General features: G+C 67.5%; 407 protein-coding genes, 2 tRNA genes, 5 pseudogenes and 3 riboswitches (2 of these 417 running past the window's edge). Of the genes and pseudogenes, 208 read left to right on the top strand and 206 right to left on the bottom strand.

Annotated features, from left to right (window positions below):
• The 16 genes from RS901_RS05325 to RS901_RS05400 form a co-directional block, all read right to left on the bottom strand.
• A protein-coding gene (locus RS901_RS05325) for a TlpA disulfide reductase family protein (protein WP_316151813.1) crosses the window boundary here: on the bottom strand, positions 1–283 show its 5' portion. It extends 212 nt beyond the left edge of the window; only the first 283 of its 495 coding nucleotides appear in the window; its start codon is at positions 281–283; its stop codon lies off the left edge, out of view.
• 5 nt (positions 284–288) lie between these two features.
• The gene (gene soxX, locus RS901_RS05330; RefSeq protein ID WP_316151814.1) at positions 289–951 is read right to left on the bottom strand and encodes a sulfur oxidation c-type cytochrome SoxX; all 663 of its coding nucleotides are present in this window, start codon (positions 949–951) and stop codon (positions 289–291) included.
• Between the two features lie 19 nt (positions 952–970).
• Positions 971–1798 carry a sulfur oxidation c-type cytochrome SoxA gene (gene soxA, locus RS901_RS05335; protein ID WP_316151815.1) on the bottom strand — a complete coding sequence of 276 codons (828 nt, stop codon included), beginning with the start codon at positions 1796–1798 and terminating at the stop codon, positions 971–973.
• Positions 1799–1864: 66 nt separating this feature from the next.
• A complete protein-coding gene (locus RS901_RS05340; RefSeq protein WP_316151816.1) occupies positions 1865–2317 on the bottom strand; it encodes a DsrE family protein in 453 nt (150 codons plus the stop codon).
• An 85-nt stretch (positions 2318–2402) separates the two neighbouring features.
• Positions 2403–2714 (bottom strand): thiosulfate oxidation carrier complex protein SoxZ, encoded by a 312-nt coding sequence (gene soxZ, locus RS901_RS05345; RefSeq protein WP_018006135.1) that lies wholly within the window; start codon positions 2712–2714, stop codon positions 2403–2405.
• A gap of 46 nt (positions 2715–2760) precedes the next feature.
• Complete coding sequence (gene soxY, locus RS901_RS05350; RefSeq protein WP_013958319.1) at positions 2761–3216, bottom strand: thiosulfate oxidation carrier protein SoxY; 456 nt, start codon at positions 3214–3216, stop codon at positions 2761–2763.
• A gap of 155 nt (positions 3217–3371) precedes the next feature.
• Positions 3372–3698, bottom strand: a complete 327-nt coding sequence (locus RS901_RS05355) for a c-type cytochrome (RefSeq protein ID WP_316151817.1) — start codon at positions 3696–3698, stop codon at positions 3372–3374.
• Between the two features lie 117 nt (positions 3699–3815).
• The gene (locus RS901_RS05360; protein WP_316151818.1) at positions 3816–4853 is read right to left on the bottom strand and encodes a c-type cytochrome; all 1038 of its coding nucleotides are present in this window, start codon (positions 4851–4853) and stop codon (positions 3816–3818) included.
• Positions 4837–6186 carry a sulfite dehydrogenase gene (gene soxC / locus RS901_RS05365; protein ID WP_316151819.1) on the bottom strand — a complete coding sequence of 450 codons (1350 nt, stop codon included), beginning with the start codon at positions 6184–6186 and terminating at the stop codon, positions 4837–4839. Before soxC ends, RS901_RS05360 begins: the two co-directional genes overlap by 17 nt.
• 116 nt (positions 6187–6302) lie before the next feature.
• Positions 6303–6722 carry a metalloregulator ArsR/SmtB family transcription factor gene (locus RS901_RS05370; protein ID WP_316151820.1) on the bottom strand — a complete coding sequence of 140 codons (420 nt, stop codon included), beginning with the start codon at positions 6720–6722 and terminating at the stop codon, positions 6303–6305.
• Between the two features lie 48 nt (positions 6723–6770).
• Positions 6771–7661 (bottom strand): EamA family transporter, encoded by an 891-nt coding sequence (locus RS901_RS05375; RefSeq protein WP_316151821.1) that lies wholly within the window; start codon positions 7659–7661, stop codon positions 6771–6773.
• Between the two features lie 114 nt (positions 7662–7775).
• Positions 7776–9041, bottom strand: a complete 1266-nt coding sequence (locus tag RS901_RS05380) for an NAD(P)/FAD-dependent oxidoreductase (RefSeq protein ID WP_316151822.1) — start codon at positions 9039–9041, stop codon at positions 7776–7778.
• A gap of 15 nt (positions 9042–9056) precedes the next feature.
• Positions 9057–9407, bottom strand: coding sequence for a c-type cytochrome (locus tag RS901_RS05385; RefSeq protein WP_316151823.1), 351 nt, complete (start codon positions 9405–9407; stop codon positions 9057–9059).
• Positions 9408–9574: 167 nt separating this feature from the next.
• Positions 9575–10435: a BON domain-containing protein gene (locus RS901_RS05390; RefSeq protein WP_316151824.1), complete on the bottom strand. Its 861-nt coding sequence runs from the start codon at positions 10433–10435 to the stop codon at positions 9575–9577.
• Between the two features lie 47 nt (positions 10436–10482).
• Complete coding sequence (locus RS901_RS05395; RefSeq protein WP_316151825.1) at positions 10483–11070, bottom strand: phosphoheptose isomerase; 588 nt, start codon at positions 11068–11070, stop codon at positions 10483–10485.
• Positions 11071–11133: 63 nt separating this feature from the next.
• A complete protein-coding gene (locus tag RS901_RS05400; RefSeq protein WP_316151826.1) occupies positions 11134–11529 on the bottom strand; it encodes a YraN family protein in 396 nt (131 codons plus the stop codon).
• 18 nt (positions 11530–11547) lie between these two features.
• Between RS901_RS05400 and rsmI the strand changes: the two genes are divergently transcribed.
• Positions 11548–12456: a 16S rRNA (cytidine(1402)-2'-O)-methyltransferase gene (gene rsmI, locus RS901_RS05405; RefSeq protein ID WP_316151827.1), complete on the top strand. Its 909-nt coding sequence runs from the start codon at positions 11548–11550 to the stop codon at positions 12454–12456.
• 87 nt (positions 12457–12543) lie between these two features.
• Here rsmI and RS901_RS05410 read toward each other — a convergent pair whose 3' ends face one another.
• Positions 12544–13311 carry a septal ring lytic transglycosylase RlpA family protein gene (locus RS901_RS05410; protein WP_316151828.1) on the bottom strand — a complete coding sequence of 256 codons (768 nt, stop codon included), beginning with the start codon at positions 13309–13311 and terminating at the stop codon, positions 12544–12546.
• Positions 13312–13593: 282 nt separating this feature from the next.
• Between RS901_RS05410 and RS901_RS05415 the strand changes: the two genes are divergently transcribed.
• The 3 genes from RS901_RS05415 to RS901_RS05425 all read left to right on the top strand — a co-directional run bounded on the left by RS901_RS05415 (position 13594) and on the right by RS901_RS05425 (position 15338).
• On the top strand, positions 13594–14244 hold the full coding sequence (locus RS901_RS05415) for an MBL fold metallo-hydrolase (protein ID WP_316151829.1): 651 nt from the start codon (positions 13594–13596) through the stop codon (positions 14242–14244).
• A gap of 4 nt (positions 14245–14248) precedes the next feature.
• Positions 14249–14905, top strand: coding sequence for an exonuclease (locus RS901_RS05420; RefSeq protein ID WP_316151830.1), 657 nt, complete (start codon positions 14249–14251; stop codon positions 14903–14905).
• Positions 14906–15110: 205 nt separating this feature from the next.
• On the top strand, positions 15111–15338 hold the full coding sequence (locus RS901_RS05425) for a hypothetical protein (RefSeq protein WP_115213306.1): 228 nt from the start codon (positions 15111–15113) through the stop codon (positions 15336–15338).
• Between the two features lie 88 nt (positions 15339–15426).
• Here the strand turns inward: RS901_RS05425 and arsC are convergent, their stop codons facing one another.
• Positions 15427–15786, bottom strand: coding sequence for an arsenate reductase (glutaredoxin) (gene arsC, locus RS901_RS05430; protein ID WP_316151831.1), 360 nt, complete (start codon positions 15784–15786; stop codon positions 15427–15429).
• A gap of 174 nt (positions 15787–15960) precedes the next feature.
• Here arsC and RS901_RS05435 point away from each other — a divergent pair, with 174 nt between their 5' ends.
• Positions 15961–16542, top strand: coding sequence for an N-acetyltransferase family protein (locus RS901_RS05435; RefSeq protein WP_316151832.1), 582 nt, complete (start codon positions 15961–15963; stop codon positions 16540–16542).
• Between the two features lie 107 nt (positions 16543–16649).
• Here RS901_RS05435 and RS901_RS05440 read toward each other — a convergent pair whose 3' ends face one another.
• Complete coding sequence (locus RS901_RS05440; protein ID WP_316151833.1) at positions 16650–17918, bottom strand: M20/M25/M40 family metallo-hydrolase; 1269 nt, start codon at positions 17916–17918, stop codon at positions 16650–16652.
• 59 nt (positions 17919–17977) lie between these two features.
• Positions 17978–19234: an allantoate amidohydrolase gene (locus RS901_RS05445; protein WP_316151834.1), complete on the bottom strand. Its 1257-nt coding sequence runs from the start codon at positions 19232–19234 to the stop codon at positions 17978–17980.
• 426 nt (positions 19235–19660) lie between these two features.
• On the opposite strand from RS901_RS05445, the gene RS901_RS05450 reads away from it, so the two are divergent.
• From RS901_RS05450 to RS901_RS05470, 5 genes are all read left to right on the top strand, one after another.
• The gene (locus tag RS901_RS05450; protein ID WP_041228234.1) at positions 19661–21061 is read left to right on the top strand and encodes a C4-dicarboxylate transporter DctA; all 1401 of its coding nucleotides are present in this window, start codon (positions 19661–19663) and stop codon (positions 21059–21061) included.
• A gap of 47 nt (positions 21062–21108) precedes the next feature.
• Entirely contained in the window at positions 21109–21801 is a 693-nt protein-coding gene (locus RS901_RS05455) for a GntR family transcriptional regulator (RefSeq protein ID WP_316151835.1), read from the top strand.
• 592 nt (positions 21802–22393) lie between these two features.
• Positions 22394–23197, top strand: a complete 804-nt coding sequence (locus RS901_RS05460) for an SDR family oxidoreductase (protein WP_316151836.1) — start codon at positions 22394–22396, stop codon at positions 23195–23197.
• A gap of 41 nt (positions 23198–23238) precedes the next feature.
• The gene (locus RS901_RS05465) at positions 23239–24018 is read left to right on the top strand and encodes an enoyl-CoA hydratase-related protein (RefSeq protein WP_316151837.1); all 780 of its coding nucleotides are present in this window, start codon (positions 23239–23241) and stop codon (positions 24016–24018) included.
• Between the two features lie 25 nt (positions 24019–24043).
• Positions 24044–24880, top strand: a complete 837-nt coding sequence (locus RS901_RS05470; protein WP_316151838.1) for a crotonase/enoyl-CoA hydratase family protein — start codon at positions 24044–24046, stop codon at positions 24878–24880.
• Between the two features lie 10 nt (positions 24881–24890).
• Here RS901_RS05470 and RS901_RS05475 read toward each other — a convergent pair whose 3' ends face one another.
• The 3 genes from RS901_RS05475 to RS901_RS05485 form a co-directional block, all read right to left on the bottom strand.
• Positions 24891–25259, bottom strand: coding sequence for a DUF2784 domain-containing protein (locus tag RS901_RS05475; RefSeq protein ID WP_316151839.1), 369 nt, complete (start codon positions 25257–25259; stop codon positions 24891–24893).
• A 17-nt stretch (positions 25260–25276) separates the two neighbouring features.
• Positions 25277–26197, bottom strand: coding sequence for a LysR family transcriptional regulator (locus tag RS901_RS05480; RefSeq protein ID WP_010812145.1), 921 nt, complete (start codon positions 26195–26197; stop codon positions 25277–25279).
• 148 nt (positions 26198–26345) lie between these two features.
• Entirely contained in the window at positions 26346–27041 is a 696-nt protein-coding gene (locus RS901_RS05485) for a hypothetical protein (protein WP_316151840.1), read from the bottom strand.
• A gap of 283 nt (positions 27042–27324) precedes the next feature.
• On the opposite strand from RS901_RS05485, the gene gcl reads away from it, so the two are divergent.
• The 7 genes from gcl to RS901_RS05520 all read left to right on the top strand — a co-directional run bounded on the left by gcl (position 27325) and on the right by RS901_RS05520 (position 38614).
• On the top strand, positions 27325–29109 hold the full coding sequence (gene gcl / locus RS901_RS05490) for a glyoxylate carboligase (protein ID WP_013958346.1): 1785 nt from the start codon (positions 27325–27327) through the stop codon (positions 29107–29109).
• Between the two features lie 111 nt (positions 29110–29220).
• Complete coding sequence (gene hyi, locus RS901_RS05495; protein ID WP_316151841.1) at positions 29221–30003, top strand: hydroxypyruvate isomerase; 783 nt, start codon at positions 29221–29223, stop codon at positions 30001–30003.
• A 57-nt stretch (positions 30004–30060) separates the two neighbouring features.
• A complete protein-coding gene (glxR, locus tag RS901_RS05500) occupies positions 30061–30975 on the top strand; it encodes a 2-hydroxy-3-oxopropionate reductase (RefSeq protein WP_010812149.1) in 915 nt (304 codons plus the stop codon).
• Between the two features lie 66 nt (positions 30976–31041).
• Positions 31042–32364: a glycerate kinase gene (locus RS901_RS05505; protein WP_316151842.1), complete on the top strand. Its 1323-nt coding sequence runs from the start codon at positions 31042–31044 to the stop codon at positions 32362–32364.
• 108 nt (positions 32365–32472) lie between these two features.
• On the top strand, positions 32473–33936 hold the full coding sequence (pyk, locus tag RS901_RS05510; RefSeq protein ID WP_013958349.1) for a pyruvate kinase: 1464 nt from the start codon (positions 32473–32475) through the stop codon (positions 33934–33936).
• Between the two features lie 234 nt (positions 33937–34170).
• Positions 34171–35064: a KPN_02809 family neutral zinc metallopeptidase gene (gene ypfJ, locus RS901_RS05515; RefSeq protein ID WP_316151843.1), complete on the top strand. Its 894-nt coding sequence runs from the start codon at positions 34171–34173 to the stop codon at positions 35062–35064.
• A gap of 403 nt (positions 35065–35467) precedes the next feature.
• On the top strand, positions 35468–38614 hold the full coding sequence (locus RS901_RS05520) for an efflux RND transporter permease subunit (protein ID WP_316151844.1): 3147 nt from the start codon (positions 35468–35470) through the stop codon (positions 38612–38614).
• Positions 38615–38772: 158 nt separating this feature from the next.
• Here RS901_RS05520 and RS901_RS05525 read toward each other — a convergent pair whose 3' ends face one another.
• The 4 genes from RS901_RS05525 to RS901_RS05540 form a co-directional block, all read right to left on the bottom strand.
• The gene (locus tag RS901_RS05525) at positions 38773–39186 is read right to left on the bottom strand and encodes a hypothetical protein (RefSeq protein WP_013958352.1); all 414 of its coding nucleotides are present in this window, start codon (positions 39184–39186) and stop codon (positions 38773–38775) included.
• Between the two features lie 269 nt (positions 39187–39455).
• Positions 39456–39875 (bottom strand): nucleoside diphosphate kinase regulator, encoded by a 420-nt coding sequence (gene rnk / locus RS901_RS05530; RefSeq protein WP_316151845.1) that lies wholly within the window; start codon positions 39873–39875, stop codon positions 39456–39458.
• A gap of 197 nt (positions 39876–40072) precedes the next feature.
• Entirely contained in the window at positions 40073–40249 is a 177-nt protein-coding gene (locus RS901_RS05535) for a hypothetical protein (protein ID WP_316151846.1), read from the bottom strand.
• Between the two features lie 163 nt (positions 40250–40412).
• Positions 40413–40868 (bottom strand): Cd(II)/Pb(II)-responsive transcriptional regulator, encoded by a 456-nt coding sequence (locus RS901_RS05540; protein ID WP_013958354.1) that lies wholly within the window; start codon positions 40866–40868, stop codon positions 40413–40415.
• A gap of 233 nt (positions 40869–41101) precedes the next feature.
• On the opposite strand from RS901_RS05540, the gene RS901_RS05545 reads away from it, so the two are divergent.
• Together RS901_RS05545 and htpX (RS901_RS05550) are read left to right on the top strand one after the other, a co-directional pair.
• On the top strand, positions 41102–41425 hold the full coding sequence (locus RS901_RS05545) for a hypothetical protein (RefSeq protein WP_316151847.1): 324 nt from the start codon (positions 41102–41104) through the stop codon (positions 41423–41425).
• A gap of 125 nt (positions 41426–41550) precedes the next feature.
• The gene (htpX, locus tag RS901_RS05550) at positions 41551–42429 is read left to right on the top strand and encodes a protease HtpX (protein ID WP_316151848.1); all 879 of its coding nucleotides are present in this window, start codon (positions 41551–41553) and stop codon (positions 42427–42429) included.
• A gap of 9 nt (positions 42430–42438) precedes the next feature.
• Here htpX (RS901_RS05550) and arfB read toward each other — a convergent pair whose 3' ends face one another.
• A complete protein-coding gene (gene arfB, locus RS901_RS05555; RefSeq protein WP_316151849.1) occupies positions 42439–42843 on the bottom strand; it encodes an alternative ribosome rescue aminoacyl-tRNA hydrolase ArfB in 405 nt (134 codons plus the stop codon).
• A gap of 205 nt (positions 42844–43048) precedes the next feature.
• Between arfB and RS901_RS05560 the strand changes: the two genes are divergently transcribed.
• Complete coding sequence (locus RS901_RS05560; RefSeq protein ID WP_316151850.1) at positions 43049–43186, top strand: hypothetical protein; 138 nt, start codon at positions 43049–43051, stop codon at positions 43184–43186.
• 61 nt (positions 43187–43247) lie between these two features.
• Complete coding sequence (locus tag RS901_RS05565; protein ID WP_316151851.1) at positions 43248–43823, top strand: cold shock and DUF1294 domain-containing protein; 576 nt, start codon at positions 43248–43250, stop codon at positions 43821–43823.
• A 70-nt stretch (positions 43824–43893) separates the two neighbouring features.
• Here the strand turns inward: RS901_RS05565 and RS901_RS05570 are convergent.
• Positions 43894–43969 (bottom strand) — tRNA-Arg (locus RS901_RS05570).
• 460 nt (positions 43970–44429) lie between these two features.
• Between RS901_RS05570 and RS901_RS05575 the strand changes: the two genes are divergently transcribed.
• Positions 44430–45308, top strand: a complete 879-nt coding sequence (locus RS901_RS05575) for a c-type cytochrome (protein WP_316151852.1) — start codon at positions 44430–44432, stop codon at positions 45306–45308.
• Positions 45309–45381: 73 nt separating this feature from the next.
• On the opposite strand, the gene hemN is transcribed toward RS901_RS05575, so the two are convergent.
• On the bottom strand, positions 45382–46866 hold the full coding sequence (gene hemN, locus RS901_RS05580) for an oxygen-independent coproporphyrinogen III oxidase (protein WP_316151853.1): 1485 nt from the start codon (positions 46864–46866) through the stop codon (positions 45382–45384).
• 179 nt (positions 46867–47045) lie between these two features.
• On the opposite strand from hemN, the gene RS901_RS05585 reads away from it, so the two are divergent.
• A complete protein-coding gene (locus tag RS901_RS05585; protein ID WP_316151854.1) occupies positions 47046–48185 on the top strand; it encodes an ABC transporter substrate-binding protein in 1140 nt (379 codons plus the stop codon).
• Here RS901_RS05585 and RS901_RS05595 read toward each other — a convergent pair.
• Positions 48171–49291 (bottom strand): annotated as a pseudogene (locus tag RS901_RS05595) (sensor histidine kinase). The gene RS901_RS05585 and the pseudogene RS901_RS05595 overlap by 15 nt on opposite strands.
• Before the next feature lie 5 nt (positions 49292–49296).
• Positions 49297–50034 carry a response regulator transcription factor gene (locus RS901_RS05600; RefSeq protein ID WP_316151857.1) on the bottom strand — a complete coding sequence of 246 codons (738 nt, stop codon included), beginning with the start codon at positions 50032–50034 and terminating at the stop codon, positions 49297–49299.
• A 284-nt stretch (positions 50035–50318) separates the two neighbouring features.
• On the opposite strand from RS901_RS05600, the gene RS901_RS05605 reads away from it, so the two are divergent.
• A complete protein-coding gene (locus RS901_RS05605; protein ID WP_316151858.1) occupies positions 50319–50816 on the top strand; it encodes a hypothetical protein in 498 nt (165 codons plus the stop codon).
• Between the two features lie 227 nt (positions 50817–51043).
• On the opposite strand, the gene RS901_RS05610 is transcribed toward RS901_RS05605, so the two are convergent.
• Complete coding sequence (locus tag RS901_RS05610) at positions 51044–53140, bottom strand: UvrD-helicase domain-containing protein (protein WP_316151859.1); 2097 nt, start codon at positions 53138–53140, stop codon at positions 51044–51046.
• A gap of 284 nt (positions 53141–53424) precedes the next feature.
• On the opposite strand from RS901_RS05610, the gene RS901_RS05615 reads away from it, so the two are divergent.
• From RS901_RS05615 to RS901_RS05655, 9 genes are all read left to right on the top strand, one after another.
• Positions 53425–53655 (top strand): glycine zipper 2TM domain-containing protein, encoded by a 231-nt coding sequence (locus RS901_RS05615; RefSeq protein ID WP_316151860.1) that lies wholly within the window; start codon positions 53425–53427, stop codon positions 53653–53655.
• Positions 53656–53751: 96 nt separating this feature from the next.
• Positions 53752–53839: riboswitch (glycine riboswitch) on the top strand.
• Positions 53840–53860: 21 nt separating this feature from the next.
• A riboswitch (glycine riboswitch) is annotated at positions 53861–53986 on the top strand.
• Between the two features lie 98 nt (positions 53987–54084).
• The gene (gene gcvT / locus RS901_RS05620; RefSeq protein ID WP_316151861.1) at positions 54085–55212 is read left to right on the top strand and encodes a glycine cleavage system aminomethyltransferase GcvT; all 1128 of its coding nucleotides are present in this window, start codon (positions 54085–54087) and stop codon (positions 55210–55212) included.
• A gap of 90 nt (positions 55213–55302) precedes the next feature.
• Positions 55303–55683 (top strand): glycine cleavage system protein GcvH, encoded by a 381-nt coding sequence (gene gcvH / locus RS901_RS05625; protein ID WP_010812169.1) that lies wholly within the window; start codon positions 55303–55305, stop codon positions 55681–55683.
• 117 nt (positions 55684–55800) lie between these two features.
• Positions 55801–58731 (top strand): aminomethyl-transferring glycine dehydrogenase, encoded by a 2931-nt coding sequence (gene gcvP, locus RS901_RS05630; RefSeq protein WP_316151863.1) that lies wholly within the window; start codon positions 55801–55803, stop codon positions 58729–58731.
• 147 nt (positions 58732–58878) lie between these two features.
• Positions 58879–60255: an L-serine ammonia-lyase gene (locus RS901_RS05635; protein ID WP_316151864.1), complete on the top strand. Its 1377-nt coding sequence runs from the start codon at positions 58879–58881 to the stop codon at positions 60253–60255.
• Positions 60256–60472: 217 nt separating this feature from the next.
• The gene (locus RS901_RS05640) at positions 60473–61210 is read left to right on the top strand and encodes an MBL fold metallo-hydrolase (RefSeq protein ID WP_316151865.1); all 738 of its coding nucleotides are present in this window, start codon (positions 60473–60475) and stop codon (positions 61208–61210) included.
• A gap of 27 nt (positions 61211–61237) precedes the next feature.
• Entirely contained in the window at positions 61238–61711 is a 474-nt protein-coding gene (locus tag RS901_RS05645) for an OsmC family protein (RefSeq protein ID WP_316151866.1), read from the top strand.
• Positions 61712–61721: 10 nt separating this feature from the next.
• On the top strand, positions 61722–62585 hold the full coding sequence (locus tag RS901_RS05650; protein WP_316151867.1) for an alpha/beta hydrolase: 864 nt from the start codon (positions 61722–61724) through the stop codon (positions 62583–62585).
• 136 nt (positions 62586–62721) lie between these two features.
• Positions 62722–63225: a YMGG-like glycine zipper-containing protein gene (locus RS901_RS05655; RefSeq protein ID WP_010812175.1), complete on the top strand. Its 504-nt coding sequence runs from the start codon at positions 62722–62724 to the stop codon at positions 63223–63225.
• 24 nt (positions 63226–63249) lie between these two features.
• Here the strand turns inward: RS901_RS05655 and RS901_RS05660 are convergent, their stop codons facing one another.
• The 24 genes from RS901_RS05660 to RS901_RS05775 all read right to left on the bottom strand — a co-directional run bounded on the left by RS901_RS05660 (position 63250) and on the right by RS901_RS05775 (position 93963).
• Positions 63250–64365, bottom strand: a complete 1116-nt coding sequence (locus tag RS901_RS05660; protein ID WP_035821488.1) for a YbdK family carboxylate-amine ligase — start codon at positions 64363–64365, stop codon at positions 63250–63252.
• Positions 64365–65591, bottom strand: coding sequence for a cation:proton antiporter (locus tag RS901_RS05665; RefSeq protein ID WP_114131718.1), 1227 nt, complete (start codon positions 65589–65591; stop codon positions 64365–64367). Before RS901_RS05665 ends, RS901_RS05660 begins: the two co-directional genes overlap by 1 nt.
• A gap of 166 nt (positions 65592–65757) precedes the next feature.
• Positions 65758–67722, bottom strand: a complete 1965-nt coding sequence (locus RS901_RS05670; RefSeq protein WP_316151868.1) for a tetratricopeptide repeat protein — start codon at positions 67720–67722, stop codon at positions 65758–65760.
• Positions 67723–67886: 164 nt separating this feature from the next.
• Positions 67887–69038 (bottom strand): branched-chain amino acid ABC transporter substrate-binding protein, encoded by a 1152-nt coding sequence (locus RS901_RS05675; RefSeq protein ID WP_013958377.1) that lies wholly within the window; start codon positions 69036–69038, stop codon positions 67887–67889.
• Between the two features lie 156 nt (positions 69039–69194).
• Positions 69195–73160: a trifunctional transcriptional regulator/proline dehydrogenase/L-glutamate gamma-semialdehyde dehydrogenase gene (putA, locus tag RS901_RS05680; protein ID WP_316151869.1), complete on the bottom strand. Its 3966-nt coding sequence runs from the start codon at positions 73158–73160 to the stop codon at positions 69195–69197.
• A 194-nt stretch (positions 73161–73354) separates the two neighbouring features.
• Positions 73355–75676: a primosomal protein N' gene (locus RS901_RS05685; RefSeq protein ID WP_316151870.1), complete on the bottom strand. Its 2322-nt coding sequence runs from the start codon at positions 75674–75676 to the stop codon at positions 73355–73357.
• Positions 75677–76200: 524 nt separating this feature from the next.
• Positions 76201–77292 carry a uroporphyrinogen decarboxylase gene (hemE, locus tag RS901_RS05690; RefSeq protein WP_316151871.1) on the bottom strand — a complete coding sequence of 364 codons (1092 nt, stop codon included), beginning with the start codon at positions 77290–77292 and terminating at the stop codon, positions 76201–76203.
• A gap of 52 nt (positions 77293–77344) precedes the next feature.
• Entirely contained in the window at positions 77345–78295 is a 951-nt protein-coding gene (locus tag RS901_RS05695) for an alpha/beta hydrolase (RefSeq protein WP_316151872.1), read from the bottom strand.
• A gap of 50 nt (positions 78296–78345) precedes the next feature.
• Positions 78346–78786 (bottom strand): CoA-binding protein, encoded by a 441-nt coding sequence (locus RS901_RS05700; protein WP_316151873.1) that lies wholly within the window; start codon positions 78784–78786, stop codon positions 78346–78348.
• A 696-nt stretch (positions 78787–79482) separates the two neighbouring features.
• Entirely contained in the window at positions 79483–79899 is a 417-nt protein-coding gene (locus tag RS901_RS05705) for a F0F1 ATP synthase subunit epsilon (protein WP_114131723.1), read from the bottom strand.
• Between the two features lie 142 nt (positions 79900–80041).
• Positions 80042–81445, bottom strand: coding sequence for a F0F1 ATP synthase subunit beta (atpD, locus tag RS901_RS05710; RefSeq protein WP_316151874.1), 1404 nt, complete (start codon positions 81443–81445; stop codon positions 80042–80044).
• 33 nt (positions 81446–81478) lie between these two features.
• Positions 81479–82354: a F0F1 ATP synthase subunit gamma gene (gene atpG / locus RS901_RS05715; RefSeq protein ID WP_316151875.1), complete on the bottom strand. Its 876-nt coding sequence runs from the start codon at positions 82352–82354 to the stop codon at positions 81479–81481.
• A 74-nt stretch (positions 82355–82428) separates the two neighbouring features.
• Positions 82429–83970 (bottom strand): F0F1 ATP synthase subunit alpha, encoded by a 1542-nt coding sequence (atpA, locus tag RS901_RS05720; protein ID WP_316151876.1) that lies wholly within the window; start codon positions 83968–83970, stop codon positions 82429–82431.
• A 39-nt stretch (positions 83971–84009) separates the two neighbouring features.
• Entirely contained in the window at positions 84010–84552 is a 543-nt protein-coding gene (locus RS901_RS05725; protein ID WP_316151877.1) for a F0F1 ATP synthase subunit delta, read from the bottom strand.
• Positions 84553–84554: 2 nt separating this feature from the next.
• Positions 84555–85025 carry a F0F1 ATP synthase subunit B gene (locus tag RS901_RS05730; RefSeq protein ID WP_316151878.1) on the bottom strand — a complete coding sequence of 157 codons (471 nt, stop codon included), beginning with the start codon at positions 85023–85025 and terminating at the stop codon, positions 84555–84557.
• A 98-nt stretch (positions 85026–85123) separates the two neighbouring features.
• Positions 85124–85390: a F0F1 ATP synthase subunit C gene (atpE, locus tag RS901_RS05735; RefSeq protein ID WP_013958389.1), complete on the bottom strand. Its 267-nt coding sequence runs from the start codon at positions 85388–85390 to the stop codon at positions 85124–85126.
• 61 nt (positions 85391–85451) lie between these two features.
• Positions 85452–86318 (bottom strand): F0F1 ATP synthase subunit A, encoded by an 867-nt coding sequence (gene atpB, locus RS901_RS05740; RefSeq protein ID WP_035825623.1) that lies wholly within the window; start codon positions 86316–86318, stop codon positions 85452–85454.
• Between the two features lie 244 nt (positions 86319–86562).
• Complete coding sequence (locus RS901_RS05745) at positions 86563–87066, bottom strand: ATP synthase subunit I (protein ID WP_316151879.1); 504 nt, start codon at positions 87064–87066, stop codon at positions 86563–86565.
• A 357-nt stretch (positions 87067–87423) separates the two neighbouring features.
• Positions 87424–88326 (bottom strand): ParB/RepB/Spo0J family partition protein, encoded by a 903-nt coding sequence (locus tag RS901_RS05750; protein ID WP_316151880.1) that lies wholly within the window; start codon positions 88324–88326, stop codon positions 87424–87426.
• Between the two features lie 14 nt (positions 88327–88340).
• Positions 88341–89114, bottom strand: a complete 774-nt coding sequence (locus RS901_RS05755) for a ParA family protein (RefSeq protein ID WP_316151881.1) — start codon at positions 89112–89114, stop codon at positions 88341–88343.
• 84 nt (positions 89115–89198) lie between these two features.
• The gene (rsmG, locus tag RS901_RS05760; protein WP_316151882.1) at positions 89199–89900 is read right to left on the bottom strand and encodes a 16S rRNA (guanine(527)-N(7))-methyltransferase RsmG; all 702 of its coding nucleotides are present in this window, start codon (positions 89898–89900) and stop codon (positions 89199–89201) included.
• 21 nt (positions 89901–89921) lie between these two features.
• On the bottom strand, positions 89922–91880 hold the full coding sequence (gene mnmG / locus RS901_RS05765; RefSeq protein WP_316151883.1) for a tRNA uridine-5-carboxymethylaminomethyl(34) synthesis enzyme MnmG: 1959 nt from the start codon (positions 91878–91880) through the stop codon (positions 89922–89924).
• A gap of 211 nt (positions 91881–92091) precedes the next feature.
• Complete coding sequence (locus RS901_RS05770; RefSeq protein ID WP_316151884.1) at positions 92092–92964, bottom strand: N-formylglutamate amidohydrolase; 873 nt, start codon at positions 92962–92964, stop codon at positions 92092–92094.
• Between the two features lie 3 nt (positions 92965–92967).
• A complete protein-coding gene (locus tag RS901_RS05775; RefSeq protein ID WP_316151885.1) occupies positions 92968–93963 on the bottom strand; it encodes a tripartite tricarboxylate transporter substrate binding protein BugE in 996 nt (331 codons plus the stop codon).
• 158 nt (positions 93964–94121) lie between these two features.
• Here RS901_RS05775 and RS901_RS05780 point away from each other — a divergent pair, with 158 nt between their 5' ends.
• Positions 94122–95057, top strand: coding sequence for a LysR substrate-binding domain-containing protein (locus tag RS901_RS05780; protein ID WP_316151886.1), 936 nt, complete (start codon positions 94122–94124; stop codon positions 95055–95057).
• Between the two features lie 259 nt (positions 95058–95316).
• Here the strand turns inward: RS901_RS05780 and RS901_RS05785 are convergent, their stop codons facing one another.
• The 13 genes from RS901_RS05785 to RS901_RS05845 form a co-directional block, all read right to left on the bottom strand.
• A complete protein-coding gene (locus RS901_RS05785; RefSeq protein WP_316151887.1) occupies positions 95317–96060 on the bottom strand; it encodes an ABC transporter ATP-binding protein in 744 nt (247 codons plus the stop codon).
• Positions 96061–96069: 9 nt separating this feature from the next.
• On the bottom strand, positions 96070–97911 hold the full coding sequence (locus RS901_RS05790) for a branched-chain amino acid ABC transporter ATP-binding protein/permease (RefSeq protein ID WP_316151888.1): 1842 nt from the start codon (positions 97909–97911) through the stop codon (positions 96070–96072).
• 3 nt (positions 97912–97914) lie between these two features.
• The gene (locus tag RS901_RS05795; RefSeq protein ID WP_316151889.1) at positions 97915–98967 is read right to left on the bottom strand and encodes a branched-chain amino acid ABC transporter permease; all 1053 of its coding nucleotides are present in this window, start codon (positions 98965–98967) and stop codon (positions 97915–97917) included.
• 839 nt (positions 98968–99806) lie between these two features.
• Positions 99807–100958 carry an ABC transporter substrate-binding protein gene (locus RS901_RS05800; protein WP_316151890.1) on the bottom strand — a complete coding sequence of 384 codons (1152 nt, stop codon included), beginning with the start codon at positions 100956–100958 and terminating at the stop codon, positions 99807–99809.
• Between the two features lie 453 nt (positions 100959–101411).
• On the bottom strand, positions 101412–102173 hold the full coding sequence (locus tag RS901_RS05805; protein WP_316151891.1) for a sulfite exporter TauE/SafE family protein: 762 nt from the start codon (positions 102171–102173) through the stop codon (positions 101412–101414).
• Positions 102174–102254: 81 nt separating this feature from the next.
• A complete protein-coding gene (locus RS901_RS05810; protein WP_410054156.1) occupies positions 102255–102791 on the bottom strand; it encodes a hypothetical protein in 537 nt (178 codons plus the stop codon).
• A gap of 329 nt (positions 102792–103120) precedes the next feature.
• On the bottom strand, positions 103121–104176 hold the full coding sequence (locus tag RS901_RS05815) for a branched-chain amino acid ABC transporter permease (protein ID WP_316151893.1): 1056 nt from the start codon (positions 104174–104176) through the stop codon (positions 103121–103123).
• Complete coding sequence (locus RS901_RS05820; protein WP_010811285.1) at positions 104176–105060, bottom strand: branched-chain amino acid ABC transporter permease; 885 nt, start codon at positions 105058–105060, stop codon at positions 104176–104178. Before RS901_RS05820 ends, RS901_RS05815 begins: the two co-directional genes overlap by 1 nt.
• 164 nt (positions 105061–105224) lie before the next feature.
• Positions 105225–106433 (bottom strand): ABC transporter substrate-binding protein, encoded by a 1209-nt coding sequence (locus RS901_RS05825; protein ID WP_316151894.1) that lies wholly within the window; start codon positions 106431–106433, stop codon positions 105225–105227.
• Between the two features lie 74 nt (positions 106434–106507).
• On the bottom strand, positions 106508–107233 hold the full coding sequence (locus RS901_RS05830; protein ID WP_316151895.1) for an ABC transporter ATP-binding protein: 726 nt from the start codon (positions 107231–107233) through the stop codon (positions 106508–106510).
• A gap of 17 nt (positions 107234–107250) precedes the next feature.
• Entirely contained in the window at positions 107251–108027 is a 777-nt protein-coding gene (locus tag RS901_RS05835; protein WP_013958408.1) for an ABC transporter ATP-binding protein, read from the bottom strand.
• Between the two features lie 353 nt (positions 108028–108380).
• Positions 108381–110048: a GMC family oxidoreductase gene (locus tag RS901_RS05840; RefSeq protein WP_316153395.1), complete on the bottom strand. Its 1668-nt coding sequence runs from the start codon at positions 110046–110048 to the stop codon at positions 108381–108383.
• A 27-nt stretch (positions 110049–110075) separates the two neighbouring features.
• Positions 110076–111635 (bottom strand): CoA-acylating methylmalonate-semialdehyde dehydrogenase, encoded by a 1560-nt coding sequence (locus tag RS901_RS05845; protein ID WP_316151896.1) that lies wholly within the window; start codon positions 111633–111635, stop codon positions 110076–110078.
• A 230-nt stretch (positions 111636–111865) separates the two neighbouring features.
• Between RS901_RS05845 and RS901_RS05850 the strand changes: the two genes are divergently transcribed.
• The gene (locus RS901_RS05850; protein WP_316151897.1) at positions 111866–112753 is read left to right on the top strand and encodes a LysR family transcriptional regulator; all 888 of its coding nucleotides are present in this window, start codon (positions 111866–111868) and stop codon (positions 112751–112753) included.
• Positions 112754–112925: 172 nt separating this feature from the next.
• Here RS901_RS05850 and RS901_RS05855 read toward each other — a convergent pair whose 3' ends face one another.
• Both RS901_RS05855 and cueR read right to left on the bottom strand, forming a co-directional pair.
• Positions 112926–113849, bottom strand: a complete 924-nt coding sequence (locus RS901_RS05855) for a lysophospholipase (protein WP_316151898.1) — start codon at positions 113847–113849, stop codon at positions 112926–112928.
• Between the two features lie 171 nt (positions 113850–114020).
• A complete protein-coding gene (cueR, locus tag RS901_RS05860) occupies positions 114021–114440 on the bottom strand; it encodes a Cu(I)-responsive transcriptional regulator (RefSeq protein ID WP_316151900.1) in 420 nt (139 codons plus the stop codon).
• Positions 114441–114529: 89 nt separating this feature from the next.
• On the opposite strand from cueR, the gene RS901_RS05865 reads away from it, so the two are divergent.
• The gene (locus tag RS901_RS05865) at positions 114530–115582 is read left to right on the top strand and encodes a transposase (RefSeq protein ID WP_316151901.1); all 1053 of its coding nucleotides are present in this window, start codon (positions 114530–114532) and stop codon (positions 115580–115582) included.
• Between the two features lie 13 nt (positions 115583–115595).
• On the opposite strand, the gene RS901_RS05870 is transcribed toward RS901_RS05865, so the two are convergent.
• Positions 115596–118073, bottom strand: coding sequence for a heavy metal translocating P-type ATPase (locus tag RS901_RS05870; protein WP_316151902.1), 2478 nt, complete (start codon positions 118071–118073; stop codon positions 115596–115598).
• Positions 118074–118271: 198 nt separating this feature from the next.
• On the opposite strand from RS901_RS05870, the gene RS901_RS05875 reads away from it, so the two are divergent.
• A complete protein-coding gene (locus tag RS901_RS05875) occupies positions 118272–118472 on the top strand; it encodes a heavy-metal-associated domain-containing protein (protein ID WP_041228245.1) in 201 nt (66 codons plus the stop codon).
• A 71-nt stretch (positions 118473–118543) separates the two neighbouring features.
• On the opposite strand, the gene RS901_RS05880 is transcribed toward RS901_RS05875, so the two are convergent.
• Together RS901_RS05880 and RS901_RS05885 are read right to left on the bottom strand one after the other, a co-directional pair.
• Entirely contained in the window at positions 118544–119266 is a 723-nt protein-coding gene (locus RS901_RS05880) for an OmpW family protein (RefSeq protein WP_316151903.1), read from the bottom strand.
• A gap of 270 nt (positions 119267–119536) precedes the next feature.
• Positions 119537–121525: an alkyl/aryl-sulfatase gene (locus tag RS901_RS05885; protein WP_316151904.1), complete on the bottom strand. Its 1989-nt coding sequence runs from the start codon at positions 121523–121525 to the stop codon at positions 119537–119539.
• Between the two features lie 180 nt (positions 121526–121705).
• Here RS901_RS05885 and RS901_RS05890 point away from each other — a divergent pair, with 180 nt between their 5' ends.
• A complete protein-coding gene (locus tag RS901_RS05890) occupies positions 121706–122338 on the top strand; it encodes a TetR/AcrR family transcriptional regulator (protein WP_316151905.1) in 633 nt (210 codons plus the stop codon).
• Here the strand turns inward: RS901_RS05890 and RS901_RS05895 are convergent, their stop codons facing one another.
• Both RS901_RS05895 and RS901_RS05900 read right to left on the bottom strand, forming a co-directional pair.
• Positions 122339–123292, bottom strand: a complete 954-nt coding sequence (locus tag RS901_RS05895) for a delta(1)-pyrroline-2-carboxylate reductase family protein (protein WP_316151906.1) — start codon at positions 123290–123292, stop codon at positions 122339–122341. It lies immediately after the preceding gene.
• Between the two features lie 59 nt (positions 123293–123351).
• Complete coding sequence (locus RS901_RS05900) at positions 123352–124365, bottom strand: aldo/keto reductase (RefSeq protein WP_316151908.1); 1014 nt, start codon at positions 124363–124365, stop codon at positions 123352–123354.
• Between the two features lie 100 nt (positions 124366–124465).
• Here RS901_RS05900 and RS901_RS05905 point away from each other — a divergent pair, with 100 nt between their 5' ends.
• Positions 124466–125389 (top strand): LysR family transcriptional regulator, encoded by a 924-nt coding sequence (locus tag RS901_RS05905; RefSeq protein WP_316151909.1) that lies wholly within the window; start codon positions 124466–124468, stop codon positions 125387–125389.
• Here the strand turns inward: RS901_RS05905 and pbpC are convergent.
• From pbpC to RS901_RS05925, 4 genes are all read right to left on the bottom strand, one after another.
• Positions 125379–127604: a penicillin-binding protein 1C gene (gene pbpC / locus RS901_RS05910; protein WP_316151910.1), complete on the bottom strand. Its 2226-nt coding sequence runs from the start codon at positions 127602–127604 to the stop codon at positions 125379–125381. The genes RS901_RS05905 and pbpC overlap by 11 nt on opposite strands.
• Positions 127601–128305, bottom strand: a complete 705-nt coding sequence (locus tag RS901_RS05915; protein ID WP_316151911.1) for a lysoplasmalogenase — start codon at positions 128303–128305, stop codon at positions 127601–127603. The genes pbpC and RS901_RS05915 overlap by 4 nt, the downstream gene beginning before the upstream one ends.
• Positions 128302–134373: an alpha-2-macroglobulin family protein gene (locus tag RS901_RS05920; RefSeq protein WP_316151912.1), complete on the bottom strand. Its 6072-nt coding sequence runs from the start codon at positions 134371–134373 to the stop codon at positions 128302–128304. Before RS901_RS05920 ends, RS901_RS05915 begins: the two co-directional genes overlap by 4 nt.
• A 109-nt stretch (positions 134374–134482) precedes the next feature.
• On the bottom strand, positions 134483–134968 hold the full coding sequence (locus RS901_RS05925; protein WP_316151913.1) for an Lrp/AsnC family transcriptional regulator: 486 nt from the start codon (positions 134966–134968) through the stop codon (positions 134483–134485).
• A 169-nt stretch (positions 134969–135137) separates the two neighbouring features.
• On the opposite strand from RS901_RS05925, the gene phhA reads away from it, so the two are divergent.
• The 4 genes from phhA to RS901_RS05945 all read left to right on the top strand — a co-directional run bounded on the left by phhA (position 135138) and on the right by RS901_RS05945 (position 139133).
• Positions 135138–136067, top strand: coding sequence for a phenylalanine 4-monooxygenase (gene phhA, locus RS901_RS05930; RefSeq protein WP_316151914.1), 930 nt, complete (start codon positions 135138–135140; stop codon positions 136065–136067).
• Positions 136068–136216: 149 nt separating this feature from the next.
• Entirely contained in the window at positions 136217–136516 is a 300-nt protein-coding gene (locus tag RS901_RS05935) for a 4a-hydroxytetrahydrobiopterin dehydratase (protein WP_010811305.1), read from the top strand.
• 155 nt (positions 136517–136671) lie between these two features.
• Positions 136672–137376, top strand: a complete 705-nt coding sequence (locus RS901_RS05940) for a response regulator transcription factor (RefSeq protein ID WP_316151916.1) — start codon at positions 136672–136674, stop codon at positions 137374–137376.
• Positions 137377–137504: 128 nt separating this feature from the next.
• Positions 137505–139133, top strand: coding sequence for a sensor histidine kinase N-terminal domain-containing protein (locus tag RS901_RS05945; RefSeq protein WP_410054157.1), 1629 nt, complete (start codon positions 137505–137507; stop codon positions 139131–139133).
• A gap of 43 nt (positions 139134–139176) precedes the next feature.
• Here the strand turns inward: RS901_RS05945 and RS901_RS05950 are convergent, their stop codons facing one another.
• Positions 139177–139692, bottom strand: a complete 516-nt coding sequence (locus RS901_RS05950; RefSeq protein WP_410054158.1) for an SET domain-containing protein — start codon at positions 139690–139692, stop codon at positions 139177–139179.
• Between the two features lie 1178 nt (positions 139693–140870).
• Here RS901_RS05950 and RS901_RS05955 point away from each other — a divergent pair.
• Both RS901_RS05955 and RS901_RS05960 read left to right on the top strand, forming a co-directional pair.
• The gene (locus tag RS901_RS05955; protein ID WP_012354324.1) at positions 140871–141149 is read left to right on the top strand and encodes an HU family DNA-binding protein; all 279 of its coding nucleotides are present in this window, start codon (positions 140871–140873) and stop codon (positions 141147–141149) included.
• A gap of 239 nt (positions 141150–141388) precedes the next feature.
• Entirely contained in the window at positions 141389–142405 is a 1017-nt protein-coding gene (locus RS901_RS05960) for a DUF2272 domain-containing protein (RefSeq protein WP_316151937.1), read from the top strand.
• 50 nt (positions 142406–142455) lie between these two features.
• Here the strand turns inward: RS901_RS05960 and dinB are convergent, their stop codons facing one another.
• From dinB to RS901_RS05975, 3 genes are all read right to left on the bottom strand, one after another.
• Positions 142456–143559, bottom strand: coding sequence for a DNA polymerase IV (gene dinB, locus RS901_RS05965; RefSeq protein ID WP_316151939.1), 1104 nt, complete (start codon positions 143557–143559; stop codon positions 142456–142458).
• A gap of 53 nt (positions 143560–143612) precedes the next feature.
• The gene (gene rarD, locus RS901_RS05970; protein WP_316151941.1) at positions 143613–144518 is read right to left on the bottom strand and encodes an EamA family transporter RarD; all 906 of its coding nucleotides are present in this window, start codon (positions 144516–144518) and stop codon (positions 143613–143615) included.
• Between the two features lie 153 nt (positions 144519–144671).
• Positions 144672–145808, bottom strand: a complete 1137-nt coding sequence (locus RS901_RS05975; RefSeq protein ID WP_316151943.1) for a TRAP transporter substrate-binding protein — start codon at positions 145806–145808, stop codon at positions 144672–144674.
• A 349-nt stretch (positions 145809–146157) separates the two neighbouring features.
• On the opposite strand from RS901_RS05975, the gene RS901_RS05980 reads away from it, so the two are divergent.
• Complete coding sequence (locus tag RS901_RS05980; protein ID WP_316151945.1) at positions 146158–147975, top strand: carbohydrate porin; 1818 nt, start codon at positions 146158–146160, stop codon at positions 147973–147975.
• Here RS901_RS05980 and RS901_RS05985 read toward each other — a convergent pair.
• The 11 genes from RS901_RS05985 to def all read right to left on the bottom strand — a co-directional run bounded on the left by RS901_RS05985 (position 147959) and on the right by def (position 158972).
• Complete coding sequence (locus RS901_RS05985) at positions 147959–148684, bottom strand: MIP/aquaporin family protein (protein ID WP_316151947.1); 726 nt, start codon at positions 148682–148684, stop codon at positions 147959–147961. The genes RS901_RS05980 and RS901_RS05985 overlap by 17 nt on opposite strands.
• A 287-nt stretch (positions 148685–148971) precedes the next feature.
• Complete coding sequence (locus RS901_RS05990) at positions 148972–149592, bottom strand: LysE family translocator (RefSeq protein ID WP_316151948.1); 621 nt, start codon at positions 149590–149592, stop codon at positions 148972–148974.
• A gap of 104 nt (positions 149593–149696) precedes the next feature.
• The gene (locus RS901_RS05995) at positions 149697–150188 is read right to left on the bottom strand and encodes a hypothetical protein (protein ID WP_316151950.1); all 492 of its coding nucleotides are present in this window, start codon (positions 150186–150188) and stop codon (positions 149697–149699) included.
• Positions 150189–150482: 294 nt separating this feature from the next.
• Positions 150483–150558 (bottom strand) — tRNA-Phe (locus RS901_RS06000).
• Positions 150559–150618: 60 nt separating this feature from the next.
• Positions 150619–151329, bottom strand: coding sequence for a response regulator (locus RS901_RS06005; RefSeq protein ID WP_316151952.1), 711 nt, complete (start codon positions 151327–151329; stop codon positions 150619–150621).
• Positions 151330–151381: 52 nt separating this feature from the next.
• The gene (locus RS901_RS06010) at positions 151382–153814 is read right to left on the bottom strand and encodes a PAS domain-containing sensor histidine kinase (protein ID WP_316151954.1); all 2433 of its coding nucleotides are present in this window, start codon (positions 153812–153814) and stop codon (positions 151382–151384) included.
• Complete coding sequence (locus RS901_RS06015; protein ID WP_316151957.1) at positions 153811–154686, bottom strand: DUF4390 domain-containing protein; 876 nt, start codon at positions 154684–154686, stop codon at positions 153811–153813. The genes RS901_RS06010 and RS901_RS06015 overlap by 4 nt, the downstream gene beginning before the upstream one ends.
• 9 nt (positions 154687–154695) lie before the next feature.
• A complete protein-coding gene (rsmB, locus tag RS901_RS06020; protein WP_316151959.1) occupies positions 154696–156117 on the bottom strand; it encodes a 16S rRNA (cytosine(967)-C(5))-methyltransferase RsmB in 1422 nt (473 codons plus the stop codon).
• Between the two features lie 132 nt (positions 156118–156249).
• A complete protein-coding gene (htpX, locus tag RS901_RS06025) occupies positions 156250–157110 on the bottom strand; it encodes a zinc metalloprotease HtpX (protein ID WP_316151960.1) in 861 nt (286 codons plus the stop codon).
• 189 nt (positions 157111–157299) lie between these two features.
• On the bottom strand, positions 157300–158313 hold the full coding sequence (gene fmt / locus RS901_RS06030; RefSeq protein WP_316151962.1) for a methionyl-tRNA formyltransferase: 1014 nt from the start codon (positions 158311–158313) through the stop codon (positions 157300–157302).
• Positions 158314–158465: 152 nt separating this feature from the next.
• A complete protein-coding gene (gene def, locus RS901_RS06035) occupies positions 158466–158972 on the bottom strand; it encodes a peptide deformylase (RefSeq protein WP_316151964.1) in 507 nt (168 codons plus the stop codon).
• A 160-nt stretch (positions 158973–159132) separates the two neighbouring features.
• Between def and RS901_RS06040 the strand changes: the two genes are divergently transcribed.
• The 4 genes from RS901_RS06040 to RS901_RS06055 all read left to right on the top strand — a co-directional run bounded on the left by RS901_RS06040 (position 159133) and on the right by RS901_RS06055 (position 164844).
• A complete protein-coding gene (locus RS901_RS06040; protein ID WP_316151967.1) occupies positions 159133–160314 on the top strand; it encodes a LysM peptidoglycan-binding domain-containing protein in 1182 nt (393 codons plus the stop codon).
• A gap of 7 nt (positions 160315–160321) precedes the next feature.
• Positions 160322–161521 carry a DNA-processing protein DprA gene (dprA, locus tag RS901_RS06045; protein ID WP_316151970.1) on the top strand — a complete coding sequence of 400 codons (1200 nt, stop codon included), beginning with the start codon at positions 160322–160324 and terminating at the stop codon, positions 161519–161521.
• A gap of 68 nt (positions 161522–161589) precedes the next feature.
• A complete protein-coding gene (locus tag RS901_RS06050) occupies positions 161590–161994 on the top strand; it encodes a thioredoxin domain-containing protein (RefSeq protein ID WP_316151972.1) in 405 nt (134 codons plus the stop codon).
• A gap of 147 nt (positions 161995–162141) precedes the next feature.
• The gene (locus tag RS901_RS06055; RefSeq protein WP_316151974.1) at positions 162142–164844 is read left to right on the top strand and encodes a DNA topoisomerase III; all 2703 of its coding nucleotides are present in this window, start codon (positions 162142–162144) and stop codon (positions 164842–164844) included.
• A 74-nt stretch (positions 164845–164918) separates the two neighbouring features.
• On the opposite strand, the gene RS901_RS06060 is transcribed toward RS901_RS06055, so the two are convergent.
• Positions 164919–165866 (bottom strand): LysR family transcriptional regulator, encoded by a 948-nt coding sequence (locus RS901_RS06060; protein ID WP_316151976.1) that lies wholly within the window; start codon positions 165864–165866, stop codon positions 164919–164921.
• A 200-nt stretch (positions 165867–166066) separates the two neighbouring features.
• On the opposite strand from RS901_RS06060, the gene RS901_RS06065 reads away from it, so the two are divergent.
• Positions 166067–166321: a hypothetical protein gene (locus RS901_RS06065; RefSeq protein WP_316151978.1), complete on the top strand. Its 255-nt coding sequence runs from the start codon at positions 166067–166069 to the stop codon at positions 166319–166321.
• 294 nt (positions 166322–166615) lie between these two features.
• On the opposite strand, the gene RS901_RS06070 is transcribed toward RS901_RS06065, so the two are convergent.
• The 3 genes from RS901_RS06070 to RS901_RS06080 form a co-directional block, all read right to left on the bottom strand.
• The gene (locus RS901_RS06070) at positions 166616–167065 is read right to left on the bottom strand and encodes a hypothetical protein (protein ID WP_013958451.1); all 450 of its coding nucleotides are present in this window, start codon (positions 167063–167065) and stop codon (positions 166616–166618) included.
• Positions 167066–167289: 224 nt separating this feature from the next.
• Complete coding sequence (locus RS901_RS06075; protein ID WP_013958452.1) at positions 167290–167484, bottom strand: YbdD/YjiX family protein; 195 nt, start codon at positions 167482–167484, stop codon at positions 167290–167292.
• 23 nt (positions 167485–167507) lie between these two features.
• The gene (locus RS901_RS06080; RefSeq protein ID WP_316151986.1) at positions 167508–169577 is read right to left on the bottom strand and encodes a carbon starvation CstA family protein; all 2070 of its coding nucleotides are present in this window, start codon (positions 169575–169577) and stop codon (positions 167508–167510) included.
• 408 nt (positions 169578–169985) lie between these two features.
• On the opposite strand from RS901_RS06080, the gene RS901_RS06085 reads away from it, so the two are divergent.
• Positions 169986–171392, top strand: a complete 1407-nt coding sequence (locus RS901_RS06085; protein ID WP_316151988.1) for a cache domain-containing protein — start codon at positions 169986–169988, stop codon at positions 171390–171392.
• Positions 171389–172063, top strand: a complete 675-nt coding sequence (locus RS901_RS06090; RefSeq protein WP_316151990.1) for a response regulator transcription factor — start codon at positions 171389–171391, stop codon at positions 172061–172063. Before RS901_RS06085 ends, RS901_RS06090 begins: the two co-directional genes overlap by 4 nt.
• 62 nt (positions 172064–172125) lie before the next feature.
• On the opposite strand, the gene RS901_RS06095 is transcribed toward RS901_RS06090, so the two are convergent.
• Positions 172126–173982: a phosphoenolpyruvate carboxykinase (GTP) gene (locus RS901_RS06095; RefSeq protein ID WP_316151993.1), complete on the bottom strand. Its 1857-nt coding sequence runs from the start codon at positions 173980–173982 to the stop codon at positions 172126–172128.
• 457 nt (positions 173983–174439) lie between these two features.
• On the opposite strand from RS901_RS06095, the gene RS901_RS06100 reads away from it, so the two are divergent.
• The 17 genes from RS901_RS06100 (at position 174440) to RS901_RS06180 (ending at position 198436) form a co-directional block, all read left to right on the top strand.
• Positions 174440–175465, top strand: a complete 1026-nt coding sequence (locus RS901_RS06100) for a D-2-hydroxyacid dehydrogenase family protein (RefSeq protein WP_316151995.1) — start codon at positions 174440–174442, stop codon at positions 175463–175465.
• Positions 175466–175690: 225 nt separating this feature from the next.
• The gene (locus RS901_RS06105; RefSeq protein WP_316151997.1) at positions 175691–176863 is read left to right on the top strand and encodes an MFS transporter; all 1173 of its coding nucleotides are present in this window, start codon (positions 175691–175693) and stop codon (positions 176861–176863) included.
• A gap of 165 nt (positions 176864–177028) precedes the next feature.
• Entirely contained in the window at positions 177029–177667 is a 639-nt protein-coding gene (locus tag RS901_RS06110; RefSeq protein ID WP_114135530.1) for an MOSC domain-containing protein, read from the top strand.
• Between the two features lie 259 nt (positions 177668–177926).
• A complete protein-coding gene (locus tag RS901_RS06115; protein WP_316152000.1) occupies positions 177927–179165 on the top strand; it encodes an efflux RND transporter periplasmic adaptor subunit in 1239 nt (412 codons plus the stop codon).
• A gap of 3 nt (positions 179166–179168) precedes the next feature.
• On the top strand, positions 179169–182366 hold the full coding sequence (locus RS901_RS06120; RefSeq protein WP_316152002.1) for an efflux RND transporter permease subunit: 3198 nt from the start codon (positions 179169–179171) through the stop codon (positions 182364–182366).
• A gap of 281 nt (positions 182367–182647) precedes the next feature.
• On the top strand, positions 182648–184927 hold the full coding sequence (locus RS901_RS06125; protein ID WP_316152004.1) for a TonB-dependent hemoglobin/transferrin/lactoferrin family receptor: 2280 nt from the start codon (positions 182648–182650) through the stop codon (positions 184925–184927).
• 34 nt (positions 184928–184961) lie between these two features.
• On the top strand, positions 184962–188996 hold the full coding sequence (gene cobN / locus RS901_RS06130) for a cobaltochelatase subunit CobN (protein WP_316152006.1): 4035 nt from the start codon (positions 184962–184964) through the stop codon (positions 188994–188996).
• Positions 188993–189502 (top strand): MotA/TolQ/ExbB proton channel family protein, encoded by a 510-nt coding sequence (locus RS901_RS06135; protein ID WP_316152008.1) that lies wholly within the window; start codon positions 188993–188995, stop codon positions 189500–189502. The genes cobN and RS901_RS06135 overlap by 4 nt, the downstream gene beginning before the upstream one ends.
• Positions 189499–189861, top strand: coding sequence for a DUF2149 domain-containing protein (locus RS901_RS06140; RefSeq protein WP_316152011.1), 363 nt, complete (start codon positions 189499–189501; stop codon positions 189859–189861). The genes RS901_RS06135 and RS901_RS06140 overlap by 4 nt, the downstream gene beginning before the upstream one ends.
• 16 nt (positions 189862–189877) lie before the next feature.
• Complete coding sequence (locus tag RS901_RS06145; RefSeq protein WP_316152012.1) at positions 189878–190714, top strand: ChaN family lipoprotein; 837 nt, start codon at positions 189878–189880, stop codon at positions 190712–190714.
• Positions 190715–191094: 380 nt separating this feature from the next.
• Positions 191095–192063 carry a tripartite tricarboxylate transporter substrate binding protein gene (locus tag RS901_RS06150; RefSeq protein WP_316152015.1) on the top strand — a complete coding sequence of 323 codons (969 nt, stop codon included), beginning with the start codon at positions 191095–191097 and terminating at the stop codon, positions 192061–192063.
• 231 nt (positions 192064–192294) lie between these two features.
• The gene (locus RS901_RS06155) at positions 192295–192768 is read left to right on the top strand and encodes a tripartite tricarboxylate transporter TctB family protein (RefSeq protein WP_114135487.1); all 474 of its coding nucleotides are present in this window, start codon (positions 192295–192297) and stop codon (positions 192766–192768) included.
• Positions 192769–192800: 32 nt separating this feature from the next.
• Complete coding sequence (locus RS901_RS06160; RefSeq protein WP_316152021.1) at positions 192801–194315, top strand: tripartite tricarboxylate transporter permease; 1515 nt, start codon at positions 192801–192803, stop codon at positions 194313–194315.
• A gap of 124 nt (positions 194316–194439) precedes the next feature.
• Positions 194440–195498: an AbrB family transcriptional regulator gene (locus tag RS901_RS06165; RefSeq protein WP_013958467.1), complete on the top strand. Its 1059-nt coding sequence runs from the start codon at positions 194440–194442 to the stop codon at positions 195496–195498.
• A 50-nt stretch (positions 195499–195548) separates the two neighbouring features.
• The gene (locus tag RS901_RS06170; protein WP_010811348.1) at positions 195549–195971 is read left to right on the top strand and encodes a PaaI family thioesterase; all 423 of its coding nucleotides are present in this window, start codon (positions 195549–195551) and stop codon (positions 195969–195971) included.
• A 22-nt stretch (positions 195972–195993) separates the two neighbouring features.
• Positions 195994–196890: a patatin-like phospholipase family protein gene (locus tag RS901_RS06175; RefSeq protein WP_316152024.1), complete on the top strand. Its 897-nt coding sequence runs from the start codon at positions 195994–195996 to the stop codon at positions 196888–196890.
• Between the two features lie 67 nt (positions 196891–196957).
• Positions 196958–198436, top strand: coding sequence for a dihydrolipoyl dehydrogenase family protein (locus tag RS901_RS06180; protein ID WP_316152026.1), 1479 nt, complete (start codon positions 196958–196960; stop codon positions 198434–198436).
• 3 nt (positions 198437–198439) lie between these two features.
• Here the strand turns inward: RS901_RS06180 and RS901_RS06185 are convergent, their stop codons facing one another.
• Together RS901_RS06185 and RS901_RS06190 are read right to left on the bottom strand one after the other, a co-directional pair.
• Positions 198440–199906 (bottom strand): sensor histidine kinase, encoded by a 1467-nt coding sequence (locus tag RS901_RS06185; protein ID WP_316152027.1) that lies wholly within the window; start codon positions 199904–199906, stop codon positions 198440–198442.
• Positions 199907–200174: 268 nt separating this feature from the next.
• Positions 200175–200849: a response regulator gene (locus tag RS901_RS06190; RefSeq protein ID WP_013958472.1), complete on the bottom strand. Its 675-nt coding sequence runs from the start codon at positions 200847–200849 to the stop codon at positions 200175–200177.
• 296 nt (positions 200850–201145) lie between these two features.
• Between RS901_RS06190 and RS901_RS06195 the strand changes: the two genes are divergently transcribed.
• Positions 201146–202240, top strand: coding sequence for an ABC transporter substrate-binding protein (locus RS901_RS06195; RefSeq protein ID WP_316153399.1), 1095 nt, complete (start codon positions 201146–201148; stop codon positions 202238–202240).
• 9 nt (positions 202241–202249) lie between these two features.
• Here RS901_RS06195 and RS901_RS06200 read toward each other — a convergent pair whose 3' ends face one another.
• Positions 202250–202993, bottom strand: a complete 744-nt coding sequence (locus RS901_RS06200; protein ID WP_316152031.1) for a TetR family transcriptional regulator — start codon at positions 202991–202993, stop codon at positions 202250–202252.
• Between the two features lie 615 nt (positions 202994–203608).
• Between RS901_RS06200 and RS901_RS06205 the strand changes: the two genes are divergently transcribed.
• The 3 genes from RS901_RS06205 to RS901_RS06215 are packed head-to-tail and all read left to right on the top strand — an operon-like array spanning position 203609 to position 209555.
• Positions 203609–204853: an efflux RND transporter periplasmic adaptor subunit gene (locus tag RS901_RS06205; protein ID WP_316152033.1), complete on the top strand. Its 1245-nt coding sequence runs from the start codon at positions 203609–203611 to the stop codon at positions 204851–204853.
• A gap of 59 nt (positions 204854–204912) precedes the next feature.
• Entirely contained in the window at positions 204913–208065 is a 3153-nt protein-coding gene (locus tag RS901_RS06210) for an efflux RND transporter permease subunit (protein WP_316152034.1), read from the top strand.
• 2 nt (positions 208066–208067) lie between these two features.
• The gene (locus RS901_RS06215) at positions 208068–209555 is read left to right on the top strand and encodes an efflux transporter outer membrane subunit (RefSeq protein WP_316152036.1); all 1488 of its coding nucleotides are present in this window, start codon (positions 208068–208070) and stop codon (positions 209553–209555) included.
• 65 nt (positions 209556–209620) lie between these two features.
• On the opposite strand, the gene RS901_RS06220 is transcribed toward RS901_RS06215, so the two are convergent.
• The 7 genes from RS901_RS06220 to RS901_RS06250 form a co-directional block, all read right to left on the bottom strand.
• Positions 209621–210460, bottom strand: a complete 840-nt coding sequence (locus RS901_RS06220) for an OmpW/AlkL family protein (protein ID WP_316152039.1) — start codon at positions 210458–210460, stop codon at positions 209621–209623.
• A gap of 87 nt (positions 210461–210547) precedes the next feature.
• A complete protein-coding gene (locus tag RS901_RS06225; protein WP_316152041.1) occupies positions 210548–211831 on the bottom strand; it encodes a DUF2957 domain-containing protein in 1284 nt (427 codons plus the stop codon).
• 37 nt (positions 211832–211868) lie between these two features.
• Complete coding sequence (locus tag RS901_RS06230; protein ID WP_316152042.1) at positions 211869–213224, bottom strand: DUF2957 domain-containing protein; 1356 nt, start codon at positions 213222–213224, stop codon at positions 211869–211871.
• Positions 213225–213474: 250 nt separating this feature from the next.
• On the bottom strand, positions 213475–214371 hold the full coding sequence (locus RS901_RS06235; protein ID WP_316152043.1) for a DUF1571 domain-containing protein: 897 nt from the start codon (positions 214369–214371) through the stop codon (positions 213475–213477).
• A gap of 206 nt (positions 214372–214577) precedes the next feature.
• Complete coding sequence (locus tag RS901_RS06240; RefSeq protein ID WP_316152044.1) at positions 214578–215552, bottom strand: TetR/AcrR family transcriptional regulator; 975 nt, start codon at positions 215550–215552, stop codon at positions 214578–214580.
• Between the two features lie 268 nt (positions 215553–215820).
• The gene (locus RS901_RS06245) at positions 215821–217416 is read right to left on the bottom strand and encodes a GMC family oxidoreductase (RefSeq protein WP_316152046.1); all 1596 of its coding nucleotides are present in this window, start codon (positions 217414–217416) and stop codon (positions 215821–215823) included.
• A gap of 8 nt (positions 217417–217424) precedes the next feature.
• On the bottom strand, positions 217425–218030 hold the full coding sequence (locus tag RS901_RS06250) for a hypothetical protein (protein WP_316152047.1): 606 nt from the start codon (positions 218028–218030) through the stop codon (positions 217425–217427).
• A gap of 115 nt (positions 218031–218145) precedes the next feature.
• Here RS901_RS06250 and RS901_RS06255 point away from each other — a divergent pair, with 115 nt between their 5' ends.
• The 6 genes from RS901_RS06255 to RS901_RS06280 all read left to right on the top strand — a co-directional run bounded on the left by RS901_RS06255 (position 218146) and on the right by RS901_RS06280 (position 224209).
• Complete coding sequence (locus tag RS901_RS06255; protein WP_316152049.1) at positions 218146–219219, top strand: AraC family transcriptional regulator; 1074 nt, start codon at positions 218146–218148, stop codon at positions 219217–219219.
• A 420-nt stretch (positions 219220–219639) separates the two neighbouring features.
• Entirely contained in the window at positions 219640–221214 is a 1575-nt protein-coding gene (locus tag RS901_RS06260; RefSeq protein ID WP_316152051.1) for an NAD(P)/FAD-dependent oxidoreductase, read from the top strand.
• A gap of 61 nt (positions 221215–221275) precedes the next feature.
• Positions 221276–222166 (top strand): SDR family NAD(P)-dependent oxidoreductase, encoded by an 891-nt coding sequence (locus tag RS901_RS06265; protein WP_316152053.1) that lies wholly within the window; start codon positions 221276–221278, stop codon positions 222164–222166.
• Positions 222163–223125 carry an alpha/beta fold hydrolase gene (locus RS901_RS06270; RefSeq protein ID WP_316152054.1) on the top strand — a complete coding sequence of 321 codons (963 nt, stop codon included), beginning with the start codon at positions 222163–222165 and terminating at the stop codon, positions 223123–223125. Before RS901_RS06265 ends, RS901_RS06270 begins: the two co-directional genes overlap by 4 nt.
• A gap of 47 nt (positions 223126–223172) precedes the next feature.
• Positions 223173–224048, top strand: a complete 876-nt coding sequence (locus RS901_RS06275; protein WP_018314048.1) for a metal-dependent hydrolase — start codon at positions 223173–223175, stop codon at positions 224046–224048.
• Positions 224045–224209 (top strand): rubredoxin, encoded by a 165-nt coding sequence (locus RS901_RS06280; RefSeq protein WP_035817912.1) that lies wholly within the window; start codon positions 224045–224047, stop codon positions 224207–224209. Before RS901_RS06275 ends, RS901_RS06280 begins: the two co-directional genes overlap by 4 nt.
• A 278-nt stretch (positions 224210–224487) precedes the next feature.
• Here the strand turns inward: RS901_RS06280 and yidC are convergent, their stop codons facing one another.
• From yidC to rpmH, 4 genes are all read right to left on the bottom strand, one after another.
• Positions 224488–226155, bottom strand: coding sequence for a membrane protein insertase YidC (yidC, locus tag RS901_RS06285; RefSeq protein ID WP_316152059.1), 1668 nt, complete (start codon positions 226153–226155; stop codon positions 224488–224490).
• A gap of 21 nt (positions 226156–226176) precedes the next feature.
• Complete coding sequence (gene yidD, locus RS901_RS06290) at positions 226177–226488, bottom strand: membrane protein insertion efficiency factor YidD (RefSeq protein ID WP_316152061.1); 312 nt, start codon at positions 226486–226488, stop codon at positions 226177–226179.
• A gap of 10 nt (positions 226489–226498) precedes the next feature.
• Positions 226499–226963 (bottom strand): ribonuclease P protein component, encoded by a 465-nt coding sequence (gene rnpA / locus RS901_RS06295; RefSeq protein WP_085959671.1) that lies wholly within the window; start codon positions 226961–226963, stop codon positions 226499–226501.
• 173 nt (positions 226964–227136) lie between these two features.
• Positions 227137–227271, bottom strand: coding sequence for a 50S ribosomal protein L34 (gene rpmH, locus RS901_RS06300; RefSeq protein ID WP_008650850.1), 135 nt, complete (start codon positions 227269–227271; stop codon positions 227137–227139).
• Between the two features lie 815 nt (positions 227272–228086).
• Between rpmH and dnaA the strand changes: the two genes are divergently transcribed.
• The 3 genes from dnaA to gyrB all read left to right on the top strand — a co-directional run bounded on the left by dnaA (position 228087) and on the right by gyrB (position 234070).
• Complete coding sequence (dnaA, locus tag RS901_RS06305) at positions 228087–229844, top strand: chromosomal replication initiator protein DnaA (RefSeq protein WP_316152091.1); 1758 nt, start codon at positions 228087–228089, stop codon at positions 229842–229844.
• 368 nt (positions 229845–230212) lie between these two features.
• Positions 230213–231328 carry a DNA polymerase III subunit beta gene (gene dnaN / locus RS901_RS06310; RefSeq protein WP_316152093.1) on the top strand — a complete coding sequence of 372 codons (1116 nt, stop codon included), beginning with the start codon at positions 230213–230215 and terminating at the stop codon, positions 231326–231328.
• Between the two features lie 216 nt (positions 231329–231544).
• Positions 231545–234070, top strand: coding sequence for a DNA topoisomerase (ATP-hydrolyzing) subunit B (gene gyrB / locus RS901_RS06315; RefSeq protein ID WP_316152095.1), 2526 nt, complete (start codon positions 231545–231547; stop codon positions 234068–234070).
• A gap of 213 nt (positions 234071–234283) precedes the next feature.
• On the opposite strand, the gene istB is transcribed toward gyrB, so the two are convergent.
• Together istB and istA are read right to left on the bottom strand one after the other, a co-directional pair.
• The gene (gene istB / locus RS901_RS06320) at positions 234284–235093 is read right to left on the bottom strand and encodes an IS21-like element helper ATPase IstB (protein ID WP_316152097.1); all 810 of its coding nucleotides are present in this window, start codon (positions 235091–235093) and stop codon (positions 234284–234286) included.
• On the bottom strand, positions 235083–236630 hold the full coding sequence (istA, locus tag RS901_RS06325) for an IS21 family transposase (protein ID WP_316152099.1): 1548 nt from the start codon (positions 236628–236630) through the stop codon (positions 235083–235085). The genes istB and istA overlap by 11 nt, the downstream gene beginning before the upstream one ends.
• Positions 236631–236851: 221 nt before the next feature.
• Between istA and RS901_RS06330 the strand changes: the two genes are divergently transcribed.
• A complete protein-coding gene (locus tag RS901_RS06330) occupies positions 236852–237634 on the top strand; it encodes a GntR family transcriptional regulator (protein WP_316152100.1) in 783 nt (260 codons plus the stop codon).
• A 151-nt stretch (positions 237635–237785) separates the two neighbouring features.
• Here RS901_RS06330 and RS901_RS06335 read toward each other — a convergent pair whose 3' ends face one another.
• From RS901_RS06335 to RS901_RS06345, 3 genes are all read right to left on the bottom strand, one after another.
• Entirely contained in the window at positions 237786–237992 is a 207-nt protein-coding gene (locus RS901_RS06335) for a hypothetical protein (protein WP_316152102.1), read from the bottom strand.
• 162 nt (positions 237993–238154) lie between these two features.
• Positions 238155–238496, bottom strand: coding sequence for a hypothetical protein (locus tag RS901_RS06340; protein WP_316152104.1), 342 nt, complete (start codon positions 238494–238496; stop codon positions 238155–238157).
• Between the two features lie 200 nt (positions 238497–238696).
• A complete protein-coding gene (locus RS901_RS06345; protein ID WP_316152106.1) occupies positions 238697–239005 on the bottom strand; it encodes a hypothetical protein in 309 nt (102 codons plus the stop codon).
• 276 nt (positions 239006–239281) lie between these two features.
• Here RS901_RS06345 and RS901_RS06350 point away from each other — a divergent pair, with 276 nt between their 5' ends.
• From RS901_RS06350 to RS901_RS06365, 4 genes are all read left to right on the top strand, one after another.
• Positions 239282–240292, top strand: coding sequence for a hypothetical protein (locus RS901_RS06350; protein ID WP_316152108.1), 1011 nt, complete (start codon positions 239282–239284; stop codon positions 240290–240292).
• Positions 240289–240930, top strand: a complete 642-nt coding sequence (locus tag RS901_RS06355) for a hypothetical protein (RefSeq protein ID WP_316152110.1) — start codon at positions 240289–240291, stop codon at positions 240928–240930. The genes RS901_RS06350 and RS901_RS06355 overlap by 4 nt, the downstream gene beginning before the upstream one ends.
• A 526-nt stretch (positions 240931–241456) precedes the next feature.
• A complete protein-coding gene (locus RS901_RS06360; RefSeq protein ID WP_316152112.1) occupies positions 241457–241867 on the top strand; it encodes a hypothetical protein in 411 nt (136 codons plus the stop codon).
• Positions 241864–242322, top strand: a complete 459-nt coding sequence (locus RS901_RS06365) for a DUF2846 domain-containing protein (RefSeq protein ID WP_316152113.1) — start codon at positions 241864–241866, stop codon at positions 242320–242322. Before RS901_RS06360 ends, RS901_RS06365 begins: the two co-directional genes overlap by 4 nt.
• A 92-nt stretch (positions 242323–242414) precedes the next feature.
• On the opposite strand, the gene RS901_RS06370 is transcribed toward RS901_RS06365, so the two are convergent.
• From RS901_RS06370 to RS901_RS06390, 5 genes are all read right to left on the bottom strand, one after another.
• Entirely contained in the window at positions 242415–242813 is a 399-nt protein-coding gene (locus tag RS901_RS06370; protein WP_316152115.1) for a DUF350 domain-containing protein, read from the bottom strand.
• Positions 242814–242876: 63 nt separating this feature from the next.
• Positions 242877–243602, bottom strand: a complete 726-nt coding sequence (locus tag RS901_RS06375) for a hypothetical protein (protein ID WP_316152117.1) — start codon at positions 243600–243602, stop codon at positions 242877–242879.
• 6 nt (positions 243603–243608) lie between these two features.
• Positions 243609–244784, bottom strand: coding sequence for a glutathionylspermidine synthase family protein (locus RS901_RS06380; protein WP_316152118.1), 1176 nt, complete (start codon positions 244782–244784; stop codon positions 243609–243611).
• Complete coding sequence (locus RS901_RS06385) at positions 244784–246271, bottom strand: saccharopine dehydrogenase NADP-binding domain-containing protein (protein ID WP_316152120.1); 1488 nt, start codon at positions 246269–246271, stop codon at positions 244784–244786. Before RS901_RS06385 ends, RS901_RS06380 begins: the two co-directional genes overlap by 1 nt.
• 137 nt (positions 246272–246408) lie before the next feature.
• Positions 246409–247527, bottom strand: a complete 1119-nt coding sequence (locus tag RS901_RS06390; RefSeq protein ID WP_316152122.1) for a helix-turn-helix transcriptional regulator — start codon at positions 247525–247527, stop codon at positions 246409–246411.
• 393 nt (positions 247528–247920) lie between these two features.
• Between RS901_RS06390 and RS901_RS06395 the strand changes: the two genes are divergently transcribed.
• A complete protein-coding gene (locus RS901_RS06395) occupies positions 247921–250026 on the top strand; it encodes a hypothetical protein (RefSeq protein ID WP_316152125.1) in 2106 nt (701 codons plus the stop codon).
• A gap of 227 nt (positions 250027–250253) precedes the next feature.
• On the opposite strand, the gene hutG is transcribed toward RS901_RS06395, so the two are convergent.
• The 8 genes and pseudogenes from hutG to RS901_RS06435 all read right to left on the bottom strand — a co-directional run bounded on the left by hutG (position 250254) and on the right by RS901_RS06435 (position 256683).
• Positions 250254–251198: a formimidoylglutamase gene (gene hutG, locus RS901_RS06400; RefSeq protein WP_316152126.1), complete on the bottom strand. Its 945-nt coding sequence runs from the start codon at positions 251196–251198 to the stop codon at positions 250254–250256.
• 2 nt (positions 251199–251200) lie between these two features.
• A complete protein-coding gene (locus RS901_RS06405; RefSeq protein ID WP_114136146.1) occupies positions 251201–251962 on the bottom strand; it encodes an amino acid ABC transporter ATP-binding protein in 762 nt (253 codons plus the stop codon).
• Positions 251959–252180, bottom strand: a pseudogene (locus RS901_RS06410) (ABC transporter permease); the annotation flags it as partial. The gene RS901_RS06405 and the pseudogene RS901_RS06410, both read right to left, overlap by 4 nt.
• Before the next feature lie 162 nt (positions 252181–252342).
• Positions 252343–253702: pseudogene (locus tag RS901_RS06415) on the bottom strand (IS1182 family transposase).
• Between the two features lie 77 nt (positions 253703–253779).
• Positions 253780–254232, bottom strand: a pseudogene (locus tag RS901_RS06420) (amino acid ABC transporter permease); the annotation flags it as partial.
• Between the two features lie 18 nt (positions 254233–254250).
• Positions 254251–255006 (bottom strand): transporter substrate-binding domain-containing protein, encoded by a 756-nt coding sequence (locus tag RS901_RS06425; RefSeq protein WP_316152129.1) that lies wholly within the window; start codon positions 255004–255006, stop codon positions 254251–254253.
• 88 nt (positions 255007–255094) lie between these two features.
• Positions 255095–255889: an IclR family transcriptional regulator gene (locus tag RS901_RS06430; protein WP_316153401.1), complete on the bottom strand. Its 795-nt coding sequence runs from the start codon at positions 255887–255889 to the stop codon at positions 255095–255097.
• A 134-nt stretch (positions 255890–256023) separates the two neighbouring features.
• A complete protein-coding gene (locus RS901_RS06435; protein WP_316152131.1) occupies positions 256024–256683 on the bottom strand; it encodes an isoprenylcysteine carboxylmethyltransferase family protein in 660 nt (219 codons plus the stop codon).
• A gap of 145 nt (positions 256684–256828) precedes the next feature.
• Here RS901_RS06435 and RS901_RS06440 point away from each other — a divergent pair, with 145 nt between their 5' ends.
• On the top strand, positions 256829–257152 hold the full coding sequence (locus RS901_RS06440) for a nucleotide pyrophosphohydrolase (protein WP_013955146.1): 324 nt from the start codon (positions 256829–256831) through the stop codon (positions 257150–257152).
• Between the two features lie 22 nt (positions 257153–257174).
• Here the strand turns inward: RS901_RS06440 and RS901_RS06445 are convergent, their stop codons facing one another.
• Positions 257175–258029, bottom strand: coding sequence for a hypothetical protein (locus tag RS901_RS06445; RefSeq protein WP_316152133.1), 855 nt, complete (start codon positions 258027–258029; stop codon positions 257175–257177).
• Positions 258030–258306: 277 nt separating this feature from the next.
• Between RS901_RS06445 and RS901_RS06450 the strand changes: the two genes are divergently transcribed.
• Entirely contained in the window at positions 258307–259200 is an 894-nt protein-coding gene (locus tag RS901_RS06450; protein WP_316153406.1) for a restriction endonuclease, read from the top strand.
• 45 nt (positions 259201–259245) lie between these two features.
• Here the strand turns inward: RS901_RS06450 and RS901_RS06455 are convergent, their stop codons facing one another.
• Together RS901_RS06455 and RS901_RS06460 are read right to left on the bottom strand one after the other, a co-directional pair.
• The gene (locus RS901_RS06455; protein WP_316152134.1) at positions 259246–259749 is read right to left on the bottom strand and encodes a DUF2938 domain-containing protein; all 504 of its coding nucleotides are present in this window, start codon (positions 259747–259749) and stop codon (positions 259246–259248) included.
• Positions 259742–260632, bottom strand: coding sequence for a class I SAM-dependent methyltransferase (locus RS901_RS06460; RefSeq protein ID WP_316152136.1), 891 nt, complete (start codon positions 260630–260632; stop codon positions 259742–259744). Before RS901_RS06460 ends, RS901_RS06455 begins: the two co-directional genes overlap by 8 nt.
• Before the next feature lie 74 nt (positions 260633–260706).
• On the opposite strand from RS901_RS06460, the gene RS901_RS06465 reads away from it, so the two are divergent.
• Positions 260707–261141, top strand: a complete 435-nt coding sequence (locus RS901_RS06465) for a helix-turn-helix domain-containing protein (RefSeq protein ID WP_316152137.1) — start codon at positions 260707–260709, stop codon at positions 261139–261141.
• 111 nt (positions 261142–261252) lie between these two features.
• Here the strand turns inward: RS901_RS06465 and RS901_RS06470 are convergent, their stop codons facing one another.
• Complete coding sequence (locus tag RS901_RS06470; RefSeq protein WP_316152139.1) at positions 261253–263052, bottom strand: methyl-accepting chemotaxis protein; 1800 nt, start codon at positions 263050–263052, stop codon at positions 261253–261255.
• Between the two features lie 533 nt (positions 263053–263585).
• Between RS901_RS06470 and RS901_RS06475 the strand changes: the two genes are divergently transcribed.
• From RS901_RS06475 to dbpA, 3 genes are all read left to right on the top strand, one after another.
• Positions 263586–264791: a DUF4382 domain-containing protein gene (locus RS901_RS06475; protein ID WP_316152140.1), complete on the top strand. Its 1206-nt coding sequence runs from the start codon at positions 263586–263588 to the stop codon at positions 264789–264791.
• Between the two features lie 145 nt (positions 264792–264936).
• Positions 264937–265842 carry a DUF72 domain-containing protein gene (locus RS901_RS06480; protein WP_316152141.1) on the top strand — a complete coding sequence of 302 codons (906 nt, stop codon included), beginning with the start codon at positions 264937–264939 and terminating at the stop codon, positions 265840–265842.
• A 33-nt stretch (positions 265843–265875) separates the two neighbouring features.
• Positions 265876–267285 (top strand): ATP-dependent RNA helicase DbpA, encoded by a 1410-nt coding sequence (dbpA, locus tag RS901_RS06485; protein ID WP_316152142.1) that lies wholly within the window; start codon positions 265876–265878, stop codon positions 267283–267285.
• A gap of 32 nt (positions 267286–267317) precedes the next feature.
• Here the strand turns inward: dbpA and RS901_RS06490 are convergent, their stop codons facing one another.
• Positions 267318–268433 carry a DUF2855 family protein gene (locus RS901_RS06490; protein ID WP_316152144.1) on the bottom strand — a complete coding sequence of 372 codons (1116 nt, stop codon included), beginning with the start codon at positions 268431–268433 and terminating at the stop codon, positions 267318–267320.
• A gap of 38 nt (positions 268434–268471) precedes the next feature.
• On the opposite strand from RS901_RS06490, the gene RS901_RS06495 reads away from it, so the two are divergent.
• Positions 268472–269263 carry a TetR/AcrR family transcriptional regulator gene (locus RS901_RS06495; protein WP_316152146.1) on the top strand — a complete coding sequence of 264 codons (792 nt, stop codon included), beginning with the start codon at positions 268472–268474 and terminating at the stop codon, positions 269261–269263.
• A gap of 102 nt (positions 269264–269365) precedes the next feature.
• Complete coding sequence (locus RS901_RS06500) at positions 269366–269806, top strand: CBS domain-containing protein (protein ID WP_316152148.1); 441 nt, start codon at positions 269366–269368, stop codon at positions 269804–269806.
• A 92-nt stretch (positions 269807–269898) separates the two neighbouring features.
• Here RS901_RS06500 and RS901_RS06505 read toward each other — a convergent pair whose 3' ends face one another.
• On the bottom strand, positions 269899–270042 hold the full coding sequence (locus RS901_RS06505) for a hypothetical protein (RefSeq protein ID WP_316152149.1): 144 nt from the start codon (positions 270040–270042) through the stop codon (positions 269899–269901).
• 339 nt (positions 270043–270381) lie between these two features.
• Here RS901_RS06505 and RS901_RS06510 point away from each other — a divergent pair, with 339 nt between their 5' ends.
• From RS901_RS06510 to RS901_RS06535, 6 genes are all read left to right on the top strand, one after another.
• Positions 270382–272991, top strand: coding sequence for a type VI secretion system Vgr family protein (locus RS901_RS06510; RefSeq protein WP_316152151.1), 2610 nt, complete (start codon positions 270382–270384; stop codon positions 272989–272991).
• Positions 272981–274816 carry a lipase family alpha/beta hydrolase gene (locus RS901_RS06515; protein WP_316152152.1) on the top strand — a complete coding sequence of 612 codons (1836 nt, stop codon included), beginning with the start codon at positions 272981–272983 and terminating at the stop codon, positions 274814–274816. Before RS901_RS06510 ends, RS901_RS06515 begins: the two co-directional genes overlap by 11 nt.
• Positions 274813–276027, top strand: coding sequence for a T6SS immunity protein Tli4 family protein (locus tag RS901_RS06520; protein WP_316152153.1), 1215 nt, complete (start codon positions 274813–274815; stop codon positions 276025–276027). Before RS901_RS06515 ends, RS901_RS06520 begins: the two co-directional genes overlap by 4 nt.
• Positions 276024–276299, top strand: coding sequence for a PAAR domain-containing protein (locus RS901_RS06525; RefSeq protein WP_316152154.1), 276 nt, complete (start codon positions 276024–276026; stop codon positions 276297–276299). The genes RS901_RS06520 and RS901_RS06525 overlap by 4 nt, the downstream gene beginning before the upstream one ends.
• Before the next feature lie 228 nt (positions 276300–276527).
• Complete coding sequence (locus RS901_RS06530; protein ID WP_410054159.1) at positions 276528–278093, top strand: MDR family MFS transporter; 1566 nt, start codon at positions 276528–276530, stop codon at positions 278091–278093.
• An 82-nt stretch (positions 278094–278175) separates the two neighbouring features.
• Entirely contained in the window at positions 278176–278784 is a 609-nt protein-coding gene (locus RS901_RS06535) for a glutathione peroxidase (RefSeq protein ID WP_316152155.1), read from the top strand.
• A 26-nt stretch (positions 278785–278810) separates the two neighbouring features.
• On the opposite strand, the gene gstA is transcribed toward RS901_RS06535, so the two are convergent.
• From gstA to RS901_RS06565, 6 genes are all read right to left on the bottom strand, one after another.
• A complete protein-coding gene (gene gstA, locus RS901_RS06540; protein ID WP_316152157.1) occupies positions 278811–279437 on the bottom strand; it encodes a glutathione transferase GstA in 627 nt (208 codons plus the stop codon).
• A gap of 145 nt (positions 279438–279582) precedes the next feature.
• Positions 279583–280320: an aspartate/glutamate racemase family protein gene (locus RS901_RS06545; protein ID WP_316152160.1), complete on the bottom strand. Its 738-nt coding sequence runs from the start codon at positions 280318–280320 to the stop codon at positions 279583–279585.
• A 31-nt stretch (positions 280321–280351) separates the two neighbouring features.
• Positions 280352–281773, bottom strand: coding sequence for a dihydropyrimidinase (hydA, locus tag RS901_RS06550; RefSeq protein ID WP_316152162.1), 1422 nt, complete (start codon positions 281771–281773; stop codon positions 280352–280354).
• A gap of 4 nt (positions 281774–281777) precedes the next feature.
• Complete coding sequence (locus tag RS901_RS06555) at positions 281778–282506, bottom strand: maleate cis-trans isomerase family protein (RefSeq protein ID WP_316152164.1); 729 nt, start codon at positions 282504–282506, stop codon at positions 281778–281780.
• A 70-nt stretch (positions 282507–282576) separates the two neighbouring features.
• A complete protein-coding gene (locus RS901_RS06560) occupies positions 282577–283773 on the bottom strand; it encodes a serine hydrolase (protein WP_316152166.1) in 1197 nt (398 codons plus the stop codon).
• A gap of 104 nt (positions 283774–283877) precedes the next feature.
• Entirely contained in the window at positions 283878–285176 is a 1299-nt protein-coding gene (locus RS901_RS06565; RefSeq protein WP_316152167.1) for an MFS transporter, read from the bottom strand.
• 200 nt (positions 285177–285376) lie between these two features.
• Here RS901_RS06565 and RS901_RS06570 point away from each other — a divergent pair, with 200 nt between their 5' ends.
• The 3 genes from RS901_RS06570 to RS901_RS06580 all read left to right on the top strand — a co-directional run bounded on the left by RS901_RS06570 (position 285377) and on the right by RS901_RS06580 (position 288493).
• A complete protein-coding gene (locus RS901_RS06570; RefSeq protein ID WP_316152169.1) occupies positions 285377–286102 on the top strand; it encodes a GntR family transcriptional regulator in 726 nt (241 codons plus the stop codon).
• A gap of 22 nt (positions 286103–286124) precedes the next feature.
• Entirely contained in the window at positions 286125–286976 is an 852-nt protein-coding gene (locus tag RS901_RS06575) for a fumarylacetoacetate hydrolase family protein (RefSeq protein ID WP_316152171.1), read from the top strand.
• 269 nt (positions 286977–287245) lie between these two features.
• A complete protein-coding gene (locus tag RS901_RS06580; protein WP_316152173.1) occupies positions 287246–288493 on the top strand; it encodes a M20 aminoacylase family protein in 1248 nt (415 codons plus the stop codon).
• Positions 288494–288511: 18 nt separating this feature from the next.
• Here RS901_RS06580 and RS901_RS06585 read toward each other — a convergent pair whose 3' ends face one another.
• Positions 288512–289390: a helix-turn-helix transcriptional regulator gene (locus RS901_RS06585; protein ID WP_316152175.1), complete on the bottom strand. Its 879-nt coding sequence runs from the start codon at positions 289388–289390 to the stop codon at positions 288512–288514.
• Positions 289391–289517: 127 nt separating this feature from the next.
• On the opposite strand from RS901_RS06585, the gene RS901_RS06590 reads away from it, so the two are divergent.
• A complete protein-coding gene (locus RS901_RS06590) occupies positions 289518–290753 on the top strand; it encodes an MFS transporter (protein ID WP_316152177.1) in 1236 nt (411 codons plus the stop codon).
• A 3-nt stretch (positions 290754–290756) separates the two neighbouring features.
• On the opposite strand, the gene RS901_RS06595 is transcribed toward RS901_RS06590, so the two are convergent.
• Entirely contained in the window at positions 290757–291308 is a 552-nt protein-coding gene (locus RS901_RS06595) for a MarR family transcriptional regulator (protein ID WP_316152179.1), read from the bottom strand.
• Positions 291309–291414: 106 nt separating this feature from the next.
• Between RS901_RS06595 and RS901_RS06600 the strand changes: the two genes are divergently transcribed.
• The 3 genes from RS901_RS06600 to RS901_RS06610 all read left to right on the top strand — a co-directional run bounded on the left by RS901_RS06600 (position 291415) and on the right by RS901_RS06610 (position 293772).
• Positions 291415–292329, top strand: a complete 915-nt coding sequence (locus RS901_RS06600; protein ID WP_316152181.1) for an EamA family transporter — start codon at positions 291415–291417, stop codon at positions 292327–292329.
• A gap of 45 nt (positions 292330–292374) precedes the next feature.
• Positions 292375–292683: a hypothetical protein gene (locus tag RS901_RS06605; protein WP_316152183.1), complete on the top strand. Its 309-nt coding sequence runs from the start codon at positions 292375–292377 to the stop codon at positions 292681–292683.
• 105 nt (positions 292684–292788) lie between these two features.
• Complete coding sequence (locus tag RS901_RS06610; protein ID WP_316152184.1) at positions 292789–293772, top strand: tripartite tricarboxylate transporter substrate binding protein; 984 nt, start codon at positions 292789–292791, stop codon at positions 293770–293772.
• Here the strand turns inward: RS901_RS06610 and RS901_RS06615 are convergent.
• The gene (locus tag RS901_RS06615; RefSeq protein ID WP_316152186.1) at positions 293769–294449 is read right to left on the bottom strand and encodes a response regulator transcription factor; all 681 of its coding nucleotides are present in this window, start codon (positions 294447–294449) and stop codon (positions 293769–293771) included. The two genes, RS901_RS06610 and RS901_RS06615, sit on opposite strands and share 4 nt — an antisense overlap.
• Positions 294450–294670: 221 nt before the next feature.
• Between RS901_RS06615 and RS901_RS06620 the strand changes: the two genes are divergently transcribed.
• The gene (locus RS901_RS06620; RefSeq protein WP_316152189.1) at positions 294671–295408 is read left to right on the top strand and encodes a response regulator transcription factor; all 738 of its coding nucleotides are present in this window, start codon (positions 294671–294673) and stop codon (positions 295406–295408) included.
• The gene (locus tag RS901_RS06625) at positions 295405–296157 is read left to right on the top strand and encodes a sensor histidine kinase (RefSeq protein ID WP_316152191.1); all 753 of its coding nucleotides are present in this window, start codon (positions 295405–295407) and stop codon (positions 296155–296157) included. The genes RS901_RS06620 and RS901_RS06625 overlap by 4 nt, the downstream gene beginning before the upstream one ends.
• A 49-nt stretch (positions 296158–296206) precedes the next feature.
• Here the strand turns inward: RS901_RS06625 and RS901_RS06630 are convergent, their stop codons facing one another.
• The 4 genes from RS901_RS06630 to minC form a co-directional block, all read right to left on the bottom strand.
• Positions 296207–297310 (bottom strand): porin, encoded by a 1104-nt coding sequence (locus RS901_RS06630; protein ID WP_316152193.1) that lies wholly within the window; start codon positions 297308–297310, stop codon positions 296207–296209.
• Positions 297311–297676: 366 nt separating this feature from the next.
• Positions 297677–297931 carry a cell division topological specificity factor MinE gene (minE, locus tag RS901_RS06635; protein WP_010811451.1) on the bottom strand — a complete coding sequence of 85 codons (255 nt, stop codon included), beginning with the start codon at positions 297929–297931 and terminating at the stop codon, positions 297677–297679.
• A 21-nt stretch (positions 297932–297952) separates the two neighbouring features.
• On the bottom strand, positions 297953–298768 hold the full coding sequence (gene minD, locus RS901_RS06640) for a septum site-determining protein MinD (RefSeq protein WP_010811452.1): 816 nt from the start codon (positions 298766–298768) through the stop codon (positions 297953–297955).
• Between the two features lie 67 nt (positions 298769–298835).
• Positions 298836–299648: a septum site-determining protein MinC gene (minC, locus tag RS901_RS06645; RefSeq protein WP_316152200.1), complete on the bottom strand. Its 813-nt coding sequence runs from the start codon at positions 299646–299648 to the stop codon at positions 298836–298838.
• A gap of 229 nt (positions 299649–299877) precedes the next feature.
• Between minC and RS901_RS06650 the strand changes: the two genes are divergently transcribed.
• Together RS901_RS06650 and RS901_RS06655 are read left to right on the top strand one after the other, a co-directional pair.
• A complete protein-coding gene (locus tag RS901_RS06650; protein WP_316152203.1) occupies positions 299878–300849 on the top strand; it encodes a magnesium and cobalt transport protein CorA in 972 nt (323 codons plus the stop codon).
• 154 nt (positions 300850–301003) lie between these two features.
• Positions 301004–301708 (top strand): tetratricopeptide repeat protein, encoded by a 705-nt coding sequence (locus RS901_RS06655; RefSeq protein ID WP_316152205.1) that lies wholly within the window; start codon positions 301004–301006, stop codon positions 301706–301708.
• Positions 301709–301759: 51 nt separating this feature from the next.
• Here RS901_RS06655 and RS901_RS06660 read toward each other — a convergent pair whose 3' ends face one another.
• Positions 301760–302590, bottom strand: coding sequence for a MerR family transcriptional regulator (locus RS901_RS06660; RefSeq protein ID WP_114135775.1), 831 nt, complete (start codon positions 302588–302590; stop codon positions 301760–301762).
• 98 nt (positions 302591–302688) lie between these two features.
• Between RS901_RS06660 and RS901_RS06665 the strand changes: the two genes are divergently transcribed.
• From RS901_RS06665 to RS901_RS06675, 3 genes are all read left to right on the top strand, one after another.
• The gene (locus RS901_RS06665; protein ID WP_316152209.1) at positions 302689–303633 is read left to right on the top strand and encodes a LysR family transcriptional regulator; all 945 of its coding nucleotides are present in this window, start codon (positions 302689–302691) and stop codon (positions 303631–303633) included.
• 122 nt (positions 303634–303755) lie between these two features.
• On the top strand, positions 303756–304724 hold the full coding sequence (locus RS901_RS06670; protein ID WP_153954986.1) for a Bug family tripartite tricarboxylate transporter substrate binding protein: 969 nt from the start codon (positions 303756–303758) through the stop codon (positions 304722–304724).
• A gap of 110 nt (positions 304725–304834) precedes the next feature.
• Positions 304835–305809 (top strand): M14 family metallopeptidase, encoded by a 975-nt coding sequence (locus tag RS901_RS06675; protein WP_316152210.1) that lies wholly within the window; start codon positions 304835–304837, stop codon positions 305807–305809.
• A 250-nt stretch (positions 305810–306059) separates the two neighbouring features.
• Here RS901_RS06675 and RS901_RS06680 read toward each other — a convergent pair whose 3' ends face one another.
• From RS901_RS06680 to RS901_RS06700, 5 genes are all read right to left on the bottom strand, one after another.
• The gene (locus RS901_RS06680) at positions 306060–306602 is read right to left on the bottom strand and encodes an Sbal_3080 family lipoprotein (RefSeq protein ID WP_316152212.1); all 543 of its coding nucleotides are present in this window, start codon (positions 306600–306602) and stop codon (positions 306060–306062) included.
• A gap of 149 nt (positions 306603–306751) precedes the next feature.
• Positions 306752–306952 carry a hypothetical protein gene (locus RS901_RS06685; protein WP_316152213.1) on the bottom strand — a complete coding sequence of 67 codons (201 nt, stop codon included), beginning with the start codon at positions 306950–306952 and terminating at the stop codon, positions 306752–306754.
• Positions 306953–306982: 30 nt separating this feature from the next.
• Entirely contained in the window at positions 306983–307564 is a 582-nt protein-coding gene (locus tag RS901_RS06690) for an OB-fold putative lipoprotein (protein WP_316152214.1), read from the bottom strand.
• A 41-nt stretch (positions 307565–307605) separates the two neighbouring features.
• Positions 307606–308850, bottom strand: coding sequence for a glycosyltransferase (locus tag RS901_RS06695; protein ID WP_316152216.1), 1245 nt, complete (start codon positions 308848–308850; stop codon positions 307606–307608).
• 99 nt (positions 308851–308949) lie between these two features.
• Positions 308950–309909, bottom strand: coding sequence for a LysR family transcriptional regulator (locus RS901_RS06700; RefSeq protein WP_316152217.1), 960 nt, complete (start codon positions 309907–309909; stop codon positions 308950–308952).
• 182 nt (positions 309910–310091) lie between these two features.
• On the opposite strand from RS901_RS06700, the gene RS901_RS06705 reads away from it, so the two are divergent.
• The 5 genes from RS901_RS06705 to RS901_RS06725 all read left to right on the top strand — a co-directional run bounded on the left by RS901_RS06705 (position 310092) and on the right by RS901_RS06725 (position 316595).
• Entirely contained in the window at positions 310092–311066 is a 975-nt protein-coding gene (locus RS901_RS06705) for a tripartite tricarboxylate transporter substrate binding protein (protein WP_316152219.1), read from the top strand.
• Between the two features lie 46 nt (positions 311067–311112).
• Entirely contained in the window at positions 311113–312315 is a 1203-nt protein-coding gene (locus RS901_RS06710; RefSeq protein WP_316152220.1) for a CaiB/BaiF CoA-transferase family protein, read from the top strand.
• Positions 312316–312382: 67 nt separating this feature from the next.
• Positions 312383–313156, top strand: a complete 774-nt coding sequence (locus RS901_RS06715; RefSeq protein WP_316152221.1) for an enoyl-CoA hydratase/isomerase family protein — start codon at positions 312383–312385, stop codon at positions 313154–313156.
• A 55-nt stretch (positions 313157–313211) separates the two neighbouring features.
• Positions 313212–315566, top strand: a complete 2355-nt coding sequence (locus tag RS901_RS06720; protein WP_316152222.1) for an acyl-CoA dehydrogenase family protein — start codon at positions 313212–313214, stop codon at positions 315564–315566.
• 33 nt (positions 315567–315599) lie between these two features.
• Positions 315600–316595, top strand: a complete 996-nt coding sequence (locus RS901_RS06725; RefSeq protein WP_316152223.1) for a tripartite tricarboxylate transporter substrate binding protein — start codon at positions 315600–315602, stop codon at positions 316593–316595.
• Between the two features lie 42 nt (positions 316596–316637).
• Here RS901_RS06725 and mnmE read toward each other — a convergent pair whose 3' ends face one another.
• Together mnmE and RS901_RS06735 are read right to left on the bottom strand one after the other, a co-directional pair.
• Positions 316638–318065: a tRNA uridine-5-carboxymethylaminomethyl(34) synthesis GTPase MnmE gene (mnmE, locus tag RS901_RS06730; RefSeq protein WP_316152224.1), complete on the bottom strand. Its 1428-nt coding sequence runs from the start codon at positions 318063–318065 to the stop codon at positions 316638–316640.
• Between the two features lie 72 nt (positions 318066–318137).
• Positions 318138–318956: a CHAD domain-containing protein gene (locus RS901_RS06735; protein ID WP_316152225.1), complete on the bottom strand. Its 819-nt coding sequence runs from the start codon at positions 318954–318956 to the stop codon at positions 318138–318140.
• A 174-nt stretch (positions 318957–319130) separates the two neighbouring features.
• Between RS901_RS06735 and RS901_RS06740 the strand changes: the two genes are divergently transcribed.
• Together RS901_RS06740 and RS901_RS06745 are read left to right on the top strand one after the other, a co-directional pair.
• A complete protein-coding gene (locus tag RS901_RS06740; protein ID WP_114136042.1) occupies positions 319131–319568 on the top strand; it encodes a PaaI family thioesterase in 438 nt (145 codons plus the stop codon).
• Between the two features lie 31 nt (positions 319569–319599).
• On the top strand, positions 319600–319986 hold the full coding sequence (locus RS901_RS06745) for a VOC family protein (protein WP_114136041.1): 387 nt from the start codon (positions 319600–319602) through the stop codon (positions 319984–319986).
• A 4-nt stretch (positions 319987–319990) separates the two neighbouring features.
• On the opposite strand, the gene tam is transcribed toward RS901_RS06745, so the two are convergent.
• The 6 genes from tam to gatC all read right to left on the bottom strand — a co-directional run bounded on the left by tam (position 319991) and on the right by gatC (position 325869).
• Positions 319991–320761, bottom strand: a complete 771-nt coding sequence (gene tam / locus RS901_RS06750; protein WP_316152229.1) for a trans-aconitate 2-methyltransferase — start codon at positions 320759–320761, stop codon at positions 319991–319993.
• 81 nt (positions 320762–320842) lie between these two features.
• On the bottom strand, positions 320843–322300 hold the full coding sequence (gene gatB / locus RS901_RS06755; protein WP_316152231.1) for an Asp-tRNA(Asn)/Glu-tRNA(Gln) amidotransferase subunit GatB: 1458 nt from the start codon (positions 322298–322300) through the stop codon (positions 320843–320845).
• 90 nt (positions 322301–322390) lie between these two features.
• Complete coding sequence (locus RS901_RS06760) at positions 322391–323473, bottom strand: dienelactone hydrolase family protein (RefSeq protein WP_316152232.1); 1083 nt, start codon at positions 323471–323473, stop codon at positions 322391–322393.
• Positions 323474–323490: 17 nt separating this feature from the next.
• Positions 323491–323976, bottom strand: a complete 486-nt coding sequence (locus tag RS901_RS06765) for a hypothetical protein (protein ID WP_013955199.1) — start codon at positions 323974–323976, stop codon at positions 323491–323493.
• Positions 323973–325478: an Asp-tRNA(Asn)/Glu-tRNA(Gln) amidotransferase subunit GatA gene (gene gatA, locus RS901_RS06770; RefSeq protein WP_316152237.1), complete on the bottom strand. Its 1506-nt coding sequence runs from the start codon at positions 325476–325478 to the stop codon at positions 323973–323975. Before gatA ends, RS901_RS06765 begins: the two co-directional genes overlap by 4 nt.
• 91 nt (positions 325479–325569) lie before the next feature.
• A complete protein-coding gene (gatC, locus tag RS901_RS06775; RefSeq protein ID WP_035819367.1) occupies positions 325570–325869 on the bottom strand; it encodes an Asp-tRNA(Asn)/Glu-tRNA(Gln) amidotransferase subunit GatC in 300 nt (99 codons plus the stop codon).
• A 603-nt stretch (positions 325870–326472) separates the two neighbouring features.
• On the opposite strand from gatC, the gene RS901_RS06780 reads away from it, so the two are divergent.
• From RS901_RS06780 to RS901_RS06810, 7 genes are all read left to right on the top strand, one after another.
• Positions 326473–327516 (top strand): rod shape-determining protein, encoded by a 1044-nt coding sequence (locus RS901_RS06780; RefSeq protein WP_008648066.1) that lies wholly within the window; start codon positions 326473–326475, stop codon positions 327514–327516.
• A gap of 196 nt (positions 327517–327712) precedes the next feature.
• Positions 327713–328678 (top strand): rod shape-determining protein MreC, encoded by a 966-nt coding sequence (gene mreC, locus RS901_RS06785; protein ID WP_316152258.1) that lies wholly within the window; start codon positions 327713–327715, stop codon positions 328676–328678.
• Positions 328675–329187 (top strand): rod shape-determining protein MreD, encoded by a 513-nt coding sequence (gene mreD / locus RS901_RS06790; RefSeq protein WP_316152260.1) that lies wholly within the window; start codon positions 328675–328677, stop codon positions 329185–329187. Before mreC ends, mreD begins: the two co-directional genes overlap by 4 nt.
• A gap of 53 nt (positions 329188–329240) precedes the next feature.
• Positions 329241–331547, top strand: coding sequence for a penicillin-binding protein 2 (gene mrdA, locus RS901_RS06795; protein WP_316152262.1), 2307 nt, complete (start codon positions 329241–329243; stop codon positions 331545–331547).
• Positions 331548–331558: 11 nt separating this feature from the next.
• Positions 331559–332701, top strand: coding sequence for a rod shape-determining protein RodA (gene rodA, locus RS901_RS06800; protein WP_316152264.1), 1143 nt, complete (start codon positions 331559–331561; stop codon positions 332699–332701).
• Positions 332702–332790: 89 nt separating this feature from the next.
• Positions 332791–333477 (top strand): DUF484 family protein, encoded by a 687-nt coding sequence (locus RS901_RS06805; protein WP_010811484.1) that lies wholly within the window; start codon positions 332791–332793, stop codon positions 333475–333477.
• Positions 333478–333502: 25 nt separating this feature from the next.
• Entirely contained in the window at positions 333503–334576 is a 1074-nt protein-coding gene (locus RS901_RS06810) for a tyrosine recombinase XerC (protein WP_316152266.1), read from the top strand.
• A 1-nt stretch (position 334577) separates the two neighbouring features.
• Here RS901_RS06810 and RS901_RS06815 read toward each other — a convergent pair whose 3' ends face one another.
• On the bottom strand, positions 334578–335534 hold the full coding sequence (locus tag RS901_RS06815; protein WP_013955207.1) for a transcriptional regulator GcvA: 957 nt from the start codon (positions 335532–335534) through the stop codon (positions 334578–334580).
• A gap of 248 nt (positions 335535–335782) precedes the next feature.
• Between RS901_RS06815 and RS901_RS06820 the strand changes: the two genes are divergently transcribed.
• From RS901_RS06820 to pcp, 9 genes are all read left to right on the top strand, one after another.
• The gene (locus RS901_RS06820) at positions 335783–336151 is read left to right on the top strand and encodes a DUF2917 domain-containing protein (protein ID WP_316152269.1); all 369 of its coding nucleotides are present in this window, start codon (positions 335783–335785) and stop codon (positions 336149–336151) included.
• 170 nt (positions 336152–336321) lie between these two features.
• Positions 336322–337077 carry a lipoyl(octanoyl) transferase LipB gene (lipB, locus tag RS901_RS06825; RefSeq protein WP_316152271.1) on the top strand — a complete coding sequence of 252 codons (756 nt, stop codon included), beginning with the start codon at positions 336322–336324 and terminating at the stop codon, positions 337075–337077.
• A gap of 40 nt (positions 337078–337117) precedes the next feature.
• Positions 337118–338113: a lipoyl synthase gene (gene lipA / locus RS901_RS06830; protein WP_316152273.1), complete on the top strand. Its 996-nt coding sequence runs from the start codon at positions 337118–337120 to the stop codon at positions 338111–338113.
• A gap of 241 nt (positions 338114–338354) precedes the next feature.
• On the top strand, positions 338355–339002 hold the full coding sequence (gene pxpB / locus RS901_RS06835) for a 5-oxoprolinase subunit PxpB (protein WP_316152275.1): 648 nt from the start codon (positions 338355–338357) through the stop codon (positions 339000–339002).
• A complete protein-coding gene (locus RS901_RS06840; protein WP_316152277.1) occupies positions 338999–340018 on the top strand; it encodes a biotin-dependent carboxyltransferase family protein in 1020 nt (339 codons plus the stop codon). The genes pxpB and RS901_RS06840 overlap by 4 nt, the downstream gene beginning before the upstream one ends.
• Before the next feature lie 55 nt (positions 340019–340073).
• Positions 340074–340814, top strand: a complete 741-nt coding sequence (gene pxpA / locus RS901_RS06845) for a 5-oxoprolinase subunit PxpA (RefSeq protein ID WP_316152279.1) — start codon at positions 340074–340076, stop codon at positions 340812–340814.
• 100 nt (positions 340815–340914) lie between these two features.
• Positions 340915–341643, top strand: a complete 729-nt coding sequence (locus RS901_RS06850; RefSeq protein ID WP_316152280.1) for a DUF969 domain-containing protein — start codon at positions 340915–340917, stop codon at positions 341641–341643.
• A gap of 10 nt (positions 341644–341653) precedes the next feature.
• A complete protein-coding gene (locus RS901_RS06855; RefSeq protein WP_013955215.1) occupies positions 341654–342604 on the top strand; it encodes a DUF979 domain-containing protein in 951 nt (316 codons plus the stop codon).
• A gap of 15 nt (positions 342605–342619) precedes the next feature.
• Complete coding sequence (gene pcp, locus RS901_RS06860; protein WP_316152283.1) at positions 342620–343270, top strand: pyroglutamyl-peptidase I; 651 nt, start codon at positions 342620–342622, stop codon at positions 343268–343270.
• 11 nt (positions 343271–343281) lie between these two features.
• Here pcp and RS901_RS06865 read toward each other — a convergent pair whose 3' ends face one another.
• From RS901_RS06865 to RS901_RS06885, 5 genes are read right to left on the bottom strand one after another with little or no spacing between them, the layout of a single operon-like run.
• A complete protein-coding gene (locus RS901_RS06865; protein WP_316152285.1) occupies positions 343282–344532 on the bottom strand; it encodes a VanZ family protein in 1251 nt (416 codons plus the stop codon).
• 19 nt (positions 344533–344551) lie between these two features.
• Positions 344552–345199, bottom strand: a complete 648-nt coding sequence (locus tag RS901_RS06870) for an ABC-type transport auxiliary lipoprotein family protein (protein ID WP_410054160.1) — start codon at positions 345197–345199, stop codon at positions 344552–344554.
• 52 nt (positions 345200–345251) lie between these two features.
• The gene (locus RS901_RS06875; RefSeq protein ID WP_316152287.1) at positions 345252–346190 is read right to left on the bottom strand and encodes an MlaD family protein; all 939 of its coding nucleotides are present in this window, start codon (positions 346188–346190) and stop codon (positions 345252–345254) included.
• Positions 346187–347041 carry an ABC transporter ATP-binding protein gene (locus RS901_RS06880; protein WP_316152290.1) on the bottom strand — a complete coding sequence of 285 codons (855 nt, stop codon included), beginning with the start codon at positions 347039–347041 and terminating at the stop codon, positions 346187–346189. Before RS901_RS06880 ends, RS901_RS06875 begins: the two co-directional genes overlap by 4 nt.
• Positions 347038–348174: an ABC transporter permease gene (locus RS901_RS06885; protein WP_316152292.1), complete on the bottom strand. Its 1137-nt coding sequence runs from the start codon at positions 348172–348174 to the stop codon at positions 347038–347040. Before RS901_RS06885 ends, RS901_RS06880 begins: the two co-directional genes overlap by 4 nt.
• A 172-nt stretch (positions 348175–348346) precedes the next feature.
• On the opposite strand from RS901_RS06885, the gene RS901_RS06890 reads away from it, so the two are divergent.
• The 3 genes from RS901_RS06890 to RS901_RS06900 are packed head-to-tail and all read left to right on the top strand — an operon-like array spanning position 348347 to position 350834.
• Entirely contained in the window at positions 348347–349228 is an 882-nt protein-coding gene (locus RS901_RS06890) for a biotin--[acetyl-CoA-carboxylase] ligase (protein WP_316152294.1), read from the top strand.
• Positions 349225–350067 carry a type III pantothenate kinase gene (locus RS901_RS06895; RefSeq protein WP_316152295.1) on the top strand — a complete coding sequence of 281 codons (843 nt, stop codon included), beginning with the start codon at positions 349225–349227 and terminating at the stop codon, positions 350065–350067. The genes RS901_RS06890 and RS901_RS06895 overlap by 4 nt, the downstream gene beginning before the upstream one ends.
• Before the next feature lie 41 nt (positions 350068–350108).
• Positions 350109–350834, top strand: a complete 726-nt coding sequence (locus RS901_RS06900) for an SPOR domain-containing protein (RefSeq protein WP_316152296.1) — start codon at positions 350109–350111, stop codon at positions 350832–350834.
• 15 nt (positions 350835–350849) lie between these two features.
• Here RS901_RS06900 and rfaE2 read toward each other — a convergent pair whose 3' ends face one another.
• From rfaE2 to RS901_RS06945, 9 genes are all read right to left on the bottom strand, one after another.
• Complete coding sequence (gene rfaE2, locus RS901_RS06905; RefSeq protein ID WP_316152297.1) at positions 350850–351344, bottom strand: D-glycero-beta-D-manno-heptose 1-phosphate adenylyltransferase; 495 nt, start codon at positions 351342–351344, stop codon at positions 350850–350852.
• A 101-nt stretch (positions 351345–351445) separates the two neighbouring features.
• Positions 351446–352141, bottom strand: coding sequence for a hypothetical protein (locus RS901_RS06910; RefSeq protein WP_316152299.1), 696 nt, complete (start codon positions 352139–352141; stop codon positions 351446–351448).
• Between the two features lie 78 nt (positions 352142–352219).
• Positions 352220–352453, bottom strand: coding sequence for a LysR family transcriptional regulator (locus RS901_RS06915; RefSeq protein ID WP_316152300.1), 234 nt, complete (start codon positions 352451–352453; stop codon positions 352220–352222).
• A gap of 624 nt (positions 352454–353077) precedes the next feature.
• Positions 353078–353941, bottom strand: a complete 864-nt coding sequence (locus tag RS901_RS06920) for a ferritin (protein ID WP_013955226.1) — start codon at positions 353939–353941, stop codon at positions 353078–353080.
• 200 nt (positions 353942–354141) lie between these two features.
• Positions 354142–355332 carry a patatin-like phospholipase family protein gene (locus RS901_RS06925; RefSeq protein ID WP_316152302.1) on the bottom strand — a complete coding sequence of 397 codons (1191 nt, stop codon included), beginning with the start codon at positions 355330–355332 and terminating at the stop codon, positions 354142–354144.
• Between the two features lie 110 nt (positions 355333–355442).
• Positions 355443–356240, bottom strand: a complete 798-nt coding sequence (gene phaM, locus RS901_RS06930; protein ID WP_316152304.1) for a polyhydroxybutyrate granule multifunctional regulator PhaM — start codon at positions 356238–356240, stop codon at positions 355443–355445.
• Positions 356241–356314: 74 nt separating this feature from the next.
• The gene (locus tag RS901_RS06935) at positions 356315–357148 is read right to left on the bottom strand and encodes an enoyl-CoA hydratase/isomerase family protein (RefSeq protein ID WP_316152306.1); all 834 of its coding nucleotides are present in this window, start codon (positions 357146–357148) and stop codon (positions 356315–356317) included.
• A 119-nt stretch (positions 357149–357267) separates the two neighbouring features.
• Complete coding sequence (locus RS901_RS06940; RefSeq protein ID WP_316152308.1) at positions 357268–358248, bottom strand: fumarylacetoacetate hydrolase family protein; 981 nt, start codon at positions 358246–358248, stop codon at positions 357268–357270.
• Between the two features lie 80 nt (positions 358249–358328).
• Positions 358329–359327 carry a tripartite tricarboxylate transporter substrate binding protein gene (locus tag RS901_RS06945; RefSeq protein ID WP_316152310.1) on the bottom strand — a complete coding sequence of 333 codons (999 nt, stop codon included), beginning with the start codon at positions 359325–359327 and terminating at the stop codon, positions 358329–358331.
• A 180-nt stretch (positions 359328–359507) separates the two neighbouring features.
• Between RS901_RS06945 and RS901_RS06950 the strand changes: the two genes are divergently transcribed.
• The 4 genes from RS901_RS06950 (at position 359508) to RS901_RS06965 (ending at position 362766) form a co-directional block, all read left to right on the top strand.
• Positions 359508–360341, top strand: coding sequence for an IclR family transcriptional regulator (locus tag RS901_RS06950; protein ID WP_316152312.1), 834 nt, complete (start codon positions 359508–359510; stop codon positions 360339–360341).
• Between the two features lie 58 nt (positions 360342–360399).
• Complete coding sequence (locus RS901_RS06955) at positions 360400–361389, top strand: DUF3108 domain-containing protein (protein WP_316152315.1); 990 nt, start codon at positions 360400–360402, stop codon at positions 361387–361389.
• Between the two features lie 51 nt (positions 361390–361440).
• Positions 361441–362283 carry an alpha/beta fold hydrolase gene (locus RS901_RS06960; RefSeq protein WP_316152317.1) on the top strand — a complete coding sequence of 281 codons (843 nt, stop codon included), beginning with the start codon at positions 361441–361443 and terminating at the stop codon, positions 362281–362283.
• 225 nt (positions 362284–362508) lie between these two features.
• Positions 362509–362766 (top strand): BTH_I0359 family protein, encoded by a 258-nt coding sequence (locus tag RS901_RS06965; protein WP_010812891.1) that lies wholly within the window; start codon positions 362509–362511, stop codon positions 362764–362766.
• 72 nt (positions 362767–362838) lie between these two features.
• On the opposite strand, the gene RS901_RS06970 is transcribed toward RS901_RS06965, so the two are convergent.
• Positions 362839–363231, bottom strand: a complete 393-nt coding sequence (locus tag RS901_RS06970; RefSeq protein ID WP_010812890.1) for a rhodanese-like domain-containing protein — start codon at positions 363229–363231, stop codon at positions 362839–362841.
• A 229-nt stretch (positions 363232–363460) separates the two neighbouring features.
• On the opposite strand from RS901_RS06970, the gene RS901_RS06975 reads away from it, so the two are divergent.
• The 5 genes from RS901_RS06975 to RS901_RS06995 all read left to right on the top strand — a co-directional run bounded on the left by RS901_RS06975 (position 363461) and on the right by RS901_RS06995 (position 369409).
• Positions 363461–364522, top strand: a complete 1062-nt coding sequence (locus tag RS901_RS06975; RefSeq protein WP_316152324.1) for a homocysteine S-methyltransferase family protein — start codon at positions 363461–363463, stop codon at positions 364520–364522.
• 16 nt (positions 364523–364538) lie between these two features.
• Positions 364539–367286, top strand: a complete 2748-nt coding sequence (metH, locus tag RS901_RS06980) for a methionine synthase (RefSeq protein WP_316152326.1) — start codon at positions 364539–364541, stop codon at positions 367284–367286.
• Between the two features lie 263 nt (positions 367287–367549).
• Positions 367550–368011, top strand: coding sequence for a hypothetical protein (locus RS901_RS06985; RefSeq protein ID WP_316152327.1), 462 nt, complete (start codon positions 367550–367552; stop codon positions 368009–368011).
• Between the two features lie 312 nt (positions 368012–368323).
• Positions 368324–368956 (top strand): response regulator transcription factor, encoded by a 633-nt coding sequence (locus RS901_RS06990; protein ID WP_316152328.1) that lies wholly within the window; start codon positions 368324–368326, stop codon positions 368954–368956.
• A gap of 45 nt (positions 368957–369001) precedes the next feature.
• Complete coding sequence (locus RS901_RS06995; protein ID WP_316152329.1) at positions 369002–369409, top strand: response regulator; 408 nt, start codon at positions 369002–369004, stop codon at positions 369407–369409.
• Positions 369410–369459: 50 nt separating this feature from the next.
• Here the strand turns inward: RS901_RS06995 and RS901_RS07000 are convergent, their stop codons facing one another.
• Entirely contained in the window at positions 369460–370863 is a 1404-nt protein-coding gene (locus RS901_RS07000; protein WP_316152330.1) for a CHASE3 domain-containing protein, read from the bottom strand.
• Between the two features lie 283 nt (positions 370864–371146).
• Between RS901_RS07000 and RS901_RS07005 the strand changes: the two genes are divergently transcribed.
• Both RS901_RS07005 and RS901_RS07010 read left to right on the top strand, forming a co-directional pair.
• Positions 371147–371314: a DUF1328 domain-containing protein gene (locus RS901_RS07005; RefSeq protein WP_010812883.1), complete on the top strand. Its 168-nt coding sequence runs from the start codon at positions 371147–371149 to the stop codon at positions 371312–371314.
• 52 nt (positions 371315–371366) lie between these two features.
• The gene (locus RS901_RS07010) at positions 371367–371795 is read left to right on the top strand and encodes a DUF883 family protein (protein ID WP_316152336.1); all 429 of its coding nucleotides are present in this window, start codon (positions 371367–371369) and stop codon (positions 371793–371795) included.
• Between the two features lie 169 nt (positions 371796–371964).
• On the opposite strand, the gene RS901_RS07015 is transcribed toward RS901_RS07010, so the two are convergent.
• Positions 371965–372285 carry a DUF1840 domain-containing protein gene (locus tag RS901_RS07015; protein ID WP_013955243.1) on the bottom strand — a complete coding sequence of 107 codons (321 nt, stop codon included), beginning with the start codon at positions 372283–372285 and terminating at the stop codon, positions 371965–371967.
• A gap of 255 nt (positions 372286–372540) precedes the next feature.
• Between RS901_RS07015 and argS the strand changes: the two genes are divergently transcribed.
• The 5 genes from argS to RS901_RS07040 all read left to right on the top strand — a co-directional run bounded on the left by argS (position 372541) and on the right by RS901_RS07040 (position 377737).
• The gene (gene argS, locus RS901_RS07020; RefSeq protein WP_316152337.1) at positions 372541–374337 is read left to right on the top strand and encodes an arginine--tRNA ligase; all 1797 of its coding nucleotides are present in this window, start codon (positions 372541–372543) and stop codon (positions 374335–374337) included.
• A gap of 117 nt (positions 374338–374454) precedes the next feature.
• A complete protein-coding gene (locus tag RS901_RS07025; RefSeq protein ID WP_316152339.1) occupies positions 374455–375171 on the top strand; it encodes an SPOR domain-containing protein in 717 nt (238 codons plus the stop codon).
• A gap of 180 nt (positions 375172–375351) precedes the next feature.
• On the top strand, positions 375352–375987 hold the full coding sequence (locus RS901_RS07030; protein WP_316152341.1) for a thiol:disulfide interchange protein DsbA/DsbL: 636 nt from the start codon (positions 375352–375354) through the stop codon (positions 375985–375987).
• Positions 375988–376094: 107 nt separating this feature from the next.
• Positions 376095–376901 (top strand): SDR family oxidoreductase, encoded by an 807-nt coding sequence (locus RS901_RS07035; RefSeq protein ID WP_018314397.1) that lies wholly within the window; start codon positions 376095–376097, stop codon positions 376899–376901.
• A 2-nt stretch (positions 376902–376903) separates the two neighbouring features.
• The gene (locus RS901_RS07040; protein WP_316152343.1) at positions 376904–377737 is read left to right on the top strand and encodes a helical backbone metal receptor; all 834 of its coding nucleotides are present in this window, start codon (positions 376904–376906) and stop codon (positions 377735–377737) included.
• 5 nt (positions 377738–377742) lie between these two features.
• On the opposite strand, the gene RS901_RS07045 is transcribed toward RS901_RS07040, so the two are convergent.
• Positions 377743–378819, bottom strand: coding sequence for an MBL fold metallo-hydrolase (locus RS901_RS07045; RefSeq protein WP_316152345.1), 1077 nt, complete (start codon positions 378817–378819; stop codon positions 377743–377745).
• Between the two features lie 208 nt (positions 378820–379027).
• Between RS901_RS07045 and RS901_RS07050 the strand changes: the two genes are divergently transcribed.
• From RS901_RS07050 to RS901_RS07175, 26 genes are all read left to right on the top strand, one after another.
• Positions 379028–379492 carry a MerR family DNA-binding transcriptional regulator gene (locus RS901_RS07050; protein WP_316152348.1) on the top strand — a complete coding sequence of 155 codons (465 nt, stop codon included), beginning with the start codon at positions 379028–379030 and terminating at the stop codon, positions 379490–379492.
• A gap of 128 nt (positions 379493–379620) precedes the next feature.
• Positions 379621–380097 carry a PaaI family thioesterase gene (locus RS901_RS07055; RefSeq protein ID WP_316152350.1) on the top strand — a complete coding sequence of 159 codons (477 nt, stop codon included), beginning with the start codon at positions 379621–379623 and terminating at the stop codon, positions 380095–380097.
• Between the two features lie 64 nt (positions 380098–380161).
• On the top strand, positions 380162–381343 hold the full coding sequence (locus RS901_RS07060; RefSeq protein WP_316152351.1) for an isovaleryl-CoA dehydrogenase: 1182 nt from the start codon (positions 380162–380164) through the stop codon (positions 381341–381343).
• 108 nt (positions 381344–381451) lie between these two features.
• Positions 381452–383293: a bifunctional isocitrate dehydrogenase kinase/phosphatase gene (gene aceK, locus RS901_RS07065; RefSeq protein WP_316152353.1), complete on the top strand. Its 1842-nt coding sequence runs from the start codon at positions 381452–381454 to the stop codon at positions 383291–383293.
• Entirely contained in the window at positions 383290–383961 is a 672-nt protein-coding gene (can, locus tag RS901_RS07070) for a carbonate dehydratase (protein ID WP_316152355.1), read from the top strand. Before aceK ends, can begins: the two co-directional genes overlap by 4 nt.
• Positions 383962–384011: 50 nt before the next feature.
• Positions 384012–385190, top strand: coding sequence for an acetyl-CoA C-acetyltransferase (locus tag RS901_RS07075; RefSeq protein ID WP_316152357.1), 1179 nt, complete (start codon positions 384012–384014; stop codon positions 385188–385190).
• A 94-nt stretch (positions 385191–385284) separates the two neighbouring features.
• On the top strand, positions 385285–385965 hold the full coding sequence (locus RS901_RS07080; protein ID WP_013955256.1) for an SDR family oxidoreductase: 681 nt from the start codon (positions 385285–385287) through the stop codon (positions 385963–385965).
• Between the two features lie 30 nt (positions 385966–385995).
• Entirely contained in the window at positions 385996–387126 is a 1131-nt protein-coding gene (locus tag RS901_RS07085) for an acyl-CoA dehydrogenase family protein (protein ID WP_316152360.1), read from the top strand.
• Positions 387127–387203: 77 nt separating this feature from the next.
• Positions 387204–387860 carry a 2-hydroxychromene-2-carboxylate isomerase gene (locus RS901_RS07090; protein ID WP_018314407.1) on the top strand — a complete coding sequence of 219 codons (657 nt, stop codon included), beginning with the start codon at positions 387204–387206 and terminating at the stop codon, positions 387858–387860.
• Positions 387857–388543, top strand: a complete 687-nt coding sequence (locus RS901_RS07095; protein ID WP_316152363.1) for an HAD family phosphatase — start codon at positions 387857–387859, stop codon at positions 388541–388543. The genes RS901_RS07090 and RS901_RS07095 overlap by 4 nt, the downstream gene beginning before the upstream one ends.
• Positions 388540–388980, top strand: coding sequence for a YchJ family protein (locus tag RS901_RS07100; protein ID WP_316152364.1), 441 nt, complete (start codon positions 388540–388542; stop codon positions 388978–388980). Before RS901_RS07095 ends, RS901_RS07100 begins: the two co-directional genes overlap by 4 nt.
• Complete coding sequence (locus RS901_RS07105) at positions 388977–389654, top strand: glutathione S-transferase (RefSeq protein ID WP_316152365.1); 678 nt, start codon at positions 388977–388979, stop codon at positions 389652–389654. Before RS901_RS07100 ends, RS901_RS07105 begins: the two co-directional genes overlap by 4 nt.
• Before the next feature lie 53 nt (positions 389655–389707).
• On the top strand, positions 389708–391315 hold the full coding sequence (locus tag RS901_RS07110; RefSeq protein WP_316152366.1) for a carboxyl transferase domain-containing protein: 1608 nt from the start codon (positions 389708–389710) through the stop codon (positions 391313–391315).
• A gap of 42 nt (positions 391316–391357) precedes the next feature.
• Entirely contained in the window at positions 391358–392254 is an 897-nt protein-coding gene (locus tag RS901_RS07115; protein ID WP_316152367.1) for a dienelactone hydrolase family protein, read from the top strand.
• A 37-nt stretch (positions 392255–392291) separates the two neighbouring features.
• Entirely contained in the window at positions 392292–393080 is a 789-nt protein-coding gene (locus tag RS901_RS07120) for an enoyl-CoA hydratase/isomerase family protein (RefSeq protein ID WP_316152369.1), read from the top strand.
• 265 nt (positions 393081–393345) lie between these two features.
• The gene (bioA, locus tag RS901_RS07125; protein WP_316152371.1) at positions 393346–394758 is read left to right on the top strand and encodes an adenosylmethionine--8-amino-7-oxononanoate transaminase; all 1413 of its coding nucleotides are present in this window, start codon (positions 393346–393348) and stop codon (positions 394756–394758) included.
• Positions 394748–395962, top strand: coding sequence for an 8-amino-7-oxononanoate synthase (gene bioF, locus RS901_RS07130; protein ID WP_316152372.1), 1215 nt, complete (start codon positions 394748–394750; stop codon positions 395960–395962). Before bioA ends, bioF begins: the two co-directional genes overlap by 11 nt.
• Positions 395959–396696 (top strand): dethiobiotin synthase, encoded by a 738-nt coding sequence (gene bioD, locus RS901_RS07135; protein ID WP_013955267.1) that lies wholly within the window; start codon positions 395959–395961, stop codon positions 396694–396696. The genes bioF and bioD overlap by 4 nt, the downstream gene beginning before the upstream one ends.
• Before the next feature lie 19 nt (positions 396697–396715).
• Positions 396716–397747 carry a biotin synthase BioB gene (gene bioB, locus RS901_RS07140; RefSeq protein ID WP_013955268.1) on the top strand — a complete coding sequence of 344 codons (1032 nt, stop codon included), beginning with the start codon at positions 396716–396718 and terminating at the stop codon, positions 397745–397747.
• A gap of 64 nt (positions 397748–397811) precedes the next feature.
• Complete coding sequence (locus RS901_RS07145) at positions 397812–399839, top strand: acetyl/propionyl/methylcrotonyl-CoA carboxylase subunit alpha (RefSeq protein WP_316152377.1); 2028 nt, start codon at positions 397812–397814, stop codon at positions 399837–399839.
• A 116-nt stretch (positions 399840–399955) separates the two neighbouring features.
• Positions 399956–400897 (top strand): glyoxylate/hydroxypyruvate reductase A, encoded by a 942-nt coding sequence (locus RS901_RS07150; RefSeq protein WP_316152379.1) that lies wholly within the window; start codon positions 399956–399958, stop codon positions 400895–400897.
• A 38-nt stretch (positions 400898–400935) separates the two neighbouring features.
• Complete coding sequence (locus tag RS901_RS07155) at positions 400936–401871, top strand: hydroxymethylglutaryl-CoA lyase (protein ID WP_316152381.1); 936 nt, start codon at positions 400936–400938, stop codon at positions 401869–401871.
• Between the two features lie 41 nt (positions 401872–401912).
• Positions 401913–402413: a YbaK/EbsC family protein gene (locus tag RS901_RS07160; RefSeq protein WP_010813275.1), complete on the top strand. Its 501-nt coding sequence runs from the start codon at positions 401913–401915 to the stop codon at positions 402411–402413.
• Positions 402410–402838: a thioesterase family protein gene (locus tag RS901_RS07165; RefSeq protein ID WP_316152385.1), complete on the top strand. Its 429-nt coding sequence runs from the start codon at positions 402410–402412 to the stop codon at positions 402836–402838. The genes RS901_RS07160 and RS901_RS07165 overlap by 4 nt, the downstream gene beginning before the upstream one ends.
• Before the next feature lie 21 nt (positions 402839–402859).
• Positions 402860–403132 (top strand): DUF1289 domain-containing protein, encoded by a 273-nt coding sequence (locus RS901_RS07170; RefSeq protein WP_085959674.1) that lies wholly within the window; start codon positions 402860–402862, stop codon positions 403130–403132.
• Positions 403102–404058: an MBL fold metallo-hydrolase gene (locus RS901_RS07175; RefSeq protein WP_316152388.1), complete on the top strand. Its 957-nt coding sequence runs from the start codon at positions 403102–403104 to the stop codon at positions 404056–404058. Before RS901_RS07170 ends, RS901_RS07175 begins: the two co-directional genes overlap by 31 nt.
• A 22-nt stretch (positions 404059–404080) precedes the next feature.
• Here the strand turns inward: RS901_RS07175 and RS901_RS07180 are convergent, their stop codons facing one another.
• The 6 genes from RS901_RS07180 to RS901_RS07205 all read right to left on the bottom strand — a co-directional run bounded on the left by RS901_RS07180 (position 404081) and on the right by RS901_RS07205 (position 411006).
• On the bottom strand, positions 404081–406267 hold the full coding sequence (locus RS901_RS07180) for a TonB-dependent receptor (protein WP_316152390.1): 2187 nt from the start codon (positions 406265–406267) through the stop codon (positions 404081–404083).
• Between the two features lie 159 nt (positions 406268–406426).
• Positions 406427–406894 carry a hypothetical protein gene (locus RS901_RS07185; RefSeq protein ID WP_410054161.1) on the bottom strand — a complete coding sequence of 156 codons (468 nt, stop codon included), beginning with the start codon at positions 406892–406894 and terminating at the stop codon, positions 406427–406429.
• A complete protein-coding gene (locus tag RS901_RS07190) occupies positions 406818–408101 on the bottom strand; it encodes a GTP-binding protein (RefSeq protein ID WP_316152392.1) in 1284 nt (427 codons plus the stop codon). The genes RS901_RS07185 and RS901_RS07190 overlap by 77 nt, the downstream gene beginning before the upstream one ends.
• Before the next feature lie 232 nt (positions 408102–408333).
• Positions 408334–408753: an RNA polymerase-binding protein DksA gene (gene dksA, locus RS901_RS07195; RefSeq protein WP_010813282.1), complete on the bottom strand. Its 420-nt coding sequence runs from the start codon at positions 408751–408753 to the stop codon at positions 408334–408336.
• 612 nt (positions 408754–409365) lie between these two features.
• Entirely contained in the window at positions 409366–410439 is a 1074-nt protein-coding gene (locus tag RS901_RS07200) for a GTP-binding protein (protein ID WP_316152403.1), read from the bottom strand.
• Positions 410440–410469: 30 nt separating this feature from the next.
• On the bottom strand, positions 410470–411006 hold the full coding sequence (locus RS901_RS07205) for a Fur family transcriptional regulator (RefSeq protein ID WP_316152405.1): 537 nt from the start codon (positions 411004–411006) through the stop codon (positions 410470–410472).
• A 163-nt stretch (positions 411007–411169) separates the two neighbouring features.
• Between RS901_RS07205 and RS901_RS07210 the strand changes: the two genes are divergently transcribed.
• The 5 genes from RS901_RS07210 (at position 411170) to RS901_RS07230 (ending at position 416235) form a co-directional block, all read left to right on the top strand.
• Positions 411170–412069 (top strand): alpha/beta hydrolase, encoded by a 900-nt coding sequence (locus RS901_RS07210; protein WP_316152407.1) that lies wholly within the window; start codon positions 411170–411172, stop codon positions 412067–412069.
• Between the two features lie 295 nt (positions 412070–412364).
• A complete protein-coding gene (locus RS901_RS07215; RefSeq protein WP_316152409.1) occupies positions 412365–413351 on the top strand; it encodes a tripartite tricarboxylate transporter substrate-binding protein in 987 nt (328 codons plus the stop codon).
• Positions 413352–413580: 229 nt separating this feature from the next.
• Complete coding sequence (gene hslV, locus RS901_RS07220) at positions 413581–414117, top strand: ATP-dependent protease subunit HslV (protein WP_010813287.1); 537 nt, start codon at positions 413581–413583, stop codon at positions 414115–414117.
• Between the two features lie 64 nt (positions 414118–414181).
• Positions 414182–415513 carry an ATP-dependent protease ATPase subunit HslU gene (gene hslU, locus RS901_RS07225; RefSeq protein WP_114131080.1) on the top strand — a complete coding sequence of 444 codons (1332 nt, stop codon included), beginning with the start codon at positions 414182–414184 and terminating at the stop codon, positions 415511–415513.
• Between the two features lie 428 nt (positions 415514–415941).
• Positions 415942–416235 carry a hypothetical protein gene (locus RS901_RS07230; RefSeq protein ID WP_316152413.1) on the top strand — a complete coding sequence of 98 codons (294 nt, stop codon included), beginning with the start codon at positions 415942–415944 and terminating at the stop codon, positions 416233–416235.
• Between the two features lie 74 nt (positions 416236–416309).
• Here RS901_RS07230 and RS901_RS07235 read toward each other — a convergent pair whose 3' ends face one another.
• Together RS901_RS07235 and RS901_RS07240 are read right to left on the bottom strand one after the other, a co-directional pair.
• Positions 416310–416921, bottom strand: a complete 612-nt coding sequence (locus RS901_RS07235; RefSeq protein ID WP_018313710.1) for a response regulator transcription factor — start codon at positions 416919–416921, stop codon at positions 416310–416312.
• A complete protein-coding gene (locus RS901_RS07240; protein WP_316152416.1) occupies positions 416918–418312 on the bottom strand; it encodes an ATP-binding protein in 1395 nt (464 codons plus the stop codon). The genes RS901_RS07235 and RS901_RS07240 overlap by 4 nt, the downstream gene beginning before the upstream one ends.
• Positions 418313–418488: 176 nt before the next feature.
• Here RS901_RS07240 and RS901_RS07245 point away from each other — a divergent pair, with 176 nt between their 5' ends.
• Positions 418489–418977, top strand: a complete 489-nt coding sequence (locus RS901_RS07245) for a copper chaperone PCu(A)C (RefSeq protein WP_316152418.1) — start codon at positions 418489–418491, stop codon at positions 418975–418977.
• A 183-nt stretch (positions 418978–419160) separates the two neighbouring features.
• On the opposite strand, the gene RS901_RS07250 is transcribed toward RS901_RS07245, so the two are convergent.
• Positions 419161–420096 (bottom strand): LysR family transcriptional regulator, encoded by a 936-nt coding sequence (locus RS901_RS07250; RefSeq protein WP_114131084.1) that lies wholly within the window; start codon positions 420094–420096, stop codon positions 419161–419163.
• 93 nt (positions 420097–420189) lie between these two features.
• Here RS901_RS07250 and RS901_RS07255 point away from each other — a divergent pair, with 93 nt between their 5' ends.
• A complete protein-coding gene (locus tag RS901_RS07255) occupies positions 420190–420720 on the top strand; it encodes a DMT family transporter (RefSeq protein WP_316152420.1) in 531 nt (176 codons plus the stop codon).
• Here the strand turns inward: RS901_RS07255 and RS901_RS07260 are convergent.
• Entirely contained in the window at positions 420693–420935 is a 243-nt protein-coding gene (locus RS901_RS07260; protein ID WP_316152422.1) for a cysteine-rich CWC family protein, read from the bottom strand. The genes RS901_RS07255 and RS901_RS07260 overlap by 28 nt on opposite strands.
• 354 nt (positions 420936–421289) lie before the next feature.
• Between RS901_RS07260 and argB the strand changes: the two genes are divergently transcribed.
• From argB to metW, 5 genes are all read left to right on the top strand, one after another.
• The gene (argB, locus tag RS901_RS07265) at positions 421290–422207 is read left to right on the top strand and encodes an acetylglutamate kinase (protein ID WP_010813296.1); all 918 of its coding nucleotides are present in this window, start codon (positions 421290–421292) and stop codon (positions 422205–422207) included.
• A 71-nt stretch (positions 422208–422278) separates the two neighbouring features.
• Positions 422279–423217, top strand: coding sequence for a pyrimidine 5'-nucleotidase (locus RS901_RS07270; protein ID WP_316152424.1), 939 nt, complete (start codon positions 422279–422281; stop codon positions 423215–423217).
• Positions 423214–423885: a nucleoid occlusion factor SlmA gene (gene slmA, locus RS901_RS07275; RefSeq protein ID WP_316152426.1), complete on the top strand. Its 672-nt coding sequence runs from the start codon at positions 423214–423216 to the stop codon at positions 423883–423885. The genes RS901_RS07270 and slmA overlap by 4 nt, the downstream gene beginning before the upstream one ends.
• A gap of 274 nt (positions 423886–424159) precedes the next feature.
• Positions 424160–425341 (top strand): homoserine O-succinyltransferase MetX, encoded by a 1182-nt coding sequence (gene metX / locus RS901_RS07280; RefSeq protein ID WP_316152428.1) that lies wholly within the window; start codon positions 424160–424162, stop codon positions 425339–425341.
• A complete protein-coding gene (gene metW, locus RS901_RS07285) occupies positions 425338–425949 on the top strand; it encodes a methionine biosynthesis protein MetW (RefSeq protein WP_010813300.1) in 612 nt (203 codons plus the stop codon). Before metX ends, metW begins: the two co-directional genes overlap by 4 nt.
• A gap of 10 nt (positions 425950–425959) precedes the next feature.
• On the opposite strand, the gene RS901_RS07290 is transcribed toward metW, so the two are convergent.
• A complete protein-coding gene (locus tag RS901_RS07290; protein ID WP_316152430.1) occupies positions 425960–426388 on the bottom strand; it encodes a VOC family protein in 429 nt (142 codons plus the stop codon).
• Positions 426389–426454: 66 nt separating this feature from the next.
• On the opposite strand from RS901_RS07290, the gene RS901_RS07295 reads away from it, so the two are divergent.
• Positions 426455–427045 carry a TetR/AcrR family transcriptional regulator gene (locus tag RS901_RS07295; protein ID WP_316152431.1) on the top strand — a complete coding sequence of 197 codons (591 nt, stop codon included), beginning with the start codon at positions 426455–426457 and terminating at the stop codon, positions 427043–427045.
• On the opposite strand, the gene RS901_RS07300 is transcribed toward RS901_RS07295, so the two are convergent.
• Positions 427046–427960: a LysR family transcriptional regulator gene (locus RS901_RS07300; RefSeq protein ID WP_316152432.1), complete on the bottom strand. Its 915-nt coding sequence runs from the start codon at positions 427958–427960 to the stop codon at positions 427046–427048. It abuts the gene before it with no gap.
• 110 nt (positions 427961–428070) lie between these two features.
• Here RS901_RS07300 and RS901_RS07305 point away from each other — a divergent pair, with 110 nt between their 5' ends.
• Entirely contained in the window at positions 428071–428958 is an 888-nt protein-coding gene (locus RS901_RS07305; RefSeq protein ID WP_316152434.1) for a DMT family transporter, read from the top strand.
• A gap of 124 nt (positions 428959–429082) precedes the next feature.
• The gene (locus tag RS901_RS07310) at positions 429083–429931 is read left to right on the top strand and encodes a thioesterase family protein (RefSeq protein ID WP_316152435.1); all 849 of its coding nucleotides are present in this window, start codon (positions 429083–429085) and stop codon (positions 429929–429931) included.
• A gap of 7 nt (positions 429932–429938) precedes the next feature.
• Here RS901_RS07310 and RS901_RS07315 read toward each other — a convergent pair whose 3' ends face one another.
• The gene (locus RS901_RS07315) at positions 429939–431195 is read right to left on the bottom strand and encodes a muropeptide transporter (RefSeq protein ID WP_316152437.1); all 1257 of its coding nucleotides are present in this window, start codon (positions 431193–431195) and stop codon (positions 429939–429941) included.
• A 147-nt stretch (positions 431196–431342) separates the two neighbouring features.
• Here RS901_RS07315 and RS901_RS07320 point away from each other — a divergent pair, with 147 nt between their 5' ends.
• The gene (locus tag RS901_RS07320; protein ID WP_316152438.1) at positions 431343–432305 is read left to right on the top strand and encodes a M48 family metallopeptidase; all 963 of its coding nucleotides are present in this window, start codon (positions 431343–431345) and stop codon (positions 432303–432305) included.
• Between the two features lie 70 nt (positions 432306–432375).
• Here RS901_RS07320 and argC read toward each other — a convergent pair whose 3' ends face one another.
• A complete protein-coding gene (argC, locus tag RS901_RS07325) occupies positions 432376–433323 on the bottom strand; it encodes an N-acetyl-gamma-glutamyl-phosphate reductase (RefSeq protein WP_114131095.1) in 948 nt (315 codons plus the stop codon).
• Between the two features lie 99 nt (positions 433324–433422).
• Here argC and RS901_RS07330 point away from each other — a divergent pair.
• Positions 433423–433539: pseudogene (locus tag RS901_RS07330) on the top strand (type II toxin-antitoxin system MqsA family antitoxin); the annotation flags it as partial.
• A 9-nt stretch (positions 433540–433548) separates the two neighbouring features.
• Here the strand turns inward: RS901_RS07330 and RS901_RS07335 are convergent.
• The gene (locus RS901_RS07335; RefSeq protein WP_316152440.1) at positions 433549–434325 is read right to left on the bottom strand and encodes an exodeoxyribonuclease III; all 777 of its coding nucleotides are present in this window, start codon (positions 434323–434325) and stop codon (positions 433549–433551) included.
• Between the two features lie 27 nt (positions 434326–434352).
• On the opposite strand from RS901_RS07335, the gene pyrE reads away from it, so the two are divergent.
• Together pyrE and RS901_RS07345 are read left to right on the top strand one after the other, a co-directional pair.
• Positions 434353–435039, top strand: coding sequence for an orotate phosphoribosyltransferase (gene pyrE, locus RS901_RS07340; protein ID WP_013955303.1), 687 nt, complete (start codon positions 434353–434355; stop codon positions 435037–435039).
• A 102-nt stretch (positions 435040–435141) separates the two neighbouring features.
• Positions 435142–436449: a patatin-like phospholipase family protein gene (locus RS901_RS07345; protein WP_316152444.1), complete on the top strand. Its 1308-nt coding sequence runs from the start codon at positions 435142–435144 to the stop codon at positions 436447–436449.
• Positions 436450–436463: 14 nt separating this feature from the next.
• Here RS901_RS07345 and RS901_RS07350 read toward each other — a convergent pair whose 3' ends face one another.
• The 4 genes from RS901_RS07350 to RS901_RS07365 form a co-directional block, all read right to left on the bottom strand.
• Entirely contained in the window at positions 436464–437273 is an 810-nt protein-coding gene (locus RS901_RS07350) for a polyphosphate kinase 2 family protein (protein WP_316152446.1), read from the bottom strand.
• A 107-nt stretch (positions 437274–437380) separates the two neighbouring features.
• The gene (gene dapF, locus RS901_RS07355) at positions 437381–438247 is read right to left on the bottom strand and encodes a diaminopimelate epimerase (RefSeq protein WP_316152448.1); all 867 of its coding nucleotides are present in this window, start codon (positions 438245–438247) and stop codon (positions 437381–437383) included.
• Between the two features lie 42 nt (positions 438248–438289).
• Positions 438290–439183 (bottom strand): lipid A biosynthesis lauroyl acyltransferase, encoded by an 894-nt coding sequence (locus tag RS901_RS07360; RefSeq protein ID WP_316152450.1) that lies wholly within the window; start codon positions 439181–439183, stop codon positions 438290–438292.
• The gene (locus RS901_RS07365) at positions 439180–440085 is read right to left on the bottom strand and encodes a lysophospholipid acyltransferase family protein (protein ID WP_316153413.1); all 906 of its coding nucleotides are present in this window, start codon (positions 440083–440085) and stop codon (positions 439180–439182) included. Before RS901_RS07365 ends, RS901_RS07360 begins: the two co-directional genes overlap by 4 nt.
• A 330-nt stretch (positions 440086–440415) precedes the next feature.
• Between RS901_RS07365 and metK the strand changes: the two genes are divergently transcribed.
• Positions 440416–441579 carry a methionine adenosyltransferase gene (gene metK, locus RS901_RS07370; RefSeq protein ID WP_114131137.1) on the top strand — a complete coding sequence of 388 codons (1164 nt, stop codon included), beginning with the start codon at positions 440416–440418 and terminating at the stop codon, positions 441577–441579.
• Positions 441580–441781: 202 nt separating this feature from the next.
• Positions 441782–442726, top strand: a complete 945-nt coding sequence (locus RS901_RS07375; protein ID WP_316152453.1) for a Kdo hydroxylase family protein — start codon at positions 441782–441784, stop codon at positions 442724–442726.
• Here the strand turns inward: RS901_RS07375 and RS901_RS07380 are convergent, their stop codons facing one another.
• Positions 442727–444130 (bottom strand): coniferyl aldehyde dehydrogenase, encoded by a 1404-nt coding sequence (locus RS901_RS07380; protein ID WP_316152455.1) that lies wholly within the window; start codon positions 444128–444130, stop codon positions 442727–442729.
• Between the two features lie 315 nt (positions 444131–444445).
• On the opposite strand from RS901_RS07380, the gene RS901_RS07385 reads away from it, so the two are divergent.
• Positions 444446–446125: a GMC family oxidoreductase gene (locus RS901_RS07385; protein ID WP_316152457.1), complete on the top strand. Its 1680-nt coding sequence runs from the start codon at positions 444446–444448 to the stop codon at positions 446123–446125.
• 4 nt (positions 446126–446129) lie between these two features.
• On the opposite strand, the gene RS901_RS07390 is transcribed toward RS901_RS07385, so the two are convergent.
• Entirely contained in the window at positions 446130–447791 is a 1662-nt protein-coding gene (locus RS901_RS07390; protein ID WP_316152459.1) for an acyl-CoA dehydrogenase family protein, read from the bottom strand.
• Between the two features lie 198 nt (positions 447792–447989).
• Positions 447990–448091, top strand: a riboswitch (TPP riboswitch).
• Positions 448092–448192: 101 nt separating this feature from the next.
• Here RS901_RS07390 and thiC point away from each other — a divergent pair.
• Positions 448193–449711: the 5' portion of a phosphomethylpyrimidine synthase ThiC gene (thiC, locus tag RS901_RS07395; protein WP_316152462.1), read on the top strand. The gene runs 362 nt beyond the window's last position; the window shows 1519 of its 1881 coding nt (coding positions 1–1519); the start codon lies at positions 448193–448195; the stop codon falls past the right edge of the window.

Raw genomic sequence — 449711 nt, forward strand, 5'->3', positions numbered from 1 at the left:
TGTCGATGCTGATGGCCAGCACCTGCAGCGGCGTGCCGCGCGTGCGTTCATGGAGCTTCTGCAGGCGCGGGTTCTGCATCGCGCAGAACGGGCACCACGAGGCCCAGTACTCGACCACCAGCGGCTTGCCGGCCAGCGCGGCGGCGCTGAGGGTGCGGCCGTCGAGGGTGCGCACTTCGGGCAGGCGCACCGTGTCGCCTACCTCCAGCGCTGCAGCGCCGGCTGCAGCGCCTACCAGGCTGAAGGCCAGCAGCCAGCGCAGCAACACGGCATGCGCGCGCATCGGCCTTACTGGTTGACCGGCGAGGCCGGGTCGAGCAGCAGCGCCATCACGTCGCGGATCTGGGCCTCGGTCAGGATGCCCTTGTGGCCGAAGCGCGGCATGTTGGAGCAGGCGGCGTAGGCGCTGGAGTCCCAGATCTTGCCCCAGGTGTACTTGATGACGTCCTGCGAGTTGCCGCGCAGCTTGCCGTACTGGTACAGCGACGGGCCGATATTGCCGAACGAGATCTCGGCCTTGGTCATCTGGTGGCAGGCGTAGCAATTGCCGCCGTTGGTGCCGCCGACCTGGTCGGTAAACTGCATGCCGCGGCCGTTCTGGGCGACCTTTTCGCCTTCCTTCCAGTCGCCCAGCCATTTGTCTTCGGCGGGGTATTTGACCTGCTTGAGCTCGGCGGCTTCGATCTTCTTGGCAAGCTTCGCCGGCACCTTGGTGCGGTCCGGGTACTGGCTGCAGGCCTGCTGCATGCCGTCCTGGTTGAGCACGCCCTCGACCGTGACCGGGCCACGCGACGAGAACGAGTCCTCGATCAGGTGCTTCATGTCGGCGCCGCTGACGGCGGCGGGCTTGCCCTTGGGCGTGCGGGCCTTGGTGCTGTCCTGCGCGTGGGCGCCGGTTGCCAGCAGGGTGGCCAGGGCCGCGATGGCCAGTGCCTGGTGTTGTCGTTGCATGTTGTCTCTCCCGTACTGGTCAGCGCTTCATCGCCGGGCCGTCGTAGGTCCCGCCGTTGGCGTTCTTCGCCAGGAACATGGTCAGCGCGGTGATCACGTCCGAGCCATAGGCGGGTTCGGGAAAGCGCTGCTGGCGCAGGCAGTCGTACAGGCGGTGCTGCATGGTGCGGACCTCGCCCTGCGAGACGCGGTAGGCGGGCCAGGTGGTGTAGGCCGCCTGCGCGCCCTTGTCAGTCAGCAGGTTGGGCAGGTCCTGCAGGCGGATGCGCTGGCCGTCCACCGCATGGCAGGTGGCGCAGGCAAAGTCATAGGCGCCGCCGCGGTAGAAGAACATCTTCTCGCCCAGCGCATAGGTGCGCTTTTCTTCGGGATGGCTGAGCTGCACGTTCATCTTCACGCCGCGCGACTCGCCGGTCAGGTAGGCCACCAGGCGCTCGATCTCGGACGGCTTGCCCGACGACGAGAACGGGTTCTTCGTTGCCTCTTCCTTGGTCAGCCCCTGCAGCGTCATGCGGCAGTAAGCCAGCCGCTGCTCCAGGTCCATCACCTTGCTGGCGTCCTTGAAGTAGCGCGGCAGCTCGGCGTAGGCGCCCTTGGTCACGCCCGGGCCCTTGCCCAGGTCGCACTGCTCCAGCGAGGCGTTCTTCGGGCCGGCCGGCTTCTTCCACAGCTCTTCGCCGGCGGCTTCCCACAACTCGGCGGGATTGCCTTCGGCCAGCATCTGGCGGTACTTGGCGATTTCTTCGGCGGTGCTGCCCTGCGCATGCACGGCGGCGGCAGAGGCCACCGCAGCGGCGGCCGCCGCGGCCAGCGCGGCGCGCCGGGCCAGGCTTCGGATGGTGTTCATGGGGCTTCTCCTCGCGGCCTCGCACCGTGGCGGGCCGTTCTCTCTCTTGTTGCTACGCCGCCCGGCTCAGGGCTTGATATAGGCGTAGCCTTCTTCGGCCTGCAGGCGCGCAATTTCGACCACGCCGGCCGGTACCACCTTGGCTTCCATCAACAGGCTCGATTCCGGGATCTTGCGCGCCGTCAGCGTATTGCGGCACACGCGGAACTCCACCCCGGCCGAAGCCAGCGCGCCCACCGGGCCGTCAAAGGTGTTGCCGCGCCCATCCTTGGCGCCTTCGACCAGGAAATCGATGCCGTAGCCGAACGCCACCACCACGATCCTGGTCCCCGGCGCGCCGTTCAGGTGGTTGCGCAGGTTGCCCATCGCGCGCACGGCCTGGTCGATGCCTTCGGACAACTGGTACACCACCTTCACGCGCCCGCCCTTGCCGGCGGCCGGGGCAGCCTGCGCCGCCGCCCTGGCGCTCAGGCCGATGGCGGCCAGTGCCGCCGATGCTCGAATAAATGCTCGCCGCATGTTGTTCCTTCCCGCCGGGCCAGTCCCGGCATCCGTCCCGAACCTTAGCAGAGGACGGCATGGCCTGCCGGCCGCGGAACGGCTGTCAGGCGATGGTCGCTTCGTCGGTGCGCTTGTCGCCCTTGTTGTCGATCCAGGTCACGGCGACCTTGTCGCCCTTGGCGCCGCCCTTGAACTTGAAGTTCAGGAACGGGTCCTTCGACACCGCCGGGCCGAACTGGGCGCGGAACACTTCCTTGCCCTTGCACTGGGCGGTCACGGTCTGGATATGCCAGGCCGGCACGACCTTGCCGGACGCGTCCTTGCGCTGGCCGGTTTCCATGTCGTGCTTCATCAGAATCTTGACGTCAACCACGCCGCCGTTTTCGGTGGCGCGTACGCGCATCGGGTCTGCCATGTGTTTCTCCTGTTGCAGTTTGGGAATCTCGATCCGGGGCGCGGCGTCAGCCGCCGCAGCCGCCCAGCGTGACCTTGATTTCCTTCGATGCCACGTACCACTTGCCGCCGGCCTTGACCGCGGCATGCACGACCGAGGTCTGGCCCATCTTCACGCGCGTGGAGACGAACGGCTCGGTGCCGGCCGGGATGACGAAGTCGGCGGCCAGCGTGTTGGGGTTCTTTTCCACCAGGATCGCGATCTGCTCGGTATCCGGGATGGTGCTGGTCACGGCCACCGGCACCACGGCGCCGTTCTCGGCGATATCGGGGGCGGTGAAGGTGATGGCGGTGCTTTTCTCGGTGCCGCTGCCGCCGAGCGCCTTGATCACGTCGGCAACGCTCTTGCCGTCAAAGGCGTTCTTGTTCCACTCGGCCGCCTGCGCTTCGCTGATCAGGCCGGTGGCGGCCATCAGCGACAGAACAGCGGTGACCCGCAGCACTTCTCGTCGTTTGGAATTCATTCCTTGTTCTCCGGCTACTCCGTTCCAGTCGGTCGATGACCGCTTCGGGGATCTTCATGCGGCCGGTACATGGCCGGCCGCTGGTTGTCCCAAGCCGCGCGGCATTCACCGCCCGGCCTGGTGCATCGGCGGACTGCCCGCCTGGTCGGTCAGGCTTACTTGGCGGGGGAGCCAGCCAGCACCCACTCGACCACGGTCTTCAGGTCGGCGTCGCTGACCGCCGCGTTGGCGGGCATCGGCACCGGGCCCCAGACGCCCGAGCCACCGCTCTTGACCTTCTTGGTCAGGGTCGCCAGGGCGTTCTTGTCGCCCTTGTACTTGGCGGCCACTTCCTTGTAGGAAGGACCGACCAGCTTCTTGTCGACCTGGTGGCAACCCATGCAGGCGTTCTTGTTGGCGATCTCCTGTGCCTTGGCGGCATCGACCGCGTGGGCCGATGCGGCGGCGCCGAGCATCAGCGCTGCGATGACAAACTGCTTCATTGTTAAGCTCTCCAAACTCTGTAAAGCCGTGGGGACGGCAAAGGCCGCTGGGTCGTACTGCAATGGCTTCGCGGCACACACTGGCCGCCGCCTGGGGGCACTGCGGTGGCCAGTCCGCTATTTTGCCTCAAGAATCCAGCCCACCATGGCCTGCACGTCCGAATCCGGGATCTGCGGCTGCGGCGGCATCGGCACGCTGCCCCATGCGCCCTGCCCGCCCGCCTTGACCTTGCGCGCCAGCGCGGCATGCGCGTCCTGGCCCTTGTACTTGCCGGCAATGTCGACAAAGGACGGCCCCACCAGCTTGCGGTCCATCGCGTGGCAGGCCATGCACTGGTACTGGCCGGTGAGGCGCGCTCCCGGCGCGGCCGGCTCCGAAGACGCTGATGCAGCACTTTTTGGTGCGGCATTGCCCGCGGTCACACCGCGCACCGGGCCGAAGGCCCGCTGCTGCTGCGCCAGCTCGCCATGGGCATCGCGGGCATAGTCCGGTATCGACGAGGCAATCACCACCTTGCCGGCGCAGTCCTTCATGCAGGCCGTATTGCGCGTGTCCGGCCGGCCGCGCCCCGGCCATAGTCCGTGGCCGGTGGTCATGCCGTCGCGGTTGGGCATGCGCCGCTGGACCTCGGCGATATTGGCGTCAGACAGCGTGAAGTCGGCCGGGACGATCTCGCCCAGATGCAGCATATAGGCGGTGACCGCGTAGACGTCGCTCACGCTCAGGCTCTTGGGCGCGTTCCACGGCATGGCGCGGTGGATGTAGTCCCACAGCGTGCTGACGGTGCTGACCTTCATCAGCGTGGTGCGGTACGGCTGGTTGCCGGTCATGCCGTCCACGCGGCCGCGCCTGATGTCTTCGGCGGTGGTGCCGCCGACCAGCGGCGAGAACACCTCGTTGGATTCGCCGAAGTCGCCGTGGCACGACGCGCACTTGCCGTCCCAGACCCTCTGCCCCTGCGCCACCGTGCCGCTGCCTCTGGGCAGGCCCTGGAAGTCCGGGCGCACGTCGATGTCCCACGCGGCGACTTCGGCGGGCGTGGCGGTACGGCCAAGTGCCGCGCGCGCGTCAGCCGTGCCTGCCCAGGCCGGGGCGGCGCTGACGGCTGCCAGCACCAGGGCGGCGGCGGTCCTGAGTTCAGCCCACATGGACATTGGACACCTCGCCGCCTGCCGCCACCTGCCAGCTCTGGATCGCGTTGTTGTGGTAAATCGAGCGCGTGCCGCGCACCGCGCGCAGCTGCCCCAGCTTCGGCTGCACATAGCCGGTGTCGTCGATGGCGCGGCTTTGCAGGATGGCGGGGCCGCCGTCCCAGACCCAGTCCAGGTTGAAGCGCGTCAGGCACTTGGACAGCACCGGCGCCTCCAGCCGCGCGGTGCGCCAGTTGCGCCCGCCGTCGGTCGAGACATCGACACGCTTGATGCGCCCGCGCCCCGACCACGCCAGCCCGCTGATGTTGTAGAAGCCCTTGCCCACCAGCTGCTGCCCGCCCGAAGGCGTGGTGATGACCGACTTGCACTCCTGGATCGAGGTGTACTGGCGCAGCTTGCCGTCCGGCATCATGTCCACGTAGTGGATGGTCTCGTCCTTGGCGTTCCAGGGCTGGTCGCCCAGCTCCAGCCGGCGCAGCCACTTGACCCACGACACCCCCTGCACGCCCGGCACCACCAGCCGCAGCGGATAGCCGTTCTCGGGGCGCAGCATTTCGCCGTTCATGCCCCAGGCGACGATGATCTCGTCGGCCAGCTCCATCGGGATGGTGCGCGTCATCGACGAGCCATCGCCGCCTTCGGCCAGCAGGTAGCGGCCGCGGCGCAGGTCGGCGCCGGCATCGTCCAGCAGCACCCGCAGCGGCACACCGGTGAACTCGCAGCACGACAGCATGCCGTGGGTGTACTGGACCGTGGGCACGGCCACATTGCCCCATTCCATGCCGGTATTGGCGCCGCATTCGATGAAATGCATGCGCGATACCGCCGGCAGGCGCATCAGGTCGTCCATGGTGTAGACGCGCGGCGTGCGCACCAGGCCGTTGAGCATCAGCCGGTGATGGGCCGGGTCGATATCGTGCCAGCCCTGGTGGTGGCGCTCGAAATGCAGGCCGTTGGGCGTGATGATGCCGAAGAAGCCCTGCAGCGGCGCGAAGGCCACCGAAGCGGCGGAGACGCGCGTCAGGCCCGGCGACTCGCGCCGCACCAGGTTATTCTCATGCACGGAGGGCTGCCCGTACGGGCGTGCCGCCACCGGCTGGCCGAGCGAGGTGGCCCAGGGCTGCGGCTGCAGGATGGCGGGATCGCCGTCGGCCGCCAGCGCCTGGCGGCCCGCCGTGGCGGCGGCAATCCCCGCGGCGGCGCCGAGGAAGCTCTTGCGCAGGAAGTCGCGCCGCGGCGCGTCCAGGCCGTGCCGGCCGATGTCCTGCTGCAGCGATGCGCTGACGAAGTGCTCGGGCGCGGGCGCAATGCGCCCGGGCCGGTTCCGTTCCTGCAAATCAGTCTCCTCCGGCGCGCTCGCGACGATCGGGGACCGGTCGGCGTGCCTGTTATACGGGGCGCTGCAACGGGTACAGCAGCGATCCGTTTCCTGCCGGAAGAGTGGTAGCGCGGCTAGCTGGCCGTGCGGCGCTTGCGCGCTGACGGCTCTGGTGCCGGCTGTGCCATGAAGCGGTCGACCACGCCGGAGGACAAGGCGCTGTCCTCCAGCCGGCTCGCCACCTGCACGCAGACCGTGCGGCACAGCTCGATCACGCTTTCGTCCGCAATGGCGTAGAACACCAGGTTCGCCTCCTTGCGGCGCGACAGCACGCCCGAGCGGTACATCGCGTTGAGATGCCGCGACACATTGGTCTGCGACGAACCCACCGTCTCGACCACCGTGCTGACTGGCTTCTCGCCATCGCACAAGGCGTGCAGGATCTTCAGCCGCGTCGGCTCCGCCAACAGGCTGAAGTAGCCCGATACCTTTTCGAATACGCGATCCAGCTCTTCCATGGCACCTAATATATTCGTATATGCGTGAATGCGCATATAGTGTTTACCCACTGATGCGGCACAGCATAATCGTGGCGGCGAGGATCAGCGGCGCGCCAGCGCCCTGCCCGCCCACAGGCGCTGGCCGAACACATTGAGCAGCAGCCCGGCCATCACCACGGCCGCGCCCGCCCACTGCGCGCTGGACAGGTCCTCGCCCAGCAGCACATGCGCCGACACCAGTCCCACCACCGGCACCAGCAGCGTCAGCGGCGCCACCTGGCTGGCCGGGTAGCGCGTCAGCAGGCGGCCCCACATGGTGTAGCCGAACACCGTCGCCGCAAAGGCCAGGTAGGCCACGGCGAACACGGCCATGCCCGACACATGGGTGACGCTCTGCACGATGCGCGCCGGGCCCTCGACCCACAGCGACAGCAGCGCGAACGGCACAATCGGGATCAGCGCGCCCCAGATCACCAGCCCCAGCAGGTCGACCGGGCCGATCTTCTTGCTGACGATATTGCCGCTGGCCCAGCAGAACGCCGCGCACAGCGTCAGCACGAAGCCCGCCACGCTCATGCCGCCGGCGCTGCCGGCACCGGCACCGATCAAGGCCAGCCCGCCCGCCGCCACCGCCATGCCTGCAATGTTGTGCCAGCGCACCGGCTCGCCCAGCCACAGCGCCGCAATGGCCAGCGTGAAGAAGGCCTGCGACTGCAGCACCAGCGAGGCCAGTCCGGCCGGCATGCCGACCGCCATGGCGTAGAACAGGAAGGCGAACTGGCCCAGGCTGATGGTGACGCCGTAGGCCAGCAGCAGCCGCCACGGCACGCGCGGGCGCGGCACGAAGAAGATCGCCGGGAACGCCACCAGCAGGAAGCGCAGCGCACCCAGCAGCATCGGCGGCACGCCCGCCAGGCCGACCTTGATGACGACGAAGTTGACGCCCCAGACGCAGACAATGGCGAGGGCGAGGAGACGGTCTCTGGCTTGCATGGGGGGCTGGGGGTGCGGCCCGGCGGAGCGCCGGACAAAACCCGTAGGGTAGCAGCCCGCGGCCTTCGGGGCATGGCTCACGCCTGCCGAGCGGCAGGGCGAGCCGTCCTGTCCCTACCCCAGCATCTCCGCCCAGATGCCCTTTGCCCACGCCAGCGCGTAGTCGCCTTCGAGCTGGTTCGGCGCCTCCGACAACCCGCCCGATCCGGGCACCGTGACCATGGTCTTCTGCGCCGCGTCATAGCGATGCACGCTGGCCACGTGCACCGCCTCGCGGTCGGAGGTGAAGCTGTAGCAGGTGTTGTTGTAAAGCGGCTGCGGGTCGGGTGCCCGGTCCGACAGCAGCGCCACTATGGCCGCCGCCGCGACCTTGCCGTGCTGGTTGGCCATATGGCCCGACTTGGGCATCAGCGGCGCGATCTGGATGGCATCGCCGATCACGTGGATATTGGCCGCGGCGCGCGACTCGAAGGTGACGAAGTCCACCTCGCACCACTTACCATTGGCGGTGGCCAGCCCCGCCGACACCGCGATCGCGCCGGCGCGCTGGGGCGGCAGCACGTTGAGCACATCGACACGCTCGTCGTCCTGCACGTCGAACTTGAGCGTGCGCGTGGCGGGGTCCACATCCACCGCGTTGAACTGCGGCCGGTATTCCACCAGGCCCGGGTACTGCGACGCCCACACCTTGCGGAACAGCCCGGCCTTGGAGGTGATGTCCGGGTTGGCATCGAGGATCAGCACCTTGCTGCGCGGCTTGTGTTGCCTGAAGTAGTACGCCACCTGGCAGGCGCGCTCGTACGGTCCCGGCGGGCAGCGGTACGGCGCCAGCGGGATGCTGATGGCATAGGTGCCGCCGTCCGGCATGGCCTCCAGCTGGCGGCGCAGCGCCACGGTCTGCGGGCCGGCCTTCCACGCGTGCAGGACCTGGTCGCCGCCGGGCTGCTTCAGCCCGGGCAGCGCATCGCTCATCATGTCGACGCCCGGCGACAGCAGCAGGCGGTCGTACGGCAGCGTGGCGCCGCCCGCGAGGCGCACGGTCCGCTTGGCCGGGTCGATGGCCACGGCGGTATCGCGCACCAGCCGCACGCCGTGGCGGCGCACCAGCGCGTCGTACGGCAAGGTCAGGTCCGCCAGCTGCCGGCTGCCGCCGAGCACCAGGTTCGACAGCGGGCAGGAGACAAAGGCCGGATTGGGTTCGACCAGCGTGACCTCGATCGCCTGCCCGCTCCACTCGCGCAGGTAGCGGGCAGCGGTGGCGCCGCCGTAGCCGCCACCCACCACCACCACCTTGGCCGGCGCCGCGGCGCGTGCCGCCCCGACCCCGACCGAACCCAGTACTGCGGCGCCCGCGGCGCCCAGGAAGCTTCGTCTTTGCATGGTAGTCCCCCGCTGTCAGCGCACCGCGGCGAACCACGCCGTGATGGCCGCGATCTGGTCGTCGCTGTAGCCCTTGGCAATCTGGTGCATCACCGTGGCCGGCCGCGTGCCGGCCTTGAAGGCCTGCATCTGCGCGGCCAGTTCCGCCTGCGGGCGGCCCGCCAGCGGCGGGATCGTGCTGCCCGCCGGCGCGCGCCCGGCGGGGCCGTGGCAGCTGGTGCAGGCGGCGGCCTGGCTGCGCGCACGCAGCGCGGCATCGGTGGCAGGGGCGGCACTGTCTGCCGGCAGCGCCGACCGGGCGCCGCAAAGCGCCGCGGCCAGCAGCGCCAGCCGCAGCAACACAGCGGGCCGGGGGAAGATTGTCATGGTCTCGCTCCGTGTGGGGGCCGGCGCTGGGTTCCGCTGGGGGCGGCCGGCGTGGCAACCGTAGCACATCGGGCGGGACGGTGTGCGGTGAAAACCGCAGAAGGACAAACGGCGTCCGCATGAGCGGACGCCGTTGAGATCGGCCCCGGAAGCTGGACCGGGCGCGCTCAGGGCAGGTTGCGGCCCGGCGGCAGCGTCACCGGCGAAGTCACCGGTGCGGCGACCGGGCTGGTGGTCGCCGTGGTGCCAGCGGCGGCACCGGCCGGCGCATCGATCGGACCGCCCACGCCCGGCACCGACTGCACCGGCGCCGGCGTGCCGACGTTGCCGTCGAACGACGGGTTCTGCGAGGTGGAAGCTGCGTCCAGGCGCGCGCGCTCGGTGTCGTTGACGAAGTCGAAGGCCTTGACCACCTTGGTCACGCCCGAGGCATTGCGCGCCACGTCGGTGGCACGGTCGCCCTCGGCCGCGGTCACCACGCCCAGCAGGTAGACCACGCTCTTCTCGGTGGTGATCTTGATCGAGTTGGACGGCACGCCCTCGGCGGTCATCATCAGCGTCTTGACCTTGCTGGTCAGGTAGGCGTCCTGGCTCTGGGTCATGAAGCCGGGCGAGTTGACGATCTCAAGCTCGTTGATCACCACGCGCGCATTGGGCAGGCCGCGCACGTACTGTTCGATCTGCTGCTTGACGTTGTCGTTGCTGGCCTCGCCGGTCAGCAGCACCTTGCGGTTGAACACGGTCACGTTGACGCGTGCCTGGCCGCTGTAGCGCGAGTTGATGGTGTTCTCGGCCTCGAGCTGCAGGCCGCGGTCCACGGTCTGGGTGGCGGCCGGGCGGCGGTCGGTGGCCATGGCCACGCCGGTCCCCATGGCGCCGGCGATCACGGGGAAGCAGCCGGCGAGCTGGGTGGCGCAGACCAGCACGGCCGCCGCGGCCAGGCTGGCGCGGCCAAGGCCGGAGGTGCGGGAAGGATGGCGCGCGCCGGCGCCGTTCCGGGGGGCTTGCGTAGTGGGCAGGTTCGTCATGCGGTCCTTGCTGTGGCTGGATGTTGGGAATGGGAGGAAGGGCAGCATCAGGCTTCCCCGAGCAGTGCCTCGTCGATGCCGTCGCACAGGCAATGCAGGGTCAGCAGGTGCACTTCCTGGATGCGCGCGGTGCGCTCGCTCGGCACGCACAGGTGGATATCGAATTCATCGAGCAGGCCGGCGATGGTGCCGCCGCCCTTGCCGGTCAGCGCGATCACGGCCATCTCGCGCTGGCGCGCGGCTTCGATGGCGGCGATCACATTGGCCGAATTGCCCGAGGTGGAAAGCGCCAGCAAGATGTCGCCGGGCTGGCCCAACGCCTCGACCTGCTTGGAAAACACCTTGCTGAAGTCATAGTCGTTGCCGATCGCGGTCAGGATCGAGCTGTCGGTGGTCAGTGCGATCGCGGCCAGGCCCGGGCGCTCGCGCTCGAAGCGCCCGACCAGTTCGGCGGCAAAGTGCTGCGCATCGGCTGCGGAGCCGCCGTTGCCGCAGGCCAGGATCTTGTTGCCGCTGGTCAGCGCGCCGACCATCCGCTCCACGGCGGCGTTGATATAGGGGGCCATCTCCGCCGCGGCATGTCGCTTGGTCTCGGCGCTGTCTAGAAACTGTTGCTGGATACTGTCGATACTCATGGCTCTGGGGGCCTTGTTGTTGCCATTGCGATCCGCGGATCGTACCTTAGGGTCTGCCGCGCATTATGAACCAGCCCCGGCGGCATCCTGGTCAAAGGCATGCTGCAGCCAGTCCAGCCGGCCCGGTTCCAGGGCCACCACGTCGAAGCGGCACGGCGGCACCTGCGCCAGTGTGGCCAGGTAGTGCGCGGCCGCCAGCAGCACGCGGCGCTGCTTGGCCGGCGTGACGCTGGCCGCCGCGCCGCCGAAGCCCCGGCCGCTGCGCTGGCGCACCTCCACGAACACCAGCGTGCCGTCCGGCGCGCGCATGACCAGGTCGATCTCGCCGCCTTTGCAGCGATAATTGCGAACCACGGGCTCCAGGCCCTGGCGCCGCAGGTGTGCCAGGGCCCGGTCCTCTGCCTGCGCACCGCGTCGCTGTGTGGTTTGCAACTGCGTGGTGGATTTGAATGATCGCATCAACGGAAGTTCTCAAGCATGAGTGACTGGATCTCCCTGGCGGCCAGCCAGTCCTACCCGGCCGGCACCCTTTATGTCGTGGCCACGCCCATCGGCAACGTCGCCGACCTGTCGCTGCGCGCGCTGCATGTGCTCGGCCTGGCCGACGCCGTGGCCTGCGAAGACACCCGCAATACCGGCCAGCTGCTGTCGCGCGTGGGCCTGCAGCGGCCGCTGGTGGCCGTGCACGAGCACAACGAGCGCGAGGCCGCGGGCCGCATCGCGGCGCGCCTGGCAGCCGGCGAGCGCATCGCCTACGTCTCGGATGCCGGTACGCCGGGCATCTCCGACCCGGGTGCGCGCCTGGTCGAGGCGGTGCGCGCCGCCGGCCATCCGGTGGTGCCGCTGCCCGGGCCCAGTGCCGCGGTGGCCGCGCTGTCGGTGGCGGGCGACATGCTCGATGCCGGTGAGGGCCGCTTCACCTTTGTCGGCTTCCTGCCCAGCAAGCCCAAGGCGCGCACCGAGGCCATCGCCCGGCTGGCGGCGCTGGACCACGCCTGGGTCTGCTACGAGGCGCCGCACCGCATTGCCGACACGCTGGCCGCGCTGGCCGCGGGCCTGCCAGGCGAGCGCCGGCTGCTGGTCGGGCGTGAACTGACCAAGCTGTTCGAGGACATCGCGGTGCTGCCGGTGGCGCAGGCGCCGGCCTGGCTGGCCGCCGACCCGAACCGGGCCAAGGGGGAATTTGTGCTGGTGGTGCAAGGCGCTGGCGCCGCAACTGCTGCGGACGGCTTGCCGGATGCCGAAGCCCAGCGCGTGCTGGCGCTGCTGCTGGCGGAACTGCCGGCCAAGCGCGCCGCCAAGCTGGCGGCCGCCATCACCGGCGCCGGCACCGATGCGCTCTACCAGCTGGCGCTGGCGCAGCGCGCGGGACAGGCAGAGGACTGACGCGGCCCGCGCGTGGTCCCGGGATGGGGAGGAGGAAAGTAAAGCGGAGGTGTCAGCGCGCGGCGGCATGCGGCGGCGCTGCCCTGGTCAGCGCCGTGTGCGCCTGACGGTCTTGCCGCTGGCCCTGGTCGACTTGCGCGCCTTGGCAGGCGCCAGCGAGTTGGCCAGTTCCGGCACGGATACGTCGTCGTCGCCGCTGCCGTCGCCGGCCTCGGTGCCGCCGGCATCGACCTGCGGACCCAACGCGGCCACTTCGGTGCGCGTCAGGCGGCGGATTTCGACGTTCGTCGCGCCGCGTTCGACAAAGCCAAGGCGGCGTGCGGCTCCGAAGGACACGTCCAGTACGCGGTTGCCGTGGTACGGCCCGCGGTCATTGATGCGCAGCACTGCTACCTTGTTATTGCGCAGGTTGCGCACCAGCACCCAGCTGTCGAGCGGCAGCGAAGGATGGGCGGCGGTCATGGCGCGCATGTCGAAGCGTTCGCCGTTGGCGGTCTTGCGGCCGTGGAAGCCCTTGCCGTACCAGGACGCGACGCCGCGCTGCTCGAACGTGCCGATGTCGGCGCGCAGGCCTTCCAGAGAGCTGCCGCTGCGGCCTTCGTCCGCGTCATAGCCGAACAGGTTCCAGCTGCCGCTGTCCGACGCACGCGCGGACTTGTCGGCGTCGGTGCGATCGGTCTTGCCGGCCTTACCGTTCTTTGCCGCGCGCGTGGGCACGGCGCCAGCGTTGTCGTTGCTTGCGTTGCCGCCTTCAGGGGGCGTGGCACAGGCGGCCAGCACCACGGCGCATGCGGTGCATGCGCCGAGCCTGGCCAGCCGTTGCCAGCGCTTGATGAGAGCGGAGATCCGTAACATGGGCGGCATGTCTAACATTGACTCTTTACGACTATCTCTTTCAATTTGTTACGAAGTCTGTGCGATTTCGCACCATCGTGGCCCATCTACCCGGAATCCCGCTTGTAGCAAGGGATTTCCGCCCGAGAGCGGCTTCCGCGACGGGTAACGCATAAAGCACGCGACTTGCATCGGGGGCGGTGAATCGCCGCCCGGCGCTACAATGCTGGGCACCGCCCGCCGTCCGTGCAGGCCAGTCCGTGGCGCCCGGCCAGAAGGCGTCCGGCGCACAAGAAATCGTCCATGAAAGCCCTGCTCATTCCCGTCACGCCCTTCCAGCAAAACTGTTCGCTGCTGATCGATGAAAGCACCGGCCGCGCCGCGGTCTGCGATCCCGGCGGCGACCTGGATCGCATCCGCGCGGCGGTCAAGGAGCAAGGCGTCACGCTGGAAAAGATCTTCCTGACGCATGGCCATGTCGATCACTGCGCCGGCGCCCCGGCGCTCGCGCGCGAGCTGGGCATCCCGATCGAAGGCCCGCAGCAGGACGAGCGCTTCTGGATCGAGCAGCTGCCCGAGCAGACGCGCCGCTTCGGCTTCGGCCAGGCCGAGAGCTTCGAGCCAGACCGCTGGCTGGAGAACGGCGACACCGTGCAGTTCGGCAACGAGACGCTGGAGGTCTACCACTGCCCCGGCCACACGCCCGGCCACGTGGTGTTCTTCTCACGCGCCAACCGGCTGGCAGTGGTGGGCGACGTGCTGTTCGCCGGCTCGATCGGCCGCACCGACTTTCCGCGCGGCAACCACGCCGACCTGATCCGCTCGATCCGCACGCGGCTGTGGCCGCTGGGCGAGGACGTGACCTTCATCCCCGGGCACGGCCCGGTCTCCACATTCGGCGAGGAACGCCGCAACAACCCGTTCGTGGCCGATCACCTGATCGACGTGGGCTGAGGCCGTGGCCAAGCGACAGGCGCCCGACACCCGCCCGGAGATCTACGTCAGCACCGACGTGGAGGCCGACGGCCCGATCCCGGGCCCGCATTCGATGCTGTCGTTCGCGTCCGCGGCGATGCTGGCGGACAAGACCGTGGTGGGCACCTTCTCCGCCAACCTCGAGACCCTGCCCGGCGCCGCCGGCCACCCGGTGCAGATGCAGTGGTGGCAGACCCAGCCCGAGGCCTGGAGCGCCTGCCGGCGCGACCTGCAGCGGCCCGAGGACGCCATGGTCCGCTATGTCGAATGGGTCGAGAGCCTGCCCGGCAAGCCGGTCTTCGTGGCCTTCCCGGCCGGCTTCGATTTCACCTGGATGTTCTGGTACATGATGCGGTTCGCCGGGCGCTCGCCCTTTGGCTGGGCCGCCCTCGACATCAAGACGCTGGGCTTTGCGCTGACCGGGCGCCCCTATCGCAAGACCGTCAAGGCGGCCTTCCCCGCCGCCTGGATGGATCCGCTGCCGCACACCCATGTGGCTCTGGACGATGCGCTCGAACAGGGTGCGCTGTTCTGCAACATGCTGGCTACGCTGCGTGAGCGCGAGGCTGCACTGGCCAGCTTGGTACCCGATGCGGAAACGGACGGTAGCGAGCCCTCACCTTCGCCCGAGCAACCCTGAACCGGTTGCTGCGCCGCGGCAGCCCCGGCGGCACGCCCCTTGCAGGCTTGCGTTCGCATCTGACGCCAGCGCGCCTATAGTAGAAGCGGATATGGCGTACCGGGCGAAACGAGCCACAGAGTATCCGGCGCACTTGCGCAGCCACGCCATGCCGTTTGAGCCATGTTGCCCGGACCGCGCCGCGCCTGCCGAGGAGGTGTCGATCATGCGTTTTCCTACCGACCTGCACTTGAGAGACCTGGCCGGCCGGATCCATTGGCCGCATGCCACGCGGGGCGCCACGCCCATTACCCATCGCCACACCTCGGATGAGGACGCCGAAGTCGCCAAGGCCACGCTATACATCAGCACAGTGACGCTGGTGGTGCTGCTGGTCGTGCTGGCGGCCATCGCTTTCGGTCAGGAGGCCATGCACTGGCTGGGTGTTCATTAGACGACCCGCCTGAAGCTGTTTGCCTCAAGCACCGGCCGGCCCCCACAACGTGGGGGCCGGTTTTATTCGGGGCCGTGCATTGGCTGGCTCAGGCCAGCAGCGGCGCCACGTTCTCGGGCGGCCGGCCGATCGCGGCGCGGCGGTTGCGCACCACCACCGGACGCTGCATCAGGATCGGGTTGTCGGCCACGGCGGCCAGCAGCTCGGCCTCGGTCAGGCCGGGATCGGCCAGGCCCAGCTCGGCATACGGCGCTTCGTTGTCGCGCAGCATCTCGCGCACCGGCACGCCCAGCATGGTGTGCAACCAACGCAGCGTGGCCAGCGACGGCGGCTCTTTCAGGTATTCCACGATTTCCACCGGTTCGCCCAGCCGCTCGATGGCGGCCTGGACCAGGGCGAGCGTTTCGCGCGACTTGGAGCAGCGGGGGTTGTGGTAGATGGTGATCATGGCAGGGTCCTTTCTTGTCGTTGCCGTGCCCCGCCCCGGGGCGTTGGCACTAATGCGGTGCAAATCAATCCGCACTATATACAAGACACCGGCCCTCGCGCAGCATCACGCTGGTGCATGTGCCCGGCACGCATCCTGCGTTGCCCCAAGTCCTTGCATAGGGCGCCATTCCCGATGACTTCCACTACCCTTTCCGCCACGACGCCGTCCGCCGGCACGCGCAAACCCTTCACCCTGCGCGACGCCACGCCCGCCGACGTCTCCGCCATCCACGCCATCTACGCGCACCATGTGCTGCACGGCCGCGCCTCGTTCGAGGAAGCGCCGCCGAGCCTGGACGAGATGCAGCAGCGTTTTGCCGAAGTGCAGCGCAAGGGCCTGCCCTACCTGGTCGCCGTGCGCGACGGCGAGGTGCTGGGCTATGCCTATGCCTCGTCCTACCGCGCGCGCAGCGCCTATCGCTTTGCCATCGAGGACTCGATCTATGTCGACCACCGCCGCGTCGGCGAGGGCCTGGGCCAGGCCCTGCTGGCCGAACTGGTCGCCCGCTGCGAGACCGGGCCCTGGCGCCAGATGGTCGCCGTGATCGCGTGCACCGCAGGCGGCGAAGGCACGGGTTCGCTGGCCGTGCATGAACGGCTGGGCTTCCGCACCGTCGGCCGGCTGGAGGCGGTGGGGTTCAAGCACGGGCAATGGATCGATACGGTGCTGATGCAGCGGGTGCTGGGGGTGGGGGCGACGACGCTGCCGGAGTAGGCGGATCGACCTGGACGGCTTCAGCCAAGTCCTAAAAAACAAAAACGCCACGGATTCCTCCGTGGCATCTTGCGCAGCAAAGCCCGGCGCCTGCCGGCGCCCAAGCCTTACTTCATCAGGTCCGACAGCGCCAGCGCCACCACCTTGGTCGCACGGTTCAGGTCGTTCAGGCGCAGGTTCTCGTCCGAGTTATGGCCACGGGCTTCCATCAGCGTGCGCGGGCCGGCGCCGTACAGCACGGTCGGGATGCCGCGCTTGGTGTAGTGGCGCGCGTCGGTGTAGAGCGGCACGCCTTGCACCGGGATCTCCACGCCGAACACGGACTCGGCACGGCTCTTCAGGGCGCCGATCAGCTTTTCCACGCCCGGCAGTTCCGACAGCGGCTCGGCCAGGATGATGCGCTCGACCTTCACTTCGATGCCCGGACGGTCCTTGGCGGCCTTTTCCACCACGGCGCGGATCTCGCCTTCGGCGTTGAAGCCGATTTCCTCGGGGATCATGCGGCGGTCGACGCGGAAAGTCACCAGGTCAGGCACCACGTTGGTGTTGATGCCGCCCTTGATCAGGCCCACGTTCAGCGTGGCGGTGTCGATGCCCGGCACCTTCGACTTGCGCGTGGCCAGCTCGGCACGCAGGCCGTAGATGGCTTGCAGGATGTGGGTGGCGGCTTCGATCGCGTCCACGCCGGTATGCGGCATGGCGGCGTGGCCCTGCTTGCCCTTGACCGTCACTTCGACGTGCAGGCAGCCGTTGTGCGACGAGGTGATGCCGTACGAGAAGCCGGCCGAGATGGCGTAGTCGGCCTTGCTCAGGTTGTTGTCGAGCAGGAACTTGGGACCGATGTCGCCGCCGGTTTCCTCGTCATAGGTGAACTGCAGCTCGACCGCGCCGTTGATCTTCGCGCCCTGCTTCTCGGCTTCCATCAGCGCCAGCACGGCGTAGGTGTAGGTGGCGAAGTCCGACTTGGACACCGCCACGCCGCGGCCGTACATGACCGGGCCGTGCTCGCTGTCGGCCACTTCGCCGCCGTACGGGTCCTTGGTCCAGCCCAGGCCCGGGGGCACCACGTCGCCGTGGGCGTTCATGGCGATGGTCGGGCCGCCCGTGCCGAACTGCTTGCGCACGATCAGGTTGGTGGCGCTGATCATGCCGGCTGCCTTCACCAGCTCGTCCGGCACCTTGTGCGCCTCCACCGTGAAACCCAGGCCCTCCAGCAGTTCCTTGGCGCGCTTGCCATGGGCTTCGCAGTCGCCTGCGGGGTTGTCCGAGGGCACCTTGACCAGTTCGGCCAGGAAGGCTTCCTGTTCCGGACGGTGCTGGTCGATGAATTGCGTCAGCGTGGTTTCAGTGGGGTTCATATTGTCTCGTGCGGTCATGACTTGTTCTCTCAACTACGGAGGAGGGTTCGGGTGGGTTCCGGGGAATCTGCGCTGGCTTACTGCGGCAGGCAGAAGTGCTCGACGAAATCGCTGAACACGCGCGCGGACAGGGCTGCATCCTCGGCGGTCATGGTTTCGGTGGGATGGTGGCTGATGCCGCCGTTGCCGCAGCGCACAAACAGCATGGCGACGTCGGCGATGGCGGCAATGGCCATGGCGTCGTGGCCGGCGCCCGACGGCAGGTGGCGCACCGGCACGCCCTGGCGGGCAATCGCGGCGGCCCATTGCTCTTGCAGCCACGGGGCGCAGGGGACGCTCTTCGCCTCATGAGTCCTGCGGACCTGCGGGCGCACGTTGCGGCGCGCGCACACGCGCTCGATCTCGGCCAGCACGTCGTTGACGGCGGCCTCGCGCTCGGCGTCAGCGCCCGAGCGGATGTCGATGGAGAACACCGCGTGGCCGGGCACCACGTTGGCGGCGCCGTTGGGCACGTTGAACTGGCCGACCGTGCCGACCAGGCCCGGCTTGCCGCCGCAGCGCTTCTCGATATACAGGCCGATCTCGGCCCCGGCCATGGCGGCGTCGCGGCGCATGTCCATCGGCACCGTGCCGGCGTGTCCGGCCAGGCCTTCGAGCTCGACGATAAAGCGGGTGGCGCCAGAGATGGCGGTCACCACGCCCACCGGCAGGTTTTCATTGAGCAGCACCGGGCCTTGTTCGATATGGACTTCGATGAAGGCCGCGACCTTGCTGCTGTCATGCTTGGCGGCGGGCAAGGCAGCGGCGTCGAAACCGGCCTCACGCATCACTTCACGCATGGTCTTGCCGGAGTCGTCGACGTTGTCGAGCACGTTGTTGTCGAAGGTCCCTGCGATGGCGCGGCTGCCCAGCAGGGTGGCCTTGAAGCGCACGCCCTCTTCCTCGGCAAAGCCGACCACCTCGATCGCAAATGGGAAGCGCTTGCCCTGGCGGTTCCATTCGGCCACGCACGCGGTCGGCAGGATCACGCCCAGGTTGCCGTCATAGCGGCCGCCGTCGCGCACGGTGTCGAAGTGCGAACCGGTCAGCAGCGCGGGCGCGTCGGGTGTGGTGCCCTCATAGCGGCCGATCACGTTGCCGGCGGCGTCGCGCCGCACCGTCATGCCGGCCTGCTGCATCCATTCGGTCAGCTGCGCGGCGGCGCCGTGGTGGGCCTCGGTCAGGTAGGTACGGGTGAGCATGCCGGGCTGCTCGGTGTGGACGGCCAGGGCGTCGGCCCAGGCCATGATGCGCGTGCCAGTCTCTGCGGCGGACGGCGACGGATTTGCTGCCATGCGTTGTCTCCTGCTGGAAGTGCGTGAACGCCGCGGCGGGTGGTCCGGCAAGGCCCGCCGGCGTCTGCCGCAAGGCCTGCCGGCGCGGGCGGGGCGCCCGGGCCGAAGCTCTATTCTGTGCGATTCATGGTAGCACAGTGAATTCAAAAATTGCATACAAAAATGATATGCACTATATTCGCTTCCACGTTCAGACAATTTGCCGCGGACAATCCGGTCCGGACAGGCGATTGCGTGGATTCCGCCTCAACAGGGGGGCTGTCCGCGAGGTGGCGCGCTCCCGACCCGGAAGCCCCGCACGGAACGTAAGGCCGGCAGCCACCCGCCAGTAGAGCAGTACGGGGCCGCCGGTGATTCCTGGATCAGATGGGCCAGCCAGCACCAGCCAATGCACAGGCGCCGGACCGGCCCGGTACGGAGACAACCATGCAGCATGCAGTTCCCTCGCAGCCCCGCCCCGGCACCCCCCAGCCCCGTTTGCATACCCGCTTCACCCGTTCGCTGTTTGGCCAGGTGCTGATTGCCCTGGTGATTGGCACGGCACTCGGCCTGGCCTTCCCCGAGTTCGCCGCCAAGCTCAAGCCGCTTGGCGATGCCTTTATCAAGCTGATCAAGATGCTGATCGGCCCGATCGTGTTCTGCGTGGTGGTGGCCGGCATCTGCGGTGCGGGCGAGCTGAAGAAGGTCGGCCGCGTCGGCATCAAGGCGGTGGTGTACTTCGAGATCGTCACCACCATCGCGCTGGCGCTGGGCATCCTGCTGGCCTATGTGTTCCAGCCCGGCGTCGGCATGAATGTCGACCCGCGCTCACTCGACGCGTCGGCCATCGCCGGCTATATCGACAATGCCACCAAGGTGAAGGACCAGGGCACCGTCGATTTCCTGCTCAAGCTGATCCCCAATACCGTGTTCGGTGCCTTTGCCAATGGAGACGTGCTGCAGGTACTGGTGGTATCGATCCTGTTCGGCTGCGCGCTGTCGCTGGTGGGTGAGCCGGGCCGGCCGCTGGTCAGGCTGATCGATACCTTCTCGCACACGCTGTTCAAGATGATGGGCTTCATCATCAAGCTGGCGCCGCTGGGCGTGCTGGGCGCGGTGGCCTTTACCGTGGGCAAGTACGGTATCGGCTCGCTCAAGCAGCTCGGCTTCCTGGTGTTCCTGTTCTACGGCGCGGTGGCCATCTTCGTGCTGGTGGTGCTGGGCACGATCATGCGCGTGTGCGGTTTCTCGGTGATCAAGCTGATCCGCTACCTGCGCGCCGAGCTGCTGGTGGTGCTCGGCACGGCCTCGTCCGACAGCGTGCTGCCGCAGGTGATGAAGAAGCTGGAGTTCATGGGCATCAAGAAGTCGGTGGTGGGCCTGGTGATCCCGACCGGCTACTCGTTCAACCTGGATGCGTTCTCGATCTACCTGACGCTGGCCGCGGTCTTTATCGCGCAGGCGACCAACACGCCGCTGGCGCTGGGCGACCTGCTCGGCATCCTGGCGGTGGCGCTGGTCACCTCCAAGGGCGCGCACGGCATCCCCGGCTCGGCCATCGTGATCCTGGCGGCGACGCTGTCGGCGCACCCGGCGATTCCCGCCATCGGACTGGTGCTGGTGTTGTCGGTGGACTGGTTCATCGGCATTGCCCGCGCGCTCGGCAACCTGATCGGCAACTGCGTGGCGACCGTGGTGGTGGCCGCCTGGGAGAAGGATATCGACCGCGAACGGGCCCATGGCGTGCTCAACGGCACCATTGAAGCGACCGACCTGGATGCGGGTCTGGCCGCGATGGCGGAGGACGGCGTGGACGCCGGATCTCCGGTCGCCGTGCCAGGGCGATAGAATCACGCATCTCCCCAACCGCGCAGCCTCTGCGCAAGTGCGCTGCCATGCCCGAGCATATCGATCCTGACATGACCGCCGAGGCGATCGCCGAAGACATTGTCGCGGCCATCGTTTCGCACCGCCTGCCGCCCGGCACCAAGCTGCGCGAGGAGGCCCTGGCCAGTGTCTACCGCGTCAGCCGCACCAAGGTGCGCGCGGCGCTGCTGATGCTGTCCAAGGACAAGGTCATCCAGATCGTGCCGGACAAGGGCGCCTTCGTGGCCAAGCCCAGCGCCGAGGAGGCGCGCGAGGTCTTCGCGGTGCGCCGCATCCTGGAAGCGGCGCTGGCGCGCGAGTTCGTCGCCAAGGCGACCCCGGCCGACTACAAGCGCATCGACAAGCACCTGGCATCCGAACGCAAGGCGCTGACTGGCAACGATGCGCAGGTGCGCACCCGGCTGCTGGGCGACTTCCATATCGTGCTGGCCGAGGTGGTCGGCAACGGCGTGCTGACCGAGATGATGCGCGAGCTGTCGACGCGCAGCGCGGTCATCACCATGCTGTACCAGTCGCGCCGCGACGCGGCCTGCTCGTCCGACGAGCACCGCGAATTCATCGAGGCCGCCCGCGCCGGCGATGTCGAGCGGGCCGTCGCGCTGATGGTGGACCACCTGGGCCACGTGGAAGGTGCGCTGCATTTCGAGGAAACCGCGCCGGTGTCGCGCGGCAAGGACCTGGTGACCGCGCTGCTGGCCTAGCCTGCATGCGCGTTCGCGGCCCCGCTTGACGTGAGTCAAGGTGTTATCCGCCGCCCGCGCGCACACTTGACCCCGCCATGAAGACGCGGGGGCGCACTTCATGAGCACTCCGCCTTCCGGCACCTCATCGTCGGGAGGCTGCCCGCACGCTGCAACGGTGTGCGGGCTTTCTTTTTTCTGAGGACTGGGTTTTGCGCTGCGGAATGGCGCCCTGTCCCGCCGCTTGGCCGCCACGCGGTCCCGCACCCGTTTTTCCCTTTCCCGCCAGCTAGTTGCAGCGCCCGGACGGCGTTCCCGGCGCTCCAATTGTTGCGTCCGGGGCGGCCAGCATTGCCGGCAATACGCGAAATCGAATTCCGGCTTCGGGTTAGGATGCCGGAGGCCCGAGCCAGAGGCCGGCGCCGCCCTCGCAGCACCCGGGGCGGACGTACGCCAGAACAGATACATGGAGACCGTCATGCGCCATCGCGCGATACCTGCCGTGCAGCCACGCCGCCGGCGCTAGCACTCCCCTGCATTTCGCCCCGCCACGGTCCTGCCCGACGCCGGATCGCGGCCCGCATCGCCTGACCATCGATCGAGAGGACTTCCCATGCCCAGTGCCTTCCGCCCCGACGCCTTTGCCGGCAAGACTGTATTCGTCGCCGGCGCCTCCTCCGGCATCAACCTCGGCATCGCGCACGGCTTCGCGCGCGCCGGGGCGAAGCTGGCGTTGATCAGCCGCACCGCCGAGCGCATCCAGGCCGCCGCCGAAACCATCACCGCAGCCGGCGGCACCGCCATCGGCATGGCCGCCGACGTGCGCGACTATGCCGCCGTGGAAGCGGCCTTCGCACGCGCCCAGGATGAACTGGGGCCGATCGACGTGGTGATCTCCGGCGCCGCGGGCAACTTCCTCGCGCCCGTGGTGGGCATGTCGGCCAATGCCTTCAAGACCGTGGTCGATATCGACCTGCTCGGCACCTTCAACGTGTTCCGCGCCAGCTTCGACCACCTGGCCAAGCCGGGTGCGTCGCTGATCGCGATCACCGCGCCGCAGGCGGTCAACGCCATGATGTTCCAGGCCCATGCCTGCGCCGCCAAGGCCGGCATCAACATGCTGATCAAGTGCCTGGCGATGGAATGGGGCCCGGCCGGCGTGCGCGTGAACGGCATCTCGCCCGGCCCGATCGCCGACACCGAAGGCATGGCGCGGCTGGCGCCCACGCCCGAGGTCGAGGCTCGCTACAAGGCGCGCCTGGCGCTGCGCGACTACGGCACCAAGGACGATATTGCCGATGCCGCGATGTACCTGAGCAGCGACAACGCGCACTACGTCACCGGCACCATCCTCGACTGCGACGGCGGCAGCAAGCTGGGCGACGCCTCGGCCGATGCGCTGAAGAAGCCGCAGTAATCACCGTACCGAATACCGACCACGAGACCAGGAGACCCCCCATGACGGCATCCGTCCTCTATCAAGCCAGCGAAGGCGTGGCCACGCTGACCCTGAACCGCCCGGACGTGCTCAACGCGATGAACGGCGACCTGATGCGCGAGCTGCGCGAGGGCGTAGAGCGCGCCGCCGGCGACGCCGCGGTGCGCGCCGTGCTGATCACCGGCGCGGGCCGCGGCTTCTGCGCCGGCGCCGACCTGGCCGCGCGCGGCAAGGATGGCATCACCGATTCCGGCACGCTGCTGCGCGAGCGCTACCACCCGATCATCATGACGCTGCGCCAGATGCCCAAGCCGGTCGTCACCGCGGTCAACGGCGTGGCCGCCGGTGCCGGCATGAGCCTGGCGCTGGCGGGCGACGTAGTGCTGGCGGCTCGCTCGGCCAGCTTCCTGCAGGCCTTCTCCAAGATCGGCCTGGTCCCGGACGCTGGCAGCACCTACTTCGTGCCGCGCTATGCCGGCGAGATGCGCGCCCGCGCGCTGGCCATCCTGGCCGAGAAGATCGATGCCGAGGAAGCCCAGCGCATCGGCCTGGTGTGGAAGGTCCACGCCGACGACGCGCTGCAGGACGAGGCCGGCAAGCTGGCCCGCCACCTGGCCACCATGCCGACCATGGCCTACGGCATGATCAAGGAAGCCCTCAACCAGAGCTTCGACAACGACCTGGCCACGCAGCTCGAAGTCGAAGCCACGCTGCAGTCGCGTGCCAGCCGCAGCGATGACTGCAAGGAAGGCGTGGCCGCCTTCATGGAGAAGCGCAAGCCGCAGTACAAGGGCCGTTGAGAACCCCATTCCAAGGAGCCAGCGCATGAGCGCCAGCAGCAACGAACGTATCCTCGTCACCATCGAAGACGGCGTCGCCGACGTCCGCCTGAACCGCCCCGACAAGATGAACGCGCTCGACCAGGCCATGTTCGACGCGCTGATCGAGACCGGCGAGCAACTCGCGCGCATGCCCGACCTGCGCGCCGTGGTCCTGTCCGGCGAAGGCCGCGCCTTCTGCGCGGGGCTGGACATGGGCCGCATGGCGGGCATGTTGTCGGACGGTGGCGGCGAATCCCACAACGACAGCATCGGCGCGGGCCGCCTCGGCAAGCGCACCAACGGCATGTCCAATCGCCCGCAGTACGCGTGCATGGTCTGGCGCGAACTGCCGGTGCCGGTCTTCGCGGCGGTCCACGGCGTGGCTTTCGGCGGCGGGCTGCAGGTGGCGCTGGGGGCGGACGTACGCTACGTCGCGCCCGATACCAGGCTGTCGGTCATGGAAATGAAATGGGGGCTGGTGCCCGACATGGCCGGCATGGTGCTCACGCGCGGACTGGTGCGCCCCGACGTGCTGCGCGAGCTGATCTACAGCGCGCGCGTGCTGAGCGGCACCGAAGCCTGCGAACTGGGCCTTGGCACCTACCTGGCCGACGACCCGCGCGCCGCGGCGCTGGAAGCCGCGCGCCAGGTGGCACAGAAGAACCCGGATGCGATCCGCGCGGCCAAGCGCCTGATGGCCGTGGTGGAGCGCGGCGACAATGCCGCCATCCTGCAGGCCGAGTCCGATGAGCAGGACCGGCTGGTCGGCTCGCCCAACCAGGTCGAGGCAGTGCTGGCCAATATGCAGAAGCGCGCGCCGCGCTTCGAGCCGGCGGGCTGAAGCAACGCGCTCAGTGGTGGCGCCGTCGGCGCCACCACAGCGCATAGACCGCCAGGTTGACCGCAAGCACCACCGCGCCGAGCCACAGTTGCACCGCCGGCGTAAGCCCGGCCGGATAGATCAGCGGCAACAGGTAGCGCTCGACAAAACCGCCGCTGTAGCCCGCCTGCCCGGCAGCCTGGCGCAGCGTGTTTTCCAGCGGCGTCAGCGGGCAGATCCAGCCGGACCATTCGATCAGCACGCCCCATGCCGCCGCGGGCAGGTGCAGCCATGCGACACGCGGCCAGCGCAATACCAGCAGGCCGCCCGCCACCACGAACAGGATAAACAGCCCGTGCACGATGACCACCAGGTCGGCCAGCCAGGCTGTGATCGGCATCGCGCTCGGCGGCGGCCTCAGTTGCCGCCCGCCGTGTCCATCCAGTAGCCCGGGCGCGCGAACTGCGCCTTCAGGTGCTCGATGAAGAAACGGATCTTGGCCGGCACCGGGCGCTGCTGCGGGTACACGGCAAGGATGTCGTAGGCCGGCAGCGCGTATTCGTCCAGCACCGTGATCAGCTCGCCGCTCTCCAGCTGCGGCAGGATCTCCCAGGTCGAGCGCCAGCCCAGGCCCAGGCCCTCGCCGGTCCAGCGGTGCAGCAGCTCGCCGTCGTTGCAGTCCAGGTTGCCGTTGACGCGCACGGTCACGGTCTTGCCGTTCTGGCTGAAGTACCAGCCGCGCTGCTGGCCGCCCTGCAGGTTGAACGCCAGGCAGTTGTGCTGGGCCAGGTCGTCCAGCGTCTGCGGCACGCCGTACCTGGCAAAGTACGCCGGCGTGCCGCACACCACGCGCTTGTTCGACGCCAGCTTGATCGCGACAAAGTTCGGGTCGATGGCGCCGCCGATGCGGATGCCGACGTCATAGCCTTCGCGCACCAGGTCGACCACGCGGTCGGTCAGGTTGAATGAGATCTGCACTTCCGGGTTGGCCGAGAGAAACGCCGGCGCGTGCGGTGCCACGTGCTTGCGCCCGAACGCCGCCGGTGCCGAAACGATCAGGTGGCCGGTGGCCTTGTGCTTGCCTTCGGCAATCAGCATCTCGGCGCGGTCCAGGTCGGCCAGCGCCTTTTTGCACTGCTCCATGAACACCGCGCCCTGCTCGGTCACGGCGATGCGGCGCGTGGACCGGTGCAGCAGCTTGACGCCGATGCGGGCTTCCAGCGCGTTGATGCGGCGGCCGATCATCACCGGCGTCACGTTCTGCGTGAGCGCCGCGGCCGCCATGCTGCCGTGCTCCACCACGGCGATAAAGGCTTCGATTTGCTTGAGTTTGTCCATCGGATATTCGTCTCCCGGGCGCCATTGTGCGGCATCCCCGGGGATGTGGCATCCCTGCGCGGCTGATGGGCAGGATCGCGGCATCCGCATACGGCGGCGTCAGGGCCGCTGCCAGGGGCAGGCCGCGTCACCCCGCGCCGGTGCGGTATCAACCGCCCGGAGCCGCCCGCGCCCTGACCTGCGCGTTCATCTCGGCCGCTTCGCCCAGCACATGGGCCAGCCGCCGCAGCGGCCGGCTGCATTGCACGTGCAGGTACAGGTAGCAGGCCGCGCCGGTCACCACCATCACGCCGTAGAGCCACAGCAGCGCCCCGGCCATGGCCTGCTGACGCGGCAGTGCGGCCACCACGGCCGCGGCCGGCGCCAGTGCCAGGAGCATTGCCAGGGTGCGCGCAGCACCTTCCCACAACCGCAGTTGCAACACCACGCGCCGCTGGCGCGCCTGCAGCTGCGGCGGCGGGATGCGCGCCAGCCGGCGCAGCAGCGCATCCTCGGCCGCGCTGTGGCGGTCCATCTCGGCGGCCTGCCAGCGCAGCGGATGGCGCAGCCTGGCCAGTACGGTGCCGGCGCGCGTGAGTCCGGCGCCGACATAGCAGGCGGCCGACAGGGCCAGCAGCGCCTCGAAGGTCCGCAGCGACCACGGCGGCACCGGGTGCTTCAGCCACAGCCGCCAGGCGGCCAGGGCCGCGCCGCTCAGGATGGTCGCGACCAGCGCCGCGATAAAGCCCACCCACAGTGCGCGCCCGAGGCGGCCGCCCGGCGCCGGAGGGTCGGCAGCCGGCCCGGGCGGGGCGGCGGCAAGCGCTTCAAGCAGTTCGTAGGTAGACGGCAGCCTGGAATACATGGTCGGCCCGGATGGCGAGGAATCCCGCCATTTTGCCGCACTGCGCTGCGGCGGCCCGCCGGCGCCGGCCCGTACCCACCGCTGCGCTGCGTGCCCGTACCGTCACACCACATATCCAATTGCCTACCCCGGCGTACGCTCGCCGACCGTCCAATCGGGCTTCCAAGGCGATATTGCGTACCCCAGGTATCGAATCAACTGATCTCCCTTCTGTTTATCCCACCCCACCTGCGGGAATAGGATCGACTCCAACGGAATTCACACCATCACTGGAGACAAGATCATGGCAAAGATGAGAGCAATCGACGCGGCAATCGCCGTGCTGGAGAAGGAAGGCGTGACCACGGCATTCGGCGTGCCGGGCGCGGCCATCAACCCGTTCTACTCGGCAATGCGCAAGTCGGGCAACATCAACCACGTGCTGGCCCGCCACGTCGAGGGCGCCTCGCACATGGCCGAAGGCTACACCCGTGCCGAGCCGGGCAACATCGGCGTGTGCGTCGGCACCTCGGGCCCCGCCGGCACCGACATGATCACCGGCCTGTACTCGGCCTGGGCCGATTCGATCCCCATCCTCTGCATTACCGGCCAGGCCCCGCGCGCCCGCCTGTACAAGGAAGACTTCCAGGCCGTCGATATCGAATCGATCGCCAAGCCCGTGACCAAGTGGGCCGTGACCGTGCGCGAGCCGGCCCTGGTGCCGCAAGTGTTCCAGCAAGCCTTCCACATCATGCGTTCGGGCCGCCCGGGTCCGGTGCTGATCGACCTGCCGTTCGATGTGCAGGTGGCTGAGATCGAATTCGATGTCGACACCTACCAGTCGCTGCAGCCGTACAAGCCGGCTGCCTCGCGCGCCCAGATCGAGAAGGCCATCTCGATGCTGAACGCGGCCGAGCGCCCGCTGATCGTGTGCGGCGGCGGCGTGATCAACGCTGACGCGGCGGAACTGCTGGTCGAGTTCGCCGAACTGGTCAACGTGCCGGTGGTGCCGACCCTGATGGGCTGGGGCGTGCTGGCCGACGACCACCCGCTGCAAGCCGGCATGGTCGGCCTGCAGACCTCGCACCGCTATGGCAACGCCACGCTGCTCGCATCGGACTTCGTGATGGGCATCGGCAACCGCTGGGCCAACCGCCACACCGGCAGCGTCGACGTCTACACCAAGGGCCGCAAGTTCGTGCACGTCGATATCGAGCCCACCCAGATCGGCCGCGTGTTCGGCCCGGACCTGGGCATCGTGTCGGACGCCAAGGCCGCGCTGGAACTGTTCGTTGAAGTTGCCCGCGAAATGAAGATGGCCGGCCGCCTGCCGTGCCGCAAGTCGTGGGTGGCCGACGTGCAGAAGCGCCGCCGTACCATGCAACGCAAGAGCGATTTCGACAACGTGCCGGTCAAGCCGCAGCGCGTGTACCGCGAGATGAACCAGTACTTCCCGCGCGACGTGCGCTACGTCAGCACCATCGGCCTGTCGCAGATCGCCGCGGCGCAGTTCCTGTCGGTCAACGAGCCGCGCCACTGGATCAACTGCGGCCAGGCTGGCCCGCTGGGCTGGACCATCCCGGCCGCGATCGGCGTGAAGACCGCCTCGCCGGATTCGGATGTGGTGGCGATCTCGGGCGACTATGACTTCCAGTTCATGATCGAAGAGCTGGCCGTGGCTGCGCAGTTCAAGGTGCCGTACATCCACGTGGTGGTGAACAACTCCTACCTCGGCCTGATCCGCCAGGCGCAGCGCAACTTCGAGATGGACTACTGCGTGCAGCTGGCCTTCGACAACGTCAACTCGCCTGAACTGAACGGCTACGGCGTGGACCACGTCAAGGTGGTCGAAGGCCTGGGCTGCAAGGCGATCCGCGTGTTCAAGCCGGAAGACATCGCCCCGGCCTTTGCCGAAGCGCGTGACCTGATGGCCGAGTTCTCGGTGCCGGTGGTGGTCGAGGTGATCCTGGAGCGCGTGACCAATATCGCGATGGGCACCGAGATCGACAACGTCAACGAGTTCGAGCCGATCGAAGACCTCGAGGACATCGAGGAAGCGATCCTGAAGGAAGAAGTGGAAACGGCGTAAGCAGCACCATTCCAACATGGAAGCGCGGGCTACGGCCCGCGCAAATCCAGCGCCCCTGTATCACCGGTTCTGCACCGGCAGAACGACAACACAACTAAACCGGAGAGACTCATGACTAAACTTGCGGCCAACCTCACCATGCTGTTCAACGAAGTGGGGTTTCTCGACCGCTTCGAAGCCGCCGCGCGCGCGGGCTTCCGCGGTGTGGAATTCCTCTTCCCCTATGCCTTCCACGCGGACCAGATCGCTGACCGCCTGAACCGCTTCCAGCTGGACCTGGTGCTGCACAACCTGCCCGCCGGCAAGTGGGAAGCGGGCGAGCGCGGCATTGCCTGCCACCCGGACCGCGTCGGCGAGTTCCAGGACGGCGTGGGCGAGGCCATCAAGTACGCCAAGGTGCTGGGCGTGCGCCAGCTGAACTGCCTGGTCGGCATCCAGCCGCAGAACGTCAAGCGCGAGCAGGCCCAGGAAACGCTGGTGGAAAACCTGCGCTTCGCCGCCAGCGCGCTCGCCGCCGAGCATATCGACCTGCTCATCGAGCCGATCAACACCTTCGACATTCCCGGCTTCTTCCTGTCGCGCACGCAGCAGGCGGTGGACCTGATCAACCAGGTCAATGCGCCCAACCTGTATGTGCAGTACGACATCTACCACATGCAGCGGATGGAAGGCGAGATCGCCAACACCATCAAGGCCAACCTGCCGAAGATCAAGCACGTGCAGCTGGCCGACAACCCGGGCCGCAATGAACCGGGGACCGGCGAGCTGAACTACCACTTCCTGTTCAAGTTCCTGGACGAGATCGGCTACAACGGCTGGATCGGCTGCGAGTACAAGCCGAAGACCACCACCGAAGCCGGCCTGGGCTGGCGCGCCGAGCACGGCGTGCAGTAACGGGTTACCACCTACGCCAACCAAGACAGACTTAATCTCATTCAAGGAGACATCAACATGGCAAACCAACGCAACGTCGGCTTCATCGGCCTGGGCATCATGGGCGCACCGATGGCGGGCCACCTGCGCGCCGCCGGCCACACGCTGTTCGTGCATGACGTCAACCCGGCCCCGCAAGCGCTGGTCGATGCAGGCGTGACCGTCTGCACCAGCGCCGAGGAAGTCGCCAAGCGTGCCGACATCATCGTCATCATGGTGCCGGACACCCCGCACGTGGAAGCCGTGCTGTTCAGCGAAAAGGGCGTGGCCGCCGCGTTCAAGGCCGCCGGCAAGGAAGCCAGCCACAGCAAGATCGTGGTCGACATGAGCTCGATCTCGCCGATCGCGACCAAGGACTTCGCCGCGCGCATCAACAAGCTGGGCGCCTCGTACCTGGACGCGCCGGTGTCGGGCGGTGAAGTGGGCGCCAAGGCGGCTTCGCTGACGATCATGGTCGGCGGCCCGCAGGAAGCCTATGACCAGGTCAAGCCGCTGTTCGACCTGATGGGCAAGAACGTCACGCTGGTCGGTGGCAACGGTGACGGCCAGACCACCAAGGTGGCCAACCAGATCATCGTGGCGCTGAACATCCAGGCCGTGTCCGAAGCCCTGCTGTTCGCCTCCAAGGCCGGCGCCGATCCGGCCAAGGTGCGCCAGGCGCTGATGGGTGGCTTTGCGGCCTCGCGCATCCTGGAAGTGCACGGCGAGCGCATGGTCAAGCGCACCTTCGACCCGGGCTTCCGCATCGAGCTGCACCAGAAGGACCTGAACCTGGCCCTGCAGGGTGCCAAGGCCCTGGGCGTGGCACTGCCCAACACCGCTACCGCGCAGGAGCTGTTCAACACCTGCGCCGCCAACGGCCTGGGCAAGCAGGACCATTCGGCCCTGTGCCGCGCGATCGAGATCATGTCTAACCACCAGATCGCCAAGTAAGCAGCAACCACGTCGTCCCCGCCCAGCGGGGACGACTAGCTTTCCCCGTCAGCACCAGGACTTTTCATGCTCGCCACCGAACCTCAAGCCGCCCTGCTCTCGCCCCAGCGCGCCGCAGCGCATCCCGGACAGTCCGACGCGCGCGCGTTGCTGCGCGACCTGTTCGACACCGCGGTCGCTTCCGTCAGCGCCAGCCACTGCCTGCCGCCGCACCTGCCCACGCCGCCCAAGGGCCGCACGGTAGTGATCGGCGCCGGCAAGGCCGCTGCCGCGATGGCGCAGGCGGTCGAGGCGAACTGGCAAGGCGAGCTGTCGGGCCTGGTGGTGACGCGCTATGGTCATGGCGCCGAGTGCCAACGGATTGAAGTTGTCGAAGCCGCTCACCCCGTTCCCGATGAAGCCGGTGCGCGCGCCGCGCAGCGCATGGTGGAACTGGTGCAAGGCCTCACCGCCGACGACCTGGTGCTGTGCCTGATCTCCGGCGGCGGCTCTGCGCTGCTGGCCGCGCCCGCGCCAGGCCTGACGCTGGCCGACAAGCAGGCCGTCAACAAGGCGCTGCTGCGCAGCGGCGCCAGCATCGGCGAGATGAACTGCGTGCGCAAGCACCTGTCGGCCCTCAAGGGCGGCCGGCTCGCGCTGCACTGCGCCCCGGCACGCGTCGAAACGCTGCTGATTTCCGATATCCCCGGCGATGACCCGACCCTGATCGCCAGCGGCCCGACGCTGCCCGACGCGACCACCTGCGCCGACGCGCTGGCCGTCATCGCCAAGTACGGCATTGAAGTCCCCGCCAACGTGCGCGCCCACCTGGAAAGCGGCGCCGGCGAAACGCCCAAGCCCGGCGATGCCCGCTTCAAAGGCCACCGCAACGTGACGCTGGCCACCGCGCAGCAATCGCTGGAAGCCGCGGCCGCGCGCGCGCGTGAACTCGGCTACGAGGCCCACATCCTGTCCGACTGCATCGAAGGCGAAGCCCGCGAAGTTGCCGAGGTGCACGCCGCCATCGCGCGCCAGGTCGCGCAGCGCGGCCAGCCGTTCAGCAGGCCCTGCGTGATCCTGTCCGGCGGCGAGACCACCGTGACCGTGCGCGGCAAGGGCCGCGGCGGGCGCAATGCCGAGTTCCTGCTGGCGCTGGCGGTGGCGCTCGACGGCCTGGCCGGCGTGCACGCGATTGCCGGCGACACCGACGGCATCGACGGCTCCGAGGACAACGCCGGCGCGCTGCTGTCGCCCGACACCCTGACCCGCGCCGCCGCGCGCGGGCTGTCGGCGCGCGCGCACCTGGACAACAACGACGGCTACGGCTTCTTTGCCGGCGTGGACGACCTGATCGTCACCGGCCCGACCCGCACCAACGTGAATGACTTCCGCGCCATCCTGATTGTGTAGGCCTGCGGTCGTCAGCGCAGTACCGCGGTACCGAAGCAGTCGTTCACCTGAACAGCATTACCCGGCGCGCCACGTGGCGCGCCGTCCGAGAATGGAAGAGGAGACATCATGAGACGCCAGCGCAAAGCGAAGATCGTTGCCACGCTTGGACCCGCAAGCACCGACATCGCGGTGATCCGAGAACTGTTCGAGGCGGGCGCCGACGTGTTCCGGCTGAACTTCAGCCACGGCACCCACGAAGACCACCGCGCGCGCTACGACGCCGTGCGCAAGATCGAGGCAGAGACCGGCCGCCCGATCGCGATCCTGGCCGACCTGCAGGGCCCGAAGCTGCGCATCGGCACCTTCGCCGCCGGCAAGGTCGCGGTGCGCGCGGGCGATGTGTTCGTGCTCGACAGCGATCCTACCCCGGGCGACGGCACCCGCGTCTACCTGCCGCACCCCGAACTGTTCGCCGCCGCGCAGCCGGGCCAGTCGCTGCTGATCGACGACGGCAAGGTACGCCTGTCGATCGAAGCCGTGACCACCGGCACCATCACCACGCGCGTGGTCAACAACGGCACGCTGTCCGACCGCAAAGGCGTGAACGTGCCGGACGCCGTGATCCCCATCCCCGCGCTGACCGAGAAGGACCGCAAGGACCTGGACTTCGCGCTGGCGCTGGGCGCGGACTGGATCGGCCTGTCGTTCGTGCAGCGCCCGTCCGACATCGTCGAAGCGCGCGAGATCGTCGGCACCCGTGCCGGCATCCTGTCCAAGATCGAGAAGCCGGCCGCGCTGCAGCAGCTAGAAGAGATCGTGCGCGTGTCCGATTCCGTGATGGTGGCGCGCGGCGACCTCGGCGTGGAACTGCCGCCCGAGCGCGTCCCCGGCGTGCAGAAGCGCATCCTGCGCGTGTGCCGCCAGCTGGGCAAGCCGGTGGTGATCGCCACGCAGATGCTGGAATCGATGATCGACTCGCCGGTGCCGACCCGCGCCGAAGCGTCGGACGTGGCCAGCGCCATCTATGAAGGCGCCGACGCGGTGATGCTGTCGGCCGAGTCGGCCAACGGCCGCTACCCGGTGCCGGCGGTGTCGATGATGAACCGCATCGTCACCGAGGTGGAACGCGACCCGCTGTACCGCAACCTGCTCGACGCCCAGCACGAGACCCCGCTGAACACGCGCCAGGATGCAATCTGCGCGGCGCTGCGCGAAGTCACGCAGATCATCGGCGCCGCCGCGACCGTGACCTACACGTCCTCGGGCGCCACCGCGCTGCGCGCCGCGCGCGAGCGGCCGTGCGCGCCGATCGTCAGCATCACGCCGAACCTGGAAATCGCGCGCCGCCTGGCCATTGCCTGGGGCGTCCACTCCACCGTGAGCCCGGATGTGCAGAGCGTGGATGAAATGGTCGAAGCCGCCACGCGCGCGGCGGTGGCCGAAGGCTATGCCGTGCCGGGTGACCAGATCACCATCGCCGCGGGGATGCCGTTCGGGCAAGGCGGGACTACCAACCTGCTGCGCGTGGCTGAAGTTGGCGCCAGCGCAGTGGCAACTGCACCGGCTGCGCGTGAGGCTGCCTTGGCCTGACAGCGCTGCTTGCGTTCCCGTCCCGGAACGTTCAGGTCATGACGAAACCGGGTGCAAACCCGGTTTCTTTGTTTTGCCGCACACCGCCTGCGTTGCCCGTCAGGGTGAGTGGGTGGTGTTTTTTTTGTTGTGCGCCTGGATGCGGCTGGCTGATGGCGGAAGCAGCACCCACTCCCCGGATTGCTATACTGATTGCCCCCCTCCAACTCAAACACCCCCAATCCCGGAGCCCCCATGCGCCTAGATGACGAAGCCGAAAGCCAGAACGTTGAAGACCGCCGCGGCGGATTCGGCGGCGGATTCGGCGGCGGGTTCGGCGCCGGGCCGAAGACCATTGGCATCGGCACGATCGTCATCGCACTGGCAGCGTCCTATTTCTTTGGCATCGACCCGATGCTGATCATGCAGGGCGCCTCGGTGCTGCAAGGTTCCGGCCCGCAGCAGCAGCAACAGCATCAGGTGAACCGCCCGCCGGCAACGGATCAGATGACGGTGTTCACGCGCAAGGTGCTGGGCAATACCGAGCGCACCTGGCAACACATCTTTGAAACCCAGCTGAACCGCCGCTATGCGCCCCCCACGCTGGTGCTGTTCTCCGGCGCCACGCCCACGGCCTGCGGCACCGGCCAGTCGGCGATGGGCCCGTTCTACTGCCCCGGCGACCAGAAGGTCTATATCGACCTGGCCTTCTATGACGAGCTGCGCCAGCGCTTCGGCGCCAGCGGCGACTTTGCCCAGGCCTATGTGATCGCGCATGAGATCGGCCACCATGTGCAGAACCTGCTGGGCGTATCGGACAAGGTCGACAGCGCGCGCCGCCGCATGGGCGAGGCGCAGGCCAACCAGCTGTCGGTGCGCATGGAGCTGCAGGCCGATTGCCTGGCGGGTGTCTGGGCCGCCACCGCGCAGCGCGCCAACCAGCAGCTGCTGGAGCCCGGCGATGTCGAAGAAGGCCTGAAGGCCGCCGCCGCGATCGGCGACGACCGGCTGCAGCGCCAGTCGCAGGGCTATGTCGTGCCGGAGGCCTTTACCCATGGCTCCAGCGAGCAGCGTGTGCGCTGGCTGCGCCGCGGCATTGAGTCCGGCGATCTCCGCAAGTGCGATACCTTCGCCTCGCGCGACCTGTAAGCGCGGGCTCCGCCCCCGACGTCTGAGGGGTGCCGGCAATGTGACGTTTGCGTTGCCCGGCCTCCGTTCCCTGTCTATAATCGCCGGCAAGGCCGCATTACGACGGCCAGTCGCCGGCGTCGATCCTCACCGATCCTTCCTGCCGCAGCGCCGGGTTCTCCCCACAGGACCCCTGCACGCGCCGCGGTGCACGCCGGCCCCGGTCGACGGGCCACGCGCCCCCTGACCGACAGGCGACCCGACACGCGGCCCCGCCGGCAACATCGGCCCAGCTTTGCCGCGGCTTGCCGCCTCTTGCCGCTGAGCCTTGCGGCGTCTCCACACCCAAGCCGTTCCGTTCCAACCGCACCGGAGCCACGGCCGATCTTCACTTGCCGTGCGCCAGTGCCAGCCCTGACCTGACATGGCGTCATTTTTCCTGAAGCGCCCGGCGTTTGCCTGGGTGCTGGCCATCCTGACCGTGGTAGCGGGCCTGGTGGCCCTGAACCGGATTCCCATCGCCCAGTACCCGGCGGTGGCGCCGCCCACGGTGATCATCTATGCCGATTACCCGGGTGCGTCCGCGCGCACGGTGGAGGACCGCGTCACCGCGGTGCTGGAGCAGCAGATGCACGGCATCCCCGGCCTGCTCTACCTGGATTCCAGCAGCGAGGGCGGCACCGCCACGGTGACGCTGGGGTTCCGCCAGGGCACCGACCCGCAGCTGGCGCAGGTCAACGTGCGCAACCGCGTGGCGCAGGCCGAGCCCTTGCTGCCCGAGGCGGTGCGCCGCGGCGGCGTCTATGTCGACCAGGCCAGCAGCAGCGCCTTCATGTACGTGTCGCTGGTGTCCGACAGCGGGCAGCTGGACGAGACCGCGCTGGGCGACTTTGCCGCCGGCTCGGTGCTGCCGCTGCTGCGCCGCCTGCCCGGCATCGGCAAGGCCGAACCGTATGGCGCCGAATACGCGCTGCGGATCTGGTTCGATCCCGACAAGCTGCATGCCTTCAACCTGACCACGGCCGAGGTCGAGGCCGCCATCCGCGCGCGCAACGGCAACGTGACGCCGGGCCAGCTGGGCGCCGCGCCGGCAGTGCCGGGCCAGCCGTTCCAGGCCATCGTGCGCCCGCCCGCGCCGATGAGCGATGCGCAGGCGTTCGGGCGCATCGTGGTGCGCGCGGCCACCGACGGCTCGGCCGTGCTGCTGCGCGACGTGGCGCGGGTGGAGCTGGCCGCCAGCGACTACCGCTACGGCTCCACGCTCAACACGCGCAATGCCGCGTCGATCGGGCTGAAGTTGGCCGACGGTGCCAACGTGCTGCAGACCTCGCGCACCGTGCGCGCGGCGCTCGATGCCGCCAGCAAGGGCTTTCCGGGCGACGTTCGCTATGAGATCTCGTATGACGGCGCCACCTTCGTGCAGGCGTCGATCTCGCGCGTGGTGCTGACGCTGGTCGAAGCCACGGTGCTGGTGTTTCTGATCCTGTACCTGTTCCTGGGCAACCTGCGCGCGACGCTGATCCCGTGCATCGTGGTGCCGGTGTCGCTGCTGGGCACGGTCGCCTGCCTGTACGCGCTGGGGCTGTCGCTAAACGTGATCACGCTGTTCGGCGTGGTGCTGGCGATCGGCATCCTGGTGGACGATGCCATCGTGGTGGTCGAGAACGTCGAGCGCATCATGCGCACCGACGGCGTGGGCGCGATGGAGGCCGCGTCGCGCTCGATGCGCGAGGTCTCGGGCGCGCTGGTGGCGGTGACTCTGGTGCTGTGCGCGGTGTTCGTGCCGATGGCGTGCTTCGGCAGCGCGGTGGGCGTGATCTACCGGCACTTCGCGGTGACGCTGGCGGTGTCGATCGCGTTCTCGCTGTTCTTCGCCCTGACGCTGGCGCCGGCCATGTGCGCCAGCCTACTGCGCCACAGCGCGGCGCCGGCGCGCGGGCCGCTGGCCTGGTTCGATGCACGCTTTGCCGTCTTCACCGGGCGCTATGCCGGCTGGGTGCAGGCGCTGCAGCGCAGGCGGCTGCGCTGGCTGGCGGTCTACCTTGCGTTGACGCTGGCATGCGGCTACGCCTTGTGGAAGATGCCCAGCGGCTTCCTGCCGGAAGAGGATACCGGCGAGATCGTGGTCGATATCGAGCTGCCCGCCGGCAGCACGCAGGCCGACACCCGCCGGCTGGTGGCCGGGCTGGAACAGTGGATGCGCGACGAGCACTACCCGGTGCATTCGAGCTTTGCCGTGCTGGGCTGGTCCAGCGGCGGCAGCGGCGAGCAGCGCGCCAGCCTGTTTATCGGCCTGACCGACTGGAAGGCGCGCGGGCGCAAGCACACGGCCCAGGCCGTGCTGGAGCGGCTGTCGGCCGGGCTGGAAACCTGGCCCGGACGCGGCGCGGCGCAGCTGTTTGCGTACAACAGCTCGGCGCTGCCCGAACTGGGCAGCATCGGTGGCCTGGACATGCGCCTGGTCGCGCGCCAGCCGGTGGGACGCGAGGCGCTCTTCGCCGCGCGCGACAAGCTGCTTGAGCGCGCCAGGCAAGACCCGGTGCTGGGCGAGGTGCGCGCCACCACCGGCCAGCCGGTGCCCGCGCTGGACCTGAAGATCGACTATCGCAAGGCCGAAGCCTTCGGCGTCGATGCCGATACCGTGCACCACACGCTGTCGGCCACGCTGGGCTCGCGCTATATCGACGAAGTCGCGCGCGAGGGCCGCGTGCGGCGCGTGATCCTGCAGGCCGACGCGCCCTTCCGCATGCGGCCGGATCAGCTCGCGCGCGTGCACGTGCGCAACGCACAGGGCGCGATGGTGTCGCTGGCCGCATTCGCCTCGCTGGAATGGGGGCGCGGCGAGGTCACGCTCGAGCGCTTCGACGGCTTCAGCTCGGTGCGCATCAATGCCGAGGTGGCGCCGGGCTACACCACCGGCGCGGCCATGACGCGGCTGGCCGAACTGGTGCGCGAACTCGGACCGGAATACGACGTGCGCTGGACCGGGCGCGCCTTCGAGCAGGAGCAGACCGGCACGCAGGCGCCGTGGCTGTTCGCGTTGTCGCTGCTGTTTATCTTCCTGTGCCTGGTGGCGCTGTATGAAAGCTGGACCCTGCCGCTGGCGGTGATTGCGATCGTGCCGACCGGCCTGATGGGCGCGGCTGCGGCGATCTGGCTGCGCGGCATGCCCAACGACGTCTACTTCAAGGTGGGCGTGGTGGTGATCATGGGGCTGGCGGCCAAGAACGCGATCCTGATCGTCGAATATGCCGAGCAGTTGCGGCGCAGCGGTGCGGGCACCATGGGCGCGGTGGAGGCCGCCACGCGCGCGGCGCGCCAGCGGCTGCGGCCGGTGGTGATGACCTCGCTGGCCTTTGTGCTGGGCGTGGTGCCGCTGGCGATCAGCACCGGCCCGGGCGCGGGTGCGCAGCAGGCGGTCGGCACCGGCGTGCTGGGCGGCATACTGGGTGCGACGGTGCTGGGTACGCTGGCGGTGCCGCTGCTCTATGCAGCGATCGCGCGCAGATTGCCGCGCGCGCAGCCGGAACCCGGACACGACGCGACCGCCACGCAGCCGCCTTCGGCATGAGGGGCATGCCTGCGCGCTGACGCGGTCACGAGCCGACGGAAGAGAAAAGCGCCTGCCTGGCGAAGAGAGAAGGAGGAGGAGGTCAGCCGGGCAGGCGGGAGAGAAAACTTGCGGCCACCGCAGTGGCCGCACCAGGTCTTTGGGAAGACCTGCGAGGATCAGACGCGATAGCCGTACAGGGAACCGTCACCCGAGCGGGAATTGTCGAGCGCTCGATCGGCAATATCACCGGTGAAGGTGTGCGTACCTTCGCTGAAGGTATCGAACTTGCCTTGCTTGGAGATCTCGCCGCTGAAGCTATGCGAGCCTTCGGTGAAGCTGTCGAACTTGCCGTCGCGGCGCGAGCCTTCCGAGTACGGGTCGAAGCGGCCAGTGCGGGCGCCGTCCGTGTAGGTATCGAACTTGCCTTGCTTGGCGCCGTCCGTATACACATCGTACTTGCCGGCCTTCAGCGCATCGGCATACACATCAAATTTGCCAACCTTGCTGGCAGCGGGGGCAGCCAACGCCACAGCGGACGCGGCGACAGCCGCGAACACGAGCGCGCCGCCAAGGATACGTCTGGCGATCATTTGGGACTCCTTCAACTGATTTCGTCGTTCTTTCTTGTATGGACCGGGATAAGACTCCGGCCGCTCTGCAATCTATGTTGCGATGCGAGCACGGACTGAAGATTAGTCACAGTCCACGCAAGCAGAAATACCGCTGCGACGAATGGTGCGTTGCGAGTCGTGAAACGACTGGCTTGCCGATGAATGGTGTCGATGGATCGCCAGGCACACGCGGCGCAGGACGCGCCCGCGTGAACCCGGCAGCACGCCTCAGGTGGCCGGGATGCGGCTCAAAGCGTGTACTGGCCGCTGGCTTCCGGCTGGAACGCGATCCCGGCGACACTCACCTGCTGCTCGCGGCCGTCAGGCAGCCGGTAGTTGACGGTCTGCCCGGCGCGCGCGCCCAGCAGCGCCTGGCCCACCGGCGACAGCACTGACAGCCGGCCGGCATCAAAGTCGGCCGAGTCGGGGTACACCAGCGTCCAGTTGCGCGGGGCCTGCTCGCCCGGCAGGTTGCAGACCAGGCGCGTGTTCATGGTGACCACGTCGGTCGGGATCTCTTCGGGCGCGACGATGGTGGCGCGCGCCAGCAGGCTGTCGAGCATGTCCTCAAGCTGCGCCGAGCCGGCGCGGCTGGCGATGCGCTCCAGGCGGGTCACGTCGAGTTCGGTCAGGTACAGGGTGGCGGTATTCGTTTTGGTGGCCGTCATGGCGGGTCCTCCGGCAGTCAGGTGGTTGGCGCGGCCCGGCCAGCATGGCAGGCGGCGGCGGTCAGGTCTGGCAGGTCTGGCGTTTGCGCAGCAGCGCGGACATCAACGAATCCGGCGCGGGCCTTGCGGCAGTGGCCGGAAAAACTGAAAACGCTGGCTCGGGCCCGGTTCGGCCCGGGCCCCGCTATGGAGACGAATCAGGCTGGGAACCGGGCGGAATCAGGCGGTGCGCTGATCCGGCGGGGAGAGACCGCGCGCGTGGCGCGCTGGGGCAGGATGTTGGCCGTGGCGATCGCAAACGCCTGCGCGCGGCCGGTCCGCATCAGGCGGACAGGCGCATCGGGCATCGGCGTCAGGCGATCAGTCATGGTCATGCGGAAGGTTTGATAAGGGGCAGCGGATAGTGCTCTGACCAGGCGAGCCGCGTAAGTCGTTGCTCGCTACGTCGCTCACTGGCTGCGCCGCCGCCGGGCCCGTGCACCGCAGTGGTGCGATCACGGGAACAGCCATCGTAGCATAGCGACGCGCCTGCGCGCGTCACCCGTTGGCAGCATGCCCGGCCTCGTGCGCGCCCGCATGGCATTCGCAGGCCGCGCCGGCGGCGGCCTGCTGCAGGTTCTGCAGGATGCCGCATTCACTGGCAGGCTGGTGGTGGTGGCAGGTCTCGCGCAGCGCGCGCAACTGCCCTTCCAGTGCCTCCAGCGCCACCCGCTGCGCATGGATCTGCGCGATCTGGCGGTCCAGCAGCGTATTGATGTCGTCGCAGTCCTGCGACGGATTGCGCTCGAACTCACGCAGCCGCCGCACATCCGACAGGCCCATGCCGAGTGAGCGGCAGTGGCGCACGAAATTCAGCTGGACCAGGTGACCGTCGTCATAGCGGCGATAGCCGTTGGCCTCGCGCCGCGGCGCGTCGAGCAGGCCTTCGCGTTCGTAATAGCGGATGGTCTCGACATCGCAGCCGCTGGTACGGGAGAGTTCGCCGATGCGCATGATCCATGGTCCTCGCTTTATACCCTGTAACTACTACAGGGTTATCGATAGTGTAGGCCAGTCCGGCGGGTCTTGCCAGGGTGCCAGATGCAGCACTTATTGAATGGGGGGCGCCGGCGTGCGACGGGCCCCGCGGGCGGCGCCTGCGCCATGCCGCATCCTGTAGAATTCCTTCCACATCTACCGATAATCCGTCCCCCTTCGTGCGCTCCCTCCGGCTACTCCTGCTGGTCATGATGCTGGCCTTCCTGCCCCTGCCGGGCTGGGCGGCAGCGTTCGCGCACACCGTGGTGGTCACCGGCGAAATGTCGGCCGCGCCAGCGGCCGGCATCGGCAACGACGACGCTGCCGGAACCGCCGCAACGGGCGAGCCGTCACCCGCTTCCGAAGCCGCCGAGCCGCAGTGGCAGCCCGGCGCCGACCTTGCCGAGCAACTGCTGCCGGCATCTCCATTGCGCCTGGCCGCCTGGGACGGCCGCGCCGGACCGCCGCGCTATGCCGGCGCCCCGCTGCCCGAACCCGACCTGCCGCGGCTGCCGCGTCCGCCGAGCGCCTGAGTCCCACCGGCGCGGCCTGGCCGTGCCCGCCTGTTCCTGCGTGCCGCGCCTGAACGTGCGGCGCGCGTCTGCGGCCCGTCCGCATCCTGGCTGTACCGCCCTACACACCACTGCTCCACACACACATGAAACGCGTATTGCTTTTCCTGGCGACCAACCTCGCCGTCATGCTTGTCCTCAGCATCACCGCCAGCGTGCTGGGGGTGAACCGGTTCCTGACCGCCAACGGCCTGAACCTGGGCACGCTGCTGGCGTTCGCCGCCCTGATGGGCTTCGGTGGCGCCTTTATCTCGCTGCTGATGTCCAAGACCATCGCCAAATGGTCGACCGGCGCGCAGGTCATCACCCATCCCAGTACCAGCACCGAGCTGTGGCTGGTGCAGACCGTCGAAAAGCTGGCGCAGCGCGCCGGCCTGCCGATGCCGGAAGTCGCCATCTACGATGGCGAACCCAATGCCTTCGCCACCGGCGCGACCAGGAACAGCTCGCTGGTAGCGGTGTCCACCGGCCTGCTGCAATCGATGTCCCATGAAGAAGTCGAAGCCGTGCTCGCGCATGAGGTCGCACACGTGGCCAACGGCGACATGGTCACGCTGACGCTGATCCAGGGCGTGGTCAACACGTTTGTGATCTTCCTGGCGCGCGTGGTCGGCTACTTTGTCGATTCGATGCTGCGCAAGAACGATGAGGAATCGAGCGGCCCGGGCATCGGCTACATGGTCACGGTGATCGTCTGCGAAATCGTGTTTGGCATCCTGGCCAGCATCATCGTGGCCTGGTTCTCGCGCCGCCGCGAGTTCCGTGCCGATGCGGGCGCGGCCGGCATGATGGGCACGCCCGCGCCGATGGTGGCGGCATTGCGTCGCCTGGGAGGCCTGGAGCCGGATGGCCTGCCGCAGAACATGCAGGCGATGGGCATTGCCGGCGGCAAGTCGTGGATGGCGTTGTTCTCCAGCCACCCGCCGATCGAGCAGCGGATTGCCGCGCTGCAATCGGCGCGCTGATACCAGACACTATTCGAACACCCGGCCGCGCAGCGACTTGACCTGGCCGCGCTGGCTCTTGCTGTCCAGCCGGCGCCGGCGCGAGGCCAGCGTCGGCCGCGTGGGCCGGCGCACGCGCGGCGGCGTGGCCACGCTGCGCACCAGTTCGTGCAGCCGCCGCACCGCTTCGTCGCGGTTCTGGTCGAGGCTGCGGAACTGCTGCGCCTTGATCACCACCACGCCGTCGCGCGTGATGCGGTGGTCGTGCAGCGCCAGCAGGCGCTCCTTGTGGTCGGGCGCGAGCGAGGAGGCATGCACGTCGTAGCGCAGGTGCACGGCATTGGACACCTTGTTGATGTTCTGGCCGCCCGCACCCTGCGCCCGGATCGCCGTAATCAGGTATTCGTGATGGGGGATGACGATGTCGTCGGTCATGGCCGCATCATAGCAAGCGCCTCTGCGCCCGCTGCGCGCTAACGCCACGCGTAACCGATGCCGACGCCATAAGTGACCTGGTTGCGCGTGCCGCGCTGGGTCACGATGGGACTGTCGGCGGCATCGACGGTCAGGCGCTGGCCGTACCGCCGACGCGACCGGCAAGGGCAATATCCAGTTCACGGTATCGATCGGCGTGTCCGGCATGGGCGACACCATGCAGCAAATCGCGGACCGCCGGCTATACGCGGCCAAGGCGGCCGGCCGCAACCGGGTGGTCGGCGACGATCGCGTGCCGGAGCCCGCGCCGGGAAGCGCCCCGGCTCCCGCCGGAACGAACTGACAGTGGCCGGCCGCAGGTCTTCGCCTACACTTGCTGCCTCATACCAACACGCGGCAAAGATATGCGAAAAGCGGGTCGGATCAAATCGTGGCATCCCGAGAAGGGCTTCGGCTTCATCAACGTCCACGCGGACACGAAAGATGTCTTCTTCCACATCACGGCACTGCAAACGCGCGCCGTGACGCCCAAGCCCGGCGACCGAGTCAGCTTCGAACTCGCTAGGGGGAAGGATGGCCGGATACAGGCGCTTGACGTTGCCATGGCCGGCGCGCCCAGGCACACCGAAGAGGCAAGCTGGCTGCCAGCGCTGGCCGGCCTCGCGGCTCTGGTGGTCATCACCGCCTGCGCCCTCGGTGGCTATCTGCCCCGGCAGGTCGGCATCGCCAGCCTCGTCGCCAGCATCATCGCGTTCCTGGCCTACAAGGAGGACAAGGCGCGCGCCCGCCGCGACGCATGGCGCATCCCTGAAGCCCATTTGCACCTGCTCGCGCTCTGCGGCGGCTGGCCAGGCGCGCTGGCCGCCCAACATCTGCTTCGGCACAAGAACCGCAAGGCGGCGTTCCAGGCAATTTTCTGGGGAACCGTCGGGCTGAACATCGGCGCGATGGTGCTATGGAAGACCGCGCTGGCTGCATGACGGTATCGGGCTTCGGCCCGGCACGCGTGTCCGCGACCAGCATCATCGCACTACATATCGGGAAGAAATTTGGCGCGCCCGGCTGGGATCGAACCAGCAACCCCTGCCTTCGGAGGGCAGTACTCTATCCATTGAGCTACGGGCGCACAGGACGGTTTTGCAACCGGTTTGTGGGTACAGCGGTTGCGGCGAGCGAGTGCCGCCGCAGGAAAGTCGCATAGGATACCGCTTTTGCCCCGTGCCGTCCATGCGGGCCCGCCAGAGGCTTCAGGGAACGTCTCGCAACCGCCGCTTTTTGGCACTGGCGGGGGGCCTTTGGCGCTATAATCGCCAGCTATTTGCGTCAAATCGTGCCCGCCACACCGCCGATGCAATGAGTCGACCGGGGTCAAGGCCGCGCGGCTTGTTGTCGGCGACAATCAGGCCCGGTCCGGGAGACAGTCCGCAGCGCGCAAATAGCGACAGACCCAAGTCAGGCAAGGGCCGCAGGCAGCACGGGCGGTCCGGATGGGGCCGGACAGCGGTCAGTGAATGACCAGACCGGGCCAGAATAAGCAAGCCGAGCGTAAGCGGCCAGAAGGTTTCCTGCAAAACTGAGAGTTCTGTATGAGCGACGTCCACAACGAACACCACGAACACGAGTCTCCCATCAAAACCCCGAAGCAGCTGATCGCAGTCGTGATCGCGGCTTTCCTGGTGCCGATCATCGTGATCATTCTGCTGGTCAACTTTGTCGGACACGGCTCGACGGAAAGCGCCGGAGCTGCCACCACGGCGGAAGCCGTCAACGACCGCATCAAGCCGGTCGCCTCGCTCGAAATCAAGGATCCCAACGCGCCGCGCGTCTTCAAGACGGGCGAGCAGGTCTACAAGGAAATCTGCGCCGCGTGCCACGCTACCGGCGCCGCGGGCGCACCCAAGTACGCCAACGCCGGCGACTGGGCCGCGCGCATCGGCCAGGGCTTTGACGGCCTGATGAAGTCGGTGATGAACGGCAAGGGCGCGATGGTCGCGCGCGCCGGCACCACGCCGGACGACTACGCCGACTACGAACTGGCCCGTGCCGTGGTCTACATGGCCGACGCCGGCGGCGCCAAGTTCCCGGAGCCGGCTGCCCCGGCAGCCGCCGCTCCGGCGACCGGCGCGGCCCCTGAAGCTGCCGCCGCTCCGGCCGCCGCTGCCGCGCCTGCACCGGCAGCTCCCGCAGCTGCTGCCGCCGCACCCGCTGCTGCGCCGGCCGCTTCGGCCGACGTGGGCAAGAAAGTCTACGAGCAGGTGTGCGCCGCCTGCCACGCCGCCGGCGTGGCAGGTGCGCCCAAGTTTGGCGACAAGGCCGCCTGGGCGCCGCGCCTGAAGGAAGGCATGGACGCGGTCCACAACTTTGCGCTCAAGGGCAAGGGCGTGATGCCGCCCAAGGGTGGCTACGCCGGCCCGGACGCGGACGTGATCGCCGCCTCTGACTATATGGCCAGCGCCGCCAAGTAAGTCCGCCCGCAGCAAACGAAAAGCCCGCGCACATTGCGCGGGCTTTTTTTCGTCCGTACCGCCTGCGCGGCCGCTACACCACGCGCGAGTACCGCGCCCGCGGCACGAAGCGCACCGGCTGCGCGCCATCGTTGGCGGCAGCGGCCTGGGCACCAGTATCCGCGGGCCGCACCGCATCCTCGCGCAGGTAGCGGTCGAACACCATCGCCACGCGCCGCACCAGCAGCCGGCCCAGCGGCGTCACGATGATGCGTTCCGGCGCGCATTGCACCAGCCCGTCCGCGCCCAGTGCGGCGAGGTCGGCCAGCTCCGGCGCAAAGGCCGTGCTGAAGCGGATGCCGTGGCGCGCTTCCAGCATCGGGATATCGAGCACCCCATTGCACATCAGGTCGCCGATGATCTCGCGCCGCAGGTGGTCGTCGGCGTTCATCGCCACGCCGCGCGCCAGCGGCAGACGGCCGTGGTCGAGCGCGCCGTAGTACTCGTCCAGCGTGCGCGCGTTCTGCACGTAGCGCCCCGCGATCGCGCCGATCGCGGAAATGCCGAGGCCGACCTGGTCGTAGCCGGCGTGCGTGGAATAGCCCTGGAAGTTGCGCTGCAGCCGCCCTTCGCGCTGGGCCACGGCGAGGTCGTCGTCGGGCAGCGCGAAATGGTCCATGCCGATATAGACGTAGCCCTCGGCGGTCAGCCGCTCGATGGTGGAGACCAGGATGTCGAGCTTCTCGCCGGCGGGCGGCAAGGCGTTTTCGTCGATGCGGCGTTGCGGCTTGAACACATGCGGCAGGTGCGCGTAGCTATAGACCGAGAGCCGGTCGGGACGCAGCGCCAGCACCTGCTCGATGGTGCGGCCAAAGCGCGCCGCGGTCTGGTGCGGCAGGCCGTAGATCAGGTCCAGGCTGACCGAGCGGAAACCCAGCGTGCGCGCGGCATCCACCACGGCGCGGGTCTCTTCGAAGGGCTGGATGCGATGGATGGCCTGCTGGACCTCGGGATCGAAGTCCTGCACGCCCAGGCTGACGCGGTTGAAGCCCAGCTCGGCCAGCAGCGCCATGCGGGCGTGGTCGACGCGGCGCGGATCGATCTCGATCGAATGCTCGCCCTCGGCCGCCAGCTCGAAATGCTCATGCAGCAACGCCATCACGCGGCGCATCTCGTCGGGGTCGAGGAAGGTCGGCGTGCCCCCGCCCCAGTGCGACTGCAGCACCTGGCGGCGCGGCCCGAGCCGCTCTGCCACCAGCGCCATCTCGCGGCCCAGGTAGTTGACGTAGCGGGCGCTGCGGCCATGGTCGCGCGTGATGATCTTGTTGCAGCCGCAGTAGTAGCAGATGTTCTCGCAGAACGGGATATGCAGGTACAGCGACAGCGGCGCAGGCGCGTCGGCCCGGCAGGCGGCCAGTGCGTCATGGTACAGCGACAGGTCGGGGCCGTTGCGGAAGCGGTCGGCCGTCGGGTACGAGGTATAGCGCGGGCCGTTGCCGTCGATGCGGCCGGCCAGCGCGCGGAAGTCGGACAGCGCGCGGCGGTCGGGCGCAGGGGAAGTCATGGCAGACGGGGTCATGGGGGCGCGGGGGTATGGGTGTGTGACGGCCCATCGTAGGGCTGCACCGCCGCTGGCGCGTTGACCGCCGTCAAGCGAGGCCCTGGACCTGCGGGCGGCGGGCGTCACATTGGTGTCATGTGTGGCGGATACGCTGCGCGCCACCGCCGCCCCGCGCGTCACCTGCCCCTGCCCCTGCAATGCCAACTCCCAACCAGACTCCGATGTTTCCGCCGTACCCACCGCTGCGCAGCCACCTGGCAGCACCGGCCAGGCGACGGCGTCGCCTGCTTGCCGCCGGCGCGGCACTTGCCCTGCCCGCCTGGCCAGCGCTGTCGCAGACGCAGACGCAGACGCGCCGCACGGTCGTGGTCGGCCACCTGCTGGACCGCGGCGGCGCGCAAGCCGACCTTGCGCGCGACTACCTGGCCGGGGCCAAGGTCATGTTCGACGCCGTCAACGCCGGCAACGGTCCGGTGCGCATCGCGCACGTGGTCCGCGATGCCGATCCCGACCCGCGCCGCGCGCTGGCGCAGGCGGTGTCGCTGGCCGAAAGCGACCGCGCCGAGTTGCTGTTCGGCCCGGGCGACCGGCTGTTGCCGGAGCTGGCCGCATCGGCCGAGCTGGGCCGGCGCGGCGTGCAGATCGTGGCGCCGCTGTCAGGCCTTGGGCTGACGGCCGACAACGTCTGGTTCACCCGCGCCGACTACCAGGCCGAACTGGACGCGGCGGTACGCCAACTGCGCAGCTATGGCCTGACCAGCATCGCGCTGGCCCTGGCGCCGGACTTCGCTGCCCCGTCGCTGGCCCGGCTGGAGGCGCAGACCGGGACGCGCGCGGTGCCGCTCGACGCCAATCCCGATGCCGCCGCCCGGCGCATCGCCGCCACCCGCCCGGGCGCGGTGATCGTGGCGGGCGATACCCTTGCCTACGCCGGGCTGGGCCGCGCGCTGGCGGTGCATGGCTGGTACGGTTTCCTGGTCGGGCTGTCGTCGGTCAGTGCCACCGCCGCGCGCGAGATCCTGGGCGCTGGCTACAACGGGGGCATGGTGCTGACCCAGGTCGCGCCCGGGCCGCAACAGGCCACGCTGCGGGTGGTGAAGGAACACGTGGCGCGCATGAAGCAATACCTGGATGAGCCGCCGTCGCCGGCCACGCTGGCCGGCTATATCGGCGCGGCGTGGCTGGCGCGCGCGCTGGCCGGCCTGCGCGGCAGCGGCGCGGCCGAGATGCGGCGGGCGCTGCAGGGGCGCGTGGACGTGGGCGACTTTGCGCTCGACTTCACGCACGGGCAGCGCGGCTCGCAGTACGTCACGCTGGCGGCGTCAGCCGCGCGGTAAGGACAGGCGCGCGCGCAGGCCGCCTTCGGGGCGGTTGCTCAGGGTCAGCTCGCCGCCATGGCGCGCGGCAATGTCGGCCGCGATCGACAACCCCATGCCGACCCCGCCGGTGGCGCGGCTGCGCGAGGATTCGACGCGGTAGAACGGCTCGAGCACGCGTGGCAGCTCGTCGGGCGGGATGCCGGGACCGTTGTCGCAGATGTCGATCAGCACGCGCTGCGGCTGTCGCTCAGCACGATGCTGGCCGCGCCGGCGTAGCGCCGCGCATTTTCCACCAGGTTCACCACCGCGCGCCGCAGCTCGGATGGGCACGCCAGCAGCGGCTGCGCCTGGCCGCTGAGCGCGACCTCGTGGCCGGTCTCGGCGGCATCGTCGACCACCGCCTGCAGCAGCGCCAGCACATCCACGCGCTGGCGCGGGCCGCCGGCTTCGTCGCGGTCGCGCAGGTAGTACAGCGTGGCATCGATCAGGCCGTTCATCTCGGCCAGGTCCTGGCGCAGCCGGTAGCGCACGTCACGGACATCCGCGCTGTCCATGCGCTCGATGCGCAGGCTCATGCGCGTAAGCGGCGTGCGCAGGTCGTGCGACACCGCCGCCAGGAAACGCGATTGCTGTGCCAGCTGCGTGCGGATGCGCTGCTGCATATGGTTCAGCGCCTGCGCCGCGGCACGCGCTTCGGCCGGGCCCGCGCGCTCGTCCAGCGGCGCGGCGTGCACGTCCTGCGCCAGCCGGCCGGCACCGCTGGCCAGCTCCTGCACCGGGCGCGCCAGCAGGCGCGCGCCGGCCCACGAAGCGGCCACGATCGCCGCCACCTGGAACAGCAGGCCCAGGTGCGGCGGCCAGGGCCAGCGCGGCGGCGGCGGCCGGTGCGGCATGGGTTCGCCGGACACCCCGGCGGGCGCGCCTTCCGTCCGCGCCCCGGGCGGCCACGCCTCGGGCGGAGGCGGCGGCCCGCCGGGGCGGTCGCGCAGCACGCGCTCGCTGCCCGGCCGCGGGAACAGGCTCTCGATCACGGTCATGCCGAGCAGGTGCATGGCCAGCATGATGGCAGCCATCACCACGAACAGCCGTACGAACATCGAATCATGGCGCGCCAGCCGGCCCATCGCGTTCATCCTTCCTGCGTGCCGGTAAAGACATAGCCCACGCCGCGCACGGTGCGGATCAGCGTGGGGTCGCGCGGATCGTCGCGCAGCTTCTGGCGCAGCCGTGACACCAGCAAGTCGATGCTGCGGTCGAATACATCGAGGCCGCGGCCGCGCGCCTGGTTGATCAGCAGTTCACGGTCGAGCACGCGGTTGGGCTGTTCGACAAAGGCCAGCAGCAGGCGGAATTCGGCATTGGACAGCGGCACCACCACCTCGTCGCGGTCGACCAGCTGGCGCAGCGTGGTGTTCAGACGCCAGTCGCCGAAGCGCACCTCATGCCCGGAAGGCGCCGCGCCCTGGCGCGCGTCGGCGCCGTGGCCACGGATACGGCGCAGCACGGTGTGGATGCGCGCCACCAGTTCGCGCATCTCGAAGGGCTTGGTAACGTAGTCGTCGGCACCAACTTCCAGCCCGACCACGCGGTCGGCCAACTCAGCGCGCGCGGTCAGCATGATGACCGCGACTTCGGTGCGCGCGCGCAGTTCGCGACACAGCGCCAGGCCGTTTTCGCCGGGCAGCGACAGGTCAAGGATCACCAGGTCGTAGCGCGCGGCGGCCATCGCCTGCCGCATCTCGGCACCGCCCTCGACGCCATCGGCCTGCATGCCGAAGGTGGACAGGTAGTCGGCCAGCATGGCGCGGATCTGGGGATCGTCGTCGACGATCAGCAGGCGGATGGGAAGCGTGGGGGTGAATTCCATAAGCGAAGGGATCGGCATATGCCGGCAGCAAGGGCCGGTGCCGGGGGCATGCGGTGCCCAACTTTACCAGCCCGCGATACCCCCACTATGCCGGCTTTGTATCAGCCCTGATACGCAGTCTTGCCGGCCAGCCGTCCTTTGTACGGGATTGCAGTACGGGCCTGACCAAGTGCTCATGCATTGGCATGCGGCCTTCCCTAGCATGGACCGGCATTGACCCGAGCCAACCGCGGGCATCGCGCGGCACGTTGCCACGACGGTGTCTGCCATCACAGGAGAACGCCATGCCATTTCCCCCTTCCCGCCCGCGCACCGCCGCTTCCCTGCTGGCGCTGTGCACCGCGTGCCTGCTGGCCACGCCGGCCAGCGCGCTGCAATCCGGCCCGCCGCCGACAGGGGCGATGGCGCCACCGCCCGCCGCGCCGGCATCCGCCGAGTCGCTGGGACTCAGTGCCGCGCAGGCCAGGCTCTGGAAGGCCGCACGCAGCGCCACGCGCGAAGCCGAGGCCCATGCACTGGAACTGCACGCGCGCCTGCTGCGCGAGACTGCCGACGAAACCCCCGACGCGCCGCTGCGGCCGCGCGCGCAGGCCATGGACCGACTGCACGATGCGCTGGAGCAGGACCGCCGCGCGGTGCGCGAACGCTGGCTGGCGCTGGACGACAGCCTGGACCCGGCCCAGCGCCGGCGCCTGCGCGCCGCGCCCGAAGCCGCGCGCTGGCTGGGCCTGCCGCCCGCGGGTGCGATGATGATGCCGCCGCCGGGCGGACCGCAGCGGTAGGTTCGCAGCCGCCGTAAAAAAAAAACGCCCCCGTACGCTTCACGCGCCGGGGGCCGAATAACAGGGAAGTTCCGAACCAGAGGTCCGGCGCAGCAGGCAGACCGGGCGGGCCTGCCGCGGCGCCACCCGCGCAGACGGCGCGAGCAGCACAGCCGCCATACTAGGGACGCCTGCGCCCGGCGTCTTGTCAGCCTGGTAGGCCTTTGTATCGGGACTGTAGCGCCCGTTCAGCCCGGGGCCGTCTTGCCGCCGGTTCCCAGCAGTGCCTTGAGCGCGCCGAGCCGGTCCTTGGGGCTCATCGCCGGGGTTTCATCGACCGGCGCAGGCGCTTCCTCCAGCTTCATCTCGCCGATAAAGCGCGAAGGCTGGCACGAGTAGGTCTCGCGCGCGCGCTTGCGCTTCTTGCACCAGCTGACATGCAGGCTGCGCTGGGCGCGGGTGATGCCGACATACATCAGCCGCCGCTCTTCCTCGATCTTCTCGTCGCTCATGTCCTCGTCTTCGCGGCAGTGCGGCAGGATGCCCTCTTCCACGCCGACCAGGAACACGTGCGGATATTCCAGCCCCTTGGACGCGTGCAGCGTGGACAGCCGCACCGCGTCGGGATCTTCCTCGCGGCCTTCCAGCATGCTCATCAGCGCCACGGTCTGGGTCAGCTCGAGCAGGTTCTTGCCTTCGCTGCCGAAGCCGTCGGCATTGTCGAAGCCGGTGGCTTCCTCGCCTTCCGCGCCTTCGGGCTTGGTGCCCTTGCGCTTGAGCCAGTCCAGGAATTCCAGCGTGTTGGTCCAGCGCGACTGCGCCTGCCGTTCGTCGAAGCTGTCGTACAGGTAGGCCTCGTAGTGGATGCCTTCCATCAGGTCGTCCAGCACCACGGTGGCCGGATCCTTGGCCGCGCGGTCGGCCAGCCGCACCATCGATTCGCAGAACACGCGCAACGGCTCCAGCTGGCGCGGCTGCAGCCTGCCTTCGATGCCGCCCATCATCGCGGCCTCGAACAGCGACACTTTGGCCTGGCCAGCAAAGGTGCCCAGCGCTTCCAGCGTGGTGTTGCCCACGCCGCGGCGCGGCGTGGTGATGGCGCGGATAAAGGCGGGATCGTCGTCGGGGTTGGCGATCAGGCGCAGGTAGGCGCAGATGTCCTTGATCTCGGCCTTGTCGAAGAAGCTCTGTCCGCCCGACAGCACATAGGGAATCCGTTCGCGCCGCAGGATCTGCTCAAACAGCCGCGCCTGGTGGTTGCCGCGATACAGGATGGCGTAGTCGCGGAACTGCGCGCGGCGCTCGAACTTGTGCGCGGACAGGCGGAACACCACCGACTCGGCCTCGTGCTCCTCGTCGTTCATCGGGTGGATGGCGATGGGGTCGCCCATGCCGTGCTCGCTCCACAGCTTCTTGTCGAACAGCTTGGGGTTGTTGGCGATGACCGCGTTGGCCGCTTCCAGGATGCGCACGGTGGAGCGGTAGTTCTGCTCCAGCTTGATCACCTTCAGGCCCGGAAAATCGGTCTGCAGCCCGCGCAGGTTGTCCAGCGTGGCGCCCCGCCAGCCATAGATGGCCTGGTCGTCGTCGCCCACCGCGGTAAAGGCCGGCGCGCGCAGGTGCGAGCCGCCCGCCAGCAGTTTCAGCAACTGGTACTGGCAGGCGTTGGTGTCCTGGTATTCGTCGACCAGGAAGTAGCGCAGGCGGTTCTGCCACTTGAGCTGCACCGCTTCATTGCGCGCGAACAGCTCGGCCGGCAGGCGGATCAGGTCGTCGAAATCCACCGCCTGGTAGGCGTGCAGCGTGGCCACGTAGTTGCGGTAGACCAGCGCGGCCTGGTGCTCGTCGGCATTGGTGGCCTGCGCGATCGCTGCCTCCGGGTCGACCATGCCGTTCTTCCACAGCGAGATCGTGCCCTGCACGCCGCGGATCAGCTTCTTGTCGGTGGTGCCCAGCTGCTCCTGGATCAGGCCGAAGCAGTCGTCCGAATCCATGATCGAAAACTGCGGCTTCAGGCCCACGTGCTCGGCCTCCATGCGCAGGATCTGCACCCCGAGCGAGTGGAAGGTACAGACCGTCAGCTGCTTGAGCGGGATGCGCTTGCCCTCGCGCGTGGTCTTGCCCTCCATCAGCTTGCCGATACGCTCCTGCATCTCCTTGGCGGCCTTGTTGGTAAAGGTGACGGCGGCGATATGGCGCGGCTCGAAGCCCTTGTCCTCGATCAGATGCGCGATCTTCTGCGTGATCACCCGGGTCTTGCCGGAGCCCGCCCCGGCCAGCACCAGGCAAGGGCCGTCCAGGTAGCGGACGGCTTCGGATTGGGCGGAGTTCAGGCCATGGGTCATGCGAGGGATGCGGTTGGAGGCAGGGAAATCAGCAGGAACAGCGGAAGGCCAGGCGGGACACGCCGGCACCCCAAAAAACGGGGGCACGGCGGCAAAGCTGACGATGTTAACACGCTGGCCGCGGCAGGTCAGTCAGCGCAAACCGCGTTGACAGGGCCGGTTGTGTCACTGGCGTAACACTTCGTAAAGGCCGGAGCCAATCGCGCAACGCAACGCTCTAACTGTATGTCCCTCGGCCTGCGCGGCGGGGTTGACATGCTTTAATCATCACATCGGAGCCAATAATGAAAACCCTGCAGACTTTGACCAAGGTGACCCTGATCGGCGCGACCGTCGCGGCCTTTGCCGGTTGCGCGGACATGACCCCGAAGCAGCGTAATACCGCGATTGGCGCGGGCGCGGGCGCCGTGGGCGGCGCCATCCTCACCGAAGGCAGTGCGCTGGGTACGCTGGGTGGCGCGGCCGTGGGCGGCGTGATCGGTAACGTTGTCACCGACGACAAGAAGCACAAGTAATGCGCACCCCGGCGGCGGGGCGCAGGAACGGGTACAGCCGCCGGGTCAGGCCTTCCGGCCCGGTTTGACAAAGGCCGGGGCCTCCCGTACATTGCGCGCATCCGACCGGGAGAGCGCGCATCGCCTGCGCCGCCGAAGGGGTATCACCCGAAAACTCTCAGGCACCACGGACCGATCGGATCGGCATGCAATATGCACACGATGCATGCCGCACTCTGGAGAGCGGCACCCGCCATTCGTGGCGAGCGTGCCCACCGAAGGGGCGCACGAGGTCGGGGTCCGGCAGGATCCGCCTTGTAATCTCTCAGGTATCGAGGACAGAGGGGTCATCCGCCGCAGCGGATTGCTACGCCACATTCAGGCGGGGCGAGCGTTGCGGCGGATGGCCCTTTTTTGTTTTCGCCAACCGAGATTTCCCCCGAGGATTCCATGACGCTCCAGGCCACGCCCCTCAACGCCATCCACCGCGCCCTCGGCGCCCGCATGGTTGATTTCGGCGGTTGGGACATGCCGGTCAACTACGGCTCCCAGATCGAAGAACACAATGCCGTGCGCACCGACGCCGGCATGTTCGATGTGTCGCACATGTGCGTGGTCGACCTCACCGGCGCCAATACCCGCAGCTTCCTGCGCGGCCTGCTGGCCAACAATGTCGACAAGCTGCAGACCCCGGGCAAGGCGCTCTACTCCTGCATGCTGGATGAGAAAGGCGGCGTGATCGACGACCTGATCGTCTACTTCTTTGCCGAGGACCGCTTCCGCCTGGTCGTCAATGCCAGCACCGCGCTGGGTGACATCGAATGGATCCGCGCGCGCAATGCCGCCACCGGCAGCGATGTGACCATCACGCCGCGCCGTGAGGATGTTGCGCCTGCGGGCGTGCAGCCTCTGGCCATCGTCGCCGTGCAGGGGCCCAACGCCCGCACCAAGGTGTGGAGCACCTTCCCCTCGACCCAGCCTTCGGATGCGCTCAAGCCCTTCAACGCCGCCGTGGTCCAGGACCCGGCCATCGGCGAGATCATGGTGGCGCGCACCGGCTACACCGGCGAAGACGGCTTCGAACTGGTGGTGCCGGCCGAGAACGTTGCCGCCGTCTGGGAAAAGCTGAACGCCGCCGGCGTGCGCCCGGCAGGCCTGGGCGCGCGCGACACCCTGCGCCTGGAAGCCGGCATGAACCTGTATGGCCAGGACATGGATATCAACACCTCGCCGCTGGATGCGGGCCTGGCCTGGACGGTGGACCTGCAAAGCGAGCGCGACTTCACCGGCAAGCCGGCGCTGGCCGCGGCCGGTTCGCGCCAGCAATTCCTCGGCCTGATCCTGCGTGACAAAGGCGGCGTCCTGCGCGCCCACCAGAAAGTGACCACCCCGGCCGGTGACGGTGAAATCACCAGCGGCACCTTCAGCCCGTCGCTGTCGCAGTCCATCGCCTTTGCCCGCCTGCCGAAGGACGTCGCCGTGGGCGATACCGTGCAGGTGGAGATCCGCGACCGCAAACTCAACGCGACTGTGGTTAAACTGCCGTTTGTGCGTAATGGCAAGGCACTCGTGAGCTGAGGCTCATACCAACGGTCGCCCTCGCCTGCCGGCAGCTTCGCCGGGCAGGCATCACCCAACAAGAAACAGATCTGAATCCGGAGAACCTCCATGAATTTCCCCGCTGACCTCAAGTACACCGAGTCGCATGAGTGGGTACGCGTCGAAGCCGACGGCACGCTCACCATCGGCATCACCGACCACGCGCAGGACGCGCTGGGCGACATCGTCTTCCTGGAACTGCCCGAAGTGGGCAAGTCGGTCGGTGCCGGCGACGCGCTGGCAGTGGTGGAATCGGTAAAGGCCGCTTCCGACATCTACGCCCCGGTGGCCGGCGAAGTGATCGCCGTCAACGAGGCCGCCACGGCCGCGCCGGAAAGCGTCAATGCCGACGCCTTCGACGCGTGGCTGTTCAAGCTCAAGCCGGCCAACGGCGACGACGTCAACGGCCTGATGTCGGCCGACGCCTACAAGGCCAGCGTCGGCGCCTGACGCCGGCGGCGCCGGTCCCTGCCGCCTATGGGCGGACTGGCGGACCGGCCCCTGCAGACAGACGCGCGCCGACCCGGCTGACCACCGGCCGGCGCGCACCCCACGAGGTTCTTGCCCATGAACGCCCCGCTTCCCATGAACGCCGCCCAAGGGAACCGGCCCACGCTGGCCGAACTGGAGGCGCGCGACGCCTTCGCCGCCCGCCATATCGGCCCCGATACCCCCGAACAGCAGCACATGCTGAAGGTGCTCGGCTATGACAGCCGCGCCGCGCTGATCGACGCCGTCATCCCCGCCGCCATCCGCCGCCGCGACGGCATGCCGATGGGCGAGTTCACCGAGCCGCTGAGCGAGGAAGCCGCGCTGGCAAAGCTGCGCGGCCTGGCCGGCAAGAACAGGGTGCTGAAGAGCTTTATCGGCCAGGGCTACTACAACACCGTCACGCCCGGCGTCATCCTGCGCAATATCTTCGAGAACCCGGCCTGGTACACCGCCTACACGCCTTATCAGCCGGAAATCTCGCAGGGCCGCCTGGAAGCGATGCTGAACTTCCAGCAGATGGTCACCGACCTGACCGGGCTGGATATCGCCAATGCGTCGATGCTGGATGAAGGCACTGCCGCGGCCGAAGCCATGACGCTGCTGCAGCGCGTGAACAAGCACGACTCGAACACCTTCTACGTGGCCGACGACGTGCTGCCGCAGACGCTGGAAGTGGTACGCACGCGCGCGCTGCCGATGGGCATCGAAGTCAAGGTCGGCCCCGCCGCCGATGCCGCCGCGGCCAACGCCTTCGGCGTGCTGCTGCAGTACCCGGGCGTGAACGGCGACGTGAACGACTACCGCGCCATCGCCGATGCCGTGCACGCCGCCGGCGGCCTGGTGGTGGCTGCCGCCGACCTGCTGGCGCTGACGCTGATCGCCGCACCCGGCGAATGGGGTGCCGACGTGGCCGTGGGCAACTCGCAGCGCTTCGGCGTGCCGCTGGGCTTCGGCGGTCCGCACGCCGGCTATATGGCGGTGAAGGACGCCTTCAAGCGCTCGATGCCGGGCCGCCTGGTGGGCGTGACCATCGATGCGCAGGGCAACAAGGCCTATCGCCTGGCCCTGCAGACGCGCGAGCAGCATATCCGCCGCGAGAAGGCCACCTCCAATATCTGCACCGCGCAGGTGCTGCTGGCGGTGATGGCGTCGATGTACGCCGTGTACCACGGCCCGCAAGGCCTGAAGCGCATCGCCCAGCGCGTGCATCGGCTGGCCGCGACGCTGGCCGCCGGCCTGGAAGCGCTCGGCTTCGCCCGCACCAACGCCACCTTCTTCGACACTCTGACGGTGGAAACCGGCTTCAACACCGAGGCCATCCACGCCGCCGCCACCGCGCGCGGCATCAACCTGCGCCACGTCAGCGCCACGCGCGTCGGCATCTCGCTGGACGAGACCGCCAACCGCGCCGACGTGGTCGCGCTGTGGGAAGTGTTCATGCAAGGCAAGCCGCTGCCGGCCAGCGTGGACTTCGACAAGATCGAAGCCGCCACGCTGGACGCGTTCCCGGCCGAACTCGCACGCACCAGCGCCTACCTGACCCACCCGGTCTTCAACACGCACCACGCCGAGCACGAAATGCTGCGTTACCTGCGCATGCTGGCCGACAAGGACCTGGCGCTGGACCGCACCATGATCCCGCTGGGCTCGTGCACGATGAAGCTGAACGCCACCAGCGAGATGATCCCGGTGACGTGGCCCGAGTTCAGCCAGATCCACCCGTTCGCGCCGCTGGACCAGACCGTTGGCTACCGCGAGATGATCGACCAGCTCGAGGCCATGCTGTGCGCCGCTACTGGCTACGCCGCGGTCAGCCTGCAGCCCAACGCCGGCTCGCAGGGCGAGTACGCGGGCCTGCTGATCATCCACGCCTACCACGCCAGCCGTGGCGAGAGCCATCGCGACATCTGCCTGATCCCGTCGTCGGCCCACGGCACCAACCCGGCATCGGCGCAGATGGCCGGCATGAAGGTGGTGGTGGTGGCCTGCGACGAGGACGGCAACGTCGACCTGCAAGACCTGGCGAAGAAGGCCGAGCAGCACAGCAAGAACCTGGCGGCGATCATGATCACCTACCCGTCCACGCACGGCGTGTTCGAGCAGGGCGTGCAGCAGATCTGTGAGATCGTGCACCAGCACGGCGGCCAGGTTTATGTCGACGGCGCCAACATGAACGCGATGGTCGGCACCGCAGCGCCGGGCCAGTTCGGTGGCGACGTGTCGCACCTGAACCTGCACAAGACTTTCTGCATCCCGCACGGCGGCGGCGGCCCGGGCGTGGGCCCGGTCGCGGTCGGCGCGCACCTCGCTGACTTCCTGCCCAACCAGGACAGCGTCGGCTATCGCCGTGACGACCGCGGTATTGGCGGCGTGTCGGCGGCGCCGTTCGGCTCGGCCAGCATCCTGCCGATCTCGTGGATGTATATCGCAATGATGGGTTCGGCCGGCCTGACCGCCGCCACCGAGAACGCGATCCTGGCGGCCAACTACGTGGCCAAGCGCCTGGCACCGTACTACCCGGTGCTGTATACCGGCCAGCACGACCTGGTCGCGCACGAGTGCATCCTGGACCTGCGCCCGCTGCAGAAGGACACCGGCATCAGCAATGAAGACGTGGCCAAGCGCCTGATGGACTACGGCTTCCACGCCCCGACCATGAGCTTCCCGGTGCCGGGGACGCTGATGATCGAGCCGACCGAGAGCGAGGCCCTGCACGAGCTGGACCGCTTTATCGACGCGATGATCGCGATCCGCCAGGAAATCGGCCGCGTTGCCGACGGCACCTTCGACCGCGACGACAACCCGCTCAAGCACGCGCCGCACACCGCCGCGGTCGTGACCGCCGACGAGTGGACCCACAAGTACACGCGCGAGGAAGCCGCGTACCCGGTGGCGTCGCTGCGCACGCAGAAGTACTGGCCGCCGGTCGGCCGTGCCGACAACGTGTACGGTGACCGCAACCTGTTCTGCGCCTGCGTGCCGGTGAGCGACTACGTGGTCGACTGAGCTCCGGACGGGCCGCCGCGACACCGGGCGCCCGCCAAAGCACTATGCTCGATATAAAGGGCGCCGCGCCGTGCGGCGTCCGTTCTGAGCGAAGGCTGCAAAACGACAAGAGCCCTGCGCGGGCCATCGACATCCTGGAGACTTCCCGTGGCAGTCAGCGTTTTCGATCTGTTCAAGGTGGGCATCGGCCCGTCGAGCTCGCATACCGTGGGCCCGATGCGCGCGGCCCTGATGTTTGCGCAGGGGCTTGAGCGCGATGGCCTGCTACCGCAGGTGGCCAGCGTGCGCGTGGAGTTATACGGCTCGCTGGGTGCCACCGGCAAGGGCCACGGCACCGACAAGGGCGTGATCCTCGGCCTGATGGGCGAGGCCCCGGACACCATCGACCCCGATTCGATCGACACGCGCCTGGCCGCGCTGCGCGCGCGCCGCGAGCTGTCCTTGCTGGGCCAGCATATCGTGCCCTTCGTCGAGAAGGAACACATCGCCTTCTACCGGCGCGAGGCCATGGCCGAGCATCCCAACGGCATGAAATTCCATGCCTTCGACGCCAGCGGCGCATCGCTGCGCGAGGCGCGCTACCTGTCGGTCGGCGGCGGCTTCGTGGTCACCGCGGGGGCACCAAATACGCAGGTGCTCAACGCCGCGCAACAATTGCCGCACCCCTTCCGCAGCGGCAAGGACATGCTCGAGATGGCCAGCGCCAGCGGCAAGAGCATCGCGCGGCTGATGATGGAAAACGAGCTGACCTGGCGCAGCGAGGAAGAAGTCACCAGCGGCCTGCTGCATATCTGGGATGTGATGCAGGCGTGCGTGGCGCGCGGCTGCCGCACCGATGGCGAGTTGCCGGGCCCGTTCAGGGTCAAGCGGCGCGCGCCCGAGCTGTTCCGCAGCCTGACCGAGCGCGCCGAGCGCACGCTGTCGGACCCGCTCTCGGTGATGGACTGGGTCAACCTGTACGCCATTGCCGTCAATGAAGAGAATGCCGCCGGCGGGCGCGTAGTCACGGCACCTACCAACGGCGCGGCCGGCATCATCCCCGCAGTGCTGCACTACTACGACCGCTTCGTGCCCGGCGCCAACAAGCAAGGCGTGGTCGACTTCCTGCTGACCGCGGGTGCGATCGGGCTGCTGTACAAGCTCAATGCGTCGATCTCCGGCGCCGAGGTCGGCTGCCAGGGCGAAGTCGGCGTGGCCTGCTCGATGGCCGCCGGCGCGCTGGCGGCGGTGCAGGGCGGCAGCCCGGCGCAGGTCGAGAACGCTGCCGAGATCGGCATGGAGCACAACCTTGGGCTGACCTGCGACCCGGTCGGCGGGCTGGTGCAGATCCCGTGTATCGAGCGCAACGCAATGGCCTCGGTCAAGGCGGTCAACGCGGCGCGCATGGCCTTGCGCGGCGACGGCACGCACTACGTGTCGCTCGATTCGGTGATCAAGACCATGCGCGAGACCGGCGCCGACATGAAGACCAAGTACAAGGAGACGGCGCGCGGCGGGCTGGCGGTGAATATCGTGGAATGCTAGTCCACTGAATCACTGAAATGGGAGGTGAAGGACATGTCATGCGGGATGCAGCGCTAGACGCAAAGCGCAGCAATAGCACCGCTATTGCGAGCATTTGCAACGACGCGATGCGCCCGCATGACATGGCAGGCACCGACCAATTTCAGTGATTCAGTGGACCAGGCGCGGCGCGGCGTATCATTGCGGCGTTCCCAGAGCAAAAAACAAGAGGACAGCCATGCAGACCTTCCACCAGCTGTTCGACGAGACCTCGTCCACCTTCACCTACCTGCTGATCGACGCCGCCACCGGGGACGCGCTGCTGATCGATCCGGTCGACCACCAGCTGGAACGCGACCTGGCGCTGCTGAAGTCCACCGGCGCGCGGCTGGCGTGGGTCATCGAGACCCATGCCCATGCCGACCACATCACCTCGGCCGGCCACCTTGCGCTGCAGACCGGCGCGCACACCGCGGCGCCGTCCGGCTGCGATATCAAGCCCGCCCAGAAGCAGCTGATCGACGGCGATACTGTCGCCTTCGGCAAGCAGGTGCTGCGCGCCATCCATACGCCCGGGCATACCGCCGGCAGCATGAGCTACCTGTGGGAAGAGCCCACGCCCGACGGCATCGTACGCCGCGTCTTCACCGGCGATGCCCTGCTGATCGACGGCTGCGGCCGCACCGACTTCCAGTCGGGCGACGCCGGCACGCTCTACGACAGCCTGACCAGAAAGCTCTTTGCGCTGCCCGACGACACGCAGGTCTACCCGGCCCACGACTACAAGGGCCGTACCTCGTCCACCATCGGCCAGGAGCGCGCCCACAACAGCCGAGTCGCCGGCCGCACGCGCGAAGAGTTCATCGAGATGATGCGCAACCTGAATCTGCCGCGCCCGAAGCTGATCGATGTCGCCGTGCCGGCCAACCAGCGCCTGGGCCTGCGCGACGGCGAAAGCGTGCCGCACGGCGCCTGAGATTTTCCCAACGCTAGGAGTCTTTGCATGTCCACATACACCGCAGAGGTCCTGTGGCAACGCGACGGGCAGGATTTCGCCGGCAACCGCTACAGCCGCAGGCATGTGCTGCGCTTTGACGGCGGCGCGGAAGTCCCGGGATCGTCGTCGCCCCATGTGGTGCCATTGCCGATGTCGGATGCGAGCGCGGTCGATCCCGAGGAGATGTTCATCGCCTCGCTGTCCAGCTGCCACATGCTGTGGTTCCTGTCGCTGGCGGCGAAGCAACGCTTCGTCGTCGACCGCTACCTCGATGCGGCCACCGGTGTGATGGCAAGGAACGCGGACGGGCAGATGGCGATGACCGTGGTGACGCTGCGCCCGCAGGTGACGTTTGGCACCGAGCGCGAGCCCACGCGCGAAGAGCTCGATGCCCTGCACCACGCCGCGCATGACGCCTGCTTTATCGCCAACTCGGTCAGGACCGAGGTGCGCTGCGAACCGGTGTTCGCCGGCGCCTGAGCGCGTTGCCATGCCCGCCTTCGTCCCGGCACCGGCGCCAGCGCTGCGGGTGTCGCCGCGGACTGGATCGGCTCGCCGCAGGGTGCTGCGCTGGCTTGGCGCGGGACTAGTCCTGCTTGCCGGAATCAGCATGCTGCAGGATCACTTCCTCTACTTCCCGGACAAGGCGTCGGTCGATGACATGGTCTCGCCCGGGCTGCGCGCCTGGCCGGGGCCGCAGGACTTTCGCGGACTGGTCGCCGAGCCGGCCGGCCCGGCGCGCGCCACCGCCATGGTCTTTCATGGCAATGCCGGGCACGCCGGGCATCGCGACTACTACGCCAGCGCGCTGACGAAGCTGGGCCTTCGCGTGATTTTGGCCGAGTACCCGGCCTACGGCCCGCGCACCGGCGCGCTGGGTGAGCGCAGCTTCGTGGCAGACGCGGAACAATCCATTGCGCTGGCCCGGCGCCAGTTCGGCGGCCCGCTGCTGCTGATCGGCGAGTCGCTGGGCGCGGGCGTGGCCGCAGCGGCCGCGGCGCGCCAGCGCGAGAGCGTCGCCGGCGTACTGCTGATCACGCCGTGGGACAAGCTTGCGCATATTGCCTCGCATCACTATCCCTGGCTGCCGGCCGGCTGGGTGCTGCGCGACCGCTACGACAGCGCGGCCAGCCTGGAAGGCTTCGGCCGCCCGGTGATGGTCGCGGTCGCCGAACGCGACACCATCGTACCGGCTCGCTTCGGCCAGGCGCTCTATGCGTCGCTGGGCGAACCCCGGCGCCTGGCGGTGATCGGCGGAGCCGGGCATAACGACTGGACCGGGCATGTCGATACGGCCTGGTGGCAGGAAGCGGTCGCGTTCCTGCTGTCCCCGCCACCCACCACAAACAAATAACATCAGGCCGTCAAAACGCTGATTTGACTTACCCCTGAGGGCCGCAAATACTGGCCTTCACAGAACGGCTCACCACTTGCGCACCGGTCGGTGCATCCAGCGTCGCGTAGCCGACACCCGTTGGGGGAACATCATCATGAAGCAATGCCCGCATCGCAAGCTGTACCGTGGCCTCGGCGTACTGGCCGCGGCCATCGCGCTGACCCCGGCGCTGATCCCGGCCCAGGCCATGGCGCAGAACAAGCCTATGGCCTATCCGGCCAAAGGCCAGAGCCAGCAACAGCAAGCCAGCGACGACGGCGCCTGCTACAGCTGGGCCAAGCAGCAGACCGGGGTGGATCCGGCACAGGCCGCCAACGCCCCGCCGCCGGCCCAGGCGCAGAGCGGCCAGCGGGTGCGGGGTGCCGCGGGCGGCGCCGCGGCGGGTGCTGTAGTGGGCGCGATGGCTGGCGATGCCGGCAAGGGTGCGGCGGTCGGCGCTGCAGCGGGTACGGTGGGGGGCGGCGTGGCGCACCGGCAGTCGCGCCGCCAGGCGAACGCGGCCAACCAGCAGGCGGCGGCCAATACCAGCCAGGCGATGGGCTCGTACTACCAGGCCTGGGGCGCCTGCATGCAGGGGCGCGGCTACAGCGTCAAATAAGACAGGGGGCAGCCCGGCGCAGGCTCAGGAAGCCCACCGGTCACACGCCTTGCGCACCGTTTCACGCTGGCTGCGCGCATCGGCATCGACCTGGCGCAGCCACTCGGCATCGCCGTCCCGGCGCTCGGCCAGCGCGCGGATATTGGCCAGCGCCTCCAGCGAGCCGAGTGCCTCGGCGTGCGGCACCAGCGCGTCGCAGATCGACAGGATATGGTCGGCGATCGGCATGCGCGTCAGTTCGTTGGGATGCACGTACTCCCCCTCCAGCCCGAAACGGCAGGCCTGGAAGCGGTTGAAGGTGTACACCAGGTAATCGTCTTCCTGCGGCATGAAGGGGCGCGACAGCAGCAGGTAGCGCGCCAGCATCTGGATATAGGCGGCGATATCGCAGGCACGCTGCACCGTCAGCGGCGTGTCCATCACGCGGACCTCGATGGTGCCGAACTCCGGCTTGGGCCGGATATCCCAGTAGAAGTCCTTCATGCTCTCGATCACGCCGGTATTGCGCATCTTCTCGAAATACGCGGTGAAGGCGTCCCACGTCAGCAGGAACGGCGCACGCCCGCTCATCGGGAAGGCCGCGACCGAATTCAGCCGCGCCGAGGCAAAGCCGGTATCCACGCCCTGCACATAGGGCGAGGATGCAGCCAGCGCCACAAAGTGCGGCACGTAGCGGCCGATGGCGTGCAGCAGGAACAGCGATTCGTCGGCGCTGGGGCAGCCGATATGCACATGCTGGCCGAACACGGTGAACTGCTTGGCCAGGTAGCCGTACAGTTCAGAGATGTACTGGTAGCGCGGCGAATCCGAGATGGTGCGGTCGGCCCACTGCTGGAACGGGTGGGTGCCGCCGCCGGCAATGCCCAGGTTCAGCGAGCGCGAGGCCGCCACCATCAGGTCGCGCATCACGGTCAGTTCTTCCAGCGCCTGCTGGTAGCTGTGGCAGATCCCCGTGCTGATCTCGATCATCGACGGGCTGATCTCCGGCTTGATGTCGCCGGCATGCTCGGCGCCCTTGAGCGCGCGCAGCAGGTCGGGCGCGAACGGGGCCAGGTCATAGTCATGACGGTTGACCAGCTGCAGCTCCAGCTCCACGCCGAAGGTCAGCGCCTCGGAATGCTTGAACGGTTCGAGCGACATCAGCGCCCTCCTCCATTGGCCCGGATGTCGACGCGGACTTCGCCTGCGTAGCGCAGCGCCCAGGCCGCGATCACCGGACCGAAAAGTTGTTCGATGGCCAGCGCGCACAGGATGATGGCCGCCAGCGGCTGGCCGGTACCGGGGTAGAGGCGCGCCACGTCATGCATCAGCAGGAAGGCCAGGCCCGACATCGGCGCCAGCGCCAGCCCCAGCGCCATGCACTGGCGCAGGCTCAGGCCCGAGAACGAGCCCAGCGACACCACTCCCGCCAGCTTGGCCACATGGCGCAGCACCACCAGCGCGATGGCGTAGACGCCGCCCACGGCCCAGTCCTGTGCCGTCAGCGGCAGGCCCAGCGACACCACCATGACGATGATCAGCAGGCTGCCCGCGCTGCCAAAATGCGGCGGCCACACATGCGGCTGGTTGTCCTGGTGCTTGAACACGACACCGGCCAGCATCAGCGTCAGCGGCATGGACAATTTTAGTACCCGGGTCAGCGCCAGCGTGAACAGCACCAGGCCCACCAGCACCAGGAAGCTGTAGTGGTCATCGGCCGACATGCGGTCATAGATGGCATGGCCGAGCTTGCCCACCACCCACGCCAGCAGGCACGAGCCCACCAGCAGGTACAGCGGATGCAGCAGCGCCGCGCCCAGGTTGCCGTATTCCGAATGCAGCCAGCCGGTGGCGACCTGCACGATGGCGGCGGCGTAGATGCTGTTGAGCGCAGCCATCGCCATCAGGCGCTCGGTGACCTGGCCGTCGGCGCGCAGCTCATTCTTGAGCTGCAGCACGATGGTGGGCGAGGTGCTGACCGCGATGCCGCCGGCCAGGATCGCCACGCCGGGCGAGGCGCCGATCCATTGCAGCACCGCCGCCACCAGGCCCCAGGTCAGCAGGCTTTCAAAGGCACTGGTCAGCAGCAGCCAGCGGTTGGCGCGCAGCCAGGTCAGCGAGAGGCGATGCCCGAGTTCGAACAAGGCCAGCGCCAGCGCCATATCGATCAGGATACGGGTCTGGTTGATCATGTTCTCGTCGACGATGCCGCGCCCCAGCATGCCGGCGCAAAGCCCCGCCGCGGCATACCCGACGATGCGCGGGCAGCGCAGCCAGCGCCGGCTCAGCTCACCGGCCAGGCCGGCGCCGACCAGCGCCAGCCCGACCCAGAACAGGCCGCCGGGCGCGAGCGGGAGGCTTGGAAAAAGTTGGCTCAGTCCATTCATGGCGACATGGTAATGTAAGCACTTCACAATCCATGTCAGTGATTGTCCGACACCGCACAAAACACGCGCACAACTTCTGCCATCTGCATGCAAAAAACGCCATCTCCAGATGGCGTTTTTTACATCCCTTACATATCCGGACCGTTCACGGGTCTGGAGCGACGTTTCAGACGCCCCAGACTTTCCACATCGGCCGGGTTGCTTTCAGGGCGGCCTCCACCTGTGCGTATAAAGTGCGCGTCGAGCCCTGCGCGGCCCCGCGGGCACGGGCCTTCTCGAAATACCCCAGCGCGGTTTCACGCTGGTCCAGGCCAAGCGCCGACTGCACCGCACGCAGATACACCTCGGCATCCCAGTCGTCACGCACGGCGAAGGCGGCGACAAAGTCGGCCAGCGCGGCATCGTGGCGCCGCGCTGCGTTGTGGACCAGTCCGCGCTGCACGCGCGGGCCGGCCTGGTCCAGCGGATCGCCCTCGGTCAGTGCCACGGCCTGCTCGAACAGCGGCAGCGCGCGCTCGGGCTCGCCCACGTCGCGCCAGACCTGGCCGAAGCGGTTGTACAGCCAGGCGTCCTCCACCAGCAGCGCGCGGCGTTGCTGGGCCTCGATCTCGGCCAGGGCATCGGTGCGGTCGTGCTCGTCCATGCCGGCCACCTGCGCCTGCAGCAGCGCGGCAAAGTGCGCGCGCGCATGCGCCATCGGGTGCGCGGCCTCGCTGCGGGCTTCCACCGGCAGCGCGTCCAGTCGGGCATCCATATGCATCATCGCGGCGCGCGCGGCCTCGGTCGGCTCGGCGCCGCCCATGGCCTTCCAGGCCGCGATCATGCGGCTGAAGGCCCAGGTCACGTCGGCCGGATTGCGCTCCAGCGGGTAGCGGTTGAGCACCTCGCCGGCCAGCTCGGCCACCTTCTGGTGCTGGCCCGCGTCGGCGTGGCAGTCGAGCAGGTCGATCCAGTGGTCGATGAACTCGCTGGCGGCCATGCCCTGCTGGTGCAGCGCGATGCGCTCGTCCACGTGCGCGGCGTCGGCCGGCAGGCTGCGCGACAGCAGCCGGCACAGCAGCGAATAGACATGCGGGTCGGCATTGCCGCCGTGCCCCGCGGCATCGCCCTGGCCGGTGGCGAAGTACTGGTCGAAGCGCGCCACGCCGGCACGGCCGGCCTGCACCAGCACCGGCCGCAACGCGGCCTCGGCGGCCGGCACTTCGTCGATGAACTCGCCCAGCGCCATGGCGGCGCGGTAGTAGCCGGCACCGTCGTCGGACTGGTCGGTCAGCGTGAAGCGCAGCCACGGCTCGCGATCGGCCGGCTGGGTGCTGTCGGCGCGCTGCGCCAACTGGTGGCGCCAGGCCAGTTCGCGTACCTGGCTCTGCGGGTCGGGCACCTGGCGCAGGTAGACCGCCAGGTCGTCCAGTGACCCTTGCACGTCGCCCACGCCGTGGCGCAGCGGTGCACGCAGGCGGCGCGCCTCGGGGTGGTCAGGGTGCTCGGCCAGCACACGGGCGGCCTGGTCGGCGGCTACGCTGTCACCGGCGGCGGGATCAAGCGCCAGCAGATGCGGGTTGTCCAGCGCCACGCGGCCCAGGCAGACGCGCATCAGCGGCTCCACCGGGACGCCGGCGGCCTCGGCCCGGGCGATGTAGTCCGTCACCAGCGGTGCGATGTCGTCGGCGCCCAGGTCGGGATTGCGGACCATCAGGTCATGCCAGTAACGCGCCGCGGCGGCCATGTCGCCCAAGCGGAGGGCGGCCAGGCCGGCGTGGAAATGCGCGGCCCATTCGCCCGTCAGCAGGCCGCTGCGTTGCGCGGCCTCATGCAGCCACGGGAGCGCCTCGGCATCGCGGCCCAGGCTCATCAGCATGGCGCCGTAGCGGTGCGCAATCACCCCGCGCGAGGCCCAGCGGTGCGGCGGCTGCAGCGGCTGCGTGTCAAGCCGCGCCAGCGCCTCGTCCAGCACCGCCAGCGCGGCGTTGACGTCACCGTTGTCAAAGTGCAGCCGCGCCCGCAGCGTGACGAAATCAACCACCTCGGGGCGGGCCTGCGACAGCTGGTCGGCAATCTGCAGGGCTTCGGTGAAGCGCCCCTGGTTGGCTAGCCCGATGGCGTGGTCGTAGCTGGCTTCCTGCTCGGACACGTACTGCTCCTATGGATTGAAAAAATGTGCGAGTGCGGGATTATGCGCCAATGGGGGAGCTACGGAATTGTTTGGGGGCTTGGCGCCATGGCGCCAGGCCCCCAAATGGAAAAACGCCACCCAAAAGGCGGCGTCTCCCATAACCAGCAACAACAGCCAGCAGCTTACTTCCCGCCAACCGTCTCCAGCACCGTCCACTTGCCGCCAACCACCTTATAGACAGTGATACCACCATCCTTCAGGTCGCCACGCGCGTCATACGCCAGCATCTTGGTGGTCACGCCCTGCATATTGGTAGCGGCCAGCACCGGCAGGTAACGCACCGGATCGGTCGACCCGGCCTTGACCATGGCGGACATCATCGCGGTGGCGCCGTCATAGGCGTACGGCGAGTAGGTCTGCACCTTCGAGCCGAAGCGCTTCTCGTACTTCTTCTCATACGTGGAGCCGCCAGGCATCTGGTCCAGCGGCAGGCCGGCCAGCGACACCACCGTGCCTTCTGCAGCCGGGCCGGCGAGCTTCAGGAAGTTGTCGGTCTTGGACATTTCGCCCGACACCAGCGGGGCCTTCATGCCCAGTTCCTTGACCTGCTTGGCCATCGGCGCGGACTGGGTCTCGGCGCCGCCGTAGAAGATGATGTCCGGGTTGCTGCGCTTGATGTTGGTCAGCACGGCCTTGAAGTCCACCGCCTTGTCGTTGGTGAACTCGCGGCGCACGATCTTGCCGCCGGCGGCCTTGGCGGCCTTCTCGAACTCGTCGGCCAGGCCCTGGCCGTAGGCGGTGCGGTCATCGACGATGGCAATGTTCTTCGCGCCCAGCTTCTTCACCACGAAGGCGCCGATCACCGAACCCTGCTGGGTGTCGGAGGTCATCATGCGGAAGGTGGTCTTGAAGCCCTGCTTGGTGTATTCCGGCGCGGTCGCCATGGCGATCTGCGGAATGCCGGCGCGGTTGTAGACCATCGACGCCGGGATGGTGGTGCCCGAGTTGAAATGGCCCAGCATGCCCTGAATGCCGTTATCCACCAGCTTCTGCGCCACCACCGAACCGGTCTTCGGGTCGGCCTGGTCATCTTCGGAGACCAGCACGAACTTGACTTCCTTGCCGCCGATCTTGGGCTTGGTGGCGTTCATGTCCTCGATCGCGAGGACGATGCCGTTCTGCATGTCCTTGCCGTACTGCGCCTGGCCGCCGGTCATCGGGCCGGCAAAGCCCAGCTTGATTTCCTGCGCCTGCGCGAACGCGGCGGAGGCGGCGGTCAGGCCGGCCAGGGTCAGGGCAACGGTCATTGCCGTCTTGTGGAATGTCGAGTTCATCAGATCTCCTTGGGTCCCAAATGGTGCCGATGTGGTGCCGTTGCCGGCAGTTATATTGGCGCGGCCTGGCAGTGCCGCGCCTTGCTTCCTGTGCGCAACGGGGCGGGATCGCCGCCACCGCCGCGCGCTTCGACATGACGACGTCCGAGGGTTGCCTCAGCCGATCGTCATCAAACTGGCATTGCCGCCCGCGGCCGCGGTGTTGACCGAGAGCGAGCGCTCGATCAGCAAACGGTCGAGCGCGATATTCGGTTCACCTTGCGCCAGGCCCTGCACGCCGATGATCGGACCGGGGCGCACGGCCACCTGTTCGCACACCGTGCGCAGCTGGTCGGAATCGCCGTGATGCAGCACCGCATCGATAGCGTTGTCCGCCGCGGTCCAGTCGGCCACCATGCGGACGCGCGATTGTACGCCCTTAGGCAGGCGCGCAAACAGCCCCCGGCTGACAGGGTTTTCCGGCCATACCGCGTCGGCGCCGATGGTCAGCACGGCGCCCAGCTGCAGGGCCAGGTCGGCCTCTTGCGTGGCCAGGCACAGCACGCGCTCGCGCGGCAGCAGGGTGTAGGTGTTGCGCTCGCCGGTGGGGCCGGGCAGCGTCACGGTCAGGCCCGAGGGCGACGCCTCGGCCAGGCGCTCGCAGGCGGCGGCTACAGCCGGCAGCTCGGCGCCGGCCCAGGCCTGGAAGGCCGCTGCGGCCTCGTCACGCGGCGTGGCCGCAGCGGCGCCGCCGCCCGCGTCCGACGCGCGCACGCTGCGTACCACCGCATCCTGCGGGCAGACCGACAGCAGGCGGTGCAGGTACAGCGGGCCGCCCGCCTTCGGGCCGGTGCCCGACAGGCCTTCGCCGCCGAAGGGCTGCACGCCCACCACGGCGCCGACGATATTGCGGTTGACATACAGGTTGCCGACGTGGGCACGGCTAACGATATGCGAGATGGTCTCGTCGATGCGGGTATGGATGCCCAGCGTCAGGCCATAGCCGGTGGCATTGATCTGGCTGACCATGGTGTCCAGCGCCGCGCGCGGGAAGCGCACCACGTGCAGCACCGGGCCGAATACCTCGCGCTTGAGTTCCTCGATGCTGTCCAGTTCGATCAGCGTCGGCGGCACGAAGGTGCCGTTGCGGCAGCTGGCGCCCTGCGCGGCGTTGGGGTCGGCCTGGTGGACGCGGCGGCCCTTGGCACGCATGGCGTCGACGTGGCGCACGATATTGCCGCGCGCTTCTTCGTCGATCACCGGGCCGACGTCGGTCGACAGCCGGTCGGGGTTGGCCATGTTCAGTTCCTGCATGGCGCCCTTGAGCATTTCCAGCACGCGGTCGGCCACGTCTTCCTGCAGGCACAGCACGCGCAGCGCCGAGCAGCGCTGGCCGGCCGAATCGAAAGCGGAGCTGAGGACATCGCCCACCACCTGTTCAGCCAGCGCCGACGAGTCGACGATCATCGCGTTCTGCCCGCCGGTCTCCGCGATCAGCGGGATCGGGCGGCCGGCGGCGTCCAGGCGGCCGGCGACGTTGCGTTGCAGGATGCGCGCGACTTCGGTCGAGCCGGTGAACATTACACCCTTGACGCGGGCATCGCCCACCAGCGCGGCGCCCACGGTCTCGCCGCGGCCCGGCAGCAGCTGGACCGCGCCGGCCGGCACGCCGGCTTCGCGCAGCAGGCGCACGGCGGCGGCGGCAATCAGCGGGGTCTGCTCGGCGGGCTTGGCCAGTACCGGGTTGCCGGCGGCCAGCGCCGCGGCCACCTGGCCGGTAAAGATCGCCAGCGGGAAGTTCCACGGGCTGATGCAGACCACCGGGCCCAGCGGGCGATGCGTCTCGTTGTCGAAGCTGCGGCGGATCTCGGCGGCGTAGTAGCGCAGGAAGTCGACGGCCTCGCGCACTTCGGCGATGGCGTTGGAGAAGGTCTTGCCGGCCTCGCGCATGATGATGCCCATCAGCGACTGCATCTGGGCTTCCATCAGGTCGGCGGCCCGTTCCAGCGCGGCCGCGCGCACGTCCGGCGGCGTCGCCTGCCAGATCGGCGCGGCATTGACGGCGGCCTGCAGCGCGGCGTCGACGTCGGCCGGGCTGGCCTCGGTGACATGGCCCACCACGTCGCGGTGGTCGGCCGGGTTCAGCACCGGTGCGGTGATGGCGTCGGCTGCGCGCGGCACCTCGGCGCCCAGCAGCGGCTCGGCCACGGCGCGTTCGCTGGTGCCGGCGAGCAGCGCCGACGACAGCGAGGCCAGGCGGTGCTCATTCGCGAGATCGATGCCGGCCGAATTTGGACGGCTCTTGCCGTACAGCGTGCGCGGCGACGGGATGCGCGGGTGCGGCAGGCCCAGCACGCCTTCGTCGCGGTGCATGGCCTCGACCACGGCGACCGGGTCGGCCACCAGCTCGTCCAGCGAGATGGTGTCGTCGGCGATGCGGTTCACGAACGAGGTATTGGCGCCGTTCTCGAGCAGGCGGCGCACCAGGTATGCCAGCAGCGTCTCATGCGTGCCGACCGGCGCGTAGATGCGGCACGGGCGGTTGAACTTGCCGTCCGCGGTGGCGCCAACCACCTGGTCGTAGAGCGGCTCGCCCATGCCGTGCAGGCACTGGAACTCATACTGGCCGGGGTAGTAGCTGTGGCCGGCGATCTGGTAGATAGCCGACAGCGTATGCGCATTGTGCGTGGCGAACTGCGGATAGATCGCGTCCGGCACCGACAGCAGCTTGCGCGCGCAGGCGATGTACGACACGTCGGTGTAGACCTTGCGCGTGTAGACCGGGTAGCCCTCCAGGCCGTCGACCTGGCCGCGCTTGATCTCGCTGTCCCAGTACGCGCCCTTGACCAGGCGGATCATCAGGCGGTGGCGGCTGCGGCGGGCCAGGTCGATCAGGTAGTCGATCACGAACGGGCAGCGCTTCTGGTAGCCCTGCACCACGAACCCGATGCCGTTCCAGCCGGCCAGTTCGGGCTCGAAGCACAGGCGTTCCAGCAGGTCCAACGAGATCTCGAGGCGGTCGGCTTCCTCGGCGTCGATATTGATGCCGATGTCGTACTGGCGTGCCAGCAGCGTCAGCGACTTCAGGCGCTCGTACAGCTCGCCCACCACGCGCTCATGCTGCGCGCGGCTGTAGCGCGGGTGCAGCGCCGACAGCTTGATCGAGATGCCCGGGCCTTCATAGATGCCGCGCCCGCGCGAAGCCTGGCCGATGGCGTGGATGGCCTGCTCGTAAGAGGCCAGGTAGCGTTGCGCGTCGGCCTCGGTCATGGCGGCCTCGCCCAGCATGTCGTAGGAATAGCGGAAGCCTTCGGCCTCGTACTTGCGCGCGTTGGCCAGCGCCTCGGAGATGGTCTCGCCGGTGACGAACTGCTCGCCCATCAGGCGCATGGCCATGTCCACGCCCTTGCGGATCAGCGGCTCGCCGCCCTTGCCGATGATGCGCGTGAGGGCCTTGGTCAGGCCCGATTCGGTGTGGGTGGCGACCAGCTTGCCGGTCAGCAGCAGGCCCCAGGTGGCGGCGTTGACGAACAGCGACGGGCTCTGGCCCAAGTGCGACTGCCAGTTGGCGCCGCTGATCTTGTCGCGGATCAGCGCGTCGCGGGTGGCCTTGTCGGGGATGCGCAGCAGCGCCTCGGCCAGGCACATCAGCGCCACGCCTTCCTGCGACGACAGCGAGAATTCCTGGATCAGGCCCTGCACCAGGCCTTCCCGGCCGGTGCCGACCTTCTGCTCGCGCAGCCGCGTGGCCAGGGTCTTGGCCATCTTGATGGCGGCCTCGGCTTGCTGCAGCGGCAGGCGCGCCTGCTCCAGCAGCACCGGCACGCAATCGGTTTCTGGACGACGATAGGCAGAGGTAATGGCGGCACGCAGCACCGATTGCGGCTGGATGCTCTGGGCGAACTCCAGGAACGGCTGCGGCGCATCGCCATGGACCAGCTCGGCTCCGTCGGCGCCATCCGCGTCGGTGCTACCGGCGGCGCCGGTTTCATGCGGCAGGTGGCCGCGCTCGATCTGCTCGAGATAGGTGAAAATGGCCTGCTTGATCAGCCAGTGCGGCGTGCGGTCGATGGATTGGGCAACGCGCTTGAGGCGGTCGCGCGAGGCGTCGTCGAGCTTGACGCCGAGAGTGGTGGTGGCCATGCGGGCAATTCTCCGAAAGACTGGAGCCGCCGCCGGTGCTACCTCGTCCATGCCGGCAGGCACGGGCGCGCGACCGGCCGCAGCCTGTGAGCTGGCGCGATCTTACTCCCGAAAATCACCAAGGTGCAACCTGGTGCAACCCTATCGAAAACCCCAATACCAGGGTTGCACCTTTCTTCGCCACGCCAGCCGGCTCAGATCCGCAACGGATCGATCTCAAGCTGCCAGCGCACCCCTTTTGCCTCCGTCCCCACATCTGCGAAAGTCTGTACCCACTCAGCCACGAAGCGTTGCAGCACCGGCCGCGATGTGGCCTCCACCAGCATCTGCGCACGCTCCCGGTTGAAGATGCGCACCATCGACATCGGCACCGGGTCGTGCAGTTGCACCTCGGCCGCCAGCGCGCAGGTTTCGGCATGCCGGCGCGCCACTTCCAGGAACTGCAGCGCCCGTTCCAGCTGGCCATGCTCGGCGGTTACGAGCACCTGGTAGCAGAACGGGGGCAACCCGGCCTGGCGCCGCTCGCGCAACTGGCTGGCCGCGAATCCATCATAGTCGTGGCGCGTCAGCGCCTGCAATGCCGGGGTGTCCGGGTAGCGCGTCTGGATCAGCACCTCGCCCGGCAGGCCGGCCCGCCCTGCCCGCCCGGCCACCTGCATCAGCGAGGCGAACAGGTGCTCGGCGGCGCGGAAGTCGTGGCTGAACATGGCCGCGTCCGGATGGACGATGCCGACCAGGGTCACGCGCTGGAAGTCGTGCCCCTTGGCCACCATCTGCGTACCCACCAGGATGTCGACTTCGCCGGCATGGACCTCGTCGAACATGGCCTGCGCGCTGCCCTTGCGGCGCGTGGAATCTGCGTCGATGCGGGCGATGCGGGCCTGCGGGAAGCGCGCCGCCAATGCCTCTTCGATCCGCTGCGTGCCGCGCCCCAGCGGCGCGATGTCGACATTGCCGCAGTCCGGGCAGTGGTGCGGCACCGGCGCCTCCAGGCCACAGTGGTGGCATCGCAGGCGCCGCTCGGGGCGGTGCAGCACCAGGTACGCCGAGCAGCGCGGGCAGCCCGACAGCCAGCCGCAGCTGTCGCAGGCAATCACCGGCGCGTAGCCGCGGCGGTTCAGGAACAGCAGGCTCTGCTCGCCGCGCGCCAGGCGCGCGTCGATGGCTTCCAGCAGCGGCACCGACAAACCTTCGAACAGCGCACGCTGGCGCTGGCGCTCGTGGTTCAGGTCGACCAGGCGCACCGTCGGCAGGGTCGCTTCGGCCTGGGCGCGCTCGCGCAGCACCAGCTTGCGGTAAGTGCCCTGCCCGGCGCGCCACCAGGTCTCCATCGAGGGCGTGGCCGAACCCAGCACCACGGCAATGCCGCGCTGCTTGGCGCGCCACACCGCCAGGTCGCGCGCGGAGTAGCGCAGCCCTTCCTGCTGCTTGTAGGAAGTGTCGTGTTCCTCGTCGACCACGATCAGCGCCAGCGCCGGCAGCGACGCCATCACCGCCATGCGCGTGCCCAGCACGATGCGGGCCTCGCCGCGGTGCGCGGCCAGCCACTGCAGGCTGCGCTCCTGGTCGGCCAGGCCGCTATGCAGCACCGCCAGCGGCAGGTGCGGGAAGCGCGCGGCGATGCGGGCCTGCAACTGCGGGGTCAGGTTGATTTCGGGCACCAGCATCAGCACCTGGGCCTTGGGGTCGCGTTCTAGCACCGCCTGCATCGCATGCAGGTAGACCTCGGTCTTGCCGCTGCCGGTCACCCCGTGCAGCAGGAACGGCGCAAAGCCCTCGGCCTCGGCAACGGCCTGCACCGCGGCGCGCTGCTCGTCGTGCAGCGGCGGCGCGGCCGACGGCGGCTGCGCGGGGTCGGTCAGCAGCAGGGTGCGCGCGGTGCGGCTCGCCTCGACCCAGCCGGCGGCCTGCCATTCGGCCAGGCGCGCCGGTGCCGCCGCGCACAGCACGCGGGCGTCGGCCAGCGTCAGCGGCTCGGCCGCGGCGGCGCGCTCTGCCAGCGCCTGCGCCAGGGCACGCACGCTGCGTGCGCGTGGCGGCACGGCAGCCAGCAAGGCCTCTGCATGCCCGGGCAACAGGCGGTATTCGTCGGTGCGGGCACGCTGGGCCAGGCCTGGCCAGCTCTCGGCCTCACGCAAGGCCGGCGGCAAGGCCGGTAACATCACTTCGCCCAGGCGGCGCTGGTAGTAGCGCGCGGCAAAGGCGGCCAGCTCAATCCAGTCGGGCTGCAGCGGCGCCATCCAGTCCAGGCGCTGCGCCACCGGGCGCAGCCGGTCGGCGGGCACATCGGAGTGGTCGGCGTACGCCACCGCCACGCCAACCATGCTGCGGCGGCCGAATGGCACCACCACCAGGTCGCCCGGGGCGACCTCGGGCGTGGCGAGATAGTCGAAGCAGTCGTCGGCGGGGGTGTCCAGCGCAACCCGGATGACCGGCTGGGCCGCGGCGGACGGGATCACGGCGTTCGCCGCCGTGCCGTCCTCAGCCAGAGGGAGCGCGCCGCTAGTTGGCGCCATGCGGCCCTTCCTGGTGCACCGCCTTTGCGCAACCTTTGTGCAACGGGCGGCAGGCGCACTGAGGGTGGAAATCTAGTGTGCGGCGCAACATCAACTTAAAGTAAAACTTCAAATGTGGCCCTAAGTCGATGATAGATGACTGGTTTTCCACTAATTCCAGCGCCCCTGTGGATAACTTTGTTGAAAAGTCGCACTGGCTGGCCGGGAAGCCCCGAGAAACAAGGGATCCACCGGCATCGGGCCTACCTTTGCAATTCTTCCAAATCCTTAAAAATCAAGGGCTTGCAAACATCCCCCGGATAGGTTAGGGAGTAACCCTGTCCCGCACTGCGGCAAACCTATCGGTGTGCATAAGTCAAGTGCCGCCAGTCAAGTCCGAGCACCTTTTTGGCGAATGCTGGCGAAAAAGTTAACTTGACAGGGTCTGGCGGCGCGGCTCTCGCAGCACTGGGTACGCTGACGCGCCGGCGCGCTGCAGCGCAGGGCGCCGCAGCAGCCGCCAGGCCAGCCGCATATTGTCACCGTCACTTCCGCGCAGCGCGCAGCTGGCGGCTGTGGCGATGCACTTCGTCCACCAGCACCGAGACATTCTCCGGCGGAGTGAACTGCGAAATGCCGTGGCCCAGGTTGAATACGTGACCATCACTGCCCCCGGCGGCGGCATAGCTGTCCAGCACGCCGCGCACCTGCTCGCGGATCGCGGCCTCGGGGGCGAACAGCACGGTCGGGTCGATATTGCCCTGCAGCGCCACGCGCCCGCCGGTGCGCCGGCGCGCTTCGGCCAGGTTGACAGTCCAGTCCAGCCCGATCGCTTCGGCGCCGGTGTCAGCCAGCGCCTCGAGCCACAGGCCGCCGCCCTTGGTAAAGACGATCGCGGGCACCTGCTGGCCATCGTGCTCGCGCTTCAGACCGGCCAGCACCCGGCGCATATAGGCCAGCGAGAACGCCTGGTACATGCCATCGGCGAGCGCACCACCCCAGGTGTCGAAAATCATCACGGCCTGCGCGCCGGCTTCGATCTGGGCATTCAGGTATGCCGTCACCGCCTGGGCGTTGATCTCGAGAATGCGGTGCATCAGGTCCGGGCGGCCGTACATCATCGCCTTGACCGTGCGGAAGTCGTCCGAGCCGCCGCCTTCGACCATGTAGCACGCCAGCGTCCAGGGGCTGCCGGAAAAGCCGATCAGCGGCACGCGCTGGCGGCCGTCCTGGACCAGTGCGCGGCGGATCTCGCTCACCGCGTCAAAGACATACTGCAGCGACGCCATGTCCGGCACCGCCAGTTTCTGCACGTCGGCTTCGGTGCGCAGCGGATGCGCAAAGCGCGGACCCTCGCCCTGCGCGAACGACAGGCCCAGGCCCATTGCGTCGGGCACGGTCAGGATGTCGGAAAAGAGAATCGCCGCGTCCAGCGGATAGCGGTCCAGCGGCTGCAGTGTCACTTCCGTGGCGTAGGCCGGGTTCTTGGCCAGCCCGAGGAAGCTGCCGGCGCGAGCGCGCGTGGCGTTGTACTCGGGCAGGTAGCGGCCCGCCTGGCGCATCAGCCACAGCGGCGTGTGTTCGGTCGGCTGGCGGCGCAGCGCGCGCAGGAAGGTATCGTTCTGCAGTGCGGTCATGGTCATCCTCGTAAGACCGCCATTCTAAGGGATGGCTGCGGGTGGATGCCGCTCAGACGTCGTCGATCATCCCGGCGAAGGCCGCTGCGGCACGACGCATCCATTCGCGCGCGCGTTCGGCATCAGGCTGCAGCCGCGCGAAGCCGTGGGTCATGCCGCCGGCCTCGATGGTAATCACCGGGGCGTCGTGGCGCACCAGGAAGTCGGCATAGGCCAGGCCGTCGTCGCGCAGCACATCGTGCGCGGCCACCATCAGCACGGTGGCGGGCGGGCGCACCGGCGGCGCGGCCATCAGGTGCACACGGGGGTCGGGGTGGGCGGCGCCCTGCGCCAGGGCCTCGGCGCCGATGAACTGGGTCCAGAACCAGGCCATCTCGTCACGCGTCAGGCCAGGACCGTCGGCAAAGGCGCGGTAGCTCTCGGTGCTGAGCACCGGTGCCGTCACCGGATAGATCAGCAGCTGCGCGTCGACCCGCACCAAGCCGCCACCGTTGAGCTGCTGCGCTGCCTGTGCCGCCAGGTGGCCTCCGGCGCTGTCACCCGCCACGGCGAGGAAGTCGGTCGCCAGCCCGAGTGACTGGCGTTGCCCGGCGAACCACTTCACAGCCTCGGCGGCGTCGTCGCAGGGAGCCGGGAACGCGTGCTCGGGGGCAAGGCGGTAGTCGACACTGGCCACCGCGCAGCCCGTGTCGGCCGCCAGCAAGGCGGCAACCGTGTGGTGCGTCTGCGCCGAGCCGATCACCCAGCCGCCACCGTGGAAGTAGACCACCAGCCGTGGCGCGGTCTCGCCGGCCGGGCGGAACAGCCTGGCACCCAGCGTGCGGCCGGCGAGCGCAAGCTCCAGGTCCTGCACCGTGATGCCGGCCGGATCCGGCAACAGCGACGCGGCCGCGATCTCGGCAAAACGGGCCCGCTGCGCGGGAATGTCGGCCGGCGCGGGCGCATTGGCGTAGCGCTCCGCCAGGCGGCGGTAATAGGCAAGCAGTTGCGGATCGATGGCCATGGTTGGCGGCTGATGGGAAAGCGGAAAGTGAAAGCGGTGCCGGGCGGGATTCAGTCCAGCCCGAGCTGGTGCGTCAGCTCGACCTTGCTGCAGCAATCCTGCACCGCCAGCAGGCCGGCATCAGAAGCGCGGCGCACGGCGTGGTCGTTGACGATGCCCAGCTGCAGCCAGACACCCTGTGCGCCAATGGCGATGGCCTCATCGACCACGCCGGGCGTTTCCTCGGCACGGCGGAAGATGTCGACCCACGCGATGGGGCTGCCTGCTGCCGCGGCAGCGTCGGCGGCTTCGCGCAGCGTGGCGTGGCAGGTCTCGCCCAGAATGCGTTCGCCGGCATGGCGCGGATTGACCGGCACGATCCGGAAGCCGTGGTCCTGCAGGAACTCCGCAACCTCATGGCTGGGACGCTCCGGGCGGTCGGACAGGCCGACCACGGCCACGGTCTTCATTGCCAGCATGGCTTGTATGGCTTGCTGCATCTCAGGGCGCATCGCGTCTCCGGGTGGACAAGGGCGGGCCCGCGGACATGCAAAAACGCAACGCGAAGGCCACAGGCGCCCTGAATCGTAACCGGAATTGTCACGAAGAGATTGGTGGGGGAGCGAACACGGAAATCACGTCGTTAAAGATAAGACAACGGCACGTTTCTGCGACTAACGTGACGTGAACGCGTGAAAATATGCCGAACACGCCAGGTCCCGGCACCTCGGGCTTTCAACTTCTTGCAAAACGATACATTTTGTTACTGCCATGCCGGGGAGTTTCCCCCACAATGCATTGACACACCCGCTGTCCGCGGCGTGTTGCGCCCCAGTGAATAAGGCTGTGCAGACTTAAAGGGGCGTGGTGAAGAAAGCCTTTTTGAAGCAGTAACCCGATTTTCCGATCCAGCAGATCGCCGCTGGACCGGAGCACCAGGTAGACCGTTGCAGCGCGTGGCCTTTGCGGCCTCTGGTCGGATATTGGTTATCCGTTGCGCCTTGATTGTCGGCCTGGACCGAACCCGTTCCTTCGAATTGACCCCTCGAAGGGATTTTCCCGTCCGCGCGGAGCCTCCCCGGCCCGCGCGCTTTTTTTTGTCCAGGCAGGACAAAAGCATATCGCCACGCCCAAAAAAAAGGCAGCCATGGGCTGCCTTTTTTCATTGTCGCGCCAGAAAAACAACAGCGCGACAACCGACTAATTGCTTACTTCTTACGACGCAGGCGGGCGATGGCAGCCAGTTGGGCAGCCGCCACGGCGAGCTCGCTCTGAGCGCGTGCCAGATCCAGATCGCTGCTCTGGTTCTGCATCAGCTCTTCGGCAGCACGCTTGGCTTCCTGCGCCTTGGCTTCGTCCAGGTCGCCACCGCGGATAGCGGTGTCGGCCAGCACGGTGACGTGCTTGGGCTGGACTTCGAGAATGCCGCCGGCAACGAATACGAACTCTTCGCTGCCGTCTTCCTTCTCGATCCGCACGGCACCCGGCTGGATGCGCGTGATCAGCGGCGTGTGACCCGGCAGAATGCCCAGCTCACCCGACTCGCCCGGCAGCGCCACGAACTTCGCCTGGCCGGAGAAGATCGACGTTTCCGCGCTGACGACGTCTACAAGAATGGTTGCCATATCAGATCCTTTCTCCTGAAAGCTTTGGCTTCCCGTTTCCGGGAAGCAAGTATTTCGCCTTCGTGCCAGGCGCGGCCGCCGCAGACAGTAGATTAACTACGGCAAGGCAGCGGCAACGACGCATGAAGGCGAAAGACGCCGCTTACTGGAGCTTCTTGGCCTTTTCGAAGGCTTCGTCGATCGAGCCGACCATGTAGAACGCCTGCTCGGGCAGGTGATCGCACTCGCCATCCACCAGCATCTTGAAACCACGGATGGTTTCCTTCAGCGGCACGTACTTGCCCGGCGAACCCGTGAACACTTCGGCCACGTGGAACGGCTGCGACAGGAAACGCTGGATCTTACGAGCGCGGTTCACTGCCATCTTGTCTTCCGGCGACAGTTCGTCCATGCCCAGAATCGCGATGATGTCGCGCAGTTCCTTGTAGCGCTGCAGGGTCTGCTGTACGGCGCGCGCAACGTTGTAGTGCTCCTGGCCAACCACTTGCGGGTCCATCTGACGCGAGGTCGAGTCGAGCGGGTCCACTGCGGGGTAGATACCGAGAGCGGCAATGTCACGCGACAGCACCAGGGTCGAGTCCAGGTGCAGGAAGGTGGTAGCCGGCGACGGGTCGGTCAAGTCATCCGCAGGCACGTACACGGCCTGGATCGACGTAATCGAACCGGTCTTGGTCGACGTAATACGCTCCTGCAGCTTGCCCATTTCTTCAGCCAGCGTCGGCTGGTAGCCCACAGCGGAAGGCATACGGCCCAGCAGTGCCGACACTTCGGTACCGGCCAGCGTGTAGCGGTAGATGTTGTCGACGAAGAACAGGATGTCACGGCCCTCGTCGCGGAACTTCTCGGCCATGGTCAGGCCGGAAAGTGCCACGCGCAGACGGTTGCCCGGCGGCTCGTTCATCTGGCCGAACACCATGGCCACCTTGTCGAGCACGTTGGAGTCCTTCATTTCGTGGTAGAAGTCGTTCCCTTCACGGGTACGCTCGCCCACGCCGGCAAACACCGACAGACCGCTGTGCTGCTTGGCGATGTTGTTGATGAGCTCCATCATGTTGACGGTCTTGCCCACGCCTGCGCCACCAAACAGGCCCACCTTGCCGCCCTTAGCAAACGGGCAGATCAGGTCGATCACCTTGATGCCGGTTTCCAGCAGGTCGGTGGAAGGCGACAGTTCGTCGAACTTCGGTGCCTTCTGGTGAATCGCGCGGCGCTCGTCCGAAGCGATCGGGCCAGCTTCGTCAATGGGGCGACCCAGCACGTCCATGATGCGGCCCAGCGTGCCTTGACCCACCGGCACCGAGATCGGCGCGCCGGTGTTCTTCACGGGCATGCCGCGGCGCAGGCCGTCCGACGAACCGAGGGCAATGGTACGCACCACGCCGTCACCCAGCTGCTGCTGAACTTCGAACGTCAGGCCCTTTTCGGCGAACGACGTTTCGCCGCTGTCTTCCAGCACCAGCGCGTCATACACCTTCGGCATTGCGTCGCGCGGGAACTCGATGTCCACCACGGCGCCAATGCACTGCACAATATTTCCGATACTCATTTCGTATCTCCGATAGCTTGAATTCTTGACGCCTCAGACCGCTGCTGCACCGCTGACGATCTCTGACAATTCCTTGGTAATCGCTGCCTGCCGGGTCTTGTTGTAGTCCAGCTGCAATTCGCCGATCACGTTCTTGGCATTGTCGGATGCCGCCTTCATGGCCACCATGCGCGCCGACTGCTCGGACGCCATGTTCTCGGCCACGGCCTGGTACACCAGCGCCTCGACGTAGCGGACCAACAGCTCTTCCACCACGGTCTGCGCGTCAGGTTCGTAGATGTAGTCCCACGAGTAGGCGCGCTTCTCTTCTTCCGTCTGCGACAGCTTGTCGGCGGCGAGCGGCAGCAGCTGCTCAACCATCGGTTCCTGCTTCATCGTGTTGATGAACTTGGTGTACGCCAGGTACACCGCGTCGACTTCACCATTGATGAATGCGTCGAGCTGGACCTTGATCGCGCCGATCAGCTTTTCCAGGTGCGGGGTGTCGCCGAGCTGCACCACATTCGAGGCCACCTTGGCGCCGATACGGCTCAGGAACTGCAGGCCCTTGCCGCCGATGGCAGTGGCTTGCACATCCACGCCGCGGCCTTGCAGGCTCTTCAGTTCGTTGGTCACCGCACGCAACACGTTCGTGTTCAGACCGCCGCACAGCCCCTTGTCGGTCGTGACCACGATCATGCCGACGCGCTTGACTTCGCGCTCCTGCATGAACGGGTGCTTGAACTCGGGGTTGGCCGAAGCCAGGTGCGCCGCGATGTTACGCACTTTCTCGGCATAGGGACGGGCATTGCGCATCCGTTCCTGCGCCTTGCGCATCTTGGATGCGGCGACCATCTCCATCGCCTTGGTGATCTTGCGCGTGTTTTGCACGCTCTTGATCTTGGTTCGAATTTCTTTCGTTCCGGCCATATCTTCCTCTCCGTCCGAACCGCCGCCGCGCCGGCGTTAGCCAGGCGCGGCGGCGGTATCGGGGAATTGCGCGGTTAGAACGCGGCGGACTTCCTGAAATCCTCGATCGCGGCACGCAGGGCGGGCTCATCTTCCTTCGAGAGCACCTTGGTGTCTTCGATACGGTTGATGAGGTCGGCGTACTTGGTCTTCAGATGGTCGTGCAGGCCCTTCTCGAACGGCAGAATGTCCTTCACTTCCACGTTGTCGAGGAAGCCGTTGTTGGCTGCGAACAGCGACGCGGCCAGCTGCCACACTTGTTGCGGCTGGTATTGCGCCTGCTTCAGCAGTTCGGTCACGCGGCGGCCGCGCTCCAGCTGCTTGCGGGTGGCGTCGTCCAGGTCCGAAGCAAACTGCGCAAACGCCGCCAGTTCACGGTACTGGGCCAGGTCGGTACGGATACCGCCGGACAGGTTCTTCACCACCTTGGTCTGAGCAGCACCACCCACGCGCGACACCGAGATACCGGCGTTAATGGCGGGACGGACACCGGCGTTGAACAGGTCGGTTTCCAGGAAGATCTGACCGTCGGTAATCGAGATCACGTTGGTCGGCACGAACGCTGACACGTCGCCGGCCTGAGTTTCGATAATCGGCAGCGCGGTCAGCGAACCGGTCTTGCCCTTGACGGCGCCGTCGGTGAACTTCTCGACGTAGTCTTCGTTCACGCGTGCAGCACGCTCCAGCAGGCGCGAGTGCAGGTAGAACACGTCGCCCGGGTAGGCTTCGCGGCCCGGCGGACGGCGCAGCAGCAGCGACACCTGGCGGTAGGCCCAGGCTTGCTTGGTCAGGTCGTCATAGACGATCAGCGCGTCTTCGCCGCGGTCACGGAAGTACTCGCCCATGGTGCAGCCGGCGTAGGCAGCCAGGTACTGCATGGCGGCCGAGTCCGAAGCTGCGGCGGCCACGACGACGGTGTACTCCATCGCGCCGTGCTCTTCCAGCTTGCGCACCACGTTGGCGATCGTCGAAGCCTTCTGGCCAATGGCGACGTACACGCAGTACATGCCCTTGCCCTTCTGGTTGATGATCGCGTCGACAGCCACGGCGGTCTTGCCGGTCTGGCGGTCGCCAATGATCAGCTCACGCTGGCCACGGCCGATCGGCACCATCGAGTCGATCGACTTCAGGCCGGTCTGCACCGGCTGGCTCACCGACTGACGCGCGATCACGCCCGGGGCGACCTTCTCGATCACGTCCGTTTCCTTGGCGTTGATCGGGCCCTTGCCGTCGATCGGCTGGCCCAGCGTGTTGACCACGCGGCCCAGCAGTTCCTTGCCCACCGGCACTTCTAGAATGCGGCCGGTGCACTTGACCGTGTCGCCTTCGGAAATGTGTTCATAGTCACCCAGCACCACGGCGCCGACCGAGTCGCGCTCGAGGTTCAGCGCGAGGCCGAAGGTGTTGCCGGGGAATTCCAGCATCTCGCCCTGCATCACGCCAGACAGGCCGTGCACGCGGCAGATGCCATCGGTCACGGAAATCACCGTGCCGGTGTTGCGCACTTCAGCTTCAGCGCCAAGGCCCGAGATGCGGGTCTTGATCAGCTCGCTGATTTCTGAGGGGTTCAGTTGCATCACAATGCTCCTAATTCTTCAATCCGTCGGCCGGTGCGGTCAGGCGGTCAGCGTGGCTTGCATGGCAGCCAGGCGCGAACGCACGGAGGTGTCGAGCACTTCGTCGCCGACCTTGACGCTCACGCCGCCGATCAGGGACGGGTCCACCGCCACCTTCGCGTACAGCTTGCGGCCGAACTTGCGTTCGAGTGCAGCGACCAGGTCGTTCAACTGCGGACCTTCCAGCGGGAATGCGCTGGTGATCTCGACATCCGACGACCCTTCGCGGGCGTTCTTGAGCACATGGAACTGCTCGGCGATTTCCGGCATCACCGTCAGGCGGCCGTTATCCACCAGCAGCCTGACGAAGCGGCGAGCCTCGTCATTCAGCGGGGACTTCAGCACCGACAGGAACAGTTCGGCCAGCTTCTCGCCGGGAACGTTCGGATCGCCGGCGAGCGCCTTCATGTCGGGATTGGCGGCAACCTGCCCCATCTCCGACACCAGCTCGGACCATGCACCCAGATTGCCTGCGCTCGATTGGCTGGCGACGCGGAACAGCGCCTCAGCGTAGGGACGGGCAATGGTTGCGGTTTCAGCCATGATTAGAGCTCAGCCTTGAGTTGATTGAGCAGGTCGGTGTGGACCTGCGCGTTCACTTCACGCTTGAGGATCTGCTCGGCACCCTTGACGGCCAGCACGGCAACCTGGTCACGCAGTTCTTCGCGTGCGCGGGTAACCTGCTGCTCTGCTTCGGCCTTGGCCTGGGCAATGATGCGTGCGGCTTCTGCCTGGGCGTTTTGCTTGATCTCGTCCGCCGTCAGCTGGGCGCGCTTCTCGGCGTCAGCGACGCGTTGTGCACCCTCGGTGCGGGCTTCGGCCATAGCCTGGTCCACACGCTTGTTGGCAAGTTCGAGCTCGGCCTTGCCCTTCTCGGCAGCGGCGAGGCCATCGGCGATCTTCGTTGCGCGTTCGTCGAGCGCCTTCACCAGCGGCGGCCAAATGAATTTGGCAACAACCCACCACAGGATGAAGAACACGACCATCTGCGCAAAAAACGTTGCGTTCAGATTCATGGTGTGTTCCTTTCGGTAATCAAACTACAGATAAATGCGCAAGGGCGGCCAGGCTAGTGGCCCGCGCCGCCCGTCAGCATCATGCAGACCGAAAAGAATTACTTGATGACAGCCAGCAGCGGGTTGGCGAAGGCGAACAGCATTGCAACACCCACGCCGATCAGGAATGCAGCGTCGATCAGGCCAGCCAGCAGGAACATCTTGGTTTGCAGCGGGTTCATCAGCTCAGGCTGACGTGCGCAGGCTTCGATGTACTTGCCACCCATCAGGGCGATACCCAGGCAGGCGCCGATAGCGCCCAGGCCGATGATGATGCCGATACCGATGGCGGTCAGACCCTGGATGTTGGCGAGAAATGCTTGCATGATGACTCCTTTAATTTAGAGAGACTTAGAACCAAAAAACCAAAAAACCAAAAACCGGAAATCAGTGGTGATCGTGAGCCTGGCCGATGTACACCAGCGTCAGCATCATGAAAATGAAGGCCTGGAGCAGAACGATCAGGATGTGGAAGATCGCCCATACCGTGCCAGCCACCACGTGGCCGACAAAGCCCAGCGCGGACAGGTCGGCGCTGAACGTCCAGATGGAACCCAGCAGCGCGATCAGCAGGAACACGAGTTCGCCGGCGTACATGTTGCCGAACAACCGCATGCCGAGCGAAACCGCCTTGGCCAGGAATTCGATCAGGTTCAGGACCAGGTTGAACGGGGCCAGGTACCACTTGGCGCCAAACGGGGCCGAGAACAGTTCGTGCATGAAGCCGCCCGTGCCCTTGATCTTGAAGCTGTAGTAGATCATCAGGACCAGCACCGAGCACGACATGCCCAGCGTGCCGTTCAGGTCGGCCGTGGCCACTGCACGGTGGTGGGGAAGGTGAATGTGGAAGACGCCCAGCAGGCTGTTCAGGCCGGTGACCCAGTCGACCGGAATCAGGTCGATCGCGTTCATCATGGTGATCCAGCAGAACACCATCAGCGCCAGCGGCGCAATCCACGAACGGTCGCCGTGGATGATGCCCTTGGCCTGGTCGTCGACCATCTCGACGATCATCTCGACAAAGGCCTGGAAGCGGCCCGGCACGCCGGCAGTGACGCGGCGCGCGGCGGCGTACAGGAACAGCACGGCGATGGCGCCGCACAGCACAGACCAGAACACCGTGTCGTAGTTGAGCACGGAGAAATCGACCACCGACGCTTGCTTGCCGCCGACCGAGTTCAAGTTCTGCAAGTGTTCGGCGATATAGCCGGAGGGTGTCAGCGCGTGTTCGGCGCCTTGGGTAGCATCAGACATGTCGATACGAACGGTATATTGCGAAATCTTCAGGCCGCGCGCCGCCACTGTCTGGCAAACGCCCGGTACGCGTCTTGCATTGCCTTCGGCGGATTCGCCGGTCACCGCGATGCAAGCGGGGTCCAACCTTGGCCGTGTCCGGTGTCACTGCGATGAAACCCGCGTTGAAACCGTCACGGAAAACACTTGATATTCCGTTTCGGTGCCCCACCTCCGGATGAAGCACCGTTTTCGAGCGGCTGGCCTAGCGCATTGCCAGGGCCACCACCCAATATGTCTTTAGCGCCAGCAGGAACGTGACCAGCATCGGCACCCAGCGCAGATCCCGGTACAGCACCACGACCAGCACCAGCAGTGCCACGGTGCCGAAGACCTTGATCGCCTCGCCCAGCACCAACCCGCCGACCGAAGCCCGGTCGCGCGCCAGCCACAGGCGCAAGGCGAAGAATCCGCTCGGCACGAAGCACACCATGCCGCCGAACAGCGCCGACCACCCATACGGCCCCGCCTCTTTCGCAAACAGCGCCCAGCACAGTGCCGACAGCAGGGAAACCACCACCTGCGCCAGGACAACCTTGCCCGGGGTCATGCGCGAAGGGCGCAACGCGCGCTCGCCAAACAGCGTCACCGCCTCGGCGTGCGACAGCGGATCGACAGCCTCTTCCTCACGTTCTGCGCCTTCTTTCCAGTCGTCCCAGTCATCTTTCTGACGGGACCCGGCGCCTCGCTGCTGACGGTCTTGAACCACTACCTGCCTGCCTCATTCAAGGCCGGAACTTTTCGGCCCGACCAGAATTCAAACCGCACGATTTTAAGGGGAACTACTGATTCGCGTCAATCCGCTTACATTTACCTTGCAGTGCGTTGCGCACAACGGTTGCCATCACGATTGCATGATGGCCGCGCAAAAATTGCGCAGCAATGATGTTTGACGTAATTGGATTGCGCAGCGAACCCTACGCATGATGAGGGATTACCGGGCACGCCATACGTATACCTGCCCTTGGAACGGCCACTGCAGCGTACACGCAACAGTCATCGCCGCAATGTCCGTTAATCGCACCGAATTGCGCACGCGAAGTTACGTGCGCCTTCGCATCTTGCCTCAGGCGACCTTCTGCTTTTCAGTGGATTCGCGCAGGCGCACGAGCACGTCTTCAAGCGCGTCGTTGTCGCTGAAGTGGATGGTGAGCTGACCCTTGCCGCGCGCGCCCAGCTTGATCTGTACCGCCAGGCCCAGCGCATCGGACAATTCTTCTTCCAGCCGTGCCACGTCGCGCACGTTGTTGGCGCCCTTCTGCTTGAGCGACTTCAGGTCGAACGGCTTGAGCGTGGACGCCACCAGCTTCTCGGTCTCGCGCACCGACAGCCGCTTGTTCACGATCTGGTTGGCCAGCGTGATCTGGTTGGCGCCGTCCACCGCCAGCAGCGCGCGCGCGTGGCCCATGTCGAGGTCGCCCGCCATCAGCATGGTCTGCACCGGCGCGGCCAGGTTCAGCAGGCGCAGCAGGTTCGACACCGCGCTGCGCGAACGGCCGACCGACTCGGCCGCCTGCTCATGCGTGAAACTGAACTCGCGGATCAGGCGCATGATGCCCTGCGCCTCTTCCAGCGGGTTCAGGTCTTCGCGCTGGATGTTCTCGATCAGCGCCATCGCGGCCGCGGCTTCATCGGCCACGTCCTTCACCAGCACCGGCACCTTGTCCAGGCCGGCGAGCTTGGACGCACGGAAGCGCCGCTCGCCCGCGATGATTTCATAGCGGTCCGGCTCGGCCACGCGGCGCACCAGGATCGGCTGCATCAGGCCCTGCGCGCGGATGCTGGCGGCCAGCTCCTGCAGCGCGCCTTCATCCATGCGCGTGCGCGGCTGGTACTTGCCCGGCTGCAACTGGGTCAGGCGCAGCACGGTGGGCGCACCCTCCTGCTTCGCCGATTCAACGATTTCGGCCGGCCCGCCCAGCAGCGCTTCGAGACCGCGGCCCAGGCCCTTTTTCTTTGCAGTGCTCATGCTTGCCCTCTCCTTCAGCCCAGCTGCCTGACGCGCGCGATCATCTCGGCGCCGAAATCCAGGTACGCTTTTGCGCCCTTTGATGACGGATCGAACGCCACGCCCGGCATGCCATAGGACGGTGCCTCGGCCAGCCGCACATTGCGCGGGATCAGAGTCTTGAAGACCTTCTCGCCGAAGTGCGATTCCAGCTGCGCCGACACCTGCTGCTGCAGTGTGACGCGCGGATCGAACATGACGCGCAGCAGGCCGATCACCTGCAGGTCGCGGTTCAGGTTGGCGTGCACCTGCTTGATGGTGTTGACCAGGTCCGACAGCCCTTCCAGCGCGAAGTACTCGCACTGCATCGGCACGATCACGCCGTGCGCGGCGCACAGGCCGTTCAGCGTCAGCAGCGACAGCGACGGCGGGCAGTCGATCAGCACGAAGTCATATTCGTCATTGACCTCTTCGATGGCATGCCTGAGGCGGCGCTCGCGCTGGTCCAGCTCGACCAGCTCCACTTCCGCGCCGGCCAGTTCGCGGTTGGCGGGCAGCACGTCGTACCTGCCGGTCTCGGAACGCTGGCGCGCCTGCTTGATGCTGGCCAGGCCGACCAGCACCTGGTACACGCTGTGCTCCAGCGCCTGCTTGTCGATGCCCGAACCCATCGAGGCATTGCCCTGCGGGTCCAGGTCGACCAGCAGCACGCGCTGGTCCTGCGCGGCCAGGCCGGCGGCGAGGTTCACCGTGGTGGTGGTCTTGCCTACCCCGCCCTTCTGGTTTGCGATCACGAATACCTTGGCCATAAGCTACTGAGGCTCCTGCTTCAATTCATCCGGCCAGCGCGGGGCTGGCAGTTCGCGGCGCTGCACGCAGCGCCACGGCGTATGTCATGCGTGTGCGCTTGCGCGCCGCGACAGCACCACCAGGTGGCGCTCGGCATCCAGCCCGGGCACGGTGATGCGGGGCACCGCATCGACCTGCCATTGCGCCATCAGCCCGGCAGCTTCCATGCGGTCCAGCTCGGCCTGTGGATAAACACCCTTCATGGCGATCAGCTTGCCGTGCGGTGCGAGGAGCTGGCCCGACAGGTTCACGAAGTCGGTCAGCTCGGCAAACGCGCGCGAGGTGATCACGGCAAAGCCATCGTCATCGCCCAGCTTCTCCACCGGCCCCCAATGCGCCGCGACATTGGAAAGCCCCAGTTGCGCGCGGCACTGGGTCAGGAAGGCGGTCTTCTTCTGCACGATGTCCACCATCAGCACCGACACGTCGGGACAGGCGATGGCCAGCGGCAGGCCGGGCATGCCGCCGCCCGAGCCCACGTCCAATACCCTGCCCCGCGCCGGCGTGCCTACCTCTGCGGCGCGCGCGGCTTCGGCCAGCGCCGGCACGGCGGCAAGCGAGTCCAGCATGTGATGCGTAAGCATCTCATCGGGGTGGCGGATTGCGGTCAGGTTGTAGACGCCGTTCCACTTGCGCAGCAGCGCCAGGTAGGCAAACAAGGTGTCGATCTGGGCCGGCTCCAGCGCCAGCCCGATCTCAACCAGACCGGCTTCAAGGCGACGACGCTGCGTGGCGTCGTCGGTCATGGTGTGTCGCGGACCGGGCACTCAGGCGGCCTCTTCGGAGTTGCCGGAAGGTGCGCCCGACTCAGCGCGCGTGCGCCCCAGGCCCTTCTTCTTCAGATGCACCAGCAGCAGCGAGATCGCGGCCGGCGTCACGCCGGAAATGCGCGAGGCCTGGCCCAGCGTTTCCGGACGATGTTGGTTCAGCTTCTGGCTGACCTCGAAGCCCAGGCCACGCACTTCGGTGTAGTCCAGCCCTTCCGGCAGGCGGGTCGACTCATTGGCTTCCAGCTTGTCGACCTCGGCCGCCTGGCGGGCGATATAGCCGTGGTACTTGATGCCAATCTCGATCTGCTCGCGGATCTGCTCCGCCAGCATCGGCTCGGCGTCCAGCGGCGTTTCCGGGGCATGGCGGCCGCCCTGCAGCGCCATCAGTGCTTCATAGCGGACTTCGGGCCGGCGCAGCAGGTCGGCCAGGCTGTACTCGCGCTCGATCGGCTTGCCCAGCAGCGGCATGGCGTCTTCGGCCTGCAGCATGGCCGGGTTGACCCATGTGCACTTCAGGCGCTCTGTTTCACGTGAAACAGCGTCACGCTTGCGGTTGAAGGCATCCCAGCGCGCATCGTCGACCACGCCCAGTTCACGGCCGGCCTCAGTCAGGCGCATATCGGCATTGTCTTCCCGCAGGCTCAGGCGGAATTCCGCGCGGCTGGTGAACATGCGGTACGGCTCAGTCACACCGCGGGTAATCAGGTCGTCGACCAGCACGCCCAGGTAGGCCTGGTCGCGGCGCGGCGTCCACGCATCGCGTTCGCGCACATAGCAGCCAGCGTTGATGCCGGCCAGCAGGCCCTGCGCGGCGGCTTCTTCATAGCCGGTGGTGCCATTGATCTGTCCCGCAAAGAACAGGCCGCGGATGGCCTTGCTCTCCAGCGATGCCTTCAGCCCGCGCGGATCGAAGTAGTCATACTCGATCGCATAACCGGGGCGCAGGATATGCGCGTTCTCCATCCCGCGGATCGAGTGCACCAGTTCCAGCTGCACATCGAACGGCAGGCTGGTCGAGATCCCGTTGGGGTAGAACTCGTTGGTGGTCAGGCCTTCGGGCTCCAGGAAGATCTGGTGGCTTTCCTTGCTGGCAAAGCGATGGATCTTGTCCTCGATGCTGGGGCAGTAGCGCGGCCCTACGCCTTCGATCACGCCGGTGTACATCGGCGAGCGGTCCAGCCCGCCTCGGATGATGTCGTGGGTACGGCTGTTGGTATGTGTGATCCAGCACGGCAGCTGTTGCGGGTGCTGCTCCGGACGGCCCAGGAAGGAGAACACCGGTACCGGATCCAGGTCACCAGGCTGCTCTTCCATCACCGAAAAGTCGATGGTGCGGCCGTCGATGCGCGGCGGCGTGCCGGTCTTCAGGCGGCCTTGCGGCAGCTTCAGGTCCTTCAGGCGCGCCGACAGCGACACTGCTGCCGGGTCGCCGGCGCGGCCGCCGGTGTAGTTATCCAGCCCGACGTGGATCTTGCCGTCCAGGAAGGTGCCGGCGGTCAGCACCACCGCGCGGGCGCGGAAGGCGATGCCGACCTGCGTCATGGCGCCGACTACGCGGTCGCCCTCCACCATCAGGTCGTCCACGGCCTGCTGGAACAGCATCAGGTTCGGCTGGTTCTCCAGCCGGGTACGGATAGCCTTGCGGTACAGCACGCGGTCCGCCTGGGCGCGCGTGGCGCGCACCGCCGGGCCCTTGCTGGAGTTGAGGATGCGGAACTGGATGCCGGACTCGTCCGTGGCGGCGGCCATGGCACCGCCCATGGCGTCCACTTCCTTGACCAGGTGCCCCTTGCCGATGCCCCCGATGGACGGGTTGCAGCTCATCTGGCCCAGCGTCTCGATGTTGTGAGTCAGCAGCAGCGTCTGGCAGCCCATACGGGCCGCGGCGAGTGCAGCTTCAGTGCCGGCATGGCCACCGCCGACGACGATGACATCGAATTCTTTTGGGTAAAGCATGGGACACCTCCTCCGGGAGGCTGGCGGGAAAATACGGGAATGCGAAATTATAGCGGCAATCGACTAGCCGCTTTCCGAAGGTAACCATGTTTCACGTGAAACATGGCGTTGGCGATACCCGGCGAGTCGCTCGAAAGCGACGTTATGTTCCACGTGAAACAAAAAGGCCGGGCACATGGCCCGGCCGGATGTTTCACGTGGAACAAGCGCCTCAGAGTTGCGCGTGGATATAGCCCGCAACCTGCTCGGTCAGCTTGCCAAGATCGCGCTGCAAGGTTGCGAACCCGGCATTGCGCTCGCGTGTCACCTCGTCCATATACAGCGGCCGTCGGATCTCGATCTGCAGGCTATTGCGCCGCTCGGCCGGCCGGCCGATCTGCGCGATCAGCTGCACGCCCTTGTACGGGTCGTTGCGCGCCACCGTGTAGCCCATGCCGCGCAGTTCCCGTTCGACCAGGTCGACCAGCCCCGGCTCGCAGGTGGTGCCGTCCCGGTCGCCCAGCACAAAGTCCGCCAGCGGGTGCAGGCTGGCGATCTTGAGCCGCTCGTAGGCATTGTTGGGCATGGAGTGCAGGTTCAGATGCCAGAGCGCGCCAAAGCGCTCGTGAGCACCCTCCACGGCCCCGGCCAGCGCCAGATGGTACGGCCGGTAGTAGCGATCGATACGGGCCTGCACTTCCGCCACGGACAGGCGGCGGTCGTAGATCGGCGTGCTGGCGTCGACCCGGCTCCAGATCAGGCCGTAGCCCAGCTGCGTCTTCGGCCCCGGGGCCAGCTCCGTCGGCCAGGTGCCGTCGAGCTGGGCCGGGTCGATATCGTCTGGCATCCGGTTCGGGTCGATATAGACCCGCGGGAAGGTGGCCGCCAGCAGCGTACCGCCTGCTGCGGGCACGGCCTCCCACAAGGCATCGACGTGGGTATCCTCGCCGCCACGCAGGCGCGCGGCCGGGATTGCCGCACCGAAGTCAGCCGGGTACACGGTGCCGCTGTGCGGCGAATCGCATACCAGCGGCAGCGCCTCCCCTTCCGGCAGGCGCACGATCACCGGCGGTAATGCAGCGGTCTGGTTGATTGCTTCGGCCATGCCTCAGTCCAGCTTGATATCGGCAGCCTTGGCCACGCGGACGTAGCGCGCCATTGCCTGCTGGATCTGCGCCTTGAACTGCTCCGGCGTAGTCGGCACCAGCGTGCCGCCGGATTCTTCCACCTTGCGCTTGAACTCGGGATTCAGCATGGCCTTGTGGATCGCCTGGTTGAGCCTGGCGACGATGGCGGGCGGCGTATTCGCAGGCGCGACAATGCCGAACCAGCCGCCATCGCCCATGTCCTTGAAGCCCAGTTCGGCATAGGTCGGCACGTTGGGCAACTGCGCCGAGCGCCCCGCGCCCAGCACCGCCAGCGCGCGCAGCCTGCCCGCTTTCACGTGGGGCAGCGTCGACGACAGGTTGTCGGTGATGGCATTGACCTGCCCTGCCACGGCGTCGTTCAGCGCCAGCCCGGCGCCCTTGTACGGCACGTGCAGCAGGTCGATCTTGGCCAGCATCATGAAGTTCTCGATGTTGACATGGCCCAGCGACCCGGCCCCCGGCGAAGCAAAGCTGTACTTGCCCGGGTTGGCCCTGGCTAGCGCGATGAACTCCTGCATGGTCTTGGCCGGCACGCTGGGGTGCACCGCGAACACGCTGGGAATCGCCACCACATTGGTAACCGGCGAAAAGTCCTTGATCGGGTCGTACTTGAGCTTGGGGTATACGGCGGGGTTGGACCCGTGCGTGCTGACCGTGGCCATGCCGATGGTGTAGCCATCCGGCGCGGCGTTGGCCACCTGCTCCATGCCCAGCGAGCCGCCGGCACCGCCTTTGTTCTCGACCACGATCGACTGGCCCAGCTCGCGCCCTGCAAACTCTGCCACCAGGCGCGCCGACAGGTCAGTGGACCCGCCCGCCGCGAACGGCACGATCAGGCGGATCGGGCGCGTCGGGTAGCTGGCTTGCGCGAAAGCGCTGCCGGCAAAGGCCAGCGTGGCAGCGGCGGCGGTACCGGACAGCAGCAGCTGGCGGCGGGATATCCTGGCTCGGACCATGGGGTTTCTCCTATTGGTTTTGTGCATGAACCGGACGAGTGTCAGCCGTTTACCGGGCGGGCACAAACGACTATATTGCACGTTTGCATTACCAAAGATCATCCTGCAGCGGCCGCTCCGGCAGCCGCCCCGCTCTTCCTCCTTCCCCCTCCACCGCCATGCGGCTGCATTCCCCATCGATGTCCGAGTTGCACGCCTTTGCCACCGCGGCACGGCTGGGCAGCTTTACCCGCGCAGCGGACGAATTGTGCGTGACGCAGGGGGCCATCAGCCGCGCCATCGCGCGACTGGAAGCGCATTTCGGGCAGCCGCTGCTACAGCGCAATGCCCACCGGCTGCTGCTGACCGATGCCGGCCGGCAATTGCTTGACGCCGTGGCCGAGCCGCTGGCCACGATCGAGCACGCCAGCGCCGCCCTCCGCGCCGGCGACCGCCGGCACCACCTGACGCTGTCCGTCGTGCCCACGCTGGCCAGCGTCTGGCTGGTGCCGCGCCTGCCGGACTTCCATCGCCGCCATCCGGAAATCCGGCTGGACTTCGTCCCGTACCAGCGCGACGAGGACCTCTCCAGCCCCTCCCCCGACGCCGCCATCCTGGCGGGTGAAGCCGGCAAGTGGCCCGGCCTGCAGGCCGACTATGTGGTGGGACGTGAAATGGTGCCGGTCTGTCATCCGGACCGCGCCCGGGCACGGCGCGAGGCCGGCCGCTGGCGGTCTCCCGCGGAGCTGCTGGACGAGCCCCTGCTCTACCACACCACCGCGCCGGCGAACTGGCAAAACTGGCTGCAGGCGGCAGGCGTACCCAACGCTGCGCCGAGGTTATCCACAGCGTTCGACCAGGTCTCGATCCTGATCCAGGCGGTGCGCGCCGACATGGGCGTCGCCGTGCTGCAGCGCTGCCTGGTGCGCGACGAAATTGCCGCCGGACGCGTAATGGCGCCGTTTGACATGCCAATTACCCTGCAACGGGGCTATTTCCTGTGTGCGCCGAAGGAACGGCGCGATCATCCGGCGCTGACCTGCTTCCGGGATTGGCTGCTGGAGACCGCAGCGAAGGATACAGGCAGCAGCACCAACACTTTATTCACTGGATAACTTACAGAACAAAAATTATGCAGAAATACATTCATCGCACAGATAATATTCTGCAAATTATTATCGGTATGGATGTTATTCTGTAAATTGGATCGGCAAAAATCACTCCAATAGATATTGGCGTACCTACATCAGCGCACCGGTGCCGACATCCGTACTAAGTGCCTCTGAATTGGGTTATCCCCAAAGTTATTCACACCACCAATAGAAAAGGGCCTGCTTCCGCAGGCCCTCATTCCTCTGGCGAAAACCGGGCGGATCAAGCCGCCTTTTTTGCCAGGCCAAGATAGGTTTCAATCACCTTCGGATTCGCCGCCAGCTCGTCGGCCGGCCCTTCCATCGCCATATCGCCGGTCTCGATCACATAGCCGTAGTCCGCCACCTGCAGCGCGGCGCGCGCGTTCTGCTCGATCAGCAGCGTGGCCACGCCGGTCCGGCGCAGATTGCTGATGATGTGGAAGATCTCCTTCACGATCAGCGGCGCCAGGCCAAGGCTGGGCTCGTCCAGCATCAGCAGCTGCGGCTTGGCCATCAGCGCGCGGCCCACCGCCAGCATCTGGCGCTCGCCCCCGGAGAGCGTGCCGGCGTCCTGGCGGGCGCGCTCGCGCAGGCGCGGGAACAGATCGTAGACCACGTCCATCTGGTCCAGGTAGTTCTTCTCGCCGGCGCGCTTGCGGCGGAAGGCGCCCAGCTGCAGGTTGTCCTCTACCGTCATCGACGCAAACAGCTCGCGCTTCTCCGGCACCAGGCACATGCCGCGCGCAACGCGCCCCTCCACCGGAATGCCGGCCATGTCGTGGCCGAGGTAGCCCACCGAACCGCTTGACGACCCCGTCACCGGCAGCGCACCCATGATCGCATTGAGCATGGTCGACTTGCCGGCGCCGTTGGGGCCGATCACCGTAACGATCTTGCCGGCCTCCACCTTCAGGTTGGCGCCGTGCACCGCTTCCACCTTGCCGTAGCGGACGTGGAGGTCCTTCACTTCGAGTATCAGGCTCATGTCCGGTCCTTACTCCACGCCACCCAGGTAGGCTTCCAGCACCGCCGGGTTCTTCTGCACTTCCTCGGGCACGCCCTCGGCAATGCGCGTGCCGAATTCCATCACCACCAGCCGGTCGGTCAGGTTCATCACGAAGTCCATGTCGTGCTCGACCAGCAGCACGCTCATGCCCTCGCCCTTGAGCTTGCGCAGCAGCTCGGCCAGCGCCTGCTTCTCCTTGTAGCGCAGGCCCGCTGCCGGCTCGTCGAGCAACAGCAGCGCCGGGTCGCAGCACAGTGCGCGCGCGATTTCAAGGATCCGCTGCTGGCCCAGCGCGAGGCTGCCGGCTTCCATGTACATGCAATCGGCCAGGCCCACGCGTTCAAGCTGGCGCTTCGCTTCGAACAGCAGCTTCTCTTCCTCGGCCTTGTTCATGCGCAGGATCGCGGCCGAGACGCCGCCCTGGGCGCGGAAATCGCCGCGCAGGTGCGCGCCGATGGCCACGTTCTCCAGCACCGTCATGGTCGGCAGCAGGTGCACGTGCTGGAAGGTGCGGCCGATGCCACGCTTGACGATCTCGCGCGACGGCAGGCCCGAGATCACTTCACCGCGGTAACGCACCTCCCCGCGCGTGACCGGCAGCACGCCCGTCACCAGGTTGAAGGTGGTGGACTTGCCGGCACCATTGGGACCGATCAGCCCGATGATCTCGCCCGCACGCACCTGGAAGCTGACATCGTTCACCGCCACCAGCCCGCCGAACTCCTTGCGCGCGGCGCGCACATCCAGGATCAGGTCGCCGGCCTCGGGCTTCTGGCGCACGGCCAGGGCCTCGGCCTGCGCCGGCGCCAGTACCGGCGGACCCGAAGGAACCAGACGCCGCAGGAACGGCCAGATGCCATCGCGCGCATATTGCAGCAGCAATACCAGCAGCACGCCGAAGACGATGATCTCGAAGTTGCCGTTGGCACCGAGCAGCTTGGGCAACAGGCCCTGCAGCACATCCTTCAGGATGGTCAGGATGCCCGCGCCCAGCACCGCGCCCCACACATGGCCCACGCCGCCGACCACGGCCATGAACAGGTACTCGATGCCGTAGTTCAGGCCAAACGGCGTCGGATTCACCGCGCGCTGCAGGTGCGCGTACAGGAAGCCCGACACGCACGCCAGGACCGCCGCCACCACGAAGATCACCACCTTCATCCACGCGGTGTTCACACCCATGGCCTCGGCCATCACGCCGCCGCCCTTGAGCGCGCGGATGGCCCGGCCCGGGCGCGAGTTCAGCAGGTTCTGCATCGCCAGCACGGCCAGCAGCACCACCGCCCAGATCAGGTAGAACATCGAGCGGCCCGACTGCAGTTCGATGCCGAAGAACGACAGCACCGGGATCCCGTTCAGGCCGTCATACTTGCCCAGGAACTCCAGGTTGCCGAACAGGAAGAACAGCGACAGGCCCCAGGCAATGGTCGCCAGCGGCAGGTAGTGGCCGGACATGCGCATTGTGATCAGCCCGATCACATAGGCCGATGCCATCGTGATCACCAGCCCCACCAGCAACCCAAACCAGGGCGACAACCCGAACTGCGTGGTCAGGTACGCAGTGCTGTACGCGCCCAGCCCCACGAACGCGGCCTGCCCGAACGAGGTCATGCCGCCCACCCCGGTCAGCAGCACCAGCCCGATCGCCACGATGCTGTACAGGCCGATGTAATTGCCCAGAGTGATCCAGAATTCCGGCGTCGGCAGCGCCGGCAGCAACACCAGCGCCACTATGAAAGCCAGCACCAATACCCGGTTGCGGTTCAGCCGCGCACGGCTGCCTGCCTCGGCACTGGTCACCGCCGCCTGCTTGTCGGTCAGCATGGTCATGGCTTATTCCTCCTCCTCGACATGCTTGCTCGTCAGCGAGCGCCACAGCAGCACCGGAATGATCAGTGTGAAGACGATGACCTCCTTGAACGCGCTGGCCCAGAAGGACGAATAGGATTCGAGCAGCCCCACCAGCAGCGCACCCAGCGCCGCCACGGGGTAGCTCACCAGCCCGCCGACGATGGCGCCGACAAAGCCCTTCAGGCCCACCAGGAAGCCCGACTCGTAGTACACGGTGGTCAGCGGCGCGATCAGGATGCCGCACAGCGCGCCCATCGCCGCGGCCAGCGTGAACGACAGGCGCCCCGCCTGCGTGGTGCCGATGCCGACCAGGCGCGCACCCAGCCGGTTCACCGCGGTCGCACGCAACGCCTTGCCCTGCAGCGTGCGCTCGAAATAGAAGTACAGCGCGCCAATCAGCAGCGCCGACACGCCCACGATCCACAGGCTCTGGCCCGAGATGCTGAGCGCCCCCACGTCGAAGCGCGCATCCGAGAACGCGTTGGTGCGCGAGCCCTCCGCGCCGAACATCACCAGGCCCAGCCCCACCAGCGCAAAGTGCACGCCGACCGAGACGATCAGCAGCACCAGCGTGCTGGCTTCGGCCAGCGGCTGGTAGGCGAGCCGATACAGCATCGGGCCGAGCGGGATGATGATCAGCAGCGTCAGCGCGATCTGCGCCAGCATCGGCAGCGGCTGCGCGCCGTACTGCTGCGCCAGCCAGTGCACCGCGAGCGGGAATACCAGGTACTTGCCGGCCAGCACTGCCAGCCGCTGGCCCAGCGTGCGGCGCAACTCGGCGCTGCGCAGCACCGTGACGGTTTCATAGAGGAAAGTCAGCGCCCCCATTGCCAGCAGCAGCCAGCTCGTCTGCGGCGCGTGCCCGGCCTGCATCGCCGCGAGCGTCAGCGCGCCGTAGGCAACAAACTCCCCTTGCGGGATGAAGATGACCCGGGTCACCGAGAACACCAGCACCAGGGCCAGCGCCAGCAGCGCGTAGATCGCGCCCGAGGTGATGCCGTCCTGGGCCAGGATGGCGGCGATTGATAAGTCCATTGTCTCCCCGTCTTTTGGAAATACCTGCCTGCATCATATGGGGGCCGACAGGGTGCTGTGTGCTTCGGGATTACGGAATAGTAAACGGATTGCCTAATGTGGAAATACAGGCAAGCCCTAAGAGGTGTGCATGGGGACGTGGGCGTTTCGCATTGTTGCTATGCGGTTGGATGTCGCGCTTGAGTAGCATGGGCTGTTTCGCCGGCGTAGCCGGCGAGTCACTTCTTGTCCAAGCGACAAGAAGTAACCAAGAAACGCGTCGCCTATGCGGCTGGCAATCCATTACGCGGCGTAGGTCATATGGGCGGCGGTGCTTGCCGTTTGGATGTGGTCGCGGTTCGACCCTGCTAACGCCATGTGAGTGTGAGCCTGTGCCTGCGATAACCGGCTTTTGAACAATCCCCAAGTCGGGCGGTGGCCCGCGCTCTCGAGCGATATCGCATCAACGCCTTCGGCTGCGCTCCGCGCAAGCGCCCAATGACCGTCAGCGCATTTTGGGCCCGCGCAGCAGCCGTAGGCGTCCCCGCGATGCCGTTTGCAGCAGGCGGCCTACGCCCTGCATGGGGATCGTTCAATAGTGGGTTAACGCAGGCACGGGCACACACTCACATGGCGTAGCAGGGTCGAACGGGCAACCACGCCAGAACGGCAAGCACCACCGTACGAACCACCAACGCCGTGAAATTGATTGCCAGCCGCATAGGCGACGCGTTTTTTGGTTACTTTTTGTCGCTCGGACAAAAAGTGACTCGCCGGCTACGCCGGCGAAACAGCCCACGCCAGTCAAGCGCGACATCCAACCACATAGCCGCCACGCCGCCGCCCCCCACCCCCACCCCTCACTTAGTCAACAACTTCCACTTCCCATCAACAATCTGCACCATCACCCGCGCCCGCTGATCGAAGCCCAGATGGTCCGTGGCACTCATGTTCATAATCCCGTGCGACACCGGCAGATTCCTGGTCTGCTCCATTGCCTCCCGCAACGCCTTGCGGAATTCCTTGCTACCCGGCTGGCCCTTCTTCAGCGCCTCGGGAATGGCATGCTGCAAGATCAGCCCCGCATCCCAGGCATGGCCGCCGAAAGTCGACACCTGCCCGCCGAACGCCTTCTCATAAGCGGTCTTGTAGCTCATGGCCGGCTTCTTCACCGGATTGCTGTCCGGCAGCTGCTCAGCCACCAGCAGCGGTCCAGCCGGCAGGAAGGTGCCTTCGCAATCCTTTCCGCACACGCGCAGGAAGTCGGCATTGGCCACGCCGTGGGTCTGGTAGATCTTGCCCTTGAAGCCACGCTCCTTGAGCGTCTTGGCCGGCAGCGCTGCGGGCGTACCCGAGCCTGCGATCAGCACGGCGTCGGCGTTGGCACTCATCATCTTCAGCACCTGGCCGGTGACCGAGGTATCGGTACGGGCAAAGCGCTCGTTGGCGACCACCTTGATCTTGCGCAGTTCCGCCACCTTGGCGAATTCCTGCGCCCAACTGTCGCCATAGGCGTCCGCGAAGCCGATAAAGGCCACCGTCTTCACGTTGTTGTTGGTCATGTGCTCGGCAATGGCGGTCGCCATGTGCGAGTCATTCTGCGGCGTCTTGAAGACCCAGGCGCGCTTGGCGTCCATCGGCTCGATGATGCGGGCCGACGCGGCCATGGTGATCATCGGCGTCTCGTTCTCGGCCACCACGTCCACCATCGCCAGCGAGTTCGGCGTCACGGTGGAACCCACCACTACGTCGACCTTGTCTTCGCTGATCAGCTTGCGGGTGTTCTTGACCGCGGTGGTGGTGTCGGAGGCATCGTCCAGCACGATGTACTCGATCTTCTTGCCCGCGATTTCCTTGGGCATCAGCGTGAAGGTGTTCTTCTCCGGAATACCCAGCGATGCCGCCGGACCCGTCGCCGACACCGTCACCCCGACCTTGACCTGTGCCTGGGCTGCACCGGCAACCAGGCTCGCCGCAGCGATTGCCAGCAGGCTGGCGCGCTTGAAATCCATCTTGTCTCCTTCGGTTCCTGAAACGGAAAGGCATCCGTCCGGCGTCCACCGGCGGATGCCCTGGTCCACTGAACTGGATGAATCGCACCCGCGGGGCTGCGCAGCAAGGTCGTAGGCTAGGCGCAAAGCGCAGCAATAGCACGGCTATTGCGAGCATTTGCAACGACGCATACGGCCTTGAGGCGCAGCCCCGCGGGTGCGCATTCCATCCGGTTCAGTGGGCCTTGATCGACCCCTCGGGTCTGACGCAGGCACATCGCCGGCACCTGCGCTACAGCCAGGAACGACGCGAGGCCGCTCCCCGATTTCCCCGTCCGCACCATTTCCCCGGAGCGGCGCGCTCCGGCCATTCACCGACCGCTCGGTCGGGAATGCGGATCGAGTCTAGCACAGCGACCTGGTGCGAAAAGGGAGGATTAACCCGCATCGCGCGCCCCGCCTGGGGCCTTGCCGTCAGCGCAGGAACGCGTCCCAGGCGGTCTTCAGGATCAGCGCGCTCACCACCACGATAAACACCTTGCGCACGAAGGCGCTGCCGTGGCGCAGGGCCAGCTTGCTGCCCACCTGGCTGCCGGCGATGTTGGCCACCGCCATCACCAGCCCGAGCTGCCACCAGATATGGCCCTTGCTGGCCAGCAAGAGCAATGCCGCCAGGTTGGTGGCAAGGTTGACCACCTTGGTCGAAGCCGCCGCGTGCAGGAAGTCATAGCCGAACACCCGCACGAACGCGATCATCAGGAAGCTGCCGGTGCCCGGACCGAACACGCCGTCATAGAAGCCGATGGCGGCACCGGCCAGCAGCGCCGCGACGCGCTCGCGCGACCCCGACAGCGTCGGCGCGTGTTCCGTGCCCAGGTCCTTCCTGGCCACGGTGTAGACCAGCAACACCACCAGCACGAACGGCAGCGCCTTGCGCAGCGGCTCGGCCGGGATCATGGTCAGCGCCCAGGCGCCGGCCATCGAGAAGATAAAGGCCGCCACCACCGCGGGCGCGGTCGCGCCCCAGTAGATGCGCACGCTGCGGCCGTAGCGCAGCGCCGCGTTGGCGGTGCCCGCGATCGAGCCCATCTTGTTGGTGCCCAGCAGCGTGGCCGGCGCGATATTCGGATAGGCCGAGAACATCGCCGGGATCTGTACCAGGCCGCCGCCGCCGGCGACCGCGTCGATCAGGCCGGCGAGAAAGGCGGCAACCGCCAGGAATGCGAATTCCGTCATTGCAGGAAGCAGGGAAGCGAAAAGGGAAAGATCGGAGGAGATCGGTACGGGCAGGCCGGCGCGCTGCCGGGCGGCGGCGGTTCAGCCCAGCACCTTGGCCGCCGGCACCAGGCTGCGGTGCCACATGCCGTTGCCATGCGGGCTGAAGCCCGGCGGCGCGCCGCCTAGCCCTGCCACCAGCCCCGGCGCCAGCAGCGCATGGCGGATTCCGTGCGCGCGGCCCCAGTCGGCCAGCGTGGCGCAGCAGGCCTCAAGGCAGGCACGGCGGGACCCGGCGTCCAGCCCGGCCCGTACCCACCACTCAATGCTGCAGGCAGCCAGGCCGGCAAGCTCCAGGCTCGGGAGCAGCGCCACCGGCAGGCATGCCAGCAGATCGTGCGGAGCCTGCGCGTCGTCCACCAGCAGGCAGATGCCGCGACCGGACTGGGCCAGCAGGTCGTCCAGCATCAGCCGGCGCGCGCGGGCGGCGGGCACCGGCAGTGGCTGCACCGTATCCAGCCAGGCCTCCAGCATGGCTGCGTCGGCACCCAGCCCGAGGCGTACCAAGCCCTGCGGCACGGGTGCGTCAGGACGATCCGGAACGGCTGGGGAGTCGGGGGAATCAGGGGCGGCAGGCATGGCGGGCAATGAGAGCGCCCGCATTGTCGCATGTGGAGGATAGCCAGGTGACGCCGATGCGGCCTGGATGCCCCATGATGGGGCGAAAGCGCCACAGGAGGGGTTGGGAAGCCCAAATGAAAAAAGCGTTGCCGAGGATCACCCGGCAACGCCCTTTATTTATAACGCTGCTACCCGACACCGGGTGCGCGCCTGTCGTCTCCTCGCTTCCGCCTCCATTTAACCTGCGAAAACCGTATATGGAATGTAACGAAGCGGTGCATCGAGGACAAGCTAGAAAAAACCCTAGCCCCAGAATCGGGCATGTCGACCCGCAGTCACTCCTGCGTTTATTCCCGCTTGCCCGAGTGGCCCCCGAAGCGCGCCAGCAGCTCGCCCATGATGCCACGGCGGAAAGTCAGCACGCAGATCACGAAGATCACGCCGGTCACCATCGTCACCGACTCGCCCAGCGTGCCGAACCAGGAGATGCCGGTGACTGACGCCAGGAAGTTGCCGATGTCGCCCAGCTTGTTCTCCAGCGCGACCACCACGAAGGCACCGACAATCGGGCCCGACAAGGTGCCCAGGCCGCCGACCAGCGTCATCAGGATGACCGAGCCCGACATCGACCAGTGCACGTCGGTCAGCGTCTCGAAGCCCAGCACCAGCGCCTTGATCGAGCCGGCCAGCCCCGACAGCGCCGCCGACAGCACGAAGGCGGTCAGCTTGAAGCGGTCGACGTCATAGCCCAGCGAGATTGCGCGCGGCTCGTTCTCCTTGATCGCCTTCAGGATCTGGCCGAACGGCGAATGCACCGTGCGCACGATCAGCGCAAAGGCGGCGACGATGATCGCCAGCGCCACATAGTACAGCGTCAGGTCGTCCGACAGCGGCAGCACCCCGAACAGCTTGCCGCGCGGGATGCCCTGCAGGCCGTCCTCGCCGCCGGTGAACGGCGCCTGCAGGCAGATAAAGAACAGCATCTGCGCCAGCGCCAGCGTGATCATCGAGAAGTAGATGCCCTGCCGGCGGATGGCCAGCGAGCCCACCACGTAGCCGATCAGCGCGCCCGCACCGGTGCCCAGGATCAGGCCGATTTCCGGGGTCACGCCCCAGACCTTCATGGCATGGCCAGCGGTATAGCCTGCGCCGCCGAAGAAGGCCGCATGGCCGAACGACAGCAGCCCGGTATAGCCGATCAGCAGGTTGAAGGCGCACGCAAACAGCGCGAAGCACAGCACCTTGAGCACGAACACCGGATACGCACCGGCCAGCGGCGCGGCAACCAGTGCCAGCAGCAGCAATCCGTACAACAGTTTCTTCTGCACGCCTTGCCCCTTTCCTGCGTTGCCCGCATTGGCCGCCACCGTGGATGGCGTCGATGATGTGGAGGGTGCGCTCATCACTTCTCCTTCCCGAACAGCCCGGCCGGGCGCAGCAGCAGCACGATCACCATGATGAAGAACACCACGGTCGACGACGCTTCCGGATAGAACACCTTGGTCAGCCCCTCGACCACACCCAGCCCCAGGCCGGTCAGGATCGAGCCCATGATCGAACCCATGCCGCCGATCACCACCACCGCGAACACGATGATGATCAGGTTCTGCCCCATCAGCGGCGAGATCTGGATCACCGGCGCGGCCAGCACCCCGGCAAAGGCGGCCAGCGCCACGCCGAAGCCGTAGGTCAGCGTCACCATCAGCGGCACGTTGACGCCGAAGGCCTCGACCATCTTGGGGTTCTCGGTGCCGGCGCGCAGGTAGGCGCCCAGCTTGGTCTTCTCGATCACGTACCAGGTGGCGAAGCAAACCACCAGCGACGCCACCACGACCCACGCGCGGTAGTTGGGCAGGATCATGAAGCCCAGGTCGGTCGCGCCCTGCAGCGCGTCCGGCGTCGAGTACGGCAGCCCCGACACGCCGTAGATCGAGCGGAAGATGCCCTCGATCACCAGCGTGATGCCCAGCGTCAGCAGCAGGCCGTAGATATGGTCGAGCTTGTAGATCCAGCGCAGCATGGTCTTCTCGATCACCACGCCCAGCGCGGCGACGACCAGCGGCGACAGCAGCAGCATGATCCAGTAGTTCAGCCCGGCGTACTCCATGCCCATCCAGGCCAGCACCGCGCCCAGCATGAAGAGCGCGCCGTGCGCGAAATTGATGACGTTGAGCAGGCCGAAGATAACCGCCAGGCCCAGGCTCAGCATCGCATAGAAGGCGCCGTTGACCAGCCCCAGCAATAGCTGGGAAAGCATGGCCGGCAAGGGGATTCCGAAGATGTCCATCGCGGAGTGCCGTTGATACCGCCGTTGTATGGCGGGGATTGCTGCGGTTGGTGCCAGGTAATGCGAACGCTGCGGCGAACACCGTTGGCGAACACCGCAGCAAGGAACCGCGTCCGATGCCGGCGGCACGCAGGTGGCGCGCCGCCGGCAGATCTCACATCAGCTTATTTCTTCAGCATTGCGCACTTCGACTCGGCCACCGTGGTGAAGGCCTGGTCGCCCGGGATGGTCGCGACCACCTTCAGATAGTCCCACGGCTTCTTCGACTCTGCCGCGGACTTCACCTGCATCAGGTACATGTCGTGGATGCCACGGCCGTCCTGGCGGATATAGCCCTTGGTGTAGAAGTCGTTGATCTTCATCTTCTTGAGTTCGGCCATGACCTTGTCCGGATCGTCGGTCTTGGCTGCTTCCACCGCCTTCAGGTAGGTGCTGGCCGCCGAGTAGTCCGCCGCCTGCAGGCTGCTCGGCATCTTCTTCATCTTGCCGAAGAAGCGGTTGGCGAACTTGCGGGTGTCGTCGTTCATGTCCCAGTACCAGCTGTCGGTCATCAGCAGGCCTTCGGTGTTCTTCAGCCCGAGGCTGTGCACATCGTTGATGAACATCAGCAGGCCGGCGATCTTCATCGACTTGGTGATGCCGAATTCCTTGGCCGCCTTGATCGCGTTGATGGTGTCGCCGCCGGCGTTGGCCAGGCCCAGGATCTGCGCCTTGGACGACTGCGCCTGCAGCAGGAACGACGAGAAGTCCGAAGCCGACAGCGGATGGCGCACCTGGCCCGCCACCGTGCCGCCGTTGGCCTTGACCACGGCCGCGGTGTCGCTTTCCAGCGAATGGCCGAAGGCATAGTCGGCGGTCAGGAAGAACCACGACTTGCCGCCCTGCTTGACCACCGCGCTGCCGGTGCCCTTGGCCAGCGCCACCGTGTCATAGGCGTAGTGCACCGTGTACGGCGAGCACTCTTCGTTGGTCAGGCGCGCCGTGCCGGCGCCGATGTTGATGTAGACGCGTTTCTTCTCCGAGGCCACCTTGTTCATGGCCAGCGCGGTGCCGGAGTTGGTGCCGCCCAGCAGCATGTCCAGGCCCTGCTGGTCCATCCATTCGCGCGCCTTCGAGGCGGCGATGTCGGCCTTGTTCTGGTGGTCGGCGGAGACGATCTCGATGGGCTTGCCCAGCACCTTGCCGCCGTGGTCCTCGACCGCCATCTTGATAGCTTCCAGGCCACCGGGGCCGTCAATGTCGGCGTACAGGCCCGACATGTCGGTGATATAGCCGATCTTCACGGTGTCGCCCGACACCTGGGCAACGGCGCTGAAGGAAACCGCACCCATGGCAATGGCCGCCATCGCGGCCGCGAGCCGAGTCTTTTTCATCTCTATGTCTCCTGATTTGCGGCGGCGTGCGCGCCACCCGTTCCTGCCAAACATCAACCCATGATCCGTGCGGATCAGACCCCGAGCAGTTCATGCAGCACCGGCATCTTGGCCTGCAGCTCATTGGCCGCGAAGCGCTCGACGATGCTGCCGTGCTCCATCACGTAGAAGCGGTCCGCCAGCGGCGCGGCAAAGCGGAAGTTCTGCTCCACCATCACCACCGTGTACCCCTTCTGCTTGAGCATCAGGATCATGCGCGCTAGCGCCTGCACGATCACCGGTGCCAATCCTTCCGAGATTTCATCGAGCAGCAGCAGGTTCGCGCCGGTGCGCAGGATGCGCCCGACCGCCAGCATCTGCTGCTCGCCGCCGGAAAGACGCGTGCCCTGGCTCTGGCGGCGCTCCTTCAGGTTCGGGAACATCTCGTAGATATCGGTCTCGCTCATGCCCTTGCTGGTGTCGGCGCCCTTCAGCACCGGCGGCAGCATCAGGTTCTCTTCGCATGAGAGGCTGGAGAAGATCGCCCGCTCTTCGGGGCAATAGCCAATGCCGTAGTGCGCGATCTTGTGCGTGGGCAGGCTGATGGTCTCGTGGCCATTGACCTTGATCGAGCCCTTGCGCGCGCCGGTCAGTCCCATGATCGCGCGCAGCGTGGTGGTGCGGCCAGCGCCGTTGCGGCCCAGCAGCGTGACCACTTCGCCGCGGTTCACGGTCAGGTCCACGCCGTGCAGGATGTGCGATTCGCCGTACCAGGCGTGCAGGTCCCTGATCTCGAGCGCGGGTGTGTTGGATGTCGTCATATCGTTCCCCGGCCCTCTCAGTGCGCGCCCTGCAGTTCCGCGTCGACGGTGCCCATGTAGGCCTCCATCACGCGCGGATCCTTCGAGACTTCCGCATACGGCCCTTCGGCCAGGATCGCGCCACGCTGCAGCACGGTGATCTTGTCGGCGATCGACGAAACCACGCTCATGTTGTGCTCCACCATCAGGATGGTGCGGCCTGCCGAGACCTTCTTGATCAGTTGCGTGACGCGGTCCACGTCTTCGTGGCCCATGCCCTGCGTGGGTTCGTCGAGCAGCATCAGCTCGGGCTCCATCGCCAGCGTGGTGGCAATCTCCAGCGCGCGCTTGCGGCCGTACGGCAGGTTCACCGTCAGCGTCTGCGCGAACTCGGTCAGGCCGACCTGTTCGAGCAGCTCCATGGCGCGGTCATTGAGCACGTCCAGCGAGCGCTCGCTGCGCCAGAACTGGTACGCCGTGCCAAGTTGCCGCTGCAGCCCGATGCGCACGTTCTCCATCACCGTCAGGTGTGGAAATACCGCCGAGATCTGGAACGAACGGATCACGCCGCGCCGCGCGATCTGCGCGGGCTTTTCACGGGTGATGTCGATGCCGTTGAAAAGGATGGTGCCGGTGGTCGGCTCCAGGAACTTGGTGAGCAGGTTGAAGCAAGTAGTCTTGCCGGCGCCGTTGGGCCCGATCAAGGCATGGATCGACCCGCGGCGCACCCGCAGGTTGACGTCGCTCACCGCCGTGAACCCCTTGAACTCCTTGGTGAGGTTCCGCGTTTCCAGGATGGTTTCCTGCTGGTTCATGTCTCCTGCCCGCCCTCTTGCTGAACTGCCGGGGTGATGCCCGGCACTGACAATGGTCCGAACCGGCCTTGTAGGCCCTTGCTGCCGCTTGTTCCGTCAGGCTGGCCGTGGTTGCGGCCCTGCCTGCGGCTTTCTGTTTTGGTGCGGGGCGGCTCCCGCGCAGGTTGCGGCGATGGCTTCGATGTGCTGCCGACGCACCCTGTGAGGCGTCTATTGTGTGCGCCTGTTGCATCGCAAAACATCGGGGTTTGCACTATGAAACATGAACCAAGTGTCAGTTTTTTTGCAAGCGCACATGAGCAGGCTGCGCCACTTGGTCACGGCCCCGCCCGCGACCCCGTGGCGCGCTCATATCAGGCGCCTGCAGCCGCTGCCGCCAGCGTTGGTTGCACCAATACCTCCGCCGCAGTCAGGCCCTGCCGGCGGTCTTCGCGGATCAGGTCGCTGGCGCGCTCGGCGATCATGATGGTCGGCGAATTGGTGTTGCCTGACGTGATCAGCGGCATCACCGAGGCATCGACCACGCGCAGGCCGTCGATGCCCAGCACGCGCAGGCGATGGTCAACCACGGCCATCGGGTCGTCGGCGCGGCCCATCTTGCAGGTGCCCACCGGGTGGAAGATGGTGGTGCCGATATTGCCGGCCGCTTCGGCCAGCTGTTCGTCGGTCTGGAATGCCGGACCCGGCAGCCATTCCTCGGGTTGGTACGGCGCCAGCGCCGGCGACGCCACGATACGGCGTGTGAGCCGGATGGAGTCGGCCGCGACTTTCCGATCCTCGTCGGTCGCCAGGTAATTGGGCGCGATCACCGGCGCCTGGCGGAAATCCGCGCTGCCGACATGCACGCTGCCGCGCGATGTCGGCCGCAGGTTGCAGGCACTCGCGGTAAAGGCATTGAACGCATGCAGCGGGTCGCCGAACTTGTCCAGCGACAAGGGCTGCACGTGGTACTCCACATTCGGCCGCGCCTGCGACGGGTCCGAGCGCGCAAAGGCGCCCAGCTGCGACGGCGCCATGCTCATCGGCCCGCTCTGGTTGAAGGCATATTGCACGCCGATGCAGAACTTGCCCCACAGGCTCGCGGCGCGCGTGTTGAGCGTGCGCACGCCGCTGACCTTCACCACCGAGCGCAACTGCAGGTGGTCCTGCAGGTTCTCGCCCACGCCGGGCAGCGCATGGCGCACCGGGATGCCGAGCGCCTGCAGTCGTTCCGCCTGGCCGATGCCCGACAGCTCCAGCAGCTGCGGCGTATTGACCGCGCCCGCGGCCAGAATCACTTCCTGCGTGGCCGCCGCCGTCTGCGGCCGGCCGCCGCCGATATAGTTCACGCCGGTGCAGCGGCGCCCGTCGAAGGTCAGCCCGCTCACCTGCGCCCCGGTGACGATGGTCAGGTTGGGACGCTCCGACGCACGCCGCAGGAAGGCCTTGGCCGTGTTCCAGCGGATGCCGCGGCGCTGGTTCACTTCGAAATAGCCCACGCCGAAGTTGTCGCCGCGGTTGAAATCCTCCGTGCGCGGAATCCCCGCCTCTTCGGCGGCATCGGCAAAGCGCTCCAGGATGTCCCAGCGCAGCCGCTGGCCTTCCACGCGCCATTCGCCGCCGGCGCCATGGAATTCGCTCGGGCCGCGGTGGTGGTCCTCGCTGCGCTTGAACAGCGGCAGCACATTGTCCCAGCGCCAGCCATCGTCGCCGGTCAGCCGCGCCCACTCGTCATAATCCTCGCGCTGGCCACGCATATAGATCATGCCGTTGATCGACGAGCAACCGCCCAGCACGCGCCCGCGCGGATAGCCCAGCGAGCGGCCGTTCAGCCCCGCCTCGGCCTCGGTGCGATAGAGCCAGTCGGTGCGCGGGTTGCCGATGCAGTACAGGTAGCCCACCGGGATATGGATCCAGTGGTAGTCGTCCTTGCCGCCGGCCTCCAGCAGCAGCACGTTGACGTTCGCATCCTGCGTCAGGCGGTTGGCCAGGACACAGCCGGCCGAACCGGCCCCCACGATGATGTAGTCGAATGTCTCCATCGCTGTTCTTGTCGTCATCGTTGCGGCTTATTTCGCCACCGGCATGGTGAACTCAGCGCCCTTGGCAATCGAATCCGGCCAGCGCTGCATCACGCTCTTGTAGCGCGTGTAGAAGCGCACGCCCTCTTCGCCATAGGCGTGATGGTCGCCGAACAGCGATCGCTTCCAGCCACCGAACGAATGCCATGCCATCGGCACCGGAATGGGCACGTTGATGCCGACCATGCCGATCTGGATCTGCCGCGCGAACGCACGCGCGATGCCGCCGTCGCTGGTGTAGCACGATACGCCGTTGCCGTATTCATGCCCATTGATCAGCGCCACGGCCTCGGCAAAGTCATGCACGCGCACTACCGACAGCACCGGGCCGAAGATCTCTTCCTTGTAGATCGTCATGTCCGGCTTGACGTGGTCGAACAGCGTGCCGCCGACATAGAAGCCGTTCTCATGGCCGGGTACGGTATGACCGCGGCCATCGGTCACCAGCGTCGCGCCCTCTTCCACGCCCTTGGCGATATAGCCCTCCACCTTCGCCTTGTGCGCAGCGGTTACCAGCGGACCCATCTCGGCGTCGGACTCCATGCCGTTGCGGATCTTCAGCGAACGCGCGCGTTCCGCGAGACGCGGCACCAGCTTGTCAGCGACATCGCCCACCGCTACGGCTACCGAGATCGCCATGCAGCGCTCGCCAGCGGAGCCATAGGCCGCGCCAATCAGCGCATCGACCGCCTGATCAAGATCGGCATCGGGCATCACCACCAGGTGGTTCTTGGCGCCGCCCAATGCCTGCACGCGCTTGCCGTGCTTGGTCCCTTCCGTGTAGATGTATTGGGCGATCGGCGTCGAACCGACGAACGACAGCGCCTGCACATCCGGATGCGCCAGCAGTGCATCGACGGCTTCCTTGTCGCCCTGCACCACGTTGAACACGCCATCGGGCAAACCAGCCTGGCGCAGCAGGTCGGCAATCAGCAGGCTCGGCGACGGATCACGTTCCGACGGCTTCAGCACGAAGGTATTGCCGCAGGCGATCGCCACCGGGAACATCCACATCGGCACCATCACCGGGAAGTTGAACGGCGTGATGCCGGCCACCACGCCCAGCGGCTGGCGCAGGTTCCAGTTGTCGATGCCGCCGCCGATGTTGTCGGTGAAATCGGTCTTGAGCAGGTTGGGGATGCCGCAGGCGAATTCCACCACCTCGATGCCGCGCGTGACTTCGCCCTTGGCATCCGAGAACACCTTGCCGTGCTCGCGCGTGATCAGCGCGGCCAGGTCGTCGTGGTGCTGGTCGAGCAGTTCCTTGAACTTGAACAGGATGCGCGCGCGGCGCAGCGGCGGGGTGTCGGCCCAGGCCGGGAATGCGGCATGGGCGGCAGCGACGGCAGCGGCGACGTCCTGCGCGGTGCCAAGCGCCACGCGTGCTGCGACTTCGCCGGTGGCGGGGTTATAGATATCGGCCAGACGCTGCGATGCGCCGCGTGTCTGCCGGCCTGCGATGCTATGGCCGATGATGGTCTGCACCGCGCTGGCTTCTGCAAGGATGTCTTCCACTTCCGCTCCTGAATGCTGGGTCGCTGACGGCATGCGGCTTGCCAGATCTTTGCGTCTGGTGAAGACGCTGGCGCAAACATCTGCCAGCATCGCACTGGCATCGCTGCCGCGCGGCACAAGGCGTGCCGGGCCGTATTGAGCGCAAGCTTGGTGCAGTTGCGCGGCCCCGTCCAATGATTTATCGTCAATCGCAATATAAGCCGCGCAAAATATTGCGCCGCACCACGCCACGCTCCCGCGCCACCTTTCGCCCCGACACCGCCTTGGACCTCCACCACCTGCGCGCCTTCGTTGCCGTCGCGCGCGAGGGCAACCTGACCCGCGCCGCGCAGCGGCTGCACCTGACGCAGCCCGCAGTGAGCCTGCAGTTGAAGGCCCTGCAATCGGCGTGGCGCATCCGGCTGTTCGAGCGCACTGCCGCAGGCCTGACGCTGACCGCCGACGGCGCCGCATTGCTGCCACTGGCCGAGCGCATCCTGGATGGCGTGGGCGACCTGCAGCACACCGTCAGCGCGATGCATCACACCGTGCGCGGCCGGCTGGCGATCGGCACTATCCTCGACCCGGAATTCACGCGGCTGGGCCCGATGCTGCGCACGCTGGTGGAACGCCATCCACAGATCGGCACCGAGCTGCGCCACGGCATGTCGGGCTGGGTGCTGCAACAGGTACGCAGCGGCGCGCTCGACGTGGGCTTCTACCTGGGCCAGCCGCCCGACGCCGGCTTCCATGCGCTGACGCTGACGCCCTTCTCTTACTACGTGGTAGCACCCAAGGGCTGGAAAGAGCGCACCGCGCTGCGCTCATGGGCGCAGCTGGCAACGCTGCCGTGGATCTGGACGCCGCCGGAATCGGCGCACAACCGCCTCTTGTCCGCGCGCTTTGCCCAGGCCGGCGTCGATCCCGCCGGCGTGCCCAAGGTGGCGCATGTCGACCAGGAGGCGTCGATGCTGGACCTGGTGCGCTCCGGCGTGGGGCTGTCGCTGGTGCGCGACGCGATCGCGCTGCGCGAATCGCATGCGCACGGGCTGGTGATCGTGGAAGGAGTCTCGGTGCAGACGGAGCTGACGCTGGTATGCCTGGCCACGCGCCGCGACGACCCGGTCGTCGCAGCAGCGTTCGGCGTGGCCGAGTCGGTGTTCCGGACCTAGTGTCCTGTTCCGTAGATAACTTGCCAGAATGAAATCGCCCAGTTGGTCGTCAGGCTAGGCGGGAGGAGGCGCCATAGCCGTAGCTATGGCAACGACGAGCAACGACGCATGGCGGCCAACTGGGCGATTTCATGGCAAGGTATTTGCGGAACAGGACACTAACGCAACGTCCCTACTGCTGCAGGTGACGCTGCAGCCAGCCGGTCAGCGCCGCGAACACTTCGCCGCGCAGTGGCTGCGCTTCATTGAAGATCTCGTGGTAGCCATGCTCGAACCAGACCTCTTCGCGCAACTCCGGCGGCGCTTTGTCGAAGAAGCTGCGGCTGCCGGACGGATCCACCACGCGGTCGGCGCCGCCGACCAGCATCAGCGTGGGCGCCTCCAGCAGCGCGGCATCGGCCTGGGCCTGCGCCATGCCGCGGATAAAGCTCTCCAGTACGCTGGCGGTGATGGTGGTCTGCACCAGCGGATCCGAGCGGTAGGCGGCGACCACGGCGGGATCATGCGACAAGAGCCGCGCATCGATCGGATTGGGCACGCGCAGCCGCGGCGCCAGCGCCAGCAGCACGCGGTGTAGCGCCAGCATCGGACCCGACAGGCGCAGCGCCAGCGCGGGCGAGGACAGCACCAGCGCGCGCACCGGGCGCACGCGCGCGGTGGCAAAGCGCGCCGCGATCAGCCCGCCCATACTGTGGCCAAGCAGGATCGGCAGCTCGTTCCAGCCAGGCACCGCGGCATCGTAGATCTCGGCGAGGTCGTCCAGGTAGGCATCCTGATGGTCCGCCACCATGCGCGCGCCGCCGCTGGCGCCATGGCCGCGCAGGTCGTGCGCACGCACGCGCAGGCCCAGCCCGCACAGCACATCGGCCACATGCTGGTAGCGTCCGGCATGCTCGGCAAGGCCATGCACCAGCAGCACCGAGCCGAGCGGCTCGGCAAAGCGCGCCGGATCGGGCTGCCAGGTGCGCAGCAACAGCTCGGTGCCGTCGCGCATGCGCTGGCGGCTCTGTACCGGCGCGTGCGTGCCGGCAGGGGTATCGGCAGGCATGCCGGCAACACCGGCAATAGCAGGATCGTCCGTCATCAGTTGTTCCATTCGCGCAAGTCTCCTCCCGGCACGGACCGCCGGCAAAGCGCTGGCGCCGGCAGTCGTTGTTCTTTGTGGTGCTGCCTGCCTTGCCTTGCCTTGCCTTGCCTTGCCTTGCCTTGCCTTGCCTTGCCTTGCCTTGCCTTGCCTTGCCTTGCCTTGCCTTGCACTCTGTCCCGCTCAACCGTGGCAGGCAAGCCTGCCCTGCGCTTCCGGCTGCGCCATATCGGCCAGGATCGGGCAATCCGGCCGGTCATCGCCGCTGCAGTGCTGCGCCAGCTCGCGCAGCGTGTCGCGCATGGCGGCCAGTTCGGCGATGCGCAGCTCCAGGTCGGCCACATGCCGCAGCGTCAGCGCCTTGACGTCGGCGCTGGCGCGGCCGCGGTCATGCCATAGCGACAGCAGGTTGCGGATCTCGTCGAGCGAGAATCCCAGATTACGGGCGCGCCGCACGAAGCGCAAGGTATGCACCGCACGTTCGTCATAGCGGCGGTAGCCGCCCTCGGTACGCGGCGGTGCCGCCACCAGCCCGATCGATTCATAGTGCCGGATCATCTTGGCCGACACGCCCGACGCCTGCGCCGCTTCGCCGATATTCATCAGATTTGCTCCGAGAAACCTCGCCATTCATGGCGGGGAGTGAAAGGAGCGCCGCCGAGAGGCGGCATTCCCACGTTAGAATGTGCGGCATGATTCTTGTCTACCGCTACCGGGTGAAGTCGCTCAACGGCCTGCTTAACACGCAGAGCCGAGCGGTGAACTACGTCTGGAACTTCTGCAATGACACGCAGAAGCATGCGCTCAAATGGGGTAAGAAGTGGCCGAGCGGGTTCGATTTGAACGTGCTGACCACCGGCAGCAGCAAGGAACTCGGCATCCATTCCGGCACGGTCAACGCGACGTGCGAGCAATACGCAAAATCGCGCAGCCAGCATCGCCGTCCTTATCTGCGATACCGCGGCAGGAAATCCCTGGGATGGGTGCCGCTGAAGGGTCGCGAGCTGAAACGAGAGGGCGAGGCGTTTCGCTTTGCCGGGAATACCTTCCGTGTGTTCAACAGCCGCCTGTTGCCAGAAGGCAAGATCAAGGACGGCACGAACTTTGCGCAGGATGGGCGCGGGAACTGGTTTCTCAACATCGTGATAGAGGTTGCCGATGTGCCGGCACGCCCGATTCAGGCTGGCGTCGGTATCGACCTTGGTTTGAAGGACTTCGCCACGCTCTCGACCGGCGAGAAACTTCCCAATGACCGGTTTGGCCAGCATGCCGCCGAAAGGCTGGCGAAGGCGCAGCGTGCGCGAAAGCACAAGCGGCATATTGCCAAGCTGCATGCCAAGGTGGCGAATGCCCGCTCCGACTTCCAGCACAAGCTTGCGTTCGAGCTCGTCCGGCGCTTCGATTACATCGCGGTCGGCAACGTGTCGGCTTTGAAACTCGCCAAAACCAAGATGGCGAAGAGCGTCTACGACGCATCCTGGTCGTCCTTCCGGGACAAGCTCCGCTACAAAGCGATTGCGCACGGAGCCACGTTTGAGGAAGTGAACGAAAGCGGTTCTACCCAGTCCTGTTCGGCGTGCGGTTCGAAGGACAGCACGACGCGGCCGAAAGGTATCGCAGGACTGCGAATAAGAGAGTGGACCTGCAGTAGCTGTGGTGTCGTGCATGACCGTGATACCAATGCTGCGTTAAACATTCTCCGATGCGGACGTGCATCGCCAGCTGTGGGAATCCCCTGCCTTTAGGCAGGGCAGGACGTCAACACTCGCCTCCCTGTGCCGTGGCAGCCCCGGCCTGCGGACGCCAGCGGCGCAGCAGCAGCGCATTGCTGACCACGCTGACACTGGAGAACGCCATCGCCGCACCCGCCACCACCGGGTTCAGCAACCCGGCCGCGGCCAGCGGAATGCCCACCACGTTGTAGAAAAAAGCCCAGAACAGGTTCTGCCGGATCTTGCGCACGGTGCGGTGCGAGACCGCCAGCGCATCGGCCACCAGCGCCGGATCGCCGCGCATCAGCGTGATGCCGGCGGCGTGCATGGCCACGTCGGTGCCGGTCGACATGGCAATGCCCACGTCCGCCGCCGCCAGCGCCGGCGCATCGTTGATGCCGTCGCCCACCATCGCCACCACCGCGCCATCGCGCCCCAGGGCCTGCACGCGGGCAGCCTTGTCTTCGGGCAGCACCTCAGCCTGCACATCGTCCAGCCCCAGCGCCTGCGCCACGCGCGCCGCCGCGCCGGCGTTGTCGCCGGTCAGCATCACGGTGCGCACGCCGGCCGCGCGCAGCCGTGCGATCGCCGCCGGCGCGCCCGGCTTGATGGCATCGCCGAACGCGACCAGCCCGGCCACGCGCGGTGGCGTGGTTTCGACCAGCCACGACACGGTGCGGCCGTCCGCGCGCAACTGGTCCGCCAGCGTTGCCAGCGTACCCGCCGCTGCGCCCAGCGCTTCACGCAGGCGCTCGCTGCCCAGTTGCAGCGCGTGGCCGTCCACCACGCCGGCAATGCCGCGGCCCGGCAGGGCCTGCACCTCGGTGGCCTGCGGCACGGCAATGCCGCGCGCCTGCGCCGCGGCCAGCACCGCGCGGGCCAGCGGATGCTCGCTGCCGGCCTGCAGCGCGGCCAACCGCGCCATCAGCGCGCTAGCGTCGGCATCGGCGGGATCGGCCGCATGCAGCGCCACCACTTCCGGCTTGCCGACCGTGAGGGTGCCGGTCTTGTCGAATGCCACCACGCTGACGCGGTGCGCCACCTCCAGCGCCTCGGCGTCCTTGATCAGGATGCCGGCGCGCGCGCCGGCGCCGGTGCCGGCCATGATCGCCGTGGGCGTGGCCAGGCCCAGCGCGCACGGGCAGGCGATCACCAGCACCGCCACGGCGTTGAGCAATGCGCATTCCCAGTCGCCGGCATAGAGGCCCCAGCCCAGCACCGTCAGCAGCGCAATGCCCAGCACCACCGGCACGAACACCGCGCTGACCTGGTCGACCATGCGCTGGATCGGCGCCTTGGCCGCCTGAGCGTGCTCGACCATGCGGATGATGCGTGCCAGCACGGTCTCGGCGCCTACCGCCTCGGTGCGCGCAACCAGCAGCCCTTCGAAATTGATGGCGCCGCCGGTGATGCGGTCGCCGGGCTTCTTCGGCACCGGCACGCTTTCACCGGTCAGCATCGATTCGTCCGCGTGGCTGCTGCCTTCGATCACCTCGGCGTCCACCGGGATGCGCTCGCCGGGGCGCACCACCACCTCGTCGCCCACGCGCACCGCCGCCAGCGGCACGCTCTGCTCCACGCCGCCGCGGCGTACGCGGGCAGTGTCGGGACGCAGCGCCGTGAGCGCGCGGATGGCATCGGCAGTCTGGCGCTTGGCGCGGGTCTCCAGCCACTTGCCCAGGCGCACCAGCGTGATCACCACCGCCGCGCTTTCGAAGTACAGGTGCGGCATGGCGTCGGCCGGCGTGCGCCACATCAGCCACAGCGACAGCCCGTAGGCCGCCGTCGTGCCCAGCGCCACCAGCAGGTCCATATTGCCGGCGCCGGCGCGCACCGCCTTCCAGCCGGCTTTGTAGAAGCGCCAGCCGAACACGAACTGCACCGGCGTGGCCAGCAGCCACTGCACCCATGCCGGCAGCATCCAGTGCACGCCGAACCATTCCAGCACCATTGGCGCCACCAGCGGCAGCGACAGCGCCGCCGAGATCGCCACCGGCCAGGGGCCTTCCCAGAAGGCAGTGCCCTGCCCGGCCTGCGGCGCCTGCGATGCGGCATCGGCCACCGGCGTCGCGCCATAGCCGGCGCGCGCGACCGCGGCCACCAGCGCCGCGGTATCCGCCGCCCCGCGCAGCAGCGTGACGCTGGCGCGCTCGGTTGCCAGGTTGACTTGCGCGTCCATCACGCCCGGCACCGCGCGCAGCGCCTTTTCGACCCGGGTCACGCATGAGGCGCAGGTCATGTCGGCAATATTCAGTTCGACGGTGTCCTGCGGCACCGTGTAGCCGGCATCGGCCACGGCGCGGGCGGCGGCCGGCAGCACCGTGCCCGAGTCGGCACGCAGCGTTGCGGCTTCCGTCGCCAGGTTGACGGCCACATCGCGCACGCCCGGCACCCGGGCCAGCGCGTTCTCCACGCGGCGCACGCATGAGGCGCAAGTCATACCGTCTACCGGCAGGCGCCATTCGGGTACATCGTCAGCCGGCCGGACAGGTCGTGAAGCGAGCACAGCGCTGGAATTTGGCATGGTTCTGAATCATCCGCAGTGTCGATGTCAGCATCATGGACCTTACCATCATTGGAAGGTCAAGGCCGAATGGGCAGGGTGTTACCGTCACATTGGCGCCAACAAGATTCCCCTTGCGCTTCCCACCATGGGAAGGTTCAAACTATGTCTGTCGCGGCACCCTGCCGCCTTTTCCATCCTGTCCAGGAGAATCCCATCATGATCCAGTTCCAGGTCGAAGGCATGTCATGCAACCACTGCGTCGGCGCCATCACGCGTGCCGTGCAGGCGGTTGACCCGGCCGCACGTGTCAGCGCGGATGTGCCCGCCCAGGCCGTGCGCGTCGAGAGCGGCGCCGATGCCGAGGCCCTGCGCGATGCCATCGAAGAGGCTGGCTATCCGGTCAAGTCGGTGGCGTAAGCTGGCCACCGCGGCCGCGCCAATATGAAAGGGCACCCCCGGGTGCCCTTTCTGCTGTCCGTGTGCCGCGCTCAGAAGCGGTAACCCACGTTCAGGAAGGTCACTACCGGATCGATCTTGATCTTGGTGTGCGACTGGATCGTCACCGGGCCCGCCTGGGTGGTGAAGGACGCGCGGGTCGACAGCGGCACATACGATACCGACAGGCCGACAAACCAGTTGTCGTTGATGGCGTAGTTGGCGCCGATGTTGAAGACCGGGTTCCACGACGCCTTGGCGCTGGCGGTCATACGCGCACCCGGCGCGAACTCGCGGTTCACGAAGTTCTGATTGGAGATGGTTTCGTCGGTGAACCACGTGTAGTTCACGCCGATGCCGACATAGGGACGGAACTTGGTCTTGGCGTCGAAGAAGTGGTACTTGACCAGTATCGCCGGGCTCCACTGCCTGACCGAACCGAGCTTGCCATACTGCGCATAGTTGCCGGTGCCCTTGACGTCATGCTTGGGCGGAATGCCCGCGATGATTTCGCCGGAGATGTTGTCGGTGAAGTAGTGCGAGAAGGCCAGTCCCAGCGTGTCGGCGGACTCGATCTCCGCGCCGGTGTTCGGCCGGGTCATGCCGACCGGGCGGCCGTTGATGCTGTCGACGGTCAGCGGATCGGCGGAGCTGTTCGGCATCACGCGGAACCAGCCCAGGCTGACGATATTGCTGCCGGCGGATTGCGCGTGTGCGGCTCCGGCCAGCGCCATGACAGCGCCTGCCGCCAGCATCTTCTTATAGGTGAATTTCATAGTCCTCTTACTCCTCATTCGGTTACTGCCGTGTGCATTATCCGGCCAGCCTGCGCAGGACTGTTTCACCGATGACACTGATTCGTAGAGGACGCCCCCTAAAGGGAGGGTTAACCACTAAAAAACCCGACGGAAATGGCTCGCAAGACCCTTTGCCGCTGCATCGGCGCAACGGTTTATATTCACGCGCCGGAAGAAACCCTCGACTAAATGAGGTTTTATGGGGCCGGCGCGCAACAGAAGCCGCATGCCAGCCCCATCCCGGTGCCGTCAGGGCGTCACGATGGCGAAGTTCGGCTCGGACTTGTCCATCAGCGCCGTCCACGCCGCCAGCGCCTGCGGGTCGCCGTCTACGCGCGCGCGGCCCGCCTGGGTCTCGGCCTGCAGCGTGGTCTGGCCGGCCAGCACCCCCATCAGCACGGCGCGCGGCATGGTCAGCGTGGCCTGCGGGGACGCGTGCTGCGCGTCGGGCTTGTAGCCGAATACGCCATTTTCCACCGTCAGCGCAAAGCGCTTGCCGGTGTCCGGCTGTACCCAGTTCAGCGCCAGCGTCTTGCCCGCGGCGCGGTCGCCGTTCAGGCTGATCGCCAGGTAATCCAGGAACATGGTGTCGGTCATGGCGCGCAGCACGTCCGGGCTGCCGGCGCGGCGGCCGGCCTGGGGCGGGCCGCTACGCAGTTCGGCGGCACCGGTCAGGTAGGCATTGCGCCAGGTCGAGGATTCGGCCTGGTAGCCGAGCTGCTCCAGCGCGTCGGCTTCCAGCTGGCGGGCAGCCTGGTTGGACGGATCGGCAAAGACCACGTGCTTGACCACCTCGGCCACCCAGCGGTATTCGCCACGCGCGTACGCCGCGCGCGCCTGCTCCAGCACGCGCGCCGCGCCGCCCATGAATTCGACGTAGCGCTTGCCCGCCTCTTCCGGCGGCAGCGGGTTCAGGTTGGCAGGGTTGGCGTCATACCAGCCCAGGTAGCGCTGGTACACCGCCTTGGCGTTGTGGCTGACGGTGCCGTAGTAGTCGCGCAGATGCCATTCGGCGGCCAGCGACGGCGGCAGCTTCACGCGCTCGGCGATCTCGGCCGGCACGTAGCCCATGTTGGCCAGCCGCAGCGACTGGTCATGGATGTACTTGTAGCCGTCGCGCTGCTTGCCCAGGTAGGTGACGATGTCCTGGCGGCCCCAGGTAGGCCAGTGGTGCTGGGCGAACAGGACCTCGGTGCGGCTGCCGAAGCGGTCGATGGTCTCGTCCAGCGCGCGCCACCACTGGTTGGCGTCGCGCACCTGGGCGCCGCGGATGGTGTACAGGTTGTGCAGGTTGTGGGTGGCGTCCTCGGCGGCGCACAGTGCCTTCCACTGCGGGAAGTACATCAGCATCTCGGCCGGGGCCTCGGTGCCCGGCGCCATCAGGAATTCGATCTGCACGCCGTCGATGGTGCGCGTGTCGCCGGTCTTGTGGATCAGGTCTGTCGGCGGGATCAGCGTCACCGTGCCGTGCGCCACCCCCTTGCCCAGCCCCGCATCCACCTGCCCGGTGGCCGAGCGCGGCAGGTTGAAGCCATACATGTACTGCGCGCGGCGACTCATGGCGTTGCCGGCGAAGACGTTCTCGCTGACGGCCTCTTCCATGAAACCCTCCGGGGCCAGCACCTTGACCCGCCCGGCCTTGACGTCGTCTTCGCTGATGACGCCCTTGACCCCGCCGAAGTGGTCGCCATGGCTGTGCGTATAGATCACCGCGACCACGGGCTTCCTGGGCCGGTGCTTGAAGTACAGGTCGAGGCCGGCGCGCGAGGTCTCCATCGCGGTCAGCGGGTCGATCACGATCAGGCCGGTGTCGCCCTCGATGATCGTCATGTTGGCGATATCGAAGCCACGGATCTGGTAGATCCGATCCGTCACCTGGAACAGCCCGTTGTGCATGTTCAGCTGCGCCTGGCGCCACAGGCTGGGGTTCACGGTGGCCGGCGCCCGGTCTTGCCTGAGGAACCCATAGGGGTCCAGCGCCCACACCACATTGCCCTTGGCATCGCGGATCTCGGTGTTGTCCAGCGTGCCGATAAAGCCACGGCGCGCGGCCTCGAAGTCGCGCCGGTCCTGAAACGGCAGTTGTTGCAGCACGGCCGTATTGGCACGGGCGGTGGCATCGGTGGCGGGATTGCCCGCGGTGGCCGGGGCAGGTGCGGCGCCGGCGGTGCCGGCAAGGCTGATGGCGGCTGCAGCCAACGCGGCGGCGGCTGCGGCAATGGCAGTCGGGTACGACATCCTGGTCTCCTGGAAATCCTGGGCCGGATGTCCGTATCCGGCCTGCAACGCTTCTGTAATTGTGCTGAACGTTCAGTACAATACTGGAGTTTGCTGGCAGACCCCGGCCGCTGTCAAATTGGCATCCGGCCCGAATATTCCTGATTTGCCGCCAGCACCACCTGTCTACCGCCTCCGCCCATGCCTCCGACCCGCCCGGCCGCACATAAGCCTCCAGCCTCCGTCACCAAGAACCGCCGCGGCCTGGAAACCCGCGAACGCGTCATTGCCGTGACGCGCGGGCTGATCAGCGCGCACGGCTACGCCGAGGTCACCCTCGACCAGATTTCCGTCGAGGCCGGCGTGGCCAAGAGCAGCCTGCTGTGGCATTTCGGCAGCAAGGAAATGCTGCTGGCGGAGGCCGCAACCAGCCTGTTCCGGGACATCGGCGAGGGGCTGGGCGCAGAGCCGCACCGGGGCAAGACCGCGGCGCGGCGGCTGGAAAACGCCTTCGACCGGGTGGCCGACTATTTCACGGCCAATCCGGAAGCCAAGGGTGTCGTGCTGGCCCTGCTGTTCTCAGGCAGCGTGCCGCCCAGTGTGCGCGAGGAGATCCGCCGCAGCTGGGACGCGCATGTGCAGGACCTGGTCGACGCGCTGTCCGCACCCGGGCGCCCACTGCCCGCGCCGATGGCGCGCCTGATGGTGGCGACCATACACGGCTGCTACTGCCACTGGTATGCCAGCGACCGCAGCGAACCGATCGCCGGCTTCCTGGCACCGGCGCGCGAGCTTTTCAGCGACTGGCTGCGCGCCAGGGACGGCGGCGAGTAATCATCCGCGGCTGGCCAGCACGCAAGCGGCCAGGTCCCACAGCGCGTAGCCCACGCTCTTGAACACCAGCGGGCTGCCAGCCCGCGCACGGATGGCATCGGCCTGCAGGATCGCGGTCTCGAACGGCTGCACGTCGCCCCAATCGATGCCGGCCTGCAGCAGGTCGCCGGCCTCTTCCTCGATTCCGAACAGGGTATCGGCCAGCAGCCGGCCGCTATCCGCGGCCGCATGGCACAGCGCCGGCGGCAGCTCGCACATGTCAGGCCGGAACGCACCGACCGCGGCAATGAAGTGATCGTCGCGCCAGAGGCCGCTGTCCAGGTCCGGCAGCACCGGGCTGCGGCTGGACGTGACCGTGACCACCATCGATACGCGGGGCAATACCGCCGCTACCGACTCGGCCACCTGCGCTTCCACGCCCAGCGTGCGCGCGTGGGCGGCCAGTGCCTCGGCCTTGTCGCGCGTGCGCGAATGCAGCCACACCTTGCGCACGCCCAGCCCGGTCACGAAGGCCTCCAGGTGCGTCAACGCCTGCACCCCGGCACCGACGACCAGCAACTCGCCATCCTTGCGCGCGGCAAAACACTGCGCCGCCAGCAGCGACACGGCCGCGGTGCGCCGCCCCGTCACCGTGGGGCCGTCGAGCATGGCGATGCGCTCGCCGGTGTGCGCGTCGGCCACCACCACTTCGCCGAGGATATTGGGCAGCCCGCGCCGCGGGTTGCCGGGATGGACGGTGATGTTCTTGGTCATCACCAGGCTGCGGTTGCGCGCGGGCATCACCAGCAGCGTGCCTTCGCCACCTTGCGCATCGCCCACCGGCAGCGCAATGCGCGGCGGCGCCATGGCGGTGCCGTCGCGCAGCTCGGCCAGCATGCCGACGATGGCTTGCGCCAGTTCGGGATACGGCAGGCGCGCCGCCGTGCTGGCGGCATCGAGGGGGATGAAGGACATGCGCTGGCTCCGGCAAGACGTTGCGAAGCGCCATTATTGCGCATGCCCGGCCATGCGCTTCAGCGCGCCAGCAACGCCATCACCTGCGCGGCATAGCGCGTACCCGCCGCTGCGCCGGCCGGGAATACGGCGTCGACGGCGGCCAGGTCCTGCGCATCCAGCCGCACCTCCAGCGCTCCGAGGTTGTCGTCCAGGTTGGCGATGCGGCGCGTGCCCGGAATCGGCACCACCTGCGGCCCGCGCGCCAGCACCCAGGCCAGCGCCAGCTGCGCCGGCGTGCAGCCCTTGTCCGCGGCCAGCGCGCGCACCTTGTCGACCAGCGCCAGGTTGCGCGCGAAATTCTCGCCCATGAAGCGCGGGTTGGTGCGGCGGAAGTCGTCCTCGTCGAAATCCTCCGGGCTGCGGATCGCACCGGTCAGGAAGCCGCGGCCCAGCGGGCTGTATGGCACGAAGCCGATGCCCAGGCGCTCGCAGGCCGCAAGGATGCCGTCCTCGTCCGCGTCGCGTGTCCACAGCGAATATTCGCTCTGCAGCGCCGTGATCGGATGCACCTGGTGGGCGCGTTCGAGCGTGGCGGCACTGGCTTCGGACAATCCCAGCCAGCGTACCTTGCCGGCCTTCACCAGATCCGCCATGGCCCCCACGGTCTCTTCGACCGGCACTGCCGGATCCACGCGATGCTGGTAGTAGAGGTCGATATGGTCCGTGCCCAGCCGCTTCAGGCTGGCCTCGCAGCTGGCACGCACATAGTCGGGGCGGCCATTGACGCCGCGCGTGGCCGGGTTGGCCGGGTCGCGCACCAGGCCGAACTTGGTCGCCAGCATGACCTGGCCGCGCCGCCCGGCGATGGCGCGGCCCACCAGTGCCTCGTTGGTGTGCGGGCCATAGATATCGGCGGTGTCGAGCAGGTTGATGCCGCGTTCCAGCGCGTGATGAATGGTGCGGATCGACTCGGCGTCGTCATGCGCGCCATAGAAGTCGCTCATGCCCATGCAGCCGAGGCCGAGCGGATAGACGCTGGGACCGGTCTTGCCCAGCTGGCGGAATGGAGTGGAAATAGCGTTCGCGGTCATCGAGGGCTCCTGTTGGCCGGTCGGGCACCGGCGATGCATCGGATGGGGCAAGTATGGGCACTCGACCCGCGTGGAAACAGCGTGCTACGCTGCATGTATCATGAAGCCAGACTTCACAATCGATATCGATTCCCTGCCCGCGCTGGCCGCGTTCACGCGCGTGGCCCGGCTCGGCAGCTTTACCGCCGCCGCGGCTGCGCTGGCGGTCAGCCCCTCGGCGGTCTCGCAGACCATTCGCCAGCTGGAAGCGCGCCTGGGCGTGCGGCTGCTGCAGCGGACCACCCGCAGCGTCGGCCTGACCGAAGCCGGGGCCGCGTTGCTGGCGCGCGTGGAGCCGGCGCTGGCAGAGATCGGCGCCGCCACCGACGATATCCGCCAGCAGCGCGACATGCCCGCCGGCACGCTGCGGCTGACCACCCCGACCACCGCCGGCGCGCTGGTGCTGCGGCCGCTGCTGGCCGATTTCATGCGCGCCTGCCCCGCCATCACCGTCGACGTGATCACCGACGACCGTTTCGCCGACCTGGTGGCCGAAGGTTTTGACGCGGGGCTGCGCCTGGGCGAAGCCCTGCAGCGCGACATGGTCGCGATCCCCGTCACCGGCCCGCTGCGCATGGTGGTGGCCGCCTCGCCCGCTTACTTTGCCCGCCATGGCACGCCGCGCCATCCGCGCGACCTGCACGCGCATGCCGGCCTGCAGTACCGCTTTGGCCCGCACGGCAGCGTCTATCGCTGGGAGTTCGTCGAGGACGGCCGCAACGTTACCGTCGACACGCGCCCCGCGCTGATCGCCAACGACAAGACCCTGCTGCACCAGGCGGCGCTCGACGGCATGGGGCTGATCTACGAATTCCCGGTCCATATCCAGCCGGCGCTGGACAGCGGCCGGCTGGTCACGGTGCTCGACGCCTGGCTGCCGCCATTCGACGGCTTCTACCTGTACTACCCGGGCCGCGTGCTGATGCCGCCCAAGCTGCGCGTATTCGTCGATTTCCTGAAAGCGCGCGCCGGCCTCAGCGCTTAGCCGCAGGCACGGGCGCGCGCACTGATGCGCCGCGCACTTCGATGCCGATGCGGTCCACCACCTTGCCTGACGCATCGAGCAGCTCCACCTGGTGCCGCCCCGGCCACGGCAGCCATGCCACCTCGCCGCCGCGCCCGAGCGGCTTGCCGTCCATGCGCCAGCTGACCGTGCGCGCGGTCTGGCCGGCCACGCCCTCGGCATGGAACCAGACACGCTGCACCGCGGGCGGCATGTCGGGGTCCAGCGCAAACACGGTGCCGTCGGCAGGATTGGCGATCACGGGTGCGGTCGGACGCGCGGCGGGTGCGCTCACGCTGACCCGTCGGAACGCCGTGCCGGCCAGAAAGACTTCATCGCGCGCTGGCTCCAGCCCGTCGTCGAAGCTCAGCGCCACGCGCTGCACGCCGGCGGGCATGGCGGGCGCGTGGCTGGCGCGCGTGCGGTGCAGCGCTTCCATGATGTCGTGCCAGACCGGCGCTGCGCCCGATACGCCCGAGACCTCGTGCATGCTGGCGCCGCTGGCATTGCCGACCCACACCCCCACGGTGTAGTGCTGCGACCAGCCGATGCACCAGTTGTCGCGCATGTCCTTGCTGGTGCCGGTCTTCACCGCGGTCCAGAAGCGCGTGGTGAGCGGGCTGTCCAGGCCGAAGGTGCGCGCGCGCGCATGGCGGTCCGACAGGATGTCGGCGATCACGTAGCTCGCGCCTGGCTGCATCACCGCTGTCATCGATGCGGCCGCGGCCCCTTCCCGCAGCCGTGGCGGCGCGTAGCGCCCGCCATTGGCCAGTGCCCGGTACGCATTGGTCAGCGCCAGCAGCGACACGTCGGCGCTGCCCAGCGCCAGGCTGTAGCCGTAGTAGTCGCCGGCCTCGGTCAGCGGCAGCCCCAGCGCCACCAGCCGCTTGTGGAAGCGGTGCGGAGTCACCATCACCAGCGTGCGCACCGCGGGCACGTTCAGCGACGCAGCCAGCGCCGCGCGCAGGCTGACCCAGCCGGCATAGCGGTGATCGTAGTTCTGCGGCACGTAGAGCCCGCCGCCAACCGGCAGGTTCACCGGCCGGTCGTCCAGCAGCGAGGCCGCCGTCAGCCGCTTCTCTTCCAGCGCCTGCTCGTACAGCAAGGGCTTGAGCGTCGAGCCCGCCTGCCGCGGCGCAGCCGCGTGGTCCACCTGCGCGGCGCCTGACAGCATGCCCGACGAGCCCACATAGGCCAGCACGTCGCCGCTGGCATTGTCGATCACCACCACCGCGCCATCCTCGACATTGCGCCCGGCCAGTTCGCGCAGGTGCCGGTCCAGGCTGGTGGCAGCCGCGCGCTGCAAGCGGGCATCAAGCGTGGACGTGATGCGCGCAGGCATGGGTACGCCCGCAGCCAGCTGCGAGCGCGCCTCGCTGACCAGGCGCCGTGCCAGGTGCGGTGCCAGCTGCGGCGACGCCGCCGACGGCGTGGCAGCCGCGGCGCGCTGCGCCACCGGCCCGGTGCGCAGCAGCGCCAGTTGCGCAAAGCCTTCCAGGCCATCGCACTCGCTTGGCAGGCGCATCTCGCGCAGGATGCCGCAAGCGCGGCTTGCCACCTGAGCGGCTTTGGCATTGGGCGCGCGCACCAGCGCCACCGCCAGTGCCGATTCGCGCGCGTTGAGCCCTTCCGGGTACTTGCCGAACAGCACCTGCGACATCGCCGACAGGCCCACCAGCTCGCCGCGAAACGGCACCAGGTTCAGGTAGGCCTCCAGGATCTGGTCCTTGCTCCAGCTGCGCTCCAGCGCCGCCGCACCCGCGGCCTGCCCCAGCTTCTGCGTGAAGCTGCGGCCCTGCCCCGGCGCGCCCGGCCGGCGCAGGTCCTCTTCGAGCAGCCCCGCCAGCTGCATGGTCAGCGTCGAGGCGCCGCGCGTGCGCGTGTTCCACAGGTTGGCCCAGGCCGCGGCCGCCACGCCCTGCCAGTCGACCCCGCTGTGGGCATAGAAGCGCCGGTCCTCCGACAGCACGATGGCAGTGCGCAGCGCGGGCGAGGTATCGGCCAGCGCGACCCAGTCGCCGCGGCGCGCACGGAAGTCGTCGCGCACGCGGCCCACGGTGTCGCCGTGACGGTCCAGCACCACCACGTCGGCACTGCGCCAGTCGGTATGGACTTGCTCGAAGGACTGCAGGGCCATGGCCGGTGCTGACCAGGCCAGCGCCGTCACCAGCACCATGCGAATACAGCGCTGCTTCATGCCTGCCTGCGTCCCGCCACGATGCCCGCCACCAGCAGCACCTGGGCCGCGGCGTAGGTCCACCAGATGCCAAGCTGGAAGGATTCGAACGGCACCAGGAAGCGCGCGATGCCGATCATCATGTCCGAGGCGGCAAAGCACAGCGCCCCCAGCGCCGCCAGCGGCGTGGGCAGGCGCGCCACCAGCGCGCTGCAGGCCATCGCCGCAAGCACGCCCACGTATATCGCCACCGGCACCGTCAGCGGGCCCATATTGGGCCAGAAGCGGCCCAGCATGGTGCCCGCCACGCCCAGCATCGCGCCGCACGCAATCAGCCGGTGCGGGCGCGTGTCGCCCGCCAGCGGCACCAGCACGCGCAAGTAGGCCAGGTGCGCCAGCAGGAAGGCGCCAAGCCCGCTCATAAACGAAAACGTCAGCGCCGGCAGCGCCAGCAGGAGGTCGCCCAGGGCTGAGAACAGCAGCGCCGTGACCAGCCAGCGGCGCTCAACAAGCGGCCGGTGGAACCACGCGGCGCGTGCCAGCAGCAGCGCCATCGCGGTCTTCCATGCGGGCTGCATGGCGATATGCCCGGTCAGCGGCGCGCCGTCAGGCAGCTCGATCGCCACCTGCACCAGCAACGCGCCGTAGACGATGCCGGCCAGCGTGCCCGCGATCCACCACTCGCGCACGCGTGCCGGCATCATCATCGACAGCCAGCTCATGGGCGCGCTCCTACTGCCAGCCGCGCATTGGGCGCCACGCCGAACACATCGGGCGCGTACATCGCCTCCACGCGCGTGGGCGGCAGCGCGAAGTCGCCGGCGTTGTTCAGCCGCACCGTGTATTCGACCGATGCCGTGCCCTTGGGCAGGTAGCCGAAGTACTCGCGGTAGGCCTGCGGCGTGCGCTCGGTGTAGGCCGGCCAGGCCGCGCCCTTGCGCTTCTCGCCGCGCGCGGCGATCTCGGAGTCACGGCCCAGGCCGCTGCCGAGGATGGTGGCGCCGGCAGGCACCGGATCGCTGACCACCACCCAGGTCATGTCGGCCTGCACATCGATCTCCAGCTTGACGCGGTACACATCGCCGCGCGACCACTTGCCCTTCACCGCCTGCTCCTGCGGCGTCACGGTGCGCTTGATGCCGTAGCCCGCGGCCAGCGGCGCGGTCACCGGCACCGCCGCCAGCGCCCGCACCGTGGCCCACGGATGGCCGGCGCCGGCGTGCTCCAACTGCAGCGTGCCGCCGTCGGCACCGGTCGGCCACGGCAGGTCTACGCTGCCCTGGGCCACGCCGTCGGTGCGCTGCGCGCGCGCCCAGTCGAAACTGCGTGAGGCGTCGGCCGCATTGCTCACGCTCGCTCGCGTGGTGCCCGCCACTGGCGTCTTCTCGAACGCCTGCGAGAAGCGCGTCACCGCCAGCATGCCCCAGGCATTGGCAGTGGTGGTGCCCCAGGCACCATGCACCTGCCGGCCCAGCAGCCCGGTGGCCAGTTGCGGCGCATCTTCCTTCCAGCCCGGCAGTTCCGACGCCAGCGCCAGCAGGCGCGCGGCATTGGTGTCGCCGCCTGCCATCATCCACCACCAGTTGTCGCTGCGCTCGGTGGAGAACGCCAGGCGCGTGCCCTGCACCGTCAGGCGCGAGCGCAGCAACTGCTGCGCCTCGGCCAGGCGTTGCTCGCGCTGCGGGATGTCCTGCATGCGCGTAAGCAGCAGGGCCCAGTCCAGCAGCGCAGAGGTCGGCCACTGCGCCGGCAGGATCTGGATCGAGCCCAGCATGCGCGCCTGCGCATGGCCGGTGCGCGACAGGGCCTCGAGCGCGGCCAGCTTGCGCGCTTCCAGGTACTGCGTGCCGGCCACCGGCGCCCAGCTGTCGCGGCGGATGCGGCCTTCGACGAAGTCGGTCAGCCCGCGCTCCATCTGCGTGCGCTGCGCGTCGGGGATGCGCAGCGCCAGCCCGGCGCGCGCGGCCTCGTCGGTGACCGCCAGCAGGTAGGCGGTCAGCACTTCGCTGCCGAAGTCGCCATCGGCGTTCAACGGGAAGTACGAGGCCAGCCCGTTGGCATCGAGGTAGGACGGCAGCTGCGTCATCAACGCGTCCCACGCGGCGCTGTCGTTCAGGCCGATGGCCTTGGATGCTTTTTGCTCCAGGCAGGTGAACGGGTAGTTGCGGAACCACTCGCGCACGCCCGGCATGCCGCCCGCCAGCGACGACTGGAAGTTCACCTGCAGCCCGCCGCGCACCTTGCCCGCCGGATCCGCCAGCGCGCCCGGCGGCGCCATAATTGGCACCGACAGCGACGGCGACAGCTGCGCCAGCGTGGCCTGCTGCACCGTCACCGGCACCGCCGGCACGATCTGCTGCGACACCTTGATGCGGTCGGCCGCGCCCCCTGTGCCCTGCTCGCTCGCCTGCACTTCCCACGTCACCGTACCGCTGCGCGAGTACGCCAGCAGCGCGGGCGCGGTCACGTCCCAGCCGATCTCGCGCGCTTCGCCGACAGGGATCTGCACGGTCTGCGCCGGCAGGCTGGCCTCATTGCCGAGCAGCGTGCCGCGCGCGCTGGCCTGCACCGTCATCGTGCGCCTGGTGGTATTGCGCAGCGTGAACATGGCGCGGTAGCGGTCGGCCTCGCGCACCAGCAGCGGCAGACCGGAAATCACCTGCAGGTCCTGCGTGGCGGCGATGGTGGCGCTGCCCGTGCCGAAGCGGCCGAGGCCAAGGTCCGCCACCGCGACGATGCGGAAGCTGGTCAGCGAATCGTTGAGCGGCACCTCGATGCTGGCGCGGCCCTCGGCGTCGAGCTGCACGCGTGGGTTCCACACCAGCAGCGTGTCGAACAGTTCGCGCGTGGGGCTCTTGCCGCCGCCGCCGCCCGCCGGCACCGCCTTGCGCCCGTAGTGGCGGCGCCCGATGATCTCCATCTGCGCGGTCGACGTCTCCACGCCGTAGCCGCGCCGCTGCAGCATCGCATCGAGCAGGTCCCAGCTGGTGTTGGGCATCAGTTCCAGCAAGGCCTGGTCCACCGCGGCCAGCGCCACTTCGCCGTTGGCGGCGGGCTTGCCGTCTGGCAGCTTCACCTGGATCGCCACGCGCGCCTTGCCGCGCACCGGATAGCTGGCCTTGTCCGGCGTCACGGTAACGTCGAGCCGGTGGCCCGCATTGCCGACGCGGATCTCGGCCAGCCCCAGCCGGAAGGCCGGCTTGGACAGGTCCACCAGCGCCGTCGGCGCGGCATATTCGCGGCCTTCGCTGCGGAACGCGCGCCACCACGCGCCCGGCTGGCGCCAGCCCCAGGTGAAGAACGAATACCAGGGCACCTCATGCAGGCGCCCGCGCAAGGCCAGCACCGACACGTAGACGTTGGGCCCCCACTCGGGCTTCACCTGCACGCGCACGGTGGGATCGCTGCCATGCAGCTCGACCACCTGCGTCTGGTAGATGCCCTCGCGCTCCACCGCCACCAGCGCGGTGGCGTGGCGGAACGGCATGCGCACCTGGAACACCGCGGTGTCGCCCGGCGCGTAGGACTTCTTCTCCGGCAGCAGGTCGATGCGGTCATGGTTCTCGCCGCCGAACCACAGTTCGCCCTGGCGCGTGACCCAGACCGTCGAGGCCGCCTGCGCGGTGCGTCCGTCCTTGTCGCGCGCGCTTGCTACCAGTTCGATCTGGCCGGCCTGCTCCAGCGCCACGTCGCAGCGCGCGCGGCCCTGCGCATCGGTGCGGGTCTCGCACACGGTGCCGAGGTCGCGCGTCTCGGAGCGGTTGTCATAGCGGTAGAAGCCGCCCACCACGCGCTTGCGCGCCGAGGTGGTGATGCGCGCGCGCGCGCTGATCTTGACCGGCGCATCCGCCACCGGCTTGCCGTTGACGTCCAGCACCACGCCGTGCACGGCCAGCTTCTGCTTGACCGAGACCCAGCCATCGGTGCGGATGCCGGCCACCACCGCCGCCGGCCACAACGGCACGGTCTGGCGCAGCGTCTGGATCTCGCCGTTGGGGTCGGCAAAGCCGGCTTCGAGCAGCAGGTCGCGCGGGGCTTCGGTCTTGGGCAGCTTGCGCAGCGTGACGGTGCCGTTGCCGTTCTTGTCGAGCGTCACCGGCAGCTTGTCGGCGACCAGCTTCTGGCCGTCGGCACCGGCATCGCGCTGCTCGCCCTCATCCATCTCCTCGTCGCCGCTGGCGCTTTCGCGCTGCGCGCGCGGCGGGTTGAACGAGAACTCGTCATAGCCGGGGAAGCTGACGTATTTGTCGCGCAGCAGCGCGGACACGCGCACGGGCAGCCCGGCCGCACCGCCGCCGGAGAGGTAGTGGATCTCCACGCCGACCGGCAGTTCGGCAGGCGCGACCACGGCCCCCGCCTTGCCTGCCACCTGCAGCGTGCCGGCCAGCACCGGCAAGCGGAATGCCTCGACCCGGAAACTGCCGCTGGTGTAGCTGCGCGCGCCGCCTTCGTCCTGCGCGCCTTCGCCCTTCTGCGTTTCCAGCTCCACGCTGTAGACCCCCAGCTTGGCCGCCGGCGGCACCTGGAAGGTGCTTTCCGCGCTGCGCCCGCCGGTCGCGGTCTGGCGCCATTGCAGCGGCAGCTCGTAGGTCTGGCCGCTGCCTTCATGGCGGATCACCACGCGCGTGGGCAGCGGGCGGCTGGCCGGCGGCAGGGCAAAGCCCTGCGCGGTCTCGGCACGGATCAGGTGCTTCATCGACACGGTCTCGCCGGCGCGCAGCAGCGTGCGGTCGAAGATGGTGTGTGCGCGCACCGTGGGTGCGGTGCTGGTGTCGGTCGGCACATTGAAGCGCCAGGTCTCGATGCCGCGGTTCCAGTCCGACATCACGAAGGCCATGTCGGCCTTGCCGCGTGCCTGCGGGTGGCCGGCGGCGATGCGGGCAGAAACGAAATAGCCCGACAGCCCGTTCTGGTCACAGGCGCCCTCGGGCGCGGCAGCCAGCCTGGCAAAGCGCACCACGCCGCTGGCGTCGGTACGGCCTTCGCCCAGCAGGCGGCCGCTGCAGTCGCGCACCGCCACGGCGGCATCGGCAACCGGCTTGCCATCGTCCAGCGCAGTGACCCAGGCCAGCCCGCTGCGGCTGCCATCGTCTTCATTGCCGGCGCTGCGGCCCAGCTTGAAATGCACGCCCAGGTTGGTGACCAGCGCCGCGGTGCGCACGTACATCGGCGCGCGCTTGCCCAGCAGCGACTCGCCCAGCATCGGCGAGGCGATCTCCACCACATGGAAGCCCGGTTCCGGCAGCGGGATGCCCACCACCTCGAACGGCCGCGGCGCATCGCCCGAAGGCTTGGGCACGGCCAGCTTCTGCACGCCGGGGGCGCGCTCGAGCAGAGACACCGAGCGCGTCTCGATCGACACTGCATTGCGCGGGTTGTTGACGCGATACGGGGAGCGGCCCGCCAGCACGGCGTCGAGCTCGGCCCGGGTATAGCTGGCCTCATGCATGCGGCGCACCAGGCCAAACCATTGCATCACGGCCGTGTCGTCGTCCACGCGCAGCTTCATCACGGTGCCGGCCCTGGCCTGCACGCCGTGCACGGCGAGGTCAGCCTCGACGTTGCGCAGCGTCACCGGCAGCAGCGGCGGGTAGTCGGCCGGCGCCTTGCCGCGCGGCAGCTCGCCGAAGCGTTCCACCACGCCAAACGGCGCCGCGGCAAACTTGGCCAGCGGCGGCATCGATGCGGTCGCCACCTTGAGCGGGAACAGGTCGGCATTGGCCAGCGAGCGGCCGCTGTCGTCCTTCAGGTTGCGCGGCACTTCGATGGTGAACTGGGCCTTCTCCGCGAACGGCGCGGCAAAGGTCAGCGCGCTGACGCTGGCGTCCGGCGCCAGGTCGGGATCGAACTGTGGTGCGCGCGGGCCGGACGGCGTCTTCAGCACCACGCTCTCGGCCAGCTTGCGCGGCACCGGCGAGGAGAAGCTGACCGACATCGGCCGCAGCGGCGTGCACGGCGACTGCGCGTGTTCACGCTCGCAGCTGAAGCTGGCGGTGAAGGGCTCACGCACGGTGTAGTCAAAGCGGCGCTCTTCGCGCGTGGCCACGCCGGAGAGCGTGGCAATGCCCGCGCCCAGCACCAGCTGCACCCGCGCCGCGGCCGGCAGCCGCTGCTGGCAGGCAAGCAGGTGCACGGCATCGGGCGCCTGTCTGGCGATGCGCTCCCAGTGGATGGCGCCGAGCACGGCATCGCGCTCCTTGCCGGTGAGCAAGCGCACCGGGATGCGCTCGCCCAGCCCCTGCGCCTGGCACCAGGCGTGCTCGCGCACCGAGGCCGCGGTCGCGGCGCCATTGAAGCGCAGCGCAAAGACCTGGTCTTCCTCGATCTCGCCGCCCGCAGGCCGGCTGGACACGACCGTCGGGCCGCCGGTCTCGAACCGGTACTCCGGGCGGCCGGCATAGGCGGTGCCGGCCACGCTGCGCAGGCCGGTACGCATGCGCACGGTACAGCGCACGCCCGGCGGCAGGTCGCTGGCAAAGTCGTAGACCCAGTTCTTCGCATCGATCCAGCGGGCCTGCCCGCCGGTGCCGGCACCGGTGCAGGAAACCGCCGCGGGCGCGGCGGCCTGGACGTCGCCAATCGGCACCATGGCCTCGTCGAAGCGGATCGCCACCTGCCTGACCTGCCCGACCGTGCCTTCGGGGGAGAAGCGCGTCACCTGCGCGGCCTGTGCCGTGCCGGCTGCCAGGATTCCAAGCGTGGCCACCAGGGCCAGGACTGCGCGCGGCGCACGCGATTGCATTGGCAACCTGCCAAGACCCCGATCGGCTCGGGCGACGATTCCCTTCATCCTGCCTTCCTCCGTTCCCGCCACGTTTGCGGCACCCGGCGAGGGTGACACGCACGCCACAGGAGCGCAAGACCGGCACGCAAACCTGCAACGCGCCGCGGGAGAAGTTTTAGCGCAGGTGCGACAGCGGCAAGGGCCCGTCGCACTTGATGGCGGTCAGCACGATATTCGAACGCACGCTTTCCACGCCCGGCACGCGCATCAGCCGCTTCATGGTGAATTCGGCCAGCGTGGGCAGGTCGGGCACGACCACGCGGATCAGGTAGTCAGCCTCGCCGGCCACCGAATAGCACTCCTGTACCTCTTCCAGCAGCAGGATCTCTTCGCGGAAGCGTTCGATGATGGTGTCGGCATGGTGGGCCAGCTTGACGCTGATAAAGACCATCACCCCCAGGCCCAGCGCCTGCGAGGACAGGTTGACGCGGTAGCCGGTGATGACGCCGTCGGCTTCCAGCCGCGCCAGCCGGCGCCCGACCTGGCTGGGCGACAGGTGCACGCGTTCGGCCAGCTGCTGGTGGGTGGTGCGGCCGTCGGCCTGCAGGACGGCCAGCAGCGCGAGGTCGAAGGGGTCCAGGGAGACGCCGGGGGCAGTCATACACAAATCCCGCACTATTTATTCGAATGATGCACATTATATGCGCCACCGCAACAAAACAAGCGGATTTTGCGGCCTTTCTGCGCGCCTGGCTGTCTAAACTACGCAGTAAATCCGCATTCATGCTGCCGCCGATGCAGCAAGCACGCATTACAAGGAGACGCGCACCATGTCCATCGCCACGGCCACCGAAGCCCCCGGCGCCTTCCAGGGCACCCTGACCGACAAGCTCAAGGAACAGTTCGACGCCGGCCTGCTGTCCGGCCAGGAACTGCGCCCGGACTTCACCATCGCCCAGCCGGTGCACCGCTACACCAGCACCGACCACGCCATCTGGCGCAAGCTGTACGAGCGCCAGGCCGCGATGCTGCAGGGACGCGTCAGCGATGAGTTCCTGCAGGGCCTGGCCACGCTGGGCATGGAAAAGGACCGCGTCCCTGATTTCGACCAGCTCAACGAAACCTTGATGCGCGCCACCGGCTGGCAGGTCGTGGCCGTGCCCGGCCTGGTGCCGGACCAGGTGTTCTTCGAGCACCTGGCCAACCGCCGCTTCCCGGCCAGCTGGTGGATGCGCAAGCCCGAGCAGTTGGACTACCTGCAGGAGCCGGACTGCTTCCACGACGTGTTCGGCCATGTGCCGCTACTGATCAACCCGGTCTTTGCCGACTATATGGAGGCCTACGGCAAGGGCGGCCTGAAGGCGGCCGGGCTGGGCGCGCTGGACATGCTGTCGCGGCTGTACTGGTACACGGTTGAATTCGGCCTGATCCGCACCCCGCAAGGCCTGCGCATCTACGGCGCGGGCATCCTGTCGAGCCAGGGCGAGTCGATCTACAGCCTGGATTCGGCCAGCCCCAACCGGATCGGCTTCGATGTGCGCCGCATCATGCGCACGCGCTACCGCATCGACACCTTCCAGAAGACCTACTTCGTGATCGACAGCTTCGAACAGCTGTTCGACGCCACCCGGCCGGACTTTGCGCCGCTGTACGAAGAACTGCGCGCGCAGCCGACGCTGGGCGCGGGCGACGTAGCCCCGGACGACCAGGTGCTCAATGTCGGCACCCGCGAAGGCTGGGCCGACACCGAAGACATCTGATCCGGCCCTCGCCGGCAAACCCGGAGCGCCCTGCCCCGCTTCCCGCTTTGTGAAACAATGCCGGCATGTCCGCCGCCACGGCGCGGGCGGGCCGGCTGTCCGCATTGATTTGCGGCCTTCGTTTTCGTTACGACCAGATCGAGCCCCCTATGACCCCGCTTTCCCCGCAAGCCCGTGCCACGCTGCTGGCAGACCTGCCCGGCTGGACCACCGTCCCGGACCGCGATGCGATCTTCAAGCGCTTCACCTTCCATGACTTCAATGCCGCCTTCGGCTTCATGACGCGCGTGGCGATCCAGGCCGAGAAGGCCGACCACCACCCGGAATGGTTCAACGTCTACAACCGGGTCGACATCACGCTGTCCACGCACGATGCCAACGGCCTGACCCAGCGCGACATCGACCTGGCCCACTTCATCGAGCGCGCCGCCGACGCGGTGACGGACTAAGCCGGACGCGGCGGCAGCCGGATCGGGCAGCTGTAGGCAATCCGTAAGGAACCGGGGGCCTGCGCCTAGTACAATCTGCGGCAGGCCCGCACCTCCCGTGTGCGCCAAAAGGCCTTCCCTCCAGCCATGCCCAACTTCCTGCCCGAGCTGCCGCCATGCGTATCCTGCTGATCGAGGACGACCGCCAGATTGCCAGCGGCGTCGAAGCCGGCCTGTCCCGTGCCGGCCACCAGGTGCGCGTCGTCCACGACGGCGTCTATGCCACCGAACACCTGCTGCGCGAGCAGCACGACCTGGTCATCCTGGACCTGGGCCTGCCCGGCATCGACGGCATGACCCTGCTGGCGCGCTACCGCGCCAGCAACCGCACCACCCCGGTCATCATCCTGACCGCGCGCGACGAGCTGGAAGACAAGCTCTCGGGCCTGAACGCCGGCGCCGACGACTACCTGATCAAACCCTTCGCCCTGCCCGAGCTGGAAGCGCGCGTGCGCGTGCTGCTGCGCCGCAGCCAGCAGGGCGAGGCCGCACCCGAGCGCGACGTGCGCCTGGGGCGCCTGCGGCTGTCGGGCAACGACCGCCGCATGTTTATCGACGCCCGCCCGCTGGAGCTGTCGCCGCGCGAGTTCGCGGTGCTGGAACTGCTGCTGCAGCGCCAGGGCCGCGTGGTCAGCAAGGCGCAGCTGCAGGATCACCTGGCCACCTTTGCCCACCCCGCCGGCGAAGGCGGCGACACTGTGGGCGACACCGCGATCGAGGTCTATGTGCACCGCGTGCGCAAGAAGCTCGAGGACAGCGATGTCGAGATCGTCACCGTGCGCGGCTTCGGCTACCTGCTGCAGATCCGCGCCGGCCAATGAAACCGCTCCGGCCGCCGCGGTTATCCGAAACGCGGCCCTGTCCTTCGGCCTAGCCGGCAATGTGGCCTCGCTCCCGCACCTCTTCCCGGATTTCCTGGCGCACGGCCTCCCGCATCGCAACGCGGAACGTGCCCCCGTCTTCCGCCGCGGCTGACGCCGCGGGCGCCACCCCTGCGCCCGCGGCGACGCGCCAGGCCTCCCGCCCCGGCTCCAACATCAGCCTGCGCGCGCACCTGCTGCGCGCACTGGCCACGCCGCTGTTTGCGCTGGTGCTGACCAGCGGCTCGCTGTCGTACTGGTTGGCGGCGCACTACACCACGCAGGTGTTCGACCGCGCGCTGTATGGCGTGGCCAACAACATCGCCCAGCAGATCCGCATCGCCGGCCCGCGCCTGGGGCAGGACATCCCGATGATCGCGCAGACGCTGGTCGAGGCCGAGGGCACCGACCGCATCTACTGGCGCATCCACGGCCCCGACGGGCTGATCGGCGGCATGGACACCTGGCTGGGCTACGGCACTGGCCAGACCACGCTGCACGACGCGCGCCTGTTCTACGCGTGGTTCAGCGGCCGCCAGGTGCGCGCGGTGCGGCTGCCGGTGATGCTGCCCAGCGCCGCGGTGGACGAACTCGGCACCAGCGAGGCCGGCAAGGCCGCGCGCGGGCCCATCGTGGTGGAAGTGGCGGAGCTGCTGGACCGGCGCGAGACCGCCGCCAACGAGATCCTGCTGTCGGTGTCGGTGCCGCTGATCCTGCTGCTGCTGGTCGGCAGCCTGATCCTGTCGCACGTGCTCAAGGAAGAGCTGGTGCCGCTGCAGATCCTGGCCGACAAGCTCAACCGGCAGACTGCCCGTTCGCTCGCCGCGCTGGACGAGACCCAGGTGCCGGCCGAGGTGGCGCCGCTGATCCGCGGCCTCAATGCACTGCTGGCGCGGCTGCGCGACGCGCTCGACGCGCAGCGCAAGTTCATTGCCGATGCGGCGCACCAGCTGCGCACGCCGCTGACCGCGGTCAAGCTGCATGCCGACCGGGCCCAGGAAGCCGATTCGCTGGAAGTCGCCCGGCATGCGCTGCGCGAGGTGCAGACCGCCGCCGACCGCGCGGTGCGGCTGTCCAACCAGCTGCTGTCGCTGGCGCGCGCCGAGCCGGGGCTGTCGCTGGAGCGTCTCGGACCAGTGGAACATTTCGACCTGGCCGAGCTGGCCTTCGAGATCGGCGCCGAATGGGTGCCGCAGGCGCTCGCGCAACGCATCGACCTGGGCTTCGAGATCCTGCCCGGCCCCACCTTCACCGGCGGCGCGCCCGCCGTGGTGCGCGGTAACCGGCTGCTGATGCGCGAGGCCCTGTCCAACCTGATCGACAACGCAGTGAAGTACGTGCCCGCGGGCGGGCGCATCACGGTGCGCGCCGGCGGCGAGGCCATGGGTCACCGCGGCATGGCGGTGGTGATGGTGGAAGACAACGGCCCCGGCATCCCGCCGCAGCGGCGCGAGGAAGTCTTCAAGCGCTTCTTCCGCGGCGACCGCGCCCCCGAGCCGGGCGGCGGGCGGGCGGCCCACAGCGGCGGCGCCGGGCTGGGGCTGGCCATCGTCCATGAGATCGTGACGCTGCACCAGGGCACCATCCGCATCGAGGACGTGCCGCCGGTGCCGGGTGCGGCTGGCGATGCACCGGCCGCGGGCGGCGCGCCCGCACGGCGGCCGACCATGCGCTTCGTGATCCGGATCCCCTGCGAACCGCCAGGATCGGTGGCCTGAACCCGCTGCTGCGCTGGCGGCGGCGCGGGTCGAGACGCGCGCCTTACTTGTCCTTCTTCTTCTTTTCCTTCGGCGCCAGCATGGTGCCGCGGCATTGCGGGCTGCCGCAGCGGCACTCGAACTCTTTCTTCAGCTTGGCGGTATAGCGCGCGTCGATGACCAGGCCGTAGTCATAGAACAGCTCCTCGCCCAGGGCGATATCGCGCAGCGCGTGGATAAACACGCGGCCCTTCTTCTCACGCGCCTCGCAGTTGGGTTCGCAGGCATGGTTGATCCAGCGCGCGCGGTTGCCGCCGTACTTGGCGTCGATCACGCTGCCGTCGTCCAGGCTGAAGTAGAAAGTGTGGTTGGGATCGCTGGGATCGTGCGGATGACGCTCCAGCGCCTTCTTCCACGAAATGTGCTCGCCCTTGTACTCGATCACGCGTTCGCCTTCGGCAATCGGGCCGATCGCATAGACGCCCTTGCCGTGCACGCCTGACTGGCGCACCTCGATCCGGTCGCTCGCCGTCTTCTTCTTGCCCTCGCCTGCTGCCTTGCGCTTTGCCTTGTCCGCCATTTGCCTTTCCGTGCTCGTCGCCTGTTGTGCCTGAGTGGCCCGCTGTGCCGGCCGTTCCGGCGCGATCGGGGATGATACCGGTGCAACCGTGACACGTATACGTAACCGTAACGCCCTTTTTCCGGCACCCTCACCGTATACGCCTTTGGGTGCAGCCGACAGGTATACGGCACCCCGTTTACACCCAACCGCGACGCGCGTTTACCTGCGCGCATGTGGATAACCCCGCCCGGAACTGTGGACAAGCACGCGGATTGGATGTGGGCTGCCTGGGGCTGGCATGGGGATGCCTCAGGCATAAGTCGGAGGGGGTTCGGCACCGGCCTCGCCTATCGGGCTGAGTCATCCACCTCGGCCAACATTGGATACGACCACTTCTCGTTTACGTAAACCATTGAAGCGAAAGACGTTTACGCGGTTTTCCACAGCGGGGGCGGGTGTTTACCTACTACTACTATTTGTATACATGAAAGAAAAAGGTAAACCGAAAGAACGAGCCAGGCATGTCAGCGAAAGAAGGCCCCGAAAGGCTTCATCCAAATGGTCAGGGCCGTAAACGTCGCGACAGCGCGAGACTTGGTGGTTTTGGGTTTGATCGGGGACGTATACCTCGGGCGTATACGCCCAATCACACCAGCTTGGGCGTATACGCTGGCGACAGGATCTGGAGCCGGGCCGTAAACCCATCCGCAGGCGCCATGCATGCGCCGAATAGCCGAGCGGATCACCTGCAGGCCAGTGATCCGATGACATGCAACATAGTGCAGTTTGCGCATCCGAGGCTCCCAGAGCGCCTGCAAGCGCTCCTGGACGGCGCAGGCTCTCCTGCCCCGTCCAATACGCCCGGGCGTGCGCAGAGGGCCTCTGAGGGCCTCTGGCGAGGGATGGGTAAGGGCACATGCCCTCAATCGCGTTGCACGAACCCGGTGCCCTGCCCTGTCCCCTTAGGGCGCTTTCGTCACCTTCCGCCACTTGCCATGGCTGCACCCGGCTGCGTCGATTTGCCGCGAAGCCCGGCCTGGCGCGGCCCGGCGGAAACTGCCAGGTAACAATCTGTTCCCGGTGCGCCTTGTCCGACACGGTATCATGTGGCCCGCGGCGTCTTTGCCGGAGCGGTGCCAGCCAGGCCGCCCGGCATGCGGACGCCTGTGTTTTATCAACTCGATACGGAGTGAAGCATGACGAAAACCGAACTGATCGACGCTATCGCAGCCGGGGTGGACGGTCTGACCAAGGCCAAGGCAGAACAGGCACTGAACGTGACCCTGTCGGCCATCATGGACGCAGTGGCCAAGGGCGACACGCTGAGCCTCATCGGCTTTGGCACGTTCAGCAAGGGCGAGCGTGGCGAGCGCATGGCGCGCAACCCGCGTACCGGCGAAGAAATCAAGGTCGAAGCAGCCAAGACCGTGAAGTTCAAGGCTGGCCAGAAGTTCAAGGACGCTGTCAACCAGTGAGCCTGACGGGCTGCACTGCAGGGCCCGAATTGTCAGACCCCGCCATGCCGCCGCCCGGTGCCCGAGGGCGCAGGCGAGCGCCAGGCGGGGGACGTTATCCACAGCGGTAAGCTGATCTTCTGCAGTATCCGCCGCATCGCTGAATCCGCCATCGGGGCGATCGCGCGCGAAGTCTTCCAACAGGCGTCCAGCCGTGGCCATGACAGGCCGGACCGGGTGCCGTGCCACATGGGGCCTCCATGCTCGCCCGTCCGCCGCGCCGCAGTTCTCCACAGCGTTATGCACAGCGCTTTCCACAGCTGGTTCCACAGCTTTCTCCACAGGCTGCGGGCGCCATGCGCGCGGCTTGTGTTGCCGTGGCGCTGGCATTGCTGAGTGCGTGCACCACCGTCAGCGAGCCGGTGCGGCCGCAGGCGCGCGCCCTGCCCGACACCGAAAGGCCGGTGACACGCCTGGGCGCCACGCCGCGCGAACGCATCGTCGAGATCGCCACGCAGGAATGGACCCGCTGGGGCGGGCAGGTGGTGCGGCTGGGCCGGGACGACACGTCCTGCGTCACCTACAGCCCGGTGCCCGCGCCGGAGCTGCCTGCGCCACTGCCAGAGATCCAGGAGGCCCAGCCAGCGTCCCCCGCGGAGGCCGGGGCGCCCGCTGCCGCCACCACCGACACCGAATCCAAAACCAACGGCAATCCCCCGCCCGTGGCCAGCTGCCTGTCCTTTCCTGACGGCACCGGCATGGAAGCCACGCCCCTGGGCTGCTCGCTGGCGCGCCGCTACTGGGGCATGGTCGGCGAAGCGCCCAGCTGCCGGCAAGTGACGCAGGGGTCCTGGGCCTGGTCGGCGGTGTTTATCTCATGGGTGCTGCGCAAGGCGGGGCTGGACGAGCGCCAGTTCCTCACCGGGCAGTCGCACTCGATGTATGTGGTCGATGCCCGCGACGGCATCCTGCCCAGGCCGGCCTTCCATATCGAGCCCGTCCCCGCCATGCCCCGGCCCGGCGACATCATCTGCGCCGGGCGCGGGCGCGACCGCTATCTCGAGGACATCGCCGAAATCGGCTTCGGCACCACGCCCATGCACTGCGACATCGTGGTCGGCGTGGATCCGGCCACGCGCGTGGTGCGTGCCATCGGCGGCAATGTCCAGCAGTCGGTGTCGATGGAGGAGATCGAGCTGGGCGATTCGGGCCGGCTCGACGGCGTCACCAATTCGCATATGCCGTGGCTGCTGGTGATGCGCAACGACCTGCAATAGCTGGTTTATTGATGCTATTTATCAAGGCATCACAATTTCAGGTGGTTTGATTATTCGCTGGAATAATCCTGCGCCCAGTCGAACAGTTCCAGCTGCGACATATCCCGGTCGCTGGTCCCTACCCCCACCCCCAGCAGCCGTACCGGCAAGCCCCGGCGCGCATGGCCCTCGGCCAGCAGGCGCGCGTAGACGGCGCGGTCCGGCGCGTGGCCGCGGCATTCCACCGTGGTCTGGCGGAAGTCAGAGAAGCGCAGCTTCACGGTCAGCTTGTCGATGGTGTTGTGTGCCTGTGCCCGGTCAATGCGGGCCTCAAGCATGGCGATCAGCGGTTCCAGCTCGGCCACGCAGGCCTGCAGATCGGGCAGGTCGTCGGCATAGGTCTCTTCCACGCTGATGGACTTGCGCTCGCGCTCGGGCGTGACCTCGCGCTCGTCGACGCCGCGGCACAGCTTGTAGAGCCGCGCCCCGAAGACACCGAACTCGCGGTGCAGCCGGTCCGGCGACCACGGCCGCAGGTCGCCGCAGGTCTCGGCACCCAGGCGCCGCAGCTTGGCCGCGGTGACCTTGCCCACGCCGTGGATGCGCTCCACCGGCAGCGCGGCGACAAAGCCATCGACCGCCGCCGGCTTGACCACGAACAGCCCATCGGGCTTGTTCCAGTCGCTGGCGATCTTGGCCACGAACTTGCTCGGCCCCACCCCGGCCGATACCGTCACGCCCACTTCATCGCGCACACGCTGGCGGATTTCCTCGGCGATGCGGGTGGCGCTGCCGGCGTGGCGGGTGCACAGGCTCACGTCCAGGTAGGCCTCGTCCAGCGACAGCGGTTCGACCAGCGCGGTGTATTCGCGATAGATCGCGAAGATCTGGCGCGAAACCTCGCGGTACTTGTCCATCGCCGGGCGCACGATCAGCAGGTCCGGGCAACGCTTGAGCGCCTGTGCCGATGGCATCGCCGAACGCACGCCAAAGGCGCGCGCTTCATAGTTGCAGGTGGCAATCACCCCGCGCCGGTCGGGCGAGCCGCCCACGGCAATCGGTCGGCCGCGCAGCGACGGGTCGTCGCGCATCTCGACCGAGGCGTAGAAGCAGTCGCAGTCGCAATGGATGATCTTGCGCTGGACCGCGGGCGTGGCATCAGGCGAGGCAGACATGGTGGCCAGGCACCGTATCGGTTATCCGTGCGATGAATGAAATGGTTTGATTCTTAGTTGGTTTCATTGATCGATTGGATGATGGCGGGCTTCTGGCGCATATTCATCCATAGCCCCTCGGCCGCATACAAGGCCAGCGACAGCCAGATGAGCGCGTAGCCGACCTGCTTCTGCACCGGGAACGGTTCGTTCCACAGCCATACGCCCAGCAGCAGCTGCAGCGTCGGCCCGGTGTACTGCAGCAGGCCCAGCAGCGACAGCGGAATGCGCCGCGCGCCGGCCGCAAAGAACAGCAGTGGCACCGCCGTCACCGGCCCGGCCAGCAGCAGCAGCCACTGCGTACCCGGCGCTGCGTGGGTGAAGCTGTCCTGGCCGGTGGCGAACAGCCAGGCCAGCGCCGCCGCGGCCAGCGGGAACAGCAGTAGCGTCTCCAGCGACAGCCCTTCCAGCGCACCCAGCGCGCCGGTCTTGCGCAGCAGGCCATAGCCGCCGAAGCTGGCCGCCAGCCCCAGCGCGATCCACGGCAACTGGCCTGCCGCCACCGTCAGCCAGGCTACCCCGGCCGCGGCTACCGCGATCGACAGCCATTGCACCAGGCGCAGCCGCTCGTGCAGGAACACCACGCCCAGCAGCACGCTGAACAGCGGGTTGATGAAGTAGCCCAGGCTGGCATCGACCACGCGGTTGGCCGACACCGCCCAGATATAGAGGAACCAGTTGGCGCACAGCAGCGCCGCGCTGGCGGTGAACGACAGCAGCAGGCGCCGGTCCTTGAGCACCCGGCCGAGCCACGCCCACTGGTGCCGCCACGTCAGGATCAGGCCGAGGAATACCAGCGACCACACCATCCGGTGCAGCAGGATCTCCAGCGGCGCAATACCGGGCAGCGATTTGATATAGAGCGGGAGCAGCCCCCAGATGACGTAGGCCAGGAGGGCGTAGAGAATGCCGAGTTGCATAGGGATTTCCGGTAGATGCCGGCGATTCTACCGGCGTCGCGCGATCCCCGCCCGGCGGGCGCCCGCGTGCCGTGGCCAATAAAAAAACCCCATGCTCCCGAGGGAACATGGGGTTTGCGGCAGGCCCCGGGCGGCCCGGGGCGGGCGTACCGCTTACAGCTTGCGCGCGAAGCTGAACTGGGCGAAGGCCTGCTCGGCCACATTGAACCAGGCGGCCTCGTTGTTGCGGAACACGCGCCAGTCGTCGTAGATCTTCTTGAACGACGGGTTCTTGGCGGTTTCGTCGGCGAAGGCTTCCTGGGTCGCCTTGAAGCACGCTTCCATGATCTCCTTGGAGAACGGGCGCAGCTTGACGCCGTTTTCCAGCAGGCGGGCCAGCGCCTGCGGGTTGACCGTGTCGTACTTGGCCATCATGTTGGTGTGCGCCTCGATGGTGGCGGTTTCCAGCGCGCGCTTGTACAGCGCCGGCAGCTTCTCGTACTCGGTGGCCGAGGCGTAGAAGGACAGCTGCGCGCTGCCTTCCCACCAGCCCGGGTAGTAGTAGTACGGCGCCACCTTGTAGAAGCCCAGCTTCTCGTCATCGTACGGGCCCACCCACTCGGCCGCGTCGATGGTGCCCTTTTCCAGCGCAGGGTAGATGTCGCCGCCGGCGATCTGCTGCGGCACCACACCCAAGCGCGACAGCACCACGCCGGCAAAGCCGGCGATGCGGTACTTCAGGCCCTGCAGGTCGGCCACGGTCTTGATTTCCTTGCGGAACCAGCCGCCCATCTGCGCATTGGTGTTGCCGCCCAGGAAGTTGACGACGTTGTATTCCTTGAAGAACTCGCGCATCAGCTTCATGCCGTTGCCCTGCAGCATCCAGGCGTTCTGCTGGCGCGCGGTCAGGCCGAACGGGACGGTGGTGTCAAAGCACAGCGTCGGGTTCTTGCCGAAGTAGTAGTAGCCGGCGGTGTGGCCGATCTGCACGGTGTTGTTCTGCACCGCGTCCAGCACCTGCAGGCCCGGCACGACTTCACCGGCGGCAAAGACCTTGATGTTGAACTTGCCGTCGGTCAGTTCCTTGACACGGGCCGACAGCAGTTCGGCACCGCCGAAGATGGTGTCGAGCGACTTGGGGAAGCTCGAGGCCAGGCGCCATTCCACGGCCGGGTTGCTGCCGACCACGGCCGGTGCTGCCGGGCCGCTGGCGGCGGCAGGCGCTGCCTTCTCTTCACCCTTGCCGCACGCGGCCAGTGCCCCGGTGGCGGCTACGGCCGACGCTTTCAACAGAAAGGAACGACGTTCCATCTCCACTTCTCCTCTTATAGATATTGATTCGGATGCAGGCTCGCGGCTTGCATGATGCCGCGCGCCGGACCGTGACGCACCAGCCGCCGGGGTACGGCGGCCTGCGCAACGCTGTGCCTGTTGCGAACGGGCACGGCGGCGTGCCCCGCATGCCGGGCGCCGGACGCGGGCCACGGTAAAGGGCTGTCTTACCCGAAAGACAAGCCAGCCGATTATAGCGGTGGCTCTTTCGCCACGGGGTACCGTGCAAGTGCGGGTTTTCGCTAGTCAATCGCGCCATATCCGGGGGTTTTTCGCATTGTGAGACAGCGCACGGTGTGATGGATTTTGTAACCCGGCTTGCGGTCAAATGGGTCGGCTGATAAAAAACAGTCCCGCCGCCGGAGCCCTTGCCTGCTCCGGCCATCGTTGTTGCTTGCCTGAATTGCTGTCCGAATTGCCGCCAGTCTCGCGTCGAATTCCCGCCACACCGCCTTGTCCCGGCCCTGCCGGACGCGGCGGCCTGCCCCTGCGCCGCCTCGGTTTTGCCGTGCTGGCCGCGTGGGGCCTGGTCGCGTGCGCGCAGACCGGGGATGCGACCACCAGTGCCACCATGCCGCCGCCCCGCATCGAACCGCACCCGGCGGTGGCGCCGGTGGTGACCGCTGGACCGGCGCAAGCCGCCCGGCCTGCCACGCCGGCCACAGCAGGCACGGAGGACCCGCTGGCGGCGCTGATCGCCGGCGACGCGGCACCCGCGGCCAGCGTGACCGTGCCAGCGGCACCGGCGCCAGGCATCACGGGCGAGCCGGCGGCCCAGCCTGCCGTGCAGCCTGACGGCAGCGCGCCGGCAACCCTGGCCGGTACCGGCCCGGCTGCCGACCCCAACTTCGTCGGCCCGCCCGAACCGCCACTCCAGCCGCCGCCGCCACTGGTGCTGTTCCCGCCCCGGCTCGGCCAGTTCCAGGCCGATGCGCCCGCCCAGCCGGCGGACAGCGCCACCGGTGACACACCGCCGGATGCCCCGCCGGTACTGCACTCGCAGCTGCCCGCCGAGGACCCCGCCGGGGATTCCGTGTGGCGCCTCGGCTACAGCGGCCGCGCCGCGGCCGAGGAACGCCCGGCCACCATGCGCGCCTGCCCCGGCGGCGCGCTCTCCACCGGCATTGGCAACGGCCTGGCCTGCCGCAGCGCCGGCGAGGTCAAGATCCGCGAATCGGTGCTGGACCTGGACGGCGGCGCGCAGGTGATGCTGATCGCGCAGGCGCGCGGCACCGACGCCACCACGGTCAATGGCCGCCCCGCGGCGATCGACCCCTATGCCCTGGTGCCGCAGTTCTATACCGCCGTCAGCGGCCTGGCGGTGCTGGACGGCGCCACCATGTGGGCCGGCCGGCGCGACAATGCGCCGTTCCTGCTGTCGTCCGGCCTGCTGCCACCCAATTCCACGGCGATGCGCTTCGGCGTGGACAACGCCAAGGTGATCGGCGATATCGGCCTGAGCTACCAGTACACCGCGCGCGCTGACCAGAACGGCCAGAACCTGCCCAGCTACCACTCGCTGCGCACCGCGCCCATCAACACCAACGAACAGGGTTCGATCCAGCTCGGCTTCACGCGGGTGGAGGCGCAGCCGCTGGTGCAAGACCCCGGCGGTGCATGGTGGGCGTCTGCGTTGCACGAGCAGAAAGGCGTGCTGTTCGGCACCAACCGGCTCGGGGTGCAGTTCGGATCGGGATCGCGCAACGCCATGACCGGCTACACCGGCATGGGACCGGCGCTGTCGCGCACGAGGGTGGCGGAATCGATGGAATGGAAAGGTCGCTCAGGGCTGAGCGGTGCCGTGGAGCAAAGCCTGCAGTTCGACCGGTCGCCGGTCGGCACGCTGCAGTGGACCACCACGCGCTTGCGTCCTGCTTACATAGCGAGCAACCAGTTCCGCCTGAACTTCGAGGTCTCGCACGACCAGATCTCGTCCGGCTTCGGCGTCGGCGGCCAGCGCACCGCACTGACCGTGGCGCCCACGCTGACGCTGGGCAAGTCGGCCGGCAATGCCAACCTGCGCGCCTTCTACACTTATAGCCGTGCCAGCGACGTCGACGGCATCGGCTACACCGCGCCCGCCGACGCGTGGGCCTCGCAGGCGAGCGGCTCGATTTTCGGCGTGCAGCTCAATCGGCGCTGGTAGGGGCGCTGGCGGGCGCAGCGCGCCAGTCGGCCTGCGGCGTGGCGGCCGCAGCGGGCTTGCGGCACAGCCAGTGGAACAGCAGCGTGGCAGTCAGCCCGCCGCCGATCTGGGCCAGCACGAAGCCCGGCACGTCCTGCGGCCGGATCCCGGTAAAGGTATCGGTCAGCGCGCAGGCGATGGTCAGCGCCGGGTTGGCAAACGAGGTCGACGACGTGAACCAGTAGCCCGCGGTGATATAGCCTGCCACCACGAACGGCACCAGCTGCGGCCGGCTGCGCAGCGTGCCGATGCCCACGCCGACCAGGCCGAAGGTGGCCACGCACTCGCTCCACCACATCGCCGCGCCGGTGCGGCTCTGCGCCGACCAGGCCAGCGCCGGCTCGCCGAACATCGCATGGGCGGCCAGCACGCCGCAGACTCCGCCCGCCACCTGCACCAGCACATAGCGCAGCGCATCGCGCGGCGGCAGCGTGCCCTGCAGCAGCGCCGACAGACTGACCACCGGATTGAAATGCCCGCCCGAGACCGGGCCCAGCGACACCAGCAAGGCCACCAGCCCGGCACCGGTCGCCAGCGAATTGGCCAGCAGCGCCAGCGCGGTATCGCCGGCGGCGAGGCGTTCTGCACGGATGCCGGAGCCCACCACAATCGCCACCAGCAGCGCCGTGCCCAGGCCTTCGGCCACCAGGCGGCGTGCGAGCGTACTCATCGCTGTGCTCCGTTGATGGCGCGCAGCAGCGATGGAGCGGAGCAACGAACGGGATACGAGAGCGACCGCGAGATCGCGGCAAAGGCAGTAAGGAAAACGTGCAGCGGCAAGATGGACAACGTCGCCTGAGACGACGCCTCGAACGGTGGCGGTTCAGTAGCAAGCCCGCGCACACGTGGTGAGCGCGGACGCGACAGTGTTCCGTTCGCGCACGGAGCGCGTCAATGCGTGGACGCTTTGTTGTGTGCTGACGCGCGGTATCGAATCGCCGCGCAGGCCGCAGGCCGTTACCGGTTGCTGGCCGCCAGCCGCAGGCCGAAGCCGACCAGTGCGATCCCGGCCAGGCGCGTTGCCAGCGTGCGCGCGAACGGCAGCGCCCGCAGCCGGCTGGCCACCGCGTTACCCGCCAGCACCAGCGCCGCCTGGTAGGCAAGGCTGAGCACCGTGACGTGTGCCATCATCGCCGCCAGCGTGGCCGGCGACGCATCCGGGCGCAGGAACAGCGGGAAGAACGCGACAAAGAACAGCACCACCTTGGGGTTGGTCAGGCTCACCGTGAAGCCCTGGCGCAGGTATACGCGCGCGGACTTGCGCGGCTCGGGCACGCCGGCGTCCGCGGCAATGCGTGTACGCAGCAGCTGCACGCCCATCCAGCACAGGTACGCGGCGCCGAACCATTGCAAGCCGTGGAACAGCAGCGGATTGGCCTGCATCACCGCCGCCAGTCCCGCCACCGCGGCGAGCATGTACACGAGGTCGCCCAGCAGCGTGCCGCAGACCGCGCCCATGCCGGCCGCCACGCCATTGCGCGCGGTGGCGTTGAGAATGGCGATCGTGCCCGGGCCGGGGATCAGCTGGAACACCAGGATGGCGAGCACGAAGCTGGTGTAGTTCTGGATGTCGAACATGGTGGCCTGGCTTGTTGGATGCGAGCGCGGGATGCTTCGCTGCCGCCATGTTAGTGCAGCCTGGCCCATCGCGGCAAAGCGAATGGCCTCGGCCGCAGCGCGCCTCAGCGCAGCAGGAACGCGATGTCCTCGACGCGGATCTGTGCCACTGGAATGCCCTTGCGGCGCTGGAACAGGATGTGCTGCTGCACGCGGCTGCGCTGCTCGGCAAATGCCGCGGGATCGATCGGCGTGCCCAGGCGCATGTAGTGCTGCACCAGCAGCTTGTAGGCGCGGTGGCGCACCTGCATGGCCTCGGTCTCTGCGCGCAGCCGCCGGATCTCTGCCGGGCTGCGGTCGATTGCCTGGTGCAGCTCCTCGACCGTGCGCGCATGCAGCTCGCGGTAGACGTCGCGCTCGGCCCCCATCTGGTGCAGCTCGTCGCGCAGCGCGCGGATCTTGTGCTGCAGCTTCAGCGTCTGCGAGACCGCCTGCTGCACCCGCCCCGCCGCCCCCAGCGCGTGGCTGGCCGCGGCCATGGTGCTCTTCCACAACCCGCGCTCGTCGCCCGCAGTCTGCGGCGGCCAGCGGTTGTCTGTCCCGATCAACGTATCCATCAGACCCCCCGGTAAGAAAGTGATAGCCCTGGACCGGGTGTCCGCGTTATGGGTGCGGCTTGGCCGGCTCGGTCCGCGCCGCCGGGCGGCAGCGCATCAGGGCATCGTAGAGATACATATATCGGCTGCCAAGTAGAAGATATTTACTTCTGGGTTGGCTGTTGCGCGTTGCTGGCGTTGAGCCGGGAAGTGTTTCGCCGTTGCGGCGACAGCGCGGGGACCGGAGTCCGGGCGTTTATGACACTGCGCCCCAATGCAAAAAGCCCGGCTGCGGGAGCCGGGCTTTTCTTGTTCTGGTGGCCTGGGACGGAATCGAACCGCCGACACAAGGATTTTCAATCCTCTGCTCTACCGACTGAGCTACCGGGCCAAAGAAGCGAAACTATAACTGGACTTTTTTGGTCAGTCAAGCGTCATGTGCGTCACTGCCTCATTGCTCGGCCGGCTCGGGCTTGTTGCGGCCCAGTTCGACGCCGAGCTGCTTGAGCTTGCGGTACAGGTGGGTACGCTCCAGCCCGGTCTTCTCGGCCACGCGGGTCATGCTGCCGTGTTCGCGCAGCAGGTGGTATTCGAAGTAGGCGCGCTCGAACAGGTCGCGCGCTTCGCGCAGCGGCATATCGAAGGAGAACTGCATCTCGGCCTCGGGCACGCGCGCGGGGCTGCCGTTGGGGGCGGCCTCGGCGGTGGTCTCGGGCACGGCGTCGGCCGAACCGGGTTCGGCCGACGGTGCCGCGGCGGGCGCGGCGGTGGCGGCCGTGCTGCTGCGCGGGCGTTCGATGCCGCGGGCCAGGCCCTGCTCGACCGCGGACAGCAGCTTCTGCAGTGCGATCGGCTTCTCAAGGAAATTGAGCGCGCCGATCTTGGTTGCCTCGACCGCCGTGTCGATGGTGGCGTGGCCCGACATCATGATGACGGGCATCGTCAGCTGTCCCTGCGCGGACCATTCCTTGAGCAGGGTCACGCCATCGGTATCGGGCATCCAGATATCGAGCAGCACGAGGTCGGGCGTACCCGCCGCGCGGTATTCGCGCGCTTGCAGCGCGTTCTCCGCGAGTTCAACCACGTGGCCTTCGTCGCTGAGGATCTCCGAGAGCAGCTCCCGGATTCCCATTTCGTCATCGACTACGAGGATCGTTGCCATACTTCCCCTCTTAACCCCACCGCAGCGTTCCGGGACCGGACGCCATTGTTGACTATGTCAGTTTAACGAACAGGATCGAGATCTGTGCACCGACGATCTCCGCACCTTCCATGCGATTGCGCAACTCGATTCGCGCGCCGTGTTCGTCAATGATCTTCTTTACCATCGCGAGCCCCAGACCCGTGCCCTTGGCTTTCGTGGTCACGTAGGGCTCGAACGCACGGCTCAGGATTCGTGGTGCAAAACCGGGACCATTGTCCGCAATGGTGAGCTTGACGGCCTGGCGGTTTTCGCCGGCAGAATCTTTGTATTCTACAGTCTCGGTGTGCAGAGTGATATGGGGCGCCGCCCTACCGGCCGCGAGGTTCTCGGCGGCGGCATCCTGTGCGTTCTGCAGCAGGTTGTGGATGACCTGGCGCAACTGCGTCGGATCGCCCTTGATCTCGGGCTGCGCGGTGCCCAGCGTCGGATGGATCACCGGATGCTCGTGCACAGCGGGATCATCGATGCCGTACAGGTGCAGCACCTCCGCCACCAGGCTGTTGAGCTGCAGCGACTGCAGCACCGCGGGCGGCGTGCGCGCGTAGTCGCGGAAGTCATCGACCATGCGCTTCATCGCGGCCACCTGGTTGACGATGGTGGCGGCGCCACGCTTGAGCACATCGGCGTCGGTGCCTTCGAGCTTGGGCGAGAGCTTCATCTGCAGGCGCTCGGCCGAGAGCTGGATCGGCGTCAGCGGGTTCTTGATCTCGTGCGCAAGGCGCCGTGCCACCTCGCCCCAGGCCACCGAGCGTTGAGCGGAAATCACATCGGAGATATCGTCGAACACGATCACGTAGCCGGGCTCATCGCGCTCGCCGCCGGGCAGGCGTGCGCCGCGCACCAGCAGCGTAAGCGGCTGTTCCTCGCCCTGCGGCAGCTCGATCTGCTTCTGCCAGTGCTCGGCGCCGCCCAGCACCTCGCTGGTGTTCTGGTCCGAGAATGCCTGGCGCACGATCTCGCCGAACGGCCCCATGCCAGGGATCTGCTCAACCGGCAGGCCCAGCACCGCGCCGAGCGGCTGGCGGAAGATGCGCTCCGCGCCGGGATTGGCGGTAATCAGCACAAAACGGCGGTCGAACACCAGCACGCCGGCGGTCAGGTTCTGCAGCACGCTTTCCAGGTAGGCCTTCGATTGCTCCAGCGCGGTGCGGTTCTCTTCCACCGCCAGCCGCGCCTCGGCCAGCTGGCGCGTCATCTGGTTGAACTGCTGCGTGAGCATGCCGAGCTCGTCGCGGCTTTTCAGTTCGCGCTTGGGCGAGAGGTCGCCCTCGGCCACTTCCTTGGTCCCCTGCAGCAGCATCAGCAGCGGCCGCGCCAGTTGCCCGCCCAGCAGCAGCGCCAGCATCACCGCGATGAAGACGGCCAGGAACAGCGTCAGCGTCAGCGTGCCGATATACATCTTGCGCAGGCCGGTGCGGCCCAGCGCCTTCTCCTGGTATTCCTGATACGCGCGCTGGACCTCGTCGGCATTGCGCGCGAGCACCGCCGGCACCGGGTGCAGCACCTGCAGGTAGCGCTCTTCGCGCACGGTCTCGCCGACCAGCCCGAAGCCGCTCGACGGCGATTCCTCCGGGCGGCGCTCCACAGACAGGCCGGAGCCGGCCCAGCGCGGCGGCTTGGCCAGCGCGCGCGGGGCGCTGCCGCCTGCCGCGTCATTCTGTGCGCTGGTTGGGCTTGCGCCCAGTGGAATGATCACGCGCAGCCGGTACAGATGGCTGCTGTCGGCGCGCTCGGTGCTCGGGTTGCCGTCGCCCGACGGGTCAGTGCCGCCCTCCACCGCCGCGTAGCCACCGGCCAGCCGTGCCTGTTCGGCAAGCACGCCGGAAGGCAGGTCCGGCACCAGCGACGCATAGTTGCTGGACGCCGTGGCCAGCACGCGGCCGCTGCCGGTGAAGATGGCGGCTTCCTGGACGCCATACTGCTCGCGCAGGCGGTTCAGTTGCAGCGAGGTGGCCACGCCGGAGCCGCCGGCGAGCTGCTCGGCCATCAGGCGTGCCTTGACCTGCAGGTCGGCGAGCGAGCTGTCGATGGTGGCGCGGCCCAGGTTCAGCCCGGCCTCGAGCGCGGTTTCCACGCGCACGTCGAACCAGGACTCGATGCTGCGCGAGACGAACTGCAGCGAGACCAGGTAGATCAGCACGCCGGGCAGCACGCCCACCACGCCGAAGAACACGGCGAGCTTGGTCATCAGCCGCGTGCCGAACTTGCCGCGGCGATAACGCAGCCACAGCGTCAGCGCCAGCGCACCCACGATCAGCACCAGCAGGGCGCCGATCACCAGGTTCACCTTGAACAGCAGCGTGAAATAGCGATCGAAGAATTCGGTGTTGGCCGATGCCCCGGCCAGCAGGCCCACCAGCACCAGCGCCAGGAAGACGATGATCCCGGCCACGACGCGGTACAGCACGCGCCGGAACCGGCTGTCCCACAGCGAGTTGTTCATGGCTGGCTCGATGCGGGCTGCACCAGCAGTGCGGGCGACAGCCCGTACGACACCGCCTGCATGGTCAGGCCGCGTGAGTCAATGGCAGCGGCAGGCGCCGACGCAGGCGCGGGTACGGCGGGCGAGGCCGGCAGCGCCGGCGATGCGGGGCCTGGGGCCGGCGCGGGCGGCGGGGGTGGCGGCGGTGGGTTCAGGTCCGTCGGCACCATATAGACAAAGCGCCGCCAGTCGGAGGCCAGGTTCCATTCACGCGTGTTGACGGCGTTGATCTGGAACGGCTTGGGCAGTTGCGACAGGTCCAGCCGCATGCGCACTTCGGCGTGGTAGGTCTCGCCCGCCTTGACCGCATTGCGCTCGAACACGCGCCAGCCGCGCACGCGCTGGATGAACTGCAGCGCGCTCTTCAAGCGCGTGAACGGCAGCTGCAGGCCGCCGGTGGAGACACGGTACTGGCGCGTCAGCGGCTGGTACGACAGGCGCACGCTGCGGGTGGTGTTGACCGGCTTGTCGTCGAACCAGTACCAGCGCGAACGCGAGAGCTGGAAGTCGACCGCGAAATAGAGGGAGATGCCCTTGTGCAATGCGTCTTCCAGCACGGGCGGCAGGTCGAAGTCGAAGCTGGCGGCAAGCTCGAAGCCGCCGTCCTGGAATTCGATGCGCGCGTCGGTGGCCTCGATGACCTGCGCGCGCGCAGCGTGCGGCAACCACAGTAGCGAGGCGAGCGCCAGCACCAGTGCAAGCCACCACCGCGCCAGCAGGCCACGACTGCCCGCGCCGCCGGGGCGCAGATGCGGGCACGCCTGGTCCGCGGTAGTGTCCACGTTCGTGTCCACCATGACGCGGAAGTCTGACAGGCGCGGCGTGCTCAGCATCGGATCAGATCAGGCGCGTTTCTGGAAGCGGGCGTAGAAGAAGCCATCGTGATCCGACGGCAGGCTGGTGCCGGCAGTGGCGTCCTTTTCGCCATTGGCGCCGGCTGCTTGCGTGGTATGAGTGCCGGGCAGCAGCTGCCCCGGCGCCTGCAATCGTATCGCATCTGCCAGCTGTGCACCAAACCAGCGCGCCTGCTCCTCGCCTTCCGTTGGGAAAATAGAACAGGTGACATAGACCAGGATGCCGCCCGGTTTGAGCAGCGGCCACAGTTGCGAGACGATGCGGCGCTGCTCGGTGATGAGCTTGGCAATATCGGTTTCACGGCGCAGCCAGCGGATATCGGGATGACGCCGCACAATGCCCGAAGCCGAACACGGCACGTCGGCCAGGATGCGGTCAAAGAGCTGGCCGTCCCACCAGTCGGCGGGCCGGCTGGCATCGCCCACCACGATCCTGGCTTGCTTGCCCAGGCGCGCCAGGTTCTCGCCGATGCGGGTGGTGCGCTGCGGGTCGCTTTCCACCGCGGTGACATCGATATCGGCCAGTTCCAGCAGGTGCCCGGTCTTGCCGCCGGGCGCCGCGCAGGCATCCAGCACGCGCATGCCGTCAGCCACCTCGAGCAGCGGCGCGGCCAGCTGCGCGCCGGCATCCTGCACCGAGACCACGCCTTCGGCAAAGCCCGGCAACTGCGTCACCGGCACCGCGCGCACCAGGCGCACGGCCTGCGGGCCGACCACATGGCCAGCCAGGCCGGCGTTGGCAAGATCGGTCTGGTACTGCTGCACGGACACGCGCGCGGTGTTGACGCGCACCGTCATCGGCGGGCGCACGTTGGCGCTGGCGGCCAGGGCCATCCACTGGTCCGGGTAGGCCTCGCGCAGCATGCGCAGCCACCACGGCGGCAGGTTCCAGCGCGCCTGCTCGTCGCGGTTGACGTCGGCCAGCAGCGCCTTGCGTTCGCGCAGGAAACGGCGCAGCACCGCGTTGACCAGGCCGCGCGCATGCGCAGTCTTGGGTTCGGAGGCGGCGGCGCTGACCGCCTGGTCGACCACCGTAAAGGTGCTGTAGCCCGGGCGGCCGGCGTCCGCGTCCTGGCGCGCCTTGTCCGCGCTGTCCTGCTTGTCGCGCGGACCCGGCGCGTGCTCCAGCAGCAGCGCCAGCGCCACGGCCAGCAGCGAATCGACCTGCGCGCCGGGCGGGCGCGTGACCAGCTTCGTCACCAGTGCGCGTGCCGTGCCGAACTGGCGCATGGTGCGATAGGCGATGTCCTGCAGCGCACCGCGCGTGGCGGCATCGCGCACGCGGTCCAGCCGCAGCTGTGCGGCGGCGTCCTCGATCGCCTGGGGCAAGGCTGTGCCTTCGCTGACCGCGCGCACCGCGGTGGCGGCGCCAAGCATCTGGAAGGCAAGCGAATCGGGAGGCAGGCGCATATCGGTCGGGCGGCGGGTCAGGTATTGGAATCGGGAAGCGGGCCGGCACGGGCACAAAAAAAGCCCGCCGGTCCATGCGGAACAGCGGGCAGTTTACCCTGTGCGGGGGCCCTGCCCCGGATTTCCGGCCGCTCAGGTTGGATAGGTGCCGGTCTGGGCCATCTGCATCAGGCGCGCGATGCGCTCCTCGGTGGCCGGGTGGGTCGAGAACAGGTTGGCGATGGCGCCGCCAGAGAGCGGGTTCATGATCATCATCTGCGCCGTGGCCGGGTGTTCTTCGGCCGCCTGGAACGGGATGCCCTGGGCGTAGCGGTGGATCTTGTCCAGTGCGCTGGCCAGCGCCTGCGGGTCGCCGCTGATCTCGGCGCCGCCGCGATCGGCCTCGAACTCACGTGCGCGCGAGATCGCCATCTGGATCAGCGATGCTGCCAGCGGGGCCAGGATTGCCACGGCAATGCTGGCGATCGGGTTGCTGCGGTTGCCGTTCTCGTCGCGCCCGCCGAAGAACATCGCCATATTGGCCAGCGCCGAGATCGCACCGGCCATGGTGGCGGCGATGGTCGAGGTCAGGATGTCGCGGTGGCGCACGTGCGCCAGCTCATGCGCCATCACGCCGCGCAGTTCGCGCTCGGACAGCACCCGCAGGATGCCGGTGGTGGCCGCCACCGCGGCGTGCTCCGGGTTGCGGCCGGTGGCAAAGGCGTTGGGCGCGTCTTCATTGATCAGGTACACGCGCGGCATCGGCAGGCCGGCGCGCTGCGCCAGTTCCTGCACCATGCCGTAGAACTGCGGCGCGCTCCCGGCGTCGACTTCCTGCGCGTTGTACATGCGCAGGACCATCTTGTCCGAGAACCAGTAGGAGAAGAAGTTCATGCCCAGCGCAAGCAGCAGCGCCATCATCATGCCGCTGCGCCCGCCGATCATGCCGCCGATGACGATGAACAGCGCCGTGATGGCCGCCATCAGCATGAAGGTCTTGACCCAGTTGAACATTGCGGTGATCTCCGTGTAATCGTGAGCCGCGTCCCGGGGGAAAAGCGGACGCGATGACCGTTAGATAGGGGGTAATACCCGAAAATTCAACGGCTGTTCAACGGTTTCAAGGGGGAGCCGTGGCCGGTCGCGCCCGCCGGGCGGTTCCACCGGCACTTATGCCGCCATGTGCGGCAAGGGCCGGCCCGATCATGCCTGCGCCGCGCCGTCGCCGGGTACCGCGCAGCGCGTGCCCGGCGGCAGCGGCAGGCCCTGCAGGAACTGCTGCGCCGGCTGGCGGCGCCCGCCCGGCTTCTGCAGCTCGGTGACCTGCAGTGCGCTGCCCTCGCCGCAGGCGATGATGATGCCGGCAGCGTCGGCCGCCAGCACCGTGCCGGGCGGATGTGGCAGGCTGCTGGCGGCGGCCAGCGGCACGGCCTTCCAGCACTTGATCACGGTATCGCCGACCTGCACCGTCGCGCCCGGGAATGGGTTGAACGCGCGCACCTGGTTGGCCAGCGCCGCGGCCGGGCGGCGCAGGTCCAGCGGCGCCTCGTCCTTGGCGATCTTCTCGGCGTAGGTGACGCCTTCGGCCGGCTGCGGCGTGGCGGCCAGCGTGCGGCCGGCGGCCAGCGCCTGCAGCGCTGCCACGGTCATGCGCGCGCCCAGCGCGGCCAGGGTGTCGTGCAGCGTGCCGGTGGTGTCGTCCGGGCCGATCGGCACGGCCTCGCGCGTGAGCATGTCGCCGGTGTCCAGGCCTTCGTCCATCTGCATCAGCGTGATGCCGGTCTCGGCATCGCCCGCTTCGATGGCGCGGTGGATCGGCGCCGCGCCGCGCCAGCGCGGCAGCAGCGAGCCGTGGATATTCAGGCAGCCCAGGCGCGGCAGGGTCAGCACCTCGGCCGGCAGGATCAGGCCGTAGGCGGCCACCACCATCACGTCGGGGGCGGTGCCGGCGAGCGCGTCAATGGCCGCGGCGGCGTCTTCCGGGTACTTGCCCTGGCGGCGCAGCGAGCGCGGCTGCAGCACTGGCCCAAGGCCGCTGGCGGCGGCGAACTGCTTCACCGGGCTGGCCTGCAGCTGCATGCCGCGGCCGGCGGGGCGGTCAGGCTGCGTCAGCACCGCCACGACGGGAAAACCGGCGGCGTGGATGGCTTCCAGCGCGACGCGCGCGAACTCGGGCGTGCCGGCAAAGGCGACACGCAGGGGTCTGGCTTGGGACATGGCAGGTTCCGTGGCCTGAAGCAGAACCGGCCGCTATCGCGGCCGGTGCTTTTGTTCTTCGGAAGTCATAAAGATAACAGACCCCGCGCGGGTGCCGCGCGCTGGCGGCGGGATTCCGGGCGGGCTGTTACATCTTTGTGGCAGGGCGCCGCTTACATGCGGGTGCGCTCGCGCTTCTGCAGCTTGCTCTTGATGCGGTTGAGCTTGAGCGGCGACAGGTACTCGACAAAGACCTTGCCGCGCAGGTGGTCGATCTCGTGCTGGATGCAGACCGCCAGCAGGTCGTCGGCTTCGAGCTCGAAGCTTTCGCCCTTCTCGTTGAGCGCGCGCACGCGTACCCGGTCGGGGCGCTCGACGCGGTCATAGACCTCGGGCACCGACAGGCAGCCCTCTTCCCACACCTTGCGCTTGTCGCTGGCCCAGACGATCTCCGGGTTGATAAAGACCTGGAGCTGGTCGCGCGTTTCCGAGACGTCGATCACCACCACCTGCTCGTGCACGTTGACCTGCGTGGCGGCCAGCCCGATGCCGGGCGCTTCGTACATGGTTTCAGCCATGTCCTTCACCAGCTGGCGGATACGGTCGTCCACCGCCGCAACGGGTTTGGCAACGGTGTGCAGGCGGGGATCGGGGTAGGTCAGGATATCGAGTTTTGCCATGATGCTCAGGCGCAACGCCGGCTGCTGCCGGCAACCGGGCCGCGTTGCGGCGGCCGGTGTTTACATGCAGAATCGGGGCGCAAGTACAAAAATTCAAGGCGCGCCGCAACAGGCGCGCTCTCCCGGGTCAATCCGGCCGAACCACCGGCCGGTCAGGAAAATGCGCGATCTTACCAAAGAACACCAGGCGGCGTCGGGCCGCAGGCTGCACGCGTTCACCCCTAAGTTTGCTTGTGCGTGGTTGAGTGCCGCTGGCTTCACAGCCGCGGCCACGCTTCCGGCCCTGGCCGCGGACCTGACGGTCACGCCGGCACAGCAGGCCGAAGCCCAGCGCACGGCCCAACAGGGCATCCCCGTTTCAGACCTGGCTGCCAATGCGCCGTCGCAGTACACCGTGCGCATGGGTGACACGCTGTGGGGGATCTCGGGCCGCTTCCTGCGCCAGCCATGGCGCTGGCCTGAGCTATGGGGCATGAACCGGCAACAGATCCGCAACCCGCACCTGATCTATCCGGGACAGATCCTGTACCTGATCCAGCGCGACGGACGAGCCTGGCTGTCGACCACGCCGGGCGGCAGCGGCACGGTGCGCCTGTCGCCGCAGATGCGCGGCGGCGCCGCCGACGGCGCCGCCATCCAGAGCATCGCGGCCGCCGATATCGAGCCCTTCCTGATCCGCCCGCTGGTGGTCGACCAGGACACGCTGGCCACCTCAGCGCGCATCGTCGCCGTGTCCGAGTCGCGCGTCATCCTTGGCCGCGACGACACCGGCTACGCGCGCGGCATCCCCGCCGACGCGCCGCAAGGCGGCGACTGGCAGGCCTACCGCCCGGTCACCCCGGTGCGCGATCCCGTCACCAATGCCGTGCTCGGCTATGAGGCCGAATACGAAGGCAACGTGCGCCTGGCGCGCGGCGCGCAGGGCCCGGACGCGGTCTCGACCATGCAGGTCACGCAGGCCAGGCAGGAGATGGGCGTGGGCACGCTGCTGATGCCGCAGCCCGCGCGCGAAGCCCTGCGCTATGTGCCGCACGCGCCCGATACGCAGTTCGACGGCCGCGTGGCCAAGGTCTATGGCGGGGTCGAGTTCGGCGGCGCCAGGCAGGTGGTGGTGCTCAACCTTGGCAGCCAGGCCGGGGTGGAGCCCGGGCATGTGCTGGCGCTGTCGCGCACCGGCGAGACCGTGGTCGACAAGACTGACAGCAACCGCGCCATCCGCCTGCCCGACGAGCGCTACGGCCTGGCCTTTGTCTTCCGCGTGTTCCCGGGGGTGTCGTATGCGCTGGTCACCGACGCCTCCAACGTGATCGCGGTCGGCGACCGGGCGACCTCGCCGCGCTGAGCCGGACTTGGCGACATCGCAGGCGGCCCCGGCGGCCGCCGCTTCCCTTTGCCATGCCGGCGCTGCCGGGCAGGTCACCACGCGCGATCCCGATGAGCTGAAGGCGTGGCTGCAGCTCGCCTGTGCGCCCGGGGTCGGTCCGGTCACGGTGCGCCTGCTGCTGGCCGCATTCGGGCTGCCGCAGCAGATCCTGGCGCAGAGCGTGGCAGCGCTGTCTTCCGTCGTCCCCAAGAAACACGCCCGCGCGGTGCTGGCCAGGCCCGGCACCGGGCTGCCGGCACTGGTCGAACGCACCCTCGCCTGGCTCGGCACGCCCGGCAACCACGTGGTCACGTTCGGCGACGACACCTACCCTGCCCGCCTGTTCGACCTGCCCGACCCGCCGCCGCTGCTATATATCAAAGGCGATCCCGCGCTGCTGGCGCGTCCTTCGCTGGCCATCGTCGGCGCGCGCGGCGCCACCGAGCAGGGCAAGCGCGATGCGCAGGCCTTCGGGCGGGCGCTGTCCGAGTCGGGGCTGGCGGTGGTTTCGGGGCTGGCGCTGGGCGTCGATGCCGCCGCCCATGCCGGCGGACTGCAGGGCCGCGGCGGTACCGTCGCTGTTACGGGTACGGGGGCCGACCGGGTCTATCCGGCCGAGAACCTGGCGCTGGCGCACGAAGTGGCCGCGCGCGGCGCCATCGTCACCGAATTCCCGCTCGGCATGCCGGGCCTGCCAGCCAACTTCCCGCGCCGCAACCGCATCATCGCGGCCCTGGCGCGCGGGGTGCTGGTGGTGGAGGCCGCAGCGCGCTCGGGCTCGCTGATCACCGCACGGCTGGCGGCAGAGCTGGGGCGCGAGGTATTTGCGGTCCCGGGCTCGATCCACGCGCCGCTGTCAGCAGGCTGCCACCTGCTGATCCGCCAGGGCGCGAAGCTGGTGGAGAGCGTCGAGGACGTGCTGGAAGAGATCAACCTGCTGCCGGCACCAGCCCGCCCTGCTGCCAGGCGCGTTCCCGCGGCCGCGCCGGAGCAACCGGATCTTTCTGACTTTGCTGGCCACGCCGACCCCCTGCTGGCCGCTCTCGGCTACGATCCGGTTACGCTGGATGCGCTGTGCGAGCGCAGCGGCCAGCCGCCGGAAGCGGTCGCGGCGCGCTTGCTGGAACTGGAACTGGCCGGGCACGCGGAGCGTCTACCGGGAAACCTGTTCCGGCGGCTTGGGTGAGCCGCAGCGCAATACCGATACAATCGCCGGCAGCCCGCGTGCCGCGGGCGCCTCATGTTTCCGATGCCATGACCGTTTACTTTCCAGAACGTGACGCCGGCGCCATTGCCGGGTGCCTGGCGGCGCGGCCGCAGGGCCGCCTGGTGGCCTGCCTGTGCGCACAGTGGTGCGGCACGTGCCGGGACTACCTGGCGGCGCTGACGGCGCTGGCCGCGCGCCATCCGGAGGATTGCTTCGTCTGGATCGACATCGAGACGCATGCGGATGCGCTTGGCGATATCGATATTGAGAATTTCCCGACGCTGCTGGTGCAGCCTGCGTCGGGTGGCACGCCCCAGTTCTATGGCACCCTGCTGCCGCACATCGAGGTGCTGGAGCGCATGCTGAGCCGCGGTGCGGCGATGCCGGCGAGTGCCGAAGACGTGCCGCAGGTGCTGGACTGGTTGCTTGCCGGGGGGAGCAGCGCCGCCTAGGCGGCGCCAAGGGCGGCGGCGGAGCTTGCTTGCACCGCCGTTGAAACCGCGCTTATTATTGGCGCCTCATAGCCCCCCGGCGTTCTGATTACTTCGTTTGTAGTGCAATTCGCGGGTTGCCGGATGCAGCTCGCAAGGACCCTTCCCATGTCAAAAGCCCTCATCATCGCGGAAAAGCCGTCGGTCGCGGCGGATATCGCCCGTGCCCTCGGGGGGTTTACCAAGCACGACGAGTATTTCGAGAGCGACGACTACGTGCTGTCCTCCGCCGTCGGCCACCTGGTCGAGATCGCCGCGCCGGACGAATACGAGGTCAAGCGCGGCAAGTGGAGCTTCGCCAACCTGCCGGTGATCCCGCCGCATTTCGACCTGCGTCCGATCGCCAAGACCGAGTCGCGCCTGAAGGTGCTGAACCGGCTGATCAAGCGCAAGGACGTCACCGCCCTGATCAACGCCTGTGACGCGGGGCGCGAAGGTGAACTGATCTTCCGGCTGATCGCGCAACAGGCCAAGGCCAAGCAGCCGGTGCGCCGGCTGTGGCTGCAGTCGATGACGCAGCAGGCGATCCGCGATGGCTTCGCCAGCCTGCGCGAAGACGAAGACATGCTGCCGCTGGCCGACGCCGCGCGCTGCCGGTCGGAGGCCGACTGGCTGGTCGGCATCAATGGCACCCGCGCCATGACCGCCTTCAACAGCAAGGGCGGCGGCTTCTTCCTGACCACCGTGGGCCGCGTGCAGACGCCGACGCTGTCGATCGTGGTGGAGCGTGAAGAGAAGATCAAGCACTTCGTGCCGCGCGACTACTGGGAAGTGCGGGCCGAGTTCATCGCCGCCGCCGGCCTGTATGAAGGCCGCTGGTACGACCCCAAGTTCAAGAAGAGCGAGTTCGATCCCGAGGCGCGCGAATCGCGCCTGTGGAGCGAGGCCGAGGCCAAGAGCATCGTTGCCGCCTGCCGCGACAAGCCGGGCACCGTCACCGAGGAATCCAAGCCGTCGACGCAGCAGTCGCCTGCGCTGTTCGACCTGACCACGCTGCAGCGCGAGGCCAACTCGCGCTTCGGCTTCTCGGCCAAGAACACGCTGGGCCTGGCGCAGGCCCTGTATGAAAAGCACAAGGTCCTGACCTACCCGCGTACCGATGCGCGCGCGCTGCCCGAGGACTACCTGGACACGGTCAAGCAGACCATGGACATGCTGGCCGACAGTTCGCCCAACTACCTGCCGCACGCCAAGAAGATCCTGGCGCAGGGCTGGGTCAAGCCGAACAAGAAGATCTTCGACAACAGCAAGATCAGCGACCACTTCGCCATCATCCCGACGCTGCAGGCGCCCAAGAACCTGTCCGAGCCGGAGCAGAAGCTGTACGACCTGGTGGTGCGCCGCTTCCTGGCGGTGTTCTTCCCGGCGGCCGAGTTCCAGGTCACCACCCGCATCACGGAAGTTGCCGGCCACCACTTCAAGACCGAAGGCAAGGTGCTGGTCAACCCGGGCTGGCTGGTGATCTACGGCCGCGAGGCGCAGGGCGACAAGGACGCCGCCAACCTGGTGCCGGTGGCCAAGGACGAGAAGGTCAAGACCGACAAGGTCGAGAGCGTCGGCCTGACCACCAAGCCGCCCGCGCGCTACAACGAAGCCACGCTGCTGTCGGCCATGGAAGGCGCCGGCAAGCTGGTGGACGACGATGCGCTGCGCGAAGCCATGGCCGGCAAGGGCCTGGGCACGCCGGCGACGCGCGCGGCCATCATCGAAGGCCTGCTGACGGAAAAATACCTGGTGCGCGAAGGCCGCGAGCTGATCCCGACCGCCAAGGCGTTCCAGCTGATGACGCTGCTGCGCGGCCTGGGCGTGCTGGAACTGACGCAGGCCGAGCTGACCGGCGAATGGGAGCACAAGCTCTCGCAGATCGAGCGCGGGCGCATGAAGCGCGACGAATTCATGCTTGAGATCGCGCAGATGACGCAGCAGATCGTCAAGCGCGCCAAGGAATACGACAGCGACACCATCCCGGGCGACTACGCCACGCTGGACACGCCGTGCCCGCAATGCGGCGGGCAGGTCAAGGAGAACTACCGCCGCTTTGCCTGCACCGCGTGCGAGTTCTCGATCAGCAAGATCCCGGGCGGGCGCCAGTTCGAGATCGAAGAGGTCGAGGAGCTGCTGCTGAAGAAGGAAATCGGTCCGCTGCAGGGCTTCCGCAGCAAGATGGGCCGTCCGTTCGCCGCCATCCTCAAGCTGGGCAAGGACGACGAAGGCCATTACAAGATGGAATTCGACTTCGGCCAGAACGACGACGACAACGACGGCGAGCCGGTCGACTTCAGCGGCCAGGAGCCGGTGGGCACCTGCCCGAAGTGCGGCGGCTCGGTGTTCGAGCACGGCATGAAGTACGTCTGCGAGAACAGCACGACCAGCCCCAAGAGCTGCGACTTCACCACCGGCAAGATCATCCTGCAGCAGGAAATCAGCCGCGAGCAGATCGGCAAGCTGCTCACCGACGGCAAGACCGACCTGCTGACGGGGTTCAAGTCGTCGCGCACCGGCCGCAACTTCAAGGCCTTCCTGGTCAAGCAGCCGGACGGCAAGATCGGCTTCGAGTTCGAGGCGCGCGAGCCCAAGGCGGGCGCCAAGACGGCGGCGAAGACCACGGCCAAGGCAGCATCGAATGGCACGGCCGAGGCGGCGCCGGCAACCAAGACGGCAGCGAAGACCGCGGCCAAGACGCCAGCCACCAAGACGCCGGCCACCAAGGTGCCGGCCACCAAGGTGCCGGCCAAGAAGGCGGCGGCCAAGAAGGCCCCCGCGAAGACCGCCGCGGCCAAGAAGTCGCGCGCGGCAGCCGCCGGCCAGTAAGCGTCAGCGTGTTACGGCAAAACGCCCGGCATTGCCGGGCGTTTTGCTTTGGGTGGCTCGGCCAGGCAGCCCGCTCAGGTGCGCACGGCTTGCGCGCCGCGGCTGGCGGCTGGCGCCGGCTGCGTTTCCTTGCCCCGTACCTGCCCTTCTTCGAGCAGGAAGTCGATAAAGGCGCGCACCTTGGTTGGCAAGAACTTGCGGCTCGGGTAGACCACGCTGACATCGCGCCGCGGCAGCTGGTATTGCGGCAACACGTGCACCAGCTTGCCGGATTCGATATTGGGACGCGCCAGGTAGGACGACAGCATGGCCACGCCCATGTCGGCCAGCGCCGCCTGGTGGGCCAGCTCGGCATTGCTGCACAGCAAACCGGGGCGGATCGGCACGGTCACCTCGCCTTCCGGGCCCAGCAGCGTCCATTCGTGCTCGGCGCTGGGCAGGCGCATGGCAATGCAGCGGTGGTGGCTGAGTTCATGGGCATGGCGGATCGGCGCATGCGCCGCCACGTAGCCCGGCGACGCGCACAGGATCACCTCGGCCGACAGCAGCGGGCGCGCCACCAGGTGCGAGCCCAGGCCCAGGTCGGACAGCATCACGGCGACGTCGCGGCCTTCTTCGACGATATCGACGTTGCGGTCCGACAGGATCACGTCGAACACCACGTCCGGATACAGCTGCTGGAAGCGCGCCAGCAATTCCGGCAGCAGGTGCAGGCCGAACATCACCGGGGTGACCAGCCGCAGCGTGCCTGACAGCGACTGGCTGCGCGCCGTGACTACGCTTTCAGCTTCTTCCACGTCTTCCAGGATCTGCTGGCAGCGCTGCAGGTAGGTTTCGCCGGCGTCGGTCAGCGACAGGCTGCGGGTGGTGCGGTTGAGCAGGCGCGTGCCCAGATGGCTCTCCAGGTCGGCCACATAGCGCGTCACCACTGCGTTGGACATTTCCAGCTGCTGCGCTGCACGCGCGAAGCTTCCCAGTTCCACCACCTTGGAAAACACACGCATCGATTGCAGGCGATCCATGACACAGTCTCCCGGTTCCGCGCTGAATTCTTACGTAATCAGCCTATTTTATTGTTCGAATCAAAACTAATCATTGTGGATCCTGATATTTATTGATATGAGGGAAATGCCTAATATCTAGCCATCGGATGCCGCAACGCAACATAGTCTTTCGTCGAAGTGACGGTTCAGGCATCCATGCAATAGAGAAGGCCTGAATCATGAAAACCAACCGCTACGCCCTGATCGCTGTCGCCACCCTCGCCGCCGCCCTGTCGGCCGCACCGGCCTTTGCCAAGAACGGCAAGTTCGATGTGTTCATCGACGGCGCCAAGGTCGCCAAGTTCGATCCGTACACCGACGGTGCCCGCGCCGGCAAGTTCGACACGTTCTCCGAAGGCGCCCGCGCCGGCAAGTTCGACACCTACTCCGAAGGCGCCAAGTACGACACCACTACCGATCGCGCGCCGCTGTAAGGCCGCCTGGCCGCCTCAGGCCCGCCTCCCCGGGCGGCCTGGCAGCGCGATCCCGGGGCCGCTTCCTCCCCTTGTGCGGCCCCGCCTGCTTCAAACCTGGTCTCCACAGGTCCTTGGGGGAGCGCCTCGCAGCCTCTCCGCCTTTATTGGAGAAGAAGCCCGCACCGGTTCCGGTTGCGGGCTTCTTTGTTTCTGCATCCGGCGGGTTTGCAACCACTGGCGAATGATTATGCCAGACGCCGCAAATGAAAAACGGGCCATGACGGCCCGTTTTGCTGACCCACCTACGACTTCTTAGTCGTCGTAGTGGTGGTGATGCTTGTGCTTCTTGCGCTTGTAGTTGCTGTTGTAATAGCGGCGGTCATTGTCGTACGAGTTGCTGCGCGAGACGTTGCCGCCCAGCGCCGCACCCGCGCCGCCGCCCAGGCCGGCGCCGATCAGGCCACCGGTGCGGCCGCCCATGGCGTTGCCAGCGGCGGTGCCGGCACCGCCGCCCAGCGCGCCGCCGATGATGGCACCGGTGCGCTCGCGGCGGTTGGAGGTCACTGCGCCACCGGCGCCGCCGCCCACTGCACCACCGATCACTGCGCCGGTGCTGCCGCCCAGCGCGCCGCCCACTGCGGCACCGGCGACGCCGCCGAGTGCGCCGCCCAGGGCGTTGTTCATGTCGCTCGCGACGGCCGGCAGCGCGCAGGCCGCCAGGGCGAGGGCAATGGTCAGATTGCGAACGGGATGGCGAGTCATATCTTTTTTCCTCGAATTGCCATGATGTGTCGCAAGTGTAGAGAAGGAGCCGCACCCTTGCTGTAACCACCTGTAAAGCCCTGTAACCCGCTGCAGAAACGGTATCCGTGCATTACAAAAGCGCGGCAAACACGCAACACTTCACAAAAAAGACAGGCGATCATGTGATCGCCTGTCTGCTTTGTACGCCGTCGGCCCGCAGGACGGTGGCGTTCAGCGTGTGCTCAGCAGCACTTGCCCTGCCCGCCGCCGTAGCGTGCCTCCTGGCGCTCGCGGAAGAAGGCCTCGTAGCTCATCGGCTCGCGGTCCGGGTGGGTGCTTTCCATGTGGGCGACATAGGTCTGGTAGTCGGGCAGCCCGACCATCAGCCGCAGCGACTGCCCAAGGTAGCGTCCCATGGTTCCGAGTTGTTCCAGCATGGCGGGCTCCTGTGTTCCCCGGGTTACTGGGCCGAGGCGCCCGAAGGCAGCGGCTCGAACGGCGTTTCCTTGTCGGTCGGGCGGTTCACTGCGCGTGCCTGCATCGCAGTCTTGAAGCCGTAGAACACGATCGACAGCACCACCAGCATGAACAGCGCGCACAGGCCGGCGTCCAGGTAGTCGTTGAAGACGATTCGGTGCATCTGCTCCATCGACTTGGCCGGGGCCAGCACCTTGCCTTCGGCAATGGCGGCGCTGAACTTGGCGGCGTGGGTCAGGAAGCTGACCTTGGGGTCGGCGTGGAACAGCTTCTGCCAGCCGGCGGTCAGCGTGCAGACCAGCAGCCAGATGGTCGGCACCAGCGTCACCCAGGCGTACTGGCCGCGCTTCATCTTGACCAGCACGCAGGTGCCCAGCACCAGCGCCACCGCGGCCAGCATCTGGTTGGAGATGCCGAACAGCGGCCACAGCGTGTTGATGCCGCCCAGCGGATCGACCACGCCCTGGTACAGGAAGTAGCCCCAGGCCGCCACGCACAGCGCGGTGGCGGTCAGGTTGGCGACCAGCGAGTCGGTCTTGCGCATCGACGGGATAAAGCTGCCCAGCAGGTCCTGCAGCATGAAGCGGCCGGCGCGGGTGCCCGCGTCGACGGCGGTCAGGATGAACAGCGCCTCGAACAGGATGGCAAAGTGGTACCAGAACGCCATCATGGCCTGGCCGCCCACAACCTGGTGCAGGATGTGGGCGATGCCCACCGCCAGCGTGGGCGCGCCGCCGGCGCGCGAGATGATGGTGTTCTCGCCGACATCCCTGGCGGTCTGGATCAGCACGTCAGGGGTGATAACGAAGCCCCAGGTCGAGACCGCCTGCGCCACCGCTTCCGGTGTGGTGCCGATCACGGCGGCCGGGCTGTTCATGGCGAAGTACACGCCCGGCTCGATCACCGAGGCGGCCACCAGCGCCATAATGGCGACGAAGGACTCGGCCAGCATCGCGCCGTAGCCGATAAAGCGCGCGTGTGATTCATTCTCCAGCAGCTTGGGCGTGGTGCCCGACGAGATCAGCGCATGGAAGCCCGACACCGCGCCGCAGGCGATGGTGATGAACAGGAACGGGAACAGGTTGCCCGACCACACCGGCCCGCCGCCCTTGGCGAACTGCGTGAAGGCCGGCATCTTCAGCTCCGGCGCGACGATCAGGATGCCGACGGCCAGCGCGATGATGGTGCCGATTTTCAGGAAGGTCGACAGGTAGTCGCGCGGCGCCAGCAGCAGCCACACCGGCAGCACGGCGGCGATAAACCCGTAGATGATCAGCATCCAGGTCAGCGCCTTGCCGTCGTAGGTGAACAGCGGCGCCAGCGTGGCGCTCTCGTGCACGTACTGGCCGCCGATGATGGCCAGCATCAGCAGCACGAAGCCGATCACCGACACCTCGCCGATGCGGCCGGGGCGGATGTAGCGCGTGTAGATGCCCATGAACAGCGCGATCGGGATCGTCACCGCCACGGTGAAGGTGCCCCACGGCGAATCGGCCAGCGCCTTCACCACGATCAGCGCCAGCACCGCCAGGATGATGATCATGATCATGAAGCAGCCGAACAGCGCGATCAGGCCCGGCACCGTGCCCATCTCGGACTTGACCAGATCGCCCAGTGAGCGGCCGTCGCGGCGCGTGGAGATGAACAGCACCATGAAGTCCTGCACCGCGCCGGCGAACACCACGCCGGCCAGGATCCACAGCATGCCCGGCATATAGCCCATCTGCGCGGCCAGCACCGGGCCGACCAGCGGGCCGGCGCCGGCGATGGCGGCAAAGTGGTGGCCGAACAGCACCGCCTTGTTGGTCGGCACGTAGTCCAGGCCGTCGTTATGGCGCCAGGCCGGCGTCATCCGTTTGGGATCGAGCTGCATCACCTTGTCGGCGATAAAGCGGCTGTAGTAGCGGTAGGCGATCAGGTAGATGCAGAGCGCGGCAACCACGATCCACAGCGCGCTGACGGCCTCGCCGCGCGCCAGCGCGACAGTGCCGAAGGCAAACGCGCCGAGCACGGCGACGGCCAGCCACACCAGGTGTTCTCCGATGCGATTCATAGTGAAGGTCTCCTCAGACCGGGATGTCTTGGATAGCCTGCGGTGGCGAAGGACTGGTAACAGGCAACTGGCAGGATCGGCAGCGGGGGTGCGCCGAGGGCGGGCAGCGGGGGCAATCCGGCGGTGAGGGTGTCTCCTGGGATAGCTGCTGCGCGCCCGGTTGTGTCGTCGTTTCCGGATCTCGTCTTGCAGGCAGGCGGTGCACCGTCCGGGTGTGGACGGTGCACCAGCTGCGTCCGCGCATGCGCCCTGCTGGGGCGGCGGCGCGTCCGGCGTGTAGTATTGACACCCGCCAAACCCCGCACAAGCGCGTAACTACGCAGCACTTCTGCGTAGTACTACGCAAATCGACGGTGGCATGCCGCCTGCGCGGCATCGGTGTTTACCCCCAGGTCCTCCCGCTCCTGTATGAAACTCCGCCAGAAGATCCTGTTGCTAGCCGTGGCGCCACTTGCAGTCGCCATGCTGGGCATCGCGCTTGCCGTGCGCTTCCAGGCCACGCAGCTCGCGCAGCATGAACGCGCGCTGGTCGAGGCCGCCTACCTGCAGAGCAAGGAAACCGAGCTGCGCCACTACGTAGAACTGGCGCAGAGCGCGATCGCGCCGCTGGTGCGCTCCGGACGCAACGACGCCGCTACCCGGCAGGCTGCGATGGAGGCACTCGCGCGGCTGGACTACGGCCCCGACGGCTACTTCTTCCTGTACGACCTGCAGGGCCGCAACCTGATGCACCCGCGCCAGCCCGAACTGGTCGGCCAGGACCTGTGGACGCTGCGCGACCCGCAGGGTGCGCTGACCATCCAGCAGCTGATCGCCGCGGCCAAGGGCGGTGGCGGCGCGGTGCGCTACCTGTGGAGAAAGGCCTCGTCGCAGCAACTGGCGCCCAAGCTCGGCTATGTGGTGGCTGTGCCCGAATGGGGCTGGATGCTCGGCACCGGCATCTACCTGGATGACGTGGAAAGCACGCTGCGCCAGCTGGATGCGCGCGCCGAGACCGATATCCGCGCCACCATGGCCTGGATCGGCGTGATCGCCGGCATCAGCATCCTGCTGGTCGCCGCCAGCGGCCTGGCGCTGAACGTCAGTGAGCACCGCGAGGCCGACGCCAAGCTGCGCCAGCTGGCGCAGCGCGTGGTGCAGTCGCAGGAAGAAGAGCGCGCCCGGCTCTCGCGCGAGCTGCACGACGGCATCAGCCAGCTGCTGGTGTCGGTCAAGCTGGTGCTGGAAACCGCCACCAACCGCCTGCGCCTGGCCCCGGCCGAAGGCGCCGCGGTGGCGCCGGTGCTGGGCATGGCGCTGAACCGGCTCGATACCGTCTTCAATGAAGTGCGCCGCGTGGCGCGCAACCTGCGCCCCGCCCTGCTCGACGACCTGGGCCTGTACGCCGCGCTGCAGCACCTGGCGCGCGAGATGCAGGGCGGCAGCGGGCTGGAGATCGTGGTGACCCAGAGCGGCACCCCGCGCGAACTGCCCGACGAGCAGGCCACGGCGCTGTTCCGCATCGCCCAGGAAGCCTTGACCAACGTCGAGCGCCATGCGGGCGCGCGCCGTGTCGCGGTGGCGCTGGCCCTTGATGCCGATGCCACGCGCCTCACCGTGCGCGACGACGGGCATGGCTTCGACGTGGCGCGCATGCAGGAGGACCCGCAGCGCGGCATCGGGCTGCGCAACCTGCGCGAGCGCATCGCCGCACTGTGCGGGCAGTTCGACATCGTTTCGGGCATGGGCGGCACCCAGCTGGTCGCTTCACTGCCGCTGGCCAGGCCTGCGGCCATCGCGCACGATCCCGTTTCAGCAGGACCCTCGCCGTCATGACCCAGATTGCCGACTCCGCCGAAGTGCCCGCCCGCGTATTGCTGATCGACGACCACGCGCTGGTGCGCGACGGCATGCGCATGCACCTGGCGCTGCAGCCCGGCCTGCGCGTGGTGGGTGAAGCCGACGACGGCGAAGCCGCGCTGGCGTGGCTGGACCGCGCCGGTGCCGCCGAACTGCCCGACCTGGTCATCACCGATATCGGCATGCGCGGCATGGGCGGCATTGCCCTGGCCGCGGCGCTGCACGACCGCTATCCGGAACTGGCGGTGCTGATCGTGTCGATGCACGACAACCTGGAGTATGTGCGCCAGGCGGTGCGCGCCGGTGCGCGCGGCTATGTGCTCAAGGACGCGCCCGCCGACGAGCTGATGGCGGCGATCCAGTCGGTGCTGGCCGGACGGGTCTTCTACAGCGCCCGCATTGCACGCGGCATGGCCGAGCAGAGCCCCGCCGCAGGGCCGCTCGATGCGCTCACGCCGCGCGAGCGCGACATCCTGCGCGGTATCGGGCGGGGCCTGGCCAACAAGGAGATCGCCGCGCAGCTGGGGGTGTCCGTGCGCACGGTGGAGACGCACCGGCTGAACCTGAAGCGCAAGCTTGGGATCGAGGGGCGGGCGGGCCTGGTGAAGTATGCGGTGGAGACGCTGGGGGATAGCGAGAGGGAATAAAAAAACGCCCATCTCAGCAGAGACGGGCGTCCTTGTCGCGAACTGCGCGAACCGTGGCGCGATCAGCCGTCCAACCGCTTGCCCAGCGCCGCCCGCACTTCGGCCAGCGCCTGCGGCAGCCGATGCCGCAGCTTGGTGAACAGCTCGTCATGCAGCTCCAGCTCCTGCTGCCACGCATCGCGATCGATCGAGGTCACCTGCGTGAACTGCGCCGGCGTGAAGTCCACGCCATTCCAGTTCAGGTCCTCGTAGCGTGGGGAGGTGCCGAACACGTGCTCGGCGCCCTGCCCCTTGCCTTCCACGCGGTCGATCATCCACGACAGCACGCGCATGTTCTCGCCAAAGCCCGGCCACACGAAGTTGCCGTCGGCGTCCTTGCGGAACCAGTTGACGCAGTAGATCTTCGGCAGCTTCGCGCCCGCGGCTTCCAGCTTCTTGCCCAGTTCGAGCCAGTGGCCGAAGTAGTCGCTCATGTTGTAGCCGCAGAACGGCAGCATGGCGAACGGGTCGCGGCGGACCACGCCTTGCTGGCCGGCGGCCGCGGCGGTGGTTTCCGAGCCCATGGTGGCGGCCATGTAGACGCCTTCGGTCCAGTTGCGGGCCTCGGTCACCAGCGGCACGGTGGTGGAGCGGCGGCCGCCGAAGATGAACGCATCAATGGGTACGCCGGCCGGGTTGTCCCAGTTCTCGTCGATCGACGGGCACTGCGAAGCCGGCGCGGTGAAGCGGGCGTTCGGGTGCGCTGCCTTGGCGCCGGTAGCCCTGGCGATTTCCGGGGTCCAGTCCTTGCCTTGCCAGTCGACCAGGTGCGCTGGGGCTTCCTTGCTCATGCCTTCCCACCACACGTCGCCGTCGTCGGTCAGTGCCACGTTGGTGAAGATGACGTTTTCCTTGAGCGTCGCCATCGCGTTGAAGTTGGTCTTCTCGCTGGTGCCCGGGGCCACGCCGAAGTAGCCGGCTTCCGGGTTGATGGCGTACAGGCGGCCGTCCTGGCCCGGCTTGATCCAGGCGATGTCGTCGCCGATGGTGGTGACCTGCCAGCCCTCGAAGCCCTTGGGCGGGATCAGCATGGCGAAGTTGGTCTTGCCGCAGGCCGACGGGAAGGCCGCTGCCACGTGGTACTTCTTGCCCTCGGGCGAGGTCACGCCCAGGATCAGCATGTGCTCGGCCAGCCAGCCTTCATCGCGGCCCATGGTCGACGCAATGCGCAGCGCGAAGCACTTCTTGCCCAGCAGCGCGTTGCCGCCGTAGCCCGAGCCGAACGACCAGATCTCGCGCGTTTCCGGGAAATGGACGATGTACTTGGTCGGATTGCAGGGCCAGGCTACGTCCTGCTCGCCGGCGGCCAGCGGCTTGCCCACGGTGTGCACGCACGGCACGAACTCGCCGTTGGTGCCCAGGACGTCGTACACTGCGCGGCCCATGCGCGTCATGATGCGCATATTGACCGCGACGTACGGCGAATCGGACAGTTCCACGCCAATATGGGCGATCGGCGAGCCCAGCGGGCCCATCGAGAACGGCACCACGTACAGCGTGCGGCCGCGCATGCAGCCCTCGAACAGGCCGTTCAGCGTCTGGCGCATCTCGGCGGGCTCGGTCCAGTTGTTGGTGGGGCCGGCGTCTTCCTGCTTTTCGGAGCAGATGAAGGTGCGATCTTCCACCCGCGCCACGTCCGAGGGGTCCGACAGTGCCAGGAAGGAATTCTTGCGCTTGGCCGGGTTCAGCCGCTTCATGGTGCCGGCGGCGACCATCTGCTCGCACAGGCGGTCATACTCTTCCTGCGAGCCGTCGCACCAATAGATATGGTCGGGCTTGGTCAGGGCGGCGATTTCCGCGACCCAGGCCACCAGCTTGGGGTGCTTGACCCAGGCCGGCGCATTGACGGGCGCCGTACCTTGCATCGTGGGGTGGTTCATACTGCAGACTCCAGATTCGTAAAGGGAAGGGAAGGAATCCTTGCAAAGCCTGGCCAGCGGGCAGATGGGGCCGTCACACGCCCGGAGTGATGTCACACTCGGATCGACACATCCCGTTACAACTCCGCGGCGGCCCCGTTTATGCAAAAGGTCGCGGCGGTCCCTGCGGCTGCGCTACAGTTGCGCTTCGCGCGCGCAGGGGTGGCTGCGCGTGCTGGCCGGACTTTGTCCGGGTGCGATCGCGTGACGGGAGCAAGGCTCGACCGACAATCCGCGGCGGCACCGGAACGGGCAAGGATACCACTGGCGCACCCCCCTGTTTTTTGCCGTGCAACAATCGCTGCCACCGGCCGGCGTGGGGTTTTTCGATATTTCTCAACAATACTGTTGGCCGGCGCGCAGCTTGGTGGCCGCGCGCACCAACCGGCACAAGACCGTTAGACAACCAGAGTTGCCGATGAAGATTGCCGTACTCGATGATTACCAGGATGCCGTGCGCAAGCTGCCTTGCTTCAGCTTGCTGGAGGGGCACGACGTCAAGGTGTTCAACAACACCGTCAAGGGCGTGGGCCAGCTGGCCGCACGCCTGTCAGACGTCGAAGCCGTGGTGCTGATCCGCGAACGCACCCGCATCACCCGGCAACTGCTGGAAAAACTGCCCAAACTCAAGATCATCAGCCAGACCGGCCGTGTCGGCGCCGGCCCCGGCGGCCATATCGACCTGGACGCCTGCACCGACCGCGGCGTGGCCGTGCTCGAAGGCGTGGGTTCGCCGGTGGCGCCGGCCGAACTGACCTGGGCGCTGATCATGGCCGCCCAGCGCCGCATCCCCCAGTATGTCGCCAGCCTGAAGCACGGCGCCTGGCAGCAGTCGGGGCTGAAATCGACGACGATGCCGCCCAATTTCGGCCTGGGCCAGGTGCTGCGCGGCCAGACCCTGGGGATCTGGGGCTATGGCAAGATCGGCCGGCTGCTGGCCGGCTATGGCCGGGCCTTTGGCATGAAGGTGCTGGTCTGGGGCCGCGAGGCGTCGCTGGAAGGCGCCCGTGCCGACGGGCTGGGCGTGGCCGAATCGAAGGAGCAGTTGTTTGCCGACAGCGATGTGCTGTCGCTGCAGCTGCGCCTGAACGACGACACCCGCGGCATCGTCAAGCAGACCGACCTGACGCGGATGAAGCCCACGGCACTGTTCGTCAACACCAGCCGTGCCGAGCTGCTGGAAGAGAACGCGCTGGTCACCGCGCTGAACCGCGGCCGCCCCGGCATGGCGGCGATCGACGTGTTCGAGTCCGAGCCGATCCTGCAGGGCCACGCGCTTCTGCGCATGGAAAACTGCATCTGCACGCCGCACCTGGGCTATGTGGAGCGCGACAGCTACGAGCTGTACTTCCGCACCGCGTTCCAGAACATCCTGGACGTGCTGGCCGGCAACCATGACTGCATCGTCAACCCGAAGGCGCTGGCGCCGGTGCTGACGCGCTGAATCACCAGCGGCCGGATTCCCCCCGGACAGGCCGCCCAGACACCCCTGTTCCGCCATGCGGGACATGGGTGTTTCACATCTGGCCGGGCATTTCCCCTGGGAAACGCGAATTCCACGAAACCGCTACACTCCGGACTTCACTTACCGCCCGGCCTGCCACGGCCCGCGGCAGCCCAGACAACAACAAGGCGCCCTCCTGCGCCAATCCCTATTCCCAAGGCCGGCATGGACCCCAGGCTAGTGACGCTCTGCGTCGGCAATTTCGTCATTGGCACCGGTGCGATGATCGTTACCGGCATGTTGAACGACATTGCCGGCGATTTCGGGCTGGGCGCCGCCAGCGCCGGGCAGCTGATCTCGGTGTTTGCGCTGGCCACCTGCATCGGCGCACCGCTGTTTGCCACGCTGGGCTCGCGCATCGACCGCCGGCTGCTGCTAGCCGGGTCGCTGCTGGTCTATGGGGTGATGCACCTGGCGGCCGCGTTCGCGCCCAGCTTTGCGGCGCTGATGGCGATCCGCTTCCTGACCGCGATCGGCGCGGCCATCTATACGCCCCAGACCGCCGCCACGCTGCCGCTGCTGGTCAACGCGCAGACGCGCGGGCGCGCCATCAGCTTCGTGTTTCTTGGCTGGAGCATTGCCAGCGTGGTGGGCGTGCCGCTGGGCACGTGGATTTCCAGCACGCTGGGCTGGCGCGTCAGCATGGCGCTGGTCGGTGCCCTGGCGCTGCTGGTGTCGGCGGCGGTCTGGCGCGCGCTGCCGCGCGGGCTGACCGTGCCGCCGGCCGGGCGCGAGGCCTGGGGCGCGGTGCTGCGCCACAAGCCGATCATGCTGGTGGTGCTGACCACCATGATCTCGTCGGCGGGCATGTTCACCGTGTTTACCTATATCGCCCCGCTGATGCGCGACGTGTACGGCATCAGCGGCGGCGCGCTCAGCCTGATGTTCCTGGCCTACGGCGCCTGCGGCGTGTTCGGCAATGCGATGGCGGCGTCGCGCATGGACCGGGTCACGCCCAGCCGGATCGTGCAGGTCACGCTGCTGACCTCGATCACGGCCATGGTGTTGTGGCCGCTGGCCGGGCTGGGCAGCGTGGCGCTGGTGCTGCTGTTCATGCTGTGGGGCGTGGGCGGGTTTGCCACCAACAGCGCGCAGCAGGCGCGGCTGGTGCTGCTGGCGCCGGAGCGGGCATCGGTGTCGATCTCGCTGAATTCTTCGTCGATCTACCTGGGCCAGGCGGCCGGCGCCATGGCCGGGGCTGCCATCTATACGCTGACCGGCGCCGATACGCTGCACTGGGGCGCGGCGGCGCTGATGCTGGTGGCGCTGGCGGTATCGCAGCGCGCCCGGGCGCTGGGCTGCCAGTGGCAGCGGCCGCAGGCGGCGCAGCAGGCGTGATGCTGGGCTGAACCCCGAGGCGGCTCCCCGCCGCCGGGTTCCTTGTGAGGGACCGCACCAAGCACTTGTCCACAGTGTTATCCGCCCCGTTATCCTCAGGCATATCCGCAGCTTATCCACAGCCCTTTCCACAACCGGAAGCACAACCACGAAGCGGGGGCGCACGTGAGCGAATCCAGACCTCGGCCGGGCCTTGCGCGTGTGCTGGCGGTCAGCATGGCCAAGGCCATCCCGCTGGTGGTGGCCGGGGCGGGCACCGAGGCGGTGGTGCTGTCGGGCATTCGCAAGCACCCTGTCAGCACCCTGCTGCACCCGTTGCGGGTACAGGTGCAGCCGCTGGGCCTGGCCGGCGACGAACAGGGCGACCTGACCGTGCATGGCGGGCTGGACAAGGCGGTCTACGCCTATCCCTTCGAGCACTACCCGTGGTGGAACGCGCGCCGCCGCGCCTGCGGGCAGCCCGAGTCAGGCCCACCGTTGCCGTTTGGCGCAATCGGAGAGAACCTGACCCTGGAGGGGCTGCTTGAATCCCAACTCTGGATCGGCGACCTGGTGCGCGTGGGCACGGCCCTGCTGCGGGTGGAGTCGCCGCGCAAGCCCTGCTACAAGTTCAACGCCGCGCTGGGCTACCGCCATGCGGTGCGCGACATGATCCAGAGTGGTTACTCCGGGGTCTACCTCAGCGTGGTGCTCAAGGGAGAAGTGCGCGCCGGCGATGTCGTGGTTGTGCAGGCCGGGCCACGCGAACTGTCGGTGGACAGCGTCAATCAGTGGCGCCGCGATGGCCGGCGGCAGCTTTTCTGATAATGTTTGTCTAACCATACAAGCGCCCCGCTAAACACATCTCCGGCTTCCCCTGTGGCCCGGACGGCGTTTGCCGGCGCCGGGCATTACCAGACCCTTGCAACCCTGTAACGGACTGTAATACGCGGCGCTGGCTCGGGCGGGCGAAGCGCGGTACTAGTAGAGTCTTTGCGCGACGCGCACCGGCAACATCTGGACACAACCAGCCGGGCGATCACGGGGAGTGGCGCGAAGACGCGGTGCAGAGGGTCCACAAAATATGAAATCTGACAGGATCGACCAGCCCAAGGGCTTCGTCGACAGCAACTGGAGGGCGGCCACCGGAACCGGGCGCGGCCGCGTATCGCCGTGGGTGATGGTGGCCGTGGCGCTGGTCATTGCCGGGCTGGGCTGGTTTGCCTGGCGCACCTGGTTTGCGCCCAAGCCGGCGCCCAAGGCGCCGGCAGCTATGGTGGTGTCCACCGCGCGCGTGCAGCAGGGCGACGTGCCGCTGCAGGTCACGGCCAACGGCAATGTCACCGCGCTGTCCACGGTCGAGGTGCGCCCGCAGGTGTCCAGCACCGTGCGCACGGTCCATATCAAGGAAGGCCAGACGGTCAAGCCCGGCGACCTGCTGTTCTCGCTCGATACCCGCATGGACGAGGCCAACCTGGCCAAGGCGCAGGCCCAGCTGCTGCGCGACCAGGCTGACCTGGCCGATGCCCGGCGCACGCTCGCGCGCAGCCAGGAGCTGCTGCAGCGCAACTTCATCTCCAAGAGCGCGGTCGACACCGCCCAGGCCAAGGTGGATGGCTTTGCCGCCACCGTGCGCGCCGACCAGGCCGCCATCGACGCCAGCCGCGTGGCGGTCAGCTACGGCGCCATCCGCGCCACCATCAGCGGCCGCACCGGCGTGATCAACGCCTTCCCGGGTTCGCTGGTGCTGCCCAACAGCACCCAGCCGATGGTCATCATTGCCCAGGTGCAGCCCATCGCCGTCACCTTCAGCCTGCCCGAGCGGCAGCTGGGCGCGCTGCGCGAGGCGCTGCACGCCGGCCCGGTGCCGGTCACCGCGCTGCCCAACGACGGCAGCAAGACCCCGGTAACCGGCAGGATCACCTTTGTGGATAACACCGTCGATCCGCAGTACGGCACCATCCGCGTCAAGGCGCAGTTCGACAATGAAGAGCAGCGGCTGTGGCCGGGCACCTATGCCAACGTCAACGCCGTGGTGCAGACCCTGAAGGGTGCGCTGTCGGTGCCGCCGCAGGCGGTGGTGACCGGCCCCGAAGGCCGCTTCGTCTATGTGGTCCAGCCCGACAGCAAGGTCGCGCGCGTGCCGGTGCAGGTGGTGACCACTACTGCCGCCGCCGCCGTGATCGAGGGCGTGCAGCCCGGCGCCCGCGTAGTGGTGGAGGGCACGCAGAACCTGCGCCCCGGCGCGCTGGTGCGCGAGGCCCCGGCCGCCGGTGCCTCGGCCGCCGCCGCCCGCCCGGCCATGGCCACCGCGGGGCACTGAGCCATGACGCTGTCTGAACTCTGCATCCGCCGTCCGGTGATGACGGTGCTGCTGTGCCTGGCCGTGGTGGTCACCGGCATCGTGCTGTACCCGACCATCCCCATCGCCGCGCTGCCCAGCTTCAATTCGCCGGTGATCCAGGTCACCGCGACCCTGCCCGGGGCCAGCCCCGAGACCATGGCGGCATCGGTCGCCACGCAGCTGGAAAAGCAGTTTGCGACGATCCCGGGCGTGTCGGTGATCAGCTCGTCGAACACGCTCGGCAACTCCAGCATCACCATCGAATTCAACAACGACCGCGATATCGACGACGCGGCCGTAGACGTGCAGGCGGCGCTGTTCCGCGCCCAGCGTTCGCTGCCGATCGAGATGACGGTGCCGCCGTCGTACCGCAAGGTCAACCCGGCCGATGCGCCGGTGCTGCTGCTGGCGATCAACTCGCCGGCGATGAGCCTGGCGGACCTGAACGCCTTCGGCGACAACCTGATCTCGCCCACGCTGGCCACGCTGCCGGGCGTGGCGCAGGTGCAGATCTTCGGGCAGAAGCGCTTTGCGGTGCGCGTGCGCGCGCACCCGGATGCGCTGGCCGCGCGCGGGCTGACGCTGGACGAGCTGGCCACGGCGCTGAACCGTGCCAACGCCAACACCCCGGTGGGCACGCTCGACAGCGCGCGCCAGACCCTGACCATCCAGGCCAACCGGCAGCTGACCAGCGCCGACGCCTTCCGCAACATCATCGTCGCCAGCCAGCCCAACGGCGCACTGGTGCGGCTGTCTGACGTGGCCGAGATCGAGGACAGCGTCGAGACCATCAAGACCGGCAGCTGGCTCAACAACGAGCGCTCGATCGTGCTGGCGGTGCTGCGCCAGCCCGACGCCAACACCGTGGCGGTGGTCGATGCCATCAAGGCCGCCCTGCCCCGCCTGATCGCGCAGATGCCGGGCTCGGTCAATGTCGCGGTGGTCAATGACCGCTCGAACTCGATCCGCGAATCGATCCACGACGTGCAGTTCACGCTGGCGCTGACGGTGGCGCTGGTGGTGATGGTGATCTTCCTGTTCCTGCGCCGCGCCGCCGCCACGCTGATCCCCACAGTGTCGCTGCCGATCTCGCTGATCGGCACGGTGGCGCTGATGAAGGCCTTCGGCTACAGCCTGGACAACGTCTCGCTGCTGGCCATCACGCTCGCGGTGGGCCTGGTGGTGGACGACGCCATCGTCATGCTCGAGAACATCGTGCGCCATATCGAGGAAGGCGTGGCGCCGCTGAAGGCCGCGCTGGCGGGTTCGCGCGAGATGGGCTTCACCATCCTGTCGATCTCGATCTCGCTGGTGGCGGTGTTTATCCCGATCTTCTTCATGCCGGGCGTGATCGGGCTGTTGTTCCATGAATTTGCCGCGGTGGTGTCGCTGGCGATCCTGGTGTCGGCGCTGGTGTCGCTGACGCTGATCCCGATGCTGTGCGCGCGTTTCCTGTCGGCCGAGAACGTGCCGGTGGATGAATCGCACCATGCCTACGGCGACCACGCGCCAGCGCAGCCCGCCATCGCGCAGAAGCAGACCTTCGGCATGCGCTCCACGCAGTGGTTCGAGAACCTGTTCGAGTTCACGCTGCACCGCTATGCGCGCGGGCTGGACTGGTGCCTGGCGCATCGCCGCACCGTGCTGGCGGTCGCAGGCCTGACGTTCGTGCTGACCGCGGTGCTGTTCGTCACCATCCCCAAGGGCTTCTTCCCCGAGGAAGATATCGGCCAGATCCAGGTCAACGCCGAAGGCCCGCAAGATATCTCCTTCGATGCCATGGCCGCGCGCCTGCGCGACGCGGCCGAGCGCATGCGCGCCAACCCCGCGGTCAGGAGCGTGGTGGTTTCCATCGGCGGCGGCCCCTCGCCCGCGATCAACACCGGGCGCATGTTCATCGAGCTCAAGCCGCTCGGCGAGCGTGCCAAAATGCCCGCCGTGGTGGAGTCGCTGCGCAAGGATGTGTCCGGCATCCCGGGCCTGGCAGTGTACTTCTCGCCGGTGCAGAACCTGCGCCTGGGCGGGCGCCAGAGCAAGAGCCGCTACCAGTACACGCTACAGAGCGTGAAGGCCGGCCAGCTGCAGGACTCCTCCGACAAGCTGATGGCGAAGATGCGCGCCGACCCGATTTTCCGCGACGTCACCAGCGATTCGCAGCAGTCGGGTCTGGAGGCGCAGTTGTCGATCGATCGTGACAAGGCCAATGCGCTCGGCGTGCAGATGCAGGACGTGCGCACCGCGCTGTATTCCGCTTTCGGCGAGCGGCAGGTGTCGACCATCTACACGCCGATCGACAACTACTACGTGATCCTGCAGGCGGCCGATGTCGACCGCACCGACGAGAGCGCGTTCTCCAAGCTCTATGTGCGCAGCAAGACCGGCCAGATGGTGCCGATCTCCGCCTTCGCCACTACCGAGCGCCGGGTCGGGCCGATCGCCGTCAACCACCAGGGGCAGCTGCCTTCGGTGACGGTGTCGTTCAACCTGGCGCCGGGCGCGGCGCTGGGCGATGCTTCGGCGCGCATCGACCGCTACCGGCAGGAGATCGCCATGCCCAGCTCGATCTTCACCAGCTGGGGCGGCGACGCGGCGGTGTTCCAGTCGTCGCAGGCCACGCAGATCGTGCTGCTGGTGGCGGCCATCGCGGTGATCTACACGCTGCTGGGCGTGCTGTATGAAAGCTATATCCACCCGCTGACCATCCTGGCGGGCTTGCCCTCGGCGGCGGTGGGCGCGTTGCTGACGTTGTTTGTCTTCAACATGGAGCTGTCGCTGATCGCGGTGATCGGCGTGCTGATGCTGATCGGCATCGTCAAGAAGAACGCCATCATGATGATCGACTTCGCGCTGGCCGCGCAGCGTGAACAGGGCATGCCGCCGGCCAAGGCGATCCGGCAGGCGTGCCTGCTGCGCTTCCGGCCGATCATGATGACGACCTTCGCCGCGGTGATGGGCGCGCTGCCGCTGGCGCTGGGCCTTGGCGCGGGTGCCGAGTTGCGCCAGCCGCTGGGCTTGGCCGTGGTTGGCGGCCTGCTGTTCTCGCAGGTGATCACGCTGTTCATCACGCCGGTGATCTACCTGGCGCTGGACCGGTTCTCCGGGACGGGGCCGTTGCAGATCGACGCTGAAGGCAACAAGCTGCCGGACAAGGCGCCGGGCGAGACGGTGCACCAGCGCTGAGGCACCGGCAGACAAGAAGAGGCCGCAGCATTGCTGCGGCCTCTTTGCTTTTGAGGCGCCGGCCAGGGTCAGACATTAGCGACATGTGGCGCGATCGCCACATGACATGTCCGCTCGATATAAGTGCTTTACGAACCAGATTTAAATGATAATAATTCTTGTTAACTAAAAACGGCGTCACCCGCGACACCACATTTTCGCGGGCAGCGCCTTCACGCAAGCCAGCCATCCCGTTCAGGTTTTTGCCAGCCAGCGCGTCCGTTTTCTTCTGGGGAGAATCCATGAAACGTCGCTGCCTGGTGCGCCTGCGCGCCACTATCCGGGTCACGCCTGTCGCTGCCGTCTGCGCAGCGTTAGGTTCGCCAGCCATTGCCGACGAGGGCGATAGCAAGCGCACCACCCTCGCCGCCCTAAATGAAGTGGTGGTCACCGCCACCCGCACCGCGGAACGCGCCGACTCGGTCGCCTCCACCATCACCACCCGCGATGCGCGCCAGATCGAACGCGCCCAGCTTGTCGACGAGACCGGCCTGTTCGCCGACGAGCCCGATATCGACGTGCCGCGCGACCGCCGCCGCTTTGGCGCGGGCAGCATCAATATCCGCGGCATCGAAGACAACCGCGTGCTGCAGATGGTCGACGGGGTGCGGTTGCCTGACTTCTTCAATGGCGGCGGGCCGTCGAATATCTCCAGCGCCACGCGCGATGCGCCTGAGTTCTCGTTCCTCAAGCGCGTGGAAGTGCTACGCGGTCCGGCCTCCAGCCTGTACGGCTCGGACGCCATCGGCGGCGTAGTCGCGTATGCCACCAAGGACCCGTCCGACCTGATGCAGGGCCGCAAGGTTGGCGGTGAAATCGGCCTGAACTGGAACGGCATCGACAACGGCTTTGGCCAGACCGCCGGCGTGGCGGGCGGCAACGACACCATCCAGGGCCTGTTCATGTACGCGAACCGCAACGCGCATGAAATGAAGAACATGGGCGGCGACGACTCCAATTCGGTGAACCGCACCAGGCCCAACCCGCAGGATGTGCGCACCCAGGCCTGGCTGGGCAAGTTCCTGCTGAACGCCAGCCCCGAGCACAAGTTCAAGTTCACCTACGAGCACCGCGACGGCAATACCGATACCGACATCCTGCGCCTGTCGACCGCACTGCCGCGCGTGACTTCAGCCAATGGCACCGAAGACCTGAAGCGCGACCGCGTCAGCCTGGACTACGCGTGGAAGCCGGCCGGCGGCGTGCTCGACCAGCTGACCGCGCAGGTCTACTACCAGAAAGCGGATATCAGGACCATCACCAACCAGGTGCGCAGCAACACCAGCACCGGCTGCTCGGCGTCCACGCGCGGCACCAGCCTGTGCAATGTCGAACTCGGCTTTGCCTTCCGCCAGGAACAGACCGGCTTCAACCTGCAGGCCGACAAGTCCTTTGCCACCGGCAGTGTCGCGCACCGGCTGATCGGCGGCGTCGATTTCATGCGCACGCGCACCACTGAATCGCGCGACGGCATCGTGCGCAACCTGACCACCGGCACCACCAGCAAGTCTCTGGCCGGCGACAACTTCCCGATGCACGACTTCCCCACCGGCGAGACGCGGCAGACGGGCTTGTTCGTGCAGGATGAGCTGCGCTTCCTCGATGGCCGCTTCACGCTGACGCCGGGCCTGCGCTATGACCACTACTCGCTTTCGCCCGATGGCGACGACGCGGTCTACAACAAGGCCGCGGGCGGCCCCGCCGTCAGCAAGAGCGATTCGCACGTGTCGCCCAAGCTGTCGGCACTGTGGCAGGCGACGGACCGCGTCAACCTGTGGGCGCAATACGTCTTCGGCTATCGCTCGCCCAACTACCAGGAGGTCAACGGCAGCTTCCGCAACACCATCCAGGGCTATGGTGCGGCGCCAAATGCCGACCTGAACCCGGAGAAGAGCCGCTCGTTCGAGATCGGCGCGCGCTATACCGACGACAACGTGCAGACCAGCGTGGCCGTGTTCGACAACCGCTACCGCGATTTCATCGAACAAGTGCAGCTCACCTGCCCGTCCGACCCGGCCTGCCTGCCCGGCCTGCGCGCGACCTACCAGTACCGCAACCAGACCAGCGTGCGCATCTATGGCGCCGAGTGGCGCGGCTCGTGGCGCTTCCTGCCGCAATGGCGCGTCGACGGCGCGGTGGCCTATGCGCACGGCAACAACGAGCAGACCGGGCAACCGCTGAACAGCGTCTCGCCGCTGCGCGCCAGTGCCGGCCTGAGCTGGGAGCGCACGCCGGGCCAGGGCGCGGGCATTCGCTGGCGCGGGGCGCGCCCGGTCACGCGCACCGACGATACGTCATTCACCTACTTCAAGCCCGCCGGCTACGGCGTGGTCGACCTGCAGGCGTGGTGGCGCTTCAACCGCTATGTCAGCCTGGCGCTGTCGGTGAACAACCTGTTCGACAAGAAGTACTGGCTGTGGGGCGATGTGCGCCAGACCGGCGTGGCCGCCACCGAGCCCGGCGTGGACTTCTACACGCAGTCGGGCCGCACCTTCGCTGCCAGCCTGAAGCTGTCGTTCTGAGCGCGGGAGTCTTGCCATGTCCCTGCAAAACATAATGAGAAGCCGCTTCGTGTGGGCGCTGCTGTGGCTGCTGATGCTGGCCGGCGCAGCGCATGCAGGCGCGGTGCCACGCATCGCCATCCTGACCAGTTCGCCGGTCCCCGCCGGCAAGTTCGCGCCATTGCGCGAGATGGCGCAGGCGCAAGGCATGGCGCTGGAGGCGCGCTATCTCGAACGCATGCCGGTGCAGGAGATCACGCCCTTTATCAACGACGCCGACCTGTTGATCGTCGATGCGCCGCGCGATCATATCGTCACCGCGATGCTGCAGAAGCTGGGCCCACTGTGGACGCAGGCACGCGTGCCGCGCGTGCTGGTGGCGACCGACCGCTACGAGGCCCACGGCGTTGACGACAAGCTTGCCGCGCAGCTGCATGCGTACTACGTCAACGGCGGCCGTGCCAACTTCAGCGCGATGATGCGCACGCTTGCCGCGCAGCAGTTCCGCCTGCGCGCCGATGGCAGTATCCCGGCACCGGTCGCCTTCCCCAAGGCGGCGTACTACCATCCGAAGCTGGTCAACATCATTACCACCTCACCCGACGAAGTGCTTGCCGCGTCGGGCAGCAGCGGCCCGGTGATCGGCATCGCCATCCACCAGGCTTATGTCTCGGGGCTGGACAGCGCCTTTATCGACGACCTGATCCGCCGCCTGGAAGCCCGCCATGCGCGCGTGCTCACCTTCTACGGCCCGGTGATGGATGCCGACGGCATCCTGCGCATGGCCATGCCTGAAGGCAGGCGCCTGGTCGACGTGCTGATCAACGGCCAGATCATGCTGAACCCGCAGGGACGCAAGGCCGAGTTCGAAAAGCTCGACGTGCCCGTGATGCAGGTCATGCCCTACCGCAAGGGCGATGCGAAGGCGTGGCAGGACGATCCGCATGGCATCAGCCTGACCGATACGCCGTTCTACCTGGTGCAGCCCGAGCTGGCCGGCGTGATCGATCCCATCGTCGCGGCCGCTGCCGCGAAAGGCGACGGCACCATCGCCAGCCTGCCGGCGCAGCTCGATACCGTGGCCGACAAGGCGCTGGCACTGGCGCGGCTGCGGCACCTGCCCAATGCCGACAAGCGCGTGGCGATCCTCTACTACAACTACCCGGCCGGCGAGAAGAACCTGTCGGCTTCGTTCCTGAACCTGCCCAAGAGCCTGGCCAGCACGCTGGCCGCACTGCGCGCCGCTGGCTATACGACCGAGGCGGCCGACGAAGCACGGCTGCAACGCGACCTGGGCGCGCTGCTGGCACCGTTCTACCGCAGCGGCAAGCTCGAACCATTGCTCGATGCGGGACTGGCGGTGTGGATGCCGATGTCGCAATACCGGCGCTGGTACGACGCGCAGCCCGCCGCATTCCGCGCCTCGGTGGCACAGCGCTGGGGCAACCCCGAGCAATCGGCGATGGCCACCACGCGCAACGGCGAGGCCGGCTTTGTGATCCCGCGCCTGCAGCTCGGCAACGTGGCGCTGATGCCGGTGCCGCCGCGCGGCGAGCGCAATGAATCGGACGAGAAGGCGCTGTACCACTCCACCACCACGCCGCTGAACCACTTCTACATGGCCGCCTACCTGTGGGCACGCGAAGGGCGCGAGGCGCTGGTGCACTACGGCACGCACGGCACGCAGGAATGGACGCCGGGCAAGGAGCGCGGGCTGTCCGTTACCGACCAGCCCTACCTGGTGCTGGGCGGCGTGCCGGTGATCTACCCGTATATCGTCGACGATGTGGGCGAGGCCATCCAGGCCAAGCGCCGCGGCCGCGCGGTGATCGTCAGCCACCAGACGCCGCCGTTCCGCCCGGCGGGCCTGCATACCGAACTGGTGTCGCTGCACGACCAGTTGCACCAGTTCCTGCAGCAGGATGAAGGCGCGGTGAAGGACACGATCAGGCAGCAGATCCTGGCGCGCAGCGCCTCGATGCACCTGTTCGAGGACATGGGCTGGACCGCGGCGCGCGCGCGCACCGATTTCACCGGCTATCTCGATGCGCTGCATATCCACCTGCATGAACTCGGCGGCACGCTGCAGCCCTATGGCCTGCATACCTTCGGCCAGTCACAGGACGACGGGCTGCGGCTCTACACGACCATGGCGATGCTTGGCAAGGACTGGCTCAAGCGCGTGTTCCCGGAAGAGCCGGAAGAGCTGTTCGCGGTCGACTATGCACAGCTTGCGCAAACCGCTCCCTACGCGATGGTGCGCCGCTACGTCGCCGAAGGTGCATCACTGGACGAACTGCGCGATGCGCGCCAGCGCGAAGACATGCAGCGCGCGCGGCAGCTTTACGCCAGCCTCGACGCCGCGCCGGAGAACGCGGGATTACTGACAGCGCTGGCAGGCCGGCACCTGTTGCCAGGCACCGGCGGCGATCCGGTGCGCAACCCCGATACGCTGCCGACCGGACGCAACCTGTATGGCTTCGACCCGTCCAAGGTGCCCAGCCGCGAAGCCTGGAACGCCGGCCAGGCCGCGGCCGAGGCCATGATCGCCGAATGGCACAAGCGCCATGGCCGGTACCCCGACAAGCTGGCGTTCTCGCTGTGGAGCGTGGAGACCATGCGCCACCAGGGCATGCTGGAAGCGCAGGCCATGGCGGTGCTGGGCGTGCGGCCCAAGTGGGACGATGGCGGCCGCGTCGTCGGCGTGGAAGCGATTGCCGCGGCGGAACTCGGGCGCCCGCGCGTGGACGTGGTGCTGTCGGCCACGGGCCTGTATCGCGATCACTTCCCCAACCTGATGAAGTGGCTGGCCGAGGCGGTGAAGCTGGCCGCCGCGCAGCCGGAGGCCGACAACGTCGTCGCCGCCAACACGCGCGCGGTGCGCGAACGGCTGGCGAAGCTCAACGTCCCCGCCGACCGGCTCGACTCGCTGGCCGTGACCCGCATCTTCGCCAGCGAATCGGGCAACTACGGCACCGGCCTGAACGTTGCCGCGATGGCCACCGACACCTTCGGCAGCGGCCGCGAGGCCGACGCCAAGCTGGCCAGGCTGTACCTTGCCCGCATGCAGTACGCCTACGGCCCCGACGAGCAGCACTGGGGCGAGGCGCTGCCGCAGGTCAACCTGTATGCCGAGAACCTGAAGGGCGTGGATGGCGCGCTGCTGGCGCGCAGCTCCAACCTGTACGGCATGCTGACTACCGACGATCCGTTCCAGTACCTGGGCGGCATCGGCCTGGCGGTGCGGCACCTGACCGGCAAGGCGCCCGAGCTGCTGATCTCGAACCTGCGCGATGCCAGCAATGCGCGCACCGAGACCGCGGCGGGCTTCCTGGCCAGCGAGCTTCGCACGCGCTATTTCCATCCGGGCTGGATCGAGGGCATGAAGGCCGAGGGCTACAGCGGCGCACTGAACGTGCTCGACACCGTCAACAATTTCTGGGGCTGGACCGCGGTCTCGCCCGAGATCGTGCGCGACGACCAGTGGACCGAGTTCGCCGAGGTCTATGTCAACGACAAGCACAAGCTGGGGCTGAACGAGTGGTTCGAGAGGAACGCGCCACAGGCCCAGGCGCAGGTGATCGAGCGCATGCTGGAAGCCGCGCGCAAGGGCTACTGGAAGGCCGACAGCAAGTTGCTGGAGACGCTGGCGCAGCGCTATGAGGATCTCGCGCAGCGCCATGACATCGTCAGCAACAACCGCGCGTTCAACCAGTACCGCAAGCAGCAGGTACAGGCCGCGGCCGAAGGCTTCGGCATGCAGGCGCCGGCAGCGGTCCGCGCTGCCAAACCTGCAGCGCCTGCAAAGCCCGCTGCGGCCGAATCCGCACCGGTGCCGCCGCCAGCGCCGAGCCAGTCCCAACCCCAGCCCGTGCAAGGCATGCAACTGGTCGAGCGCCAGCCGCTAGCGGCCGCCATTGTGCCGGTGCTGTCGTGGCTGGCCGGCGGCATCGCGCTGGCCGCGGCCATCGTCGGCGGAGCCGTCAGTGCGCGGCGCCGCCAGGCGGCTGCCGGCGGCAGCTGGATACCGGGACCGCGCCGAGCCCCTGGCAGAAGCATCCATCGAATTCCTCAAAACGAGACACCATGACCCCTACCCTGCTTGAAACCCTGATGTACGACGTCGGCCAGCTGTTCCTGATCCCGACGCTGGCGCTGATCGCGCTGCTGTTCCTGTATGCCTTCTGGGCGCTGGGCGAGTTCGCCATGCAGGCCTGGCTGCGCGCGCGCCATCCGATCGAAAGCGGGCGCGGCTACGTGCTGGTGATGTGGGCGCGCCGGCACAAGGTGGCCAATGCCGACGCGCTCGACGTCGCCGCGCACCGCCTGCTGGAACGCCCGCGCATCGCCACCCGCGTGGCGCCGATGCTGGGGCTGGTGGCCACCATGATCCCGATGGGCCCGGCGCTCAAGGGCCTGTCCGGTGGCAACCTGGCCAATGTGGGCGAGAATCTCACCATTGCCTTCTCCGCGGTGATCCTGGCGCTGATCGCGGCCAGCATCACCTTCTGGGTGGTCAATGTGCGCCGGCGCTGGCTGGCCGAAGAGCTGGTGTGGCTGGGCCAGTCGCGGCCGCAATGGGAGGCCGGGGAATGAAGTTCCTGGAAGAGAGCGAAGCCGACGACCCGATCCTGTCGGTGGTCAACCTGATCGACGTGTTCCTGGTGGTGATCGCCGCCCTGCTGGTGGCGATCGCGCAGAATCCGGCCAACCCGTTCACGCATGACGACGTGACCATCATCACCAACCCGGGCAAGCCCAATATGGAGATCGTGTCGCGCCGGGGCGAGAAGGTGGTGCGCTACCAGGCCAGCGGGCAGGTGGGCTCGGGCGACGGCATCAAGGCTGGCGTAGCCTATCGGATGAAGGACGGGTCGATGGTGTATGTGCCGGAGCAGCAGGCCGGGCAACAAGCGGGAGCGCAGGCCGCCAACCCCGCCACCACAACGAGATAAGGAAAGGAACTGCGTGATGTCATTCCGTTTGCGCATTGCAGGCATGCTGGCCGCCGCTGTCGCTGTGCTCGCCACCGGCTGCGCGGCCACGCGCCCCGCGCCCGAGGCGGTCAGCGCCGCCTTCGCCGGCAAGTCCTACGTGCTGCTGGGCGAGGTTCACGACAACGCCGCCGCGCAGCAGCAGCGCCTGGCCGCGCTGACGAGCGCCGTCGAGCAAGGCTGGCGCCCGGCCATCGCCATGGAGCAGTTCGACCGCGAGCGCCAGGCGGATATCGAGCGCGCCCGCCGCGAGCGCCCGCGCGATGCCGACTACCTGATCGCCCAGGCCGGCGGCGGTGCCTGGCAATGGCCGCTGTACCGGCCGGTGGTGGCGCTGGCGCTGCAGTACGACCTGCCGCTGGTGGCTGCCAACCTGTCGCGCGCCGACGCCGGCAAGATCGTGCGCGGCGGACTGGACAGCCTGTTCCCGGCCGGCGAGCGCCAGCAGCTGGGCCTGTCCGGTGCGCTGCCCGACGACCTCGTGGCCGCGCAGACGGCAGTGCTCGACTTGGGCCACTGCGGCAATTTCCCCAAGGCCATGCTGCCCGGGATGCTGGCGGCGCAGGCCGCGCGCGATGCGGTGATGGCGCAGACGCTGCGCCCCTACGCGCAGCGCGGCGCGGTGCTGATCGCCGGCAACGGCCACGTGCGGCGCGACATCGGCGTGCCGCGCTGGCTGGGGGCCGGAGCGGGCCAGATCGTCAGCGTGGGCTATGTGGAAAACCAGCCCGCCGACGGCGAGTTCGATATGGCGGTGGTGGTGCCGGCGGTGGGGCGCAAGGACCCGTGCCTGCAGGCGAAGCCAGCGGGGTGAGGTGGTCTTGAGAGCCGGAGCTTCCACGAAGTACCGCTTGCGGGCATGCCACTCCCGTCCTCATGCTTCCTCCTTGTCCCGCCATCCACGTAAACCCCGACCCTTTCTCCGCCCAATTGACAGCCTTTTGACAGTTTCCGCCGCCTAGAATCCGCCCCATGACCGGTAATTCCGGTCTGACGTTCACCAAAAGTCCAAGAACAGTCCCGGCCACGCCCCGCCGCGCCGGACAGGAGACAAGCACCGGCACTGCGCCTTTCGCGCAGTCCCCCCGGCTACCTTCCCGTCCCCGCAACGCAGTGGCAGCCGGAACGCCCGGGTCGGATCGCGGCTGCCAGCAGGCTGGCACGGCGCATCCCCGGTACAACCAGGAGACCGCTATGCGCCGTACCTATTCCCGCCTGGCCCATGCCGTGATGGCATCGGCCGCCGTTGCCGCCACCTTCGCCGCCGCGCCGGCCTTTGCGCTGGACAGCGTCAAGGTGATGATCGGCGCCAACCCGGGCGGCGGCTTTGACCAGACCGGCCGCTCGCTGGGCGCCGCGATGATTTCCGCGGGCCAGGCCAAGACCGCCTCGTATGACAACAAGGGCGGCGCCGGCGGCACCATCGCGCTGACCCAGTTCGTCAATACCGACAAGGGCAACCCCAATGCGCTGATGGTGGTGGGCGCGGTGATGGTGGGCGCGATCGAGACCAACAAGCCGCCGGTCACGCTGAAGAACGCCACCCCGATCGCGCGCCTGTTCGCCGACACCATGGTCATCACCGTGCCGGCCAGCTCGCCGATCAAGTCGATCAAGGACCTGACCACGCAGCTCAAGGCCAACCCGGGCAGCGTCAGCTGGGGTGGCGGCTCCAAGGGTTCGATCGACCACATCCTGGCCGGCCTGATCGCCAAGGAATCGGGCGTCGATCCCAAGAAGATCAACTACGTGCCCTTCCAGGGCGGCGGCGAAGCCTCGGCCTCGATCATGGGCGGCCACGTGACGGTGGGCATTGCCGGCGTGTCGGAGTTCCTGCCCTTCATCAAGAGCGGCAAGATGCGCGCGCTGGCGGTGACCTCCAAGGACCGCACCGCCGATATCCCGACGCTCAAGGAGCAAGGCGTGAACGTCGAGATCTACAACTGGCGCGGCGTGTACGGCGCGCCCGGCATCAGCGCCGAGCAACGCAAGGCCATGATCGACGCCGTGGTCAAGGCCACCGAGAGCCAGTCCTGGAAGGACACGCTGCAGAAGAATGACTGGACCCCGTTCCTGCTGACCGGCGACGAGTTCGGCAAGTTCGTCGACAGCGAATCGGCCCGCCTGGGCGCCTCGCTGCGTGAACTGGGCGTGGCCAAGTAAGGGCTGCCCGCAGCACCGCAAACCACCAGTACCGCTTCAACCCGCTTTACCTGTCGTGCCTGCCAACACCGCCGGTGAACCCGGCGGCAGGAAAACGGCGCAGGGCCCGGTGTCCACCTGCGATACCAGACAAATAACCATATGTCGCCGGGCCCTGCCGCCGCGCGGGCAGCATCTGCCAGCGTCGCGGACGCCAGCGCCCCTGCTGGCGACAAAGGCCAAGGAGTCTCCATGAAACCCTCGCACCTCGCCATCGGCATTGCCGTGCTGGCGCTCTCGCTGTTCTTCTTCCTCGGGCTGTCCGGCATTTCCGGCGAAGAGGGTTATGCCGGCCTGTCGCCGCGCTTCGTGCCCACGCTGGTGGCCGTCGGACTGGCGGTGTGCGGCGCGCTGCTGACGTGGCAGGGCGTGCGCGGCGGCTTCCGCAACATGCCGGAAGAAGATGCGGAGCTGCCGGACGCGCCGCACAACTTCGGCGGCTTCCTGTGGGTGGCCGCGGGGCTGGTGCTGAACATGGCGCTGATCGGCACGCTTGGCTTCGTGTTCGCTTCCACGCTCCTGATGGTGTGCGTGGCGCGCGGCTACGGCAGCCGCCGCATCGTGCGCGACGCGCTGATCGGCCTGTGCATCACGGTGCCGATGTGGGCGCTGTTTGAATTCCTGCTCGGCATCAACCTGCCGCTGCTGCCCATCGCTGGCTTCTGAGCCCGCCCGCCCGACCAGCAAGGAGTCTTCGAATGGATACCCTGAACCTGCTGATGCACGGCTTTGCCGTCGCGATCACGCCAATCAACCTGATGTGGGCCCTGGTGGGCTGCTTCCTTGGCACCGCCATCGGCGTGCTGCCCGGCATCGGCCCCGCGCTGACGGTGGCGATGCTGCTGCCGCTGACCGCCAAGGTGGAACCGACCGCGGCGCTGATCATGTTCGCCGGCATCTACTATGGCGCGATGTACGGCGGCTCGACCACCTCGATCCTGATGAACACCCCGGGCGAGTCCTCCACCATGGTCACGGCCATGGAAGGCAACCTGATGGCCAAGAACGGGCGCGCCGGCCCGGCGCTGGCCACCGCGGCGATCGGCTCGTTCGTGGCCGGCACCATCGCCACCGTGCTGCTGTCGATGTTCGCGCCGGTGGCGGCGGACGTGGCGCTGCAGTTCGGCCCGGGCGAGTACTTCATGATCATGCTGCTGGCCTTCACCACGGTCTCCGCCGTGCTGGGCTCGTCGCTGCTGCGCGGCATGACCGCATTGTTCCTGGGCCTGGGCATCGGCCTGATCGGCATGGATTCGCTGTCGGGCCAGACCCGCTATTCGATGAACGTGCAGGAGCTGTACGACGGCATCGACATCGTGGTGGTGGCGGTGGGCCTGTTCGCCGTGGGCGAGGCGCTGTTCAACGCCTTCTTCCCGCAGCCGGCGGGCACGTTCAACAAGCTCAGCTCGGTCCACATGAACAAGTCGGACTGGAAGCGCTCGGTCCCGGCGTGGATTCGCGGCACCGTCATCGGCTTCCCGTTCGGGCTGATCCCCGCCGGCGGCGCCGAGATCCCGACCTTCCTGTCGTATGCCACCGAGAAGAAGCTGTCGGACCACAAGGAAGAGTTCGGCAAGGTCGGCGCGATCGAAGGCGTGGCCGGCCCCGAAGCGGCCAACAACGCCGCCGTCACGGCGACGCTGGCCCCGCTGCTGACGCTGGGCATCCCCACCTCCAACACCACCGCGATCCTGCTGGCCGCGTTCCAGAACTACAACCTGCAACCGGGCCCGATGCTGTTCCAGACCTCGGGCGACCTGGTGTGGGGCCTGCTGGCGTCGCTGTATATTGGCAACGTCATGCTGCTGGTGCTGAACCTGCCGGCGATCGGGCTGTGGGTGCGCATGCTGCGCGTGCCCACGCCGCTGCTGTACGGCGGCATCCTGATCTTCGCGGGGCTGGGCGCCTACGGCATCCGCCAGTCGTGGTTCGACCTGCTGCTGCTGTTCGTGGTCGGCCTGCTGGGCATGGTGATGCGCCGCTTCGACTTCCCCACCGCGCCGGTGATCGTGGGCATGATCCTGGGGCCGATGGCCGAGAAGCAGCTGCGCAATGCGCTGTCGATCGGCCAGGGCGACTGGGCCCTGTTCCTGCGCCAGCCGATCTCGGCCACCATCCTGGCGCTGACCGTGGCGGTGGTGGTGATCCCGCGCCTGTTGCGCTGGCACGCGACCCGCACCTCGGCGCACGCGCAGGCCGACAACGCGGCATGATGCGCGCGATCTTGCGGTAAGCTTTGCGAGGCCCGCACGCCAACGGCGTGCGGGCCTCTTGTCTTTCGTCGTCCGTCTTCCAGAACAACAAGCCGCCGGCGCCCCCGCGCCAGGCCGCTGCCACATGCGTCTCTTCTCCAACCCCTGGCTATCCGCGCTGCCCACGCTGGCACTCGGGCTGGCCGCCGCCCTGCTCTGCACCGCGCTGCATACCCCGCTGCCGTGGATGATCGGCCCGTTGCTGTCCGTGGCCGCCGCGCGCATGGCCGGGGCCGACCTGCGGGCGCCGTCGCAGGCCCGCAATGCGGGCCAGTGGGTGATCGGCGCGTCGCTCGGGCTCTACTTCACGCCGGACGTGGTGGCGCGGCTGGTGGAGTACCTGCCCTACATCATTGCCGGCTCGCTGTTCGCGCTGGTGCTGGGCGCGGGCGGCGCCATTCTGCTGCGGCGGACCACCGGCGTGGCCTTCAAGACCGCGTTCTTCTCCACCGCCATCGGCGGCGCCTCGGAGATGGCCAACCTGGCCGAGCGCAACGGCGCGCGCATCGACCAGGTGGCGGCCGCGCATTCGCTGCGGGTGCTGATGGTGGTGGTGACCGTGCCGGCGATCTTCCAGTACGGCGGCATCCACGGGCTCGACCCCTATATCCCCGGCCCGCGCGTGGTCAGCGCGCCGGGGCTGCTGGCGCTGATCGCCATCACGCTGGGCGTGGCGCTGCTGGTGAAGCGGCTGAACATGCCCAACCCGTTCGTGATCGGCACGCTGCTGGCCGCGGCGGTGCTGACCGCGTCCGGGATCGAGCTGTCGGCCATCCCCACCTGGATGAGCCGTGCCGGCCAGCTGCTGATCGGGGTCTCGCTGGGGGTGCGCTTCTCGCGCGAGTTCCTGCATACCGCGCCGCGCTTCCTGTCGGGCGTGGCGCTCTACACCGTGCTGGCGCTGGTGGTCTCGGCGCTGGTGGGCTGGGGGCTGTCGGCGCTGTCGGGCGCGCACCCGGCCACGGTGATCCTGGGCACCACGCCGGGCGGCATTGCCGAGATGTGCATCACCGCCAAGGTGCTGGAGGTGGGGGTGCCGCTGGTGACCGCGTTCCACGTGATCCGGATGGCCTTCGTGGTGCTGGCCACCGGCCCCCTGTATCATTGCCTCAAACATCGCGTCGCGCCGGAGGAGACAGAGTAGCGGTCCGCCACAGGACGGCTACGGTGCGGCCAGCCAGAACCAGGAGCGCCATGTCCGAAGCCGCACCGCAATTCAGCCTCACCGATATCGACGCCACGCTGGAGCGCGTGCTGGCGCCATGGGTGCGCCAGCTCGGCCTGCGCGCCGAGGCCGTCGATGCCCAGGGCGTCACGCTGCGCCTGCCGTTCAGCGAATCGTTCCGCCATGCGGGCGGCGTGGTCTGCGGCCAGGTGCTGATGTCCGCCGCCGATACCGCCATGATCGTCGCCGTGGCCAGCGCGCTGGGCGCCTTCCGCCCGATGACCACGGTCACGCTCACCACCAATTTCATGCGCCCGGTGATCGACGGCGACGTGCTGGTGCGCGCCAACGTGCTGCGCCTGGGCAAGACCGTGGTGTTCGGCGAGATCGAGCTGACCGGCACCGACGGCAAGCTGGCGGTGCAGGCCACCACCACCTACGCCCTGCTCTGATCCCCGCGCAACGCCAGCGTCCATGACTTCCGGCCACGCCAATCCCTTCGACCAGATCGTCTTTGCCGGCGGCGGCAACCGCTGCTGGTGGCAGGCGGGCTGGTGGGACACGGTCGCGCCGGAACTGCAGCTGCGCCCGCGCGTGATCGCCGCGATTTCGGCCGGCGCGGCGACGGCGTGCATGGTTTATGCGCATGACTCGCACCAGACCATGGACTACTACCGCGAGGTGCTGTCCAACAACCGCCGCAATGCCTACTGGGGCAACCTGCTGCGCAATGAGCGCGTGTTCCCGCATTACGGCATCTACCGCACCGCGTTGCTGACGATCTTCGCCGACGGGCGCCTCTCGCACCTGCAGCAGGCGCCGGAGATCCGCATCGGCGTGGCCCATATCCCGCGCTGGACCGGCCCGCGCCTGGCGGTGGCCGCGGGGCTGCTGGCGTACAACATCGACAAGCATGTGCTCAAGACGCTGCACCCGCGGCTGGGGCGCAAGCTGGGCTTCCGCCCGGAGTTCGTGCGCGCGCAGGACTGCGATTCGCCCGAGCAGCTGGCCGACCTGCTGCTGCAGTCGGCCTCCACGCCGCCGTTCACGCCGGTGCTGCGCCGCGGCGGCCGCCCGGTGCTGGACGGCGGGCTGGTCGACAATGTACCCGTGGACGCGCTCGATGCCACCCCGGGCAATGTGCTGGTGCTGGTGACAAGGCTGTATCCGCGCCCGCGCCGTTTCGTGCTTGAGCAAGGCGGCCAGCGCCGCCTGTACCTGCAGCCCTCGCAGCGCGTGCCGATCTCGAGCTGGGACTACACCCGGCCCGATGCCATGACGCACGCCTACGAGCTGGGCCGCCGCGACGGGGAAACTTTCCTGCGCGAGTGGCCGTCGATCCTGAATACCGAACTGCGGCCCGCTGCCTAGTGTTTCGTTTGCTGGCGCTGGCCTGATTGTTGTCGATGCGGCCCGCGTGCCGCGACAGGAGGCATGGATGACTAAGCGCCAGACAACCCTCTCCGGAACGCAGGGGGCCAAGGAACCGCGGCGCGCCCGCGAGGTCAGCGCGGCGCCGCCGGTGGAGCAGGTGCCGCGCGTGCGCAACGGCCGCACGCGGCGCAACGACAAGGTGCGCAAGGCAGACCTGGTGGTGATCGGCGGCGGCTCGGGCGGCGTGGCCTGCGCGCGGCGTGCCGCCGCGCACGGCGCACGCGTGATCCTGGTCGAGCGCGATGCCATTGGCGGCACCTGCGTCAACCGCGGCTGCGTGCCCAAGAAGATGCTGTCCTACGGCGCCACCTGGTCGGCCATCCTGTCGGGCTGCCTGTCGCACACCGGCGGGCATGAGGACTGGCGCGACGCCATCGTGCGCGTCAACGCCGAAGTGGCGCGGCTCAACGCGGGCTACACCCAGCGCCTGCATGAATCCGGCGTGGAAATACTGCGCGGCGACGCACTGGTCACCGGCCCGGACGAAGTGCGCGTCGGCGACGAGACCATCCATGCCCGCCGCATCCTGGTTGCCACCGGCGCGCGCCCGCGCGCGCTCGACGTGCCCGGCGGCGGCCTCGCCGCCAGCTCCGACGATGTCTTCACCTGGCAGAGCCTGCCGGGTTCGATCGCGGTCATCGGCGGCGGCTACATCGGCGTGGAGCAGGCCTCGATCCTGTCGCGCTACGGCGTCAAGGTAGACCTGATCGTTGCCGGCGACCGGCTGCTGCCCCACTTCGACCATGACATCTCCAGGTCACTGGCCGATGCACTGACCGCGCGCGGCGTGCGCCTGCACCTGAACGCCAGGGTGCACCTGCTGAGCCAGGCCAACGGCGCGGTGGAAGTCTGCTACCGCCCCACCGACCGCCCGGGCCAGACCGAGGCCGTGCGCGCGCAGGCCGCGCTGGCGGCAATCGGGCGCATTTCCAACGTGCAGGGCTTCGGGCTCGAGACGATTGGCGTGGACTTTGGCGACAAGGGCGGCATCCGCGTGGACCGCCAGTTCCGCAGCAACGTGCGCGGCATCTACGCGCTCGGCGACGCCATCGACGGCCTGCACCTGACACCGGTGGCCACCGCGCAGGGCCGCTGGCTGGCCGACCGCCTGTACGGGCGGCGCGGCGAACGCGCCGATTTCGACTTCGTGCCCACCGCGGTGTTCTGCGAGCCCGCCATCGGTGCCGTGGGCCTGACCGAGGCCCAGGCGATCGCAGCCGCCGGCAAGCCCGAACGCATCCGCACCGTGGTCAAGCACTTTGTCTCGCTGGAAAACCGCTTTGGCGGCACGGCCCACCAGTCGATGTTCAAGCTGGTGCTGAACGCGCGCAGCGGGCGCGTGCTGGGCGCGCACCTGATGGACGACGCTGCACCCGAGATCGTGCAGACGCTGGCAGTGGCATTGCGGCTGGGCGCGCGCGAATCGCACCTGCAGACCACGGTGCAGCTGCATCCTACGGTGGCGGAGGAATTGTTTGGCTAGGCGTTATTCGCCGATGGGCAGCTTCAGCACCGCGCGCACGCCGGTGCCCTGCAGCCCATCGCCAAGCTCCACCGTGCCGCCAAACCGCGCCGCCATCTCGCGCGAGATGGCCAGCCCCAGCCCGGAGCCCGGCTCCGCATTGCCCACACGCCGGTAGAAGCGCGCGAAGACCTTTTCGCGCTCTTCGGCCGGAATGCCCGGCCCATCGTCTTCCACCACCAGGCAGGCGGTCTGGTCGGCGCGCGTGGCCGACAGCGTAATGCGGCTGCCGCGCGGCGAGTACTGGATCGCGTTGTGGACCAGGTTGGCCAGCGCCTCGCGCAGCAGCGCGGGGTCGGCGCGCACCGGCAGCTTCAGCCCCGGCACCGGCTCCCAGCCGAAGTCCTGCTGCTTGCCGCGCGCCAGCGGCAGGTAGTCCAGCGCCACCTGCTCGGCCACGGTGACGGCGTCGATGATGTCGATGCCATCGGCTTCCTGGGCGGCTTCGCCGTGGTGCTGGCGTACCCGCGCCAGCGCCAGCAGCTGGTTGGTCAGGCGCGCGGCCTGCTCCAGCTGGGTGACGATGCCGCCCACGGCTTCACCGGCGGCCTGGCGCGCGGCCTCGGGGTCGGGCGCGCGCAGCTGGCGCTGGGCGTATTCGGCCTGGGTCTTCAGGATGGCCAGCGGCGTGCGCAGCTGGTGCGCGGCGTCGGCGATGAACTGGGCCTGCGACTGCGCCATCGCCGCGGAGCGCGACACATGCAGGTTGACCGCATCGACCAGCGGGCGCACCTCGGCGGGCACGCGCTCGAACGTGAGCGGTGCCAGGTCGTCCGGTGACCGCGCCTCCACGTCGTCGCGCACGCGTGCCAGCGGGCGCAGCACGTAGGTGACGCCGCCCACCAGGATGCCGGCGCTCAGCAGGATCAGCAGCAGGTCGCGCGCCAGCGCGCTGCGCCAGACCGTGCCGATCAGCGTGGTGCGCGGCTCGGCAGTCTCGGCCACCTGGATGATCACGCGCATGCGCGCGTCCGGCCGATACACCGGCCGCGCCATGGCGGCGATGCGCACTGCCTCGCCCCGGTATTCGGCGTCGTAGAAGCGCGGCTGGTTGTTGACGAGGCTGCCCGCAGGCAGCGGCAGGTCATCGTAGCCGGTGACGGTCTCGACCTGGCCGGCGCGCTCGGTCGACACGCGGTAGAACACATGGGTCTGCGCCGCGGTCTCGAACATCTCCATGGCGGCGTCGGGCAGGGTCAGCTGGACGCTGTCGCCGGCCATGCCGATGGCATTGTCTATGGCTCGGATCGAACCATAGAGCGAGCGGTCATAAGCCGTGTTGGCGGCGTCGCGCAGGGTGCCGTAGGTGAGCCAGGTGTCGATCGCCATCATCGCCGCCAGCGCCGGCACCAGCAGCAACAGCAGTTGCCGGCGCAGGCTGCCGCGGCGCCACAGCAGCACCGGATGGCGCGGACTTAGAACCCATTTCATGGTGAAGAAGGGGACGCGTTCAAGCCAGGCGCGGCGCAGGCCAGGCGCGGGCCGCCGGCCTTGGTGATTCCAAGGTCAAGGCCCGTAATGACGCATGCGCCGCGCCTGGCTTGAACCCGAAGGGAAGGCTGCTGCCGGGCCGCATGGCGTTGTTGCTGGATTGCGTGGAATAACCACGCCGCGTCGGCCACGCCTAGCCCTGCGGCCCGGCGGCAGCCTTCGCGCCCCTTCTTCACCATGAAATGGGGTCTTATCCGCAAGTGCATGATTAGCGCCCGGCCTCGGGCTCCAGCAGGTAGCCGAAGCCGCGCAGCGTGACGATGGTGACGCCGTGCCCGGCCAGCTTCTTGCGCAGCCGGTAGACCAGCACCTCGATCGCGTCGGGCGAGACATCGGCGTCGAGCGAGAACACCTTGTCGAGCAGCTGCGCCTTGGTCAGCGGCTGGCCGCTGCGTGCCAGCAGCGCGCCCAGCAGGGTCGATTCGCGCGGGGTCAGCGCCAGCGGCGCGCCGTCCAGCGTGAAGCTGCGGGTCTCGCCGTCGAACACCAGCGTGCCGCACTGCAGGCGCGGATGCGCGCGCCCGCGGCTGCGCCGGATCAGCGCCAGCAGCCGCGCTTCCAGCTCGGCAATGGCAAAAGGCTTGGGCAGGTAGTCGTCGGCGCCCAGGTTCAGGCCGCGCACGCGTTCGTCCAGCGTGTCCTGGGCGGTCAGGATCAGCACCGGGGTGCGGTCGTCGCGCCCGCGCATGGACTTGAGCACGGCCAGCCCGTCCTTGCCGGGCAGGCGCAGGTCGAGCAGCACCGCGTCGTACTCTTCCGCCTGCAGGCGGGCCTCGGCCTGCAGCCCGTCGGCGACGTGCTCGATCACAAAGCCGCCCTGCTCCAGCGCGCGGGCGACCCAGCGTGCCAGTTCGATTTCATCCTCCACCAGCAGGATGCGCATGCCGGTCTCCTCCTCTGCCGGTTTGGTCCATATTTCGGTTGCGGCGGCGGAAAACGTCCGCACAACAGGGGGCTGCACCGATGGAGCGCGCCCGCCGCGGGCGCCTATAATACCCCCGCCCCGCTGGTCCCGGCGCGTGTTGTCCGCGCGCCCGCGCCCTTCCACAGGCAGTTCTTCCGTTTCCGACCACCGTGCCCACGCGTCCACCCCCGCCGTCCCTGCCGTGCGCTTGCGAGCCGCCTGCCTCGGCGCAGCGCCGCCGCCTGCTTGGCGCATCGCTGCTGGCCGGCGCCGCCTTGCCGGCCGCATGGCCCCTTCATGCCCAGTCTAGGCCGCCGGCGCCACCGCCGGGGTATCCGTCCGGGTATGACGCAACCATCGCCGGCGCCATGCGCGAAGGCATGGTCACGGTCTATGCATCGACCGACCTGAAAGTGGCGCAGCCGCTGATCGCCGCGTTCGAGGCGCGCTACCCGGGCATCCGCGTGCACTACCAGGATCTCAACACGATCGAGCTGAACCAGCGCTTCCTGGCGGAGACCGCGGCGCTGGGCGGCAAGCGGCCCGCGCCCGATGCGGCCTTCGCCGACGTGCTGTGGAGCACGGCGATGGACCTGCAGATCAAGCTGGTCAATGACGGCCATGCGCAGCGCTATGCCTCGCCCGAGCGCGCCGGCCTGCCCGGCTGGGCGGTGTGGCGCGACGAGGCCTGGGGCACCACCTTCGAGCCCGCGGTGATCGTCTACAACCGCCACCACCTGGCCGGCATGCGCCCGCCGAGCAGCCGCAGCGGGCTGGCGCGGCTGCTGCAGGAACACGCGCCGCGCTGGCATGGCAAGGTGGTGACGTATGACGTGGAGCGCTCAGGCGTGGGCTACCTGCTGGCGCAGCAGGACGCGCGCATGGGCAGTGAGTTCTGGTACCTGGCGCAGGCGCTGGGGCGCGCCGGGGTGCAGCTGTCGGCGTCCACTGCCGAGATGATCGAGCGCATCGCCAGCGGCGAGCTGGTGATGGGCTACAACCTGCTGGGTTCGTACGCGCTGTCGCTGATGGAGCGCGGCGCGGCCATCGACGTGATCGCCCCGCGCGACTACACGCTGGTGATGTCGCGGGTGGCCTTTATTGCCCGGCGCGCGCCGCGGCCCAATGCGGCGCGGCTGTGGCTGGACTACCTGCTCTCGCGCGAGGGCCAGGAGCTGCTGGCCAAGTCCACCTCGCAGCTCTATACCATCCGCACCGATACCGACAGCGTGCACACCGCGGCAGCATTGTCGGAGCGGCTGGGCTACGCGCTCAAGCCGATCAGCGTCGGCCCGGGCCTGCTGGCCGCGCAGGACGCGATGCGCAAGCGCGCCTTCCTGGCGCGCTGGCGCGAGGCCATGCGCGGCTGAGCGCGCCGCTCAGGGGATCAGGTCGCCGGTTTCGAGCCCGCCCGGTTGGGCGTTCGGGCAGGCCTGCTGGCACAGCGTGGACAGCTCCCGGTCCAGCGCCGCCATCGGGCGCGGCACGTAGCCGTGGCGCAGCGCCGGTGAGAACTTCAGGGTATCGATAAAGGCGTCGGACATGCGCTCGGCGTTGGCGTCGAGGTCGAAGTCCTGGGGCGAGAACAGCCAGTGCGCCAGCACCCCGCCGATGGCGGCATGGAAGGCGTTGACGGCCAGGTCCAGGTCCAGGTCGGCGGGCAGCTGGCCGCGCTCCAGGGCCAGGCGCAGGTGCTCGCGCATCTTGACCAGGCCGTCCTGGTGCGACTGGCGCTGGCGCTCGAAGATGGCGCCGTTGTCCTGCACCATTTCACACTTGTGGAAGATGATCTCGAACACCCGGCGCCAGCGCGGGTTGACCACGGTCTGGCGCATCACATAGGCGCAGATGTCGCGGATGCCGCCCAGCGGGTCTTCCTGGCGCGCGAGCCGCTCGGGGTCGCACAGCGCTTCCACGGGCAGGTTGACGCGGTCGCACATGGCGGCGAACACATCGCTCTTGTTCTTGAAGTGCCAGTAGATCGCGCCGCGCGTGACACCCGCCGCCTCGGCGATGTCGGCCAGCGACGGGCGTGCCACGCCGCGGGCGTGGAACACGGCTTCGGCCGCGTCGAGAATCCGGTGGCGCGTTTCAAGCGCCTCTTCCTTGGTGCGTCTGACCATTTTTGTCTCTGGTGCCGGCGGCATGACGCAATAGAGGCGTCATGGCCAGCCTTGTTGGTTCTCCCTGGTGCGGCCGCTGAGGCAGCCGCACGGGCCGGCGCATGCGCCGGCGGGTCGTTGTCGTCACATGCCAATGTGCTTGCAGCCTGCGAGCCGACACGACGGCGCGCATCCTAACCCGAGCCGGCGGTTTGCGCCGTGATTCCGAACGGGTAGGACGCAATTCGGACCGATCGGTTGGGTTTGACCGGGCTCGGGATCCGCATTGCCGCGGCCCCGCGGCGCCGGTTGTGCGCCGAAAGGCCCTTCTGCAACATCAACTTAACATACATGCTTGAATGTATATATAATACGCGCTTGCCCGGCGTTCGGCCAGCCGCCATCTGTGACATACCCAGCACAGCTGGCAATCCCTGCCGCAGGCCAGCCGGGCATGAATCCAGTCGTTACATAAAAGCCACCGTTCGTCGCATTTGACATTGCGACGCCGCGATTTGTGGCTAGCATCACGCTTTTGTCCGCCGCGAACCATGCGGCGTGCTGTGTCGTTTCCGTTTGTCGGATGACAGGTCGGGACGATGCGGCAGATCTCAAATTGCCATCATGGGGTTATCGATGAGGAAGTCCCAACGTATCCGTTGCGTTGCAGCCTATGCACTAGCGGCGCTGTCTGCCGTGGCGCTTGTTGCCTGTGGCGACAAGAAGGCCGAAGGCGGCCCCCCGCCCCCGCCGGAAGTGGGTGTGGTGACCGTGACGCCGTCGCCGGTCGCCGTCGTCAATGAACTGCCGGGCCGCCTGGAAGGCATACGCACGGCCGAAGTGCGTGCTCGCGTCGAAGGCATCGTGCTGTCGCGCAACTACACCGAAGGCGGCGAAGTGAAGGCCGGCCAGGTGATGTTCCGCATCGACCCGGCGCCCTACCAGGCCACGCTGGCTTCGGCCCAGGCCGCGCTGCAGCGCGCCGAGGCCAACGCCGTGTCGGCGCGCCTGAAGGCCGAGCGCTACAAGCCCCTGGTGGCCGTCAACGCGGTCAGCAAGCAGGAGTACGACGACGCCGTGGCCTCCGCCGGCCAGGCCAACGCCGACGTGGCTTCGGCCAAGGCGGCGGTGCGCACCGCCCAGATCAACCTGGGCTACACCACCGTGACCGCGCCGATCAGCGGCCGTGCCGGCCGCGCGCTGGTGACCGAGGGCGCGCTGGTGGGCAAGGGCGAGGCGACCAAGCTGGCGCTGGTGGAGCAGGTCGACCCGATGTGGGTCACCTTCACCCAGCCGGCTTCGGAAGTCACGCGCCTGCGCCGCGCCATCGAGTCCGGCATGGTCAAGGGCATGAACGGCGGCGCCAAGGTGCACCTGTACGTCGAAGACGGCCGCGAGTACGAACAGACCGGCAAGCTGCTGTTCTCTGACATGACCGTGGACCCGACCACCGGCGCGATCACGCTGCGCGCGCAGTTCCCCAACCCGAAGCGCGAACTGCTCTCGGGCACCTTCGTGCGCGTGAAGATCGAGCAGGGCGTGGATGAGAACGCACTGACCGTGCCGCAGCGGGCGCTGATCCGCGGCGCGCAGGGTGCCAGCGTGATGGTGGTGGGCACGGACGGCAATGTCGCGGCGGTGCCGGTCAAGGCGCCGCAGGCCATTGGCGACAGCTGGGTGGTGACCGAAGGCCTGAAGGGCGGCGAGAAGGTGATCGTCGAGGGCCTGCAGAAGATCAAGGTCGGTGCGCCGGCCAGGGCCGTGCCGTTCAAGCCGGCCGGGGCCTCGGCCGCGGCGACGGCCTCGGCCCCGGCGGCGCCGGCCTCGGCCCCGAAGGCCGAGAGCCAGCAGCAAGCCAAGTCTGACGCCAGGCAAGGCTGAACCCTGCCGTACCAACGGCAAATACGGCTAGACCGCTAGACCAAGAGGGAGCCAGTTTTATGGCCAAGTTTTTTATCGACCGGCCGGTGTTCGCGTGGGTGCTCGCGCTGATCATCGTGCTGGGCGGCATATTGGCGATCCTGCAGTTGCCGATCGCGCAATATCCGAACATCGCCCCGCCGACGATCTCGGTCACCGCCACCTACCCGGGTGCGTCGGCCAAGACGCTGGAGGATTCCGTCACCTCGGTGATCGAGCAGGAGCTTAACGGCGCCCCTAACCTGCTCTACTACAACTCCACCAGCGAGTCGTCCGGCCTGGCGAGCATCACCATCGCCTTCGCGCCGGGTTCGAACGTCGACCTGAACTCGGTCGAAGTGCAGAACCGCCTCAAGCGCGTGGAAGCGCGCCTGCCGGCTGAAGTGCGCCAGCAGGGCGTGCGCGTGGACAAGGCCGGGAACAACTACATGATGTTCCTGACCGTGTCGTCCAAGTCCGGCACGGCTGACGCGATCCAGCTCGGCAACTATGTTTCGGCGCAGGTGATCGACTCGATCCGCCGCGTGCCGGGCGTGGGCCAGGCCGACCTGTTCGGCACCGAGTACGCCATGCGGATCTGGCTGGACCCGGCCAAGCTGACCGGCTACAACCTGACCCCGACCGACGTCACCGCCGCGGTGGGCGAGCAGAACATCCAGGTCGCCGTGGGCGAGCTGGGCGGCACGCCCTCGCCCAAGGGCACCGAGCTTAACGCCACCGTCACCACCGAAAGCCGCCTGACCACGCCGGAGCAGTTCGGCAACATCCTGCTGCGCACCAACCCGGACGGGTCTTCGGTGCGCATCAAGGACGTGGGCCGGGTGGAGCTGGGCGGTGCCGACTACTCGACGCTGGCCCGCACCAACGGCAAGCCGTCGGCGGCCATCGCCATCAAGCTGGCCCCGACCGGCAATGCGCTGGCCACGGCCACCGCGGTGCGCGCCAAGATGGAAGAGCTGTCCAAGACCTTCCCGGCGGACTACCAGTACTCGGTGCCTTACGACACCTCGGCCTTCGTCAAGATCTCGATCGAGGAAGTGATCAAGACGCTGCTGGAAGCCGTGGTGCTGGTGTTCCTGGTGATGTACCTGTTCCTGCAGAACTTCCGCGCCACGCTGATCCCGACGCTGGTGGTGCCGATCGCGCTGCTGGGCACGTTCGGCGCGCTGCTGGCGTTCGGCTTCTCGATCAATGTGCTGACCATGTTCGGCATGGTGCTGGCCATCGGTATCCTGGTGGACGATGCCATCGTGGTGGTCGAGAACGTCGAGCGGATCATGAGCGAGGAAGGACTCTCGCCACGTGAAGCCACGCGCAAGGCCATGGGCCAGATCACCGGCGCCATCATCGGCATCACGCTGGTGCTGACCGCGGTGTTCATCCCGATGGCGTTCTTCTCGGGCTCGGTGGGCAACATCTATCGCCAGTTCTCGCTGTCGCTGATCTCGTCGATGGCGTTCTCGGCGCTGCTGGCGCTGACGCTGACCCCGGCGCTGTGCGCGACGCTGCTCAAGCCCGTCGAAGCCGGCCACCATCATGAGAAGAAGGGCTTCTTCGGCTGGTTCAACCGCACCTTCGCGCGCGCGTCGACCAGCTACCAGGGCGTGGTGGCGCGCATCCTCAAGCGCACCGGCCGCTACCTGATCATCTACGCGGTCATCATCGTCGGCGTGGTGGTGCTGTTCAAGCGCCTGCCGTCGTCGTTCCTGCCCGACGAAGACCAGGGCTACATGATCACCGTGGTGCAGCTGCCCAACGGCGCCACGCAGGACCGTACCATCGGCGTGCTCAAGCAGATCGAGGACTACTACCTGCAGAAGGAAAGCAAGGTGGTGGACCAGATGATCACGGTGGCGGGCTTCTCCTTCTTCGGCCGCGGCCAGAACGGCGGTATCGCGTTCGTGCGCCTGAAGGACTGGAAGGAACGCACCGGCGCGGGCGAAACCGCGCAGGCGCTGGTCGGCCGTGCCTTCGGCGCACTGTCGTTCATCAAGGACGCGATCATCTTCCCGCTCAATCCGCCGGCGATTTCCGAGCTGGGCAACTCCTCGGGCTTTGACTTCCGCCTGCAGGACCGCACCGGCCAGGGCCACGCCAAGCTGATGGAAGCACGCAACATGATGCTGGGCATGGCGGCCAAGAGCCCGGTGCTGATGGGCGTGCGCCCGGAAGGCCAGGAAGACGCGCCGCAGCTGCAGATCGACATCGACCGCGAGAAGGCCAAGGCGCTCGGCGTCACCGTGGCCAGCATCAACTCGACGCTGTCGATTGCGTTCGGCTCGAACTACGTCAACGACTTCATCTATGAAGGTCGGGTGCGCAAGGTGATCGTCCAGGCAGAAGGCTCAGACCGCCGCCTGCCCGACGACCTGACCAAGCTGCGCGTGCGCAACAGCAACGGCGACATGGTGGCTTTTGCCGCGTTCGCGACCTCCAAGTGGGTGATGGGCTCGCCGCGCCTGGAGCGCTACAACGGCATGCCGGCGGTGAAGCTGGCGGGCCAGGCCGCACCGGGCCGCAGTACCGGTGAAGCCATGCGCGTGATGGAAGAGAACTTCGCCAAGCTGCCGCCGGGCTTCGGCTTCGAGTGGTCCGGCCAGTCTTATGAAGAACGCCTGGCCGGCTCGCAGGAACCGATCCTGTACACGCTGTCGCTGATCATCGTGTTCCTGTGCCTGGCCGCGCTGTATGAAAGCTGGTCGATCCCGTTCTCGGTGCTGCTGGTGGTGCCTCTGGGCGTGCTCGGTGCGCTGCTTGGCGTGACGCTGCGCGGCATGCCCAACGACGTGTACTTCAAGGTGGGCCTGATCGCGACGATCGGCTTGTCGGCGAAGAACGCCATCCTGATCGTGGAATTCGCCAAGGACCTGCAGGCGCAGGGCAAGGGCCTGATCGAAGCCACGCTGGAAGCCGTGCACCTGCGCTTCCGACCGATCCTGATGACGTCGATGGCGTTCATCCTGGGCGTGCTGCCGCTGGCGATTGCCACCGGCGCGGGCTCGGGCAGCCAGCGCGCCATCGGTACCGGCGTGATGGGCGGGATGATCACGGCCACGGTGCTGGCGATCTTCCTGGTGCCGGTCTTCTTCGTCGTGGTGCGCAAGCGCTTCAAGGGCAGTGCGCGCCAGCGCATGCTGGACCAGAAGTGGCACGAGCCGAAAGAGGAAATCTGAACATGACCAAGACACTGACCACACTGCTGCTGGTGGCCGGCGTTCTGACGGGGTGCACACTGGCGCCCCACTATGACCGCCCTGCCCCGCCGGTGGCAGACAGCTTCCCGGTGGCACCCGAGGGCTATGCCACCGCCGAGGCGAAGAGCGGCGAGACCCGCCGCGCTGTCGACATCGGCTGGCGCGAGTTCTTCCGCGACCCGCGCCTGCAGTCGCTGATCGCGACCTCGCTGGAAAACAACCGCGACCTGCGCACCGCCGCGCTGCGCATCGAGGAAGCGCGCGCGCAGTACCAGGTGCAGCGCGCCGACCTGCTGCCGACGGTGAACGCGAATGCTGGCTATACTCGTGCCAGCACCAACGCTGCCACGGGGGTATCGGTTCTGGGCCAGCCTGCGGTATCGCAAGTCTACTCGGCCAGCCTCGGCATCTCGTCCTACGAGCTGGACTTCTTCGGCCGCGTGCGCAGCCTGTCGAACGCGGCGCTGGCGCAGTACTTCTCTACCGAAGAGGCGCATCGTTCGGCGTATATCTCGCTGGTGTCGGAAGTGGCCAAGGCCTACCTGTCCGAGCGTTCCTTCGCCGAGCAATACGAGATAGCACGGGACACACTCAAGGCGCGCGAGAGCACCTATGGGCTCGCCAAGCAGCGCTTCGACGTCGGCGCCACGTCCGCCCTGGACCTGCGCGACAACGAGTCGCTGGTGGCCCAGGCGCGTGTCGCCGCCGCGCAGCTCGCACGCCAGCGCGCGCAGGCGCAGAACGCGCTCGAAGTGCTGGTGGGCAAGCCCATCGGCAGCATCGAGAACCTGCCCGAGCCGATGCGCCTGTCCGACGAACGCATCATCAGCGATATTCCCGTGGGCCTGCCTTCGGACCTGCTGGAGCAACGCCCGGACATCCGCCAGGCCGAACAGCAGTTGCTGTCGGCCAACGCGAATATCGGCGCGGCACGCGCGGCGTTCTTCCCGCGCATCACGCTGACCACCAGCATTGGCACTATCAGCCCGACGTTCTCCAACCTGTTCGATGCCGGCACTAAGGCGTGGTCGTTCGCGCCGCAACTGACGCTGCCGATCTTCGACTATGGCCGCAACAAGTCCAACCTGGACCTGGCCAATGTGCGCAAGAACATCCAGATCGCCAACTACGAGAAGACCATCCAGACGGCCTTCGCGGAAGTGGCGGATGCGCTGGTGGCGCGCGGCACGCTGGAAGACCAGGTGGCCGGCCAGGAAGAAGTGCGCAATGCCGAAGCCGCGCGCTACGAACTGGCGCGCGTACGCTTCCGCAGCGGGATTGCCAGCTACCTGGACGAGCTCGATGCGCAGCGCCAGCTGTTCACCGCCGAGCAGGCGCTGATCCAGGCGCGGCAGCTGCGGCTGAACAACGCGATCGATTTGTACCGGTCGCTGGGCGGTGGCTTGCAGGAGAGCGGTCCGGTGGCGCAGCAGGGGACGCCGGCGCAACAGGGGACGGTGACGCAGTAAGGGTTGCCGCTTGCCGTTGCCGCAATAAAAAACGACGCGCTCAGGCGCGTCGTTTTTTTTCAGCGTCAGAACTTGTACGAAGCCGCCAGAAAGAACACCAGCGGATTCGGCTCCAGCTTGGTCTTCGATGTCGACAGCACCGTCCCGTCGGACGCCTTGATCGTCATCGTCGACGTCGACTTCAGCGGGATATAAGTCACCGCCGCCGTCAGCCCCCAATGCTCGTCGAAGTTGTAGGTGCCGCCGACATTGAACACGGGCGCCCATGACGACGACGCATCCGCACTCACCGACGTCGGCCCCGGGATGCCCGCCCCCGCCGCCAGGATTGCGCCGAGGTTGTTGTTCACCGAACTCGCAAACGCCGGATTGACCTCGATGTTGGTAAAGAAGTTGTACGACACCCCCAGCCCCAGGAACGGTCGGAAACGCGTGCCCGGATCCAGGAAGTGGTACTGCACCATCGCCGCCGGGCTCCACTGCCGCGCCTTGGTGATGATGGGGTTCAGCGCGGGGTCGCCCAGGCTCTGGCGGCCGAGCGCGCCGGCCGGGCCCGGCGGAATCAGTTCGCCGTGGCCGTAGAGCTTGAACTCCGGCGGGATGCCGCCCACTGCGGTGACCGCGATATGGTCGGTGACGAAGTGGCTGAAGGTCAGCCCCAGCGTATTGGCATTGGACGACGACAGGCTGCTGCCCGGCGCGGTGAAGGTGGACGGCAGGCCCAGCGGGTAGTTGATCGGCACGTCCAGCAGCGACGTGGTCAGCGGACCGCTCTGGCCATGGGTCTGGATATAGAACCAGCCGGCGGATACCACGTTGTCGCCCTTCTTCTGGGCATGGGCAGGCAGGGCGAAGCTGGCCAGCGCGGCCAGCATCAGCGTGAGCGTGAGGCGTATGGTTTTCATCTTGTGTCCCCCGGCAGTGGATGTCTCTGTTTGGTCGAATCGTGGTGCAGTGGCCCGGGCTGCGATGGCCCGGGCCTTGTAGCGTGCTTACTGCACGAATGCGCCGACGGTGAAGTACGGGCCGCTGTCGCGCGCCTCCAGGAAGCCGAACACGCCGCCGGTGAACATCAGCTTGCCGGTCGGCGCCGAGCCCGCGGGCGCCTCGCGGCGCGAGGTGCGGACCACGCCCGGCACCTGCTGCGAGTAGTCCAGCCGGTAGGGAATCGCCAGCGACGCATCGGACGGCCGGAACGGATCCATCATGGTTGCGGCGGCTCCGACCAGCGCGGTCACGCGGTAGTTGAAGTTGCTGTCGACGCCGACGTATTCGCCGTTGACCGTGCCCTCGGTGACCGCCACCGCCGGCGCCATCATGCCGATGCCGATCTCGTCATCGGCGCCAAGCGGGCCGTTGGCGAGCGAGTCATTGGCATAGCCCACGCGGATCATGACCGGCACCAGCTGGCCGCGCAGCTTGCCCACGATCAGGTAGGCCTTGCCCAGCGTGTTGCCCAGCGTGGGCGGCTGGCTCTCGGCCTTGTAGTTGGTCGACAGCAGCGCGCCATTGGCCTGCGGCACGAAGTTGTTGCCCTTGCGCTCGCAAGTGTTGGTGGCGTTGTCGCAGACGGTGAATGAACCATCCGCGGCCAGCGCCATGCGGTAGTCCTGCGCCACCGTCTTGAACTGCTTGGACGGCACCTCATGGAAGCCCGTGCCGTTGTATTGCCCGGCGATCTTCGACAGGTCGGTCTCGGTCTGCGCGAAGCCGATGAACTGGAAATACGGGAAGGTGGTGTCCGGCACCGCGCCGGCGCCCAGCACGCCGTTGAACTGGATGCGCGCGCCGGGGATGGTGCCGCCCACCACGCCTTCGCCGACGAAGAGCTTGGCCGGGCGGTTCGGATCGAGGCTGGCCCCGCTCAGCTCGAACGCGCACTGGTTCAGCTTCTCGGTTGGCAACCCCGTCTCTGCCTTCAGCGTGCCGCGCATCACGTTCTGCCCGTTGGTGGGGTCGCTGCGCGTGGGCTGCACGGTGCCGGTCTGGCGCGGCACGGAAGAATCCAGGAAGGTCACCTGCCAGGTCTTCCTGGTGGTGTCGATCTGCACCTTCACCAGCTCGCCGGATCCGGTGCCGCCGGTGAAGGTGGTGGTGTAGTCGAGCGATGCCGGGCACAGCCGCGTCTGCACCGCGGCCGGCGTGGACGGCGCGTCATCGCCGCCGCCCCCGCCGCCGCAAGCGGCGAGCATGGCGGTGGCGGCCACGGCCAGCGCGCGCGCCGGCACCGTGGATGGGCGCGAGGCCCGCTGCAGGATCAGTCGATGGGGTTGCATGGCGTTGTCTCCTCGGTTTTGTGTCTTCTTGGTGGACTCAGGGTGCTGCCAGCACGCCGACGCGGAAGGTCGGGCTGGCGCTGCCGGTGCCGGACAAGTGGCTGAACACGCGGCCGCTGGCGATCAGCGCGCCGGTGGTGCCGCTGTTGTCGGTGGTGGCGATCATGCCCGGCGCGTTCTGCGTGAAGTCGAGCTGGAAGGCGCCGGTCTGGTTCATCGTCATCGGGTCCAGCAGCTCCACGCGCGCGCCCTTGACCAGCGAGGCGGTGTAAACAAAATCGCTGCCCGAGCCGATGTAGCCGCCGTCAAGCTGGCCGCTGGCCAGCGACTTCGCTGGCGCCATCAGTGCGAGCCCCGATTCGTCGTCGACATTCACCGTCAGCGGCAGCAGCGAGATCTGCGCGTAGCCGGTGCGCACCAGCAGCGGCACCAGCGCGCCGTTGAGCTTGCCCACCACCATCAGCCCCTTGGCGCGGCTGGCGTTGTTGTTGGTGATGGCCGCACTCTGGAAAGAGGGGTAACGGCGGCTGCCATCGGCATTGCCGCTTTCAAAGGCACCGTCGGCGCTGCGCAGCTTCCAGCTGTTGCCAGTGCTCAGGCAGCTGCCGGCCGCCACGGTGCAGCTGCCGTCGGCGTTCAGCGTCTCGGTGGTCTGCGCGGTCGCGGGCGTGAAGTGGCTCGACGAAGTCAGCGAGCCGCCGGACGGCACCTGGTGGTAGCCCAGCAGGTTGTAGCTGCCGGCCACCCTGGTGAAGTCGGTCTCGGTCTGCGCGAATGCCAGCACCGGGTAGAACGGGAACGTGGTGGCCGGGATCGCGCCCAGCCCGAGCACGCCCGGATAGGAGATGGTGGCACCCGGGATGCCGCCGCCGGCAACGCCATTGCCCAGGAAGATCACCGGCGGCCTGGCGCTGTCGATATTGGCCTGCGAGGTGCCGTCAGACGCCGTGGCCGTCTGCAGCGCGACTGCGCAGCGGTTCTGCTCGGCGGTCGGCAGCGAGGTCATGTTGGCAAAGGTGCCGGTAAAGGTCACGCCCGCGCGCGTCGGGCTGACGCTGCCGGGTTGCTTGGGCACCGGTGATTCGATGATCTCCAGCTGGTAGGTGCGGGCCGCGGTGTCGAAGCGCAGCTTCACCAGTTCGCCCGCGCCGGAGCCGCCGGTGAAGGTGGTGCTGTAGTCCAGTGCAGCCGGGCACAACGACCCCGGCGGGCCGCCGATGGTGACCGGCCCCTGCGTGGGGCACGTGCCCGTGTCCGCGCATTGCGGCGGCGCCTGCGTGGTGGCGCGCGGCGCCTCTTCATCGCCGCCGCCGCCACCGCAGCCGGCCAGCACCGCGGCAAGGCTCACCCCTGTCAAAACCAAAGTGCTGCGTCGAAGCATCGACATGGTCATTGCCTGTCTCCTGATTTTTTCTGGCGACCCCTGGTTCTGGATCTGGTGTCCGGCTCTGCGGCCGGATCCCTCCCGGGTGCGGCGACTCTCGCCGCTCGCGTGTTTTTGCGTCAATAGAGCGGCCGTTCCAAACAGGCGCGCCTGGCGTGCATGCCGCATGTGGCTGTCGATTGCGGGTGTTGCACGGACTGGGCGGCAGGCGGCGCGGGCCACCGATTCAAACGCACGGTGCGCGCCGCTTTGCCGCATTTCAGAAGCGATAGTCGAAATTGGCCGGATCAAACGCCGAGGCCTCGAAGGTCTTGCGCACCAGCTTGTCGAACACGATCTTCTCGACCATGTTGCCGTCGGCATCCCAGGCGGTTTCCACACGGATATAGGGATGCTTCAGGTCCAGCATCAGCTGCACCTTCTTGGCGTAGTACTGCGGCGCGCCGGCCGGCAGGTCCCAGGTCAGCGCCACCATGCGCACGCCCTGCTCCTGCACGATCTCGGCCTTGCTGTATTTCTCGGGCAGGCCGGCGGCACGCAGCGACTTCGCGTCGCGCTCCAGCATCGACAGCACGAACTGGAAGCCCAGGTCGCGCACAGTGTGGTTGGACTGCGAACGCGCCAGCGTGCCGTCCAGCCCGATCCACATCGAGGTGAAGCCCAGCACGCCGCCCAGGTGGCCGTACATCTCGTCCTTGCGGCGGGTTTCGTCGTAGATGATTTCCTGGCCCGACTGCGCGCCGCCGGGCAGCCACTTGGCATAGAGTTGGCGCGGCTGATGGCGGTAGCGGATCTGCATCTTCGCGGGCTGGTCCTGCCACTGGTTGTTGAGCCGCTCCTGGCGCGACATCCGGTACTCGTACTCGGGATAGCGGTTCATCTCGGCGCGGGCCCATTTCAGCAGCGCATCCGGCTGCAGCGCCTGGAACACGGCCAGCACCTGCTCATCGGACAGCCGCGCGAGTTCGCCGCTGGCGACCTGGCGCGAGAACAGTGCGGCTTGCTGAGCGGATGTTTGGCCGTCATAGCCCGTGCCCGCGGCGGCGGTGGTTGTGGCCGTCTGGGCTATGGCCACGGGGGGCATGGCCAGTGGCGCAGCCAGCAGTCCGATGACGGCACCGGCGACAGCGGCAAGGTAAAGCGGTTGGATCGACATGGCAGCTTCCTCCTCAAGATGTCCGCCAGGAGGCGGAGCGCGGGCAGCGCAGGGCGAACGGGGCCACCGCCGCGCCCTTGGAAAATCCGATAGGGCGCACGGGGTCCGCGGGGCCTGTGCGTGGCCTCGCTGGGTGGATCGACGGTTCAGGTTTTGCGTGAGGGCGGTGGCGCCGGCCCGGCGGTAACCGGGTGCGGCGCGCGCCGCTATGTCCTGGTGCGCATTCGCATCCAGTCATCCAGCGGGTTGCTGGGGAAGCTCACGGTTTGCTCGCGCGCGCGGACCGGCATGCTGGTCACGGCTGAGCGATTGGCGCCCTCATTGCGCACGGTGCGTGCGCTGATGCGAGCCTTGCCGAGGGCGGCGGCGGTCTGGCTGGCCGCATCGCCCATCGTTGCCGCCATTGCGGCGCAACTGGCACCCAGGTCATCGGCGGGCTGCGCAGCGGCCAGCCTGCTGGCGCGCTGCTCGGCCTGCTGCTGCTCGCCGAGCTCGAACACCGACTGCAGGGCCGAGAAGTCGTCCGCGCTGGGTTGCGCCACGTTCAGCACGGCTTCCACCATGGCGGTGAGCTGGGCCAGCACGTGCGCATCGCTCATCTGCCGGCCCTGCGTGAACACCGGCAGCAGGCTGGTGAGCTCTTCGCCGGCCAGCACGCCGGCCAGCGCCTTGAGCGCAAACTGCAGGCGCCAGCCGAGCTCATGCCGCGGCAGTCCCGGAATGGCGCGCGAGAAGGCGTCGAAGAAGCGCCCGTACACCGGGGCGTAGTGCTCCAGCAGGTATTGCTGGATAAAGGGCGAGGTGTCCGAATACACGCGCCCGAGCAGCCGCAGGAACGACGGCCCGCCCACCGACGGGTCGCGTGCCATCTGCAGCGCGGGCACGAACAGCGCACCCATCACGTGCTCGCAGCGGATGCTGTTGCCGGGCCAGCGGGCTTCGCACGCATCGAGCAGCGCCAGGCGCCGCGCGTTGAGCGGATCCAGCCGCCGGCTCAGCACGGCGTGCATCATGATGTCTTTGCTGCGGAAGTGGTAATTCACGGCGGCCAGGTTGACGATGGCGCGCGACGTGACCTGCCTGAGCGAGGTGGCTTCATAGCCGACCTCGGTAAACAACTTTTCCGTGGCGTCGAGAATCCGGGCCTTGGTGTCTCCTGCCGAGCTTTTGCCGGTCTTCATGGGGGCGTCTCTCTTCGTTGCTGCCGTAAACCCCTTAGCAATTTGCCACGCTGTTCCGCTCCCTGCTCTGACGGCATACGGATGCTTGAAACAGCTGTACGAAGCCTATCCACCGCTTCGAGCGTTTCACAAGACCTGAATTGGAGTGGACATTCTAATTGCGCCACTGGTGTGGGGAATCGCACAACAATGTCGCCCGCCGCCTGCATGGAGCAGGCATGCCGGATGCCTGCAACGCAGGACATTGCAGGCTTGCGCGGCCAATACCTCATGACGTGAGGCTCCGTGCCAGCGCGTCCGCATTCTGCGCCGTCAGCGCGAACACTGACAATTGGGGATTGGCCCCCACGCTGGTCGGGAACACCGAGCCGTCGAACACCGACAGGTTGGCCAGCTGGTGGTGGTTGCCATGGCTGTCCACCACGCCGCCGCGCGCATCGTCGCTCATGCCGCAGCCGCCCATCAGGTGCGCGGTGAACAGCGCGGTGCGGAACGGCTTGAGCGGCAGTTGCGCGATGGCGTCGCGCGCCTCGGGCCAGCTGCGGTACTCGGCCGCGTCCAGGTGGGCGGGCCGCACGCGCGCCGCGCCGGCGGCAAACTGCGCCTGCGCCATGCTCAGCCACGCGCGCCGCACGCCGTCCCAGGCGTAGTCGCTCATCTCATAGTCCAGCAGCGGGCTGCCGTCGGCCGCCAGCCGCACGCGCCCGCCCGTGCTCTCTGGCACAAAGCCGTCGCGCAGCAGTGCCAGCATGGCGTTGGTATGGGGCAGTTGCGCCATGTCGCGGCGCAGCGCCTCGCCCACGCCGTTGACCACGCCCGCGCTGATGCCGGGGAACAGCGGCGGCACCTCCAGCTTGTAGCCCATCGGCCCGGTCGCGCCGTCCTTCCACTGGAAGTGGTCGGAAGCGATCGACTGCGGTGCGCCATAATAGGGATCAATGCGCTCCGGCATTTTGGCGATGCTGATATTCACTGGATGGATAAATGTGCGCAATCCCAGCCGCTCATGCGGGTCCGGCACGCGCGAGCGCAGCAGCAGCGCCGGCGTGTTGATGGCGCCGCCGGCGGCGATGAAGTGTTTGGCCCGCACGATCACGCCGACGCCGGTGGGCGTATAGCCGTCCGCGCCCAGCGCCTCGCCGGTGACCGACTGCACGCGCTTGCCGTCATGGTCCAGCGTGCGCACGCGCACGCGGTGCACCAGCGTCGCGCCGCTGGCCAGTGCCGCCGGGATGGTCGATACCAGCATCGACTGCTTGGCATTGACCGGGCAGCCCAGCCCGCAGTAGCCGGAGTTCCAGCAGCCCTTCACGTTGCGCGGGATCACGTGCCATTCCCAGCCCAGCGTCGCGCAGCCGCGCTTGAGCACGTCGTTGTTGGGATTGGGTGCCATCGCCCAGGGCGCGATGCCAAGGCGCTCTTCCACTTTCCTGAACCACGGTGCCATGTCGGCCTCGCTGTGGCCGGTGACGGCGTGATGCGTGGCCCAGTGCGCCAGCGTCTGCGGCGGCGTGCGGAAGCTCGATGACCAGTTGACCGTGGTGCTGCCGCCGACGGAGCGGCCCTGCAGGATGGCGATGGCGCCGTCGGCCGTGGTGCGCGCCGCGGCCTCCTGGTACAGCTCGCGATAGGCGCGGTTCTCGTCCATGTCGCGGAAGCTGTCCGAGGTGCGCAGCGCGCCTTCTTCCAGCAGCACCACGCGCAGGCCCGCGCGGCTGAGCGCCTCGGCGCTGATGCCGCCGCCCGCGCCGCTGCCGACGATGACGACGTCGGCATCGAGCGTGCGCGTGGTGGTGAAGGTTGCAGCGTCCAGTACCTTCCAGCCGGCGGCGATGCCGGCGTCGTAGAGATTGTCGATGGCCATGTCGGGGATCAGGCGTGCAGCGCCTTGTAGACGGCCGCGTTGGGGCCGGGATAGCCGCTGCCCGCCCATGCGGCCGGCAACACGTAGTAGCCCACGCTGGTGAGCTTGACCAGCACCACCGCGCCGGCATTGAGCGTGGCCAGGCGGCTGGCGCGCCAGCGCGCCAGGAAGGACTGCACCTGCGTGGGCGTGGCCGCGCTCCAGTCCTGGCGGATGCCGGTCAGCGCCCAGCGCAGCGGCATGCTGGCAAGCAGGCCGAACAGCTTGCGCAACTCGGCTTGCGCGCCCGCGCCCATCGCGGCGCAGGTCGCGTCGATATTGCTCAGCGCGTCCTGCTCCAGGGCCGCGCGCCGTGGCGGCGGGGCTTCGGCCAGCTCGGTGACGATGGCCGGCAGCAGCGCGCGGAACATCGCCACGTCTTCCGGGCGCAGCCAGGTCATGCCGGCCTGCGGCGCGGGATCTGCCGACGAGCAGCCGGCCAGCGACGGCACCAGCGCGGTACAGGCCAGCGCGGCCGAGAAGCCGAGTCCGACCTTCAGGAAGCCGCGCCGCGTCAGCGCGTGCAGCGCCTCGGCATCGGCATCCGCACGACGGTGTGGATGATTGGGGGCCATGTTGTCTCCTTGCGTCGGTCTCTTGTATTCAGGCGCGGGCAGGCCCGCATTGACGCTACCCGGAGTTTGGATAAAGATCGGTGCCCGGTCTTGATCCCGCACGACAGGTGATTTGATGCCACGCGCCAACCGGCCCGACGGCGGTGCCAGTGGTACGCAAGCGGGCACCGCATTGGGCACCGTCTCGCTCGCCTACCTCCGCGCCGTGCTCGACCACGGCGCGCGCCAGGGCATTGCCCCGGCCGAACAGCTGCGCGCCGTCGGCGTGCCGCCCGAGCTGCTGCACGCCACCGGTGCGCAGACCGCCACGCGCATTCCCGGTGCCGCCTACCTGGCGCTGCTGGACTGGCTGGAGCAGGTTACCGGCGATCCCGATGTCGGCCTGCGCGCCGGCGCCGCGTTCGCGCCGCGCCACTATGCCGAGATGGGCTACGTGGTGCTGACCACGCCCACCGTGCGCGATGCCATCCTGCAAGGCATCCGCTATGAGGTGCTGGCCAACGATATCGGCGCCACCCGCCTGATTGAAACGCCGCAGGCCGCCTGCATGACCTGGGAGGCCCGGCATGGCCCGCTGTCGCGCCATGCGCATGAGCTGCACATGGCAACCTGGGTGGTGTTCGCGCGCTGGCTGATCGGTGAGCAGCACGTGGCCACCCAGGTGGAATTCCCGCATCCCGCGCCTGCCGATACCCGGCTGCACGCCGAGGTGTTCGGCTGCCCCGTGGTCTTCAACGCCGCGCGCCATGCCATGCACATCGAACGGGCCTTGCTGGACCTGCCGTCGCTGCAGGCCGACGCGGGCATGCAGGCGCAAATGACCCGCATCGCCGATACCCAGCTGCAGCAGATCGCGCCGGCCGGGGCCGACGCATTGGCGCAGGCGCGTGCCTATATCAGCGGGCGGCTGCCGCAGGGCGAACTGCCGATTGCCGACGTGGCCGCGCACCTGGGCATGCCCGTGCGCACCCTGCAGCGGCGGCTGCAGGCGCAGGGCATCAGTTATTCACAGCTTGTGGATAACGTGCGGCGCGCGTTGGCGGAGCAGTACCTTGCCGATCCCGGCATCAGCCTGGCGCAGTGCGCGATGCGGCTGGGCTATTCCGAGCAGAGTGCCTTCACCCACGCCTTCAAGCGCTGGACCGGTGAAACGCCGCACGGCTGGCGGCGCAAGGGACAGGCCGCTTAGTGTCCTGTTCCGCAAATACCTTGCCATGAAATCGCCCAGTTGGCCGCCATGCGTCGTTGCTCGTCGTTGCCATAGCTACGGCAATGGCGCCTCCTCGCGCCTAGCCTGACGACCAACTGGACGATTTCATTTTGGCAAGCCATCTGCGGAACAGGACACTGGTGCCCGAATGTTGCGGCCACGCCTTCGTGATCCGCGAAGCCTGAAAAAAACCTCCCGGTTTCAAACGCACGACTGCATCCCACAGCGCAAGCGCCTCCGGGGTGGCATCGCGTTGTTTCATGTGCGCCAAACGCCGCTGGAAATCCCAAAAAATTAGAACCATTCTTCAACTCACGGCATTGACCACCTGCCCTGCGCTTCCTACGATGACATCCATCAATGTCACAATAAACACTGTAATAACGGTGAGGAGCGCCCATGAATGCACCCGCGGAGCTGCCGCAGCAGGCATCCCCTGCCCTTGAGCACACAGACATTGCCATCATCGGCAGTGGCTTTGCCGGCCTCGGCATGGCGATACGGCTGCGCGAGCGCGGCGAGCGCAACTTCCTGATCTTCGAGAAGGCCGGCTCCGTCGGCGGCACCTGGCGCGACAACCATTACCCGGGCTGCGCCTGCGATGTGCAGTCGCACCTGTATTCCTTTTCATTCGCGCCCAACCCGGACTGGTCGCGCATGTTCTCCACCCAGCCGGAGATCCGCGCCTACCTGGAAGGCTGCACCGACCGCTTCGGCCTGCGCCCGCACCTGCGGCTGCACCATGAACTGCGCCACGCCGCCTGGGACGAGGCCGCGCAGGTGTGGCGGCTGGAGATGGCCGACGGCAAGGTGGTGCGGGCGCGCGTGCTGGTCTCCGGCATGGGCGGGCTGAGCCGGCCTTCCTACCCCAATATCCCGGGGCTGGACTCGTTCGAGGGCGAATGCTTTCACTCGCAGCACTGGAACCACGCCTATGCGCTCGCCGGCAAGCGCGTGGCCGTGATCGGCACCGGCGCCAGCGCGATCCAGTTCGTGCCGCAGATCGCGCCGCAGGTGGCGCAGCTGGACCTGTACCAGCGCACCCCGCCGTGGATCATGCCCAAGCCGGACCGCGAGGTCAGCGCGACCGAGCGCTGGCTGTTCCGCCGCCTGCCGTTCACGCAGACGCTGGTGCGCACCGGGATCTACTGGATGCTGGAATCGCGCGTGCTGGGTTTCGTGCTGAATCCGAAGATCATGAAGGTGGTGGAGCGCGTCGCGCGCCGCCATCTGGCCAGGCAGGTGCGCGACCCCGCCCTGCGCGCAACGCTGACGCCCGACTACACCATCGGCTGCAAGCGCGTGCTGATCTCCAACGACTACTACCCGGCGCTTGCGCGCGACAACGTGGACGTGGTCACCACCGGCATCGCCCGCGTGGAGCGCGACGCGGTGGTGCTGCGCGACGGCACCCGCCGGCCCGCGGACTGCATCATCCTGGGCACCGGCTTCCATGCCACCGACCCTATGCCGCGCGGCGTGATCTCCGGCCTTGACGGCGTGGACCTGGTCGATGCCTGGCGCGATGGCGCGCAGGCCTACCTGGGCACCACCGTAGCGGGCTTCCCCAATCTGTTCTTCGTGGTCGGCCCCAATACCGGCCTGGGCCACAGCTCGATGGTGTTCATGATCGAGTCGCAGGTGGCCTACATCGCGGACGCCCTGCAGCAGATGCGCCGCGAAGGCGTGCAGGCAGTGGACGTGCGCGAGCCGGTGCAGCGCCGCTTCAACGAACGGCTGCAGGGGCGGCTGGGCCATGCGATCTGGTCCGCCGGCGGCTGCGCCAGCTGGTACATCGACCCGCGCAGCGGCCGCAACACCACGCTGTGGCCGGGCTTCACCTGGCAGTTCCGCCGCGCCACGGCGAGCTTTCGCATGACCGACTACGACCTGTACCCGGTGCGGCGCGCGTTGCCGGACGAGGCCGCAATGCAGCCCGGGTCGGCCGATATTGCCACGGTCGCCGGTGCCTGACGCACACGCATTCCCCCCGATTCACACCCAAAAGAACGACATCACCGGAAGGAGACCGGACATGAAGGACTTCCGCAACAAGGTTGCCGCCATCACCGGCGCCGGCTCGGGCATCGGCCGCGCGCTGGCGCTGGCGCTGGCACGGCAGGGCTGCCACCTGGCGCTGTCAGACCGTAACGAGGCCGGGCTGGCGCAGACCGTGGCCCAGGCCATGGCCGCCGCGCCGCAGGCCCGCATCACACAACACACCGTGGATGTAGCCGACCGCGCCGCGGTCTACGCGTGGGCCGCCGCGGCCGCCGAGGCCCACGGCTGCATCAACCTGATCTTCAACAACGCCGGCGTGGCGCTGTCCAGCACCGTCGAGGGCATGAGCTACGACGACCTGGAATGGATCATGGGCATCAACTTCTGGGGCGTGGTGTACGGCACCAAGGCCTTCCTGCCATACCTGAAGGCCTGCGGCGACGGCCACGTGGTCAACACGTCGAGCATCTTCGGCATCTTCGCCCAGCCCGGCATGGGCGCCTACAACGCCAGCAAGTACGCGGTGCGCGGCTTCACCGAATCGCTGCGGCAGGAGCTGGACCTGATGGACTGTGGGGTGTCGGCCACCACCGTGCACCCGGGCGGCATCAAGACCAATATCGCCCAGGCCAGCCGCGTGTCATCCAGCGTCAACGGCTTCCTGGTGCGCGACGCGCAGCACGGCAAGGATGAGTTCGAGAAATTCTTCATCACCTCGCCCGACAAGGCCGCGCGCGTGATCCTGGAGGGCGTGCGCCGCAACCGCCGGCGCGTGCTGATCGGACCCGACGCCTATGCCGCCGATGCCATGGCGCGGCTGCTGCCGGCTGCCTACCAGTCGCTGGTGGTGCGCGAGACGCGCCGCAAGCGCGATCTGGGCCCCGCTGCGGCACCGGCCTCGATCGGCCAGGGAGAGCGCCCGTGAACCGGCTCGCGATCGAACAGGATGCTTCGTTGCTTGCACCACCGGGGGTACTGACGCGCTGGTTCGGGCAAGGCCGCGTAGGGCTGTTCAGCCTGTCGCGCGCCACGCTGGCGCAGCGCCATGCGCTGCCGGCCTCGCGCTGGGTGCGCGTGCTGGATGCGATGGTGCACTACACCGACGAAGGCCCCGCCGACGGCGAGACCCTGGTGCTGATCCACGGCTTTGGCGCTTCGCTGCATACGTGGCAAGGGATCGTGCCGGCGCTGGCGCAGCACTATCGCGTGCTGCGGCTGGACCTCGCCCCGTTCGGGCTGACCGGGCCGCTGCGCGATGCGCGCGGGCGCATCGAAACCATGGACGTGCACCGCTACCGCGACTTCATCGATGCCTTCCTGGCCGCGGTGAACGTGCGCCGCGCCAGCATCATCGGCAACTCGCTGGGCGGGCTGATCGCGTGGGATCTGGCGGTGCGCCGGCCCAGTGCGGTCGACAAGCTGGTGCTGATCGACGCCGCCGGCTTCCCGATGCGGCTGCCGATCTACATCGACCTGTTCCGCCATGCGCCGGTGCGCTGGTCGGCACCGTGGATGCTGCCGGAGTTCATCATCCGCGCCGCCACGCGCGACGTCTATGGCGATGCCTCGCGCGTGCCGGAGTCCACCTTTCGCCGCTACGTGGACTTCTTCTACGCCGAAGGCAGCCGCGAGGCCGTCGGCAAGATGGTGCCCAGGCTGGACTTTGCCCAGCTTGACACCCACCTGCTCGGCAGCGTGCGCGCGCCCACGCTGGTGCTGTGGGGCGAGCGCGACCGCTGGATCCCGCCCGCGCACGCGCAGGCCTTCACCGAGCGCATCCCCGGCGCGCAGCTGCGCCGCTACGCGGGGCTTGGCCACGTGCCGATGGAAGAAGACCCGCAACGCGTGGCGGCAGACCTGCTGCCGTTCCTCGCCGCCCAATGAATTCCCACCGGCGCAGCACGCGCCGGCCTTCACCCAAGGAGACCGCCATGATGCCAGTCCGCCGCGACGTGCATCCCCACCTGCCGCCAGAACGCATCAGCGACTGGCACGAACGGGGCCGTCACGTCACCCATTTCATCAACGCGCTGTCGATCTTCTTCCCCGCCGGGGAGCGCTTCTTCATGGACAGCGTGCGCAACTACCGCGACCAGGTGAAAGACCCCGAACTGAGCCGCGCCATCGCCGGCTTTATCGGCCAGGAAGCGATGCACACGCGCGAGCACATCCTCTACAACCGGCTGATGGAAGACGCCGGCCTGCCCGCCGCGGCGCTGGACCGCACGGTGTGGAAACTGCTGGACGTGCTGCGCAAGATCCTGCCCAAGTCCTGGCAGCTGGCCCACACCATCGCGCTTGAGCACTACACCGCGATGCTGGCCGGCGGCCTGCTGCAGGATCAGCGCCACATGGGCGCGGCCTCTGAGACCGGCTACCGGCAGGTGTGGACCTGGCACGCGCTGGAAGAAACCGAGCACAAGGCCGTGGCCTACGATGTCTGGAACACGGTGATGAAGCCCGGCCCCTACCGCTACTTCCTGCGCACCTTCACCATGCTGACCACCACCGTGACGTTCTGGGCCATGGTGTTCGTGTTTCACATCGCGCTGGTGATGGGCGACAAGGGGTGCCGCAACAAGCTGACCGGGTTTGGCAGCGTGCTGCGCTTTTTGTGGGCCTCGCCCGGCGTGCTGCCCAAGATGATCCCGGAATGGCTCAGCTACTTCCGCCCCGGCTTCCATCCGTGGGACGACGACAACCGCGCCGAGCTGGCGCGCATCGCCCCGCTGGTCGAAGAGATCGAAGACACCGCGCGCGCCGCCGGCGTCTCTACCCGTGCGCCCTCGCTGCGGGGGGCCGCATGACCATCTGGCAGTGCCGTATCTGTGGATTCGTTTATGAAGAAGCGCTCGGCATGCCCGAGCACGGGATCGCGCCCGGCACACCGTGGGGCGCGGTCCCGCTGGAGTGGAGCTGCCCGGACTGCGGCATGGCGAAAGCGGATTTCGACATGGTTGCGCTATAGGCGGAGTTTTGAGGTCGGCAAGGGCTGAGGTGACTTGCCAACCGAAGGCGAAACTCCCCTCTCCCGCTTGCGGGAGAGGGGTGGGGGAGAGGGCCGGAGTGTCCACGAAGTGAAGCGCGTCGGCATGCCAGCGCCTGCCCTCTCCCCCGGCCCCTCTCCCGCAGGCGGGAGAGGGGAGCAAACCGCTGGCATGGTGCAGGCTGTCAGCACCCTACCCCATCAAACAAAAAGCCCGGCATCACTGCCGGGCTTTTCGCTTACCGCATCCTGCAACAGCTTCAGCTCTTGGCCACCACCGCCGCCTTGCCCTTGCCGAGCATGCGGTTGATCTGCCATTGCTGGGCGATCGACAGGATGTTGTTCACCACCCAGTACAGCACCAGGCCGGCCGGGAAGAAGAAGAACATCACCGAGAACACCAGCGGCATGATCATCATGACCTTGGCCTGCACCGGGTCCGGCGGAGTCGGGTTCAGCTTGGTCTGCAGGAACATCGACACGGCCATCACGATCGGCAGGATGTAGAACGGATCCGGCACCGACAGGTCATGGATCCAGCCCAGCCACGGCGCGCCGCGCATTTCCACCGACGACAGCAGCACCCAGTACAGCGCAATGAACACCGGGATCTGGATCACGATGGGCAGGCAGCCGCCGAGCGGGTTGACCTTCTCGGTCTTGTACAGCCCCATCATCTCCTGGTTCATCTTCTGCGGGTCGTTCTTGTAACGCTCGCGGATCGACGTCATGCGCGGCTGCAGGTCCTTCATCTTGCCCATGGACTTGTAGCTTGCCGCCGACAGCGGGAAGAACACCAGCTTGATCAGCACCGTCAGCGCGATGATCGACCAGCCCCAGTTGCCCAGGAAGCCGTGCAGCTTCTCCAGCAGCCAGAACAGCGGCTTGGCCAGGATGGTCAGCCAGCCATAGTCCTTCACCAGCTCCAGGCCCGGGGCGATCTTCTCGAGCATGTGCTCTTCCTGCGGGCCGGCGAACAGGCGTGCATCGGTGGTCACCGTGGCGCCCGGGGCCAGTTCACCCAGCGGCTGCTGGACGCCCACGCGGTACAGGTTCGGGTCGATCTGCTGGACGTAGAAGCTGTGTTCCTTGCCGGTCTGCGGGATCCAGGCCGAGGCAAAGTAGTGCTGCACCATCGCCACCCAGCCATTGTTGGCTGCGGCCGGCACGCTGGCCTTGCCCTTGGCCACGTCTTCAAAGCTGATCTTGTGGTACTTGTCGGCGTCGGTGTAGATGGCCGGGCCGGTGAAGGTGCTGTAGAACTGCGACTGCTCGACCTTGCTGCCGTCGCGCGCCAGTTCCAGGTACAGCGTCGGCGAGACCGGCGCGGCGCCCGCGTTGGTCACCGCGAACTTGGTGTCGACCACATAGGTGCCCTTGTGGAACACATAGGTCTTGGTGAACTTCACGCCGCTCTTCTCGGCGGTCAGCGCCACTTCCAGCTGCTCGGCGCCGTCCAGCGTGCGCGGGCCCGGGGCGGCGGTGAACACCGTGGTGTGGTTGGGCAGGTCGCCGCCGATCAGGCCCGAGCGTGCCATGTAGGTGCGCACGTTGTCGCGCTCGAACAGCACCACCGGCTTGCCGTCCTTCTCATGCTCCTTGAGCAGCTCCAGGCGCGACACAATGCCGCCGGCGGTGTCGATCTCGGCGCGCACCGTGTCGGTGGTCACCACGATCTTCTCGCCGGCGGGCTGGGCCGCGGCCTGCGGCGCGGCCGGGGCAGCGGTACCCGCTGCGCCTGGCGCCACGTTGGCCTTGGGCACGTCGCCCTGGGCGACAGCGCCGCTGGCGGCGGGCGCCGAAGCGGCCTGTTGCGTCGTGCTCGGGAAGAACATCGACGCATGGCCTTGGGAGCGCTGCCAGTTGTCGTAGAGCAGCACGAGGGCCATCGAGAAGATGACCCAGAGGATGGTGCGTTTGATATCCATGTCTGGCTGTGGTCGGAGAAATCAGGGTCTGGGCAGACGGATCGCAACAGGCGCATGGCCTGCGGCGGCATGGACGGAACGGCCCGCGTGGGTGTCCGGCCTGGCAGTGTCGTCAGCTTCCGTGCCCGGCACGGGATCATACCCGCCTTGGGCGAAAGGATGGCAGCGGCACAGCCGGCAGGCGGCCATCCAGCTGCCGCGCGCGGCGCCGTGATGGATGACGGCGTCGCGGGCGTAGTCGGAACAGGTCGGCAGGAAGCGGCACTGCGAGCCCAGGTAGGGACTCAGGGCGATCTTGTAGATACGCAGCAGGGCTAGCAGGATTCGCTTCATGGCAGGCGGTTCAGGCCGGAAGGCCCGGTGGCTGGCTTTGCGAGGGGCTCGCCGGTGGCGCCGCGGGTGGCGGTGCCGAGGGCGAGGCAGGCGGTGCGGGTGGCGGCAGTGGCTTGGCCGCTACGTCGAGCAGGCTGGCGATTTCCGCCGCGCATGCCCTTCGGACCGCCGCGCGCGTCGCAAATTCCGCGCGCGGAAACTTGGCTTGCAGGCGCAGCAGCACGTCGCGCCCCGCCAGGTGCTCACGGCGCTGGCGGAACAGCTCACGCGCCATGCGCTTCACCAGGTTGCGCTCAGCCGCGCGCGGCGCGAACTTCTTGCCGACCACCACGCCAAGCCGGCCTTCCGGACGGTCATTGGCGCGCACGTAGAGCACGAAATGCGGGCTGCGCCGCCGGGGCCGCAAAGCAAAAACGGATGAAAACTCATCCGTCTTTGTTAGCCTCGCGGCTTTGGGGAAGGCATGGGCTGACACGCTGGGTGACACTGGTGAGCGCTGGCGAATACTACTGCTGGCGCAAAAGCGGCGCCCCGCGGCAAGCGGCCGGCCGACCTGAAGCCGAGGCGGTGGGCATTGACGGCCACGCGGCACGGCTGCGGTACGCTGCAGCCGGCGCCGGGCGCGCCGTCAGGCCAGTCGCCCGGGCCTCAGATGGCCAGGCGCTTGCGGCCCTTGGCGCGGCGTGCGTTGATGACGGCACGGCCGCCGCGGGTCTTCATGCGCACGCGGAAACCGTGGGTACGCTTGCGGCGGGTAACGGAAGGTTGGTAGGTACGTTTCATGTTGCACTCTCTGGTTGATCTTGGCTCGCCCGACTCCGGCCAGTGCCGGGGTGCCGTGGCCGCCGCGTATGGTTCGCATGGGGCTGCCGCTTGCAAGGAACTGCAGCGGCGTATCCGACGATTCTGGTTCTGTCTTGCTGCCAGCCGTGCTTACGCGTGTGCAGGTAGCTAACCTGTTAGCGCGGACGGCACGAACAGGCCAGACCGGCGATGCGCATACGTGATCCCCTGCCGCATCGCAGAACCCGCCATTTAAACGATTTTCTCCGGCGCTGTCAAGGCGCAAGTCTGTGTGCAAGGGCACAATTGCCACAGCGCCCTGTGGCCCGTGGTGCCCCATTGTCCACAACAGCCGGTGGGTAACTGCATGTGCCCCGAGGGCCACCTCTACCGCAGTCATCCACAGGCGAAGTCCCTGTTTTGCCTGGGATTTTGCCCGTTTCCACACCCCGCAAAGCCGCATCACAGCAAGGGTTGTGCACACAAATCCACTGCATTTGCACAAGTTATCCACAGACTTATCCTTTGTGGATAACTCAGCGGCGGGTATACAATCCGGGTCCAAACACAACACGGGCTGCGTGGCGCAGGCGCAACCCGGGCCCCCACTGCGGCAACGCATGACTGAACGCACGCCAGTGCGGCGAGCCTGAAGGCTCGCTGGCGGCTGCATGGCATGCCGCGGAGGCCTTGCCGAAGGGAATTAATTCCCAATACGGCTGGGTGGGCCCGGATCGCGCGACGACTACGCCGCTTGTGGCGGACCGGGGGAACCGCTGGTCAAGCGGCCGGGTACGTTTACCAAACAACAAACAATGCAAGATTTCTGGCAGGCGGCAGCTGCGCAACTCGAGCGCGAGCTGACGCCGCAACAGTTCAAAACGTGGATCAAGCCGCTGGCGCCCGTTGCGTTCGATGAAGAAACGCACGCGCTGCGCATTGCCGCGCCCAACCGTTTCAAGCTGGACTGGGTCAAGAGCCAGTTTTCGGGGCGCATCACCGCACTGGCCTGCGAGTACTGGGAAGCGCAGGTCAGCGTCCAGTTTGTGCTGGATCCCGCCGCGTCGGGCCGTGCCGCTGCCTATATGCAGCCGGCCCAGCCCGGCATGGGCCCGGGCGGCATGGACGGCCACGCAGCACCGGGTACAGGCATGGCCGGCTATCCCGGCGCCCAGCCGATGGGCGGACAGGCCCCGTTTGCCATGCCCGGCCAGCCTGGCTATGGCGAGTACCCCACCGCAGCCGCGTACGGCATGGGCCAGCCGCAGTACGGCAATCCGGCCGGCATGCCGTCCGCAGCCCCGGTCCCGGCCGGCGCGCGCGCCCAGGCCCCGGGCATGGGCGGCCAGCACCCCGGCCAGCACCACCCGCAGCACGGCGCCGACATGGGCGAGATCGACGTAGTCCACATGGACCCCGCCGAGGCCAGCGCCCGCTCCTACCGCATGCAGCCGCAGCAACCCCAGCAGCCGCACCCGTCCCATCAGCCCCACCCGCAGATGGCCGGCGCCACGCCGATGCCCGGCCACCAGCCCAGCGACACGGTGCATGAGCGCTCGCGCCTGAACCCGATCCTGACCTTTGACAACTTCGTCACTGGTAAAGCCAACCAGCTGGCGCGCGCCGCGGCCATCCAGGTGGCCAACAACCCGGGCAAGTCGTACAACCCGCTGTATCTCTATGGCGGCGTGGGCCTGGGCAAGACTCACCTGATCCACGCCATCGGCAATTACATGCTGCTGGAGAACCCGCGCGCACGCATCCGCTACATCCACGCCGAGCAGTACGTCTCTGACGTGGTCAAGGCGTACCAGCGCAAGGCGTTCGACGAGTTCAAGCGCTACTACCACTCGCTGGACCTGCTGCTGATCGACGATATCCAGTTCTTCTCCGGCAAGAACCGCACGCAGGAAGAGTTCTTCTATGCCTTCGAGGCCCTGATTGCCAACCGGGCGCAGGTGATCATCACCAGTGATACCTACCCGAAGGAAATCAGCGGCATCGACGACCGCCTGATCTCGCGCTTCGACTCGGGCCTGACCGTGGCCATCGAGCCGCCCGAGCTGGAAATGCGCGTGGCCATCCTGATGAAGAAGGCCGCCGCGGAAAGCGTCAACGTGCCCGAAGAGGTCGCGTTCTTCGTCGCCAAGCACCTGCGCTCAAACGTGCGCGAGCTGGAAGGCGCGCTGCGCAAGATCCTGGCGTTCAGCAATTTCCACGGCAAGGACATCACCATCGAGGTGACGCGCGAAGCGCTCAAGGACCTGCTGACCGTGCAGAACCGCCAGATCTCTGTGGAGAACATCCAGAAGACCTGCGCGGATTTCTACAACATCAAGGTCGCTGACATGTACTCGAAAAAGCGGCCTGCCAATATTGCACGGCCGCGCCAGATTGCGATGTACCTGGCCAAGGAGCTGACGCAGAAGAGCCTGCCCGAAATCGGCGAACTCTTTGGCGGCCGCGACCACACCACCGTGCTGCACGCCGTGCGCAAGATTGCCGACGAACGCAGCAAGGACGCGCAGCTCAACCATGAGCTGCACGTGCTGGAGCAAACGCTCAAGGGTTGATGCATGGCCGGTGCCCGGGATGCCCCGGGAAAGGCGTTTTGAAGGGCCGGCCCCTCGGGGCTGGCATACTGTAGGGTGCGCGCCATGGACATCCCGTGGCGCCTGGGGAATTAACGTCAGCGACGCCGGGGCAAGTGACCGGAAAATAGCCACTGATAAGGCTTTGCGGTGAGTCGGGACGGGATGGCAAGTTCGGTTTGCGCCAGCGTGGCTTTTTGTGCACAGCTGGCCCGCCCGCCGGTCCCGCCCCGCTTCACCGCAGCGGCTTATCCTTGGTACAATGGCACATTAACTCCTTGATTCCTAAGTGAATTTGGAGTTGTTTGCGTTCTGCGGTCGCCGATTACAAACGACGAAGGATAAATTCAATGCAATTGGTCAAAACCTCGCGAGACAACCTGCTGCGTCCGCTGCAAATCGTGAGCGGCATCGTGGAGCGCCGCCACACCCTCCCGATCCTGGCCAATCTGCTGATTCGCAAGTCCGGGTCCAACGTTTCCTTCCTCTCGACCGACATCGAGATCCAGATCACCACGCACGCGGAATGCGGCGTCGGCAGCGACAGCGTTGCCACCACCGTGGCCGCGCGCAAGCTGCTGGACATCCTGCGCGCCATGCCTGACGGCGACGTGGCCCTGTCGCTCAACGACAAGCGCATGACCGTGCAATCCGGCAAGAGCCGCTTTGCCCTGCAGACGCTGGCCGCAGAGGAATTCCCCACCGTTGCTGAAGCCAGCGAATTCAACGCCAGCGTCAGCCTGCCGCAGAAGACCTTCAAGCACCTGCTGGCGATGGTCCACTTCGCCATGGCGCAGCAGGACATCCGCTACTACCTGAACGGCATGCTGCTGGTGGTGGAAGGCAAGAAGGTCATGGCAGTCGCCACCGACGGCCACCGCCTGGCGTACTGCGGCGTTGAGCTGGAAACCGAAGCCGCCGGCATCGGCGCGCGCCAGGAAGTCATCATCCCGCGCAAGACCATCCTGGAACTGCAGCGCCTGCTGGAAGACAACGACGATCCGGTGCAGGTGCAGCTGGCCGCCAACCAGGTCAAGTTCACGTTCGCCAATATCGAGCTGATCTCCAAGCTGGTGGAAGGCAAGTTCCCCGACTTCCAGCGCGTGATCCCCAAGGGCTACAAGAACGCCTTCGCGATCGACCGCGTGCAGCTGCAGCAGGCGCTGCAACGCACCGCGATCCTGACCACCGACAAATTCAAGGGCGTGCGCTGCATCCTGGACACGCACATGCTCAAGATCAGCTCCACCAACGCCGACCAGGAAGAGGCGCAGGAAGAGCTGGAACTCGATTACTCGGGCGACGCGCTCGATATCGGCTTCAACGTGACCTACCTGCTCGACGTGCTTGCCAACCTGAAGACCGAGCAGGTGCAGGTCAGCCTTGGCGACTCGAATTCGAGTGCGCTGATTACCGTGCCGGAAGACGACAACTTCAAGTACGTCGTCATGCCGATGCGCATCTGATGATCCGGTAGCAGGACTACAGATACAGAGATACCGGAGCAGCAAACGGCACGCTACGACACCCGCCTCATCACGGGACGTCTCTTCGCAGCGGGGGCAGGATCGAAAACGATCTGCCCCTTTTGCCGTTTTTAGTAACCCGCCATGCGGAAAGCCAGACGCCCTGCCAATGTGCCGGCGCGGCCGGGTTTTCACATCAGCCGTGAGTAGAAAGACATGACCGAACAGCAGAAACCGCAACAGGAAAACACCTACGGAGCCTCTTCGATCCAGATCCTGGAAGGCCTGGAGGCGGTACGCAAGCGCCCGGGCATGTATATCGGCGACACCTCCGACGGCACCGGCCTGCACCACCTGGTGTTTGAGGTGCTGGACAACTCCATCGACGAAGCGCTGGCCGGCTACTGCACCGAGATCCAGGTCACCATCCACAGCGACAACTCGATCTCCATCGTCGACAACGGCCGCGGCATCCCGCCCCTGGTCAAGTTTGACGACAAGCACGAACCCAAGCGCAGCGCGGCAGAAATCGCCATGACTGAGCTGCACGCCGGCGGCAAGTTCAACCAGAACAGCTACAAGGTCTCCGGCGGCCTGCACGGCGTGGGCGTGTCCTGCGTGAACGCACTGTCCAAGTGGCTGCGCCTGACCGTGCGCCGCGACGGCCAGGTGCACCTGATCGAATTCGCCAAGGGCGACGTGCAGAACCGCATCGTCGAGACCGTGCCCGGCCCCGACGGCCAGCCCGTTGAAGTCTCGCCGATGAAGATCATCGGCGCCACCGACAAGCGCGGCACTGAAGTGCACTTCCTGGCCGACGAAGAGATCTTCACCAACGTCGAGTTCCACTACGAGATCCTCTCCAAGCGCATCCGCGAGCTCTCGTTCCTGAACAACGGCGTGCACATCAAGCTGGTCGACCAGCGCACCGGCAAGGAAGAAGACTTTGCCTTCTCCGGCGGCGTGAAGGGATTTGTCGAATACATCAACCGCTCCAAGAGCGTGCTGCACCCCACCATCTTCTACGCGAACACCGAAAAAGACGGTATCGCCGTGGAAGTGGCCATGCAGTGGAACGACGGCTACAACGAGCAGGTGCTCTGCTTCACCAACAACATCCCGCAGCGGGATGGCGGCACCCACCTGACCGGCCTGCGCGCCGCGATGACGCGCGTCATCAACAAGTACATTGAAGAGAACGAAGTCGCCAAGAAAGCCAAGGTGGAAACCACCGGCGACGACATGCGCGAAGGCCTGTCGTGCGTGCTCTCCGTCAAGGTGCCCGAGCCCAAGTTCAGCTCACAGACCAAAGACAAGCTGGTCTCGTCTGAAGTGCGCCTGCCGGTGGAAGAACTCGTCGGCAAGGCCCTGAACGACTTCCTGCTGGAAACCCCGGGCGACGCCAAGATCATCTGCGGCAAGATCGTAGACGCCGCCCGCGCCCGCGAAGCCGCCCGCAAGGCCCGCGAAATGACCCGCCGCAAGGGCTTGATGGACGGCATGGGCCTGCCCGGCAAGCTGGCCGACTGCCAGGAAAAAGACCCCGCCCTGTCAGAACTCTTCCTGGTGGAGGGCGACTCCGCAGGCGGCTCCGCCAAGCAGGGCCGCGACCGTAAGTTCCAGGCCATCCTGCCGCTGAAGGGCAAGATCCTGAACGTAGAGCGCGCCCGCTTCGACAAGATGCTGTCCAGCCAGGAAGTGCTGACGCTGATCACCGCGCTGGGCACCGGCATCGGCAAGGACGACTACAACCTGGAAAAGCTGCGCTACCACCGCATCATCATCATGACCGACGCGGACGTGGACGGCTCACACATCCGCACGCTGCTGCTGACGTTCTTCTACCGGCAGATGCCTGACATCATCGAGCGCGGTTATGTGTATATCGCGCAGCCGCCGCTGTACAAGATCAAGCACGGCAAGGAAGAGCGGTATATCAAGGATGATGTCGAGCTCAATGCTTATCTGTTGAAGCTGGCGATGGAGAAGGCTGTGCTGGTGCGGCCGGATGGGTCGGAGATCAATGGGGATGCGTTGACTGAGTTGGCGCGGCAGTATCAGCTGACTGAGGGGGTGATTTCTCGGCTGTCACGTGTTGTTGATACTGATGCCCTGCGGGCGATTGCTGATGGGGTGGCGCTGGATCTGGATAGTGCGGCGGCGGCTGAGGCTTCGGCTGTGGCGTTGAAGGCTAAGTTGGCTGAGATGCATGCCAAGACGTTGATTGGCGCTGCCGTGAATGATGACGGCACTGCTGACGTTTATGCGCAGTTTGATGAGAAGACTGACAAGCATCGGCTGATGATTGCTCGTCGTCATCATGGCAACGTGCGGCTGTCGCATCTGGATGCGGACTTTGTCCACGGGGCAGATTACGCGGCGCTGTCCAATGCGGCCAAGACGTTCCAGGGGCTGACGCCTGAGGGGACTAAGGTGCAGCGCGGGGAAGGTGAGAAGCTGAGAGATCAGACGGTCAACGATTTCCATGGCGCAATGCAATGGCTGCTTGCTGAGGCTGAGCGCGGCGTTTCGCGTCAGCGCTATAAGGGTCTGGGTGAGATGAATCCTGAGCAGCTGTTTGAGACGACGCTGGATGTCACCCAACGACGGCTGCTGAAGGTGCAGATTGAGGATGCTATTGCGGCGGATCAGATCTTTACCACCCTTATGGGGGATGAGGTGGAGCCGCGGCGGAACTTTATTGAGAGTAATGCGTTGGTGGCGCGGAATATTGATGTTTGATGTCCAGTTGTAGATAGGTGTTGGCGCCGATCCAAATCTGAGCCACCGTGCCGACTGAATATTGAGCCAGGGGTGGAAGCCGACTTCGAGAGGGTCGGCTGTGGATAAGTGTAGGGCTTGGCCTGGTTCGTTGATCTCCTTTGTGCTGTTTTGATGGCGAGGGGGAAGCCGCGTAGGGCGTAGCCCGTAGCGTCTTCCCCCTCGCGACTCCGGTCAGAATGGGTCGGCCTCAGCTTCAGTCCTGGCACTCGCGCGCGCCTGCTCGCGGGCTTTGATGCGCTTCTTCGCCTCGGCCGTGCTGCGACTGAAGCGGATCGACTCGTTGCCTGTCTCCACAATGTGGCAGTGGTGGGTGAGGCGGTCCAGAAGCGCGGTGGTCATCTTCGCGTCGCCGAACACACTGGACCATTCGGCGAAGTCCAGGTTGGTCGTGATCATCACACTGGTGTGCTCGTACAGCCTGCTGAGCAGGTGAAACAGCAGCGCCCCGCCGGCCTGGCTGAATGGCAGATAGCCCAGCTCATCCAGAATGACCAGATCCATGCGCAGCAGGCTGGTGGCGATACGACCAGCCTTGCCTTGAGTCTTCTCCTGTTCCAGCGCGTTGACCAGATCGACCGTGGAGTAGAACCGCACCCGCTTGCCATGCTGGGTGATGCCAGAAACGCCAATAGCCGTGGCCAGATGGGTTTTCCCAGTCCCGGGCCCGCCCACGAGCACGACGTTGTGCGCCTCGTCGGTGAAGGTCGTCGTGGCCAACGTGCCCACGAGTCTGCGGTCCACCGGCGAGACCTCGAAGTCGAAGCTCGCCATGTCCCGATGCACCGGGAACTTCGCCGCGTGCATTTGGTGGCTGACCGAGCGCATCGCACGATCAGTGCCCTCGGCCTGCAGCAGGTGCTCGATCAACCAGCGTGAGGACTCAATCCCCGCATGACCACCTTGCTCGACCAGATCGGCCCACGCGCCGGCCATGCCGTGCAGGCGCAGTGCCTTGAGTTCGACCAGCACGTCAGTCGTCATGGCCGGCTCCCTCGACGGTGATGCCAACGGTGTTGCCCACGCCGCTTGCAGCACGCAGGCTGTCGTAGCGCGCCGTGTTCGCCAGTGGTGGTGTAGCCACTTTCAACTGCGTGGCCGCTGTTGGCAGTGTCGGCACCGCGTTGAGCCTGCCCAGCACGTTGACCACGTGCTCCACACTGACCTTGCCCGGCGGCCCGCTCTCCAGGGCCAACTCCACCGCCACCAGCACCGCATCCAGTCCGGCGCTCAGCACGATGGCCAGCACCTGCGCCATCACCCTGTCGCCACCCGGGTTGCGCAGCAGCCCTCGGCGCAGCCGCTGCAGTGGCTCGGGCATGTCGGCAAACGGCGCGCCGTTCCTGAGTGCGCCGGGCTTCCGCTGCAGCAGCGGAATGTAGTGCTGCCAGTCGTACCGGGTCTCGCCAGCGCTGCTCAACCGGTCGTGGCGTGCAACGATTCTGTCCTCAGCCACGATGACGACGCTGGCCGGGTATAGCCGCGTGCTGACCATCTGGCCAAACAGTTCGCACGGTACCGAGTAGCGATTGCGCGCCACCGACACCAGGCAGGTGCTGGACACCCGAGCGGGCTTCTCGACGTAGCCGTCGAAGGGCGCGGGCATGGGCATCAGGTGCGCTCGCTCGTGCTCGAGCATCTCGGCCACGCTGAACTGCGTGTGCTCCGGGTGGCGCACCTCGTCCCACAGGGCCCTGCAGCGCTGGCCTAGCCAGGCGTTGAGTTCGGTGAAGCTGCCGAACTTGATCTTGGCCGCGTCGATCCAGATGCGCCGGCGGCTGTCCTGCACGTTCTTCTCCACGACACCCTTCTCCCAGCCGCTGGCCACGTTGCAGAAGTCGGGGTCGTACAGGTAATGCGCGCACATGGCGGCGAAGCGCTCGTTGACGATGCGGCCCTTGCCCTTCTTGACCTTGTCTACAGCCGTCTTCATGTTGTCGTAGATGCCACGCCGGGCCACGCCACCGAGCGCCGCGAACGACCGGGTGTGGGCATCGAACAGCATCTCGTGTCCCTGGCTTGGGTAGGCCACCAGCCAGAAGGCCCGACTGGCGCACAGCTTCATGTGTGAGACCTGCGCCCGGTAGTAGATGCCGCCTACCACCACGCCTTCCTCGCTCCAATCGAACTGGAAGGCCTCGCCCAGCTCAAAGGCCAATGGCACAAAGGCGTTGGCAGTCGCCGTTTGCCCTTCGCTCTGGCGCCACGCCCGGATGAAGTCGGTCACCCGCGTGTAGCCGCCTTCGTAGCCCGCGCTCCTGATTTCGGCGTACAGCGCCTTGGCCGTGCGACGCTCGCGCTTGGGCCGCCGGGAGTCTGCCTTCAACGCCTGCCGGAGCGCGTCGTGGAACGCTGTGAGCTTGTTCGGCTGCTGGCCGCGCCGGTACTTCGGTGGACTGTCCACCTCGCCGTGCAGCCACTTCGCAACCGTGTTGCGCGACAGCCCCGTCATGCGCGCAATCTCGCGCTCCGATTTGTTCTTCCGGGCATGCAAACGCCGGATCTTGCCAATCATGTCCATGGTGATCACTCCTCGTCCTCTGTTGCACAAAAAAGCAGCAGAGTAGGTTGCTCACCTGGCTCAGTTTTGGGTCGGCACAACCCTCATCAGTGGCTCAGTTTTCGGTCGGCGCCAACATTCCACATGATTCCAATCCTCCTGGGAACAGGCCGATGCCTGCCTTCCGGACGAAGATTAAAACTGTGATCACAGATCAAATATAGAGAATAACCCTATGTGCTATGCTTCGCGACATGACCCTGAATGACCTTGTGACGCCTCTTGTCCGCCAGACGCTCAGCCGCGACGTCTACACGCAGCTGCGAGACCTGCTGATCAGCGGGCAGATGATGCCGGGAGAGCAGATTTCCCTGCGCAACATTGCTGCCGCATTGGGCGTCAGCGTCATGCCGGTGCGGGAAGCGGTGCATCGCCTGGTTGCCGAGCAGGCACTTGAGCTCACGCCAAACCGTGCACTGCGGGTACCGAGGATGAGCGTCAGCCAGTTCGAGGAAATCACAAAGATCCGGATCGAACTGGAGGGACTCGCCACCGCGACCGCGGCAGAGCGCATCACCGATGAGGAACTGAAGCAGGTACAGGCACTGCACCGCCGGTTTGCCGACGAGATGTCCAAGCGCAGCCCAGACGGCGCGGATGTCATCGCCGCGAACCAGGCCTTTCACTTTGCCGTCTACGCCTCTGCGCGCATGCCGATCCTGTTGCAGATGATCGAGTCGCAGTGGCTGCGCATCGGCCCCATTCTTAACCACGACCTCCGCTCCGGATCGCGCCGCGTGGAAGAGCGCGTCGCGGTCAGGCACCACGACAATCTGATCGCAGCTCTGCGCAAGCATGACAGTGCGGCGGCATGTGCGGCGCTGCGCGGGGATATCGAGAGCGCAGCGGCTTATATTGTCTCGGCGGGGGTGCTGGTCAATACGGACAGGGCGGAGGATGCGGCGGCCACGCTGGTGCCTGTGAAGCGGGCTGCGAAGGCTGGGGGGGCGGGGGTGAAGCGCTGATCAGCGTGGCTGACGGGACGATGCACTACAGGGAATTTCGCCGAAAGGCCAGGCCTGATTGAGTGCTGTCGCGCCGGCCGTTGCTTGCAGCGCTCAAGTGAGGACCTGGTACTCGGGAATGAACGGCTGCGACACCAGGTAGCGCAGCAGGTCAGCGCCGCAGTCCTTCACGGATGGCCCGCCGGCCGACCTGCAGCTTCGCCGACGGATCTTCGGCTGCAAGCTGCAGTTTCACAGCGATTTCAACGAGATCGCAGATTGGCGCAGCAGCGCAGGCCAAAGTCTTGACCGCCGCTTTCCACGACTTTGCCACGCGGCCAGCGGCGTGCTTGCGCCAGCCCCTGGTCCAGTCGCGCAATCACGTCGGCGAGGCCTGGCGTTTCGGTATGCCGGAACCGAGCACGATGATGGCTGCCGGCGGCAGTCCGCTGGCCCCTTCGGCATCGCGCCGCGGTCTACATCGCCATGGGCGGCCGGCTTCCACGCAAGGTCGCCCATCCGGAATGCTTCAACCAGGCGCTTAGTCGTGGTCGTGATCCTCGTGGTGATCGTGGTGATGGTGCTTGTCGTAATGCCGGTGATGGCGGTGGTTCCACTCGTCGCGGCCCCACCAGCGGCGGCCGTCCCAATAGCGGTCGCCATGCCAGCCGATCACGATGACCGGCCCGGCCACGACGGCGGGAGCCGGCTGATAGACCACCGGCGGCGGCTGGTAGATTACCGGCGGCGGGGCCGGCTCCACATAGACCGGGGCGGGGCCCACGTTCACGTCAACGTCCACGCGCGCCACCGCGGCCGTAGAGGCCGCCACGGCGAGCGCGCCGAGAGTGAGGCAAGTAGCGTAGCGTCGGAGCATGATCATCCTCTTTGGAGAACCAGTACCTTTTCAATCTACGACGGAAATCTCGCGCGCCATGTGCCGCAAAGGCTGAAAGGGTTGTCGGCGCTTGTCCGATATGGCGGCCATGACAATGCGTCTGGAGCGCATTGCGTGTATTGCGTGACATACACGGGCTCAACGGTTCACCGTGTCTCGCAAAGATGGCGCGTACGTATCCGGGATCAGGTCGCCCCAGTTGGGTTACCTCTGCGCATCAAGCTGTTCATGCACTGCTTATTGCTGATGTTGTCGGCCGGCACGCTCTCGCAATCGATGGGCGCGTTCCAGTCGGCCTCGCAATCTTCCAGCGTGGCGTCGCTGGCGCGGAGCAAGGTCACGCCGGGATCGTCGTCGGCGTTGTCGTCGGTGTCGTCGCTGCCGACGCTGATCACCACCATGCCGGCCACCACGGCGCAAGCGCCGATGATCCACAGCGTGGGGGATTTCTTCGGCTGGGTGTCATCGGCCTGTGCTGGCAGTTGTCTTCTCATCCATATCGACGTGGATACGAAAATGAACTAAATCAGTGTTCATTTCTATATTCGTCGCTGCTGCAGCTTCTTGGACATTGTGTTGAAGCCATCCAACGAAATGTAACTCTCGATAAGATCTAGGAAGCGTCCTATATTCGCCCTAAGGTCCGCTTGTTACTGTCGCGCCAACTCAGCGCGGAGAGTATCGCTACGGACGCCACAGGGTCATCGAGATGTGCCCGTAGCCAACAGGAATCCAGGCCGCGCCCACCCAGCAAGACGGGAGCGCGGTCAATGCATCCAGTACAGGCAACTACGGATCAAGCAGGCACCTTAGGGCGTGCCATCGCCACATGGCCCTGCATCACAGCATTGGCTCTGGCTGCGGCGTCGATGGCCGCGACTGCCCTGGCCGCCGGTGTCGTCCCCGACGGCGGCACCGCCACCACAGCCACCGCCGGCGCCAATGGCCGCATCACTGTCGCGGCCATTCAGCTTGGCATGACTGGCAAGATCAAGCTCGATAAGTTGGTGACTGCAGGTATCGCAGGGGCAGTGACCGGGGGACTAACCGGATACTTTGGGTCCAACTACGGCGTTGAACGGGTGCTCACGGCTGGCGCCGCCGGTTGCGGTGCGGCTGCGATACAGGGGGGCGACTGTAAGTCGGGGGCAATGACGGGCTTCGCGACGGCCGCTGTCGCATGGGCGGCGGATGCGATGCGCCAGGACCAAATTGAGTCTTCTCGGCGCTTCAAGGGCATCTACGACACACAGGACGAAGCTGTGTTTACTTCAAATGCGACTGGCCCAAGTGCCGGCATTGACGGCGACGGAATGAAGATCGCTGGAACGCGTGTTAGTTTTGATGATCTGCGGAAGTACGGGACGGTTGTCGAGCGACCCGATGGAGCGTGGGATTTCACAGGAACTATCATCAATCCAAAGACTAACAATCTCTGGTCGTTGGCAGAGGCGCTCAATAAGGAGGGTGGCCTTACCGGCGGATTTCAAGGACTTGGCGGAACGCTAATAAATTCGCCATACCCGCCCGGTACATTTACAGACAAGCTGTTGGAGGCATTTGCTGGGCCACATGACTACCTTGGTAGCCTCACGGCTTACGACAACCTCGGCAATCTTAAGGAAGGAATGACCTCATTCCAGCGCATGATGTTTGAGATTCAGACGGATATCGATATTCCACTGGTGGCTCCCTTTGCTGCGGTAACGCTGCTCAATCAGTATGGTATCGATTGGTCGATCTTTCGCAATCAGACACTGCAACCAACGGATAGGAAATGACGGGAGCAAAGTTGTGTGTCGGGGTGATGACCCTTGCTTGTGTTGCTTGTCTTCATTCCCCGCCGAATTACCCCGGTGCCGGAGGCAATAATCTCGATCCGGCCGAGTACGCAGCCGCAGAATGCCCAAATTTAAGTGGGCGGTATCAAGGGATTGGTGAGCTCGTAGAGGGAGATGCATCGGCACAACAAGCGGCGCGAAAATGGCGACTTTCAAACGTATTTCCCTTTCGGGACAATCATCAAGCGCAGGCAGTACTAGCTGCGTCCCGATCAAGCGAGGGTCGGTACGTGTCCCCTATTTACGCAATCGTGACAATGGCAAGCCGTATTGCGAAACTCAATTTGCGTTATGAGAATGGAAAATCGCTTGAGTATGTCTCCTCCTTTGAGGACAAGGGGAGATTTGTGTGTACTGGTGCGAATGGAATAATTTCGTGGGGAGGGGCAAGCGACGGCGGGCGATCTGAGTATGGGCCAAATCGCTCCGACTCGGTCGTCACGTTGTATCTAGATCCTTCTGGAAACCTCATTTTTGAACGGGGCATGCAGGTCCACATGAGCCTGCGGTTAGGATTGATTCCAACTGGAACAGCCAAATACTTTGCTATCTATCGATTTAAACGACTGCCGGATTGAGAGTAACCGAAGGCACATAACCATGACATTTGTGCACTACGCCGTTGTTAAGGAAGCCTGCCCAGTTTGTGGGCAGGGTCGCGTTCTTATTGCCGTTGAGAAGGATGCTGGTGCTCTCTTTGTAATCTGCGAGGATTGCGAGTCGGAGTGGCATTCGCCTAGTGAGTCGCAGTATGCCGAGCGGGCCACTCGAGATAAGCATACGTTCTCTCGCTACCTTCAGCCTGACGAGATGATAGAACACCCCTGGTATTCATTGATTATAAATAGGTAAGTACAACCGCGAGGATCTTCAATTCCGTAACTGGACTCTCGAGAGCAACAAGAAGATGCGTGCGGATGGCAAAGGTGGTAGATCAGAATTCGGACCCGGTGCTACGGATTCGATGGCAATGCTCTATCTAGATGGCCAAGGAAATCTTAATTTCGGAAGCTTCGATGCAGGTTCACATGAATCTGCGGTTTGGCGGGATCCCTCCGGTACGGCCAAGCACTTCTCAGAATATGAATTTAAACGGCTACCTGAATGAAAACGTCATTCCTTCTCCATCTTCGGCGCTTTGAACTTGCCGCAGGAAGTTGCTTGGCACTTTCCGCCTGCGCCCCGATGATTGCGACGGCCCCAGTGGCCATCGAGGTCACGCAACCAAGCGCGGCTGCCCGGCGCATCCAGATCCTGATGGCTACAACCGTCGGACTGGACACCGGCTATTCCCGCACACTGGCTGCCAAGTCGGTCTGGTCGCGGGTCGGCCGTTTGCCGCAGGGCGAGGTGTACCGCCCGGTCGGCACCATCTTCACGATCGAGGGCCGCCAGGTCCACGAGGCCTACCTGGTCATCCGCGACAAGACCCTGGTGGGCTTCTATTTGCCGGGGGAGCAGAACTATTCCCCGCTTTCCACTGCAGTACCTTTGGACTTGGGAGAAGTCGAATGAAACGGGTTACGTGCATGCTGATCGCCGTGCTGGCGGTGTCGTCGCTGCTGGCTGGTTGTGCTTCGGGTGTGAAACACGCCGACATGGCGGCGTCGATTCCGACGATGAAGCCTGGCGAGGGTCGGGTCTACTTCCTGCGCTCGGCGTCGATGTTCGGCGCCGCGATCCAGCCGGATCTGCGTCTTAACAACCAGGTGGTGGGCGAGTCCAAGCCCGGCGGCTTCTTCTTTGTGGATCGGCCGGCCGGCAAGTATGTGGCCTCGGCTGCGACTGAAACGGAGAAGACGTTGAGCTTCGTGCTGGATGCGGGCGAGACGAAGTACGTGCGCAGCTCACCGTCGATCGGGCTGATGGTTGGCCGCGTCGTGCTGGAGCTGGAAACGCCGGAGAAGGCGAAGGCAGAACTTGCTTCGCTGAGCTACACCGGCGACGTGGTCAAGACGCCGGCGAAGTAAGTGCCATGACAGCCCTGCCGGGGTGTCCTGGCAAGGACACCAGGCGGGGTGGTCGGCGCCTGCCATCGCGTTGCCGGTACCGGACCGCAGCCTCACGTCAAACACGCCGCATTCATCACCCCCACCGACAACGAAATCACCCCCATCACCGCCCCCACCCCCCGGTTGTCGCTGGAGATCGCCTCACTGACACCCCCCAACGCCCGCGCCGCCACCAGATAAGCCACTACCTGCACCGCAAACGCCCCAAACGCCCACAGCAAAAACATCCCAAACGTAGCGTTGTGCTGGATGCTCGACGACAACGTCAGCGAGAACCCCAGCACCGCCCCGCCCAGCGCCAACGCCGCCGCCACATTCCCCTCGCGGATCAGCTGGAATTCCCGATGCGGCGTCACCCGCGCATAGACCAGCAGAAACAGCACCAGCAAGCCAAGGCCGGTGACGATGTAGATCAGATAGGCAAGCGCCGGGTGCATGACATTGACCATAGGTTGGACTCGTTGTCAGTGGATCAGGGAAGGGAGTACGACATGGCGAACGGCAGGCGGCACTCAGCCGCCACCAGAGCGCCCGGAGCTGCCAAAGCGGCTGGCAAAGCCACCACGCGATACCACCGGCGCGCGCGACACCGCCGCGGCGCGCATGGACAGGCCCATGGAGCGCCCGCCGCTGAGCGAGCTGCGGCGGACGGTGGCTTCTTCCACCATCGCGGCGTGCGGGGTGGCGTTGGTGAAGGCTTGCGTGCGCGTGCCGGTGCTGTCGTAGACGTTCATCGGGCGCAGCGGGCCGGCGGACATGTCGCGCTGGGTCTGGGTGCCGTTGGGGTGGTAGACGGTGCCGCTGGAGGTGTAGTACGGGCCGTACCAGCGCGCGTAGGACATGCTGCTGCCGTGGCTGGTGCCGGAGCCGCCGGTGGCGGCGTCGCTGGCGGATGCGTTCAGGCTGGAGCTGTAGATGGTGCTGGGGTCGTCGACCGGCACGCTTTCGCAGTCGTTGGGGGTGTTCCAGTCGGCTTCGCAGTCTTCCAGGGTGGCGTAGCTGGCGCGGCGCACGGTCACGCCGGGATCGTCGTCGGCGTCCTCGCTGCAGGAGCCGATCACCGCCACGCTGGCAACCACGGCGCAGGCGCCGACGATCCACAGCGTGGGCGAACTGCGCTTCTGCTCGGCCGCAAAGGGCTGCGGCTGCCACGCGGACCGGGGGGATCCCTTTGACCTGGGCTGGTACGGACTGTCGTACTTTGTCGGCTTGCGGCCGTTGTTGTTCTTCTTTGCCATCGGTCCTTACTCGTTCATGAAGTAGTGTGGAACGAAGAAACTGGTGTTCTTGGCGATGGGCCCGGATTCCTCGCGCACGCACAGGCCGCTGGGCACGCCGTCGACAATCCACACGCCCAGCGTGGTGTAGCGCCCGTCAAAGCGGCGCGCCGGGGCGTAGGCCTGGTAGATGAAGCCTTCTGCGCCGTATTCACCGGGGTTGTGGACGTGGCCGCCTTCCGGAGTGGCCAGGGTTACGCTCTCGCCCTCGCGTGACAGAAAGGGCTTCTTGGCGTGCGGCTGGCCGGCGAAGTGGCCGGGGTCGAAGCTGGCTTCCAGCAGGTTGGGGTGGCCGGGAAAGAGCTCCCACAGGATCGGCAGGATGGCTTTGTTGGACAGCACGGCCTTCCACGGCGGCTCGACCCAGCGCACCGGGCTGTGCGCGAGCTGGCCGCCGTAGTCGGAGGTGGCCATCCACTCCCACGGGTAGAGCTTGAAGACGACTTCCATCGGCACGTCGTCGGCGTCGTAGAAGTTGCCGCGGCCGTCGGTGCCGATGTCCCGCAGGTCGACCAGCTTGACGGACCAGCCGGCCTGCAGCGCGGTGTCCATCAGGTATTCGGTGTTGCAGATGTCTTCCTGGCTGTCGAACATGCACGCAAGGTGCAGCAGGCTGGCGTTGCGGTAGTGGTTGCGCAGCCATTGCCAGCGCGCCACCAGCGCATCGTGCAGGCTGTTGAACTGGTCGGCCTGCGGCTGCACGGTGTCTTTCCAGTACCACTGCGCCACGGCGGATTCGATCAGCGAGGTCGGGGTGTCGGCGTTGAACTCATACAGCTTGGGCACGCCGTGCTGGTCCAGCGTCATGTCGAAGCGGCCGAACAACGTGGGCTCGTCGCGGTCCCAGGAGGTGCGGATCAGTTGCGCGAAGTCCTTGTCGATTGCCAGGCGTGCGAACCAGTCGTGGTCGACCACGTGCTGCACGGCTTCCAGGCAGCGCTGGTTCAGGTCGTACGCGGCGGCATAAAGCGTTTCGATCTCCTGCTTGCTGAAGGCGTAGGCGGCATCCTCGCGCCAGTAGAAGAAGGTGTTGTCATCGACTTCACGCGGGACGTTGAACTCATCCAGCGAATGGAAGTGGAAGCCGACCTTCTCAAGTTCGCGCGGCCAGTTGCGGCGCGGGGTCTGGGGGATGCGTTGCATCAGCAGGCGAGTGTCAGAAGAGAGGGATCGGGCTGGGCCATGGCGTCGTCCAGCAGGAAGTCGGTAAAGGCGAGCGCACTGGCGCCGGGCCGCGGCAGCCAGTCGGTGAACTGTACGCTGAGCGGTGCCCACCAGTGCGCGGCATCGGCCAGCACGGGGCGGAAGTCGAGCGCATCGGATTCCACCACGCCGCGCGCCGGGTTGGCCAGCATCCACTGCATGCCGGCGACCAGGCTCGATGCCACTTGCAGGCTGGTGGCGGTGTTGTACGGCGCCAGCGAGCGCGCGCGCTGCACGGACAGGCGCGAGCCGTACCAGACCGCGCCATGCCGGCCGCTCATCAGCAGCACGCCCAGCTCATCCTCGCCGCACTGGATCTCGTCGCGCAGGATGCGTTCGCCGCGCACGCGCGGGGCGGCCCGCTCGTCCAGCCATTGCATCGAGGTTTGCGTGGCGGATGTGGGGCGATAAGCGTAGTAGACGGTGGGGCGGTACGGCGGCTGGCCGGCAGTGTTGTCGGTCAGGTATTCGGCGACCGAGATCGATTCATTGTGCGTGATCAGGTACGCATCGAAGGGGCCGTGCGCCGGCGACCACGACCGCACGCGCGTGCGATGGCCGGGCCGGTCCAGCGCGATCGCCGCGCCGCTGCCGTAGCCGTGGCGATAGCCATCTGGCGGCAGCGCGGGCTCATGGCTGCCCCAGCCAAGTTCGGCGTCCTGCAGGCATTCGGTGATAAAGCCTTCGGCCGACCAGGTGTTGGCGAATTCGCCGTCGCGCGGATAGCCCGGCGCTTGCTGGCTGTCGTATTCGGCAATCTGGATCACGCGTATGTCCAGCGCGCGCGCCAGCGCGGCCCAGCTGGCGCGGTCCTCGGGCTCCGGCTGATCCAGGCCGGCGTTGCCGGCCAGTGCCATCAGCGCAGCCTTGATCAGCACCGATACCAGCCCGGGATTGGCGCCGTGCGCCACCAGCGCGGTCGGTTGCGTCTCGCGGCCGCGGGCGAAGGCCAGCATCTCGTGGCGCAGCGCGTAGTTGCTCAGGTGCGAGGCCTGCGGGTCCGCCTCATAGTCCCACGGCTCGATGCCGGCATCGACATAGAATGCGCCGCGCGCCTGCGCCAGCGCAATCAGGTCGCGGCTGCAGACGGATGGGGCCAGGTTCAGCAGGAAGGTGCCGGGCCGCAGCAGCGGGCCGAGCACGGGTTCAAAGTTGCTGTCGGTGATGGAGGCCTGGATGGCGCGCAGGCCGCGCCTTGCGACGATCTGCCTGCGGGCGTCGTCCAGCACGCGGTCCACCACGGTAATCGCTGCCCGTGGCCAGGTTCGTTCCAGCAGCGGCAGCACGGCCTGGCCGATGCAGCCAAAGCCGACGATGATGATTTGTTCGATCACGCCGACCCTGTAGCCCGTAGTGGCGAATGAACTGGCATACGGCGCGACATGACAATCGCGCTGGTGCCGGGCAGCATCGCCTTGCTTTGTCAATCTCGTCTGGATTTGCCAGAAATGGCGAGGGCAATTCTATCGCCGGGCCGGCTTGCTGCCAAGGAAACGGCAGGGCGTGCCTTGCCGGCATCCGGATGGGCTGAACGCGGACAGAGCCAATGCCACTGCCCCAGACGCTAGCGCTCAGGAGCCTTCTGCGACAACACCCACAGCATCGCCCCCACAGCCTCCGTCTGAGACCGCGTATGGGTCTTTTCATAGATCATGCGCATTTGGGAGCGAACGGTGGCAACCGATACGGCGGCGCTGCTGGCGTACTCGTCGGCGGTCTTGCCAGAGACTAGCGCTTCAGCGACTGCCGCTTCGGCCGTCGTCAGGCCGAAGGCTTGCCGCAACTGCCGCGCGGTTACCAGGGGGGCCGTGCCGCGCTGCCTGGCGGTGATCAGCATGGTGGCATGGCCAAACACCGCGCGCGTATCGGCTGCAGGGAGCATGGTGATGCTGAGGAAGACATCCGGCGGCGCGCCGGAGGTGGCCGGCAGCGCCAGGCTCTCTCCCTGGCGGGTTTTTGCCACGCGCCCGATGGCGGCTTGCAGGCCGGCGTTATCGGCTGCCGTGGACGCCACCAGGCGCCCGTGTTCCAGCTTCAGGCTGGTGGTGGCGCGCAACGCGGATTCAGCCGCCGCATTGACAAAGACCACGCGTGAGTGCCGGTCCAGCGCGAACACGGCCAGGCCCAGTTGCTCCATCAGTTCCGTGCCAAGCGCGGCGTCGCGATGCAGGACCCTGGCGTCCTGCCAGAGATTGATGGCGCGCTGCAGGTGGCCGGCCATGCCTGCCGCTGCCGCGCGTTCTTCCTGTGTGTAAGGCGTCCTGTCCCGCGCCCGCAACAGGCCAAGGAAGATTTCATCGCTGTTCGGGCGAGCCAGCCGCACACCCATCAGGTAGCGGAAGCCGGCCGGAATCTGGAAGTCCTGGAAGAACTCGCTTCGTGAAACCTCCTGTTCGCTCAGGTGTTCATCGCAGTTGACGAACTGGCCGATGCGGGCCTGTTCCACAAAACGGCGCCGGGGATCGAGGGCGCCATAGAACTGGTCATAACGGGCGATGACCTCATCCCATCTTACGTCCGGCGTATAGATGGAGAGATGCGGTGCATTGCGCACGGCGTCCCAGCTGAACATGTGGAAAACGTTGGCGCCCAATACCTCGGTGACGGTCTGGAACGCGTCCAGAAAGCCCTCTTGCCGGACCGCGGCTTCATAGAGGTCACCGACGAATTGATCTCTTGGCAATTCCATTCCTCCCCAGGCGCCGGTGTCCGGGCATCGTGCGTGCCCTCTGGCCGGCTCCCCCTCTTTTTATTCAATGCATTGTCTTGCGCGGGCTATCACTGCCGCTCTGCAAGCCGCACTGCGATTTTTTTTCTGGCTTTCATCAATTTGAATGATGCCAGCCAGTGCGCGTTTTTGCAGAATTCCGCGAAAGTCCGACGGCTTCAAATCCAGTTGCCAGGTCAAGAAAATGAAGCCCGGATTAACAAAAATCACAACGGGGTGTGCTCAATATGAATTATTGAGCGCTTTCAAAGGGGTCCATTGACGTAGCCAGTCAAGCTCCACCCTCCCTCAGAGGGGAGGTGGCTGCGTTTGCGGTGTTGTCTCTTTTACAACGGTACGGGGAAGGAAATGAAACTCACACCTATTGCACTCAGCATTGCAGTGCTCGCCTTGTCGGCGTGCGGCGGCGGCGGAGATTCTTCAACGGGAAGCACGACCACCACCACTGCGCCTCCAGAGGTTTCTGCGCCTGCCAAGCAAACTGTCAGCGGCGTAGCCGCGACCGGCGCGGCCATGCAGGGCGCAATGGTGACGCTGACGGACGCGGCCGGCAAGTCAGTCACCTGCCCGGCCGATGCCACCACGGGCTCGTTCCAGTGCGACGTGACTGGCCTGGCCGCGCCGTTCGTGCTGGCCGCCACCGGCAACGTGGCGGATTCGCAGGCTACGCTGATCAGCCTGAGCGCCACGGCAGGAACGCAGACCATCAACATCACGCCGCTGACCAACGCCATCGCCGCGACTATCATTGGCGACAACCCGGCCAAGCTGCTGGCCGACACCAGCCTGCTGCAGTCCAAGGTCACGTCGTCGGCCATCAGCACCACGGTAAAAGCCTATTCGGATGCGCTGGCTGCCCTGCTGAGCGCCACGGGCAACACCGGCGTGGACCTGATCTCTGGCCCGCTCACGGCCGGTGCGCCGGGGCTGGACCGCCTGCTGGACCAGGTAAAGATCAATGTGCTGCCAAATGGCGGCGTGCAGCTGTCTTCCGTCGCCGGCGCTTCCAGCGATACGCCCGTGGTGCTGCAGCTGGCGCCGGGCGTCGCTCCTACGGCCGGGGATGCGGCGAACTTGCCAAGCGTAGCCACGATCGGCGGCGTACCGGTGTCCAACCTGCCCGGAGCCAGCGACCTGGCCGCGCTGCAGACCGCATTCAACCAGTGCTTCGGCGGTTCATCGACGGGCAATGCGCGCATGGAGGGCAATGTTGCCGCGTGCAGCCAGATCTTTGTTGACGACGTGGCCTCCGGCAACCTGCAAGCGGGCGTTCCCGCCGCGTATTTGAGCAATGGCGCCAGCGCCGAGCAGGAATTCGGCCCGGGCCCGAGCGGCAGCGCCCCCGGCATCTTTGCGGACGACGAGATGAACGGCGCTGTATTCAGCCTGCCGGAAATCATCCGGGTGCAGGCGGCCGACAAGGTCTGGATGAAGCTGTCGTGGACGCGCACCGATGGCATCCGCGATGGTGTGCAGCTGATTGCGCAGGTCGCCCTGCAGCCTGCGGCGCGCTCGGGCAGCGACAACGGCTGGCGCCTGGTGGGCAACCAGCGCCATATTGTGTCCAAGGTCAACGGCAACGCCCAGCGCTGGGATTGGCTGAATCCGGCCAAGCCGATGACCGGCACTAATGCCTATATCAGCTCGCTGACGCTGCAGGTCGGCATCGCGGACGACCACGGTGTGCCGGTGGATTTTGCGATCGTGAAGGGGCCGGGGCTGCGCGATGGGGTCTTGCTCAACCGCAGCAATGGCGTGTGCGGCACGCTCAATATCGCGGCCCAGCTGACGTCTTCACAAACACCGGCCCAGGCGGCGCTGTTGCCAAGGCTGAACTCTTGCCGCAACAACTACCGGCTCGCTGGTGTGGCGCAGGACGCATCGGCCCAGGCCCAGTTCACCTGGCCGGGCGCCACCAACAAGGCGTTTGCCGATCCGCAGCTGAGCGCCACGGAACTGGCAGGGGTCACGCCGTTCAGCGCCTACACCTTCGACATCTATCAGAACGGCAACACAGCGGCGCCGGCCTACTCGTACACCGTGCGTCTGCGCACCCCGCCGCCGGCGCCGGGCACGCTGCACCAGTATGCCTGGCAGGATATCAGCAAGGCCGCGCGTGACCTGCTGACGCCGGGTTCCGGCACCACATTCACCGGCGGCAAGACTTTCCCGATGAGCTGGACCTCGGCCGCGGGCGTGCCGTTCGTCAAGCGGAGCAACGTGCAGATCCGCTCGACCATCGGCGCAACGCCGGCGGTGTTCGTGAGCGGCAACGGACGTGCGCGCCCGGCGGCGCCCAATACGGTGGTCAGCCTGGATGTGTCGGGAGACTTGGGTGCGTCGTTCCCATCGGTGGCGGGGGCGACTGGCGGGGGCGATATGTCGTTTGCCAACCTGAACTGGACAGATCCGTTTGACCTGAACTTCAGCACCAGCGTGGAGTATGACCACTAAGGCAATGGTGTGATCCGCTGCGCGGCTTGGCTGCCTGGTATGCAGCCAGGCCGCGGGCGGCTGATGCTTGTTTTGCTCGCTTCCAGGCCAGGGTGATTTGCTCTGGCCTCTTTTTTTGTTCGCGTGGTGGGTGCCCTTGAGCGTCGCAATTCCCGCTACGCCGCGCCTGCGCCAGCGCGATCAGGTCGCGGTCGCAGACCGCGTGGGCAGGTTGTGCGGCCTGCCCGTCAGCCAAGCAGCCGCCAGGCCAGCCGCGCCGCCACTCGCGCGCCCTGGTGGTCGCGGTCGTACTGCGGGTTGTACTCCGCCAGGTCGGCCACGCGCAGCTTGCCGCTGCGGCGGGCAAGCAGGACCAGTTCTTCCACCACCGGCAACGGCACGCCATAGGCGGCGGGTGCCGACACGCCTGGCATCACGGCCGCGGGCAGCGCGTCGAGGTCGATGGTCAGGTACACATGGTCCGCGGCGTCGATGCACGACGCCAGTTCCGCGAGGCGTGTTTCCAGGTGGCGCTCCTGCATGTCCACGTCTTCCACGTAACTGACGCACAGTGCGTCCGCGCGGTTGAACAGCGCCGGTGTGTTGCTGAGGCGGCTGACGCCCAGGCAGACATAGTCGAACGGCTGCCCGCGCTCGGCGCAGGCGTTGGCGATCTGGTCGAACGGCGTGCCGGAGCTTGCGGGCCGGCTGGTGCGCAGGTCGAAGTGGGCGTCGATATTGATGATGAGCACGCGCCCGCCATCGTCCTGCGCATCCAGATGCGCGCGCAGGCCTTGCCACGTGCCCCAGGCCACTTCATGGCCGCCGCCCAGCACCAGCGGCAGCCCGCCGCGCGCCAGCACGTCGCGCACGGCGCCCGCCAGCGCCAGCTGGGCTGACTCCAGGTCGCCGTCGTCACAGCTGACATTGCCGGCGTCGTATAACGCGGGCAGCCCGTGCGCCGGCACGTTGGCCAGCGCCTGGCGGATGGCGTCGGGGCCGTGCGCGGCGCCCGGACGGCCCTGGTTGCGCAGCACGCCTGCGTCGCAATTGAAGCCGAGCAACACCGGCGCGCCGTTGAGGGGCGTCACGTCTGCCGCTTCCAGCGCATGCACGATGCGGAACAGGCGCGTGGTGTCGCCACGCTCGCCGTCGTCGACACGGCCCTGCCAGAGGTTCTGGGTCACAGCCATCGTCACGCCCGCGTCAACACGGCCTGCAGGAAGCCGCGTGTGCGTTCCTGCGTCGGTGCAGAGAAGATGACCGACGGCGGCCCGGCCTCGATGATGCCGCCGCCATCCATGACCACCACCACATCGGCCACTTCACGGGCAAAGCCCATTTCATGGGTGACCACGACCATAGTCATGCCTTCGGCGGCCAGCACCTTCATCACCTGCAGCACTTCGCCCACCAGCTCTGGGTCCAGCGCGGAGGTCGGCTCGTCGAACAACATCACGCGCGGTTCCATGGCCAGCGCGCGGGCAATGGCCACGCGCTGCTTCTGGCCGCCGGACAGGCTGGCGGGCATGGCGTGGGCCTTGTGCGCAAGGCCGACTTTCTCAAGCAGGCCTGTCGCCTTGCGCTCGGCTTCCTCGCGCGAGGCGCCGCGCAGCATGCGGGGACCCACGGTGACGTTGTGCAGCACCGACAGGTGCGGGAACAGGTTGAACGACTGGAACACCATGCCCACTTCCGTGCGCAGCTGGTTCAGCTCGTGCTCGCCGATCAGCTGGCCTTCGGTCACCAGGCGCTTGCCGACGATGTCGATGGTGCCGGCCTCAGGTTGTTCCAGGCCGTTGCAGCAGCGCAGGAAGGTGCTCTTGCCCGAGCCGCTGGGGCCGATCACGACCACGACCTGCGACGGCTCCACATCGAAGTCGATGCCGCGCAAGACCGTATGGCCGCCGAACGATTTGCCCAGGTTCCGGATCCGGATGATTGCGGAATCGCTCATTGCACCATGCCTCCCATGCGCAGCCGTTGCTCGGCGCGCCGCAGGATCAGCCCGGCCGCGCTCGTCAGGATCAGATAAACCAGCGCGATCGCCAGATAGACTTCCAGCGACCGGTACGACACGCTGATGATCTTCTGGCCCTCGTGCATCAGGTCGGCAATGGTCAGCAGCGACACCAGCGCCGAGTTCTTGATGAGGGCGATGAACTCATTGCCTAGGAGTCCGTCGGACTTGAGCCCGGGCGAATCCGAATGATCGGTGCGACGAGATTTTTGGACGGCAATCGCGCTGATCGAACGCTCTTGATGGTTGACGAGGCACTGTGATGGCACATTGGAGCGCCTTAGGGGCTCGGCTTTGGGTAGTCGAGGCGCACTTTGCTATCCAACCGCTCGCAGAACGTGCATGCGCTTGATGTTCCAGGCCATGGTCACAAGACTCCATTCGCCTTGCGCCTTGTCCAGCCCGCGCATGCTCATCTGGCGCCAACCCATTACCCGTTTGATGATGCCGAACACCGGCTCCACCGTCTGCTTGCGCAAGCTGTAGAGGGCGCGCCCGGCTTGTGTGCCCAGTCGGTGCGCCATCTGCACAACCGGGTCCGTGGTCTGGGGCTGCGGCACATCGGGGGCAAAGCGCTCCAGCACAGGGGCATGATGCGGCTCCCGCCTTAGCGCCAGCAGCGGCTCGATCCCTGCATCGTGGCACACGCGATCACGTTGGCCTGACTGAAGAAGCCGTTGTCCGTGATCAGCGTGCGCACCTCGCCCAGCACCGCAGGCAACGCCGCGATCTGCTCCAGCGTGGGCACGACTTCGCGCTTGTCGTTGCACGCCTGGCTCACGTGCTGGGTGACCACCATCATCGTCTCTGTGTCTACCCCGGCTTGCGCGTTGTAGCTTTGTTCGAAGCCACCCCCGAGACGGGCATGATGCGTGACTCTTCATCCGTGAGGTTCACCTGATCGCCATCCTTGGGCCCCGCCTCTGGTGGCTCGGGATCCTTGCCGCGCGGCTTCTTGCCAGCGTCCCGCTGAGACTTGCGCTTAGCCGTCTTGGCCTCGTACTCCTGCTGTTCGAGTTGATGACGCTCGGCGGCGCGCTGCTCGATCTTTGCCTTGGCCAGCGCCATCGCGCTCAAGCGGTCTTCGCGTCGAGCGATCTCCGCCGGCACGTCCATGCCATCCGGGATGGCTGCGCGGTCGCTGTTCTCGGCCAGCGCAAGCAGGGCCTGCACTTCCTGTCGTAACTGCGCCTCGATCTTTTGGGCATGACCCCACGACAGGGCGCGGTGCTTGCTCGCGTTCGCGTCGATCTTGGTGCCGTCCAGCGCAATGTGCCCGAGCTTGAGCAGTTTCATCTCGCGCGCCAGCACCAGCACCTGCACAAACAGCGCCTCCACCTCCTTCAGGAATCGACGCCGGAACGTCGCCAGCGTGTCGTGATCCGGGTGGGTGTTGGCTGCCACATAGCGGAAGGCCACCGAGTCGTAGGTCGCGCGTTCGAGCTTGCGGCTCGAGTGCACGCCATTGGCATAGCCGTAGATCAGCAAGCCCAGCAACACGGCGGGATGGTGCGCCGCCGAACCCCGGCCCGCGTATTGGCGTGTCAGTTCGCTCAGATCGAGCTGCTCGATGACTTCGACTACGAAGCGCGCCAAGTGATCATCGGGCAGCCATTCGTCCACTGAGGGCGGCAACAGGTACGCGGTATCTCGGTCTACGGGAACGAAGCGGCTCATCGGGTAGGTCTTTGGTTGTGCGCCAGCGATTATCTCGGACAACGTCATCTTGCGGAAGACTGCAAAGCCCGACAAACTCCTAGCGGCGGGATCATGCGCACGATGGCCTGCGGCAGGATGATCGCGCGCATGGCCTGGCCGGAAGACATGCCGATCGAGCGGGCCGCTTCCATCTGGCCCTTGTCCACGGACTGGATGGCGCCGCGCACGATTTCCGACACATAGGCGCCGGAATAGATGCCCAGCCCGATCACGCCGCACACAAAGGCCGGCAGCAGGATGTTGAACTGCGGCAGCCCGAAGAACAGCAGGAACAGCTGCACCAGCAGCGGCGTGCCGCGGATGAAGGTCACGTAGGCGGTGCAGATGCCGTAGATGACGCGGCGATTCGGGTCCAGCCGGCCGATGCCGACCAGCAGGCCCATGACGCAGCCCAGCACCAGCGCGCAGGCCGTCACCTCCACGGTGATGACGGCGCCGTGGACGATGTCATGCCAGCCGGCAAAGACAGGAGAAAAATCCAATTCCATGATGATGATCCGCGCGGCTTACTTGGCGGCCGTGCCGAACCATTTCTGGGTCAGCCTGGCGTAGGTGCCATCGGCCTTCACCTTGGCGAGTGCCGCATTGAGGGCGCGGGTCAGCTCGGGCGTGTCCTTGCGCACGGCCATGCCGTATTCCTCGGTGGTGAGCGGCTGCTCCACCATGCGCAGGCCGCCGCGGGTCTTGACGTACTGCGTCGCGGCCGGCTTGCCGGTCACGGCGGCATCGGCGCGGCCGATCTCGACCAGGTTGAACATTTCCTGGTTCTTTTCGACTTCCACTCGCTGCACCTGCGGATACGTGTCGCGCAGGAAGCTGACCGACTTGGTGCCCACCTGCACGCTGACCTTCTTGCCGTTCAGGTCGGCCGGGGCGTGGATGGTGGTGTTGGCGCTCTTGACCAGCGCCACCAGGCCGCCGATGTAGTACGGCTCGGTGAAGTCCACCACCTTGCGGCGCTCGGGGGTGATGTAGATGCCGGACACGGCCATGTCGAAGCGGCGCGAGACCAGCCCGGGGATCAGGCCCTTGAAGTCGATGTCGGTCCATTCGACCCGCTTGCCCATCGTCTTGGCCATGGCCTCCACCAGCTCCACGTCAAAGCCGGTGCGCTTGCCGTTCTCGATAAATTCCATCGGCGGGAAGGTGGCGTCGGTGGCCACGCGCAGCACGGCATTGTCCTGCGCGTGCGCGGCGGTGCCGAGGGTCAGGGCGGTCAGGGTTGCCAGGCCGGCCATCAGGCATTTGCGACGAAGGTTCATGGAAGTCTCCTATTCTCGGGAACGAGGGATCTGCCGTCGCATGGGTGTGCCGACGGCGGCGGTAACGATTTGCTTGGTAGCTTGGTATTCAGTAAGACTGCAGCCGGGCGGAAATCCGCATCGCCGCTGCCACGGTCATGTCGATCAGCGCGGTCTCTCGCCCTTGCCGCCGCGTGGCCGGCACCATCAGCGTGATGGAGCCCAGCGCATCGGCCTTGCTGCGCCGCGAGAAGAGCGGCGCGCTCACGCCCCACACGCCCGGATCCACCTCGCCCTCGCTGACGGCGTAGCCGGTCTCGCGAATCGCGGCGAGCTCGGCCAGCAGCTGTTCGGCTTCGCCTGGCTCGCACTGGGCCCGGACCAGGCGCTCGCGCGCTTCGTCGCGCATGAACGCCAGCAGCGACTTGGCCGACGCACCGGCGCGCAGCGGCACGCCGCGGCCCTTCTCGAACGAGCAGCGCAGCGACTGGCGGCTCTCCACCATCTCCAGGCACACCGCGTGATCCTTGACGGCGACGACCAGCCCTACGCTTTCATCGGACTGCTGCGCCAGCAGCTGCATGTCGGGCAAGGCTTCGCGCGCCAGGTGCGAGGCCATGTCAAAGCCGAGCGCCAGTTGCAGGCTGATCGGGCCCGGCGCGTATTCGCCGTCGGACTCCAGCACAAAGCCCCAGCGCTTGAGCATCATCAGTTGGCGGTAGAGCGTGCTCTTGGGCAGGCCGGTCTTGGCAACCAGCTCGCGCACCGTGATCGGCGCGCCGTGTTGCGCCAGCGCCGCCAGCACGAACAGCACGCGATCGGCACCGCCCGCGGGCTGGCCGGGTTCGGCAGTCGCGGAGGTCGCGGGCTTCACGGCGGTGGGGTTGTCGACGGCATTCAACATAGGGCCCAAGAATAGGACCTGATTCCCGGAAATCAAAACCGAGAGTCCCGGAAAATGGGAATGAGTGACTAGGGATAACCCTTGATGACTGGCAATTTGATCGGCCAAGTGCGTGGGGCGCCGCTGCGCCGCGATCAGTAGATGCCCGGCAGCATCCGCCAGGTCCGGTCACAGTACGACGCGTACTCGTCGCCAAACTGGTCGCGCAGCAGCGCTTCTTCCGCGCGGATGCGCGCCAGCAGCACCGGCACCATCAGCAGCGTCAGCACCACGCCCACGCCGGAGCGGAACGCCAGTACCCATCCCAGCGAACTGACCAGGAAGCCGAGGTAGCTCGGATGCCGGATCACGCCATAGATCCCGGTGGTCACCAGCGTATGCCCCGGCTGGATCGCCACCAGCCCGCTGAAGCGCCGCCCCAGCACAAACACCGGCCACAGCCGCAGCACGCCGCCGCCGGCAAACAGCGCCACGCCGGTCCAGCGCATGGTGTCGCCATCGAACGTCCAGAAGCCGATGCGGTCGGTATAGGGCGGCAGGTACGCCGCCAGCAGCCCGAGCACGCCAAAGACGGCCAACACCCAGCGGTTGCCGCGGTCCTCGCGCATGCCGCTGCTGATGTTGCCGCCGGAGAAGAGTGCCGCGATGGACAGGGCGAACAGGACCAGGGTCAGGGCCACGCGCGCCGGGTGCGCAAAAAACGCAGCGATGCCGCCCCAACCTGCGATGGCGATGGCCAAGTAGGCGAGCGTGCCGGCGAGCGTGGCAATCGCCATGCCGGGAGTCGGGCGCATGGGGAACCTCCGTTGAGACGGTGGATGCACAAGCGAAGGGTAAGCCTCAGGCGGCCCGGGTGTCGAGGGCGGCCGGGTCGTGATTAAATCTGCGTATTGCGCCGGCGCATGCCGGGGCGCAGTGAACCGCTTTCGCCACACCACCATGCCCCTGATCGACATCAAGAACCTCCAGCAAGCCGCCCAAGACTTCGGCAAGGCCCGAAACTGGGGCAAATATCACAGCCCCAAGAACCTCGCGATGGCGCTGAGCGTGGAGGTGTCCGAACTGGTCGAGATCTTCCAGTGGCAGACCGACGCGGAATCGCGCGCCATCATGTCCACCGACGAGCGCGACCATGTGGAGCAGGAGCTTGCCGATATCACCATCTATCTGGCGCAGCTGGTGACGGCGCTGGGCGTGGACCTGGACGCGGCGATCCGCGCCAAGATGGAGATGAACGCCAGGAAGTACCCGCTGCCGGAATGAGGCGCCCGGCGACGGCGCGGGCTCACGACAATGGCCGGCTCCCCGCCAGGACGCACAACAGCAGCACTCCGTTCAAAGCGAGCAGTCCGCTCACCACAAGCACGATGGGCGGCGCATCCCGTGTCCGCTCGCGCAGGCGGGTGACCCCCGGCAGCCACTCGCCGCGCGTACGCCGGGACCAGCAGGCGACGCCCGCGCTGCACATGCCCAGCCACGCCAGCGTGCCCAGCGATGTCCAACCGCGTGATTGCGGCGCCAGCGTCGGACGGATGGACGCCTGCTGGGGCGTCGGGCCGGAGGCTCTTTGGATCACGACAGGGGGCGCTTGCATCCCTGGTCCGGCTAACGCCTCTGACGGCGGCAGGGCTGGAGGCTGCTCCGCTACTGGTTGAGTTGCTGGAGGTGGCGCGACGGCTGGCCGCGAGGCCTCGACCCTGACCGCAGCTTGCTTGTTCCTCGACGCCTCCCGCGCCCGCGCCGCCGGCGGCGTTGGTTGCGGCGCGGCAGCCTGCGGCGGTTTCTTGCCGGGCTGTCGGCGCCAGCTGGCAAAGACCCTGTCCAGGCATGTCACCGACGTGCACGCGTCCCGGCGCTCCCTCCAGGCGGCGATGTCGCTCCTGTGGATCGCGCCGGCGCGCAGCTGGCGCTGCTGGTCCGCATGGATGCGCTCGTGTTCGCGCTGGAGCATCGCGTGATCGCAGATCAGGTGGGCGGCTTGCGGCACTGACTGCAGACAGGACGTGCCGGCGGCGAGCGGATCGTCGCAGCGGGAAGGACGCAGCGTGGTCTTGCAGGCAATATCCGACGCCTGCGCACTGGCAGCCAGCAGAGGACCGAGCGCGATGCACGCGGCCAGACGGCCCGAAAGCCTTGTCATCCTGTCACCCCGTGATAGTGGGGATCGTCCGGCGCTGAAGCGGGCGCCGATGGACTTCTATTCTGGTACGGCGCCATCCATCTACTGTTCGCTATCCCACAGAACCGTGCAGCAAACTTTGGGCGCGGCCTCGGATGCGTGGCCGAGGCCACAGATGCGGAAGGCCGCGGCTATACCTTCTTGCCTTCCCCATCGTCCCCCGCGTGCGCAGGGGCGACATGCCCGCCCCCGTACGGCATCCTTCGGTCTGACAAAAACAAAAAGCGAAGGGGTCATCATGGGCCGCAGGAAGCAATCGAGCGTCTTCGAGGATCTGTATGGCATTGCCACCGCACTGCCATGGTGGGCAGGCGTAGCGTTGGCCATCATTGCCTACGCGGTGCTGCACCGTTATGCGATTGCCGAAGTGCCGGTCACCGCCGCGCCGGGGCAAATCGGCCAAATGGTCGTGACACAGATGGTCAAGGCGCTATCGATGTACGGCCAGTACATCGTGCCGCTGTTGCTGCTGGCCGGCGCGCTGGCTTCGTGGCTGGGCCGCCGCAAGCGGCAAGGACTGGTGCGCGGCGTGGCGGCGAGCCAGTCTGGCGACGCCCTGCGTCAAATGACCTGGCGTGATTCCGAGCGGCTGGTGGGAGAGGTGTTCCGGATGCGCGGTTACGCCGTGGCGGAGACCGGTGGCGGCGGTGCGGATGGGGGCATCGACCTGCGGCTCAGAAAGGGCAACGAGCTGGCGCTAGTGCAGTGCAAGCAATGGCGCGCCTACAAGGTGCCGGTCACGGTGGTACGGGAACTGTATGGCGTGATGGCTGCGCAGGGTGCGTCGCAAGGATTCGTTGTTACATCGGGGCAGTTCACCGCCGATGCGCGGGCCTTCGCGTCTGGGCGGAACATAGAGCTGATCGATGGCCAGGCACTCACCGTGCTGGTCAAGCGCGCCCGCGCTGCAGCGCAGACGGGATCGACCGCACGGCCGCGTGCCGCCGCGAACGCGCCGGCACGCGCCGCGGAACCGCCGAAGCCAACTGAAATGTCGCCAGCCGCCGTGCCAGGCTGCCCGCGCTGCGGCAGCGCCATGATCCAACGCATCGCCAAACAGGGCGCGAACGCCGGCAATCCGTTTTGGGGCTGCGCCACATTCCCCAAATGCCGCGGCGTGCGTGGCCTCTGACTCTCACTGGTTCGGACAACGGCAGTCTGCTGTTGTACCCGTTTGTCAGATCGAGACCAGGCTCACAACCCAACCCGCCACATAAAGCCCCAGCCCGAACATCGCATGCGTCACCAGGCTATGCGCCCGTGCCACATTTGGCCGTGGCGTGCGGCTCGCGGCGATGCCGGCACCCATCGCCGGCTGCATCAGCAGGAACGGTGCCGCCACACTGCCGATGCCGACGATCAACGCGGGTGCCAGCGTCGGATGACGCGCCCAGTCGAGTCCCCAAAGTGCCAGCAGGATGGCCGCGAACACGATGCCGGTCAGGTAATGCGCGATCCAGCCGATCGCGCGCTCGCCGCGTACCGGTGGCGATGCAGCGATGGGATGGTGGCAAAGGCGCCCTCGCGGCAGCCACGCGAGCCAGCGGCCTACTAGTCCATAGTCCAGCGCAGGGACGCTCATGAACCGCTTGCGGAGGATGGCCCAGGTGTCCATCACCAGCGTTGCGCCGGTGCCGATCACGACTGCATTGAACAGGAGCGCCATCGCTGTATCAGGCATGGGCAGTCTCTCCGGCCGTCTGTGATGAAGCCAAAGCCCTGGCGGTGATCATCCAGCAAGCAGCGGTGTAGCGCACGGTTGCGCCATGAACGTAAGGCTCGAATGCCGCACGGACGGTTTCGATGACGCTGGCGCGTGTGCTTGCATCTGCCTCGCGCAGGGCCAGGCCGACGGGACCGAGGCGGGACAGGTAGTCCACCAGCGCAGGCTCCGGCAGCGTGCAGGCGAGGTCGACCGGCTGGACATCGATCCCGGTCCAGCCGCCCTCTTCCAGGATGGCCTGCACGCGCTGGCGGTCGCCGAAGGCGAACTGCCCCGGCGCACCCGGCTGCCGCGGCGGCAGGTTGGACAGCAGCGGCGCGGCCGCGCGCTCGGCGGTGGTCATGAACGGATTCTCTGCGGCGCTGCGCCAGGCGATGCATTGGAGCGTGGCATCCGGTGTTGCGGCCCGGCGCAGGTTGGCAAAGGCCCGCACCGGATCGCTGAAGAACATCACGCCCAGGCGCGACACGATGCTGTCGAAGCTTGCTGGCGCGAAGGCGTAGTCCTGCGCGTCGGCGCGAATAAAGCTGGCGGTCGAGCCGTCCTGCTGCGCGCGTGCCCGTGCAGCGGCGAGCATCGGCCCGGAAATATCGATGCCGGTGCATCTGCCCTGCGTGCCGAGCGTACGCGCCAGCGCGATCGTAGTGCTGCCGGTGCCGCAGCCGACATCGAGCACATGTTGTGCCGAGGTCTTGCCGACCGTATCGACAAGCAGGCCTTCCAGCGGCCGGAGCATGTCGTCGAGCACCGCCTGCTCCGCGACCCAGGCATGGCCGGAGGGGCCGTTCCACAGTGCGGCCTGATCGCCGCCGTTGCTGCTGGTCTGTTGTTGCTCACCCATGGTCGTATCCCCTTGCACGCCGTCCTGGCATGGAAGCTACACTGTGCCAGTTCAAGTCGACTTTAGGTCAAGCGGTGACAAGCCTGGATATTGCGGAAGTGGCCCGGCAGGCTGGCGTGCCGGCCTCGACGCTGCGGTACTACGAGGAAAGGGGGCTGATCGCTTCCATCGGCCGGCGCGGGATGCGGCGCGTGTTCGATGCCGGCGTGCTCGAGCGGCTGGCGCTGATCGCACTGGGGCGTGCCGCCGGCTTCTCGCTGGATGACATCGCGCGGATGTTCTCGCCACAGGGCCAGCCGAAAATCGACCGGCAGGTGCTGGCGGCCAAGGCGGATGAGCTGGACCGGACCATCCGCAAGCTGACTGCGATGCGCGACGGACTGCGGCATGCGGCTGCTTGTCCGGCGCCAGGCCATATGGAGTGCCCGACGTTCCAGCGGATTCTGCGGGCGGCGGCGTCAGGGGCGATTGGTGGGAGGAAGCATGCCCACGGGCTTCCAACGGACTGACGTTCCGCCCTGAACAAGCGTTTCGAATGGCCCCTTTCTAGGGCTCTGCGGAGTCTGGCGGGGCCATTCTCCGCAGAATTTGCGGAGATCAGCTTAAGGATGGAGCCGGTCTCACCCCAACCTGAACTGCCCCACCGCCCCCGCCAGGCTCCCGGCCTGCGTCTGCAGCGCCGCCGCAGCAGCCGTGGATTGCTCAACCAGCGCCGCATTCTGCTGCACCATCTGATCCAGCTGGCTCACCGCCATATTCACCTCTTGAATACCGCGGGTTTGTTCCATGGCTGCGTGAGTGATCTCGGAAATAATGCCGGTCACCCTGGAGACGTTGCTGACGATCTCACTCATGGTGTCGCCGGCGCGGCGGACCTGGCCGGAGCCGGAGGTGACGCTGCCCACGGTGGATTCGATCAGGGTCTTGATCTCCTTGGCGGCCTGGGCGCTGCGCTGGGCCAGGGCGCGCACTTCGCCCGCCACGACGGCGAAGCCGCGGCCCTGGTCGCCGGCGCGGGCGGCTTCCACCGCGGCATTGAGCGCCAGGATGTTGGTCTGGAAGGCGATGCCTTCGATCACGCCGATGATGTCGGAGACCCTGACCGAGGCGTTTTCGATCTGGCCCATGGTGGTGATGACTTCGCCGATCACGACGCCGCCGTCGGCGGCCACGCGCGAGGCGGCGGTGACGGATTCGCTGGCGTGCTGGGCCGAGCTGGCAGACTGGCTGACGGTGGCGGTGATTTCTTCCATCGAGGCCGCAGTCTGCTGCAGGCTGGCGGCGGCGGATTCGGTGCGGCGCGACAGGTCCGTGTTGCCGGCGGCGATCTCGTCGGAGGCGGCGCGCACGGATTCGCTGGCGTCGCGGATTTGGCGCATGATGGTGCAGAGCTTGTCGGCAAAGGTGTTGAAGGCGCGCGCGATCTGCGCGACTTCGTCGTTGCCGTCGGCTGGCAGGCGCTGGGTCAGGTCGCCGTCGCCGGAGCCGATGGCGTCCATGGCATCGCGCACGGTGGACAGGCCGCGCAGCGACATCGTTGCCACGCCCCAGACTACGGCGGCGGCCACGCCTGCGATCAGTACCAGTGCGATCACAGATGCGATCAGCACTGAGCGCATGCCGGCGGTGGCCTCGGCCTTGTCCAGGGCGACGATGACCATCCAGTCGGTGCCGGGGATGGCGCGCGCGCCAAGCAGCTTGGCGCTGCCGCCGACTTCGACTTCCAGCGGTGTCCTTGCGCCGGCCAGTGCGGCGAGCTTGCCGGCGTTCAGCGCGGGCACGAGTTCCGTCACCGGCTTGAGCGTGAGCTTGTCTTCGGTGTGGGCGACGATGTCGCCGTTCCTGGCCACCAGCATGCCGAAGCTTGCCGGCGTGGGGCGGATCGCCTTGACGTTGGCGATCACGGTGTCCATCGCCACATCACCGGACACCACGGCCTTGACCTCGCCATCGCGGACCACGGGCGTGGCAAATGTCACCACCAGCTTGCCGGTGCTGGCAGCGACATAGGGTGGCGTAACCACCGGCTTGCCGGCTGCTGCGGCCTGCTTGTACCAGGGCCGGGCGGTCGGGTCGTAGCCGGGCGGGACGCCTTTCGGGTCGGAGAATCTGGAGGCCTTGTCGGCATAACCGACGTAGACTTTGGTGAAGCGGCCGGCGTCGGCCACCTGCTTGAGCGCAGCATCGGGTTCGGGCTGCAGCACGGCATCCTGCAGCGACTGGATCATCTGGCTGTGCGAGGCCACCCAGTCGACGATGGCGCTGGCGTGGCCGCTCTGCACGGCCGCCAGGCTGCTGTCGATGGCGTCTTCGTTATAGCGGTTGGCGACGAACTGGTTCAGCGACGTATTGATGGCGAGCGCGGCGATGACGATGGCCACGCACAGGGCCACGATCCGCGCACGGATGGTAGTGAACATCAGGGGGAGATCCTTCGTAGGGAATCGTTGGGGGCGTTTGTGTGTGGGATTTCCACCTCGCTGTATACGGAGCGGGTGCGCCCGACTTGAGGCAGACAGGCGAAAGCCGGTCGAATGTGATCAGGTTGACGACACAACGCGCCAATTTGGTGCGCGATAGTGCGCTTGCGCGGCTCGGGAATGCGCGCTGGCGGATCCGCATTCGTAACGCGAACACCTGCAGGAGCGGGTGGGAGAGCGTTTCGGCGTGATCAAACGCTAGATCGGATGCATTGCAATACAAGCGGCGTTGCAATGCAGCGGTGATGTCGATACGGGCGTTCATGACCATGACGGCAGCCGCAGCAGAACGCTTGCCGCAGTGCATCCGACGGCGGCTTGGGCAGGCGTACATCTATCGTCAAGCCTTGCTGATCAGTCATGCAGACAAGCTAACGACTTTTTCACAACGTATTACAAAGACTTACAGCCGTTATGCGAACGGCAACATATCCTCCGATCACCTCACACATAAACCAAACGGAGAGCCTACCGTGTCAGTCCTTTCTTTGACTTCCGCGCCGCTGCGCGTGCTTGCCCTGAGCGGTGCCCTGGCGCTGGCCGCCTGCGGTGGTGGTGGTGGCGGCGATGATGGCGGCGGGCAGGGGACGCTCAAGGTCTCGATGACCGATGCGCCGGCCTGTGGCTTCAACAATGTCTTCGTGACCGTCAACAAGGTGCGCGTGCACAGCAGCGCCAGCGCCGAGGCGAGCGCCGGGGGCTGGGTCGATATCGACGTCGTGCCCGCGCGCAAGATCGACCTGCTGTCACTGACCAACGGCGTGCTGACGGTGCTGGGCCAGACCGCGCTGCCTGCCGGCAACTACCAGCAGGTGCGCCTGGTGCTCGATGCCAACCGTGGCGGCGGCGCCGGTGCGCTGGCCAACTCGGTGGTGCCCATCGGCGGCACTGAGCAGGCGCTGGACACGCCCAGCGCGGTGCAGTCGGGCATCAAGATCAACCGGTCGTTCACCGTGGCAAAGGGTACGCTGACCGACCTGGTGCTGGACTTTGACGCGTGCAAGTCGGTGGTCACGCGCGGCAATGGCACCTTTGGCCTGAAGCCGGTGGTGACGGCGATCCCGACGATCGTCAGCGGTGAAGTGAACGGCGTGGTCAGCGGGGCGCCGGGTGCGCGCGTGTATGCCGAGCGCAACGGCGTGGTGGTGAAGGCGACGCTGGCGGACGCCAACGGCAACTTCAAGCTGTCGCCGATCGAGCAGAGCAGCACGGCCGGCCCGGTTGACGTGGTGGTAGTGCCGGGTTCTGCCAATGGCAAGGCGGCGGGCATCGTGCGCGGTGTGCCGGTGGTGGTGGGCACGCCCACGGCGATCTCGACCGCGGCGGCGCCGATGTCGCTGCCGGCGTCGACCTATCGCCGGGTTTCGGGTACGGTGACGCCGGCTTCGGCGGAAGCGACCCTGCGCGCGCTGCAACTGGTCAGCGGCGGCACCTTTGAGATCGCGGCGACGGCTGCCGCAAGCGATACCGGCGCCTATAGCATGTTCACGGGCGAGCCGGCGCTGCCGGTGGCCGCGCCGGTGATCGGCACCTACCAGGCCGCGCTGCCGATCCCGCTGTCGCCGGATGGCGCTGCCGCGGGCAAGTACAGTGTGCAGGCCACCAGCGCCAGCGGTACCGTGCAGACGAAGCCGGCCGATGTGAGCGCCGCGGACGCTTTGGTGAACTTCACGTTCTGATTCTCCGGGGGATCACGCAGTAAGCCGGAAGGGGGACTTGCCCTCTTCCGGCCTTTTTTGTCTGGGCAGCGGGCCTTGCCGCGCAGCCACCGCTTGCCGTGGTTTCCCGATAGACTGCCAGTCTCGCGTTTCGGGAGATCGCGCCATGGCAGCACGCACCGCGGCGAAGGCCGCATCCAGGCCTGCAGCAACGTCAGAGGCCACACCCGGGGCCAGGTCACGCAAGGCCTCCACGTCCGCCGAGCCGGTGCGGGTTGGCATCGGTGGCTGGAATTTCGCCCCGTGGCGCGACAACTTCTATCCCGCCGGCCTGGCACAGGCACGTGAGCTGGCCTATGCCAGCCGCCACCTCAGCGCGATCGAAATCAACAGCACCTACCACGGCACGCAGAAGCGCACCTCGTTCGCCAAATGGCGCGACGAGACGCCGGATGATTTTGTGTTCGCGGTGAAGGCCTCGCGCTTTGCCACCAACCGGCGCGTGCTGGCCGAGTCCGGCGAATCGATAGAACGCTTCATCGACAGCGGCATTGCCGAGCTTGGCCGCAAGCTGGGTCCGGTGGTGTGGCAGTTCGCGCCCACCAAGCAGTTCGATGCGGAAGACTTCGAGGCCTTCCTGCAGCTGCTGCCGGATTCGGTGGAGGGCGTGAAGCTGCGCCACGTGCTGGAGGTGCGGCACGACAGCTTCCAGTCGCCGGACTACCTCAAGCTCGCGCGCAAGTACAAGGCCGCCACGGTCTTTACCGATTCGCCCAAGTTTCCGTCGATGGCGGATCTCACTGCAGACTTTGTCTATGCACGGCTGATGGCCAGCAGCGAGAAGCTGAAGGCCGGCTACGCGCCCAGGGACCTGGATGCGTGGGCTGAACGGGTGCGCACGTGGGCGCAAGGCCACCAGCCGGACGACCTGCCGACGGTGGAAGACCGCAAGCCCGCCGCGCGCAAGCGCGAAGTCTTTGTCTTCTTTATCAACGGCGCCAAGGAACGCGCGCCGGCCGCGGCGCAGGCGCTGCTGGAGCGGCTGGACTGGACGCCGCCGGCCGACGACTGACGGATCGACATCCCTGGATCGCTATAATCGCGCATGAACTCGACCCCCGCCCAGCCGCAAGCCGGCACCGCTTTTTCCACCCTGCCGCTGTCGCCCACCATGCTCGCCACGCTGGCGCAGCTTGGCTATGACGAAATGACGCCGATCCAGGCGGCCAGCCTGCCGATCACATTGGCGGGCCAGGACCTGGTGGCGCAGGCCAAGACCGGCAGCGGCAAGACCGCTGCCTTCGGACTGGCGCTGCTGCACCGGCTCGATCCGCGCCGCTTCGACGTGCAGGCGATGGTGCTGTGCCCCACGCGCGAGCTGGCCGACCAGGTCACGCAGGAAATTCGCCGCCTGGCGCGCGCGGAAGAGAACATCAAGGTGCTGACGCTGTGCGGCGGCTCGCCGATGCGGCCGCAGGTCGACAGCCTGATCCATGGCGCACATATCGTGGTGGGCACGCCCGGACGCATCCTGGATCACATCGATCGCGGCAGCCTGGACCTGTCCGGCATCAACACGCTGGTGCTGGACGAGGCCGACCGCATGCTCGACATGGGCTTTTTCGACGACATCGCCTATGTGGCCAGCCGCTGCCCGAAGGACCGGCAGACGCTGCTGTTCTCCGCCACGTATCCGCCCGGCATCGACAAGCTCAGCCACCGTTTCCTGCGCAACCCGCAGTCGGTCAAGCTGGAGGCTACGCATGACAACAGCACCATCCGCCAGCGCTTCTATGAAGTCGAGGATGGCGAGCGCCTGAACGCAGTGGGGCGCCTGCTGGACCACTTCCGGCCGGTCAGCACGCTGGCGTTCTGCAATACCAAGGCGCGTTGCCGCGAGCTGGTGGAACTGCTGCGCGCGCAGGGCTACCAGGCGCTGGCGCTGCACGGCGAGCTGGAGCAGCGCGAGCGCGACCAGGTGCTGGTGCAGTTTGCCAACCGCAGCTGCTCGGTGCTGGTTGCCACCGACGTGGCCGCGCGCGGGCTGGATATCGCACAGCTCGAGGCGGTGATCAATGTCGAGATCACGCCCGATCCTGAAGTCCACGTGCACCGCATCGGCCGCACCGGCCGCGCCGACCAGGAAGGCTGGGCCTTCAGCCTGGTCAGCATGGACGAGATGGGCCGCGTGGGCAACCTGGAACAGCACCACGGCGGCGAATTCGAATGGCACCCGCTGGCCGACCTGAGGCCCGCCAGCGATGAACGCCTGCTGCCGCCGATGGTGACCTTGCAGATGCTGGGCGGCCGCAAGGAGAAGATCCGCCCCGGCGATATCCTGGGTGCGCTGACCGGCGATGCGGGCTTCACCAAGGAGCAGATTGGCAAGATCAATGTGCTGGAGATGTCCACCTATATCGCGGTGGAGCGCAGCATCGGGCGCGAGGCGGTGAAGCGGCTCAATGCCGGCAAGGTCAAGGGCAAGAAGGTGAAGGTGCGGATGCTGACGGAGTGAAAGACGGGCCCCATGCGGGGCCCGTTCAGCTTTTACCCCACGACCACCACATACCCCTCCTGCGGCGCCCCGCTCCCCGCCGCCAGCCGCGCGATCCTTGCCTGCGCGGCTTCGAATCCCCGTTCCTCCACCAGCGCCAGCCAGCGATTGGCCGGATCGCGCGCATGATCGATAAAGCGGCGCTGTGCCGCGTTGAAGCGCCGGTTCACTTCCTGCGGTCCCCAGTCGGCATTGCGCTTGCGGATCTGCACCGGCGCGAAATAGAACTCGGGCCTGGGCCCGGGCAGGTGCAGGTCGCGCAGGAAGCCGGTGTTCTGCGCCGAGCCCGCAAAGCAGTCGTACACCAGGCTGTCACCGAAATGCGCATGCACGCGTGCGCGCAGCGATTCGTCGCCGGAGAAGTCGACATAGAGCGTGGGCTCGTCCACCGGCACCGATGCCAGTTCGTCATAGGTGACGGTGCTGTCGTAGCAGCCAAGGTCTTCGACAAAGGCGCGGTTGCGGGCCGAGGTCAGCCCGGTCAGCGCGATGCCGTCGAGGTCGCGCAGGCAGAAGGCGGTGCCATAGGCCGTCTTGCTGGAGGCACTGGACACCACCAGCCGCCGTGCGCCGAAGAAGCGGTTGTCTTCCAGGAAGTCGGCCAGCATGAACGAGGTGATGAACAGCGGCCGGTACAGCATCTGGTAGTGCTCCAGTTCCGGCGCGTAGGCGGCGTCGTTCTGCACGCGGGTGTACTGGTTGTAGGCCGAGGTCAGCCTGGCGCGGTGCTCGGCGGCATCGTAGAAGCCGCGCACGGTGATGCGCTCGGGTTGCATGCGGATATGGCTGGCGATGGGGAAATAACCGTAGAAGCGCTCGCCGGCCGCGATGCCGTCGACGCCGGACGCCACCACATCGGCAAAACCCCACACCGGCAAATGCCCCCACTCCGGCTGGCCGGTGGGGAAGAACTCCCAGTACTGCATCGCCTCGCCGAAGGCGGCGTAGGTGATGTTGTTGGTGGTCAGGGCAAAGCGGTCCAGGCGCAGCAGCACTTCGCCGGGCGCGGCGGTGGCGGGTTCGTGCGCGGCTTCCAGCCGGCTTTCGTTTAGGGCATCCTTGCGGCTGAACAGCCGCGTGATGGCAAGGGTCGGTTCAGTTGCTGCCATGTCTTCTCCTGGTTCGCGGCCCGTCCGTCCGGCGTGCAATGTTCGCCATGACTTCCGTGAGGCCGATGCCAAGAATCTATCGCCGCGCCAACGCCGCCGGGTTCGGAAACGAAGCGCCCGCCGCGGGCGACCTGAAACGGCCCGCCACGCCGCGCAGCAAGCCGCTCAAGCGCCCTTCGCAGCGGCGCGCGCACTTCACCGTCAACGCCATCTACGACGCCTTTGTTCGGATCTGGCGCCGCGATGGCTGGGACGGCGTGACCACGCGCGCGGTGGCGCTTGAGGCGGGGTTCTCGGTGGGCACGCTGTACGAGTACTTTCCCAGCAAGGAAGCGCTGGCGTCGGGCTATGTGCGCCACACGGTCGAGAGCATGCTGAAGCGCATCGACACCGAGGTCACGCAGGGAACCGATACCGACTGGCGCACCCGCGTGCGGCGGCTGGTCGCCATCGCCTGCGGTGCGGACGACGAGGCCACGGGCATCGTCTTCGATGTCGACATCATCGGGCTGGAGCCGCGCATCGCCGAGCCCAAGCACCACAGCGCGTGTTCGAAGAGTTCTGCGGGGCCTGGCGCCGGGCGCTGTGCGCTTGCCCCGACTTGCCCACGGCCCCGGATGCCGCGAAGGTGCAGGCACTGGTGCTGGCGGTCTGGGGGGCGCGCCGCTATCGGCTGCTGCTGCAGGGCGCGGCGCTGCAGCCGGCGCAATGGGTGGCCGAAATGCAGGCGCTGTGCTTGGCGGCGCTGGACGAGAAAGCGACCGATGCGCTACCCTGACCCCACGGCTGCCATGCGGGCGTCACAACGATGCTTACAAAGATTCGCGTAAGTCACCCTGTGACGGCGCGCGTTACTTTGCTACTCTGATTGCATTGGCACCCAAGCAGGCACCGCCAGCCGCATTGCATTGTCGACGGAAAAGGAGTTGGTGATGAAAACCGCACGCCAGGTTCTGGAGTCCAAGCCGAGTCAGGCCATTTACAGCGTCCCGCCCACGGCGACCGTCTACGCCGCGCTGCAACTGATGGCGGAGAAAGGCATCGGCGCGCTGCTGGTGATCGAGCATGGTGCGATCCAGGGGATCCTGAGCGAGCGCGACTACGCGCGCAAGGTGATCCTGATGCAGCGCACCTCGCGCGAGACGCTGGTGCGCGACATCATGACCCACGCGGTGATCTACGTCGGCGCCAGCCAGACCACCGACGAATGCATGGCATTGATGACCCGGCACCGGCTGCGCCACCTGCCGGTGATGGAAGGTGACGAGCTGATCGGCATGCTGTCGATCGGCGACCTGGTGAAGGACATCATCTCCGAGCAGCAGTTCATCATCGAGCAGCTGGAGCATTACATCACCGGGGGCGGGCGTTAGGCCTGTCGTGTTCGGGGGCCAGGTCGCATTGCATGCGCCCGCCCCGTCCACGATCCCGCGCGCGGCCGCCGGCTAGCCCAGCGTGCCGAACTTCACCCCATCTGCCGCCAGGCAGATGGCGGCGCCCCCACGCCGGTGCGCAACGGCAGGCGGCGCGGCTGCTGCGATTCCACGATCAGCTTGTCCTGCAGGATCGCGGAATAGGGCGCGACCACGCGGTATTCATACTCGACCATGGCTCCACCGGCGCCCGCTCGCGCAACTGGCCTCTTGCCGTTAGCCTGCGTCTACTACTGCAACAGGAACCACTCGCGAGGCTTAATCGGCTTAACTGCATGCCGAGGACGATACCCGCCATGAGGCGACACAGGCACGTCATCGCACAGGCTGGCAGCAGCGCAATGTGCCGCATGATGGCTAGGAATCGTCCTAATTGGCTGGTTTTCTGCTAAACGTTGCAATCTTTGGCACGTGTAACGCACGTTTTGCGGATAACATCGCCTGTGCTCCGCAGAAGGTGCTTCGCGCGTAACACGGGTGCCTTGCGGTAATCCTCATCCCGGGAGGCCGCCAGCATGGGTATCCGCGACAACCTGCCTTTTCCCGCCCGCACCGTCACGGTCTCCGGCCCCGCCTTGCCGGAAATCCCCGGGCAATCCCCCTTCACCTTCGTGCGCCTGGAGGGCAAGGAGGGCGTCTGCGGCCTGTTCGAATACGACATCGAACTGAAGACGCCGGACAAGGCCTACAACTTCCACGGCCCGGAAGGCAACTTCGACTTGCGCGAGATGAACGGGCGCGAGCTGACCGTGCATATCGAACTCGACGGCATGGGTACGGGGTTGGCGGGACGCATTGGCGCAGGCACTCGCGAGATCAGCGGCATCGTCGATCGTGCCCGCTACCTGCGCGCCGAAGGGCGGCACTTCGTCTACGGACTGACGCTGCGCCCCTGGCTGTGGATTGCCTCCCAGAACCGAAACAGCCGCGTTTTCGAGAATCGCACCGATATCGAGATCATCGAAGAGGTCCTGTCCGCGTACTCCTTTCCGGTTGAGCGCAGGCTCGACGTGGCGAAATACCCCAGGCGGGTCTACCGCACCCAGTGCGATGAGAGCGACTACACCTTCATCGCCCGCCTCATGCAGCACTGGGGCATATCGTGGTTCTTCGAACACTCGGAGGGTAAGCACCGCCTGGTTCTGGCCGATCACGTCGGCGGTTACTTCAACATGCCGAGCGAGGCGTATCAGGTGCTGGAAATCCATCCGCCTGGCGCCCGGGTCGACCAGGAACACATCGATGCTTTCTCGGTCGTCGATGCCGTGGTCGCAGGCAAGTACACGACCAATGCCTACAGCTTCACCCAGCCGCGCGGCAACCTGACCGCCTGCAGTTCGGACCCGCGAGACACGGGCCTGAACACTGGCGCGCTGCATCAGGAGGTGTACGACTTCCCCAGTGAACACGCCCAGCCCGCCACGGACAACCGCCCATGGGACGAAGGCGACATGATCGCCCGCATCCGCATGGAGGAGATCCGTTCGCGCGGCCTGCGCTGCTTCGGCGCCGGCAACCTGCGTGCCGTGGTGCCCGGCTGCACCATGCACCTTGAGGGACACCCCCAGCACGCCGCCAACCGCGAGTACGTGGTGCTCAGCACCAGCCTCAGGCTGGAAGACGTGGCCGAAGCCTCCGGCGAAGACCAGCGGTGGCACTGCCGGGTGGAATTCGAGTGCCACCCCACCCATGAGGTCTTCCGCCCGGCACTGAGCATCCCGTGGCCAGTGGTGACGGGCCCGCAAAGCGCGACGGTAGTTGGCCCCGATGGCCATACCGTATGGCCTGACCAGTTCGGACGCGTGCGCGTGCAGTTTCCGTGGGACCGCTTCAACAAGATGTCCTGCTGGGTGCGCGTGGCGACGTCATGGGCGGGCTCGCAGTATGGCCAGGTCAGCATCCCGCGCATCGGCAGTGAAGTGCTGGTGATGTTCCTGGACGGCGGTGATCCGGACAAGCCGATTGTGATGGGCGCGGTGCCGAACAGCCTCAATATGCCGCCGTGGCAGCTACCGCATCAGCACGCGCTGACCGGCATTCGCAGCCGCGAACATGATGGCGCCGGCAGCGGCCATCTGGTGTTCGACGACACCAAGGGACAAATCCAATCCCAACTGTCCTCGGACTACCAGCGCTCGCAACTGAGCCTGGGCTACCTGAGCCGCATCGAGGACAACCGGGGCCGCCAGGATCATCGCGGCAACGGCTTCGAGTTGCGCACCGATGGGCACGGTGCCGTGCGCGGGGGCGATGGGCTGCTGATCAGCACCGAGGCCCGGCCCGATGCCAGGGCGCACCACAAGGACATGGGCGAGACGGTTGAGCGGTTGCATCAGGCCCAGCATGCCCACGACACCACCGGCCAGCTCGCGCAGCACCATCACGCGCAGGACGAGGAACAGCAGGACGTCGCCAAGGCGCTCAAGGCGCAGCATGACGAAATCCGCGGCTCCGGCGAGGTCAATGATGAATTGACCGCGCCCCATCTCGTCCTGGCCTCTGCGGCCGGGCTGGCGGCGACGACCGCCAGATCCACGCAATTGCACAGCGGCGAGCATCTGGCCGTCACGACCGGCAAACACGCTTCCTTCGTCAGCAGCGGCGGAATCTTTGCCAGTGCGGCGCGACGGATTGCGCTGTTCGCGCACAGCCTAGGTATTCGACTGGTGGCCGCCACGGACCACATTGCGCTCGAAGCGCAGGACGGCGACATCAAGGGCACCGCCAAACGCCACATTCACTTCCGCGCGCTTGGGGACATCGTGTTCGAGGCTGATCAGGGCATTCTGTTCAAGGTCGGGCAAACCTATATGCGCGTGACCCCTTCGCAGATCGTCGAGGGCATGAGCGGGGTGAAACAGATTCACGCGACCGATCTCAGTGTCGATAGCCCGGACGGCATGAACCCCAGCGCCCTGGCGCTGCCGCAGAGCGACTTCGATCAGGAGGTGTACTTGCATCGCCCTGATGGCTCGCCCGCCAAAAACTGGAAATTCCGCCTGAGCCAATCCGATGGCAGCGTGATCGAGGGCATCACCGGTCCCGATGGGCTGACCAGACTCCAGCAAAGCCAGGGCGCAGAAAACATCCATGTAAAGATCCTGGGAGTGGCCCATGGAAACTGATCGCATCCATCTGAAAACCGGCGAAGAGATCGGCGGCCATGCAGGCGCCACCATTGCGCTGACGCCTTCGACCGACACGCGCCGCGTCAGTCTGCCCGTGCCGCCTGACAAGGTGATTCCGGTCATCTTCCTGCCGGGCATCATGGGGAGCCACCTTCGCATGAGCCGGAAGCGGCAGGAGGATCTCGAGCGCGACGACAACATTGCCTGGCGGCCGGATGACTTTGGGGACACGCTCGCCCGCCGCAACGACTCTCCGGGCCGGCGGCAAATGAACTTCGATCCCGATGAAACGGAAGTGGACCGTTACGAGATCACCGAGGACGCCGGAAAGTTCGACATGACCGGCGAGGAAACGGTCAATTCCGACAAGCGGCACGGCAACGTCCCCGATGGGCTGCCCGATATCGGCTTGCTGCTGAGCGCGCCACTGCCGCCTGCCGCCGAACAGTGGAAGGCCAAGCGTGGCAAGCACGAGGCCACCGCCGCGCAGAAGGCCCGCTGGCGCGGGTGGAGCGAAGTCATGTTCGAGACCTATGGCGAGGTGATCAAGCTCATGGAGGCTCACCTGAACGACATGCTGGTACCGTTGACTGACGGAGAGCTCTCACCGACCTGGAAGAAGGGCAAGAAGGTGGAAGTGCTGGGCGTCAACCCCGCCTATTGGGGCGGCGCCGGCGATGCGCTGAGCGAGGCCGATATCCTGCGCGTGGCGAACTGCTGGTATCCGGTCTACGCGATGGGCTACAACTGGCTGGAAAGCAATGGCACGTCCGCAAAGAAACTGGCCAAGCGCATCGACGAAATCATCGAGATGTACAAGGCCAACGGGCGGCAGTGTGAAAAGGTGATCGTCGTCACGCACTCGATGGGTGGCCTGGTGGCCCGCGCCCTGCTGCATCCGGACTATGGCAACGCGCAGGACAAGATTCTCGGCGTCTACCATGGCGTCCAGCCTGCGCTCGGGGCCGGGGCGGCCTACAAGCGGGTGCGCGCAGGGTCCGACGTGCAGGACAATCTGGTTGGGAACATTGCCCGCAATGTCATGGGCAGAACGGGCAAGGAAGTGACGGCGGTCTTTGCCAATGCCTCGGGGCCGCTGGAGCTGCTGCCGACCGCCTCCTACCCGCGAGGATGGTTGCGTCTGCAGACCGGCGACTACCGGCAGGCCATGGCGCTGCCGATTACATCGGATGCACCGTTGAAGGCGTATCTGAGCGATCTGGACTTGCATCAGAAGCTGGGCGTGGACAAGCCGGCACCGCCGATGGCGGTGGGCGATCCGGTCTACGACATCTACACGCGCAATCCTCAGGCGTGGTGGCGACTGTTGAATCCGGAATGGATTAATCCGGCAGATAAGGATCTTAGAGGGGCGGAGCCGTACGCACTTGCGAAGAAGCGGATTGCCGCCGCGCAGCTTTTCCACAAGAACATCAAGGATCTGTACCACCCCACGACCTATGCGAGCTACGGCGAGGACAGTTCGCAGAAATGCTATGGCAGCGTGACCTGGCGGGCGGACACTGCCGATCTGGTACCACATGGCGACCCCCTCACGTGGACGTTCGAAAGTGAGGATGCCGAGGGCCGCATCGTGGTGCGTACAAGAAGCAACCAGCCGCTCACCTTACGGCTGGAGCCGCCGGTCGATGCAGGTGACCAGACAGTGCCCGCCAAGGCGTCAGCCGAAGCCGTGCGCGGGACGCTATTCCGGCAAACTGGCTACGAGCATCAGGGCAGCTATCAGAATGACCAGGTGCTGGCGAGCGCGCTGTATTCGATCATCAAGATTGCCAACACCGCGACATGGTGGGGCCAATGACCCGCCGTGGCTTTGCAATCATTCTGGCCAGCCTGCTGCTCGCGGGCTGCCAATCGTTTGCGTATCCGGAGAACAAGATGTCGGAACCCGTTGCGCTGTCGCCGCGCCTGCAGACCCTCTTCGCCAAGACCAAACCGGTGTGCTTTGGCCGCTATGTGATGGAAGTCCCGGCCGAAGCCGAGATGCTGTGGGGATTCCGGGAGTTTCCCGGCAAAATTATTACGCACGTCGGACAAGCGGAACGCCTGAAAGAACGAGCGGAGTCATTTCGTCGCGAGATTCTAAGTAAGGATCGAACTGCCAAGATTAGCTATTTTGGTCAGGCGGCAACTTCGCGAAGCTGGGAAATTCGATATTTTGAAGACCAGCTCTCGATCGACTACGGGGTGGAAATGAAGCATACCTTCGTAGCATCTGGTTCGAATCTGTTCGAGTGGTTTACTGGTGGCGATAAGCTCGCTCCCTTAGTGCATGGCATCCGGGCACGCGACAACGCAGACATTCCCACGGCCCCCGGCGTCTGCATCGACCACGGTTTCGTCGCGGACGCGTCCGGCAGCTACCAGGAAATCTTTGGTGCAGGCATCCGGCTGCCCAGCCTGCCCGATGTCAGCTTTTCCGTGGACTCCAACAAGCTGGCCAGCGTGGACGACGAACGTGGTCTGCTGACTTCGATTGCCGAGCAAAGGAAGTATCTGGGAAGCCGCTACCCGAAATTGACGACCCTGCGCGAGGGCAAGCGCGCGGTCGGCGTCTGGCAAGGGGAAGAATCGCTGGTCCGCCGTGCGGATGGCACACATGACTTCGAGTGGGAAGCTGTTGGCAGGGAGCGAACGACGCTGCATCCGGCCGTGATCGGCGCCAAGATGTACACGAAGGTGGCGGCCAATCGCATCGGCGCTGCGGATCAGGCATCGCTGACGGACGAGGAAGCTGTAGCCCTCTGGGACAGGCTGCTGGATGGTGTGCGTTTCCGTGTCAACGCGCCGCCGACGCAGACCGGCGATCCGGTCACGGTGCGCTCGGGCGAAACCACCCCGCTGTCCGGCATCTGGCGCGCCTCGCTTCGGCCCGGACACCCTCAGGCGGATTGGGTGGCCAGCAAGTCCGGCATCCTGCGGCAAAAAGGAATGCCGATGATCCGCTTCGGGCTTTCGCCATCAGACGAAGCGCTGGTGGTCTGGACGTGGATGGGCGAGGCCAGCACATGAGCCGCCGCATCATCACGGTTGGCGATATGACCGACCACAATGGCGTGGTGGCCACGGGTTCCCCCAAATACAAGCTCTGGGGGCGCGCCGTTGCGCGGCTGCATGACGAGGTGGATTGCCCGCAGGTTTATCCGGACGGACGGCCCCATGGGCGTAACAAGATCATTCAGGCCTCCGGGCCGAAGTTCGGGGGCGTGCCCGTTGCGCTGGAGGGGGATGGTTGCGAATGCGGCTGCAAGCTGATCGGCAGTTCCCGTGCGACGATCGGGTAATGGAAGTCTCGCCTACAATCTTGCATCGTCGTGCCTGATCGCATCACGCAAGTGATGTGTCAGACATCCGTCATCGCAAGCGCGATATTTGCTGGCCGCATATAATTATGCGTTTGCTGAATTAGGCCACCCGCGACGGCGTCACGCCCCTCTTACGCGGTTCCCGGCCGATATTCCCTGCATTTGACGTTGCTTCCACCGCACATTGCTGCGGTTTCGTGCCTGCCCATGTCTTCACCCACTTCTGCCGCATCCGCCCGGGACACCACGCCGGCCCTGCCCGCCCACGACCATCGCGCCGTGATGCGGGTGATCGGCGGCATCGTGCTGTGCATCCTGCTGGCCGCGCTCGACCAGACCGTGGTGATCCCGGCGGTGCCGGCGATCGCCAATGACCTGAACGGCTTCAGCCACCTGTCGTGGATCGTGACGGCGTACCTGATCGTGTCCACGGTGACCACGCCGCTGTACGGCAAGCTGTCGGACAGCTTTGGCCGGCGGCGCCTGCTGATGGTGGCGATCACGCTGTTTATCGGCGCCTCGGTCGCATGCGCGCTGGCGCAGTCGCTGGGCCAGCTGATCCTGTTTCGCGCGCTGCAGGGGGTGGGCGGCGGCGGGCTGATGTCGCTGGCGCAGGCGGCCATTGCCGATGTGGTGGCGCCGCGCCAGCGCGGGCGCTACCAGGGCTACCTGGCCACGGTGTGGGCGGTGGCGTCGATCGCCGGGCCGCTGGTGGGCGGCTGGGTCTCTGACCATATGTCGTGGCGCTGGCTGTTCTGGGTCAACGTGCCGCTGGGCCTGCTGGCGATGTTCATGTGCTACCGCGGGCTGGCCATGCTGCCGCCGCGTGGCGGGCGTGCGCGCGTGGACTGGCTGGGGGCGCAGCTGCTGGCGGTGGCCATCGTCGCCTTCCTGCTGGCGATGAGCTGGGGCGGCGACGTCTACGACTGGCTCTCGCCAGAGCTGGGCGCCCTGCTCCTGGTCGCGGTGGCCGCCGTGGTCCTGCTGACCTGGCAGGAGCGCCGCGCCGCAGACCCGATGCTGCCGCCGCGCCTGTTTGCCAACCGTGCCTATGTGATGGGCGTGGCCGCCTCGGCGCTGGCCGCGCTCGATATCTTCCTGTGCATCTTTGCCCTGCCCCTGCACTTCCAGCTGGTGCGCGGTGCCGATGCATCGACCTCCGGCCTGCTGGTGATGCCGTTCCTGCTGGCCACCGTGGCGGGCAACTTTATCGTCGCGTGGCTGGCGCCGCGCGTGGGCCGCATGCGCGGCATCCTGACCGCCGGCTATATCGCCGGTGCGCTGGGGCTGATCGCGCTGGCGCTGGTGACGCCGGCGGTGCCGCTGGCTGTGGTGCTGCCGGCGATGACGCTGGCCGGCGTGGGCCTGGGCATGACCATGGTGGCCACGCTGATGAGCGTGCAGAACGCGCTGGAGCGCCGCGACACCGGCGCCGGCACGGGCGCGCTGCTGGTGCTGCGCTCGCTCGGCAGCGCGCTGGGCGGGGCGCTCGCCGGCACGCTGCTGACGCTGGAATTCCGCCATGCGCTGGCGGCCTCGGGTATCACGCAGGCACTGGACCTGGGCGCGCTGCGCCACGGCAGCGAGGCCTTTGCGCAACTGTCGCCATCCGTGCGCGCGGTGCTGGCGGGCGGTGTGGAATCGGGCTTCCACCTGATCTTTGCCGCAGGCGCGGCGGCGGCAGTGCTGGCGCTGCTGATCGTGCGCCGCATGCCGGACCTGGAGCTGCGCAGCGGCGTCACCGAACACGCGGCCACGCTGGCGATGGACTGACGGGCGCCGCATCCGGCCGGCCGCCATCGGCGTAAACTACGCGTACCCGATACAGCGAGCCGACCACCGGAGCCCCGTTGCCATGATCCGTCGTCCCCTGCTTTCCAGCCTGGCTGCCGCCCTGACCCTTGCGGCCGCCAGCACCGTCCTGCTGCCGGCGCCCGCGCGCGCCGCCGACAAGCCCGCCGCGGCGCCTGCCGCGGGCGCCTGCCCCGCCTCGCTCAACTTCACCTTCCCGCGCCTGCAGGATGATGCGCCGCAGAACCTGTGCCAGTACGCCGGCAAGGTGGTGCTGGTGGTCAATACCGCCAGCTATTGCGGCTTCACGCCGCAGTACGAAGGGCTGGAGGCGCTGTACGCCAAATACGGCGCACGCGGGCTGGTGGTGCTGGGCTTCCCGTCCAATGACTTCTCGCAGGAACCCGGCTCGCAGAAAGAGATCGCGGACTTCTGCTACAACACCTACGGCGTCAAGTTCCCGATGCTCGGCAAGTCGCATGTGCGCGGCAGCGATGCCAACCCGATGTACGCGCTGCTGGCAAAGCAAACCGGCACCACGCCCAAGTGGAATTTCTACAAGTACCTGATCGGCCGCGACGGCCAGGTGGTGGCCAGCTACGGCAGCCGCACCAGGCCGGACGACAAGGAACTGGTGGCGAAGATCGAATTGCTGCTCGGCACGCAGCGCTGAGCGAGCGATTCTGCGCGCGGCCGGGTTCAGTCGCGCACCAGCCCTTCGGTCCGCATCGCTTCCTGCACCGCGGGCCGCGCCGCAACGCGCGACAGGTACTGCTGCAGCGCCGGGTAGTCGTTGAGCGGCAGCTTCAGGATGCGGGCCCAGCCGACGATGGTGAAGCAATAGGCGTCGGCCACGGTGAAGCGATCGCCCATCAGGTACTGGCACGTTTGCAGGTGCTGGTCGAGTTCGGCAAAGCGCCGGTGCAGCCTGGCCTTGCATTCGTCCTGCGTGCTCTGCGCGGTTTCCTTGTGCCACAGCCACGGGCTGAAGACCTTGTGCAGTTCCGTTGAGACCAGCGTGATCCAGCCGGTGGCTTCCAGCCGCTCGCGCGTGCCGGCGGCGGGCAGCAGCGCGCGTTCGGGCACCAGGTCGGCGATGTATTGCAGCAGCGATGCCGCCTCGGTATGGCGCGAGCCGTCGTCGAGCTGCAGCAGCGGCACGTAGCCGCGCGGGTTGATGGTGTAGTAGTCGTCGGTGCCGTTCTCAGGCACGGCCAGCTTGTGGTGGAGCAGGTCGACCTTGGCCAGCGTGACCGGCAGGCCGGCTTCGCGCAGGGCGATATGGACGGCCATCGAGCAGACGCCCGGAGTGTAGTAGAGCTTCATTGCGATCCTGTGGTGGTTGCCTGGCCGCCACGCCATGCGGCGGCCGTGCAGGCAGTCTAGGATCGTCCCCCCTTATGCAGCAATGCGCGTCCTTGCGGACGCGCATTGCAGATTTGCACAGGGCTCAGTTTGCGCTCGGTTGCGCTCAGTCGAGCAGCTTTGCCAGCGCCGGCGGCAGGCCGGCATTGGGCTTGCGCGGCGGCCGCGCGAAGCTGCCCTGCGTGGCGCTGCCGGCGCGCAGGGCCACCAGCGATTCGCAGTGCCGCACCGCGCTCGACACGCCATCCACCACCGGCACCGGGATGCGCCCTTGCAGCGAGCGCGCCAGTCCCGCCAGCGGCGCGCCGGCGACGATGATCACGTCGGCGCCGTCCTGCTCGATGGCTTGCAGGGCAAGTTGTTCCAGCCGCGCGGCATGGTCTTCCTGCACGCTGCCGATATCGCGCAGGGGCTCCTGCAGCGAGCGCACGCTGGCCAGCCGCGACGACAGGCCGTTGGCCGCCACGCATTCGCGGTACCACGCCTGGATGCGGTGCGAGATCGCGATGATGGAGAAGCGCTGCCCCAGCAGGCAGGCGCTGGCCAGCGCGGCTTCGGTCATGCCGACGACCGGGACGTCGAACAGCTCTTTCAGGCCGGCCAGGCCGGGGTCGCCGAACGCGGCGACCACCAGGCCGTCGAACTGGCCGGCGTGTTCCGCGGCGGCGCAGGCGGTGGCATAGCCGCCGACCAGCGCCTCGAAGCGGGTTTCGATATAGGCCACGCCGAAGGCCGCGGTGGCCATCTGCAGGGTGGTGGCGGCGGCGGCGGTGCGCCGCGCTTCCGCCTCGATCAGCGCCGTAACGGATTCGCTGATATTGGGATTGACGATCAGGAGTTTCATGTTCGGAATGGGTTGGCTGCAGGCTTGGCGATCAGCCCAGCATCGGCGCGCCCGCCGGCAGGAACTGCCCGCGTCCGGCCTGGGGTTCCTGGTACTGGCCATCGCGCACCAGCATCTCGCCGCGCGAGAAGCAATGCACCGGCCAGCCGGTCACTTCGATGCCTTCGTACGGCGTGTAGTCCACTGCGTGGTGCAGCGCGCTGTTGCGGATCTGCACGCGCTTGTTCGGATCCCACAGCACGATGTCCGCATCCGCGCCGATGGCGATGGTGCCCTTGCGCGGATACAGGCCATACAGCCGTGCCGGCCGCCACGAGGTCAGCTCGACAAACTGGTGCAGCGACAGCTTGCCGCGCGCCACGCCGTCGAACAGCAGCGGCAGGCGCGTCTCGATGCCCGGCAGGCCGTTGGGGATATGCTCGAATGAAGGACGTTCGCCGCCCGGCTGCTTGCCTTGCGGGTCGTCATAACGGAACGGCGCATGGTCTGACGAGAACACGCTGAACACGCCATTGGTCAGCGCGCGCCATACCGCGGCCTGGTTCTCCGGGTCGCGCGGCGGCGGGCTGCACACGCACTTGGCGCCTTCGTAGCCGTCGTCGCCGGGCAGGGCCATGTCGTCGGCGGTCAGGTACAGGTACTGCGGGCAGGTCTCGGCCAGGATCTGCAGCCCCCTGCCTTGTGCCCAGCGGATCTGCTCGATCGCTTCCTTGCCCGAGACATGCACGATCAGGATCGGCACGTCGACCAGTTCGGCAAAAGTGATGGCGCGGTGCGTGGCCTCGCGCTCCACTGCGGCGGGCCGTGCCAGGCCGTGGAAGCGCGGTGCGATGCGCCCTTCCCCGACCAGCTTGTCGGTCAGCCACGAGATGCAGTCGGCGTTCTCGGCATGCACCATCACCAGCGCGCCGTTCTGCTTGGCGACGTCCAGCACCGACAGCATTTCGCGGTCGGACAGCTTCAGGTCGTCATAGGTCATGTAGACCTTGAACGAGCTGTAGCCCTTGCGGATCAGCGCCGGCAGTTCATCGGCCAGCACCGCCGGCGTGGGGTCGGCCACGATCAGGTGGAAGGCGTAGTCGATCACCGCGCGGCCTTCCGCGCGGCGATGGTAGTCCGCCACGGCAGCCTTGAGCGAAGCGCCCTTCTCCTGCGCGGCAAACGGGATCACGGTGGTGGTGCCGCCGCACACCGCGGCGCGCGTGCCGGTGAAGAAGTCGTCGGCCATGCGCAGGCCGTCGGGCATGGGCTGGTCGAGGTGGCAATGGCCATCGACGCCGCCGGGCAGCGCCAGCAGGCCATCGGCATCGATCTCGCGCGCGCCCTGCGGCAGCGCGTGGCCGAGCGCGACGATCTGCCCGTTGCGCACGCCGATATCGCAGCGGAAGCGGTCAGAGGCAGTGACCACGTCCGCGCGCCGGATCACCAGGTCGAGGCTGTCGTGAGTGGACATCGGCTTACTCCACTTCGCGGAACAGGCGGCCCCAGCCGCGCAGCTCACGTGTGTCCACGCCGCACAGGCGCAGCGACTTCCACACCACGGTGGAGATAGTGTCGTACAGCGGAATGCCGGTTTCGGCTTCAAGTTCTTCGGCCAGGTGCGCGGCGCGCAGGTTGGTGCAGAAGGTGGTGATGGCCTGCGGCTGGTGCCGGGCCAGGCCGCGCACCATCTCGCGGATGGTGTCTTCCTCGACCTCGGCGAAGCTGTAGTTCACATGCAGGTCCAGGTGGCTCTCCGCCACGCAGTTGAAGCCGCTGCGCTCGTAGTTGGCGATGATGCGCTGCTGCACGTCGTCCAGGTACGGCGTGGCCAGGCCGAAGTTGCGCGCGCCGGTCTTTTCCAGGATCTCGTTGAGCGCCAGCACCGAGGTGGTGGCCGGAATGCCGGTGGCTTCGGTGATCTGCTTGCACAGCGCTTCATCCTTGTCGAAGCCGAGCCAGCCGGAAGACGTGCCGTTCCAGGCGATGACATCGACGCGCGCATCGGCCAGCAGGCTGGCGGCGGCCAGGATCTTGTCCAGGTTGAACTGGCCCAGGGCCTGGTCGCGCAGCGAGATCTCGGTCACGGTGAAGCGCGAGAAATGCGCGCTGACATTGGGCAGGCCGCTGACCATGGCGCTGGTGATCGGTTCGAGCGCCGTGTTGGAAGACGGGGTCAGCATGCCGAGGCGGATTTGCTTGGTCATTTCAGTCATTCTCAGGAGTGAGCGGGCGCCGTCCGCCTGGATATGTCGGGGGCGGCGCCGCTTCGGTTGTTTATTGTTCGGGTTTGTCGTTGAAGGCGAGGGCGGTGCCGGGTACGCCCTGGCTGCTGCGCGCCAGTTCCAGTTCCTTGCGCAATGCCGCCTGTCGCGTGGCGTCGGGCTTGACCGACTTGCCGGCCTGCAGCGCGGGCAGCACGTAGTCATTGACCATGCGCCGGTACAGGTCGAGGTATGCCGCATCGCGCAGGCCGCCTTGCGTGGACATGATGCTGTTCATCACGATCACCGCGTTCTGCTTCGGCAGCACTGTGATGAACTGGCCCTTGTAGCCCATCGCGCTGAACTCGCGCTCGCTTTGCACGATGTTGTTGACCCAGCAGTAGAAACCATAGTCCTTCGCCGGACCCGCAGGCGTGGTCATGCGTGCGACCCACGAGGCCGGCACGATCTGCTGCCCGTTCCAGCGACCTTCGTTCAGCATCAGCATGCCGAGCTTGGCCATGTCGATGGAGCGCAGCCGCAGGCCCCAGCCGCCCGAGACCGCGCCCTTGCCGTCGGCGCCGTCCCAGCGGTAGTGGCTCATGCCGAGCGGGCCGAACAGGCGCGCCTTGGCGTACTGGTCTTCGGGCTGCCCGGCGGCCTGAGTGATGGTGGCGCCGACCAGCACGGGATTGACGTCGATGTAGTCGAACTCGGCGCCGGCCTTGGTGCGCACGGCGGCGGTCGCCGCCACGCGCAGGCGGTCCGGCACGCCGTAGTAGAGCGTGTCGGTGCCTTCCACCAGCTTGTACGACAGGCCGCTGGACATCGACATCAGGTGGCGCAGCTGGATCGCCTGCTTGTCTGCCAGCGCGCCGGCCAGGTCGGGGCGCGCGGCAGCCAGGCGCGGCGCAGGCGCGTCTTCGGCGCTCAGCTTGCCGTCGCCGACCAGCGTGCCGACCAGCAGGGCACTGATGAACTTGGTGACGGAATACAGCTCGTGGTTGTAGTCGCGCGCCAGGCCGTCGCCGTAGCGCTCGAATACCAGCTTGCCGTCCTTGATGACGAGCAGGCTGCGCACGTCGAGCTTGTCGCGGCGGATCCATTCGGACAGCGCGACGAGCCTGGCCGAATCGACGCCGACGGCTTCGGGTTGTGCGGTCGGCAGTCCATCACCGGCAGGTGCCGGTGGCGCTGCCGGCGCGGCCTGCGCCTGCGCTGCGCCCAGCACGAGCAGGGCGGCGGCCAGCATACGTGGGAAGCGGGTCATGACATGTCTCCTCCACCGCTGCGCCGGTAGCGGCCGGCGCAGCGTGTGTGGTTTGCCTTGCATGAGGCAATGTTTGAGTGTGGGTCCTTCGGTGCAGCAGGGGATCAGACCGGGATCTTGGTCTCGTAGTCGATCGCGGTGGAAGCGAACAACAGACCCACGCCGGCTGCCGCGAAGAACATCAGCGCCAGGAAGTAGGAGCCCGTGGCCTGCACGATCAGGCCAACGATGATCGGCACGCTGATGCCGGCGATATTGCCGCCCAGGTTCATCAGGCCGCCCAGGAAGCCAATCTTGTTGCGCGTGGCCAGCATCGACGGCACGGACCAGAACAGGCCGCACCAGCGCAGGAAGAAGAGGGTGGAGGAGAGCAGCGCCACCACGGCCACTGCGTCGGTGACATAGGCCACCGAGAAGATCGACACGGTGGCGACCACGGCCGCAATGCCGAACAGGGTGCGCATCACCACGTTGGGGCGACCGCCGGCTTCCTTCCACTTGTCGGCAATCCAGCCGCCGACGAGTTCGCCGACGAAGCCGCTCATGAAGATGATGAAGCTCGCGCCGCCCATCGTCTTGAGGTCAAAGCCGCGCGCCTTGCTCAGGTAGGTCGGCATCCAGGTGAGCAGGCCGTAGAAGACGGCGTTGAAGCACATCCAGCTGATGGCCATGCACCACACCGAGCGGTACTTGAAGAAGTCGAGCGAACGGCCGGACAGGTTGGCCGGCTCGGCACTGTGCTCGCGTGCCTGTGCCTCCTCGATGTGGCGCGCTTCGAGTTCATTGACGCCGCTGTGTTCGCGCGGCGAATTGCGGATGTACCACCAGGCCACGAAGCCGGCGAGCACGGTGCCGACGCCGGCGACCACGAACGACATGCGCCACGAGCCGAGTTCGCTGATCAGCCCGGCAATGATGAGCGAGCCGAGCGCTGCGCCCAGCGGCGCGCCGCCGTCAAGCAGCGTGGCACCGCGTCCGCGTTCGTTCTGCGTCATCCAGATGGCGTTGAGCTTGCCGCCGGCCGGGTAGATCGGCGCTTCGGCGGCGCCCAGCCCGAGTCGGGTCAGCAGCAGCGAGGTGGCGTTGGTGCAGGCCGCCGCGATCGCCTGGAAGAAGCCCCAGAACACGGTGGCGCAGGCGATCACGATGCGCGGCTTGTACTTGTCCGCGAGCATGCCACCCGGGATCTGCATGAAGGCGTAGGTCCAGAAAAAGGAGCTGAGGATCAGGCCCTGCGCGGCGGGGCTGAGATCGAACTCCTTGGCGATCAGTGGCATGGCCACCGACAGCGAGGCGCGGTCAATGTAATTGATCGCGACGAGCAACAGCATCATCAAAAAAATCTTCCAGCGTACGGAGCTCTTGCCCTCCGTCATCACTGTCGCCCGGGTTGTCGTTTCCATGGCGGCGTCTCCTTCGTTGTCCTTTGAGGCGGTTTCGAATAGTGGTGCCACGCGTCTTGATAGTTGTCTCGCGCAACAGGACGCAGTATAGGATACGTAATCTGTAATTACAACGCTCGTAAGTCATTGATTTTACTAGTTGCCAACGAAAAATTTTGGAGTATGCTAGCCTCTGTCTGGTGTTTTTCCCGGTTCTGGTGATGTCTGTGACACAAACGCTTTCCAACACTCCGCGGCTGCGCACGCTCGGCATGTCCGCTGAAATCGCCGCGCGGCTTCGCACCATGATCGAGGAGGGCGAGCTGCCCCCCGGTGCACGCATCGACGAGCGCGCGTTCTGCGAGGCGTTCGACGTCTCGAAGACGCCGCTGCGCGAGGCGCTGAAGGTGCTGGTGGCCGAGGGCCTGGTGCTGCACCGGCAATACATTGGATACCGCGTGGCGCCGCTGGACCTGGATGAGTTGCGCGCCACCTTCGAGACCCTGCACGGGCTTGAGGCGCTGGCGGGCGAACTGGCCGCGCAGCGCCTCAGCGATGCGGCCATGACCCGCCTGGACCGCCGCCACCGGGCCATGATCGATGCGCACGCCGCGGGCCGGCGCACCGACTATTTCCGCATCAACCAGGAAATCCACCAGCTCATCATCGACGGCGCCGCCAACCCGGTGCTGGCGTCCGTCTATGCCTCGCTGATGAGCAAGGTCCACCGCGCGCGCGGCGCGGCCAATGCCGACTCGCTGCGCTGGCAGGAGTCGCATGAGGAGCACGAGGCCATCATGGCGGCGCTGCATGAACCCGGCCGCCCGCGCCTGGCGCAGGTGCTGCGCGAGCACTCCGAGAACACCGCCCGGGAAGTCCTGGACGTGGTGGCACGCTCGCTGGCCGAAGCCGGCGGGCGCAACGCGGGCCTGAAGAAATCCGCCTGAACTCCTCAAGAAGACAACGACGATGAAACTGGTTCGAGTAGGCAACCCAGGCGCCGAGCGCCCGGGTGTGATCGATGCGCACGGCCGCGTGCGCGACCTGTCCGGCATAGTGGCCGATATCGGCGCGGCGCAGCTGGCGCCGGCGGCACTGGCGCAACTGGCGCAGGTGGACCCCGCGTCGCTCCCGGTGATCGAGGGCGCGCGCTTCGGCGTGCCCTGGAGCGGGGTCGGCAAGATCGTGGCGATCGGCCTGAACTATGCCGACCATGCCGCCGAGGCCGGCATGCCGCTGCCGGCCGAGCCGATCGTGTTCCTGAAGGCCAACAGCTCGCTGAATGGTCCCAACGACGCGGTGATGCTGCCATTCGGCTCGGAAAAGACAGACTGGGAAGTGGAGCTGGGCGTGGTCATCGGCAGCACCGCGCGCAATGTCTCGCGCGAAGCGGCGCTGAACCACGTGGCCGGCTATTGCGTGGTCAATGACGTGTCGGAGCGCGAGTTCCAGATCGAGCGCGGCGGCACCTGGGACAAGGGCAAGGGCTGCGACACCTTCTGCCCGGCCGGCCCGTGGCTGGTGACGCGCGACGAAGTGCAGGACCCGCAGGCGCTGGGCCTGTGGCTGGAGGTCAACGGCGAGCGCGTGCAGAAGGGCAGCACCGCCACCATGGTCTTCGACGTGGCCACCGTGGTCAGCTATGTCAGCCGCTTCATGACGCTGCTGCCGGGCGACCTGATCGCGACCGGCACGCCGCCGGGGGTGGGCATGGGCTTCAAGCCGCCGCGCTTCCTGAAGGCCGGCGACACCATGCGCCTGGGCGTGGACGGGCTGGGCGAGCAGACGCAGCAAGTGGTGCCCTACGGCGGCGAACGCTGAGGGCAGGGCCGTGGCAGCGCGTCACCCTTCGGGGTGACGCATGCCGGCAGCGCTGCTGCGGGCAAATACACCATCCCCAATGGTTCCCCATCGATACGCTTTCACACAAAGCGTTGGGTTTCCATACAAAGCGTACGATTAGGGCAACAGTTCCGGTGCCGAAACGGGCCCGATTACATGGTTTTACAGGTAAACGCACACTTAGCGTTTCGCTCGCGTTTTCTGCGTGAAATACTGGTTATACAGGTTTCGCCAGAGAGCAAAACACCATGTCTGAGCACGCCCCCGAAATCGAGTCCTACCTCGGCACCACCCTCACGGCGTCCCCCGCGTCGCCACTCAAGCACCGGTACTGCGCGCTGGCCGACACCCTGGACAGCCGCGCTGAACTCGAAGTCATCCGGCGCAACATCCACCAGCATCCCGAACTGGCCTTCGACGAGGTCCGCACCTCGGGCCTGGTCGCCAGCCTGCTGGAGACGTGGGGCTATGCGGTCACGCGCGGCGTGGGCGGCACCGGGGTGGTGGGCACCCTGCGCTGCGGGGACAGCGGGCACAGCGTCGGCATCCGCGCCGACATGGACGCCTTGCCGATCCACGAACGCACCGCACTGCCATACGCCAGCGTCAACGCCGGCCGCATGCACGCCTGTGGCCACGACGGCCATACCGCGATCCTGCTCGGCGCGGCAAAGCAACTGGCGCGCACGCGCAACTTTGACGGCACCGTGCACCTGATCTTCCAGCCGGCCGAGGAAATCGGCGCGGGCGGCGGCGCCGAGCGCATGCTGGCCGACGGGCTGTTCGAGCGCTTTCCCTGCGATGCGATCTTCGGGCTGCACAACCATCCGGGGGTGGAGCAGGGCCATTTCCTGTTCCGCTCGGGCCCCTTCATGGCGGCGTGCGACACGGTCACCATCACCATCCGCGGCAAGGGCGGCCACGCCGCGCGCCCGCACCAGTCGGTCGACCCGATCCTGGTGGCAGGCAGCCTGGTGATGGCGCTGCAGTCGGTGGTGGCGCGCTATGTCGACCCGAACGAGACCGCGGTGGTGACGATCGGCACGCTGCACGCCGGCCACGCGCCCAATGTGATCCCGGACAACGCGCGCATGGAGATCAGCGTGCGCTCGTTCAACCCCGAGGTGCGCGCATCGGTGGAGAACCGCATCCGCCAGCTGGCCACGTCGCACGCCGAGGGCTACGGCGCGGTGGCCGAGGTCGACTATGTGCGCGGCTACCCGGTGCTGGTCAACAGCGAGCGCGAGACCGAGTTCGCGCGCCAGGTGGCCGAGGAGCTGGTCGGCGCCGGCAAGGTGGTGGACCAGGCCGCGCGCATCGCCGGCAGCGAGGACTTTGCCTACTTCCTGCAGCAGCGCCCGGGCTGCTTCGTGCGGCTGGGCAACGGTGCCAACCAGCCGCTGCTGCACAACGCCGGCTACGACTTCAACGACGATAACCTGACCGTCGGCGCGGCCTACTGGACGCGGCTGGTGGAGCGATACCTGGGGCGCTGACCGGCCAGGCGCCACCGCTCAGCGGAAGAACGCACTTGGCGGCACGCCGAACTGCCGCCTGAACATGGTCGCGAACGCGCTCGGGCTGTCGTAGCCCAGGTCCAGCGCCACATCCACCACCTTGCTGCCGGCGGCCAGCTTCTCCAGCGCCGCCAGCAGGCGCGCCTGCTGGCGCCATTGGCCGAAGGTCATCCCGGTTTCACGCGCAAAGCGGCGCTGGATGGTCTTGGGGTCCACCCCCAGCCGTGAACCCCAGTCCGCCAGCGTCAGCGCCGTATCGGGCGCGCCGGTGATGGCATCGCAGATCTGCCGCAGGCTGTCGTCGGCCGGACGCGGCAAGTGCAGCGGCAGCGACGGCACCAGCATCACTTCATCGAGCAACAGCCGCATCAGCCGCGCATCGCGCGTGTCGGGGGCATAGGGCAGGGGGATGTCGATCGCCGCCAGGATCAGCTCGCGCAGCAGCGCGGAGATGCCCAGCACGGTGCAGCGCTGCGGCAGGTCGGGCGCGGCATCGGGGCGGATATAGGCGGTGCGCATCTGCACCCGGCCGACCATGCGGATCCAGTGCGTGGTGCCGCCCGGCATCCACATGCCGCGCGTGGGCGGCACGATCCACTGGCCTTCGGCGGTGGCCACCACCATCACGCCGTGCACCGCATGGATCAGCTGCGCGTGCGGATGCTGGTGCGGGTTGGTCACGTGGCCGGGCAGGTAGTCGGCGGCCATGGCGGTGACGGGCAGGGGGCTGCGGTCGAAGCGGACGTAGGGCGGGGGATCGGCGTAGGTGTCGCCCAGCGCCAGCGTCTCGGGCGTGGGGGCAGGGGGCGCATGCTGGTCGCGGGGGCGGCGGCGGGCCGCGCCGGAAGCAGAAACGGGGCGAGGGGCGCGCGGCATGTCCTTTTCTCCAAGGTTGCGGACCTATTCTCGCAGGACAGGCGCCGGGGCGCCAGCTAGCATCGGTGCTCAGTTCCTTCCAGGCCGGCGCCCCCGCTGGCCGCTTTCCGTCTGTCGAGAGCCGCCAATGAGCACAACCATCGACTCCGCGCCTGCTGGCGCGACACCGTCCGCGACATCCCCCCAGGCCGAACGCACCGGCTTCCGCGTGCTGTCGGCGATCAGCTTTGCCCACTTCCTCAACGACATGATCCAGTCGTTGATCCTGGCGATCTATCCAATGCTCAAGGGGGGCTTCAACCTGAGCTTCACGCAGATCGGCCTGCTGACCATGACCTACCAGGTCACGGCGTCGCTGCTGCAGCCGGTGGTGGGCCTGTACACCGACAAGCATCCCAAGCCGCACTCGCTGGCCATCGCCATGGCGTTCACGCTGGCGGGCTTGCTGCTGCTGTCGGTGGCGCCAACCTACGGCGTGCTGCTGGTGGCCGCTGCGCTGGTCGGTACCGGGTCGTCGATCTTCCACCCCGAGTCGTCGCGCGTGGCGCGGATGGCCTCTGGCGGCCAGCACGGGCTGGCGCAGTCGATCTTCCAGGTCGGCGGCAACGGCGGCAGCGCCATGGGGCCGCTGCTGGCTGCGCTGATCGTGCACCAGCAGGCCAGCCTGGCGTGGTTCTCGCTGGCGGCGCTGGTGGGCATCGTGGTGCTGTGGCGCATCGGCGGCTGGTATGCGCGCCAGCTGGCGCAGGGCGCGCGCAAGCGCAAGGCCGCGGGCGCGGTGGCCGGCCCGGTGCCCACGCGCGTGGTGGTGCGGGCCATGGTGGTGCTGATGGTGCTGGTGTTCTCCAAGTACTTCTACATGGCCAGCCTGACCTCTTACTACACCTTCTACCTGATGGAGCGCTTCGGGCTGGCGCGCCAGGACGCGCAGCTGCACCTGTTCATGTTCCTGGCCGCGGTGGCGGCGGGCACCATTCTGGGCGGCCCGATCGGCGACCGCATCGGGCGCAAGCGCGTGATCTGGGCCTCGATCCTGGGCGTGGCGCCGTTCACCCTGGTGCTGCCGCACGTGGGCCTGTTCTGGACTACGGTGCTGACCTTCATCATCGGCTTTATCCTGGCCTCGGCGTTCTCGGCGATCCTGGTGTTCGCGCAGGAGCTGATTCCCGGCAAGGTGGGCATGGTGTCGGGCCTGTTCTTCGGCTTCGCCTTCGGCATGGGCGGCATCGGCGCTGCGGTGCTGGGCGGCATGGCCGATACGCACGGCATCCGCGCGGTGTACGAGTATTGCGCCTACTTGCCGCTGCTGGGCCTGCTGACGGTCTTCCTGCCCGACCTGCGCGAGCGTGCGCAGCGGGCCTGACGCTCAGGCCGGTTCATTGCCTTCGCCGCCACCGCCCGGTGGCGGCTCGAACATGCGCAGCCAGCGGCGCAGCAGCGCGGCCAGCTGCGCGCGCTCCGTCGCAGTCAGGTCCGCCAGCAGGCGGTGCTCGTTGGCCACGTGCAGTTCCAGCGCGCGGTCGACGCGCTCGCGTCCGGCCTCGGTCAGTTCCACCAGCAGCCCGCGCCGGTCTTCCGGATTGGGCTGGCGCCGCACCAGCCCGGCCCGCTCCAGGTGGTCGAGCCGGTTGGTCATGGTGCCCGAAGTGATCATCAGCGAGCCGATCAGCGCGCCCGGCGACAGCGCAAACGGCGGCCCCGCGCGCCGCAGCGTCGCCAGCACATCGAATTCCCACGGCTGCAGGCCGGTTTCCCCAAGCGCGGCTTCAATGGCGCGGCTGGTATGGCGGTTGAGCCGTCCCAGCCGGCCGATCACGCCCATCGGCGAGGCATCCAGGTCCGGGCGCTCACGTGCCCATTGGGCGAGAATGCCGTCGACGTGGTCAGGCGTGTCTTCGGGTTTGCGGCGGGTAGTCATCGAGGAGCAGGCGTGCGGATACGCGGGTGGCAGGAACACCGAAGTATCTTGACATCAAACAATCGGCTTCGTAAAGTCTATTTATCTTGACATCAAGAATATTGACATGAAGGCGAATGGATCTTCCTCCCTGGCCGCGTCCGGCGGCGTGACCCTCAGGGACATCCTGCTGACCGGGCTGGCCCCGGCCATCTGGGGCAGCACCTACCTGGTCACCAGCCAGTGGCTGCCGCCGGGGCAGCCGTTGCTCTCAGGCGTGATCCGGGCGCTGCCGGCCGGGCTGGCGATGCTTGCGTTCGGCCGGCAGTTGCCGCGCGGCAGCTGGTGGTGGCGCGCGGCCGTGCTGGGCGTGCTCAATATCGGCTTCTTCCAGGCCATGCTGTTTATCGCCGCGTACCGGCTGCCGGGCGGGGTGGCGGCCACGGTCGGCGCGATCCAGCCGCTGATCGTGGTGGTGCTGGCCTGGGCCTGGCTCGGCGCGCGGCCGCGGCCGGCTGCCTGGATGGCCGGTGTGGGCGGGCTGCTGGGCGTGGCGCTGCTGGTGCTGGGCCCGGCCGCCCGGCTCGACGCCATCGGCGTGGCGGCGGCAGCGGCCGGGGCGGTATCGATGGCGGTGGGCACGGTGCTGACGCGGCACTGGCGCCCGCCGGTCTCGCCGCTGGTGCTGACGGCATGGCAGCTGTGCGCGGGCGGGCTGTTCCTGCTGCCGTTCGCACTGGTGCTGGAACCGCTGCCCGGGCATTTCACGCTGGCCAACTGGCTTGGCTATGCGTGGCTGAGCATTGTCGGGGCCGGCTTCAGCTATGCGCTGTGGTTCCGCGGTGTCGGGCGCATGCCGTCGTCCGCGGTGGCGGCGCTGGGGCTGCTGAGCCCGGTCAGCGCCACCGTGCTCGGCTTCCTGGTGCTGGGCCAGGCATTGACGGCGATGCAGGCCGCCGGCGCGCTGCTGGTGCTGGGCAGCGTGTGGCTGGGCCAGCGCGCGGCGACGCCGGCCGCGGTGGCGCGCACGCAGCCGGCCTGATCCGATTGCGTCAGCGGCTGCTGCCGGGCAGCGTTTTGCGGCATCATGGCGGGCATGAAGTCTGCCGTGCCCCCGTCCCCGCCATCCGTCCAACCCGCGTCAGCACCGTCTGCCACGCCCGCCACGCCTGCCTGCGAGCGCTGCCTGGCGCTCGCCGCCGACCCGCGCCGGCGCGAGCCGCCGTCCTGCCTGGCGCTGCGCGGCACGGTGCCGCTGGTGAGCCAGAGCGCCGCCGGCGTGCCGTTCAGCATGCTTTCCTTTGCCTGCCGCGACTGCGGCACGGTATGGCGGCTGTATGACCGGGCCAACGAACTCTTTGTCTCGTGGGTGCCGGAACGCCCGCTGGTGCGCTGAGCGCGCAGGTTTCGATCGGCTAAGATAGCGACTGCTCCACGCCAGGCCGGCAATCCGCTGCCGCGCCCGGCGCCCTCCTGTCGAAATCTCTCCCGCATTTCCATCATGGCCTTCCCCTTCCGCTCGTCCCTGCTGGCCGCCCTGTGCGTGGCCAGCGGTGCTGCCGCACTGCCTGCCGCCGCTGCCGACGCCTATCCCAGCCGCCCGATCCGCCTGATCGTCGCCTACCCGACCGGCGGCATCAGCGACACCGTGGCGCGCGCGCTCGGCGAGCGGCTGTCGGCGCAGATGGGCACCTCGGTGGTGGTCGAGAACAAGGCCGGCGCGGGCGGCAGCATCGGCATCGATGCGGTCGCCAAGGCTGCACCGGACGGCTATACGCTGGGCTTTGCCGCCACCAGCCCGCTGACGCTCAACCCGCATGTCGGCCGCGTCAACTACGACCCGCAGAAAGACGTGGCGCCGGTGATGAGCGTGATGTACTCGCCGGTGCTGGTGGTGGCCACCACCGGCTTCAGCGGCAAGAGTTTTGCCGACGTGGTCGGCCAGGCCAGCGCCAAGCCGGGCTCGGTGCGTTGGGCGACGTCGGGCCTGGGCACGGTCGGCCATGTGGTGCTGGAACAGATCAAGCAGAAGTCGAAGGCCGACATTACGCTGATCCCGTACAAGGGCGCGGGCCAGCAGATGAACGACGCGCTTGGCGGCCAGTTCGAGGTGATGAGCACCAACGCCAGCCCGGTGCTGACCCAGCATATGCAGGCCGGCCGCCTGCGCGCGCTGGCGGTGGGTGCGCCCAGGCGCCTGGAGAGCCTGCCCTCGGTGCCGACGCTGGCCGAGCTGGGTTACCCCAAGGCTAACCTGACCTCGACCTTCGGCATCTTCGCGCCGGGCAAGACGCCCGCGGCCATCATCAGCCGCCTGAACGCCGAACTGAACAAGGCGCTGGCCGAGCCGGAAGTCCATGAGCGCCTGCTCAAGGGCGGCGAGGTGCCGACCGGCGGCACGCCGGCGCAGTTTGCCAAGGCCATCCGCGACGAGTCCGCGGAGAACGCACGCATCGTCAAGGAAGCGGGCATCAAGGCCGATTAGGCCGCGTCCAGGCGGCTGCCCAGCCCATACACCGACGACAGCCGCACGCCGTTGTGCGGCCACAGCGCCAGCTTGGTGCGCACGCGCGACAGGTGGCTGTCCACGGTGCGCGAGGCCGGGTCCATGTGGTAGCGCCAGACCTGGTCGGCCATGGTCTGGCGCAGCACCAGCGAACCCAGGTTGCGGAATAGCAGCACCGCCAGGTCGAATTCCTTGGGGGCCAGCAGCACCGGCTTGCCCTGGACCCACACGCGCCGCTCTGCGGTGGCAAAGCGGAACACGCCGTGCTCCAGGTCGCATTCGTCGCCCGCCGGCCTGGCGCGGCGCAACAGCGCCAGCACGCGCGCGGCCAGCTCGGCCGTGCGCAGCGGCTTGGGCAGGTAGCTGTCGGCGCCCTGCGCAAAGCAGGCCGCGACGAAGGCTTCTTCGTTGGAGGTGCCGGTCAGCATCACCGGCATCTCGTTGCCGAGCGTGCGGCGCACCCATGCCAGCACTTCCAGTGCCGGGATCCCCGGCGTATCGCAATCGAGCATCAGCAGATCGAACGACCTGCCGCGCAGCGCGCCGATCATGGTGCGTCCGCTGAGATAGCGCGTGCACTGGTGTCCGTTCAGGCGCAGGGTCTGTTCGATGCTGACGGCGAGGGTCGGGTCCGCCTGCAGCGCGGCGATGTTCACGAGAGTGGCTCCTGCGCGGGCGCATCGGAATGCGCCGATGGATGGACAGAGCATGGCACTGCGGGCCCGCTCGGCACGCAGCGAAACCCATGGTAGGAGCGGCCCGCTGAGGCGAGAAGTAAAAGATTGTTGAAAGTCGAGATTGAGGTCTTTCCTATTCGTGCGGAAGGCAACGCGGTCTTAAATGTCCCGCTGGTGTCCTGTTCCGTCGGAGACAACACATGGGAAAGAAAATGGCATCGCGCATTGCATCGCTTGAAGACGCGCCCGCGGATGCGGCGCTGATCCGGCAGGTCATTACCTGCGCGGGACATGACTGCGTGACCTTTGCTGAAAGCCGGCGCCTGCTGCTGGCGCTGCGCGACGCGGGCTTCGACCTGCTGCTGCTGGACTGGCAGATGCCGGACCTGTCCGGGCGCGAGGTGCTGGCCTGGGTGCGTACCCACCTCGACCGCCGCATCCCGGTGATGTTCCTGACCTGCCGCGAGGCCGAGCCCGACATCGTCAATGCCCTGGCGGCGGGCGCAGACGACTACATGGTCAAGCCAGTGCGCCCGGCCGAGCTGGCCGCGCGCATCGACTGCCTGCTGCGGCGCGCGTATCCCGCACAGCTGGCGCCGCTCGCGCCGTTGCGGCTGGGTGAGTACGCCTTCGACTGCGCCCTGCGCAAGGTCACCTGCAACGGCGATCCGGTCGGCCTGACGCCGAAAGAGTTTGACCTGGCGGTGCTGCTGTTCCGCAATGAGGGGCGCATCGTCACGCGCGACCACATCTCCGCCGCGGTCTGGGGCCGCGAGATCTCGCCGCTGTCGCGCACCATCGATACCCATGTCTCGCGCGTGCGCAGCAAGCTTGGCCTGCAGGCAGGGCATGGCTTGCGGCTGACCCCGGTCTACACGCATGGCTACCGGCTGGAGCGCACCGATCGCCCGGAGCGCACCGAGCGGGCTGCCGCATGAAAGCGTCCCGGTTGCACCAGGCGGGGCTGGCCGTGGCACTGTGGCTCGGCGGCCGCTGTCTGGCGCGGTGGCTGCGAGGCCGGCCGGCTGGGCAGCGCCGCGCTGATGTGCGCAACCCCGCCGCCGTGCACGACATGCTGCTGCACGTGCTTGGCCACGACCTGCGCGCGCCCAATGCCTCGCTGCTGGCCTGGCTGGAGCTGCGCCGCACGCAGGACCAGGCCGACGCCGCGCTGCTGGCGCAGGTTGGCGGCCATGCGCGCCGTTCGCTGCGCCAGATCGATGACCTGAACCGGCTGCTGCGCGAAACGCGCCACGCCTATCGCATGCGCCGTATCGCCATGGAGTCGCTGCTGGATGAAGCGCTGGACCGCGTGTGGGCCGTGGCCAGCGAAGCCGGCATCCGCTTTGAACGGCCGGCAGGCCGCCTGCCGCGCCTTGGCGGGGACCAGGCCATGCTGGCGCAAACGCTGGAATCGCTGCTGACCAGCGCCATTGGCGCCGCGGCGCCGGGGACTGCGCTGCGGGTCACGTGCCGTGGCCACGCCGGCGGCCTGGCGCTGTGGCTGGCGTTCGATCCCGCCGATGACGAGAGCGCCGCGCGGCTGGCGCAGCCCGGGCCGGCGCTGCTGTGCGCGCAGCGCGTGGTGGCGCGTCATGGCGGCGTGCTGGTGCCGCTGCAGCCGATGGGCGAAGCCGCCTCGCCGGCCGGCTGGTACATGTGGCTGCGGCGCCGGCCGCGCGCATGAAAAAAGGCACCCCGAAAGGTGCCTTTTCGCCAGACTGATCAGACAACGATCAGAAGATGTGGCGGATACCTGCGCCCAGGCCGAGCTGGTTGTCCCTGCCCGGCAGTTGGGTCTTCGCGCCGCCGGTCACCTTGTTGTAGTCCACGGTGCCGTAGACCTGGGTACGCTTGGACAGCGAGTACTCGGCCAGCAGAACGCCGGTGTAGCGGTTGCCGCTGGCATCGGCCAGACCGTTGGTGTTCTTGATGTGATCACCATAGAACACGCCGGTCAGCGCCAGAGCCGGCGTGGCCTGGTAGGTCGCGCCGATGTAGCCGATGTTGTCCTTACGCGGGCTTGCCGTGTAATTGCCACCAGCCGGGATCGGATTGGCGCTGTTCGCCGGCGTGAAGAAAGCGGCGTCGATCAGGCCAGTCTTATCCTTGCCACCGATGTAGCCGAGGAATACCTTGGCCGGGCCAAAGGCGTACTTACCGGCGGCACCCCACATTTGCTGCTTGTTGCCGTTCGTGTCACGGAATTCCTGGTACACGCCGCCAATACCCCACGGGCCGGATTCGTATGCAGCGCGGGCGCCAAAATACGGTGCGTTGCCATTGGGCGGGTTGGTCTGTGCGTGCGTGAAGCTGCCCGGCTTCTCACCGAAGCCATAGCTGACGCCAACGTTCAGGCCACCGAACTTGCCGGAGTAGCCGATCACGTTGTCGCTGCGGAACTGCGTCAGGAAGAAGGGCCAGGCGTTCTGGTCGTAGTTACCGATGGTCAGCGGATCGTAGTCACCGAAGAAATTAAAGCCTTCGGTGTACTGGCGGCCCAGCTTGATGGTGCCAAAGTCGCCGCTCAGGCCAACATATGCCTGACGACCGAACAGGCGACCGCCTTGGTTGGCCTTGCCGGTATCCGGATCAAAGCCGTTTTCCAGTTGGAAGATGGCCTTCAGGTTGTTGCCCAGGGACTCGCTGCCCTTCAGGCCCCAGCGGCTGTTGGTGACCGCGCCGTTGCTCAGCTGGGTCTGGCTGTGGTTCTGGGCGTCGGAATTGGTGGTGAAGCGAAGGCTCTGGTCAACGATACCGTACAGGGTAACGGACGACTGGGCGAACGCCGAACCTGCCAACAGGCTGCCGGCTGCGAGGACGATGGCCGATTTCTTCATGGTGCTCCTTTTCTGTCTTGTACTGTTCTCTCCGCCGGATCACGGCGTGGACGAGGTCTACGTATCTTGTAGACGCCGCGAAAATTTAACAAAACGTAAGCTACAAGGACACAAAACTCCGCCAAGCTGCGCTTTCAAGCAGGATTTTGGTGCAAATCCGTTGTCTCGCCGCTACAGAATTCCGAATTGGGGCATTCTGGCAGCGCTGACAAGCTGGCCTGCACACTGGGCTGGCGGGGAATCACGGCAGGGAGAACGGGGGCCGGCCGACCCCGGCGCGCAAGCGGCGCCGCGATCGGCGGAAAGACGGGAAGTGCGGGAAACCCGGAGCAGGCGGAACGAATCCGGCAGCGCCGGGATCCGTCCTCAGTTCTGCGGGATCTCGATCTTGACCTCGAGCACCTCGAGGTTGTCCTGGCGTTCCAGGCTGACGCGCAGGTCCTGGTCGCCGATCTTGACGTACTTGGAGATTACCGCCACCAGCTCGCGCTGCAGCGCGGGCAGGTAGTCGGCGGGCGCGGAATGGCCGGTGCGCTCGTGCGCCAGGATGATCTGCAGCCGCTCCTTGGCGACCGACGCGGACTTCTTCTTCTCTCCCAGCAGGAAGGAAAGGATCGACATAGGGTGAGCCCTCCTTGACCGTTACTTGTTGCCGAAGATGCGGGAGAGCAGACCCGGCTTCTGGTAGTCGGTGAAACGCATCGGCTTGTCCTTGCCGAGGAAGCGGTCCACCACGTCGCCATAGGCGTCGGCCACGTCGCTGCCTTCCAGGTGGATGGCGGGCGTGCCCTGGTTGGAAGCGTGCAGCACGGCCTCGGATTCAGGCACCACGCCGATCAGCTTGATACGCAGGATTTCCTGGATGTCGGTCAGCGACAGCATTTCGCCGCCATGCACGCGCTTGGGGTTGTAGCGGGTGATCAGCAGGTGTTCCTTGATCGGGTCGCCGCCTTCGCTGGCGCGCTTGGTCTTGGACGCCAGGATGCCCAGGATGCGGTCCGAATCGCGCACCGACGACACTTCCGGGTTGGTCACGATCAGCGCCTCGTCGGCGAAGTACATCGCCATCAGCGCGCCCGACTCGATGCCGGCGGGCGAGTCGCAGATGATGAATTCGAAATCCATCTCGATCAGGCCGTTGATGACCTTCTCGACGCCTTCGCGCGTGAGCGCATCCTTGTCGCGCGTCTGCGAGGCCGGCAGGATGAACAGGTTCTCGCACTTCTTGTCCTTGATCAGCGCCTGGCGCAGGTTGGCTTCGCCCTGCACCACATTGATCAGGTCGTACACCACGCGGCGCTCGCAACCCATGATCAGGTCAAGGTTGCGCAGGCCGACGTCGAAGTCGATCACGGCAGTCTTGTGGCCGCGCAGGGCCAGGCCGGCGGCAAAGCTGGCGCTGGTGGTGGTCTTGCCGACGCCTCCCTTGCCGGAGGTCACAACGATGATTTTTGCCATGGCTCTTTGGTCCAGTAATAAGTTGAAGCTTGCGCTCTCTGCAATTCGGTCCCGAGGGCTGCCGCGGTTACTTGAGCCGCAGCGCTTCGAGGATCAGTTTTTCATCGGCCAGGCGCACCTGGGCGGTCTTGCCGAGCACATCGGCCGGAAGCGTCTGCTCCGCGGTCCGGTAGATGCCGGCGATCGAAATCAGTTCAGGCTCCATGCACGTGCTGAAGATGCGCGCGCCGGTGTTGCCCTTGACGCCCGCCAGCGCACGGCCGCGCAGCGGGGCATAGATATGGATGTTGCCTTCGGCGATCACCTCGGCGCCGTAGCTGACCACGTCCAGGATGACCACGTCGCCCTGCGCGTAGACCTGCTGGCCCGAGCGCAGCGGCTTGTCGATTAGCATGGTCTGGGTCTGGCGGATGGCAGCGGCCACGGCGGCGTCGGTGGTGGCCTGCGCGGCGGCGCGGACGGATTCCTCGCGCGCGGCCTGTTCGGCGGCGGCCTGTTCCGCCGCGGCTGCGGCCCTGGCCTCGGCGGCGCGGTCGGTGGCGCGATCGGCGCCACTGCCGCGGCGGGCCTGGCTGTCCAGCAGCGGCAGGCCGAAGCGCTCGGCCCACTCGCGCTGGCCGGGGCGGGCCACCACGCCGATGGCGCGGGCCTTGAGCGTGGCCAGCGTGTCGATCACGGTGCCAAGCGCGACTTCGCTGTCATCTTCCAGCGCACGCAGGTCCAGCGCGATCACGTCATTGGAAAAGAAGTCGGGGGTGGCTTCAAAGCGGGCGAGGAGGTCATCCCGCAGCGCAGCCATGTCGGCGGTCTGGAGGGCGAGAAGGAGGGCGTCTACGTTGCCACTGCGCAGCTCGAAGCGTGGCGTTTTCTTCTGGGACATAGCCGGGTGACCGTGGAAATGCCACATTCTAACGTCGTATCTGTCGCGAACTGTAACAATTGGATCGATATGTACAGCAGGTGGCGCGTGGGTTCCATATGCGCGTGCACGGCACACCGTAGCGCCGGGCAAGTGCGGCCAGCGTGGTTTGCCGCGCGGGGCTGCGCATCGAGTCCGGCGCAGCGTAAAGGCTTGTTACGATTGCGCCATCTGATCAGCGGAGTTTTCCATGGGCGCCATCGTCAATTGCGTGGCCTACCGGCAGGGCAAGCGGCTCAGCACGGTGGGCATGGATGAGATCCGCACCGTGCTGGGGGTGCCGGGCACCTTTGTCTGGCTGGGCTTGCATGAGCCTGACCTCGCGCTGCTGCGCCAGGCCCAGCAGGCGTTCGGCCTGCACGACCTGGCGGTGGAAGATGCGCTCGATGCGCACCAGCGCCCCAAGCTCGAGTCCTATGGCGATTCGGTCTTCGTGGTGCTCAACACCGCGCAACTGGTGGAAGATGAAGTCGTGGTCGGCGAGACCCATCTCTTTGTCGGCCCCAACTACGTGGTTTCGGTGCGCCACGGTGTCAGCAGCACCTATGCGCCCGTGCGCGAGCGCTGCGAGCACGACCCGCACGGCCTGGCCAACGGCCCGGGCTATGTGCTGTACGCGCTGATGGACTTTATCGTCGACCACTACATGCCCATCGTCACGCGCCTGGAAGACACCTTCGAGGCGCTGGAGCAGGGCATCTTCCGCGACGAGTTCGACCGCGCGGCGATCGAACGCCTGTACCAGATCAAGCGCCAGGTGCTGCGCCTGCGCAATGCGGTCAGCCCGGTGGAAGACATGTGCGGCCAGCTGATCCGGCTGCACGAAGACCTGGTGCCGAAGGAGCTGCGCGCCTATTTCCGCGACATCGAAGACCACGCCAGCCGGCTGGTGCGCACCCTCGACGTGGTGCGCGAAATGCTGACCACCGCCGTGCAGGTCAACCTGGCGCTGGTCACCGTGGGCCAGAACGAGGTGGTCAAGCGCCTGGCTGGCTGGGGCGCGATCCTGGCGATCCCGACCGTGATCTTCAGCCTGTACGGCATGAACTTCGATTTCATGCCTGAGCTGAAAGTCCCCTTCGCCTACCCGGCCGTGATCGGCGTGACCGCGGTCGCCTGCGGGGGACTGTGGCGGCGGTTGCATCGGGCCGGGTGGATCTGAATATCTGGTTTTATCTGTGCGAGGAATGATCGTGACAGATATTGTGGTTGATTGATTATTCGCATGGATATTCCGGCGATTTCGCGCCTGCCTACCGGCGCGGTGCCCTGACTCCTACACTGGAATCAGGAAGGCGCCGTACCCGGAGTCCGCCATGTCGATTGCCCGCCCCCCGATTGCCGCCTTGCTCGCCGGCGCCACCGCCGCATGGCTGTTGTGCATGCAGCCGGTAGCCTCCGCACCGCAGTCGCCTGTCCCCGCGCAGGCCCAGACCCGCGACGCGGTCACCGCGTATGAAGCGGGCAACTTCGACCAGGCCCTGCGCGGCTTTGCCGACGCGGCCCGGCAGGGCAACCGCCTGGCCCAATTCAACTACGCAATGATGCTGCTGCGCGGCGAGGGCACTGCCGCCCGCCCGCAGGAGGCATTGGTCTGGCTGAAAAAAGCGGCCGACAACCAGATGACGCATGCCCAGTACACCTGGGGCGACCTTTATGAGCGCGGCGAACTGGTGCCGAAGTCACTGGAGGAAGCCAACCGCTGGTATGCACTGGCCGCACAGGGCGGGCATGTGCAGGCGCAGATGGCGCTGGCGACGAACTACTTCACTGGCCGGGGCGTGCCGCGCGACTACGGACAGGCGTTCACGTGGTACAGCCGCGCGGCCAGTGCCGGCGACGGCGGCGCGCAATACATCGTCGGCAGCTTCTACGAGCACGGCGAGCCCGGGGTGGTCGACCGGGATCTCGAGCAGGCCAAGATCTGGTATGCGCGCTCGGCCGCGCACGGGGATCCGGGCGCACTGGCGAAGTTGCGGTCGTTGCTGGAGGAGTCGGTGCGGGGAAGGGCGGCGAGGTAGCGCAGCGGGATGACTGTGCCCGGAAGCGTCAACCATGTCCTCGCACATCTGTCACGTATGTCCGCCGCCCCCGCCTTCCTCATCATGCAGATGCTCGATGATCGCCGCCACCCGGTCCCCCAGGTATTTGTTGGCCGAGATCTCCAGCGCCCGCATCATCTCCGTCTCGGCCATCACCAGCGCCAGCGGGCGGATGCGCCACAGGATCTCCACCAGCCGCGGCACGTCCTGCGGCGGCGGCAGCTTGCCAACGCCAAAGCGGTCCAGCTCGCGCACCACGGTAGCGACGATATGGTCCGATACCGCCTGGAAATGCCCGCGCGACTGGGCGATGATCTCCAGCACGTCTTCCAGCGCAAAGCCCGCCTGGGCGATCTCCGCACCCGCGGCCAGCGCGCGCGGGCTGCGCGCGAGATAGCCCAGGCCGTCCGGTTCCAGCAGCCCCAGTGAGATCGCCTTGGCCAGGGCCGGGCGCGAGATCGCGCGGCCGAACAGCCGCGCCAGCGCCAGGTAGGAGTAGTGCCGCGGCGTCTCGTTGGTCCACGGGCTGCTGATGGCGGTCTCCAGCCCCAGGATCGAGCGCAGGTCGTGCCCTTCAACGATGGCCTTGAGCAGCTCGGTGATATTGGCCAGCGTGTAGCCGCGCGCCAGCAGGTGGTGGATCAGCTTGAGCCGCCCCAGGTGCGCCTGCGTGTAGATGCCCACGCGCCCACGCCGCAGCGGCGGATCGATCAGGCCGCGGTCCTGGTAGGAGCGCACGTTGCGCACCGTGGTGCCGGCCACGCGCGCCAGCTCGTCGATGGTGTATTCCGGGGCGGGCGGCGTGGTGTCGGACGCCTGGCTGGTCGGGGACGAGGGGTGGCGGCGCCGGATCAGTGTCATGCGAAAAATTCTAACCGAGGAATGCGGCAGGCAAAGGTGGCGGCCGGTTTTGCCGATAATGGGGGCATTGCCGCCCCACCCTCAATGGTCCGCCTTTCATGCATATCCGCTGGCTCGAAGACTTCGTCTGCCTGGCCCAGGCCGGCAGCCTGGCGCGCGCCGCCGAACTGCGCAACGTGACCCCGCCCGCGTTTGGCCGGCGCATGCAGGCGCTTGAGGTCTGGGCCGGCGCCCCGCTGATCGACCGCAGCGCGTTCCCGGTGCGGCTGACCGCCGAAGGGCGCCAGTTCCTGGAAGCCGCGCAGAGCGCCTTGCGCACGCTGGACGAGACCCGCCTGGCGCTGCGCGCTGCGCACCGCGCCGACGCCAGCACGGTCACCATCGCCACCGGCAAGACCCTGGCGCGCTCGATGGTGCCGGCGTGGCTGGCGGGCCTGCGCGAGGCGCTGCGGCACGACCCCGCGGCGGCCGGCTTCCGCACGCGGCTGTCGACCTTTCCGATGCATGACGCGCTGGCCATGTTTGCCGAGGGCGATGCCGATTTCCTGCTTTGCTACAGCCCGCCGGACCTGCCGGTGATGCTGGATGACGCGCGCTACCAGTTCCACCTGGCCGGCGTGGAGCGGCTGGTGTGTGTGAGCGCCGCCGATGCGCGCGGCGCGCCGCTGCACCGGCTGGCGAGCGCCAAGTCGGCTGCAAAGCCGGTCCCGATGATCGCCTACGCCGAGACCCTGACACTCGGCCGCATGGTCAACCAGGAGATCGCGCGCCGCAAGCTGGCGCCGCGGCTGGACGTGATCGCGGTCAGCGACTTTGCCGAGTCGGTGCACGAGATGGTGCGCCAGCGCATGGGCCTGGCCTGGCTGCCGGCACGGCTGATTGCCGACGACCTGCACGCCGGGCGCCTGGTGCGTGCCATCAGCGGCGTACGCAGCGATGATGGTGGCGACCTGGCGCTCGATATCCGCCTGTACCGCCCGCGCGCGCCGATGCGCCCGCTGGCCGAGGCCTTCTGGCAGGCGGCGGTGCAGGCACCGCGCTGATGCGCCTTCGGCCACCATTGCCGAATCGGCAACCCGCCTTGCCAAAGCTGCACGCCGGGCCGGTTCCGCGCTCACTACCATCGGTCCACAACAACCATTCCGGGACCCCCAGAGCCAAGACCATGAAGACCATCCTGCGCGCGGCCGCTGCCGCACTCTGCCTTGCCGCTTCCGCCGGCGCCGTTGCCTCCGCCTGGCCCGCCAAGCCGATCACACTGGTGGTGGGCTACACCGCCGGCGGCAGCGTCGACCTGGTGGCCCGGACCATTGCCCCGGAGCTGGGCAAGCGCCTGGGCCAGAGCGTGGTGATCGAGAACCTGGGCGGTGCCGGCGGCACCATCGGCGCGGCCAAGGTGGTCAAGGCCGAGGCCGACGGCTACACCCTGCTGATGGGCTCGGGCAGTGAAGTGTCGATCGCCCGCCTGACCAACCCCGCCGTGCGTTATGACGGCGAGAAGGACCTGGCGCCGGTGACCTTCGTCGGCACCCAGCCGATGGTGCTGGTCGGCAAGCCCGGCTTGGCGGCCAGGAACGCGGCCGAGCTGATCGCGCTGGCCAAGGCCCAGCCGGGCAAACTGGCGTATGCCTCGTCGGGCGTGGGCACGCCGCTGAACCTGGCCGGCGAGCTGATCAAGCAGCAGGGCAAGGTCAATATCACGCACGTGCCGTACAAGGGCGCGTCGGCCATGGCCACCGACCTGCTCGGCGGCCAGATCGACCTGGCGGTGATGGTGCTGTCGTCGGCGCTGCCGCATATCCAGGCCGGCCGCGTGCAGGCCTACGGCGTGACCAACGCCAAGCGCTCGCCGGTGGCGCCGAACGTGCCCGCGCTGGCCGAGACGCCCGCGCTCAAGGGCGTCGACATGGGCGTGTGGTTCGGCCTGATGGGCCCGGCCAGGCTGCCGCAAGCGGTGGTGGAGCGCCTGAACACCGAGATGCAGGCCGTGCTGGCCATGCCGGATGTGAAGAAGAAGCTGGCAGAAGCCGGGGTGGAAGTGGCGCCGGCCAATCCGGCGCAGTTCGGCAGCTTTATCAAGCGCGAGACGGGGCGCTATCGCACCATCGTGCAGACGGCTGGCATTCACGAGTAAGAGATGAGGCGGGCGGCGCTGGCAAGACCCCGCCGCCCATCCTCAACCTGATCCCAAGAACACGACCCGGCGGCACCGACCCGCCAGGCGCCCTGAACGCACCGACTCCCATGACCCAGCCCACCGCACCGATCGACGCCTACCCCGTCGATGTCGCATTCCCAGACATCCGCGCCTACGCCGCCGGCAACACCGGCATCCCCTACCTGTTCACCTTCGACAGCGGCCAGCCTGGCCCGCACGTGATGGTCAACGCGCTGACCCACGGCAACGAGGTCTGCGGCGCCATCGCCGTCAAGGCGCTGCTGGACCATGGCCTGCGCCCGCGCCGCGGCCGGCTGACGCTGGCGTTTGCCAACGTCGACGCGTACCACAGCTTCGATGCCGCCAGGCCCGACGCATCGCGCTTTGTCGACCAGGATTTCAACCGCGTGTGGACCGCCAGGGTGCTGGATGACGCCAGCCTGGATTCATCGGAGCTGCGCCGCGCGCGCGCCATGCGCCCGGCGATCGACACCGTCGACCTGCTGCTGGACCTGCATTCGATGCATGAGAAAAGCCGGCCGCTGATCGTCTCCGGCCCGCTCGACAAGGGCATCGCCCTGTCGCGCGCGCTGGGCGCGCCGGCCGATGTGATCGTCGACGAAGGCCACCCCGAAGGCCGCCGCATGCGCGACTACGATGGCTTTGGCGATGCTGCCAGCCCGCGCAATGCACTGCTGATCGAATGCGGCCAGCACTGGGAGCCCGCCGCCGTGACCGTGGCGCAGGACAGCACCGCGCGCTTCCTGCTGCATGCCGGCGTGATCGATGCAAGCGACTTGCCCGCGGGCTGGCTGCAACCGCTGCCCGCCACGCAGCGCGTGGTGCGCGTGACCGAGCCGGTGGTGGCCACCAGCATGGATTTCCGCTTTGCCGGCCCCTATACCGGGCTGGAGACCTTTACCGAGGCCGGGACCGTAATCGGCTGGCGCGACGGCGAGCCGGTGGTGACGCCGTATCCGGATTGCGTGCTGGTGATGCCGTCGCTGCGCCAGTTGCGCCCGGGCGTGACCGTGGTACGCCTGGGCCGGCTGGAGCGCTGATCCGGGTACGCTGGGCCGGGCGCAGCCGCGCCCGGCAAGAGGCTGCGCAGAGCGGCATGGTCCGGCCCTCCGGTTGGCTGCAGGTTGGCTAGTCCACTTCGTCAGTCGAAAAGCACCCCCGATCGACTGCGCCTCAAGGCCGCATGCGTCGTTGCAAATGCTCGCAATAGCCGCGCTATTGCTGCGCTTTGCGCCTAGCCTGCGACCTCGATGCACAGCCGCTCGGGTGCGTTTTCTCTGACGCAGCGGACTAGGCTGCCGGTGTGGCCACCGTGCCCGCCGGCGGCCGGGGCGGCGGCAGCATGCCGGGGAACAGTTGTTCGACCAGTTCATCCAGCTTGGACGACGGCTGCACGAAGTTGCTCAGGTTGAGCCCGCCCGCGCTGCGGTTGGCGTTGTAGATGGCCTTGCCGACGCGGTCGCCCTCGTGGAACACGGTAATGTCCACGCTGCTCAGGTAAGACATCCAGAACCAGGCGCTGCGCGCGCTATAGAGAGCCACCATCGGGCATGCGGCCACTGAGGCATCCGGGCGCACCAGCCTCACCTCGAAATTGCGCAGCTCAAGCGAGGCGCGGAACGCTTCGACATAGTCATTGCCCGCCACCGGATTCACGACCACGCACAACAGCGTGCCGTTGGCGCCATAGGAGCCGCGCGGGCCGCCGCCGGCCTGCTGGAACGCGTTGTAGGCTTCAGAGAGTTCGGGGCGGTCGACCGGGGCCACCGCCTGGTAGGTCGAGCAGCCGGTGAGCAGCAGGCCAAGGCCGGCGGCCAACAGAGCTTTGTTCATGGGTTTCCTGGATGGCTGAAAGCGGCGCCGCCGCCATGCATTGCGCAATGCGGCCAGCCTGCCTTCACACTGTAGGCGCCGGCGCGCCCATCCAATCGGTCGAACAGAACGGCAAACACCCGCGCTTTCGGCGTGGTGCCGCAGCCGCCTCAGCCCCCAGCCCCGCTCTGCGCCAGGCGGCCTACCAGGATCAGGCAGAAGGCGGCCAGGCACAGGCCGACCACCGCCACCTGCAGGCGCGTCACGGGTTTGCCGCCCAGCAGCGTCTCGCTGAGCCAGCGCGGCGAGGCCAGGCCGGCAGCGGTCGCCGCCAGGATGATGAGGGCGAGCACGGACAGCACGGATTGCATGACAGGGTCTCCGGTTCAGGCTGGCCGCGCTCAGTTGGCGCCGCCGCGCAGCAGGCAGTCGCGCAGCAGCGGCGCGCCGTCCGCCAGCCCCGCGCCATTGCACTCCACCGCCACCTTCTGGCCACGCCGCACCATGGTGGCGCGGGCTTCCACTTCACACACCCGCCCTGCCGGGCCGCAGATCTGGCGTTGCAACAGCAGTGCGCGCACATTCGCGCCGGGATCGTTGGTGCGGATGTCGACAAAGACCTGCCCGCCCTCGCGGCGAATGCCGCTGGCAACGCCTTCGACGATCAGGTACTGGCCCAGATAGCGGCTGTCCGCTTCCCCGGGGTTGTCGCGGTATGCGTTCAGCAGCGCGTCGGCCTGCAGCTGCGGCAGGCGGTCGGCAGGGCGTTGCGGGTCGATGCTGACCGGATCCAGCGTGCCGTTGCGCGGCACGCCGCGCACGTCGCTGGCCGGCACCGCGCTGGCGGCGGCCTGCGCGTCGGCCTGCGCCTCGGGCGCGGCGCCGCCGACATCGTCGCGGCGGTCATTGCCGGCAAACCACAACATGCCAAGGACAGCCACGGCGACGATGGCAATAAGGATTTGCTGGGTACGGTTCAACATCGGAAGGTCCTGCGTCAGTGAATGCGGAAGGCAGTACGGGATTATGCGCCCTGCCTGCCGCAAAAGCGCGCAATCGCCGCCACGGCATGGTCGACGCCGCGCTCGGCGGCCATCGCGCGGCCCAGCGTGGCGGCCCGTTCGCGCGTGGCCGGTTGCTCGGCGAAGGCGATCATCGACGCCAGCCGCGTCGCGTCGATCTTGTGTCCGGCGACATAACGCGGCGCCACGCCCAGCGCCGCCAGCCGGCCCGCCCAGAAGAACTGGTCGCCCGCAAACGGCAGCACGATCGATGGGACGCCCGCTGACGCGGCCGCATGCGTGGTGCCCGCACCGCCATGATGGATTGCAGCCGACACGCGCGGCAACAGCCAGTCATGCGGGGTGGCGCCCACCACGTGGAAGCTGGATGGCAACGCCGCCACGTCGATGCCGCTCCAGCCCGGATAGAACAGCGCGCGCCTGCCGTCGACCGCCTGCACCAGCGCCGCCACCACCTTGTGCCGGTCAAAGCCCGCCATGCTGCCAAAGCCGATATACAGCGGCGCCTCGCCGGCCGCCAGGAAGTCGCGCAGCGGCGGGTCCGGTTGCCAGTCCGGCTGCGGCGGCATGGTCCACGCGCCGCTCACCAGCCAGTCGTCATGCCAGTCATGCGGGCGCGGGACCAGGTGCGGCGAGATCGCGTACAGCGTCGGAAAGTCCGCCCACATCGCCTTGCGCGCTGACGCGCCGAACAGCCTGGAGCGCGCAGCATTGGTCGCGCTCCGGAACATGCGCCACAGCACGAAATTGATCACGTGGTGGCTGGCGCGATTGGCCCACCCCGGCATCCTGAACGGCGGCAGCAGCGCGGACGGAAAGGCCCGCGTCGGCGAGATCGGGAACATGCCCGCGCCGATCACCGGCTTGCCCAACTGCTCGCCCACCGACAGCGCCACATACGCCGTCAGCCCCGAGAACACGATGCCATCGGCAGCGCGCGCGGCCTGCGCCAACTGCGCCATCCACGCCTCGGTGTTGTCCTCGGCAATGCGCGCGAATGCCCGCGTGGCCTCGGCGACGTTGCCGCCTTCGGTCATCAGCTTGTGCAGCGCGCCGCCCGGCGCCAGCGTCTGCTGGATATCGCCCGCCATCGGCGCAAAGGCCAGGCCGTGCTCTGCCGCGAGCGCGGCTGCCGAGCGTTCGCCCAGCATCAGCACGTCGTGGCCGGCGGCGCGCAGGCCGAGGCCCAGCGCGACCATGGGGCGGCAGTCGCCCTGGGTACCGAAGGTGATCAGGATCAGGCGCATGGCGGGGAAAGGTGCAATACAAAATCCGCATCGCAGCTTCGATTGTGGTGTTTCCAACAGTTTACCCGGGCGTAGTCTGCGCGGCAGGCAGCACTCGCCTCAGGAAGCGTGTGCCGGCCACCGGCCATCGGCGACCAGGGCCTGCACGGTGTCGGAAATCAGCGCTTGCACGGTCGACGCGGCCATCGACAGCGGGGTGGTGGCAGAGCGGCACAGGTAGACCGGCCGCGAAATGCCGGGTTCGACGATCCGGGCGGCGGACAGCAAGCCGCTGCGCAATTCGCGGCGGACCGATGCATAGGACAGGATGGTGAAGCCGACCCCCGCCGCGGCCAGCTCGATCAACTGCGGAATGGCGTTGACTTCCGCCAGCACGCGCAAGCTGACGCGATGGGATTTCGCGTAGCGGTCAATCAGCGCGCGCAGGCCATGCAGCCCGGCCGGCAGGAGCATGGCGTAGTCAGCCAGTTCGGCGAAGGCGACCTGGCCGACCGTGCCCGGACTGCCGGGGCCGTCATCCGGCGCCCCATGGAGCGCGCCGGGGGGACCCACCAGGACCAGGTCCTCGTCCAGCAGATGCTCGAACAGCAGCCCGGCGCCAGGATCCACCTGGAAGGTCAGGCCGATGTCGATGTGCCCGCTGAGCAGGCGCTCCGGGATATAGCCCGTGCTCAGTTCGATGATCTGGAGCTGGATCTTCTGCCAGCGCGCCAGCGTCTCGCGCACCAGCGCCAGGGTCAGGATTTGCGCCATGGACTGGGGCAGGCCGATCGCGACCCGGCCCGCCGGCTCTGCCACGAAGTCGCGGACATCCTCGCAGGCCAGGTCGACGCGCGTCAGGATGTCCTTGGCGTGACTCACGAAGCGCAGGCCGGCCGCCGTGGGCAGCACGCCCCTCTGCGTACGGTCGAACAGCCTGACGCGCAGTTCCTGCTCGAGTTGCTTGATCTGGAGGCTCAGCGCCGGCTGGGCCAGGTGCATGTGCTCGGCCGCCCGCGAGATCGAACCCGCGGACACGACGGCCAGGAAGCACCGCAAGTCCCGTATATCAATGGCCATGATGGGATTCCCCAGTGAACGCGCGACAAGGCAGGGGCTCAGTATATAAAAAATATATGCCAGGCATCGTGAAACGGTCTTTTACTTATAGCAAGGCCGGCGCCATAGTGGCAACCAGATTCCCCAGCCCGCCAGGCAAGCGTGTCCGGCCAGGGCGCAAGGGAACCACACCGGAGACTGCCATGACATTCAGCCGCCGCACCCTGCTGCTCGGCACTGCCGCCGCCTTGCTGGCCCGGCACGGGTTTGCGCAGGGCTGGCCTTCCAGGCCGGTCAGGATCGTGGTGCCGTTCGCGGCGGGGGGGCCGGGTGACTTCGTCGCGCGCCTGGCCGCGAAGCATCTCGCGCAGGTGCTGGCGCAGCCGGTCGTGGTCGAGAACAAGCCAGGCGCCAGCGGCAACCTGGGGGCGCAGCTCGTGCTGGACACGGAGGCCGATGGCCATACCCTGTTGCTGAACACGGTCGGCATGCAGGCGGTCAATCCCCTGATGTACCCGGCCGCGCGCTTCCTGCCGCAGCGCGATTTCGTGGCCATCGGCATTGCCGCCACCGTGCCGAACGTGCTGGTGGTCCATCCGGGCAAGCTTGGTGTCACGACCATGAGCGACCTGGTCAGCCTTGGCAGGCAGCGGCCCGGCAACCTCACCTTTGCCACCTACGGGCTGGGGAGTTCTCCGCATATCTACGGTGCGCTGCTCCAGCGGCTGGCCGGCTTCTCCGCCATTGAAGTGCCGTACAAGGGCAGCGCGCCGGCCAGCAGCGATGTGATGGCGGGCCAGGTGGACTTCCTGTTCGACAGCATGACCACCTGCGTGGGCCAGATACAGGGCGGCAAGCTGAAGGGGCTGGCGATCACCTCGGCTGAGCGGTCGCCGCTGTTGCCGGCCGTCCCCACCATGAAGGAGGCGGGCTACGGCGGCCTGGACCTGAAGTACTGGCTGTCGCTCCAGGCTTCGGCCAGGACCCCGCCGGAGATCGTGTCCGCGCTGCGCCAGGCCCTGGCCAGGGCGCTGGCCGATCACGCCTATCAGCGCGCGCTGGCCGCGCGTGGCGCAGAGCCCCTCCTGATTGCCCCGGCGCAAGTGCAGGCCTTTGTCGACGGCGATGCTGAACGCTGGACGGCCGCGGCCCGCAGCATTGGCATGCGGGCGGAATAGCCGCCACCCGGTCCTCTCATCCGATTTCACATCCATTCCATTGCCCATGCTTGCGCTACAAGGAATTCGCGTGCTGGACCTGAGCAAGGTGCTGGCCGGCCCGCTGTGCGGCCAGTATCTCGGGGAACTCGGCGCCGACGTCGTCAAAATCGAGCCGATCGGCGTGGGGGACGACACCCGCGCCTGGCTGCCGCAGGAGCATGGCCAGTCGGCCACCTTCCTTTCGGTCAACCACAACAAGCGCAGCATCGCGGTCGACCTCAAGACCCCTGAGGGACAGCAGATCGTGCAGACCCTGGCCGCCGGCGCGGACATCGTGCTGCAGGGCTTCGGCGGGGGCACCGCGGCCCGGCTGGGCGTGGACCATGACAGCCTGAGCGCGCGCAATCCCCGCCTGATCTACTGCGAGATCTCCGGCTACGGCCGCACCGGCCCGCTCGGCAACGAGCCCGGCTATGACGTCATGCTGCAGGCATTCAGCGGCATGATCAGCACCATGGGCGATCCGGCAGGCAAGCTGGCGCGCGCCAGTTTCTCCCCGGTCGACCTGGGCACGGGCATGCATGCCTTCAGTGGCATCCTGGCCGCGTTGATCGAGCGCGAAAAGACCGGGCACGGCGTCTACCTGGAGGTCTCGCTGCTCGATACCGCGCTCGGCTTCATGGGCTACATGGCGCAGAACTACTGGCGCACCGGCCGGGCGCCGGCGCGCATGGGGACCGCGCACCCCGCCATGGCCCCGTACCAGGCCTTCGATGCCGCGGACGGCCCCCTCATGATCGGCGTCGGCAACGATGCCCAGTGGCGCCGCTTCTGCACGGTCGCCGGGCTGGACGACCATGTCGATGATCCCGCGTTCGCCACCAATGCGGCGCGCGTGGCCAACTTCGCGCGCACCGTGGATCTCGTGCAGCGCCGCATCGCCACGCAGCCGGTCGCATTCTGGCTGCAGGCATTGCGCGCGGCAGGCGTGGCCTGCTCGCCCATCCACACACTCGACCAGGCCCTTGCCCACCCGCAACTGGAGGCGCGGCAGCTGGTGGTCGAATCGGAACACCCGGTGCTGGGCACGGTCCGGAACATGGGATTGCCGGTGCGGTTTCGCGACGGCGAGCGGCAGGCGCACCGCGCGCCGCCCTTGCTGGGGCAGCACACCGAGGAAATCTTGCGCGAGGCAGGCTATGGCCCCGACATGATCCGGCGCTACCAGGCCGACGGCATCGTGGCGGTCGCCGGATCCGCCACGTAGTGAGCGCGAGGCAAGCCCGCCCCCCCAAGTCAACTGAAGACCATCCCATATCCACCCAATGGAATCCATGTCCTCCATCCGCTATGCCGTGCGCGACCAGGTCGCTGAAATCCAGCTGGACAGCCTGCCAGTCAATGCGCTGAACGAGGCCATGATCGACGACCTGATCGGTGCCATGCGGCGCGCCGCCGAAGATGACTCGGTGCGCGCAGTCATCCTCGGCAGCGCCATCCCGCGCCGCTTCTGTGCCGGCCTGCGGCTCGATGCCGTGCAGCAGTCTTCGCCGAGCCAGCTTTATGCGCTGGTGGAGAAGCTCTATGTGGGGCTGTGCGAGGCGCAGTTCCAGCTGAAGAAGCCGTCGATCGCGGCGGTCGAGGGCGCGGCGCGCGGCGGTGGCATGACCCTGGCCATCTCGTGCGACATGATCGTGGCGGCCGAGGACGCAACGTTCGGCTATCCCGAGATCGACGTCGGCATGATCCCTGCCATCCACTATACGCACCTGCCGCGCATCGTCGGACGCCACCGTGCCTTTGACCTGCTGTTCACCGGGCGCGCATTCGATGCGGACGAAGCCTGGCGGCTTGGGCTGGTCAGCCGGGTCGTGCCGCAGCCGGACGTCATGCGCGAAGCCCGGGCGCTGGCGCGATCCTTCTGCGAGAAATCGCCCACCATCATGCGGATGGGCCGCGCGGCCTTCCTGCGCGCCAACGACTCCGACTACCGCCGCGGCGTAGCCGGTGCGGTGGAGAGCTTCGGGAATATCGCGGCAACCGACGACGCAAAGGAAGGCGTGGCGGCATTCGTGGAGAAGCGCAAGCCGGCGTGGTCGCCAGGGTGACTGTGATCCCGTCAGGAGAACGCAACCCAGCAACGCTTTCATCAAAGGGCCAACGATGTCAGATCATTCCCGCGCCGATCGCCTCGATGCATTCCGCCAGGGGGTTCGCAGTTTCCTGCGCGAGGCGGTCCCGCCCGATATCCGGGCCGCTTCGCGCGCCCATTGCCTGGTGACGCGCGAGCAGGCCGTGCGCTGGCAGCGGATCCTGCATGCGCGCGGATGGGCGGCGCCCGGCTGGCCGCGCGAGCATGGCGGCCCGGGGTGGTCGCTGGTGGAGCAGGCAATCTTCCGGGAAGAGCTGGCGGCCAGCGACGCGCCGCGCTATGACAATCTCGGCATCGATACCATCGGGCCCACGCTGATCCGCTACGGCACGCCCGAGCAATGCCGGCGCTTCCTGCCAGGCATGCTGTCCTTCGATGACTTCTGGGCGCAAGGCTATTCCGAGCCCGACGCCGGGTCCGACCTGGCGTCATTGCGTACCGTTGCGCGGCGCGATGGCGACGAATGGGTCGTCAATGGCAGCAAGATCTGGCAGACCCTGGGCCAGTGGGCCAACTGGGCACTGGTGCTGGTCCGCACCGATCCGGCTGCCCGACGCAAGCAAGAGGGCATCTCGGTGCTGCTGATGGACCTGCGCGCACCGGGCGTGACGGTGCGGCCGATCCGCTTTATCAATGGCGCGCACTTCCACGTGCAGATGTTCTTCGACGACGTGCGGGTGCCCGCGGCCAACCTTGTGGGCGTGGAACACGCCGGCTGGTCGATCGCCAAGGGACTGCTGGTGATCGAGCGCCTGTTCGTCGCGCGGGTAGGGGACTGCAAGGCGGAGCTGGCCAGCGTCGCGAAACTGGCCGGCAAATGGCGCCCGGGCCCCGGCGCGCAGATCGAGGACGCCTTGCTGGCGCGTCGGCATGCCGAGCTGGACATTCGCATGCGCGCGCTCGAAGCGGCATGGTGGCCGGCAGTGCGGCTTGCCGAGCAGGGCGGCAGCCCGGAGCTGGAAGCTTCGCTGCTCAAGCTCGATGGCAACCTGCTGCTGCAGGACCTGCACACGTTCAGGCTGGATGCGCTTGGTGCCCGGACATTGCCCTTCGATCCCCGCGCGATCGATGGCGAGCCCAATCCGGAGCCGCTATCGCCTGGCCATGCCGAGAATTTTCCGCTGCACTACTGGCGCTATCGTGGCATCACGCTGGCGGGGGGCTCGTCGGAGATACAACGCCAGATCGTTGCCAAGGCCGTGTTCGGCGGACTGACCGAGATCGACCGTCCCCGCCAGGACGAGCTGGACGAGCAGCAGGCGATCATGGACGGTACCCTGCGCCGCTGGCTGGACAAGCACTACGGCTTCGAGCGCAGGCGCGAGACCGTGGCTGCCAGGGACGGCTTCGACCCTGCCGTATGGGCTGCGCTTGCCGACCTGGGCCTGACCGGCCTGCTGATCCCCGAGGGCGACGGCGGCCTGGGCGGCACCCTGTCCGACCTCGTGCCATTGCTGGAGGCGCTCGGCGAGGCCCTGGTGGTGGAGCCCATGCTCTGGAGCGCGGTCCTTGGCACGCAGGTCCTGCTTGGCGCGGAGAACGCCGAAGGACGCGGACCGCTGCTCGCGGCGCTGGCCGGCGGCCAGGTCCGCTGCGCGCTGGCCTATCGCGAGGGTCAGTCCCGCCACGACGCCCACCATCCCGAAACCGTTGCGCGCCGGGACGGCACGCGCTGGCGCCTGCAAGGCGTCAACCGGCTGGTGATGGGCGCGGCCCGGGCGCAGCATCTGTTCGTGACGGCTTGCCTGCCTGAAGGCGGGCTGGCGCTGTTCGATGTGCCGAGCCAGGCGGCCGGTGTCGGCATGCGTGCTTATCAGCTCCACGACGGGCGCAGCGCGGCGGATGTTCGCTTCGACGACGTCGAACTGCCTGCGTCCGCGCTGCTCTGCGGCGCAGACCACGCCACGGCGTTGCTGGACGACGCGCTGGAGCTTGCCACCCTCGCCCTCTGCGCGGAAAGCATCGGGGCCATGCGGCAATCGCTTGCCCTCACGGTGGAGTACATGCGCACGCGCAAGCAGTTCGGCCGCACCCTGTCAGAGCAGCAAGTGCTTAAGCACCGGGTGGTCGACCACTATCGCGCCTGGCATGCCGCGCGCCAGCTGGTGCGCGAAGCCGTTGCAGGCTGGCGCCTGGTGCCGCCGGCCGAGCGCTCGCGTCGCGTCAGCGCCGCCAAGTACATGGTTGGCCATGCCAGCCGAGCGCTTGCGCTCGACGCCCTGCAACTGCATGGGGCGATCGGCATGCAGGATGAAACCCCGATCAGTCACTACAGCAAGCGCCTGATGGCCAACGATGCACTGCTCGGCAATGCCTCGGCGCATCTCGGGCGGTTTGCCGATGCCGGCAATCGCTCGCAGGCGTGAACAGGACAACACTGAGAAGAAGGAGGCAATGCCATGCAAGCACTCCGCAGTACCAGGCGCCTGGCGCTCGCACTTGCCGCTGCGCTGGGCGCAATGATGGTGGCCCCGGCTGTGTCCGCGCAAACGGGCGCGGCATGGCCGGCGCGGCCGGTCACCATCATCGTGCCGGGCGCGGCAGGGGGCACGATCGATATTCCCATACGTCTGCTCGCGCAGAAACTGAGCCCTCGCCTTGGCCAGCCTGTCATCGTGGACAACCGGCCCGGCAGCGGGGGCATCATCGGCACGCAGGCGGCGCTACGCGCGGCCGCCGACGGCTACACGCTGCTGGCCGGGAATGTCGGGCCGCAGGCGATCAACTACAGCGCCTACAAGACCCTGCCGTACAAGCCGGACGACCTGGTGGGGATTACCGATGTCATCTCCTTTCCCAGTGTCCTGGTCGTCAACGCACAGTCGCCGATCCGGAGCGCCGCCGACCTGGTCGCGCAAATGAGGGCGCAGGCCGGCAAGCTGTCCTTCGGCTCCTCCGGCATCGGCCAGACCAGTCACCTGACCGGCGAACTGCTCAAGCAGCGCACGGGAACGGATGCCATTCACGTTCCCTATCGCGGTTCCACGCCGGCGACCACCGCGCTGCTGGCCGGTGAAACGACTTTCCAGTTTGACAACCTGACACAGGCCTTGCCGCATATCCGGGCCGGCAAGCTGCGCCCGCTCGCCGTGACGTCCGCACGGCGAATCCCCAGCCTGCCCGAGGTGCCGACCATGGAGGAAGCCGGGGTGGGCAACCTGTTGTCGACGGCGTGGATCGGCATCTTTGTGAAAGCCAGCACGCCGCCGGAGATCGCAGCCAGGCTGCATGAGCACTTGGTCGCGGTCTTGCGCGCCCCGGACATGGTTGCCGAAATCAGCCGGATGGGCGGCATTCCAGGCGGACAGACACAGGAGAAATTCGCCGCCTTTGTCACGGCGGAACGCCTGCGCTGGAGCGAAACCATCAAGACCTCGCACCTGAGCCTGGATTGAGGTCAGGCGTCGGCGCCTGGCTTGATCGTCCGGCGCTGCGGCCTATTTTCCGATGCAGAAGCGCGTGAAGATTGTTCCCAGCAGATCATCACTGGTGAACTCACCCGTAATGCTGTTCAGGCAATCCTGCGCCAGCCGCAGCTCTTCGGCAAACAAGTCCAGCGCCTGCGCCTGGTGCTCGGCCTGCTCCGCGGCGATATCCAGGTGCGATTGCGCATTCCGCAGCGCCGTCAGGTGCCGTTCGCGCGCCAGGAAGTTGCCTTCGTTGCCTGACTGCCAGCCCACCAGCCGCAGCAGCTCACGGCGCAGCAGTTCAATGCCGGCCCCGGTGCGCGCCGAGATCCAGATCTCGGTCGGGTTGGGGCCGTTGGCGGCGACCACATGCGGGCGGTTGCCGCCGAAGACGACATCGCCAACCGCGGGAGCCTTGTCGATCTTGTTGACGATGCGCACGATCGGCGAGCCCGGCGGCAGCTGGCCGCTGAGCTGGTCGTCGATGGCGTCGTCAATCTCCGACAGGCCGTGGCGCAGGTAGTCGGTGGCGTCGACCAGGTGCAGCACGATATCGGCGCGGCGGATGGCGTCCCAGGTGCGTTCGATGCCGATGCGCTCGACTTCATCGGTGGCGTGCTCGCGCAGGCCGGCGGTGTCGATGATATGCAGCGGGATGCCGTCGATCTGGATGGTCTCGCGCACGCGGTCGCGCGTGGTGCCGGCAATGGGCGTGACGATGGCCAGCTCCGCGCCGGCCAGCGCGTTCAGCAGCGACGACTTGCCCACATTGGGCTGGCCCGCCAGCACCACCGACAGGCCCTCGCGCAGCAGCGCGCCCTGGCGCGCCTGCGCCAGCACGCCGCCAAGTTCCGTGCGGATGGTGGCAAGCTGGCCGCGGGCGTCGGACTGCTCCAGGAAATCGATCTCTTCCTCGGGGAAGTCCAGCGTGGCCTCCACCAGCATGCGCAGGTGGATGACCTTATCCACAAGCTGGCGGATGGCGTTGGAGAATTCGCCCTCCATCGAACGCGCCGCTGAGCGCGCCGCGGCCTCGGTGCTGGCTTCGATCAGGTCGGCGACAGCCTCGGCCTGGGCCAGGTCGAGCTTGTCGTTGAGGAAGGCGCGCCGCGTGAACTCGCCGGGCTCTGCCAGGCGCAGGCCGATGCCGTCGCCCGCTTGCAGGCAGCGCGTCAGCAGCATCTGCATCACCACCGGGCCGCCGTGGCCCTGCAGTTCGAGCACTTCCTCGCCGGTATAGGAATTGGGCGCCGGGAAATACAGCGCCAGGCCGTGGTCGATGACCTTGCCATGGCCATCGAGGAACGGCAGGTAGGTGGCGTGGCGCGGCTTCAGCGCCTGGCCGCAGACGGCGCGCATCACGGGGCCGACATCGGGGCCCGACACGCGCACCACGCCGATGCCGCCGCGTCCGGGCGCGGTGGCGATGGCGGCAATGGGAACCTGGGGAGCAGTCATGGCGGTATTGTCGCAGATCGGGTGCGGTTGGCGTGGCACGCGGTGGGCAGGCCGCCATGGCGGGCGGGGTGGTCAGCTGGCGCCGGGCAGCGGCCGCGGCGCCTCGTCCGGCATTGCCTGCGCCTGCAGGCAGTCGGCCAGCAGCCGGCGCGCGACGATGCCGTCGACAAAGCGGCCGAGCTTTGCCTGCCGTTTGACCAGCTTGCGATGCAGCTCCCTGGTGTAGCGGGATGGCAGCACCGGCGCGAACGCCTCGATCACATAGCGCAGTCGCTTGCCGGCGATGCGCTGCTCATGCACCGCGCGGGGATCGCCACGGCGTGCAGCCCTTGCCAGCGCGCGCAGGCGCTTGCGGCCGCGGCGCACGCGCTTGCGCGCAAAGGGTCCGAGGCGGCCACCGTCACTGCGGGCGCGGGCGGCCAGATGGGCCAGGTGCGCCAGGTCGCGATGCAGCGCGGGCAGTGGCCAGTCACGGTAGCCGGCCAGGGCCGACAGCATGGTTTGACGTGCGGTGTCGCGGCGCTCACGGGCGGTGTCGGCGATGGCCGACAGCACGGTATCGTCCGGTTCCAGTTTGCGTGCCGGGGCAATGGTTTCGGCCAGGAACACGTCCCAGTCGCGCACGTCGCTGGTGGCGCGCGCCAGCATGCGCAGGTCATGCGTCCAGCGATCGCGCTCCTGCCGCGGCAACGACGGCCCCAGGGCCCAGAGCACCGCGCGCGCATGACGCACCGCCACGCGCAGCGCGTGCAGGTCTTCGGGCTCGTCGCGGTGCAACAGCTGGGCCAGGCTTGCTTCCATGCGCGCCAGGCTTGCCTGCGTCAGCGCGGCAAAGGCGGCGGCGGGCCGCGTCTTGCTGCGTAGTTTGGGGGGATGGGCGTCGGCGATCATGGCGGGCTGCATGCGGTCAGGCGCGCATGCGGGTCGCGGATGCTTCCAGTGTAGGCGACAGCACGCCGGCCCGCTTCGGCGCGGCGTAAAAGGCGCATGGATGGTTGACAGCCCGGCGCCTTCACGCTGCAATGCGCACATCCCGGTGATGCAGTGACCCCACAAGGAACAGCCATGACCACCGAACAGGAACGGCTTCTGCTGCGCGACACCATCGAGGCGGGCTTCCGCCAGGCCGCCTTCGTCAACGACGTCGGTATCACGCTGGCGGACTGCGGGCCCGGCTGGTGCGAATCCACGCTGGCCATTACGCCGCGCCACCTGCAGCACGGCGGCATCGTCCATGCGGGCGTGCAGGCCACCATCGCGGACCACACCGCGGGCGCGGCGGCGTCCACCATCCTGGAGGCGGGCCAGCACGTGGTCACCGCGGAGTTCAAGATCAACCTGCTCAGGGCCGTGCGCAGCGAACGGCTGCGCTGCCGTGCCGATGTGCTCAAGTCCGGCCGCGCGATCATCGTGGTAGAGGCGGATGTCTTTGCCGACGTCCACGGTGAATCCGTGCTGGTCAGCCGCCTGAACGCCACCATGAGCGTGCTGGACCTGGCCTGAGCGCCCTCCCACCCTTGCAAGGAAGCGACCCATGATCGACCACACCGGCGTAAGCGTCAGCGACTACGGCAAGAGCCGCGCCTTCTACCAGGCGGCGCTGGGCGCCATCGGCTATGTGCTGGACAAGGAATTCCCGGCCAGCGTCACCGGCAGCACCGACGTGGCCGGCTTCGGCCCGCCGGGCCGACCCGACTTCTGGATCCACCGCGGCACGCCCAACCAGCCGCCGCTGCACGTGGCCTTCCGCGTGGACAGCCGCGAGACCGTCGATGCCTTCCATCGCGCGGCGCTGGCCGCGGGCGGGCGCGACAACGGCGCGCCGGGCATCCGCGCGCACTACCATCCCGACTACTACGGCGCCTTCGTGCTGGACCCGGACGGGCACAACATCGAAGCGGTCTGCCACAAGCCTGCGTAGGGCCTCAGCGCGTCGCGACGATGAACAGGCGCGGGAACGGCAGCAGCACCGACCCATCCGGCAGCGCCGGGTACGCCTTGGCAATCTCGGCTTCGTAGCGCGCCAGGTAGGCGGCGCGCTCGGCGTCGTCCAGCGGCTGCAGGAAGGGGCGCAGGCCGCTGCCCTTGAACCATTCCACCACCGCGGCCGGGCCGCCCGCCAGCGGGTGGTGGTACGTGGTCAGCCATACATCCACGCGCTGGCACAGCGGGCGCAGCAGCTCGTAGTACCACTGCGCCGGGGCGCGCTCGGCGCGGGCCTTGCTGGCGCCGGCGAGCTTTTCTGCCCACGGGCCTTCCGCCGCCACCTGGCGCATCAGCCGGTGCGCGGGTTCTTCCAGGTTGTCCGGCATCTGCACGGCCAGCGTGCCGCCGGGAGCAAGCCTGGATACCAGTGCCGGGAACAGGCTGGCGTGGTCAGGCAGCCACTGCAGCACGGCATTGGCCAGGATCACGTCATAGGGCCCGGCCTCGTCCCAGGCGCCGATGTCGGCCACGCGGAACTGCACGTCGGGCAGGCGCTTGCGCGCCGCGTCGACCATGTCCTGCGAGCTGTCCAGCCCGGTCACCGACGCCCCCGCATAGCGCGCCAGCAGCACCTCGGTGGAGTTGCCCGGCCCGCAGCCGATATCCACCGCGCTGCGCGCGATCTCATTGGGGATGGCAGCCACCAGGTCGCGGACCGGGCGGGTGCGTTCGTCTTCGAAGGCGACGTATTGGTGGGCGGACCAGCTCATGGGGATCTCCTGACTTTTGGCGCAGGCCAGTAGGATACGCCTGCCGCTGACGGTTCGCTGGTCCTGCCCGCCCTTACCCCATTACCCCAGTTTCTTCTTCAGCAGCTCGTTCACCTGCGCCGGATTGGCCTTGCCCTTGGTGGCCTTCATCGCCTGACCCACCAGCGCATTGAACGCCTTCTCCTTGCCGGCGCGGAATTCCTCCACCGACTTGGCATTGGCCGCCAGCACGTCGTCGATGATCTTCTCCAGCTCACCGCTGTCCGACATCTGCTTCAGCCCCTTGGCCGCGATGATGGCATCGGCATCGCCGCCATGCTCACCCGCCCACATCGCCGGGAACACATCCTTCTTGGCAGTGTTGTTCGACACCGTGCCGTCCGCAATGCGCGTCAGCAGCTTCGCCAGTTGCGCCGGCGTGACCGGCGCGGCGTCGATGGCGATGCCTTCGCGGTTGAGCTGCGAGGCCACGTCGCCCATCAGCCAGTTGGCTGCAGGCTTGGCGTTGGCGGCGCCGGCGTCGGCCACCACGGCCTCGTAGTAGGCGGCGAATGCCTTGGTGGCGGTCAGCGTGGTGGCGTCATAGGCCGACAGGCCGTACTGCGAGACAAAGCGCGCCTGCATCGCGGCCGGCAATTCGGGCAGTTCGCCGCGCACGCGGTCCACCCAGCCGGCATCGATTTCCAGCGGCATCAGGTCCGGATCGGGGAAGTAGCGGTAGTCGTGCGCGTCTTCCTTGGTGCGCATCGCGCGGGTCTCGCCGGTATCCGGGTCGAACAGCACGGTGGCCTGCTGGATCTTGCGGCCGTCCTCGATCTCGGCGATCTGCCACTGCACTTCGTACTCGATGGCCTGCTGCAGGAAGCGGAACGAGTTCAGGTTCTTGATCTCGCGGCGGGTGCCGAATTCCTTCTGGCCGAGCGGGCGCACCGACACGTTGGCGTCGCAGCGGAAGCTGCCTTCCTGCATGTTGCCATCGCAGATGCCCAGCCACACCACCAGCGAGTGCAGCGTCTTGGCATAGGCCACGGCTTCGGCGGCGCTGCGCATGTCGGGCTCGGTGACGATTTCCAGCAGCGGGGTGCCGGCACGGTTCAGGTCGATGCCGGTCATGCCGGCAAAGTCTTCGTGCAGGGACTTGCCCGCGTCTTCTTCCAGGTGGGCGCGGGTCAGGTTGACGGTCTTTTCGTAGAACTCGCCCTTCTTGCCTTCGACCTGGATGGTGATGGTGCCGCCCTGTACCACCGGGATCTCATACTGGCTGATCTGGTAGCCCTTGGGCAGGTCGGGGTAGAAGTAGTTCTTGCGCGCAAAGATGCTGCGCGGCGCGATGGTGGCGCCGATCGCCAGGCCGAACTGGATGGCGCGCTCGACCGCGCCCTTGTTGAGCACCGGCAGCACGCCCGGCAGCGCCAGGTCCACTGGCGAGGCCTGCGTATTGGCCTCGGCCCCGAAGGCGGTCGAGGTGCCGGAAAAAATCTTGGAGGCCGTCGAAAGCTGAGCGTGCGTTTCGAGGCCGATCACCACTTCCCATTGCATGGCGGTATTCCTGTTCGGTTCTTTCGGTTCTGTCTGTTGCGGTGGAGCAGCGGCGCTGCTCCTGGGTTCAGTCTGGTCTTGCCCCGGCCCTCAGGGGTCGGGGCTGGCAAGCCATGAGTCGAGCTGGGCCAGCGCGGCCACGCGGGCCACCGCATCGCCGCCGACGGTGACGCCCTGGGTCTTGCGCATGCCCGCCGGCACGTCGCGGCGCATATGCAGCTCGCTGGTGCCGTCAAAGCCGTGATAGGCGCCCGGGTAGATCTCAAGCCGGAAGCGCGCGCCCGGCTGGCGCGCCAGCACCGCGCTCTGCAGCATGGCGCAGCGGGTGGCGGGCGTCCAGTCGTCGGCGCCGCCGATCATCAGCAGCATCGGCGCGCGCAGGCGGTAGTTGTGCTGCTGCACCGCGCGCTTGCAGCCCGGGTAGAACGCCACGGCGCGCTCCACCTGGGGCGTGCCGGCCGGCCACGGGCGGCTGGCATCGACGGTGGCCAGTACCGCCTGCGCGCCATTGGACCAGCCCAGCAGCACGATGCGCGCGGTGTCGACCGCCGGCTGCTGAGCCACCCAGCGCAGCGCGGCCAGCGCATCGGCGCGGCGCGTGCGGTCGTCGATGCCGCGCGTGTCGATGGGGTCGGAGCAGATGCCGTGGGGCCTGCCGCGCGCGCTGAAGCTGTCGGGCATCAGCACGGCATAGCCGCGCTCGGTCAGCCAGTGTGCGTATTCGCGGTAGCGTTGCTGCAGCATTCCGGAAACGTCCGCCTTGTCGGTCCCCGCTGCGCTCGCGCGCGAGGGGCGCGCGGACAGCAGGCCGCCACAGCCATGCAAGGCCACCACCACGGGCAGCGCGCGCGCGGTGGTGCCTTCGCGCGGCAGGAACCAGTAGGCGGTCAGCGCGGGCGTGGCCGCATCGCCGCGCAGTTCGACGCGCTGCGCGGGCACGGATGCCGTTGCCGCAGATCCTGGCGCGGCCCGGCTCACCGCATTCGGCGCCAGCACGCCGGCAGGCGTCAGCGGCGCCGGCTGTGCCAGCGCGGAGGCGGGCAGGTCCGGCGTATGCGCCGCCGCGCCGGCCAGCCACGCGCCCAGCCCCAGTGCCACCGCGGCGCGCAGCACCGCCACCGCCGGGCGGGCGGTGCGCAGCGAGCGTTGCGGGGTGGCGGGTGCGTGGGGCATGGCTGGCTTCGATGGCTTCAGCGCGTGCGGGCGCAGGCGCCGCTGCCCGGCTCGAACATCACGGGCCAGGCTTCTTCGTAGATGCCGGGGGTGCAGCGCTGCTGGCAGTTGGCGTGCGCCAGCGTGACGCGGCGCGGGTCCTGCCAGACCATCAGCTTGCAGCCGCTGCCGTCATTGGCGCGCAGCTCGATATGCGGCTTCTTCTGGACCTGGCGGAAGTCCGCCAGGTTGAAGCTGCACGAGCCGCGCTTGCCTACCCACAGCTTCCACGACAGCTGCTGTACGCTGTTGTTCGACACGCGCAGCTGGGCGTCCTCGCGGAAGCCGTCTTCCTCGGTGCGGCGGCAGTCGCCGGCCAGGTCGATGTCGCGGCTGGCGATCGGAGCCGGGGGCGCGGGCCGTCCCAGCCCGCCCGGCAGCGGGATGCAGCCGGCCACCGCCGCGGCGAGCGCGGCCGCGGCCATCAGGCGCAGGGTCAGCGAGGAGCGCGCGGTCATGTTCATGCCTTGCCCGGACGGCGCAGGTGCCAGTCGGTTGCCTGCTGGAACGCGTGCGCGGTCTGCAGCAGGCGCGCTTCGTCGAAGTAGTTGCCGATCAGCTGCAGGCCCACCGGCATGCCGGCTTCGCCGAAGCCGCACGGCACGCTCATGCCGGGCAGGCCGGCCAGGCTGGTGGACAGCGTGAAGATGTCGGCCAGGTACATCTGCACCGGGTCCGAGGTCTTCTCGCCCAGCTTCCAGGCCACCGTCGGCGCCACCGGGCCCATGATCACGTCGCACTGGGCGAAGGCGCGCTGGAAGTCGTCGGCGATGATGCGGCGGATCTTCTGCGCCTGCAGGTAGTAGGCGTCGTAGTAGCCGTGCGACAGCACATAGGTGCCGACCATGATGCGGCGCTTGACCTCGGCGCCGAAGCCTTCGGCGCGGCTCTTCTTGTACATGTCGAGCAGGTCGCGGTACTCGGCCGCGCGGTGGCCGTAGCGCACGCCGTCAAAGCGCGACAGGTTGGACGAGGCCTCGGCCGGGGCGATCACGTAGTACACCGGGATCGACAGCTCGGTCTTGGGCAGCGTCACCTCGACCAGCGTGGCGCCCAGCTTTTCATACTCGGCCAGCGCGGCGCGCACGGCCTGCTCGACGTCGGCGGACAGGCCCTTGCCGAAGTATTCCTTCGGCAGGCCGATGCGCAGGCCGGCCAGCGGGCGCTCGGCGGTGGCGCCGGCGCGCGGCTGGCCCAGCAGGCGGGTGTAGTCCTCGTCCACGCCGCCCTGCGCGGGCGTGATGCTGGTGGAGTCCCTGGGGTCGAAGCCGGCCATGGCGTTGAGCAGCAGCGCGCAGTCTTCGGCGCTATGGGCCATCGGGCCGGCCTGGTCCAGCGACGAGGCGAAGGCGATCATGCCATAGCGCGACACGCGGCCGTAGGTCGGCTTGATGCCGGTGATGCCCGAGAACGACGCCGGCTGGCGGATCGAGCCGCCGGTGTCGGTGCCGGTGGCGGCGGGGGCCAGGCCGGCGGCCACGGCCGCGGCCGAGCCGCCCGACGAGCCGCCGGGCACGCGGCTGGTGTCCCACGGGTTCTGCACCGGGCCGAAATGCGAGTTCTCGTTGGACGAACCCATCGCGAACTCGTCCATATTGGTCTTGCCCAGCGTGACCATGCCGGCCGCGGCCATGCGCTCGACCACGGTGGCGTCGAACGGGCTTTCATAGTTGCCCAGCATCTTCGAGCCGGCGGTGGCACGCCAGCCGCGCGTGACGAACACGTCCTTGTGCGCGATCGGCACGCCGGTCAGCGGCGCGGCCTCGCCGCGGGCGCGGCGTTCATCGGCGGCGCGCGCCTGCGCCAGGGTGCGCTCGGCATCGACGTGGATAAAGGCGTTGAGCGCGGTGGCCTGCTCGATGCGGGCCAGGTACTCGCGCGCGAGTTCCTCGGCGGAGACGGAGCGCGCGGCCAGCGCATCGGCAAGCTGGCGCAGGGAGGTCACGGAATCAGCGGAAAAGGGCATGACAGTCGGTTGGCATCAGGGGTAGCGTACTGGCGGGTGGCCGGCGGCGGACAGGCTTGCACGGGTGCGTCGGGTCCGGGCCGGGCGGCGGTCATTCGATGACCTTGGGCACCAGGTACAGGCCGTCTTCGGTGGCCGGCGCGGGGCGCTGGTAGTCGGCGCGGCGGTCGGATTCGGTGACCACGTCCTCGCGCAGGCGCTGGACCATGTCGCGCACGGCAGACAGCGGGTGGGCCAGCGGCTCGATGCCGGTGGTGTCGACCGCCTGCATCTGCTCGACCAGCGAGAAAAAGTTGTTCAGCTGCGCAAGCGTCTGGGCGGCCTCGTCATCGCTGGTTTCGATGCGGGCCAGGTGGGCGATGCGCTTGACGTCGGATAGAGCGAGGGCCATGGCGTGGTGGTTCGGATGCTCGGATGCGGGGGGCGCGGGCTGCGCCGGCGGCTGGCTCATGGGGCGGCTGAGTCGCACGGCCCGTGGCCTGACCGGGGGCGCCGGAGTGGCGCCCCGGAGTCGTCGGAATTACAGGTATTTTCAGGCCGTAAACGCCCGAAGCAGCAGGAATTATAAGGTATCATTGCGAGTTACCGACCCTTGGCAACGCCTACGCCACATGGCCGCAAACCGGCCGCTGGCCGGCGCGCCTGCGCCTGGCATCCACAGGCGCCCGAAGGGCGAACCTGGGTCCTCTGATTAGGCCTCTGCAGCCGGCCAGCGCATGTCGCATGTCAACGACATCGTGCGCCGGTGCCTGCACATTTCCGCGAACTTTTCCGCGGGGTCTAATCAAAGGTTCCCGTAGGGCCGGCGCGCACGGTGCGCCGGCGGTGCCGTTCCCAATCCCATCCCGGCCCGGGCAGCCCCCGGTGCCGGACGGCGGGCGGACGGGGAAGCCGGGAACCATTCCGTATTCAACACAACGTATTTCGTGGCCGGACCGCCCGCGGTGCCGGCCGCTTCGCCTACCCGCGAACACCACCACAGACAGGATTCCTGATGTTCGGATTTCTCCGCAGCTACTTCTCCAACGACCTGGCGATCGACCTCGGCACCGCCAACACGCTGATCTACATGCGCGACAAGGGCATCGTGCTGGACGAGCCCTCGGTCGTCGCGATCCGCCAGGAAGGCGGTCCCAATGCCAAGAAGACCATCACGGCAGTGGGCAAGGAAGCCAAGCAGATGCTGGGCAAGGTGCCGGGCAATATCGAGGCGATCCGCCCGATGAAGGACGGCGTGATCGCCGACTTCACCGTCACCGAGCAGATGCTCAAGCAATTCATCAAGATGGTGCACGACAGCAAGCTGCTGCGCCCGAGCCCGCGCATCATCATCTGCGTGCCGTGCGGCTCGACCCAGGTCGAGCGCCGCGCCATCCGCGAATCGGCGCTGGGCGCCGGCGCCAGCCAGGTCTACCTGATCGAGGAGCCGATGTCGGCCGCGATCGGCGCCGGCCTGCCGGTGTCCGAGCCGTCGGGCTCGATGGTGGTGGATATTGGCGGCGGCACCACCGAGGTGGGCATCATCTCGCTGGGCGGCATGGTCTACAAGGGTTCGGTGCGCGTCGGCGGCGACAAGTTCGACGAGGCCATCGTCAACTACATCCGCCGCAACTACGGCATGCTGATCGGCGAACAGACCGCCGAAGCCATCAAGAAGGAAATCGGCTCGGCCTTCCCGGGCTCCGAAGTCCGCGAGATGGAAGTCAAGGGCCGCAACCTGTCCGAAGGCATCCCGCGCGCTTTCACGGTGTCGTCCAACGAAATCCTGGAAGCCCTGACCGATCCGCTCAACCAGATCGTGTCGGCGGTGAAGATCGCGCTGGAACAGACCCCGCCCGAACTGGGCGCCGACATCGCCGAGCGCGGCATGATGCTGACCGGCGGCGGCGCGCTGCTGCGCGACCTGGACCGCCTGCTGGCCGAAGAAACCGGCCTGCCGGTGCTGGTCGCCGAAGACCCGCTGACCTGCGTGGTGCGCGGCTCCGGCATGGCGCTGGAACGCATGGACAAGCTCGGCAGCATCTTCTCCTACGAGTAAGAAGGACGCTCACGTGGCGATGCGCGGCCTGCCGGATCCAGCGATCAGGGCGGCGTCGCGGCGCCTCACCCGCCGGGGCCAGGCCCCGGCAGCTCCCGCCGCCCGACCGTGCCGCTCCCGTCCCCGCAAGGGCCTCGGGCGTGGCACGGCGGGCGGCGGGGCGTTTCCGCGTGGGCTCCGGCCTTTGTTCGGGTAAATGGATTACTCCCCTCCGCCGCTCTTCAAGCAAGGCACCTCGGCAGTCGCCAGGCTGGTCCTGTACGTGGCCATCGCGCTGGCTTTGCTGGTGGTCGATGCCCGTTTCGACGCGCTCAGCGTGGGCCGGCAGGTTGCCGCCACGGTGCTGATGCCGGTCGAGCGCCTGGTGCTGACGCCGCGCGACGCGCTGCGCACGATGTTCGACTACGCGCAGTCGTCGGCGATGCTCGCCACCGAGAACCGCGAACTGCGCCAGAACGCCGTGCAGCAGGCCCAGGCATCAGTGCGCCAGGCGCAGCTGGAATCCGAGAACAACCAGCTGCGCAAGCTGCTCGGGCTGGCGCAGCAGTCGGCCACGCCGGTGACGGCCGCCGAGATCCTGTATGACGCGCGCGATCCCTACAGCCAGCGCATCGTGATCGACAAGGGCAGCCAGCACGGCCTGCGCGCCGGCTATCCGGTGATCGACGAGCGCGGCGTGGTGGGGCAGGTCACGCGCGTGTCGCCGTTCCAGTCCGAGGTGACGCTGCTGACCGACAAGGACCAGGCCATCCCCGTGCAGGTGGTGCGCAACGGCCTGCGCAGCGTGGCCTTCGGCGGCGCGCGCGCAGGCCAGCTGGACCTGCGCTTCATGGCCGCCGCCGCCGACCTGCAGCAGGGCGACCTGCTGGTGACCTCGGGCCTGGACGGCACCTACCCGCCGGGCCTGCCGGTGGCGAAGATCATCCATATCGAGCGCAAGGCCGATACCGCGTTCTCGCGCGTGTACTGCGAGCCGGTGGCCGGCGTGCGTGCGCACCGCCAGCTGCTGGTGGTGCGCTACGACGCGGCCATCCCCGCGCGGGAAACGGTCGAGGCCAAGCCGGAGGCGCCGGTCAGGGGCGCCAAGTCCGCCGCGGCGCGCGCAGCTGCCGACAGCGCGGCGGCTGCCAAGGCCGCGCCCGCCAAGGAGGCACCACGGTGACCAATCCCCAATACCTGCTGCGGCCGGTCAATCCCGCCTTTATTGCCTTCAGCTTCGTGCTGGCGTTCCTGTTCAACCTGATGCCCTGGGGCACCACGCTGTGGATCCCCGACATGGTGGCGCTGGTGCTGGTGTTCTGGAACATCCACCAGCCGCGCAAGGTGGGCATGGGCGTGGCCTTCCTGCTGGGCCTGCTGATGGACGTGCACGATGCCCGGCTGCTGGGCGAGCACGCGCTGGCCTACACCCTGCTGGCCTACTTTGCCATCACCATCCACCGCCGCGTGCTGTGGTTCACCGTCTATACCCAGGCGCTGCACGTGCTGCCGCTGCTGTTCATCGTGCACGCGGTGCCGGTGCTGATTCGGCTGGCCATGGGCGCGCCGCTGCCGGGCTGGCAACTGTTGCTGGCGCCGGCGATCGAGGCGCTGCTGTGGCCGCTGGCCACCAGCCTGCTGCTGGCGCCGCAGCGCCGTTCGAGCGACGTCGACGAGACGCGGCCGATCTGACGCCGCACGCACCTGACCGCACCTAAACGCTCATCCCTGGCCAACGCAGTACCATGACCGAAATCCGCAACGTCGAACTGGAAATCGGCCGCTTCCGCATCCGCGTGGCGGCCGCGGCCCTGTTCACGGTGATCTGCTTTGGCCTGCTGTTCACGCGCTTCCTGTGGCTGCAGTGGTACAAGCATGACCAGTACTCGGCCAAGGCCGAGGACAACCGCATCTCGGTGGCGCCGATCGAGCCCAACCGCGGCATCATCATGGACCGCAACGGGCTCGTGCTGGCGCGCAATTATTCGGCGTACACGCTGGAGATCACGCCGTCCAAGCTGACCGATACGCTGGACAACACCATCGAAGGCCTGTCCGGGCTGGTGGATATCCAGCCGCGCGACCGGCGCCGCTTCAAGCGGCTGATGGAAGAGTCGCGCAGCTTTGAAAGCCTGCCGATCCGCAGCCAGCTGAGCGACGAGGAAGTGGCGCGCTTTTCCGCGCAGCGCTTTCGCTTCCCGGGCGTGGACGTGCGCGCGCGGCTGTTCCGCCAGTACCCGCTGGGCGAGTCGGCTTCGCATGTGATCGGCTACCTGGGCCGCATCTCGCAGCGCGACCAGGAACGCATCGAGGCCATGGACGAGGCCAACGATGCCGACGGCGCCAGGTATGATCCGCGCAAGGATGCCGACAACTACAAGGGCTCCAACTACATCGGCAAGATCGGCCTGGAGCAGAGTTACGAGACCGAGCTGCACGGCCTGACCGGGTTCGAGGAAGTGGAAGTGAGCGCGGGCGGGCGCCCGATCCGCACGCTGTCCACGTCGCCCGCCACGCCCGGCAACAACCTGATCCTGTCGCTGGATATCCGCCTGCAGCAGCTGGCCGAGGCGCTCTACGGCGACCGCCGCGGCGCGCTGGTGGCGATCGAGCCGTCCACCGGCGACATCCTGGCCTTTGTCTCCAAGCCTACCTTCGACCCCAACCTGTTCGTCGAAGGCATTGACTCCAACACCTGGGGCGAGCTCAACAACTCGCCAGACAAGCCGCTGCTGAACCGGCCGCTGCGCGGCACCTATCCGCCGGGCTCCACCTACAAGCCGTTCATGGCGCTGGCGGCGCTGACCACCGGCAAGCGCACCGCGGCGTGGGGCATGCACGACCCGGGCTCCTTCACGCTGGGCAACCACACCTTCCGCGACGACAAGCCGGGCGGGCATGGCTGGGTCGACATGCACAGTTCGATCGTGCAGTCGTGCGACACCTATTACTACGCGCTGGCGCGCGACATGGGCGTCAATGGCATCCACGACTTCATGAAACCCCTGGGCTTCGGCCAGATCACCGGCATCGACATCGAGGGCGAAAGCCGCGGCATCCTGCCGTCGACTGAATGGAAGCGCAAGGCCTACCGCAAGCCCGAGCAGCAGAAGTGGTACGACGGCGAAACCATCTCGCTGGGCATCGGGCAGGGCTACAACAGCTTCACCATCCTGCAGCTGGCGCAGGCCACCTCGGTCATCGTCAACAACGGCAGCGTGATGAAGCCCCACCTGGTCAAGGCCGTGGAAGACGCGGTCACGCGCAAGCGCACGCTGACGGTGCCCAAGGAAAGCTATCACATTCCGCTCAAGCAGGCCGATATCGACGTGATCAAGCGCGCCATGGTGGCGGTGACGCACTCCGGCACGGCCGCGCGCGCGTTCGCCGGTGCGGCCTATGAATCGGCGGGCAAGACCGGCACGGCGCAGACCTACAGCCTGGGCAAGGGCGAGAAGTACAACCACCACGCGCTGGACGAGCGCAAGCGCGACCACTCGCTGTACACGGCCTTCGCACCCGCCGACAACCCCAGGATCGCGATTGCGCTGATCGTCGAGAACGCCGGCTTCGGCGCCGCGGTGGCCGCGCCGATCGCGCGCAAGGTGATGGATTACTACCTGACCGGCAAATGGCCAGCAGAGCTCGAAGCCATCGCGCCGCCGGAAGCCGAGCGCACGGCGGGCCGCCCGCCGGTGGCCACGCCGAGCGTGTTTACCACCGGCCAGACCGCCAGCATCGCCAGCGCTACCGTGATGTCGGGCGGCAGCGCACCGGCCAGCGGCGCGGCCGCCAGCGCGGTGGCCGCGGCCTCGGGCGCGCACGCCGCGGCGTCTGACGCGATCGCGGCGGCGCTGGACCCGGCCGCGATCGCACCGGCCTCGGCCGTGCAGACGCTGGATGAACGCATGCTGCAGGCGCTGGGCCACAGCAAGCCGAAGGTGCCGCCGCCGGCTTCCGCGCCGGTCGTGCCGGCCAAGGCGCCCGCGCCCAAACCACGCGTCAAGCCCGTGGCTGCCAAGGCAGCCAGCGGTGCCGACGCCACTCGCTGAAGGAGACGCGCATGGATCGACGCCGCGTCCTGTCCCTGATCAAGACCGCGCTGACCGGTTTTGACAAACCACTCTCGCTGATCGTCTTCCTGCTGTTCGCCACCGGCATCGTGGCGCTGTACTCGGCCGCCATCGACATGCCGGGCCGGGTCGAGGACCAGCTGCGCAATATCCTGCTGTCTTATGTGGTGATGATCGTGATCGCCTACCTGCCCACGCAGACGCTGATGCGGGTGGCTGTGCCGATCTACACGGTCGGGGTGGCACTGCTGATCGCGGTGGCCATGTTCGGCCTGATCCGCAAGGGCGCGCGGCGCTGGCTCTATGTCGGCATGGTGATTCAGCCGTCCGAGATCATGAAGATCTCGATGCCGCTGATGCTGGCGTGGTACTTCCAGAAGCGTGAGGGCGTGGTCAGGTGGTTCGACTTCGTGGTGGCGCTGGTGCTGCTGCTGATCCCGGTCGGCCTGATCGCCAAGCAGCCCGACCTGGGCACGGCGCTGCTGGTGATGGCCGCGGGTGTGTACGTGATCTATTTCGCGGGCCTGTCGTGGAAGCTGATCCTGCCGCTGCTGGGGCTGCTGGTGGTGGCGGTCACGCTGCTGATCACGTTCCAGAACGATATGTGCGCGCCGGGCGTGAACTGGCCGGTGCTGCACGACTACCAGCAACACCGCATCTGCACGCTGCTGGACCCGACCAGCGATCCGCTGGGCAAGGGCTTCCACACGATCCAGTCGATCATCGCCATCGGCTCCGGCGGGGTCGAGGGCAAGGGCTGGCTCAAGGGCACGCAGACGCACCTGGAGTTCATCCCGGAAAAGCACACCGACTTTATCTTCGCCGTGTACTCGGAAGAGTTCGGCCTGATCGGCAATGCGGTGCTGCTGGTGCTGTACCTGCTGCTGATCTTCCGCGGCCTGTTTATCGCGGCCAATGCGCCGACGCTGTTCTCGCGGCTGCTGGCGGGATCGATCACGCTGATCTTCTTCACCTACGCCTTCGTCAACATGGGCATGGTCAGCGGCATCCTGCCGGTGGTGGGCGTGCCGCTGCCGCTGATGAGCTATGGCGGCACCGCGCTGGTGACGCTGGGCGCGGGCATCGGCATCCTGATGAGTATTTCGCGGCAGAAGCGGCTGATCCAGACGTAGCGCAGCCGGCGTAAAAAGGGGGCCACGGCTGTGCCGACGGCCCCCTTTGCTAAACTGCCACCCACTTTACCTCTACCGGTCCACGCTCCATGAACGCCCAAGACGTTGCCGCCTACCTGCAGAGCCACCCCGAATTCTTCGAAGAACACGCCGAACTGCTGGCCGCGGTGCAGCTTACCAGCCCGCACAGCCACCGCGCCGTGTCGCTGCAGGAACGCCAGATGGAAATCCTGCGCGAGAAGAACAAGGGCCTTGAGCTGCGCCTGGCGGACCTGGTCCGCCACGGCCATGACAACGACCGCACCCAGCAGCGCATGCATGCATGGCAGCTGCGCCTGCTGGCCGAAGCCGATTCGCATGCGCTGCCCTATGCGGTGCAGGACGGCCTGCAGCAGGTGTTCGACGTGCCGGCGGTGGCGCTCAGGCTGTGGGACGTCGCCGAGCAATACGTCCATATGGAAGTGGCGCAGGGCGCCAGCGAAGACCTGCGCATCTTTGCCGAAGGCCTGCGTGCGCCGTACTGTGGCAGCAACGGCGGCTTCGAGGCGGCGGGGCTGCTGGAGCGCGACGATATCACCTCGCTGGCAATGGTGACGCTGCGCGTGCCGGTGCGTGCCGGTGATGCCGAGGCCGGTGCTGACGTGCGCGGCGCGGCCTTTGGCCTGCTGGTGCTGGGCTCGCCCGATCCGCGCCGCTTCCACGAAGGCATGGGCACCGCCTACCTGTCGCAGATCGGCGAAGTCGCTGGCGCCGCGCTGCACCGGCTGCGCGACTGAGGCGCGGCGGCCCACGCCTGACGCCATGACTGCACGCCGGCCGCCCCGCAGCGTGGTTGCGGAAATCGCGCCTGCCAGCGACAGCCCGCCGCCGGCACCCGAGCCGCTGGTCACGCACTACCTGGACTGGCTGCGCGGCAGCCGCAAGCTGGCCGGGCACACGCTGACCAGCTACAGCCGCGACCTGCGCGTGCTGCAGGAGCACGCGGCGCGCTATGCGCCCGGCGTGGCCCTGCTGGCACTGCAGACCCACCATATCCGCAACTTTGCCGCGCGGCTGCATGGCGCCGGGCTGGTCGGCACCAGCATCGCGCGCACATTGTCGGCCTGGCGCGGTTTCTTCCAGTGGGCGGCGCGCCACGGCCACGGCGTCACGGTGAACCCGGTCGACGGCGTGCGCGCGCCGCGCTCGGGCCACGCGCTGCCCAAGGCGCTGTCGGTCGAGCACGCGGTGGCGCTGGTTGCGCATCCTGCCGGCACGGATGCCCAGGCACTGCGCGACCACGCGGTCTATGAGCTGTTCTATTCAAGCGGGCTGCGGCTGTCCGAGCTGGTGCAGCTGGACCTGCGCTATGCCGATGCCGACGGCTACCGCTCCAGCGGCTGGCTCGACCTGGCCGGGGCGGAAGTCACCGTGACCGGCAAGGGTTCGCGCCAGCGCTCGGTGCCGGTCGGCAGCAAGGCCGTCGAGGCGCTGCGCGCCTGGCTGGCGGTGCGCGACACGCTGCTGCGCCCAGGCGCCTTGCCGGAAGATGCGCACGCCCTGTTCCTCGGCCCGCGCGGGCGGCGCCTGTCGATGCGCACAGTGCAGTTGCGGCTCAAGCAACAGGCGCTGCGCGCCGGCGTGCCGGCCGATGTGCATCCGCATATGCTGCGGCATTCGTTTGCCACCCACGTGCTGCAGTCGTCGGGCGACCTGCGCGCGGTGCAGGAGATGCTGGGCCATGCCAGCATCTCGACCACGCAGGTCTATACCGCGCTGGATTTCCAGCACCTGGCGAAGGTCTACGACAAGGCCCATCCGCGGGCCGGCCGGGCGCGCGCCAAGCCGGACGCGGCCGCCGATCCTGCTGCCTCCGACGAAGCGTCGGAAGACTAGTTCATTCCCACTGCGCCAGCACCTCGCGGAAGCGCTCGATCTCGGGCAGCAGCCAGCCGCGGAACGCCTGCACCTTGGGCAGGTTCAATGAGCCCGGCGCGCATACGAAGTACAGCAGCCAGGGGCAGGCGATGCTGACATCGAACAGCCGCACCACGCGCCCGGCCAGCAGGTCGTTGTAGGCCAGCGAGGAACGGATCAGCGCAATGCCCTGGCCTTCGGATGCGGCCTGCAGCAGCAGCGAGGAATCTTCCAGCAGCAGCCCCTTGCGCGGTTCCGGCCAGTCCAGCCCGGCGGCCTCGAACCACGGCTTCCACGGATCGCCCTCGCCGCGCAGCAGCGGCAGGCCGGCCATGTCCTGCGGCCGCTCTGGCAGGCGGCCGCCATTGAAGCCGGGGCTGCAGACCGGGAAGAAGACGTCGTCCAGCAGCCGTTCCACATACAGGCCGGGATAGTCGCCGCTGCCCATGCGCAGCGCGATATCGACTTCCTCATGCGCAAAGTTGACCAGCGTGTTCGACGACAGCAGCTCGACATCCAGCTCCGGGTGGCGCTCAATAAAGCTGCCGATGCGCGGCGTCAGCCAGCGCGCGGCAAACGACGGCATGGTGCTGATGGTCAGGCGCTTGTCGCGGTTGCCGGCCTGCAGCGCGCGCGTGGCATCGGCGATCTGCAGCAGCGCGTCGCGCACGCGCTCGGCATAGAGGCGCCCCGACGGCGTCAGCGCGACGCGCTTGCCGTGGCGCTCGAACAGCGGCATGCCCAGTTCTTCTTCCAGCGCGCGGATCTGGTGGCTGACCGCGCCGTGCGTGACAAACAGCTCCGTGGCCGCGCGCGAAAAGCTCTCATGCCGCGCCGCGGCCTCGAAGGCGCGCAGCGCGGTCAGCGCCGGCAGGCGCGGCAGCTCGCGGTGCCAGCCGCGCGGCAGGTCCTTTTCCCAGGCGCTCTTCCAGGCCATGGTGGTCTCCAGGCGGTCGTGTGTATGTGAGTTTGTCTAACAAGAACAAAGAAAATATATCGTTTTGATAGTGGTCGGGCAATCACTAATATTCCATCACCGGCCCCCGCAGTACTTATTTACTTCACGGCGATATTCGTAGGATTTAACTGGCCTGGTCCCCTTGCCGGGCCAGTTCCGGTGCCCCGCCGCGAATTTGTACCGCGTCTGGCGTATTCCCGCCGAGGCCGGCTGAACGGAGAACCACCATGAAAACCGTGCTCACAACGACCGTGTTCACACTGAATCCTGGCGAAGTCACCACGCTGTCGGTGCATGCTGCCCAGCGCCTGCATGTCGAAGAGGCCCGCGGCACCGACGTATGGCTGACCCGCGAGAAAGATTCAGAGGACTACTGGCTGCGTTGTGGCGGCAGCCTGCTGCTGCGTTCGGGTGACGAGGTGGTGCTGAGTGTAGACCCGCGTGCGCTGCACCCGGTGCGCCTCGCCCTGATCGCGGAAGCGCGCCGCCCGGCGCTGGCGCTGGCTGACGTGCCGCACCTGGTGTACCGCAGCCTGCGTCGCCTGGTTCGAGGCACGGAGTGGACGCCCAACCAGGACCGGGTCACCGCAGCCTGAGACGGAGGCTGGCGGGGCATCGTCCGCATCACATCGCGAGCGCGGGCATCTTCGCCTGGTCTGGTCGCGTGACGCATCGGACGATTTCCGCCGGACCACGCCCTGAGCGGGCAACAGAAGTGACCGAGACAGGGCCGGCGCAAGCCGGCCCTTTTCGTTACACTCTCGCCATGCATCCGATTCAAGTCATCGAACGCGGCCGCGAGGACTATCAGCCGTGTTTCGACGCGATGCGCGCCTTCACCGCCGCACGCACGCCCGAGACGCCCGACCAGGTCTGGCTGGTCGAGCATCCGCCGGTCTACACCCTGGGCCAGGCGGGCGACCCCGCGCACCTGCTGGCCCCGGACGACCAGATTCCCGTCGTGCAGATCGATCGTGGCGGGCAGATCACATATCACGGTCCCGGCCAGGTCGTGGCCTACCTGTTGCTCGATCTGCGCCGTCGCCGCCTGATGGTGCGCGAGCTGGTGCACGGCATCGAGCAGGCGGTGCTGGACACGCTCGCGGCGTATAATCTCGCAGCCGAACGCAAGCCCGGCGCCCCCGGCATCTACCTGTCCGACGGGCCGCACCAGGGCGCCAAGATTGCCGCGCTCGGCCTCAAGATCCGCAACGGCTGCAGCTACCACGGCGTCAGCCTCAACGTGCAGATGGACCTGTCGCCGTTCCTGCGCATCAATCCCTGCGGCTATGCCGGGCTGGAAACAGTCGACATGGCCAGCGCGGGCGCCACCTTCGCGGCGGCGGATGCCAACGGCGCCCCCTTGCCCGTGACCGCGGCACAACAACCGGAAATCGCACAGCGCCTGGCGGCAGCATTGTGCGAGGTGCTGGCAGCGCATGAAGTCCGCGCGCTGGCTGCCGAAGGAACTGCTGCCCCGGCTGAAGCGAAGCAGCCGGGTGAGACGGCCCTGGCCTCCTAGTCAAAAGCGAAATGCACGCTGAGCGCGTGCGGAGAAATGTATGAGCGACGCCCTGATCGCCACTTCCAGCGAAGCCCCGCAGTCCCCCGCGGAGCAGTATGACCCGACCCGCAAGCAGAAGTCGGCCGACAAGACCGCACGCATCCCCATCAAGATCGTGCCGGCCGAAAAGCTCAAGAAGCCAGACTGGATCCGCGTGAAGGCCGCCACTGGCAGCTCACGCTTCTACGAGATCAAGGACATCCTGCGCGCCAACAACCTGGTGACGGTGTGCGAGGAAGCCAGCTGCCCCAATATCGGCGAGTGCTTCGGCAAGGGCACGGCTACCTTCATGATCATGGGCGACAAGTGCACGCGCCGCTGCCCGTTCTGCGACGTGGGCCACGGCCGCCCCGATCCGCTGGACGTGAATGAGCCGGGCAACCTGGCCCGCACCATCGCCCAGCTCAAGCTGAACTACGTCGTGATCACCAGCGTCGACCGCGACGACCTGCGTGACGGCGGCGCCCAGCACTATGTCGACTGCATCTCGCAGACGCGCGAGCTGTCGCCCGTTACCCGCATCGAAGTGCTGGTGCCCGACTTCCGTGGCCGCCTGGACAAGGCGCTCGACATCCTGCAGGCGTGCCCGCCGGACGTGATGAACCACAATATGGAAACCGTGCCGCGCCTGTACAAGCAGGCCCGCCCGGGCGCGGACTATGCGCACTCGCTCAAGCTGCTGCAGGAATTCAAGCGCCGCAACCCCAACGTGCCGACCAAGTCCGGCCTGATGGTGGGCCTGGGCGAGACCGACGAGGAAATCCTCGAGGTCATGCGCGACATGCGCGCCCACGACATCGACATGCTGACCATCGGCCAGTACCTGGCGCCGTCGAACCACCACCTGCCGGTGCTGCGCTACGTGCATCCCGACACCTTCAAGATGTTCGAGGAAGAGGCCTACAAGATGGGCTTCACTCACGCTGCGGTGGGCGCGATGGTGCGCAGTTCGTACCACGCAGACCAGCAGGCGCATCAGGCGGGGTTTGCCTGAACGACAGCGCTGCACACTGATCGAGCCGAGACGGCCGGGATTTCCCGGCCGTTTTTCTTTTGTGCCCAGCCATGGTGCAGCCGGTCGCAGTGGCCCTTGCGCCCCTAGGGTCTATCCTGACTGTTTCTCCTCGTCTCATTTCGATATGATGAATTCATCGATAAATTATCGATGAAATACAAGTACATCACATTCCGGCTTGGCTGCCTAAACTGGTAGCAAGTGAGCTACCGGGAATCCCATGAACTGCACCGTCCACCGACTCGCCGAGCAGGCGCTGCTGTACAGCGTGGCTCCCCCCGCCTCGCTCGAAGTCCAGCGCCGCATCTGGGCGATGGCTGCCCGGGCAGCTGACTGGCGCGGGGTGGTTGACGTGGTGCCGGGCATGAACAACCTGACCGTGATTTTCGACGGCAGCGCCGACGTGGACGCGCTGGAGCGCAACCTGAAGCTCGCGTGGGCCTCCGGCGAGACGCGCAATGCGACCGGAAAGCTGGTGGAGATCCCGGTTCGCTATGGCGGCGAGCATGGCCCGGACCTGGGCGATGTGGCGGCCCACACCGGGCTGACGCCGCAGGATGTGGTGCGCCGCCACGCTGCCGGCGAGTACGTCGTCTACTTCCTGGGCTTCCAGCCCGGTTTCGCCTATATGGGCGGCCTGGCGCCGGAGCTGGCCACGCCGCGCCGGCGTGAGCCGCGCGTGGCGGTGCCGGCCGGGTCGGTCGGCATTGGCGGCGAGCAGACCGGGATCTATCCGGCGGTGCTGCCGGGCGGCTGGCAGCTGATCGGGCGCACCGACGCCGAGCTCTTCGTGGCGGACCGGGATCCGCCGTCCCTGTTTGCGCCCGGCGATACCGTGCGCTTTGTTGCCGAGGAAGTCATCGCGTGATCGAAATCATTCGTCCCGGCGCGCTCGCCTCGGTGCAGGACCTGGGCCGTACCGGCTTTCGCCGTTTTGGCGTCGGCCGTTGCGGGGCGATGGACATGCTGGCGGTAGAAGTCGGCAACCGCCTGCTTGGCAATGCGCCGGGCTGCGCCGCCATTGAATTCACGCTGGGCCGCGCCGCGCTGCGCTTCCATGCCGATATGCGCGTGGCGCTGGCCGGTGCCGAATGCGGCGCCAACCTCGACGGCGTGCCGGTGTGGTCGTGGCATGCCTTTGACGTGCACAAGGGCGAGACGCTGACGCTGCCGTCGACTCGCGGCGGCACGCGCGTGTACCTGTGCGTTGCGGGCGGCATCGACGTCGAGCCGGTGATGGGTTCGCGCAGCACCGACCTGAAGTCAGGCTTTGGCGGGCTGGGCGGGCGCGCGCTGCAGGAAGGCGACCGCCTGGCGGCGGGGCGCCCGGGGCTGGTGGCCGAGACCGACTGGATTGGCGTGCAGGCGCCGGCGTGGGCGCTGCCCGCCAGCATCGAGGGCAAGGCCACGCCGGTCCGGATGCTGCCGGGGCCTGAATATGAGGACTTCGACGCGGCCTCGCAGGCCGCGCTGTGGCAGGCCGACTGGACCGTCACCCCCAACAGCAACCGCATGGGGCTGCGCCTGAACGGGCCCGCGCTGGCGCGGCGCGCCGAGCGCAGCGCCGACCTGCTGTCGCATGGCGTGGTGCCGGGCGTGATGCAGGTGCCGCCGGGCGGCCAGCCGATCGCGCTGATGGCCGATGCGCAAACCACCGGCGGCTATCCCAAGATCGGCGTGGTGATCGGCGCGGACCTGTGGCGGCTGGCGCAGGTGCCGCTGGGTGCGCCGGTGCGTTTCGTGCAGGTGACGCTGGCGCAGGCAGAGGCGGCGCAGGCCGAGCTGGAGCGCTACCTGCGCCAGATCGACCAGGCGCTGCGGTGGCAGGGTGATGGCATGCCCATCGGCGCGCGGCGGCGCGCACACACGCGCGTGGCCGCATAGGCGCGCACGCGCAACAGCAATCGGGCGACGCAATGCGCCGCACAGGAGAATGGCAATGCATATCGATTTGAACGCCGACCTTGGCGAAGGCTGTGACAACGACGAGGCGCTGCTGGCGCTGATCAGTTCGGCCAACATCGCATGCGGCTGGCACGCGGGCGACGCGGCCACGATGGTGCGGACGGTGAAGTGGGCGCTGGAGCGCGGCGTGGCGATCGGGGCGCACCCGAGCTACCCCGACCGCGAGAACTTCGGCCGCACCGAGATGCAGCGCGACCCGGAAGCCGTCTACGCCGACGTGCTGTACCAGATCGGCGCGCTCGACGCGATCGTGCGCGCGCAGGGCGGCGAGCTGCATCACGTCAAGCCGCATGGTGCGCTGTACAACCAGGCCGTGCGCGATCCGGCGCTGGCCCGCGCGATCGTGCGCGCGGTGCGCGACTTCGATGCCGACCTGGTGTTCTTCGGCCTGGCCGGCAGCCAGATGATCGATATCGCCAAAGCGGCCGGCCTGCGCGTCAAGCAGGAGGTCTTTGCCGACCGCGGCTACAACCCCGACGGCACGCTGGTCAAGCGCGGCACGCCGGGCGCGCTGCATGAGGACGAGGAAGTCGCCCTGAACCAGACCCTGACCATGGTGCGCGAGAAACGCGTGCGCGCCATCGACGGCACCTGGGTACCGATTCAAGCCGAAACCGTGTGTCTGCACGGCGACGGCGCCCACGCGCTGGCCTTTGCGCGCCGCATCCGGGAACGGCTGGGCGCGGAAGGCATCGCGGTCCGCGCCGGCGACTGAGCACTCCGTCTCAACCGCCAGCATCCACTGCGGCCGGCCCCGTCGTGCGGTAAGACGGCTGTCGTCCGCTCGCCTCCATCACACTCGTTTGGTGTCTCTTATGGAACAGGCAGTCAATCTCTGGCCCCTTGTCGGGGTCGGCGTCATCATCATCGGCTTCGTGCTGCGCTTCAATCCCATGCTGGTGGTGGTGCTCGCCGCGCTGGCCACGGGGCTGGCCGCACCGATGCCGCTGATGCAGATCTTCTCGGCGATCGGCACCGCCTTCGTCAAGGCGCGCAACCTGCCGCTGATCATCCTGCTGCCGCTGGCCGTGATCGGCCTCCTGGAGCGGCACGGGCTGCGCGAGCATGCGCAGGCATGGATTGCGCGCATCGCGTCGGCCACGGTTGGCCGCCTGCTGATCGTCTACCTGGGCGTGCGCGAGCTGACCGCCGCGATCGGCCTGACCAGCCTGGGCGGGCACCCGCAGATGGTGCGCCCGCTGCTGGCGCCGATGGCCGAGGGCGCGGCCGAGAACCGCTTCGGCCACCTGCCCGAGCCGGTGCGCCAGCGCATCCTGGCGTTCTGCGCCGCCACCGACAATGTGGGCCTGTTCTTTGGCGAGGACATCTTCGTGGCCTTCGGGGCGATCGCGCTGATGCACACCTTCCTGCTGTCGTCGAATATCGACGTGGAGCCGCTGCATATTGCCGTGTGGGGCATCCCCACCGCGATCTGCGCCTTCCTGATCCACGCCGTGCGCCTGAAGCGCCTGGACCGCTGGCTCGAGCGCGAGCTGGGCGGCAAGGCCGCCGCGGCCGCCGCGCCTGCCAAGAGCGCCGAGTAAGGAGCACGCCATGATCATTTCCATCGAATATCTCTACTGGCTCGCCGGACTGGTGCTGGCGATCACCGCGCTGATGACCTTCGCCGACCGCGAGCATCCGCGCCGCCTCAGCACCGGCCTGTTCTGGCTGCTGTACGCGATCGTATTTCTGATTGGCGACCGGCTGCCGCCGGCCGCGGTCGGCATCGGCGCGGTGGTGATGGCGCTGATTGCGGGCTTTGGCGGCGTCGGCCACGGCAAGCACCACAGCCTGCCCGAGGAAGAACGCCGCGCCAGCGCGCGCCGCCTGGGCAACAAGCTGTTCATCCCGGCGCTGCTGATCCCGCTGGTGACCGTGATCGGCACCATGCTGTTCAAGAACGTCAAGATCGCCGGCCTGCCGCTGCTCGATCCCAAGAACGTGACCTTTGTCTCGCTGGGGATCGGCTGCCTGATCTCGCTGGCGGTGGTGTGCTGGCTCACGCGCGACACCGTGGCGCAGGGCCTGCGCGAGTCGCGCCGGCTGACCGAGTCGCTGGGCTGGGCACTGGTGTTGCCGCAGATGCTGGCGATGCTGGGCCTGGTGTTCGCCGACGCGGGCGTGGGCAAGGCCGTGGCGCACCTGTCCACCGCCTATATCAACATGGACTACAAGCTGGTGGCGGTGGCGGTCTACTGCGTGGGCATGGCGCTGTTCACGGTGATCATGGGCAATGGCTTCGCGGCCTTCCCGGTGATGACCGGCGGCGTGGGCGTGCCGATCCTGGTCGGCATGTTCGGCGGCAACCCGGCGGTGATGGCGGCGATCGGCATGTTCTCGGGCTATTGCGGCACGCTGATGACGCCGATGGCGGCCAACTTCAATATCGTGCCGGCGGCGCTGCTGGAACTCGACGACAAGAACGCCGTGATCCGCGCGCAGGTGCCGACCGCGCTGGCGATCCTGGTGGCCAATATCGCGCTGCTGTACTTCCTGATGTAACTGCGGAGCCCCGCCATGCGTACTGTGCTGCTGACCGGCTTCGAGCCGTTCGAGAATGAACCGATCAATCCCTCATGGGAGGCAGTGCGCGCGCTCGACGGCGAGCGCGTGGGCGACGCGGTGATCGTGGCACGGCAGCTGCCGTGCGTGTTCGGTGCGGCGATCGACACCATCGGCGAGCTGGTCGACGTGCTGCGGCCCGCGCTGGTGATCGCCGTGGGCCAGGCCGGCGGGCGCGCCGACATGTCGGTGGAGCGCGTGGCGATCAATGTCGACGATGCGCGCATTGCCGACAACGCCGGCGCCCAGCCGATCGATACCGCCATCGTCGCAGGCGGCCCGGCCGCCTACTTTGCCACGCTGCCGATCAAGGCGATGGTGCGCGACATGCGCGCGGCGGGCGTGCCGGCCTCGGTGTCGCAGACCGCCGGCACCTTCGTCTGCAACCATGTCTTCTACGGGCTGATGCACCGGCTGGCGCAGCAGCCGGATGGCGACGTGCGCGGCGGCTTTATCCACATCCCCTACCTGCCCGAGCAGGCGGCGCGCCATCCGGGCCAGCCGAGCCTGGCGCAGGAAACGCTGGTGAAGGGATTGCGCACGGCGGTGGCGACGGCGCTGTCGACCCGCGCCGATGTGCGCGAGCAGGGCGGGCAGTTGCACTAGTCCCGCCAGCGCTATTCCTGCGTACCGGCCGCGGCCGCCTCACGGCGCGCCGCGGCTTTTTTCCTGGCATGGCGGCGCAGGCTGACCTGTTCAAAACGCCAGATCACATAGCAGAACGCCAGGAACGGCCACAGCCAGCCCAGCCATTGCGCCAGGCTGTTGAAGTGGATGAAGCGGCCCATGCGCCAGCCTTGCTCCGAGATCCACGCATAGGGGTTGGATGGCAGCACATTGGTCAGCACCACCAGCACGATCAGCGCCACCATCGCCAGCACCGCGCGCAGCCAGCGCGGCAGGTACAGCAGCAGCGCCAGCACCAGCGAGCTGGTCAGCAAGGCAAAGCGCCCGCCCTCGGACAGCCAGACAAAGGCGCTCTCGGACGGAAACTGCAGTTCGGCCGCGGTGGCCTTGAGCAGCAGCGCCGCCGCCAGCAGGCCGGCCAGGATGCGCAGCATCGGCGCGCTGCGGCGCATCGCGATCGAGGCGAACAGGCCGGTGCCGACCCAGCTGCTGGCGGTCACCAGCGATTCCAGCAACTGCTGGCTCTGCATGTCCTCGGGCCGCAGGCCGATATGGTCCTGCCAGGCCTTCAGCTGCGGGAACACCATCTGCAGCACCTGCATCGGCCAGGACTCTGGGTCGGTCAGCCATTCGCGCACGATGCCGCCCATGCCGAACAGGTGCTCTTGCGGAAACACCTGCGCGAACGGCCACAGCAGCAGCAGGATGATGGCAAAGCTGGCGTGCGGCTCGAACCACGCATGGCGCAGGCGCGTCAGGCGCCCGTCGTCGATCAGGGCCCGGGTGAACGGCGCCACCACCGCGCCGCCCAGCAGCGCGCCCAGCGCATTGGTGATCAGGTCGATATTGGAAGAGATGCGGCTTGGCAGCCAGGTCTGGAAGGCCTCCATGCAGGCCGACAGCAGCGCCCCGGCCACCAGCGCCACCAGCGTGGCGCGCCCGCCCGACATGCGCGGATGCAGCGACAGCACCACCAGCGCGCCGAACGGGAAGTATCCCAGCACATTGGTCAGCAGGTCGAAGTCGGTGATGTAGCGCGGCTTGGGCGCGCTCAGGAAGGCAAACGGCGAAACGCCGTTGTCGACCCAGCCCGAGAACGGGTACAGGCTGGCGTACACGACCAGCAGCGTGAAGCAAATCAGCCCCACGCGGGCCAGCGGCGAGTGCTGCGGGCCGCTGGGTTCCGGCGTTGGCTGAGCCGCCGGGGGCGGCGCGGAGGGCGGCGGGGGAGCCGGCTCCATGGCATGTCTCCTTGCGTGTCTACTTTAGCTGCAGCGTGCCGATCCAGTCGAGCAGCGCCGCGATCACCGCGTCGCTGGCCTCGGCCAGCGCCTTGACGCCGCCGGCACCATCGGCGCTGGCCGCGGGCCGGCGCGCCTCGAAGGTGTGCTGGCCGAGCATGCCTTGCTGGAACACCGTGGCGCGCATCCGCACCACGCCTTCGCTGGTGGTGGCGCTGTCGAACACCTGGTCGAACTCGATCAGGTCTACCTTCAGCGCCGGCACGCTGCTGTCGCCGGACCAGCTCAGCGTGCCGCGCGCGGCCACGGCCTCGCGCAGCCGCTCGTCGAACAGGCGCGTGGGCGACATCACCCAGCGCTGCGTGGCGTAGGCCTGCAGGCGCTGCGCCTGCGCATACTGCAGCCGGTAGAAGAGGGCGTTGCCGTCCAGCCAGTTGGGCCCGTCGGTCTGCGCCACGCGCAGTTTGGGCAGCCGCGCCGGCACAGGGTTCCCGTTGCCGGGGGTGGCGGCGGCCGGCGGGCCGAGGTCGTAGGTGACGGTGGGGTTGTTGCCGCGCGTCAGCGCGCAGCCCGACAGCGCCAGCCCCACGGCGGCCAGCAGCAGGGCGGCCTGGAGGCGGGAGCGCGCGGATCGGAGAAAGCGTGGCATCTCGGTCGCAGGGTTCACGGCGGTATCTCGCGGTTGGCGGTATCGGGTGAGGGGCGGCATGGGGGTCGCGCTACGGTACGCTGAAGCCCGGCTCGCCCGGGCCCGGGGCAGGCGCGGGCGCGCCGAACAGCACGCTGCTCGGGCTCTCGTTGAACTGGCCGGCGGCACGCTCGAAGGTGCGCGCAGTCTGGCGCGCGTCGCGGGCCAGGCCATTGAGCTGCGGCAGGGTCTCTTCGCTGAAGGTGCCCGCCGCGGACTGCACCGACGAGGCCGCGCCCTGCATGTCGCGCCCGACGCTGTCGACGGTGCGCATCACGGTGCCGTTGGGGTTGGCCAGCTCCTGTGTCAGGCGCCGGGTCGATTCCAGCGTGGCGTTCAGGTTCTCGGTCACCTTCGGCAGCCGGTTGGCGGCCGGGCCCAGCGAATCGGACAGCCGCGAGTAGTCTTCCGCGGTCTTGCGCACCGCGTGGATCGCGGCCATCAGCTCAGTGCGATTGGCGCTCTGGAACATGTCGTTGAGCGAGGCCATTATGGTCTCGACCTGCGTCAGCAGCGAATCGCCGCGCTTTTCCAGCTCTTCGAAGAAGCCCGGCCGCATGGCGATGCGTGCCACCGCCTTGGGCGAGGTCGGCAGCGGCGGCGAGGCGGTGCCGTCGTGCGCGGCGGAGTCGTCGAGCTGCACGTAGGCGATCCCGGTCACGCCCTGGAAGCCCAGCGTGCCATAGGTGGTGCGCGTGATCGGCGTGTCCTTGTTGACACTGACGCGCACGATGATCTGGCCCGGCACCTGCGAATCGAACTTGATCGACTCTACCTTGCCCACCGCAAGCCCGCGGTATTTCACGTCGCCCTGCGGCTGCAGGCCGTTGACGGTGGAACGCGTGATCAGGTCATAGGGCACGCGCACGGCGTGGTCGCTGCTGAACCAGAAGATCGCGAACAGCACCAGCACGGCCAGGCCGATGGTGAACACGCCGGCAAGGAATGCGTGTGACTTGTTTTCCATCATGCTTCTCCAGGGGGCACCGCATCCGGCTGCCCGTGCGGTGGCAGCGCCTGCATGGCGCGCTGGGCGCGCTCGCCCAGGAAATACTCGCGGATGAAGGGGTGGTCCACCTTCACCACTTCCGCAATGGGCGCGGCGGCAATCACCTTGTGGTCGGCCAGCACCGCGACCCGGTCGGACAGCGCCACCAGCGTGTCCAGGTCGTGCGTGATCATCACCACGGTCAGGCCCAGTTCGCGGCGCAGTTCGCGGATCAGCGCCACGTAGTCGTCCGAGGCCATCGGGTCCAGCCCCGCGGTGGGCTCGTCCAGGAACAGCAGTTCCGGCTCCAGCGCCAGTGCGCGCGCCAGCGCGACGCGCTTGATCATGCCGCCGGACAGGTCCGACGGCATCTTGTCGGCGTCTCGCGCCGACAGGCCCACCAGCTGCAGCTTGAGCAGCGCGGCCTGGCAGATCAGGTTGTCGGGCAGCGCGCGCAGTTCACGCAGGGGCAGCGCGATATTGTCGATCACCGACAGTGCCGAGAACAGCGCGCCGCGCTGGAACTGCAGCCCCCAGCGGCTGCGCAGCGCCTGCAGCTGCGCCGGGCGCAGCCGGGTCGGGTCTTCACCGAACACCTTGATGGTGCCCGAGGTGGGCCGCTCCAGGCCCACGATCTGGCGCAGCAGCACGGTCTTGCCGCTGCCCGAGCCGCCCACGATCGACAGCACCTCGTCGCGGTAGACGTCCAGGTTGACATGGTCATGCACCACGGCCTTGCCGAAGCGCTTGACCAGTTCGCGCACCTCGATGACCGGGGTGCGGTCCTTGTGGACCTTCCCGTCCGGAGTGCCGGTAGCTGGCGCCGCGCTCACAGGCCCACGTCCTTGAACAGGATGGCGAAGACCGCGTCGGCCAGGATCACGATGGTGATCGCCGTCACCACCGAGGCGGTAGTGCCTTCGCCCAGGCTCTGCGTGTTGGGCTTGATGCGCAGCCCGAAGTGGCACGCGGTCAGCGCGATCAGGATGCCGAAGGCGACACCCTTGCCCAGGCCCAGCCACAGGTTGGCCACCGGAACGGCGTCGGGCAGCTCGCGCAGGAAGAAGGTGGCGCTGATGCCCAGCTGCATGCGCGCGGCCAGCATGCCGCCGGCCAGCGCCATCACATCCGTCCATGCCACCAGCAGCGGCATGGCAATGGCCAGCGCGATCACGCGCGGCATGATCAGCCGGAAGCCGTGCGAGATGCCCATCACGCGCATGGCATCGAGTTCTTCCGTCACGCGCATCACGCCGATCTGCGCGGTAATGGCCGAACCCGAGCGCCCCGCGATCAGGATCGCCGCCAGCACCGGCCCCAGCTCGCGGATCACCGCCATGCCGAGGATGTTGACGATAAAGGTGCTGGCGCCAAAGGTGCGCAGCTGGTTGGCCGACAGGTACGACAGCACGATGCCGATCAGAAAGGCCACCAGCGCGGTGATGCCAAGCGCCTTGTAGCCGACGTTATAGATATTGGCCGAGATCTCGCGCCAGGGGCCGCGCTGCGGCACGCGCGCAAGGCGCAGCAGGTCGAAGGTCAGCTGGCCCAGCATGGTGACGCCGATGCCCAGCTGCGCGCCGAACGACAGCAAGTTCGCCCCGAACAGCGTCACCGGGTTGAAGCGGTCCACCATGTGCTTCTTCCAGCCCTCGTCCTGCACCGCGGCGATGCGCTCGAACACGCGGCGCTGGCCCTCGCTGGCATCGAGCCGCTGCGGCAGCGCGCCGTTCCAGGCCTGCCACAGCAGTTGCCCGCCGATATGGTCCAGCCGCTCGACGCCGGCCAGCGACCACTGCGCGCTGTCTGGCGCCTGCGCCAGCTCATGCAGCTGCGCGCGCAGCTGCCGCGCCTGGTGGCAGCCGGCCAGGGCGAGCGCGGTCCAGTCGCCACGCAGCGCTACGCTGACGGTTCCGTCCCCGCGCGTGATATGGAAGTCTGGCGTCGTCTGGCGTTCCAAGGGCATGCGATGTGATGACCGAGTCTCGATTCTAAGCCACCCGCCCCGCTGGCGCGACCGCGCCGTGCCGAGGCGGCGGCGCGGCTACAATGCGGCATCTGCCGCAGGCACCCGGGGCGCATCCCTGCCCCCGCCTGTGTTTTCTACGATCGCCATCGATCCCAGTCCTTTGCCGCGCATGTCCGCTGTTCCTCCGACGCCATCCGACCCTTCCGCCCGATCCGGCGCCAACTGGCGCATCGATGCCGGCGCGCTGCGCGGCATGCTGTCGCCCGCGTTGAGCGACTGGACGCTGGAGCTGGTGGAGGAAACCGGCTCCACCAATGCCGACCTGACCGCGGCCTGCCGCCAGGCGCCGTGGTCCGACGCCGGCAGGCTGCGCCTGGCCTACCGCCAGACCGCCGGGCGCGGGCGCCAGGGCCGGCCGTGGCAGGGGCAGGCAGGCATGACCTTCTCGGTGGCACTGCCGCTGGAGCTGGCGCCGGCGCAGCTGAGCGGCCTGAGCCTGGCCGTGGGCCTGGCGCTGGCCGAGGCCCTGGGCGATGTCGAGGCGGGCCTCGGCGCACGGATCGGGCTGAAATGGCCCAATGACCTCCAGATCGATGGCCGCAAGCTGGCCGGCATCCTGATCGAGGCGGTGCCCGCCGGGCCGCAGCGTGTCTGGGCCGTGATCGGCATCGGCCTGAACCTGGTGCGCGACGCGCAGATGGAAGCGGCACTGGGCCGCGAGCTGGCGGGCGTGGCCGAGGCCATGCCCGGCTTCGACGCGCAGCGCGATGCCCCGCGCCTGCTGGCCGCGCTGCTGGAACGGCTGGCGGCCATGCGCACCGCGTTCCTGGCGCACGGTTTCGGGCCGATGGCGCGACGCTGGTCCGCGGCCGATGCCTACCGCGACCAGCCGGTGCGGCTGCTGCACGATGGCAAGGTGATCGCCGAAGGCATGGCGCGCGGCGTCGACGAGGCCGGCCACCTGCTGCTGGAAACGCCGGCGGGGCTTGAGCGCATCGCCAGCGGCGAGCTGTCGCTGCGGCCCGCGCCGGGGCAGGGAGGCACCGCATGAGCGCGCCGCAGTTGCTGATCGATATCGGCAATACCCGCCTCAAGTGGGCCTGGTGCGAAGCCGGTGCGGCGCTGCCCGCCACCGGCGCGCTGCCCACGCCGTGGCAGCACGGCGGCGCGGTGGCCCATGCCGACGCCGGCGCGCTGCAGGCGCTGGCCGCTGACCTGCGCGCGCTGCGCGGCAGCGGGCCGATGCCGTCGGTGTGGATCAGCAATGTCGCCGGGCCGGTGATCGCGGCCGCCGTGGATGCAGCGCTGGCCGACGCCTTCGGGGGCTGTGCGCCGGTGCAATGGGTGCGCAGCGCTGCCGCGCACGGCAACCTGGCCAACGGCTACCGCGAGCCCACGCAACTGGGCGTGGATCGCTGGGTCGGCGCCATTGGCGCGCACCGCTGGCTGCCGCACGACACGCTGCTGGTGGTGACCGCGGGCACGGCCACCACGCTGGATATCGTCACGGCCGCGGCGGACGGCAGCGCGCGCTTCGAGGGCGGCCTGATCCTGCCCGGGCTGGCGCTGATGCTGGGCACGCTGGCGCGCAACACCGCGCAGCTGCCGGCGCTGGACGTGGACGATGCCGGCACCGTGGCGGGCGCGCACCTGCGCTGGGCCGACAACACGCACGACGCCATTGCCGCGGGCTGCCTGGCCGCGCAGGCCGGCGCCATCGAACGCACCTGGCGCGCGCTGGGCGAGCGCGGGCCGGCGCGTCGCCCCGTGCGCTGCCTGCTGTCCGGCGGTGCCCGCGGCGCGCTGGCAGGCGCGCTCGCCGTGCCGTTCGAGATGCACGATAATCTGGTGCTGCTTGGCCTGCACGCAATGGCATTGGCCGGCGCCTAGCCGCTGCGCAACTTCTCACACGCCTCAATCCACCCCGACCCATGACCGCCCCAGGCCAGCCCGCCCGGCCACGCTCGCCGCGCATCGTCCCGCTGTTGCTGCTGCTCGCCAATGCCGTGCTGCTGGGGGCGGTGCTGGGGGTGTTCGGCGCGAACCCGCTGGCCGGCTGGTTTGAAACGCCGCGTGAGCCGCAGCGGCTGCAGCAGCAGGTACGTGGGGAGCGGATGCGGGTGCAGGCGCCGGCATTGGCACCAGCGTCGGCACCAGCGGCGGATGCCGCACCGCGCAGCGCGCTGCCGTCGGCCACGCTGGCTGCCTGCATCGAGATCGGTGGCTTCAGCGCCCAGGCGGCGCGCCGCGCCACTGAAGACCTGGCCGCCGCGGCGCTGCGCGTGGAAGCGTTCGCGCGGCAGGAACAGGTGCGCTGGTGGGTCCACCTGCCCGCGCAGCCCACGCGCGAGCATGCAGAGCGCAAGCTGGCCGAACTGCGCCGGCGCAATGTGACGGAGTACTCGCTGGTGACCGCCGGCACGCCCGAGGCCACCACCTATACGGTGTCGCTGGGCCTCTTCCGCGAGCGCGAGCGTGCCGAGCAATATCTCGATTCCCTGCGCGGCCACGGCGTGCGCACCGCCATGCTGACCGAGGCCGCGCGCCCGCTCACGCGGCAGTGGCTGCGCGTGCGCGATGCCGACGACGCGGCGCGCGCCCGGCTCGAGGCCATGCGCCAGCGCTACGGCGCCGAGGACGTGCTGGCCTGCTCCTGAGCGACCTGAGCTGCCCTAGCTGCCCTGGCGTACCCTGGTCAGCAGCTTGGTGGTCGAGCGGTCGTGCAGGAAGGGGATGGCGTAGGCCTCGCCGCCCCAGCTGCGCACCAGCCGGGTTTCTTCCAGCGTGTCGATGTCGTAGTCGCCGCCCTTGACGTAGATGTCGGGGCGCACCAGGCGGATCAGCTCCACCGGGGTCTGTTCGCGGAACATCGCGACCAGGTCGACCGACTCCAGCGCGGCCAGCAGCGCCATGCGGTCCGATTCATGGTTCAGCGGGCGGTCGTCGCCCTTGCCCAGCATCTTCACGGAAGCGTCGCTGTTGACGCCGACCACCAGGCTCGCGCCCAGTGCGCGCGCCTGTGCCAGGTAGGTGGCATGGCCGCGGTGCAGGATGTCGAAGACGCCATTGGTGAACACCAGCGGGCGCGGCAAGGCGGCAATGCGCGCGGCCAGCGCGGCGGGGGTGTCAGGCAGGGTCAGCTTGGATTCGAAAGCGGGTACGGACATAGGGTCGGCATCGGAAATTGGGGCTGGCCCCTGGTCGGAGCCGGCGCGCTTGCCCGAGATGGTACCCCTTCTTGTGATCCCCGCCGGCGGTGGGGCCCTGGTTACCCCGTCACGCACAGCCTCATGGCGGCGTCGTTGGCGACATCCCTGGCTACCGGACCGGCAACCGGCTGGGCCTGCTGCACCGACGCGGTGGCAATGCCGCGCAAGGTGCCCTGCAGCGCCTGCCGCACGGCGTCGATATGCGCGGCCTGCGCGTTGCCGGCCAGGTAGAGCAGGCGCACGCTGGCCCACGCCGGGAAGCCTTCGGGTACGTCCGCCACATAGGCCGCGTTGGCGCCGTCGACCCAGGGCACGTTGTACTTCAGCACCGGCGTCACGCCGCCGCGCGAGCGCCACAGCGCCATCTGCGCATTCCATGACGGCGCCACGGTCAGCCTGACCTCGTCGGCCATGCCGGCCAGGTAGCGCCGCACGGGGTGTTCGGTATCGGCGTCGTCGGTCAGCAGGGTCCAGTGCTCGCGCGGGTCCGGCGCGCCCCTTTCGTCCGGATTGCCGGCGGCTCGCGCCGGTGCCAGCCGGATCAGGCTGCGCTGGGCCATCATCACGTGCTCGGCCATGACGCCGCCCGCGCAGGGCAGTCCGTCGACCGTGACGGCGCAGTCGATCTGGCCCCGGGCCAGGGCCTGCCCGGTGTGCTGGCCGTTGCCGATCGTGCTGGAGGTGAGATGCGCATCGGGCAATGCGCCCGCCAGGCTTGCCAGCACCTGCGCCAGTGCGGGATCGCCGAGCGCCATCGACAAGCCTATGCGCAGCACCTGGTGCGACCCCGCACTGCGCTGTGGCCGTTCCCCGGCCTGCGTCACCAGGCCGTGTCAGCGTTCAAGCATGCCGGCCGCGGCGCGCTCCAGGCGCAGCCCGTATTCAGTCGGCACCACGGAGCCACGCCGTTCGATGAACAGCTGGTCGCCGGTCACGTCGCGCAGCTTGCGGATGGCATAGGCCACCGTGGGCTGGCGGATGCCGAGAGCCTGCGCGGCCAAGCTGATGCTGCCGTAGCGCATCACCTGGACGAACACGGACAATGCCTTGAAATCGATATGCCGCAATCCTTACCCCTGCCAGATCGTTATCGCGCGCCGATATGAAAATGTGCTCGGCAGCATTGCCGTGCCAACAACGCCTGGCCCGTACGTTGCGGGTGGGCGGATTTCCGGGCGGGGCAACCTGGTCGTGAAGGCTGCCGCGATGCCACCGGGCAAATGGCGCTGCGGAAAATTGCCAGCTGTGGCTGGCGGTAATTCGGATGTTATCGGAATTACGATGCATTACGCCGCGAATTAAATAAATTCGTAATGCCGAATTTACAACGAATTGACCGTCAGGATAATCGCCGCGTGATTTAAATATTTTATTTTGGGATATGAATTTATTCGACGAACGGGCCCCAGGCATGGGTTTGCCGCCGCCGCGTTACAGCGCGGCAGTGCGTGGGGCGGGAATGGAATGATGTAGTAACCAGCTACTACCTGCATGGCAGCTGGCTCGCTTATCATACGACGCGCTTGAATTTCCAGGATAAGGAAATCAGCAATGCAGAATACCCGCCACAGCCGGACCAGGTCCGGTGCGCCGCGGCGGGTCGCATTTGTCGGGAATGCGTCAAGGCAAAAGAAGGGCAAAAAAAAGCCCCGCTTCGGCGGGGCTTTTTTTCGTGTTGTCGGACTGGCCGCTCAGGCTTGCGCCGGCTGGGCCCCGCCCGTGCCTTGCAGGCTGGCGTTCAGTTCCTTGCGGTAGCGGTTCAGGTCCTGCACCGTTTCGAAGGTGCGTTCGAACAGCAGCGACATGTTGTGCAGGATCCGTTCGATGACCTTCTTCTCCCAGCCTTCGTCAAAGCGGATCTGCTCGTCCAGCCAGTGCTCGAGCCAGTCCGGATCCGGCAGGCGCGACTGCACCGTGTCGTTGGGGAACAGCGCCTTGTTGACGTGCAGGTTGGTCGGGTGCAGCGGCTTCTCGGTGCGGCGGGCCGAGGCCATCAGCACGCCGATCTTGGCAAAGGCGGCGCGCGCGCTGTCGCCGAACTGCGCCAGGTACTTCTTCATGTAGCGCAGGTAGGCGCCGCCATGGCGGGCTTCATCCTGCGACAGGGTGCGGTAGATATGCTTGATCACCGGTTCCGTGTGCCATTCGGCTGCGCGGCGGTACCAGTGGTTCAGGCGGATCTCGCCGCAGAAATGCAGCATCAGGGTTTCCAGCGGCGGGGCCGGATCGAACTCGAAGCGCACCGCGTGCAGTTCTTCCTCGGTCGGCACCAGGTCCGGGCGGAAGCGGCGCAGGTACTCCATCAGCACCAGCGAGTGCTTCTGTTCCTCAAAGAACCAGATGCTCATGAACGCCGAAAAATCAGAATCGTGGCGGTTGTCGCGCAGGAACATCTCGGTCGCGGGCAGGGCGGACCATTCCGTGATCGCGTTCATGCGAATGGTCTTGGCCTGGTCGTCCGTCAACATGCTGGCGTCAAAGGTATCCCAGGGGATGTCCTTGTCCATGTGCCAGCGGACGGCTTCCAACGATTTGAACAGTTCGGGGTAGAGCATGGTAAGCCTTTGAAATCACGGGCAGATTCTACCAGATGCGAATTATTCTCTTCTCCTTTTTTAGTCCGGATCGGGGCAAATGCAACGCTTTTTGACGCGGTTTGGCGCAGCCGACTGCATATTGCGGGCGATCAGCGCAACGCTGACACGTCAATGTGCCAGCCGCGGCGCCTGGCAGGACGCCATGTGGGGCAGGCTGCTCAGGGCGAAAGTGCACGCTCGCCCGCCGGCAGCGCGGCCGGTGGCGTGCCCGGGACGATGCCGAACAGGAACGCTGCCAGCTCGTCCGCCTGGGCCTCGGCGTCGCGCTCGCCCAGCGCCATCAGGGCCTGGGTGAAGGCGGGTTCGAACAGCAGGTAGCTGGCAAAGGCGGCGCCGCGCGCCTCGGTGCCGCCCAGTGGCGCCAGCAGGGCGCGCACCGTGCGCGGCAGCTGCTTCTGGTGCTCGGCGGCAATGGCTTCGATCGGCTCGCTGGGGGCGATCGTCATCACCTGCACCGGGCGCCAGCCCTCGCGGTCGCCGGCCAGCTCCGGCATGCGCGCCAGCAAGCGGTTGATATGCAGCAGCCGCTCCAGGTCGGCGTTGAGTCCATCCAGGAAGATGCTGGCCAGCGCCTGCCCGCCCACCTGCGCCAGCGACGGGTAGCCGCCGGCCGGCACGGTGTCGTACCAGCCCGAGCGCTGGCGCGAGGCCGCGCCGATCGCCAGCACGCGCGACGCGCCCAGGTGGATCGCCGGCGAAAGCGGCGACATCTGCCGCATGGTGCCGTCGCCGAACCACTCATGGTGGCCGTCCAGCTCCAGCGGCATCGCTGGGAACAGGAACGGAATCGACGCGGATGCCAGCAGGTGGTCCACCGTGATCTGCGCCGGGATCGCAATGCGCTGGCTGCGGTGCCACGGATGGATGCGGTGGTGCGACTGGTAGAAGGTCACGTGGCGCCCGGTGCTGTAGGACAGCGCGGTGACCGCGAACGCCTGCAGCGCACCGCTGTCCAGGCTGGCCTGCACGCGCTCGGGCTCGAACAGCTCGCCCAGCATGCTGCCCAGCGGGGTGTTGTCGAACAGGGCGCGGGGCGCGCGCCGCTGCGTGGCCCAACCCAGCGCCAGCGTCGACAGCCAGCGCGCGCCCGACATGCCCACGCGCAGCACGTCGGTGCGGTAGACGTCGTCGGCATGGATGCTGTGCCACAGCGCCGCCAGGCTCTGCGTGGCGGCCTGGAAGTCCCCCGCCTGGATCGCCAGCCCGGCGCCGTTGACTGCGCCTGCCGAGGTTCCGGCGATGATGCCGAACGGCATCGCGCCATGGCCCTTGCCGTGCCGCGTGGCAATGCGTGCCAGCCCGCTCAGCACGCCCGCCTGGTAGGCGGCGCGCGCGCCGCCGCCCATCATGATCAGCGCGGTGGCGGCGGGGTTGGGTCCGGATTGCAGCGCGGGGTGGGGGCGGGAAGGACTCGCGGTGCATTGCGTTGGCGTGGACGAATTGTCGGGCGTTTTGGCTGTCAGGCTGCGCTGCTGCCGTTGGCGCCGTGGCTGCCGCCGCCGTTGTTGCCTCCGTTCTTGCCATTGTCATCGCCGTTGCCCGCGTCCTTGGCCGGCTTTGCCTTGGCTGCCTTTTTGGCCGGCGCCTTCTTTGCCGGCGCCTTCTTCGCGGCAGGCTTGCCCGTCCCGGCGGAGGCGGCCTTGCCGGGCGCGCCCGTCTTCGGCTTTGCAGCGGGCGCTTGCGCTGCGGCCTCGGGGCCGGCCGCGGCGCCGAAGCCACCCATGCCGAACGGGGCGATGCTGGCCGCGGCGGCGCTGCTGGCGATCTGGTTGAACTGCTGTTGCAGCAGGTCCCACCACAGCGCGGCGTTGGGTGGCAAGGTGGAATCCGTGTCGCTTGCCGCAGCCTGCGGGTGCTCGGCGGCAGGCGGCTCCGGTTGCGCACCGCTGCCGGCATCCGCGCCGGCGGCGCGCTCCGGCGCCGCGGCACTGGGCGTGTTGGCCGCGCGCGCGACGTTCTCCATGGCGGACTGCATGGATTCGGGCGACAGCGCGTTGCCGAAGGTCTGCAGCGCCACCAGCGTGGCGCGCTGCACTTCCAGGCCCTGGATGGTGGTGCGCAGCAGGTTGGTGTTCAGCTGCAGCCAGCTCTCCACGGCCTTCAGGTCGGCAATGCGCTTGTCGAGGTCGTCGAGGTCCATCGGCGGCGTCATCGCCTGCAGGCCGGGCATCAGGCCGGCGGGCATGCCGCTGCCGCTGCCCCACAGCCGGCGCATGAAGTCGAAGCCGTTGGTGAAATCGGGAATCTGTCCGAACATGGTCGAGCGCTCCGTGTGCGGCGCAGCCCCGGGATTGGCCAGGAGGGCCCGTCGGGCCGGCGGCTGCGTCGTCGTTACCTGAATTGTGGCGGCCGCTTCTGGCGCAGGCTCGCCATGCCTTCGTGCACGTCGGGGCCGGCAAAGCCCATGAATTCAAGCGCCAGCGAGGTATCGAAGGCGGGGCCGGCCATGCGCAGCCAGTTGTTGAGGGCATACTTGGTCCAGCGGATCGCGGTCTGCGACCCGGCCGCCAGCCGGTTGGCCACCTCGAACGCGCGCGCCACCAGTTCGTCCTCTTCCACCGCCAGCGAGACCAGGCCGATCCGCTCGGCTTCCTCGCCGCTGACCGACTCGCACAGCATCAGATAGTACTTGGCCTTGGCCATTCCGCACAGCAGCGGCCACACGATGGCGGCATGGTCGCCCGCAGCCACGCCCAGCCGGGTATGGCCGTCGACGATGCGCGCGGTCCTGGCCGCGATCGAAATATCGGCCAGCAGGCCGGCCACCAGCCCGGCGCCGACGGCGGGACCGTGCATGGCGGAGACCACCGGCTTGTCGCAGTTGATGACGTTGTAGACCAGGTCGCGCGCCTCATGCCAGACGCGGGTGCGAGTCTCGAAATCGTTGGCCATGTCCTCGACCAGGGCCAGGTCGCCGCCGGCCGAGAAGCCCTTGCCCTCGCCGCGGATCAGCGCCACGCGCACCTCGGGGTCGGCGGATACGTCGCGCCAGATCTCGGCCAGCTCGCGGTGCATGTTGGCGTCCGCCGTGGCCAGCTTCTGGTTGGCCGACTGGGCCGCGCCCATGATGATTTCGAGGATGGGGCCGTGGCGGCGCAGCGTCAGTGCGCGATAGCGCTCGTAGCGGGGGGAGAGGGGTGTGGAGTCAGCGGTGGGGGTAGTCATTGGGGGCCTGAGAGGTACGGGTTAGCGGCGCGCCGCATGCATCGTTATTTGCCAACCGATCGGTCGGTTAATTATATGCACATCCGGCTCGCCACCGCACCCCGCGGCCCCAATGTGCGTCAGGCCGCTGCCACCAACTGGTCGATCGCGCCGAATACCGAATGGCCCTGCGCGTCGAACATCTCGATCTTGACCGCGTCGCCGAACTTCATGAACTCGGTCACGGGCTTGCCCTCATCGATGGTTTCCAGCATGCGCTTCTCGGCGATGCAGCAGTAGCCCTTCTTGCGGTCGACGTTGGAGATCGTGCCCGAGCCCACGATGCTGCCGGCACGCACATTGCGGGTCTTGCAGATATGGGCGATCAGCTGGCCGAAGTCGAACACCATGTCGGTGCCGCAGTCGGGCTGGCCCACCTTCTTGCTGTTCCAGTGCACCGTCATCGGCAGGTGCACCTTGCGCTCGCACCAGGCCTCGCCGAGTTCGTCGGGCGTCACCGCCACCGGCGAGAACGCCGTGGCCGGCTTGCTCTGGAAGAAGCCGAAGCCCTTGCCCAGCTCGGCCGGGATCAGGTTGCGCAGCGAGACATCGTTGGCCAGCATCACCAGGCGGATGGCTTCGCCGGCCTGCTCGGGCGTGGCGCCCATCCTCACGTCGCCGGTGATCACGGCCACCTCGGCCTCGAAGTCGATGCCAAACGCCTCGCTGGCGCAGACGATATCGTCCTGCGGACCGACGAAGTCGTCCGAGCCGCCCTGGTACATCAGCGGGTCGGTCCAGAACTCGGGCGGCATCTCGGCGCCGCGCGCCTTGCGCACCAGCTCGACGTGGTTGACGTAGGCCGAGCCGTCGGCCCACTGGTAGGCGCGCGGCAGCGGCGCCATGCAGTCCCTGGGGGCGAACGGGAAGGGGTGGCGCGCGCGGCCGGCGTTGAGCGCGTCGTACAGGTCCTGCAACTGCGGCGCATAGAAGGGCCAGTCGTCCAGCACGGTCTGCAGCTTGCCGGCGATGTCGGTGGCGTAGTGGGCAGTCTTCAGGTCGCGCGACACGACCACCAGCTGGCCGTCGCGCGAACCGTCCTTCAGGGTTGCGAGTTTCATGAATGCAGTGCGGTAGGGATCGGGGGCGCCCGCGGGGCCGGCGCAATGGCCGCTAGTCTACCGTGGCCCGCCCGCGCCAGTCAGTCGACGGTGATGCCCTTGGCCTTGATCAGCTTGCCCCAGCGCTCGCCCTCGGCGCGCGCGTAGCTGGCGAATTCCTCAGGCGTGCTGTAGACCGCCTCCACGCCGACGCCTTCCAGCTTCTTCTGCACTTCGGGCGTCTTCAGCGCCTTGACCAGCTCGGCGTTCAGGCGCGTGACCACGGCCTTGGGCGTGCCGGCCGGCGCCACCATGCCTTGCCAGGCGTAGGCCTCGAAGCCGGCCACGCCGCCCTCGGCCACGGTCGGCACGCTGGGCAGCACGGTAAGGCGCTTGGGCGTGGCCACGCCGAGCGCGCGCAGCTTGCCGGCCTGCACATTCTGCTGGCCCGAGGCCAGGTCCAGGAACATCAGGTCGACCTGGCCCGCGAGCAGGTCCTGCACCGCCGGCGCCGCGCCCTTGTAGGGCACGTGCGTCATCTTGACCCGGGTCTGGTCCATGAACAGTTCCATCGCCAGGTGGTGCGGGCTGCCCGCGCCCGGCGAGGCGAAATTGACCTTGCCCGGGTTTTTCTGCGCGTACTCGACCACTTCCTTGAGCGTGCGCGCCGGGAAGTTGGGATTGGCCACCAGCACCAGCGGGAAGCGCGCAAGCTGGCCGATGTAGACGAAGTCCTTGTCCGGGTTGTACGGCAGCTTCTTGTATAGCGACGGATTGGCGGCCAGCGTGGCGGTGTCGGCGGTCAGCACGGTGTAGCCGTCGGGCTTGGCATGCGCCACGGCATCGGCGCCGACGATGGTGGCCGCGCCGGGGCGGTTGTCGATCACTACCTGCTTGCCCAGCCCCGGGGTGATGGCCTGGGCCACGGTGCGCGCCACCACGTCGGTGCCGCCGCCGGCGGGATAGGGCACGACCCAGCGGATCGGCTGCGACGGCCAGTCGTCGGCGCGCGCGGGGGCGCTGGCGGTGAACAGGGCGGCAAGCAGGGTACCGGCCGTCAATGCGGCGAGGGCGGGGCGAAAGTAGCCAAGGGGGCGCATCGGTTGTCTCCGTGTTAAAAAGGGGCCCGGTTCGGGCGGGCTTGCACGAGAGGCACGCCGCCGGCCAAGTCTGTTGCGAGGAAAGTCTACCGATGGCTTAAAAATTGGTAAATCGATTTCGCTATAGTAAATTTACCTACGAATTTCCCCCGCCCCCGGGGATAGCCAACCATCCGCCGCATGTCAGAGATCGAAGAAGAAGACACCAAGCTGCGTTCCGGCATCCAGTCCATCGAGGTGGGCTTCAGGCTGCTGCAGGCGCTGGCGGTGTCGCCGCGCGCGATGATGCTGCGCGACCTGGCCGCCGCGGCCGGCATGAACCCGGCCAAGGCCCATCGCTACCTGGTCAGCTTCATGCGGCTGGGTGCGGTGGCGCAGGACCCCGTCAGCGGGCGCTATGACCTGGGCCCGTTCGCGCTGCAACTGGGCCTGGCCGGGCTGAACCGTCTCGATCCGGTCAAGAAGGCGCGCCCGATCCTGTCGCAGTTGCGCGATGAACTGGACCTGACCGCCGGCATTGCCGTGTGGGGCAACCACGGTCCCACCGTGGTGCACTGGGAGGAGTCCAGCCATCCCGTCACCGTCAGCCTGCGCCTGGGCGATGTTATGCCGATGCTGAACTCAGCCACCGGCCGGCTCTACGGCGCCTACCTGCCGCGCAAGCAGACCCTGCCGCTGATCGAGCGCGAGCTGGGCGCACGTGGCAATGACGGCCTGCCCGACATGCCGCGCTCACTGGCCGATTACGACGCGATCTGCGCCGAGGTGCGCGCGCATGGCGCGGCGCGCACGCTCGGCGGCGTGCTGCCGGGCATCAATGCATTCTCGATGCCGGTGTTCAACGCCAACGGCCACCTGGCCATGGGGCTGATCGTACTGGGCGCGCAAAGCATATTCGATGCAGAATGGGGCGGTACGATGGATCGTCGCATCCGTGACATCGCCCAACAGCTCTCATCGGAACTTGGCTACCTTGGTGCAGCCACCCCGGCCGGAGAAACCGGCCAATCCTAGTCTCCACGCCCGGCCCGGCGCGGATCCCCGCGTCTGGCGCCGGCGGCGCTGGATCATCGTGATCGCCCTGGTGCTGCTGGTCCACGTGCTGGCCGTAGTGGGCTTTGTGCGCATGCCGGGGCCGCTGATCCCGGTGGATGTCAGCAGCACGCCCACGCTGGAAGCGGTGCTGCTGCCGCCGCCCAGGCCGCCAGCCCCGCCCGCGCCGCGGCCGGTGCCGCGCCCGCAGCCCAGGCCGGCCGCGCCGGCCCCGCAACCCGAGCCGCAGGAAGCACCCGCTCCCCCGCTCGCCACCAGCCCGCAGGGCCCGGCCGAGATGGCTTCGGGCACCGGCGGCGAAGGCAGCGCGGCCAAGCCTGCCACCCCTGCCGCCGCGCCATCCGGCGGCCCGCAGGGCGGCGTCGATGGCGTGCGCTACGACCCGCCGCCGTCGGCGACGATGCACTACGCCAGCTTCGTCAACGGCGTGCAGAACCCCGACGGCCTGATCCGCTGGGAGCAGGACGGCAGCCGCTACCGGCTGGCGGTCGAAACCCGCGTGTTGTGGTTCCGCTTTGCCTTCCAGAGCGGCGGCGCGATGGCCGTGCAGGGACTGTTGCCGGAACGCTACGAAGAACGCCGCCGCAACAAGACCGAGAGCTCGCGTTTCGATGCCGCGGCCGGCACCGCGGTGCTTGCCTCGGGCACGCAAGCCCAGTTCCCGCCCGGCGCACAGGACCGCTTCAGCGTATTTCTGCAGCTGGTGGGGCTGGTGCGCGGCAATCCCCAGCGATATGCCACTCCGGGAGTGACGGAAACGTTCCTTGTGGCCGACACGCGGGATGTGGAACCCATGCAAGTGCAGTATGTTGGAGAGGACGAGATCGAGACCGGCCGCGGCGTGATACGCGCAAAGCACTTTGTGCGACTGCAGCGCCGAGCCAATGACCGGCGCCGCGTCGAGCTCTGGCTGGCGCAGTCGCTGGGCTGGATGCCGGTGCGCCTGCGCCAGACCGAGCCCGACGGCACCCAGATCGACCTGGTGTACCGCGGCAAGGAAGGGCAGTAGGACCGCGGCGCGCGCCTCCCGACGCATCATCCAACCGAAAGGAGCCCAGCCATGACCGTTGCCACGCCACCCGTCGAAACCCACCGCATCCACGCCGAAGGCGCAGACCTGCACGTGCGCGTGGACGGGGCGGACGGGCCCTGGGTGATCCTGGCCCACGCCCTGGCGGCCGACCACACGCTGTGGGACGCCACCGCGCAGCACCTGGCGGGCCGCTATCGCGTGGTGCGCCCTGACATGCGCGGCCACGGCGCCAGCGACGCCCCGCTCGGGCCCTACACCATGACGCGGCTGGCCGACGACGTGGTCGCGGTGATGGACGCGCTGCAGATCCCGCAGGCGCATTTCTGCGGGATTTCCGTGGGCGGCATGATCGGGCAGACCATGGGGCTGCGCCATCCCGAGCGGCTGTTGTCGCTGGCGCTGGTGGCCACCAACAGCCAGACCCCGATGGAGGCGCACCCGATGTGGCACAACCGCATCGGCCAGGCCGAGGCACATGGCATGGCCGGCATGGCCGATGCCACCCTCGGGCGCTGGCTGACGCCGTCCTTCCATGAGGCGCATCGCGACCAGGTGTCGCGCATTCGCGACAGGCTGGTGGGCACGCCGGTACGTGGATATGTGGGTGTGGCCGAGGCGATCATGGCTTTTGACCTCGCCGGCGCGCTTTCCCGCATTCATTGTCCTACGCTGGTAGTAGCGGGCGAGCAGGACCAGGGCGCAACCGTGGCGATGGCACAGAGCATCGCCGCGGCCATCCCCGGTGCCAGGCTCGAGGTAGTGCCGCAAGCGGCGCACCTGGTGCACGTGGAGCAGTCCGAGCGCTTCCATGCCGCGCTGGACGCCTTTCTTGGGAATGCCGCATGCGGGGGGCAGTGCGACGTTCCGTGACAAGCAACACACTGATGTGGAAGGCTCAAGAAACTTGTTGCATTGGCCGATGCCCAATCTATGTAAGGCAGAAAATCGTGGCAACGAGGTGACCCGCACCAATAACTTGATTTCCCGCCGGTCACCCCAAGTTTGGAGGTAAAGCCGCGGCGCCCCCTCACGGCATCAACTGAGGCAAGAACCACAAGGGCATGCCGCCCATCCATGACGCCCAGGAGGTGTGCCATGCAAATGATCTACAACAGCGACAACTACTGCATCGTGGAATTTGGTGCGGATGTCGATCAGGCGCCGCTTGAGTTCGGTGGCTATGAAATCGTCGACAAGAACCTGAAGCGCGAAATCTTCCTCGGCGGCCATCTGGCCGAGAGCTTCCGCGCCGACGTCAAACGCCTGATTGAAAGCGAGCCATCCGTGGAGGAAGTCGACGATTTTCTCGGCAAGTTCGACAATGTAATGATGCACCCGCTGGTGATGCACTGAGCGGCTTTGCCTGGAACGATCACGCCCGCTTCGGCGGGCGTTTTTGTTGGTGGCGGGCGTCGCGGGCCGCGCTCAGTATTGTTCCCACGGCAGCCCGTCATGGCGCCAGCCGTTGACCGTGTTGCGGTGGCGCTGCGCATCGAGGTCACCCTCGAAGCCGTGCAGCACGAACTGGACGTTGGAGAAGCCCGCGCCCTCCAGTGCCCGCGCCGCCGCCGACGAGCGGTTGCCGCTGCGGCAGATCAGCAGCACCGGCCGCGCCGACGCCTGGCCCGCCAGCTTCTTCACCATCTGCACGAAATGCGGGTTGACCTCCCAGTCCGGGCCGTCGTTCCAGGGTACGTTGTGCGCGCCCTTGGGATGGCCGACGAACAGGTATTCCATCTCGCTGCGGCAGTCGATAAAGAGCGTCTCGGGCGATTGCGCCAGCAGGTCCTGGGCGTCGGCGGGGGAGAGATGTTGCATGTCGGGCAAGGAAGGGGGCAGCGCGAGGCGCCCGGGAGCGGTGACGGTTACGTCTCTCAGTGTAGGCGCGACCGGGCCGGACAGGCAACCGCCGGCCACCGCGGGCAGCCGCAAGGCCTTGATACACCTGATAAAATCGTCCCTCTTTGGCCAGCATCGGCCACAGCAGCGGCCCGGCGCCGATCCAGCCATGGATACGCTACAGGCCCGCCTTTCCAGAGTCCCCGCCATGAGTGCCCCTGAATCCACTGCGGCCGCGCCGCGCCCCTACACCCGGGCTGCCGAGTTGCCCCGGCTGCTGCAAGAACGCATCCTGATCCTGGATGGCGCCATGGGCACCATGATCCAGCGCTACAAGCTGACCGAGGCGGACTACCGCGGCGCGCGCTTCGCGGAACACAAGGTGGACGTCAAGGGCAACAACGAACTGCTGCTGCTGACGCGCCCGCAGGTCATCAGCGAGATCCATGAGCAGTACCTGGCCGCCGGCGCCGACCTGATCGAGACCAATACCTTCGGTGCCACGGGCGTGGCGCAGGAAGACTACAAGATGGCGGACCTGGCGTACGAGATGAACGTCGAGGCCGCGCGCTTGGCGCGTGCCGCCTGCGACAAGTACAGCACGCCGGAGAAGCCGCGCTTTGTCGCCGGCGCCTTCGGCCCGACGCCCAAGACCGCCAGCATCTCGCCCGACGTGAACGACCCGGGCGCGCGCAACGTGACCTTCGAAGAGCTGCGCGATTCCTACTACGAACAGGGCAAGGGCCTGCTGGAAGGCGGCGCCGACGTGTTCCTGGTCGAGACCATCTTCGACACGCTCAATGCCAAGGCGGCGCTGTTCGCCATCGACCAGCTGTTCGAGGACACCGGCGAACGCCTGCCGGTGATGATCTCCGGTACCGTGACCGATGCCTCGGGCCGGATCCTGTCGGGCCAGACTGTGGAAGCGTTCTGGAACAGCCTGCGCCACGCCCGGCCGATCACGATCGGTCTGAACTGTGCGCTTGGCGCGACGCTGATGCGTCCGTATATCGCCGAACTGGCCAAGGTGTGCGATGCCGCGGTGTCGTGCTACCCCAACGCGGGTTTGCCGAACCCGATGAGCGACACCGGCTTCGACGAAACGCCGGAAGTCACTTCGTCGCTGGTGGAAGAATTCGCCGCTTCCGGCCTGGTGAACCTGGTGGGCGGCTGCTGCGGCACCACCCCCGAGCATATCGCCGCCATCGCCGAGCGCGTGGCCGACAAGAAACCCCGCACCTGGCCCGGCCAGTACCGCGACGCCGCCTGAGCCGGAGCCTGACAACATGAGCGACAACCAACTCCCCCCGCGCCCGATGCGCCTGTCCGGCCTCGAGCCCTTCACCATCGACGACGACACGCTGTTCGTCAACGTCGGCGAGCGCACCAACGTGACCGGCTCCAAGGCCTTCGCGCGCATGATCCTGAACGGCCAGTTCGACGAGGCCCTGGTGGTGGCCCGCCAGCAGGTCGAGAACGGCGCACAGATCATCGATATCAACATGGACGAGGCCATGCTGGACTCGAAGGCCGCCATGGTTCGCTTCCTGAACCTGATCGCCTCCGAGCCGGACATTGCGCGCGTGCCGATCATGATCGACTCGTCCAAGTGGGAAGTGATCGAGGCCGGCCTGCAGTGCGTGCAGGGCAAGCCAGTGGTCAACTCGATCTCGCTCAAGGAGGGCGAGGAACAGTTCCGCCACCACGCCGCGCTGATCCGCCGCTATGGCGCCGCCTCGGTGGTGATGGCCTTCGACGAGAAAGGCCAGGCCGACACCTTCCAGCGCAAGACCGAGATCTGCAAGCGCAGCTACGACATCCTGGTCAATGAAGTCGGCTTCCCGCCGGAAGACATCATCTTCGACCCGAACATCTTCGCGGTCGCGACCGGCATCGAAGAGCACAACAATTACGCGGTGGACTTCATCGAGGCCACGCGCTGGATCAAGCAGAACCTGCCGTACGCCAAGGTCAGCGGCGGCGTGTCCAACGTCTCGTTCTCGTTCCGCGGCAACGACTCGGTGCGCGAGGCGATCCACACCGTGTTCCTGTACCACGCCATCGGCGCGGGCATGGACATGGGCATCGTCAATGCTGGCCAGCTTGGCGTATATGACCAGCTTGACCCCGAGCTGCGCGAGCGCGTGGAAGACGTGGTCCTGAACCGCCGCGAAGATTCCACCGACCGCCTGCTGGAGATCGCGGACCGCTTCAAGGGCGGCGGCGCAAAGAAGGAAGAAAACCTGGCCTGGCGCGGCACGCCCGAGCAGCCGGTGCCGGTGGGCGAGCGCCTGGCGCACGCGCTGGTGCATGGCATCACCACCTTCATCGTCGAAGACACCGAAGAGGTCCGCCAGCAGGTCGAGGCGCGCGGCGGCCGCCCGATCGAGGTGATCGAAGGCCCGCTGATGGACGGCATGAACATCGTCGGCGACCTGTTCGGCGCCGGCAAGATGTTCCTGCCGCAGGTGGTCAAGAGCGCGCGCGTGATGAAGCAGGCGGTGGCACACCTGCTGCCCTACATCGAGGAAGAAAAGCGCCTGCTGGCCGAAGCCGGCGGCGACGTCAAGGCGCGCGGCAAGATCGTGATCGCCACCGTGAAGGGCGACGTGCACGACATCGGCAAGAACATCGTGTCGGTGGTGCTCCAGTGCAATAACTTCGAGGTGGTCAACATGGGCGTGATGGTCCCGTGCAACGAGATCCTGGCCAAGGCCAAGGTCGAGGGCGCGGACATCGTCGGGCTGTCGGGCCTGATCACGCCGTCGCTTGAAGAAATGGCCTACGTCGCCTCGGAAATGCAGCGCGACGACTACTTCCGCGTAAAGAAGATCCCGCTGCTGATCGGCGGCGCCACCACCTCGCGCGTGCATACCGCGGTCAAGATCGCGCCCAACTACGAAGGCCCGGTGGTGTACGTGCCGGACGCCTCGCGCTCGGTGAGCGTGGCGTCGAGCCTGCTGTCGGATGAAGGTGCGGCCAAGTACCTGGACGATCTGAAGACCGACTACGACCGCATCCGCACCCAGCACGCCAACAAGAAGGCTACGCCCATGGTGACGCTGGCGCAGGCACGCGCCAACAAGACCCCGATCGACTGGAGCAGCTACGTCCCGCCCAAGCCCAAGTTCATCGGCCGGCGCGTGTTCCGCAACTACGACCTGGCGGAACTGGCCAACTACATCGACTGGGGCCCGTTCTTCCAGACCTGGGACCTGGCCGGCAAATTCCCCGACATCCTCAACGACGAGATCGTCGGCGAGTCGGCGCGCAAGGTGTTCTCGGACGGCAAGGCGATGCTGTCGCGCCTGATCCAGGGCCGCTGGCTGACCGCCAACGGCGTGATCGCGCTGCTGCCGGCCAATACCGTCAACCATGACGATATCGAGATCTACACCGACGAGACCCGCAGCAAGGTCGCGCTGACCTGGCACAACCTGCGCCAGCAGAGCGAGCGTCCGGTGGTGGATGGCGTGCGCCGCCCCAACCGTTGCCTGGCGGACTTCGTGGCACCGAAGGACAGCGGCATTGCCGATTACGTCGGCCTGTTCGCCGTGACCGCGGGCCTGGGCGTTGAGAAGAAGGAAGCGCAGTTCGAAGCCGATCACGACGACTACAGCGCAATCATGCTCAAGGCGCTGGCCGACCGCTTCGCCGAAGGCTTTGCCGAGTGCCTGCACGCACGCGTGCGCAAGGACTTGTGGGGCTATGACGCCGGCGAGCAGCTCACCAACGAGCAGCTGATCGCCGAGTCGTACCGCGGCATCCGCCCGGCGCCTGGCTATCCGGCGTGCCCGGAGCACACTGTCAAGGGCCCGATGTTCGAGTTCCTAAACGCGCCCGAGATCGGCATGGGCATCACCGAGTCGCTGGCGATGACGCCGGCCGCATCGGTGAGCGGCTTCTACCTGGCGCATCCGCAGTCGACCTACTTCACCATCGGCAAGATCGGCCAGGACCAGCTCGACGACATGGCGGCGCGCCGCCACGAGGACCGCGCCACGCTGGAGCGCGCGCTGGCGCCCAACCTGTAACCGGGTGCGACGGCCGGGCGGCAGGGGCGGCGGCATGGCCCCGCCGCCAGCCCATTGATGCAACAGGGAAAACCGCTGCAGGCGGCCGGCAAAGCCGTGCCGGGGCGACGTGCCAGGCGCCTCACAACTCCTTACAGAGCCTTTCAACTCCTCACAGACCAGCGCAGTCCGGCTCCCTAGACTGAGGCCTCGATACACGCAATCACCAGCGTGATCACCGCGGCGAATGTTTCGCCGCGGGGCATCCTGAAAGGAGTCTGTCCATGAAGAAACTGCTGCTCTCCCTGTCCGCTCTGTCGATCGCTGCCGCTTCCTCGCTGGCCATGGCCCAAGGCACCGGCGTTTCCGTTGGCACGAAGGCCGACGTCGGCGCATCGGTGACCACACCCTCTCCCGCCGCTGCAGCGCAGGGCGGCCTGAACACCGCCGGCAGCGCCGCCACGGGTGCCGCAGGCGCGGCCGAAAAGGGTCTGTCGACCGCGGGCGCGGCGACCAGCAAGGGTCTGTCGGCAGCAGGTTCGGCGGCTGACAAGGGCCTGTCGACCGCCGGCGCGGCAGTCGACAAGAGTGTCGGCACCGCTGCCGACGCCACCGGCGGCGCCGCGGCAGACGCCGGCACCAAGGCCAAGCATGGCAAGCACGCCACCAAGTCGGGCAAGAAGTCGAAGGCCGACGCGAGCGTGGATGTGAGCGCCGATGCCAACGCGGGTGCCAAGGCGCAGTAACCTGGCGCGCTAGTCCACAGTTTCTGGCAACCAGCTACCAGCCCAGCCTCTTAACCGGGGCCGGCGGCGCCAGGGCCCTCCAGGGTGTTTCAGCCCTGACGCGCCGCAGCAAAGCGGGACGGATCGCATCCGTCCCGCTTTGCGTTTGTGCGCGATCAGTGTGCCTTGTGGGCGCTGGCCCCGCCCCATGTCAGCCTGACACCGACAGCCTGCGCCCGCGCCCGGCACTACAATGACATCAACGCAAGCGGTTCCGCCTGCACCCGACTGCACCGGGCAATGTGCCGGTCTGTTCAACCCAGTGGAGCCCACATGATCCGCGTCCTGATCGCTGATGATCACGAGATTGTGCGTGCCGGGCTACGCCAGTTCCTTTCCGAAGAGCCCGACATCCAGGTGACAGGCGAGGCCGGAAGCGGCGACCAGGTCATGGCGCAGTTGCGCGATGCCGAGTTCGATGTCCTGATCCTGGACATCTCGATGCCTGACCGCAACGGCATCGACGTGCTCAAGCTGATCCGTCAGCGCAAGCCCGAATTGCCGGTCCTGATCCTGTCCACCTACCCGGAAGACCAATACGCGATCAACCTGATCCGTGCCGGCGCTTCCGGCTACCTGACCAAGGAAAGCGACCCGGACGACCTGGTCAAGGCCATCCGCACGGTGGCCCAGGGCCGCCGCTACGTGAGCGCCACCGTGGCCGACCTGCTGATCGGCGGGCTCGACAAGCCGACCGAGCAGCCGGTGCACCAGATGCTGTCGGAGCGCGAGTTCCAGATCTTCTGCAAGCTGTCGCGGGGGCAGTCGGTGTCGGTGATTGCCGACGAACTGTTTCTCAGCGTCAAGACCGTCAGTACCTATCGTTCCCGCATTCTCGAGAAAATGGGCATGAAGACCAACGCGGACCTGACCTATTACGCCATCAAGAACGGCCTGGTCGAATAACAGCCCGAGATGGGCGGCACCGGACGAGGACCAGCAATACATAACATGTCGGAGCAGGCTTCGAACACTTCCTACCGGGCGCTGAGCATACTGCTGATTGAAGACTCGGCGGTCCTGCGAGGCATGCTGCTCGAATACCTGAAGGATTTCCCGTTCATCGAGAACGTGGACTGGGCCGATACCGAGGCCATGGCGCTGCGGCTGCTCGCCGCCGGCAAGTACGACGTGGTCATCGTCGACCTGCAGTTGCGCCAGGGCAACGGCATCAATGTGCTGCGCGCGATGCAGCACAACGGCACCGGCGCGGTGCGCATTGTCTACACCAACCACGCCCAGGTCAGCATGTACCGCCGCCAGTGCGCCGAGGCCGGCGCGGACTACTTCTTCGACAAGTCGCTCGAGCTCGAGCAGGTGTTCCGCGTGATCGAGGAGCACGCGGCGCCGGCGCCCTGAGCCGGGCCAGCACCTCGTTCCCTCATCATGCCCTGCCTGGCCGGTGCGCGTCAGGCGCGCGCCGGCTCCTGGTTTTCTGGCTCCTCTGCCGGCGCCAGCACAGCGTCCGTCATCGGCACCTCGATGCGAATGCGCACGCCCGCCTGCGCCGAGGAATCGATCTGCATGCTGCCGCCCAGCGCGGTGACGCGCTGCTCCATGCCCAGCAGCCCGTGGTGGCCGGCGGTGCTGCCGGGATCGAAGTCCGCCGGCAGGCCCTTGCCGTCGTCGCGCACGGTCAGCGTCAGCAGGTTGTCCTGGCAGGCCAGGCTGACATCGATGTGCCTGGCTTCAGAGTACTTGCTGGCGTTGGTCAGCGATTCCTGCACGATCCGGTACAGCGCGATTGCGGCCTCGTCGCGCAGCGGCGGCAGGTCTTCCGGCACGCTGACATGGGTCTCCCAGTCGTTGCGGCCCCCCACTTCCTCGACCAGCTGGCAGACCGCCGCGCGCAGGCCCAGGTTCAGCAGCACCGTGGGGCGCAGGTCTTCGATCAGGCGGCGCTTGATCTGGATGCCCTGGTCCACGTGCAGCATCACGCGCGTGAGCCGTTCGGCCGCCACCGGATGGTCCTCCTGCACCTTGCGGCGCACCCAGTGCAGGTCCAGCTTGATCGCGGTCAGGATGGCACCCAGCTCATCGTGCAGCTCGCGCGCCAGGCGCGTCTTCTCGTCCTCGGTCACGCGCTGCAGGTGGGCGGCCAGCGCCGACAGCTGGCGCGTGCGTGCGCGCACCTTGCGATCCAGCCGCACGCTTTCCTCTTCCAGCTGGATGCGCACCACCTCGGCCATCGACAGGCGCTTGGCGTGGCCCACGCCCACCGCCATCATCAGGATGATGTTGATGGCGGTGAGCAGGCCGATGCCGTAGCGCGACAACTGCACGTCATTCTCGGCGCCTTCCAGCCGGTGCGAGACCGCGCCGGCCTCGCGCGCCTGCAGCTGGTCCAGGCCGCGGCGCGCGTTGTCCATGGTTTCTTTGCCGTAGTCGGTGCGGATCAGGTCCAGTGCCACTTCCAGGTCGCGCTTGCCATACACCAGCGTCAGCGCCATCTCGTTGAGCTTGCTGTTGACCAGCTTGGAGGTGTCGGCGAACTGCTTCAGGCCCTCGGGATCGTGGGCATAGCCGGCGCGGATCTGCGCCATCAGCTCGGCAATGCGCGGCAGGGCCTTGTAGTACGGCTCCAGGTAGCTTTCCTTGCCGGTCAGCAGGAAGCCGCGCTGGCCGGCCTCGGCATTGACCAGCTCGCCGTTGAGCGCCGCCAGCTCGGTCTGCACGCGCTGCGAGCGGATCACGTCGGTATAGCTTTCACGCAGGCGGATATTGCCGGTTTCCGACGCCACCAGCACCGCCAGCGTCAGCAGGATGCCGCCCGCCAGCAGCAGCGTGTGGGGGAGAAAGGACTGCTTAAGCATGGGGCAATTCCTGTAGTGAAGGCGCGCCGCTCGCCCGCCGCAGCGCCAGGGAGCGCCCATGGAATCACATCGATCGCCATGGGTCAACCTTGAAGCCGGGCCCGCGCGGGCGTTGTCCGGGTGCTTGTAGGACTCGGCTGACAGCGGAATCGGCTCGCTGTCAGTATTGGTGCGCGGGCTGGCTTTCTACGATGAGGCTATGAGCTTGCCCCGTTTGGCGCAAGCCCTCACATGGGCCCAGCCAGTGCGCCTGGCGTGGTCCGATCGCCTCGGGAGCCTAGCCATGCTGCAATATGCACTCGTATTTTTCGTCATCGCCCTGATCGCCGCGATCTTCGGCTTCGGCGGGATTGCCGCCGGCGCCGTGGAAATCGCCAAGATCCTTTTCTTCATCTTCCTGGTCGTGGCGCTGGTCGCCGCGGTGATGGGCCTGGTCCGCAGGGGGCGATGACACCGGCCGCGAGCCGTTTTTCCCCACCGCCGACCGAACCTGAGGAGACCGTATGCTGACGCAGAACCCGAAAGTCAGGAAGGAACTGAACCACCTGTCCGACAGTGCCGACAGTGCCATCCGTCATATCAGGCATGCCGCGCGCGACACGCGCGATGCGGCAGCGCCGGTACCCGGAGAAGTCAAGGCGCTGATCGCTCAGCTGGAGCACACCATCGAAGTGCTGGCGCGCGAGGGCTCTTCCGAGAGCATGCGCGCCGGGCAGCGCCTGCGTGAGCGGGCCACCGACATGGCGCAACGGCTGCGCGCCCAGACCACCGACGGCATGATGCGCGCCCGCGAGCGCATGGATGGTGCGGTGGAAAACGCCCAGCACCGCGTGGCCGAGTCGCCGCTGAAGGCGGTGGCGATCGCGGCGGCCGTGGGAGCGCTGATCGGGCTGCTGCTGGCCAATGGCCGGCGCCATTCAGAGGAGGATTAGGCCCGCCACCAGACCGATACCGGGATCCGCCTGGCACGCCGGGCGGATCCTGCCAGGGATTCCCCCTTTCCGGAATCCTCGTCCGGGAGCCCGGCAGCCCACTGCGGTGCCGGGCGTCTTTTTGGGCGCGCGGCGATCCGTGCCGCACGCAACCGGGTGTCTGTTCCGGTCACACACCCCACATCACGTTGGCGCCCTCACGCTGGGAGGCACGCAGCATGTCCAGGAACGGGTAGGCGCGCTGGCCCAGGTGCAGCGGTTCTTCCTCGTCTTCGTCCTTGCCGGTGTCCGCCTCGACGGCCGAGCTGGCGGGATGGGTCTTGGCATCGGCGACCGCGGCTTCCAGCTTGTGGATCGCGGTTGGAAGCTCTTCAACGGTGATCACCCCTCGTTCCCCGAGGCGCTTGCCGATGATGCCCAGCAGCGTCATCGCCAGATCCTTCATCATGATCAGGTCCTGCGCGGCGTGGGATTTGAAGGTGATCAGCATGATGTGTTTTCCTTTCACGGAGAGGCGGGGGCGTTCCCGGGGGCGGGAAGTCTCGCTGATTTTGACCCCCGGATTGTGGCCCGGGGCCATCCTCGCGCATGATGTCAGCATAGCACCTGATAAAATTCGGCGTTCCCGATTCCCATGCCTGTCACGCGGCGCGGCGTTGCTTTGCCGTCACTTGCCGTATTCCGGGCGCCGGCGCTGCCCCAAGGGCTGCGCCTGAATACCTAGCCCACAGGGCTTCCGACATCCATGCTGCCTGTTCAGACTTCCAATCTTGCCGCCGCGTTCACTGATGCGGTGCGCGCGCTCGCCCCGGCCGATGCCACCCTGCCCGCCGTCACCTTCGAGCGGCCAAAGGTGGCCGCCCACGGCGACCTTGCCTGCAACATCGCCATGCAGGTCGCGCGCGCGCTCAAGAGCAATCCGCGCGAGCTGGCCCAGCGCATCGTCGATGCCGTGCAGGCCGACGCGCGCGCGCAGGGCCTGGTCCAGGCCATGGAGATTGCCGGCCCCGGCTTCATCAACCTGCGCCTGACCCCGGCCGCCAAGGCCGACGTGCTGCGCGCGGTGCTGACCGAGGGCGACCACTATGGCGCGCGCGAACGCGGCGTGCACGGCCAGGTGCTGGTGGAGTTCGTCTCGGCCAACCCGACCGGCCCGCTGCACGTCGGCCACGGCCGCCAGGCGGCGCTGGGCGACGCGCTGGCCAACCTGCTGTCGTGGCAGGGCTTCCACGTGCACCGCGAGTTCTACTACAACGACGCCGGCGTGCAGATCCAGACCCTGGCGCTGTCGGTGCAGGCGCGCGCGCGCGGCCTCAAGCCGGGCGACGCCAGCTGGCCCGAGGCCGCCTACAACGGCGACTACATCGCCGACATCGCCGCCGACTTCCTGGCCGGCAAGACTGTCAGCGCCTCGGACGGCGAGCCCGTGACCGCCTCGGGCAACGTCGACGACATCGACTCGATCCGCAAGTTTGCCGTCACCTACCTGCGCAACGAGCAGGACATCGACCTGCAGGCCTTCGGCGTCAAGTTCGACCGCTACTACCTGGAGTCGTCGCTGTACAGCGACGGCCGCGTCGAAGCCGCGGTGCAGTCGCTGATCGGCAAGGGCAAGACCTACGAGAGCGAGGGCGCGCTGTGGCTGCGCACCACCGACGACGGCGACGACAAGGACCGCGTGATGAAGAAGAGCGACGGCACCTATACGTACTTCGTGCCGGACGTGGCCTACCACACCACCAAGTGGGAGCGCGGCTTCACCAAGGTCATCAACGTGCAGGGCAGCGACCACCACGGCACCATCGCCCGCGTGCGCGCCGGCCTGCAGGGCCTGGACATGGGCATCCCGCAGGGCTACCCCGACTACGTGCTGCACAAGATGGTCACCGTGATGAAGAACGGCGAGGAGGTCAAGATCTCCAAGCGCGCCGGCTCCTATGTCACCGTGCGCGACCTGATCGAATGGTCCAACGGCCAGGACGACACCTGCGAGACCATCCGCGGCTGCCTGGAGCAAGGCGTGGCCGACTGGCCCGCGCACTTCACCCGTGGCCGCGACGCGGTGCGCTTCTTCCTGCTGTCGCGCAAGGCCGATACCGAGTTCGTGTTCGACGTCGACCTCGCGCTCAAGCAGAGCGACGAGAACCCGGTGTACTACGTGCAGTACGCCCATGCCCGCATCTGCTCGATCTTCGAGTCGTGGGGCGGCGCGGACTGGGAAGCCCGCCTGGCCGAGCTGGCCGGCGCCGACCTGTCCGCCGTGACCGGCCCCGAAGCCAGCGCCCAGGCGCAGGCGCTGGGACAGCGCCTGGCCGAATTCCCGGACATGCTGTCGGCGGCCGCCGCCGAGCTGGCGCCGCATGCGGTCGCCTTCTACCTGCGCGACCTCGCCGGCGACTTCCACGCCTTCTACAACGCCGACCGCGTGCTGGTGGACGACGAGGCCGTCAAGCGCGCCCGGCTGGCGCTGCTGGCCGCCACGCGCCAGGTGCTGCGCAACGGCCTGGCGGTGATCGGCGTGTCCGCTCCGCGCCGCATGTAAGCAGACGTCCGGCGTCCCCCGCGCGGGACGCACGGGGCCGTCCGGCCCCGGGGACGATGCCAGTGCTGCCGTTGGCGGCGCTGGCCCTATAATCCCGGCATCACCGAAGAGGACTTCATGCAACAGCAACGCAAGCGCGAGTCGCGCCATGTCCGCCGCAGCCAGCAACGCGGCGGTACGTTCCTGGGCCTGGTGCTCGGGCTGATCGTCGGGCTGGCCATCGCCGTGGTGGTCGCCCTGTACATCACCAAGTCGCCGACCCCGTTCCAGCAGAAGAGTGCCCCGCGCCCGAGCGAGCCGGGCAATGTCACCAGCCAGCTGCCGCCGCCGGCCCAGCGCGCCGACGAGGGCCCGAGCGACCCCAACAAGCCGCTGTGGAGCAAGACCCCGGCCAAGCCGGTGGGCCAGCCGCCCGAGCCGGAACCGAAGCAGAACGGCCAGCCCCCGGTGGCGGTGACCCGTCCGGCCGAGAAACCGGTGGAAAAGCCCGTGGAGAAGCCGGCTGACAAGCCTCTCGCCAGCAAGCCGGCCGAGAAGCCCGCCGAGAAGCCGGTGGCCGACCCGATCGCCGAGATCGCCCAGGCCGACGCCAACAAGGTGGGCTACCTGCTGCAGGTGGGGGCGTTCCGCTCGTCGGATGACGCCGACCGCCAGAAGGCCAACCTGGCAATGCAGGGCTTCGAGGCCAAGATTACCGAGCGTGACGTGAACGGCGTCAAGATGTACCGGGTGCGCCTGGGGCCGTACAACCGCATCGACGACATGAACAAGGCGCGCGACCGGCTGCAGTCGTCGGGCTTCGAGTCCTCGGTGATCCGCTTTACCAAGCAGTAAGCCGGACCGCAGGGTCGGGCGTTATCCGGTTATCGCGGGCAGGCGCGGCGGATTGCCGCACCGCTTAATACCCGGTAACCGCCGCAACACGTTGTCACCAGACGCGGCCGGCGTTCCGCTGAACCGGACGCCGCCGCCGCTGTCATACGCTCATCGTCCAAACCGCAAGGCCGCACCAAGATGAAAAAACTCGCCGCACTGTTCGCCATGTTCGCCGCCGTGGGCGGCCTGCTGATGTCCGCCCCGTCCCGGGCGGCGCCCGCCGAGGGCAAGGAATACCAGGTCCTGAAGGCGGCCCAGCCGGTCGCCGCGGGCAAGATCGAGGTGACCGAGTTCTTCTGGTACGGCTGCCCGCACTGCTACGATTTTGAGCCGGATCTGGAAGCCTGGGTCAAGAAGCAGGGCAACAACGTGGTCTTCAAGCGCGTGCCGGTCGCGTTCCGTGACGACCTGCTGCCGCACACCAAGATCTTCTATGCGCTGGAAGCCATCGGCAAGCTCGACGCCATGCACACCAAGGTCTTCAACGCCATCCACGTGGACCGCAAGCGCATGACGGACCCCAACGAGATCGCCGACTTCATGGCCAAGAACGGCGTGGACCGCAAGGCCTTCCTGGACGCCTACAACTCGTTCACGGTCACCACCAACTCGCAGCGGGCCAACAAGATCGCGGACGCCTACAAGATCGACGGCGTGCCGACCGTGGTGGTGCAGGGCAAGTACGTGACCTCGCCGTCGATTGCCGGCAACAAGCAGGGCGCGATCCAGACCATGGATTACCTGGTTGATCAGGTGAAGACGAAGAAGATGTAATCTGCTGGCGACCTTCGCAAGCCGAGGGTTATCCAACACCTGTAGCAAGCCAAACGGCTGGTATCCTGTACCAGCCGTTTTTTATTTCAGACCGCAACCCTGCCTTTATGCGTCCCCTCAAAGTCTTCCTGACCGGCGCCTCCAGCGGCCTGGGCCAGGCCCTCGCGCGCGAATACGCGTCGCAGGGCGCCATCCTCGGGCTGGTGGCGCGCCGCGAGGACGCGCTGCGCGAGTTTGTCGCCACGCTGCCCAACCCGGGCGCGGTGCGCGTCTACGGCGCCGATGTGCGCGATGCCGACGCCATGGCGCGCGCCGCTGAAGACTTCCTCGGCCATTTCGGCTGCCCGGACGTGGTGATCGCCAATGCCGGGGTCTCGGTCGGCACAGTCGCCAGCGAGCGTGAGGACCTCGACGCCTTCCGCCAGGTGATGGATACCAACTGGTTCGGCGTGCTGACCACCTTCCAGCCCTTCCTGCACGCGATGCAGGCGCGCGAGCCCGGCCACTTCGGGCGCCGCGGCACGCTGGTGGGCATTGCCAGCGTCGCCGGCGTGCGCGGCCTGCCGGGCGCGGGCGCCTACAGCGCGTCCAAGTCGGCGGTGATCAAGCTGCTGGAAAGCCTGCGGCTGGAGCAGCGCGCGCACGGCATCCGCGTGGTCACGATCGCGCCCGGCTATATCCGCACGCCGATGACCGCGCACAACCCGTACCGCATGCCGTTCCTGACCGATGCCGACGTGTTCGCGCGCAAGGCCGTGCGGGTAATCGCGGCAGGCCGGCGTTTCCGCGTGATTCCGTGGCCGATGGGCGTGGTGGCGGCGCTGCTGCACGTGATGCCGCGCTGGCTCTACGATGCGCTGGCCGCGGGCGCGCCGCGCAAGCCGCGGCGCGCCGACCCGCCGCAGGAGCCCTGACCATGTGGCGCGACGCCATCGGCCAGCAGCATGCCGCCGCCAGCGGGGTGGTGCGGATCGCGTCGCTGGTGCCGTCGGTGACGGAGTTGCTGTTCGCGCTCGGGATGGCCCGGCAGATGGTGGCGCGCACCGGCTTCTGCATCCACCCGGAGCCGGCCGTGCGCGCGGTGCCCAAGGTGGGCGGCACCAAGGACGTGAACGTGGCGCGGCTGCGCGAGCTGGCGCCCACGCACGTGGTGGTCAATATCGATGAGAACCGGCGCGAGACCGTGGACGAGATCCGCGCGTTCGTGCCCAATGTGATCGTCACCCATCCGTGCGCACCGGAAGACAACCTGGACCTGTACCGGCTGCTGGGCGGGATCTTCGGCTGCCACGCCGAGGCCGAGGCGCTGTGCACGGCGCTGCAGGTGCAGCTGGACGCCATCCGCGTGCGCCCGTGGCCGGCGCGCCGCGTGCTGTATGCGATCTGGCAGGACCCGTGGATGACGGTGTCGCGCGACACCTATATCAGCCGCATGCTGGCGCTGGCCAACTGGCAGACCTGGCCGGAGGGCAGTGCTGCATTGCAGGCCTGCGTGGACGGTGACTGCAGCCGCCCCAACGCGCCTGGCGAGCGCTATCCCACCTTCCGCTGGAGCGATGCGCTGGTGCGCGAGCTCGACCTGGTGCTGCTGTCGACCGAGCCCTACCGCTTCACCGAAGACCACGCCGACGCGCTCGAGCGCCAGCTTGGCAAGCCGGTGCTGCTGGTCGACGGCGAGATGCTGTCTTGGTACGGCAGCCGCGCCATCGACGGGGTGCGCTACCTGGCGGCGCTGGCGGCCGCCAGCTAAGCCAGTCAGGCCGCGCGGAAGCGGATCACGCCGTCGTCGCCGGTTTCCCGCACCAGCTCGCCGCGGTGCCACAGGCAGTGCAGGTGGGCCAGCGACTCGCCCATGGCGAAGGTCATCTGGTGGATGTCGAACTGGCGCCTGAAGATCACGCTGACGATGTCGTGCGCGCTGCAGGCCTTCTCGCCGCAGGCTTCGAGCGTTTCGGCGAGGCGGTCGGCATGGTGCTCGCGCAGCTGCATGATGCGGGTATGCAGGTTGCGGAAGGGGCGGCCATGCGAGGGCAGGATCAGCACGTCCTGCGGCAGCGGTTCGTACTTGCCGAGCGAATCCAGGTAGAGCTGCAGCGAATTGCCCTCGGGCTCCATGTCGAACACGCTGACATTGGTAGAGATGCGCGGCAGCACCATGTCGCCGGAGATCAGCACATTGGTGGCGGCGTTGTACAGCGCCACGTGCTCGGGCGAATGGCCGAAGCCGGTGATCACGCGCCAGGCCGAGGTCGCCGCATCGGTGCCGATCCGCACCGTGTCGCCTTCAATCATGCGGCGGTACTGCGCCGGCAGGTCCGGCACCAGCGACGGGTAGTAGGTCTTGCGCGCGCGCAGCTTTTCCTGGCTGTCGGCATCGGTCAGGCCGTGCAGCGCGAAGTGCGCGGCGGCGGCGTCGCCGCCCGCGCTCGAGCCGGCACCGGTGCCGCTGCCCATCACGCGCGCGCTCATGTAGTCGCCCAGGCTCATCCACAGCCGCACGCCGAAGCGCTTGCACAGCCAGTGCGCCAGGCCGACGTGGTCGGGGTGGCTGTGCGTCACCAGCACGCGCACCACCGGCAGGCCTTCCAGCTCATTGGCGAAGATGGTTTCCCAGTGGCCCTTGATGATGTCGTTGGTGATGCCGCAGTCGATGATGGTCCAGCCGTCGCGGCCGTCCAGGCGGTCGCGCAGCAGCCACAGGTTGATATGGTCGAGCGCGAACGGCAGCGGCATGCGCAGCCAGTAGACGCCGGGGGCGACTTCCTGCTTGGAGCCGGGCTCGGGCATGGTGTCGCCGAACGGATATTGGAGCTGGTGTTCGAGTGCGTTCATGAGGAGTCTCGTGGTCGAAGCCTGGCGCCAGGGCGCGGGCTTTCTCGTTCTGCCGCCACGCCTGGCCCAAAAGACCTGGGGCGTGAAAGCACCGGTTGCCAGCCGTCCTGGTTGACGCTAACGTAAACGTCAATCATGCGGCTCGTTTCCATCTTAAGCGAAAACTTGACTTCACAACGAACGACCGTTCACTTTCTTTGGGCAGGCTATGTCAGCGACGCCAGCGGCGGCTTCCGCCACCTACACCATCACCGACCTTGCGCGTGAATTCGACATCACGCCCCGGGCCATCCGTTTCTACGAGGACCAGGGCCTGCTGTCGCCGGAGCGCGAAGGGCCGGGCGGGCGCAAGCGGGTCTACAACGGCCGTGAACGGACCCGGCTGAAGCTGACGCTGCGCGGCAAGAGGTTGGGGCTTACTCTCAATGAGATCCGCGAGATCCTTGATCTCTACGAGTCACCGCGCGACACCGCCCCGCAGCTGGAGCGCTTCCTGCACTCGCTCGCGGCGCACCGGCGCACGCTGGAGCGGCAGATGGAAGACCTGCAGGCACAACTGGCCGAGATCGACCAGCATGAGCGGCAGTGCAGGGCCTTGCTGGCCGCGCAGACCGGCAAGCAGCAACCGGCCACGGAAGGCGGCAATGCGCCGGCCCGCACCACCGCCGCCTGAAGCATCACTTCCACCGGCATCCGTGCCGGATAGGATTGACGTTTACGTAAACGTCAATAGAATACCCGGACAGCGCGCGCAACCTGTGGCTGCCCGGCGACCCAACGATTTCACACCGGAACTCCGCCATGACGTCATCCAACGCCAGTGCCGTACCCGCTGAACCAGGATCGCTGTCCGCCGCGCGCGCCGACGCCATCGCCACCAGCTTTTCCCGCCAGGGGCTGATGACCACCTTTGGCGCGAGCCTGCGGCGGGTGGACCGCGGCGAGGTCGAGCTGGCCATGCCGTGGTCCGAGGGCGTGACCCAGCAGCACGGCTTCTTCCACGGCGGCGCGGTGGGTGCGCTGGCAGACAGCGCCTGCGGCTACGCCGCGCTGACGCTGGTGGGCGAAGATGAGGCGGGCCTGACCGCCGAGTACAAGATCAACCTGCTGTCCCCCGCCCAGGGCGAACGCCTGGTGGCGGTGGGGCGGGTCCTCAAGCCCGGGCGCACGCTGATCGTGGCGCAGGGCGATGTCTATGTCGAGCAGGACGGCCGCCGCAAGCAGGTGGCCACCATGCTGATGACGCTGTGCGTGGTCAAGACACTGGGCCACGTCTGAACCGACGGTTCCGGCCATCCATCCGGAACCCGACACACATACCGATTCCAAACAGGAGACCATCATGACCGAACTGCCAGGCCTGAAATTCGATCTGGGCGAAGACATCGAGATGCTGCGCAACTCCGTGCGCGACTGGGCCCAGGCCGAGCTGGCCCCGCGCGCCGGCGAGATCGACCGCACCGACCAGTTCCCGATGGACGCCTGGAAGAAGATGGGCGACCTGGGCGTGCTGGGCATCACCGTGGCCGAGGAGTACGGCGGCGCCAACATGGGCTACCTGGCGCACATGATCGCGATGGAGGAAATCAGCCGCGCCTCGGCGTCGGTCGGCCTGTCCTACGGCGCGCACTCCAACCTGTGCGTGAACCAGATCCACCGCAACGGCACCGCCGCGCAGAAGGCCAGGTACCTGCCCAAGCTGGTCTCGGGCGAATGGATCGGCGCGCTCGCCATGAGCGAGCCCAATGCCGGCTCCGACGTGGTCAGCATGAAGCTGCGCGCCGAGCTCAAGGGCGACCGCTACGTGCTCAACGGCACCAAGATGTGGATCACCAACGGCCCGGACTGCGACGTGCTGGTGGTTTACGCCAAGACCGAGCCCGAGCTGGGCGCGCGCGGCATGACCGCCTTTATCGTCGAGAAGGGCATGAAGGGCTTCTCGGTGGCGCAGAAGCTGGACAAGCTGGGCATGCGCGGCTCGCACACCGGCGAACTGGTGTTCCAGGACGTGGAAGTGCCGGTGGAGAACATCCTTGGCGCCGAGAACGGCGGCGCCAAGGTGCTGATGAGCGGGCTGGACTACGAGCGCGCGGTGCTGTCCGGCGGCCCGGTCGGGATCATGCAGGCGTGCATGGACGTGGTCACGCCCTATATCCACGACCGCAAGCAGTTCGGCCAGAGCATCGGCGAGTTCCAGCTGATCCAGGGCAAGGTGGCCGACATGTACACCACGCTGCAGGCCGCGCGCAGCTACCTGTACACGGTCGGCAAGAACCTGGACGGGCTGGGCAGCGGCCACGTGCGCCAGGTGCGCAAGGACTGCGCCGCGGTGATCCTGTACACCGCCGAGAAGGCCACCTGGATGGCGGGCGAGACCGTGCAGATCCTGGGCGGCAACGGCTATATCAATGAATACCCGGCCGGCCGCCTGTGGCGCGACGCCAAGCTGTACGAGATCGGCGCCGGCACTTCGGAGATCCGCCGCATGCTGATCGGCCGCGAGCTGTTCGCGGAAACCATGTAAAGCGCAAGGGGGCGCTGAAATCACCCGGAGCCCCCGCCCGAACCCCATTACAATCTCAGTACCCGTCGCAAGACCTCTCGCAGTATTGCCCCCGGCCCCCGTCGACCCATGTCCCACTTCCCCAAACTGCTCTCCTCGCAGATTGCCTTCGATGTGGCGAGAACGATGCTCGACGGGTTCGACAAGCATTACCGCCTGTTCCGCGAGGTCAGCCACCAGGCCAAGCTCAAGTTCGAGGCCGGCGACTGGCACGGGCTGCAGCAGATCCAGCGCGACCGCATTGCGTTCTACAACGAGCGCGTGCGCGAATCGAGCGTGATCCTGGAAGACGAGTACGACGCCGAGAATATCGAGGACGAGATCTGGCAGCAGATCAAGCTGCACTACATCGGCCTCCTGACCAACCACCACCAGCCCGAACTGGCCGAGACCTTCTTCAACTCGGTCTGCACGCGCATCCTGCACCGCTCGTACTTCAACAACGATTTCATCTTCGTGCGCCCGGCGATCTCGACCGAGTACATCGAGAACGAGGAATCGCCCACGCGCCCGACCTTCCGCGCCTACTACCCGGGCAGCCGCGAGGGCATGGCCGCGTGCTTCGAGCGCATCGTGCACAACTTCCAGCTGGAGAGCCCGTTCGAGGACCTGCCGCGCGACATCGGCTACGTGGTGCGCGCGGTCAGCGAGCATTTCGGCGACCTGCGCATCGCACCGAATTTCCAGATCCATACGCTGTCGTCGCTGTTCTTCCGCAACAAGTCGGCCTTCATCATCGGCCGCATCCTGAACGGCGACCGCACTTTCCCGCTGGCGATCCCGATCGTGCACGGCCCCTCGGGCAAGCTGATGCTGGACACGGTGCTGCTGAAGAAGGAACAGCTGCTGATCCTGTTCTCGTTCACGCACTCCTATTTCATGGTCGACATGGAGATCCCGTCGGCCTACGTGACCTTCCTGCGCGACATCATGCCGCGCAAGCCGCGCGCCGAGATCTATACTTCGCTGGGCCTGCAGAAGCAGGGCAAGAACCTGTTCTACCGCGATTTCCTGCACCACCTGCAGCATTCGTCGGACAAGTTCATCGTCGCGCCCGGCATCCGCGGGCTGGTGATGCTGGTGTTCACGCTGCCGTCGTACCCGTACGTGTTCAAGGTCATCAAGGACTTTTTCCCGGCGCCCAAGGAAACCACGCGCGAGCTGGTCAAGTCCAAATACCAGCTGGTCAAGCAGCACGACCGTGTCGGCCGCATGGCGGATACGCTGGAGTACTCGGACGTGGCCTTTCCGCTCTCGCGCTTCGACGATGCGCTGGTGCGCGAGTTCGAGCAGCACGCGCCGTCGATGATCGAGTACCAGCGCGGCAAGGACGGCGGCGAAGAGATCGTGGTGCGCCACGTTTATATCGAGCGCCGCATGACGCCGCTGAACATCTACCTGACGGAAGGCTCCGACGCGCAGGTCGAGCACGGCGTGATCGAATACGGCAACGCCGTCAAGGAGCTGATCGCCGCGAACATCTTCCCGGGAGACATGCTGTACAAGAACTTTGGCGTCACGCGCCACGGGCGCGTGGTGTTCTACGACTACGACGAAATCGAGTACCTGACCGACTGCAACATCCGCCACGTGCCGCAGCCGCGCAACGAGGAAGAGGAGATGTCGGGCGACGTCTGGTACACGGTGCGTCCGCACGATTTCTTTCCCGAGACCTTCCGCACCTTCCTGCTGGGCGACACGCGCGTGCGCGCGGCGTTCCTGCGCCACCATGCGGACTTTTTCGACCCTGCCATGTGGCAGAGCCACAAGGACCGGCTACTGGCCGGACATGTTCATGACTTCTTTGCCTATCACAGTTCAGAGCGATTCATTCACCGCTACGGCGACGCTGGCAGCGCGCAGGGTGCCGCTGCCGTTCCCGATCCTGGTCCTGCAAGGAGGGTCGCATGACTGACGCCATCGCCCAGCTGTTCCGCAACAACCGCGAGTGGGTTGACCGGGTCAACGCCGAAGACCCCACCTTCTTCATGCGCCTGGCCAACCAGCAGGCGCCCGAGTACCTGTGGATCGGCTGCTCCGATTCGCGCGTGCCGGCCAACCAGATCCTGGGCCTGGCCCCGGGCGAGGTGTTCGTCCACCGCAATATCGCCAACGTGATCGCGCACAGCGACCTGAACGCGCTGTCGGTGATCCAGTTCGCGGTAGAGGTGCTCAAGGTGCGCCATATCACCGTGGTGGGCCACTATGGCTGCGGTGGTGTCAAGGTCGCGCTCAAGCGCGAGCGCATCGGCCTGGCCGACAACTGGCTGCGCCATGTGCGCGACGTGGCCGACAAGCACGAGGCCTATCTCGGCACGCTGCTGCGCGAAGACGACGCCCATACCCGGCTGTGCGAGCTCAATGTGATCGAGCAAGTCAACAACGTCTGCCAGACCACCGTGATCCAGGACGCCTGGACCCGCGGCCAGGCCGTGACCGTGCATGGCTGGGTCTACGGCGTGTCCGACGGCCTGCTGCGCGACCTGGGCATGGCCGCCAGCAGCAACGACGAACTGCACGAGCAGCTGGCCGCGGCCTACCGCCAGTACGGCGATCCGCCGCAGGCGTCGATCCGCTGACCGGACCCACCCGACACCGCTTCTTCATACACCGATCCAGGAGACCCGACATGGAAGAGATCGTCATCGTTTCAGCCGCCCGCACGCCGATGGCTGCGTTCCAGGGCGAATTCGCCAGCGTCACCGCGCCGCAGCTGGGCGCCGTGGCCATCCGCGCCGCCGTCGAGCGCGCCGGCCTGAAGCCCGAGCAGGTGGAAGAAGTGGTGTTCGGCTGCGTGCTGCCGGCCGGCCAGGGCCAGGCCCCGGCGCGGCAGGCCGCGCTGGGCGCGGGCCTGCCGCTGGGCGTGGGCTGCACCACCGTCAACAAGATGTGCGGCTCGGGCATGCGCGCGGCCATGACCGTCTACGACGGGCTGATCGCGGGCTCGTTCGATATCGCCATTGCCGGCGGCATGGAGAGCATGACCAATGCGCCGTACCTGGTGCCGAAGGGCCGCGGCGGCTACCGCATCGGCCACGGCATGATCTACGACCACATGATGCTGGACGGCCTGGAAGACGCGTATGACAAGGGCCGCGCCATGGGCACTTTCGGCGAGGACTGCGCCGCCAAGTACGGCTTTACGCGCGAGCAGCAGGACGAATTCGCGATGGAAAGCGTGCGCCGCGCGCAGCAGGCCACCGAGAACGGCGACTTCCGCTGGGAAATCGCGCCGGTGACCGTGTCCGGCAAGGGCGGCGACACCGTGATCGACACTGACGAAGGCCCGCGCCGCATCAAGCTCGACAAGATCCCCTCGCTCAAGCCGGCCTTTGCCAAGGACGGCACCATCACCGCGGCCTCGTCGTCGTCCATCAACGACGGCGCCTCGGCGCTGGTGATGATGCGCGCCTCCACCGCGAAGCAGCTGGGCCTGCAGCCGATCGCACGCATGTTGGGCCATACCACCCACGCGCAGGCGCCGGGCTGGTTCACCACCGCGCCGGTGGAAGCGATTTCCAAGCTGTACCGCAAGCTGGACTGGACCACCGACAGCGTCGACCTGTTCGAGATCAACGAGGCCTTTGCCGTGGTGCCGATGGCGGCCATGCACGACCTCAAGATCGCGCGCGACAAGGTCAATATCCACGGCGGCGCCTGTGCGCTGGGGCACCCGATCGGCGCCTCGGGTGCGCGCATCATGACCACACTGATCGGCGCGCTGCGCAAGACCGGCGGCAAGCGCGGCGTGGCGAGCTTGTGCATTGGCGGCGGCGAGGCAACCGCGGTCGGTATTGAGATTCTCTGACGTAGTTCTGCGCCCCCTCTTCCTCATAAAGGGGGAGGGGAGCAAGACCCAGGCAGTTCGCTGAACCCAAGTAGCCAGCCAAAGGAGCCCAGCCTTGCCAACCGTCCTGATCCTCGGTGCCTCGCGCGGCATCGGCCTTGAATTCGTGCGCCAGTACCGTGCCGACGGCTGGCGCGTCATTGCGGCGGCGCGTACGCCCGAAGGCGTCGGCGCGCTGCAGGCGCTGGGTGCCGAAGCTCACCAAGTCGACCTGTCCGATGCCGGCGCAGTCGCGGGCCTGGGCTGGAAGCTCGACGGCGAAGCCCTCGACGTGGCGATCTACAACGCCGGCGTGCTGGGGCCCCGCACCGAAGGCGCGCAGCCGGTCACGCCGCAGGAATTCGACCAGGTGATGCATGTCAACGTGCTGGGCCCGATGATGGCGCTGCCGCTGCTGCTGCCCTACGTCGAAGCGGGCCAGTCCGGCCACGGCGGGGTGCTGGCGGTGCTGTCTTCGCGCATGGGCAGCATCACCGCGATGGAGCACAGCACCAGCTGGCTGTACCGCGTCAGCAAGGCCGGCGCCAATGCGGCGCTGCGCGCGGTGTCGCTCGATGCGCGCCACGCCACCTGCGTCGCGCTGCACCCGGGCTGGGTCAAGACCGACATGGGCGGCCAGGAAGCCGACCTGACCGTGCAGCAGAGCGTCAAGGGCATGCGCCAGGTGCTGGCCGGCGTCAAGCGGCGCGACAACGGCACCTTCCATAACTACGACGGCACGCCCATCCCCTGGTAAGCGCGCCCGCACACTGATCACCGAACCGACATGCTGCTGACCCCCGAACAGGAAATGATCCGCGACGCCGTGCGCCAGTTCGCGCAGGAAGTGATCGCGCCGCAGGCCGCGCAGTGGGACCGCGACAAGACCTTCCCCAAGGACGTGCACCGCGAGCTGGCGGCGCTGGGTGCCTACGGCGTGGCGGTGCCGGAGGAATATGGCGGCGCCGGACTAGATTACCTGTCGCTGGCGCTGATCCTGGAAGAGATCGCGGCCGGCGATGGCGGCACCTCTACCGTCATCAGCGTCAACAACTGCCCGGTGTGCAGCATGCTGATGTCGTTCGCCAGCGAGGCGCAGAAGCAGCAGTGGCTGGTGCCGCTGGCGCGCGGCGAGATGCTGGGCGCGTTCTGCCTGACCGAGCCGCACGTCGGCTCCGATGCGTCGGCGCTGCGCACCAGCGCGGTACGCGACGGCGACCACTACGTGCTCAACGGGGTCAAGCAGTTCATCACCAGCGGCCAGAACGCCGACGTGGCGATCGTGCTGGCCGTGACCGACAAGGCTGCCGGCAAGCGCGGCATCAGCGCCTTCATCGTGCCGACTTCGACCCCGGGTTACGTGGTGGCGCGGCTGGAGGACAAGCTCGGCCAGCACTCGTCGGACACCGCGCAGATCCTGTTCGAGGACTGCCGCGTGCCGGCGGCCAACCTGCTCGGCGACGAAGGCGGCGGCTACAAGATGGCGCTGTCGGGGCTGGAAGGCGGGCGCATCGGCATCGCTTCGCAGAGCATCGGCATGGCGCGCGCCGCGTTCGAGGCCGCGCTGGCCTATGCCAAGGAGCGCGAGAGCTTCGGCCAGCCGCTGTTCCAGCACCAGGCGGTGCAGTTCCGCCTGGCCGAGATGGCCACCCGCATCGACGTGGCGCGCCAGATGGTGTGGCACGCCGCCGCGCTGCGCGACGCCGGCCGGCTATGCCTGAAAGAGGCCGCGATGGCCAAGCTCTTTGCCAGCGAGATGGCCGAGCGGGTGTGCTCGGATGCGATCCAGGTGTTTGGCGGCTACGGCTACGTCAGCGACTTCCCGGTGGAGCGCATCTACCGCGACGTGCGCGTGTGCCAGATCTACGAGGGCACCAGCGATATCCAGAAGATCCTGATCGCGCGCGCGCTGGCCTAGGGCACGGGGTGCGTGCCGCGAAGGCGGCGCGCCCCCCTGATTCCAGACCCGGCAACCACAACAAGAAGGGCCCCGACATGACCGCAGCGATCGACTTCTACTTTGATTTCTCTTCGCCCTACGGCTACTTTGCCAGTACCCGCATCGACGACCTGGCGCAGAAGTACGGGCGCATTGTCGCCTGGCATCCCATCCTGCTGGGCGTGGTGTTCAAGACCACCGGCGCCTCGCCGCTGCCGCAGCTGCCGCTCAAGGGCGACTACTCCTGGCGCGACTTCGAGCGCACCGCGCGCTTCCACGGCATCGAATACAAGCGCCCCACGCATTTCCCGCTGCCCACCACGCACGCCGCGCGTGCCATGCTGTGGCTGCAGAACCACCACGGCGACGACATCGCCACGGCCTTTGCCAAGTCGGTGTACCGCGCGCTGTTCGTCGACGACATCAACATCGCCGAGCCGGCCGAGATCATGAAGCTGGCCGAGCCGCTGGGCGTGGACGTGCAGGCGCTGGATGCCGGCGCCACCAGCTACCAGATCAAGGACCAGCTCAAGGCCGAGATCGACGTGGCGATGGCCAAGGGCGTGTTTGGCTCGCCCTTCGTCATCATCGACGGCGAGCCATTCTGGGGCTTCGACCGCTTCGACCAGGTCGAGGCCCACCTGAAGAGCCGCCGCCAGACTGAACTCAGGGCCGTGCCGAGCCTGGACACCAAGGAAAAGAAACCCGCATGACTGCAGCAACCCGTGGCCATTCCGGCCGATTCGATTGCGTGATCTTCGACTGCGACGGCGTGCTTGTCGACAGCGAGCCCGTCGTCAACCGCGTGCTCAACCAGATGCTGAACGAGCTTGGCATCGAGATCTCGCTGGAAGACTCCACGCGCCTGTTCCTGGGGCGCGCCGTGCGCGAGGAGCTGGACATGATCGCGCGCATGCGCGGCGCGCCGCTGCCCGAGAACTGGCTGTCGACCTGGCTGGCCCGCCGCAACGCGGTGCTGGAAGCCGAAGTCGTCGCGGTGGCGCATGTGCGCGAGGCCATTGGCAAGATCGCCGCCACCGGCATGCCGGTGTGCGTGGCGTCGGGTGCGGACCGCATCAAGGTCAAGCTGCAACTGACCAGGACCGGCCTGGTTGAGCTGTTCCAGCAGGATGAGCGCGAGCATATCTTCTCCGCCACCGAAGTGGCGCGCAGCAAGCCCGCACCCGATGTGTACCTGCTGGCCGCGCGCACCATGGGCGTGGAGCCGGCGCGCTGCGCCGTGGTGGAAGACAGCCCGACCGGCGTGACCGCGGGCGTGGCCGCCGGCATGACGGTGTTCGGCTACGCCGAGCGCAACGATGCCGCGCTGCTGCGCGAGGCCGGCGCGGGCACCATCTTCACCGACATGCGCGACCTGCCGGAGCTGGTGGGATGACAGGGCGGACAACGGCAAGCCGCCTGCCCAAGGCCGGACCGGTGCCGTGCCCGTGCGGCAGCGCGGACTATGCCGCCTGCTGCGGCCGCTTCCATCGTGGCGAGGCACTGCCACCCAATGCCGAGGCGCTGATGCGCTCGCGCTACAGCGCCTATGTGCTGAACGACATGGAATGGCTGCGGCAGACCTGGCATGCATCGACCTGCCCGGCCGACCTGTTGCCGGATACCGCCACACGCTGGCTGGGGCTCACGGTGAAGGCGCATGCGCAGCAGGACGACACGCATGCCGAAGTGGAATTCGTGGCGCGCTACAAGGTAGGCGGGCGCGCCTGGCGGCTGCATGAGCGCAGCCGCTTTGTCTGCGAAGCGCGCGCGCCCGGCGAAGCGCCGCGCTGGCTTTATGTGGATGGGGACATGATCGGGGAGGCACCATGAGCATCGAGAAGCGGAACGAGCCTGAGTACCTGCTGTATTGCTTTGCCCAGTCCGGCAATGCCTACAAGGTGGCGCTGCTGCTGGAAACCGTCGGCGTGCAGCGCGGCCAGCAGCTGTGGCAGCCGCGCTTCGTCGACTTCTTCAATGGCGAGACCCGTACGCCCGAGTACCGCGCCATCAACGTGATGGGCGAGGTGCCGGTGCTGGAGTTCGGCGGCCAGCGCATGTCGCAGTCGGGCGCCATCCTGGAAACGCTGGCCACGCGCCTCGATGCCTACGGCCCGCGCGATGAGGCCGAGCGCGCCGAGGTGCTGCGCTGGCTGCTGTTCGACAACCACAAGTTCACCTCCTACACCGCCACCTACCGCTTCATGCGCAATTTTGCCAGGTCGCCGGACCCGGCCGTGCTGGAGTTCTTCCGCGCGCGCTGCGAAGGCGCGTGGAACGTGCTCAACGCACACCTGGCCGGTCGAGCGTTCCTGCTGGGGGAGCGCGCCAGCATCGCGGACTTCTCGCTGGCGGGCTACGTCTTTTTCGACGACGAGATCGGCGTGCACTGGCGCAAGGAGTACCCGCATATCCACGCCTGGGCCGAGCGCATCCGTGCGCTGCCGGGCTGGAAGCATCCCTACGACCTGATGCCGGGGCACCCGCTGCCCAGGCACGCAGGCTGAGCGCGGCCGCTGGCAGGACGGCGAAAACCAACATCAAGCAGGAAGAGACACAGATGCCCACCCTGGAAACCAAACTCAACGCCCGCTCCGAATCCTTCAAGGCCAACGCCGAGTCGATGCAGGCCCTGGTGGCCGACCTCAAGGCCAGGATCGCCAAGCTGGCCGAAGGCGGCGGCGAAGACGCGCGCAACAAGCACCTGTCGCGCGGCAAGCTGCTGCCGCGCGAGCGCGTGCAGCAACTGCTGGATCCGGGCACGCCGTTCCTTGAGCTGTCGCAGCTGGCCGCATACGACATGTACGACAATGCCGCGCCGGGCGCGGGCATCATCACCGGCATCGGCCGCGTGGCCGGGCAGGAGTGCGTGATCGTCTGCAATGACGCCACCGTCAAGGGCGGCACCTACTACCCGATGACGGTCAAGAAGCATGTGCGCGCGCAGGAGATCGCCGAGGAGAACAACCTGCCGTGCATCTACCTGGTGGATTCCGGCGGCGCCAACCTGCCCAACCAGGACGATGTGTTCCCGGACCGCGACCACTTCGGCCGCATCTTCTACAACCAGGCCAACCTGTCCAAGCAGGGCATCCCGCAGATCGCGGTGGTGATGGGATCGTGCACCGCCGGCGGTGCCTACGTGCCCGCGATGAGCGACGAGTCCATCATCGTCAAGAACCAGGGCACCATCTTCCTGGGCGGCCCGCCGCTGGTGAAGGCCGCGACCGGCGAGGAAGTCAGCGCCGAGGACCTGGGCGGCGCCGACGTGCATACGCGCCTGTCGGGCGTGGCTGACTACTTCGCGCAGAACGACCACCATGCGCTGTCGCTGGCGCGCAATATCGTGCAGCACCTGAACCGCCGCAAGCCGGACCAGATCCGCCTGCACGAGCCGGTCGAGCCGCTCTATCCGGTGGAAGAACTGTACGGCGTGATCCCGACCGACACGCGCAAGCCCTACGACGTGCGCGAGGTGATCGCGCGCCTGGTCGACGGTTCCGAGTTCGACGAGTTCAAGGCGCGCTACGGCACCACGCTGGTGTGCGGCTTCGCGCGCATCTGGGGCTACCCGGTCGGCATCGTCGCCAACAACGGCATCCTGTTCTCCGAATCCGCACTGAAGGGCGCGCACTTTATCGAGCTGTGCTGCCAGCGCAAGATCCCGCTGGTGTTCCTGCAGAACATCACCGGCTTCATGGTGGGCCGCAAGTACGAGAACGAAGGCATTGCCCGCAATGGCGCCAAGATGGTGACCGCCGTGGCCACCGCGCAGGTGCCCAAGTTCACGGTGATCATCGGCGGCTCGTTCGGCGCCGGCAACTACGGCATGTGCGGGCGCGCCTATTCGCCGCGCTTCCTGTGGATGTGGCCGAATGCGCGCATCTCGGTGATGGGCGGCGAACAGGCCGCCAGCGTGCTGGCCACGGTGCGCCGCGACGGCATCGAGGGCAAGGGCGGCAAGTGGAGCGCGCAGGATGAAGAGGCGTTCAAGCAGCCGATCCGCGACCAGTACGAGCACCAGGGCCATCCGTACTACGCCAGCGCGCGCCTTTGGGACGACGGCGTGATCGACCCGGCGCAGACCCGCACCGTGCTGGGCCTGGGTCTTTCCGCCAGCCTGAATGCACCGATCGACGAGATGAAGTTCGGCGTGTTCCGCATGTGATTCCGGCCACGCCAATACTGTCCCATTACCGCCTTCCACCCCATGCGCAGCGTCGCCCGCCTGCTTTGCAGCCTAGCCCTGGTCACGGCGCTTGCCTTGCAGGCGCCGCTGTCCGGGCATGCGCAGAGCGCGAACGGCAACGGCAAACCTGCGCCGCGCATGCGCTTCCAGGAGCAGGTGGTGATGCTGCCCAAGGCGGCGATCCCGTCGCGCATCGACCTGGAAGCCACGGTGTTCAAGCCGGCTGGCGACGGGCCGTTCCCGCTGGTGGTGATCAACCACGGCAAGGCGCCGGGCCGGCCCGTCATGCAGGGGCGCGCGCGCTTTCCGGCGCAGAGCTTGGAATTTCTGCGCCGCGGCTACGCCGTGGTGCTGCCGATGCGGCAGGGTTTTGCGCGCTCCGGTGGCGCCTATGTGGGCGGCAGCTGCGACATCGAGACCAACGGCATGATGCAGGCCGACGATGTCGTCGCCACGCTCGACTTCATGGCCACCCAGCCCTATGTGGACATGGAGCGCATTGTCGTGATCGGCCAGTCGCATGGGGGCCTGACCACGATGGCGTTCAGCACCATCGGCTATCCGGGCGTGCTGGGCGTGGTCAATTTTGCGGGCGGGCTGCGCAACCTGAACTGCCCGGACTGGGAAGAGCGCCTGGTCGATGCCTTTGCCAGCTACGGCAGCCTGGCGCGCTACCCGTCGCTGTGGGTGTACGGCGATAACGACAGCTACTGGCCGGTGCCCTTGCCCGGCCGCATGTTCAACGCCTTCAAGGCGCGCGCCACCGGTCCCGCGGCTCAATCACGGCTGGTGGACGTCGGCGAGTTCGGCAACGACTCGCATCGCGTCTTCAGCGCGCGCGAAGGCATTTCGGTGTGGCTGCCTGAAGTCGGCAACTTCTTCCGCTCGCTGGGCCTGCCCTTCGACGCCGGCACCTGAACCGCACCAGACAACTTATACGCCAACGGAGCGAACCATGGAATTCACTGCACTGACCGTCAATATCGCCAGCCACGTCGCCACCGTCACGCTGAACCGGCCCGATGTGCGCAACGCCTTCAACGAGACCGTGATCGCCGAGCTGACCGGCGCCTTCCGCGCGCTGGGCGACATGGACGAGGTGCGCGCCATCGTGCTGGCCGGCAACGGCCCGGCCTTCTGCGCCGGCGCCGACCTGAACTGGATGAAGAAGATGGCGGGCTATTCGGACGACCAGAACCGCGCCGATGCGCTGACCCTGGCGCAGATGCTGCACACCATCTGGTCGTGCCCGCGCCCGGTGATCGCGCGCATCCAGGGCGACACCTACGCCGGCGGCATGGGCCTGGTAGCCGCGTGCGATATCGCGGTGGCCGCCGAGCACGCGCACTTCTGCCTGTCCGAGGCGCGCCTGGGCCTGCTGCCCGCCACCATCAGCCCGTATGTGATCCGCGCGCTGGGCGAGCAGGCCGCACGCCGCTACTTCATCACCGCCGAGCGTTTCGATGCCGCCGAGGCGCTGCGCCTGGGCTTTGTCCATACGGTGGTGCCGGCCGAGGCCCTGGACGCCAAGGTCGCCGAACTGGCGACCGCGCTGGTGGCCAACAGCCCGAACGCCGTGCGCGAAAGCAAGCGGCTGGTGCAGGACATCGCCGGGCGCGCGATCGACAACGATTTGCTGGCCGATACCGCGGACCGGATTGCAAGGATCCGCGCGTCGGAAGAGGGGCGTGAAGGCGTGAAGTCCTTCCTGGAGAAGCGCTCGCCGTCGTGGCGCCCCGCTTGAGTCACACGTCCGGCCTGCCGCAGTGAAAAAAGACTGCCGGCAGGTTGCGTGGAGATCGCGGCACGCTAGCGACAAGAGCAACGCTTCACCCAGATAACATTCGGTAAATCCGGCTAAAGCGCAGCTAACGCAAAAATATCGCCTTCATTGCCAAGCCCGGGAAGACATTCCTAACATGACCCTCCCCAACCTGTCCGCCACCGTTGCACGGCCCGGCCTTGCCGGCAGCGGCGCGCGCGCGGACGGTCAACAAAGGAGGGCTACCTTGGATCACCTGTCCCTTTCCCCAGGCAGCGACGCGCAGGCACTCGGCCAGCGCAGCCGCAGCGCCGTCTGGCATCCATGCACGCGGCTGCGCCCCGACGACGACGCCGTGCCGCTGGCGATCGTGCGCGGCGACGGCCCGTGGCTGCATGATGCCGACGGCCGCCGTTATTTCGACGCCACCAGTTCGTGGTGGGTCAACCTGTTCGGCCACGCCAACCCGCGCATCAACGCCGCACTGGCCAGCCAGCTGGAAACGCTGGAGCACGTGATGCTCGCCGGCTGCACCCATGCCCCGGCGGTGGAACTGGCCGAGCGCCTGTCAGCGCTGACCGGCGGCGCGCTCGGCAATGTCTTCTACGCCTCGGACGGCGCCTCGGCGGTCGAGATCGCGCTGAAGATGAGCTTCCACTACTGGCGCAATACCGGCCTGCCGGCCAAGCGCGAGTTCGTCTGCCTGCGCCACGGCTACCACGGCGAGACCGTGGGTGCGCTGGCGGTGACCGACGTGGAAGTCTTCCGCGATGCCTATGATCCGCTGATCCGCCGCGCACACGTGGTGATGTCGCCCGACGCACGCCAGGCCGCACCAGGCGAGAGCGCTGCGGACGTGGCTGCCCACGCCCTGACGGAGCTGGAAACCCTGCTGCGCGAGCGCGCCGGCCAGATCGCCGCGCTGATCGTCGAGCCGCTGGTGCAGGGCGCCGCCGGCATGGCGATGTACGACCCGTCGTATCTGGATGGCGCGCGCGCACTGTGCGACCGCTACCGGATCCACCTCATCGCCGACGAGATCGCGGTGGGCTGCGGGCGCACCGGCACCTTCTTCGCGTGGGAACAGTCGCGCGCCGGGGAGGTGCCGCTGCCCGCGCACCTGTGGCCCGACTTCCTGTGCCTGTCCAAGGGCATCAGCGGCGGCTACCTGCCGCTGTCGCTGGTGCTGTCGCGCCCGGAGATCCAGCGCGCCTTCGTCGCCGACGAGCTGGCGCGCAGCTTCCTGCATTCACACTCCTACACCGGCAACCCGCTGGCCTGCCGCGCCGCGCTGGCCACGCTGGACCTGTTCGCGCAGGACGACGTGCTCGCGCGCAACCGCGAGCGCGCGCACTGGCTCGCCGACGGCATGGCCGCGCTGGCCGCCGACGCGCGCCTGCGGCACGTGCGCCAGCGCGGGCTGATCTGGGCCGCCGATGTGCGCGATGACGTCGCCGGCGCTGACTTTGCCGCGCGTTTCCACCACGCCGCGCGCGAGCGCGAGCTGCTGGTGCGCCCGATCGGCAATACGCTGTACGTGATGCCGCCCTACGTCCTCGATGCCGCGCAGGCACGCTGGCTGGGCGAGCAACTGCTGGCCACGCTTGACGATGTGACCACCGATGTGACCACGGCCCGGGAGGTGCGCCATGCTGCTTGAACAACTGAAGCAGGCCGCCGAACAGCGCCACGCGCTGGCCCTGACGCGCCGCCGCCGCGTTGCCCACACTGCCTGCGCGCCGCACCAGGCCGTGGGCGAGGACGGGTCCGAGCCGGAATCGCTGCTGACCTTCTGCAGCAACGACTACATGGGGCTGGCCAACCACCCGGACGTGATCGCCGCGCTGGTGGAAGGCGCGCAGCGCTATGGCGCCGGCAGCGGGGCCTCGCACCTGGTCAGCGGGCATTCGCTGGCGCACACCCAGCTGGAAACGGAACTGGCGCGCTGGCTCGCCCCGCATATCCCGCATGCGCGCACGCTGTATTTCTGCACCGGCTACATGGCCAACATGGCGGTGCTGACCGCGCTGGGCACGGCGGGCGCCACGCTGTTCTGTGAGTCGCTCAACCATGCCTCGCTGATCGATGGGGCGCGGCTCGCGCGCGCCGACGTGCAGCGCTACCCGCATTGCGACACCGCCGCGCTGGCAGCGCTGCTGGCGGCCAGCACCAGCGAGCGCAAGCTGATCGTGACCGACAGCGTGTTCAGCATGGACGGCAATGTCGCGCCGCTGCGCAAGCTGCTGGAACTGGCCGAGCGCCATGATGCCTGGATCATCGTCGATGACGCCCACGGCTTCGGCGTGCTGGGCGAGCAGGGCCACGGCGTGCTGGAAGCGCTGGGACTGTCGTCCGAGCGGCTGATCTATATCGGCACGCTCGGCAAGGCCGCCGGCGTGGCGGGTGCCTTTGTCGCCGCGCACGAGACCATCATCGAACACCTGGTCAACACCGCGCGGCCCTATATCTACACCACGGCCGCGCCGCCGGCGGTCGCGCATGCGCTGCTGGCCAGCCTGGCGATCATCGAAGGAGAAGAGGGCAGGCAACGCCGGGCGCAACTGACGCGCTGCATCGGCATGCTGCGCGAGGGGCTGGCCCAGCTGGCTGCCATCGCGGGCTGGACGCTGGGCGACAGCGAGACCGCGATCCAGCCGCTGATCGTCGGCGACAACGGCGCCGCGCTGGCGCTGTCAGCCACGCTGGAGGCGGATGGCATCCGCGTCGGCGCGATCCGGCCGCCGACGGTGCCGGAAGGCACCGCGCGGCTGCGCATCACGCTGTCGGCTGCGCACACCGGAGACGATGTGCGGCGCCTGCTGGATGCCCTGAGCGCCGCCGTGGCGCAGCGGGAGGTCGCATGAGCACGCGCGCGCCTTTTGCCTGCTTTGTCACCGGCACCGATACCGGCATCGGCAAGACCCACGCCAGCGCCACGCTGCTGCATGCGCTCCATGCCGCCGGCTACCGCACCGCGGGCATGAAGCCCGTGGCCAGCGGCAGTGAGTGGCGCGACGGCCATTGGCACAACGACGACGTGGCGCAGCTGCGCGCCGCCAGCTCGGTGGCGGTGCCGCTGGGCCAGACCTGCCCGTTCCTGCTGCGCACGCCGTGCTCGCCGCACCTGGCCGCCGCGCACGAGGGCGTGCGCATCACGCGCGCGCCGGTCCGCACCGCCTTCGACGCGCTGCGCCGCCAGGCGGATGCGGTGGTGGTGGAGGGCGTGGGCGGTTTCAACGTGCCGCTCGACGCAGGCGCCGTGCGCTGGAACACCGCCGACCTGGCGGTGATGCTGGCGGTGCCGGTGGTGATGGTGGTCGGCATCCGGCTCGGCTGCCTGAACCACGCCGTGCTGACCGCCGAAGCCATCCGCGCGCGCGGCCTGCCGCTGGCGGGCTGGATCGCCAACCGGGTCGACCCGGACATGCTGCTGGCCGACGAGAACATCGCCACGCTGCACGCGTCGCTGGACGCGCCTTGCCTGGGTGAACTGCCCTGGCAACTGGCGCCCGCCGCTGCCGCTGGCCGGCTCGACCTTGCGCCGCTGTTCGCCGCCGCCACCCAATACCAAGCCGAGGCCGCCGGCCTTGCTGCCTGAACCAGAATTCGCATCGATCATGACTCAAGCTCATACCGCTACCACCGTTACTACCGTTTCCGTCGATTCCCTGCGCCAGAGCGCGCGCTCGCACGCACTGCCCGATGACGCCGCGTGGCGCGTCGATGACGTTGCCGCGCTGTTCGCGCTGCCGTTCAACGACCTGTTGTTCCGCGCCCAGCAAGTGCACCGCGAGCACTTCGACGCCAATACCGTGCAGCTGTCCACGCTGCTGTCGATCAAGACCGGCGGTTGCGAAGAGGATTGCGGCTACTGCCCGCAGAGCGCGCACCACGATGCAGGCGTGAAGGCCGAGAAGCTGATGGCGCTGGACGAGGTGCTGGACGCCGCGCGCGCGGCCAAGGCCAACGGTGCCACCCGCTTCTGCATGGGCGCCGCCTGGCGCAGCCCCAAGGACCGCCACCTGGAGCCGGTGATGGACATGGTGCGCGAAGTGAAGGCGATGGGCCTGGAGACCTGCGTCACGCTCGGCATGCTCAAGGCCGAGCAGGCGCAGCAGCTCAAGGACGCGGGGCTGGACTACTACAACCACAACCTGGATACCTCGCCGGAGTTCTACGGCAAGATCATCACCACGCGCACCTACCAGGACCGGCTCGACACCATCGGCCATGTGCGCGACGCCGGCATCAATGTCTGCTGCGGCGGCATCGTCGGCATGGGCGAGGCGCGCGAAGCGCGCGCCGGACTGATCGCGCAGCTGGCCAATATGGACCCATATCCGGAGTCGGTGCCCATCAACAACCTGGTCCAGGTCGAGGGAACGCCGCTGGCGGGCACCGAGGCGCTGGACCCGTTCGAGTTCGTCCGCACCATTGCCGTGGCACGCATCACCATGCCGCGCGCCATGGTGCGCCTGTCCGCCGGCCGCGAGGCCATGGACGAAGCGTTGCAGGCGCTGTGCTTCATGGCCGGCGCCAATTCCATTTTTTACGGCGAAAAGCTGCTGACCACCGGCAACCCGCAGGCCGACCGCGATCGCGCCCTGCTGGCCCGCCTCGACATCCGCGCAGAGGGCTACGCGGGATGACGAGGTAAGGAAGCCCACCGGTAATCAGCTCGCTCGCCGTCCTGTCGAAAAACCAGGAGGAGCCATGTTCAACAAGATCCTGATCGCCAACCGCGGTGAAATCGCCTGCCGCGTGGCCGCCACCTGCCGCCGGCTCGGCATCCGCACCGTTGCGGTGTACTCGGATGCCGACGCCGACGCGCGCCACGTCGCCTTCTGCGACGAGGCCGTGCATATCGGCGGCTCGGCCGCGCGCGACAGCTACCTGCGCCCGGACCACATCATCGAGATGGCGAAGGAGACCGGCGCCCAGGCCATCCACCCGGGCTATGGCTTCCTGTCCGAGAATGAAGCCTTTGCCGAGGCCTGCGCCGCGGCGGGGCTGGTCTTCATCGGCCCGCCGGCGTCTGCCATCCACGCGATGGGCAGCAAGAGCGCGGCCAAGCAATTGATGGAGAAGGCCGCGGTGCCGCTGGTGCCGGGCTATCACGGCGAGGACCAGGGTCCGGCGCTGCTGCGCCGCGAGGCCGACCGCATCGGCTACCCGGTGCTGCTCAAGGCCAGCGCCGGCGGCGGCGGCAAGGGCATGCGCGTGGTCGAGTCGGGCGACGGCTTCGAGGCCGCGCTGGCCTCGGTCAAGCGCGAGGCCAGCGCCAGCTTTGGCGATGACAAGGTGCTGGTGGAGAAGTACCTGACGCGCCCGCGCCATATCGAGATCCAAGTGTTTGCCGATACCCACGGCAACTGCGTCTACCTGTTCGAGCGCGACTGCTCGGTGCAGCGCCGCCACCAGAAGGTGCTGGAAGAAGCCCCCGCGCCGGGCATGACCGATGAGCGCCGCCGCGCCATGGGCGAAGCGGCGGTGGCCGCGGCCAAGGCGGTCGGCTATGTCGGCGCCGGCACGGTCGAGTTCATCGCCAACCAGGACGGTTCGTTCTACTTCATGGAGATGAACACGCGCCTGCAGGTGGAGCACCCCGTCACCGAAATGATCACCGGGCAGGACCTGGTCGAATGGCAGCTGCGCGTCGCCGCTGGTGAAGCCCTGCCGCTGACGCAGGACCAGCTGCGCATCGACGGCCATGCGCTGGAAGCGCGTATCTACGCCGAGAACCCCGACAAGCAGTTCCTGCCGTCCACCGGCACGCTGCGCTTCCTGCGCACGCCGCCGGCGGTGCAGTTCATGCGCGGTGAGGATGCACACGGCCCGGCGGGTATCCGCATCGATGCCGGCGTGCGCGAGGGCGACACCATCAGCCCCTTCTACGACCCGATGATCGCCAAGCTGATCGTCTGGGGCAAGGACCGCGACGAGGCGCTGGCGCGCATGCGCCAGGCGCTGGCGGCCTACCACGTGGTGGGGCTGTCGACCAACGTGGCTTTCCTGCAGCGGCTGGTGTCGTCCCAGGCGTTCCGCACCGCCGATCTCGACACCGGCCTGATCGAGCGCAACGAGAAGGTGTTGTTCCCGCCGCCGGCGCCGGTCGGCCTGGAAGTCATCGCGCTGGCGGTGGCGGCGCTGTTCGACCGCGAGGCCCGCGAGCGCCGCATCGACGCCGCCGACCAGCATTCGCCGTGGACCCATGGCGGCGCGTGGCGGCTGAACGGCGGCGTGTCGCGCACGCTGCGCTTCGGCTATGGCGAGCAGGTGCTGGAGGCGACGCTGAGCACCAATGAGCGCGGCAGCACGCTGATCTATGCGGACCAGGCTGCGCCCTTTGCCTGCACCTGCCAGGCCGATGATATCCGCATCAACCTTGGCACCCGGCGCGCGCACGGGCAGGTGCATGCCGATGGCGAGACCTTCCACGTCTTCTATGCCGGGCGGCATGTGAGCCTGGCCTGGCTCGATCCGTTGGCCCATGCCGGCGAGACCGAAAGCGAAGGCGGCAAGCTCACTGCGCCGATGCCCGGGAAGGTCATTGCCGTGATGGTCGAGGCGGGCAGCACCGTCACGCGCGGCACGCCGTTGCTGGTGATGGAGGCCATGAAGATGGAGCACACCATCAGCGCACCGGTGGATGGGGTGGTGAGTGAGGTGCTTTACGGGGTGGGGGAGCAGGTTGTGGAGGGGGCGCAGCTTCTGGCGTTCGAGGGGAAGTCAGGGGCTTGATGCGCGCTAGGGGTGGCAGGGGCACGGGGTCCGATCTCCGTTGCCCCAACCAACCCCACGCCCATTACTCTGCCAAAATACGCCTTTAACCCCACCAGAATCCCCCTGGAGACAAAATGAAGTTGCAGTTGTACGTCCCCGACGGCCGCTACGACCCCTGGATCGCAGGCTTCGCCGAGGCACTGCCCGAAGCGCAATGTGTGACGTGGGAGGACAGCCGTGGCGAACCGGCCGACTACGCCGTGGTCTGGCGTCCGCCGGTGGAGATGCTGCGTGGCCGTACCGACCTGAAGGCGGTGTTCAACCTGGGCGCCGGCGTCGACGGCATCCTGCGCCTGCGCGATGAAGCCCCTGACGCCTTGCCCGCGGGCGTGCCGATCGTGCGGCTCGACGATGCCGGCATGGCCGCGCAGATGGCCGAGTACGTCACCCACGCGGTGCTGCGCTATTTCCGCAAGATGGACGCCTACGAGGCCCAGCAGCGCGCCGGCAACTGGAAGTTCCTGAAACCGCATCGCCGCGCGGACTTCACCATCGGCGTGATGGGGGTGGGCACGCTCGGCACGCATATCGCCCGCACGCTGGCGGGCTTCGGCTTCCCGGTGCGTGGCTGGAGCCGCACCGCGCGCGCCATCGAAGGCGTGAGCGGCTTCTATGGCGATGCCGGGCAGGCGCCGTTCCTCGATGGCCTGCGCGTGCTGGTCAATGTGCTGCCGCTGACGCCGCAGACCGAGAACATCCTTAACGCCGGGCTGTTCGCGCGGCTGGCACAGGGCGCGTATGTGATCAACGTCGCGCGCGGGCAGCATCTGGCTGAGGAAGACCTGCTTGCCGCGGTGCAGTCGGGGCAGATTGCCGGTGCCACGCTCGACGTGTTCCGCACCGAGCCGCTGCCTGCCGAACACCCGTTCTGGCAGGAGCCGCGCATCACCCTCACGCCGCATATCTCTGCGCTGACGCTGCGCGAAGACAGCATCGCGCAGATCGCCGGCAAGATCCGCGCGCTGCGCGCGGGCCAGCCGATCGCGGGCGTGGTCGACGTGCAGCGGGGCTACTGAGCGCCCCGACCAAGACGAACTAGAGACAGGAGACAGCCATGACCATGCCGAACTACGTGAAGATCGTTGAAGTCGGCCCGCGCGACGGCCTGCAGAACGAAAAGGCGATGGTGCCGACCGAGGTCAAGGTCGCGCTGATCAACCAGCTGACCGATGCCGGCTTCGTCAATATCGAGGCCGCGTCGTTCGTGTCGCCCAAGTGGGTGCCGCAGATGGCCGACGGTGCCGACGTGATGGCGCGCATCCAGCGCCGGCCCGGCACGCTGTATTCGGCGCTGACGCCGAACATGAAGGGGTTTGAAGGCGCGATCGAGGCCGGTGCCGACGAGGTGGTGATCTTCGGTGCCGCCAGCGAGGCGTTCTCGCAGAAGAACATCAACTGCTCGATCGCCGAGTCGATCGCGCGCTTTGCGCCGGTGGCCGCCGCAGCCAAGGAGAAGGGCGTGCGCCTGCGCGGCAGCATCTCGTGCGCGCTGGGCTGCCCGTACCAGGGCGAGGTGCCGGTGCACGCGGTGGTTGACGTGGTGCGGCGCATGCGCGAACTGGGCTGCGACGAGATCGATATCGCCGACACCATCGGCGTGGGCACCCCCGTGCGCGTGCAGGAAGTGATGCGCGCCGCGGCGGCGGAGTTTGCGCTGGACCGCCTGTCGGGCCATTTCCACGATACCTACGGGCAGGCGCTGTCCAATATCCTGGCCAGCCTGGAAGTGGGCATCTCGATCTTCCATGCGTCGGTGGCGGGGCTGGGCGGCTGCCCGTACGCCAAGGGCGCGACCGGCAACGTGGCGACCGAGGACGTGCTGTACATGCTGCACGGCATGGGCATCCACACCGGCATCGACCTGGAAGCGGTGGTGCGCACCGGCGACTATATCTCGCAGGCAATCGGCCGCGCCAACAGCTCGCGCGTGGGCCGTGCCTTGCTGACCAAGTGGGCCGCCGCCAGCGATGCGGCGCCCGCCTGCGCGTAAGTGCGGATCAGGCGCGGGCCACAGAACAAGGAGAAGAACGCATGACGGTGAATGACGAAGCGCTGCCCGAGTCCGCGCAGCGCGTTGCGGACCTGCTGGCCGGGCTTGGCCATGACCGGCCCGTGGTGATGCTGCCGGCCACCGGCAAGACCTCGGCCGAGGCCGCGGCGGGCCTGGGCTGCAGCGTGGCGGAGATCGCCAAGTCCATCATCTTCCGGCGCGTGGCCGACGATGCGCCGGTGCTGGTGATTGCCAGCGGCAGCAACCGCGTCGACGAGGCCAAGGTGGCCGCGCGCGTGGGCGCGCTGGGTAAGGCCGACGCCCGCTTCGTGCGCGAGAAGACCGGCTATGCCATCGGCGGCGTCTGCCCGATCGGCCATGCGGTGGCGCCAGTGATGCTGCTGGACCAGGACCTGTTCCGCTATGACAGCCTGTGGGCCGCGGCGGGGCATCCCCATGCGGTCTTCAACCTGACGCCGCACCAGTTGCAGCAGATGACGGGCGCCGAAGTGGCCGACGTCGCGGCAGGCTCCGTGGCATGAGTCCCGACCTGCGCCCCGGCCTGACCTTCAGCTGGCAATACACGGTGCCGCCCAAGGCCACCGTGCCGCGCCTGTACGACGATATCCCGGGCTGCCCCGAGATGCCCGACGTGCTGGCCACCGGCTATATGGTCGGCATCATGGAATGTGCCTGCCTGCAGATGCTGCGCGAGCACCTGGACTGGCCGCGCGAGCAGTCGCTCGGCACGCTGGTCAGCTTCTCGCACCTGGCGCCGACGCCGCCGGGCATGACGGTGACGGTCAAGGGCGAACTGGTGGCGGTGGACGGGCGCCATCTGCGCTTCCAGCTGAGCGCCTGGGACGGCGAGGACAAGATCTCCGAGGGCGTGCATGAGCGCCACCTGATCGACGCCGGCCGCTTCAACCAGAAAGTGGCGGCCAAGGCCGCGCGCGCGGCGGGCTGAGTGGCGAGCGAGCGCAACGCCATGGCCTCCACGCCCCCCACACCCATCACGCCTGCCTTGCTGGCCGCGGAACTGGCCGCGCAGGCCGACGCCGCGCGGCAAGCCTCGCCGGTGCCGTCGCCATGCCGCAACGTCTGCCGCATGGACCCCGCCAGCGGCTACTGCGAGGGCTGCCTGCGCACCATCGAAGAGATTGCCGGCTGGTCGTCCGCCGGCGACGAAGACAAGCGCCGCATCTGGGCGCAACTGCCGCAGCGCGCCGCATGGCTGGCAGGCGAGGAGACATCCCCTTGAGCGAACGCCCGGTCCCGCAGTTGCCGGCCACCATGCGCGTGTTCGAGCGCGGCTGGCTGTCGGCCAACAATATCCTGTTCGTGGAGGGCGACGATACAGTGCTGGTCGATACCGGCTACGTCACCCACGCGCCGCAGACGGTGGCGCTGGTGGCGGCGGCCTTGCAGGGCCGGCCGCTCGCACGCGTGATCAATACCCATCTCCACTCCGACCACTGCGGCGGCAATGCCGCGCTGCAGGCGCGCTGGCAGCCGCGCACCGCGATCCCAGCTGCAGAGGCCGCAGCCGTTGCCGCGTGGGACACGGAAGCGCTCAGCTACAACGCCACCGGCCAGCAGTGCGACCGCTTCACCTTCGACAGCGTGTTGAGCGACGGCGACAGGCTGCGCCTGGGCGGCGTCGACTGGCAAGTCGTGGCCGCCCCCGGCCATGACCCGCACGCGGTGATGCTGTTCGCGCCGGCCGAGCGCATCCTGGTTTCCGGCGATGCGCTGTGGGAGAACGGCTTCGGCGTGATCTTCCCCGAACTGGATGGCGAGAGCGGTTTTGCCGAGCAGGCGGCGGTGCTGGAACGCATCGCGCAACTGGACGCGCGGCTGGTGATCCCGGGCCACGGCCGGATGTTCACCGATGTGGCGGCGGCGGTCGAACGCGCCCAGGGGCGCCTGGCCTACCTGGGTGCCGACCCGGCGCGCAATGCCAGCCATGCGGTCAAGGTGCTGGTGAAGTTCAAGCTGCTGGAGCAGCAGCGCATGGCCCGGGACGCGCTGGTGGCATGGATGGAAGCCGCGCCGCTGATGGTGCGCATCCGCCAGCGCTTCATGCCGGGGCTGGAGATGGCCGAGATCTGCGCGCAGACGGTGCGCGCGCTGGCAGGGGTGAAGGCGCTGGCGGTGGAGGGGGAGTGGGTGGTGAACCGGGATTGATTCACCACGCCTGCCTGCATCCTCAGAACGACGTCCTGAACCCCACCTTGACACTGCGCCCGGCCAGCGGCGCGATATCACGCAGGATCGACGCCGAGTTGCGCGCATCCTGGTTGGTCAGGTTGTCGCCGCGCAGGTACACCAGCGTCTGCGTGCCCGACACCTTGAACTTGTAGGTGAGCGCCAGGCTCAGCAGCGTATAGGCATCGGTCGGCGTGTCGTTGGTTGGCACGCGGGTCTGCCTTGCGGCGTAGGTCACGTCCACGCGCGCGCCCCACGGGCCCGCGCCATACACCAGCGCGCCACCCAGGCGCAGCGGTGCCAGGCGCGGCAGCGGTTCGCCGGTATCGCGGTTCTCGCCGCGCACGTAGTCGGCGCGCGCCTCGAAGTCCAGCGTGTCGCTGGTGGTCAGCATCTTCTGCAGCAGCCGCGTCTTGCCTTCCGCCTCGAAGCCGTACAGCGTGGCCGGCACACCCAGGTACTGGAACTCCGGCAGCGCACCCGGGCTGCCGGCGGCGACCACGTCGCCCGCCTCGTCACGCGTGCGGCCGGTGGCGTTCAGCGCGAGGTAGTTGGCAAAGCGGCTGTAGTAGCCCGACACGCCGGCACTGTGCGCGCCGGACTTGAAGCGCACGCCCAGGTCGATCGACGTGGCCCGTTCCTTGTTGGCATTGGGGTCGCCCAGCTCCCAGGCGCCGGTGGCCACGTGGGGGCCGTTGGCATACAGCTCGTAGAAGGTCGGCGCGCGTTCGGTGTACGACAGGTTGCTGGTCAGCGACCACAGCGGGTTGACCTTGTAGAGCAGGCCGGCCGAGGCGCTGGTGGCGTTGAAGCTGCGGTTGGCATCGGTAAAGCGGTCGTTGCCGTTGGCGCTGGCCTTGATGCTGCTGTGGTCCAGGCGCCCGCCCAGGTTCAGCTTGAGGTCGCCGGAAGCGGTCAGTGGCAGTTCCTCGAACACGAACAACGCCGCGCTATCCGTATTGGTGCTCGGCACGAATGCCTCTTCGCCCAGCGCCGAGAAGTCGGTATGGCCGAACTGCGTGCCGATCACGCCCGTCATGTTGCCGATCTTCGCGTGCCTGGCCTCCAAGCGCGCATCCCAGCCGCGGTTCTTGAAGATCGTGCCGGTCTCGCCGCCCTCGATTTCCTTGTGCTCGTAGTCGGTATAGCTGAACTTGCCTTTGACCGATTCGAGCCAGCCGGCGGTGTTGCCGGCCAGGTTGCGCGCCTCGCCTTCCAGCGCAAAGCGGTCCTGCCGCATCTTCAGCCGCACGTCGTCCTCGGCGGGCGTGCCGTACTCATTGCGGTAGGCGCTGTAGTTGGCGCCGACGAAGCCGTCGGCCCAGGTGTAGGAGCCGCCCATCGCGCCGCCTTCCTGCTGCGCGCTGGTGTTGGGCAGGCGGCCATAGGCTTCGGTCTCGCCTGCGGGCAGCGGATCGGTGGCGCGCAGACGGTCGCTGCGGGCGTACCCGGGGATGCGCAGGTCGCTGGTCTTGCGCGCGAAGGCGTCGGCGTGGACCGCGAACTTGCCGTTGCCGGCCTCGATCAGCGCGCTGGCGTTGCGCGCCTGGTCGCCGCCCGCGGTGGCGCTGGCATCGACCGCGCCGCCGATGCCTTCGATCGGCTCCTTCGGAATCCGGTTGTCGATCACGTTGACCACGCCGCCGATGGCGTTGCCGCCGTACATCAGCGCCGCCGGGCCGCGCACGACCTCGATGCGCTCGGCCACGAGCGGGTCCACCGGCACTGCGTGGTCGTAGGACAGCGTAGAGGCGTCGACCGTGGTGCCGCCGTTCTGCAGCACCTTGATGCGGTCGCCGTCCAGGCCGCGGATCACCGGCCGGTTGGCATTGGGGCCGAAATAGCTGGATGAAACCCCGGGCAGCTTGTCGAGCGTATCGCCCAGCGTGCTGCCCTGGCGCACGGCCAGGGCGTCGCCGCCGAGCGTCGATACCGGCGCCACCATGTCGTTGAGGTCGCTGCCGAGCGGGTTGGCGGTGACGACGACTTCGCGCAGCGTGGCGCCGGCCGGCGCGGTGGCAGTGGCCGTGGCGGGTGCGCTGTCGGCGGCAGGTGCCGCGGCGGTCTGTGCCAGCGCGGCGGGCGCGACGAAGGCGCTGGCCAAGGTGGCGGTGAGGGAAGCGGCAAGGGCCGCCAGCGGGGTCAGGCGCGGTGCGCTGGTTGGTGCGGTGTAACGGTTTTTCGACATGGCGCGCGGAGCGAGGCAATGGCAATCGGCCCAGCTGGCACGGCAGCTGCCCGGCACGGCGCCGGCCACCCGCGATGGGCGTGGCCGCGCAGCCGGAATGGGCAGGCGTTCAGCTCGGAATTGGTCAGGCCGGGTGCGCGGCGAGGGCCGCGTCCCGGATCAGGCGAGGGCGATGGCCGGCGCCGGCGGCGCGCGCGATTGGAAGGGGTGGGTGGCAGGCAGGTCGGGCCAGCGCCAGGCCAGGTTGGCCGGCTTGACCGGTTTGCCAAAGGCAAGCTGCGGCAGCGGCAGCTTGACGCACAGGGTGTCGGCAACCGTGGCGCCATCGAACAGCACGCACGAGTGGCCGCTGAATTTCTGCGCCAACGGGTGCGGCTCGGGGTCGTTGGCCGAGGCGGCGTCGGCCGTTGTCACGGAGGCCGACGGCGCGAGCAGGCCGCCGTGCACGATGCGGTGGGTCAGCCCGGCGTGCTGCGCCAGCAGCAGGCATAGCGCCAGCCACAGCGCGGACCAGAGGCCCGGGCCGTGCGCGCGCAGGCGGGCGAACCAGTCAGTGCGCATGCGGATGACCGGCGTGGTTGCCGTGGTGGTGGTCGGGATCGCCGCAGCCGCAATCGTTGTCGCCATGGTCGTGGCCATGGGCATGATCGTGGTCGTCGTCGAAGTCGTCGACCCAGCCGGGGAAGGGATCCGCGTAGGCCGCCCAGGCTTGCGCGCCCGCGGCCATCTCGGCATCGGTCAGCAGGCAGGCGTCGAGCCGGGCCTGCAGCGCCGCATGGTCCAGGTCCAGGCCGGTCAGCACCAGTTCCTGGCGGCGGTCGCCGAAGGCTGCCGGGGTGCCGTCGACCTGCATGTCGGCTTCGACTTCGGCGCGTTCGGCGGTGTCGGCCGGCCATTCGGCCGGATCCAGCGCAGCCCACCAGGCGCCGGCGCCGCCATGGCGGCAGACGCCGCCGGACTGATTCCAGTCGCCCGCGGTGTCCATGCGGCTGGCCAGCCAGAACAGGCCCCTGGAACGCAGCACGCTGCCGTGCTCGCGCAGCCATTCGGTATGGATCAGGTCGGCGAAGCGTTGCGGATGAAACGGGCGGCGGCGGCGGTAGACCAGCGTGGAGACGCCGCTGGCGTCGGCAGCCGGCACCTCGCCGCGCAGCGCGGCAAGCCAGCCCGGGGCGTCCGCGGCGGCTTCAAAGTCGAAGCGGCCGGTGCCTTGCACGCGCTCGGGCGGAACCTTGCCGAAGCTGGCTTCGACGATGTCGGCACGCGGGTTCAGCGCCTGCAGCACGGCGTGCAGCCGCGCCAGTTCCGCAGCGCTGGCAAGGTCGGCCTTGTTCAGCACGATCACGTCGCAGCATTCGACCTGCGCCACCAGCACTTCGGCCACGGTCCGGTCATCGTCCGTGGCCGGCGCCAGCCCGCGGCCGGCCAGGAACTCGGCCTCGTTGAGGTCGCGCAGGAAGGTGGCGGCATCGATCACCGTCACCAGCGTGTCGGGTTGCACCGCCGCGCCGGGCCCGGCGCCATGCTCGGCCTCGAACAGGAAGCCTTCGGCAATCGCGAGCGGCTCGTCGAGGCCGTCGGCTTCCATCAGCAGCGCGTCAAAGCGGCCCTCGGCGGCAAGCCGGGCGGCTTCGCCAAGCAGTGCGTCGCCCGCGGGCAGCACCGCGGCCTCGCAGCCTGGCGGCAGCGGCGCCAGCGCCTGCCCGTCCTGCGGCCCGCAGACCAGCACGGCCATGCGCCGGCCCGCGCTGTGCGCGAGCAGGTGGTTCAGCAGCGTGGTCTTGCCGGCGCCGGGGAAGCCGGACAGCACGGTGACGGGCAGGCGATCAGCCATGGCAGGAGAGGTGGAAGTGACGACGGGGTACGCAGCCCTGGCGCTGGCTGCGCTGTTGCAACAAGGTTGCGAATTTACCAGAAAGGGCGGGGCGGCAACAGCCGGACGATTCTCAATGGTAGGCCGTGGCGACGGCACGACAAAGCGGACGCGGTCCCGCCAAAGCAAACGGCCCGGGTAACCGGGCCGTCACGTTACGCCTGCCGCACCGGCCGTGCCGGCGCGCGGCGCATCAGTCGCCGAACAGCTTCTGGCGCAGTTCGCGGCGTTGCTGCGCTTCCAGCGACAGCGTGGCCGTGGGACGGGCCAGCAGGCGCGGCACGCCGATCGGCTCGCCGGTTTCCTCGCACCAGCCGTAGTCGCCGGACTCGATGCGCTGCAGCGACTGCTCCACCTTCTTCAGCAGCTTGCGCTCGCGGTCGCGCGTGCGCAGTTCCAGCGCATGCTCTTCCTCGATGGTGGCACGGTCGGCCGGATCCGGCACGATGACCGTTTCGCGCAGGTGTTCCGTGGTCTGGTCAGCGTTCTTCAGGATTTCGTCGCGCAGCTGCTCAAGACGGTGCTTGAAGAAGGCGAGCTGCGCTTCGTTCATGTAATCCTTGTCGCTCATCTTCAGGATTTCAGCTTCAGTCAGAAGTTTGTTGCTGCTCATGGTTGCTGCTGATTCTCTTGTTGATGCGGCCGGCGGCGTCTGGGTCCGCTCGGGTGCGCTGTCCGCGCGCTTGCGCGCCACGGCTGTTTCACTCTGGCTGGCTGCAGTCTTGCTGCTTCGCGGGCCTCCCTTCGTTGCGCCCGCTTCGGCGTTCGCCGTACTGCCGCGGGGAGCGGGCGCGGCCTTCACAGGCTGCGCCTTGAGCGTCTCTGCCGCGACACTACCTGTCTTGCTGCGGCTTTCTTTCGTCTTCGTTGCGGCTGTCATGGGGACACCTCTCTCTCGCGTCAGTCAGTGACGGCGCGCGTCGGGGCACCCCAGGCGGAAAAAAGGCGGTCTCCGCACGAAGCACTGCGACCGCACCTGCCGGCGGCCTGCCTCATGCTGACGACAACCGCCGCCCTGCAAGTCCACCAGATCCGATGGACCAAATGCCGGCAGCGGGAAAAAGGTGCGCCACCGGTATCAAATCCGGCCTATTGTACTTGAACAAATTTCTCCGAGATATGGGGAAAACCGGCTGGCGCTTCGGTATTTCCCCGGTACCCCGAACGGGGGGCGGCCGCGCAGCGGTGTCCGGAGGGGGCGTCGCCGATGGGGCGACTAGGGCACTCAGGCCAGGCAGTTCTCCAGGCCCTTGAGGATGGCGTCGCGGGGCAGGTCCACGCCGATGAACACCATGCGCGTGCCCGGGGTCTCTTCATCCCACTTGGCGCCGATGTCGCTGCCCATCAGCTGGTGGACCCCCTGGAACACCACTTTGCGGTCCACACCGTCCATATATAGTACGCCCTTGTAGCGCAGCAGTTTTTCCCCGTACACGGCCAGGATGCCGGACAGGAATTCCTCCAGCTTGCCGTAGTGGAAGGGCTTGTCGCTGCGGAAGACAAACGAGGCAATGCGGTCGGTATGGTGGTGGTGATGGTGGTGGTCGTGCGCGTGGCCATGGCCGTGCGCATGGTCGTGCCCGTGATCATGGCCGCAGTCGTCGCCGCAATGCTCGCCGTGCTCATGGTCATGATCGTCGGCGCCCAGGAATTCCGGGTCGATCTCCAGCTTGGCGTTCAGGTTGAAACCGCGCAGGTCGAAGATGGTGTCGATCGGCGCCTCGCCGAAGTTGACCAGGCGGATCGGCGCGCGCGGGTTCATGTGCAGCAGGCGGTGGCGCAGCTCTGCCACGTCGGCTTCGGTCACCAGGTCGGACTTGGTGATGAAGATGGCATCGGCAAAGCCAACCTGGCGCTGCGCCTCTTCCTGCTTGTCCAGCTGCAGGTGGGCGTGCTTGGCGTCGACCAGCGTGATCACCGCGTCGAGCAGGTAGCGCGAGGCAATTTCCTCGTCCATGAAGAAGGTCTGCGCCACCGGGCCCGGGTTGGCCACGCCGGTGGTCTCGATCACCACGCGGTCGAAGCCGATCTCGCCGGCGTCGCGGCGCGTCAGCAGCGTCGACAGCGCCTGCACCAGATCACCGCGGATAGTGCAGCAGATGCAGCCGTTGCTCATCTGCACGATCTGCTCGCGGCCGTCCTGCACCAGGATCTCGTTGTCGATGTTCTCTTCGCCGAACTCGTTCTCGATGACGGCAATCTTCATGCCGTGCTGCTCGTTCAGGATGCGCTTGAGCAGGGTGGTCTTGCCGCTGCCGAGAAAGCCGGTCAGGATCGTGACCGGGGTCAGTTTGGACATTGTTGTTCTCCGGGTATTAGAGATTGCCGTTCAGTGCGAAGCGCTGCCAGGCGGGGCGGGCGCACGCTTGCCGCACTCGGCGCAGACGCCGTTCACGGTCAGTTCGACATGTTCGATGGCAAAGCCGCTGGGCACGCGTGGCGCGGCCGGTTGCACCGGTGCGCTGGCATCGTCCAGGCAGAAGGTGCGGTCGCAGCGGGTGCAGTGGAAATGGCTGTGCTGGCGGTGCTCCTGCGCGCGCGCGGCCTCGTGCTCGACCAGGCTGAAGCGGAACACCCGGTCGTTGCCGGCACGCTTCTGCGCCACGCCCTGTTCCACCAGCCAGTCCAGCACGCGGTAGACGGTGACGCGGTCGATGGTCTCGCCCGGTTCGGGCAGGCGGTCGATCACGGCCTGGTGCGTCAGCGCCTCATCGCTGCCGATCAGGCAGGCCAGGATGCACAGCCGCGGCTGGGTCACGCGCGCGCCCAGCTGGCGCAGGCGCTCGTGGGCGGCTTCCAGGGACGCAGGGGTGGGGATCGCCGGTTCCGGCACAGCGGCCGGCCGGTCCGGACTGGGACGGGTCATGGGCAGATTTAACCATAGGCCCCCGGTTGATGCAATTCAGTTGCGTCAGCGGGCCGAATGGCGAGGCCCGTGCAGTCACGCCGAAGGGGCGGTTTGCGCCTATGATCGGCACAGGACGACCCTTGGAACCCTAGGTTTTTTAGCCCCAGAGCGGAGACGACCCATGCTGAATGATGCCAGCGCGCTGCTGTTCCCGAACTTCGAAACTTTCCGGCAGCGTGTCGGCGAGGTCGAGATCGCCGGCGTGCGCGGCGGTTCGGGGCCGCCGCTGCTGCTGTTGCACGGGCACCCGCAGAGCCACCTGATCTGGCACCGGGTGGCGCCGGCGCTGGCCGATCACTTCACGGTGATCGCCACCGACCTGCGCGGCTACGGCAGCAGTTCGGCCCCGCCCGGCAATGCCGGCCACGAGCACTACAGCAAGCGCACCATGGCGCAGGACCAGGTGTCGCTGATGGCGGCATTTGGTTTCGAGCACTTTGTGCTGTGCGGCCACGACCGCGGTGCCCGCGTCGCGCACCGGCTGTGCATGGACTATCCGGAGGCGGTCAGCCGCGCCATGCTGCTGGACATCGCGCCCACGCTGGCGATGTACGAGCGCACCAGCATGGCCTTTGCCGCCGCCTACTGGCACTGGTTTTTCCTGATCCAGCCGGCGCCGTTCCCCGAGACGCTGATCAACGCCGAGCCCGATTTCTACATCGAGAAGCTGATGGGCCTGCGCCACGCGGGCCTGACGCCCTTCGCCCCCGACGCCATGGCTGCCTACACCGCGGCGATGCGCGACCCGGCGCGCGTGCATGCCATGTGCGAGGACTACCGTGCCGCCGCCACCATCGACCTGGAGCACGACCGCGCCGACCACGAGGCCGGGCGCCGGCTGGCGTTGCCGCTGCGCGTGCTGTGGGGCGAGCACGGCGTGGTGGCGCGCTGCTTCGAGCCGCTGGCGCTGTGGCAGGAGGTGGCCACGGACATCAGCGGCCAGGCGCTGCCGTGCGGGCACTACATCCCGGAAGAGGCGGCCGAACCGCTGCTTGAGGAAATGCTCGGTTTCTTCCGTTAGGCCGCACCGGGTGTCACAAACGCACGCCTTTGCAGCCGATCTCTGCCATATCTTCCCCGTTTCCCGCCATATGCGGCTGATTGCAGGCGGGTTAGCCCCTATACCTGCGTATTGTCTGGTGTTGCTAACATCAAGGCCCGCCCTTGCCGTTTACGGCAGGGCAGCGGAGCCAGCCGGCATGGTCCAAGAGCGCGGTCACAGAAACCGCGCCAGATGCGTCCCCCGCACAAGCAGGGGCCGGGCCGGCGGCAACGCATTGCAAGACGGGTATTGAAGGGAACCAGGAGAAGAAAGCATGAAACGAGTGGTAAAGATGGTCGCGGGTGCTCTGGCAGTCAGTGTGATGGGTGTGGCGGCGGGCGCGTATGCGCAGGAATTCCCGGGCGGCAAGCCGATATCGGCCGTGGTGCCGTTCTCCGCCGGCGGCCCGACCGACAAGGTCGCGCGCGAGCTGACCGCAATCATGTCCAAGCACCTGGGCTCGACCATCGTGATCGAAAACCTGGGCGGCGCCGGCGGCACAATCGGCGCCAAGAAGGTGGCGCAGGCCAAGAACGACGGCTACACCGTGCTGATCCACCATATCGGCATGGCCACGGCCCCGGCGCTGTACCGCAACCTGGGCTTCGATCCGCTCAAGGACTTCGAGACGGTCGGCGAAATCGCCGACGTGCCGATGATCCTGGTCGGCAACAAGCAACTGCCGCCGAACAGCTTCAAGGACCTGCTGCCGTACATCAAGGCCAACGCCGGCAAGCTGTCGCTGGCCAATGCCGGCATCGGCTCGGCCTCGCACCTGTGCGGCCTGCTGTTCCAGAGCGCGATCCAGACCGAGCTGACCACCGTGCCGTACAAGGGCGCTGCGCCGGCACTGACCGATATCCTGGGCGGCCAGGTCAACCTGCTGTGCGACCAGACCACCAATCTCGCCGGCCATCTCAAGGCCCACTCGGTCAAGCCGTATGCGGCCATGCAGGCACGCCGCGTGGAAGCATTCAAGGATGTCCCGACCGCGGCCGAGCAGGGCATGCCGGGCGTGGAAGTGAAGGTCTGGCACGCCATGTACGCGCCCAAGGGCACGCCCAAGCCGGTGATCGACAAGCTGTCGGCGGCGCTGCAGAAGGCGGTGGCCGACCCGGCCTTCCGCGCCAAGATGGCCGAGCTGGGTGCCGAAGCGGTGCCGGCGCAGCGCGCCACGCCGGAATCGCTGCGCAGCTACCTGAGCGCCGAAATCAACAAGTGGACGCCGGTGATCAAGAAGGCCGGCGTATACGCCGACTGATCAGGTGGCGTGATGCATAAGGCGCGCGGGTCCTGGCCCGCGCGTTGGCGGACAAGGGCCATGCGGCAGCGCATGGCCCTTCTTGTTTTCTGGTGTGAGGTCCGGCAGCCCGCCGGCAGGCATCCTATATTGGGTCAGACCGGGCGGCGCTTCCCGGAGCACGCGACAGGCCTTGAAACCGGCCAGGGGCGTCGCCAACTACGGTCCTGACATATTCACGGAAGCCACCATGGAACAGTATCACGGCACTACCATCGTCAGCGTCCGCCGCGGCAATCAGGTCGCACTTGGCGGTGATGGTCAGGTCACGCTCGGCAATATCGTGATGAAGGGCACCGCGCGCAAGGTGCGCCGCATCTACAACGGCAAGGTCCTGGTCGGGTTTGCCGGCAGCACCGCCGACGCCTTCTCGCTGCTGGACCGCTTCGAGGCCAAGCTGGAAAAGTACCAGGGCAACCTGACCCGCGCCGCGGTCGACCTGGCCAAGGACTGGCGCTCGGACCGCGCCCTGCGCCGGCTGGAAGCCATGCTGATCACCGCCGACCGCGACACCACGCTGGTCATCACCGGCAACGGCGACGTGCTGGACCCCGAGGGCGGCATCGCCGCGATCGGCTCGGGCGGCGCGTACGCGCAGTCGGCCGCCAAGGCGCTGGTCGAGAACACCGAAATGGCGCCCAAGGACGTGGTCGAGAAGGCGCTGACCATCGCCGGCGAGCTCTGCATCTACACCAACACCAACTTCGTCATCGAGACGCTGGAATAAGCGAAGGCCGGCCCCAGCCGGCCCTCCGGCCTGCCAGCCTGCCGCGCCCTACTGAACGGATACCATGTCGCACACCATGACCCCGTCGGAAATCGTTTCCGAACTCGACAAGCACATCATCGGCCAGACCAAGGCCAAGAAGGCCGTGGCGGTGGCGCTGCGCAACCGCTGGCGCCGCCAGCAGGTGGCCGAGCCGCTGCGCCAGGAAATCACCCCCAAGAACATCCTGATGATCGGCCCGACCGGCGTCGGCAAGACCGAGATCGCGCGCCGCCTGGCCAAGCTGGCCGACGCACCATTCATCAAGATCGAGGCCACCAAGTTCACCGAGGTGGGCTACGTCGGCCGCGATGTCGACACCATCGTGCGCGACCTGGCCGAGATGGCGATCAAGCAGACGCGCGAGTCCGAGATGAAGAAGGTGCGCACCAAGGCCGAGGATGCGGCCGAGGACCGCCTGCTCGACGTGCTGCTGCCGCCGGCGCGCGATATCGGCTTCGCGCAGCCGGAAGAGAAGGATTCCAACACGCGCCAGGTGTTCCGCAAGAAGCTGCGCGAAGGCTCGCTCGACGACAAGGAAATCGAGCTGGAACTCTCCGCCGGCATGCCGAGTATGGACATCATGGGCCCGCCGGGCATGGAAGACATGACCGAGCAGATCCGCACCATGTTTGCAGGGCTGGGCCAGGGCAAGAAGGCGCGCCGCAAGATGAAGGTCAAGGAAGCCTTCAAGCTGCTGATCGACGAAGAGGCCGCCAAGCTGGTCAATGACGAGGAGCTCAAGCACAAGGCCATCGCCAACGTCGAGCAGAACGGCATCGTGTTCCTGGACGAGATCGACAAGATCGCCAGCCGCAGCGATGTCGGCGGCGGCGAGGTGTCGCGCCAGGGCGTGCAGCGCGACCTGCTGCCGCTGGTGGAAGGCACCACGGTGAACACCAAGTACGGCATGATCAAGACGGACCACATCCTGTTCATTGCCTCGGGTGCGTTCCACCTGTCCAAGCCGAGCGACCTGATTCCCGAGCTGCAGGGCCGCTTCCCGATCCGGGTCGAGCTGGATTCTCTTTCCGTGCAGGACTTCGAGGCCATCCTGACGCAGACCGACGCCAGCCTGACCAAGCAATACCAGGCGCTGCTGAACACCGAAGAGGTCAGCCTGGTGTTCGCGCCGGACGGCATCCGCCGGCTGGCCGAGATCGCCTTCTCGGTCAACGAGAAGGTCGAGAACATCGGCGCGCGGCGCCTGTACACGGTGATGGAGCGGCTGCTTGAGGACCTGTCTTTCCACGCCACCAGGTCGTCGGGCGAGACTGTGACGATCGATGCGGCGTATGTTGACGAGCGCCTCGGCGACCTCGCCGGCAATGAGGACCTGTCGCGCTACGTGCTGTAAAGCCTGCCCGAAAGAGCAGAGCGGATTTGGGTGCACCAAAGCCGCCCCAACTAGCCTAAGCAAGGTGTTCTCCCTCTCCCCTCATGGGGAGAGGGCCGGGGTGAGGGGTGGTCTAGCTAGGAGCCACATCGAGCAGGGCCGACGGTTTTTTTCCAGCTCAGCAGCCCCGGCAAGCGCCCGCCCTCGCCCCTCTCTCGCACGCGGGAGAGGGGAGCCAAGCAGCAGCATGCGAGAAAGTAGGGCGCACTACGGTGCGCCTTTTTCATGTCCATGCGTTTCCACCTGCCACACCCGGGTAACCATCGTAAGCATTGGTAAGCCCGCTGGCGCACCCCTGCCGGCCGATGCGACCCTTGCGTACCTTGACGGTCGATTGACCGGTGCGGGAGCCACCGCATCCCCATCAACTCACTGGCAGGAGAAATCAGATGGTCAACTACAAGACCCGCCGGGTGGTGCTCGCCACGGGCGGCCTGCTGGCCGCACTGGCGGCGGCGACCGCGTTCCTGTGTGTGCGTCCGGCCATTCCGGCAGCCGAAGCCGCGCAATCGGGCACGGTCGGTGCGGCCGCTGCCGCGGCGGCGACGCTGGCGCTGGACTCGGGCGCGCTGTTCACGCTGGCGGACCGCCATGCCGGCGATGCCATGCGTATCGCACAAGGCAGCACGCCACAGGACCGTGCCGAGGGCCTGGACTGGGACTATGTCCAGCTGCGCCTGTAATCCGGATGGCGCTTGCCATCGGGCATGTGAAAGGCCGCGCACAGGCGCGGCCTTTTCGCTTGTTGCCGTAACAATTACCGCGACACCGGCCGCTTGCCCAGCTTGCGCTGCAAAGTGCGTCGGTGCATGTTCAGCGCCCGTGCCGTGGCGGAGATATTGCCGTCATGCTCGGCCAGCACGCGCTGGATATGCTCCCATTCCAGCCGCGCCACGGACAGCGGCACCGGTTCTTCCAGCGCGGCCTGCGCCGCATCTTCGGACACGCCCGCCATCAGCGCGGTCAGGATCGAATCGACATTGGCCGGCTTGGCCAGGTACTCGTCCGCGCCTTGCTTGACCGCGGCCACCGCGGTGGCGATGCTGGCGTAGCCGGTCAGGATCAGGATGCGTGCGTCCGGCAACGCCTGGCGCAGCGGCGACACAAGTTGCAGCCCCGATTCGGCGGGCACGGTGCTGCCGGCATCCGGCGGCGGCTCCAGGTGCAGGTCCAGCGTGACATAGGCAAACTCGATGCGTGATGCCAGCGCCAGTGCGGTGCGGCTGTCGTGCGCCACCTGCACGGCATAGCCGCGCCGCGTGAGCGCGCGTGCCAGGGTGCCGGCAAAGACTTCGTCGTCGTCGATGACCAGGAAGGGCGTGCCAGCCGGTGCGGTGGCTTCGGGTACCGGGGTGAGGGTGTCGGTCATGGGATTCGTGGTGCCGTGGCGGCGGTGGCAGCGGATGCGGAAAGGGTGGAGAGCGCGGGCAGGCGCAGCTCGGCAACCGTGCCGCCGCCGGCGCGGTCGTGCCAGGCCAGCTCGCCGCCCATCTGCCGGGCGGCGCTTTGCGCCAGGTACAGGCCGATGCCCTGGCCGCCGTGCTGGCTGGCCACCGGGGTTTCGCCCAGTTCGCCGCGCAGCATCTCGGGAATGCCGTCGCCGTGGTCGGCGATGCGGAACGACAGCCACGGCGCGGTAATGCCGGGCGCCATGGCGATCTGCAGCTGCAGCGGCTCCTGGCCGCGGCCGGCGGCTTGCTGGCTGCGCGCGGCGTTGTCCAGCAGGATGGTCAGGATCTGGCCCACGCGCGCGGTTTCCACTGCCTGCGCGCCGGCGCCCGGCGTGGCACTGGCCTGCAGGCTGGCGTTGGGGTGGCGCAGCTGCCAGCGCTCGGCAAAGGCCGGCAGCCAGCCGTCGATGCGCTGCGGCGCCAGCGTGGCCGGGTCTTCGCGCAGGCGCGCGAGCGTTGTGCGGCACAGCGCCAGCTGCTGTTCCATGGTCTGCAGGTCGGGCAGGTAACCGTTGATTGCGGAGGTGCCGCGGCCCGCGTCGGAGGCATCGGCACGCAGCTCGCCGGCGATGACCGCCAGCGTGGCCAGCGGCGTGCCGATCTCATGCGCGACCGCGGCGGCCTGGCCGTTCAGGTCTTCCACGCGCGCCTCGCGCAGCAGCTGCTCGCGCGCCAGGTTCAACTGCGCCTCGCGCTGGCGCAGCACGCCGGACAGGCGCGCCACGAACAGCGCGATCATCACCGCGCTGGCGACGAAGTTCAGCCACATGCCGGCCAGGTGGTAGTTCACCGCGTTGTCCGGGTTGTGCAGGTCCAGCGGCACATATTCGAACAGCAGCAGCGTGTAGCAGGCGAGCGCGTACAGCGCCAGCGCGATCACCTGGCGCCACGGCAGGATGGCGGCGGCAATGGCCAGCCCCGGCAGGTAGAAGGAGACAAAGGGGTTGGTCGCGCCGCCGGTGTAGAACAGGATGGCCGACAGCGCGGTCAGGTCCACCAGCAGCTGGCCCATCAGCTCGGCCTCGCCGGGGGCGCTGTTGCGCCGCGTGTGCTGGCGCAGGCGCAGGCCAGTCAGCAGGTTGAACAGCGCCTGCAGGCCGAACACCACCAGCAGCGGCCCGTAGGGCAGGCGGATGCCGGCGATGGGCTCGCAGCTCAGCACGGTCAGCGCCTGTCCCGCCAGCAGTGCCCAGCGCAGCCAGAACAGCCGGCGCAGCGTCACCTGGCCATGGCGGGCGGAGGTGCCCGCCGGCAGTGGCGACAGGAAGGGAAGGTCGGGCAAGCGGGTCACGGCTGCGGCGGTGGTCATGGCGCGAGTGTATCAATGCGGCCGCGGGGCACCGATGCGTGCGACACCTTGCCGCATTGGCGCCGCGCCGGGCGGGATGCCAGACTAACCGGCTTTGCGCCGCATGGCGGGGTTGCCTGGGGCATGCACGGGCGGGCATCGCCATGGTCTAATGACTGCTTTCAGGAGAGCCTTTCATGCAAGCCAAATTCCGCTCGGCCACGCTGGCCGCATCGGTCGCCCTCGCCGCCGCGCTGGCGTCCGGCGCCGCGCAGGCCCAGGTCGATGTCAGCAACGCCTGGGTGCGCGGCACGGTGCCGACCCAGACTGCCTCCGGCGCCTTCATGGTGCTGCACGCGCACGACAACGCGAAGCTGGTCGGCGTATCGTCGCCCGTGGCCGCGGCGGAGTTGCACGAGATGAAGATGGAAGGCAACGTGATGCGCATGCGGCAGGTCAAGTCGCTGGACCTGCCCAAGATGAAGGACGTCGAGCTGAAGCCGGGCGGCTACCATGTGATGCTGATGGACCTGAAGTCGCAGCTCAAGAAGGGCGACACCGTGCCCATCACCCTGAAGATCGAGCAGGGCGGCAAGGTGATCGAGCAGAAGGTCACGGCCGAAGTGCGTGACATGGTGCCCGCTGCCGCCGGCGAGAGCGGCGGCCACGGCGACCACAAGCACTGAGCGCCTGACGGGTCCGGCCACCAGCGCCGGGCCGCTCCCATCCGACATCATGGCCAACAAGCAGCACGGCACCCGGCAGAAGCTGGTCTTTCGCGGGGACACGCGGCCCGCCAGGCTACCTGCGGTTCCCGCGCGGCGCCGTGATGCCCAGCCCCCGGCGCCAGCCAAGCCGGGGGTGCGCCGTCAGCCGCGCAAGCTGATCGGCTCTTCCGATTCCTGACTGGCCGCCGCGGCCAGCACGCGCTCGCGCAGCCAGGCGTGGGCGGGATCGGCTTCGGTGCGCTCGTGCCAGATCATGCTGAAGGTGAAGTCTTCCAGCGCAAACGGTGGCGCGAACACGGCGTAGCGCGGGTCTTCCTCCAGCGCGGCCAGGCTGCGCCGCGCCGTGGTCAGCACCAGGTTGGTCCCGGCGATCAGCGCCGGCGCCACGCTCCAGTGCGGCACCACGCAGGCGATCTTGCGCCGTCCTCCCAGCTTGGCTACCGCGGTGTCGATCGCGTCCATGCGTTCGCTGTGCGTGGCCACCAGCACGTGCGAGCGCGCCAGGTAGGCCACCTGGTCGAGCCGGCCGGTATCGCGCACGGTGGCGGCATCCACCGCGCAGGCATAGCTCTCGCAGAACAGCTCCGCGGATTTCACGCCTTCCGGCTGGTGGGTGAACACGCCCAGCGCCATGTCGATTTCGCCATCGGCCACCTGGGCGGTCATGCCTTCGCGGCTGGCCTGCGACACCACCAGGTCGATATTGGGCGCGGCCTTGCGCACCGCGCGCAGCAGCCGCGGCAGCACCACCAGCGCGCCGTAGTCGGACATGGCCAGCCGGAAGCTGCGCCGCGCGGTGGCCGGCTGGAAGCCGCTGGGCCCCAGCAGGATGCGCACCTGCGCCAGCGCCTCGGCGAGCGGGCCGGACAGTTCATGGGCGCGCGCGCTCAGCACCAGGCCGCCCTTGCCGCGCACCAGGATGGGATCGTCGAGCAGCTGCCGCAGCCGCCCGAGCGCGTGGCTGACCGCCGGCTGGCTCAGGTGCAGCCGCAGCGCGGCGCGGGAGATATGGCGCTCGGCCAGCAGTGCTTCGAGCACCACCAGCAGGTTGAGGTCGATTCCGCGTAGGCTATTCATTCGGCGAATAATAAACGTACGAAAGCAGAATTGGAAATTCGCATTGCGATATTTCAAACTGCTGGCATCGCATCTTGCCCTATGGAGCGCGTCATGTCAGGCACCCAGTTGCCGTTTTCCCTCCCGGTTTCACTCTGGCTGCCGCTTACTACGGCCGTGCTGGCCGGCGCGGCGATCCCCTTCCAGGCGGGCGCCAATGCCACCCTCGGGCGCACGCTGGGGCATCCGCTGTCGGCCACGCTGGTGTCGCTGCTGGTCAGCCTGGCGGCGCTGCTGCCCGTGCTGTGGCTGATGCGCGTGCCGCTGCCGGCGCCGTCGGCACTGGCGCGCGCGCCGGGCTGGCTCTGGATCGGCGGGGTGCTGGGGGTGTTCTATATCTCGGCCGCGCTGATGATGGCGCCCAGGCTGGGCGCCGCCGGCTTTATCGCCGCGGTGGTGGCGGGCCAGGTGCTGGCGGCGCTGCTGGTGGACCAGTTCGGGCTGGCCGGCTTTGCGGTGCGCGCCCTGACGCCGGCGCGGCTGGCGGGCGCGGCGCTGATCGTGGCGGGGATGCTGGTGATGCAGTGCGGCGGCGCGACGGCATCCGGGGCGGCGCCTCAGCCGGCGGCCGACTCGGGTTCCTGAGTGGACTCATGAACGGCTTGCCGACGCTCCGCCAGGCAGGCCGGACACAGGCAGTGCTGGCCCGGCACGATGCGCTGCGCCGGCAGCAGCGGCTGGCTGGCGCACCAGCACTCGGGCAGCCCCGCCACATAGCCGCAGACAAAGCCCGCGCCGCAGTGGCTGCAATGTTCGACCGGGCGCAGCTGGCCGGTCAGCACGGCCGAAGCGTCGCTCATGGCTGGCCTCCCGGCGCTGGCGGGAAGTCGGGGATCCGGGCTGGCAAGAGGCGGCTGGCGGCGGGCATGATGGTCAAGGTGGGGAACGCTGTGCCGCGGCGCAAGCCAAACGGCTGAGGTGGCGGCACGTTGTTGCGCGGACGGAACGCGTTGGTGCCCCGTGGGGCGCTTGCAGGCCGCCTGCAGGCAGTTCGCGGGACCACGTTCGGCCGGTTGACTCGCGCCCCGCGCGGTTTCTTGTAAAATCGGCGCCTGCCATGGCCGGATGGCGCACTTTCGGGCGATCCCCGTTGGTTATCCCTGGCTACGTGGCCGATTAGCCATCATACCTGTTGATTCTCACGGATGTCCCCCATGAACGCCGACAACCCCGGGCCTGCCGCAACCACGGTGGCCGCCATTGCTCCCGCGCTGAAAGCCGAGATCCTCGCCGAGGCCCTGCCGTATATCCGCAAGTTCCACGGCAAGACCATCGTGGTCAAGTACGGCGGCAATGCCATGACCGAAGAGAAGCTCAAGCACGGCTTCGCGCGCGACGTGATCCTGCTGAAGCTGGTCGGCATGAATCCGGTGGTGGTGCACGGCGGCGGCCCGCAGATCGATGAGGCACTGAAGAAGGTCGGCAAGGTAGGCACCTTCGTGCAGGGCATGCGCGTCACCGACGAAGAGACCATGGAAGTGGTCGAGTGGGTGCTGGGCGGTGAAGTCCAGCAGGACATCGTGATGCTGATCAACCAGTACGGCGGTCAGGCCGTGGGCCTGACCGGCAAGGACGGCGGCCTGATCCGCGCCAAGCGCCTGCAGATGCCGGACCGCGAGAACCCGGGCGCCTTCATCGATATCGGTTATGTGGGCGACATCGAGGCGATCAACCCCGCGGTGGTCAAGGCGCTGCAGGACGACGCCTTTATCCCGGTGATCTCGCCGATCGGCTTCTCCGACGACGGCCAGGCCTACAACATCAACGCCGACGTGGTTGCCGGCAAGATGGCCGAGATCCTGAAGGCCGAGAAGCTGGTGATGATGACCAACATCCCGGGCGTGATGGACAAGAAGGGCAACCTGCTGACCGACCTGTCCGCGCGCGAGATCGAAGAGCTGTTCGCCGACGGCACCATCTCGGGCGGCATGCTGCCGAAGATCTCGTCGGCGCTGGATGCGGCCAAGAGCGGCGTGCATTCGGTGCACATCATCGACGGCCGCATCGAGCATTCGCTGCTGCTGGAAATCCTGACCGAGCAGGCCTTCGGCACCATGATCCGCTCGCACTGAGCGGAGCCTCGGGGCGGTGCCGGCAGCGGCCGGCCGCCCCGAACATCCCACCACCCTCCGAGTTGCCCGGCGTGCCTTCCAGTCTTCCTTCCCCGCGCCGTGTCCGCGCTCGCCTCTGCCGCCGCCCCGCGGGCAATACCTCGGGCGATACGGTCTGGCTGTTCGATCTCGACAACACCCTGCACGACGCCTCGCACGCGATCTTCCCGGCCATCAACCGGCTGATGACCGACTACGTGGCGCGCGTGCTCGGCTGCGACGAGGCCACCGCCAGCCGCGTGCGCGTGGACTACTGGCAGCGCTACGGCGCCACGCTGCTGGGCATGATCCGGCACCACGGCGTGGATCCGGCTGACTTCCTGCGCGCCGCGCATGAATTCCCGGAGCTGGCCGACATGGTGCGGGTGCGGCGCGGGCTGGCCGCGCACCTGCGGCGCCTGCCGGGGCGCAAGATCCTGGTTACCAATGCGCCGCAGGACTACGCGCGGGCGGTGCTGGAGATAGCGGGCATACGGCATTGCTTCGAGCGCGTGGTGGCAATCGAGCAGATGTGGGTGCATGGCCACCTGCGGCCCAAGCCGGACCGGCGCATGCTGCGCCGGCTGCTGGTGCAGGCGCGCATCGCGCCGCATCGCGCGGTGCTGGTGGAAGACACCGTGTCGCACCTCAAGCGCTATGCCGGCACCGGCATCCGCACCGCCTGGGTGACGGGCTACCTGCGCACGATCGCGCCATCGCGCCCGCATGAGGTGCCCGCGGTGCGCGACGACGGCAGCCGGCGCGATGCCGCGGTACGCTCGACGCTGGAGGCAGAGGACCGGCGCCATGTCGGCCACGCCGCGCAGGAGCAGTCGGTGACGCTGGTGGCCGCGGAGACCCAGGCGCCGCAGGCGCAGCCCGACAACATGCGGCGCGTGCGCGCCCGCGTGCCGAACCGGCCGGCCTATGTGGACATAAAAGTACAATCGATGCATCAACTCCAACGACGAATGCGGAGAATCGGGTCATGACGCAAAGCAACGGGCGCGAGCCGGAGGCGGTCATTTCAGGCAGTGCGCAGGATGCGCAGGACGGGGGCCAGCCGCCAGTCACGCCGGCGCGCAAGCGCCCGCGTCCGGGCGAGCGCCGCGTGCAGATCCTGCAGACGCTGGCCACCATGCTGGAGCACCCGCGCGGGGAGAAGATCACAACGGCCGCGCTGGCTGCGCGGCTGAGCGTGTCCGAGGCGGCGCTGTACCGCCATTTCGCCAGCAAGGCGCAGATGTACGAGGGCCTGATCGGCTTTATCGAGCAGACCGTGTTTGGCCTGATCAACCAGATCACCGACAAGGAAGAGCACGGCCTGCGCCAGGCCCATGCCATCGTGCGCATGCTGCTGTCGTTTGCCGAGAAGAACCCGGGCATGACGCGCGTGCTGACCGGCGAGGCACTGGTGGGTGAGCACGAACGCCTGCAGGAGCGCATCAACCAGGTGGTGGACCGCATCGAGGCCTCGCTGCGCCAGTGCCTGAAGATGGCGGTGACGCAGGCCGCGTTCCCCGCGGATGCCGATATCCCGGCACGCGCTGCGTTGATCATGGCGGCGGTGCAGGGCCAGTGGCACCGCTATGCCAAGAGCGGCTTCCGCAAGTCGCCGTCGGACCATGCCGAGGCGCACCTGCGGGTCTTGCTGAGCTGAAAACTACATGCCGGGCCGATTGCTCTATAATTGCGCGGTCGCGCCGATTTGATGACTGGCTTGCGGGCGCGCGGCAGCCAAGGGACCAAGTTCCGGGTTGCCACTATAAATGCGGCTAAAGAGGTTGGGTCGGCGCCCCATGCCACCACGGTAGTGGATGGCGCCGGCACGCGGAATCCCGCAAGGAATCCAGTGAATCCCGACTTGGCTGCGACGCTTCATACGCAAATGCCGGTCGGGTTTTTTTATGCCCGTTCGCCACGGGCCGGATTCCATGACTGATGTCGCCCTGCCGACCGCCGCGCCTGCCGCGTTCGACCCGCCGCCCGATTCGGTCGGCGTGGTTGCGCCGCAGCGCATGCACTTTGCCGAGCCGCTGAAGCTGCGCAACGGCTCGTCCATTGCCGGCTACGACCTGATGGTCGAAACCTATGGCACGCTCAATGCGGCCCGCTCCAACGCGGTGCTGGTCTGCCACGCGCTCAATGCCTCGCACCATGTGGCCGGCGTCTATGCCGAAGACCCGCGCGACGTGGGCTGGTGGGACAACATGGTCGGGCCCGGCAAGCCGCTCGATACCAATCGCTTCTTCGTCATCGGCGTCAACAACCTGGGTTCGTGCTTCGGCTCGACCGGGCCGATGAGCCTCAACCCGGCCACCGGCGCGCCCTACGGCGCGGCGTTCCCGGTGGTGACGGTGGAAGACTGGGTCAATGCGCAGGCGCGCGTGGCCGACGCGTTCGGCATCACGCAGTTCGCCGCGGTGATGGGCGGCAGCCTGGGCGGCATGCAGGCGGTGGCCTGGAGCCTGATGTACCCGGACCGGCTGCGCCACTGCATCGTGGTCGCGTCCACGCCCAAGCTGTCGGCGCAGAACATCGCCTTTAACGAGGTCGCGCGCAGCGCGATCCTGTCCGATCCCGATTTTCACGGCGGCAACTACTACGCGCATGGCGTCAAGCCCAAGCGCGGCCTGCGCGTGGCGCGCATGATCGGCCATATCACCTACCTGTCGGACGAGGACATGGCCGAGAAATTCGGCCGTGAGCTGAAGACCGACGACATCCGCTTCTCCTTCGATGTCGAATTCCAGGTGGAGAGCTACCTGCGCTACCAGGGCGACAAGTTCGCCGAGTACTTCGACGCCAACACCTACCTGTTGATCACGCGTGCGCTCGACTACTTCGACCCGGCGCTGGCCTTCGGCGGCGACCTGACGCGCGCGATGGCGCAGACCCAGGCGAGCTTTCTGGTGGCGAGCTTCGGCACCGACTGGCGCTTTGCGCCCAGCCGCAGCCGCGAGCTGGTCAAGGCGCTGCTGGACAACAAGCGCCCGGTCTCGTACGCCGAGATCGACGCGCCGCACGGCCACGATGCCTTCCTGCTCGACGACCCGCGCTATCACGACCTGATGCGCGCCTATTACGACCGCATCGCAGAGGAGATCGGCGCATGAACGCCCTGGCCAATCCCAATATCCTGGCGCTGCGCCCTGACTTCCGCGCGATCGCGCGCTGGATCGAACCACATTCCACCGTGCTTGACCTGGGCTGCGGCGACGGCAGCCTGCTGCGCGTGCTGCAGGACGAGCTCGACGTGCAGGCCTACGGCATCGAGATCCGCGATGAAGGCGTGCTGGCGTGCGCGCAGAAGGGCGTGCATGTCATCCAGCAGAATCTGGAAGGGGGCCTGGCGCTGTTCGAGGACAAGAGCTTCGACACCGTGATCCTGTCGCAGACGCTGCAGACCATCCACAACACCGCGCAGGTGCTGCGCGACACGCTGCGGGTGGGGCGCGAGTGCATCGTGTCGTTCCCGAACTTCGGCTACTGGCCGCACAGGCTGTCGGTGTTCCGCGGCCGCATGCCGGTGTCGGAATCGCTGCCCTACCAGTGGTACAACACGCCCAACGTGCGCGTGCTGACCATCAGCGACTTCGAAGCGCTGGCGCCCAAGGTAGGCCTGCGCGTGATCGACCGCGTGGTGATGCACGAGGGCGTGACCGTCAACTGGGGCGGCAACTGGCGCGGCAGCCTGGCGGTGTACCGGGTCTGCGCGGCCTGAGCCAGGCACATCAGCCGGGCGGCGCGCCCGCTTCGTACTGCGCGGCATACTCCCCCGACGGCGGAATCGGCTTGATGACATCGATCAGCACGCCGTTCGGGTCGGCGGTAATGAAATGCCGCTGCCCGAAGGCCTCGTCGCGCAGCGGCAGTAGGATCGGCAGCCCGGCCGCCTGCAGGCGGTCATGGACCGCATCCGGGTCTTCCACCTCGAAGTTCAGCAGCAATCCCCTGGCGCACTGGCCGCGGGCCGGGGCGGGGATGGTCTCGTGGCTGCCGTCCAGCACCGCGAGGTTGACCGACGGATCATCAGCCAGTTGCAGGTGCACGTACCAGTCGCTGGTGAACAATGCCACAAAGCCGAAATGACGCTGGTAGAACGCGGCCGTGCCGGCAACCTCGCCGGTCATGATGACGGGGTAGTAGCTGGTGACTTTCATGAATTCCTCCTCTGTCGTTCAGATACATGCAGCCTGTATTTAAATTGATATTAAGATACAGGCTGCATGTATGCAAGGAGGCAATGCGTGGCCCGATCCAACCGCGAACGTACCGAAGCAACCCGACAGGCGCTGCTCGATGCCGCGCGCGCGCTGTTTGTCAGCCGCGGCTATGGGGACACCTCCACCCCTGACGTCTGCGCCGCCGCCGGCATCACGCGAGGCGCGCTGTATCACCATTTCGCCGACAAGCGTGACCTGTTCCGACACGTGCTGGCGGAGGAGGCTGCTGCCGTGGCGGCCGATATTGAAGCCGCGGCGCCCGTAGGGCTGGATGCCGCGGACGCCCTGATCGCCGGGGCGCAGGCCTACCTGGATGCGATGACGGTGCCGGGCCGCACGCGCCTGCTGCTGGTGGAAGGGCCGGCGGTGCAGGGGCTGCGCGAAACGCTGGCGCTGGACGACGCCAACGCCGCCCGCACGCTGCGCGAGGGGCTGAAGGCCGCGGGCGTGGATCCGCAGGGTGACGTGGCGCCGCTGCTGTCGGCGGCGTTCGACCGTGCCGCGCTGGAGATCGAGGCCGGGGCCGATGCCGCGCGCGTGCGCGGCGCGATGCTGTGGCTGCTGCGCCGGGTCCTGGGCCGGTCGGCGCGGTGATCAGCGCGGCGCGTCGCCGGCGGTGCCGGCCAGGTGATCGACAAAGGCGCGCACCTTGGGCGGTACATGCCGCGTGGGCGTGTAGACCGCGTAGGCCGTCCCGATATAGGGCTCGAGGATGTCCCAGTCGGCCAGCACGGTGACGACCCGGCCCTGGTCCAGCGCATCGCCCAATGAGAAGTCCGGCACCAGCCCGATGCCGGCATCGCGCTCCACCATGCTCAAGATCGCCAGGCTGTTGTTCAGCGTCAGGCGCGGCGGGATGCGCACCTCCACTTTCTCGCCGCCGGCCTGGTGGCGCATGGTCCAGCGCTCGCCGAAGTTGCCGTAGCCCAGGTACAGGCAGCGTGCGGCGAGCAGGTCGGCGGGCGTGGCCGGCGTGCCGTGACGGGCCAGGTAGCCGGGCGAGGCCACCAGCCGGTAGCGCACCTCGCGCAGCGGGCGCGCGGCCAGCCCGGGCGCCAGTTCGCGCGCGATGCGTACGGCCACGTCCATCCCTTCTTCGACCAGGTCGACCATGCGGTCGGCCAGCGTCAGCTGCAGGTCCAGCCCCGGGTATCTGGCCAGCAGCGCCGGCAGCCGCGGCGCCAGCCAGGCCTGCCCGAACGAGACCGGCGCGCTCACGCGCAGCACGCCGTGGGGCGTGCCGCCGTGCTCGCCGGCGAGCGCGGTGACCTCGCGCGCGGCGGCGGTCATGCGGGCGCAGGCGGCGTAGACCGACTGGCCCAGCTCAGTCAGCGCAAAGGCACGCGTGGTCCGCTGCAGCAGGCTGGCACCGAGCGTGGCTTCCAGGCGGGAGACATGCCGGCTGACCGCCGATGGGGTCATGCCCAGGTCAAGCGCGGCGGCCGAGAAGCTGCCGCACTCGACCACGCGTGCAAACACGGCCATCGCATTAAGTGGCATATCCGGCATTATGCGTCCCCATCCTTTGACTTCAGATCAAATACTAATTGAGCGACGACGTGATTGTTGAGCAGATTGCATGGTGGAACAATGCGGACATTGTCTGACCGGAGTCCGTCATGCCCTCCCAACAACCCTTGCCAGGCGGCGCCTGGCGCATGGTCGCGGCCATGCTGCTGTCTGGCACCATTGGCTGGTTCGTGGTCACCAGCGGCCAACCGCCGCTCGATGTGGTCTTTTTCCGCTGCCTGTTCGGCGGCGCTGCGCTGCTGGGCGCGCTGACGCTGCAGCGCGGTTGGGTGCGGATGACCCGTGCGCAGCTTGGCTGGCTGGTGCTGGGCGGCGTCACGCTGGTGCTCAACTGGCTGGCGCTGTTCTCAGCGTATGCGTACAGCGGCATCGCCATTGCCACGGTGGTCTACCACACTCAGCCGTTCTTCCTGCTGATGCTGATCTCGGTGATCCAGCGCGAGCCGTTCCCGTTCGCGCGGCTGCCATGGCTGGTGCTGGCCTTTGCCGGGGTGATGCTGATCACCGGGCTGGAGCATGGCGCCACTGGCACTGCGATGCTGGCCGGCATTGGCCTGGGCCTGCTGGCCGCACTGCTGTATGCGGTGACGACCCTGGCCACGCGCCGGCTGCAGGCCATCCCGCCAGGCCAGATTGCCGGCTTGCAGATGGTGCTGGGAGTGCTGATGCTGGCACCGCTGGCGCATCCTGCGGCGGGCAGCTATGGCACCGGCACCTGGGCCGCGCTGCTGGCGCTGGGGCTGGTGCATACGGGCGTGATGTACACGCTACTGTATGGCGCCTTCCAGCGCCTTACCGTGGTGTCGATCGCCACGCTGTCCTTCATCTATCCGCTGGTGGCGATCGTGATCGACGTGATGGTGTTCGGCGTGGTGCTGGGGCCGCTGCAGATCGCCGGCATGGCGCTGGTGCTGCTGGGCGTGGTCGCCAACCAGCTGGGCTGGAGCCTGCCGCTGCGGCGGCGGGCGCAAGGCTGATGCGGGCGCCACGGTGCCAGCGGCTGGAGGAATGCCGTCTTGACCCGAACGCTGACTACGGTTAGTGTAGGCAGATGATCGAACGATCGTGCTATTCCCTGCGAGTCACCAACCCACACCAGCCATGTCCACTGCGCCCCAGACCCAGGCGGCCACTGCCGCCAGCCCGCTCCATCCCTTTGACGACGCGCTGGCGCTGGAGCCGGCCGACGAGCACCGCTTCCTGGGCCGCACCACGCCCGAGTACTGGAACATGATCGGCCCGTTCGGCGGCATCACTGCCGCCACGCTGCTGCAGGCGGCGCTGGACCATCCGCAGCGCCTGGGCGACCCGGTCTCGCTGACGGTCAACTTTGCCGGGCCGATCGCCGAGGGCCCGTTCGAGATCGAGGCGCGCCCGGTGCGCACCAACCGCTCGACCCAGCACTGGACGCTGGAGCTGCGCCAGGGTGATGCCGTGGCCACCACCGCCACCGCCATGTTTGCGGTGCGCCGCGAGACCTGGGCCTGCGGCGAGGCGTTGATGCCGGAGGTGCCAGCGGCCGACACCCTCCCGGCCATGAGCGGGTTTGCGCCGGTGCGCTGGCTCAAGTCCTACGACATGCGTCCGGTGCGCGGCGCCAAGCCGGCCACCGAGGCCGGCACCGAGCACCCGGACAGCCTGACGCAGTTCTGGCTGCGCGACGCGCCGGCTCGTACGCCGGACTTTGCCGCGGTGGCGGCCTGGGCCGACAGCTTCTACCCGCGCATCTTCCTCAAGCGGGCGGGCTTCGTGCCGGCCGGCACGGTGTCGATGACCACCTATTTCCATGCCGATGCCGACACGCTGGCCGCGCTGGGCGACAGCCACGTGCTGGCCAGCGCGCAGGCGCAGGTGTTCAGGCAGGGCTTCTTCGACCAGCGCGCGCAGCTATGGAGCGCGGGCGGCGAGCTGATCGCCAGCTCGCACCAGATCGTCTACTACAAGGAGTAAGGCAGGCTCAGGCGATCGCTTCGCGCGCCTGGGCCTCGTAGCGGTGCACGGTGTGGCGCATGGCCCAGAGCAGCATCACGCCGGGCAGCGCCACCACCACGGTGCCCAGGTAGAACGGCGCCCAGCCCCAGGCCTCGACCATATAGCCCGAGGAGGGCCCCACATAGACCCGGCCCACCGACGCCAGCGCCGACAGCAGCGCGTACTGGGTGGCCGAGAACGAGCGGTTGCACAGCGTCATCAGCAGCGCCACGAAGGCCGCCGTGCCCATGCCGCCGCACAGGTTCTCGACCGCAATGGCCGTCCCCATGGTCCACAGGTGCGGCGGCGTCACCGCCAGGATCCAGTAGCCCAGGTTCGACACCGCCTGCAGCACGCCGAACAGCATCAGCGAGCGGTACAGGCCCAGGCGCACCATCAGGGTGCCGCCGAACAGCGCGCCGATGATGGTGGCGGCCAGCCCCAGGGTCTTGTTGACGATGCCCACCTCGCCCGCCGAGAAGCCGACGCCGCGGATCAGGAAGGTGGTCGACAGGCTGCCGGCAAAGGCGTCGCCGAGCTTGTACAACACGATCAGCAGCAGCCACCACGCGCCCTGGCGGCCAAAGAAGTCGCGCAGCGGCCCTACCACCGCCTCTTCCAGCGAGCGCGGCGCGCGCGCGGGCACGTCCGGTTCCGGTGCCCACAGCAGCGTGACGATGCCCACGCCCATCAGTGCCGCCATCAGCACGTAGGTCTGCTGCCAGCCCAGCACGCGGTCGGCCAGCCACAACGCCAGGCCGCCCGAGACCAGCATCGCCAGCCGGTAGCCCAGCACTTTCACCGCGGCGCCGGCGCCGCGCTCGGGCGGGCGCAGCACGTCGGTGCTGTAGGCGTCGAAGACGATGTCCTGCGACGCCGACAGGAAGGCCACCAGCGTGGCCAGCGCCGCCAGCATCCACAGCGCCTCGCGCGGCGGGCAGAAGGCCATGCCGGTGATGCCCAGCACCAGCCCCAGCTGCGTCACCAGCAGCCAGCCGCGCCGGCGCCCCAGCAGCGGCGGCGTGTAGCGGTCCATCAGCGGCGCCCACAGGAACTTGAAGATATAGGCCTGGCCCACCAGCGAGAAGAAGCCGATGGTCTTGATATCCAGCCCCTCGACCGTCATCCATGCCTGCAAGGTGCCGGAGGTCAGCGCCAGCGGCAGCCCGGAGGCGAAGCCCAGCGCCAGCATGGCGCCGATGCGGCGGTTGCGGAAGATATCGAGATAGGTCTGGAAGGTCATGAACGGGCCGGCGTGAAGCGCCGCGCGGCTGTGCGGGCGCCGTGTATTATTGCATCACCTGTTTGCCTGCCCGCCACATGCGGCACGGCATCGTTGCCGCGCACCGATCCGCCTGCCTGGTCTTCCACTGCGTCCGAGGAACCGCAAATGCTCCGCCGCCTGCAAGGTGTTCAGCGTCCCACCCGTGACAGGCTGGTCCGCGCGCTGGCGCTGGCCGCGGTGGCGGCGCCCATGGCCTGGTGCCTGCCCGCCCAGGCGCAGGACAGCGAGCCTGGCGGCATCCGGCTGGACCGCAGCGGCTCGGCCGTGCGCAAGATCGTGCCGGTCGAGGCCATCGAGCAGCAGGCCGCGCAGGAATACGAGCAGCTCAAGCAGGAAGCCATCGCCAAGCATGCACTGGCCGCCGCCGACAACCCGCAACTGGTGCGCCTGCGCACGATCGGCAAGCGGCTGCTGCCGCAGACCGCACGCTGGAACGAGCGCGCGCGGCAGTGGCAGTGGGAGATCAACCTGATCGGCTCCAGGCAGGTCAATGCCTTCTGCATGCCGGGCGGCAAGATCGCCTTCTATACCGGGTTGCTCGACCAGCTCAAGCTGACCGACGACGAGATCGCCATGGCGATGGGCCACGAGATCGCCCACGCGCTGCAGGAGCATGCGCGCGAGCGCGCCGCCAAGTCCGAGATCACCAACCTCGGCGCCAACGTGATCTCGCAGCTGTTCGGCTTCGGCAACCTTGGCAATATGGCGCTGGGCACCGGCGCCCACCTGCTGACGCTGCGTTTCTCGCGCGCGGATGAGTCCGAGGCGGACCTGATCGGCATGGATATCGCCGCGCGCGCCGGCTACGACCCGCGCGCCGCGGTGTCGCTGTGGCAGAAGATGGGCAAGGTGAGCCAGTCCGGCACAGAGTTCCTGTCCACGCATCCGTCCGGGCGCAACCGCATCGCCGAGCTGGAGAAGCACCTGCCGGAGGTGCTGCCGCTCTATGCGCGCGCGAGCAATACCACGGTGGACAGGCTGCCGCCATACCGCGCCAATATGGCGGGCCTGGGCGGCGCGCCGGTGGACAGCGGCGACGACGACCGGCAGAAGCCGCTGCAGCGCTGAGCGGTCTGCCGCCGCCAATGAAAAAAGCCGGCAATGCCGGCTTTTTCCTCATTCAGGGCTTGCTGCCGCGTCAGGCGCGCAGCCCCGTGGCCTCGTCGGCGCCCACATGCACGTTCATGCATTGCACCGCCGCGCCGGCCGCACCCTTGCCCAGGTTGTCCAGGCGGGCCACCAGGTTCAGGCGCTCGGCGTTGCCGAACACGAACAGGTCGACCCGGTTGGTGTCGTTGTTGGCCTGCACGTCGAAGAAGCCGCCGTCGAGGTTGTCGGCGCTGTTGTACGGCATCACGCGCACGAACTGCTCGCCTTCATAGTGCTTGCGGTAGATCTCGACGATCTGCTCGGGGCTGACCTTGCGCGCCAGCCGGTCCGTGAACACCGGCACCGTCACCGCCAGGCCCTTCAGGAAGTTGCCGACGATCGGGTTGAAGACCGGCGCCTGCGCCAGGCCGGCCTGCACGCGCATCTCGGGCAGGTGCTTGTGTTCCAGGCCCAGCGCGTACGGGCGCGGGCTGTCCAGCTTCGGATTACCGCCGGCTTCAAACTCGGCAATCATCGACTTGCCGCCGCCGCTGTAGCCGGTCAGCGAGAACGCCGAAACCGGGTAGTCGGCCGGCAGCACACCGGCGTCCACCAGCGGACGCACTGCCAGCACGAAGGCGCTGGCGTGGCAGCCCGGCACCGCAATGCGCTTGCTGTCGCGGATCTTCTCGCGCTGGCCGCGCGCCAGCTCGGGCAGGCCATAGGCCCAGCTGTCGGTGGTGCGGAACGCCGTGCTGGCGTCGATCACGCAGGTGTTCGGGTTGGTCACCAGCGATACCGCCTCGCGCGAGGCCACATCGGGCAGGCACAGGAAGGCGACGTCGGCGGCGTTCAGGAATCGTGCTCGTTCGGCCGGATCCTTGCGCTTGTCATCGGCAATGCGCAGCAGTTCCACGTCGGAACGGCCGGAAAGATAGTCAAGCAGCCGGAGACCGGTGGTGCCTTCCTGACCATCGACGAACACTTTGAAAACCATGGCTGACTCACTCAATGAGGTGCGGGAAATGCGAAACGTCCCCTGCCGCATGCGATAGGGAACCTGCATTGTAGCGGGGATGGGGGCTGGTCGCTGTGTGTCAACGCGTTCTCGCGCTACGAGACCGGCCGGACCAAGCCGCCGCTGGCGTTGGTCAAGCTGCTGAAGCTGTTTGACCGCCACCCGGAACTGCTTGAAGAGATCCGGGCGGCGTAAGCGCCATGCTCAGAGCGGGAAGTTGTAGTCGATCGACAGCGGCGCGTGATCGCTGAACTTCTCGTCCTTGTAGATCGAGCACAGGTGCGCGGTATCGGCGATCTTCGGCGTGGCCAGGTGGTAGTCGATGCGCCACCCCACGTTCTTGGCGTACGCCTGGCCGCGGTTGCTCCACCAGGTGTACTGGTCGGGGCGCGGGTCCAGCTTGCGGAACACGTCGACATAGCCGTGGGTGTCGAACAACTCGCCGATCCAGGCCCGCTCTTCTGGCAAAAAGCCTGAGTTCTTCAGGTTGCCCTTCCAGTTCTTGATGTCGATTTCCTTGTGCGCAATGTTGACGTCACCGCACAGCACGATCTCGCGCCCGCTTGCCTTCAGTTGCAGCAGGTGCGGCAGGAAGGCCTCCATGAAGCGGAACTTGGCCTGCTGGCGCTCCTCGCCGCTTGAGCCGGACGGCACGTACACCGAAATCACCGCCAGGTGCGGATACTGCACTTCCACATAGCGGCCTTCGTTGTCGAACTCGGGAATGCCGAAGCCGGTGATCACGCGCTCAGGCTGATGGCGCGTGTAGAGGCCCACGCCGCTGTAGCCCTTTTTCTCGGCGTAATGGAAATAGCCATGGTAGCCATGTGGCGCAAGGAACGCTTCCGTCATGTCGGCGGCCTGCGCTTTCAGTTCCTGCACGCAGACCATGTCTGCCTCCTGCTTGCCCATCCAGTCGAAAAAGCCCTTCTTCGACGCGGAGCGGATGCCGTTGAGGTTGGCGCTGATAATCCGTAACATTCGGGGAAATTTTGAATTCAGAGAGAAATGATGACGCAGCAGAAACCGCCCGCGGGTGCCGATCTCAGCCAGACCTTTATCCGCTTTGCGCTCGATGCGGGCGTGCTGTCGTTTGGCGAGTTCGTCACCAAGGCCGGCCGCAAATCGCCTTACTTCTTCAACGCCGGCCTGTTCAACCAGGGCGCGATGCTGGGCCAGGTGGCGCAATTCTATGCCAAAACGCTGCTGGCCTCGGGCGTGCAGTTCGACGTGCTGTTCGGGCCGGCCTACAAGGGCATCACGTTGGCGTCGGCCACGGCGGTGGCGCTGGCGGGCATGGGACGTGACGTCGGCTTCGCCTACAACCGCAAGGAAGCCAAGGACCACGGCGAAGGCGGCACGCTGGTCGGGGCCAAGCTGCAGGGCAAGGTGGTCATCATCGACGACGTGATTTCCGCCGGCACCTCGGTGCGCGAATCGGTGAACATGATCCGCGCTGCCGGCGCCGAGCCGGCAGCGGTGCTGATCGCACTGGACCGCATGGAAAAGAGCGGTACCGCCGAGCAGGTCGGCACCCATTCCGCCGTGCAGGACGTGCAGCGCGAATTCGGCATCCCGGTGATCGCGATCGCCAGCCTGAAGGATCTGCTGGCGTACCTGGATGCGTCGCAGGACCCGGCGCTGGGGGCTTCGCGCGAGGCCGTGGCGGCCTATCGTCAGCGCTACGGCGTCTGAAACCGTTGATGACAACGGGGCGCTGCCAGCCAGCGCCCTCATTCCGCACGTTCGGCGCACAGCGGACGGACGGCTGACTTTCAGACTGGGAGGGAGCGCGGCGTGGCGGCAAAAGAGCGGCAGGAACGGGCAGGGCGGCAGGCGGCAACGCCATCCACAACAGCGGAATCAGCCGGCAATGGCGAGTCGCTGGCCGAGCGCGGCGCGCAAGTGCAGCCGCGCAAGCCGGTGCGCCAGGCTGCCAAGGCCCCGCACCGGCCGGCGCACGAGGCCTATGCGGTGCGCGCGCTGGTGCTGCAGGGCGGCGGCGCGCTAGGCGCCTACCAGGCCGGCGTGTACCAGGGCCTTGCCGAGGGCGGGATCTATCCGAACTGGGTTGCCGGCATTTCCATCGGTGCGCTCAACGCCGCCATCATCGCCGGCAATCCGCCCCAGCGCCGCGTGGAACAGCTGCGCGCCTTCTGGGAGTACATCTGCGCGCAGCCGTGGCTGCCCAGCCTGTCGCACACCTGGTTCGCCGACCATGCCGAAGGCTGGCCCGAGCCGATGCGGATCTGGTTCGATGGCCTGCATGCGGCGCGTGCCATGCTGGAAGGCCAGCGTGGCTTCTTCCAGCCGCGCAGCTGGCCGGAGCTGGTGTCGCGCTACTCGGACCCGAGCCATGCCAGCTTCTACGACACCACGCCGCTGAAGGCGACGCTCGAGCGCTTTGCCGACTTCGACCTGATCAACCACCGCCCCGACCTGATGCGCGTCTCGGTGGGGGCGGTCAATGTGCGCACCGGCAATTTCGCCTACTTCGACAATACCCGCGACAAGCTCTGCCCCGAGCATTTCATGGCCTCGGGCGCGCTGCCGCCGGGCTTTCCGGCGGTGGAGATCGGGGGCGAGTACTACTGGGATGGCGGGCTGGTATCGAACACACCGCTGGCCGAGGTGCTGACCGCGCAGCCGCGGCGCGACGCGCTGATCTTCCAGGTCGACCTCTGGAGCGCGCGCGGCAAGCTGCCGCACGACCTGGTCGACGTGGCCGAGCGCCAGAAGGACATCCAGTATTCCAGCCGCACGCGGGCCATTACCGACTACATGCGCGAGCAGCAGAACCTGCGCCGCATGCTCAACGAGGTGATGGCGCTGGTGCCGCCGTCAAAGCGCGACAACGCCTGGTACCGCCGCGCGGCGGAGCAGGCCTGCGACGCGCGCCGCAACGTGATCCAGCTGATCTACCGCGACAAGTCGTTCGAGAACCTGGCCAAGGATTACCAGTTCGGCGCGCTCACCATGCATGAGCACTGGACCAGCGGGCTGGACGATATCCGCCAGACCCTGCGCCACCCGCAATGGCTGGCAATGCCCAGCCGCGAGCACCCCTTCGTCACGCACGACGTGCACCGCGGCAACGGTGGCTGAGGCGGCCGGGCGGCTCAGTCGACCTTGATCTTGGCCAGTTCCGGCCGGGCCGGCGGGTAGGCCGGCTTGAGGTCCTCGAAGACCTTGGTCAGGATCTCCGCCACCATCAGGTTGCGGTGTGTCTTGGAGTCGGCCGGCACCACGTACCACGGGCATTCGGGCGTGCTGGTCGCCATGATGGCGGCCTCGTAGGCGTCCATGTAGGCCTTCCAGTGCTTGCGCTCGGCGAGGTCGTTGGTGTCGAACTTCCAGTGTTTCTCCGGGTCCGCCAGGCGCGCTTCGAGCCGTGCCTTCTGCTCGTCGCAGGATATATGCAGGAAGCACTTGACGATGGTAGTGCCGGTCTCGGTCAGCATCGACTCGAAGTCCCGGATCTGGCGGAAGCGCCGCTCGCACTCGGCGGCGTCGATCCAGTCGTGCACGCGCGTGATCAGCACGTCTTCATAGTGGCTGCGATTGAAGACCACGATCTCGCCAGTCTTCGGCACCTGCAGGTGGATACGCCACAGATAGTCGCGCGCCAGTTCCTCCGGCGACGGGGCCTTGAAGCTCACCACGCGGATGCCCAGCGGATCGAAGCTGCGGAACACGCCGCGCACGGTGCCGTCCTTGCCGCTGGTATCCATGCCCTGCAGTACCACCAGCAGCTTGCGCCGGTGCTCGGCGTAGAAGATGTCCTGCTGTGCGTCGAGGGCGTTGCTCAGCTCGATGATGCGGGCAAGGTCTTCGTCTTTCTTGCCGCACGACAGCGGCTTGCTGCCCGGGTCGAAGTCGGCAAGGCGAAAACGCTTGCCAGAGGTGATGCGGAAATCGTCCAGCGGCATGGGCGCTCCATCGGTCTGACCAGCAAGATCAAGGGAATGGGCGCCCCGGCCGGGGCTCCGCGGCAAGGAATGCGGGGCGTGTGGAAAGGGGCGCACAGCCCCTATGGTCAGGCCGGCAGGGCTGCCAGGTCAATGCTGCCTTCAAACACGGTGGTGGCCGGGCCAGTCATGCGTACCGGTTCCGCACCGCCGTCCCAGGCAATGGTCAGTTCGCCGCCATGGGTATGCACCCGCACCGGCGAGTCCAGCAGGCCGCGCCGGATTCCGGCCACCACGGCCGCGCAGGCGCCGGTGCCGCAGGCCAGGGTTTCGCCGGCACCGCGCTCATAGACACGCAGGCGGATGCTGTGGCGGTCCTGCACCTGCATGAAACCGGCATTGACACGGTTGGGGAAGGCGGCATGGTGCTCCACCACCGGGCCGTCCTGCAGCACCGGGAAGTTCTCCACGTCGTCCACCACCTGCACCGCGTGCGGATTGCCCATCGATACCGCCGAGATCCATCCGGTGCGGCCGTTGACCTCCAGGCCGTACAGCGTGTCCGCGCCTTCCGCGCGGGTGGGCAGGTCTTCGGCACGGAACGGCACGCGCGCCGGTTCCAGTTCGGGCGCACCCATGTCCACCGTGACCTGGCCGTCGTCCTGCAGCGTCAGGGTAATGACGCCGTTCATCACCTCCACGCGCACCGAGCGCTTGTCGGTCATGCCCTTGTCGGTGACAAAGCGCACAAAGCAGCGCGCGCCGTTGCCGCAGTGCTCCACCTCGCTGCCATCGGCATTGACGATGCGGTAGCGGAAGTCGACATCGGGGCGGGACGGCTTTTCAACGATCAGGATCTGGTCCGCGCCCACGCCGAAATGCCGGCTGGCCAGCGCACGCCATTGCGCCGGGGTCAGGTCGATCTGCTGGTGGATGCCGTCGAGCACGACAAAGTCATTGCCCGCGCCGTGCATCTTGGTGAACTGGAGTTTCATGGTGGGGATTGTAGCTGCGCGGCGCCGGACGTGCCGGCGCGCTCAGTAGATCTCGGGCTCGCCCGGCAGGCGGTGCTTGAAGCGCTTGTGCACCCAGTAGTACTCGGGCACGCGCGGGCGGATGCAGTCCTCGAAGAAGGCATTCATGCGGCGCGTGTCGTCGGTGACGCTTGCGCCGGGGTAGTCTTCCCAGGGCGGCAGGATGCGCAGCACATAGCCCTGGTAATCGGGCAGCATCTCGGTGTAGATCGGCACCACCTTGGCCCCGGTCAGGCGTGCCAGCCGCGACACCGAGGTCAGTGTCAGCGCCTGCACGCCGAAGAACGGCACGAACTCCGAGTCGCGCTCGCCAAAATCCATGTCGGCGATCAGCTGCAGCGCCTCGCCCTTCTTCAGGCAGCGCAGGATGTCGCGCGCGCTGTCGTTGCGCGAGATCATGTTGGCGCCGAAGCGCCCGCGCGCGTGCTTCAGGAAGTGGTCGAACAGGTCGTTCTTCTGCCTGGTATAGAGCGATGCGCCGGAGCGGCCGAGATGCTCGCGCAGGTGGATGGTGAGCCGGATCGCGCCGGCTTCCACGCCCGACAGGTGCAGCGTGACCAGGATATGCGGGGTGCCATCCAGCGCCACCAGGTCGGCCTGGTCGTCGATCCGCACCCAGCGGCGCATCTGCGCTTCACTGCCGGTCCAGAAGATGCCGCGCTCGGCAAAGCTGCGGAACAGGATGCGGAAGCTCTGGCGCGCAAGCTCGTCGATCCCGGCCTCGGTCTGGTCAGGGAAGCACAGCCGCAGGTTGGCCTGCACCACGCGGCGCCGCTCGCTCGGCACCAGGTAGAGCAGGCTTCCCAGCGCCTCGCCGAAGCGCGCGACGAACGGATATGGCAGCTTGCCCAGCACCGTCAACAAGCCGATGCCAAGCCACGTGAACACACGGCTCATGAAATCGATTGATCAGCGGCCGGCTCGGTGTCGTTGCCCGGGGTGCCCGACGCGTCCGGGGTGCCCGCTCCGGCGGGTTGCTTGTAGCGGTTGTAAGCCCACAGGTACTGCGTGGGGCACAGGCCTACCAGTTCCTCGATGGTCCGGTTGATGACCGTGGCAGCGGCGGCAGGATCGTCCGGCAGCATGCCGCCGTCGTTGATCACGCGCAGGTGGCCGCGATAGCCGGCGCCGCGCGGCAGGCGCTCGGCAAAGACCGCCACCACCGGCGCGCCGGTCAGCTGCTGCAGCCGGTGCACCAGCGCCATCGTATAGGCGGGCTTGCCGAAGAACGGCGCCCAGTTGCCCTCGCCGCCGCTGGGCACCTGGTCGGGCAGGATGCCCACCGCCTGGCCGCGCTTGAGTGCCTTGACCAGCATGCGCACCCCGCGCGGCGTGGCCGGCGCCATGTGCATGTCGGGGCGGGTGCGCATTTTTTCGATCCAGTCGCGCAGCCAGGGCTGGTGCGGCGGCTTGAACAGCGCGGTGACCGGGCGCTGCAGTGCGTGGGACTGCGGCAGCACTTCAAAGCAGCCCAGGTGCGGGGTCAGGATGATGATGCCCTTGCCGCGCGCCTGCAGCTTGCCCAGCTCGGGCCACAGGTAGTCGTCAAAGCCATACAGCTTCGCGCCGATCTTGCTGCGGCTCCAGAAGTAGGGCATCTCGATGATCATGCGTCCGGCCGAACGGGCCGCTTCGTCGATCATCGCCTCGGTGGCGTCGGGAAACGCCTGGCGGAAGTTCTCCCGCAGGCGCTGGCCGTAGCGGCCGGGCAGGCGTGCGCTCAGCAGTCCGAGCGCGCCGCCCGTGGCTTGCAGCAGCCGCAGGGGAAAACGGGAGATCAGCCAGAATAAAAAGGTCATCAGGCGCGAAAAGCAGGTCTGCTGCGGGTCCGTGCCGGGGAACAGACGGGCAGGCAGCGTTTTTTCTATGGCGGTATTCAGTTCCGCGCGCAGCGTGCCGTCATCGGGATTCATATGGGCACGGTGTCCGGCTGGTTGGCCGGGTGCCGTGCTGTACCGTTGGCGCGCTGCAACGAGCCCGGCAGGCGCGTATAATAGCGTGTATCGCCGAGTTAACTGACAACTTGCGGGGCGATGCGGCTCTGACCGGGCTGCCTGAAATACCGCTAAAGCGTCGCCGCCACGAACCGCACGGGCTGGCACGCAATAGCCAACCTGGAGAATAAGTTCGTGGCAAACGACTTCCTTTTTACTTCGGAATCCGTCTCCGAAGGCCATCCCGACAAGGTCGCCGACCAGATTTCCGACGCCGTCCTGGACGCCATCCTGGCCCAGGACAAGTACGCGCGTGTGGCAGCTGAGACGCTTTGCAACACCGGTCTGGTGGTGCTGGCTGGGGAAATCACCACGACCGCCAACGTCGACTATATCCAGATCGCGCGCGACACCATCAAGCGCATCGGCTACGACAATACCGAGTACGGGATCGACTACAAGGGCTGCGCGGTGCTGGTCGCCTATGACAAGCAATCGCCCGACATCGCCCAGGGCGTTGACCGCGCTTCCGACGACTACCTCAACCAGGGTGCCGGCGACCAGGGCCTGATGTTCGGCTACGCCTGCGACGAGACCCCGGAACTGATGCCGTTCCCGATCTACTACGCCCACCGCCTGGTCGAGCGCCAGTCGCTGCTGCGCCGCGACGGCCGCCTGCCCTGGCTGCGCCCGGACGCCAAGTCGCAGGTCACGGTGCGCTATGTCGACGGCAAGCCGCACAGCGTGGATACCGTGGTGCTGTCGACCCAGCATTCGCCCGACATCGCCCAGGCCCAGATCCGCGAAGCCGTGATCGAGGACATCATCAAGGCGGTGCTGCCGGCTGAGATGCTCAAGGAAACCAAGTACCTGGTGAACCCGACCGGGCGCTTCGTCATCGGCGGCCCGCAGGGCGACTGCGGCCTGACCGGGCGCAAGATCATCGTCGATACCTACGGCGGCGCCTCGCCCCACGGTGGCGGCGCGTTCTCGGGCAAGGACCCGTCCAAGGTCGACCGCTCGGCCGCCTACGCCGCGCGCTACGTGGCCAAGAACGTGGTGGCCTCGGGCCTGGCGCGCCAGTGCCAGGTGCAGGTCAGCTATGCCATCGGCGTGGCCCGCCCGATCAACGTCACGGTCTACACCGAAGGCACCGGCAAGATCCCCGACGCCAAGATCGCCGAGCTGGTGCAGGAACACTTCGACCTGCGCCCGAAGGGCATCGTGCAGATGCTGGACCTGCTGCGTCCGATCTACGAGAAGACCGCCGCCTACGGCCACTTCGGCCGCGAAGAGCCGGAATTCTCGTGGGAAGCCACCGACAAGGCGGCTGCCCTGCGCGCCGCGGCCGGCCTGTAAGCGCCACCCGCGCCAGCAGCACTGACGGCAAGCCCCGCCGGCCCGCAAGGGCCCGCGGGGTTTTTTTACGCGGACTTGATCCTGGTCCAGTCGCCGCGTGACGCCGGCGCCACCGCAAGCGGCAGGGAGTAAAATCCCGCCATCCCCAGCCGCCACGCCGGCGGCCGACCCCAAACACTGGTGACCGTCTCCAGAGGATGCCATGTCCGAAGCGCCTGTCCTTGCCCCCTCGACTTCAACCCAGCCGCCCGCCGCCGCCGGCCAGCTCAACCTGATCCGCCCGCGGCCGTATACCGACTGGGCGCCGCAGGTCACGGCCGAGGAACGCGCCACGCTGCGCCGCGAGCTGGAGCAGGGCGCCGTGCTGTACTTCCCGAACCTGAATTTCCGTTTCCAGCCGGGCGAAGAACGCTTCCTGGACAGCCGCTATTCCGACGGCAAGTCCAAGAACATCAACCTGCGCGCCGACGACACCGCGGTGCGCGGCGCCCAGGGCAGCCCGCAGGACCTGGCGGACCTGTACACGCTGATCCGCCGCTACGCCGACAACAGCGAATTGCTGGTGCGCACGCTGTTCCCGGAATACATCCCGCACATGACGCGCGCCGGCACGTCGCTGCGGCCCAGCGAGATCGCCGGGCGCCCGGTCAGCTGGCGCAAGGACGACACCCGCCTGCACGTGGACTCGTTCCCGTCCAACCCGATGCTGGGCAAGCGTCTGTTGCGCGTGTTCCACAATATCGACCCGGCCGCGGCGCGCGTGTGGCGCGTGGGCGAGCCGTTCGGCGATTTTGCGCAGAAGTTCGTGCCCAAGACCCATGGCATGTGGCCGGGGCAGGCGGCGCTGATGAAGCTGCTGCATATCACCAAGCGCAAGCGCTCTGAATACGACCACCGCATGCTGCAGCTGCATGACCTGGCCAAGGCCGACCTGGATTACCAGGCCAAGGTGCCGCAGCAGGAATTCCACTTCCCGCCGGGTTCCACCTGGATCGTCTTCAGCGACCAGCTGCTGCACGCCGCCATGCGCGGACGGGCGATGATGGAGCAGACCATCTACCTGGCGCCGCAGGCGATTTCCGACCACACCCACTCGCCCGAGGCGGTGCTGTCGCGCATGCTCGGGCGGCCGATGCTGGTGTCCTGATCAACGCAAAAGCAGGCGCAACATGGTTTCGAAGGTCTTGCCGTAAGGCGGCTTGAGCAGGCCGGCGCCGTTCAGGCCGGCCTGGTGGAACACCGGCTTCACCTTGGAGAAGGTGTCGAAGCCCGCCTGGCCGTGATAGGCGCCCATGCCGCTGGCGCCGACCCCGCCGAAGGGCAGGCCGTCCTGGGCGATATGGAACAGCGTGTCGTTGACGGTGACGCCGCCGGCAACGGTCTGCTTCATCACATGGCCGATGGCGCCGCGGTCGCGCTCGAACAGGTACAGCGCCAGCGGGCGCGGGCGCGCATTGATGTAGTCCACCGCCTCGTCCAGGGTGCGGTACGTCACCACGGGCAGCACCGGCCCGAAGATCTCCTCGCGCATCGCCGTGACGCCTTCGGGTACATCCAGCAGCAGCACCGGCGGCAGGCGCCGCGCCTGCGCGTCCGGCTGCGCATCGGACAGCGGCACCACGGTCGCCCCTTGCGCCGCGGCTTCCTCCATCAGCGCCGCCAGGCGCGCGAAGTGGCGCGGGCTGATGATGCTGGTGTAGTCCCCGTTGCGCGCCAGGTCCGGATAGAGCCGGCCCACGCACTGGCGTGCCGCCTCCACCAGCTGCCCGCGCAGGTCTTCCGGCACCAGCACGTAGTCTGGCGCGATGCAGGTCTGGCCCGCGTTCATCAGCTTGCCCACCAGGATGCGCTCCACCGCACGTGGCAGGTCGGCGCCGGCGCCGATAATCGCCGGCGATTTGCCGCCGAGTTCCAGCGTCACCGGCGTCAGGTTGGCGGCCGCCGCGCGCATCACATGGTGGCCGACCGCGGTCGAACCGGTGAACAGCAGGTGGTCGAAGGGCAGCGCGGTAAAGGCGCTCGCCACCTCGGCATCGCCGTTGACCACCACGATCTCGTCCGGCGCAAAGTGCTGCGGCACCAGTTGCGCGAACAAGGCCGCAAAGCGCGGCGTGTATTCCGACAGCTTCACCATGGCGCGGTTGCCCGCCGCCAGTGCGCCGGCCAGCGGCCCCACCGTCAAGTACAGCGGATAGTTCCAGGGCACCACGATGCCCACCACCCCCAGCGGCTGCGGCACCAGCCGCGAGCGGCCCGGGCGGAACCAGAAGCCGGTGGCGGCGCGGCGCACGCGCATCCAGCGCTTGCCGTGGCGCAGCGCGTCGTCGATGCCGCCCAGGCTCGGGAATACCTCCAGCAGCGCGGTTTCCTGCCGCGGCCGGTTGGTGAAGTCCGCGTGGATGGCGGCGGCAATGGCAGCCTCGTTCCCTGTCACCAGCCGGCGCAGGCGCCGCAGGCGGTCGGCGCGCACGGTCCAGGCGGGCAGCTGGTCGCGCCTGGACGCGACGTGCATGGCGCCAAAGACGGCCGACAGGTCGGGGACTTCTCGCATTGCTGCGCTCCTGGGCAAGGGACGTGCGGGGAAAGGGGAAGCGGATCGCGGCGGGTGGCGGTGCAGCGGTCCGCGTGTTCCCGCGCACGATAAGGCAGCGTGCCAGCCATGGCAATGGAAGTTTCCTACCAGAAGGGCAATTCAAACGCCCGTCTGCGCAGCGCCGGCGGCCCGCGCCACCGGGCTTCTCCACCGTCCGGGCTAGCGCCTACACTGAATCTCACAGCTTGCCATCCGCTGGACGGACAGGGCGCGCACGCACTGGCGCGGCCCGGCTCACGCACGCGCGCCGCCTGCGGACTCGCGGGGAGACAGATGGAAACCACCTTTGACTACGTCATCGTCGGCGCGGGCTCGGCGGGCTGTGCGCTGGCGGGGCGGCTTGCCGACAGCGGCGACGACACCATTGCCCTGGTCGAGGCCGGGCACCACGATCACCATGTGCTGGTACGCACACCCGCGGCGCTTGCCGCGCTGCTGCCGCGCGCGGGGGCACGCAACTACGGCTATGAAACCGTGCCGCAGCCGGGCCTGAACGGCCGCCGCGGCTACCAGCCGCGCGGGCGCGGGCTGGGCGGTAGTTCCTCGATCAACGCCATGATCTACACGCGCGGCCGTGCCGCCGACTATGACGCGTGGGCCGCCGCCGGCTGCGACGGCTGGTCGTGGGACGACGTGCTGCCGTACTTCCGGCGCGCCGAGTGCAACGAGCGCCTGGCCGGCAGCGACGACGACCCGCTGCACGGCGGCAACGGCCCGTTGCACGTGAGCGACCTGCGCACCCCCAACCCCTTTGCCGAACGCTTCATTGAGGCCGCGCAGCAGACGGGCTTCCCGCGCAACGACGATTTCAACGGCGAAGAACAGGAGGGCGTGGGCTGGTACCAGGTCACGCAGCACGCGGGCGAACGCTGGAACGCGGCGCGTGCCTACCTGCACGGTGGCAACAAGCGCGACCGGGCCTGCAACGGCGGCCGCGCGCACCTGCAGGTGCTGACCGATACGCAGGCGCTGCGCATCGTTTTTGAAGGCCGCCATGCGGCCGGGGTGCAGGTGGTGCGCGAGGGCCGCCGGCAACTGCTGCGCGCGCGCCGCGACGTGATCGTGTGCGCGGGCACATTCGGCTCGCCGCAGCTGCTGATGGTGTCGGGCGTCGGCCCCGCCGCGCACTTGCGCGAACACGGCATCGCCGTCGTGCATGACCTGCCTGGCGTGGGCGCCAACCTGCAGGACCATCTCGACATCGTGCTGCACAAGCGCGTGGCCGTGCCTGAATTGTTCGGCGTGTCGTTCGGCGGCGTGGCGCGGCTGGTGTCTGAAATGCTGCGCTACCGGCGCGAGCGCACCGGCATGATGTCAAGCAACTTCGCCGAGGCAGGCGGCTTCCTGCGCAGCCGCCCGGATCTGCCCGAGCCCGACCTGCAGCTGCATTTCGTGGTCGGCATGGCGGATGACCACATGCGCCGGCTGAACTTCGGCCACGGCTATTCCTGCCATGTCTGCGTGCTGCGCCCGCGCAGCCGCGGCGAGGTGCGGCTGGCCTCGCACGATATCCGGCGCGCGCCGCTGATCGACCCGCAATACCTGAGCGATGCGCGCGACCTGGACGACATGGTGGCTGGCGTGCGCATCGTGCGCAGCATCTTTGCGCAGCCGCAGCTGGCCGGCTTCGGCGGGCGCGAACTATATTCCGCCGGCCTGCGTGCCGATGGCAGCGACGACGCTGCCGTGCGCGAGATGATCCGCGAGCATGCCGACACCATCTATCACCCGGTGGGCACCTGCCGCATGGGCATGGATGCGATGGCGGTGGTGGACCCGCAATTGCGCGTGCGCGGCGTCGAGGGCTTGCGCGTGGTCGATGCGTCGGTGATGCCGACCCTGGTCGGCGGCAACATCAATGCGCCCGCCATCATGATCGGCGAGCGCGCGCATGACCTGATCCGCTTTGCGCCGCGGGTGATGCTGCGGGTGCTGGAATCGATGGAGGCCTGAATCGTCAGCCTTCGAAGCCGCGCGAGAACACCCGCTTGAGCACATCGGCATCCGTATCCAGCGTGCCGAACACGCGCCCGTGCTGCCGTCCCAGCCGGCTGGCGACGAACAGCTCCGCATTCTCGGTATCGGCATGCGCCAGCATCAGCGCGGCCTGTGCGGTCAGCACCAGCCCCTGCGCAAAGCGGCGTGCATTGGCTTCCAGCAGTTCGGGGTTCTCGTGCAGCATGGCCTGCAGCGATGCCAGTTCCGCGCGTACCGCCGGATGGCCTCCGGCGCGGCGCGACAGGTCTTGCAGCAAGCGCGTGGCATCGTCGGGATTGCGCTGGATGGCGCGCAGCACGTCCAGGCACATGATGTTGCCCGAGCCTTCCCAGATCGAGTTGACCGGCGCCTCGCGGTACAGCCGCGCCATCGGGCCTTCTTCCACGTAGCCGTTGCCGCCCCAGACTTCCATGGCTTCGCCGGTGGCTTCCAGCGTGCGCTTGCAGACCCAGAACTTGGCCGCGGGGGTGACCACGCGCTTCCATGCCGCCGCGAGCGGATCATCGCCAGCGTGCTCGAAGGCGTGGCCCAGTTCCATCATCAGCAGCGTGGCCGCTTCGGATTCCAGCGCCAGGTCGGCCAGCACATTGCGCATCAGCGGCTGGTCGGCGAGCAGGCGCCCGAAGGCGCTGCGGTGGCGCGCATGGTGCAGCGCCTGCACATAGGCCGCGCGCAGGATCGCGGCGCTGCCGATCACGCAGTCGAGCCGCGTGCTGGTTGCCATCTCGATGATGGTCGGGATGCCGCGGCCTTCCTCGCCGATCAGGATGCCGGTGGCGTCGCGGAACTCCACCTCGCTGCTGGAATTGGAGCGGTTGCCGAGCTTGTCCTTGAGCCGCTGGATCAGCACCGCGTTCTTGCTGCCGTCGTCGCGAAAGCGCGGCACGAAGAAGCACGACAGCGGGCCGTCTTCGGCGCCCATGCGCGCGACCACCAGGTGCGCATCGCACATCGGCGCGGAGAAGAACCACTTGTGCCCGGTCAGCGCGTATTCCGCGCCGCGGCCTTCGCCGCGCACCGCGCGCGCCACGGTAGTGTTGGCGCGCACGTCCGAGCCGCCCTGCTTCTCGGTCATGCCCATGCCGATCAAGATCGCGCTCTTGCTGCGCCACGGCAGGTCGCGCGCATCGTGTTCGGTCGCATAGAGCCGCGGCTCCAGTTCGGCAAACAGTGCGGTTTCCTTGCGCAGCACCGGGATGCTGGCGAAGGTCATCGTGGGCGGGCACAGCGAGCCGGATTCCACCTGCGCCTGCAGGAAGTAGCCGGCGGTGCGCGCCACCCATGCGCCTGCGCGCGGCTGGGCGAAGGGCAGGGCCTGCAGCTGCTGGCTGCGCAGCAAGCCCAGCAGCGCGTGCCAGCTCGGGTGGAAATCCACGGCATCGATGCGCTCGCCGGTGCGGCTGTGCGTGTGCAGCTCGGGCGTGTGACGATTGGCATCGGCTGCCCATTGCTGGACTTCCGGCTCGCCCAGGCGCGCGCCGAACTGGCCCAGCGCCGCGGCATGCCAGCCGCCTCCTAGCCGATCCAGCGCGCCGCGCAGCGACGGGTCGGTGGCAAACAGGTTGTAGTGCGCGAGATCGGGCACCTGGTTGAATACGCGGTGGGTGGCAGCTTCAGTCATGGCGGCATGGAAGGTGGACGCGTCCTGCTTGCATGGTAGAGCACGTGACGCGCGTTTGAGTGCATTGTCATGCCCTTGCGTGGGATTCATGCGCTGCAGCATGCGTTATTTGATACCTGTGCGCACAGCTGTGGCACCACAAATGGAGGTCAATTGGCACTAGCGCCAGCGGGGGGCTTGTGCTTAAATTCACCCCGTTGGATGAAACAGGGGTGCCGTACGGATGGGCCGTGCGGCTGAGAGAGTCCCTTCGAACCCGATCCGGCTAGTACCGGCGTGGGAAGTTTCACAAGACCAAGTCTCCAGTCCCTCCGGGACTCGCCGCCCCAGGCCCCAGGCCCCAGGCAGCGCTCACAAGGCTCCTGGTTTCGTCCACCCCCGCAAGAGAGAGGACGACACCCATGGCCCGTACTGCCCCCGCTGCATCCTTCGAATCGCTCGAAAGCGACCTCGACCAGAAATTCGCCTATCCGGCTTCCAGCAAGACCTACCTGACCGGCAGCCGCCCGGATATCCGCGTACCGCTGCGCACCATCCTGCAAACCTCGACGCGCACCGACAAGGGCGAGATGTCCAATCCGCCGATCCCGGTGTACGACACCTCGGGCCCGTACAGCGACCCAGACGTGCATATCGACCTGAAGGCCGGCCTGCCGGCGCTGCGCGCCAAGTGGATCGATGAGCGCGGCGATACCGAAGTGCTCAAGGGCCTGTCGTCGGAATACGGCCGTGACCGTGCCAACGACCCCGCCACCGCGCACCTGCGCTTTGCTCAGCTGACCAACCCGCGCCGCGCCAAGGCCGGCGCCAACGTGTCGCAGATGCACTATGCGCGCCGCGGCATCATCACGCCGGAAATGGAATACGTGGCGCTGCGCGAATCGCTGAACCTGCAGGCGCTGTACGACAAGCCCGAATACAAGGCGCTGCTGCGCCAGCACCCCGGCAACGCGCTGGGCGCCGGCCTGCCGCTGCGTCCGGAAGACATCACGCCGGAATTCGTGCGCCAGGAAATCGCCTCGGGCCGCGCCATCATTCCCGCCAACATCAACCACACCGAGCTGGAGCCGATGGCGATCGGGCGCAATTTCCGCGTCAAGATCAACGGCAACCTGGGCAACTCGGCTGTGACCTCGTCGCTGGCCGAGGAAGTGGAAAAGATGGTGTGGTCGATCCGCTGGGGCGCCGACACCATCATGGACCTGTCCACCGGCAAGCACATCCACGAGACGCGCGAATGGATCCTGCGCAACTCGCCGGTGCCGATCGGCACGGTGCCGATCTACCAGGCGCTGGACAAGACCGGCGGCATTGCCGAGGACCTGACCTGGGAGATGTTCCGCGACACGCTGATCGAGCAGGCCGAGCAGGGCGTGGACTATTTCACCATCCACGCCGGCGTGCTGCTGCGCTATGTGCCGCTGACCGCCGACCGCGTCACGGGCATCGTCTCGCGCGGCGGTTCGATCATGGCCAAGTGGTGCCTGGCGCACCACAAGGAGAACTTCCTGTACACGCACTTCGATGAGATCTGCGAAATCATGAAGGCCTATGACGTGTCGTTCAGCCTCGGCGACGGCCTGCGTCCGGGCTGCATCGCGGACTCCAACGACGACGCCCAGTTCGGCGAGCTGCGCACGCTGGGCGAGCTCACCGCCAAGGCGTGGGAGCACGATGTGCAGGTGATGATCGAAGGCCCGGGCCACGTGCCGCTGCAGCGCATCCAGGCCAATATGGATGAAGAGCTGAAGCACTGCTATGAAGCGCCGTTCTACACGCTCGGACCACTGGTGACGGACATCGCCCCCGGCTACGACCACATCACCAGCGGCATCGGCGCGGCCAATATCGGCTGGATGGGCACCGCCATGCTGTGCTACGTCACGCCCAAGGAACACCTGGGCCTGCCGGACAAGGAAG

Source organism: Cupriavidus sp. BIC8F (assembly GCF_032465815.1).
Lineage (GTDB): Bacteria > Pseudomonadota > Gammaproteobacteria > Burkholderiales > Burkholderiaceae > Cupriavidus > Cupriavidus necator.

What these genes read in the sequence shown, in the direction of transcription:
- RS901_RS06890 (WP_316152294.1), top strand. Translation starts at nt 348,347, where the DNA reads ATGTCCGCTGTTCCTCCGACGCCATCCGACCCTTCCGCCCGATCCGGC.
- pcp (WP_316152283.1), top strand. Translation starts at nt 342,620, where the DNA reads ATGCGTACTGTGCTGCTGACCGGCTTCGAGCCGTTCGAGAATGAACCG.
- RS901_RS06050 (WP_316151972.1), top strand. Translation starts at nt 161,590, where the DNA reads ATGACCGTTTACTTTCCAGAACGTGACGCCGGCGCCATTGCCGGGTGC.
- dinB (WP_316151939.1), bottom strand. Translation starts at nt 143,559, where the DNA reads ATGTCTGCCTCGCCTGATGCCACGCCCGCGGTCCAGCGCAAGATCATC.
- RS901_RS07115 (WP_316152367.1), top strand. Translation starts at nt 391,358, where the DNA reads ATGCGCAGCGTCGCCCGCCTGCTTTGCAGCCTAGCCCTGGTCACGGCG.
- mreC (WP_316152258.1), top strand. Translation starts at nt 327,713, where the DNA reads ATGGATTACTCCCCTCCGCCGCTCTTCAAGCAAGGCACCTCGGCAGTC.
- RS901_RS05650 (WP_316151867.1), top strand. Translation starts at nt 61,722, where the DNA reads ATGCCCGCCTTCGTCCCGGCACCGGCGCCAGCGCTGCGGGTGTCGCCG.
- RS901_RS05770 (WP_316151884.1), bottom strand. Translation starts at nt 92,964, where the DNA reads ATGGCCGAAGCAATCAACCAGACCGCTGCATTACCGCCGGTGATCGTG.
- RS901_RS06445 (WP_316152133.1), bottom strand. Translation starts at nt 258,029, where the DNA reads ATGACAAGGCTTTCGGGCCGTCTGGCCGCGTGCATCGCGCTCGGTCCT.
- RS901_RS06605 (WP_316152183.1), top strand. Translation starts at nt 292,375, where the DNA reads ATGGCGGGCATGAAGTCTGCCGTGCCCCCGTCCCCGCCATCCGTCCAA.
- RS901_RS05465 (WP_316151837.1), top strand. Translation starts at nt 23,239, where the DNA reads ATGACGGCATCCGTCCTCTATCAAGCCAGCGAAGGCGTGGCCACGCTG.
- RS901_RS06570 (WP_316152169.1), top strand. Translation starts at nt 285,377, where the DNA reads ATGTCTGTGACACAAACGCTTTCCAACACTCCGCGGCTGCGCACGCTC.
- def (WP_316151964.1), bottom strand. Translation starts at nt 158,972, where the DNA reads ATGGCAAAACTCGATATCCTGACCTACCCCGATCCCCGCCTGCACACC.
- RS901_RS06990 (WP_316152328.1), top strand. Translation starts at nt 368,324, where the DNA reads ATGATCCGCGTCCTGATCGCTGATGATCACGAGATTGTGCGTGCCGGG.
- RS901_RS05810 (WP_410054156.1), bottom strand. Translation starts at nt 102,791, where the DNA reads ATGCCTGCCGCCCCTGATTCCCCCGACTCCCCAGCCGTTCCGGATCGT.
- RS901_RS05795 (WP_316151889.1), bottom strand. Translation starts at nt 98,967, where the DNA reads ATGGACTTATCAATCGCCGCCATCCTGGCCCAGGACGGCATCACCTCG.
- RS901_RS06010 (WP_316151954.1), bottom strand. Translation starts at nt 153,814, where the DNA reads ATGAACAACTCGCTGTGGGACAGCCGGTTCCGGCGCGTGCTGTACCGC.
- RS901_RS07365 (WP_316153413.1), bottom strand. Translation starts at nt 440,085, where the DNA reads ATGACCTTTTTATTCTGGCTGATCTCCCGTTTTCCCCTGCGGCTGCTG.
- RS901_RS05940 (WP_316151916.1), top strand. Translation starts at nt 136,672, where the DNA reads ATGCGTATCCTGCTGATCGAGGACGACCGCCAGATTGCCAGCGGCGTC.
- RS901_RS06125 (WP_316152004.1), top strand. Translation starts at nt 182,648, where the DNA reads ATGAAACGTCGCTGCCTGGTGCGCCTGCGCGCCACTATCCGGGTCACG.
- RS901_RS07050 (WP_316152348.1), top strand. Translation starts at nt 379,028, where the DNA reads ATGTCAGCGACGCCAGCGGCGGCTTCCGCCACCTACACCATCACCGAC.
- RS901_RS06115 (WP_316152000.1), top strand. Translation starts at nt 177,927, where the DNA reads ATGAAATCTGACAGGATCGACCAGCCCAAGGGCTTCGTCGACAGCAAC.
- RS901_RS06450 (WP_316153406.1), top strand. Translation starts at nt 258,307, where the DNA reads ATGGGCCGCAGGAAGCAATCGAGCGTCTTCGAGGATCTGTATGGCATT.
- RS901_RS06120 (WP_316152002.1), top strand. Translation starts at nt 179,169, where the DNA reads ATGACGCTGTCTGAACTCTGCATCCGCCGTCCGGTGATGACGGTGCTG.
- phhA (WP_316151914.1), top strand. Translation starts at nt 135,138, where the DNA reads ATGTCCATCGCCACGGCCACCGAAGCCCCCGGCGCCTTCCAGGGCACC.
- RS901_RS06510 (WP_316152151.1), top strand. Translation starts at nt 270,382, where the DNA reads ATGGGTATCCGCGACAACCTGCCTTTTCCCGCCCGCACCGTCACGGTC.
- soxZ (WP_018006135.1), bottom strand. Translation starts at nt 2,714, where the DNA reads ATGGCAGACCCGATGCGCGTACGCGCCACCGAAAACGGCGGCGTGGTT.
- RS901_RS06740 (WP_114136042.1), top strand. Translation starts at nt 319,131, where the DNA reads ATGACCACCGAACAGGAACGGCTTCTGCTGCGCGACACCATCGAGGCG.
- RS901_RS06660 (WP_114135775.1), bottom strand. Translation starts at nt 302,590, where the DNA reads ATGACACTGATCCGGCGCCGCCACCCCTCGTCCCCGACCAGCCAGGCG.
- RS901_RS05445 (WP_316151834.1), bottom strand. Translation starts at nt 19,234, where the DNA reads ATGGCAGCAAATCCGTCGCCGTCCGCCGCAGAGACTGGCACGCGCATC.
- RS901_RS07095 (WP_316152363.1), top strand. Translation starts at nt 387,857, where the DNA reads ATGACTGCAGCAACCCGTGGCCATTCCGGCCGATTCGATTGCGTGATC.
- gatC (WP_035819367.1), bottom strand. Translation starts at nt 325,869, where the DNA reads ATGGCCCTCGCTCTATCCGACGTCAAGCGCATCGCCCACCTGGCCCGC.
- yidD (WP_316152061.1), bottom strand. Translation starts at nt 226,488, where the DNA reads ATGAAGCGAATCCTGCTAGCCCTGCTGCGTATCTACAAGATCGCCCTG.
- RS901_RS05450 (WP_041228234.1), top strand. Translation starts at nt 19,661, where the DNA reads ATGCAGCATGCAGTTCCCTCGCAGCCCCGCCCCGGCACCCCCCAGCCC.
- RS901_RS07120 (WP_316152369.1), top strand. Translation starts at nt 392,292, where the DNA reads ATGGAATTCACTGCACTGACCGTCAATATCGCCAGCCACGTCGCCACC.
- gyrB (WP_316152095.1), top strand. Translation starts at nt 231,545, where the DNA reads ATGACCGAACAGCAGAAACCGCAACAGGAAAACACCTACGGAGCCTCT.
- RS901_RS07040 (WP_316152343.1), top strand. Translation starts at nt 376,904, where the DNA reads ATGTGGCGCGACGCCATCGGCCAGCAGCATGCCGCCGCCAGCGGGGTG.
- RS901_RS05870 (WP_316151902.1), bottom strand. Translation starts at nt 118,073, where the DNA reads ATGCCAAATTCCAGCGCTGTGCTCGCTTCACGACCTGTCCGGCCGGCT.
- rsmB (WP_316151959.1), bottom strand. Translation starts at nt 156,117, where the DNA reads ATGCGCCTGCCTCCCGATTCGCTTGCCTTCCAGATGCTTGGCGCCGCC.
- RS901_RS06355 (WP_316152110.1), top strand. Translation starts at nt 240,289, where the DNA reads ATGACGGGAGCAAAGTTGTGTGTCGGGGTGATGACCCTTGCTTGTGTT.
- RS901_RS07085 (WP_316152360.1), top strand. Translation starts at nt 385,996, where the DNA reads ATGCTGCTGACCCCCGAACAGGAAATGATCCGCGACGCCGTGCGCCAG.
- cueR (WP_316151900.1), bottom strand. Translation starts at nt 114,440, where the DNA reads ATGAATATCGGCGAAGCGGCGCAGGCGTCGGGCGTGTCGGCCAAGATG.
- RS901_RS05935 (WP_010811305.1), top strand. Translation starts at nt 136,217, where the DNA reads ATGACCCCGCTTTCCCCGCAAGCCCGTGCCACGCTGCTGGCAGACCTG.
- RS901_RS06245 (WP_316152046.1), bottom strand. Translation starts at nt 217,416, where the DNA reads ATGGCCATCGACAATCTCTACGACGCCGGCATCGCCGCCGGCTGGAAG.
- RS901_RS05915 (WP_316151911.1), bottom strand. Translation starts at nt 128,305, where the DNA reads ATGAGCTGGCTGTCGATGATGATGCCGGCACGCGTGCGCGAGTGGTGG.
- minE (WP_010811451.1), bottom strand. Translation starts at nt 297,931, where the DNA reads ATGTCGATCCTTTCCTTCCTGCTGGGAGAGAAGAAGAAGTCCGCGTCG.
- RS901_RS06440 (WP_013955146.1), top strand. Translation starts at nt 256,829, where the DNA reads ATGCCCCTGATCGACATCAAGAACCTCCAGCAAGCCGCCCAAGACTTC.
- can (WP_316152355.1), top strand. Translation starts at nt 383,290, where the DNA reads ATGACTGACGCCATCGCCCAGCTGTTCCGCAACAACCGCGAGTGGGTT.
- RS901_RS05460 (WP_316151836.1), top strand. Translation starts at nt 22,394, where the DNA reads ATGCCCAGTGCCTTCCGCCCCGACGCCTTTGCCGGCAAGACTGTATTC.
- RS901_RS07210 (WP_316152407.1), top strand. Translation starts at nt 411,170, where the DNA reads ATGCTGAATGATGCCAGCGCGCTGCTGTTCCCGAACTTCGAAACTTTC.
- RS901_RS06780 (WP_008648066.1), top strand. Translation starts at nt 326,473, where the DNA reads ATGTTCGGATTTCTCCGCAGCTACTTCTCCAACGACCTGGCGATCGAC.
- RS901_RS06185 (WP_316152027.1), bottom strand. Translation starts at nt 199,906, where the DNA reads ATGAAATGGGTTCTAAGTCCGCGCCATCCGGTGCTGCTGTGGCGCCGC.
- RS901_RS05835 (WP_013958408.1), bottom strand. Translation starts at nt 108,027, where the DNA reads ATGAACCAGCAGGAAACCATCCTGGAAACGCGGAACCTCACCAAGGAG.
- RS901_RS07090 (WP_018314407.1), top strand. Translation starts at nt 387,204, where the DNA reads ATGACCGCAGCGATCGACTTCTACTTTGATTTCTCTTCGCCCTACGGC.
- RS901_RS07245 (WP_316152418.1), top strand. Translation starts at nt 418,489, where the DNA reads ATGCAAGCCAAATTCCGCTCGGCCACGCTGGCCGCATCGGTCGCCCTC.
- RS901_RS06625 (WP_316152191.1), top strand. Translation starts at nt 295,405, where the DNA reads ATGAAAGCGTCCCGGTTGCACCAGGCGGGGCTGGCCGTGGCACTGTGG.
- RS901_RS06170 (WP_010811348.1), top strand. Translation starts at nt 195,549, where the DNA reads ATGTCCGAAGCCGCACCGCAATTCAGCCTCACCGATATCGACGCCACG.
- RS901_RS07315 (WP_316152437.1), bottom strand. Translation starts at nt 431,195, where the DNA reads ATGACCTTCCAGACCTATCTCGATATCTTCCGCAACCGCCGCATCGGC.
- RS901_RS05415 (WP_316151829.1), top strand. Translation starts at nt 13,594, where the DNA reads ATGAAAGCCCTGCTCATTCCCGTCACGCCCTTCCAGCAAAACTGTTCG.
- hydA (WP_316152162.1), bottom strand. Translation starts at nt 281,773, where the DNA reads ATGTCCACTCACGACAGCCTCGACCTGGTGATCCGGCGCGCGGACGTG.
- RS901_RS07290 (WP_316152430.1), bottom strand. Translation starts at nt 426,388, where the DNA reads ATGAAAGTCACCAGCTACTACCCCGTCATCATGACCGGCGAGGTTGCC.
- argS (WP_316152337.1), top strand. Translation starts at nt 372,541, where the DNA reads ATGCTGCCTGTTCAGACTTCCAATCTTGCCGCCGCGTTCACTGATGCG.
- RS901_RS05615 (WP_316151860.1), top strand. Translation starts at nt 53,425, where the DNA reads ATGAAAACCCTGCAGACTTTGACCAAGGTGACCCTGATCGGCGCGACC.
- RS901_RS06705 (WP_316152219.1), top strand. Translation starts at nt 310,092, where the DNA reads ATGACATTCAGCCGCCGCACCCTGCTGCTCGGCACTGCCGCCGCCTTG.
- ypfJ (WP_316151843.1), top strand. Translation starts at nt 34,171, where the DNA reads ATGCGCCTAGATGACGAAGCCGAAAGCCAGAACGTTGAAGACCGCCGC.
- RS901_RS06590 (WP_316152177.1), top strand. Translation starts at nt 289,518, where the DNA reads ATGAGCACAACCATCGACTCCGCGCCTGCTGGCGCGACACCGTCCGCG.
- arsC (WP_316151831.1), bottom strand. Translation starts at nt 15,786, where the DNA reads ATGATCACCATCTACCACAACCCCCGCTGCTCCAAGTCGCGCGAAACG.
- RS901_RS05375 (WP_316151821.1), bottom strand. Translation starts at nt 7,661, where the DNA reads ATGCAAGCCAGAGACCGTCTCCTCGCCCTCGCCATTGTCTGCGTCTGG.
- RS901_RS06945 (WP_316152310.1), bottom strand. Translation starts at nt 359,327, where the DNA reads ATGCGCCCCCTTGGCTACTTTCGCCCCGCCCTCGCCGCATTGACGGCC.
- gatB (WP_316152231.1), bottom strand. Translation starts at nt 322,300, where the DNA reads ATGCAATGGGAAGTGGTGATCGGCCTCGAAACGCACGCTCAGCTTTCG.
- slmA (WP_316152426.1), top strand. Translation starts at nt 423,214, where the DNA reads ATGACGCAAAGCAACGGGCGCGAGCCGGAGGCGGTCATTTCAGGCAGT.
- RS901_RS05705 (WP_114131723.1), bottom strand. Translation starts at nt 79,899, where the DNA reads ATGGCAACCATTCTTGTAGACGTCGTCAGCGCGGAAACGTCGATCTTC.
- gcl (WP_013958346.1), top strand. Translation starts at nt 27,325, where the DNA reads ATGGCAAAGATGAGAGCAATCGACGCGGCAATCGCCGTGCTGGAGAAG.
- RS901_RS05820 (WP_010811285.1), bottom strand. Translation starts at nt 105,060, where the DNA reads ATGGACATCTTCGGAATCCCCTTGCCGGCCATGCTTTCCCAGCTATTG.
- RS901_RS06695 (WP_316152216.1), bottom strand. Translation starts at nt 308,850, where the DNA reads ATGCGCCTGATCCTGATCACCTTCGGTACCCAGGGCGACTGCCGCCCC.
- RS901_RS07200 (WP_316152403.1), bottom strand. Translation starts at nt 410,439, where the DNA reads ATGTCCAAACTGACCCCGGTCACGATCCTGACCGGCTTTCTCGGCAGC.
- atpE (WP_013958389.1), bottom strand. Translation starts at nt 85,390, where the DNA reads ATGCAAGCATTTCTCGCCAACATCCAGGGTCTGACCGCCATCGGTATC.
- RS901_RS05695 (WP_316151872.1), bottom strand. Translation starts at nt 78,295, where the DNA reads ATGGCCATCGATCCGCAACTGCTTGCCTATTACCGCCGCCTGGCGGAG.
- RS901_RS05585 (WP_316151854.1), top strand. Translation starts at nt 47,046, where the DNA reads ATGCCAACTCCCAACCAGACTCCGATGTTTCCGCCGTACCCACCGCTG.
- RS901_RS06500 (WP_316152148.1), top strand. Translation starts at nt 269,366, where the DNA reads ATGAAAACCGCACGCCAGGTTCTGGAGTCCAAGCCGAGTCAGGCCATT.
- RS901_RS05885 (WP_316151904.1), bottom strand. Translation starts at nt 121,525, where the DNA reads ATGTCGTACCCGACTGCCATTGCCGCAGCCGCCGCCGCGTTGGCTGCA.
- RS901_RS05425 (WP_115213306.1), top strand. Translation starts at nt 15,111, where the DNA reads ATGCGTTTTCCTACCGACCTGCACTTGAGAGACCTGGCCGGCCGGATC.
- RS901_RS05950 (WP_410054158.1), bottom strand. Translation starts at nt 139,692, where the DNA reads ATGGCGGACAAGGCAAAGCGCAAGGCAGCAGGCGAGGGCAAGAAGAAG.
- RS901_RS05355 (WP_316151817.1), bottom strand. Translation starts at nt 3,698, where the DNA reads ATGAAGCAGTTTGTCATCGCAGCGCTGATGCTCGGCGCCGCCGCATCG.
- RS901_RS06360 (WP_316152112.1), top strand. Translation starts at nt 241,457, where the DNA reads ATGAAAACGTCATTCCTTCTCCATCTTCGGCGCTTTGAACTTGCCGCA.
- RS901_RS07230 (WP_316152413.1), top strand. Translation starts at nt 415,942, where the DNA reads ATGGTCAACTACAAGACCCGCCGGGTGGTGCTCGCCACGGGCGGCCTG.
- RS901_RS06075 (WP_013958452.1), bottom strand. Translation starts at nt 167,484, where the DNA reads ATGCTGGAACAACTCGGAACCATGGGACGCTACCTTGGGCAGTCGCTG.
- htpX (WP_316151960.1), bottom strand. Translation starts at nt 157,110, where the DNA reads ATGTTCAACTGGGTCAAGACCTTCATGCTGATGGCGGCCATCACGGCG.
- hemN (WP_316151853.1), bottom strand. Translation starts at nt 46,866, where the DNA reads ATGACCCCGTCTGCCATGACTTCCCCTGCGCCCGACCGCCGCGCGCTG.
- istB (WP_316152097.1), bottom strand. Translation starts at nt 235,093, where the DNA reads ATGACGACTGACGTGCTGGTCGAACTCAAGGCACTGCGCCTGCACGGC.
- RS901_RS06220 (WP_316152039.1), bottom strand. Translation starts at nt 210,460, where the DNA reads ATGAAAACCATACGCCTCACGCTCACGCTGATGCTGGCCGCGCTGGCC.
- RS901_RS06135 (WP_316152008.1), top strand. Translation starts at nt 188,993, where the DNA reads ATGACCCCTACCCTGCTTGAAACCCTGATGTACGACGTCGGCCAGCTG.
- RS901_RS06680 (WP_316152212.1), bottom strand. Translation starts at nt 306,602, where the DNA reads ATGAACAAAGCTCTGTTGGCCGCCGGCCTTGGCCTGCTGCTCACCGGC.
- RS901_RS05525 (WP_013958352.1), bottom strand. Translation starts at nt 39,186, where the DNA reads ATGATCGCCAGACGTATCCTTGGCGGCGCGCTCGTGTTCGCGGCTGTC.
- RS901_RS06345 (WP_316152106.1), bottom strand. Translation starts at nt 239,005, where the DNA reads ATGAGAAGACAACTGCCAGCACAGGCCGATGACACCCAGCCGAAGAAA.
- RS901_RS06985 (WP_316152327.1), top strand. Translation starts at nt 367,550, where the DNA reads ATGAAGAAACTGCTGCTCTCCCTGTCCGCTCTGTCGATCGCTGCCGCT.
- RS901_RS05840 (WP_316153395.1), bottom strand. Translation starts at nt 110,048, where the DNA reads ATGGAGACATTCGACTACATCATCGTGGGGGCCGGTTCGGCCGGCTGT.
- RS901_RS05755 (WP_316151881.1), bottom strand. Translation starts at nt 89,114, where the DNA reads ATGGCCAAGGTATTCGTGATCGCAAACCAGAAGGGCGGGGTAGGCAAG.
- RS901_RS06210 (WP_316152034.1), top strand. Translation starts at nt 204,913, where the DNA reads ATGGCCAAGTTTTTTATCGACCGGCCGGTGTTCGCGTGGGTGCTCGCG.
- RS901_RS06565 (WP_316152167.1), bottom strand. Translation starts at nt 285,176, where the DNA reads ATGGAAACGACAACCCGGGCGACAGTGATGACGGAGGGCAAGAGCTCC.
- lipA (WP_316152273.1), top strand. Translation starts at nt 337,118, where the DNA reads ATGAGCGACGCCCTGATCGCCACTTCCAGCGAAGCCCCGCAGTCCCCC.
- RS901_RS06765 (WP_013955199.1), bottom strand. Translation starts at nt 323,976, where the DNA reads ATGAACATGACCGCGCGCTCCTCGCTGACCCTGCGCCTGATGGCCGCG.
- RS901_RS06715 (WP_316152221.1), top strand. Translation starts at nt 312,383, where the DNA reads ATGTCCTCCATCCGCTATGCCGTGCGCGACCAGGTCGCTGAAATCCAG.
- RS901_RS06460 (WP_316152136.1), bottom strand. Translation starts at nt 260,632, where the DNA reads ATGGGTGAGCAACAACAGACCAGCAGCAACGGCGGCGATCAGGCCGCA.
- RS901_RS07145 (WP_316152377.1), top strand. Translation starts at nt 397,812, where the DNA reads ATGTTCAACAAGATCCTGATCGCCAACCGCGGTGAAATCGCCTGCCGC.
- RS901_RS06455 (WP_316152134.1), bottom strand. Translation starts at nt 259,749, where the DNA reads ATGCCTGATACAGCGATGGCGCTCCTGTTCAATGCAGTCGTGATCGGC.
- RS901_RS05395 (WP_316151825.1), bottom strand. Translation starts at nt 11,070, where the DNA reads ATGAGTATCGACAGTATCCAGCAACAGTTTCTAGACAGCGCCGAGACC.
- RS901_RS06610 (WP_316152184.1), top strand. Translation starts at nt 292,789, where the DNA reads ATGGCCTTCCCCTTCCGCTCGTCCCTGCTGGCCGCCCTGTGCGTGGCC.
- RS901_RS05520 (WP_316151844.1), top strand. Translation starts at nt 35,468, where the DNA reads ATGGCGTCATTTTTCCTGAAGCGCCCGGCGTTTGCCTGGGTGCTGGCC.
- RS901_RS07250 (WP_114131084.1), bottom strand. Translation starts at nt 420,096, where the DNA reads ATGAATAGCCTACGCGGAATCGACCTCAACCTGCTGGTGGTGCTCGAA.
- RS901_RS07150 (WP_316152379.1), top strand. Translation starts at nt 399,956, where the DNA reads ATGAAGTTGCAGTTGTACGTCCCCGACGGCCGCTACGACCCCTGGATC.
- rnk (WP_316151845.1), bottom strand. Translation starts at nt 39,875, where the DNA reads ATGACGGCCACCAAAACGAATACCGCCACCCTGTACCTGACCGAACTC.
- RS901_RS06330 (WP_316152100.1), top strand. Translation starts at nt 236,852, where the DNA reads ATGCTTCGCGACATGACCCTGAATGACCTTGTGACGCCTCTTGTCCGC.
- RS901_RS05875 (WP_041228245.1), top strand. Translation starts at nt 118,272, where the DNA reads ATGATCCAGTTCCAGGTCGAAGGCATGTCATGCAACCACTGCGTCGGC.
- RS901_RS05675 (WP_013958377.1), bottom strand. Translation starts at nt 69,038, where the DNA reads ATGAACTCGACATTCCACAAGACGGCAATGACCGTTGCCCTGACCCTG.
- RS901_RS05800 (WP_316151890.1), bottom strand. Translation starts at nt 100,958, where the DNA reads ATGGATTTCAAGCGCGCCAGCCTGCTGGCAATCGCTGCGGCGAGCCTG.
- RS901_RS05830 (WP_316151895.1), bottom strand. Translation starts at nt 107,233, where the DNA reads ATGACGACATCCAACACACCCGCGCTCGAGATCAGGGACCTGCACGCC.
- RS901_RS06395 (WP_316152125.1), top strand. Translation starts at nt 247,921, where the DNA reads ATGAAACTCACACCTATTGCACTCAGCATTGCAGTGCTCGCCTTGTCG.
- RS901_RS05645 (WP_316151866.1), top strand. Translation starts at nt 61,238, where the DNA reads ATGTCCACATACACCGCAGAGGTCCTGTGGCAACGCGACGGGCAGGAT.
- RS901_RS07075 (WP_316152357.1), top strand. Translation starts at nt 384,012, where the DNA reads ATGGAAGAGATCGTCATCGTTTCAGCCGCCCGCACGCCGATGGCTGCG.
- gcvT (WP_316151861.1), top strand. Translation starts at nt 54,085, where the DNA reads ATGACGCTCCAGGCCACGCCCCTCAACGCCATCCACCGCGCCCTCGGC.
- pyk (WP_013958349.1), top strand. Translation starts at nt 32,473, where the DNA reads ATGAGACGCCAGCGCAAAGCGAAGATCGTTGCCACGCTTGGACCCGCA.
- RS901_RS07185 (WP_410054161.1), bottom strand. Translation starts at nt 406,894, where the DNA reads ATGGCGACAACGATTGCGGCTGCGGCGATCCCGACCACCACCACGGCA.
- RS901_RS05665 (WP_114131718.1), bottom strand. Translation starts at nt 65,591, where the DNA reads ATGAATGGACTGAGCCAACTTTTTCCAAGCCTCCCGCTCGCGCCCGGC.
- RS901_RS07030 (WP_316152341.1), top strand. Translation starts at nt 375,352, where the DNA reads ATGAAAAAACTCGCCGCACTGTTCGCCATGTTCGCCGCCGTGGGCGGC.
- RS901_RS06810 (WP_316152266.1), top strand. Translation starts at nt 333,503, where the DNA reads ATGACTGCACGCCGGCCGCCCCGCAGCGTGGTTGCGGAAATCGCGCCT.
- RS901_RS06805 (WP_010811484.1), top strand. Translation starts at nt 332,791, where the DNA reads ATGAACGCCCAAGACGTTGCCGCCTACCTGCAGAGCCACCCCGAATTC.
- rfaE2 (WP_316152297.1), bottom strand. Translation starts at nt 351,344, where the DNA reads ATGTCCGTACCCGCTTTCGAATCCAAGCTGACCCTGCCTGACACCCCC.
- metH (WP_316152326.1), top strand. Translation starts at nt 364,539, where the DNA reads ATGAGCGACAACCAACTCCCCCCGCGCCCGATGCGCCTGTCCGGCCTC.
- RS901_RS07215 (WP_316152409.1), top strand. Translation starts at nt 412,365, where the DNA reads ATGAAACGAGTGGTAAAGATGGTCGCGGGTGCTCTGGCAGTCAGTGTG.
- RS901_RS06865 (WP_316152285.1), bottom strand. Translation starts at nt 344,532, where the DNA reads ATGGAGCCGGCTCCCCCGCCGCCCTCCGCGCCGCCCCCGGCGGCTCAG.
- RS901_RS07260 (WP_316152422.1), bottom strand. Translation starts at nt 420,935, where the DNA reads ATGAGCGACGCTTCGGCCGTGCTGACCGGCCAGCTGCGCCCGGTCGAA.
- RS901_RS05505 (WP_316151842.1), top strand. Translation starts at nt 31,042, where the DNA reads ATGCTCGCCACCGAACCTCAAGCCGCCCTGCTCTCGCCCCAGCGCGCC.
- RS901_RS06920 (WP_013955226.1), bottom strand. Translation starts at nt 353,941, where the DNA reads ATGCTCTACCCCGAACTGTTCAAATCGTTGGAAGCCGTCCGCTGGCAC.
- dnaN (WP_316152093.1), top strand. Translation starts at nt 230,213, where the DNA reads ATGCAATTGGTCAAAACCTCGCGAGACAACCTGCTGCGTCCGCTGCAA.
- pbpC (WP_316151910.1), bottom strand. Translation starts at nt 127,604, where the DNA reads ATGAAGCAGCGCTGTATTCGCATGGTGCTGGTGACGGCGCTGGCCTGG.
- RS901_RS07320 (WP_316152438.1), top strand. Translation starts at nt 431,343, where the DNA reads ATGCTCCGCCGCCTGCAAGGTGTTCAGCGTCCCACCCGTGACAGGCTG.
- RS901_RS06255 (WP_316152049.1), top strand. Translation starts at nt 218,146, where the DNA reads ATGCCACGCGCCAACCGGCCCGACGGCGGTGCCAGTGGTACGCAAGCG.
- hutG (WP_316152126.1), bottom strand. Translation starts at nt 251,198, where the DNA reads ATGGCTGTGACCCAGAACCTCTGGCAGGGCCGTGTCGACGACGGCGAG.
- RS901_RS05385 (WP_316151823.1), bottom strand. Translation starts at nt 9,407, where the DNA reads ATGACAATCTTCCCCCGGCCCGCTGTGTTGCTGCGGCTGGCGCTGCTG.
- RS901_RS06085 (WP_316151988.1), top strand. Translation starts at nt 169,986, where the DNA reads ATGAAACTCCGCCAGAAGATCCTGTTGCTAGCCGTGGCGCCACTTGCA.
- RS901_RS06875 (WP_316152287.1), bottom strand. Translation starts at nt 346,190, where the DNA reads ATGATGGAAAACAAGTCACACGCATTCCTTGCCGGCGTGTTCACCATC.
- RS901_RS06265 (WP_316152053.1), top strand. Translation starts at nt 221,276, where the DNA reads ATGAAGGACTTCCGCAACAAGGTTGCCGCCATCACCGGCGCCGGCTCG.
- RS901_RS06160 (WP_316152021.1), top strand. Translation starts at nt 192,801, where the DNA reads ATGGATACCCTGAACCTGCTGATGCACGGCTTTGCCGTCGCGATCACG.
- RS901_RS05880 (WP_316151903.1), bottom strand. Translation starts at nt 119,266, where the DNA reads ATGAAATTCACCTATAAGAAGATGCTGGCGGCAGGCGCTGTCATGGCG.
- RS901_RS06340 (WP_316152104.1), bottom strand. Translation starts at nt 238,496, where the DNA reads ATGATCATGCTCCGACGCTACGCTACTTGCCTCACTCTCGGCGCGCTC.
- RS901_RS05685 (WP_316151870.1), bottom strand. Translation starts at nt 75,676, where the DNA reads ATGGCGCCAACTAGCGGCGCGCTCCCTCTGGCTGAGGACGGCACGGCG.
- RS901_RS05785 (WP_316151887.1), bottom strand. Translation starts at nt 96,060, where the DNA reads ATGAGCCTGATACTCGAAGTGAAGGACCTCCACGTCCGCTACGGCAAG.
- metX (WP_316152428.1), top strand. Translation starts at nt 424,160, where the DNA reads ATGACTGATGTCGCCCTGCCGACCGCCGCGCCTGCCGCGTTCGACCCG.
- atpA (WP_316151876.1), bottom strand. Translation starts at nt 83,970, where the DNA reads ATGCAACTGAACCCCTCAGAAATCAGCGAGCTGATCAAGACCCGCATC.
- RS901_RS05605 (WP_316151858.1), top strand. Translation starts at nt 50,319, where the DNA reads ATGCCATTTCCCCCTTCCCGCCCGCGCACCGCCGCTTCCCTGCTGGCG.
- RS901_RS05475 (WP_316151839.1), bottom strand. Translation starts at nt 25,259, where the DNA reads ATGCCGATCACAGCCTGGCTGGCCGACCTGGTGGTCATCGTGCACGGG.
- RS901_RS05535 (WP_316151846.1), bottom strand. Translation starts at nt 40,249, where the DNA reads ATGACCATGACTGATCGCCTGACGCCGATGCCCGATGCGCCTGTCCGC.
- RS901_RS06925 (WP_316152302.1), bottom strand. Translation starts at nt 355,332, where the DNA reads ATGATGGGCGGCGGCGCGCGCGCCGCCTACCAGGCGGGCGTGCTGAGC.
- RS901_RS06555 (WP_316152164.1), bottom strand. Translation starts at nt 282,506, where the DNA reads ATGACCAAGCAAATCCGCCTCGGCATGCTGACCCCGTCTTCCAACACG.
- RS901_RS07010 (WP_316152336.1), top strand. Translation starts at nt 371,367, where the DNA reads ATGCTGACGCAGAACCCGAAAGTCAGGAAGGAACTGAACCACCTGTCC.
- RS901_RS05845 (WP_316151896.1), bottom strand. Translation starts at nt 111,635, where the DNA reads ATGCCGTCAGCGACCCAGCATTCAGGAGCGGAAGTGGAAGACATCCTT.
- RS901_RS07180 (WP_316152390.1), bottom strand. Translation starts at nt 406,267, where the DNA reads ATGTCGAAAAACCGTTACACCGCACCAACCAGCGCACCGCGCCTGACC.
- RS901_RS05610 (WP_316151859.1), bottom strand. Translation starts at nt 53,140, where the DNA reads ATGACCCATGGCCTGAACTCCGCCCAATCCGAAGCCGTCCGCTACCTG.
- RS901_RS05600 (WP_316151857.1), bottom strand. Translation starts at nt 50,034, where the DNA reads ATGGAATTCACCCCCACGCTTCCCATCCGCCTGCTGATCGTCGACGAC.
- RS901_RS05790 (WP_316151888.1), bottom strand. Translation starts at nt 97,911, where the DNA reads ATGACCATGCTGACCGACAAGCAGGCGGCGGTGACCAGTGCCGAGGCA.
- RS901_RS05975 (WP_316151943.1), bottom strand. Translation starts at nt 145,808, where the DNA reads ATGGAACGTCGTTCCTTTCTGTTGAAAGCGTCGGCCGTAGCCGCCACC.
- bioD (WP_013955267.1), top strand. Translation starts at nt 395,959, where the DNA reads ATGAGCACGCGCGCGCCTTTTGCCTGCTTTGTCACCGGCACCGATACC.
- RS901_RS06015 (WP_316151957.1), bottom strand. Translation starts at nt 154,686, where the DNA reads ATGCTGAGCACGCCGCGCCTGTCAGACTTCCGCGTCATGGTGGACACG.
- RS901_RS05815 (WP_316151893.1), bottom strand. Translation starts at nt 104,176, where the DNA reads ATGAGCGCACCCTCCACATCATCGACGCCATCCACGGTGGCGGCCAAT.
- RS901_RS07160 (WP_010813275.1), top strand. Translation starts at nt 401,913, where the DNA reads ATGACGGTGAATGACGAAGCGCTGCCCGAGTCCGCGCAGCGCGTTGCG.
- RS901_RS06710 (WP_316152220.1), top strand. Translation starts at nt 311,113, where the DNA reads ATGCTTGCGCTACAAGGAATTCGCGTGCTGGACCTGAGCAAGGTGCTG.
- RS901_RS05925 (WP_316151913.1), bottom strand. Translation starts at nt 134,968, where the DNA reads ATGACTGCCCCCGGCGTCTCCCTGGACCCCTTCGACCTCGCGCTGCTG.
- RS901_RS07035 (WP_018314397.1), top strand. Translation starts at nt 376,095, where the DNA reads ATGCGTCCCCTCAAAGTCTTCCTGACCGGCGCCTCCAGCGGCCTGGGC.
- RS901_RS07300 (WP_316152432.1), bottom strand. Translation starts at nt 427,960, where the DNA reads ATGCCGGATATGCCACTTAATGCGATGGCCGTGTTTGCACGCGTGGTC.
- argB (WP_010813296.1), top strand. Translation starts at nt 421,290, where the DNA reads ATGAACGCCGACAACCCCGGGCCTGCCGCAACCACGGTGGCCGCCATT.
- RS901_RS06855 (WP_013955215.1), top strand. Translation starts at nt 341,654, where the DNA reads ATGATCATTTCCATCGAATATCTCTACTGGCTCGCCGGACTGGTGCTG.
- RS901_RS07350 (WP_316152446.1), bottom strand. Translation starts at nt 437,273, where the DNA reads ATGCCGCTGGACGATTTCCGCATCACCTCTGGCAAGCGTTTTCGCCTT.
- minD (WP_010811452.1), bottom strand. Translation starts at nt 298,768, where the DNA reads ATGGCAAAAATCATCGTTGTGACCTCCGGCAAGGGAGGCGTCGGCAAG.
- yidC (WP_316152059.1), bottom strand. Translation starts at nt 226,155, where the DNA reads ATGGATATCAAACGCACCATCCTCTGGGTCATCTTCTCGATGGCCCTC.
- gcvH (WP_010812169.1), top strand. Translation starts at nt 55,303, where the DNA reads ATGAATTTCCCCGCTGACCTCAAGTACACCGAGTCGCATGAGTGGGTA.
- RS901_RS06650 (WP_316152203.1), top strand. Translation starts at nt 299,878, where the DNA reads ATGGGCGCCATCGTCAATTGCGTGGCCTACCGGCAGGGCAAGCGGCTC.
- pxpA (WP_316152279.1), top strand. Translation starts at nt 340,074, where the DNA reads ATGCATATCGATTTGAACGCCGACCTTGGCGAAGGCTGTGACAACGAC.
- RS901_RS06180 (WP_316152026.1), top strand. Translation starts at nt 196,958, where the DNA reads ATGACTAAGCGCCAGACAACCCTCTCCGGAACGCAGGGGGCCAAGGAA.
- RS901_RS05655 (WP_010812175.1), top strand. Translation starts at nt 62,722, where the DNA reads ATGAAGCAATGCCCGCATCGCAAGCTGTACCGTGGCCTCGGCGTACTG.
- RS901_RS06430 (WP_316153401.1), bottom strand. Translation starts at nt 255,889, where the DNA reads ATGTTGAATGCCGTCGACAACCCCACCGCCGTGAAGCCCGCGACCTCC.
- glxR (WP_010812149.1), top strand. Translation starts at nt 30,061, where the DNA reads ATGGCAAACCAACGCAACGTCGGCTTCATCGGCCTGGGCATCATGGGC.
- htpX (WP_316151848.1), top strand. Translation starts at nt 41,551, where the DNA reads ATGAAACGCGTATTGCTTTTCCTGGCGACCAACCTCGCCGTCATGCTT.
- RS901_RS07105 (WP_316152365.1), top strand. Translation starts at nt 388,977, where the DNA reads ATGAGCATCGAGAAGCGGAACGAGCCTGAGTACCTGCTGTATTGCTTT.
- RS901_RS07390 (WP_316152459.1), bottom strand. Translation starts at nt 447,791, where the DNA reads ATGACTGAAGCTGCCACCCACCGCGTATTCAACCAGGTGCCCGATCTC.
- RS901_RS06850 (WP_316152280.1), top strand. Translation starts at nt 340,915, where the DNA reads ATGGAACAGGCAGTCAATCTCTGGCCCCTTGTCGGGGTCGGCGTCATC.
- soxA (WP_316151815.1), bottom strand. Translation starts at nt 1,798, where the DNA reads ATGAACACCATCCGAAGCCTGGCCCGGCGCGCCGCGCTGGCCGCGGCG.
- mnmE (WP_316152224.1), bottom strand. Translation starts at nt 318,065, where the DNA reads ATGACTGCTCCCCAGGTTCCCATTGCCGCCATCGCCACCGCGCCCGGA.
- RS901_RS06480 (WP_316152141.1), top strand. Translation starts at nt 264,937, where the DNA reads ATGGCAGCACGCACCGCGGCGAAGGCCGCATCCAGGCCTGCAGCAACG.
- RS901_RS06490 (WP_316152144.1), bottom strand. Translation starts at nt 268,433, where the DNA reads ATGGCAGCAACTGAACCGACCCTTGCCATCACGCGGCTGTTCAGCCGC.
- bioB (WP_013955268.1), top strand. Translation starts at nt 396,716, where the DNA reads ATGACTCAAGCTCATACCGCTACCACCGTTACTACCGTTTCCGTCGAT.
- RS901_RS05640 (WP_316151865.1), top strand. Translation starts at nt 60,473, where the DNA reads ATGCAGACCTTCCACCAGCTGTTCGACGAGACCTCGTCCACCTTCACC.
- mnmG (WP_316151883.1), bottom strand. Translation starts at nt 91,880, where the DNA reads ATGCTTTACCCAAAAGAATTCGATGTCATCGTCGTCGGCGGTGGCCAT.
- rsmI (WP_316151827.1), top strand. Translation starts at nt 11,548, where the DNA reads ATGAGTGACTGGATCTCCCTGGCGGCCAGCCAGTCCTACCCGGCCGGC.
- RS901_RS06370 (WP_316152115.1), bottom strand. Translation starts at nt 242,813, where the DNA reads ATGGTCAATGTCATGCACCCGGCGCTTGCCTATCTGATCTACATCGTC.
- RS901_RS05890 (WP_316151905.1), top strand. Translation starts at nt 121,706, where the DNA reads ATGCCTCCGACCCGCCCGGCCGCACATAAGCCTCCAGCCTCCGTCACC.
- RS901_RS06240 (WP_316152044.1), bottom strand. Translation starts at nt 215,552, where the DNA reads ATGAAGACCGGCAAAAGCTCGGCAGGAGACACCAAGGCCCGGATTCTC.
- RS901_RS07100 (WP_316152364.1), top strand. Translation starts at nt 388,540, where the DNA reads ATGACAGGGCGGACAACGGCAAGCCGCCTGCCCAAGGCCGGACCGGTG.
- RS901_RS05855 (WP_316151898.1), bottom strand. Translation starts at nt 113,849, where the DNA reads ATGGAACAACTGATGACGGACGATCCTGCTATTGCCGGTGTTGCCGGC.
- soxX (WP_316151814.1), bottom strand. Translation starts at nt 951, where the DNA reads ATGCAACGACAACACCAGGCACTGGCCATCGCGGCCCTGGCCACCCTG.
- dbpA (WP_316152142.1), top strand. Translation starts at nt 265,876, where the DNA reads ATGAACTCGACCCCCGCCCAGCCGCAAGCCGGCACCGCTTTTTCCACC.
- RS901_RS06585 (WP_316152175.1), bottom strand. Translation starts at nt 289,390, where the DNA reads ATGCCGCGCGCCCCTCGCCCCGTTTCTGCTTCCGGCGCGGCCCGCCGC.
- RS901_RS05400 (WP_316151826.1), bottom strand. Translation starts at nt 11,529, where the DNA reads ATGCGATCATTCAAATCCACCACGCAGTTGCAAACCACACAGCGACGC.
- pyrE (WP_013955303.1), top strand. Translation starts at nt 434,353, where the DNA reads ATGATGACGCAGCAGAAACCGCCCGCGGGTGCCGATCTCAGCCAGACC.
- RS901_RS06260 (WP_316152051.1), top strand. Translation starts at nt 219,640, where the DNA reads ATGAATGCACCCGCGGAGCTGCCGCAGCAGGCATCCCCTGCCCTTGAG.
- RS901_RS05985 (WP_316151947.1), bottom strand. Translation starts at nt 148,684, where the DNA reads ATGAGTACGCTCGCACGCCGCCTGGTGGCCGAAGGCCTGGGCACGGCG.
- RS901_RS05865 (WP_316151901.1), top strand. Translation starts at nt 114,530, where the DNA reads ATGATTCTTGTCTACCGCTACCGGGTGAAGTCGCTCAACGGCCTGCTT.
- RS901_RS06530 (WP_410054159.1), top strand. Translation starts at nt 276,528, where the DNA reads ATGTCTTCACCCACTTCTGCCGCATCCGCCCGGGACACCACGCCGGCC.
- dnaA (WP_316152091.1), top strand. Translation starts at nt 228,087, where the DNA reads ATGCAAGATTTCTGGCAGGCGGCAGCTGCGCAACTCGAGCGCGAGCTG.
- RS901_RS07255 (WP_316152420.1), top strand. Translation starts at nt 420,190, where the DNA reads ATGTCAGGCACCCAGTTGCCGTTTTCCCTCCCGGTTTCACTCTGGCTG.
- RS901_RS07000 (WP_316152330.1), bottom strand. Translation starts at nt 370,863, where the DNA reads ATGCTTAAGCAGTCCTTTCTCCCCCACACGCTGCTGCTGGCGGGCGGC.
- RS901_RS06940 (WP_316152308.1), bottom strand. Translation starts at nt 358,248, where the DNA reads ATGAAACTCGCAACCCTGAAGGACGGTTCGCGCGACGGCCAGCTGGTG.
- RS901_RS05455 (WP_316151835.1), top strand. Translation starts at nt 21,109, where the DNA reads ATGCCCGAGCATATCGATCCTGACATGACCGCCGAGGCGATCGCCGAA.
- mrdA (WP_316152262.1), top strand. Translation starts at nt 329,241, where the DNA reads ATGACCGAAATCCGCAACGTCGAACTGGAAATCGGCCGCTTCCGCATC.
- gatA (WP_316152237.1), bottom strand. Translation starts at nt 325,478, where the DNA reads ATGCCCTTTTCCGCTGATTCCGTGACCTCCCTGCGCCAGCTTGCCGAT.
- istA (WP_316152099.1), bottom strand. Translation starts at nt 236,630, where the DNA reads ATGGACATGATTGGCAAGATCCGGCGTTTGCATGCCCGGAAGAACAAA.
- RS901_RS06725 (WP_316152223.1), top strand. Translation starts at nt 315,600, where the DNA reads ATGCAAGCACTCCGCAGTACCAGGCGCCTGGCGCTCGCACTTGCCGCT.
- atpB (WP_035825623.1), bottom strand. Translation starts at nt 86,318, where the DNA reads ATGTCTGATGCTACCCAAGGCGCCGAACACGCGCTGACACCCTCCGGC.
- RS901_RS07375 (WP_316152453.1), top strand. Translation starts at nt 441,782, where the DNA reads ATGTCCGAAGCGCCTGTCCTTGCCCCCTCGACTTCAACCCAGCCGCCC.
- RS901_RS05730 (WP_316151878.1), bottom strand. Translation starts at nt 85,025, where the DNA reads ATGAATCTGAACGCAACGTTTTTTGCGCAGATGGTCGTGTTCTTCATC.
- atpD (WP_316151874.1), bottom strand. Translation starts at nt 81,445, where the DNA reads ATGAGTATCGGAAATATTGTGCAGTGCATTGGCGCCGTGGTGGACATC.
- RS901_RS05380 (WP_316151822.1), bottom strand. Translation starts at nt 9,041, where the DNA reads ATGCAAAGACGAAGCTTCCTGGGCGCCGCGGGCGCCGCAGTACTGGGT.
- RS901_RS07110 (WP_316152366.1), top strand. Translation starts at nt 389,708, where the DNA reads ATGCCCACCCTGGAAACCAAACTCAACGCCCGCTCCGAATCCTTCAAG.
- RS901_RS06935 (WP_316152306.1), bottom strand. Translation starts at nt 357,148, where the DNA reads ATGACTACCCCCACCGCTGACTCCACACCCCTCTCCCCCCGCTACGAG.
- RS901_RS06620 (WP_316152189.1), top strand. Translation starts at nt 294,671, where the DNA reads ATGGGAAAGAAAATGGCATCGCGCATTGCATCGCTTGAAGACGCGCCC.
- RS901_RS05565 (WP_316151851.1), top strand. Translation starts at nt 43,248, where the DNA reads ATGCGAAAAGCGGGTCGGATCAAATCGTGGCATCCCGAGAAGGGCTTC.
- RS901_RS07240 (WP_316152416.1), bottom strand. Translation starts at nt 418,312, where the DNA reads ATGACCACCGCCGCAGCCGTGACCCGCTTGCCCGACCTTCCCTTCCTG.
- RS901_RS07055 (WP_316152350.1), top strand. Translation starts at nt 379,621, where the DNA reads ATGACGTCATCCAACGCCAGTGCCGTACCCGCTGAACCAGGATCGCTG.
- RS901_RS07165 (WP_316152385.1), top strand. Translation starts at nt 402,410, where the DNA reads ATGAGTCCCGACCTGCGCCCCGGCCTGACCTTCAGCTGGCAATACACG.
- RS901_RS05390 (WP_316151824.1), bottom strand. Translation starts at nt 10,435, where the DNA reads ATGACGAACCTGCCCACTACGCAAGCCCCCCGGAACGGCGCCGGCGCG.
- RS901_RS05660 (WP_035821488.1), bottom strand. Translation starts at nt 64,365, where the DNA reads ATGTCGCTCGAACCGTTCAAGCATTCCGAGGCGCTGACCTTCGGCGTG.
- RS901_RS05480 (WP_010812145.1), bottom strand. Translation starts at nt 26,197, where the DNA reads ATGGACAAACTCAAGCAAATCGAAGCCTTTATCGCCGTGGTGGAGCAC.
- RS901_RS06175 (WP_316152024.1), top strand. Translation starts at nt 195,994, where the DNA reads ATGACTTCCGGCCACGCCAATCCCTTCGACCAGATCGTCTTTGCCGGC.
- lipB (WP_316152271.1), top strand. Translation starts at nt 336,322, where the DNA reads ATGCATCCGATTCAAGTCATCGAACGCGGCCGCGAGGACTATCAGCCG.
- RS901_RS06350 (WP_316152108.1), top strand. Translation starts at nt 239,282, where the DNA reads ATGCATCCAGTACAGGCAACTACGGATCAAGCAGGCACCTTAGGGCGT.
- RS901_RS05440 (WP_316151833.1), bottom strand. Translation starts at nt 17,918, where the DNA reads ATGACCGCACGAGACAATATGAACCCCACTGAAACCACGCTGACGCAA.
- RS901_RS06670 (WP_153954986.1), top strand. Translation starts at nt 303,756, where the DNA reads ATGAAGACCATCCTGCGCGCGGCCGCTGCCGCACTCTGCCTTGCCGCT.
- RS901_RS06470 (WP_316152139.1), bottom strand. Translation starts at nt 263,052, where the DNA reads ATGTTCACTACCATCCGTGCGCGGATCGTGGCCCTGTGCGTGGCCATC.
- RS901_RS05540 (WP_013958354.1), bottom strand. Translation starts at nt 40,868, where the DNA reads ATGCGCATCGGCGAACTCTCCCGTACCAGCGGCTGCGATGTCGAGACC.
- RS901_RS06600 (WP_316152181.1), top strand. Translation starts at nt 291,415, where the DNA reads ATGAAGGCGAATGGATCTTCCTCCCTGGCCGCGTCCGGCGGCGTGACC.
- RS901_RS06140 (WP_316152011.1), top strand. Translation starts at nt 189,499, where the DNA reads ATGAAGTTCCTGGAAGAGAGCGAAGCCGACGACCCGATCCTGTCGGTG.
- RS901_RS05825 (WP_316151894.1), bottom strand. Translation starts at nt 106,433, where the DNA reads ATGAAAAAGACTCGGCTCGCGGCCGCGATGGCGGCCATTGCCATGGGT.
- cobN (WP_316152006.1), top strand. Translation starts at nt 184,962, where the DNA reads ATGAGAAGCCGCTTCGTGTGGGCGCTGCTGTGGCTGCTGATGCTGGCC.
- RS901_RS06435 (WP_316152131.1), bottom strand. Translation starts at nt 256,683, where the DNA reads ATGCGCCCGACTCCCGGCATGGCGATTGCCACGCTCGCCGGCACGCTC.
- RS901_RS06675 (WP_316152210.1), top strand. Translation starts at nt 304,835, where the DNA reads ATGACCCAGCCCACCGCACCGATCGACGCCTACCCCGTCGATGTCGCA.
- RS901_RS06580 (WP_316152173.1), top strand. Translation starts at nt 287,246, where the DNA reads ATGTCTGAGCACGCCCCCGAAATCGAGTCCTACCTCGGCACCACCCTC.
- RS901_RS06105 (WP_316151997.1), top strand. Translation starts at nt 175,691, where the DNA reads ATGGACCCCAGGCTAGTGACGCTCTGCGTCGGCAATTTCGTCATTGGC.
- RS901_RS06215 (WP_316152036.1), top strand. Translation starts at nt 208,068, where the DNA reads ATGACCAAGACACTGACCACACTGCTGCTGGTGGCCGGCGTTCTGACG.
- RS901_RS06895 (WP_316152295.1), top strand. Translation starts at nt 349,225, where the DNA reads ATGAGCGCGCCGCAGTTGCTGATCGATATCGGCAATACCCGCCTCAAG.
- RS901_RS06280 (WP_035817912.1), top strand. Translation starts at nt 224,045, where the DNA reads ATGACCATCTGGCAGTGCCGTATCTGTGGATTCGTTTATGAAGAAGCG.
- RS901_RS06080 (WP_316151986.1), bottom strand. Translation starts at nt 169,577, where the DNA reads ATGAATCGCATCGGAGAACACCTGGTGTGGCTGGCCGTCGCCGTGCTC.
- RS901_RS06575 (WP_316152171.1), top strand. Translation starts at nt 286,125, where the DNA reads ATGAAACTGGTTCGAGTAGGCAACCCAGGCGCCGAGCGCCCGGGTGTG.
- RS901_RS07295 (WP_316152431.1), top strand. Translation starts at nt 426,455, where the DNA reads ATGTATGCAAGGAGGCAATGCGTGGCCCGATCCAACCGCGAACGTACC.
- RS901_RS05960 (WP_316151937.1), top strand. Translation starts at nt 141,389, where the DNA reads ATGCTCGCCCGTCCGCCGCGCCGCAGTTCTCCACAGCGTTATGCACAG.
- RS901_RS06230 (WP_316152042.1), bottom strand. Translation starts at nt 213,224, where the DNA reads ATGACCATGTCGATGCTTCGACGCAGCACTTTGGTTTTGACAGGGGTG.
- gstA (WP_316152157.1), bottom strand. Translation starts at nt 279,437, where the DNA reads ATGAAGCTCTACTACACTCCGGGCGTCTGCTCGATGGCCGTCCATATC.
- arfB (WP_316151849.1), bottom strand. Translation starts at nt 42,843, where the DNA reads ATGACCGACGACATCGTCATCCCCCATCACGAATACCTGATTACGGCG.
- putA (WP_316151869.1), bottom strand. Translation starts at nt 73,160, where the DNA reads ATGGCCACCACCACTCTCGGCGTCAAGCTCGACGACGCCTCGCGCGAC.
- RS901_RS05750 (WP_316151880.1), bottom strand. Translation starts at nt 88,326, where the DNA reads ATGAGCACTGCAAAGAAAAAGGGCCTGGGCCGCGGTCTCGAAGCGCTG.
- RS901_RS07170 (WP_085959674.1), top strand. Translation starts at nt 402,860, where the DNA reads ATGGCCTCCACGCCCCCCACACCCATCACGCCTGCCTTGCTGGCCGCG.
- hemE (WP_316151871.1), bottom strand. Translation starts at nt 77,292, where the DNA reads ATGACCGCACTGCAGAACGATACCTTCCTGCGCGCGCTGCGCCGCCAG.
- RS901_RS07380 (WP_316152455.1), bottom strand. Translation starts at nt 444,130, where the DNA reads ATGCGAGAAGTCCCCGACCTGTCGGCCGTCTTTGGCGCCATGCACGTC.
- RS901_RS06560 (WP_316152166.1), bottom strand. Translation starts at nt 283,773, where the DNA reads ATGACCCGCTTCCCACGTATGCTGGCCGCCGCCCTGCTCGTGCTGGGC.
- RS901_RS05470 (WP_316151838.1), top strand. Translation starts at nt 24,044, where the DNA reads ATGAGCGCCAGCAGCAACGAACGTATCCTCGTCACCATCGAAGACGGC.
- RS901_RS06380 (WP_316152118.1), bottom strand. Translation starts at nt 244,784, where the DNA reads ATGCAACGCATCCCCCAGACCCCGCGCCGCAACTGGCCGCGCGAACTT.
- RS901_RS06685 (WP_316152213.1), bottom strand. Translation starts at nt 306,952, where the DNA reads ATGCAATCCGTGCTGTCCGTGCTCGCCCTCATCATCCTGGCGGCGACC.
- RS901_RS06095 (WP_316151993.1), bottom strand. Translation starts at nt 173,982, where the DNA reads ATGAACCACCCCACGATGCAAGGTACGGCGCCCGTCAATGCGCCGGCC.
- metW (WP_010813300.1), top strand. Translation starts at nt 425,338, where the DNA reads ATGAACGCCCTGGCCAATCCCAATATCCTGGCGCTGCGCCCTGACTTC.
- RS901_RS06910 (WP_316152299.1), bottom strand. Translation starts at nt 352,141, where the DNA reads ATGGCGCTCGGCGATCCCGCACTGGCGCAGGTGCTGGCAAGCCTGGCG.
- RS901_RS05780 (WP_316151886.1), top strand. Translation starts at nt 94,122, where the DNA reads ATGCGGCTGCATTCCCCATCGATGTCCGAGTTGCACGCCTTTGCCACC.
- RS901_RS06365 (WP_316152113.1), top strand. Translation starts at nt 241,864, where the DNA reads ATGAAACGGGTTACGTGCATGCTGATCGCCGTGCTGGCGGTGTCGTCG.
- RS901_RS07060 (WP_316152351.1), top strand. Translation starts at nt 380,162, where the DNA reads ATGACCGAACTGCCAGGCCTGAAATTCGATCTGGGCGAAGACATCGAG.
- RS901_RS05435 (WP_316151832.1), top strand. Translation starts at nt 15,961, where the DNA reads ATGACTTCCACTACCCTTTCCGCCACGACGCCGTCCGCCGGCACGCGC.
- RS901_RS07005 (WP_010812883.1), top strand. Translation starts at nt 371,147, where the DNA reads ATGCTGCAATATGCACTCGTATTTTTCGTCATCGCCCTGATCGCCGCG.
- fmt (WP_316151962.1), bottom strand. Translation starts at nt 158,313, where the DNA reads ATGTCCCAAGCCAGACCCCTGCGTGTCGCCTTTGCCGGCACGCCCGAG.
- RS901_RS06760 (WP_316152232.1), bottom strand. Translation starts at nt 323,473, where the DNA reads ATGCCCCACGCACCCGCCACCCCGCAACGCTCGCTGCGCACCGCCCGC.
- RS901_RS06525 (WP_316152154.1), top strand. Translation starts at nt 276,024, where the DNA reads ATGAGCCGCCGCATCATCACGGTTGGCGATATGACCGACCACAATGGC.
- hyi (WP_316151841.1), top strand. Translation starts at nt 29,221, where the DNA reads ATGACTAAACTTGCGGCCAACCTCACCATGCTGTTCAACGAAGTGGGG.
- RS901_RS06965 (WP_010812891.1), top strand. Translation starts at nt 362,509, where the DNA reads ATGCAAATGATCTACAACAGCGACAACTACTGCATCGTGGAATTTGGT.
- RS901_RS06885 (WP_316152292.1), bottom strand. Translation starts at nt 348,174, where the DNA reads ATGCCCTTGGAACGCCAGACGACGCCAGACTTCCATATCACGCGCGGG.
- RS901_RS06070 (WP_013958451.1), bottom strand. Translation starts at nt 167,065, where the DNA reads ATGACTCGCCATCCCGTTCGCAATCTGACCATTGCCCTCGCCCTGGCG.
- RS901_RS06040 (WP_316151967.1), top strand. Translation starts at nt 159,133, where the DNA reads ATGCGCGATCTTACCAAAGAACACCAGGCGGCGTCGGGCCGCAGGCTG.
- RS901_RS06975 (WP_316152324.1), top strand. Translation starts at nt 363,461, where the DNA reads ATGAGTGCCCCTGAATCCACTGCGGCCGCGCCGCGCCCCTACACCCGG.
- RS901_RS05900 (WP_316151908.1), bottom strand. Translation starts at nt 124,365, where the DNA reads ATGACCGCGAACGCTATTTCCACTCCATTCCGCCAGCTGGGCAAGACC.
- RS901_RS05990 (WP_316151948.1), bottom strand. Translation starts at nt 149,592, where the DNA reads ATGTTCGACATCCAGAACTACACCAGCTTCGTGCTCGCCATCCTGGTG.
- RS901_RS05360 (WP_316151818.1), bottom strand. Translation starts at nt 4,853, where the DNA reads ATGTCCATGTGGGCTGAACTCAGGACCGCCGCCGCCCTGGTGCTGGCA.
- RS901_RS07015 (WP_013955243.1), bottom strand. Translation starts at nt 372,285, where the DNA reads ATGCTGATCACCTTCAAATCCCACGCCGCGCAGGACCTGATCATGATG.
- dksA (WP_010813282.1), bottom strand. Translation starts at nt 408,753, where the DNA reads ATGAGCAGCAACAAACTTCTGACTGAAGCTGAAATCCTGAAGATGAGC.
- RS901_RS05545 (WP_316151847.1), top strand. Translation starts at nt 41,102, where the DNA reads ATGATGCTGGCCTTCCTGCCCCTGCCGGGCTGGGCGGCAGCGTTCGCG.
- RS901_RS05805 (WP_316151891.1), bottom strand. Translation starts at nt 102,173, where the DNA reads ATGACGGAATTCGCATTCCTGGCGGTTGCCGCCTTTCTCGCCGGCCTG.
- RS901_RS06145 (WP_316152012.1), top strand. Translation starts at nt 189,878, where the DNA reads ATGTCATTCCGTTTGCGCATTGCAGGCATGCTGGCCGCCGCTGTCGCT.
- RS901_RS06055 (WP_316151974.1), top strand. Translation starts at nt 162,142, where the DNA reads ATGTCAAAAGCCCTCATCATCGCGGAAAAGCCGTCGGTCGCGGCGGAT.
- RS901_RS05725 (WP_316151877.1), bottom strand. Translation starts at nt 84,552, where the DNA reads ATGGCTGAAACCGCAACCATTGCCCGTCCCTACGCTGAGGCGCTGTTC.
- RS901_RS06630 (WP_316152193.1), bottom strand. Translation starts at nt 297,310, where the DNA reads ATGAAGAAATCGGCCATCGTCCTCGCAGCCGGCAGCCTGTTGGCAGGT.
- RS901_RS07190 (WP_316152392.1), bottom strand. Translation starts at nt 408,101, where the DNA reads ATGGCTGATCGCCTGCCCGTCACCGTGCTGTCCGGCTTCCCCGGCGCC.
- gcvP (WP_316151863.1), top strand. Translation starts at nt 55,801, where the DNA reads ATGAACGCCCCGCTTCCCATGAACGCCGCCCAAGGGAACCGGCCCACG.
- RS901_RS06090 (WP_316151990.1), top strand. Translation starts at nt 171,389, where the DNA reads ATGACCCAGATTGCCGACTCCGCCGAAGTGCCCGCCCGCGTATTGCTG.
- RS901_RS06200 (WP_316152031.1), bottom strand. Translation starts at nt 202,993, where the DNA reads ATGGTCAGACGCACCAAGGAAGAGGCGCTTGAAACGCGCCACCGGATT.
- RS901_RS06545 (WP_316152160.1), bottom strand. Translation starts at nt 280,320, where the DNA reads ATGAAACTCCTGATCGTCAATCCCAATATCAGCGAATCCGTTACGGCG.
- RS901_RS06205 (WP_316152033.1), top strand. Translation starts at nt 203,609, where the DNA reads ATGAGGAAGTCCCAACGTATCCGTTGCGTTGCAGCCTATGCACTAGCG.
- RS901_RS07235 (WP_018313710.1), bottom strand. Translation starts at nt 416,921, where the DNA reads ATGACCGACACCCTCACCCCGGTACCCGAAGCCACCGCACCGGCTGGC.
- hslU (WP_114131080.1), top strand. Translation starts at nt 414,182, where the DNA reads ATGTCGCACACCATGACCCCGTCGGAAATCGTTTCCGAACTCGACAAG.
- RS901_RS06900 (WP_316152296.1), top strand. Translation starts at nt 350,109, where the DNA reads ATGACCGCCCCAGGCCAGCCCGCCCGGCCACGCTCGCCGCGCATCGTC.
- rodA (WP_316152264.1), top strand. Translation starts at nt 331,559, where the DNA reads ATGGATCGACGCCGCGTCCTGTCCCTGATCAAGACCGCGCTGACCGGT.
- RS901_RS05775 (WP_316151885.1), bottom strand. Translation starts at nt 93,963, where the DNA reads ATGGTCCGAGCCAGGATATCCCGCCGCCAGCTGCTGCTGTCCGGTACC.
- RS901_RS07305 (WP_316152434.1), top strand. Translation starts at nt 428,071, where the DNA reads ATGCCCTCCCAACAACCCTTGCCAGGCGGCGCCTGGCGCATGGTCGCG.
- RS901_RS06505 (WP_316152149.1), bottom strand. Translation starts at nt 270,042, where the DNA reads ATGGTCGAGTATGAATACCGCGTGGTCGCGCCCTATTCCGCGATCCTG.
- RS901_RS06250 (WP_316152047.1), bottom strand. Translation starts at nt 218,030, where the DNA reads ATGGCCCCCAATCATCCACACCGTCGTGCGGATGCCGATGCCGAGGCG.
- RS901_RS05920 (WP_316151912.1), bottom strand. Translation starts at nt 134,373, where the DNA reads ATGAAGGGAATCGTCGCCCGAGCCGATCGGGGTCTTGGCAGGTTGCCA.
- argC (WP_114131095.1), bottom strand. Translation starts at nt 433,323, where the DNA reads ATGGTTTTCAAAGTGTTCGTCGATGGTCAGGAAGGCACCACCGGTCTC.
- RS901_RS05575 (WP_316151852.1), top strand. Translation starts at nt 44,430, where the DNA reads ATGAGCGACGTCCACAACGAACACCACGAACACGAGTCTCCCATCAAA.
- RS901_RS06995 (WP_316152329.1), top strand. Translation starts at nt 369,002, where the DNA reads ATGTCGGAGCAGGCTTCGAACACTTCCTACCGGGCGCTGAGCATACTG.
- RS901_RS05980 (WP_316151945.1), top strand. Translation starts at nt 146,158, where the DNA reads ATGGGTCGGCTGATAAAAAACAGTCCCGCCGCCGGAGCCCTTGCCTGC.
- RS901_RS06425 (WP_316152129.1), bottom strand. Translation starts at nt 255,006, where the DNA reads ATGAACCTTCGTCGCAAATGCCTGATGGCCGGCCTGGCAACCCTGACC.
- RS901_RS06060 (WP_316151976.1), bottom strand. Translation starts at nt 165,866, where the DNA reads ATGGATCGCCTGCAATCGATGCGTGTGTTTTCCAAGGTGGTGGAACTG.
- RS901_RS06375 (WP_316152117.1), bottom strand. Translation starts at nt 243,602, where the DNA reads ATGGCAAAGAAGAACAACAACGGCCGCAAGCCGACAAAGTACGACAGT.
- RS901_RS06405 (WP_114136146.1), bottom strand. Translation starts at nt 251,962, where the DNA reads ATGAGCGATTCCGCAATCATCCGGATCCGGAACCTGGGCAAATCGTTC.
- RS901_RS06005 (WP_316151952.1), bottom strand. Translation starts at nt 151,329, where the DNA reads ATGGCAACGATCCTCGTAGTCGATGACGAAATGGGAATCCGGGAGCTG.
- bioF (WP_316152372.1), top strand. Translation starts at nt 394,748, where the DNA reads ATGCTGCTTGAACAACTGAAGCAGGCCGCCGAACAGCGCCACGCGCTG.
- RS901_RS05370 (WP_316151820.1), bottom strand. Translation starts at nt 6,722, where the DNA reads ATGCGCATTCACGCATATACGAATATATTAGGTGCCATGGAAGAGCTG.
- RS901_RS06495 (WP_316152146.1), top strand. Translation starts at nt 268,472, where the DNA reads ATGTTCGCCATGACTTCCGTGAGGCCGATGCCAAGAATCTATCGCCGC.
- RS901_RS06820 (WP_316152269.1), top strand. Translation starts at nt 335,783, where the DNA reads ATGAAAACCGTGCTCACAACGACCGTGTTCACACTGAATCCTGGCGAA.
- RS901_RS07175 (WP_316152388.1), top strand. Translation starts at nt 403,102, where the DNA reads ATGGCTGGCAGGCGAGGAGACATCCCCTTGAGCGAACGCCCGGTCCCG.
- RS901_RS06155 (WP_114135487.1), top strand. Translation starts at nt 192,295, where the DNA reads ATGAAACCCTCGCACCTCGCCATCGGCATTGCCGTGCTGGCGCTCTCG.
- RS901_RS06745 (WP_114136041.1), top strand. Translation starts at nt 319,600, where the DNA reads ATGATCGACCACACCGGCGTAAGCGTCAGCGACTACGGCAAGAGCCGC.
- minC (WP_316152200.1), bottom strand. Translation starts at nt 299,648, where the DNA reads ATGTCCCAGAAGAAAACGCCACGCTTCGAGCTGCGCAGTGGCAACGTA.
- RS901_RS05340 (WP_316151816.1), bottom strand. Translation starts at nt 2,317, where the DNA reads ATGCGGCGAGCATTTATTCGAGCATCGGCGGCACTGGCCGCCATCGGC.
- RS901_RS06690 (WP_316152214.1), bottom strand. Translation starts at nt 307,564, where the DNA reads ATGTTGAACCGTACCCAGCAAATCCTTATTGCCATCGTCGCCGTGGCT.
- RS901_RS05700 (WP_316151873.1), bottom strand. Translation starts at nt 78,786, where the DNA reads ATGCGCCCTGAGATGCAGCAAGCCATACAAGCCATGCTGGCAATGAAG.
- RS901_RS07155 (WP_316152381.1), top strand. Translation starts at nt 400,936, where the DNA reads ATGACCATGCCGAACTACGTGAAGATCGTTGAAGTCGGCCCGCGCGAC.
- RS901_RS07335 (WP_316152440.1), bottom strand. Translation starts at nt 434,325, where the DNA reads ATGTTACGGATTATCAGCGCCAACCTCAACGGCATCCGCTCCGCGTCG.
- RS901_RS06190 (WP_013958472.1), bottom strand. Translation starts at nt 200,849, where the DNA reads ATGCGCATCCTGCTGGTGGAGGATGAAATCGAACTGGCACGCTGGGTC.
- tam (WP_316152229.1), bottom strand. Translation starts at nt 320,761, where the DNA reads ATGAGCTGGTCCGCCCACCAATACGTCGCCTTCGAAGACGAACGCACC.
- RS901_RS06235 (WP_316152043.1), bottom strand. Translation starts at nt 214,371, where the DNA reads ATGTCGATCCAACCGCTTTACCTTGCCGCTGTCGCCGGTGCCGTCATC.
- rpmH (WP_008650850.1), bottom strand. Translation starts at nt 227,271, where the DNA reads ATGAAACGTACCTACCAACCTTCCGTTACCCGCCGCAAGCGTACCCAC.
- phaM (WP_316152304.1), bottom strand. Translation starts at nt 356,240, where the DNA reads ATGTTCGGACAGATTCCCGATTTCACCAACGGCTTCGACTTCATGCGC.
- RS901_RS05410 (WP_316151828.1), bottom strand. Translation starts at nt 13,311, where the DNA reads ATGTTACGGATCTCCGCTCTCATCAAGCGCTGGCAACGGCTGGCCAGG.
- RS901_RS06950 (WP_316152312.1), top strand. Translation starts at nt 359,508, where the DNA reads ATGTCAGAGATCGAAGAAGAAGACACCAAGCTGCGTTCCGGCATCCAG.
- pxpB (WP_316152275.1), top strand. Translation starts at nt 338,355, where the DNA reads ATGAACTGCACCGTCCACCGACTCGCCGAGCAGGCGCTGCTGTACAGC.
- RS901_RS07310 (WP_316152435.1), top strand. Translation starts at nt 429,083, where the DNA reads ATGTCCACTGCGCCCCAGACCCAGGCGGCCACTGCCGCCAGCCCGCTC.
- RS901_RS06970 (WP_010812890.1), bottom strand. Translation starts at nt 363,231, where the DNA reads ATGCAACATCTCTCCCCCGCCGACGCCCAGGACCTGCTGGCGCAATCG.
- RS901_RS05485 (WP_316151840.1), bottom strand. Translation starts at nt 27,041, where the DNA reads ATGTATTCCAGGCTGCCGTCTACCTACGAACTGCTTGAAGCGCTTGCC.
- hslV (WP_010813287.1), top strand. Translation starts at nt 413,581, where the DNA reads ATGGAACAGTATCACGGCACTACCATCGTCAGCGTCCGCCGCGGCAAT.
- RS901_RS07045 (WP_316152345.1), bottom strand. Translation starts at nt 378,819, where the DNA reads ATGAACGCACTCGAACACCAGCTCCAATATCCGTTCGGCGACACCATG.
- RS901_RS06535 (WP_316152155.1), top strand. Translation starts at nt 278,176, where the DNA reads ATGATCCGTCGTCCCCTGCTTTCCAGCCTGGCTGCCGCCCTGACCCTT.
- RS901_RS05995 (WP_316151950.1), bottom strand. Translation starts at nt 150,188, where the DNA reads ATGGATACGTTGATCGGGACAGACAACCGCTGGCCGCCGCAGACTGCG.
- RS901_RS06065 (WP_316151978.1), top strand. Translation starts at nt 166,067, where the DNA reads ATGAAAACCAACCGCTACGCCCTGATCGCTGTCGCCACCCTCGCCGCC.
- RS901_RS05895 (WP_316151906.1), bottom strand. Translation starts at nt 123,292, where the DNA reads ATGTCCTTCATCCCCCTCGATGCCGCCAGCACGGCGGCGCGCCTGCCG.
- RS901_RS07205 (WP_316152405.1), bottom strand. Translation starts at nt 411,006, where the DNA reads ATGACCCGTCCCAGTCCGGACCGGCCGGCCGCTGTGCCGGAACCGGCG.
- RS901_RS06275 (WP_018314048.1), top strand. Translation starts at nt 223,173, where the DNA reads ATGATGCCAGTCCGCCGCGACGTGCATCCCCACCTGCCGCCAGAACGC.
- rsmG (WP_316151882.1), bottom strand. Translation starts at nt 89,900, where the DNA reads ATGACCGACGACGCCACGCAGCGTCGTCGCCTTGAAGCCGGTCTGGTT.
- RS901_RS06165 (WP_013958467.1), top strand. Translation starts at nt 194,440, where the DNA reads ATGCGTCTCTTCTCCAACCCCTGGCTATCCGCGCTGCCCACGCTGGCA.
- RS901_RS06150 (WP_316152015.1), top strand. Translation starts at nt 191,095, where the DNA reads ATGCGCCGTACCTATTCCCGCCTGGCCCATGCCGTGATGGCATCGGCC.
- RS901_RS06100 (WP_316151995.1), top strand. Translation starts at nt 174,440, where the DNA reads ATGAAGATTGCCGTACTCGATGATTACCAGGATGCCGTGCGCAAGCTG.
- soxY (WP_013958319.1), bottom strand. Translation starts at nt 3,216, where the DNA reads ATGAATTCCAAACGACGAGAAGTGCTGCGGGTCACCGCTGTTCTGTCG.
- RS901_RS06720 (WP_316152222.1), top strand. Translation starts at nt 313,212, where the DNA reads ATGTCAGATCATTCCCGCGCCGATCGCCTCGATGCATTCCGCCAGGGG.
- RS901_RS06735 (WP_316152225.1), bottom strand. Translation starts at nt 318,956, where the DNA reads ATGATCGCCGACGCCCATCCCCCCAAACTACGCAGCAAGACGCGGCCC.
- RS901_RS06700 (WP_316152217.1), bottom strand. Translation starts at nt 309,909, where the DNA reads ATGGCCATTGATATACGGGACTTGCGGTGCTTCCTGGCCGTCGTGTCC.
- RS901_RS07385 (WP_316152457.1), top strand. Translation starts at nt 444,446, where the DNA reads ATGGAAACCACCTTTGACTACGTCATCGTCGGCGCGGGCTCGGCGGGC.
- RS901_RS07360 (WP_316152450.1), bottom strand. Translation starts at nt 439,183, where the DNA reads ATGAGCCGTGTGTTCACGTGGCTTGGCATCGGCTTGTTGACGGTGCTG.
- RS901_RS06665 (WP_316152209.1), top strand. Translation starts at nt 302,689, where the DNA reads ATGCATATCCGCTGGCTCGAAGACTTCGTCTGCCTGGCCCAGGCCGGC.
- dapF (WP_316152448.1), bottom strand. Translation starts at nt 438,247, where the DNA reads ATGAAACTCCAGTTCACCAAGATGCACGGCGCGGGCAATGACTTTGTC.
- RS901_RS06960 (WP_316152317.1), top strand. Translation starts at nt 361,441, where the DNA reads ATGACCGTTGCCACGCCACCCGTCGAAACCCACCGCATCCACGCCGAA.
- RS901_RS05955 (WP_012354324.1), top strand. Translation starts at nt 140,871, where the DNA reads ATGACGAAAACCGAACTGATCGACGCTATCGCAGCCGGGGTGGACGGT.
- aceK (WP_316152353.1), top strand. Translation starts at nt 381,452, where the DNA reads ATGTCCCACTTCCCCAAACTGCTCTCCTCGCAGATTGCCTTCGATGTG.
- RS901_RS07025 (WP_316152339.1), top strand. Translation starts at nt 374,455, where the DNA reads ATGCAACAGCAACGCAAGCGCGAGTCGCGCCATGTCCGCCGCAGCCAG.
- RS901_RS06595 (WP_316152179.1), bottom strand. Translation starts at nt 291,308, where the DNA reads ATGACTACCCGCCGCAAACCCGAAGACACGCCTGACCACGTCGACGGC.
- RS901_RS06225 (WP_316152041.1), bottom strand. Translation starts at nt 211,831, where the DNA reads ATGCAACCCCATCGACTGATCCTGCAGCGGGCCTCGCGCCCATCCACG.
- rarD (WP_316151941.1), bottom strand. Translation starts at nt 144,518, where the DNA reads ATGCAACTCGGCATTCTCTACGCCCTCCTGGCCTACGTCATCTGGGGG.
- RS901_RS06655 (WP_316152205.1), top strand. Translation starts at nt 301,004, where the DNA reads ATGTCGATTGCCCGCCCCCCGATTGCCGCCTTGCTCGCCGGCGCCACC.
- atpG (WP_316151875.1), bottom strand. Translation starts at nt 82,354, where the DNA reads ATGGCCGGAACGAAAGAAATTCGAACCAAGATCAAGAGCGTGCAAAAC.
- RS901_RS05560 (WP_316151850.1), top strand. Translation starts at nt 43,049, where the DNA reads ATGGGCGACACCATGCAGCAAATCGCGGACCGCCGGCTATACGCGGCC.
- RS901_RS05905 (WP_316151909.1), top strand. Translation starts at nt 124,466, where the DNA reads ATGAAGCCAGACTTCACAATCGATATCGATTCCCTGCCCGCGCTGGCC.
- RS901_RS06815 (WP_013955207.1), bottom strand. Translation starts at nt 335,534, where the DNA reads ATGGCCTGGAAGAGCGCCTGGGAAAAGGACCTGCCGCGCGGCTGGCAC.
- RS901_RS06520 (WP_316152153.1), top strand. Translation starts at nt 274,813, where the DNA reads ATGACCCGCCGTGGCTTTGCAATCATTCTGGCCAGCCTGCTGCTCGCG.
- RS901_RS06515 (WP_316152152.1), top strand. Translation starts at nt 272,981, where the DNA reads ATGGAAACTGATCGCATCCATCTGAAAACCGGCGAAGAGATCGGCGGC.